This window comes from Maricaulis sp. (genome assembly GCF_017643475.1).
Taxonomy (GTDB): Bacteria; Pseudomonadota; Alphaproteobacteria; order Caulobacterales; family Maricaulaceae; genus Maricaulis.
This window is the reverse complement of sequence record NZ_JAEPNI010000001.1, coordinates 857,666-1,315,504: the sequence shown is the minus strand read 5'-3', so window position 1 is coordinate 1,315,504 and position 457,839 is coordinate 857,666. Positions and strand designations below refer to the sequence as shown.

Sequence of the window (457,839 nt, the reverse complement as noted above, 5' to 3'; positions counted from 1 at the left end):
CACATGCGCACCGAAACGCTGCTGGGCGGCCTGCGCAAGGAGCGTTTGCGTCTCAGCGAGGTATCAGAATCCCTGGATGACAAGGCGGCGCTGATAGCCGCTGCGATCTCCGATCAGTCCAAGATGGTCGCTGCTGCGGCGGAACTTGCCGCCACTCAGGCCAACGACACCGAACAGAAAATCCTGGCCAGCGTTGAAACGCTCAATGATGCCAGCGTGAAAATATCCGACCGCGGCCAGATGGTCTCCACCAAGATCGCCGAGCGCGTCGAAAATCTCGGCGAGATGTCCGACACGCTCAAGGAGCGCGCGGAAAATCTGGACGCGGCCTATGTCAAACACCGCAAGCGTCTGAACGATGCGGGCGAAGCCCTGCGCCAGGAGCAGGAAAAGATCGCCGCCGCGCTCGACTTCCACCGTGCCGAACTGGAGACGATGGTCACCACCGCTCGCGATGGTGCGGAAGCCCTCAACACCGCGACCACGGACGGTGCCTCGGCCTTCCGCGATGCGGTTGAGGACGCGCTGACACGCTCGCGGGATCTGGCCAGCAATATCCGCCAGGAATCCGAATACGCTGCCCGTGAACACGAAAGTGCACTGGCACGTCTGGTGGCCTCCGCCCAGGAAGCAAAGTCCATCTCCCAGGCAGCGATCGAAGCCATTGAGGACCAGGCCGATGCCGTGGCCTCCAAGGTCCAACAAGCAAACGAAGCCGCCTATGAGGCTGCAAACCGCTCGGACCAGGCTTTCGAAATGCGTCTGGCAGAGGCTGAAAAACTGACCTCGAAGGCCTCCCAGGCCGCCGACGATGCAGCCGAGTCCGTACGTCGCCGCCTTGAAGCGGTTCTGGCTTCTGCTCGCGCCGAGACCCAGACGGTCGAACGCCAGGTCGAAAGCATGACCGAACGCCTCGACGAGCTGCCGGAACTGGCTCGTCGCCGCGCCCAGGAGGCCGCCGATGCCCTTCGCCGGGGGCTGGAAGGCCTCAATGCAGCAGCTATGACCGCTGCCGAAGAGGCACAGGAAATCGATGCCGCCTTCCAGGCACGCATCCGCCAGAACTACGAATTGCTGAGTGATTTCATGTTGCGCATGGGTTCTGTTGCGGGCGGCCGCCGCGCGCCCGAACTGGGCCTCAATGAAGTGCCCTCACCACTGCCGCGCCGTCCGCGCAATGAAACGGTCGAGGACTCGCCCCCCAGTGCCGATAATGACGAGGCCCCCTCAAAAGACGAGATGCATCGCCCGCTGACCGGTATGAAGGGCGCGGCAGATAAGAGTGTCGGCTTCCCGGAACGCGAGAACAACGCTGCGCGCAAGGATCCGGGCTGGCGCTGGAAGGACCTTCTCTCCTCCATGCCGGAGGAGGATGACGGAAATTCGGGCGGGCGCTAGCCGCGCGCCCGGACGGCCGTTCCGGTCCATTCTGCTAGATCACCGGCAAGATCGGTTGAAGCCGCGTTGAACGCATCCACGATGGCGCTGACGCGGTTATCGCTGGCGCGCCGAGTAACCGTGAACACACGCGAGCCGACCATTTCACGTCCACGTTCCTCGACCAGGCGCGCCATGATGCGAACACGGATCAGTGGGGCGCTATTCTCGCCCTGATCATAAACCGCCTCGAAGGAACGCAGGTCCATCCTCAGCTCGTACTCGCTGCGCACGGCATCCGTCGGATAGACCGGGTCCACGCCATTTCCCGTCGCGTGGAATGTATCCACGACCAGGCCCTGCAATGCGTTTGGCGCCGGAGATATCCAGGCCGCGCCGGACAGATAGGCAAGATGACCTTCGACTCGTTCGATGGCGATCTCATCACCGGACAGTCCAGCCGGAGCGCTCGGGCGTTCGATTTCAACAATGATACCCGGCGGATTATCGCTGGCGCGCGGCGTCGGCGAAGACAGACGATAAACCGCGACTGGCTCGGTCTCAGGCAAAAGCGATACACAGGCCGAGGCGGACAGCGCCGTCAGGCCGGCCAGGAGAAGTTTGATTGAACGCGATGCACTCATTGCGGAATCTCCACGGTCTCACGCGGTGAGCCGGCGATGAAACCGCCGGGATTGTTTTCAAGATCAGCTGAAATGCGTTCCAGCGCCTCCGTCAGGCGCTGCAGATTGGCCGCCGAACGGGTGATGTTATTGAGGCCATTATCAGCAAAGTCTTCCAGCGCCGGGGTCACGGATTGCACCAGTGTATTGGTGTCCACCGCCGCCTGGTTTACGGCCATCGCCGCCAGCGTCGTCTCGTTGACCGCAGCGGTGAGGTCATTGGCCACGAAGGTCGTCGTGGTCTCCGAGAATTCCTGCAGTGATTGCGCGGCCACCGAGATGTCCTGTGCCGCCGTATTGATCTGGGCGAGGGTTTCCCGGGCGTCCTCGATCAGCGCCCCCTCTTCGGACAGGCGATCGGTGATCTCCCGCAGATTAGTCAGCGTCTCTGCGACCTCATCCACATTCTCCTCGCTTAGCAGGTCGGACAGCCGGATAAGCGCGATCTGTGCTGCATCAAGAACGTCCTCGGATCCTTCCACCAGCCCCTCGAGCTGGGCGCGCCGGGCAAAGATGCGTGGCGGCGGTCGGCCAATCTGGCTTTCCAGGCGTGGCGCTTCGGGGGAGCCCCCGGAGATCAGTATATAGGACAGGCCGGTCAGGCCCTGGGGTTCGAGCTGGGCGAAACTGTCAACACGAACCGGGGTCTGCGAAAGAACCTCGATCCGCGCGATCACCCGGCTCTGCTCGTCCAGTCCCAACTCCTTCACCTCACCGACCTGAATGCCGTTGAAACGCACCTCGGCAGACTCGCGAAGCCCTCGCACCGGCCCGTCAAAGACGATGTCGTACTGGGAAAACTCCTCCGAGGTGACCTTGGCCATCCACAGGGTGAACAGGATGCCTGCGGTGATCAATGTCACGGCAAACAGGCCGACGAGTATGTGATGTGCTTTGGTTTCCATCTCTTACCCCCCTTGTCCCGCAAGTGCGGCTCGGCCGCGCGGTCCATGGAAATATTCCTGAATCCAGGGATGCGGATTGCGCATCAAGGCTTCAATTGGCGCAACGGCTTCGACTTTCTTGTCTGCCAGCACCGCGACACGGTCGCAGATGGCGTGAAGACTGTCGAGATCGTGCGTAATCATCAACACGGTCAGGCCAAGGGCCTGTGAAAGTTCCAGAATAAGGCTGTCAAACGCCGCCGCGCCGATCGGGTCGAGGCCGGCTGTCGGCTCGTCCAGGAACAGGATGTCCGGATCCAGCGCCAAGGCGCGAGCCAGGGCCGCTCTCTTGCGCATACCGCCGGAAAGCTCTGACGGGTAACGATCCGCTGCTTCCGGAGACAGGCCTGCCAGGCCGATCTTCATGCCGGCGATTTCTTCCATCAGGGCCGGTGGCATGGAGACATGCTCGCGCAGCGGCGCCATGACGTTTTCACGCACGGTCAGCGAGGTGAACAGAGCGCCGTTCTGAAACAGGACGCCCCAGCGTGAATTGACCTTGCGGCGCTCAGCGACCGACAGGCCGCCATAGCGATGCCCCTCGAAAAAGACATCCCCGCCATCGGGCTGTTTGAGCCCCAGGATCGTGTTCAGCAGTACGGTCTTGCCCGTGCCGGAACCGCCGACCAGTCCCAGGATTTCCCCGCGACGGATATCCAGATCCAGATTTTCGTGGATGACGTGCGGTCCAAAGGCGGTTCGCAGGTCCCGCACGGAAATGAGAGCGTCCTGCGTCATATTCCCAGCTCCAGGTAGAGCATGGCAAACAGGGCCTCCAGCACGATCACCGCGAAGATCGACTGAACCACGGACGCAGTTACGCGGCGCCCCAGCGATTCCACATCACCTCCGACCTGCATGCCCTGGCGACAGCCAATGATCGCGACGACAAGGCCGAAGACGGGTGCTTTGGACATGCCCACCAGGAAGTGGCTCCAGTCGAGCTGTTCGTGAAAACGGGTAATGAAGAGTGAGGGCGAGATATCCTGGGCACTCCAGGCGACCAGCATGCCGCCAAAAACACCGGAGATCATGGCACCGAACGTCAACAGTGGAGCCATCAGCGTACAGGCGATTACACGCGGCAGAACCAGGACCTCAAACGGGTCAAGGCCGAGAACACGCATGGCGTCGACCTCCTGCTGCATTTTCATCGCACCGATCTGGGCGGTGAAGGCGGAATCAGACCTGCCCGCCAACATGATGGCCGTGATCAAGACACCGAATTCGCGCAGGACGGCAATACCGACAAGCTCGACCGTGAAGACCGAGAAACCCAGACTTTGCAGCAGGTTGGCACCCATGTACGCAACCACGGCACCGATGAAGAAAGACAAGGTAGCGATGATAGGCATCGCGTTCACGCCGACTTCTTCCATGGCCCAGATCGTCGGGGTCAATCGCAGGCGCGAGGGCACGAACAGGCTGGTTACACCGGTGATCATCGTCCGGCCGAGGAAACCCAGCGTATCAAGGATTTCCCTCGCCATGGCTTCCAGACCAGCACCAATTCGCGCAAGAGCCTTGCCAAACCCGAACGTGGGTGGCGCCTCTTCGGAACAAACCGTCGTACGGGCACGCACTTCCTCGATCAGTCGTCGCGCGGTCGGGTGATCCCCGATGAAATGGAAATCGCCATCGGGCTCTCCACATCGGCGGGTGACCCGTCCGATGATGAAGGCTCCCGCTGTATCCACGCGCCCCAGATGGGTCAGGTCGATGACAATATCGCCGGGCGCAGTTGTCTCTTCAACACGGCGCAGATCTGCGTCCGTGCTGCCGATTGTTTCGACCGTCCAGTCACCATGCAGCTCAACAACCGTCTTAGCGCCGTCCTGACGTATGACGGACCCGGCAGCATCAACCTGAGATAACGCTTTTCCCCTCATGGGATCGCAGCCTAGTCGATTTCTTTGCCCGACGGGAGTGCTGAAACGCGGTGAAGTGCAATTGCTGCAACCAGACCAATTGCGGCTGGTACCAGCATAATGACGAAGCCCCCGGCACCGGCCCAAGCAAAGGCGTACCCGGACGCCACTGACGCGAGCGCCATGACCACCCCACCAGAAAGCGCCGAGTTGATCGCCTGGACTGTAGCCGTATGACGCTGCGGGATAGCCTCAACAGCGAAACGCAGGAAACCGATATAGGTCGCTGCATAGGTCAGCGCGTGCAATAGCTGCAGCATGAAAAGGAAGGGCAACGGCGGACCCAGCGCGGTCAGCCCCCAGCGCAGAAGCGAACCCAGCGCGCCGACACCCAGAAGCTGCGCGGGCGACATGCGCCCAAGCACACCCTTGCCGGACCACCAAAGAAAAGCGATCTCGATCATCACTCCGGTCGCCCAGAGCGCTCCGATGATGAGCTTGCTATGCCCCTGCGCCTCCCAGGCAAGCGTCGAGAAATAGTAGTAAAATCCGTGCCCGCCCTGAATGCAGGCCGATGCCAGCAGCGCCCAGCCCAGCGGGCCGCGCACAAGGCGACCAAACTGCACCCAGTCAATCTTCTGCCCGGCTTCAGCATCAGCCGGCTCGCCGTCCGGCAAGGTGAAGGCGGACACGACGACAAAGGCGGCACCGGTGACGACAAACACGATCACGCTCTCGCTGCCCGTCAGGTCCAGCAAGGCGCCAGCGGTGAAATTGGCGATGACAAACACCGCGGAACCAAAGGCTCTCACAGGTCCGAACGGGATCTTGCCCGCTCGCGATTCCCGCATTGCAAACGCATCTGCCAGCGGGATCTGGCCAAAGAAACAGGCCGAGGCAAAAAACGCCAGTACCAGCAGGGGCCAGGGCGAGCTGGTTGGCAGGTGCATGGCAAAGGCCACCAGCGCCGTCAGCGCCATGGCCCGGATCGGATGGCGTTGCAGGCGCGCCTTGTCAGACCAGCGCGCGGCTATTGGTGAAATCAGGAAACGCCCGGCATAGCCCGCGGCCCCGATCCAGCCGATCCACTCCGCCGAAATCCCGCGCCCCTCCAGCCAGACCGGGAAATAGGGCAGGAACGCCCCGAGGGTCAGGTAGAAAGCTCCAAAATAGGCGGAAAATCTGAGTGTGTTGGCGTTCATGTGTTTTGCGTCCCGAAGCGCACGCCATAACCTTTCCCGACAGCGCTGCATAGGTGTCAAACGCTTGGCGAACAGCGTTCACTTCTATAGGTTCCCCGCAAAATCGGACACAGCCTCATCAGATGACTTTCGAAACGACTGCACATTCCTCCTCCAAGATGGCAGCAGACAGCGATCCAGTTCGACCGCTGCGGGTACTGGTCAGCGGTTATCGCTCCCACCCGCATGTCGGCGGACAGGGCGTTTACATTCGCGAGCTGACACGCGCGCTGGCAGGACTTGGACACAAGGTCACGGTCATTTCCGGCCCGCCATACCCCGAACTGGATGACGGCGTTGAGCTGATCGAACTGCCCTCACTCGACCTGTTCGAAGAAGACAACGCCTTCCTTGCCTTGCGCCCCCAGCATCTCACCAATCGTGCGGATCTGTCGGAATGGCTGGCGCATAATTCCGGGGCATTCGGTGAGCTGTATTCATTTGGCTTGCGACTGGAGAAATACCTGCGCGACCACGCCGGCGAGTACGACGTGCTGCACGACAACCAGACCCTCGCCTCACCATTTGTGCGCATTGATGAGCTTTTGCCCGTCATCACCACGATCCACCATCCGATCTCGATCGATCTGGACTATGCCGTTGCCGCTGGCGAAAGCTGGTGGAAACGCGCCCTGACACGCCGTTGGTACAGTTTCGTGAAAATGCAGGCGCGCACCTCGCGGCAGTTGCCGCGCATGCTCGCGGTCTCTGCCGCGGCACGGGACAGTCATGCCGAGCACTACGCGACACCCACGGAACGTGTGCGGGTTGCGTTCAACGGCATCGAGCACTCCATTTTCCATCCCGACAGCGCAGTGGAACGCGAGCCGGGCCTGATCGTGACCACGGCCAGCGCCGATGCACCGATCAAGGGGTTGGATGTCCTGCTGGAGGCAGTTGCCCGCGTCGCGGCAGCGCGCCCGAACGTCAAACTGCGGATCGTCGGCACCCTGCGCAAGGGACCGGCCAGGCGTGCTCTGGAGAAACACGGGCTGACCTCCCGCGTTATCGATGGTGGCGGTCTCAGCCGCGAGGATGTGGCAGATCTTTATCGCCGTGCGCATGTCGTCGCCTGCCCCGCTCGGTTCGAGGGGTTCGGTTTCCCGGCCGCCGAGGCCATGGCCTGCGGGGCAGCAGTTGTCTCCAGTGATGGCGGTGCCCTGCCGGAAGTGGTCGGTGATTGCGGCCTTGTCTCTCCTGTCGGGAATGCCGGCGCGATGGCGGCCAATCTGGCGCGCCTTCTGGATGATCCGAACATGGCCAGCGAAATAGGTCAGCGTGCCACCGCCCGGGCGCAGGACGTGTTTCAGTGGAAACACCACGCCCTCGCCGCCTCGCGTCTTTATACCGAAGCCCTTGCTGAACGGGGAGCCCGCTCATGATGGTCACGGTTCGTCTCGAGGACATGGACCTCGAGCCCGGAATGCGCGTTCTCGATCTCGGCTGTGGCCGTGGCCGACACCTGCACGCACTCTACTGGAACGACATTCCGCTGGACGTGGTCGGACTGGACCTGTCGCACGGCGAGGTCAAGGCAGCCTGGGAAGGCTTTTTCGAGTTGCCTCCTCCCGAGCCGGCTTCCGACCAGCGCTCCGCCTCGGTCACAGCCGGCGACGCCGGCCGTCTGCCTTTCCCGGACGCTTGTTTCGACCGCATCATCTGTTCCGAGGTCCTGGAACACGTGCCGGATCCGGACCTGGTTCTTTCGGAAATCTCACGCATCCTGAAACCCGGCGGCCTGTTCATCGCCTCGGTGCCGCGTTACTGGCCGGAAAAGATCTGCTGGAGCCTCTCGGAAGGTTATCAGAACACGCCGGGCGGGCATGTGCGCATCTTCCGCTCCTCCCAGCTCAGGCAGTCCGTCGAGCAGCAGGGTTTCAAACGCTTTGCGCGCCACTGGGCCCATAGCCTGCACAGCCCCTACTGGTGGCTGCAATGTGCGCTCTGGGACAAGCGCGAGGACAGCGGCCTCGTCAATACCTACCGCAAATTCCTGGAGTGGGATCTGTTGCAACGCCCCTGGCTGACGCGCTTCCTCGACTGGCTGCTGAACCCGGTCATGGGCAAGTCCGTCGTCATGTATTTCCGCAAGGCCAGCTGATGAACACGCCCCGTATCATCGTCGAAAGCGCAGCCTATATCCGCACGCTGCAGCGTCCAGACGGATCCATCCCGTGGATTGACCGTGGCATCTGGGACGCCTGGAACCATGGCGAGAGTGTCATGGGACTGGCCATCGCGGGACATGCCTCCGATACGCTGCGGGGTCTGGATTGCCTGGTCGAGCGACAGGACGCCGATGGCGGATTTACCGGTGACCTGGGTGCTTCGGTACCACTGGATGACGACAATCGCCGCCTCGTTCCGGGAACCCCGGAACAGGCCCGCGACACCAATTTCACCGGCTATGTGGCGGTTACCGTGCTGCGCAGCCTGCTGGCATTGCAAGCCGCGGACAAGGCCGAGCGTTATTGGCCAATGGTCGACAGCGCAATTGAGTTTGTCCTGCGGCACCAGACCGAACGCGGCGATATCGTCTGGCGTGGCCTCGATCCGTACGAGGCCCTGGAAGACGTCGACAGCCTGCGCGCCGGTAATGCCAGCCTCTATAAGTCCATTGAATGCGCCCTGCTTCTGGCCCGCATGGTCGGCGCCGAGCGCCCACACTGGGAAAGTGCCCGGCGCGCGATTGGCGCCACGCTGCGCGAGAATGATGCGCGTTTTGATCGTTTCGGCACGGACCGTCGTCGATATGCGATGGACTGGTACTACCCGGTCCTGACCGGTGTATTGCCGACCGGGGCAGGTCGGGCCCGCCTCTATGCGCGCTGGAACGAGTTTGTCGAGGCGGGGCTGGGATGTCGCTGCGTGACGGATGAGCCGTGGGTCACTGCAGCTGAGACAGCGGAACTCGCCCTTGCCTGCCTCGCAGCGGGCAAGCGCGAGGAAGCCCGTGATTTGCTGGAGAACCTGGAGCCCTTGCGAGCCAACGACGGTGGATACTGGATGGGGTGGCAGTTCGCCGAGGACGTCATCTGGCCTTATGAGCGCCCGTCCTGGACGGCCGGGGCAATGATCATGGCACTCGACGCAGTTGAAGCCCTGACACCGGGGTCGAACCTGCTGATCCGAACGGTGTTACCAGAACTTCGGGAGACAGCCCCTAAGCCAGACGGCGAAGGACTTCCAGCGTTCCTGTTCGACTGACGACCTCGAACAGGCCGCTATCGCGCGCCAGCTTCCAGATCTCATAGGGCGGCCGCCCGCCATCTTCCGGATTGGGGAAGACGTCGTGTATGGCCAGGATACCGCCGGTGACGATGCGCCCGGCCCAGCCGCGATAATCGGTCAACGCGGCCTCCATGGAATGCCCGCCATCGATGAACACCATGCCCAAAGGCGTGGTCCAGTTCGCAGCGACGGTCCCGGAACGCCCGATGAGCGGGATCACGCAATCTTCCAGCCTGGCGCGGTGGAGCGTTCGGCGCAGTTCGCGCAGCGTCTCCACGGCGCCCAGCTCGGCATCGAAAAGAGCGGGATCGTGATACTCCTCACCCGGCTGGTGCTCTTCCGAACCGCGGTGATGATCCAGCGTATAGAGTACAGTTCCAGCCTCACGGACCGCCGGTCCGAGATAGAGCGCGGACTTGCCGCAATAGGTTCCGATTTCCAGCACCGGGCCCCGGCGTCCAGCCTCACGTGCCAGTTCGGCAAGGCGGTCGCCTTCCTCGGGAGCGAGGAAACCTTTTACGTCGTCAGGTGAAAGCATCAGGAAGAGGCGCCGGTCATCAGCGTGCGGCGCAGCTGGGCAATGTCATCGGCCCGGTCACGCAGGGCTTCCGCGTCGCGGGCGAAGCGAGCACGGCGGGTTTCCAGCTGGGCAAGCTGGCTTTGCTCCAGCCCGCCTGCGATATCGGCCATGGCAGAATTGAACGTATCCAGGGCTTGCCGCGAATATCCGACGGCCCGTTCGAGATGTTCAATGTCTTCCGCCAGAGATGCTCGCGTCACGGCGGAGGGTTCACGGATCAGAACCTGGGCCGCGAAGTTCACGTCCCGGATCAGCGCATCGGCTTCGTCAAGGTCAGACGCCAGTCTGGCCATGGATGCGTCTGCGACCAGCGAACCGGTATTCGTGCTGATCATGTACGGGATCTCGACCAGATACGCGACCGGCACGCCGCGCTCGATCGGGGTATCGGAATTCTCGCTTTGACCCGTCAGGCGGTTCATCCAGCCGCCGGCCGACGTCATGGACTGAACTCGGTGAACCCACCCCTGTTCGACATAGGTGTCTTCAAGACGCGTCACGGATGTTCTGAGGGCAGACTGATGGACATTCTGGGCATCGCGCATGGACGGCAACACCGATCCTGCAACAGAAATCGGTGCGCTTGCACACGCGCTGATCGTCAAACACGCGGCAATGGCAGCGGTTACGATCCCGGACTTCTTCATCGTCGAATGTCCCACAAAAAATACTACGGCCCCAATACCGTGACAGTATCGAGTGTTGAGCGAATAGGCTATGGTTTATTCCGTTTAGAACTGCCTAACGAAATAACTTGCTATTGCGGCATATTTCATGATGGACGCTGGTTACACCCGACGCCTGCTTTACCCCCCGATACAACCGTATCGCAGCTATCGCCTGAATGTCGGCGACGGGCATGAATTGCATGTCGAGGAATGCGGACGGCCTGACGGTCTACCGATCGTCACCCTGCATGGCGGCCCGGGCGGAGGCATCTCTCCTGCCCTGAGGCGCTTTTTCGATCCTCAGCGCTATCGCATCATCCTGTTCGACCAGCGCGGCTGTGGACGCTCCACGCCGCATGGTTCACTGGAAAACAACACCACACAGGCCCTGGTCGAAGACATGGAAAAAATCCGGGTCCAGGCCGGTATCGACAAGTGGATCGTGTTTGGCGGGTCCTGGGGTGCAACGCTGGCCATGGCCTATGCGCGCGACCATGCGGATCGCTGCCTCGGGCTGATCCTGCGCGGGATTTTCACCTGCACGCAGGCCGAGCTGGACTGGTTCTACAAACACGGCGCCAATGTCATGTTTCCGGACGCCTGGGAACGCCTGGTCGGCTCACTGACCAGCGAAGAGCGAGAGGATGTCGTCGCGGCCTATTATGCCCGCATGCTGGAAAATGACGTGGTGCGCCGACGCCCGGATGCTCTCGCCTGGGCACGCTGGGAAAGCGCCCTGATCTCGCTGGCAGGTGATCCCAGCGCGCCGCTGGCAGACCCGATGCGGGCCGACGGCTTGGCACGGATGGAAACGCATTATTTCGCGCACAAGGGCTTTTTCGAACGCGACGGCGAGCTGCTCGAGGATGTGGGCAAGTTCAACCGGGTGCCCGGTGTCATCGTCCAAGGTCGGTATGACGTTGTGACGCCGCCCAAAACGGCCTGGAGCCTTGCCCGGGTCTGGCCGCGAGCAAGGCTCCAGTTAATTGGCGATGCCGGCCATGCGGCCGGCGAGCCCGGCGTGGTCGACGCACTGGTGCGCGCGACCGACGCCTTTGCAGATCAGATGGGCTAGCCCAGTCCGAGGGCCTCGTTAAGTTGGCCACCGTTGAAATTTGCGTCCACGCCCAGCACAAACACAGCTCCCACTGCAACTGGTACGACCCACCGCATCATGAAGTGGAAGAAGCCGAACAGTCGTGGTGATGCATGACTCAATTCCTCGCGGAGGAGTTTTTTCGGGATCACCCAGCCGACGAATACTGCGATCAGGAATCCACCCAGCGGCAGCAGTGTCTCGCCTGAGAGCAAATTGACCCAACCATCAAACTCCGGCGAATGGACAGCCCCTGCGCCAATCATGAATGCAAATCCACCTAACAGCCAAGCCGACGTTGGCCGACCGAAATCAGAATGCTCATCAAAAAACGCGACTGTGGCTTCCAACAATGAAATCGACGAAGTCAAAGCTGCAATCACAGCGAGAAAGAAAAAGGCGCCGCCGATAAACTGCCCTGCGGGCATTTGTGCAAACAAGCCCGGGAGAGCATCAAAGATCGGATTTCCGTCCAGTGGTGCGCCTGCGGAGAACAACACCGGAAAGATCATGAATCCTGCGATCAATGCCACGACCGTGTCAGCACTTGTGATGAAAAAGGCGTTCTCGCCAATGTTCGTATCCTTCGTAAGATACGAACCGTAGGTAATCATAATTGCCGACGCCACTCCTACGGAAAAGAATGCTTGGCCGAGCGCTGCAATTACGACTGATGCGTCGACCGCACTCCAGTTGGGTGTGAAAAGGTACCTTGCCGCTTCCCACGTCGAACCATCACCAAGCCCTCGGACAACTCCGAACAGGGTCAAACCGATAAGCATCACGAAGAACAGCGGCATCAGAATAGTTACAACTCGCTCAATGCCGCCTTTCAGGCCCCGGGCAACAATCATCACAGTCAGCAGCATGAAGACGAAGTGCCACGCCAACCCGCGCGAGATGCCGGCCTCTCCGCTCGCGCCGTTAAGGAAGGTTTCAATCCCGCCGTCGACAGCGAATAGCCCCATGAATCCGCCGGTCGCGTACGCCATGATGCGACCCGCAATAACCGAGTAGATGGTGAGCACGAGAAATCCACCAATCATGCAAACCCAGCCGACTATCGACCAACGGGCAGACTTCTTTGCATCCATGGCAATCTGGCGGGTAGACGAAACCGCCGACTTCTGGGCATGTCGTCCAATCGCGAATTCGGACATCAAAACTGGAAATGCGATTAGGAAGACGCACGCCAAATATACAAGAACAAATGCACTTCCGCCGTTCTGTCCCGTTTCAAACGGGAAACGCCAGAGATTGCCGAGACCGACTGCGGAACCGACCGCAGCCATGATAAATGCAAAACGCGACGACCAGTGCGCATGGGCACCCGGTGCTGGTGTTGCCGCCATGATACTCTCCCCTCCGGGCAGCCCCTCACCGGCCACCTCGTATTGCTACAAATCGCCGCGCACACTTCCCCATGCGGAAGGCCCGGTCAAGCTTGACAGCGCAGAGGATGTTGCTCAGCCGAACAGTCCGACACCGCGTGGCGGCTCGGCATTGCGGTGGATATGCGCGCCCAGGATCAATCCGAAGGCCACCAGGATGGAGAGCACCACGGTGCCACCATAGGAAATCAGCGGTAAAGGCACGCCCACCACCGGCATCAGGCGCGAGACCATGCCGATATTGATGAAGACATAAAGCGCATAGGTCGTGATCAGGCCCATCGTCAAAAGACGCAGGAATGGGCTCTTGCAGCTCACGGCGACGCCGACACCCTGCGCCATGATCAGCGCATTGATCGCCAGTACGGAAATCCCGCCTACAAAGCCGAACTCCTCGCCCAGGGCGGTGAAGATATAGTCGGTCTGCATCTCTGGAAGGAAACCCAGCTTGGACTGCGTACCCTCGAGATATCCCTTGCCGGTCATTCCGCCCGATCCGAGCGTGATCACCGCCTGGTTCGGGTGATAATTGATGCCCAGGGGATCAAAATCCGGATTGGTGAAGGCCCTCACCCGGTCCATCTGGTATTCGGCCAGGATGTTTTCCAACCCGACAACGGCAATGCCGACAACACCCATCAGGCCCAGCACGCCCACGATCAGGATGAACCACCAGCTCAACCCGGCCATGAAGATCACGGCAAGGCCGGTGGCGATCAACAGCAGGGTTGTCCCCAGATCGGGCTGACCGATGATCAGGGCCGCCGGAGCACCGATAATCATCATCGGCGGTATCAATCCGGACAGCGAGGTCACCTTCTCGGTCGGCAGATCATGATAGAAACGCGCCAGGGCCAGCACCAGGGCCACCTTCATCACCTCGGAGGGCTGCAGGCGTAGCGGCCCCAGATCGATCCAGCGCTGGGCGCCGTTGATACTGACCCCGGCAAACTCGACCAGGACAAGCAATAACAAGGCGCCGAAATAGATGGGATAGGCGACGCCTATCCAGAAGCGCGGCGGGAACATGGCCACGATCAGCATGCCCGTAAAGCCGACACCCAGACGCAGGGCATGGCGCACCGCCCACGGATTCCATTCGGCGCCAGCCAGCGAGTACAGCATCGCCACGCCAGCTACGCCCAGAAGGCCCAGCAGCAAGACGAGAGACCAGTTGATCTCCATCATCTTGCCCGGAAGGTCGCGGGGAACGGTCTCGCGGAAAACAGCCATCAGATGCCACCTCGTGTGGTCGACGGGGCGAGCGAGGCAAAGACACCCGGTCGGCTCGACGGATCACGCGCCACTGTCCGACGCAGGATATCGCGCGCAGGCCGCGTCGCCGCACTGGAGCCGCCGCCATGTTCAACCACGACGACACATGCATACTTGGGATTATCGGCGGGCGCGTAACACATGAAAAGGCCATGGTCGCGCAGGCGCCAGGGCAGATCTTCCTGCTCCCTCACGCCCTGTTCGCGCTCTTCGGCGGTGATGGAATAGACCTGCGCCGTACCAGTCTTGCCGGCCATCTCTACGCCTTCAATACCCAATCCGCCCAGCGAGAATGACGTCCCGCCCTGTTCGTGCACGACGGCCCGCAGGCCCTCACGAACCCGGGCCATGGTGTCGTCACTGAGCCCCATATGCTGGGCAGGCGGTGTCATGGCGTTGCGGAAAAGGGTCGGCTGGACCGCACGGCCGGACGCGACGCGGGCCGTCATCACGGCGAGCTGCAAGGGAGACGCCAGGGTGAAACCCTGCCCGATGCCCGTGTTATAGGTGCGGCCGGTTGTCCAGGGCTGGTTGCGATTGGCCATCAGCCAGGCCGGGCTCGGGTTCAGCCCGCGCGCCACGCCCGCAATGCCGATATCAAACTCCTCGCCGATACCAAAGCGGGCCGCCATCTCATTGATGCGATCGATGCCCAGCCGCTCGGCAATCTCGTAGAAATAGATATCGCAGGACGTCTTTAACGCCTCATGCAGGTCCACACGACCATGCCCTTCCCGCCGCCAGCAATGGAAATCGCGATTGCCCAGGCGCGTCGAACCGGTACAGCGCACGCTCTCGGACGGTTCGATTATGCCCGCTTCCAGCGCTGCCGCGGCAACGACGGCCTTGAAGGTCGAACCGGGTGGATAAGTCCCCTGGATGGACTTGTGATAGAGCGGCCGGTGATCATTATCGCGATAACGCGCATAATCTGCCGAGGAGATACCGCGGACAAACAGGTTCGGGTCGAAAGACGGATTGGATACCAGCGCGATCAACTCACCGGTATTCACGTCGATCACAACAGCGGATGCACTCTCATCGCCCAGTCGTTCGGATGCGAAACGCTGGATGTCCGCATCCAGGGTCAGCACAACATCCATGCCCTGACTGGGATCAACGGACTGGTCCGGGATCTCGCGGATAATGCGGCCTGCCGCATCCACCTCGGTCTTCAGGGCACCGGCGGCACCACGAAGGTCGTGTTCACGCGCAATTTCGACACCATTCTTGCCAACGCGAAAACCCGGCTGGCGGAGCAGGCGCTCGGCATCGGGATGGTCATTGGCGATATCATCCTCGTTCGGCGTCTGCACATAACCCACAACATGGGCAAAGGCCTCGCCGTAAGGATAATTGCGCACTTCCTCGACATCCGGCGTGATGCCCGGAATGTCCGGCGCATAGAGATTGACCGTCGAGAAGGTCTGCCAGTCCAGATCGTTGGCGACGGTGATCGGCTGGAAACTGCGATTCTGGCGCGCCCGGCGGTGGATCAGATCGCGGCGCCCCTGCGAGATCGTCATATGGCGGCCGAGCAGATCCAGCGACGTATCGATGTCGCTGGTGCCTTCCGGCGTCAGCAGGATGCGATAGCTGTCGCGATTGTCCGCGATGGGCACCCCGAAACGATCGAGAATGCGCCCGCGCGATGGCGGTGTAAGCTGGAAATTGAACTGATTGTCTTCCGACAACAGGCGATACCGCTCGCTGTCCAGCACCTGGAGCGCATAGAGGCGTGCGCCGAGAATAGTGAAGCCCAGCGCCCCTGCGCCGGAGAGCAAGAGAGCCCGGCGGGTGAATTTGAGTTCCTGTTCCTGGCGATCTGCGCGCATCTTTCCTCGCGATCACCCCCCGATGAAACCTGACCGGCTGCCGCGCCGGCGACGCACAGCCAGAAAGGCCAGCATCGGAAACATCAGGATTGAGGCAATGGTCTCAATGATCAAGGGCTGAAGATGCGGCATCTCACCCAGCGCAAAGAAACCGGCAGAAAAGGCAATGGCCTGGGCCAGCAAAAGCGTTCCCCCGAACCGCAGGACGATCGGCGGCAGATCTCTCGGCATGCCGTCCTCGCCGCGAAAACGGAACACCGAGATCGATACCAGGTAGGACAACGCCCAGATGCCCATCGGCGCTCCGGTCAACAGGTCCTGGGTGATGCCGATCGCGAAAACGGCAATCGGCGGCATGAAATAGGGACGCAGGCCCGACCACAGGAAAATCACCATCAAAGGCCAGGTGGGCATGATGGTGATGCCTTCGATGAGGCGCGTCGGAGCGGCCTGGAACAAGAGCGCCGCCACAACCGACAGCACACAACCCAGCGCGGACCAGTAAGGTGCAGAGCGTTCCTTGGGTTTTCTCATTGCCCGCCCTCCTCGGTTGCGGGCTGCGCAGTGTCGCCTGCTTCGACCGATGCAGTTTCTGCGGGTGCCGGCAGGTCCGTTTCAACCTCTGCCGAAGCAGTCTCAGCTTCCTCTCGCTGCGGGATAACCGCAGGCACATAGGGCCAGACCCAGACAAAATCGATCGGCGCCTGGTCTGAATAGAGCTCGACCCGCCAGCCGCCATCCCGCGTCGGCACGGCCACACCGACTGGCAAGCCCCGTGGCAGGACGCCGTCATCACCGGAAGAAACAATACGATCACCGGCCTCGATATCGGGATTACGTCCGAGATATTGCAGGCGCGGGTACTCGGAATTGTCGCCGGTCAGGATGGCGCGGGAATTGGACCGGTCCACCATCACCGGGATGTTCGAGTTCAGGTCGGTCAGCAGAAGTACGCGTGCCGAACGCTCGCCGGTCTCGTAGACACGTCCGACCAGGCCGTAGAGATTGATGACGGGATACCCGTCGGCAATGCCGGCGTTTCTGCCACGACCGATCAGACGGGCATGCACAAAGGGGCCACGCGGATCCGCTACAGTCCAGGCACCGATCCGGTCCTGGGTCGCCTGCGTCTGTACGTTCAGGGCGCTTTCATAGACCTCGATACGGTCGCGCTGTCGATAGGCCAGGTCTTCCCAGTAACGCGCCTCGATCAGTTGCTGGCGCAGCTCGGCATTTTCGGCCGCCAGGTCACCCTGCATCCGGAAATAGGGTCCAATACCCTTCACCGCCCGGATGGGCTGCGCGGCCAGCTCAAGCAGTGGTGCTGCGATGTCGGTGAAAGAGGCACGAAAACCCGCAAAAGCCACTGATCTGGACGCCGGACGGTCGAACATGATCAGCGCGCTCGATACTACGATCAACATGATGAAGATCGTGCGCGAAAAGCGGACCCCATGTTCCGCATCGTGTCGTGCCGTGCGCCGTGACGCCAACGACCTACTCCTTCTCCCCCGCCCCGCTGTGTATTACACAGCTTCAGAGAGAATGGGACGCCAAACTTTCAAATCTTCTACCGCGCGACCGCAACCCAGCACCACGCAGGACAGGGCTTCATCGGCCAGGCTGACCGGCAGCCCCGTACGCTCACGCAGCTCGGTATCCAGGTTCCGCAACAGCGCGCCACCGCCGGTCAGGACAATACCCTTGTCGACGATGTCGGCAGCGAGTTCCGGCGGCGTGGCTTCCAGCGCCTGTTTAACCGCTTCCACGATCTGTTCGACCGGCTCGGAGAGACTGTCGGCAATCATGGCCTCGGTGACGGCGATTTCGCGCGGCACGCCATTCATCAGGTCACGACCCTTGATATCCAGCGACAGGCCCTCGCCTTTCACCGGCGGCATGGCCGAACCGATTTCCTTCTTGATACGCTCGGCAGACGTCTCACCGATCAACAGGTTCGCGGAACGGCGAATATAGTTGATGATCGCCTCGTCCATCTTGTCACCGCCGACGCGTACAGAACGGGAATAGACAATGCCGGACAGGGACATGACGGCGACCTCGGTGGTGCCACCGCCGATATCAACAATCATGGAACCGGTCGGCTCATCGATCGGCAGACCGGCACCGACGGCAGCCGCCATCGGCTCGTCGATCAGATAAACCTTGCGCGCACCGGCACCCAGCGCGGACTCATGGATCGCGCGGCGCTCTACGGCGGTCGCACCGGACGGCACACAGATCACGACCTGCGGGCTCACCATGGCGCGGCGATTGTGCACTTTCTGGATGAAATGCTTGATCATTTCCTCGGCGACATCGAAGTCGGCGATCACACCGTCACGCATCGGGCGGATGGCTTCGACATTGCCCGGCGTCTTGCCGAGCATCAGCTTGGCTTCAGCGCCCACGGCCTGGACGTGTTTTCGTCCCTTGTCGACCTTGTAGGCGACGACGGACGGTTCGTTCAGGACGACACCGCGTCCCTTGACGTAGACAAGCGTGTTCGCGGTGCCGAGGTCGATGGCAATATCCGCGGAAAGCAAACCAAAGAGGCTGTTGAGCATGGGCGCTGATTTCGGAAAGTGTGGCGACAAAGTCGCGTTGCAACTATTTTTCTTGTGCGATGATGCGAAAGATATTGCAAGGGGCGCGAAGGTCTAATTCCACAATTCTTCCGTCTTTTCAGGAAACAGCTGCAGCTGGTCGCGCGAGGCATCCAGACGGAGACGGGCTCAGGCGTCGGTTTTTTCCGGACGATTGCGGCGCAGCCAGCGGCGCGCCACCAGCATCAGGCCAATCCATGCGACCATGGCCGAGACCAGCAGGGCAATGACCATCGGGTCCTGACCATTGAAGAAATCCAGGATGATCTGCCAGCCCAGGCTGACAATGACGATCTTGCAGGCTGCACCAATCGCCAGGCCCAGGATAAACGCCCAGTAAGGCGTTCGCGTCACGCCAAAACCCATATTGACAACAATGAAGGGGCCGGACGGAACAAAGCGCACGATGATCGAGGCCAGCATGCCATTGCGGCCGATAAAGTCGGAGATGCGGTTGGCCCACTCCCCGCCATATCGTTGGACCAGGCTCGATCCGAACCTCAGCCCGAGCCAGTAATGCACGCTCGCGGCTGCCAGCGTGCCCAGCCAGGCATAGAGGAAGCCCTCGATGGCTCCGAAGGCGACGACAGCCGCGCCCATCAGGACAAATTGTGGAAAACCGACAAAGGACAAAGCGATGAAGATCGCGATCGTCAGCGGCAGGGCAAACCATTGCTCGGAAAGCCATGCAAACCAGCTCGCAACCGGGCTCTGGTCCGCATCAAACAGCATCTTGCCGGCTACAAACATCACGCCCAGGGCTGCAAACAGCGCCAGCGACACGAGCACAGCCCGCAACGCCTTGGCGTCCATACGCATGATGAAATTGATGATGCCGCTCATGAAGGCGCTGGCCCTTACTGGTTCACCCGCAACTACCTAAGCAGAGATCGAGCCAGCCGCAATCTTGATCAGCCGTTTGCGTTGTCTTCCAGCTCGCCGGACGCGATCAGCGAGAGCTTGGCGCGTTGCATGGCCAGAACCCCGAGCTGTTCGTCCAGGATCTTGAGCAGATCGCGGGCTTCCTGCTGATCGACCTCGCCCGGAGACCGGGCGGTTTCCGACAGGGATTCCATCAGGGCGGCGATATTGCGGGCATTGCGGCGGCTGGCTTCACCGGCCAGGGCCAGCCAGTCGGCGTCCTCGGCCTTTTCCAGCGGCACAAACAGGCCACCGGCCAGGGCTGCCAGGTGCTGGGCCGCGGCGGTGGCGCCGTCCTCGGTCAGCGTGCAGACGCGGGCATAGGAAATCTCGTTGGTCGAATCCGGGTCCGCCAGCGCATAGACACGTGTGCGGGAAAGGTCCAGCAATTCCATGACCTTGGGGATACCGCCCACTTCCTCGAACAGGCGCGCGACAACCTCTTTGGGTTCGCCGTAAGGTCTTTGTTTTACCGGATTAAATGCCATTGCCAGCCCCTGCAATCCACTCTGGAATAATTCGTCTATTACAACTGATTGTGCATCTTGGCTATTTCGAGGCACCGTAGAGCCGCGAACGCAGATCCCGACCCGCTTCCTCGATCTTCAAGGCCTCGTCCGCATCACGATCCGCGACCATAGCCTCACCCGCCTCATAGGTCTCGACCCATTTGCGCGCAAACCGGTCGCTTTCAATGTCGGCCATTGCGTCGTCGAAGACCTTGCGCAGTTCCGGGCCCGCAATCCGGGCCTCGATCTCCCGGGCGCCAAATTCGGCCGTGTCGGAAATCGCCTTGTACATGCCGGCAATGCCGCGCGACTGGATGAGGTCGGCCAGGTATTTGATCTCGTGCACACAGTCGATATAGGCCATGCGCTCGGACACGCCGGCCGCCACCAGGCGGTCGAAACTCGCCTTGGCCAGGGCGACCATGCCGCCCACCAGAACCACCTGCTCCCCGAACAGATCCGAGACAGTCTCTTCGCGGAAGGTCGTCGGGAAAATGCCAACATTGCCCGACCCGATACCGGCGAGATAAGCCAGCGCGATCTCACGGGCCCGGCCGGACGCGTCCCGGTGCACCGCCCAGAAACCGATCAGCCCCTTGCCCTTTTCAAACTCCTGTCGCACCGCGCCGCCTGGCCCCTTGGCCGCCGCCAGGATGACATCGCAATCTGCTGGCGGCGTGATCAGCTCGTAGTGGATCGAAAAGCCGTGACAGACGATCAGCGCCTGGCCCGGTTTGCGATTGGGTGCAATTTCATTGTCCCAGATCTGGCGATGCGCTTCGTCCGCAGCGAGCAAGGCCACTGCATCCGCCCAAGCTGCGGCCTCCGCCAGGGTGACCACCTCAAACCCGTCCGCCTCGGCCTTCGCCCGCGACGGCGAACCCTGGCGCAGAGCGATGCGGATATTCTTTGCGCCGCTATCGCGCAGACACAGCGCATGGGACCGACCGTGATTGCCATACCCCACCAGGGCAAGCTTCAGATCGAAAATGGGTGTGAGATCGATATCGTCGTTATAGAGCGCGTCAGTCATTTCCGGATGGGCTTTCGGGAGAGGAATCGGGGCACTGATAGGACCCGTCTCTCGTGCCCATGTCCAGCAGGCCTAGCCCAGCAAGGCAGCGAGTTGTGTTCGCGCGCCATCCTTATGCAACGCTGTCACCCGATCCCAGCCAGCCTGTTGATTACGGAACCATGTCATCTGGCGCTTGGCGTAACGACGGCTCTCTCGCTTGGAGATTTCGATCGCCTCGGCCAGATCAAGCGTGCCATCCAGATGGGCGATCAGTTGCGGCACGCCAAGTGCCTTCATCGCTGGCAGGTCCGGGTCCAGACCACGCGAGCGAAACGCCCTCACCTCTTCCAAAGCCCCCGCATCCAGCATGAGATCGAAACGAAGATCGATGCGGTCATAAAGCGCCTGGCGGTCCGGCTCGATGACAATCCCGCGCCAGGCCCGCTCGCCCAGCAAGGGCGTGGTTTCGCTGTGAAAGCTGGAGAGTGGCCGTCCGGTTTCCCAGCCGACTTCCACCAGCCGCAAGAGCCGCTGTTTGTCGGCGGGTTTGATCCTGGCCGCGGAGAACGGGTCCTGGCGCTCCGCTTCCGCACGAACAGCGTCCAGCCCCTCGTCTTCAAGCAAGGCTGTGGCTCGCGCCCGGGTCTCAGCAGAAATCTCCGGGACCGGTGCCAGCCCGATCGTCAGGGCATTGAAGTAGAGCCCCGTGCCGCCAACCAGTATCGGCGTTTTACCGCGCGCACTGATCTCGTCAACGAGCGCCAGCGCCGCCTGGCTCCACTCGCCGACAGACCAGCGCTGGGCCGGATCAATGGTTGCGAACAGGTGGTGAGGCGCAGCCGCGCGTTCTTCATCATCCGGACAGGCGGTGATGATCGGCAGACCGGCATAGATCTGCATCGAGTCGGCATTGATGATCTCACCATCCAGGTGGCGGGCCGCTTCGATTGCCAGCGCTGTTTTCCCGGCCGCTGTCGGCCCGGCAATCAGCAGGATCGGTGTCACGAGCGGATGGATTGCAGCACGTACTGGCCGCCACGATTGAGCTGGAAACGCACCGGGCCGTCCGCCTCGTCCGTGATCGCACGGATATCGGCAATGCTCTCCACACGTGTGAACTCCACCTCTTCGATGACATCACCCGGACGCACCTTGCCGGCCGCGTCCGAGGTCGCATCGACTTCGGTCACCAGCACACCCTCGGCATCGGGATGCACACGATAGCGGCGACGGTTTTGCGGGGTGAGCGGGCCAAGCGTCATGCCAAAGACCTCGTTCTCGGCACCCGTGCGCGGAATGATGACGTCGACATTTGAGGTTTCCTCGAGCTCATCGCCCTCCTCGACCAATTCACCAATGGTGATAGTCCGGGTCATGCGACGATCGCGACGCACGATTTCCAGTTCGACCGTGGCACCGATCTCGGTTTCCGCGACCTGGCGGGTGAAGAATCGGTCATCGCGCACACGGCGACCGTCAAAGGTCAGCACCAGATCGCCCTGGCGCAGCCCGCCTTCTTCTGCCGGGCTGCCATCCTCGATATTGCCCAGGATCACGCCATAGGGTGTGTCCAGATCATAACTCTCGGCCAGGTCGGGGGTGACGGGCTGAACCCGCACACCCAGCCAGCCGCGGCGGGTCTCGCCGAACTCCACCAGCTGGTCGACGACACGTGTCGCGATATTGGACGGGATGGACAGCGAAATGCCGACACTGGCACCGGTTGGCGACAGGATCATCGTGTTCACGCCCACCACATCACCGCTCATATTGAACAGCGGACCGCCGGAATTGCCTGTATTGATCGCCACATCCGTCTGGATGTAGTCGTCATAACGGCCACCGGCATCACGACCCCGCGCCGAGACGACACCGGCCGTCAGCGTACCGCCCAGGCCGAACGGGTTACCGATCGCGATCACCCAGTCACCCACCCGGGCGCCATCACTGTCACCAAAGGCGACGAACGGCATCGCCTCGTCGGTTTCCATGCGCAGCACCGCCAGGTCCGTGACCGGATCGGTGCCGATAACCTGTGCCGGGAAAACCCGTCCGTCCGGCAGGGAAACCTCGACCTCGTCTGCGCCATCAATCACGTGGTTATTGGTGACGACGATGCCTTCGGGATCGATGATGAAACCGGAGCCCAGCGAGTTGGCGATGCGCGGGCCGTCACCAAAAATATCGTTGAAACGCTCGAGCGGAGACCCTTCCGGGAAATCCGGCAGGCGATCATCACTGTCCAGACGCTGCGCGGCGGCGATATTGACCACGGCCGGAGACAGGCGCTCGGCAAGGTCGGCGAACCCGTCCGGTGCAGGGTGAGCGGTGACGGCACCGGGCGTGGTCAGCATCAATACGACGGTCAGGACTGGGGCCAGAAAACGAAACATACAGTTCTGCTCACATCTCAGGTGATTACACGTTAACCCCTGAATACCCCCAAGCACGGCAGGCCCGCAACCGGCCTAACGGCATCGTCATGAATTCGTGTGGATTTCGAAACGAAAACAGCCCCGCCGATGGCGGGGCTGTGATCTGTTTTCAGAGCCGCTGGACTATTGTCCGGTCTGGCTGCCGAAGTATTCGAAGAACTCGCTGTCTGGCGGAATGACGATAGGTGTTCCGTTCTGGATGGCCAGTTCATACGCTTGCATGGAGCGGTAGAATTCAAAGAATTCCACGTCGCGACCATAGGCCGTTGCGTAGATCGCGTTCCGCTGGGCATCACCCTCACCACGGATACGTTCGCTTTCCGCGCGCGCCTCGGCCTGGATGATCGTCGCCTGGCGATCCGCGTCAGCACGGATCTCCGTCGCGTCCTGCTCACCTTCAGCGCGAATGCGGGCGGCTTCCTGTTCACGCTCCGAGCGCATGCGCTGGAAGACACGTTCAGCAATCTGCTGTGGAAGGTCAGCGCGCAGGATGCGGACATCGATGACTTCGATGCCGAGATCCTGTGTAGCGACCTGGGCCTCAACCTGTGTCTGGACCCGTTCCATCAGCGTCGCACGCTGACCGGAAATCACGTCCTGGGACGGGATGGAAGCGATAACGCCTCGCAGGCTGTCATCCATGATCGAACGCAGGCGCAGCTGGGCACCGCGCTCATCACGAACCGTCTGGTAGAAGCGCAGCGGGTCAACGATGCGGTAACGCAAGAAGGCATCCACAACAAGGCGCACCTGGTCGGAAGCCTGGATTTCCTCCGGCTGCATGTCGAACTCGACATTGCGACGATCAAACTTCAGCACGTCCATGATGAACGGCACTTTGAAGTGGAGCCCCGCTTCATCGCCGTTTTCATTGACGCTCTCGACTGGTTCACCAAGGCGCAGGATCAGGGCCTGCTCCCGCTCATTGACCGTGTAGATACTCTGGAGGCCGATGAATACGGTGACACCCAGAATTACAAGTCCAAGAGTTCTAAACATTAATTGCCTCCCGAACGACGGTTATTGCCAAGCTCGTTGAGCGGCAGGTACGGCAATGCGCCGGCCTCACCGTCCAGAACGAGCAGGTCGGAACGACCCAGGACGAGTTCCATCGTCTCCAGATACATGCGGCGACGGGTCACTTCCGGTGCCAGTGCATACTGGTCATAGATCGACACAAAACGATCGGCATCACCCTGCGCCTGGGCAATCACGGAGTCGCGATAGGCCTGGGCAGACTGGGTCAGCTGGGCGGCAACACCACGCGCTGCCGGAATGACCCGGTTCGCATGGGCGGTCGCTTCCAGACGCGCACGCTCGGCATCCTGCTCCGCGACATCGACGTCACGGAAGGCTGCGATAACACTTTCCGGCGGCTGGGCGGTCTGCAGGTTGATCTGCAGGACCTGGATACCCGCCTCGTACTCGTTCAGGGTCGCCTGAACCAGTTCGCGCGTTCGCTGGGACACCTCACCACGACCTTCCGTGATGATGAATTCCAATTCCGAGGTGCCGATGACTTCACGCATCGCGCTTTCGGAAACCGCTCGAACAGTGCTCTCCGGGTTACGGACATTGAACAGGAAGTCGCGGACCCCGTCCGGATAGGACAGATCCACACGCCACTGAACGGCAAAGTCAATATCGACGATGTTTTCGTCGCGCGTCAGCATCTGACCTTCCTGGCCGGTGCCGATGGTCAGCGACTGGGTGGTCGTCACTTCCGGCAGCATCACGGTCTCGAGCGGAGACGGCAGCTTGAAGTGCAGACCCGGCTGGGTGGTCCGGCTGTATTCACCGAAACGCAGAACCACACCGTTCTCGTTCGGTCCAACCTGGTACCAGCCGCTGGACGCGAACCAGACACCGATCAGCACCAGCAGGATCAGGCTGAAGCTGAAAAAGCCCCCGCCCTTCTTGCCATCGCCGCCGGCACCACCGCCCTTGCCGCCAAACATGCGGCCGAGGCTGTTTTGCATCTGGCGGACGACCTCGTCGAGATCCGGCGGTTGGTCACCGCCACCGCCGCCACCCCCGTTGGGGCGCTGGCCCCAAGGGTTCTGTCCGTTGTTATTGCCGCCGCCGGATCCCCAAGGACCCTGGCCGCCGCCTTGATTGTCATTCCATGGCATGGAGTGGTTCAATCCTTCTGTCGTGTATCAGGATGTAAATGAACGCATGCGCGCTCAGGTTCAAGTCTGATACTGCGGGACGCGCGGAGGGAGAATCCCCCCACGTTGGAAACTTGTTCAGGCGCGTTCAAGCGCGCGGAAGACAAAGGCGTGATCATCCGCCTCGCTGGCAGGATAAACCTCCCGGCCGAGCTCGGACCAGTCTTTTTCTGCAAACTCAGGAAATGCCGCATCACCAGCGGGCGCGGCATCGACTTCTGTCAGGTAGAGACGGTCTGCCACGGTCATGGCGGCGGCATAGATCTGGGCGCCTCCGATCACGAAGACTTCATCGACCCGGTCAGTATTGGCCTGAATGAACGCCGCATCGAATGCATCGCCCATATCCCCCACGACCTGAGCGCCCTCGGCCGTGTATCCCGCCTGTCGAGTCACCACGATATTGAGCCGCCCGGGCAAGGGCTTGCGCGGCAGGCTTTCCCAGGTCTTGCGCCCCATGATGACCGGTTTGCCCTTGGTGATGGCCTTGAACAATTTGAGGTCCGAGCTCAACCGCCAGGGCAAATCACCATCCGAACCGATGATATTATTGCGCCCGCGCGCCGCGATCAGGCTGATCCTGGGAATGATGGTGTTCATGTCTACTCGTCCCGGCTGGAAGCATATCCAAGAGCGGCGGCCGAGATGGCCTGTCCGATGGCGATCTCCGTTTGCAGACCGTCATAACGCTGTTGTCCGATCAGCGCGATGAGATTGGAGCGCGCCTCATCGACCGCCCTGAATTCGGCGAGGGTTTCTGGCCTGGCGACATCGAGATCGAGCTCGCCCGCCCATTCCAGCACGTCATCGCACTCGTCAAAAAAGGCGAGCTCGACCATGGCCTTCTCGAGCAGGCGTGCGGGATCATCATCGACCGGCTTGTGACCTCGGCAGGGCAAAAGGGCCTTGAGCGTGGCGCGCCGGAAGACCAGCTGGAAATTTCCGTGTCCACCGGTTTCCAGCCTCGCGGAGATACCGGACTTCCTTACCACCAGAGCTGCGCTTGTCATGCTCCCCTCCACAATGGTCTAGGCGCTCTCAGGCTCGAGCCAATCGAGCCATTTGGCCTGCACAGCAGCGTCCAGGTCGATGCCCTCATCCCGTGCCAACAGCAATAACATGCCCAGCGTATCCGCCATCTCCAGTGCCAGCTGCTCCCTCGCAGCGTTATCGGCCGGTCGGCGCGTCCTGCCACTTGCAGTCAGATAGGCCTGGGTCAGCTCGCCCATCTCCTCCTGCAGCTTGAGAAGGTGCCAGTCACCGCTACGGTCGATGTCGTATTTGCGCGCATAGATGTCCGAAACGCGGCGTATCCGCTCAGCAAGATCTCCCAGCGCGCCAGACATGAGAACAGCTAGACCGCGACCGGGGCGGAAATGCGTGGATACGGGTCATAGCCCTCCAGCGCGATGTCTTCATACTCGAAGGAGAACAGGTCCTTGGCATCCGGATTGAGTTTCAGCTGTGGCAGGGCGCGCGGCGTGCGCGAAAGCTGTTCGCTCACCTGGTCCATGTGATTGGAATAGATGTGCGCGTCACCGAAAGTGTGGATGTACTCACCCGGCTCCAGCCCGCAAACCTGCGCCACCATGGCCGTCAGCAACGCGTAGGACGCGATATTGAACGGCACGCCGAGGAACATGTCCGCCGAGCGCTGATAGAGCTGGCAGGAGAGTTTCCCGTTGGCGATATTGAACTGGTAGAGCGTGTGACAGGGCGGCAGCGCCATGTTCGGCACATCGACCGGATTCCAGCCGGACACGATCAGCCGGCGCGAGGACGGGTTTTCCCGAATCTGCTTGATGATGTTGGAGAGCTGGTCGATCTCGGTGCCGTCCGGGCCTTCCCAGCGGCGCCATTGTTTGCCGTAGACAGGACCCAGATCGCCGTTTTCATCGGCCCACTCATCCCAGATGCTGACGCCGCGCTCCTGCAGCCATTTCACATTGGTTTCCCCACGCAGGAACCAGAGGAGTTCAATGGCGATGGATTTGAAATGGACCTTCTTGGTGGTCAGCAGTGGAAAGCCTTCCGACAGGTCACAGCGCAACTGGCGACCGAAAACGGCACGCGTGCCCACGCCAGTACGGTCATTTTGCTCGGCACCGTTTTCCAGGATGTCGCGCAGCAGATCCAGATAGGCATACTCGGCCTTGGAACCAACTGATTGGGTCGCCTTGCCCGCTCCATCCAGTGTCACTGCTTCAGCCATCACATACCTCGCTGTTCTAACCGGGAAGACTAGACCGCGATTCGATCCGGCGGAATGGTGCCCGACAGGCATCTCCACAGGAAATACATAGCGGGCATGCCCAGATTTTGCTTGCCTGGCCGGTGTGATCCTGTAGCTTTCGCGCACAGAACATTACCAGAACATTCCAAATTTCATCAACAGGGAGAAGATGATGATCGGATACGTGACCCTCGGCACCAATGACATGGCCACGGCCGCTGCATTTTATGACAAGCTGTGTGCAGAGTTTGGTGTCGGCCGCATGATGGAAGACGAGAACTTCATCGCCTGGGCCAATCCGGGCCAGGGAGCCGGTATCGGCCTGACCAAGCCCTTTGATGGCAATGCCGCCTCGGTGGGCAATGGTGTGATGGTCGCCTTCCAGGCCAAGGATTCCGAACAGGTCGACAAGGTTTACAAACTGGCGGTCGAGGAACTGGGCGCCAAATGCGAAGGCCCCGCCGGTCCGCGCGGCGATGGAAGCTTCTATGCGGGCTATTTCCGAGACCCTGATGGTCACAAGCTGAACGTTTTCTGCATGGGCTAAGCCCTGCCTCACCTTGACCACCCCGATCTTGCGGGCTCTTTTGCCCGTGAGACTCGGGGGATCAGGTGGACAAAACAGACACTTCCAAGGGCGGCCGCTCGACAGACACCAACTCGTCGCAAACCGGTGATGCGACTTGCGCCAATTGTGGCGCGACTCTGGTCGGTCCGTTCTGCCAGGACTGCGGTCAGTCCGCCGAGGACATTCGGCGCCCGGCCTGGACCCTTTTGACCGATCTGATCGGCAGTATTTTTGTCTGGGAAGGCAAATTCTTTTCCACTCTGCGACGCCTCTACTCCCAGCCTGGCCGGGTAGCGCGCGACTATGTCGACGGCCGACGCCAGAGCCATACCGCCCCCATCCGCATCTACCTGATCATCAGCCTGCTGTTTTTCCTGCTCATGTCCGCCGCCGGCGTGCGGGTCATCGGGGTCAGTATTTCTCCCTCCGCAGAGACCGTACGCGCGCAATCGGCCGAGACCATTGCTGCGCGAACCGCCGCAATCGATGCGGCTATGGCGAGGCGTAGCGAGTCCCGTTCCCCCGACGACACGCCGTCCAACTTCTTTAAAACATCCACCTGTGGTGTCATGCCGGGTCCTGATGAAATCCGCCCGAGCGGTGACCTTGTCTATTCACGCGATACCGAGCTCCAGATCGAACTCTTCCAGTTTGGCGCCGCGCCGGAGGGGCGCGCTTTGCCCGATACAGCGGATTGCCGGACCGAGTTCGAAATCGGTGGCGACCCGATGAGCCTGGGCCCTCCCTCGCGTTTTGCCGTGCAGTTTCCCGCCCGCTTCGAACAGGGCGTCACTGCCGCCGCAGCGCAGTCCCTGATCCTGATGGTTGTCGCCTTCGCCATCCTCAATCTGGTGGTTCACCCGCGACGCCGCATGATCGAACACGTGGTCTTTTCACTCTACTGGCACGCCACCTATCTGCCGCTCATCGCCCTGCTGGTGCTCGGTGCACGTGTGAACCAGGGCTGGACTCCCGGCATAATCGCACTGGCCATACTCGGCTTTGCGAGCGTCCTCAGCCACCAGGTCCTGAACGATCGGGGGTTTTACCGGTCCAGCTGGATCGGCGCGGTCCTGCGCAGCGTGTTTCTACAACTCTGCTACAATCTGTGCATCGGCTTGCTGGCGATTGCGCTCATCGTCACCGGCTATTGAGACGACCTGCCAGCCTCCCTTCAAATCGCCACTATCCGTCGCTATATTAATCAGCGCCGGTTCGCCGGCTATGGCGATAAACGCGCTCGTAATAACCGGACTGGACCCGGGGGCAGTACCCGGCGGCTCCACCAATCATCCCTGCGCAAGTTGGGAATCTGACCTGAACTGCCATTGGCAAGCGAAGGTCTCTGTGGGGGCCGAAACAGGATCGACAGACGGGTAAAGGGGATTGCTTTCGCTCGGGTGAGGCCCGTTACAGGCTCGATTTTATAGTTGCTAATGACAACTACGCTGAAGAGGTAGCTCTCGCTGCATAAGCAGCGCGGGACATCTCGCTAAAACTCCTATTCCCTTTAGCCGGAATAGGCGGGGCTCGGAGGCGCCTGGCAACAGAAGCCTCCACTTTGCCCTGCACTTCCTGACACTTCCTTATAATTTATCATTCATCAACCCATTCGTTTCATCATGGAACCAGTTGATTCGGGGAAGTGTGAACATGCCTGATGGGTCGAATATTGACTGGCTGGATGTTTCCACGCTCTCAATCTCCACGCGGGCGCCGCAGGCCCCCCATGAATGGCTCAGCACGATTGAGAAAGTCTCCGAGCGGAACCACACTGGCAGACCGGTCCGATACCTTTTTGACCTTTCAGCAACCGGAATGACTGTTTCGGAGAATGACGCTACCGATCTGGCTGGATTCTTTCTGGACCTCATTCCGTCGAAAACCGCCATCGCCCTCGTGAGTGACAACGTCGAGCATCCGGGACCTGGCGAGCTGGCTTTCCGCAATGTGCTGCGAAAAGGCGGGTTCGAGGTCTGCGTTTTCAGTGAACTCGCCACGGCTCAGGTCTGGCTGTCGTTGTTTGTCTCGAGTTGTGACCGCAAGGGGCTGACCTGTGGGCCTGATTGCGAATTTGCGCTTGAGCGCACCTGTCCAGCCAATGATCTGAGCTGAACATCGCGCAACAAGGATCACGCGCATAACGCCTGTGACCTCGCTCGAAATGGGAAAATCACCCGCCTGAAGCGATCAGCGCGACAGATCTTCCCGTATTAAAAGATAGATTGCAGTTGAGAGGTCAGATTTCGTTGACGAGCCACAAGTCTCCGCTACGCTGCTCCCGTGAGATCCGGGGGTAAGCCAATGGCGAAAGATCTTATGCGTTATGACGTCATGGCGCAGGAAGCATTGCGTGGTGTTGTAAAACAAGCACTGCACAAAGCGGCAGGTCCGGGGGGACTGCCGGGACAACATCATTTCTACATCACTTTCCGCACGCGTGGCCGCGGCGTGGATATTGATGAGTCTCTGATGGAAAAATATCCGGAAGAGATGACGATCGTGCTGGAACACCAGTTCTGGGATCTGGATATTTCCGACGCGGGTTTCGAGGTCACTCTCAAATTCTCCGGCGTTCCGAAATATCTCAAGGTTCCCTTCTCGGCTGTCTCCCGTTTCCACGATCCGAGCGTCGGTTTCCACCTGCAGTTCGAACACGAGGTGGAAGACGAAAATGTCGCCGTCGCGTTGCCCGAAACCGTAGCCTCCGACAATGAGGACGAGGTCAAGGCGACCGGTTCAGACGATGATGGCGCCCAGGTGGTCAGCCTCGACAGTTTCCGCAAAAAATAATGCGTATGCAAAAGCCGGTGCCCGCCGACCTGGCCGCCGGCAAAGAGATTGTGCCGCTGGCGGATGATGAAATCCTGCAGCGGTTGAACTCCATTGGAGAGCACGAACACGCAGCCGGCCTGCTGGGGTTTCACCCGCGCGATTTCAGTGTGGATGAGCAATGGCTTGAGGCAAATTTCAACCCCGACCCGCGCTGCGCCAATCTGCGCGGCGGGGTCCAGGGCGGCATGATCTGCGCCATGCTCGACGAGGTGATGTCACTGTCCGTCGTCGTGGCCGAACGCTTTACGATTGGCGTTCCCACACTGGAATTGAAGACAAGCTTCATGGCGCCCCTGCCACTGGGGAGCTGCAAGGCCCGCGGGCAGGCGCTGCGGATCGGCCGCAATGTGGCGTTCATGGAGGGCATTGTCTGGACAGCTGAAGGCGAGATCGCAGCGCGCGCCAGCGCCACCTGCCAGGTCCGTCGCTCCTCCCGTATTCGCAAGACCTGATGGCGAACCCGGCCGATACCGACTCCAGGAAATGGCTGTCCATAACCTTGATCGTGCTCGCCCAGATCCTGGCATTGTCGGTGTGGTTTTCCGGGACGGCTGCCCTGCCCGCCATCCTCGAGGTTTACACCCTAGGCGCTGGCAAACAGGCGGCCCTGACGAGTTCTGTCCAGGCAGGTTTTGTATTGGCGGCGCTGTTCAGCGCAGTGTTCAGCCTGCCGGACCGGTTCAACCCTCGTCACCTGTTTGCGGGCGGCGCTCTGATCGCTGCAGCATCCAATCTCCTGGCCCTGCAGCTTGCCCCCGACAGCTGGTGGCTGGTGTTCAGTCGTTTCACCGCAGGAGCCGCGCTTGCGCTGGTCTATCCGGTCGGGATGAAACTGGCAGCGAGCTGGGCAAAAGGCGATGCCGGACTGTTGGTCGGCCTCCTCGTCGGTGCGTTGACGCTGGGATCTGCCTCGCCTTTCCTGCTGTCCATTTCCGGCGCCAGTTCAGACTGGCAGACCCCCATTCGGCTGGCCGCTATCGGTGCCGGCCTGGCAGCTGTAACCATCCTGTTTGCGCGCGGTGGCCCCGGTCTTCGACCTGCCGCTAGATTTGATCCCGGCGCGATCCTGCTCGCTGTTCGGAACCCGGCACTGCGCTTGGCCAATCTGGGCTATCTCGGACACATGTGGGAGCTCTATGCGATGTGGGCCTGGATCGGCGCCTTCTCCCACGCCTATTGGAATGCCCGTGGCGCATCAGCAAACCTCGCCGACCTCACCGCCTTTGCCGTCATCGGCAGCGGCGCGCTGGCCTGCGTTGTCGCGGGAGGCCTGGCAGACCAGTTCGGACGCACCCGGGTGACCTCGGTAGCGATGGCGATTTCGGGCAGTTGCGCCCTGCTGGCCGGGCTGGCCTTCAACGCGCCGCCCTGGGTCCTGATGCCCATCCTGATCATCTGGGGTCTGAGCATTATCGCCGACAGCGCCCAGTTCTCGACCGCAATCACCGAGCTCGCTCCACCGGACCGGGCCGGCACCTTGCTGACGGTACAAACTGCGCTGGGCTTCACTCTGACTATCCTCATGGTCCAGATCCTGCCCAGCTGGATCGCATTCGCCGGCTGGAGCTGGGCCTTTGCCCCGCTGGCCATTGGCCCTTTTCTGGGCGTGTGGGCAATGCTGAGCCTGCGCCGTCTACCTGAAGCGAAGAAGATGGCGAGCGGGAAACGCTGACGCTTCCCGCCCTCCGGATCAATCCAGATCGAAGACTTCACGGAAGAACATGGTCTCCGCCTCTCGCTGGAAATCGCGATTGGATTTCTTGCGGAATCCATGGCCCTCATCATTGGCCAGCAGATACCATGGGTCGCCGCCAACCTCGCGCACTCGAGCCAGGATCTGCTCGGCCTCACTGGCCGGGACACGCGGATCGTTCAGACCCTGGATGATGAACAGAGGTGCCGTGATGCGATCTGCCTGGCGTGCCGGCGAAATTTCCTCGAAAAAGGCCGAGATATCCGGGTCACGTTCATCGCCATACTCTGCGCGGCGCAGGTCACGGCGATATCCCGCCGTGTTTTCCAGGAAGGTGCGGAAGTCCGAAATACCGACAATATCGACACCGCCGGCGAGACGATCCGAATAATGGACCATTGAAGCCAGAACCATATAACCACCATAGGATCCGCCATAGACAACAACCCGGTCCGCATCGAGATCAGGCTGCTGCGCCAGCCAGTCCAGAAGCGCCCCGATATCGCGGACGGAATCCTCGCGCTGGAAGACATTGTCCATCATCACATACTCGCGACCATAACCGCTGGAGCCACGCACATTCGGCGCGATGACCGCCGCGCCGAGCTCATTGAGCCAGTATTGGAAAGTCGAGGAAAACCCGGGTCGGTACTGGCCTTCCGGCCCGCCGTGGATCGAGATGATCACCGGATGCGGCCCCTCACTGTCCGGGCGATAGACAAAGGCGGGCACTTCGAGACCGTCAAAGCTCTCGAAACTGATCAGCTCCGGCTCGACAAAGGTCTCGGTGTTCAAACCGCCTACCTCGCTCTGGGTCCAGCGGGTCAGCTCGCGGTCCTGGTGATTGTAAATCCAGGCATCGCTTGGCGAGGTCGCCGCATTGAGAGTGAAACCGATACGCTCCCCGGCGTCATCCCACTGCATGCCTCCAATCAGGCCGACCGGCAATTGCGGCCCGGCGATCTCTCGCCCCGAACGCACATCCATCAGGCGGAGTTCGGAAACACCGCCGGCATTAAGCACATACGCCAGCGTTCGTCCGTCCGGAGACAGGTCCATGCCCTGCACATCCCAGCCGTGATCCGGCGAGACATCCGTCATCTCACCGGTCTCGACATTCATGCGCACGACACGCCGGAATTCCGCTCCGGCATCGGTGACCACCAGCATGGTCTCGCCGCCGGGCTCGAACTCATGCGCAGCATAGGCCACATCCATGTCCGGATTGAGCTGACGCACATCACCGTTGTCCGTGTTGATGACAAAAAGATCGCTGTGAGTGATTGAATAATAGCGGATCATGGCCAGTTGCGTGCCGTCGGCCGACCAGTCACCGGGGAAGACAGCGCCCTCGCCCTCGACCAGAACACGGCGGTCATCCGGGTTGTCCGAACTGGCGATCATGATGTCCCAGTCGGGATCGCCTTCAGTGGACCGGTACCAGGCGACATGCTCCCCATCTTCCGACCAGCTGGCTGAACCATTGCGGGTCTCGTCCTCGCTGACCTGGCGCACCCGTCCGCTCTGAGTATCGAAGACGAAGATCTGGAAATACTCGTCACCGCCACGATCGCGCGCAAAAATGAACTCGCCGCTGTCCCCCGGCCGCAGATTCGCGCCGCCGACCGGCTCGTCGTAATAGGTCAGCTGTGAACGCGCGCCCATTGGCATGTCCACGCGGTGGATCTGGCTGGTTTCACCAAAACGGGTGGAAATTAGGATGCCGCCATCCGGCAGAAACGCCTGGAAACCGGCGCCGCGCACATTTTGATAGGTCAGCAGGCGCTCACGCACCTCTTCCGGAATCTCCGGAATATTTTCCATTTCCAGATTGCCGCGCACGACGCGCTCGACCTGCCCATGCGCCAGTCCACCGAATGCCATCAGGCAGCTGGCCGCAAGAAGCTTGAGTGAATTCATGGCTCTCCCCTTGATATCCGGGAAGAACGCTAGGGCGCTGGAAACTCGACGTCCAGCGTATCACGTGAATGTGTGGAACTTGGCCGGGGTGTAATGTGAGGGCCCCCGCCCAGCCTCAGTAGCGACGCGCAGACGCCAGGTCAGGGCTGTCGGTGTCGACAATCCAGATCGGGTCGCCGCAAGCAAATCCCGGGGCGAAACGATCAGCCATCTCGCGCGCAAGCGCGTTTCCGCCGGACAGCCGGGTCACGTTCACATAGCCCACATGACAGGATTCCGCTTCGGAACCGGGGCGCAGCGCCGCAACGATCAGTATGCTGTTATTGCGCGCCTGACCTTCAGCATCGAAAGAGGTGGAATTGTAGCGGTGGATGGTCGCGAACGCATCGCCCGCCCCGTCCAGGCGCCATTCGATCACCGTGTGGAAGCCGCCAAAATTCCCGACATAGCCGCCATAGGGCATCTGCTCAGGCGCGTCATCGCGCCGACTGAACGCGCTGGCTGAGCCATGCTCACCGGTGTGGAAGAAGACATTCCAATCTCCAAGCCCCTCGCAGCGCTGTATGACTGAATAGCCGCCGCCCTCTTCAGTCTCACTGAGCGTGCGGCAATTCTCCTCGGTCAGATTGGAATAAACACTATCCTGAGCATTCGCCTGACAGGCGAAAAGCGCCACACTAATCGGAATGGCTGCGAGAAATTTCATGACGTCCCCCTGATCTCGGAGACAGTCTAGATCATTGAAGTGGGCTGCCTAGTCAGCATCAGGCTATTTCGGCAACTTTCTCGCGCGCCATCGGACGCGCAGTCACGGAGATACGCGGGCGTTCCCCCATCACCTTGGTCACCAGCAGACGTTCGACCTGGCTGTCATCGTGGAAAACCACACCGGTCAGAGCATCCAGAACCGCCTTGGCGACATTGTCGACATCATGGACGGGGCTGTTTTCGCAACGCTCAATCCGGATGACGACTTCATAAGGCCCCCATTTCGGGCGCACACGCTTGAATTCAAGGCGGAAGAAATCCCCGATCAACGCCTTGAAACGACGTGTCTGCGTGGTCAGTGCGTCCACGCGTAGATTGAGCTCATCACCGGTCATAGCGGCCTGAACCTTCCCTCGCCCGATCCAGTTTTGCGCTTGCCCCCCACGGCTATGCGCACATGCGTCTTGATCCGTCATGCCTGAGTGATACACGTCCGAATCGAAGTTCACCATCATCGAACAGCGTTAGCCGCGCTGCAAGGAGCCTCCCCTCATGAGCGAGATGCGCACAGAAACCGACAGCTTTGGTCCCCTGGAAGTCCCGGCCGATAAACTCTTCGGCGCCCAGACGGCCCGCTCCCTGATCAATTTCCCGATCGGCACGGAAACCATGCCGGAGCCCCTGATCCGCGCGCTGGGTATCGTCAAGCGCTCCGCCGCCCTGGCCAACAAGCGCCTGGACAATCTGGAACCGGAACTGGCCGACGCCATCGCCCAGGCAGCGCTGGAAGTCGCCGAAGGCAAGCTGAACGATCATTTCCCGCTCTCGGTCTGGCAGACCGGCTCCGGCACCCAGTCGAACATGAACACGAATGAGGTCGTCTCCAACCGCGCCATCCAGATCCTGGGCGGCACGGTCGGGTCGAAAGACCCGGTTCACCCGAACGACCACGTCAACCGGTCACAGAGCTCCAACGACACTTTCCCAACCGCCATGCACATCGCCGCGGCAGAGGAAATCTCCCACGCCCTGATCCCGGCCCTGCAAGAGCTGCACAATGCGCTCAATGACAAGCAGAACGCCTTCAAGGACATCATCAAGATCGGTCGCACCCACCTTCAGGACGCCACTCCGCTGACGCTGGGTCAGGAATTCTCCGGCTATACCGCTATGGTCGCCAATGGCATTCGCCGCGTCGAGGCCACCCTGCCGGCTTTACTGGAACTGGCCATGGGCGGCACCGCCGTCGGCACCGGCCTCAATACCAAGCCGGGTTATGCCGAAGCCTTTGCCGAGGAAGTTGCCAGCCTGACCAAGCTGGGCTTTGTCACAGCGCCGAACAAGTTCGAGGCGCTGGCCACCAAGGATGCCCTGGTCGAGGCTCATGGCGCACTCAACTCCGTGGCTGTCTCCCTGTTCAAGATCGCCAATGACATCCGCCTTCTGGGCTCCGGACCGCGCTCCGGCCTGGGCGAGATTGCCCTGCCGGAGAACGAGCCGGGTTCCTCCATCATGCCGGGCAAGGTCAATCCGACCCAGTGTGAAGCCATGACCATGGTCTGCACCCAGGTGATGGGCAATAACACCACCGTCTCCATGGCCGGCAGCCAGGGCCATTTCGAGCTCAACGTCTTCAAGCCGGTGATCATTTTCAACGTGCTGCAGTCCGTGCGCATCCTCGCCGATGCGGCCAGGACCTTCACCGAGAAGTGCGTGGTCGGCATCAAGGCGCGCGAAGACAATATCAAGGCACTGATGGAACGCTCTTTGATGCTGGTGACGGCACTCAACTCCACCATCGGTTATGACAATGCCACCATCGTCGCCAAGACGGCGCACAAGAACGGCACCACGCTGCGCGAGGAAGCCGTCAAGCTGGGCTTTGTCACCGAGGAACAGTTCGACGCGATTGTCCGTCCGGAACAGATGATCGGCCCGAAGGCATAGGCTTGCTCCTGGACCGCGACAGTTTCCAACGTGAGGGCGCCCTTCTGCTGGAGGGTGCCCTTTCCGTCATGGGCGTTGAAACCTATCGGAAGCTTCTTGGAGCGACTGATCAGGGGGCTGGACAACGATTGGCCCAACCGAAGCCGGCCCTGCTAAACGCCATCATGGCCTCCGGTGGGCTTTGCTCCATCGCCAGCAAACTCGAAGGTCAACCACTTAGGCCCGTACGCCTTTTGCTGTTCGACAAGTCAGAAAGTGTGAACTGGGCAGTCGATTGGCACCAAGACCGGGTGTTGCCCCTGGCCCAAGAATACTCCCAACCTGGCTTCGAACGGTGGACCAACAAATCTGGCGTTCCTCATGTCGAACCGCCGGTTTCGTTGAGCGAGCAAATGGTCACACTGCGCGTTCATCTGGATGACAGCGGCCCGACCAACGCTCCACTAAAGACTCTTCCCGGATCGCACAAAATGGGGCGTCTTTCAGTTGAGGCGGTGGCGCGAGAAGTGCGGCGGATCCGTCCCGTCGTTCATCCAGCACACACCGGCGACGTCCTCGCCCTCAAAACGCTGATTGTGCACGCTTCGGAGCGCGCGCAAGAACCAAAGCGACGGCGAGTTTTGCATATCGACTTCGCCCCGCCTAATGCGCTTCCGGCAGGGCTTGATTGGTCTTTCGGTCTGCAGAATAACTAGAGTCATGGCCTCCAAACCCGTCAACCTCCGACAGTTCCGCAAGCGCAAGCAGCGCGAGGACAAGGCCAGACAGGCCGAGGCCAACCGGGTGGAACACGGCACGCCGAAGGCCCTGCGCGAACCGGTTCAGCTGGAACGCGAGCGCCTGCTCCGAGAAGTCGAGGCGAAAAAGCTCGAAGGGAACACCTCGCCAGACGGGGAAGCGCCTAGTACGGAGAATTAAGCGCCGGGTTACGCCCGTGACGCCGCTTGTACTCGCCCAGCAGGCGCTCCGCCTCGGCAACTTCGGAGAAGGTCTCGAAAAACATCATCGCCGACGGATAGGCCGGCTGATATCCGGCCGGGGGATCGAGTTCACGCTCAAAGGACCGCTTGAGCGAGCGCGCCGGCGAGATTTTCAACACGGACGCCAGATTGCCCTCATCCTCAAGCAACACGAAGACCCCGGGCGTGTCAGGGACACGTCCGGCGTGGAGTTTGGATAAGGGTATCGGCTTGTGCCAACGACGCATAACTCTACGACCAGTCTTCGATGGAACAGATTTGCCGCATTTAGCTCAAATCCGCACCCCAGTAGTCAGACTTCGGTAAGCAAGCCCTTAACCGATGCTCATCGCCAGTGTGCGACTGATCAATGCCTGGGGCTGTCCGCTTTCTTCGCGCCAGTGATTGAACGCGTCCTGGACGGCCTTCCCGGCCTTCTTTGACGTAGGCGCCTTGTCGATCACGCCCTCGCGAACGAGCGCCGCAACAACATCACCGGACACAATGAATGCATCCCAGCCGGAGAAACGCAGGAAGTACTGGCCGGTCATGCCGCCCAGCCGCGACCCCTTCTTGCCGAGAAACTCCTGCAAGCCGATCTGATCCTCGACCGGCCAATCGGCCAGGAAGGCACCAAACGAGCCGTGTTCGGCCACAACATCCTGGATCATCTGGGCATTTTGGATCGTCGCCATGATTTTCTGGCCGTTGCGAACGATGCGTTTGTCACTGACAAGGCGCTCGACATCCTCGTCGGAATAGAAGCTGACACGGGCCGGGTCGAAACCATGGAATGCCTCCTCGAACCCATCCCACTTGGCCTCGATCACCTTCCACACGAAGCCGGACTGGAAGACACGCTTGGTCATTTCGGCAAGCCAGCGACTGTCAGGCAGCGCGCGGATCTCGTCCCGGCTGCGCGGCGTGTAATACTCCTTCAGGCGCTCATCCAGATCGGGGTGATATCCCAGCGCCAGGTCACGAATTTCCTCGAATGATCGCATATTTGTCTCCTCTGCCTCCTATTTAGTGGCGGCCAAGGCGTGACGAAAGCTTGACGAAGGAAAAGAGCTTGGCTTTGTAGAGACATGCCCTTGATCAAGCGCTCTATTTCACTGTCCGGCCATCGCACCAGTCTGTCGCTGGAAAGCGAGTTCTGGGATGTGCTGGACGCCGCAGCCGCCGAACGCGGGCAATCCATGGCCAGCTTGATCGGAGAGATCGACGAGGCCCGCGGCGTGGAGCCACTGGCTTCATCCGTCCGCGTCTGGGTTCTGCGCGCCCTCCGCGACTAACCAGGTTCAGCTTGTATTCCACAGCCTTGCGAATGGGCAATGACCTGAAATCACCTCGCTTTGTCGTGCGCCCCAGTTGGCTGGAACGACACAAGGGCAACTGGCCAGCAAACACATCATCAGCTCCCCACTGGCCCGGCCTGCAAGCCGAGCCTTTTCTTTGCTCCACCTTGTCTATCCGTGCGACGCAGGACAAAGCTTTGCTGTGTCTGATTCCCCGCCTTCCACACCGCTCACCGGGCTGGTGCAATCCTTTCGAGATGGACGCGGACCCGCGCTCTGGCTGATGGGCCTGGTGGTCGGGCTGGTCGCTGGATATGCCACGCTCGGCCTGCGCCTGGGCATTGGGCTTGTTGAACAATTCGCCTTTGGTGCCACCGAGGAACACCTCGCCAGTACCGCGGCCAATTTCCCGGTCTGGCGACGCTGGGCCATCCCGGTGATCACCGGCATCGTCATTTCACTCATGCTTCTGCTCGGCGACCGGCTGGGCCTGTTGAAGAATTTCCGTTCGCGCGGTGTGCCGGACGTGATCGAGGCCCGTGCCGTCGGCAAAGGCCAGATCGAGCTGAAATCCGGGCTGTATTCGGCACTCATGGCGTGCATTTCGCTGGGTGGCGGCGGCAGCGCGGGCCGCGAGGGGCCGGCCGTGCATCTTGGCGGCACGCTGGCATCGCTGGTTTCAAGGCTTGTCGGCCTCAATGCTCGCGGCAGCCGCATTCTCCTGGCCTGTGGCGCAGCAGCAGCCGTGTCCGCCAGTTTCAACGCGCCCGTAGCCGGTGCGCTGTTCGCGTTCGAGGTCGTACTCGGCCATTATGCCCTGCGCTCGATTGCGCCCGTTGCTGTGTCCAGCGTGGTGGGGGCATTGGTTGTTCGACATCATCTGGGCCAGGATCAGGTCTTCGGCTTCCTGGCCATGCATCAGGCTCATACCTGGGATTTCCCGGCCGCAGCGGTACTTGGCCTGGCTGCAGCCGGTCTTGCGGTGGTGTTCAATCGCGGTGTGCTGCACGGCAGTGCCTTCGTCGAGAACCGCGCGCGCGGCCTCAATATCCCACTCTGGACACTGCCCGTTCCCGGCGGCCTGTTGGTCGGCCTCATCGCGGTTTTTGCGCCGGAAGTGCTGGGCGTCGGTTATGAACCCACCTCCAATGCACTGGCGACACGGTACGTGTTCGGCGAGCTGATCTTGTTGCTGGTGCTCAAAACCCTCGCCACCCAAATCACCCTCGCCTTTCGCTTCGCTGGCGGCGTATTCTCGCCTTCCATCTATCTGGGCGCCATGCTGGGCTCTGCCTTCGGTCTTATCATGGCCCAGTTCATGGGCGCTGAAACTGCCGGTGCAGGCTTCTTTGCCGTGATCGGTATGGGCGCTGTGGCCGGCGCGGTTCTCGGCGCACCGCTATCGACGACGCTGATCGTGTTCGAACTCACCTCGAGTTACGAGGCCTCGGTCGCGGTTCTCGTCGCGGTTTCGCTCGCCACCGTGCTCACCCAGTCGGCTCAGGGAGGATCACTGTTCCAGAAACAGGTCCTGCGCCGGGGTTATGACATTTCCGGTGGTTCGAGCAGGCTTGTCCTGCAAATGGTTCGCGTGCGCGAATTCATGATGCCACTGGTCGAGTGGAGTTCCGACCAGGTCAAGGACGAGACCTGCTTCTATGAGGACGACACGCTGGGCCGGGCGATGGGTGTTCTCGACGCGGAACAGCTGGAGGGCGCTGCGGTGCGGGAGCGCAAAGGCGATCAGAATATCATCGGCTGGATCACCAAGGCCGATGCCCAGGCCGCCTATGCGAAAGCCCTTGCCGAGATCAGCGAGGAAGAACACCGCTAGCGCGGATCATAAACTGCAGCTTGCCCGAATTGAATAATTCTTCTGTAAGGATGTTGGTTTATGACGGTTCTCCATGGAGACGGGTGGCTTGGATTCCAACGCCTTAAATGGCGCCGTGTTTGGCGAGGGTGCGCTTGCGCCTGACGCCTTGCGTGCGGCCAATATCAACCCGGTGACCGGCCTCGCTACGGACTACCTCAATCACTTCAACGAAGTTGTCATGTTGATGGAAATGCTTCCGGACATGCGTGACTGCGCCGAAGACGTGCTTGAGTGGAAACCGGCCAGCTATGTCGAACATTTCGAGATGTCCGCCTTCAAGGACCGTGACCTGGCTGTCGTCGCCTATGAGGCTGCACCGCGTGATGTCCGTGTACATCTGGAGACGTTGATCCTGCAGATCGATGGCGAGGTCCAGCGTGCCCAGGACTTCCTACGTGCTGCTCAGAGCCCCGAGATCTGCAACGAAGTGGCCCGCATGGCCACCGATGAGATCAAGCCACTGATCGCCGCGGCCTCCGCGGCCATCAATGGCCAGGCCGAAGCCGAAGCTGACTATGAAGACGAGTCTGTCCAGGCCGATATCGACGCCCTGTTCGGCTAGAATTTCCGCTTCCTGAGCAATAATATTATATAATAAGTGGCAATCACGCAGCCTGCACGTGATGATGCATCATGGTTAAAACATGATGGTGCGGCTGACATTATGGCGACTTCTTCGATCTCTCCCTCGCGTACGGCATCCATGAGCGCGGATGTCGACAAGATCATCGTACAGCTTCGCCTGGCCCAGGATTACGGCAGCGGCAGCCCTCATGTTCTCATGCTGATCAATGATCTCGTCTGCACGTACGAGGACAAGTTCGAGAAGTTCGAGGCTGGCCTTTCCGAGCAAGGCGCACGCCAGCTGGGCATGATCAGGACGCTGCACGAACACTTTCTCGCGGATCTGGTGGAGTATGCGGAAATGATCCGGTGCGAGAACGGCGAATTTCCCAATGGTTTCTTCTCCTTTGTGGATAAGGGCCCGTATGTCCAGCCTTCCCTCGCGGCTTGACCGCGACGGTTCGGTGCAGGCCGATTTCAGTTAACCACATTTTTATAAGGGATTATCATGATTGCTCCAAACAACCTGATGGAGTTTCCTCATGCCCCTCATGAACTGGGACAGCTCGCTTGATGTCGGCGTCGACAAGATGAATGACGAGCACCAGCAGATCCTGTCACTGATGAACCACATCTATGACGCCCGCGAGGCGGTCCGGAGCGGACCGGATGTCATCGCTCTCGTGGACCGGCTGGGCCAGGTCACCATCGATCATTTCCGTGACGAGGAAGCCTATATGGAGCTGATCGGCTATGCCGGCATCGCCTCGCACAAGCTGATCCACAAGGACCTGCTGGACAAGTTCACCGGCTATGCCAGCGACATCAAGGGGAGCGGCGGGCAGGTGCCGTAGAAGTTCCTGACCTTTCTCAAACTCTGGCTGACCGCACATATTCGCGGGATCGACATGAAATACAGCCCGAAGGCAGATCTTTTGAAGGCCGGGTAACTCCCCCCTCTCCCGCTTTCCAACGGCCCGCCGCCTCCCCTTTGCGGCGGGCCGTTTCATGTCCGAGTTGCAAACGTTTCTTGGATCGAACAATCCAATACAGATCAGCTATTCGTCTGTTGCGAACGCGTCCGCACGAAGTGTCGTTAGAAATTCCATGTCCGGGATAACGCGTTCAGCGACCTCATCTCCGAACATCTCGATATGCCAAAACAACGGCCACTGCTCATCGCTGGTCAGTTGACCGCCCAACAATCGGGATGTCGAGAAACTCCCTCTGGTCTCCTGGATCAGAATTTCCCGCACCCCATCGCCATCCAGATCCCCCAGATAAACATGGGCAGCCTCAGCCTGTGCGCCGATCCAGTGCTCATCAACGCTACTTCCAGCCCGCCCCAGCTGACGTGATGGCAGCAGGAGCACATAACGCGTCCGGCCCGCGATCCGGACAGCACCGACCTCGCCCCAGGAATCATCTGAAACCTGAAGCCGTAAAGGCAGAATGGCGATTTCAGGAACATCGATGGGTGAACTGGAATTTGTGAGGCCCGCCAGACTGCTTTCGGTCGGAACAGTCGTCGATGCACAGCCAGCCAGCATCAGCATTGAAATTGCGAACAAAAAACGAACAAACACACATCCCTCCCTTGGGAAATGGCCGCAATCGGTCCAGAGTAGTTCGACTATCGACTCGTTTTATCGACTGCCAAGACCCTAGATTGTGATGTCCGAACTTTCCATCTCCGACATGGCGCGCCCGGCGCCGCCCTCGCCTTATCTTGAAGGGCTCAATGCCGAACAGCGTGAAGCGGTCGAAGCCGTTGAGGGTCCGGTCCTTGTGCTGGCCGGTGCCGGCACGGGCAAGACACGGGTGCTGACCACCCGCCTGGCACATATCCTGGCCACCGGTCGCGCCCAGCCCTGGCAGATCCTGTCGGTGACCTTCACCAACAAGGCCGCTCGGGAGATGAAAGAGCGTGTCGGCAAGATCATCGGTGAGGCGGTCGAAGGCGTGCCGTGGCTGGGCACCTTCCACTCGATCTCCGCCCAGATCCTGCGTCGCCATGCCGAACTGGTCGGGCTGAAATCCAATTTCACCATCCTGGATACGGATGACCAGCTACGCCTCTTGAAACAGATCATCCAGGCCGAAAACATCGACGAGAAACGCTGGACACCCCGCCATCTCGCCTCGCTGATCGATGGCTGGAAAAACCGCGGCCTCAAGCCGGAACAACTGGGAGAAGAGGACAAGTGGACCTTTGCCGAAGGCCGTGGCCAGGGCCTCTACACCATCTACCAGGAACGCCTGAAAACGCTCAATTGCTGCGACTTCGGTGACCTGCTGCTGCACACCCTGCACATCTTCAAGGACCACACCGATGTGCTAGCCGAGTATCACAAGAAGTTCCGCTACATCCTGGTCGACGAGTACCAGGACACCAACGTCTCCCAGTATCTTTGGCTGCGCCTTCTGGCCCAGGGCACGGGCAATATCTGTTGTGTGGGCGATGACGACCAGTCGATCTATGGCTGGCGCGGCGCCGAGGTCGACAACATCCTGCGCTTCGAGAAGGACTTCCCGGGTGCCCATGTCGTCCGCCTGGAACGCAATTACCGCTCGACCGAGCATATCCTGGCTGCGGCCTCCGGCCTGATCGCGGCCAATCGTTCGCGTCTCGGAAAAACGTTGTGGACCGAGGATGATGGCGGCGAGAAAGTCCAGGTACGCGGCATCTGGGATGGCGAGGCGGAAGCGCGTTTCGTTGCCGAGGAAATCGAGAACTGGAGCTCCAAGGGCCGCTATTATTCCGACGCCGCGGTACTGGTTCGCGCCTCCTGGCAGATGCGCGCCTTCGAGGACCGTTTCATCATGCTGGGCCTGCCTTACAAGGTGATCGGCGGCCCGCGCTTCTTCGAGCGCGCGGAAGTGCGCGATGCCCATGCCTATCTGCGCCTCGTCCGGTCGCCGGAAGACGATCTCGCCTTCGAGCGCATCGTCAACACGCCCAAGCGTGGCATTGGCGATACAACTGTGCAGAAGATCGCTGTTGCAGCACGCGCGATGCAGGTTCCCATGACCGAGGCCACCCGGCGTCTCTTGGGTACAGACGAGATCCGCGGCAAGGCCAAGACTGCGCTGAGTGTCTTCCTGCGCGACCTGGAACGCTGGCGTGAACAGTCCGAGCAATCTCGCCTGGATGAACTGGCAGAGATCGTGCTGGACGAAAGCGGCTATACCGCCATGTGGCGCGAGGACAAGACGCCCCAGGCGGCGGGCCGTCTGGAGAACCTCAAGGAACTCATCCGCTCCATGGGCGAATGGGAAACCCTGGAAGCCTATCTGGAACATGTCTCGCTGGTCACTGATGCAGATCGCACGACCGAGGAGGACGAGGTCTCCCTGATGACGCTGCACGCGGCCAAGGGCCTTGAATTCCCGCTCGTCTTCCTGCCCGGCTGGGAAGAAACCGTCTTCCCCTCCCAGCGCTCGCTGGATGAAGGCGGTACGCGCTCGCTGGAGGAAGAACGCCGCCTCGCCTATGTCGGCATCACCCGCGCTCGCGAACAGGCCGTCATCTCCTTTACCGCCAACCGCATGATCTATGGCCGCTGGCAAGCCGTCATCCCGTCGCGCTTCATCGATGAATTGCCCGTCGATCACGTCGAGGCCAGGTCCGAGACCGGCTATTATGATGGTGGCCCCGGACGCGAGAGCTTCACCGCCAATGCCGATCCGATGGCGTCGAGCTATTCCTCACCCGGCTGGAAACGCTATCAGGCCAATACCCAGTCCGGCCGCCGCTCCGATCCGCCCACGATCAACGCCAAGGCCAAGATCATTTCCAGCGGCGGATCCGACAAGAACGGCAAGTGGAAAGCCGGCGACCGCGTCTTCCACGACAAGTTCGGCTATGGAACCGTGAAGAAAGCCGATGGCGAGAAATACTCCGTCCAGTTCGACAAGGCCGGCCTGAAAAAGGTCGTGGAGAGCTTTTTGAGGGATCTGCCGTAACCGGCTCGATACAGAAATTTCATGGCCCTGCTTGCAAACATCATCTGGTTCATTCTTGGCGGATTTGTTGTCGGCCTGCTCTACCTGTTGGGCGCAATCATCCTGTTTCCGCTCTTGCCGTTCCTATTGCCGATGATCGGTTACAGCTTCTGGCCGTTCGGGCGGCGCCCCGTCTCCAAACAGGCCGTGAATGCCTACAAGCAGGCCAATGGGCAGGAGCCCGCCCCGGATGATTTCGAAACGGCGGGCGGTATTGTCAAATTCCTCGCCAACGTCGTTTGGCTTTTGACCTTTGGCTGGATGCTGGCCCTGACCCACCTGTTTTCAGGTCTGATGAACCTAATCGCCTGTCTGCCGATCATCACCATCCCGATCTGTCTGCCCAATGCCATGGCGCATTTCAAACTGGCGCCGGTCGCCCTGACTCCGTTCGGTGTGAAGATTGTACCGACAGCACTGGCTGAAGAAATCGAGCTGGAACACGCCAAGGCCAAGCTCTAGCACGCTTGATCTTCTTGCCGGAGCGGTCCAAACACCACGCCAGAAAAGGACTTTTCATGACGCAATTCTGGCGCCTCACCGCGCATTCCGATTTCTCCCGGCTCGCCGACATCGTTCAACGCCTGGACGAGGCAGGCCCTGAGGGGATGACCTCCTGGTCACTCTTCGACGAAGGCGAGGTGGCGCGGCTGGATCTCATTTTCGACGTCGAGCCCGACGAAGCCGCGGTCCGCCGCTCTGCAGGCTTGCTGGACGATATGATCATCGCCTGTGGCCCAATGCCGGAAGAAGACTGGGTCAAGCTTTCACTGGCGGGATTGAAGCCGGTCGATGCAGGCCGTTTCGTCGTCTTCGGCGAACATGATCGCGAGCAAGTCTCAGCGGAAAAAATCGGCCTGGAGATCGAAGCTGGCCCGGCCTTCGGAACGGGTCATCACGGTACAACGCGCGGCTGCCTCATGGCTTTCGACGAGATGCTCAGCCAAGGCGAAGGCCCCAAAACCGTGCTCGATCTGGGTTGCGGCACGGCAGTCCTGGCCATTGCCGCCGCGAAAACCCTGCCTGATGCCAGCATCTTGGCCTCCGATGTCGACCCGGAGTCTGTCGAGGAAAGCCAAGCCAATTGCGAGAAAAACGGCACACCCGGCATCGAGGTAATTCTTGCCGAAGGTCTGGATCACGAGCGGCTTGCAGGCCGCGAATTTGAGCTGATCTTTGCCAACATTCTGGCACGGCCACTGGTTGATCTGGCCCCCGACATTGCCAAGGCGCTGGCGCCGGGCGGCAAGGTCATCCTGTCCGGCTTGCTGACGGAACAGGAAGAATGGGTTCGTGGGGCTTTCGAGGCTGCAGGCCTGAATGTCTTCCGTCGCGATCCGATCGAAGACTGGGAAACGCTGGTGGCGGCACACCGCTAGAGCGAACCGATTTTGCATTTTCGCTCAATTGCGCAAAACTCCGGCCAGAACAATGTCGGAGCATCCGATGAGCGGTCGAAATGGAAATGATCTCCAACTCGGTGATTGCCTGAGCCGGGAGGAATTGCGCGCTTTGTCGGAAACGACGAACTGGCAAGGCGGCCTGATGCTGGCCGGCAATCTGCTGACCCTGGCGCTGGCTTTCGTGCCCGCCATTCGCTGGCCGAACCCGCTCACGATCCTGATGTCCGTCGCCCTGATCGCCGGACGCCAGCTGGCGTTCGCGATCTTGCTGCACGATTGCGCGCACAATGCTCTCTTTCGAAGCGAGGTCTTGAACACGTTGGTTGGTCGCTGGATAGGTGGCGCTGCGGTGGATGTCCCGCTTAAGCTCTACCGGGACTATCACCTGAACCACCACAAACATGCCGGGACGGAGCTCGATCCTGATCAGGGCCTGGTGAAAGACTATCCGGTTACCAAGGAAAGCCTGCGCCGCAAGTTCGTTCGCGACCTCACCGGGCAAACCGGCTTCAAGGAACTTGCTTTGCTCTGGCAAAACCCGACCCTTGCAGGCAAGGCTCCCTTTATCGCCTTCCAGATCGTATTGCTTAGCGTGTTGACGCTGGCGGGGGCACCCTGGGCGATCGCCCTGTGGTGGCTGGCACGCATCTTCGTCTACCCCGTCATAATGCGCGTGCGCAATATCGGCGAACATGGTGTCGCGGCGGATCGTTATGACACCGAATCGCGGCGCAATACGCACACGACACGACCACGCTGGTGGGAGCGCCCGTTCGTTGCGCCCAACCATGTTAATTTTCATCTGGAACATCACATGTTCGCAGCCGTTCCACCGTACAATCTGCCACGCCTGCACCGCCTACTCTCCGAACGTGGGTATTATGCGGGTTATGACTGCGTCACAGAGGGTTATGGAAACATGCTCCACAAGGCCGTTCGAGCGGACGGGCAGACCGGCTGCCCCCCCCGGGCGATGGTCTCCGGGGGCGCCTGCTCTACGCTATTGTGGACGCGAAACATCCAAACCGCCCAGCAATCCCGCCATGCCGATGGCGAATTCACCGTGATTGGGCCCGTCATAATTTGACGTCACCGCCACCACCACCTGCGGCTCGATAAAGACCAGCAGGAAGGCGCGGCCGCCTGATGATCCACCGGAGTGCGCGGCATAGTGGGCGTTGTTGGCCTCGCTGAAGCCGGCAGCGGTGCCAAAAGCGCCCTGCTCCTCGCTGATTGATGCGGCCAGCAGCTCCAGTTCCAGCACCTCACCTGTCGCCAGCGCCTGCCCCATATTTGCCAGATCATGCGCCGATGCCAGCAAGCCGCCACCACCGAACTTGCATTCGGCGGACATGTCCTCCAGCGGGTTTGCACGACGCAGATTGCCAAACATGTTGGCGGCTTTCTCGGCGCCCTCACGATCCGTCTGGGCGAGGTAAGTCTCGCCGAGAACCGAGGACATCGCCGCGTCAAAACTTTCGGTTTCAGTGATCTGGACCAGAAGATGGCTCAGCAGCACATAGCCGAACGTCGTGTACTGGACATCCGAACCCGGCGCATGGATCAGCGGATCATCAATGAAATGTCCCAGCGCATCGGCCGGCCGCTCACAGCGACGCTCTGCAAATCTGCGCCAGTCGCCGCGCCCCTGATAATGGCGCACCCCGGCCCGGTGATTGAGAAGATGGCGCAGCGTCACCGCCCCATAATGTTCGGGCAGATCCGGATCGATCTCGCGGACGAGGGTATCCAGATCCAACCCCTGTTCAGCCTGCAGGCGGGCATAGGCCATCGAAGTCAGGAGTTTGGCGATTGAGTAGAAGTTATAGTCGGTCTCCAGACCGTCCAGCTCCGTGCGGGCGATACCGCCCTCGGCCTCGAACACGGCTTCACCCTCGACCATCACGGTGAGGTTCAGCGCCGGGAATTCCTGGGCAAAGGCGTCAAATCGGCTCTGCGCCTCTTCCTGGGGCGTTTGCAGCGACAGGGCTCCGGCAAGCGCGGCTAGCGTATTCACAATCAACATTTATCATCCTCGTCTTGTTCAGCACCCCCCGGCGCTGATTTCGGAATTGCACCTGCCCCTTGCCCGCGGGAGCAAAAAGGGGCGAATTGCTCCTATGTCGGATGAATGGCTCAAACGATTTTCAGCCCTGCGCCCCGGACTTGAACTGGGTGTGCTGATGCTGGCTGTGCTGGCACTGCTGGTGCTGGGCACACCGACTGCGCCGCCCCCGGCCAATCATGCAACGGCTGTTCACTTCATCGATGAAGCCCTCGACCTGGATCAGATGGAAAGCGCCAGCTGGCCCGAGGAAACTACATCCATCTATCGCTTGCCGGCACCGGAAACCTTGGGCTGGGTGCTTTGGAGAGATGTGGAGCTGGAAGGGCTGAACGGCCCTCTCGCCGTGCGGAGCGCAGGGCCATTTTCCGGGCGTATCTACTGGAATGGTGTCCTGATCGGAGAGAAGGGCAGCCCCGCCGCCACCTCCAGAGCTGAAAGCCCCGGCAGGATCGACGCGGTTTTCTCCATCCCGCCCGATTTGATCCGGGAAAGCGGCAATCAACTGCTTGTGGAATTCTCCAGCCACCGCGCTGGCTATGAGCCGATGGTCATTTTGCAGGCACTGGCGATCACGCCCTATCGTGCTGATGACCGCCGTCCCCTGCGCGCCTATTTTCCGCTCGTCCTGACCGGTGGCGCCCTGCTGGCTCTTGCCGTCGGCATTGCCTGGCTTGGACGTTCGCATTCAGATCCGCGAGCCTGGTATCTGGCATCCGCCTTGGCGGCCCTCTTCCTGGCGGGTGGCGCCGAGGTTTCGCGCGCTTTCATCAACTATACCTATGACTGGCACCAGCCTCGCCAGGCTGCGCAATTCGGCTTTCTCCTGATCTTCGGACTGGCCCAGCTGCGTTTTGCCATCACCCGCTGGCCATCAAACAATCATGCCGGGCTGGCTCTGCAGGCCGGCTCGATGATCGCCATCACGCTCTACGCGCTCTGGGCGCCGGGGTATGATGCTAAGTCCAGCTTTGCCGTGGCCGTCGCCCTGTTCGCCACCGCAACATGGCTGGGCCTGTTTGCCAGTGGGCACACACGCTGGCTCTCCGCTGTTCTCGCCGTCATCGCCTGGTACGCGTTGCGCCTGCCCGGCGATTTCCTGGACCGGGCGGTCTATGCGCTGATGCTGGCGATGTGGGGATATCTGAGCTTGCGACTACCGGACCTTGTCGTCCCGAAAACCGGTCCGGCGCCCACCCAGTTCAAGATTTTGACCACGGGTCGCATGACCGTCGTCGATCGCGCTGACATCGTCTATCTCAGGGCGGCGGGAAACTACACCGAGGTTCACCTGGCCAATGGCGGCCAGCATCTCGACAATCGCAGCCTGGCGACGCTGACAGACGCGCTCGCGGGAGGCCTCCATCGCCTGCATCGCTCATACAGCGTCAATCTGGAACATGTGTCGGAGGTGAAAAGCGAGACGGGCAGCAAATACACCGCCCGACTGTCCACCGGCGCAGAGGTCCCGGTCAGCCGCAAGGAAGTGAAGGCGTTCAGGGAGTTGCTGGCACGAACCTCCGCCGCCTAGAGCGGAATATTATCGTGTTTCTTCCAGGGGTTTTCCGCCTTCTTGTTCTTCAGCGTGCGCAGGGCCGTGATCAGGCGTTTGCGGGTGTTGTGCGGCATGATCACATCATCGATATAGCCGCGACCCGCCGCTACGAACGGATTGGCGAAACGGTCTTCATACTCGGCGACGTGCTCCGCCATCTTGTCCGCGTCACCCAGATCCTTGCGGTGGATGATCTCGGCAGCGCCCTTGGCTCCCATGACCGCGATTTCGGCCGTCGGCCAGGCATAGTTCACGTCACCACGAAGGTGCTTGGAGCTCATCACGTCATACGCACCGCCATAGGCCTTGCGGGTGATGACCGTCAGTTTCGGCACCGTAGCTTCAGCATAGGCAAACAGCAGTTTGGCACCGTGTTTGATCAGCCCACCATATTCCTGCTTGGTGCCCGGCAGGAAGCCCGGAACGTCCACAAAAGTAACAAGCGGGATATTGAAGGCATCGCAGAAGCGGACAAAACGGCCGGCCTTGCGACTTGCGTCAATGTCCAGAACGCCAGCGAGCGACATCGGCTGGTTGGCAACAAAACCGACCGGCTGGCCGTCAAGACGGCCAAAACCGACGACAATATTGGTTCCGTAATCGGGTGCGATCTCGAAGAAGTCGCCTTCGTCAGAGACCTTCTCGATCAGCTCCTTGATGTCATAGGGCTTGTTCGGATTGGACGGGACCAGGCTATCGAGGCTCGGCTCCTGGCGGTCAGCACGGTCATAGACCGGGCGCACCGGCGGCTTTTCGCGGTTGGACAGCGGCAGAAAGTCGATCAGGCGACGCAGCTGGACAAGGGCTTCCAGGTCATTTTCGAACGCCCCATCGGCAACGCCGGATTTCTTGGCGTGTACGGATGCTCCGCCCAGATCCTCGTGCGTGACCTCTTCATTGGTGACCGTTTTCACAACGTCCGGTCCGGTGACATACATGTAGGACGTGTCCTTCACCATGAAGATGAAGTCCGTGATGGCCGGTGAGTAGACATCACCGCCCGCGCACGGTCCCATGATCATGGAGATCTGCGGAACGACACCGGACGCCAATGTGTTTTGCAGGAATATATCCGCATACCCGCCCAGCGACGCGACGCCTTCCTGGATACGCGCGCCACCGGCATCGAAAATGCCGATGATCGGGGCGCCATTTTGAAGCGCGGCCTTCTGGATCTTGACGATTTTCTGTGCGTGGGTCTCCGACAGGGAGCCACCGAACACCGTGAAATCCTTGGAGAAAACATAGACGAGACGACCGTTGATCGTGCCGTGACCAGTGACCACGCCATCGCCCGGGATCTTCTTGTCGGCCATGCCGAAATCAACACAGCGGTGCTCGACGAACATGTCCCATTCTTCGAAACTGTCATCGTCGAGCAGGAGCTCGATACGCTCGCGTGCAGTCAGCTTGCCCTTGGCGTGCTGGCTCTCGATCCGCGCTTCACCGCCACCGAGCCGCGCGCCATTGCGCTTTGCTTCCAGCTGTTCGAGCACATCTTTCATGGCAGGACGCCCCCTGTTTTCTCTCTCTTGCGAGGGGGATAGCAGAGGTCGCCCTGACAGCGCAATCACATCGCGCGCCTCTTGCTTTCCAGCCTATTGCGGCGGGGTCGTCTCGATCTCGATGTCGCTGGCAAACTGGTAGAACGCCTGCAGCGCTGGAAGCAGGTAACCGGTCTGGATGGAACAGCGGATAATGACCAGTTGTTCCGCGCCAGAGATGGACACCATCATCGCCTCGAAACCCTGGTTCTCATGCGCACCGGCCCAGAGGTTTCGCATGGCCGGTCGGCCGTGCAGATTGATAACCTCGGTCAGATACCCTTGGCGCCAGTCCACTCCAGACGCCTGCAACTGAGCCCCAACCGTCGCTGGATTGGCTGCATAAAACGCCTCCAGCCATTCCTGGGATGATGCCGCCAGGGCAAGGGTTTCCAGATTGCAGTTGGCACCGGCAAAGGCCCCGCCTTCCGGATACCAGGTCGGAAGACCGACAGCTTCGGAAGTTTCGGCGTTATAGACCCAGCCCGCGATTTCGCGACCGTCATAAACGCTATCCAAATGATCCTGGGCCAGGGCACCGGAGGTCACCCCCAGCAGGGCGGCAATACTCAACACAACGCGTTTCACTCTTCTTCCCCCGGTTACAAAGGCGGTGGTGCCAACAATGTCAGCCCCTCCGCGAAATCATAGAATTCCTGAATGCGGTCAAGATAACCACCATCGAACACCGTACATGTCAGCGTCACCAGCCTGCCGTTCGTGCCCACGGAGACAATCGCGAAATTGAAGGCCTGCCCCCCCACTTCCGCGGTCAGGACATTGCGCATCGCCGGACGACCATTGAGGTCAATAACCTCGGTTAGATGACCTGAACGGACAACAGTTCCGCCCGCCCGCATCTGCTCGGCAAAGATCTGCGGTGTGACAGCATTGAAATACTCAAGATAGTCAACGCGCCGACCCTGCACTTCGGATGCACCGACATTGCAATTGGCACCATCAACATCGCTGCCTCCGCTGGCCGGAACCCAGGTCGGCAAGCCTGATCCTTGCGATCCGGCCTGGGAATAAACCCAACCCGGCACGTTACGGCCGTCATACAGCCCTTCGGCATATTCCTGGGCTGCGGCCGTGGATGCGATCGCCAAGGCGGCGAGTCCAAAAATCAGTTTTTGCATTCAAGTCCCCCTGAGGCCTGTTTCCGCGCTCCCCTGTCACGCGAAAAAGCGGCGTTAAACTGGCCTCTTGCTTGCATTACACAGTGCGAGGAGAAGTCCATGTCCCATTACGCCACGTCCTGCGAAATTCTCAAAGTCCAGAATTTGTCGCCGCGCCTGCGCCAGCACTGGCACGGCTTTGTCGACGCTGCGCCTGAACTTGCTTCTCCCTATTTCGACCTCGAGTTCACGGAGGCGATGTCGGCGGTCCGCACGGACACGCGGGTTGCTGTGTTTTATCGGGATGGTGTACCGGCGGGTTTCCTGCCCTTCCAGAAATCCATAAGCGGTGTCTTCCGCCCTATTGGCGGTCCGATGGGCGATCATCACGGCCTGATCTCCGATGATCCGGAACTTCGTTTCGCCAACCTGCTGAGGCGCAAAACATTCGGAACGCTGATCTATGATGGTGGCCTGGCGACGCAGTCGGATCTCCGCGAAAATGGGCACCCGGCCGAAGCGTCCTGGGTTGTCGACCTTTCCGAGGGGCAGCACGTCTATTGGGAAGGCAGACAGAAAGCCGAAGCCAAGGCCATGCGCAATCTGCGCGCCCGCGAACGCAAGCTGGACGCGTTGGGAGGCGAGGTCGTCTATCAAATCGATGATCCGCGATCCGAGGCGCTGGACCAGCTGTTGAGCTACAAGCGTGCACAATATGCTGCGACGGGCGCGACCGACGTCTTCCACGGCGATTGGGCGCGCCAGCTGGTCTACAACCTGTTCGCCCATCGCACGGACCGTCTGGCCGGCTGCCTCTCGACCATGGAACTGGATGGCAAGCTCGTCGCCGCGCATTTCGGCATTCGCTCGCGCGGTGTGTTGCATTATTGGTTCCCGGCCTATGACCCGGCCATGTCCAGTGTGGCGCCGGGTTTGCTCCTGTTCCGAGAGATGACTCGCCAGTTGACCGATCTCGGCCCGACGCAAATGCATCTCGGCCCCGGCAATTACGACTTCAAGAAGCGGTTCTCAAACAGCAGTTTTGATATTCTTCGCGGCGAGATTTCCAGCATGTCAGTCTCCAGCGCCGCTCTGGCCCTGGGCCGCGGCGTCGACCGGCTGGCCAGCGCCCTGCCCCTGGGACCAGTCTCGAACTGGCCGGCCAAGGCCTGGCGCCGGCTGGATACGCTGACCGCCGTGCGCGGTATCTAGAGCGCGTCCAGCAGACGCTCGACCGCCAAAATCTCGATCTTGAGATTGTCTAGGCGTTCCTTCGCCTCGGCATCCTCGCCCCAATGGCTGGCCTGGTAGTGCTCGTCCAGCGTGGACAGGGCAAAGGCCTGCTCACCGCTGATGCGCTTTTCCAGCAGCGCAAAACCCAGCACTGCTGATCCGGTCAGGGCCGTCGCCTGGGCCAGGGCTGTCAGTCGCCAGCGGTCCAGCTCGCCGGCGCGATTATGAATCAGGGTCAGGGCGACCGGGTCCTGGTCGATCGGCAAAACACCGGTCGCGGGCACCAGGTGTGCGCCGAGCGCCTCCTCGGCCCAGCTGAGCAAGGGATCCCAGGCCGCCGCCTGTGCGGCGACGAGATCATCCGGCTCCGGCGCACGGAAACACAAAAGGTCGGTGGAGGCGTATTTGGTGATTTCGGCAACCGTGGCCGGAATGTCCAGGCGATCCAGAGTGACATAGCTCAGCCGGGTCATCGGCATGCTCATCGGATCGATACGCTCGCCCTGCGCGGCCCATTCCTCGGCCAGCGCCTTGGCCAACGCCTGCGTCGGCAGGATCGCAGCGTTGCGGCCCGGCGTTTTCACACCACGGCCATCAAGACGCACCTCAAAGGCATCATCCACCGCCTCGACCGTCACGCTCTCGTAAAAGCGCTTGGGCAGGTTGTCCTGCTGGCTGGGGATGCGGACGCCGGGCTTGGTTTCGTAGTTCTCTGTCATGCCGCGCTCTCTTCCACACGAAGGGCGAACTGGTCCAGTGCCGTGTTCAGCGTGTCGAATGTGTGATGAACCTCATGCGCCCCGCCATCGCGGACCTCGTCCACCGTGTGAAATCCCCAGCTGACGCCCAGAGTGTGCACGTCGGCATTCCGCCCCATCTGCATGTCGAACATTGTATCACCGATCATCACGGCCTGGTGCGGATCCGTGCCGGTCTCGCCCATGGCATCCAGAATCATGCGCGGATGCGGCTTGCCCGGACCGCCATCAACCGTCTGGAATGTCTGGAAGTATTTGTGCAGATCATGATGTCCGAAGACGATATCCAGACCACGACGGGCCTTGCCTGTCGCCACGCCCAGCAACCAGCCTGCATCGGCCAGCCGCTCGATCGTCTCCAGCGCACCGTCATAAAGCGGCTCCTCGAAACCGGGTTCCTGACGCTGTTCCACAAAGGCCTCCTTGTAGAAGGTCGCCAGCTGCGGGATGCGCTCGGCCGGATAATCCACCGGCGCCAGCTTCAGCACCGCCTCGGTCAGTTCCAGGCCGACAATGGTTCGCGTGCGATCATAATCAATCCCGCCAAGCCCTGCGCGCTCGAAGGCGCTGTTCATGGCCCGCTGGATAATCTTGCGACTGTCGATAATGGTGCCGTCAATATCCCAGATGGCGAGCTTGAGCTGAGACGTCATGCGAATTACCTCTTGGTTTCGCCCGCTGACTAGGCGCGCTCGCGCCGCAAGACAAGCCCTGAAGGACTGCCATGCTCGACCAGCTCACCGATGACCAGCGCGACCGCCTGGACGCCGCCGCCTTCCGCCGCCTGCTGACCCATCTCGACGCCAACAAGGATGTCCAGAATATCGACCTGATGATCCTCGCCGATTTCTGCCGCAACTGCCTGGGCGACTGGTGGACCGAGGCCGCGCAGGCCGAGGGACTGGAGCTCGGCAGGGAAGACGGACGCGAACGTGTCTATGGCATGCCCTACACCCAGTGGAAATCAGAGCACCAACGCCCGGCCACCGACGAACAGATGGCGGCATTCAAGGCCCGCATGGCGGCGAAGGGGAAGGGCTAAGCCAGCTGTTCCTCGATCATCTCTTCGTCGGCATCGCGCAGGTCAAAACCAAGCATGCCGAAAATCCGGTTCATGTGTCTGGGCAGCGGGGCCTCGATGACGAGCGGTTTGCCGTTGGCCCGCGGGAGCTCAAGGCGACGGGCATGCAGGCAGAGTTTCTGGTCGAGATCTTCCGGAGCCGGACGGTGACACGGGTATTTCTTGTCGCCGAGCACTGAGGTGCCCATCGCCTGGAGGTGCACACGCAGCTGGTGGGTCCGGCCGGTTACCGGGCGCAGGGCAACCCAGCTGGCCTTCTGGCCGGCATCGGCCACGACCGTGTAACGGCTAAGCGCGTGATGCGCGCCTTCATCACCATGACGGGCAGCGGTCATCACCTCCCTGTCCGGATCACCACCCGCACCGGCAGTTTTCTTCATGAAGCCTTTCACCTCGCCCAGGCGCGGTTTGGGAACGCCAATGGCAATCGCCCAGTAGGTTTTTTTCGTCTTGTGGGACTGGAAAGCCTTGGCCAGGCGCGCCGTGGCGGCCGGGGACTTGCCCACGACCAGAACGCCGGAGGTGTCTTTGTCCAGGCGGTGGACCAGACGCGGTCGCTGCAGGCCCTCGCCGAACGCATCCAGCAGGCCGTCGAGATGACGTGTCGTCTTGGAACCGCCCTGCACGGCGAGGCCAGAGGGCTTGTTGAAGGCGATGACGTCGTCATCCTCGTAGATCACCAGGGATTTGACGTATTCGATATCGCGATCGCTGAGCGTGTTCTTGGCCCGCATTTCCTTGGCGTCGGGAAGTGGCGGCACGCGCACTTCCATGCCTGCGCTGACCCGACTGTCCGGCTTTACCCGGCCGCCATCAACACGGATCTCGCCCTTGCGGCAGAGTTTCTGGACCTGGCCCTGGGTGATGTGCGGAAAACGACGCTTGAACCAGCGGTCCAGACGGCTGTCCTCCTCACCCTTCTCGACGGTAATTTTCTGTACCCGGCTCATGCCCAGACTTTCCTCATAATCATCAAACCGACCATCACTGCGCCAACTGACAGAATGACCGAACCGGCTGCATAGGCGAAAGCGTTCATCCAGGCACGCGTTTCCAGCATGCGCACCATCTCCAGCGAGAAAGCCGAGAAAGTGGTAAAGCCGCCAAGAAAGCCGACGGCAGCCAGGAAACGGATGGACGTGTCGTCAGCGCGCTCGCTCGCCGCCAGCCATCCAACCAGCAAACCCATCAGCAATCCGCCAGCAATATTGACCGAAAGCGTGCCCCAGGGCTGGCCGCCGCCCATTGTACGCAGGGCAAGCTGCCCTACGTAATGCCGTGAAATGGCGCCCAAGGCGCCACCGGCACCGATCAGCAGGATATTCATCATCCCGGCTGGTTAGGCCTCCGGGCGCGGATTGGCAAGCTGACACGTATCGGCGGTGGTCCTCACATCGGCATTACGAAACATTGCGAAACATGACCAATCCGTAATTTCATGTACTTTCGTTTAATCCATGCATATATGCAATTGTGCGTTCGCGAAACGTCTCTTCAGTTTCTGTCGTAACCCATTATTTACCCTGAGGCATCGCGGGAGGGACCGCGAGCATAGAAAACCGAAAGGACAGTCAAATGGACCGCGTTACGCAAACCTTGGCTACGGTGATCAATGTCCTGTTCGTCGCAGGCGTCTTCGGCGCCATGACGGTCGCGCTGGGCAGCACCTTCGCCTAAGCCTGAAGCGCTGCTACCCCTGTCAGCCCAGGGGTTTGGGGCCGGATCGCCTCCCGGCCCCGAAGCAGAGCTTCACAAGCTAAACAAAAAGCGGAAGAGCTTCACGGCTCTTCCGCTTTTGTTTTGCCTGACTGCACGCTATGAGTGCGGAATGCCAAACTGGATCAACCCGTTTCCACCGCGCAGGGCGTATTCGTTTCACGGCTACTCCAAGCCCATGAAATTGAACTACCCTGAGGAGGGTGAAGCGAGTGCCATGGGAACGTTCGGGTCTCGCTTCTTCAGCATCTGGATCATTGGCGCCGCGACTTCCGTCGTGTTTAGCCCGGTCATTCAACTGCTCGCTGGGCAGGCATTGCCTGCGGCCATTCGCGATACCGAATTCATGACTCAACTCCAAGGACGCCTTTCATTGATAGGCTGGGGCATCATTCTGCTCCTGGGTCAGAGTTGGCTCCCCTTCTGGGCCGTCCGGCGAGCGAGAGATGCCGGCCTGTCTCTGTTTCAGAGCGCGCCCCATTTCGCGTACTTCGGGGTCAACTGTACCTTCCTCCTCGGCAGCTTAATCCTTGCAACTCCGCCCATCGGAAGCGATGCGGTCCAGTTGATCAACGTCACCATTCTTGTACCCGCGCTCTGGCATCTGGCCTGGCTATCGGGACGCCCCTCTTCCGCTGGCCACGAACCCGGTTAAACTGCAGCGAAATCCCGAACCGGAGCCGTACGCATGTTTCTCGCCGCCCTCGCCCTGAGCCTTTCCCTGCAGGACCAGGCCCAGCCTGACGCCCAGGAAACCGCGATCGAGGACGCGCTCGTCGGCGCCGAGGAAGACCTACCGCCACCTCCACCGACCGATGCCGCCAGCCTGATCGCACAGATTGATGGCGCCTGGGCCGCGTATGGTAATCTGGCTGGAGAACTGGGCGCGCGCCGGGCCCGCGAACGCTTTCTGGCCGAACAGCTGCTTCCAGTCATCGCGCGCAACGATCTGGATGAAGGTGCGCACGGGGCAATCCTGCGCGAAACCGCCGACACGATCCGGGAGGTGGAAGGCGCCAACACGGCCTGGGCAGTGGCACAACTCGACCCGGAGTTTTTCCCCATCCTCTATGCGGAGCAGACCCGGATGGGACAGCAGATCCTTAACTGGGCCGAGCGGGACGAGACCGCGGAAGGCACCATTGTCGCGGCGCTAGAAGGCGTGGCCATGATGGGCCTGATCGACGGCCCGGAATACGCACGGCGCGCGGATAACTGGCGGGTCATGACCGGCCAGCCGCAATTGTTCGGCACGGCCGAAACCTGTCTCAATGGTCGGGTCAATCCGGGCAGTATCGAAGAGCAGGTCACGCTCGACGAACGCCGGGAGGCTCTGGGTCTACCCCTGATGGTCGAGGCCTGGACCGAGGACCGCCTGGCCCGGACGTGTGACGAGGAAAACGGTGAAGCCGAAGACGGCTGACACCGGCCAACCTTACCGTTTTGTCGGAATGCTCAACGAATTGTGCCCGGTCGTGCGTTGAGCGTGCGCACCCACGGTGATTTCATTCCCAAATCGCTGGGAGGACATGATGAAGTCACTGATCACGACCCTGGGTGCGCTGTTCCTGGCCGCCCCCACCCTTGCTGAAGAGCGCACCTACATCATCGACCCGGGGCATACCCATATCGTCTTCGAGGTCGAGCGTTTCGGCTATGCCGCGACGGTCGGCGTGTTTCCGGACAGTTCCGGCGAGATCGTTCTGGATATGGACCATCCGGAAAACAGCCGCGTCACCGCGAGTGTCAACACACCGACCGTTTGGACCGGTCTCGCCTCACGCGATCAGGCGGTCAACGGGCCCGGCTTTCTCAATACGGCTCAGCACCCGGAAATCCGTTTCACCTCGACTGCAATCGAGTTGATTGATGAGGACAGCGCTCGCGTGACAGGCGATTTCACCCTGCTAGGCGTGACACAGCCGGTCACGTTCGAGGTTGATCTCAACCGGATCGGCCCAGACCCGTCCGTGGGAGGCCGGGAAGGTGCCGGTTTCTCGATGCGTGCCAGCCTCAATCGCTCAGACTTCGGCAACACGACAGCCGCAGCACTGATCGGCGACACGGTCACCATCCGCATCGAAGCGCTTGGGCATCTGGCCGAGTAATTACTTGCGCTTGCCCTTGACGCCACAGGCCGACAGGAAGGCATCCACATCGGTCGTGCGCTGGCGCACACGAATGCCCGCACGCTGACGGTTGCGGTCAAGCGCGCGGTTGAGGCTGTCACCGGAATTCAGGCGCAGGAAGTCATCCATCGGGTACATTGGCATCTCCATCTGTCACCGGGCCTCTTGCGCCTTTTCGCAACAAAGCGGGAGAGCCAGTTTGGCAAGTCCGCAATGCGCTTTCGCAAGGCGCTGTGGCGCACAGATTGAAACCGTCACGGAGCAGGCCTAGTGTCCGCTCATGACCCAGATGATTTCCCAGACTTTCGACGTGAAGGGCGGCCCGCAATTTGGTCGCGACAACGTCCCGAAACTCCGCTCAGAATTGCAAGCCCTCGGCCTTGATGGCTTCCTCGTCCCGCATGAGGACGAGTATGACAACGAGTATCTGCCAGACTGCAATGAGCGCCTGTTGTGGATCAGCGGATTCTCCGGCTCCGCCGGTGCTGCGATCGTCATGAAGGACCGTGCAGCAGTCTTTGTGGACGGCCGTTACACCCTGCAGATTCGTCAGCAGGCGGACGGGGATATCTTCGACTATCGCGACCTGGTCGAGGAAGGCCTTTCCGGCTGGATCGAGAGCCAGGCCAAATCCGGTGAAAAGATCGGTTATGACGCCCGCCTGCACAGCCCGGCTTCGCTGAAGCGGCTCAAGGTGTCCGCGCACCGCGCCGGCGTCGAACTGGTCAGCGTCGAGACCAATCCGATCGACACCGCATGGACGGATCGTCCTGCGGCGCCCATGGCGCAGATCAATCCGCAGCCGATGGAGTTTGCGGGTGAGGAACACAGCTCAAAGCGCCACCGGATCGGCATCGCCATCGAGCGCGGCGCTGCCGATGCAGCCGTGATCACGGCACCGCCCTCGATCGCCTGGCTGTTCAATATCCGTGGCGGTGATGTCTCCCGAGCGCCCCTGCCCCTGGCGGCTGCGATCATCAACAAGGACGGCACTGCGACCCTGTTCGTGGAACCGAAAAAGCTGACGGACGAGACCCGCAGCCATCTTGGAAATGAAATCGCCATCCGCCCGGAAAGCGAGTTCGCAGCCGGCCTGCAGGAGATGCAGGGCAAGACCGTACGGGTGGATGCCTCCACCGCGTCGGCCTGGGTATACGACCAGCTAAATGCCGGCGGCGCGACGGTGCAGGAACTGGAAGACCCGGTCATGCGTCCCAAGGCGACCAAGAACGCGGCCGAGGTGGAAGGGTCCCGCCACGCCCATATTCGTGACGGAGCGGCCATCACAAAATTCCTGCACTGGCTGGACACCGAAGCCCAGTCCGGTGAAGTCGACGAGATCCAGGCAGCCCGCAAGCTGGAAGAGATCCGCATGGAACTGCCCGAGCTGCGGGACTTGTCCTTCGACACCATTTCCGGCGCCCAGGGCAATGCCGCCTTCGCCCACTATCGTGTGTCCAAGGAAAGCAATCTGATGCTTGTTCCGGGCTCGCTCTACCTGGTCGACAGTGGCGGCCAGTATCCGGATGGCACGACGGACATCACACGCACGGTTCCGATCGGCCAGCCGACCGCCGAAATGCGGACTCAGTTTACACGCGTACTAAAAGGTCATATCGCCCTGTCCCGGGTCCGTTTCCCGGTTGGCACGACGGGCACCCAGCTCGACACCCTGGCCCGCCTGCCCCTGTGGGAAGCTGGTTTCGACTATGATCATGGCACCGGACACGGTGTCGGCGCCTTCCTCAGCGTCCATGAGGGCCCGCAACGCATCTCCAAGGCGCCTAGCGCCGTCGCGCTGGAGCCGGGCATGATCGTGTCCAACGAGCCGGGCTATTACAAGGAAGACGGCTACGGCATCCGGGTCGAGAACCTCCAGGTCGTCTCGCCAGCCAAGGCCATTCCGGGTGGCGAACGGGACATGCTGGGTTTTGAAACCCTGACCATGGCTCCGATCCACAAGGACCTGATCGACCTGCACCTGCTCTCCCCGGCCGAGCTGGCCTGGATGGACGAATACCACGCAGAGGTGCGCAACCGTATCCTGCCGCTGGTCGAGGGCGAAGTCGCTGACTGGCTGCTCAAGGCGACCGAACCACTGGCCGGTGCCACGCCCTGATGCGTACACCGTTGATCATCCTTCTGACAGCCGCCCTGCTGGGCGGCTGTTTCTACGCAGATGAAGCGCTGATCACCCGCCGAGGCGCAGATTTCCCCGTCGCGGAGGGGATTTACACCCATACCCCCTATCACCCGGATGGCCGGCCCTTCGATCGTCCCACCTGGACCGGGGAGATTGAACGGCGTGGCTGGGTCTATGCCTCCGACACCGCCGAGTTCCCGCACTCGAATGTCCGCCTGCGCGAACTGGTACCCGGAATTTATGCGGCCCAGAAACGGTCGGACGAGCACTATCTGTTCGGACTTGTCTGGGTTTATCCCGACGGTCTCGTCACTTATCACAACCCGTCCTGCTCGGACCTGTCCGACACCGCGCGCGAGACCTATGAACTCGTCGAGGAGATGGAGGATGGCGCCTGTCGGATTGAACGCTGGGACGTGCTCAGCGCAGTCTTACAGACCTATCTGGCGGAACATGACGGCACGCCGCGTCTCGACGGCGTCTACCGGCCCGTCGAATAGAGCCCTATTTTTGACGCGCGAACTTCCTAGAGTGGATTCAAATCACAGGGGAAGTCACGATGAAACAATACAGTTTTCTGACGCTACTCATTTTCGTTTCGATTGGACTAAGCGGCTGTTTCTATTCTGCCACTGACCTGATCTCCGAAGAGAACCGGGTTGAGACGCTCGCTGCGGGGGAATATCGCGCACTCACGCTGGATGAGGACGGGTCCTATTCCGAGCCGGAGGAGGTCTGGCAGGGAGAGATCACCTATCGCGATGGCCGACTTCATTCAGAGACTGAAGACATGCCGCTAGCCAATGCGGTCTTCATGCAGATTGACCAACATATTTTTGCCGGACACGCCAATACCTCCGACGATGACGAGTACGTGTACGTGCTTATGTTCGCCTATTCCGACGGCAGCTATTACGCTCACCTGCCCATGTGCAACCGTCTCTCCGCGGAAGCACGCGTTGAGCTGGGCTTTGCCGAGGAAGGTGACCGTCAGTGCGCGCTGAATGATACAGCGCACCTACGCGCAGTGTTCACGACCTATGTCGAGGAAATGGGTGGGCAAATCAGCGACGGCGTACGGCTCTTTCCCGTGGACTAGGACTTAAACCTCTCTGATCAGCTCGAACCAGGCATCCTCGGTAATGGTCTCGACACCGAGATCAGCTGCTTTCTTCGCCTTCGAGCCCGCACCGGGTCCCGCAATCAACAGATCGGTCTTCTTGGAGACCGAACCGGAAACCTTGGCGCCAAGCGATTGCGCCTTGGCCTTGGCCTCATCCCGCGTCATGCGTTCCAGCGTGCCGGTAAAGACAACAGTCTTGCCAGCGACCGGACTGTCGGCGGAGACCTGTTCGGCATCCTCGATGGTCAGCTGCGCTGTGAGACGCTCCAAGGCTTCAACATTGAGCGGTTCGGAGAAGTACTGCTCGAGCGCCTCCAGCGCAGTGTCACCTATACCATCAACCGCCAGGAGCTCAGCGCGCACCGTCTCGTCAGACAGGTTTCGGACCGCGGCGAAGAAACTCGACCAGCTGCCATAGGTCCGGGCCAGCAATTGCGCTGTCCCCTCACCGACGTGACGGATACCCAGCGCATTAAGCAGGCGGGCAAGCGAAATCCGGCGGCGCTCATCAATCGCATTGAACAGATTGGCCACGCTGGTTTCACCCCACCCCTCACGCTCCTGCAACGGGGGCTGGATTTCACCAGAAATATTTCGCTCACGAAGTGTAAAAATGGCAGACGGCTCCCGCACCAACCCCTCTGCGTGGAATGTCTCGACCTGTTTGCTGCCAAATCCTTCAATATCGAACGCCTTGCGTGAGACGAAGTGCTCGAGGCTTCGGCTGAGCTGGGCGTCGCAGACCATGCCTCCGGTGCAACGCCGCACCGCGTCCAGCTTGCCCGTTTTCTCATCATGCTCTCGCAATGCGTGAGAACCGCACACAGGACATTCGGTTGGAAAAACAAAAGCCTCACCACGGCCAGCGCGGTCAGCGTCAGCGACACGTACGATTTGCGGAATAACATCACCCGCCCGCTGGACCACGACGGTATCACCCACTCGAACATCCTTGCGGAGGATCTCGTCTTCATTGTGCAAGGTGACATTGGAGACCACCACACCGCCGACTGTCACCGGCTTGAGCCGCGCAACCGGTGTCAGAGAACCGGTGCGACCGACTTGGATATCAATGCCTTCGAGTACAGTCGTGGCCTGTTCAGCGGCAAACTTGTGGGCAATGGCCCAGCGCGGCGCGCGAGATGCGAACCCCAGCCGTTCCTGCCAGTCCAGGCGATCTACCTTGTAGACAACACCGTCGATATCATAACCAAGCGAGGCCCGTTGTGCCTCGATACCGTGATAGACCTCGAGTATTTCAGCCACGCTCCCGCATTTCTTCATATGCGAATTGGTTTGAAAACCCCAGGCGTCGAAACGATGTACCGCATCGAACTGGGATCCAGACAATGGCTGGGAAAGCTCTCCCCAGGCATAGGCAAAGAAACGCAGCGGGCGCTGTGCAGTGACACTCGGGTCAATCTGGCGCAATGACCCGGCTGCAGCGTTACGTGGATTCTTGTATTCCGGTCTTCCCAGCTCAACCTGACGCGCATTGAGGGCGGCAAAGTCCTCGTGGGACATATAGACTTCCCCCCGCACTTCCAGAACCTCCGGCCAGTCATTCCCCGGCAGAGCGTGCGGAATATCCTTCAAGGTCATGAGGTTGCGGGTGACATCCTCGCCGGTCGCGCCGTCGCCGCGGGTAGCGCCGGAAACAAGCTGCCCCTTCTCGTATCGCAGATTGGCGGAGAGCCCGTCGATTTTCGGCTCGGCAGTGATTTCGATCTTCTCATGCTCGTCCAGACCGAGAAAGCGGCGGATCCGGGCCACGAAGTCCTCGACGTCTTCATCATTGAAAGCGTTACCCAGCGACAGCATGGGCACGGCATGGGTGATCTCGCCAAACTTTCCGGACGGCGCTGCTCCAACACGCTGGGTGGGTGAGAACAGATCCACGAATTGCGGGAAGCGCGCCTCGATCGCAATCAGCCGCTGGCGCAGACCGTCATAGACAGCGTCGGAAATTTTGGGCGCGTCGTCCTGGTAATAGGCCTTGTCGTGTTTGCCGATCTCACGCGCCAGGCGGGTATGCTCATCTCGCGCCTCGGTTTCGTTAAGATGATCGACGTCTTTCAGCGCGCTCACGGCATCCCCCTCGGAATCACTCACACGCGGACACGTTACGCCTCTACCGCCATCAATGCATCGGCCTGTGCACGCGCAGCGTCGGTTATGTCAGCGCCGGAGAGCATGCGGGCGACTTCCTCGCGGCGCTCCTCGCCCTGGAGCAGACGGAGCGTGGTCCGTACGCCGCCCTCGCCATCATCGGATTTCTCGATCTTCCAGTGATGATCTGCCACAGCAGCAACTTGCGGAGAATGCGTGACGACCAGCGTTTGACCGTGCCTGGACAATCGTTTGAGGCGCCGGCCTACCGCATCAGCAACGGCACCGCCCACGCCCTGATCAACCTCGTCAAAGACCATGGTGAGGCCCTGTTCCCGACCGGCCAATACGACTTTCAGGGCCAGCCCAAAACGCGACAGCTCGCCCCCGGAGGCAATCTTGTCGAGCGGCCCGAACGGCGCGCCCGGATTTGTGGAAACCTCGAACACGACCTTGTCCCAGCCGCGCGCACCTGCACGTTCCGGGTCGTCGATCACGCTGACGCGAACTCGCGCCTTATCCATCTTCAAGGGAGCGAGTTCCTCCGCGACCTGTTTTTCAAGCCTTTGCCCGGCCTCTAACCGGCTCTTGGTGAGGTCCCGGGCCGCTGCATCGTAAACCGTCTGTGCCGACTTCACGGCCTTTTCAGCTTCGGCGATCAACTCACCGGCATCATCGATCGCCTGCAGCTGGTCCGCGAAACGATTACGCAGGGCGTTGAGCTCGTTCACAGGCACGGAATGTTTTCGGGCTGCACCACGCAGAGCGAACAACCGCTCTTCGACCGCCTCCAGCCGCCCTGGTTCAACATCGAACGCATGACCAGCATCAGCCAGTGCTTCGCTGGCTTCCTCGAACTCGATCAGCGCGCGATCGATGGCAGATGAGGCCCGTTCCAGCGCTTTGCCGGCATCGCCGCCTTCACCGATCTGTTCTCGGACGCGATCCAACCCCCGCAACGCATTGTTGAGGCGGTTCTCCAATCCGCCGCCATCGCCGCGCAATGCGTCCTGTGCTGATTGCAGGTCGCCCAGGGCTCGCTCGGCCCCCATCAGGAACTGGCGTTCTTCAGCCAGCGCCTCTTCCTCGCCTTCATGAGGGTCCAGTGTGTCCAGCTCGCCCAGCGCGTGACGCAAATAGTCCTGCTCGCTCTCCGTCGCATTGTTGGAGCGGATCAACTCCTCCAGCCGAGCCTTGGCATCAGAAACATGTTTCCAGGCACTGTGACACTCAGTCAGAAGGCCGGAATGGTCTGCATAGGTGTCGAGATAGGCGACATGGGTCTTCTGATCCATCAGGCCACGGCCGTCATGCTGTCCATGAATCTCGACCAGGACTTCTCCCAGCTGGCGTAACAGACCGACGCTCGCGGCCTGGTCATTGACATGAACGCGCGAACGCCCGTCCTCGCTCAGACGGCGACGCAGAACAACGGGTTCCCCAGGCTCCAGGTCGATGCCAGCGTCCTCGAGCACCGTTTTCGCGGCATGGCAGTCAGGCAGGTCAAACTCGGCGGTGGCGCGGGCTTCCGGCGCCCCTGAGCGAACCTGCCCGCGATCGGCACGTTCTCCAAGTGCAAGGCCGAGCGCCCCGAGAAGAATGGATTTTCCTGCACCAGTCTCGCCGGTAAGCGCGCACAATCCACTCTCGAAAACCGCATCAAGCGTGTCGATCAGGACCACATTGCGGATTGAGAGTGATTGCAGCATTCGGCGTGGTGAAACCTCGCCGCTTAACCGAACAGCCGGCGCCAAGCGCGCTGGAAATAGCTCGGATCGCCTTGCTCGATACCCTCGTCGAGAGCGATACCCTCGCGAGAGAGAAGTGCGTAGCTCGCATCATACCATTCACTGCCCGGGAAGTTATAACCCAGGACGGAGGCGACCTGACGGGCTTCCTCGTCGATTCCCAGGGCTACATAGGCCTCGACCAGACGGTGAAGCGCTTCCGGCGTGTGTGAAGTGGTTTCATACTCAGCAACTACATTACGGAAGCGGTTGATCGCCGCCAGATGGAAATTGCGGCGCAGATACCAACGGCCAACATCCATCTCCTTGCCGGCCAAGTGGTCACGCGTCATATCAATCTTGAGGCGCGCGTCCGTAGCGTAACGGCTCTCCGGGAAACGACGGACAACTTGCTGCAGTGCTTCCATGGCCTGCTGGGTCGTCTGCTGGTCACGGCCCACATCCATGATCTGTTCGAAATAGGATATCGCGATCAGATAATAGGCGTAGGCGGTGTTGCGATTACCCGGGTGCAGCGAGATAAAACGCTGAGCATCCGAGATCGCTTCCTCGTAATTGCGGGACTGATAGTTTGCAAAAGCCGCCATCAACATCGAGCGGCGAGCCCATTCCGAATACGGGTGCTGGCGTTCGACCTCGTCGAATTGCGCAGCCGCCAGGCGGAACTGGCGACGATCCATTGTCTCGAAGGCTTCCGCGTAAATCGTCTCAACCGGTCGCTCTACATAGGCGACAGAGTTGTCCACGCGGCTGGCGCAGGCGGCCAGGATGGCGGAACCGAGAACGGGAACGATCAGGCGCGGCGAAACAGGCATCTACACGACTCTTGTAGTTAATCAGCCGATATCGGCCAGTCTTGAACAGCTTTGTAGCGGATCATTCGCCGGGGCAAAAGGCCCGTGTCAGTAAGTCGGTCAAATTTCAGGATTTGGCGAGCGCCACTTCCTTGGCCACACCACCGCGCATCGGCACCATTTTCCATGCCGAAGTGTCGCTCAGTAGAGCCCGGAGAGCCTCGTTATTGATGGCATGCCCCGGTCGGCTGGCTGAATAGCGACCGAGAATCGGTGCGCCCGCAAGGTATAGATCCCCCAGAGCGTCCAGCGCCTTGTGACGGACAAACTCGTCGGCGAAACGCAAACCTTCCGGATTTACGACGCCCTCCTCGTCGAGAACAACGGCATTGTCCATGGAACCACCACGGGCGAGGCCGGCTGCGAGCAGCGCTTCGTAATCCTTCTTGAAACCGAAGGTACGTGCTCCCGCGATATCCTCGGCGAAAATATCCGGCGTAACGTCGAAAACACAGCTTTGACGGCCCACCGCCTGGTGTTCGAAGCTGATATCAACCTCGATCATGGGACGCAGGGCCGGCAGGAAGCTGGCGCGGCGGCCTTCGGTCTCCACGACGACCGGCTTGAGAACCTGTATCGCGCGGCGCGGCATGGCATGCGCCGTGAGGCCCACCTTGTGAATAAGCTCAACAAAGGGAGCAGATGACCCGTCCATAACCGGCAGTTCGGGGCCATCGATCTCAACAATGAGATCATCAACACCGATACCGGCCAGGGCCGCCATCAGATGTTCGACAGTCGCAACAGTCGCGCCTGCGGCATTGGAAATTGTCGTACCAAGACGAACCGCGGAGACAGCGTCAGCGCGCGCTTCAATTCGATTGTCGTGAGACTTGATGTCGGAGCGGATAAAGACGATGCCGGTACCAGCGGAAGCAGGTTGCATCACCAGGCGAACATGATCGCCGCTGTGGAGCCCTACGCCTGCACACACAACAGGTGCGGCCAATGTTTGCCGGTTAATCACAACTACTCGCCGTCGTCTTATGGTTGCCCAAATGCGGCAAAAAAGCCGCCCCTTCGCTTACAAACAACGACAGGGGCGGTTAGACTACAACTAAAGCTTTGTTGCGGTTTGTTACGCGATTGTTTCAATCAATTCGCCTGGCGACGCAGGAAGGCCGGAATCTCAAGATCGCCCTCGTCCAGGCTGTCACCAAACAGGTCCCCGGATGGCGCGCGCGGTGCTTGGACACTGGGCGCCTTGGAGGCGACCGGAGCCGTTTTTGGTGCGCTCTCAGCCGGCTTGCGACGACGTCCAAACAGCGAGAAACCGCGCTTGGGCTCTTCCGCAGGCGCTTGCGGAGTTGGAGCGGTTGCAGCAGGTGCCGGCTCTTCGCTGGCACGACGCTGCTCGTAACGTGCATTCAGTGTTTCCGCCTCACGCTGGAGACGCTCACGATCCATGACGACCTGCGGTGCCTCGACCGGAGCCTGGGCAACCTGTTCAGCCGGAGCAATAAACGGATCAGCAGACGGCATCTCGCGCTGCTGAGCCACAGCATCGACCATTTCCTCGGCACCCGCAGCCAATTTCATCGGCTCTGCCTGGACTTCCGGCTCAACCGGTGTCTCGTGACGTGGCTGTGGCGCTTCGGAGCGTTGCTGCTCGGCCATGACCCGACCCGGACGATCAGAATTCATGCGCTTCCACGGGAGGATGGCGTCATTGGCGTTATTGCCGGCGGCAGCGGGCTGAGCCGCGACTGCCGGCTGCCGTTCAGCCGGACGTGTACGGGCACGTGGGTCCGGAGCCACCATGGCTTCAGCCTCGATACCGGTCGCGACCACCGATACACGCATGGAACCTTCCATGTTTTCGTCGAAGGTAGAGCCGACGATGATATTCGCATCCGGATCAACTTCCGCGCGGATTTCATTGGCAGCCTCGTCCACCTCGTAGAGGGTCATATCGTACCCGCCGGTGATGTTGATGAGCACGCCGGTGGCGCCCTTCATGGAGACATCGTCCAGCAGCGGGTTGGAAATGGCGGCCTGCGCAGCTTCAACGGCGCGTTTCTCGCCTTCGGCCTCGCCCGTGCCCATCATCGCCTTGCCCATCTCGTTCATGACGGCGCGAACGTCGGCGAAGTCAAGATTTATCAGGCCCGGCATGACCATCAGGTCGGTAATTCCACGGACGCCGGAATGGAGAACCTGGTCGGCCATGGAGAAAGCTTCGGCGAAGGTCGTCTTTTCCGTCGCAATGCGGAAGAGGTTCTGGTTCGGGATCACGATCAGCGTGTCGACATGATCCTGGAGCTGGTCGATACCGCTCTCCGCCATTTTCATGCGGCGCGTGCCTTCGAAGTGGAACGGTTTGGTCACCACACCGACGGTCAGGATGCCCATCTCGCGCGCTGCTGCGGCCACGACGGGCGCTGCGCCCGTCCCCGTGCCGCCGCCCATGCCGGCGGTGATGAATACCATGTGGGCACCGGCAAGGTGCTCACGGATCTCGTCAATGGATTCCTCAGCAGACTGGGCACCAACTTCCGGTCGCGCGCCCGCGCCCAGGCCTTCGGTGATCGCCGCGCCGATCTGGACGCGCTTTTCAGTCTGTGAACGGGTCAGTGCCTGGGCGTCGGTATTCGCAACGACGAAGTCGACACCTTCCAGGCTGGATTCAATCATGTTGTTGACCGCGTTCCCCCCCGCGCCGCCGACACCAAAGACGACGATGCGCGGCCGCAATTCGGTCGTTTCCGGAATGGAGAGATTGAGCGTCATGATCGACCCCGTGTACGGATATTAAGGTTAACAGCGATTCACGGGGTATTGTCCGCTTGGGAGCCTTAAGCGAGTGTTAAGCGTGATAAGAAATGCATAGAATTTGGCAGGATTTATTGACGAGTGGTTTTCCGCGCCGGCACCACCCTAAGCCGTAGCGCGCCAAGCCTCGCCCGCTTGATCATCCGCACTTGGATTATCAGTCCAGACACGGGTCTGCACACTGTGTCCCGCAAGTAACATCTGGCTTGCGAAAGCCGTGATCACCTGCCGGCCCCGTTCGGAGGCAGGCGGGTAAATCGTGACTTCGAGCTTCAACTCGGTGACAGATGTAAAGAAGTTCGCGATTTCGACGGCATCACCAGGATGAATACCCAGCTGAGCGGTCCGGAAATCAAGCTGCACCCGACGCAGGTCGCTCGCTTCAAGCGCGTCGACAATCTCCTCGACCACGCCTGTCGCCGAGAACCAGTCCTCATAGCCGTCGATGACGGCCTGAACATGGCCGGACTGCTTGCAGATGGAAACGTGATGATGCGCCATGGGACCTTCAACTCCAGCGAAGACCGTACATACACGCATGAGATGATGCCTGTCAGCACCACACCCATTCATTGTTTATGCAAGTAATTGGGCCCTAAAAGCTTTCCGCAAACCAGCGCCACATCGCAGCGGCGCCCTTGGCCTCGCCGGCCGGACGGGCTTGGCGCTCGCGCACTGGCGTGTCCATCATTTGTGGCGGTCCGGAAATGGCTTCGGCGGCACCGCGTGTCTCGCGCCGCACAATCCCTGCGACGGAACTGAACGCCGGACCGGCCACAGCATCGCCAAGGCCGGTTATGCCGCTCGGGCCCGCAACTCGAACCTGTTTGCCGAAGATACGGGCTGCGACCTCGGTCGCGCCGGGCAATTGCGCTGCACCACCGGTCAGCACCATGGTCCGGCCACTCGCCGCCAGGACACCCGCAACATCGAGACGATCGCGGATCAACTCGAAAGTCTCCTCGAGACGCGGACGAATAATGGAGTTGAGGAGAGAGCGTGGTGCTGTGCCGTACCCGACTCCCTCCTCCCCCACCACCGGAGGTACTTCGATCATTTGCTGATCATCCTCCGGACTATCCAATGCGCACCCGTAAAGAACCTTGAGACGCTCGGCCGCGGCGATCGGCGTCGACAGTCCGCGCGCGATATCCGACGTCACATGCGTACCGCCCAGCGGCACGCTGTCGATGTGTAGCAAGGCCCCGTCCGCAAATACGGCCGCTGTGGACGCACCGGCGCCCATGTCAATCAAGGTTGCGCCCAGCTTTACCTCGTCATCGCCCAGCGCGGACAGCCCGGATGCGTACGGGGTTGCGACGACACCCTTGAGATTGAGATGACAACGCTCGACACAATTCATCAGATTGCGTAGCGGCCCGACCGCCGCCGTGATGACATGCACTTCAACGCCCAGAGTACGGCCATACATGCCACGCGGGTCGCGGATACCGCGATGATCATCCACTGACCAGGACAAGGGAATGGCGTGAAGGATGACACGGTCATCCACCTGGAATTCCGACAGAGCGCCATTGAGAAGCTTGCGAAGGTCCTTAGCGGTCACTTCGCGATTATGCAGGTCAATCTCTGCAGCAATACGGGTTGAGTTCGGCTGTCCAGCAGACAGGCTGACACTGACTGCGGTCACAGCCGTGCCGGCCATACGCTCGGCCTGTTCAACCGCTGCGCGGATCGCTTCGGAAGCACCGTCCATGTCGACAATTGCGCCCCCGCGGACGCCACGACTGGACTGATGGCCAACGCCGACCATGCGCGGACGCGGACCGGCAATGGTCTCGTCAGTCCGTGCGATGAAACACGCAACCTTGGACGAGCCAACATCCAGCGCAGCATAGACGCCATTGCCCTTGGCCGGCTGTTGGGCGGCCGGGGACTGGCGCTGGAACATGCCAAAGAAACTCATGCGTCGCGCTCCCGCATACCTGCAGCCGCAGCGCGGTCCGGCAAGGCTCTTACAATCAGGTCACCCTGCCCGCGCAGGTCGAAACTCTCGGCCGCCAGGCGCAATACGCCCCGCTCGGAATGCAGGCGCGCAAGAATCGCCAGCGAGGCGTTTACATCGCCTTCCGGCAGCTTGATGTCGGCGCCGTTTTCAAGACGCAGATTCCAGCGACGCTCGCCCACACGCACGGCACCGACGACCTCGGCCCGAATGGTCGGGTGACGATCCAGCGCTTCGACAATCTCGACGACGCTGTCATTGGCACCTTCGGCGACAACCAGAGGCAGATCGGGCGGCAACATCACATCGGCCTGCCCCATCACGACGCCATAGCGGTCGATCACGTTGAGCTGTCCTTCGACCTGCCACAGGGCGAAGGCCTCGCGGGTTTCAACAACGACGGCCACGGAATTGGGCCACAAACGCGCCACAGACGCCGTACGCACAATCGGCATGGCTTCGACACGTTCACGGATCTCGTCCGGATCGACCGCAAAAATCGGGTAACCGCCCTCAAGGCCTGTCGCCTCGACAATATTGTGGGCGATCACGCCCTGGGCACCGGAGACATCAATGGTCTCAACGGCAAATCCGGCCTTGGCGAGCTGAACCTGGGAATGGGTGACAACAGACTGGCGCACGTCATCAAGCTGGCCGAACAGGGCCAGACCAGCTACGGTCACTGCCGCAACGCCCGCGAGCGCAATCCCGCCCAGACGAGCAGCATTGGCAACACGATAACGCGCACTTCGGACCTGGGCTTCCACCCAATTACGCAAACGCCGCGGTGCTGGGACCGCGGCGGACTTGGCTCTGGTTCTACGACGGACCGTCTTTTTCGGTCCACCGCGCCTCACCTTCGACACGACGCATTCTCCGCCATCCAATCCACGAGATCTGGAAACGCGATCCCGCAGTACTGCGCCTGTTCTGGCGCTAAAGACGTAGGAGTCATGCCCGGCTGGGTGTTAATTTCGAGTAACCATAGCGGGTGTTCTGCTGATTCGTCGTAACGGAAGTCACACCGTGTCAGCCCGCGACATTCCAAGGTTTTATGGGCCTTTAGCGCCATTTCCATGGCCAGCTTCTCGACCTCTGCCGGAATTTTTGCCGGTAAAATATGATCAGATCCGCCAGCCGCGTACTTCGCTTCGTAATCATAGAAAGTCGTGTTCGGGATGATCTCGGTGACGGCGAGCGCCCGGTCCTCCATCACCGCAACGGTCAGCTCCCGGCCCGGCACATAGCGCTCAACCAGCACCTCATCACCCAGATCATCCGTCTCCGCAGCCAGCCCGGCCGGAGGACGATTGGCGCCTTCCAGAACGATATGAACACCGACCGACGAGCCCTGTGCATTGGGTTTGGCCACGTATGGCGGTTTCATCGCATGTGTCTTGGCCGCCTCGAAGCGATTGACCAGCATGCCTTCCGGACAGGGTATTCCCGCCGCGCGCAGCACGTCCTTGGCCATCTGCTTGTTCATCGCCAGGGCCGAGGCCAGCACACCGGAATGCGTATAAGGCTTGCCGAAATGCTCCAGCACGCCCTGCACCATTCCATCCTCGCCCCACTCGCCATGCAGCGCGTTGAAGACGATATCCGGATAAGCCTCGACCAGCTGGTTATAGAGGTCCCGCCCGGCATCGATCTCGACAACGTCATGGCCCTTCTCGCGCAGACCATCAGCCACCGCCTTGCCGGACACCAGCGAGACTTCACGCTCGGGGGACAAACCGCCCAGAAGGACTGCGATACGTTTGCTCATGACTTACTCCTGGGGCTCCCCAACCCGTTTCACTTCCCAGCGCAGATCCACGCCGTGTTTTTCCTTCACACGGGCGCGCACATCCTCGCCGACCTGTTCCAGGTCTGCCGCGGTCGCCGTGCCGTCATTGATAAGGAAGTTACAGTGCTGTTCGGAAAAGAACGCCCCGCCGACGCGATAGCCACGCCCGCCGACACTGTCGATCAATTGCCAGGAGCGGCGCTGATTGGGCGTGCCCGGCGCGTCCGGATTGGCAAAAGTCGAACCGGAGGTCTTCTCACGGATCGGCTGGGTGCCCTCGCGCCGTTCGGTGATGCCATTCATGCGCGCTTCGATAGCGGTGGGCTCGTCCGATGTGCCCTGGAACACCGCCGAGGTGAAGATCCAGTCTTCCGGCGCCTCACAATGGCGATAGGAATAGTTCAGCTCTTCCGGGCTCGCCTCGATGATGCGGCCCAGGCGGTCGATCGCACGCACAGAGACGACGACGTCCTTGGTTTCCTGGTCATAACAACCGGCATTCATGCGCAGCGCGCCACCAATCGTGCCCGGCACTCCAACCAGGTATTCCATGCCCGAAAGGCCAGCCTTCGCTGCCGCCTTGGCGACCATCTTGTCCAGCGCACCGGCGCCCGCCTTCAGTCGATTGCCTTCGAGCACTTCCGTGCGCGCAAACGGCCCCGCCAGGCGAATGACAACACCGCGGATACCGCCATCACGCACCAACGTGTTCGATCCCGCGCCGAGCACGTGCACCGGGATATCGTCCGGGGTTTCAGCGAGGAAACGCGACAGATCTGCCTCGTCCGCCGGCAGATACATCACGTCCGCCGGACCACCGACCCGCAGCCAGGTGACGTCCTTGAGCGGCGCATGCTCGATGTATTTGCCGCGAACGGTTGGAAGGCGCTCGATGAGGCTCAACCCAGCGCCTCCAGCTCTCCTTGCAGCGCGTAGGCCCACTGGGTGATGTCACCGGCGCCGAGGAAAATGACGATATCGCCCTCACCTGCTCGCGCCGCGACTTCACGGGCAACGTCATTGCGGGTGATGGCCAGGGCTTCGCGATGGCCATGCGCGGCGAGACTTTCGACCAGGCCGTCGCGGTCGAAACCTTCCAGCGGCTCTTCACCAGCGGCAAAGACATTGGCGACCATGACCGTGTCGGCGTCATTGAAACAGGTCGAGAAATCATCGAACAGATCGGCAAGACGCGAATAGCGGTGCGGCTGCATGATGGCGATCACCTTGCCCGTCGACGCCTGGCGCGCGGCCTTGAGTACTGCCGAGATCTCCACCGGGTGGTGGCCATAATCATCGATGATCGTGGCGCCCTTCCAGGCACCGGCCTTGGTGAAACGACGTTTCACACCGCCAAAATCCGCCAGCCCCGAGCGCGCCTTCTCGACCGTCAGGCCAAGCTCGCGCGCCGTCGCCAGGGCGGCTGCAGTATTGAGCACATTGTGCTCGCCGACCATGGGCAGGAAGACATCCGTCCAGATGTCCTCGTCCTGACCGCGCAGGCGGAAACGGACGTCAAACGTCGTGCCCGCCGGTTCCGCGCGCATATTCTCGATGCGCACATCAGCCTGCGGGTTGAAGCCATAGGTGATGACCCGGCGATCCTCGACGCGGGAGGCCAGCGACTGGACTTCCGGGTGATCAGTGCATAGGACGGCAAAGCCGTAAAACGGCAGGTTCTCGACGAACTGGTAAAAGGCATCACGCAGGACATCAAAGTCTCCGTAATGCTCCATGTGCTCGGGATCGATATTGGTGACGATGGCCACGGTGGAGCGCAGTTTCAGGAAAGAGCCATCGCTCTCATCCGCCTCAACGGCCATCCACTCACCCAGCCCCACCTTGGCGTTGGATTGATAGGCGGAAATGATGCCGCCATTGATCACGGTGGGATCAACACCCGCGGCGTCCATGAGCACGGCAACCAGCGAGGTGGTGGTGGTCTTGCCATGCGTACCGCCAACAGCGACCGAGTATTTCAGGCGCATCAGCTCGGCCAGCATCTCGGCCCGGCGCACAACCGGGATCTTGGCCGAGCGCGCCGCGACCAGTTCCGGATTGTCCGGCTTGATGGCCGAAGACACGACGATGGCGCCGGCGCCTTCAACATTTTCACCGGCATGCCCGATGGCAATCTTGGCGCCCTTCTCACGCAGGCGTTCGACGTTCGGATTGGCCTTGATGTCGGATCCCTGGACCTTGTAGCCCAGATTAAGCATCACCTCGGCAATACCGGACATGCCGATACCGCCAATACCGACAAAATGGACCGGCCCGACCGGGAAGGGCAAAGCGGCAAATTTCATACAACTGCTCCTGTCACCAGGCCGTCCACGGCCTTGGCCAGCGCCTCAGCCGCATCCGGGCGCCCCAACGCCCGCGCTGCAGCTGCGCGTTCTTTCAGATCCTGCGGGTTCGACAGGCGGGATTCCAGCAATTCGCTCAGCCGTTCTGCAGTGAAATCGGCTTCGGGCAGAACATCCGCCGCCACCGCCTTGTAAAGACCTTCGGTATTGGCGCTCTGGTGATCGTCAGCAGCGATACCGAGCGGACAGAAAATCGCGGGACGCCCCACGCCGGCGACTTCCGACACCGTTGAGGCCCCGGCCCGTCCGATCACGAAATGGGAATTGGCCAACAGCTCCCCCACATTCTTGAAGAAGGGCTCGCAGTGGGCGTTTACGCCGGCCTTGCTGTAAGTCTCTCGCGCCATGTCGAGATTTTCTTCGCGTGTCTGTTGGACGACATCAAGGCGAGATTTGAGCTTTTCCGGGAGCATTGCGATCGCCGCCGGAACCGTCTCGGACAGGATGCGCGCGCCCAGACTTCCGCCCAGAACCAGCAGGTTGATCCGGCTGTCATCCGAGATTTCGGGATAACCGGCGGCTCGCGCGTCCACGATCGGCGCTCGCAGGGGATTGCCCGTCAGGATATGGCGCTTGCGGGCCCGCTCGGGCAGGCGGTCGAGGCGTTCGAAACCGGACGCTATGAAACCCGCCTTGGACGCAAACGTCCGATTGACCCGGCCCAGCACCGCATTCTGCTCGTGAATGCAAAACGGAATGCCTGCCGTCCTCGCCGAGGCGATGGCCGGGAAAGCGGGATATCCGCCAAACCCCGCCACAACATCCGGTTTCCACGCCTTTACGATGGCCTGGGTCTCAGCCAGACCACGGGTCAGCTCGACCCCGGCCTTGAGAAGTTTCAGCGGGTTCTTGGTGAAGGGACTGGCCGCGTGGATTTCGTCGACGGCCACGGCCGGAAATTCTTCGGTATGTTTCATGCCGCGCGCATCGGTCACGAGGCGGATCTGCCAGCCACGCTTGATCAGCGCTTCGGCGGCCGCGCGCGCAGGGAACATGTGTCCGCCGGTTCCTCCGGCGGCAATCAGGCAACGTCTGGGTGTCATGCGGTGTATCGACTGGAATAAGCGCCGGGACGGCGACGGGTGAAGGCCAGCATCAGGCCGGCTCCGAAAGCGAGCGCGAGCATGGAAGATCCCCCGTAGGAAACGAAAGGCAAAGTCATGCCCTTTGGCGGGATCAGGTTCAAGTTCACAGCGATGTTGACCAGCGCCTGCAATCCGAATTGCAAGGCCAGGCCAGCAACAGCCAGCTGCGCGAAATGATCGGTCAAACGCATGGCCTGGCTCCAGGCGCGCGCGACCAGAATGGAAAACAGGCCGATGATCGACAATGAGGCGAGCAGGCCGAATTCCTCGGCGGCAACCGAGAAAATGAAATCCGTGTGCGCATCGGGCAGAAAGTGCTTCACCTCCCCCTCACCCGGACCTACACCGGCAATACCGCCACGCGAAATCGCATCCATGGCCCGGTCGATCTGATAGGTGTCGCCACTCTCCGGATCGAGAAAACGTTCAACGCGGCTGGCGACATGGGGAAACATCATATAGGCCGCACCAGAACCGGCCACGGCCAGGCCACCCAGGCCGGCAACCCAGATCCAGGACAGGCCCGAGGCGAAAAAAACGCCACCAAAACACAGCGTCAGAAGCACGGACTGGCCGAAGTCCGGCTGAATCATCAAAAGCCCGATCGATACGAGAAAGATCGCAAAGGCGATTATACGCCCGGGCACGGGCGCTCCGCGCTTTTCCTCTGCAAACAGCCAGGCGGCCGTGACGATCAGGGCGGGTTTGAGAAATTCGGATGGCTGCAGCCCGAAACTGCCGATACGAATCCAACGGGTCGCGCCCTTCACCTCGTGCCCGATAAAGGGCATGGCGATCATCAGGGCCAGAGAGCCCAGCAAGGCAACAGCCGCAAGGCGGCGTGCACCGGCGGCTGAGAGCGAGGAAATCGCCAGCACACCAATAAGCGACAGCGTCGCGAAAACGCCCTGTCGATAGAGAAAATAGAAGGGATCCTCGATACCGAGGCGATCGGCTGCGGCCGGGCTTGCGGCCATGGACAACATCAGGCCTGTCGCTATCAACGCCAGGACAACAAACAACAGGGTCCGGTCAATGCCGCGCCACCAGCTTATGGCCGCGCGGGGAGCAAGCGCATTCAACCCGCGCCTCCAGCAGCCATGGAAGCGGCACCGTTTTCATGCACCAGGCGGGAAAACGCGTCGCCCCGATCCTCGAAACTCTTGAATTGATCAAAGGAGGCCGCGGCCGGAGACAACAGGACCACCGCTCCAGGCACACCTTGCGTGTCCTCACGTGCCGCAATGATGGCCTTGGCCAGATCACCGCATTTCTGCCAGCTGACCTTGCCATCGAGTTCGTCAGCAAACAGATCCTGCGCCTCGCCGATCAGATAGGCCTTGCGGATACGATGCAGCGCTGGCTCCAGCGCTTCCAGCCCGTCCTCCTTGGCGCGCCCTCCGGCGATCCAGAAGATATCGTTGTAACAATTGATCGCCTGCAGCGCGGCTTCGGCATTGGTCGCCTTGCTGTCATTGACGAACCGCACACCGCCTTCATTGGCGACGATTTCCTGCCGGTGCGGCAGGCCACCAAAACTGGCGATCGCATCAGCCGCGGCACGGCCACCAATTCCCAGCATGCGAACAGCCGCCAGGGCCGCAGCGACATTCTGGGCATTGTGGCGCCCCGGCAGGGCCTGGGCCCCGGACAGGTCAACAAGCGGATGGGAGGCGCTGTCGAGCGCGTCATAAACCCGGTCGCCCAGCGCATAGACACCCCGCGCGAACACCCGCCCGGCCGAGATCGGGACAATCTGGTCCTCACGGCGACGCTGGCGCAGGGTGGAATAAAAACCATTGGTCTCGTCATCATCGATACCGATGATCGCCACACCCTGGGTGTTCTGCATCTCGAACAGGCGTTTCTTGGCGGCGAAATAGCCATCAAATCCGCCATGTCGGTCCAGATGATCCGGCGAGATGTTGAGCAGTACGGCCACATCGCATTCCAGCGACTGGGTCAGGTCGATCTGATAGCTCGACAATTCCAGCACATAATACGATCCGGGTCGCGGCGGATCCTGAGCCAGTATGGCGTCGCCGATATTACCGGCCACGATCGCATTGCGACCGGTTTCACGAAGGATATGGCCGATCAGCGCAGAGGTCGTGGACTTGCCGTTGGTGCCGGTCACACCGATAATTTTCGGACGGCGGCGCTCCGGCAGCTCGGCGATCGTCTGGGCGAAGAGCTCGATATCCCCGATCACCGGCGCACCCACTGACTTGGCCAGCTCGACCATGCGGTGCGGTTTGGGGTGCGTCAGCGGAATACCGGGCGAAAGCACCAGGGCCGCAATATCGCCCCAGTCCCTGCGGTTAAGATCATCAAGGTGGATACCCGCAGCCTCGGCGTTGGCACGCGCCGTCTCGGAGTCGTCCCAGGACGACACTTCAGCGCCTCCGGCTTCCAGGGCTTTTCCGGCCGCAATACCTGTGCGCCCCAATCCGAACACAGCCACGCGGCGGCCCTTGTATGTATGGATCGGGATCATCTGGTTGCAGTTTACCTCAATTTGAGCGTCGCGAGTCCGATTAATGCTAGAATGACGGCAATAATCCAGAAACGGATGACAATTGTCGGCTCGGCCCAGCCCTTCTTTTCGAAGTGGTGATGGATCGGAGCCATTCGGAAAACACGCTTACCGGTCAGCTTGAAACTGGCCACCTGAACCATAACCGAAACCATTTCAAGCACAAAGAGACCACCGACGATGGCCAGGACAATCTCGTGCTTGACAGCGATGGCGATGGCCCCGAGCGCGCCGCCCAACGACAGCGACCCGGTATCGCCCATGAAGATCATCGCCGGCGGAGCATTCCACCACAGGAAGCCCAGTCCGGCCCCGAGAAGCGCACCGCAGAAGACCAGCAATTCACTGGTGCCCGGCGTGTGATGGACCTGCAGGTATTCCGCGAAATCGACCCGGCCGACCAGGTAGGCGATCACGCCAAATGTCGCGGCGGCGATCATCACCGGGACAATGGCCAGTCCGTCCAGCCCGTCCGTCATGTTCACGGCATTGCCCGAGCCGACAATGACGATACAGCCGAAGACGTAGAACAACGGCCCGATATTGATCAGGAAATCCTTGAAGAACGGGAAGGCGATGGACGTCTCGAGCCCTGCATCCATGCCGTTGGCCCGTGCAACGCTGGTGGCCCAGACGACGGCAATGGCTGCGATGGTGAACTCAAACAGGAGTTTGAACTTGCCACCAAAACCCGCTGTGCTCTGCTTGGTGACTTTCATATAGTCATCAACAAAGCCGATCAGGCCGAAACCGGCCGTCACGAATATCACGATCCAGACGTACTGATTTGTCAGATCCGCCCACAAGAGCGTGCCGATCATCACCCCGAGCAGGATCAGGAAACCGCCCATGGTTGGCGTTCCAGCCTTCTCGATCACATGGCGCTGAATGCCTTCCTCGCGGATGGGCTGGCCCTTGCCCTGCTTGCGACGCAGCCAGCCGATCATCGGCTTGCCGAAAACGAAAGCGATCAGCATCGCCGTCATCAATGCACCACCCGTTCTGAACGTGATGTAGCGGAACAGGTTCGCCAGTTGCAGGTCCTCTGCAAGCGGCGCGAACAACAGATAGAGCATTGGCGGTCAGGCCTCCGTCAGGTCGAATGCAGTGCCATCGGCCAGAACTGCGGCAATCTTGTGGAGCCCGGAACCGTTGGAGCCTTTCATCAGCAAGACATCCCCCGATCGAAGCTCAGATTTCAGCGGCTCAAGCACTTCACTGGCACTCTTCGCATAGCCCGCGCGCAACGGTGCGGGCAAGGCGTCATGCAGGTGTTTCATCAGGCTGCCGCAGGAAAAAACCAGATCAGTGTTAGCGCTCAGCAAAGGCTCCGCCAGCTCTGCGTGCAATGCCGGTCCGGACGCACCCAGCTCCAGCATATCACCGAGCACGGCAATACGGCGCCCCTCTCCTTCCGGTCGAGCTGCCGCCAGGGAACTCATTGCGGCGCGCATGGAGACCGGATTGGCATTATAGGCATCGTCCAGCAGCGTAGCCTCACCACCACCCGGCAGCGAGATCTTCACGGCACGGCCGCGGCCGGCTGCGGCATCGACCTCAGCCAGGGCGTCCGCCACATCGCGCGCATCGAGCCCAGTCGCAGCCGCCGCTGCAAAGACAGCGGCCGTATTCCAGGCCCAGTGCTCACCGGATGCGGCCAATCGGAACGGCACACGATTACCCATCACATTGATACGTCCGCGACTGCCATCAAGGCCGGTTTCGAATTCCTCGATCCGGACTGCTGCGTGTGATGCGCGACCAAATTCCAGCAGGAAAGCGGCAGAGGAATTGCGCGCATGCTGGGCGATGCGTTCTCCCAGAGGATCGTCAGCCGGGATAATGGCTACGCCATCCGGCTCCATACCTTCGAAAATCTCGGACTTGGCATCTGCAATGGCTTCAATCGAACCCAGGTTTTCCAGATGCGCCTCGCCGATACGCGTGATCAGAGTGACATGGGGCTGGACCAGAGACGACAAATCCCGGATTTCGCCCGCGTGGTTCATGCCCATTTCAAAGACAGCGCGTTCGGTATCCGCGGGCATTCGCGCCAGGGTCAGCGGCACGCCCCAGTGATTATTGTAGGACTTCACACTCCAGTGCGCCGGGCCGGCAGCACGGAAAACGGCCGCAAGGGCTTCCTTGACGCTGGTCTTGCCAACACTGCCTGTGACAGCGACACGAATGGCCGACGAGCGATCACGCGCGGCCGCGCCCAGTGCGCGTAGCGCATCCAGGCTGTCGGACACTTTCAGGTGCGAACCAGGCAAACCGGCCGAGCGCTCAACCAGTGCGGCGGTCGCGCCGCGGGCCATGGCATCCGGCACGAATTCATGCCCGTCACGGATGTCCGTGAGCGCCACAAACAAATCGCCCGGACAGATCGAACGTGTATCAATCGAGACGCCGTTACAGGTCCAGTCGATATCACGGGTCAGCTCGCCACCGGTCGCGGCCAGGGCCTGTTTCGCAGTCCAGAGCGGATCAGACATGCTCGGCCTCCCTCGCCTCAAGCGCCTCGCGGGACACGTCGCGATCATCAAATGGGTGCACGACGCCCGCAACAGTCTGGCCGGTTTCATGGCCCTTGCCGGCGACGAGCAGGCAATCGCCCTCGCGCAGCAGACCGACGCCGTGATTGATCGCCTCTCGACGATCCGCGATCTCCAGCGCGTCCGGACAGCCGCTCAGCACAGCAGCGCGGATTGCCGCGGGATTTTCAGATCGTGGATTGTCATCGGTAACGATCGCGACATCCGAGAGTTTCCGGGCGATCGCCCCCATCTTGGCGCGTTTGTCCGGATCGCGATCGCCGCCACAGCCAAACACAACCATCACACGTCCCTTGGTGTGAGGACGTGCAGCCCGCAGCAATTTGTCCAAACCATCCGGCGTATGCGCGTAATCGACGAGCACCGGGGCGCCTTCGCGCGTTTCGCCAACCTTGTCGAGCCGCCCGGGAACACCGCCAAGCTTGCCCAGCGTGCCCAGAACAACGGCCTTGTCGACACCTCCAGCAAGGGCAATTGCAGCGGCTCCGAGCGCATTGAGGATCTGGAACTCTCCGACGAGCGGTATCTCGAGGCGGATCTCCTCGCCTTTCCAGCGAAACACGACATCCTGGCTGGCCGCGCGCGGGGTGATCTCGCAGATCTGCAGGTCCTGGCCACGCCATCCGATGGTTGAGATGTCCAGCCCGCGCTCACGCGCCAACTCCGCCATGCGCTCGCCCCACTCGCTGTCAGTATTGATGATGGCGGGGCCACCGGCATCGAGAAAGTTCAGGAAGAGACGTGCCTTGGAGGCGAAGTAATCCTCGAAGTCAGGGTGATAATCCAGATGATCCTGGGTGAGGTTGGTAAAGGCTGCCAGGGTCACTCGCACGGCTTCCATGCGGCGCTGTTTCAACCCGTGGCTGGACGCCTCCATGGCCAGATGGGTCACCCCGTCCCGGGCCAGGGCGTCGAGCGATTTATGCAGGGCGGCGGCGTCCGGCGTCGTGTAACCGGTGACCTCGGAACTGGTCCCGCGGGCCACGCCCAGCGTTCCCAGGCTTGCCCCGTCCAGCCCGGCGGCTGTCCAGATCTGGCGAACAAACTCGACGGTCGAACTTTTGCCATTGGTCCCGGTGATGGCGACGATATTGGCCGGCTGCTGAGGATAAAAACGCGCGGCCATGTCAGCGAACAAGGCGGGCGCATCTTCAGCGATGATGACCGGGATCGAGACATCATCGATTTCACCGTCGCAGATAATCGCGACGGCGCCCGCCGCTTCAGCTCTGGCCGCGAACTGGCGACCGTGAACAGAAAAGCCCGGCAGGGCGGCAAACACCCAGCCGCCCTCGATCTTGCGGCTGTCCAGCGTCAGACCCTTCACTTCGATCTGGTCATAGCCGGGTCTCAGCGCGGACGCTGGCAGCAAGTCGGCGAGTTTCACGGAATGTCCTCCGGCATCAGCGCGGCTCGAACCAGCGCTGCGCGACTGTCATGGTCCTCGTTGGATCGCTCCACACCGAGGATTGGCGCAATACGGGAGATGATCTCCCCCGTCGCCGGAGCCGCTGTCCATCCCCCTGTGGCGTAGCCATAGGTCGATTCATTGCCCTGCGGCTCGTCCAACAACACCAGCACCGCATATTGCGGGTCGTCATAGGGGAACACGGCCGAGAAGGAGGAAATAAGGCGGCTGCTGTCATACCCCCCGCGATGGGGTTTTTCCGCCGTACCGGTCTTGCCGGCGACGCGATAACCCTGCGCCTCGGCACTGCCGCCCGTACCGTCCGTGACATTCTCACGCATCAGCGCCAGAACATCGCGCGCACTATCCGAACTCATCACACGCTCGCCAACAAGGGTTTCGTTCGCCGCGACCGGCTGCAGGGTCGGCGGCACATAGACACCGTCATTGGCAATCGCCGCGAAGGCCGCGATCGTTGCAATCGGGCTGACCGCGATGCCGTGGCCATAGGAAATGGTCGCCGTTTCGGTTTGCGCCCATTGACGCGGCAACAATGGATCAGCGCTTTCGATCAGCTCGATCGGGGCACGCTCTAGCAGACGAAGATCACCCAAGAAACCGCGCTGCGCATCCGACCCGGCTTCCAGCGCAATCAGCGAGGAACCGATATTGGAGGAATGCGTGAACACTTCCGACAGGGTCAGCCAGCGATCCTCGGCGTGGTAGTCATTGATGGTGTGGCCACCCAGCTGCAGCGGATTGGAGGCATCGTAACCACTCTCCAGTGTCGCTGTTTCCGTTTCCAACGCCAGCGCCACGGTGAAAGCCTTAAAGGTGGACCCCATCTCGTAAACCGACTGGGCGGACCGGTTGAGGCGCTCGCCTGGTTCGCTCTCCATTGGACGGTTCGGATCGAAGTCAGGCAGGGACACCATACCGACAATCTCGCCCGTACGCACATTCATGACGATGCCTGACGCTGCGAGAGCATCGAATTCGATCATGCTGGCGCGAAGGACTTCATCGAGATGAAATTGCACAGCCATGTCGATGGACAGCGCCACCGGACGGCCGTCGCCGGAAGACAGAGCCGAATTGAAGGCGCGCTCTGCGCCGGCCAGCCCCGCCATGTCCCGGTCGGTGTAACCCACAACATGCGATGCCAGACGGCCACGCGGGTAAACACGACGCGGTTCAGACCTGAACCCAACGCCGGGTAGCCCGAGGGCAAAGACAGCCTGGCGTTGGCGGGGTGTAAGATTGCGCTGGATCCAGACAAAACGACGTCGTGAGGACAGGTCGCGGATCACGCGCTCCATATCCAGTCCCGGGAGAACGCCGGACAGCGCCTCGGCCGTTTCCGCTGCATCCCAGACCTGGGTCGGGTCTGCGTACAACGAGTGTGTTTCAAGTGTCGTCGCCAGGACCTGGCCTGTGCGGTCAAAGATCTCTCCACGCCCAACCGACGCGATATCCGCATTCACGCCCGCCAGTGGATCAGATGGATGCGCGACAGCCATTTCGATGGAACGCAACGCGAGAAGGCCAAACCCGACCGCAACCGCCAGGCCAAGCATTCTCAGGCGGGACCGCGCCTGCTCCAGGGCCTGGACCTCATCACTTTCGACACGAAGCAGGCGTGACATGTCCGCCGGCGCCGCTTCCGCCAGGGGAGGCAGCGCTGGATTGACTGTCTCCGTCGAGACAGATCGGCGAAACGGCCACAGCTTCATCGATCGGGACCTCCCGCCGGAGCAGCCTCAGCGAGCGCCAGCTCTCCCGTGTCGCTGGAAAGCAGCATGTCTTCGCGCAGCCCCTCCTCTTCCTCGACATCAGTGAGGATGGGCAGGTCATTTACCGCGATCTCACGACTCGGATCGAGCGGTTCGAGACCAAGATAGCGACGCGCCAGCGCGCGCAAACGCTCAGGCTCTTCCAGATGAGCAATCTCGACATTGAGCACATTGACCTGGCGGCGCTCCTCGGCGAGCTGGGCCTGAATCATCTCCAGACGCTCCTGAGAAGACTTCGCCTCTGTCTTGGCAATATAGAGGGCAACGGCAAGGGTCACGGCCACGAGAAGGGCAACTCCGTTCAGCACGCGGATCATAGCGCAGCCTCCAGCTTGGAAAGCGGCACAACTCCGGGCATCACGAACTCCTCTTCCTGCCAACTCGGCGCTTGCGTGCGAACGGCGATACGCAGTTTTGCGGAACGGGAACGCGGATTTTCGGACAATTCCTGTTCCGTCGCCGTAACGGCCTTGCGGGTCTCCAGCGAGAATGTTGCCTCCGGCCCTTCAACAGCGACTGGATTGTGACGGGAGCCACCGCCACCGGCGAGACCAGATCGAGCCCGCATGAATGTCTTAACCATGCGGTCCTCCAATGAATGGAACGTAACCACCACCAACCTCCCCATTGGCGCCAGAACGCGCTCTGCAGCACTTAAAGCCCGCGCGAGCTCGCCGAGCTCGTCATTCACAAAAATGCGCAGGGCCTGAAACACACGTGTTGCAGGGTGAATCTTCATGTGTTTTCCGCCAATTGCGCGGGAAACGATCTCGGCAAGCTGATCCGTTGTCGTAATCGGGCTCTCGCCACGCGCGCGAACCACAAACTGCGCAACCCGGCGGGATTTGCGCTCTTCGCCGTAGACATAAAATATATCCGCCAACTCGCGCTCGCTCAGACGATTGATCGCGTCGCTGGCCGAGGCCCCCTCACCTGACATGCGCATGTCCAGCGGGCCCGGCTTGCTGAACGAGAAACCACGTTCTGCCTGGTCGATCTGCATCGAGGACACGCCGATGTCCAGAACGACACCATTGATATGCTCGCGCCTGCTCTCTGCGACAGCTGCCTCAAGCTCGGAAAACGGACCAGCATGGAAGCTGAAACGCTCACCGAATTCGCTGCGAAACTGATCCACGACCACACGGACGGTTGGGTCGCGGTCCACCGCAATCAGGGAACACCCGGCGGCACCGAGAATGGCGCGCGAATAGCCGCCGGCGCCAAAAGTGCCATCGAGATGCGCCTCTCCCGCCTGTGGACGCAGCCCCTCCAACACTTCGCTCAACATCACGGGATAATGGCTCATGTCGAACCCCCCGGACGCGGACCAAGCTTCAGCGCGCGCTTGTTGTCGCGGGCAAAGGACTGCGCGTTGGCCTTGTGGGCCTCATACATGTCCGGAGACCAGATCTCGAAACGAGAGCCGAGCCCGACAAAGGTCGCCTTCCCCTCCAGACCCGCATGGTCGATGAAATCCTTCGGCAGGGTCACGCGACCATTGGCATCAAAAGACAATGGACGCGCCGCACCGAAGATCGCTCGCTCGAAGGCGATGCGCGCATCATCATAAGGATCCATCTCCTCGATCAGCGCCTGGTAGCGCTCGAGCAGGGCCTGGCCACCACCTTCCAGATAAGTTCCATCAAAGGACGGCCAGACAATGATGCCGTCGAACGCACCGCCTCCAACCACCGCACGGAAATCCGCCGGCACGGAAACCCGCCCCTTCGCATCTACGCCATTGATGGTGGTGGACAGGAACACGTCCGCCTACTCCCCAGCTAACCGCACGAACCTTCTCATGGTTAACGATGGGATAACATGGGATGAGATGGGAAACAATGTTGAAAGAATGGTTTTTCATGGATTAACACCCCGATTAACCAATGGAATTCGAACAAAGGCGGAACATTAAGTTAATATCCACAACGAGCCACCCGGCTTCGCCGGCCAGCCACATTTGAGACGGAACAAAAGGAGAGAATGCGTGCATAAATATTGAGCAGCGCTCGACCTGAACGTTTACAATTAACTATTTGCGAAACTAAAGGTCAGGCGGCCTGTAAGCCGGGTTCTGTTCCCCTTGCGGGGCGACGATCATTCATCTGCGCTGCGCCTTGCGACACAGCTGGTGCGACCTACCCGGATGACACGTGGAAACCCGTGTGCAGCTCGAGGCTGCTTTCATCCCTATTCGGTCTTGCTCCAGGTGGGGCTTGCCGTGCCCCCTTCCTTGCGGTCGGGGCGGTGCGCTCTTACCGCACCCTTTCACCCTTACCTACCGTCGCTGACGCTCTGGCAGGCGGTCTGCTCTCTGCTGCGCTTTCCCTGGGGTTTCCCCCGCCGGGCGCTACCCGGCACCTTGTTTCCATGGAGCCCGGACTTTCCTCGATCACGCCGTTTCCAGCCCTGTGACCGCGACCGCCCAGCCGCCTGACGGCGCGCTTAAACAGCATGCTCACGTTCAAGGCAAGCATCTCGGCCCGATAAAACCCTACTTTTGGTACAATTTTGAAACTTCCGGAGCACACCTGGTCCGTTTTTGAAACCCCAAGGTTGCGTGACTGCAACAGAATCTCGATTTTGTATCCAATATTCACCGCCTGTCGGAATTATTACAGTTTGCACATTGACGCTCACGGATCCGTGAGCCAGCGTGACTTTGGGCGCTTGGGGAAGCGCTCGAAAGGGGAAGGGTAGACCTCTTACAATATAGTGCGGATTCAACGGTAAAATTTGCCAGAACTGTACTCGTGCGTCTGCTCGCACCGGCCGAAACTATGCTTCGGGCGAACACCCCTGCTGTGTCTAATCGCAATGGACGGCGCTGCCGTCCTGGAGGGATGTAATGAAAACTCTCAAGCAAATCATGCTTGGCACGACCGCTTCTGTCGGTCTGGTGCTCGGCGCAGCAGTCTCTACGACCGCTGTTCTGGCACCTGTTGCCTCAGCCCAGTCGTATACGACCGGTGCTGTACAGGGTACCGTCGTTGATACGGCTGGTAACCCGGTCGCCGGCGCGACAGTTCGCGTCGTCGATACCGCACGTGGCTCGGTTCGTTCTGCAACGACCGGCGCGGACGGTAGCTTCTTTGTCGGCCGCCTTGCTGTCGGCAATCACTCGATCACCATCAGCCGTGACGGTTACCAATCGATCTCTGACGACGCTGTGCGCGTTTCCGTCGGTAGCACGTCTGACTACACCTTCGCGCTAGCTGCTGGCTCTTCCACCGCCGATGTCATCACGGTTACGGGTACGGCTGTTCAGACCAATACCTTCCAGGTCGCCGAGACCGGCCTGACCATCGACGTTGACGAAATCTTCGAGCAGATCCCGGTTGGCCGTGACATCGACTCTCTGGCTCAGCTGGCTCCGGGTACCGTTGCTGGTGACACCGCGTTCGGCGGCACCTCCATCGGTGGTTCCTCTGTTGGTGAGAACGCCTTCTACATCAACGGCATGAACGTTACGAACTTCCGTAACTTCCTTGGCGCGTCCACGATCCCGTTCCAGTTCTACGAACAGGTCGAAGTCAAGACCGGTGGTTACCAGGCTGAATTCGGCCGTTCAACGGGTGGTGTTGTCAACGCAGTAACCCGTTCCGGTACGAACGAGTTCCACTGGGGCTTCAACATCTTCTATTCCCCGGATGAACTTCGCGAAGATTCTCCGAACACCTTCTCGCAGACGAATGACCTGGACCAGCGTACCAGCCAGGAAATGAACATCTACGCGTCCGGTCCGATCGTTGAAGACCGCGTCTTCTTCTACGCGATGTATTCTCCGCGTAACTTCGAATACGTGAACTCCAACATCAATTTCGAGCAGACCTCCGGTCAGCGCTTCGAAACGGTCGATGAAGATCCGTTCTGGGGCATCAAGCTGGACGCCAACCTGTTCGAAGGCCACACGCTCGGCCTGACGGCGTTCTCGGATGACCGTCGTGTTGTCACCAATACCTATGATATTGGCTATGACAGCTACGAAGACCGCAACGTCATCAGCGAAACCTACAACGGTGAAGGCTACTCCCTCGAGGGCGGCGACATCTTCATCGCAAACTACACCGGCGAGCTGACGGATTGGGCAACGCTCTCTGTCACCTATGGTCAGCAGACCTTCGGTCAGACGTCCAAGTCCTCTGCCGACGATCTGCCGGCAACCTACCGTTACGAAACGGGCACGGGCTTCATCCGCCAGGGTGACTGGGTCAACTTCTCCATCTCTGAAGGTGAAGATTCCCGCGAACTGTTCCGCGCCGACCTCGACCTGTTTGCCAATTTCATGGGTGAGCACCAGATCCGTATCGGTGTTGACCGTGAGGAACTGACGGCTGACGCATCTGTCATCAACTCCGGTGGTGCTTACTACCTGTACGGTGACGGCGCCTATTGTGACATCTACCGTGCGAACGGTGGCGTTGCCCTGACCGGCGATCCGTGTGTCCGTTGGCGTGATTACTCGGTTGGTGGTTCGTTCACGACCATCCAGACCGCGTTCTACATCCAGGACTCCTGGCAGATCACCGATCAGCTGACCTTGAACCTGGGTCTGCGTAACGAAACGTTCGACAACCGCAACTCGGACGACGAAACGTTCACGGAAATCAGCAACCAGCTGGCTCCGCGCATCCAGGCTGCCTATGACGTCTGGGGTGACGGAAACCTGGAACTGTTCGGTTCCTGGGGCCGCTACTACCTGCCGGTTGCCACGAACACCAACATTCGTATGGCTGGCGGCGAAACCTATATCCACCGCTGGTATGACTACTCCGCAGTTGATGCGAACTTCGTTCCGACCTTTGTCGGTGGCGTAACGGGCAACTTCTACGAGCAGGTCTTCGGTGACGGTTCTGTTCCGGATACGCGTTCCACGACGGACGCCAATCTCGACCCGATGTATGTCGACGAGATCATCCTGGGCGGTCGCTGGACCATGAACGACCTCTGGGACTTCGGCCTGTCCTTCACGCACCGTGATCTGGGCTCCACCCTCGAGGACGTTGCTATCGACGCCGCTGTCATCGCCTACTGTGATGCCAATGGTATCGACGTGGGTGGCACGCCGTGTTCCGACGTTTGGTCTGGTTTCCACCAGTATGTCCTGACCAACCCGGGCGAAGACATGAATGTCTATCTTCCGGAACTGGATCAGCAAGTTGAGCTGTCTGCGGCTGACCTTGGCTATCCGGCTGCAGAGCGTACCTATACCGCGCTCGAGCTGACCTTTGACCGTCAGTTCGACAATGGTTGGGACCTGCACGGTTCCTGGACGATCTCCAGCTCCGAAGGTAACTACGAGGGCTCTGTAAAGTCTGACAACGGTCAGGACGATGCAGGCATCACCCAGGACTTCGACCAGCCGGGCCTGACGGACGGTGCCAACGGCGACCTGCCGAACCACCGTACGCACAAGTTCAAGCTGTGGGGTTCCTACCAGGTCAACGAAATGTTCACGGTTGGCGGTCGCTTCAACGCGACGTCTCCGCGTTCCTTCGGTTGTATCGGTTACCACCCGACTGACGCGTTTGCGTACGAATACGGTGCCTCTTCCTGGTACTGTGGTGGTGAGCTGACGCCGCGTGGCTCTCAGCTGGAAAGTGACTGGACGTATAACTTCGACCTGTCCTTCATCTACCGTCCGACCAACCTGCCGTATCCGGGTGAGCCGACCCTGCGCATGGATATCTTCAACGTTCTCAATGCTGATGGCGTAACGGATATCTATGAGTTTGGTGACAGCTCCGCTACGGCTCCGGGCGTTGCACCGTACGTCAACGAGGCTAACCCGCGCTACGGCTTGGCGTCTGGCTACCAGGCTCCGCGTTCCGTACGCTTCGGTCTCAGCTGGGATTTCTAGAGTTCCAGTTAGCCCCTAGGAGTGAAGTCACGAGCACCCAACGGGCGAATTACCTCCCTCCGAGGTAGCGAAGGGGCGGTGGTTCAAACCACCGCCCTTTTTGTTTCAAAAGGGTAGCCGGAATTGCCCTCCGGCCGTGAAAATCAGATTGCCGCTCATCGCGGGTAAACATGCAGACATTGGCTGTCGCGTCTTACCCCGCCCCGATGAGCGGCAATTTGTTTTTGCATCTACACTCGACATCAAGGTTTCTCGCATTATATGACCGCACAAGATCTGGGATGGCGGCACCCCGGTGGGATCCTGCGTTGGTCACTGCGTAGCTCGAAGTGTTTCGTGCACGTTTGTGTACGAGGATATCGCACCCCGAAAGAGTTTGAAGAATCCGGAATTTCTAGAGTTCCGGCTAGTCTCTGGGAGTGAAGTCACGAGCACTCATGAGACGTTCCACCCGATCTGGGTGGCGGGGGGACGGTGAAGGCATTCATCGTCCCCTTGTTATTTTCGGCCGTATATTGCCGCAGCCGCTGCGACAAGCGCCGACGTTTCGCCGTCAACCCGCCCGTCCACTTGTAATGGCCGATGCCTGCGCTGGAAGGCGCGGACGACATCCTCTTGGTCGGCTTCCGGATCATAACCGGCGCGTTCGAGATCCGACAGCAGCGTATCGCTTGCCGCCTCCCCGCGCAGTTGCACCGCAAGCCCTCTGCCTTCGAGCACAGTCCATGGAAAATGCTCACCAGGATCTTGCTTGCGATCAACGGCAATGTCGGAATGGCCGATCACCTGTCGAGGCTTCAGCCCGTGCCGTCTCATCAGCTCGTCCACAAGCAAGCACACCGCCGCGACCTGCTGCGCCGGATATTCCGGCAGACCGAAATCATGCCCCCCGTTGACGATCTCCACGCCAATCGAGGCAGAATTGATATCTCGCTCGCCTTGCCAATAACTGACGCCGGCGTGCCAGGCCCGTTTGTCGTCCGCGACAAGCTGGAAAATGCGCCCATCTTCCTCGACCATGTAGTGCGCTGACACCTGGGCGTTCGGATCACACATCCGCTCCAGCGCAACCCGGCCGGTTTCCATGCCGGTATAATGGAGGATGATCAGCGAGATCGGCAGTTTGCGATCGTTGAAATTCGGCGACGGGGCAGCGATGACGTCCAGGCTCACAGCGTCTTCTCCCGGGCCAGACCTGCGGTAGGCAGTTTCTTGTTCTGGCGGAAGGCGATGATGCCCACACCCGTCAGCGTCAAACCACCGCCCACCAGCAATTGCCAGCCGACCGGATCATGCGTGATCACCAGACCGGAAATGACCCCGACCAGCGGTGCCATCAGGGTCAACGGCGCGATCAGCGTCGCATCATATTTTTGCAGCAAATTATAGAACACGCCGTGCCCGAATATGTTGACCAGCACGACGGTAAAGAGGAGCGCCGCGAGAAACGGCCATCCACCAGAAAGCGCAGACGAGATCTGGTCCTGTTCGGTCACGAGTGAAAGCACCAGGAGGGGCGGCCAGGAAATCAAGCCGATCCAGGCCTGCATGCGAATGGAATCGAGTGGCATGCGTTTCACAAGGATCATGCCGAGCGCCCCGACAAAGGCAGCTGCAACTCCGATCATCAATCCGAGCTCCAGTGTGGCGCCCTGCGGATCGACGACGACCAACATGATTCCGCCAAACGCTATGACTATGCCGACGAGACGGAATTTTCCGATCTGTTCCTTCAGCATGAATACCGAAAGTATGGTCGCAAACGGCACGCCGAGCTGGAGGGCGATGGCCATCCCGGAGGGTGTGGCCGTCTGAAGCCCGAGAAAAATCAGGACGTACTGCAGCGCGCCCATACACAGGGCGACGCCGATCATGGTCTTCATATCCGTCGGACCCGGGCGCAACCACGGCGCCAGGAACGCATAAAGAAGAGCGAACCGCAGGAAGGCAAAAAAGATCGGCGGACTGCCTTCAAAGCCCGGGACCCAGCCCGGGGCGCCCGTCACCGAAAACTTTGCCACCACAAAATTGAGGCCCCACACGACGCAAACCGCGACCAGGGCGAGAAAATCGCGCAATTTCATACGTCTTCTTCGCGCGCGTCGGCGTGCGAGACAAGCGTTTACTGAGCGGGGCGCCGCTCCGGCTCGAAATGCGCGTCCAGGAATGCCAGGAAGGCGCGCCAGTCACCGGGACGTACGCCATGCAGACCGCGGCGCATGAATTGGGCAATATCCGCTTCCGGATCAAAATCGCCCATAGACGCCTGGCTCAAACCGTCCGAACCGTAAAGCGCATAAACCGGATTGGCGGCCTGGGCCGCACGGAAACTTCCCGTTGGGTCGGACCAGGCATCCCGCCAGGCCCCTCCGATCATGAGTGGACGCGGAGCCATCAAGGCGATCAGCTGATGCTGGTCGACCGGAAGCTGGTCCTCGCGGCCGGCATACCCCGCATAGTTCGGGGCAAACCAGTGCGGATAGCCATCGGTGATCTGGGCGATGCTCTCGCCGTTATGGCTGCGCGACAAGGTCGTGCCACCGGTACCAGCCTGGTGGGCAATAACCAGGTCGACACGCTCGTCGAAAGCCGCGACCAGAAGTGCCGACTTGCCATTTCGCGAATGGCCCCAGACAGCCGTGCGCGCCTCATCGAACTCCGGGGCATCATCCAGCACATCGATGACACGGGAATAGACCCAGGCCCAGGCTGCAATCGCACCACCATCGCCCTCTGGGATCAGACGCTCCAGGGACGCTGGTGCACGCGAGGAACTGTCCGGCACGATATCACCGGCAAAGACAAAGGCGACGGCGTAACCGGCATCCAGAATGTCGGCCACCGGTGGCTCGGCGATATGCTCGCCGAAGATCCACAACATGGGCACAGTCATCCAGGCCGACCCATCACAATTGGGCGCACCGGGCATTTGCCGCATCTCTTCATGGCCGCCAAGAGCCGCACGCGTGCCACAGAACATCTGCATGATGATGGTGGGGACCGGCCCCTCAATCCCTTTCGGGCGCACAGTCGCGACATAGGTCTCGAAACCCGCCATCGACAAATGCCAGTCCTCCAGAACGCCCCGTCCCTGATAGGCATCGACGTCAATCACTCGGCGATCAAGGACCTGGGTGACAGCGTGGTCAGGATAGGTACCAAAAACCTCACTTTGGAACAGGCGCGCCAGCTCCGGGCGTTGCGCCTCCCAGACCTCGCGGCTTGCGGCCATGGTGGAAATGTCGGGCTGGACCGGCTCTCCGGCCTCGCGGGACGACACTTTGGGAAGCGCCATGCTGACACAGCCGACCAGCAACAGCGGCAGCAGGATGGCGAGGACTAGAAGAACACGGCGCATTCGTTACTCCACGATTGTCGCCACGCTATCAGCGTGCTCGTGTTCGACCATTCACATTGATGTGTATCAGGAATTGGACGGGTCGGTGCCGTCAACCGTCCAGCCCTTGGGGCCGCGGGTTGCGACCAGGATCTCGACGCCATCCTCGCCAAATTCGCGTTTGGCGGACGGGCGCTTCACCTTGCGCCACAGCCAGTAAACGCCAGCGGCCATGAGGGCCGCGCCGAGGACAAACAGGAAGGCGGCGGTCAGCATCATGGCGAGTACAAACACAAGCACCGCCGCAGCGATCGCGACAACCGCCGCCAGAATATCGCGCAGGAAACCGCCTGCGCCGTTACCGAAAAACTGTCCGGAAGAGTTCTGTGTGTTCGTCATTGCTTTGCGTTACGTCCTTTCCTCTGCCCGACATGTTGGCATCAAACACGCCGACGTCAATTGGACAGACCGACAATTAACCCTCTTTCCTTGAGAATTTGGTCATAAGCGAGGTTAATGACAGCCATTTTTTCGCCTGCAAGGCGTTGTGCCTCCGGCGGCGCACCTCGGGCGATCATTCGGTCCGGATGGTTCTGGGAGGCGATTCTTCGATAGGCGCGCTTCAAATCGGCGTCGGCAATATCCGCTTCGATGCCGAGGATCACATAGGGATCGTCATCCGGCGCCCCGAGATGTCCCATGCGAATGCGACGAAACTCGCGCGCATTGAAGCCGAAAATTCCGGCGACATCTTCCAGGAAACGCTCTTCGCTGGACGTCACTGCGCCATCCGCCTTGGCGATATGGAACAGCCCGTCAATCACATCTTCGAGCATCGCCGGATTGGAGCGGAAACGACGTGCGAGGCGGCGCGCATACCCTTCAAACCCCAGCGTGGTCTGCATGGCCAGTTCGAAAGCGCGGTCCAGGGGCTCGCGGCCCTCCGGGGGCGGACGAAAGACTTCGTAGAACGCGCGGATCTCGCTACGGGAGACGACACCATCAGCCTTGGCCATCTTGGCGCCTAGCCCGATCAAGGCCATGGCAAAGTCGGCATCACCGACCGTGCGGTCGTTGGGATCATCACAGCCGTCGCACGCCAGGAAACAATCCTTGCCCTTAAGTCGCGCTGCGAGCTTACGCCAAAATCCCATGTCTCTCCCGTCCTCGAGGTTATTTAGGAATCTCTCCCTTCAAAAGCCAGAGGGCAAGTGCGACGGATTTCCGCAGGATGCAGCACAAGCCGCTTGCACCCCTGATCCGCCTCGATAGGCTCGCCTCCGAGAACAGGGAGAGCGCGTGTGACAGCAGGGTCTGGCAGCTGGGAATTCTGGATCGACCGGGGTGGCACTTTCACCGATGTGCTGGGCCGGTCTCCCGCAGGCGAATTGACGGCACTCAAACTACTGTCTGAAAGCCCGGACTATGTTGACGCTGCCAGCGAAGGCGTCCGCCGCCTCGCCGCCGGAGCAGATGTCTCCGCTGTGAAGATGGGCACGACTGTTGCCACCAACGCCCTCCTCGAACGCAAGGGTGAACGTACACTATTCCTTGTCACAGCTGGCTTCGAAGACTTGCTGGTCATTGGCGACCAGACACGCCCGGACATCTTTGCGCTGGACCTGCGTCGCCCGGATCCGCTCTATGATCGTGTTGCGGGTGTCAGCGAACGTCTCGATGCGAACGGCAAGATGCTTCGCGCCCTGCCCGCTGATGCTGTTGAAGCCGAACTCCGCCAGGCCTTCGAAGATGGCATGCGCTCGGTGGCCATCTGTTTCATGCATGCCTGGGCCAATGCCGAACATGAAGACCAGGCGGCGCAACTGGCTGAAAGCATCGGCTTCACCACAATTGTACGCTCCAGCGTGGCCAGCCCACTGGTCAAGATTGTTCCGCGTGCCTCGACGACGGTGCTGGACGCGTATCTGACCCCGGTCCTTCTTGACTATGTCGGCCGGGTCGCAAAGGGCCTTGACGGTACACCACTCTATTTCATGCAGTCGTCCGGCGGGCTGACTGCCGCAGACAGTTTCCATGCCCGTGATGCCGTGCTGTCCGGTCCCGCTGGCGGCGTGGTCGGCATGGCCAAGACGGCACTGGCATCGGGCTATCCAAAGGTGATCGGCTTTGACATGGGCGGCACGTCAACGGACGTCTCCCGCTTTGATGGAGACCGTTTTGAACGGGTGCAGGACACTGTTGTGGCCGACCAGCGCTTGCGCGCCCCGATGATGGCGGTACACACAGTCGCGGCGGGCGGCGGCTCAATCCTCCATTTCGACGGTGAACGTGCCCGGGTCGGCCCGGAAAGCGCCGGCGCCATGCCCGGCCCGGCCGCCTATGGTCGAGGCGGCCCCGCCGCCGTGACCGATGCCAATGTCGTGCTGGGACGGATCCAGCCGGACTGGTTCCCGCATGTCTTCGGACCCGACAGCGATGCGCCGCTTGATATCGAGGCGAGCCGGGCCCGCCTGCACGAGCTTGCAGACCAGATGGGGCTGGGGAGTGCGGAAGCAGCCGCTGAAGGCTTCCTGGCCGTCGCTGTCGAGAGCATGGCCCAGGCCATCAAGCAGATCTCCATTGGCGAGGGTGTGAACCCGTCCGCCTATGCCCTCTCCGCCTTTGGTGGTGCCGGCGGCCAGCACGCCTGCCGCGTCGCTGAGGCGCTGGGCATCAAGACCGTTCTGCTGCATCCACACGCCAGTCTGCTCAGCGCTCTGGGCATCGGCCTCGCGGATCTGGTCGAGACCCGCCAGGCGGCTATAGGTCAGCCCCTGTCAGAGGCGCTCGAACCGGTGGCCGAAGCGGTGGAACGCCTTGTCAGCGACGCCAGCGCCGCGCTTACCGTGTCCCATATCCGCCAGGAAGAGATGCGCCGCAGCGTCCTCCTGCACATCCATATCGCCGGATCCGACAGCGCCCTTCCCGTCGAACTCGCCGACCTTGCCTGCATGAAGTCCGAATTCGACGAGGCGCACAGCCGGCTCTTTGGTTTCCGCCCGGAGGGTGAGCTGATCGTCCAGTCCATCACGGTGGAGGTCTCCGCCACCCCGGCCAGCGCGCACGTCGCACAACACGTCTTTGACGAGAGCGCACCTGAAGCGGCACAGGCGCAGGTCCCGATGTTCATCGACGGCGAAACCCGAAACATCCCCGTTCACGCACTTGAGCAACTGCGCGAAGGTCCCACTATCGCGGGTCCTGGCCTGTTGCTGGACGCGAATTCCACCATTGTTCTGGAACCGGGTTGGCAGGCCCGCCGTGACGGAACCAGCATGTTGATCCTGGAACAGACCGAGCTCGTCGACAACATGACCGGCTCCACCGAGCTCGATCCGGTTCGCCTGGAACTCTTCAACAAACGATTCATGAGCGTGGCCGAACAGATGGGCGTCGCACTGGAACGCACCGCCCACTCCGTCAACATCAAGGAAAGACTGGATTTCTCCTGCGCCGTATTTGACGCCGGCGGAGGGCTGGTCGCCAACGCACCGCACATGCCGGTGCATCTGGGATCGATGTCGGCGTCAGTCCAGGCAGCCGCAGCCGCCCATCCCGATCTCGGGCCGGGCGATGCTGTCGCGGTGAACGCGCCCTATGACGGCGGAACGCACCTGCCCGACATCACCATCGTCACGCCGGTCCACGATGACGAGACGGGCGAGCGCCTCTTTTTCGTAGCCTCACGCGGTCACCACGCCGATATCGGCGGCATCGCGCCCGGCTCCATGCCCCCCTTCTCGACAAACATCGAGGAAGAAGGCGTGCAGTTCCGCAATGTACGCATCGTACACCGCGGCAAATTCCTCGAACCGGTCGTGCGCGATGTGCTGGAAAGCGGCACCTGGCCTGCTCGCAACCCGGATCAGAATATCGCCGATCTCAAGGCTCAGCTGGCGGCCTGTGCCCGGGGCGCGGAGGAACTTCACCGCCTGATCGCCGACAACGGCCTTGATGTCGTCTCGGCCTATATGAAGCACGTCCAGGACAATGCCGAACGCTCGGTTCGCCGGGTTATCGGCGCACTGAAGAACGGTTCGGCCTGCGTTCGTCTGGATGATGGGGCAGAGATCCGGGTCGGCATCACGGTTGATCCGGACGCTCGCAGCGCCGTTGTCGATTTCACCGGCACCTCGCCGCAGCGCAAGAGCAATTTCAACGCGCCTGCCTCGGTGGCCCGGGCGGCTGTTTTGTATGTGTTCCGCTGTCTGGTGGGCGACAGCATTCCGCTCAACGAAGGCTGCCTGATCCCGATCGAGCTGGTCATTCCGGAAGGTTGCCTGCTCAACCCCAGACCGCCGGCCGCCGTTGTCGCCGGCAATGTCGAGACCAGCCAGCTGGTCGTTGATGCCCTGTTTGCGGCTACGGGCCGTCTCGCCGCGGGCCAGGGCACGATGAATAATCTGACCTTTGGCAATGATCGGCACCAGTATTACGAAACGATCTGTGGCGGTTCCGGCGCCGGTATTGGTCATGACGGGCAGCCCTTCCCGGGCGAAAGCGCCATCCACACCCACATGACCAATTCACGCATGACCGATCCGGAAGTGCTGGAACAGCGCTTCCCGGTTCGGGTGGAATACCACCGCCTTCGCGAAGGCTCCGGCGGGCCCGGAGATGTTGCGGGCGGTGACGGTAGTCGGCGTTGTGTGACGTTCCTGGAACCCATGACCGTTTCGCTGCTGTCCTCACGACGCAAGGAACGTCCGTTCGGGCTCAATGGAGCTGCCGATGCGCTGCCCGGGCATCAACGGCGTATCCGCGCCGATGGCTCGACCGAGACGCTTGGCGGCCTGTTCAGTGCCGAGATCGAGGCAGGGGACAAGATCGAGATCGAGACGCCCGGAGGCGGCGGGCTCAATTGTCTAGATCATTAAAACGACGAAAGGATTCATCCGATCGCCATTCGCCTGCGTAGATCTTTCCGTCACATCGATGAGACGCCCCCGGACGAGAGCGGCAGAGGCCTCTGCCTGCTCTCAATCAAAGACCCGATCTCAGGAGGAAAGACATGCGTCTTGTCACTTGCGCAGCGATTGCTGCATCCCTGTTTGCTGCTCCGGCCCTGGCTGGAGACGACACCAAGCGTAACCACACAAACACCGCGTCCATGCGTGCCGATATCGTTGATACGGCCGTGAATGCCGGTCAGTTTGATACCTTGGTCGCTGCCGTCCAGGCCGCGGGCCTTGTCGACACGCTCAAGAGCGACGGCCCCTTCACTGTGTTTGCCCCGCTGGATTCGGCCTTTGCCGGCCTGCCGCATGGTGAAGTTCAGCGCCTGCTGCTCCCGGAAAACCGTCACGAGCTGGTTGACATTCTGACTTATCACGTCGTCCCCGGAGCGATCACTTCGGACCAGTTGTCCGGTCAGATCCTGGCCGTCGAGACAGTTGAAGGCTCTACAGTCCTGATCGACGCTACAGACGGCGTACGGGTCGGCAATGCCCAGGTCGTGCAAGCTGATATCCGTACCAGCAATGGCGTAATCCATGTCGTGGACCGCGTGATCATCCCGACCGCGAACTAACGCGCAGCGGGCGCTGGCCGACAGGTCAGCGCCCGCGCTCGCTAAACCCGTTTCCGGAAACAGCCCGGCTAGTCGCCGATCCAGAACCAGACGGGCGTAATCACCGTATTTTCGCCCTGGGTTAACCGTGCCGTACCGAGATGTTCGATGTGCGAGGCACCCTCAAACCAGGCGTCTGCCCCCGCCTCGTCCAGGATCAGTACAAACTCATAGTCCGGCAGGTCTTCGCCGGTGGCACGGAAAACAAACCGCTCCTCATCAACGGCCAGATGCTCGACCGTGTAACCGTGATAGAGGATCACCTGTCCGTCATACTGCTCACATTGTGGCAGAGGCGCCTGAAACATGATGCTGTCGTAGAAACGACCGTCGACTTCAACCGGTTCCGGGAACAAGAAATAGCCGGACTCCATGCCAAAGACATGAAATCAGTCTTCCAGCTCCGTTGGGTAGGAGAAATCGATCTCCTCTGCGCTGTCCTGCGCGAATAATGCCGGAGCCGCCGCGGCCAGCAGCACGCAACCTGCGACCAGGCGGGTGACCAATTGAATTCCCAATCTCTCCCCCTGTGTCAGGATCAAACCGCTTCAGCGACCCAGATCTTCATGGTCAGCTGATTGTCCTTGTCCATCGGATGCAGCTCGATCTGTTGCGCCTGGCTGAGGCCCGCTCGCTCGATGATCTCGTTCATCTCTTCGTCGGAGAAGCCAAGACGGCGATGATGCTGTTCCTCGCGCAGGGCTTCATGCTGGTGCGGGGCAAAGTCCACGATCAGCAGACGACCGCCCTTACGCAGCACGCGGCCGCATTCCGCCACGGCCAACGCCGGATCATCGAGATAATGCAGCACCTGGTGCACGGTCACCAGATCCGCCGCGCCCTCCTCGAAGGGAAGCGCACCGACATCGGCGTGGCGTACCGAGCAATTGCTGAGCCCCGCATTTTCCAGATTGGAACGTGCGACATTGAGCATGGAGTGGTTGATATCGATCCCGATACCGCGCCGAACGCGGTCGGCGAACAATTCCAGCACACGCCCGGTCCCGACACCGACATCAATCATCAGATTGAACGGTCCCTCGCCCGCGAACTGGCGCATCTCGCGCTCGACCTCGTCATCGGAGAGGTGGAGTTTGCGGATGCGGTCCCAGTCCTCGGCAACACTTTCAAAATAGGCCTGTGCGGCTTCGGCGCGCGCTTCCTTGGTGCGTTCGAGGCGGGAGATATCCCGTGCGATGATGGGGTCGTCCGGCGGCACCATGTCATTGACCAGCTCGGCCAGACGTCGTCCGCCACCACTGTCCGTCAGTCGATAGAAAACGTAAGCGCCTTCAGGCAGACGTTCGGCAAGACCGGCGTCCGTCAGCAGTTTGAGATGGCGGCTCACCCGTGGCTGGCTCTGGCCCAGGATATTGACCAGTTCGGAAACGGTCAGCTCCCCCCGCGCGAGCATGACCACCACCCGCAAGCGGGTGGGCTCGGCCAGGGCCTTGAGCTGGGAGACGAGACCGTCCATGAAAAACCTGTCCTCAGGTGTGCAATAAGTCTTGCTTTTATCCGCATCGTTGCGAAGTTCAAACACCAGTATGTATTCGGGATTCTGGAGCTTTCCAAAGTGCGCAAGGATGTGCTCGTCATTGGCGCCGGCCTCGCCGGCATTGCCGCAGCCTGGGAGCTGCACAAGCGGGGCATGAATGTCAGCGTTCTGGATGCCCGCGAAGGCCCGGCCCTGGAGACCAGTTTTGCCAATGCCGGCGCGCTGACACCGTCCGAGCCCGAACCGTGGAATGTACCCGGTGTTCACTGGGACCTGATCAAGTCGCTGTTTGATCCGCATGCCGCGATGAAACTACGACTAACCCCTCTGCCCGGCCTAATCAGCTGGGGGCTGCGTTTCCTGCGCAACTCCACTCACAAGCGCCATCTGGCAGCGTCAAAAGCCAATTTTGCGCTGTCACGTTATTCGCTGGGCCTGACCCAGGCGACCCGCGACGAGCTTGGTATCCAGTTCGAAAACATCAAGGCTGGCACACTCAAGATCTGCCAGAGCGAAGAACGCATAAAGGCCACCGCTGCCGCTGCGGAACTACTTCGCGAGGAAGGGCTGGAATACAAGGTCCTCTCCCGCGAGGAAACCATCGCGCTGGAACCGCAGCTTGAGCCGATCAGGGACCGTATCGCTGGTGCCGTTCTCTACCCGATGGATGAGTCCGGTGACGCCCATGAGTTTACCTGCGCGCTCGCCCGCAAGGCCGAGGAGGCCGGGGTCGCCTTTGAATGGAATACCCGCGTGACGGGCCTGATGGACCGCGCCGGCGAGATCATCGGTGTCTATACCGAAGACGAAGAGATCGAGGTCGATGCCGTTGTGCTCGCCTCGGGGCATGCCAGCTGGAAGCTGATGACCCCGCTGGGCCTTCACCTGCCCGTGCGGCCGGTGAAGGGATACTCCCTGACCATGGATATGAGTGGCCTCAATGAACGTCCCGGCCTGCCGGTCGTGGATGATGCGATGCATGCGATCGTGACGCCGCTGGGCGATCGACTTCGCGTGGCCGGCACAGCCGAGATCGCGGGTGAGGACATGGAATTGCGCGAGGAGCGCATCGACAACCTCAAACTTCTCCTGTCCGGGCTCTACCCGGAAATCGCCCCGCGTGTTCTGGAAGGGGAAGTCAAACCCTGGGCCGGCCTGCGCCCGATGAGTGCCGACGGCAAACCCTTTATCGGTGAGACGCGCGCCAAGGGCCTCTGGCTTTCGACCGGCCACGGCCATCTGGGTTGGACGCAAGCGATGGGATCAGGCGCCCTGCTCGCCGACATGATCGCGGACAAGGAACCGGCGATTGATCCGACGCCCTACGCGGCGGATCGGATTTAAAAGCGCGCTACTCCGAACTCAATTTCAAACTGGCCTGATGTCCAGGACGAAGTGTGAGTTGGCGAGGAACGTCACGGTGACTGTGTCGCCGTCCTTCACCTCGAACAAGCGATTGTTTCGAATATCGAAATACTTATTACAGACTTTGAGTTCTCTACTCCAAAGCACTCGCCGGTGGATATACTCGGCAACTCCCGTCATCGATTCCACACATCCGTCGCGGATGTCGGTAAAGCTCTGGATTAGGCGAAACCCCGCCAGGGCCTGCCAGAGTATGTAAATCGGTAGGACCAATACCGCGAAGAAGCCTTCACCTATTGAAATTCCGCCACGAAAATTGATCCGCGCCCAATCATCAAATCCGTCCCGCCCCAACCATAGCCAAAGTAGGATAGCCGGTACAACCGTGAGGACACGCGCTAGGTGCCGGCGTCGCCAGGCCGCCAAGGCCCAGCGTTGCTCGTCGGTCAATTCCAGCGGCAGGCCGCTCATGCCCTTACCGCGCGAATTTCTGGAACTTGATACGCTTGGGCATGTCCGCATCCGGGCCCAGGCGGCGTTTCTTGTCCTCGATATAATCCTCGAAATTGCCTTCGAACCATTCCACATGACTATCGCCCTCGAAGGCGAGGATGTGGGTGGCCAGACGGTCGAGGAAGAAACGGTCGTGCGAGATGACCACGGCACAGCCGGGATAATTCTCCAGCGCCTGTTCCAGCGCCGCCAGCGTTTCCACATCGAGGTCGTTGGTCGGCTCATCGAGCAGCAGCAGATTGCCGCCGGTCTGCAGCATCTTGGCGAGGTGGACACGGTTGCGTTCACCACCGGACAACAGACCGACCTTCTTCTGCTGGTCGCCGCCCTTGAAGTTGAACGTACCGACATAGGCGCGGGAGGGAACCTCCTTGCCACCCAGTTCAATCATGTCATTGCCGCCGGAGATCTCCTCCCAGACGGTCTTCTTGTCATCCAGCGCATCGCGGGACTGGTCGACATAACCCAGCTTGACGGTTTCGCCGACGCGGATCGTGCCCTCGTCCGGGGTTTCCTGGCCCGTGATCATCTTGAACAGGGTGGACTTACCCGCACCGTTCGGACCGATCACACCGACAATGCCACCCGGCGGGAGCTTGAACTCCAGGCCTTCGATCAAGAGCTTGTCTTCGAAACCCTTCTTGAGGTCGTCGACCTCGACCACGACACCACCCAGGCGCGGGCCCGGCGGGATGGTGATCTGGGCCGTCGAGATTTCCTGGCGCTCAGCCTGGTCGCGCAGTTCCTCATAGGATTTGATACGCGCCTTGGACTTGGCCTGACGGGCTTTCGGCGAGGAGCGGATCCATTCCAGCTCGCGCTTGAGCGCCTTGTCCCGCGCACCGGCTTCACGGCCCTCCTGAGCTAGGCGTTTGGCCTTCTGCTCCAGCCAGGCCGAGTAATTGCCCTCCCACGGAATTCCCTTGCCGCGGTCGAGTTCCAGCGTCCAGGTGGTGATGGTGTCCAGGAAGTAGCGGTCGTGGGTCACAACCAGAACGGCGCCCTTGAACTCTTCCAGATAGTGCTGAAGCCACTGCACGCTTTCCGCGTCGAGGTGGTTGGTCGGCTCGTCAAGCAGCAGCATGTGCGGTTCAGACAGCAGCAGACGGCACAGCGCGACACGACGACGTTCACCACCGGACAGGTCTTTCACACCCCAGTCAGACGGCGGGCAGCGTAGCGCGTCCATCGCCATCTCGATCTTCGAGTCGATGTCCCACGCATCGGCCGCATCGATCTTTTCCTGAAGCTCGGTCATCTCGGCCATCAGCTCGTCGGTATAGTCCTCGGCGAGCTTGATGGAGACAGCATTGAAGTCGTCGACAAGCTTCTTCAGCTCGGAGCCTTCAATAACGTTTTCCCAGACGGTCTTGCTTTCATCCAGCTGCGGTTCCTGCGGCAGGTAACCGACCTTCACGCCCTTCTCGGCCCAGGCCTCACCGTTGAACTCGGTATCCATGCCGGCCATGATTTTCAGCAGGGTGGACTTACCCGCACCGTTCACACCGACAACACCGATCTTGGCGTCAGGCAGGAAGTGCAGGGAAATGCCGTCGAATACTGGCTTGGCAGCACCAGGATAGGTCTTGGACAGCTTGTCCATGTGATAGACGTATTGATAGGCGGACATGGGCGCGTCGTCTCTTCTTGTCAGGGGAAACTCAAGGTCGCTCCGTGTAACCGAGTGCGCGCTTTTGGGCAATGGCGGGGATACTTGCGCATAGCCACAGTCCAGTGCTGGCCCCGTGGATCCAATTTGGGTACAACTTCGCCGAAGAATTCTTGGGGAGTGTCTGAAATGAAGTTTCGCCTGTTGGGTCTTGGCCTTGTGGCCACGACAGCGCTTGCGGCCTGCCAGCCGCAGGAAACTGCCGCGCCGGAACTGGCTCTGTCGATTGAACGTGCCTTCGCCAGCCCATCACTGACCGGCCCGAGCCCGCGCTCACTGCGCTTTTCTCCTGACGGTTCGCGGGTGACGTTCCTGCGCGCCAAGGAAGAGGACCGCAATGTGCTGGACCTTTGGGCGATGGATGTGGATGGCGGCGAGCCCTACATGCTGGTCGACAGCCGTGTCCTCGTCGAGGAGGAACGCGAGCTGACCGAAGCCGAGCGCCAGCTGCGCGAACGCGCGCGCATCTCCTCTACCGGTATCGTACGCTATCAGTGGGACAGCCAGGGCGAAGCCATTCTGGTCCCGCTGGACGGCGATGTCTTCCACGTGGATATCGAAAGCGGCGAAGCGCGTCGTGTAATGGAAACGCCGGAGTACGAGACCGATGCCCGCATCTCTCCGCAGGGCAATTTTGTCTCCTTCATCCGCGACCAGAACCTCTACATCACCAATCTGGAAACCGGTGAAGAACGCGCAATAACCCGTGAAGGTGGCGGTTTGATTTCCTGGGGCATGGCGGAATTCGTCTCCCAGGAAGAGCTGAGCCGCTATACCGGGTATTGGTGGTCGCCTGACGAGCGCTACATGGCCGTTGCCCGCGTTGACGAAAGTCCGGTCGACAATATCGAACGCATGGAAATCGGCACTGACGGTTCCGCACGTGTCGTCGATCAACGTTATCCGCGCGCCGGCACCGCAAATGCCAATGTCGACCTCTACGTCTTCGACCTGGAGACGGGGAATTTTTCCCAGGTCGAACTCGCAGATACGAATGACTACTACCTGGCTCGTGTAAACTGGGCGTCGGACAGCTCCACGGCATATGTCCAGGTGCTCGACCGCATGCAGCGCAATCTGGACATTCGCGCCGTTGATCCGGCGACGGGGACGTCAGACACATGGCTGATGGAGAGCACCGATATCTGGATCAACCTGACCCGTGATTTCCGTGCGCTCGATGATGGAAGTGTGCTGTGGACCTCGGAAGATACGCCCGGTGGGTACCGCCACATTCAGCACCGCGCCGCCGACGGCAGCCTGATCACCCAGATCACTTCCGGTGAGTGGGTTGTCGGCGGAATCAGCGCCGTCGATCAGGAAAACGGCTTGGTCTATTTCTCTGGCTGGATGGACAGCCCGCTGGATCGCCACCTCTTTGTGGTTCCGCTTGACGGCTCAGCCGAGCCGACCGCGATTACCGAAGGCGAAGGCCGTTGGGGCGGTTCCTTCAACAGCAGTGCGACGGCTTTTATCGGCAGCTATTCCAACCCGACCACGCCACCGCAGACAGGCCTGTATTCCATCGACGGCGAACGCATTCGCTGGATCGAGGAAAACGCCCTGGTCGAGGGACACCCCTATTACGAGTTCGCCGACGCGCATATAGAGCCTGAATACGGCACGCTGACCGCGGCGGATGGCTCGACGCTGCACTACCAGATGTATCTGCCAACAGATTTCGATCCGAACCGCGAATACCCGGTCATCCAGTATCTATATGGTGGGCCCCACGCCCAGGTCGTAACGCGCGGCTGGCAGGGCACGCGTGCCCAGCTGTTCGCCCAGCGTGGTTACATCTATTTCTCGATCGACAATCGCGGTTCGTGGAATCGCGGTCGTGAATTCGAGGGACATATCCAGCGCCGCATGGGCTCCGTCGAGGTCGAGGATCAGCTGGTGGGCCTCGAACACCTCAAGAGCCTGCCCTATGTGGACGCCGACAATATAGGCATCTGGGGCTGGTCCTATGGCGGCTACATGACGCTGATGACCACGCTGCAGGCCCCTGGCGAGTACGCAGCCGGTGTCTCCGGCGCCCCGGTCACCGACTGGACGCTCTATGACACGGCCTATACCGAGCGCTACATGGATCACCCGGACGCGAATTTCGAAGGCTATCAGCAGTCTTCTGTCTTCGCCCATCTGGACGGGTATGAAACGCCGCTCTTCCTGATCCACGGCATGGCCGATGACAATGTCATCTTCGCCAACTCCGTCCGCCTCTACGCGGAACTTCAGGAACGTCGCGCCGATTTCGAGATGATGACCTATCCGGGTCAGCGTCACGGTGTCCGCGGCGAGGACCGGTCGGTTCACATGTGGTCAGACATCATGGAGTTCTTCGACCGTCACCTGAAGGGCGAGGAATAGACTAGTTCAGACGGTCCGCGCTCGGGCTACGGCCCAGCGTGCGTCGATACGCCTTGGAGAAGGTCGGGTAATCGCAATACCCGGCCTTTTCTGCGATCTGGGCCAGGCTCAGCTTTCCGGCACGGATGCACGCGCGGGCGCAGGCCAGGCGTGCGCGATCACGACAGGACTGAGGACTTTCGGCAAAAGCCGCAGCAAACAGACGGCTGAACTGGGCACGGGCATAGCCATACCGCGCGCCCAGCTCTGTGATAGAAACGACCTGCTCGCTATTGCGGATAAGATCCGCTCGTGCGGCCAGCAAACGCGCGGCGTGCTTGTCACGAGTCGCTTGCCGCGCCAGACCCAGGCGCTCGCTAATGCCAAGCACCTCTTCAAGATAGTCATGCACTTCCAGCCGCAGATGGTGGAAAGCCGATTGAAGCCGGGCGGCTTCCTGCCCGCCACACACGCCCAAATCACCGTTCAGTTTCACTAACGCAGACTCAAGCCGACACGCGAGCGCTGGTGCCGGCTGCATCATGCCGGTGAGGTCTGTCTCCGCGTCGACGCCAACCGGCAGATCATCCGCGTCGAGAAAAACCGAGAAGCCGCGCGCACGATGCCCGCGCCGGATGCCACCCGCCATTCGCGTCTGCGGACCGTCAAGGGCCGGTCCGTGTCGTAGAATTCCTCACCGTCAAAGACACATTTCAGGCTGAGCAAGGGCGGGGTTGTCTCGACATGTACAGGGCCGGAATCGAACACGACAACGCCCGGCGCCCACAGATCCGGTCGCGCGGCTTCGACGGGCCGAAACCCTCTCATTCGATAGGGCGCTGAAGCGCTGTCGGACATCTCGATTTCAATGCGCTCGCTCTCGGCGCCTTTCCTTCGACACAACCTAGTATACCGCACCTTCGAAGACATGAATGCTGTCCTACCAAGCCTTCATCTAGCGCTGGATCGTTCGCCGGAAGTTTGATGCGCTGGTCGAGCTCAAGGCCCAGCCCCAGGTGTCGGGATAGTTGCCCACCATCAGCCCATGCCCGTGTTCGAACCCGAACCAGCGCACCAAGTCCGGTGACCCACAGGAGAGCGGCTAAAAAACCCTGACAGGCCGACCGGGACACTCGACAACTGCCATCGAGTTCGTTGACGCTATCAGCGCCATGAAGGCCCGGTACATGTCAGTTTGTGACTGTTTGCAGGCGATAACGGCCCTGTCACCACAGACAAAAAGGCCGGCCCCGTTGGGGACCGGCCTCTGGTCGTCTGACCCAAGGGGGGAGGGTCAGAAAGTCTTGCGCGCGGTCAGGACGACGAACCCGCCAAGATCCTGTTCACGGAACTCGACCGCTTCCAGCGTGCCCACATCGCGGGCATCGGAGAAGAAGCGACGTTCACGCTCCCGAACCTGCGGTGTGAGATCCTGCCAGGACAGGCGCACCGTCGCGTCGAAGAACGCTGTGGTCTCAACCCACAGATCCAGGCGCGGCTCGCGGCTGAAGATGTAGACCTCGTCAAAGCGATACATATCCTCGTCGCCGAGCACGTGGCCGCTGAAACCCCAGGACATGTTGTGCTGGGTCAGGTTCTGGCGGAAATTCGCCATGAACCGCCAGTCCTCATTCCCCTGGAAACGACGGCTTTCGCCGGTGGTCGGGTCAGTGACTTCCGTATCGCGCAGGAAGACAGACAGGTTCAGGCGGCTGTCGCCCAGACCATAATCATCCAGCGGGATCGCCGTTTCGGCCAGCATGTAGGTGCGCCGCCCGTCGCCGATATTGCCCGGCGCATCGAAGGTGGTCGTCAGCGGCGGCGTGACGCTGCCGTCGGTCACCACCGTCACCGGCTGCGCATCACGCACATCCTCGACCTCTTCATGGGTCAGGCTGACCCGGAAGAAACCCTCGCCATTCCAGCGCCTTTCCCACTGGGCCGTGGCGCGCCAGGTCTTTTCCGGTTCCAGCTCCGGATTGCCGATCAGGACGACATCGTCCGTCGGATTGATGGAGCTTGCAAAAGCGCCAAAGGAAAGCTGGCCAACATCACGTTCCAGACCGAACACCCACTGGGTGTCCTCGTCAGCATTCCAGGTCAGCGTGATCGACGGTTTGGGATAGTCAAAGCTGCGCTCACGGGAGGCATCGCCGGACTGTGAAATCGTGGAACGTTCCAGACGGAAACCGGACTCCACGGTCACACTGTCCATCGGACGCCAGACGTGGGAGGCAAAGATCTCCGCACGCTCTTCCTCCACACGCGTGTTGGAAACCGGCAGCTGGGTCGGCTGGGTGGAGCCGGCAGCGACGGAGATCAACAGGCTGTTTTCCAGATAGTTGAACGCGCCTTCCGCACCGAACTCAAAGGAGTGACGATCGTTCATATCCCAGGTCACAGTGCCGCGAACCGCGCGCTCACCACTTTCGACATCATTGTCGAAGAAAGTCGTGTTTCGGCTGCCGGTTTCGGTGGCGCGCAGGAATTCATCCGCGGAGGTGGATTCGCTCTGCTGGTTCAGCAGGACAAGCTGACCGGACAGATTTTCGCCCAGCGGACGCTCATACGTCAGCGTGCCTTCCCAGCTCGTATTCTCGCACTCCGTCGTGAAGATTTCCGTACGCAGCGGCGCGCCGGCCGCATCGAACACGCGGGAGGTATCCAGGCCGTTGTATTCACTCTGGTTAGCTGAGAGGGAGAGGTTCAGGCGGGAACCATTGTCAAAGGTCGTGTTGACGGAACCGGATACACGCGGCGCAAAACGATCCTGAGAGGTGCGCTCGTCACGGCTCTCGATCAGGTTTCCGGCTGCGTCATACAGCCATTCATCACGCAGGACCGGTGCTCCGTTGGTGTCCAGGCCGCCTGCCAGGGTGATGCGCGTGTCACCGCGTTCCCACGTGGTCGAAATCGATCCGTTGGGCGTGATGCGTCCGCCACCGGCCCAGTAGATCGCGCCCAGCGAGGCCGTCGTGGAGCGGCTGGATTCCTCTTCACGCAGGACGACATTCACAACGCGCGTCTGGCCGCGCATGTCGATACCGGCAACCGCTTCGCGGACCAGCTCGACACGTTCAATATTGCCAACCGGGATACGACCGAGGATATCGTGAATGCTCTCCGATTTGGTGCTCTGGCGTTCGCCGTCGATGAGGACGTTTGCGAACGTATCCGCCAGGCCGCGTACATGCTGACCATTATCGATGGAGAAACCCGGAACCTGATTGACCATGTCCAGCGCCGTGATCGGATTGAACGCGTCGAAATAGGTCGTCGCATAGACCAGGACGGCACCATCCTGGGTGCTGGTTTGAGCCAGGGCCGTGCCCGAAAGCAGGAGTGCCGCGAGGCCAACGGCCGCCGTCTTCTTGAACAGTTTCACTATTGATATCCCGAATTTGATCACACCGCCCCGAACGGCGTGTTGTCAGATGCGGGTTGTGACAGTCGTGGCATTACCGGTGCCTGTACCGGCATCTTACCTTTCGGTTAGAAGTATACATGTACGTAAGAATTAGTTTTCAGATACTCACGCTGGATTCGCCAGTCTGGACAGGCTTTTTCGACTGTTTCCCAGAAGGCCCGGGAATGGTTGGCATGGACCAGGTGAGCCGCCTCGTGAGAACACACATAGTTGATCACGTCGTGAGGAAAGCCCATCAGCCTCCAATTGAGTCGAATGGTGGCATCGGACGCGCAGGAACCCCAGCGTGACTTCTGCTCGCGAACAATCACTTTGCGTACCTCGCGCCGGAAAAAACGGGCATGCTGCTCGGTCAGGGGCTGCATCAGTTTCAGACCCTCGCGTTTGTAGAAACGCACCAGCCCGTTGCGCACGGTCGTTTTCAGGAGTTCGCCTGAAAGCTCCGGATCCACACGCACCACGATTTCACCCCCGGTCTCCACGACACGTGTACGAACGCCTTCGCGCTGCACACGCAGTTCCCGCTCCCCGCCCAGCCAGGGCAAGCGCTCGCCATCAACAAATTCAAGCTCGGGCGCCGAAGGACGCTCGGCCCATTTGGCCAGCTTTTTCAGGATCCAGTCCGACTTGCGATGGAGCGCTGCCTCAACCTCGCGCCGGGGCACGTGACGCGGCGCCGTCACCGCCAGCCCCGTCTCGGAAACCACAAAACCGATTGTCCGGCGTGATGACCGTTTGAGCTGGTAATCGACCTGCTGGCCGTCGAGCTGGATGGTTTCTGGTGACATAAGGCCGTCAGGAGGCACACTTGTGAATCAAGAGCGCCGATGGTGACCTGCCGCCCTCTTCAAGACAAGCCGGACAACCGTATGCCCGAACCGCTGAAAAACCTCTATTCACCCGCGCTTATCGAAAAGATGGGTAACCATCTCAAGCGCGTCTCCCCCGGCTTTGACAAAGCGATGTTTGTCGACAAGGCCAGTACGGGACTGGATGTTCTCGAGCTGAAAGAGCGAGCGGCGCAGATCAGGATTGCCCTCGATGCCTGTCTGCCTTCCGATCTGGAGAGGGCAATCGAGATCATGCTGGCCAGCCTTCATCCCGAAGACAATGTCGAACTCTCCGATGTGGGCATGGACGACAAGGGTATTCGCGGCTGGGCCGTCATGCCGATGAGTGACCTGGTGGGATTGCGCTGTAACGAGGCGTTCGATGCGGCACTGAACGCCCAGAAAGAGATGACCAAGCGCTTTTCTTCCGAGTTCGGTATCCGCCATCTCATCCTGGCGGACCAGGACAGGGCCATGGCCGCGATCACGAAATGGGCGGATGATGACAATTACCATGTCCGCCGACTGGCCTCGGAAGGCACCCGCCCTCGCCTGCCCTGGGCCATGAAATTGCCGGCCTTCATCGCGGATCCAAGCCCCAGCCTGCCGATCCTGGAAAAACTGAAAAATGACCCGACCGAATATGTCCGTCGTTCGGTCGCCAATCATCTCAACGACATCGCCAAGGACAATGCGGACACGACAGCAGGCATTTGTGCACAATGGATGGAGAACGCCACACCGCACCGCAAAAAGCTTATCCGCCACGCACTACGCACCCTGATCAAACAGGGCCATCCGGTCGCACTGGAAACGCTCGGTTTTGGCGAAGCCGAGATCGAGCTCTCCTCGCTCAACATCCGGACACCCGTCGTTCAGTTCGGCGAGGCGCTGGAGTTCGAAGGTGTGATCCGGTCAACCGCAGACCGCAAACAGCAGCTTGCAATCGATTTCATCGTCCACTGGCGCAAGGCCAATGGCGACACGGCACCCAAGGTCTTCAAGCTGAAAACCCTCACCCTGGGTCCAGGCGAACACGTCTCTATCCAAAAACGCCACCCGATCCGCCCGATCACCACGCGAAAATACTATCCCGGTCCCCAGGCAGTGGAATTGCAGGTCAATGGCAAACCCTGCGGCCGCCACGATTTTGAACTGGTGATGGAAAACTAGACCGTCAGCAGATCGCGGCAGATCGCTTCCAGACCGGCCTGGTCCTCGGTGTCGAAAGCGCCAAACTCTGTGGAGTCGACATCAAGCACCGCCGCCAGCTCGCCCTTGCTGTCAAAGACGGGCACCACGACTTCCGAATTGGACCGGCTGTCACAGGCGATGTGTCCCGGATAGGCGTGCACATCTTCCACCAGCTGGGTTTTTCCCGTCGCCGCGGCGGCGCCGCAGACGCCCTTGCCGAAAGGAATGCGCAAACAACCCATCGTGCCCTGATAGGGCCCGACAACCAGCTCGGTCTTCTTGGCCGGATCAACGACGTAGAAGCCCGTCCAGAAGTAGCGGTCCCCGAACGTCTCGCGCAGGAGGCAGGAGGCGGTCGCATAACGCGCCGTGTGGGATGTTTCCCCCGTCACCACCGCAACGATCTGCTTGCGGACATCTTCATAGAGTTCAGCTTTGCTTGTCATGGCGCTTTCCCTTGTGCTGGTTGCAAGGTGGCGATGATGACGCGGGTTTCAAGGCGCAGGTGCAGCTGGGTGCCCTGCGCAAGCCGTCGGTTCGCTATTCGATGCCCTCAAGTGTCTTGTCGATCACTTTCTGGATAATCGGGTCGGTGCGGTCCGGACGGCCAGCCGTGGGTGGCTGATCGTCATCGCCGGAGGAATTCGGGGTATCCGGCTTCTTCTCGTCCGCCTCGCGCGCTTCCTTGTCCGCTTCGCTCTTCGCCTTGGTCTGGATCATGCGGATACGCGCATCGACCAGATTATAGACGTCCGGCGGGATGCTCCTGGACAGATTGATCCCGAGCTCGCGCGCGGAGGTCGGTGATATGGCCTGGCTGTGCGACATCTCGCCCGAGGTCAGATGGTCAGCGAGCGCCCGCGATCGCGCTGCATCGGTTCGCGGGCCGTCTGCCGGCATCTTGCCGAGCGGAAGCTTGTGAACAGGGTTGATGATCTCCCGCGCCACTTCCTGCGCATACTTGTCGTATTTGGACGCTTCATGCGCCAGCAGAACCAGAAGGTCCTGGGTCTGTTCTACCCCCTTCTGAGCGATCAGATCTTCATACGCCTCGCTCGGGAAGGATCCGTAAATCGTATCGATCGGCCCCAGGGACGCGGTCTCATCCATGAAGATCCGATCCGCCGCCAGGGCGATGAATGTACCTCCTGACATCGCCACATAGGGCACATAGACCGTGACCTTGGGATGTTTGTAGGGATTGTGCCTGCCGACTTTCTTGAGGTGCTTCTTCAGCGCCAGGGCGACCATGTGCGCCGGCCGGGCATAGCCGCCCAGCGTATGCAGGATGATCATGATGTTCGTTCGGGCATTCGCGCCGCGAATGGCAGCGATGGCGTTGAAAGCCTCGTCGAAGGTGATTTCCTGCTCGGCGCTGTCGCGCCCCTCGAATTCATCGCCCAGATCATGGATCAGATCGATGACAATCGTATTCTTGCGGTTGCGCTTCTCGAGCCTGGCCCTTGCGTCCTTGTACCCCTGCCTGGCTTCCTCGTAGGAACGATCAAGCCAGGTTCGAAGTTTCTCGAGGGAACGCGCGTCGCGCTGCCGTCTGTCATGAGTCAGATATTGCCAATATCCCCAGCACAGCAGCGAAATCACCGCGAACGAACCCGCAGCGATTACCAGCTCTTGCTCGGAAACCGACTCAAACACACTTCCCCCCCTTACCGCGATGCGGAAGGTTTACTCGTGCCCGATGTTAACCATTTATGCACCTGACGGACAAGGCAATTGGGGCGTGGAAAAGTATTAAATTTCGCGTCACTCGCGAGTCGTTGCCAAGATGTAACAGCTTGCGGCGACAGCTTTTGGGTGCATAGCTTGGCCGGTCCGGTTTAAGGGGGAAATCCGATGAAGTTCACGCACGCCCTGGCGCTTTCCGGCGCCGCCGTCTGCCTCACGGCTTGCCAGTTCGAGACCACATCGGACCCGAGCGCTCCGATCTGGGCACGTGAACAATCCATCGAGGCGATCGGCCGGGCGAGCATTGAAGTCCTGCCAAATCGCGCAGAGTTCGGCGTCTCCTACCGGGCCCAGGCTGCCACCGCTGCGGAAGCGAACGCACTTGCGATTACTCGTGCCAATTTGGCGGTGGAAGCCATGCGTGAGATCGGTGAAGACGCGGTGCGCATTACCACGTCCATCGATGTAGAGCCGTTCTATGAGCAGGTTCGGATCCAGGTGTCCGAGTTCGAAGAGGCCGTGGAGGAGAACATCCATCCAAATGCGCTCATCGGTTACGTCGCGATAGCCAGTGTCGATGTGGAAAGCTCGGACCTTGAAGGGGTCGCGACCTTGCGCGGCGCAGCACTCGCATTGGGGCCATCGGAAGCAGGCAGCGTCCGCTTCTTCCTGGACGCCGGAGTAGAGCTGCAGCGAACCGTCTTTGCTGCCGCTGTTGCTGACGCACAGGCCCGCGCAGAGATCGTTGCACAAACCAGCGGGGATCAACTCGGCAGCCTCCTGGTCCTGCGTGAAGGAACGCAATCCTGCCTGGGACAGGTTTACGGCGCTCCGGGACAGGATGCTTTGAGAAGCGATGCGTCGGACCGCATCGTTGTTACCGGCAGTAGAATTCGTCGCACGGCATATGAGGCAGTCAGCGAACTCGACCTGACCGACAGCAGCTTGGCGACGGGTTCAATCAGCGTAGACGATATTGTCGAAGCCGCAGAAGCGTTCACAGTCGCATCGGACTTTGATCCGCACCGCATGACGGCGCGCGTCTGCGCCATCTACGCCGTCGAATAGTGCCCTAGTCGAGCGCCGTCTCGAAACCGCCGACACCCTCAGCCGGGCTGTCGAGCAGGCCGTTAAGCACGCCCGCCAGGCGAACGCTGGCGAGCTTGAGCTGTTGGCGGGAGATGCGCAGGCCGCGCTCGTAGTAGGCATCACCCGGCTCAATCGTGTTCTCGGCATTGGCCCAGTAGTAGGCAAAATCGCGGGAACGCACGATATTGTGGCTCTCCTGCGCCCAGGCGATCGGATCGACCGTGGTGTAGATTTCCGAACCGGTCAGTGGGATTTCCGCGGCCAGCTCGTCAGCAAAGTAATTCACCCGTTCCGACGCCGGCGCCCAGGGCCAGGTTTCGCCCATATAGTCCAGGATGATCTCGCTGTCCCAGACCCGGTGGAGATTGGTGTGACGCTCACCACGCCAGATCACCGGGATATCATTGCCGCCACGATCGCCATTGATGGAGACATGCAGGGGCTGGTGGATATCGCCGATCCAGTGGGCAAGGAATTTCAGCGCCTCAAGGCGCTCCTCATCCGAATTGTCCTCATCGACCAGCTCGCGGGCATGTAGTTCGATGGCAGAGGTGATGCAGCCATTGAAGGCACAGTCTTCCGCATCAACGATCGGGTCGTCGCGTTCCTGCCCCGTATAGTGGAAGGGCGCCGTGCGCAGATGTGTGGAGCTGCGGACCTGGTCTGCCCAGCTGCAGACATCACGGAAGTGATCAAACTGCGGGTCCAGCGCGATCAGACGATCGACCTCGGCGCGCGCTTGCGGCTTCAGGAAGCGATAGGCCATGTCACAGACCAGACGATGCCCATCACGGCCGTAAGCCATGGCCGGAGCGGTCGGGGCCAGGGTCGCGACGACACCGGCAGAAAGCAAAACGCGAAAAAAGGACATGGCAGATCTCGTCTGAAAGGGGCTCGCAATGCCCCTCTCCCTAGGCCGTCACGCCGCGCGCCTCCACCAACCGGGATTTGTGTCAGCCCACTGAATTCGCGCTGAAATTGAAAATCGCATGAATTCTCCGTGAAATGACGCCAATCCAGCCACTGTACCGTCTGGACGGTCTTGACTGTACCGTCTGGACGGTTTATGTGCATTGCAACAACAATGAGTAAGCTGATGCCACCGATCGAAAACAAGCCGAATACACGTGAAGCCATTCTCGACGCCGCCGAAACGGTGGTGGGCCGTGATGGCTCATCCAGACTGACCATCGACGCTGTTGTGGTGGAAAGCGGCTATTCCAAGGGCGGTGTGCTCTATCACTTCCCGAACAAGACCGCCCTGCTGGCGGCAATGGTCGATCGCATGGTGGAGGGCATCACCGTCAAGATTGATGGCGCCCGCAGCGAGGCCGAGGACAAGTCCGCTCCGATCCTGCCGGCGATCATCTCGGCGATGGTTCACCACCGCAAACCGGACACCAATGTCAGCTCTGCCCTCCTGGCCGCCTCGGCAGAACAACCAGAACTCCTCGACAGCGCCCGTGACTATATCGAGAAGATTGTCGCTGACGCCGTCTCGCCCGCCCCCGACCCGATCCTGGGCCTCATCGCCTTCCTGGCGATGGACGGCCTGCACTTTTCCGACCTGCTCGGACTTCACTATGTCGACGACGCCCAGCGTGAAGCCGTCCAGTCCCGACTTATCCAGATGATGACGGAGATGTATGCGTGACCTCCCCCCGCACGACGCTGATATCCCTGCTCGCGCCGCTTGCCCTGCTGGCGGCCTGCTCCCAACCTGTGGAAACCGAAGAGGCTCCGGCACGCCGGGTTCTCGTGCAGACGGTTGAGACCACCAGCCCGCAAAGCCGGTTCGAATTCGTCGGACGCGTCGAAGCGCGCATCTCGGTCGATATCGCCTTCCAGGTCGGCGGCCAGCTGGCTGAACTGCCCCTCGCCGAAGGCCAGCAAATCGCAGCGGGCGACCTCATCGCCCAGCTGGACCTGGAGGATTTCCGCCGCGCCGAGCGCGAGGCGCGAGTCCAGCTGCAACAAGCTCGCACGGACCTGGAACGTCAGCAGACACTGCACGAGCGCGGCATCGCTTCACAGGCAGCACTCGACAGTGCCCAGACCCAATATGATCTGCGCTCGGTGGCGCTGGAAACCGCGAGCCGCAATCTCGAATACGCTACGCTGACCGCGCCGTTTGACGGGCTTGTCAGCCGTCGCCTGGTCGATACCTTCACCGTCGTTTCTCCCGGGCAGCCGGTGGCGCGCATCCAGGATGTTTCGGAACTACGTCTCAACATCCCCGTCTCCGAAGACATGGTCGCCACGCTGAATGCGGACGACGTGATCTCTGTCCGCGCGGCTTTCCCCTTCCTGCCGGACCAGACCTTCCCGCTGGAGTTTCGCGAAATGGTGGCCGAGCCAGACAATGCGTCCCAGACGTATCACGCCATCCTGGCGCTGCCGGCCAATCTGCCTGCCAATATCCTGCCGGGTATGACCGCAACCGTGTGGGCCGAGTTTGACCGTGACAATGGCGGCGAAGCCGAGATTCTCGTGCCCATCCGCGCCATCGGCTACGCCCCGGACGGCTCGCCATTCGTTTGGGTATTTGCCGAGGATCACGTCGAACGTCGTGCTGTTGAAACCAACGGCGTGCACGGTGACAGCGTGACCATCCTGGCGGGTCTGTCCGAAGGCGAGCAGATCGTCACGGCGGGCGTCAATGCGCTGGTGGAAGGCATGACCGTCCGTCCGATCGATGACCAGGCCCGTTTCGGCCGCACGCAATAAGAGCGACATCATGAGCGAGAACACGTCCGCCATGTCCCTGGCCCGCCTCTCCATCGAGAAACCGGTCCTGACCTGGATCGTCATTCTCTTCTGTGTGCTGGGTGGCATGCACGGCTTTTTCAATGTCGGCCGCCTGGAGGATCCGGCCTTCACGATCAAACAGGCCATCGTCTTCACGCCCTATCCCGGCGCCAATGCGCAGGAGGTCGAACAGGAAGTCACCGAACGCCTGGAAATCGCCATCCAGCAATTGGCCGAAGTCTCCGAGATCCACTCGGAGAGCTCGCCCGGCATGTCGGAAATCCAGATTACAATCGACGATACGATCGACAGTGCCGACCTGCCGGACGTGTGGACCAAGCTGCGGGCCCGTATCCGCGACACCGTACCCATGCTGCCACCAGGCGCTGCCAACCCGCGTGTCTATGATGATTTCGGCGACACTTACGGCATTTTCTACGCTGTTACGGCTGAGGGTTTTTCCGACGACATGATCCGGGAAATCGCGCGCACACTACGACGCGAAATGCTGGTGGTGGACGGAGTTGCCAAGGTCTCGGTCGACGGCGAGCCGGATGAACGCATCTATATCGACATCCCCCAGGACAATCTGGCCCAGCTCGGCCTGTCCTATGAGAGCTTGCTGCAGGCTATCGGTCGCGAGAACACCGTAGTCGTCTCCGGGTCAACGCCGCTGGGCGGTCGGTATATCCGGCTGGACATCCCGCAGACCCTGTCCGGTGTGGATGCGATCAACAATATCCTGATCACGCCCGGCAATACATCGGAGACGATCCGCCTGTCCGACATCGCGACGATCACCCGTTCCAGCCAGGACCGTCCTGACAATATCATCTACCACAACAATACCCGCGCCTTTACACTGGGTATCGCCGGCCAGACCACCGCCAATATCGTGGATGTCGGCAATGCGGTGGAAGCGCGCCTCGCCGAGCTGGAAGCCGATCTGCCGCTGGGTATCGAGCTGCACCCGATCTATCAGCAGCACCTCGTTGTCGACAACGCGATCAATGACTTCCTGGTCAATCTGTTGATGTCGGTCGCTATCGTGGTCGGCGTGCTGTGTATCTTCATGGGCTGGCGCGCGGGCCTGACCGTAGGCACGGTGCTTTTCCTGACGGTCGCCGGCACGCTTTTCTTCATGAACATGATGTCGCTGGAGATGGAACGCATCTCCCTGGGCGCGCTGATCATTGCCATGGGCATGCTGGTCGATAACGCCATCGTGGTGACCGAGGGCATGCTGACGGGGGTGTTACGGGGCAAACCTCGCCTCGCAGCGGCCGAAGATGCCGTGAAGTCGACGCAATGGCCGCTGCTGGGCGCCACCGTCATCGGCATCATGGCCTTCGCCGGCATTGGCCTCTCCCCGGATTCCACCGGCGAGTTTCTCTTCTCGCTCTTCGCCGTCATCGCCATTTCCCTGCTGCTCAGCTGGGTACTCGCCGTCACCGTTGTGCCCATGGTCGGCTTCCATCTGTTTGAAAGCCAGCGCCAGCAGGCGCTTGCCAAGGCAGCAGAAGACCAGGACGAGGCCTCGGTCTATGCCGGGGGCATGTACACCTTCTATCGCGGCCTGCTCAGCCAGGCGCTGCAGCGACGCTGGGTGGTCCTGGGCAGTCTGCTGATCGTCACCCTCGCCTGTTATGTCGGGTTTGGCTCGGTGCGAAATTCCTTCTTCCCGGAAACCAATACGCCGATGTTCTTCGTCAATATCGAGCACCCCGAAGGCGCCGACATCCTGACCGTCGACCAGACCATCCGCGAAGTCGGCAGCTTCATTGCCGAACAGCCGGAAACCGAACAGTTTGACAGTTTTGTCGGTGCTGGCGCCACGCGTTTCATGCTGACCTACAACGCGGAACAACCCAGCGCGTCCTATGGCCAGATCATCGTGCAAACGGCCGACCTGGACAGCATCCCGCCACTGGCCGAGCGTATCCTTACGCACGTGCGGGACACCTATCCCGACGTCTCCATCAGGGCCGACCGGATTGTCTTTGGACCGCCCGGCGGCGCCAAGCTGGAAGCCCGTTTCTCCGGTCCGGACGCCAATGTTTTGCGCGCCCTTTCCGAGGAAGCTATGGCGCGCCTGCATGCCGAGGGTGATGTTCTCGATATCCGCACCAACTGGCGCAATCGCGCGACGACCTTCCGGCCCCAGGTGATCGAGGAACGCGCCCGCACAGCCGGCATCACCCGCGAAAACATCGCCAACGCCCTGGTCTTCGCGACCGATGGCGCCCAGGTCGGCGTCTTCCGTGAAGGTGAGGACCTGATCCCGATCATCGCCCGTGCACCGCTCAATGAGCGTGCCGATGTGGATGATCTCTTCGACCGTCTGGTCTGGAGCTCCTCGCAACAGACCTATGTGCCGATGAACCAGGTCGTCTCGCGTTTCGATCTCGTGGCCGAGGACGCCCTCATCCAGCGCCGTGACCGGGTCCGCACCATTTCTGTCCGCGCCAACCCGCACCCGCATGAGACGGCCATGGAGGGTTTCGCCCGCTTCCGCCCGATCATCGAGGCGATGGACATCCCGCCTGGCTATTCACTGGAATGGGGCGGCGAATACGAGAGTTCCGCGCAAGCGAACGAATCCCTGGGCGGCACCCTGCCGTTCACCCTGGTGGTGATGCTGACCATTTCCTTCATGCTCTTCGCCAAGGTGCGTCAGCCGCTGATTATCTGGTCCATCGTGCCCATGTCTGTGAACGGCGTGGTCATCGGCCTGCTGCTGACCAATGTCGCTTTCAGCTTCACGGCCCTGCTGGGCCTGCTGTCGCTGTCCGGCATGCTGATCAAGAATGCCATTGTGCTCGTGGATGAAATCGATGCCCGTATCCGCGAGGGCGCGGTGCCGGTCGACGCTGTGCGCGACGGCTCAGTCAGCCGCTTGCGCCCGGTCCTGCTGGCCGCTTCAACCACCATCCTGGGCATGACACCGCTGTTGTTCGACGCCTTCTTCCAGGCCATGGCGGTGACCATTATCGGCGGCCTCGCCTTCGCGACGATCCTGACCATGATCGCCGTCCCGACGATCTATGCGCTGTTTTTCGGGGTCCGGGCGGAGCGACCGGTGGAAGCGGTGGAGGCTGAATAGTTTCAGCCTCCGCTCGAACGAATGTTTCCCCGGGACTACCGGGCCGTCCTGCGAGCGTCGAGAATCTCGTCGAGGCTTGATTGCTGCTCATTGCCGAAAAAGATTGTTTCGTCGGTCGCACAATTCCAGTCGACCGCAAATTCCTCGGCAATCTGCTGCGCTCGCTGCAGCGGTGTGTCCAGCAATTCGCCGTCCAGATCGGCGACCAGGCACGCCACCTCAGGCTGGTCCGGGTCAAACGCGATAACTTGAAAGGAGGAGACCTCCACCCCCCGATTACAATCGAACATCCCGGTCCTGTGAACCGTGGCTCGCACCTCGCCGCCCGAGTAGTACCAGTGGCGCGGAGGTTTCATGTAGAATTGGAACACTTCACAGGAATCGCCCGCGCCTGTCGGTGACACAGTACCTCTGACCCGATCGCTCGTTCGCCCGGATGGTGATGTGTAAAGATACCAGTTCACATGCTCATTCGAGATTTCGCGAAGACGCCATCGGTCTTCGGCGGCATAGCTCCAGACATCAATCCAGTCACCCGCGTATCGACCAACATCGCGCCCCTCTTCCCAACCGACACGGGATGGCTCTGATTCAACCCAGCCCTGCTCGATACCGCCCGCCCACAGAGCGATGATTGACGCAAACACACTTACAAACATGATTTCCCCCCGGATCCGTCAGGTCGTCGACCGGCTTCCCCTGCCAGTTCAACGACCGAACGCCAGCGTTAGAACAGAACTCAAACCGACTGACAACGATGTCTTCACCACGAATGCCCATGGTCGATAGCCCTCTGTCCAAGCGAGGCAACACGCTTCGTGGTCAAATCGGCCTGTGAACGCCCGAGGACTCAGTGCTTGACCCGCACCCTTCCACGGGCGAACTTCACCGCCATGGGGTCCCTCTCTTCTGCTCACAATATCAGCGATTTGCGAGAGCTGGCGCGCAAGCGACTGCCGCGCATGGTGTTCGACTATATTGATGGCGGAGCGGATGACGAGGTCACGCTGCGGGACAATCCCGGGCGCTATGCCGACTACAAGCTGAATTTCAAGACGCTGGTCGATGTCTCCGAGATCGACATGCGCACCTCGGTGATGGGCGCTGACAGCGCGGCCCCCATCGTGGTGACACCGACGGCCGCCCAGCGCCTCTTCCATCCCAAGGGCGGTGAGAGCGCGGTTGCGCGCGCCGCCCGGAAAGCCGGGCTGATCTACTGCCTCTCCACCCTCGGCTCGACCACGATCGAACGCGTGGCCGAGCTGACCGACGGGCCGAAATGGTTCCAGGTCTATGTCTGGAAGGACCGGGCCATCGTGGAAAAGGCCCTCGAGCGTGCCCGGGCCGCGGGTTTTACCGGCGTTATCCTGACGGTCGATGTCCCGGTGGCTGGCAATCGCGAACGCGATCATGTCAACGCTTTCACCATCCCGCCAAAGATCAATGCCAGGACGGTCAGCCAGGTGCTCGCCCGGCCGGGCTATCTGACGGACATGCTGACCTCGCCCGAGATCGCCGCTGCCAACTGGGCCGACATGGACACCGGCGGCATGGGGATTATCGAATTCCTGAACTCCCAGTTCGACCGCACGGTCACCTGGGAGGACGCCCGATGGATGAAAGAGGTCTGGGGCGGACCGTTCGCCATCAAGGGCATATGCCGCGCCGATGATGCACGCCGTTGTCTGGACGCTGGCGCCGATGCGGTCTGGATCTCCAATCACGGTGGACGCCAGCTGGACACCTCGCCCGCAACCATCGACACGCTGCCGGAGATCGTCGCGGCTGTTCGCGGCCGTGCGGACATCATTCTGGATGGCGGCGTGCGGCGCGGGACGGATATGATCAAGGCAATCGCCCTGGGCGCCACAGCGGTGGCGGTCGGGCGGCCCTATCTCTACGGGCTCGGCGCGGCCGGTGAAGCCGGCGTCACCCGTGCGCTGGACTTCCTGATGACCAGCCTGGAACGCGACATGGCCTTGACCGGCGTCGCCAAACTCTCAGATCTCACAACAGACTTTGTCCGCCGCCCGTAAAGGAGCGCTCCGATGTTTGCAGCCGAAAGCCTTGTGCGCACCCTGATCAACCAGGGCGTCGATACCTGTTTCACCAATCCGGGCACCTCGGAAATGCACATGGTGGCAGCGCTGGATCGTGTGGACGGCATGAAGTCTGTCCTGTGTCTGTTTGAAGGCGTGGCGACGGGTGCCGCAGACGGTTATGCGCGCATGTCGGGAAGACCCGCGGCGACTCTGCTGCATCTCGGACCGGGCGCAGCCAACGGCCTGGCCAATCTGCACAATGCCCGCCGTGCACACGCGCCAGTGGTGAATATCGTCGGGGATCATGCCCAGTATCACCTGGAACATGATGCGCCGCTGACCAGTGATATCGACGGGGTTGTCGCCCCCATGTCGCGCTGGGTCGGGCAGGTCACCTCTCCTGGCGAACTGTCCACCCTGGCCGTGGAGGCCGTGCGCCAGTCCTATGGCCCCGAGCCCGGAGTAGCCAGCCTCGTCCTGCCGGCGGATTGCGCCTGGTCGGATGCAGAACCGGACGTCATCGAGAGCCAGGAGATGCCCGGGCTTCAGCCCGTGGACGCGATCCTCATCGATGCGGCCGAGGAGGCGCTCAAGAATGCCGAGAACCCGCACATCCTGCTCGGCTCCAACGCCTGTCTGGATGACGGGTTGGAGGCCGCCGGACGCCTGGCCGAAGCCACCGGCGCCAAACTCTTCATGGATACATTCATAGCCCGCATCGCGCGCGGCCACGGCCGGATTGCGCCAAAACGCCTGAGTTATCTCGGTGCCGAGGCGATGGAGGAACTCAAAGACGCCGACCTGTTGATCGTCGCCGGCACCAAGGCCCCTGTCGCCTTTTTCGCTTATCCAGGCGAGCGCAGCGAGTTTGCGCCGGAAGGCGTTCCGGTCGTTCCGCTCGGTGGCCCTGAGGGTGACACCGTCGCAGCGCTCTCAGCACTCGCGGATCGTTTCGGCGCGCCAGCCCGCCCGGTTGTTCCGAAGAAGGCGCAGGCCCCCAAACTCTTCCCGGAAGCCGAACTCAACCCGGGATTTGTCGGTATCTCGCTGATGCGCCACATGCCCGAGGACAGCGTGATCTGTGATGATGCCACCACCTCGGGCATGGGTGTCTTTCCCTGGCTGACCTCCGGCCCACGCCATGACTGGCTATGCCTCACGGGCGGATCACTGGGCTCCGGCATGCCCCAGGCCGTGGGCGCAGCTCTCGCCTGCCCGGATCAGCAGATCTTCGCCCTCTGCGGAGATGGTGCCGCCGCCTACACATTGCAGGCCCTGTGGACCCAGGCCCGCGAAAACCTCAACGTCATCAATGTCGTCTTCGCCAACCACTCCTACCTGGTGCTGAATTTCGAGTTGGCACGTGTCGGCGCCGGCGAACCGGGACCCGCGGCCCAGCAAATGCTGTCGCTGGACAATCCGAAAATGGACTGGGTGAAGATCTCCGAAGGCTTTGGCGTTCCCGCTCAAACCGCCCGGACGGCCGGCGAGTTTGATGAAGCCCTGGTGCGCGCCCTCAAGGCCGGCGGCCCTCAGACCATCGTGGCGGAAATCTAGCCGGCCGCGGCGGCCGTCCGCCTGACAGTCTCGTCCTCGACCATGCGGCGGAAAACCTGACACAGGCCGTCAATACCAACCGGCTTTGCGAGATAGTCAGAGAAACCGGCTGCCCGCAGCTGCTGTTCGTGCTCGTCGGACGCCAGCGCGGTTACGGCCACGATGCGGGTATGGGCGCAGGACGGGACTTCGTGGATGCATTTCATGGCGGTGACCCCGTCCATCTCTGGCATCTGGATGTCCATCAGGATCATGTCGAACGCATTGAGCGAAGCCATGTTGATGGCCTCCCGGCCGCCTGAAGCGACCTCGATGACCATGTCGTCGGCCTCAACCGCATTCTGGACCATGGCGCGCAACACCAGCTGATTGGTCGCCACATCATCGACCAGCAAGAGGCGGAACCCCTCCCGGATAACAACCGGAGTTTCCTCGCTCGGCGTGCCGGCGAGCTCGGTCACTGCGGCGGGGCGGTTCTGCAGGGAGACCTTGAAACTCGTCCCCTGGCCGATGGCGCTGCGCAGATGGATTTTTCCACCCATCGCATTGACCAGCTTGTCGCAAATCGCCAGGCCCAGCCCGGTACCGCCGTACTGGCGCTTGATGGATGTGTCGACCTGGCTGAACGCCTCGAAAATCCGCGCCTGTTTGTCTGAGGGAATACCAACACCGGTATCCTCGACATCAAGCCAGGTTTCGATATGACCATCCGCCATCTCGCGCTGGTCGACAGCGAATGTAATGGACCCGCGATGGGTGAATTTCAGCGCGTTGGACAACAGGTTATTGAGTACCTGACGCAGGCGCACGACATCGCCCCTTAGAACGGGGTATTCAATCCGCTCGACATCCAGCACGAATTTCAGCCCCTTCTCCTCCGCCTGGGTCCGCCACGGCTCGCAGGTAGCCTTGAGCAAATCGGACAGGTTGAAGCTGCGCTCCTCGAACCGCAGCCCACCTGCTTCGATCTCCGACAGGTCGAGCACGTCATTGAGCAATTCCAGCAGGTTCTCGCCTGACGCATTGACCAGTTCGAGGCGTTTGCGGGCCTCGCTGTCCGGCGCGCCTTCATGCAGCATGACACGCGTCATGCCCAGAACGCCATTGAGTGGCGTGCGGATCTCGTGACCCATATTGGCGAGGAATTCCGACTTGGCACGGTTCGCCGCCTCGGCCCGGTCCAGCGCCTCCTGAAGCGCTTCGTTCTTCTCTTCCAACGCCCGGGCACTTTCTGTAGAGGATTGGCGGATCAGGGAGCCGAAAAACACGATCCAGACGCTGGCCATGATCGCGGCGATCACCAGTGCCGGCAGCATGAAACTGGCATCATATTGCAGCTCTGTACCGCGGAATTCCGCACCCCATTTCAGGACAAGCCCGTAGAATATCCCGACCGGCAGGATCGCGCCAACGGCGGCACGCCAGCCCCAGGCGATATAAGCGCCCAGCACAATGCCCGGTACGTAGGCGGCAGCCGGCGGGAAACCGCCTCGGTTTCCCCACGCTGTCGCGACAAAAACCAGCATCGTGATCAGGAGGATAAAACCAATGGTCAGATTGGGCCGACGCAGACGAATTCCGGACAAACCAATGATGACTGACAACACACCGGAAGCCAGTCCAAGCTCGGCCATGCCAGGGCGCCCTTGCCCTGTCACCGTTAGAATAATGGAGTTGATGAAGGCCGTGCAGGCAAGCACAAGCGCAAAGGCTGCAGCGATACGGATTCGCCGCGCCAGTTCCGGCGCCTGGCTTGTCTCAACACCTGCAAATCTGTCAACGCCAGTCCAGAACACGTCATCCTCCCGATTGCGCCAAGCAACCTAAATGAACATGCTTAATTTTTAATTCCTGCGGTACGGCCTAGCGCAGCACAGTCACGACCTTGTCGATCTTGGTGACATCAAGAACCTGTTGGACGGAGCCTTGTGCCCCGCGCAGCGCGACTACCTTGTTTTGTTTCTTGGCGCGTTCATGAGCCAGAAGGAGCATGCCCACTCCTGCTGAATCGAGGGCCGCGGTGCCCGCCAGGTCGATCGTGATTCCCTTGCCGTCGAAATTGTCGATGGCCTTGAGAACGCCCTTGAACAGCTCGTGATCATCAAAGCGGAATGTCCCCGTCAGCGCGATCACCAAGGCGTCCGTGGACGGCGTGATAGAAAATTGCATGCTTTACCCTCTCCCGGGTCCGGAACGAATCCCTCAAGGCATGTTTTCAAGCCTGACAGGGCGGAGCAAGGCGCAAATCCTGCCAGAACTACTGCGTCAGGGTCAGCCGGTAACCGTCCTCACTGTTCTCAACCCGCCAGCCGGCGGTTTCCAGTGGGCCAGAAAGCACCTCTGCCGGGTTTTCCAATGACTCCAGCCGAACTCTGTCCATCCACGCGCGAATGGATGCCGGAACGCCCGCTTCATCCATCAGCTCGAAATATTCTCGGGTAGAATAGGATTGCCCCTCATTGGCCAGCCCGCGCCGGATCAGCTCGGCCCAGAAACCAAACAACCCACGGGACATGTCCTCAACATCCACAGCATGCCCAACAACCAGGTTCATCAGCGCTCCGCAGCCGTAATAGGTGTCGTAACGACCACGCGAGAGCGCCTCGACCAAGGGGCCGTTTTCCAGGTCCGAAGCGCACTGATTGAAGGCCAGCGTCATCCGCCCCTCCAGATAGGCCTGGTCAATCAGCCCTTGCTCCAACAACGAAAGCCAGCTCAACAGGTCCGCGCTGCCTTCATGCATCCAGGATCCCAGCACTTCTGAATTGGTGACCACTCCGCCATTCCACAAATGCACCGCTTCATGCACCATCAAACGCGAGACAAACTGGTCAACGCGCCGCATCATGTCCGGATCATCGCTGAACAGTTGGTCTCCGCCGATCTCCACGGCGATCTGGTTGTCCAGCACCCCGGTGCGAAACGCGATGCCACTGCCCACATCCGCACGCTCGACCAGCATCAGGACAGGCGGAGTCTCGAGACGATGCTCGAACGAGCCAGCCAGCGTCTCCAGGGACCCTTCCAGTGCATGTACGATAACTGACGGCATGCGCTCGGGCAGCGTATCGGAGACCACAATGCGCGTGCCGGATCCAACCTCTACAGGCATCGCCCCGTACATGGCATAGGCGCCGAGCAGTTCGTTGAATGCATGTTGATCATCGGGATAGCTTGGCTGACCGTGGACAAGTACCGGTTCGTCGAGATGAGAGATGAAGGCAAACCGGTGGTAGGGTGGCACCGGATCCCCCTCCCCGACTTCCCCGCCACACACCGGTCGAAGCTGTAACTGGCCCGTGTAGATGCCGATGCTGTCACCACCGAGATTGAGGAATGACTGATTGTCATACACCGTGGGATGATCAAGCGAGCTAAAGCGGACTGTCACAGTCTCAACCGGCATTTCCGCGATCAGATAGTCGACATCCTCTACCCGCTCCAGAGTGACACCGGACGTGGCGACCTGCCAGCGCGCCTAACGGTAATCATCCCCTGTACGCATGAAGGCAAACCGGTCAAAATCTCGGTCAAATCGATAGCTGACCTGCCAGTCGTTCAGCGCCAGACGCTCGACTTTAACCGAAATATCGCTCTCGCACTGCGCCCAAACTGCCCCGCTGCTCGCCGCAGCCAGGATTACACCACTCACAAATTTCATGAAGTCCTCCGTCCTGCGAGCGAGCATCGCGAGTCCGGCGGGCAGGTCAACGCGCAGGGGTTCACATTGGTGCGAAGACCACGCTGGAAGTGACGAACGGATGATCCGATCCTGCCCGCCGCAAACACTCTAGCTGAAGGGAACAAGTAGCTTTGAGCACCGCGACGGGCAGGCCGGTTTGCAGAAGATCGTGGAGGCGAACTTCGTGCATCCTTACAGGTTCAGGCGAAGACGATACCGCTGGAACCCGAATTCATTCGATGCATGCGTTGTTACATTATAACATAATGAGAGGCAAGCGCCTCAATACACAAATCCGGATGTCAATGACAACAGGGACGCTGGCTACTTTGCCCCGAACGGGAAAAGCACCGGTGTCTTCTCGCAATAGGCCTGGTAGGCCGGATCTTCGCCCCATTTCTCGCTGGCGCGTTTTTCCAGCAGGGGCACGCCGCTGACTCGATTGAGCAAGAGATAGACAAACAGCGGGGAGATCAGGGCAACCCATTGCCAACCGCTGAGGACCGGAACGGCTATCACAGCCATGCCGAGCCAGAGGACGATCTCACCCACATAGTTGGGATGGCGCGACCAGGACCACAGGCCACCGGTGATGAATTTACCGGCATTTTCCGGGTCCTTGCGGAATGCGCTCTTCTGTGTGTCGGCAATGACTTCGATGCCGAAACCAAGCCCCCAGAGGGCAAGCCCCACAAAGAAAAACGGATCCGGGTCTACACGCGTCTCGCTGGAAATGATCATCAAGGCGCAGGCCGCGGTCAACGTCACCCACAGCCCCTGCAGGGTCCAGGTGACGAGAAAACGCAGGGGATTGGTCTTGATCTGGTCGAAACGCCGATCATGCCCGTCCTTGCTGATACGCATAAAGAGGAAACTGCCGAGCCGGATGGCCCAGACCGCCACCAGCCCCGCGGCAACGGCCGCACGCAGGTCCAAGGGCTGGGCCAGCACAGCGGCGACCCCGATCACGCTGAGATAGGTGATCGCCCCCGTCAGATCGTAGTAGCGCTCTGTGTGCGCCACTGCCGAGGGGATGAAGACCAGCCAGTTCACGCCAAACGCAACCAGAGCGCAGGCCAGGATCACCGAGTGCCCGAAGACACGCTCATCCCCTTGCCCGGCAAGAAAGGCGACGCCCAGACCGATCGCTGACACGACCAGAACCACGAATGCTGCACGAATAGACTTCATCATAACCTGCCTTGTACTAGGTCTGCGCCACCGCAGATCCAGGGCCCAGATTGCATGCGTGCCGGGACATGAAGCTCCAAAACGAGCGCACCTCGATGTCCCGGGCGCAGACGACCATGCAATGCCAAAGTTTTGGGTTCAAGTCAGCGAGCAATACGAGCAGGCGGCAAGCATCCGCGGTCCAGACATCTAGCCGCGCTTTGCTGTCGATCCTGTTCGCGTACGGGCAGGCTCCGGGCCTGTCCCCGCCACATCAGTGCCGCGCCAGCTCCAGCGCGCGGGCGAGCGCCTGGCCTGCCTCCACCGCTACGTCCGGCTGAACAGGATTGCCCTCGATGCGGCCGCTGGCCAGCGAGTAATAGTCAGCGATCGGGAGGAACAACAGACATCCTCCATCCAGATCAAAGGGTTTCTGGGAGAGCATTTCTCCCGCTGTTGGCTCGCCGACCACCTGAGCTCGTCCAGACGCCTGAAGCGCCTCGACCGCCATTTCAGCGGCACTGGCCGTCGTTTCGCTGGTCAGCACAAAAACCTCGCCGTGATAAACCGTCTCTGCCGGTTCAAACCGGACCCGGATGACAGCCTGGTCGACGATGTCGTTCCAGAACGCTCGGATAGACCATCCTGACCAGGCCTCCAGCGCTGCCAGTTCTTGGCGACCGGGAAGGCGGTCATGCTGATCCGTCCAGCGTCTCGAGATGAAGTAACCCGCGTCCAGAGGCGTATCGATCACTCCGGCGACCGTCGGGCGCATCGCGAAAGCCCCGCCCTCATTACGCCTCAGATCAATAATCAGTGCGTCGGCATCACGTGCCGCAACTTCATCTATTGCAGCCTCGATGGCCGTAATCGTGTCCTGGCCCATCATCGTGTGGATACTCAACACGGCAACATCCTCGTCCCACCGCAGCTGCACCGCGTTGGGTCCGGCATTCATGCTGTCAAAAAAGGCGCTCATCGCCTCTGACGTATTGTCGCTGGCGACCAGATTCACATGGGAGAAGGGCCCATCGCTCCAGATCTCTTGAAACCCTGCCAGGAAGGCTTCCTGGTCGGGCGCCTCATCCGCAACGGCATAGAGCGCGGCAAGCGTGGTGTCATATCGCTCCCCCTCCAGCTCATCGCGATTGAAATGATGCGCCTGCAGAACCGCCTCCATCTGCGCAACGACGGGACGGAAACCGGCCTCGTTCTGGGCCGCTACACCCGCGGGCACAGCAAGCACGCTGGCTGCAGTAGCCAGTGCCAGTGCAGTTGCTGCGCGGCCCTGTCTAATGATCTTCATTCATAACTTCTGGAAGGTGGGAAGTGTTGTTCGACACCCCTGTGCCAGCGCCGTCTCGCTCACACGGTCGACCTGAATCGCGATTTAGAACTTTTGGCGCGCGGGCCTTGCGAAGCGTTCCTCCATAACGCACCCGGAGCTTGCCGGGAGCAGCGGATTGGTCGACCCTGAGCGCTGATCGATCAACTCGTCGGGGCCCGGTCTTGGAAGACGTTTTCCGTACCCTTCAAATCGTGATCATTCTGCAGTCGGCCCGTTCGTCAGCTATCTGGTGCTGAGCGGTCGATTGCGCACCGTGGCCAATCGGTTCCTGTGCCTGGTCATTCTGAGCGCGCACATGGGCATCAACCTTGTTCATGCCGGATGGACGTCCCTGAACCTGTCGAGCCTCGCGATCGCACTGGGATTTTGTTACGGCCCGCTGATCTATCTCTACACACGCAGCCTGTCCCTGGCGGACAGCCGGGCCAGCGCGCCTGACCTGCTCCACGCGCTTGCGCCAGTCATGGCCTTCCTCATCTCCTCAACGGTGGCTGTCAGTATCTTTGTCTTTGCCTTCGGCATCCTGTCGAGCATCGCGATCTACAGCTTCATGACCTGGCGACTGATCACCCGCCTTCATCGCACGCTCGAACAGACGCGCACGGATTTTGAGGACCTCAAACTGACCTGGCTGAGGCGTCTGCTGGCCATTCAGTGCATCATCCTCCTCGTCAACACTGTCAGTTCCGGCCTGGGCGCGGCCGGCAATCACCAGGCCAGCCAGACAGCCGAACTGTTCGTCTTTCTGGGACTGGCCGCGATGGTGAACCTGTTCATCCTGCACGGCCTGCAGTATCGGCGCTTGTTTGAGGGCATCAGCGCCGAAGAAATCGAGCTATCCGCTGCCCACTCGCCGGATGCCGATATTTCCATGCGAGAGATGATGTCGCGGATTGATGAACACATGCAATCCAGCCAGGCCTATCTGCGCCCGGGGCTGACGGTCAAACAGCTCGGCCGACAGCTGCTGGTCAATCCGGTGCTTGTCTCCCAGGCCATCAATGCCTGCACCAACAGCAATTTCTCGGACTATGTAAACCGGCTGCGGATCCAGAACGCGATGGGCATGCTGGCTTCAGCGGAGCACGATGGGGAGAGCGTTTTCGACATCATGCTGGCCTCCGGTTTCAACACCAAATCCAACTTCAACAGGGCTTTCAAACAACACGCTGGCGTCACACCCCTCGCCGATCGCAAACAGGCCGGCGACGTCACGCAAGACGCCGCAGATCTGGACTGACCCCGCCCCCGGGGCTGGCAGCGGCACAGAGCCCCAACCGCCTTGGCGCCCGAGACACGTAAGCAGGGTGATACGCGGCTCAGAAGAGCTCGACTTCTCCGGATTGTTTCATGGGAGCAGCGCTGACCAGTGCCGATTCCAGGTCCGCCAGCACCAGCGGCTTGTTGATGAAACCATTCATGCCGGCGTCATAATAGCGCTGAGTGTCCTGACCGATCACATTTGCTGTGATGGCAAAGATTGGCACGGGCGCCTGCTGTGTCCGGTCCTCGTACTCCCGGATGCGGCTGGTCAGCTCGAAACCATCCATTCCGGGCATCTGGATATCTGTCAGCACAAGATCGCAGGGCTCGTTTTCATAGGCATCCGCCAGTGCAAATGCGTCAGCAAAGAGCATGACAGACGCCTGATAACGCTCGAGCATAGCCTTGATGACCATTCGATTGGTGGTCACATCATCGACGACCATGATGCGCAGCCCCTCCGGAACAATCGCCCGGCAGGCAGCCTCCGCCTCGTTCCGGTCGACAGGCTTGTCGACCACCGGCTCGGCGTGCGACGCAGGGATGGACAGATGGAAGGTCGAGCCAACTCCGGGCTCCGAGGTCGCCAGCAGGTCGCCACCGAGCAGATTGGCGAGGCGGCGCGAGATGCTGAGCCCGAGACCGGTTCCGCCATATTCCCGGGCGGTCGAGCTTTCCGCCTGCTTGTACGGCTCGAAAACACGCAGCAGGGTCTTCTCGTCCATACCGAGACCGGTGTCGGTGACACTGAACTGGAGGATCTGACCGTTGGCGCCGACGTTCAGACGACAAGTCAGACGGATACCCCCATCCCGGGTGAACTTGATGGCATTGGACATCAGATTGTTCAGGACCTGGTAGATGCGTGCGGGATCGCCCCGGAAGGTCACATCAGCACCCTCGTGACACTCGACCGACAGTTCGAGCCCTTTCTTCTCCGCCAGCGGCGTGAACAGGCGCTCAACGCTCTCCAGAAGTTCCAGCGGGTCAAAGTCGATACTCTCCACTTCCAGCATGCCGGCTTCGATCTTGGACATGTCCAACACGTCATTGATCACCGAGATCATGGACTCGCCGGCCGCTTTCAATCCGCTCGCCAGTTCCTGCTGTTTGGGATTGAGTTCGGACCGAATGAGCAGTTCGGACAGCCCGATCACGCCCGTCATCGGCGTGCGCAATTCATGGCTCATACTGGCCAGGAAGGATGCGGTATTTCCCTCTGCCACGCGCGCCGCGCGATAGGTCTTTCGCAGCGAGACGAGAAGCCGGGCCAGCAGGACAAATCCCGCCACGAGGACAAGGCCACCGGCCAGCGCCAGCCCCAGATGCCAGGCAACGACCTGCCCGCCCATGAAACCCATGACGGAGGCAGAGACGATCAGGCCGGCCCCGCCCAACACACAAACCATGCCAGCGAGCTCCACGAGCCGCGCTCGGTCCTGTCCGGAATGTTCAGCTTTGCTCACAACGCCTCTCCCTTCGAGCCGGGCTCGCGCGATCCAACAGAGATCCGTGGCGCCAGGGTTGGGCATTCGTATTGATAAATGGTTGTTGTCGATGAAAACGGCGTCGTTGATCGATCCCTCTACGCCCGCGCCGCGGTGGGCGGCCTCGACTGGGCGCGGGTCAATCGAAGTGGCCCTGTCTCCCCCGCCAGGTAACGGGAGGAAGACAGGTCAAACACGTTCCGGCAGGCGGTCAGAAACGCTTACAGGCGGGCATTTCTGCGCCGGATCAGGTTTTGAACCTGACCGAGTGAGGCCGTCATATAATAGGCCGCTCGCAGATGGCCTGCGGCATGAAACTTCGCCAGCGCATCACCGCTGAGGGCCGAGAGTTTTTCGTGGTCAATCGAAAACAGGCCGTCAAACCGGACAGTGGACTTGTCCTTGAACGACACCTGGAGCTGGATCGGATCGAGGAGATCATTCTCGTGACAGGCCGCAACAAAGGCATCTGTTGCGTTCAAATCCTTGATGATCGTCGAAATGACCGCAGTCTTACGCTTCATGTAATCGGCCTGGTTTCCGTCCGCCAGAAACAGGGCCTCGCCCCCCTCCTCGGTCACTCGCGGATCATCCATGTCGATGCGAATTGCGAGCTGTCCGTTCGCGGCGTCACCGGTTTCGACCACGGAAAAGGGCCCGACCTGGGCCTGCAGCGGTTGATAGGGCGCATCCCATTTCGTGCCATCAAGGAAGAGGTTTTCACCCTCGAAAAAGCCGAGGACCGCCGTCATCAGAAACGCACCGGTTTCCTCGTCCCGGCTCAGGAAAACCGGGTAGTTCGCAACCAGGGGCGCCAGCTCTGCAACGGACACCGGCACCATGTGAACATTGCTGCCACAATCATCACCGAACCGGTCGGTCACCCGGACAGCGGAGTGGGTTTCATTGCTCAGGAATTCATAACGGGCCATGTGTGTCTCTCTCGATACGCTACATGTCGCGATTGTGATCAAATTATGCGCGGGCGAAAGCCCTTGCCGCAGTTGATAAGGTCATAGCGCCTCACCGCCCCGCTCCGGAAAAGCAGCCCCCCGCAACGAACTGACCAGCGCCAGGCGACACCGCCGCAGTTCCGCTTGCGTGAACTCGCTGACAGATGTGGTGGGCCTGGATGAAGGTATACACACCAGACAAATCAATGTGTCGGCAAAGTCATCGTCTGTCGAATTGACCGATGTTGTTCAATTGGGTTCGCGGAAAGTGTCTTCGACCAAGAGTAGTACATCAGGTTCGGAGTTATGCTTTCTGCAAGCTGGCTCATGCAGTCGCGCGTATACCGAAACGCTTGTTTAACCAATTTTTTCAGATGGTTGATCGCGGGCCGCGAACCACGACCGCCGGGACGTGTAGGAGAAGGCCTGCCCTTGCGATCAGGTTATAGACTTGCCCGGCAACATCACTGGTCGCGAATCTCAAAAGTAGAAGCAACCTATTCAGCCGCACGAAGCTGTGCGCCCCACTCCAGAGGGGGTTAGCGAGCTGTATTTCACAGTGTGAGACCATGAGGGGCGAGCAGCCACCATAACGAGCGGGAAGACGCGAAACGCAAGCCGATCGAAAACAGGCAGGCGACACTTCGCGTGACGCCGGGAAGCAAACCTGGCTGAAAAGGCTGTCGCCAGCTTAATGATCAGCACAACGCTCTGACAGGCCCCAAATCGCATATTGCAAACAAATATGATGCCTTTCGCAATTAATATTTCGCATTTTGAAATTCCCGACAAATAGTAACAATATTTTCTGTTTTCAATATTGAAAACGAACTTTTTCCGACGACTCAATGCTTGGACACATCAACAGTCGGTGCCGCCCATGTTCAGACTCAGCTCCTACACCATCCTTTCAACCCGTCTCCCGAGCGGCGGTTATGTTCTGATGAACGGGCTTTCGGGCTCCATGGATTTCATTTCCGAGCGTATCGGTGCGCCACTGGCCAACGCGCTCCACCCCCGCAACGAAGCGGCTATTGAGGAAGTGATTGGAACCTTGCCGCTTCCACTCAAGAAAGAATGGTATGACCGCGGGCATCTGGTCGAAATGTCCCGTGCCGAAGAGCAGGAAAACGTGGTGAACTTAGCCGGCGCACTCCACGACGCCCTGCATTCCAAGCCTGCCTTCATGATCGTTCCCAATCTCGACTGCAATTACCGTTGCACTTATTGCTTCGAGCGCCCGATGCAAAACGCGCTCAAGAGCACGAGTGGTGAAATTTCCCACCACAAGGGGAATGTGGTGATGAGCCGGGAGCAGGCGGATGCAGCTCTGGCGGCGATTGCAGAAATCAAGAAGACCCGCGGACAACCCCCTGGCGGGCAGATAGTGCTCTATGGCGGAGAGCCGTTGGATCGTGCCAATTTGGATGTTGTCACGCACATCGTCCGTAGCGGTCAGGCCGCAGGGCATCACTTTGCCTGCATTACAAATGGACACGACCTGGAAGCGTTCCTCGAGCTCATCGGGTCTGGTGGCATAGAGCAGGTCCAGATTTCGATCGATGGCCCCAAGGATATCCATGACAAGCGCAGGGTTTACATCGGCAAGGAGAGCTCGTTTGACAAGATTGTCGCGAATATCGACCTCGCACTCGAGCAGACCGATGCCCAGATCCAGATCCGCGTGCACGTCGACCCTTCAAACATTCACCACTTCGATACCATCATCTCGGACTTCGCATTGAGGGGCTGGATCGATCATCCGCAGGTGATCATTTACGCCAACACCGTCTACGACAAGGACGTTGAAGGCACTGTCCATGCCGAGATTGACCACGGTGATATTGTTACTGCCCTGAACGACCGATGTCGGGAGTTTGACAATGTCTTCACGAGCGCGCCGGCTATCCATGCTGAACGCGCCATGGGGCCGGTATTCAATGAAAACGCCCGGTTCGGCCTCAAAAGCACATTTTGTTCGGCCAATACCGGGAATTTCATCATGGCCGCGGACGGGCACGTCTATGCGTGCTGGGAGTCAGTCGGCAAGGCCTGCAGCCGCATAGGCGCCTATGGGCCGGACAAGAGTCTCAGCCTGGACGAAAAGGCAACCGAGCGCTGGTTCTCAAGAAGCATTGAAACCCTGCCAACCTGCCAGAGATGCCGCTATGCACTGGTTTGCGGAGGTGGTTGCGCACAGTACGCGGAGTACAACACAGGCGACATTTACAACGCCTATTGCGATGATTTCGAACGCACTTTCAGGGCTGCTCTCTCTGAACACTCTGAGCGCCAGATCACTCATGCACTCGCATCTGCACCGTCAGAAAAATAGTTCACTGCCAAGGAGGAAAATCATGACTGAAAAATCAAGGCGAGATTTCATGGTGGGCGCATCCGTCGCCGCGGGGGCCGCGGCGCTCGGGAGCAGTGCGGAAGCTCAAATACGGCAACCCCAGCGCCAAATCGATCCAAGCGCGCTGCGGGCCATCCAGAACAACAGCGCGGACAGCCTGGCCATCAATCCCCAGGCCAGAGCAATGATGCCGGGCGGCACCCCTGTAGACCGCGCCGAAATCCTGACCCGGCTCGGCCTCAACCCCAACACGCCACCGGATGCGTGGCTCGCCATAGTGGGCTGCGGTGTAAACGCCTCCGCACTGAGTTCCCAGCAGATCGGCGTGCTCGACCGCGCTGGCGTTACAAACTCGATGCGGGACATTCAACGTCCGCTAAACAATAATCGCGGCAGAAGGTACTGACCCATGCCCGATGATGGACGCCCGGTCTCGACGCTTCTGTCCCTGTCCCGAGACCGGGCGTCGCGTTGGCTGGAATGCCGACTCGATATGCTTGTGCCACGCGACTGCAGGCATTCTCCTTGCGAATACCACCAGACCTGCCTCGCAGATCTGGCCGTTTTCTGCATAGCGAATAATGCTTCCGAGGGAGTGTCGGGACTTGTCCGGGCCATTCGGAACGCATTGTCTTCCGCCTACAGCTCAACCGGGCTGCACCTCTTCCCGGAGACCGGACACCCGCTCTGCCTCCCTGCACACCTCATAATGCGGCGCGCGATCGGCTTCGAGACAAGCAGACGGATCTTGCCTGACACAGTCGTCGAGGCATGGATGAACCGCCCGGAAGCGATCTACACAGCGCGGTCGCCAATGCGTTTCGCCGAACTCAAATGGGCTATGGAAGGACATGGACTCCACTCTTCCCTTCCCTCCTGGAAACACTTCCGTCACCTTGCGTACACGGAAGCCTTGTTTACACACGCCAATCGTCCAGCCCTGTATGATGCAACACACTGGATTTATTACCTTACGGATTTTGGCAACAGGGATTTGTCCTGGGCCGGCGGCACCCAGATCGCGTGGAGCGACGGGCTGTTGGAGCGAGCCCTGGGCCAGCTCGAACTTGTACTTGCGGTGGAAGACTGGGATCTCGTAAGCGAAATAGTCCTCGCTCTTCTCATGGCCCGGCCCCAGCAAGTTGACCCCTTTATAGAGCGTGCACTCGATCATCTCGCGAGTGCTCAGCTTGAAGATGGCTCATGGGGGCCCAACGACTCCAGTGAGCCAAACGCCCCCCTGTCCGGCGAGGCAAAGGGCTGCGAGATCACCTCGGAACTTGGTGCCTATCATCGTGTCATGATGGCCGTATGGGCGCTCGATTACTGGAAGTCTGTCCAGTACGGGACCTTGTGTGAACAGAGTCCGGTGCCCTGACACCACCGAAACAGCCCCAAACTTGCCAGTTCACACCACGGCACGGCGCCCTGAGCGTCAACACCGACGATCAATTTCGTACGGTCCGCGCTCGAAACGGAGCTTGAAAAGAATGGTGGGCCCGGAGGGACTCGAACCCCCAACCAAGCGGTTATGAGCCGCCGGCTCTAACCAATTGAGCTACAGGCCCGCTCGCTTGGTAAGCGTGTCATGGTTATCGTCCTTTATTCAGCCCGCCAAGCCATTGTGTGTGTTGCCGGATCGGCAAGTGCAGTCAGCGGCGGCCGCGCAGCAGGGCTGCGAGGTCAATGACGGGGTGGTACTGCGCGTTTTCGTAGCGACCGAAACCGAACAGCTTGCGAAGGAGACGACGCCAGGTGATTTCCAGCTTGCCCGGTCCTTCCTCGCGAACCACGCGGACCGGCTGGCCGTCGCGGGCGAGCTCGCGTCCCAGGGCGCGGACCATGTCCGTGGCGAGATCGTCAGAACCGCGCAGCCGGTTGCGCCAGGGGCATGGCGTTTCGCCATGAACAGAGAGCACCATTTCGCGGCCATCAAAGACACTGCCAATGGCCTGCGGATAGAGACGGCATTCCATCGGACGCTGTTCATAGACGGTGCATTGACCTTCCCAGCGCGGGCAGGACGCCTTGTTGCGGGCGCGCACCAGCAGGAAGGGGCCTTCCGGCTTGCACTCCATCTGATCGGCGACATCGCCGAAAACACGATCGAACTCGGCCGGGCTGAGGCGCATCCAGTCGAGCTCGCGGCAACAGGTCTGGTCGACCGGGCAGGCCAGACATGGATTATCGGACATTATCCCCTCCCCTGGACAGGCGGAACGGTCAGACATTTGTCCGCCCCGGGCAAGTCCAAAACAGACATGCGGCAGGAAAATGGCCGTCCGGTTCAGCTTGGCGGCAGGATTGGGCAGCTAGGAGGATGGACAGATCGGGTGATCGATACCGACAAGACAATGCCGGGTTGATCGCTTAGGATGACTTCACTTCATGCGTGCAACCCGGAGAGTGACCATGTTCCGACCGCTTATCGCCGCCAGCCTGATTGTTTCTGCCAGCGCTTCTGCCTTGGCCCAGGAGACACCTGCCACCCAGCCGACCCTGTCGCTGTCCGCGACAGCGGAAGTCCAGATCGAACCGGAATTCGCGACTGTCCGTTCAGGCGTCGTGGTGACGGCGCCGACGGCGCAGGCCGCCGTGCGCGAGAATGCGCAGATGATGAATGCGGTCTTCACGGCCCTGCGCCGTGAAGGCGTTGACCGCCGTGACATGCAGACGGCCAGCCTGACATTGCAACCTCATTATGAGTGGGATGATCGTCGCACCGAACGTCGACTGACGGGTTATACCGCCCAGAATATCGTCTCGGCGCGGGTGCGTGATCTGGACAATGTCGGTGATGTGGTCGATGCGATGGTCGGCGCCGGCGCCAACAATATCCAGAGCGTGAGCTTTGGCGCCGAGGACACCGCTGACGACCTCGACCAGGCACGCCGCATGGCGGTTCAGCGCCTGATGGAAAAGGCCGAGCTTTATGCCAGCGCAGCAGGTCTGGAATTGTGCGGGATTGTCCGCATGAGCGAGAACCAGGCCATGCCGCAGCCGATGTATGCCAACACCATGATGCGTATGGAAGCGAGCGCGATGGCAGACACGCCTGTTGCCGCCGGCGAGTTAACGCTCAGCGCTTCAGTGCATGCGGATTTCTGTATCTCGAACGGTTAGGCTCACGCCGCCCTGGACGGGGTCACAACCTGGTTGTGTTCGTCCAGCAGGACGACAGTCGGGTCCCAGACTTCCGCCTCGGCGGCGTCCATCTCGGCATAGGCCACAACAATGATGCGATCGCCCGGCTGTGCCAGTCGGGCAGCAGCGCCATTGATGCCAAACGTACGGCTGCCACGCGGAGCCTCAATGGCATAGGTCGTGAAACGCTCGCCATTATTGATGTTGAGAACGTCGACCTGCTCGTTATTGAGGATGCCGGCAGCGTCCAGCAGGTCCTTGTCGATGGAGATCGAACCTTCGTAGTGCAGGTCTGCCTGGGTCACGACAGCCCGGTGCAATTTCGTCTTCATCATGGTGAGGCGCATCACGCGAACTCCAATACTCTTGCTGCGCCGCACATAACGTGCCCGGCGGTCAATTTCAACATTGTGACACTGATGTTCCGAACAAGCCTGCAACACAAGTGCGGCAAAATTCGTGATGAACCCAACTATACTTGGTTCGTCATCCGCCATTCATGCTAAACATGCATAAACGGTATACGTTGAACTGGTGGGGAGGCTGATATGAAATCTCGGCTAAACTTGGGAATATCGATGCTGGCGGTGGCACTTCTGTCCACGTCCACGCCAGCCAATATCGCCCAGGCCCAGGAACGTACGAGCACCGCGCGCGAACGTGCTGTCTCGCCCCAGGCAGGACAGCTCCAGGCCAGCCGCATTCGCCCGGCAACGCTCTCCGTGGCCACGGCATTCCAACCCCGACCGCCACGTCCGGACCGGCCGCGCGTGATGCCGATCGACTGGGGTCAGGTCCGCGAAGACCTGCAACGCCAGAACGCACAATTCTCCGACAATTTCACGACTGCGGCTCGCCTGCCGCAGACCTTCCCGCGCCCGTCCAATAACGAGGCTGCCCAGGTCGCCCGGACGCGTCTGCCGGTCCTGCTGCCACCCAACGCGACACTGCGGCTCGCCAACACTCCGCGCGTCTTCCTGTTTCCCCAGGAGGACTTCTATACAGCATCGATTAACGCGCCCGGCATTCTGATTGAAGTGTTCGGAACGCGCCTCGCACATACCGAAGCGCCCGACCCGGTCACCCTGCGACGACTGCGCGCACAGGATCCGGACGGCTACCGGATCTCCCGCACCGAATATGGCGTCGAGGTCAATTTCAACCGCTATGGCGCGGCCTATTCCATAACGATCGAATGCGAGTTTCCGCTCTCGGATGACCGCTGTTCGGAGCTGGAATATGGTCGCGATCTCGTTGAAAATATCGGCATTGTCGCCGGCTCACCAGAGGAAGGAGAATAGTCATGTCTCGTTCCACTGAACTTACCCTGGCTGCCCTGGTCGCTACGGCGGGCATTGCCGCCATGATCTGGTGGCCGCCGCTCGATGAAGGCGCAGAACCTGCCGATTCGCCGCCCGCTGAGGAACCGGCCCCTGAGCCGGAAGACCCGGTCGAGGACCCGGAACCCGAACCGGAGCCGGAGCCGAGCGTGCCGCTTGATGATGCCGGCGAGGAATTCGCCTACATGCCGCCGGGAGATCTGACGCCAGATTCCGGCACCGGCCAGACGACCCAGGTAAATTACGCGCCGGGCATGCGCTTCCCGATGGAAGCGGCCCAGGCCTATGCCAACAGCCAGGTTTACGGCTATGGCGGTTACCTCGGCCCGGCTGGCGGTCAGTGTAATGACAACAACTACGCCTATGCTTGGCGGGATAATTTCTGCGAAACGCGGGGCTATTCCACGCCGATGTGCCCCAGCGGCACCGGCCACCAGGGTCAGGACATCCGTCCTGCTACCTGCCAGGATGCCGTGCATTGGGCGGTCGCTGCCGATGACGGCACGATCACCTCGATCGGCTCCTATTCGGTCCGCCTGACCACGGATGATGGTGTGCGCTACACCTATCTCCACCTCGAAGCCAGCAGCCTGCAGGTCTCCCCCGGTGACCGTGTCACGCGCGGCGAACGCCTGGGTTTTGTATCCAACGAGTTCAATGGCACGCCGACGACGATCCACCTGCATTTCGAAATCAAGATGGCGGTAGATACGGGCTCGGGAATCCAGAACACCAATGTGCCGCCCTATCTGGCCCTGGTCGACAGCTATGAGCGCTTGCTGAACGGCACCGACTAGTCCGGGTAAGCTTGATTTAAACAAGTTGTGCTTTGCTACCATGCGACAGGGGCAAGGCGGATGACCAGAAAGACACTTGTGACAGCGTTGGTATTTGCCGCGGGGATAGCGATCTCGGCGGCATCTGCCTATCTCGCCCGCCACCAGGAAAACATCGAGATCGAGCGACATCTCGAGGAGAGTGCGCGCCACTTCCAGTACGCCATGGAAGACCGGGTCAATCGTGACCTGGCGGAACTGGAACGCCTGGCCCGGCGCTGGGAGGCTGATGGCGGGACAACCGAGGCGCGATGGCGCGATGACGCCGCGCGCTACATCGTCGACCAGAACGAGATCCGGGCCATCGAATGGGCCAATCCCGATTTTCAGGTCGCCTGGATCGAACCCCTCGCCGGCAATGAAGCCGCGCTGGGCCTGGATCTGATGTTCGAGGAAAACCGCGCGACGGCACTTCGCAACGCCGTTACCACGCGCGAAACCTATACAACCCACTCAATCGAATTCGTTCAGGGCGGTGTCGGCTTCCTGGCTTTTGTCCCGCTGCACATCAACGGCCGTTTCGACGGTCTGATGGTCGCCGTGTTTGACATTGAACGCCTGGTCACGACGTTCAAGGACACGGCCCTGGGCGATCTGGTTGCGGTTACATTGCTGGAAGGCGGGTCAGTCATCATCGACGATGATGAAGCCGCGAGCCGCGACGCAGTGGTGAATACCACCATCGCCCTTCCGGGCTCGGTCTGGATGGCGCGTTTTCACCCGAACAAGGCATTACTTGACCAGGAGCGTTCGGCGATCCCGCTCATAATCTTGTTGATCGGAACCATCTTCTCCGCGCTTGCAGGTGCAGCAGTCCACAGCCTGTTGCTCGCGCATCATCAGAAAACGCAGATGCTGCGCGCGCAGGAAGACGCCAATCATCGAATTAGAGCCAAGGAAGAGCGCTTCGAGCTGGCTGTTCGCGGATCTGCAGACGGCATCTGGGACTGGGACATCGCCACCAACAAGGTCTATTTCTCGCCCCGCTTCCGCGAGCTGCTGGGCTATGACAACCAAAAACATTTCCCGGATAAATTCAGCTCATTCGAGAAGGCGTTGCATCCCGATGATCACGGCCCGACGCTGACGGCGGTGAAGACCCATCTGGAAGACGGTACGCCGTACGATGTTCGTTACAGGCTGCAGCGCGCCGATGGCAGTTTCAACTGGTTCAGAGCCCGGGGACTCGCTGTTAAGAAGGATGGTCGGCCTACGCGCATGGCCGGCTCGATCAGCGACATATCCGATCTGATGCAGAGCCTGGACAAGGCGGAACAGGCCAATCGTGCCAAGTCGGAATTCCTGGCCAATATGAGCCACGAGATCCGCACGCCGATGAATGGCGTTCTGGGCATGGCACGCATTCTCGCCAAGGCGGATCTTGAGGACCGGCACGCCGAGAAAATCGATACCATCGTGCGGTCCGGTGACACGCTGATGCAATTGCTCGACGACATTCTCGATCTCTCCAAGATCGAGGCCGGAGAATTTCCGTTGGAGGAAACTTCCTTCGAGATGTCCGAGATCACCAAACAGGTTGAAGCCCTGTTCGGCCCGGTCGCGGTCCGGAATGGACTGAAACTCGACATCTCCAGCCGGGATCCGCGCGGGCTGGCCCGCCGTGGCGATCCGCTGCGCATCTCGCAGATCATCAACAATCTGGTCTCCAACGCGCTCAAATTCACCAGGCAAGGCGGTGTAACCGTACGCCTGGGAGAGGCCCCGGGCACCAATAATCCGGATCTGGTTCTCATTGAGGTCAGCGATACCGGCATCGGCATGAGCCAGGAACAGGCCTCGCGTATCTTCGACAAGTTTGTCCAGGCGGACACGTCAACCACGCGTCGTTTTGGAGGCACGGGACTGGGACTTGCGATCTGTGATGGCCTGGTTAGGAGTATGGGCGGCGAAATCAGTGTCGAGAGCGAGCCGGAGGTCGGGACGACCTTCTGCGTCCTCATCCCGCTTCCGGAGAGCGACGAGATCGAGCTGGAGGATGAGAGCGAGAGTGATGCCGTCGTCCAGACCTCACCGCTGGCCCAGGACGGACCGCCGGTACGCATCCTCGCCGCCGAGGACAATCTAACCAACCGCCTCGTTCTGCAGGCCTATCTCAACCAGCTCAATGTCGAACTGACCCTGGTGGAAAACGGCCGCGAAGCCGTCGACACCTATCAGGCCGGCAAGTTCGACATCCTGTTGATGGATATCCAGATGCCGATTCTGTGCGGCAGTGACGCGTTGCTGGAGATTCGCCTCATCGAGGAGGAGAACCACCTTCCCCGTACCCCGGCCATCGCGCTGACAGCGAATGCCATGCCGGAACAGATCCGGTACTACAAGGAGATCGGTTTCGACAGCCATATCGAAAAACCGATGCAGCCGAACAAGCTGGGTTCGGAAATCGCCCGCTTTACCGAACACGCACGCCGGGTCGCCCGTCGCAAATCGGCCTGATCAGGCTTCCAGCACGGGCCCGCGGGCCATCGACGACGCAAAGAACATGCGCATCAGCCCTGGAGCATCATCCGTGATCGTCCGGGCGGGTTCACCCGCTCGCTTCCCTCGGATCGAGCACGCCCCCCCAAAACCGTTGCTCGCAGGACGGACCATGCCCGCGGTCCGTCCTCTTCTTTTTCGAAGGCCCATTACCCAAGATGCAAGAGCACTTCGCGACGATGCGGCTGGTCACGGTGCTCAAACAGATAGAGCCCCTGCCAGGTCCCCAATCCCATGCGCCCCTCCACGACCGGGATGCCGATCGAAGTCTGGTTCAGGACCGCCTTGATATGGGCAGGCATGTCGTCCGGCCCTTCCATGGTGTGGCGCAGCCAGTGCATGGACGGGTCATTTCCCGGCGGGACCAGACGGCGGAAAAACTCGTTGAGATCGCGCTGCACGTCCGGATCGGCATTTTCCTGGATGGTCAGGGAACAGGAGGTATGGCGCACAAATACGGTCAACAGACCGTCCTCGCAGCCCGTCTCGCGCACGAACTCATGAGCCTGGTCGGTAAACTCATAAAGCCCCTGCCCGTGCGTCTCGATGCCAAGACGGATCACGCTCATGATTTCGTCAGCACCTTATACCAGTCCGCATTGGTCAGGCGAACCAGCAATGGAAATCCGACCAGGACAAAGGCGTAGATCGCCGGGAACAGCCAGACCGGCACGCGATCAAGCGCTTCCGGCGGCAATGGACAGATTATCCGGCGCACGAAAATCAACGGAATGACCAGCGCGTAGTAGACCGCGATGGGCCACCAGCCGAGCGACCGCGCGATCGGGAAACACAACCATCGGATAATTCGGAACATTCCAGCCCTCCCCGCGCCATGGGGCGACATGCCGACGCCGAGGTCAAGCGGTCCGTCTCAGCCGTGATCGAAGGCCAGCAGAAGCGTCGAGGTCAGGACCACGACCAATCGAAGCCAAGCCGACGTGCTTTCACGCCGATACTTGGAAGCGCCACAAACACACCGACAACATAGATGACCGTGCCGAATTGCTGCTCCAAGTCGCCCCCTGTGTCCGCGAAAGACCGTGTGAATCCGGAAAACGAGACCAGACCCAATATGAGACAAATACCGATAAGGGCCGCCCCGGCGGTCACATAGAGCGCTGACCACAACACCAGTTTGCCGACACGAAGGTGAAGCGGCAGCAGCGCTGCGCCAACGGCAAACGGCGTTATCCATGTCAGCAAGGCAGCGTCGACCGGGCGCCCGGCCATCAGGTTTGCCGATATCGGAACCGACATCATCGCCGTGAACAACAATCCGGCCGCACACCCGCGCATCAATGGTCGAACCCTGACGATCTGTTCTTCTGTATCAGCCTGCATGCCACCCTCTCGACCTTTGGATGCAAGTTTGCCTACAGCGCCTGAAAAGTGCAATTGATTTCATAGGTAAACCGCTAGGGCACCGCCTTAGCGCTCCAGCTCCACATCCCAGTAGAGATAATCCATCCAGCTCTCATGCAGGAATTTCGGCGGGAATTTGCGACCCTGCGCTTGCAGCTCGTGCGTGTTGGGACGTTGCGGCGGTCGGGCCAGCGGCATGCCGGCCTCGCGCGGGGTGCGCCCGCCCTTTTTCAGATTGCATGGACCACAGGCCGCAACGATGTTTTCCCAGCTGGTCTTGCCGCCCTGGCGACGCGGGATGACATGATCAAAGGTCAGATGCTCGACACCCTGCTTGCCGCAATAGCCGCAACGGAAACCGTCCCGCAGCCAGATATTGTATCGGGTAAAGGCCGGGGCCCGGTCCTGTTTGACATAGTCCCGCAGGGCCACCACCGACGGCACATGCATCTCGAAACTCGGAGAGTGCACGACCTCGTCATAGTGCGAGACCACGGCCACACGCTCCAGGAAGACGTTCTTGATCGCCTCCTGCCAGGGCCAGGTCGAGAGCGGGTAATAGCTGAGCGGTTGATAGTCCGCGTTCAGAACGAGACAGGGCATTCCCTGCGGCGCTGCGTTAAGCACCTGCATGGTGAGCTCCCTCGGCAGGACCACAAACGCGGCCTTGTAGGGGGCGCATATATTGGACCCGGGTCCTGAAGGCGCACCTCCTGTTGGGGCTGTTGGTCAATCCCGAAAGGAATCATACCACACCCAAGCTCTCAACAGGACTACAGGTGTTCGCGTCACAGTCACATGACTGTCCCGGGAATCTTTGATGTCACCGATTCGGTGTGGCCTAGATGTAACGACCGGCGAAGACGGATTTGAGGAAATCCAGTCCCAGATCCAGCCCGTCCGGCCCGATCGAGTGCGGCACGCCCTGGGAGATGTGGAACTCCGCCCCGTGACCCGCCTCACAGATCGCCTGCGCCGCATCCAGCATGAAGGGCAGCGGCAGGACGTCGTCGCGATCCCCATGCACCAGCATGACCGGTGGTTTGGATTTCATTTCCGCCTTCAGCTTCTCCCCGCCCGGCAGGGCACCGGAGAAACCGAGAATACCGCCGATCTGCTGTTCGCGGCGCAGACCGGTATGCAGCGAGAGCATGCAGCCCTGGGAGAAGCCGCACATGACCAGGTCCTGCGGCTGGAGACGGTAGCGCGCCAACTCCTGGTCGATGAAGGCATCCACGGTCGGGGCAGCCTCCTCGGCGCCGCGCTGGATACGCTCCGGGTCGAGCTGGGAGATGGGAAACCACTGATAGCCATTCGGCGCACCCGGCACCGGATCCGGTGCATTGGGCGAGACCCATTGCACATGCGGCAGGTGCGGCGCCCAGTGCTGGGCGAGACCGATCAGATCATCGCCATTGGAACCATAGCCATGCAACAGGATGACAAGCTTGCGCGGCGGCTGGCCATCACGTGGCGCCAGGCGCGGTCCATCAATCGCTGTCGGCATGGGAAACTCCTTCAGGCTGAGCCGGGAGAGGACCTTTCGGCGTGAGAGAAGTCAACGCCCCCGGCGCAGCAGCCGTACACCGACTTGACCCCACCCGCCGAAGCGGCGTTTTGAGGAAGCATGACTTTCCGCACGCGCTTCGCGCCCTCTCCGTCCGGACATCTGCACCTTGGCCATGCCTTCTCGGCCTGGTCCGCATGGCGGGCAGCGCAGGACGCGGACGGCGCGTTCATCCTGCGGATCGAGGATATCGACACGACGCGTTGCAAGCGTGAATTCGAGCAGTCCATCTTTGACGACCTGATCTGGCTGGGACTGGACTGGCCGCTGCCTGTGCGTCGCCAGAGCGACCATTTCGCCGACTATGCCGGTGTGTTGGAAACGCTGCGAGCAAAAGACCTCGTCTATCGCTGCTTCAAGACCCGCAAGGAAATCCTGGAAGAAATCGCCCGCGCCCCGCACGGCGTTGGCGATGTCTATCGCGGCCCGGGCGAGCCTGTCAGCGAGGACGAGGAAGCCGAGCGTGTTGAACGCGGCGAGGCCTTTGCCTGGCGATTATCCCTGGATCGCTGCCGCGACCACCTGGGAGGCGGGTTCGATCGGATGATGTTCCATGATCTCGACCACGGCGATCAGGCCGCTGATCCATTGCCGCTGGGTGATGTCATCCTGGCGCGCAAGGATGTCGGGACCAGCTATCACATCGCCGTCGTGCATGATGATGCACTGCAGGACGTGACCCATGTAATCCGCGGCGAAGACCTCAAGGACGTCACCCCGCTGCACGTGCTGTTGCAGACCGTGCTGGATCTGCCGACCCCCAGCTACCAGCACCATCGGCTGCTTCTGGATGAAAGCGGCAAACGCTTTGCCAAGCGCGACCGGGCAGCGACGCTGAACGCCATGCGAAGCGACGGACTGTCAGCTCAACACGTGCTCGATGGTTTCCGCACCTAGCGCCCGGCCATTCTTTGAGGCTCTTCAGTGCGCTCCATGACCCTTTGCAATCGCCCCTCCCGCCAGGCGTATTCACGGACCAGGACGGTTCTGCGTGAGGGATCGGACAGGTTGACCTGGCGCACTCGGAAACGCGGCTCCCGGTAATACTGCATCGCCTCGATCTCGTTGCCTGCCATCATTTGCACGACTTCCCACCCCTCCGCATTCGAAACCAGGAGTGGATACCCGCAGACATAAAGGCCGCAGAAATAGGCATCGGGCACATTGCCCTCGCGAGATGTGCAACTCAGATTGCGGGTATCGATCGCAAAGTCAGGTCTACCGTCAGAATTGATGTCATTGATGACATGAGGTGCGTCGGCAAGGACCTGCCGGTCACAACTCAGGTCTCCGCCACCGATATACCGGACATGTTGCTGCAATGCTGCCAGAGCGCCGCTCGGCAGACGCTCTTCGGGGAGGCTGGGAACGGTCGAATCCGTACAGCCCGCAACAAGCGCAGCCGTCAGAATTCCGGACAATCCGTATCGTATTCTCATTCTGGCGCCCTTGCAGCGCCCCCCAACCTGGCCAGTCTAGCGAATTCGAGCGCCCTGTCATGTGACAAGAAAGTGAGGCTTTAATCGTCAATTTGCCGCATGGATTGAATGCTAGGCAAATACACCGCATCTGCTAAAGAGTTGGCCCATGTTCTTGCGAGACCTTTGGTATTTCGGGGCGCTTTCGAGCGAGCTCAAACCGGGCCAGCATCTCCACCGCGAGCTGCTCGGCCAGCCCATCCTGTTCGGCCGCGATCACCAGGGGCGCGCCTATGCGCTCAAGGATATCTGCCCGCACCGTGGTATCCTGTTGTCGGAGGGCGAGGTTCAGAACCATGATGGCGAGACCCAGGTCGAATGCCCCTATCATGGCTGGCGTTTCCGCACCGATGGCTCCTGTGCCGCGATCCCGTCCCTGACGGGTGACCAGGCGGACGCCATGGACCTGACCAAGATCAGGACGCGCTCGTTCCCGGTACATGAGGACCAGGGCCTGATCTGGATCTATTACGCCGAGGATGGCGATGCCGAACCGGTCATCGATCCACCAAAGCTGGATCTTCCGGAGGATGCCGAGCCGCGCATGGTCGTGCGGGATGTTTTCAACTGCCATGTCGACCATGCCGTCATTGGCCTGATGGACCCGGCGCACATCCCCTATATCCACCGCCAGTGGTGGTGGCGCACGGCCAAGTCGGTGAAGGAAAAGGAAAAACAGTTCGGCCCGGTCGAGCGCGGCTTTTCCATGCTGCCGCACACCCCCTCGTCCAATTCCTTCCTCTACAAATATCTGGGCAACGACCGGTCAACAGAGATCCGCTTCCAGCTGCCTGGCCTGCGAACCGAATACGTCAAGGCGGATGGAAAGCACTTCACGGGTTTCACGGCAGTGACGCCGACCAATGAGAACTCCACCGCGATCACCATCGTGGTCTACTGGAACCATCCGCTTCTGAACGTGGTGCCCAAGGCACTCCTGCGCAAAGGCATAGAAACATTTGTTGGCCAGGATCGCGATGCGGTAAATGCCCAGCAGGTTGGCCTGGCCTATGATCCCAAGCTGATGCTGATCCACGACAGCGACGTACAGGCGAAATGGTATTTCGCCCTCAAGCGAGCCTGGAGCAAACACCGCGAAACCGGCGAGGCATTCAAGAACCCGGTCAAACCCGCGACGCTGCGCTGGCGGAGCTAGCCCCCTGCCCCTTCAGGGCCAGGAGGATTACTCCACAGCCTGTGGCGCAAAGTTCGACACATTGCCGACTGCTCGCCACTCACCCTCGATCCGGCGATAGAGCTCAACCCAGCTGGACTGGAAGGCGAAGGCCTGTTCCTCGCCGGATTGGGTCGTTGTACCGCGCGCCTCGACCTGCACGATGACCCAGCCCATGGTGCAATCGTCGGAGACCGCGACCACCGGGTTGACCATGTCATGATAGACCTGGAAATCGGTCGAACCGAGATAGGCTTCACGACGCGCGCGGCGACCTTCCGATCGTGTCGCAAACAGGCTTCCCGCTGTCGAGACCATGAAGACTTCGCGCTCGCCGGACAGCCAGGCCTCGACATCATCATTGATGTGGTGCTCGAGCACGGCCGCATGCGCCGCGCGCAAATCGGCTTCGGATTGCCCTCGGCAGTCCACGGCATCCTGTGCCAGGGCCAATTCGAAAAACATGGCATCTCCCCCGGGATTTTCCCACTTCATGCGCAAACGTCGCATGGACGCACCGCACGCTGCTGTCTATATCCCCCGCATGGTCGAATTTCTCAACATCCTTCTCTACGTCGCCATGGCTGCGGTCGTCGGCGTACTCATCTTCGGCATCGTCAATCTGTACAAGAGTGACGAGAAATCCCGTTCGCGCTCGAACAAGTTGATGCGCCTGCGTGTGGTGCTGCAGTTTGCCGCCATCCTGATCATTGTGGCGCTGTACTTTGCCAAGGAACAATTCGGCGGCTGATTTTATTCCATCAGCGAGCGCACGGCATCGACCATGGCAGGTTGCAGGCGGTTGATACGTCCATCATTGAACGCCACGACCGCACCACTGCCCGTTTCCGGCTCAATGACGATCTGGACGAACCACATCGTGTTGGACCCGGCATGCAGGCGCTGTCCGCCCTGCACGCCCCAGCCCAGGGCATAGTCACCGCCATAGGGGGGTGTCGCGATGCGTTGCCAGCTCTGGACTGACAGGAAATCGCTGTCCTCACCGCGCATGCCGGCCATGACCAGGTCGAGATAGTCGGCCAGGTCAGCCAAGCTCATATGCGCCGTGCCCGCGGGTCCCAGAACCGGCGGGTTGTCCGCTGCAGGTCCCGGCTCCACAGCATTCAGCCCGCCGAACATGCCCCCCCGATGACCGCGCGGCTGATCCACCGCCTCAGGTGACCCTGGCGCGCCAAATCCCGCACTCTCCAGCCCCAGCGGCTCGAACACCTCGCGGTGCATGAGACTTTCCCAGCTCTCACCGGTCACGGCCTCCAGCATGGCGCCAACAACGACATAACCAGCGTTGGAATAGAGGAAATCCGTTTCAGCGGCGCCCTGCGGCGTTTCGGTGAGCACACGCCGCGCATAGTCCAGGCGCTGTTCAGTGATCGGCTCGTCAGAGGCACCGCGAACACCAAAACGGATCATGTCGACATTGTTCACATTGGCCCGCAGACCGGAACGATGGCTTAACAGGTGCAGAAACGTGACCTCGCCGTAACTGGCGTCGATAGCCTCGATATGTGCCCCCAGATGCTGAGTGACCGTGTCGTCCCAGCTGATCACGCCACGTTCGACCAGGCGCGCCACCAGGATGGCAGTCATCGCCTTGGTGTTGGACCCCATATGCCAGAAATCATCCTCGCTGACCCGGACGTCACCCCGGAAGGCGCGCAGACCTGCAACGCCGATCGCGTGTTCACCATCATCAAGGCGCAGGACCCCGACAGCCGGTGCTCCGCTGGCCTCCAGCGTCTGGGCTGCCAGCTCTGCGAGCTCGCCGGACTGGCTCCAGGCGCTGCCCGTGCCGACCATGAACATCAGCCCCGCCAGGATATGACGCATGTTTTTCTCCCATCGCTTGTCTCCCCTCTCGCGCCGGATAACGGATCAGGCTAGAGAGGCGACATGGTACGCCTGACAAAAATCTATACCCGCACCGGTGATGCCGGACGGACAAGGCTCGGCGACATGTCCGAGACAGACAAACACGATCCGCGCGTGGATGCCTACGGGGATGTGGACGAGACGAATTCCGCTATCGGCCTCGCCCGAAGCGCCCTCGCTGACGGTAATGAACTCGACCGGATCCTTTCCGCTGTCCAGAACGACCTGTTCGACCTTGGTGCGGACCTGTGTGTCCCCGAGAGCGACGAGCCGCGCGAGTGGGAACCATTGCGCATCAAACCCGAGCAGATTGATGCGTTGGAGCAGCATATCGACAGGCTCAATGAGCGCCTTGAAACCCTGAATTCCTTCATCCTGCCCGCGGGCAGCGAGGCCTCGGCCCGCCTGCACGTCGCGCGCACGGTTTGTCGGCGTGCGGAACGCAAGGTCGCGAGGCTGATCGCGGACGGCACCAATATTAACGCCCATGTGATGCGCTATCTCAACCGGCTTTCAGACCTGCTCTTCGTCATCGCACGCACGGCCAATGACGGTGGCAAGGCAGATGTTTTGTGGGTTCCGGGCGGCCAGCGCTAGACGCTTTTTCCGCCGAGGAAAAACTCCCTTGCCTGATCCGGACTCGATCCGCAGGCAAAAGCCATTATCTTTTGGCCAAATTTTCTATTCTGGAGTGATTTGATGACCCGCTTCCTGCTCACCTCGGCAGCAGTCCTGACTGCCCTCACCGCACCGGCGCTTGCGGCGCCAGTTGAATATGAATTCGACAAGAGCCACACTGTTGTCCGCGGTTCCTGGCTGCACCAGGGTATGTCGACCATGTCGCTGGAGCTGACCAATTATGACGGCACGCTGGTGCTGGATCTGGAGGAGCCGGCAAACTCCGCCGTGGAGGTCACCTTCACCCTCGCCGACGGCATGTGGGCGGGCGCCAACCAGGACCGCTTTATCGGCCATCTAAGCAGCGGTGATTTCTTTGAAGTCGAGACCAATCCGACCGTGCATTTCATTGCCACCGGCTTTGACAGCGCGGATAACCGGACCGGGACGATGACCGGCGACCTGACCATGAATGGCCAGACACATCCGGTCACGCTCGATGTCGTTTTCAATGGCTCAGGCGAAACCCGCGACGGCCGCGCCAAACACGGCTTTACCGCGACAGGCACCCTGGTGCGCTCGACCTGGGACATGGGTTTTGCCGTCCCCTATATTTCCGACGAAATCGAGATTTTCATCTCAACCGAGGTCGAAGCCAGCGAATAGGCTGTCACAAACACGACCTGCATCTCAGCAAGGCGCGTCGATTTGGCGCGCCTTGTTTTTTGCCACGTCAACCCTTGGAAATTGCAAGGAAGTTTAGTCGCCTGAAAGGACGCGAACCGACCGGGTTGCAGTTTACGTCAACGTAAAAGATAGCAAGCATTGACTTCCCCCACTGGCAAAGGCAATTTCGCCCCCTATTCTTGTAGGCGCGCAACCTCTCGCGCGCGGCCAGCCGGAGCCCCAGCATGAAAATTCTCGTCCCCGTCAAACGGGTCGTCGATTACAACGTGAAGGTCCGCGTCAAGCCCGATCAGACGGGTGTCGACCTCGCGAACGTAAAGATGTCCATGAACCCTTTCTGCGAGATCGCTGTCGAAGAAGCGATCCGCCTGAAGGAAAAGGGCGTCGCCACCGAAATCATCGCCGTGTCCATTGGACCGGTCCAGGCCCAGGAAACCATCCGCACCGCGCTCGCCATGGGCGCTGATCGCGGCATTCTGGTGCAGACCGACGACACGGTAGAACCGCTGGCCGTGGCCAAGATCCTCAAGGCCATCACTGACGAGGAAAACCCGGATATTGTCCTGCTCGGCAAACAGGCCATCGATGACGACAGCAACCAGACCGGCCAGATGCTCGCCGCACTGCTGGACTGGCCGCAGGGCACGTTCGCCTCTGAAGTTGCCATCACTGACGGCAAGGCCAATGTCACCCGCGAAGTTGATGGCGGCCTGCAGACCGTTGCGCTTCAGCTGCCAGCCGTGATCACCACGGACCTGCGCCTGAACGAACCGCGTTACGCGTCCCTGCCGAACATCATGAAAGCCAAGCGCAAGCCGATCGACACCAAGGCTCCGGCCGATTACGGCGTCGACACCGCCCCGCGCCTGGAAGTCCTCAAGGTCACCGAGCCGCCGAAACGCGAAGCCGGTATCAAGGTTGAAAGCGTGGCCGAGCTGGTCGCGAAACTCAAAGACGAAGCGGGGGTTATCTAATGGCTGTTCTTGTTATTGCCGAACACGATAACGCGGCCCTGAACGATGCAACGCGCGCCGTTGTCACCGCGGCCAAGGGCCTGGGTGGCGATGTGCACGTTCTTGTTGCCGGTTCCGGTGCACAGGCCGTTGCCGACGCTGCAGCCAAGCTGGACGGTGTTGCCAAGGTCCTGCACGCCGAAGCTGATGGCTTTGCCAAGCCGACCGCGGAAGCGCTGGAAGCCCTCGTTACGCCACTCATGGACGAATACGATGCCGTCCTCGCGGCCGCGACCACGACTGGCAAGAACTTCATGCCGCGCGTCGCTGCCAAGCTGGATGTGATGCAGATTTCCGACATCACCGCCGTTGAAGGTCCGGACACATTCGTGCGCCCGGTCTATGCCGGCAATGCGATGATGACCGTGAAGTCCACCGACGCCAAGAAAGTCATCACGGTTCGCCCGACGACCTTTGAAAAGGCCGGTGATGGTGGCTCTGCGGAGATGGATGATATCGGCGCCGCGTCCGGCCCGTTCAAATCCGAATTCGTCTCGGAAGAGTTGTCCAAGTCTGATCGCCCGGAACTGACCTCCGCCAAGATCGTCATCTCCGGCGGTCGCGGCATGCAGTCCGGCGACAATTTCCACCTGCTCGACACCATCGCCGACAAGCTCGGCGCTGCGGTCGGTGCCTCGCGCGCCGCGGTTGATGCTGGCTTCGTCCCGAACGATTACCAGGTCGGCCAGACCGGCAAGGTCGTCGCGCCGGAACTCTACATCGCCGTTGGTATTTCCGGTGCCATCCAGCACCTGGCCGGCATGAAGGACTCCAAGGTCATCGTGGCCATCAACAAGGACGAGGAAGCCCCGATTTTCCAGGTCGCCGATTACGGCCTGGTCGCGGACCTCTTTACCGCCCTGCCGGAACTGGAAGAAGCGCTCTAGGCGCTGGCCAACCCGAACAAGAAAGCCCGGCCCAATGGCCGGGCTTTTTTGTCAGCGGGTCAGGACGTGTCCGATAACACGGCGCCAGGTCCTGAACTCCGCCGGGTTCGAGGACACGACCTGTAACTGCGCCAAGTCCTCCGCGTCCAACCAGCGCTGCCCGCGCATCACGCCGACAGGCCGACGCAATACCGCGAAATCCTCCAGCGGGTTGCCCTGCACTATCAGCAGGTCTGACGCATACCCGGCCTCCACACGCCCAATCCGGTCGGCCATGTCCAGCGCTCCCGCCGAGTTCAGCGTGGCAGCCTGCAGGGCTTCAAGTGGGCTCAATCCGGCATCAACCAGCAGTTCGATTTCCTCGGAAACAGAGACGCCGTGCGGGGTCACCATCACGCCAGCATCAGTGCCAACGACCAGCTCGACACCCGCCTCGTGCATGTAACCGGTCATCTCGACATAGAAGGCCTGCATGCGGGTACGATCATCGTGCGGATAGCTGGCCCAGTAATCATACCTGCCCTGCTCGAACCCCTGCATCACGGGGCTGAAACTGTGCATGTCCGGACGCGTCACATGCGCACCGTCCGTTTCGACAATCCGCGCCAGATTGTGATGCACGATCAAGGTCGGAGTGACGCGGGAATTTGCGGCCGCCATCTGCTGTGCCAGCGCCCTCGCCATGGCCGGGTCGGTGTTGTCACTCAAGCCGAACCAGACGATGGATTCGGCATGCTCGATTGTCGTGAAGCCACCCGCCAGGGTGTCGGCCATTTCCAGCGGATCTGCCTCTGTTCCCTCGACCGGGTGTCCCGACACGGTCATGCCTAGCTGCGCCGCCTCGTCCAGGATCGCGGCTAGGCTCTCACGGGACAGATTCGAATAGACCTTGAGGTGCCGGAAGCCCGCGCGGTACTGGCGACGAACCGCGGCGCGTGCCCGATCCGCCCCGGCCACGAGGGTCTGCAGGTCGTTGGTGTTACGCCCGTCCCGTTCATTCAGGATCGTACCCGTTGTGATCAGGCGCGGCCCGAGCAACCGCCCCTGTTCGATCTGTTGCGCCATCGGAAGATGAAAGGGCATGCCACCGAGATTGCGAATGGTCGTAACCCCGTATGCCAGGTTCGCCGCCAGGTCCGCCTCATCGAAAACATGCACATGCATGTCGATCAGGCCCGGCAGAACGACAGCGCCTGATACATCGATGCGAGCCGCGCCTGCCGCCACGGCCTCCGGACGTTCGTGGCCCACGTGCCGGATAATACCGTCTTCCACGTAGATGAATCGGTCAACAGCGATCTCGCCGGTGTCGACATCCAACACAGCCGCATTTTCGATCAGATAAGCACCAGGCGTTTCTCGCGCCGGCTTCAGGGCTGCTGGAAAGCCGCAGGCAACAAGCAGAAGAACACTCGTCAGGACAACAAACACGATACGGGGGGAAAACATCTGGCACTCCACTCTGATGGAGGTCCGATATCCAATAGAGGGGCCGTCCTGTCGTCCGGGATCCGGAATCCGGACGTCCGGAATTCGTCACATCTTGCCGGACAGGCTGTCCGAGAAGGCTGACGGGGTCATGCCTGTCTCGCGCTTGAAGACATCATTGAAGACGGATTTGGAGCTGAAACCGGCCGTATAGGCGAGATCGAGAATCCTGCGCCTCTCACCTGAGCGCGCATCCTCGCGCATCATGGCCTGCACATCCTCGATACGCAGATTGTTGATGAAATCATTGAAGTTCCGCCCTGTGGCGGCTCGGATTGCCTGTGAAACCTGGCGCTCCGGCAGGTCTGCGGCCTCGGCAAGTTCTGCACGGGTCAATCGGGGTTCGGTATGCAGGTGCTGGGCCCGAACCACGCGCTCGATGCGCCCGAAAACATCGTCCGGCACCGGCCCGCTAGAAGGTGACACGTCCGCCAGCGGCGCCAGCCCTCCCGGCTGCAATCCGTCAAACACGTCCGCCCGGCGCACGGCAAAGACGATGGTCACAACGGTCAGCAGGAAGGAGATGCCAAGCTGCACCAGATACGCAGAGGAGGACGCCAGCCAGGGCCAGTCCGCGTGCAGCCAGCGCGCATCCATGCGCGCAACGTCAAAGATCGCGTCGAGGACGAAGACGGCGATCACCACATAAATCCTGCGCAATTGAATGGTTTCAGCGTCCGACCGACGGTTCTGGTTGGTCCGGTGATAACGATGCAACAGCCAGATGGCCGCCAGGGAATAAACGACCAGGCTGAACCGCGCTGCATGCTCGACCAGCCAGACCTGTGGCGTCAACGCAAGCCCCAACACGAAAGGCAGGAAATGCGGCCAGTCTGATTTTCGCAGGGATGCACCCGAGAATACCAGCCCGCGCACGAGCAGGTAGAACAGCGCGGGGTAGGCGAGCCGGAAAGCTGGCGTGACCAGCCAGATCTCGCGCGTGCCGAGCGATTCTTCCGCGAGATTGAACAACATCCACAGGGTGGCCATGCTCATCATTGCGGTCGCCGCGTGCAGGCGCGGTCGACCGATAGTCAGAACCACACCGATAAGCGCAATTGCAGCAATGGCGATCTGGAAGAGATTGGCCGGAGCAAGAAACATCCCCGATGACTAGCGCACCCCGGCCAACTGCTAAAGCCCCGAGAGTTATTCCTCGGCGGTGGACAAAGCAGCGCGAATGTCGCGCAGGTCAATCAGCTTGAAATTCTGACCGCCGCTGTCTTCCTCATCATCCTGGACGACAAATACGCCTTCCGGGAACTCCGGGCCGAGCGGGAGGGGAAAGACGTCCAATCCATCTGTGTGGGAAGTGCCATCGAGCGCGCCATCCACGACTGCAAAGCGCAGGGCCGGCTCGCCGGTGTCGAGGTCATAGGTCACATAGCGGCTGTCACCCTGGCTGGAGACAATTAGCCAGCCACCGGCATCGCCGCGCGGAATAATCGCGACGCCCTCGGCATCCGCGACAAGGAAACGTCCGTCCACATCAGCGAAATGGGTCAGTTCGGTACCCGCATCCGGTTCCGCGCCAATGCTCCAGAGCGCAACGTTCTCTTCGGCGATATAGAGCATGCCTGTGCGATCATCGGCGACGCAGCCTTCTGTCGTCGAGCCCGTGGCGAAACGACGGACCTCGGTGCCTGAGATCACACCCTCGCCGTCATAGCGCAGCAGAAGCTGGACGACCGTGCCCGGGTCCTTGTCCGTCAGGAAGGCGTAAAGCGCACCCGTGGGACTGGCGTAGAGACAGGCCCCGTACGGGTCGACGACATCTGAAACCGGGATAGTCGGCCAGGCTTCGATCGCGCGCGTCTCCGGGTCGATGAGGAAAACCGCCAGGCCAATATGGGTCCGGTCCGATGCCACGGCGATATCCCGGCGCGGTCCGGGCAAGGCGAAATCATAACGCAGGTCGACATTGTTCACGCGCCCCGCCGCGATGTGCTGGGCGATCGTGCCATCGAGATTATAGGCGTACAGTCCGGCCTGTTTGTCGGTGCCCAGAATAAGGCTGTTCTGTGCTTCCGGCGCCAGCCAGATGGTCGGATCATCGGCGGCATCACCGCTGGAGGCCACGGCGACGGTTTCGCGAACCGCCGTAATTTCCACCGCGGGTTCGCCGCCACAAGCGGCCAGAAAACCCAGTCCCAAAATCGGTAACAGACGCATGACATTCCTCCTGTCTGGGTCCGCGATAGCATTGGATACGGAGGATTTGAACGCCTGATATGGCGACAGTTTTATGACGAGTTGATGCAACTTTGCCGCGTCACGAAATTGATACAACCCCGTCACCTAAACGAGACGCAAATGCCATCAGCGTGTCACGCGAGGGGATCAATAGAGCCCCAACTTCGCCCACCTCGGGTGCGGTCATTGTTTTCCGATTTTGGGGGTCCCAATGAGAAAATCGCTCTCCATGCTTGGCACGGCATCCGTGCTGGCGCTCGCCACTGCCGCTTCCGCTCTCGCGGGCGGCGTATCCGGTCGTGTGACCGACGCATCTGAAACGATTGGTCTGAACGGCGCCACCATTCGCGTGGTCGAAACCGGCCAGACCGTTACGGCTGGTCGTGATGGCGAATTCCGCATCGCTGGCCTGCCGGCCGGCCAGTACACGCTGCGCATCTCCTATGTCGGCGCCGACACGCGCGACATCACCGTATCCATCCCGACGGACAGCGCTGTGGCGACCCAGAACATCGCACTGGGTGACGATGTCTCGGTTCGCGAAAACATCCTGGTCATCGGCCAGCGTGGTGCGATCAACTCTGCCCTGTCCCGTCAGCGTTCCAACGACGGTGTGATCACAGTTCTCTCTTCCGACGCCATTGGCCAGTTCCCTGACGAGAATGTTGCCGAGGCCGCGCGCCGTGCGGTTGGCGTCAACGTCCTCAACGACCAGGGTGAAGGCCGCTTCGTCTCGATCCGTGGTGCATCTCCGAACCTTGTATCGGTTTCCGTCAACGGCGTACGCCTGACCTCTCCGGAAGCGGAAGACCGCCAGGTCGGCCTGGACGTCATCGATGCCGATGCGCTGTCCAGCGTCGTCATCCACAAATCCCTGCTGCCGAACATGGACGCAGACGGCATTGGCGGCATGGTCGAGATCGAGACCGATAGCGGCCTGAACGTTGACGGCATGCGTCTGCGCGGCCGTGTCGCGGGCCTGTTCTCCTCGCTGGAAGACGAGTTCGGCATGCGTGCATCTGCAAACTATGCCGACAACTTCATGGATGGCCGCCTCGGCGTTGCGGCTTCCCTGTCCTACCAGGAACGCGTTTTCGGCTCCGAGAACATGGAAGTCGATGGCGAGTGGGACGAGGAAGACGGCATCTACTTCCCGAACGAGCTGGAGCTTCGCAATTACGAAGTCACGCGTGAGCGGACGACCGCGAACCTGAACTTCGATTTCCGCGCTACGGAAAACCTCAACCTTCACCTGCGCACGACCGCGTCGGAGTTTTCCGACCAGGAATATCGCTCGCGCATGGAAGTGAAGTACGAGGACGGCGACTTCCGCGATGATCTGTCATCCGGCACGCTGGCCGTGTTCGAAGCCACCGATTTCGGTATCGACCGCGACATCAAGGACCGACTGGAGACCCAGTCCATCTATGCGACTGATTTCGGCGGCGAATACTTCATGGGCGATACGACGATCGATTTCGGTCTGTCCTACGTCTACTCCGAAGAGGAAGAGCCGAACCGCATCGACACCGAGTTCGACAACGGCTTCGAGAACAGCGAGATTTTCGGCGTTGATGGCGCCAACCCGCTGCGCCCGGCACTGCGTTTCGGTATCAATACCGATGAGCAGGCCTTCTACGATCCGTCCAATTATGGCCTCGACAAGATCGAGCTGACCAACGGCATTTCCATCGACCGCGAATGGGCCGGTCAGATCAATGTTCGCCGTGACAACAACTGGTTTGGCGTTCCGGGCTACGTGCACGCGGGTCTGCGCTTCCGCAATCGCGACAAGAAATATGATGGCGACCTGGAAGTCTGGGAAGACGATAATGACGTCTTCGACCTGACCCTGGCTGATTTCCCGCGCACCGTTGATTACGGCCTGGCCGATATCGGCGTGACGGGCAATCCGTTCACCATCCGTGACTTCTTCTTCGCCAACCAGAACCAGCTGGTCCTCGATGCGGGCGACAGCACGATCGAAAGCCAGGTTGCTGACTACAACATGGAAGAAGACGTGTTCGCCGGATACGTCATGGGTTCCTGGGATATCGAGAACCTGCGCATCACCGGTGGTGTCCGCGTCGAGCAGACCGATGTCTCCACCTTCGGCTATCAGCTGGACGAAGACTCTGGCAATATCGAGCCGGTCACCGCGTCTGATGACTACACCGACGTGCTGCCGAGCGTTCTGGCGCGCTACGAAGCGTCTGAAAACGTGATCCTGCGTGCGGGTTATTACACCTCGATCCAGCGTCCGAACCCGAATGAGTACGCACCGCGTATCTTCATCAATGACGACAATGAAGCTGAGCTGGGCAACCCGTCCCTGGAACGCCTGGAAGCCCAGAACTTCGACGCCGCCATCGAATGGTATCCGAACAATGACAGCGTCGTATCACTCGGTTACTTCTACAAGGATCTGGAAAACGTCATCGGTGAGTTCTCCACGGACGATCCGGCTGAATACCCGGCTTTCGTGAACAACCTGGTTCCGGGCGTTTCCGAAATCGAAACCTACATCAACCTGCCGCAGGGCGAGATCAGCGGTTTCGAATTCAACCTGCACACCAGCCTGGACGAGTTCCTGCCAGTTGACGGTTTACTGGTCGGCTTCAACTACACCTGGACTGACAGTGAAGCGACGCTGACCGATGGCCGCGTGGTGACCCTGCCGGGTCAGGCTGAAACCGTCTGGAACGCCATCTTCGGCTATGACAACGGCCCGTGGGATCTGCGCGCTGTCGTCACCGAGCGCTCTGACTATCTCGACGAGATCCGCGGTGATGTCACCGAAGATCGCTTCGTCCTTGATCACCGTCAGCTGGACCTCTCCGGTCGTTACAGCTTCACCGATCACGTTCAGGCCTTCGTCGAAATCAAGAACATCACCGACGAGCCCTATGTTGCTGTAACGCGGCCGGACGGCATCGACCGCCTCGAGCAGTTTGAAGAGTACGGCTGGTCAACTGTGATGGGCTTCCGCTTCACCTACTAAGGCGAACAACCCGGTCAGGACGATCTGACAAAGAACCCCGGAAGCAACCGCTTCCGGGGTTTTCTTTTGGCTTCTGCATCGTCTCAGAAGCATCTTCAAACCGTCACACATCCGTCGTGTACGGACATTAGACACAGAGCCGACCCGATCCTCCCCGAACGGGCTTCAGGCTCGAACATCCCTCGGCTTGAGATTCCAACTTCAGCCGCTCCCGCCGGGAGCGGCTTTTCTTTTGTGTCTCAGCGTGCGCCGTGGAAACGGATCGCGGCCTCGATGAGGCGGATGGCGTCCGCATGATCCCACTCGGCCGGTGCTGGCAAGCGACCGATCTCGCGACCATTGGCATCATAGAGAATGGACATGGGCAGGCCGACGGCACCGGTCTGGGCCATGGAGCCGAACGTGCTGTCATGAATCAGCGGGAGATTTTCCAACTCCATGTTTCGCAGGAAATTCTCGGCATCCTCCATGCGGCGATCCATGGAAATGGTGACGACCTCAAAATCCTCACCGCCCAGGGCTGTCTGCAGATTGCTCAGCGCGGGCATTTCCTCGACACAGGGCGCACACCAGGTGGCCCAGAAATTCACCAGGATTACCTTGCCGCGATAGTCCGACAAACGGACCTCGCCCCCGTCCGCACCGGTATAGACGACCGTTGGCTGCGGCCGCGGTTCCGGCTCGCTGCGGAAGGCACTCATGTGACCGTTGGCATAACTGTCCAGGCTTCCGTTGCCGCCACTGTCCATCGCCGAGAATACGACGTATAGGATGGCGACCACACCGATCAGCGGCATGATGATCAGGCCGGCTTTCAGCGGTGAAATATTCATCTCGAACTCCTTGAGCAAGTCCAATGGCAGACGACAACTCCCCGACCAGCAAGACCGGCACGAGCGCAATGTGGGGCGGCCGTTTCAGCGGCGGCCAGAGCGACATCATGGAAGCCATCAATGCCTCCATCGATATCGACCAGCGCATGGCTGAACAGGACATTCAGGGTTCCCTCGCCCATGCTGCAATGTTGGGCGCAACCGGGATAATTTCAAGCGAGGATGCAGCGGCAATCCAGCGCGGGCTGGAACAGGTTCGTGAAGAGATCCGCGCGGGCGGCTTTGCCTGGTCCAAGGCGCTGGAAGACGTACACATGAATGTCGAGGCGCGTCTAAAGGAAATCATCGGCGAACCCGCCGGTCGCCTGCACACGGCGCGCTCGCGCAATGACCAGGTAGCGACGGATTTCCGGCTCTGGCTGCGCGATGCCTGCGACCGCATCGATGCCGGCCTCGCCGCCTATCAGCATGCCCTGGTCCAGCAGGCGGAAAAACATGTCGAACAGGTCATGCCCGGCTTCACCCATCTGCAAACGGCCCAGCCCGTCTCCCTGGCTCACCATCTGCTGAGTTATGTCGAACTGGCCGAACGCGATCGAGGCCGTTTCCGCGACGCCCGCAAACGCCTGAATGAGAGCCCGCTGGGCTGCGCCGCCCTGGCTGGCACGGCCTTTCCCATTGACCGCGATATGACTGCAGAAAAACTGGGTTTTGACCGGCCGATGGCCAATTCGCTGGATGGTGTAGCCGCCCGGGATTTTGCCCTGGAAGTGCTATCCGCCGCCTCGATCTGCGCTGTGAACCTGTCGCGCTTCGCTGAGGAGATCGTGTTGTGGTGCACCAAGCGCTTCCAGTTCGCGACCCTGTCGGATGCCTGGTCGACCGGCTCCTCCATCATGCCGCAAAAGCGCAATCCCGACGCCGCCGAACTCGTGCGTGCCAAGCCGGGCCGCATTATTGGTTCCCTGACCGGCCTGCTCACCGTCGTGAAAGGCCTGCCACTGGCCTATTCAAAAGACCTGCAGGAAGACAAGGCGCCGACCTTCCAGGCCGTGGACGATCTGGAACTCGCCCTGGCCGCGATGGCCGGCATGGCCGCAGATCTCAGCTTCAATGCCGACGCGCTGGAGGAAGCGGCCGGTGAGGCCTATTCCGACGCGACCGACCTCGCCGACTGGGTCGTGCGCGAACTGGGTCGCCCCTTCCGCGACGCCCATCACATCTCCGGCTCCATTGTCCGTCTGGCAGAAGAAAAGGACGTGCCCCTCGCCGAGCTTTCGCTGGAAGAGATGCAAAGCGTCGACAAAGCTATCGACGAAAGCGTGTTTTCAGTGTTGAGTGCGCGGGCATCCATGAACAGCCGTACGAGTTTCGGTGGCACTTCGCCGACGCGTGTACGCGAACAGGTCCAGGCCTGGACCCAACGCCTTGCCGGAGAAGAAGTCCGATGAAACGCGCCGCCACTTTCACCCTCGTTATCCTCAGCACCCTCGCTGTCGCCGCCTGCGGCCTGCGCGGTGATCTGGAACGCCCGGAGCCTCTGTGGGGCAATCCGGCGGATTACGAACAGGAACAGCGCTCCGAAGAGGATGATGAGGGCTAGGTCATCCTCCCCACCGGGGAGGTGGCTCCGCCGGAGCCCTGGCGAAGGCGGAGACGGAGGGGCCGGAGGGCGTGAGCCCGTAGGCAAGCTCGCTACGCTAGCCCCCTTCGCCTCCACTGCGTTCCGGCACTTCCCCGTGGGGGAAGATCAAGGCATTTCCTTACTCACCAAAACGTAATGCGTTTGACGCTGTCGCTGGCAGGCCAGCGTGCTAAGTTTTGCTGCATGCGTCGTCGTACGAAACTTATCGCAGCCATTGCATTGTGCTGGGAACGGGCCGCACCCGTCCTCTGGCCGACCTTTGCTGCGCTGTCGGTTTTCGCCCTCATGGCCCTGCTGGGCGTGTGGGAGACTTATGGCGACCCCTGGCGTGCCCTCTCCGCGCTCGCCCTGATCGCCGGTGCGGTCTGGCTGACACGACCCGGTATTCGCGGCTTTGCCTGGCCGGATGAAGAAGACATTACCCGCCGCATCGAGGAAGACAGCGGCATCTCCGCCCGTCCGCACGAAGCACTGATCGATCAGCCTTCTGACGATGACCCGGTCGCCCTGTCTGTCTGGAAAGCTCACCAGGAGCGCATGGCCCGGCGGCTGCAATCCGCCTTTGCCCGCCGCCCCAAGGCGGCCTGGGGCATGCTGGATCCGTGGGCGCTGCGCGGCATGCTCGCCGTCAGCCTGTTGAGCGCCTGGTTCATCGCCGGCCCGACTGCCCGCGATCGCCTGGGCGAGGCTTTCGAGCCTGCGCTGATGGATGTCGATGCCGGCGAGATCACGCTGGACGCCTGGATCGACCCGCCTGCCTATACAGGCCGCGCACCGATTTTCCTGGACGCTGACGAGACCAGTGCCGACGTGCCCCAGGGCGCAACCTTCATCGCCCGCATCGCCGGTAGCCGCCGCAGCCCGCGTGTCACCCAGCAGACGTCGGAAGGTCGCGAGCGCGCCGAGGTCAACGAGCTGGGCGATGGTGTCTGGGAAGCGCGCGTCGTGATGCAGGAGAACGGCTCCGTTCGACTGATTTCCGGCTCCACCCGACGCAGCTGGACGCTGGATGTTCTGGCCGACACGCCGCCACAAGTCCGTATACTCGACATCCCCGAGGCCACCGCGGACGGCGAGCTGGATCTGCAATTCTCCGTCGTCGACGATTACGGTGCCACTGCCTACGCACTTGAACTGCGCCCCGAGGGCGAGCGCGATGCAGAGTGGGACCGGCTCGAAATCACACCCTCTGGCATTGCAACCATCGAGGCGGAAGGCGCGACACGGACCCTGCTTGAGACCGCTCAACACGCGCTGGCCGGGTCGCGTGTCGATATTCGTGTTTTGGCCGAGGACGCCGCCGGCAATGTCGGTCGTTCACCCGAGCTGGCCACCACCCTGCCCGAACGCGTTTTCCTGGATGCGCTGGCCCGCGCTGTTGCCGAACAGCGTCGCGAGGTTCTGCTGACCACGACTGCCTATGCACCTCTGGAAGATCGTCCGGTGATGTATCGCGAAGAGATTCCGCCGGGGCCGGCCTATCTGGCCGAGGAACCGGAACGGCGCATCGAGCGAGCGCCGGAAAGTCTGCAACGGGTTGCCCTGGCGCTGGACGCGATTTCCGATGCGCCGCGCTATTTCTTCGACGATCCGATTGTCTATCTCGGCCTGCGCGAGGTGTTGCACCGCCTGCGCCGCGCCCGTGACCGCGCAGACCTGGGCACGATCGAAGATGATCTCTGGCAAATCGCCCTGCGCGCCGAGCTGGGCTCGCTGGCCGATGCCGAGGCTGCCCTGCGTGCTGCTGAACGCGCCCTGGCTGAAGCCCTTGCCCGCGGCGCGGACGAAACCGAGCTGGCAGCCCTGTTCGAGGCCTTTGAACAGGCGATGGAAAACTACATGGCCGCCCTCGCCCGCGAAGCCGTCCAGGCTCAGAATGAAAATGAAGGCGGCGGCGGTGAAAGCCTCAACAATGAAGCCCTCCAGGCCCTGCTCGACGCCCTGCGCGATGCAGCCGAGCTGGGCAATACTGCCGATGCCCGCCAGGCGCTCGCTGCGCTGAGCGAACTCCTGCGCAACATGGAAATGCAGATGGGCCAGGGCGGTGGTGAAGGCAATCAGCCAGACCCGGTCACCGAAGCCATCCAGGAAGCCCTTGAAGAGCTGGGCGACATGATCGGCGAACAGCGTGACCTGCAGGACCAGACCTTTGGCATGCAGCAGGAACAGCAACAAGGTGGCCAGCCGCAAAGCGGTCAGTCCGGTCAGGGCGGCGAGCAGAGCGGTGATATCCCCTCCGGTCTTGCCGAGAACCAGGATGGCGGCGCGGCACGGTCCATGGAACTCGCCGACATGCAGTCCGAACTGGCCGAACAGCTGCAACGCTCGCTCCAGGCCCTGCCGGAAGGCGCTGACCAGTCCGCCGGTGATGCCGCCAGCGCCATGCAACAAGCCGAGGAGGCCCTGCGCCAGGGCGATGCCCAGGCTGCTCTCGATGCCCAGGAAGACGCGCTTGCCGAGCTGCGCGCCGGCGCCGAACAGCTCGCCTCCGACCTGCTGGAACGTTTGGCAGAACAACAGGGCCAGGATGGCCAGGGCGAAGACGGCCAGGAAGAGGACCCGCTGGGTCGTCCGGCTGAAGGATCATTTGCCGACGGCCAGGGCGTAGAAATCCCCGACGAACTCAGCCGCGCCCGCGCCCGCGAAATCCTCGAGGAACTCCGTCGCCGCGCCGCCGAAGCCGGCCGCGAACAGGACGAGCTGGACTATATCGAACGCCTGCTGGACCGGTTCTAGGTTTCGAAGCCCGGAGGGGAACAGCCCCATCCGGCTCGCTACGTCGCCGCTTCCCTCCTTTAAATTTTGATGCGCCTCACGGCGCGCACCCACTCCACCATTGCTCCGCAATGGTCCCCCTCGCCCATCAAGGGCGAGGATGGCTATGTCGCGGATGGAGATTCATCCTTTCCCTTGATGGGAAAGGTGGCCGCGAAGCGGGCGGATAGGGTGCGGCCCAAAGGGCCAACTGAAAAACTCGAACACACCCTACAGGTTTGCTCAAAAAACGGCGTCAGCGGTCATGGCAAACTGGGCGGAAAATGGGATGGGAGTTGAAAGTTGTGGAAGTGTCCAACTACCCCAGTAATCAAGCCTCCGCTACACAAAGAACTCTTCATACACTTGCCGCAACGCTTGATTAGCAACTTGTAAACTCATGAACTGTTCCACGACCTTTTTCGCGGTGATCCCGGTCTCACTTTCCAGCTCTGGATCGGCTCCGTGTTTCAACAATACTTTTGCGCACAGGTATTCTGTATCAATAGTTTCCACCGCCAGCACCAACGGAGACTGTTCGTCGATATTGAAGTAATTGACCAATCCTCCCGCTTTCAGGAGAACCTCAAGAATATCAGCGCGTTTGGCCCGCACCGCATACATCACTGAAGTATTGCCGAATTGGTCGACGAGATTGACGTCATTGCCTGCGTCAATCAGGAACTGAATCATCTCGACGGTGAGGTGCTTGGCGGATGAAACGAGCATCCCGGTGAGGTGATTCCAGTTAACCCCCTTTGAAACATAATCCAAATCCCCTCCTGCCTTTACAGCGGCGCGTAATTTTTCAATGTCTCCATCAAAAATTGCCTCCTGAACGGCGAGGGTGGCGTCGCTCATTTTAGTCATCCAGATACCGCCTTACAGGTCGCATAGGGTCCTCCAATCATCCATTCCGGGCAGCTTATTGCGATGCATCAGGTTTTTCACTGTTTTGATGCGCCTCACGGCGCGCACCCACTCCACCATTGCTGCGCAATGGTCCCCCTCGCCCATCAAGAGCGAGGATAGGCTATGTCGCGGATAGAGATTCATCCTTTCCCTGAATGGGAAAGGTGGCCGCGAAGCGGGCGGATAGGGTACGGCCCAAAGGGCCAACTAAAAACCCAGCTCAGTGATGCTCTTGCTCAGCCGCTTCATGCGCCGCGACCTCGTCCACCTCACCATGCCCGGTCTCTTCCAGATGCGTGGTGATGGCGTCCACCAGGACAACCTCGACCTCGACCGTGCCCGGAGGCGGGTCGGAGACGATGGTGCGGAAGGCTTCGTGATCGCCGGCATCGAGATCGTGAACGTCCATATTGACGGTCCACTCCAGCAGGGACTGACCCTGGTCATCGCGCAGCACGGCGCGGACTTCCGGGACCGTACGGGAACGGCGGTCGTAATTGTGCAGATCGCCCTCGACGATCAACAGCGGCACGCCGTGTTCGATCTGGTGGCTGACATTGAGCTCACCGACCGAGATACCATAGGGGTTCACCGTCGAGCCCATCGCTGCATAGGCAGACGAGGCCCGCGGGAAGGCGGTGACAACATCGACGCGGAAAATCCAGGCGCAGGTCAGCACCAGGGCCATGGCAACGGCCAAACCGCCCCAGGCACCACCGGCCACGGCAGCGGACATGGTCTGCCTCTTTTTCGCCTGACGCTCCCGATAAGCCTCGTGGGGCTTTTTCGGTTCTTCAACGACTTCCGGGGTTTCTTCCTCGAGTTGCGCTGGCTGGAGATCGGGAAGCTGCTCGGGGTCCTCGACCTTGGCAGACCAGACATAACCGCACGAGGCGCAACGCACACGACGACCGTTCGCGCCGATCGCCTGTGGATCAGCGCGATAGCTCGTGGAACAAGAAGGACAGCTGAGTACTATGCTCATCTGAGTCGTTACTACTTCCGGCCGACCCGACAGCGATGGAGACTTCCATAGAGCCGAGTCATCTACATACACCAAGCAGCGCCGCTGAGCCTGTCATCCGCTTCGACAATGTCGGCATGCGGTATGGACGCGGGCCAGAGGTTCTGCGCGACTTGTCATTTGATTTACCACGCGGATCTTTCCAATTCCTCACCGGACCGTCCGGTGCGGGCAAAACTTCGCTGCTCAAGCTGATTTATCTCGCTGCCAAGCCCTCGCGCGGCACGATTTCCTATTTCGGACGCGATGCGGCCGGGCTGACACGGGACGAACTGCCACAGATCCGCCGGCGTGTCGGTGTGGTGTTCCAGGAATTCCGCCTGCTCAATCATCTCACCGTTTTCGACAATGTCGCCCTGCCCCTCAGGGTCACCGGACGCAAGCGCACGGACTATGCCGAGGATGTCGCGGAGTTGCTGGCCTGGGTCGGGCTGGGTGACAAGATGAGTGCTCAACCAGCGACCTTGTCCGGCGGGGAGCAACAACGTGTTGCCATCGCCCGTGCGGTCGTTGCCCAGCCGGAAATCCTCATCGCCGACGAACCGACCGGCAATGTCGACAGCGAGATGGCGATGCGCCTGCTGCGCCTGTTTGTCGAGCTCAACAAGCTGGGAACGACGGTGGTGTTTGCCACCCACGACCTGCAGCTGGTCCGCCTGCTGGATGCGCCCGTAATGACGCTGTCAAACGGGCATCTGCACATCCGCCCGCCACGCAGCCAGCGTTATGCCCACGCACCGGACGGCAAGCTGGACATGTCCGAGCTGGATGACGCACCGGAAACGGTGGAAGAGAATTCCGAAGAGATGCAGGACGAAGCGGCTGCGCAGGATATCGAACGCCCGGAGGGTGATCATGACCACAAATGATATTCCCCCGCCGCCCAAGGGCGGAGCCGGCGCCCTGTTGCCGCCCGATGCAGGACGTGATCGTCCGCTGTTCGTGGTTGCCGCGATCCTGGTTTTCCTGGCCTGTATCGCCGCCCTGGGCGCCCGCGGCGCCTGGCAGCAGGCCGAGACCTGGACATCGGACCTCGAAACCAGCCTGACCATCCAGATCCGCCCGGTGGACGAGCGCGATATCGAGGCCGATGCCCAGCAGGCGGCGGAGATCATCAGCGCCATCGGGGGTGTGGACCGGGCCGTCGCCCGTGACCGCGCCTATGCCGAGGCGCTCGTCGCGCCCTGGCTGGGTGAAGGCAATATCCCGGATGATCTGCCCCTTCCTCTGCTGGTTGATGTGCGCCTGGAAAGCGGCGCCGAACTGGCCGTCAGCGACCTCCAGACCGCTCTGGACAATGCCGGGCTGGCCGCCAGTGTGGATGATCATGCGCAATGGGCCCAGGCGGTCCGCCGAGCGGCCGGATTTGCCCGCACGCTTGCCCTTGCACTGCTGACCCTGTTGACCGGAGCGGCGGCTGCCGTTGTCGCCTTCGCGGCGCGCGCCAGCCTGGCAGCACGTGTCGATGTTATCGACGCCCTGCACCTGTCAGGCGCGGAGGACCGTTTCATCGCTGCCCTCTTCCAGCGCCGCTTCTTCATGCTGGGGCTCAAATCCGGTACGGCCGGAGCGCTGATCGCCGTCCTGGTTTCCCTTTTGGTCAGTTCCGGGGGCAATAGTGTCGATATGGCGTTTTTCCTGCCGAGCTGGACGATGGCGCCATTCGAACTGGTGATGCTGGGCATTGCGCCCCTGCTGGCCGGAGCAACTTCGGCCCTGTCGGCGCGGCTGGCCGTGGCCACGGATCTGCGCGGGCGATGGTAGTCCTACGCCACGGAAACATAGGCGAAAACGGCTTGCGAACAGCCTGTTCAGCGTCCAGTGTTGATGGTGTCGTTTATGGGGATGATGCGTGCGAGTGACGATCCGCATTCTGCAGGCTGTGGCTTTTATCGCCGTCGTCGGTGCATTGATCGGCTTTGCCAGTTTTGCCGGCCGCGTCAGCAGTCTGGACCAGCCCCAGGGTGACCTTTCTGCCGATGCCATCGTCGTTCTGACCGGTGACAGTGGACGCCTGCGCGCGGGCGGTGAACTCCTGCGCTCCGGCAGCGCACCGCGCCTGTTGATCAGCGGCGTTCACAGTTCGGTCTCCAACGCCGACATTCTCGATCAGGCCAGCCTGGACCAGGCGACGCTGGATTGCTGTGTGACCCTGGACCGCCAGGCTCATGACACGGTCGGTAATGCGCGCGAGACGGCGCGCTGGGCCCGGTCCAACAGCTATAATCGCTTGATCATTGTGACCTCAGACTATCATCTCCCGCGGAGCCTTCTGGAAATGAAGCGCGCCATGCCGAATGTCGAGCTGATCGCCTATCCGGTTCATACATCACCGCCCTGGGAAACTCCGGCGACGGCACGATTATGGACCCAGGAATACGCCAAGTTCGCGACAGTATGGTTGGGCTCGGCGCTGCTGGATGACGGTGAAAACGCCTGATGACCACAATTCGCTCCTTCCTCTTCTACATCTATATGTACGGGCTGATGATCATCGTCGGCCTCGGCGGCATCCCGCTCATCCTCGGTCCGCGCAGCTGGAGCCGAGGCCTGCTCAAATTCTATCTGAAACTGCTCTGGCCCGGCCTTGCCGTGATCTGCGGTGTGAAGATCGAAGTGCGCGGTCGCGAAAACCTGCCGTCTGGCGGTGCGCTGATCGCGTCCAAACACCAGAGCATGTGGGAGACGCTGGCCTTCTGGGGCATCCTTCCGGACCCGGCCATCATCCTCAAGAAATCCCTCGTCTACATGCCGATCTTCGGCTGGTACGCGGTCAAGCTGGGCAATATCAGCATTGACCGGAAGGGCGGTTCGAAAACCCTGCGCAAAATGCTTAAGGACGCCGCCCAGCGCGGTCAGGACGGTCGCCAGGTGCTGATCTTCCCGGAAGGTACGCGGGTGGAACCGGGCGATAATCCGGAGCTCAAGCCGGGTATTGCAGGGCTCTACCAATCCATGGCTGTGCCGTGTGTGCCGGTGGCCTTGAACTCCGGCGTATATTTGAAAAACTATTGCGGCCTGAAAAAACCGGGCACGATCATTGTCGAGATTCTCGAGCCGATTGAGCCGGGTCTGGACAAGGCCACCTTCATGCGGACCTTGCATGAGCGTATCAGTACCGCGTCGGATCGCCTGCTCGAAAGCTGATCCGCCGCCAACAGGAGTAAGGCGTTGCGCGCGCATATGAAGTTTATCCTGCCGCTGGTCGGCATCATTGCGCTCCTGGTGCTCTATTCCATCTACTGGTTCTACGCGGCTGGCCGGGTGAATGAAGCCGTTCTCGACTGGGTCGAGGAAAACGAGAGCCAGGGCTATCAGATCGCCTATTCCGAACTGCGTGTGCGCGGCTATCCCTATCGTTTCCAGATCGAGATCGATGGAGCCGAAATAACCGCCCCGCGCAGTGATGGCGGCTGGAACGCCACGCTGGAACGCCTGCAGGCCAATGCCCTGCCCTATGACTTTTCGCACTGGATCGTCAGCTTTGGCGGCCCGATGCACATCCGCTCCGATCGTGAGCTGATGGTGAACGCTCAGGAAGCGCGCGTCAGCCTGCGCACAAATGATGCGGGCCAGACCGAGCGCGTTGGCGCGGAAATTCTGGCGCTATCCGTGGAATCCCTGGCTGGCGATCCACTGGACATCGAATTCATCGAGAGCTTCGTTCTGGGCGGATCGGTTGAGGCAGACAATTCCCTGCGGGTGCGCATCCAGGCCAATGGCGTGCGCGCCAGCGAACAGGACGGGTCGCAGGACCTGATCCGCGCTTTCGGTCAGACCGGCGAGCAATTCCGCCTGGACTTTGCGGTCACCGAATGGACAGCCCTCGCCCGCGATGGCGATATCGGCAGCTGGGCCCGCGCAGGCGGTCAGCTGCAGATCCATGATGCCCTGCTGAACTGGGGCCCGGCGCAACTCAATGGCGGTGAAGGCGAGCTGGGGCTGGATGACGAATTCAAGCCGGATGGACGCCTGTCCATCTCGATCGCTGATCCGGATTCCCTGGCGGTGGCACTGGTCGGTGCCGGCCTGATCCCGCAGGAGAATGAGGAAGCGCTTCGCCTGGCGGCGATGATGGCCCCGCGCGGGCCGGAAGGCGTATCGCTCGGCTTCCGGCTGCGCGATGGCGGCGTGTATCTGGGTCCGGTACGTATCGGACGCCTCGCTGAATAATCAGCCTTTCATGAAGCTTTGCAGAGCCTCGACCACGGCGCGGTTTTCCGCTTCGGAGCCGACGGTTATGCGCAAGGCATTCGGCAGGCCATAGGGCACAACCGGACGGACGATGAGCCCCTTGGCGGTCAGATATGCGTCAGCTGCCGCTGCGGTCTTCTCGCCTTCTGACGGGAAGTGAACCAGCACGAAATTACAGACGCTCGGTGTCACTTCCAGGCCCAGACCACCAATCTGCTGACGCAGGAAGGCAACCCATTCCTCATTGTGGTCCGCGGAACGCTTCATGAAATCCCGATCCTGGATCGCCGCCGTACCAGCTTCGATCGCCGGCAGGTTGACGTTGAACGGCCCACGCACACGGTTCAGCACATCGATGATGGACTGGTGAGCATAAGCCCAGCCCAGACGCACCGCTGCCAGACCGTGGATCTTGGAGAAGGTGCGGGTGACGATGACATCATCACGCTCGCGCGCCAGCTCCAGGCCGGCGGTGTAATCCGCTTCACGAACGAATTCCGCATAGGCCGCATCGATCACCAGCAGTGTGGTCGGCGGCAGGGCATCACGCAGGCGGCGAACCTCGGCATCGGAGATATAGGTGCCGGTCGGATTGTTCGGATTGGCCAGGAAAACGATCTTGGCATCGTCACCCGCCGCTTCGATCACCGCATCGACATCCGTGCGGTGTCCCTTCTCCGGCGCCGAGATGATGTCGCAGCCGCTCTGCATGGCTACAAGGCGATAGACCAGGAAGCCGTACTGGGACTGGACCACCTTGTCGCCCGGGTTGAGATAGGCGCGGCCAAGCAGTTGCAACAGCTCATCCGAACCACAGCCACAGACAATATTGTCCGCTTCCAGGCCTTCTTCACGCGCGATTGTCTCACGCAGCATGGTGGCGCCACCGTCAGGATAGATGTGCAGGTCGCCGGAGGAATTGCGGAAAGCTTCCGCCGCCTTGCCTGAACAACCCAGGGCGTTTTCGTTGGAAGAGAGCTTTACCGGGTTTTCGATACCGGGCGCATCCGCAGCACCGGGCTTGTAGGGGCGGATGTCGAGAATGCCGTCACAGGGCTGGATCGTCATAGGAAGCGCCTTTCTCGGAACGCAGGTCAGTATTGATCTGCTGGGGAGATAGCGCGGGGCGGGTACGTTCATCAAGGGCTCGCGCTCCATTGCGCGCAGCACGGCCCAGCGGTCGCAGAGCATTGGTGCGTTTCACGGCTTCCACCAGGATCAATCCACCCAGGCCCGGCCAGAATTTCTCGCCCGCCTTTTCCCAGGCACTGGCAATGCCCTTGCCCGACGCCCAGCGCCAGGGCGGGGCATACAGCGCGCGTGACCAGGCCACCGGTTCGAACAGGGCATCATCGAGCAGATGCGTCAGCTGACCGCGTGAAAAGGGCCGACCATGCCCAAAGGGCGTGGCATCGGACAATGCCCAGACACCGGCTCGCGCGGCCGTCGCGATGACCACCCGCCCCTCCGGCGCCATCACCCGCCAGGTCTCCCGCAACAGGCCGGGCAGGTGTTCGGCCTCTTCCAGCATGTGGATCATCAAGACGCGATCAAACATCGCCTCGGGAAACGGCATGCGCGTCTCGTCGCCCATGACGATATTGGACGGGCTAGCCGGGGCAATGGCCCCCTGGGCGCTGGGCATCAGTTCGATACAGCGCCGGGCCGAGGCCTGCATATCGCGCAGATAGGGCGTGGCATATCCCACGCCCAGCACATCCAGGTCCTTCAGATTGGGCCAGATCGCTCCCAGACGTCGCTCGATCATACGTTGTGCCAGGGCGCCGCGGGTCGTACGGTAAAAACGATCAAGTTCGATGGCATCACGACGCACTAGGTCTGCTCCGCAGTTTGTTCTAGACAGGTCCAATCCACTCCGCAGCGGTTTTGAAGTCAATCATGAGCGCATTAGAAATCCGGCAATTTGCATGTCTTTCCGATAATTACGGCTATCTGATCCACGACCCGGACAGTGGCGAGACGGCTACAATCGACACCCCGGACCCGGAGGTCATCCTGCGCGAGGCCAAGGCGGCCGGCTGGACGATTACCCAGGTCTGGAACACGCATCACCACCGGGATCACGCCGGCGGCAATGAAGCCATCAAGGCCGCCACCGGCGCCCGCATTGTCGGCCCATCCTATGACGTCGACCGCATTCCCGGCATTGATCACGAAGTTGCCGACGGGGACATCGTGGAGCTGGGCCGTTTTCGCGCCAAGGTGATCTTCACGCCCGGACATACCCGCGGGCATATCTGTTTCCTCTTTCCCACTGAGAAAGCCGCCTTTGTGGGCGACACGATGTTCGCCCTGGGGTGTGGGCGCCTGTTCGAGGGAACACCGGCTGAGATGTGGCACAGCCTCAACCGGCTGGCAGAGCTGCCAGACGAGACCAAGATCTATTGCGCGCACGAATACACGGCCGCCAATGCCGCCTTTGCCCTGACTGTCGACCCGGACAATACCGACCTGCAGGCCTATGCAGCGATGGTCGAGGCCGAGCGCGCGCGCGGTGAACCGACGGTGCCAACAACAATCGGGGCCGAAAAGGCGGCCAACCCCTTCCTGCGCGCCGGCGACCCGGCCATCCGTCTGCGCCTGAACATGGTCCGCGAGGATGATGAAGACGTCTTCGCCGAGATTCGCCGCCGCAAGGACAGTTTCTGACCATGACCCAGACCGCACAACAGATCATCGACGCACTGGACATGCAGCGCCATCCGGAAGGCGGCTGGTATGTCGAGACATTTCGCGATGTGAACGGTCCGGACGGGCGCGCGCGCTCAACAGCGATCTACTATCTTCTGGAAGCGGGGGACCGCTCGCACTGGCACCGGGTGGATGCGCTGGAAGTCTGGCACTGGCATGCCGGCGCCCCGCTGCGATTGAGTATCAGCACAGACGGTAAAACCAGCCGAGATATCGATCTGGGTCCAGACGTCGTTTCGGGGCAACGCCCCCAGGGCATTGTTCCGACACAGGCGTGGCAGGCTGCGCAAAGCCTTGGCGACTGGACACTTGTCGGTTGCACGGTTGCACCGGGGTTTGAATTTTCCGGGTTCGAGATGGCGCCATCAGAATGGGCGCCGGATGACCGGCGGGTCGACGTCCAGACCTAGCTGGTCTCGTCCATCAACGCGTTGGCGATGAGTTCGGAAGACGGACGGCCGGCATAACCGAACTCCGGAGCAATCGACACGACGAACTCGTCATCATCCCAGCGTGCCCCGGGCTCGCCGCCAATGACAATGCGCAATCTGGCAAGCTCCGGCATGCGACGACGGTCAGAGCGCAGCTGGCGCACAGCTTTCTCGATGACATTGAATGTATCGTACTGGACACCCAGTCCCGCGCGCGGCGCCGGTTCGTATTCCAGGTCGAAGCTGGTGCTGAGCAGTTCTGCCAGCGTACCGGCCAGGTCCTCGGCACGGTCCCGCACCTCGTTCGGCGAACGCGGCTGGGGCGCCAGGCCACCAGCCGGGCTGGCATAGTCCGCAATCACGCCATCGGGCGCATCAAGGGGGAAGTAGGTGGTGCCGCCCAGAGCAGTCAGGCGCACGACTTCACGTCCGGTATCGGTGACAAAGGACGTACCACCACCCGGCGCACGATTGGCGAACAGGACCAGGACTTCGGCGTCCGGGTCATCACGTTCGCGCAGCAGGGCCACGGTATTGGTGCGGTCGAAAAGGAAAAAATCGCCACTGTCGGCACGTTGGTACCAGGACGACGCCAGTTGCGATCGTTCATTTCGCAAAAGGCGGTCGCGCAGCGGGTTAGCCTGGTAACCCGCTGCAGCGCCTGCGCACATGGCAGCCGTTAGTATGGCAATTAGTATTCGCGTCATCCCGTACATCATTCTGCCCCCCATCACGGCAATTTTGGGGCAGAATGTGCAAATTGGGTTTACGCCATGTATTGACCGCCATTGATGGTCATCACGGAACCGGTCATGAAACCGGCATCCTCACTCGCCAGATAGACGACAGCCTTGGCAATCTCGTCGGCCTCGCCCAGTCGATTGACCGGAATGCCGGCGATGATGGAGTTGAGGACTTTCTCCGGAACTGCAGCCACCATGTCGGTATTAATATAGCCCGGGGCGATACAGTTGATAGTGATGCCCTTGCGCGCGGTTTCCTGGGCCAGGGCCTTGGTGAAACCGATCACACCCGCCTTTGCAGCGGAATAGTTTACCTGGCCCATCTGGCCTTTCTGGCCATTGATGGAGGAGATATTGATGACCCGGCCAAAGCCGCGCTCACGCATGCCGTCAATCAGCGGACGTGTCGTGTTGAACAGCGATGTCAGGTCCACACGGATCACGTCATTCCACTGTTCCGGGGTCATCTTGTGGAACATGCCGTCGCGGGTGATGCCGGCATTATTGACCAGGACATCTATCGGCGCTCCGGCCAGTTCCTCGGCCATTGCGATGCCTTCCACGCTGGCATCGTAGTCACCGACGTCGAACTTGACGACGGCAACGCCGGTCTCTTCGGAAAAGGCCTTCGCCTTCTCGTCATTACCGGCGTAATTCGCGATCACAGTGTATCCGGCATTTTTAAGCTGAACCGAGATCGCTGCGCCGATACCGCGCGTGCCACCTGTTACCAATGCAGTGCGTGTCATTTTGCCCCCGCCATGCTGCTTTTGCGAACAAATTGATTCTTCGCGCTTGCAGCACACCACCTCAAGCGCGTAAACCCCTAGATATATAGATCAGTGTCCTTGTCGAGCGAAAATCCTATGAAGATTTCGCCTGAAGGATGAGATGGGGAGTTCGCAGTGGCACAATCCAAAGGCACAGCTTCGGTTATCGTTATCAAGAAGTACGCAAACCGGCGCCTCTATGACACGTCCACGAGCCAGTATGTCACGCTCGATCACCTCCGTGATCTGGTGAAAAACGGGACCGATTTCCAGGTTGTGGATGCCAAGTCCGGTGAAGACCTGACGCGCGGTGTCCTGGCCCAGATCATTTTCGAGGAAGAGGCGCGCGGCGCCAATCTCCTCCCTGTCGACTTTCTGCGTCAGCTGATCAGCTTTTATGGCGACAGCCTGCAGAGTGTTGTTCCCGGCTATCTGCAGATGTCGATGAATAACTTCTCCCAGCAACAGGAAGAGTTCCGTTCCCGGATGAGCGAAGCCATGACCTCACCGCAAGCCAGCATGTCCATGCTGGAGGAACAAACCCGTCGCAACATGGAAATGTTCGGACAGGCCATGCGCATGTTCACGCCCTTTGCCGCCGGCACCACGCCGGAAGCCGAGGCCCCGGCCCAGCCAGCGGCCACTGCTGCCAAGGAAAGCGACGATGTCGCTGCCATGCGTGCCGAGCTGGATGCGATGCGTGCCAAACTGGACAAGCTGGTCAAGGACTAGCCGCCTGACCGGTTGCGGTACGGCTTGTGGTTAACAAAATCGTACCCGAATGAAACACATGGCCCGGTGATCGATCCGATCCCGGGCCATTTTTGCGCTTGCGGTTGTGTTTTGCGACCAGAATCATGGTTAATGAGTGCTTAACACTTGGCACGCGCCTTGCGACACCATTGGCATGACTATGATCCGCAGCCTCGTCACCGTCCCGACCCCGACCTCCCGGCGTGTACCGCCGGTGGGTAAGGCAAGCGGATCCAATGACCGTCCGTCGCAGCCACAAAATGCGCTCGTGCCCGTCCCGACCCAGCGAGAATCCGAGCCCCGTGCCAAGACCTCGCTGCGCGCGCGCAATGCTGCGGCGGAGGTTGTTGTCCAGGTCATCGCCGGCAATCCACGTCGCGGTATCCGCGCCGAAGCCAGCGAACAGGCGCGCTATCGCCGCGCCTATGCCAACGCCGCTGCCACCCCTGCCCCGCGTCCGCGCTGGGAGAAGTGCGCATGAGCACCCTGCTCAATGAAAAATTCGGCTTCTGGTGCGACGTCGCCCTGGGCACGGTCCTGGTGTTTGTGACGTTCTAAGTTTTTTTGGTCGCCCGCCAACTCGCTTAGCACGCGGCTCCGATGGAGCGGCGCCTGTGGCGCTTGCGATGTGGTACTGGGTTCGCTTCGCTCACGCCCCTCACCCTCGCTGCGCTCGACCTCTCCCCGTGGGGGGGAGAGATAACGCGTCACCATCTTTCTCCCGCGGGGAGAAGTGCCCTTCGTAGCCTTGGCGAAGAACGGCGATGAGGGGCTCACAAAACAACTCACACCCCACCAACAAAAAACGCCGCCCCGAATGGAGCGGCGTTTCTGGTTTAGCGTGTACTGTCAGGATCAGGCTTCGCCACCGACCGCCAGGTCGCGGCGGGCCGCAACGATGGTGACGACGAAACCAGCCACCGTGTCCATCAACGTCATCAAGGTGATGAGGAAGAAGGCTGCGGTGCCGAACTGGCCCATCAGCAGAAAGAGCGCCATGGCGATCACGAAGATCAGCATGGACAAACCGTGATTGACGATCGTCGCCGTGCCGGATCCGGCAGATTTGATGAGCTCGACAAAGAGCATCAGCATGCCGAGAATAATCAGGATATCGCCGACAGACAGCTCGAGCGAGCCATTGACCATCGGTACAGCGAATACACCGGCCGACATGTCGACGCCCATGAAGGCTGCGACCGCATAGGCGGCCACCGGAATAATCATCATTGGAAATACATTGAACATGGAGCCACCCCTGTTTGACCGGCCACCGCCACCTTGTGCGCGATTTGCCGCCATCATACCTAACAATACGCCGTTGTCCCCTCCGGCCATATCGTGTCCTTTCCTTTGCGCGACAAACGCGCCTTTCAAGACTTCAAACTAGACTTCATCCGCACCACGCGAATTCCGTGCTCTCGAATTTAACCACATCATCCCCATCATGTCTGTCAAAGAGGCGAAAAGACGGCCAAAATTCGTATATTTTGAAGCTCCGATGGTGCGGTGGCGGTGCGTAACCGGGCGGAATTCACACTTGAAACCCTCTCGATTCATCAGAGCAGGCAGGAATCGGTGCTGGTGATCGAAGAAGGGCAGCAGCAGATAGACATCACGCTTGAATGCCTTGAGACCACAGCCGGTATCATTGCAATCATCATTCAGCATGCGCTTGCGAATTCCGTTGCCGAAGCGCGAGGCGAATTTCTTCCAGGCTGAATCCTGGCGATTGGCGCTGCGATCGCCGCCCACAAGAGCCAGGTCTTCCGGTGCGTCCTCGCGCATCAACGCGTCGATCACGGTCGGCAGGTTCTCCGGCGGGTTCTGGCCGTCGCCGTCCAGCGTTGCCACGACCGTGCCGCGGGCAAACATCACACCGGTGCGAACGGAACGGGACTGACCGGCATTGTGCCGGTGCGCGAGCACGCGCAAGGCTGGCAATTCAGCCTTGGCGTCAATCAGTTCCTGGCGGGTGGTGTCCTTGGAACAATCATCGACAAAGATCATCTCGTAATTGCGCCCTTCAAGGGCGGCAGCGATCTCGCGGGCCAGCGGAACAACGTTTCCGGCTTCGTTATAAGCCGGGACAACAACGGAAATATCTGGATTTTGGCTCATCTGTGTGTCTGCTTGAGCTTGCGTCATGTGCGTTCCCCGTTACATACCGGGTTTACGACACGACGCGAGGTATTTTTACGCCTCGTGGCATTTGGAGTTCTACATGGCCGAGCTCGCTCGCGGCACCCGCGCCTATGTGATCATTGGGTTGATTGCACTGATATCCGCTTTTGCCGGGATTTTCACCCTGCCGCCGCTGGACCGGGATGAAAGCCGTTTCGCCCAGGCGACCGCGCAGATGCTCGAGACCGGCGATTTCGTCGAGATCAACTTCCTCGACACCGAGCGCAACAAGAAACCGATCGGTATTCACTGGCTCCAGGTGGTCACGGTCTCGGCCCTGTCCGACGCGGAAGCGCGCGAGATCTGGGCCTATCGGATTCCATCGGCTCTGGGTGCCCTGCTGGCCGCCCTCGCCTGTTTCTGGGGTGGCAGCCGGCTGATCGGACGCGAGGCCGCCTTTGCGGGCTCCGCCATGTTCGCAGCAACAGTGCTCCTGGGCATTGAGGGCGGGATCGCCAAGACCGACGCCATGCTGGCCGGGTGCACAACCCTGGCCATGGCCGCCTTGATGCATGTGCGCAGCGGCGAGACCGCCGGCTGGCGCACTGCGTTGATCTTCTGGTTCGCCATCGGGCTGGGCACCCTGATCAAGGGACCCGTCACGCCTATGGTCGCCGGACTGGCCGTCATCGCGCTGTTTGCCTGGGAAAGAAAACTCGCCTGGCTGAAACCGCTCGCTGTCTGGTGGGGACCGATCCTGGCCATCGCCATGGTCCTGCCCTGGCTGATCAGTATCCAGATCGCCACCGACGGCAATTTCCTGCGCGAGGCGCTTGGGGATGATCTGGGACCGAAACTCGTCTCCAGCCATGAACGTCATGGCGGGCCGATCGGATATCACCTGCTTCTGGCGCCCCTGCTCTTCTTCCCGGCGGTGCTGTTCCTGGTCCCGGGCGTCGCGCGGATTGTTGGCGCTGTGCGGGGCGAGGATGATCGTGCCGCCTCCATCGCGCGTTTCCTGATTTGCTGGGCGGTGCCGACCTGGCTGGTTTTTGAACTCCTGCCGACCAAGCTGCCGCATTATGTCCTCCCGGCCTATCCGGCAGTGGCGCTCATGGCGGGCTGGGCCTTTGTCGAGATCGGCAAGTCTGCCAATTGGCAGCGCTGGGTCAGCTGGGGCCTTTTTGCCTTTGCCGGACTGGTCTTTGCCATCGTCATTCCGACCGCCTTCCTGATCTATGGCAACAATGCCAGCTGGGACGCGGTACGCCTGTCCCTCGCCGGTTTCCAGGGCGGGTTCGACCTGGCGACGGATCCTACAGTCGGGGCGATAGTGGTCCTGACCAGCGGGATTTTCGCGGCCCTCGTAGGCGCGACGCTGCTCAGCGAACGTTTGCGGTCGGGCGTGCTGGTTCTGGCCCTGGTGGTCGTCTCCGGCCTCGCCTGGCAAATCGCCGCCCGCGGTGTGGCCCTGCCCAATGCCTATGCGGTCCGGCTTGCGGACCAAGTGCGGGCGGCGCGGGAATATTCCGAGACGATTACCGGCATTCCGGCCAGCGAGATCGTCACCGCGTCGAGCTATACCGAACCCAGCCTGGTGTTCTCCCTTGGCTCGGACACGGTGCTCGGCATGCCTGAGGATGTGATGCGTCTCGCTGCAGAGCGGCAGGAGGCCACCCTGGTGGTTCTGGACATCTCTCGTGGCCCGTGGTTGCGCCGCATCTTCACGACGGAGGGCTTCACACAGGATCAGGTGCCTGAAGCCCTTTGGAACGCATATAACCAAAGCGTTCCAGGCGCCGGAATTCTTCCACCGAGTGAACCGGATGCGGCTGGTGCTGAAGTCGCGGCTTTGGGGTATTGGGTCCGCTGGGTCATCGACACGGATGTCTGCCACGTCGGAACAGCCAGCGGCACGAATTATTCCCGCGGCGACGAGACCGTCCTGCTTCTGGCGTGGACGCGTTGCGGTAATGGTCGCCAACTTCTCGATACGCTTGATATGCCTAGGTACCAATCCTGGAATTGAGCTTGCCCGCAAGAGGACACGATATGACCAAATCCGTCGAAATCGTTGAAGTTGGTCCGCGTGACGGGCTGCAGAATGATCCTGTGCTCATGCCGACGGACGTCAAGATCGAGTTCGTCCAGCGCCTGATTGATGCCGGTGTGAAACGCATGGAAGCCGCCAGCTTCGTGCACCCCAAACTCGTTCCGGCCATGGCCGACAGCGCCGAGGTGATGCAACAGGTGCCGCGGGTTGATGGTGTCAAATATATCGGCCTTGCCCTGAACGAGAAAGGAATGCGCCGGGCCCTCGACAGTCGGTGTGACGAGGTCAACTACGTCATGGTCGCCTCGCCCGGTTTCGGGCTGAAGAACCAGAACGCCACGCCGCAACAGACCGCGGACCTGTTCGACCAGATCGCGGTGCTGGCGCATGATGACGGCGTCCCGGTCTCGGTGACCGTCTCGGTGGCCTTTGGCGACCCGTTTGATGGCGAGGTTGATCCGAAAATCCTCGGCGAACTCGCAGGCCGGGCCCGCGCTGCGGGTGCAGTCGAGTTTGCGCTGGGTGACACGATCGGTGTTGCTGATCCCTGGGCCGTGCGCCGGGCGCTGGATATCGTCAAGGCGCAGTCCGGTGACATGCGTATCCGCATGCACTTCCACAACACCCGCAACACGGCGATGGCCAATATCTATGCCGCGATCGAAGCGGGCGTGGATGTCATCGATGCCTCGGTCGGCGGGATTGGTGGCTGTCCGTTCGCGCCCGCCGCGACCGGCAATGTGGCCACGGAAGACGTCGTCTACATGCTCGACCGTGCCGGCATTGAGACGGGGCTGGATCTGGACAAGCTGATTGAGACGGCAAAATGGCTGGAGACGGACGGGCTGAAACACCCGGTCGAAAGCGCCCTGTCCCGCGCGGGCGGTTTTCCGAAAACCTGAGCTGAGGGCCTATTCGGCAGCCTGGTTGGTGTGCTCGCCCTCGGTGGACTTTGCGGACCTGCCGAACAGGCCACCGAGCTTGCTGCGAACATCCATCCACAGCACCCGCGCCCAGATTGCCAGGAAGATCGGCCCGCTGAGCAACAATGTCGCTGCGCGCTGCAGCGGCCCGGGGTAGAATTTCCAGAAATATTTCACAAAGCCAGACGCCTTGTGGGTTTCGACCTTCCACGGGCTGCTCTCGCTCGTGCCGCCATAATGCAGAATATCCGCGCGAGGCTCGAACCAGACTTCGCCACCATGCTCCCGAAGCGTTCGACAGAGGTCGATATCCTCGACGTGCAGAAAATAGCGCTCGTCAAAACCGCCGATCTTTTCGAAAACATCACGGCGCATCATCATTGCAGCACCGGAGACCGCCGGGACCAGAATCATCTCCTCAGGCAGCGGGTCCTTTTCCCAGTGAATGGAGTGCGGTCCGACTGAAATCCGGTCCAGCCCCATGAAACTGCTGGCCGCGCTGACCGGTGTCAGCTCACCACGACGCGCACCACGCTGTTCCGTGCCATCATTGTTGAGAATACGGCCACCGATGATCCAGTCGCCACCATTCATGCGACGCGCGCTCTCCTTGAGGCGCTCGGCTGTTGAAGGCACCAGAACTGCATCCGGATTGAGGAAGAGGAGAAGATCACCGCTCGCCGCTTCCGCTCCGATATTGCAGCCTTTACCAAAACCCAGATTTTCTCCGGTTTCCAGCAGGGTGAATTTCCGGTTTTCCGCAGCAAGGTCCCGCAGCTCGGCCACCACCTCGTCCGGATTGTCATGATTGACCAGAACAAACTCGTCGACATTCGGCGCCGCCAGCACGGACTTCACCGATTCCATAAGCCGTTTGCCTGTTCTCCAGGACACGGTGACAACGCTGAGTCGTTGTTCACTTACCATCACACTGACTTCCCTGAGCGCAGCAGCAGAACCGCCGTAGTCGCCAGTGCGACTGCCCCCTGATGCCATTCCTGCCACGCACCATAAGAGAAAAGCAGCAGGCTTGCATAGACTAAAACCACCCAGATGATTGCCATAGCCTGAAATTTGGTGAGCGATTTCGCGGCGTTCAGTCGCTCACCAAGACCAATCAGCGCGATTGCGAGGAGCCCTGCACCCACCAATCCGGTCTCCAGCCAGACATGCAGCGCGGCATTGTGAGGATGCAATGGCAGGGCACTGACTTCATAACCGGGGATCTCAATATCAGCCTGGAAATTCCTTGACGCATCAAGGCCGTGTCCAAACCAGGGCGATTGCCAGACCGTTTCTGAAGCAAAGGTCCAGATCTCGATGCGCCAGACCCACGAGAGGGGCAAAACCTCGCGCGCACCTTCAGGAATTAGCCCGATCAGGTTAGGCAAGACCAGAGGCATCGCCAGAACCGCGCCGGCCAACCCTCCCAGCGTTATGGCAACGGTCTGGCGCGGGAAGAACCACGCGAACGCCATTCCGAGCGTGCCAGCCAGGAGCGCAACCGCGTTGACCTGCATCTCGAAACTCGCTGCTGCCATCAAAACCAGCGCTGCCAGGATACCACCAAGCAATGGCCCACCCTTTTGCCAGCTCAGCAAGACAGCGGGACCGCCGACGAGCAGCAAGGGGGCCACGCCATGCCCCAGGGAGCGGTTGACGACAAACTGTATGTCGTGTGCTGCCCCGCTCAGGCCCTCGGCGCCTGTCTTGAAGGCCTTCGTCGCGCTGCCATCGGTCATCGCCTCGAAGAAGAAGAACAGCGAGGCACCGAATGCGAAAAAGATCAGCGCCGCCTCAATACGGGCACGCCAGATGCCGGACTGCTGCCCGACCCGGTAAGCGAACAGCGCGTATAGCGGTACGCCGAACAGGAGTTTCGGAATTTGCTGGGGGTCATCATGCGACGACCAAAGGAAGCTCAACGACGCCCAGACCAGAAACAGCCCTGCCGGAACCATCACCCAGTTCCGGTTGACGCTACGCCAGGACGCAGGCCGCAATGGCGTGATGGCCATGGCCGCCAGGGCCATGATCGGTGCGATCAACAGCCCCCCTGCCATGACGGCCGGGTAGGCCAGGATGAACATGGCACATCCAACAATACCGACCCGGGCTTCGTCCTGTGTCATACGGTTCGCCGTTCAGTTAAACCAGACTAGCGCTTGAGATCCGGCGGGGTGGCCTTGTCGCCCAGTTGGGCAATGGCGTCCGCAAGGGACATGACTTCCTGCGTTCGGCCTTCCTCGCCCAGGAAGCGCAGCGCGACTGCGCCCTCCTCGGCTTCCTTGCGACCAACCACCGCGATGACCGGCACCTTGCCGACCGAGTGTTCGCGGACCTTGTAATTGATCTTCTCGTTGCGCAGATCCGTTTCCACGCGCAGTCCGGCGTCGGACATGGCCTGGCGGACTTCCTCGGCATACCCGTCAGCGTCCGAGGTAATCGTCGCAACCACGATCTGGCGCGGCGCCAGCCAGAACGGCAGCTTGCCGGCATAATGCTCAATCAAAATGCCCGTGAAGCGTTCCAACGATCCAAAGAGTGCCCGGTGGAGCATTACCGGGCGATGATCTGCACCATCCTCCCCCGTAAACGTCACGTCAAATCGTTCCGGAAGATTGAAGTCCACCTGGATCGTTCCGCACTGCCAGTCACGGCCGATCGCATCACGCAGGACAAATTCCAGTTTCGGGCCATAAAACGCGCCCTCACCCGGATTGTAACCATAGGGTAGTCCCGTCGCTTCGAGCGCATGTTTGAGTGCCGCTTCCGATTTGTCCCAGACCTCGTCATCACCGATGCGCGCTTCCGGGCGATCAGAGAATTTGATGCGAACATCATCAAAGCCGAAATCTTTGTAGATATCCAGGATCAGATCGACGACTTTCAGACACTCGTCCTGCAGCTGTTCAGGTGTACAGAATATATGTGCGTCGTCCTGCGTGAAGTGTCGCACGCGCATCATCCCGTGCAAGGCTCCCGACGGTTCGTAACGATGCACCTTGCCAAATTCCGCCATACGTAGTGGCAGCTCTCGGTAGGAACGCTGACCAAAGTTATACACCTGAACTCCACCAGGGCAGTTCATGGGTTTAAGAGCATATTTCCGATCATCCGGCATAACCGTCGAGTACATGTTCTCACCGAATTTCTCGGCGTGACCAGAGGTCTCCCACAGGGAGTAGTCCAGCAAATCTGGCGTGTTGATTTCAACATAGCCGGCGTTTTCCTGTCGCCTGCGCATGTAGGAGATCAAAGATTGGAACAGCGACCAGCCATTCGGGTGCCAGAAAATAGAACCCGGCCCCTCTTCCTGGAAATGGAATAAACCCATCTGTTTTCCAAGGCGGCGATGATCACGCTTTTCCGCCTCTTCAAGGCGGTGTAGGTGAGCCTTGAGTTGTTTGTCATCCAGCCAGGCCGTGCCATAGATCCGTTGCAGCTGGGCATTGCGATGGTCACCACGCCAATAGGCGCCCGCCACTTTCATCAGTTTGAACGCCTTGCCGATCTTGCCCGTGGACGGCAGGTGGGGACCGCGGCACAGGTCGAACCACTCGCCCTGACGATAGATGGTAATCGGCTCACCGGCCGGCAGGTCCTCGATCAGCTCGGCCTTGAAGGATTCGCCCATCTCCTTGAACTTCGCAATTGCCTCATCACGATCCCAGACCTCGCGCTCGAAGGGTAAGTTCGCGTCGACGATTTCACGCATCCGCTTTTCGATCGCTTCAAAGTCTTCCGTCGAAAACGGCTCCTCGCGCGCGAAATCGTAATAAAATCCATTCTCGATGGCCGGCCCGATGGTGACCTGCGTTCCGGGATACAAGTCTTGAACCGCCTGCGCCAGGATATGCGCCGTATCGTGACGTACCAATTCGAGGGCCTCGACCTCGTCCTTCTTGGTGATCAGCGCGACGTCGCTGTCCCCCTCGAAAGGACGTTTCAGGTCCCAATCTTGCCCATTGACCTTGGCAAACAGCGCTGCCTTGGCCAGGGATTTGGAAATCCCCAGGGCCAGATCCAGCGGTGAGGCGCCATCTTCTAGCTCGCGTACAGAGCCGTCGGGAAGCGTGATCTTGATCATTTCTCTTTGTCCTCATGCTCGGCGTGGCCAGCCGAATACAGCGTCTCGGGTCTCGTATCTGGCAGGTCCGTCCGGAAGGCCCAGACTTTCCACCAGGGTGAAGCGGTTCGGTCCACGGGGGCCGGGTCAAAGCCGAACGTGCCGCCAGGGCGACACCGGCCGAGCCGACCAAAAGTCAGCCAGAACCCGCGCCATGCCCCCTGCTCCCGGATCGACTGCATCGAATAGGCCGAACAGGTCGGCTCATGTCGACAACGAATGCCGATCGCGTAGAACACGGGCGAGAGCGTCAGCTGATAGACGCGCAAGGCGGCGATCATGAGCCAGCTCAGCGGCCCTTTGGCAGACTTCATTCGTTCGTGCGAACACATGTCATGCAAGCCTTTTAACGCTGATGTGCGCCCTGTCCACTCTAGACCTGTTTCGGGCGCGATTTGCCACTGTTTTTCCTGTGATGATTTTGTCTTTTCGGACCGTTCGCTCCCCCTGCCGGCACGGCCGGGACGAACAGCCCTATCCAGTCAACCGGGTGGTTGTTTCAGTGGCTGTTGTGAAGGCTTCAACGGCGGCTTCAAAAGCCAGCATCACGGACTGGTGCCGGGCCGGGTATTCACGTGCGCCGTCCAGCGCAGCCAGTTCGGTAAAACGCCCCTCGGGCACCGGGCCATCCGATTTCAGCATCGCCAGCAAGCCGTCACGCGCCGCTGTGACGTCGTCTAGGCTGGCACCACGCAGATGGGCCGAGAGCACCGCCGCGGACGCCTGCCCCAGCGCGCAGGCCTTCACCCGCAGCGCATGGTCGGCAACAACACCGCCATCAATCACAAGATCGAGTTCCAGCTCGGATCCGCACAGGCGCGACACCCGGCGCACGCGGGCGTGCGGCGCATCAAGGCGTCCGATGTGCTCGATGTTTGCGGCCAGCCGCAGAACATCGCTGGAATAGAGATCGTCGATCATGGGGTCTATGTAGTCGAGGATATCGCCTGTGGCTATCAGTTCAGCGCGATATATTCCCGCTGGCCATGGCTGAGCACACGCGGAAAATCGGTCGGACCATCCGGAAGGTCCAGGTCGCGTGCATGAATGCTTGCATCCAGCACGGCATAATCCGCCAGCGCTGCAGATGCCCGCGACAGGGTCACAGCGCTGTCCTCGTCAAAGGACATCACGCGATAGATAGCATTGAACCGGCCCTTGTCATCGGCACCGGTGAGCAGGACATCAAAGACAGTCATCAAATTATCCCTCAGACCGTCTAATGAACCTAGACTGGTTCGTTAAAAGGACCAACGTTTTTTGAGGCTTGCGACGAAATGCCCGGACAGCATCAATCGGCGATCTCTTGCTCGTCCAGATAGACCGGCTCGGTGCGACCGAGGACTTCGGCGATATCGCCGATATCGGCCGGGTCGAGATCGTCCGGTGTCCAGACTTCCTCGACCTCGACCGACCAATAGCCTTCCGCCTGCGCGGAACCAGCGGCCAGCATGCCCGCCTGCTGCTCATCCCCGGCGATGACGCCAAAGGTGATGAAACAGGCACCCACAGCGTCCTCAGCCTGGACCATGACGTTGAAACCCCAAAGCGACATGCCCTACTCCTGTTTCCGCCAGGTCGAGCCTTCCGGGCCGTCATCGACCTGGACGTTGAGCGCGTTGAGCTCGTCGCGGACCGCGTCGGCCCGTGCCCAGTCCTTGTCGGCGCGCGCCTGGTTGCGGGCAGCGATGAGGCCATCGATCTGCTCGCGTTCGGCCGGGTCGATATCGGTCAGGCCGAACCAGGCATCCGGATCCCCCTGGCCAAGGCCCAGAAGGGCGCCGGCGGCCAGCAGTTCCCCCTTGGCGCGGGCCCGCTCCTCCTCGGTCTCGGCCTTGTTGGCACGGGACGCGATCTGGAACAGGACGGACAGGGCCTTGGGCGTGTTGAGATCATCAAACAGCTGATCCAGGAATTCCTGGGGCGCGGTGACGTCGGCCGCTTCCACATCTGCCAGGCGACGCAGGACGCCATAGATCCGGTCGAGCGAGCGGCGCGTCTTGGCCAGGAGGTCACTCGTCCAGGTCAGCGGCGCCCGGTAGTGCGCGGTCAGCAGCGCATAGCGCAGCACCTCGCCCGGATGCTCCTTCACCAGGTCGTGCACGAGCTGAACATTGCCCAGCGATTTCGACATCTTGTCGGTGCCCATGGTCAGGAAACCATTGTGGATCCAGTAGTTCGCCATGGCCTTGCCGCCATGGGCGCAGACGGATTGCGCGATCTCGTTTTCATGGTGCGGGAAGACCAGGTCGACACCGCCACCGTGGATATCGAAGGTTTCGCCCAGGTGCTCCGCCGTCATTGCAGAACACTCCAGGTGCCAGCCCGGACGACCACGACCCCAGGGGCTCTCCCAGCCCGGCTCGTCATCAGCCGCAGGTTTCCACAGCACGAAGTCCGCCGGATCCTTCTTGTAGGGTGCGACCTCGACCCGCGCGCCGGCGATCATGTCGTCCAGTGAACGGCGGGAGAGCTTGCCGTAGCCATCAAAGGAATTCACCGAAAACAGGACATGTCCCTCCGCCTCATAGGCGAAGCCGTCCTCGATCAGCTTGGCGGCCATCGCCACCATTTGCGGGATATGCTGGGTGGCGTGTGGCTCGATATCCGGCATCGCGACGCCGACAGAGCCCATATCCTGGCGATAGATCTCGGCATAACGTGTCGTGATCGCCTCGATCGGCTCACCCGTTTCCCTGGAGGACGCGATGATCTTGTCGTCCACATCGGTGATGTTGCGGGCATAGATCACCTTGTCCGCGCCATAGATATGGCGCAGGGCGCTGGCGAGGACATCAAACACGACGGCCGGGCGCGCATTGCCAATATGCGCGTAGTTATAAACGGTTGGACCACAGACATAGAGGGTCACACGCTCGGGGTCGATCGGTTCAAAGGGCCTCTTGCGGCGGCTCAGCGTGTCGTACAGGGTCAGCGCGGTCATGGAAAAATCCGTCGTGGACTGAAAAAATAAATAGTTGTCATGCGGCAATTCGATTGGATTTGCCACCAAGACGCCCTACATAGCCTGAAGCGTGAGAGCGCGAAACCGGAGGATTTCAGGCCCGGACTGCAAAAAGTCTTGAGCCAGTCCCCGATCCGGAAACCGGAACTACGACAGCGACGTACAAGTCCTGCCGACCCGTCAACGAAAGGATCCATTTCAATGGACGCCATGACACCTGAAGATGCCCGCATCCCTGCGGAAGAAAAAACCCGACCGACCCGCGAAGAAGCGGAAGCAGCCGTACGGACCCTTCTCTCCTGGGCCGGTGATGACCCGGACCGTGAGGGTCTGGTGGAAACCCCGAAACGCGTCGTCAAGGCGTATGAGGAATGGTTCTCTGGCTACAAGGACGACCCGGCGGCTGTCCTTGGCAAGACGTTTGAAGATGTGCAGGGCTATGATGACATCGTCATGCTGACGAATATCGACGTGGAATCCCATTGCGAACACCATATCGCGCCGATCCTGGGCGTGGCACATGTCGCCTATCTGCCAACCAAGGCCGTGGTCGGGATCTCCAAGATCGCCCGCGTCGTCGAGATCTTTGCCAAGCGCCTGCAGACCCAGGAAACCATGACCGCGCAGATCGCAGACGCCCTGACCGAGGCCATGGAGCCGCTCGGCGTGGCCGTCTATGTCGACGCCAAGCACCAGTGCATGACCACGCGCGGTGTTCACCACTCCAACGTCTCCACGATCACGACGACGTTCACCGGTGAGTTCAAGACCGACGCCGACCTGCGCAACCGCTTCTTGCGCCTGGTTGAAAAAGCCTAGAGGTTTCGACCTCCCACAAGAAACAAGGGCGACTCCATCGAGCCGCCCTTTTTTTGTGCCGGATCAGCGTCGTGACTATTCCAGGCCCAATGCCGTGCGCGCCTCAACAACCGCCGTGGCCAGTGCGTCTTCACCGCCCTCGATATCCGGCTGCACGCCAACACCTTCCCAGTTCGTGCCGGTGCGGGGGTCAATCGGCTGTTTGGTCGGCAGCCAGGCGCGGACCTGGCAGACCAGGTCGAAAGTCTCCGGCGGGTTGGCACCGCCGCCTGTCGCCGCCCCCACGACCACAGCGCGGCCGTCCGTCTGCAGGCCATAGGACAGCGCTTCCGCAGCGGAGAAACTGTCCCCGTCCACCAGGATATAGACCGGCTTGTCCGCCCCGTACCGAACCGGCAGGTGCAGGGGCTCGAATTCGCCAAACCATTCCTCTGAGTGGTCAACGCCATGGCGATCGACGAATTGCAGGCGCGGATAGTCGTCACGGCCCAGTACATACCGACGCACGGCATCCACCGAAGCGCCCTCTCCGCCCGGATTGCCCCGCACATCAATAATCAGCGCGCTGGAGTGCGAGAGAAACTGGAAGGCCGACTGATAGGTCTCACCCGCGATGTCGGTATGGTGGAAACCGGTCAGGCGCAGATAGCCGATATTGCCCTCCATCACCTCGACCCGCTGGACACCGAAATTCGTGGCCGGGGCATTGGCGACCCAGGTCGCTTCCCAGTCTTCCTCGGGCGCATCCGGATCAAAGAAGTCGAACATGAAGTGGAGATCGCCTGTCACGTCGCGCAGGTGAAATGTCAGCTCGCGGCCAAATTCCTCGGCATCCAGGTTTTCGATCACCCATTCATCCGTGATCGCCGCGGCGGCGCGCGCACCGACTTCCGGGATCACATATTGCTCGGCGACGACTTCTCTCAGCTCGGCAGCCAGTTCCAGCGGGGTTTCGCACACCGGATTGGCGGCGAGCGCGATCAACATACTCAACATCACTTGTCTTCCTCAGTTTTCAGGGCACGCCGGATACGGTCGGCGAAAGGGTCGGCCTCCAGGCTCTCAATGGCCTCGGCCAGAAGGTCGGACAGCGGATAGGCCAGGCCCTCATCCAGGCTCGCTGCAGCCTCGCGCGTCGCAGCCCACTGGCCTTCCAGCGTTTCGCGAAGGCTCTCGCCATGGGCACTCAGCGCGATGCGGCGCTGGCGGCGATCCTCGGATTTCGCATCCACGACCAGATCCGCCTTTTTCATTTCGCGCAGGGTCTGGCTGACCGCCGGCTGGGTCAGGCCGGACCTGTTCGCCAGCTCGCCCACCGTCATCGCCCCCTCGCGCAACAAGAGGCGCATGACCGGCGTATAACGCGGCCGATAGTCCAGCCCGGCCTGTTCATAGAATTTGACGACATCGCCATCGAGCAATTCCAGCAAGCGGCGAACCTGGGTTCCAAAGGTTTGTTTGACGCGGGTCATAAGCACTCCATAAGCCCTTATATAAATGCTTATGGAATGGCCGCGCTGATGTCAACTCCCGAACTTCAAGTGGGACAGACACACCTACGCCGGCTCAGGCCAGGCCCCGGAACATGCTCGGGGGAATGCGTTGTCTCCCCAATACTTCCGTCATCCCACGGTGGCTGCGCAGCAGACATCCGGGGGACCTCGACTATCCTTTTGACAGGTTAGCTGAGGTCACCCGGACAAGCCGGGTGATGACGGTGGATTGAAGTATTCTGCGTCTATCCCACCCCACCCCGTCATCCTGACGAAGGTCAGGACCCAGTTCGTAAGGCTCGTTCATGCTCCAGAAAGCATCATCACCTGAAACACCGGCACCCTTCGAACTGGGCCCCGATCTTCATCGGGGTGACGGTGATGAGGGTCGCTTGTTGTCTTTCACTTCCACCGGTGCATGTCGGGCTTCGGAACACGTTCGGGGAAACGCGTTGTACTGGCCAAAACCTCAGGGCCCGAAAAGTGTGTCTGTCCCCAATTACTCGTGTCTCAACTTTCGCGGCTCTCCCGCGACAAAAGACATCGATTCAAATTGAACATCACTGATCCCGGCTTCGACAACCTGCTTAGCCAACCTCTCACTGACGCAGAGTGACCCAGTTATTGAATCACGAAACAAACCGACTTCGACGTCTAGCTGTTCATTTGGAACCAATGTTTCCATGCTCTGGACAACCACCTTTGGAATAGTTGGAAACGACTCCCCAATGGCGTCGAGCTTTCTGGGCCTGTCGGGAATCTCCAAAAGCTTTACCGACGAACGCTCAAGGTCGACCGCTTCCCTGCAAGGAAGAACCAGGGCGAGATCATAGCGCTGGCCCAACCGCCTTTCCATCGCCCTATAGTCAACCACAGGCACGTGCCAGACGGTGTCTGACCCGCAATCCAGAGCATTCACAAGTTTCTCCGAAAACACATGAACCCCCGCTTCCCAGATCAAGTTTGGGCGAAAGGAATCATCGAGGTTGAGCTCTACCTCGCTCAGGCCACCAAATAGTGCTTCTCCACCCCATTTAGTCAGATCCCGCAGCGCTCGGTAGGGTGCAAGTACGTCGTCGAAGCTTCCAAGATTGGGTAGAAACACATGCCTGTCGTGAGCGACAAAATCATAGAACGATGTCGCCGGACGCATGATCCAAAACGTATCCTGCATTCACTAGACCTTCAGTTTTTTCACATGCGGGAAACACTTCCCGGCAACGATGAATAGTGCGGCGAGAGTGCGAGCCTGAACCACTAGCCCGTGACTGAAAAACCGGGCCAGGCACATTCTCACGGCTCAGCCCATCCCCAGACGTTTGCCCAACAGCGAGACGCGTACGAAAACACCTCTGTCTCCGACACCCCTAACCAACCCGCTCCACCTCCGGCACCCCAGCACCATCACGCGTCAAACGCCATGCGCTTTCCACAGCTGCGGAATAATTGCGCTTGAGCACGGTGGAGACGCTGACATATTCCGCATCCATCACCGTGGGGGTCAGGGTCATGCGGATATAGCCGTGATCGGTCATGTTGCAGTGGCTGACCGCCGGGTTCGCCTCTCGCATCATCTCGCCATAGTCCACACCCGGCGCTGCAAAGCTGGAGAAGGGCGACGGGCTTGTGACGGAGGCAGTGACAAACTCGGTGCCCACGCGATTGCCGTCATTGTCGGCCAGGTCATTGGTCCAGAAAGAATGCACATCGCCGGTGACCGTGATGACGTCGGCATCCACCGCGCGCAGGGCGGCGAACAGGCGCTCGCGTTCGGCGGGGAAACCGTCCCACATGTCCAGATTGAACGGGATCTCGAAACGGGTGGAATTGATGAAACGCCGCGCGAATTCATTGTCACGTGTCGCCACCCAGCGCAGCCAGCCCGGCATTTCAGTGGTGAAATCGGGGAAATTGACCCGGCTCATGATCACCTGATTGCCCAGGATACGCCACGGCTTGCCCGCCTGGACCGAGGCCGCACAGGCGGCCTGGACGTCGGCGATCTGCTGCGCGCCCATCAGCTCGCGATCATCGGCGCCGATCTCGTCACGTTTCCAGTTTGCGACGATGGCCAAGTTTTCCTCGGTCATCTCCGAATTGGGATCGATCGGGAAATCCTCGTAATCCATCACTTCGGAACGCGCGGTCAGGCGGGTTTCCAGCATGCACAACGTCGCCAGATCGCCGATCTCGAACACGCCGCGGCGATCAATCAGGTTTGCCGGCTCGCGTGACGGGGTCCAGTCATACCAGGCCCGCACGGCGGCATCGCGCCGCTCATACCAGTCGCCCTCGCTGGAATCATGGTTTTCCGCCCCGGTGGCATAGCTGTCATTGGCAGTCTCGTGATCATCCCAGACCATGATCCAGGGCGCGGCGCCATGCAGAGCCTGCAGGTCCGGGTCCGACTTGTACTGGGCGTGGCGCGCCACATAGTCGGCATACTCCACGATTTCGTGCACCGGATCGGACACGCGATTGAGCTCGACAGACTTGGCGGACGCATAGCCATCGGCCGGGTATTCATAGATGTAATCGCCCAGGTGAAGAACGAGGTCGAGTTCGCCGTTTTCAGCGGCCTCGCGATAGACGTTGAAATGTCCGGCCGGGAAGTTGGAACACGAAAAGACGCCAATCCGGTACTGCTCGACACCGCCCGCCGGAAGCGTGCGCGTCACGCCGACAGGCGAATAATCGTCGTTCAATCGGAAGCGGTAGAAATAGGTCATCCCCGGCAGCAGGCCCTCCGCCAAGATTTTCAGCGTGCCCAGCGGCTGGGGCACGACATACATGATCGTCTCACCCTGCTCGAAGATGATGTCCTGAAACTCCGCATCACGGGCCAGTTCCACGCCGCGATAGCCACCGCCATCATCGCTCAGCGCTGTCCACAGCATGACGCTGGTCTGGTCAGGGTCGCCGGAGGCCACACCGTGGCGGAAATGTCCCTCGGTCGGCGGCTCGAAACGATCAATGCGCTCGGAACAGGCCCCAACCGCGAGGCCGGCACCGGCTGCGCCCAGAAGTGCGCCACGGCGCGTCAGCTTGATCTTTTCCATCATTTCCCCCTGCACAAATCACGCATCTATTAGACCGCAAATATTGCGCCCAAGCGACAGCAAGGCTAGTCGCTTTCCAATGAGCGATGCAGAAAACACAATCCGCGAGATCGAAGCCGAGGCCGAACACCAGGGTCAGCGGCTGGATCGATGGCTGGCCAACAGCTGGGAAGAGCTCTCCCGGTCGCGCATCAAGGCGCTGATCGAGGAGGAACGGCTGAGCGTTGACGGACAAATGCTGAAAGACCCTTCGGCCAAGGTCCAGGCCGGCTCGACCTATGCGCTGACCATTCCGGCCCCGCGCCCGGACAAGCCGATCCCGGAAAAGATGGATCTGAACATCCTGCACGAGGATGCGGATCTGATCGTGATCATGAAACCCTCCGGCCTGACGGTGCACCCGGCAGCGGGCCACTGGACCGGCACGCTGGTGCATGGCCTGCTCTATCATTGTGCAGGCTCACTGTCGGGCATCGGGGGCGTGGAACGTCCGGGTATCGTCCACCGGCTGGACATGGACACGTCCGGCGTGATGGTGGTCGCCAAGTCGGATGCGGCGCACAAGGGCCTCACCGACCAGTTTGCAAAACACTCGGTCGAGCGCGCCTATATCGCCTTTACCAAGGGCATGCCAAAGGCCAAGGCCGGACGCATCGAGACCCAGCTGGTGCGCTCGTCCAAGGATCGCAAGAAATTCGAGGTGCCGCACGATCCCCACAGCGAGGCGGGCAAACACGCGATCACCAATTACCAGACGCTGGCGCGTTTCGGTCAGGCCCCCAATGCCGCCATCGGCACGGGCCTGGCGGCCAAGGTGGAATGCCGCCTGGAGACGGGACGCACGCACCAGATCCGCGTGCACATGGCCCATATCGGCTGTCCGCTGCTGGGTGATCCGGTTTATGGAAGCCGCCGCGGCGGTATTATCGGTTCCAGCGACAATGGCCGCGAGCTCAAGGAATTCCGCCGCCAGGCCCTGCACGCGGCCATACTGGGTTTTGAACATCCGGTGACGGGCGAGCAGATGCGCTTCGAGGCCGAAATGCCCAAGGACATGCAGCGGCTGGAAAAATTCCTGGAACGACTGTGATCGGCTAGCCTCTCCCCTTGCATCTGATCGCCCGATGTGGAGATTGGATCCAATAATCGGTGACACACCGTATGGGGAGAGTGCGCAATGACAGTGACCATGACACGCGGTGTCGGCGGATCCACGGCCGAGGCGGAGCTGGCCCGGCTGGACAATATGCTCGGCCATTGTCAGCCCATCCCGGTCGAGGAACACAAGGACCGCATCTCTGCTCTCCAGGCACGCATGTCAGTCGCGGGCCTGGATGCCGTCTATATCGATGCTGGCAGCAATCTGACCTATTACACCGGCACCAAATGGTATCAGACCGAGCGCCTGATGGGCGCGGTCATCCCTGCGAGTGGCGATATCATCTATGTCGGACCGGCCTTTGAGGACGGGACGATCCGCGATTTCATGACGGTCGAAGCCCGGCTGGAGGGCTGGCAGGAGCATGAGGATCCCTATGCCCTCACCGCCAGCCTGCTGGCGGGATGTGTCAAGGTCGGGCTGGATCCCTCGATGCCACTGTTCCGGGTCACCGGTCTCAAGGCGACCTGTGATGCAGAGCTGGTTGATGCTGGCGACGTCATTCTTTTCGGGCGCTCCCGCAAGTCGGAGAACGAGCTGGCACTGATGCAGGCGACCAAGACCGCCACGCTGGAAGTGCACAAGGCCGCTGCGCGCATCCTGCGCGAGGGCATCACGACCCGGGAAGTCACCGAATTCATCCATGCCGCCCACAAGAAGATCGGCGCCCCGGACGGTTCGACCTTCTGCATCGTCCTGTTCGGACCGGACAGCGCCTTCCCGCATGGTGTCTCCACACCCAAGCCGCTGGAGCGCGGTGACATGGTGCTGATCGATACCGGCTGTGCCATCCATGGCTATCAGTCCGACATCACCCGCTCCTATGTGTTTGGAGAACCAACGGCGCAGCAGCGCCGGGTCTGGGAGGCGGAAAAGGCCTGCCAGCTCGCGGCTTTTGATGCCGCCCAGCTGGGCCAGCCCTGTTCAGCAGCCGATGATGCAGCCCGAGCAGAGGGCGAGCGCCGCGGCTTCGGTCCGGGCTATCAGCTGCCGGGAACGCCGCATCGCACCGGCCATGGCATTGGCCTGGACATTCATGAAGGGCCCTATCTGGTGGGCAATGACAGGACACCGCTGGATATCGGCATGTGTTTTTCCAACGAGCCGATGATCTGCGTGCCGGGTGAGTTCGGCATTCGTCTGGAAGACCATTTCTACATGGCCGCAGACGGTCCGCGCTGGTTTACCCAACCCAGCAAGTCGATCGATGACCCGTTCGGCTAGGCCGGAACAGGTTTGAAGTCTTCGGTGTAATTGCGCTCGAAAACCGAACGAACAATCGGATTTTGCTCACACGCCCGCACCGCAGCCAGCAGGCGCGGACAATGGGTCTCGAACCAGTCCCGGCGCGGCGACCAATAGCTCATCATGGCGACATAGATGTCCAGCAGGCTCATCGTGTCTCCGAGCAGGAACGTCCCTTTGCTATCAGCAAAGGCTGCCTCCATAACGATCCACAACTGTTTGCGACGCTCATTGGCCTGTTCCAGCAAAACGTCATGGGTTGCCGGATCGGGATGGAAACGTTCCGGCCCGTCCGAGATGGTGAAGGTTGAATAGAGGCCCGCGCTGAGAAAGCCGAGCCAGCGCAGATACTCCACCCGGGCCACGTCATTGGGCCGCGGCGCCAGCGTGTACTGGCCATCAAGATCGCCCAGATAGATCAGGATCGACGCGCTCTCGGTCATGATCCGGCCATCGGGCAGTTTGAGCGTAGGAATCTGGACGAGCGGATTGATCTCACGGATGCACGCCTTGTCCGCCTCGCTGCCAAGCGGATCCGCCTCGACACGCTCATAGGCCTGTCCGAGCAGTTCCAGGGCAAGCTCGATACAGACAGAACCGAACCCTTCGGCGCGCAGGAGTGTGTAGCTCATCTTGTTTCCCTTTCAGCGGGCAGACCTTCTAGCCCGCCCCTGCTGACAGCCTTGTGTCAGGACTTGCCGCGCTTGATCGCCGCCTGGACCTTCAGCGCCTGCATGGTCATGCGCACATCATGCACACGCACCATAGCGGCTCCGGCCTGGGCCGCACGCATGGCAGCGGCCAAGGAGCCGCCCAGGCGTTCCATCTCGTGAGCCCCGTCATCGATTGCCGCTATGAAACGCTTGCGCGAAGCCCCGAACAAGACGGGGTAGCCCAGCCGGATCACCTGATCGAGATCTCGCATGAGCGCGAGGTTGTGGTCCAGGGTCTTGCCGAAGCCGATTCCCGGGTCGAGCCAGATGCTGTCGGCGGTGACACCGGCCGCCATGGCCAGGTCCGCACGCTCGGTCAGGAAATCACAGACCTCACCGACGACGTCTTCATATTGCGGCTTGTCCTGCATGGTTTTCGGGCTGCCGGACATGTGCATCAGGATGACCGGCACCCCGAGCTCTGCAGCCGTCTCCAGCGCGCCAGGCTCCTGCAGGGCGCGGACGTCGTTCCAGATATCGGCGCCCGCCTCGACGGCGGCCCGGGCCACTGCGGGCTTGAAAGAATCAATGGAAATGCGGGCAGCCGAGCGCTCGCGTAGCGCCTTGATGACCGGAACAACGCGGCGCAATTCCTCGTCTTCCGGCACCGGGTCAGCCCCCGGCCGGGTCGACTCGCCACCGACATCGATCACATCCGCGCCATTGCGCAGCATCTCCAGGCCGCGCTCGACCGCCGCCGCCCGGTCCACAAAATCACCGCCATCGGAAAAACTGTCCGGCGTGACGTTCAAAACGCCCATGACAAAGGGAAGGTCGGTTTTTCGGCGGGCTTTAAAATGGGGCATGACGAAGCTTTGATACGACGTGAGGGGTCCGCAGATATACGATTGCCCGCGTGCTTGTGAAAGAGGGCTGAGCTTATGCCGGACGGCGAAAGCTGGACATTCCAGAACGAACACCGCCTGCGCGGCTATGTGGCGCATGAATTCGGGCCGGGCGAGATCCTGCGCTGCTGGTCCCACGCCGTCGCCAATGATGCCCCGCACTATGTCCTGCCCAATGCCGAGATCAATATCGTCGCGCGTTATTCCGGGCGCTATTCCCGGGTCGAAATCTTCGGCATGGCAACCGAGGCACGCTGGTTCCAGCCAGTCGCCGGAGAAACCCTGTTGGCCGTCACCCTGTCGCCGGAGCGCGCCATGGCGCTGGGCCTGCACCCACGCGACTGGACGGACCGGCTTGATGATGCACCTGACGCACTGCAAGACCGCCTCGCCCCGTTGGCTGACCGCCTGATCGGCCAGAGCGAGGCTTTCGCCCGCCATCACTGGCTTGACGCCATCAACCGGCTTTCCCGCGAGCGGGAGAACACTTTTGCCGCCTTCAGCCAGTCCCACATCCGCGCTTCCCAGGGTCAGGTTTCCCTGGCAGGACTGGCGAGACGCATGCAGGTCAGCGAGCGCCAGCTACAGCGCCGCTTTCACGACATGCTGGGCCTGACGCCCAAGCGCTATGCGCAGCAGATCCGGCTGGCCGAGACCATTGCCTTGGCCGATGCCAACACCAGCCCGGCCTGGGCGGACCTGGCAGCCGCGAACGGTTATTGCGACCAGTCCCACCTGATCCGTGATTGCAAGAAGCTCACGGGGGTCTCTCCCGCGCGGCTTCACACACTTCGCACGGCGTCGGAAAAGTCCAATACGTCTGCAACCGCCTAGGCAAGAGTGATCGTCCCTTCAGTGAGTTTTAAAAGGACGAGCACATGTCAAAACTGGCTACCGGCCTGATCAGCGCCCTGCTCCTTGGCGCAACGGCAATCGCGCAGGACACCCTGCAATATGACGGCGAGACCTGGCAGGTCGCCGCCGCGGATAACGGCGCGGTTCGTGTCGAACAGGCACTGGGTCGCGAGGCGCTTTATATTTCCCGCGCACAGGCCTGGCGCCGCGATGTGGATCTGCAGGATTTTGTCCTGGAGTATGAGTATGCCTCGACGGATGAGAGCGGTTTCATTGGCGTGAACTGGCGCGCCGCTGACGAGAACGCGCTGGAACAATTCTATGTACGCCCCCACCAGAGCGGACAGCCCGACGCCGCGCAGTATCTGCCGGTGCTCAACGGCATCGCCGGTTGGCAGATCTATGCCGGTCCGAACGAAGCGCAGGCCACGGACCTGCCGGCGCGGGAATGGATCCGCGTGCGCATCGTGGCCATCGGCGATGCCGCGGATATCTTTGTGGGCGACATGGAGACCCCGCTCCTGCACATCGCGGATCTGGGCAGTGAGACCAGTGGCGGCGCCATCGGTTTCTACATGAGCGACCGCTTCTGGGTTGAAGGTACCGGCAGCTGGTTCAGCAATATCTCCATCCGCCCGGTCACGCCGCAGGACCGTTTGATCGGCGAGAGCCGCGAGACCGATCCGCTGCCGGACACGCTGATCGGGAACTGGGCGGTTTCCGAGGCGTTTGACGAGGCCTTGCTCGATGCCGGCTATTCACTGCCCGAACTCGATGACGAACGCACCCGCCTCGCGGTCGAACCCAATGGCATTGCCAATCTCTCTCGCCTTGCCGGGCCGAGCCAGGGCGCCAATACCGTACTGGCGGAAGTCACGCTCAGTGCCGAGGAGGCGATGACGCGGGAGCTGAGTTTTGGTTATAGCGACCGCGTGCGGCTCTATCTCAATGGCGAGCAGATCTTTGCCGGCAATGCCGGCTGGCGGGTGCGTGATCATCGCCATCTGGGCACGATCGTGCGGGTTGACCGGGTGCCATTGCGTCTCCAGGGGGGCGCGAATGTCCTAACCGCGGCGGTCTCGGAATCCTTTGGTGGCTGGGGCGTCAGCGCCTCGCTCGACAGTTTTGACGGGCTCAGTATCGACACAGACTGAAACAAAAAACCCCCGGTCGATGACCGGGGGTTTTCTTCGACGTCAGGCGCCTTGTGGTTCGGGGCCGCCATCGGGCTCCTCACCAGCATTTTCCTCGGTCGTGGGCACAGCGCTCGCCGGTGCGGTCGGCGGCGTTGTGGAATCACTGTCGGGACGTGATGGCGGCTTGCCGTCCAGCAGGTCCGTGATCTCGTCACCCGTCAGGGTCTCGTATTCGAGCAGGCCCTGGGCCAAGGTTTCCCAGTCATCCTTCTTCTCATCGAGAACCTTCAGCGCCTTGGCATAGGCATCCTCTATGAACCGACGAACCTCGCTCTCGATCAGCTCCTTGGTCGCAGCGGAAACCGAACCCCCAAAGGTCTGGCCGTTGTAACCCTCATGCGTCTCCGCATAGTCGACATTGCCGACCTTGTCGGACATGCCCCAGCGCAGAACCATGGCACGGGCCAGCTGGCTGGCCTGCTGGATATCACCGGACGGACCGTTGGAAACGTGATCCTCACCGTATTTGATGACCTCGGCAGCCTTGCCGGCCATGGTCATGGCGAGTTTCTGCTCACACTCGTCACGGTGCCAGTTCAGGCGATCCATTTCCGGCAGGCTCATCACCATGCCCAGCGCACGACCGCGCGGAATGATCGTTGCCTTGTAGACCGGGTCACACAGCGGCATGTTCAAGCCGACAATGGCGTGGCCGGCCTCGTGATAGGCGGTCTGTTCCTTCTGGTCCTCGGTCAGGACCATGGAACGGCGTTCCGGGCCCATCATGACCTTGTCCTTGGCGTCCTCGAATTCGAGCATCGACACAATACGCTTGTTGCGACGAGCCGCCAGCAGAGCGGCCTCGTTCACCAGGTTCGCCAGGTCGGCACCGGAGAAGCCCGGCGTGCCGCGTGCAATGACCTTGGCATCCACGTCGGAGGCCAGCGGCACATCTCGCATGTGAACCTTGAGGATCTTCTCGCGGCCGGTGATATCGGGATTGCCGACATTGATCTCGCGGTCAAAACGGCCCGGACGGCGCAGCGCGGAGTCCAGCACGTCCGGACGGTTGGTTGCGGCCAGGATGATGATGCCTTCATTGGACTCAAACCCGTCCATCTCCACCAGAAGCTGGTTCAGCGTCTGTTCGCGTTCGTCATTGCCACCGCCATGGCCGGCACCACGGGAACGGCCCACGGCATCGATCTCGTCGATGAAGATAATACAGGGTGCGTTTTTCTTGGCCTGTTCAAACATGTCGCGAACACGCGAGGCGCCGACACCGACAAACATCTCGACAAAGTCCGAACCGGAAATCGAGAAGAAGGGAACATTCGCCTCACCGGCAACGGCACGGGCCAGCAGGGTCTTGCCGGTACCCGGAGGGCCGACCAGCAATGCGCCCTTCGGGATCTTGCCACCCAGGCGCTGGAACTTGCTCGGGTCCTTGAGGAACTCGACAACTTCCTGCAGCTCTTCCTTGGCCTCGTCCACACCGGCGACATCGTCAAACGTCTTGCGACCCTGATGTTCGGTCAAAAGGCGCGCCTTGGACTTGCCAAAGCCCATGGCGCCACCGCGTCCACCGCCCTGCATTTGCCGCATGAAGAAGATCCATACACCGATCAGGAGCAGGAAGGGGAACCATTGGACCAGCAGGGTGAAGAAGAAATTGCCCTCGGCCTGTTCCGCCGCGATTTCGACCCTGACACCGCTTTCCGTCATCCGGTCGACAGTCGTATCGTCATTCGGATGCAGGCGTACCCGGACCGTCTCGCCGTTGGATCGGCTGGCGATCACCTCATCGCCTTGCACCATGGCATCAGTGATCTGCCCGTTTGAAATCAGCGAATGGAATTCGGAATAGGCGACCTCGTTCGTCGGTTCTGTCACGGTCGCAGAGCGGTCCAACAGGTTGAACAGCGCCAGCAACAGCACAAACACAACGGCCCAGATCAGGAAATTTCTCATTTGCATACGGCACATCCGTTCAGACAAATCGGTCGGTCAGACCAGATATGGGCATTCACACCGCCCATTGCGAGTCAGCCACGCAGCTAGCGTCAGGCTTGCGAGATCAAACTTGTGCGAGGTGACAAGAATGACGGATCACAGGCCGAAAGGCGACTCTCTAGACGGTCCGACACCAGGAAACGACAGTCTACACTATCAGCTCCTAATAAACCCGGAATAGAGATGACACGGCCGTTGCGACGGAAACAAGGCAGAGACGCACGCGCAAATCCGGGAATTTCAGCCAGCGCGTCCCTCTCCACGAGCCCGGAATAATCAAGGCCAAGTGGCTCTGGACATTCGTCCGAAGGATGAAGCAGGCGACCATCCCAGACAGTCTCGTTCTGACTTGTGACGACCGCTGTTGATCTGGCGGGGTGGTCGACACGGCCCAACACCGCGCCGGGGTCGCGAACCATCCAGGCGGATTGTCCAGTGACCTGCAACATGATCCCGCCAGCGGTGGTGTTCGTGGAGCGGGCCAGGGCTTCTTCCAGCCGGAAGACCGCATTGCTCCCCACCTCGCGGGTCGAACCCGATACGGCCTGAACGAGCAAGCCCAGCAGTCCACGGCGATAGAGCGGAGCAAGCTTTGCCAGACGCCCTGCATCCAGCCTCACCCCGCCCCATGACATCACTTCGGCAATTTGCGGCATCAACTCCGCGCAGGCCTTGCGTACGGTGTGACGCGCCTGCCCGAGCTCGAACGCCAGATCAGCCAGACGCTGCCCCGGCCCATCGCCGGCCCTGTGAAGCGCCTGGCGCAGGCGAATGCGAGTGAAACGGGTATTGTCGTTCGACGGATCCTCGATCCAGGCTTCCCCCCGCCGGGTGAGCCATTCGCGCAAGTCGCGGCGACGCAACGAAAGAAGCGGTCGACCCAGCCTGATTTCCCGCCCAAGGGGCCAGCTCGGTGACACATCATCCACGCCCATGCCCGCCAGTCCCTGCCAGCGTGCACCCGCTTGCAGACGCATCAATACGGTCTCGGCCTGGTCGTCCCGCGTGTGCGCCAACAACAGCCGGGTGATGCCGGCCAGATTGCAGGCCTCGGACAGGGCGTCATGGCGCCAGGTACGTGCTGTTTCCTGGATGGCGCTGTGAAGCGTATCCTTGCGACAGGTCAGCATACGGGCCTCAAGACCCTGCTTTCTCGCAAGGGAGCGCGCATGCTGCGCCTCGCTGGCGCTTTCCGGTCGCAAGCCGTGATCAACGGTCAGCGCAAGCAACTCAACCCCGCGCGAGCGCGCCCAGTCGGCAGCCAGCAACATCAATGCGTGACTGTCACCACCCCCGGAATACCCCAAAGCAACGCGCCCTGCGTTACCGCAGAGCGCGTCAAGCTGATCATGAACATGTTGTTCGAGCGCTGCCGTCACCGGCAGTTGGCGCGAACCGACTCGCGTGCGGCACGGTCACGGGCCTCGGCCGGAGCATTGGGGAATTGGCGTCCGAACTGGGACAGGGTTCCACACGCCTCGTCGACGCGGCCAAGTCCGCGCAGGGATGCCGCAAGCTGGACCAGCGCATCCGGGGCCCGCTGACCGCTCGGCTGGTTGCGCAAGGAAGCGATATAGGCATCTGCGGCTTCACCGAAATTGTCCTGGACGTAGAAGGTCTGGCCGAGCCAGTACCAGGCCTCGCCGACATTCGGATGATCGGCGTTCTCGGTGACGAAAGTCTCGAACGCCACCTGGGCGCCACCAAAATCATTGTCGACAAGACGCGAGCGACCGGTTGCGAACAATTCTTCCGGACTGATGGTAGGCGTAGCGTCGGCAACATTGCCGCCCAGAACGCCCGTTGCCTCCGAACGCGCTTCAGCGAACGGATCATCCGGGTCACTGTGCGAGAGATTCGGATTTTCCAGCTGGGTGATCGTTTCACCGCTTTCTTCGCCGCCAACTTCCAGACCATCAGTCATCCAATTGGCCGTGGCATCATCAATCGCAGGGGCGCGCGACGCTTCGATTTCCGCCTGCAGCGTTTCCACTGTTTCGCGAAGCTGGCGATTCTCGAACCGCATCTGCTCGTTGGCGCCGGTCAGTTGCTGGATCTGATAGTCCAGCGCATCGAGGCGCTGAAGCAGGGTTTCCACCACGGGGTCACCGGCAAGGAACTGGTTTTCCAGCTCGCCGATACGCACTTCGGTCGCGTCGATACGCTCCGCAAGTTCGCGGCGGGACTGGGCTTGGGCCGGCGTGGCCGCGGCCAGCGCGGTAACGACGACAGACATGCAAAGAATTCGGATCATCATGCGCACCTAGTGCACGAGCACGGCAAAAATGCGGCGCTCAAGGGTCTTGTGAAAAAGAAACGTCCGCGAACCATGCGGGATCGCGGACGTTGCTGATACTCAAATCAACGCAGCTTAGTTGGTGTAGCCGCTGGTGATTTCGGTGATCGCATTACGGTTGGTCGCCCAGCACTGCTCGTTGGACTGACGGCAGATCGGACGCTCCTTGCCGAAGGAGGTCGTCGTGATGCGCGACGGATCAACACCCTGGCTGATCAGGTAGTCGCGGGCCGCATTGGCGCGACGGGCGCCCAGGGCCAGGTTATATTCACGCGTGCCGCGCTCGTCACAATTGCCGGCGATCGTGATGCGTGCATCGCTGTAGGTCATCAGCCAGGCTGCCTGATCGCGAAGCACGGCGCGTGCCTCAGACGACAGGTCATGACGGTCATAGCCGAAGAAGACGCGGTCGCCCGCAGTCTGTACGAAATGATCAACGGAACCGGCAGTCGGTCCAGTCGGCTGGGCCGGTTCAGCCGGACGTGTCGGCTGCGGTTCCGGAATCGGATCCGCTACCGGCTCCGGCGTAGACGCACACGCGGTCGCAAACGCGGCCAGGGCTGCAATCGCAAACAGTTTGATCTTCATGATGTAAACACCCTCATCCAGCCAGATTTTTCTGGCGTACTCCCGATCACGCCCCAAAAACAAGACGCAGAAAATTGTCGGCCCCCCCACTGGCGCCGCGCATTAGAAAGAACCCTACTCAGAAAAGGGCTAGTCGATCAAGGGCGACCATGCCGGATCCGAGGCCATTCCGCCTGTGGCCAGCCGCCTCAGATTGAACCCGGCCAGATCAATACTCCAGATTTCATATCGCGTGCCGTTTGTGCGCGGTTCACCGCGAGTGAAGAGCAGTACGCGGCCATTGGGCGACCAGGCCGGTGTGTCGACATAATACCCTTCGAACAGGATGCGTTCGATGCCGGAACCGTCAGCGCGCACGACGCCAAGCAGGAAACGGCCATTGGACTGTTTGGTAAAGGCGATCAGATCGCCTCGCGGAGACCAGACCGGTGTCGTGTAGCGGCCTTCGCCAAAAGTAATACGCTGCACATCCGTACCATCCGCATTCATGGTATAGAGCTGGGAACCACCACCACGCGAGGAAGAGAACACGATCCGTTCACCATCCGGTGAAAAAGACGGCTCCACGTCGTCAGCCGGATGCTGGGTCAGGCGGGTCAGTTCACGCGTGCGAAGATCGAACATGTGGATGTCGTGACCATTGCGGGTCTCCACGGAAACCGCCAGTTGGCTGCCGTCCGGGGAGAAACGCGCGGACAAGCTCTGACCGTCCGGATCGATCTGGGTCGCAGCACCGCGCCCGCCGGACGCGAACAGGGCTTCCTGGCGACCGGTCTCAAGATCGTAGAGATAGGTCGTCGCCTGCCCCTCGAGGAAGGACACATAGGTGATTTCCTGCGCACTCGGAGAAAAGTTCGGCAACAGCGCCATGTAGGAACGATCCGTCAGGAATGACGGATTGGCACCGTCCTGATCCATCCAGGCCAGCTGGTGCAGCGGCTCACCATCCACTCCACGTCCTTCGGCGACATAGACGATGCGGGTGTCGAAATATCCCTCTTCACCGGTCAGGCGCTGATAGACAGCGTCGGCCACCTTGTGCGCCACCCGGCGCCAGTTTTCCGGCGCGGTGACGTATTGAACGCCCAGCATCTGGGTTTCCAGACGCGTGTCCCACAGCCGGAAGGCAACCAGCAAACGCCCGTCATCCTGTTCAGTGATACGCCCGACCAGCAGGGCCGAGGCATTGATCACGCGCCAGTCGGAAAAGCGCGGGCGCAAGTCGATATTCTCGATGTCCTCGATATAGGCGCTCTGATCGATCGGCGCGAACAGGCCGGAACTGGCCAGGTCATTGGTGATCACACGCGTGATGTCCGCGCCGCGTTCGGCAAATTCCTCGTCAACAGCGATGAAATCAGGAAGCGCCAACGGCAGCGGGTCGAGATTGCCTTCGGTGATGTCCACACGCAGCGGCTCCTGCGCATGCGCTGCGATTGGAGCAGCGAGCGCCGCGACGAGGGTCAGGATTGAGGCAAGCAGGCGGATCATAATCTCGCTCCGGTTCAGAAATCAGTTGCCGTATAAAGACGGCGCGAAATTGGCCGTAATTTGACGCCACTCGGAATATTGTTCCGGGGGCAGTGGATAAGGTGCACACACCGAGGCTGCGCGCAACGCACGCTCACCGGCAACACGCAGGTAGGGGTTGGGGGAATTGAGCACGCGGCCCTGGTCGACCAGGCGCGGCGGCCCCATCAGTTCACCATTGCGATTGAGAGACAACTCAACCTCGACGGCCAGCTCATCCGGATGCGGTGCATCCAGCGAATTGCGCCAGCAACGTGCCAGATGGTTTTGCAGGATTACTTGCAGGGTCGCGGTATTACTCTCGCCATTGCCAACGGCGCGGCGGCGCTCGCCCGCATCGCTGGCACGCTCGTCGCGCGCTTCATCCACCGTCGCGGCCAGGTCGTCCAGCGAATCAAAGAAGCTGGGCTCCGCCGGTTCGGGTTCCGGCTCCGGGTCCGGACGGCGCGGTTCTTCGCGCACCGGCTCAGGTTCTGGCTCGGGCTCCGGTTCGGGTTCAGCGGCTTCCTCAACCGGATCCGGCGAGATCACGGCAGGTTCAGGCTCCGGTTCCGGGGCCTGTTCCGGTTCGGGTGCCGGATCAACGATCGCGTCTTCCACCGTCGGCTCTTCCTCGACAGGATCCTCGATGATCTCTTCTTCCGGCTCTGGTTCAGGCTCGGGTGCCGCGGCGGTCACATTTGTCGTGTCGGACAGGCTGACCAGCTCGATCGGCACATAGGGTGTCGTCTCGAGCAGATGGGCTGCCCGAGGCAGATAGATCACGCCCGCAGCAATAAAGCCGGCATGAACTACAAGCGAAACGACAAGACCGCGCAACGGATTAGCCCTCCACGGGATCCGTGATCACCTGAACACGCGTAAAGCCCGCAGCCTGAATATCTCCCAGAACCTGGGCGATATGCTGGCCATTGGCGGACGCGTCCCAGCGATAAGCGACCGGGTGATCCGTGCCGGATGCGGCGATGGCGCGAAGACGCGCGCTAAGCTCACCCAGCTCGACCTCGGTTTCCTGCAGGAAGATCGTACCCTCTGCCGTCAGTGTCACCGTGATCGGCTCCTCGATGGCGGGAAGTTGCTGGGCTTCCGTCTCGGGCATGTCGATCTCGATACCGACCGTCAGCAGGGGTGCGGTGACCATGAAAACGATGAGAAGCACCAGCATGACGTCGACAAAGGGCGTCACATTGATCTCGGCCTTGGGCTTCCAGCGGGCTCTGCCGCGTCCACCACCGCCGCTGTCGAGCGAAACGGCCATGACTATTTGCCTTCCCGGTCAGCGAGAGCGGAAAGCTCGTCGACAAACCCGTCAAGGCGCGCGCCATACTTGCCGATATTGGCTGACAGCGCGTTGAAGAAAATAACCGCCGGGATTGCCGCCAGCAGGCCCAGCGCCGTGGCGAACAGCGCCTCGGCGATGCCTGGCGCAACGACGGCGAGATTTGTGTTCTGTTCCGCGGCGATGGCGCGGAAGGCATTCATGATGCCCCAGACCGTACCGAACAGGCCGACAAACGGCGCTGCTGACGCGATCGTCGCCAGAATACCCAAGCCGGTTTCCGCATTGTTCAGCTGACGGCTCGCCTCGGCACCCGCAGCCTTGGCAACACGACCGCCTGGTGCTGTGCCCTTCCATTCGCGCAGTCCGGCTGCAAACGTATGGCTGAATGGATCGCGCGGGTTCTTGGCAAACTGGTCTGCCAGTGCGTCCAGCGGACGGCCGGACCAGAATTCACGCTCAAAGACTTTGGATTTGCCATGCAGCCCGCGCATCTGCAGCGACTTGTCGACCGCGATGGCCCACGACCAGATCGACATGAAGGCGAGAATGCCCATCACGCCCTTGACCACCCAGTCTGCGCGCATGAACAGGTCATAGAAGGAAAAGCCCTCTACCGCCTGGGCGACATCAACCACACTAGTTTCCATGAGTGTATTCCTTGGCTGCGTTCCGTCACAACGCGTCGGATACGCGACGCAACTCTTCAAACTCTCCCCGGCGTGCCGCGCGCCTTCCCCAATGCATTGCGACCTGGCTGGACAGCCAATGACGCAGGAATGCGGCAAATTTCTGATGTGATAGCACAAGACCCGCGCTGAATTGCAGACCCTTATCGCATGAGGCGAGAAGAAATCTCTGCAACCCGTTACAGGGGCATAAAACTTCGGTCATTCCCGGGCGGTGCCTGATTGACCGCTCGTTCGGCAATGTCCCAGTGCTCGACGATTTTTCCGTCCTCGACACGGAACAGGTCACAAGCGCGATATTCATGGCCTCGAAAGTCAATGACCGAGAAAACGGCCGCAAAGTCATGATAGGCGACGACATCGGAGATGCAGACGTACCTCAAGGCATCGACGCGGCTCATTTCTTCATCCAGGAATTGAACGAAACCCTGATAGTCGGCCAGCATGTACGGGTTGTGCGTGATGAAACAATCGCGGTCGAGCCAGTCAGCGCAAGCAGCGACATTGCCGCCCGACAACACCTGGGACACGAAGCCGATCACGGCGGCACGTGTCTCTTTTGTATCCGCGGCAGCATCCAGAGCCCGTGTTCCGGCGACTCTGGTAAAGTCCGGATTGTCCCGCTCTACCTGCCTGTTGGTCACCTGGTGGACAATCCGACCAGTCGCCCCGGGCTCCATGCTCAAAAGGCTCATTGTGACCCATTGCACGCCCGGCGCCGGGAACTGGACCATATGCATGAACAGATAGGGGTCGTCCGGAAACGATCGAACAACTTCGAATTGGAAATTGGGCGGCGCAGACGGCCGTTCTTCGCCATACCTAGCATGACGCATTTCGTTCAATTCGCCAGTCAAGCCAGCTTGCTTGTTCATACGGCCTCCCCCAAAGCCAATATGAAAAGCGTAGCGGGTTTTGGTTAGCTGTCTACCGGAATAACCATATTCTGCCATTTCGCGGCCATGGATCTGGGAGGACGCTTGACCGCGCCATCCAGAGAGATGCACACCGCCTGGACATCTGCTGACGCAATCAGCGTCTCGCCGCGCATCAAACGCTGTTCGATCATCAGTCGCGCGCCTTTCTGGGGCCGGAACAGGGTTTCCACCACCAGGGCATCGTCCACCCTAGCAGCGACTGCGAACTCGATCGACATCCGGCGCACGGCAAAGGCCAGCGGGTCGTCCGCCTGTGCCAGTTCAGAATGATGGATGCCCAGACAACGCAGACTGTCCGTGCGGCCTCGCTCGAAAAAGTGCAGATAACGGGCGTGATAAACGACGCCAGAGAAATCGGTGTCTTCGTAATAAACGCGAACCGGCAGACGATGGACCTTGTCGTCGCACAGAACGCCAGCTGTCGGCTCCAGGCTCATTTGCCACCTCCGAAAAGATCCGTGTCCGCTGATCGCGGAATCTCGATGCCCATATGCTCCCAGGCCCGCGGAGCCGCCATGCGGCCACGCGGCGTACGCTGGATAAACCCCTGCTGGATCAGGAAGGGCTCGACCACATCCTCGAGCGCATCACGCGCCTCGGCCAGGGCCGCAGCCAGTGTTTCGACCCCGACAGGGCCACCCCGGAACGTATGCAGAAGCGCATGCAGATAGCGCCGATCAAGACTGTCCAGGCCGATCTTGTCGACCTCCAGCCGGCGTAATGCCCGGTCGGCCACCTCGGCCGAGATCTGTTCGGCGCCCTCGGCCTCGGCGAAATCGCGCACCCGGCGCAACAAGCGCCCGGCGACACGCGGGGTCCCGCGCGCCCGTCGGGCAACCTCCAGCGCGCCTTCCGGCGAGGCATTGATGCCGAATTTCGCGGCATTGCGCGCCACGATCGAGGCCAGCTCCGCGGCGTCGTAGAATTCCAGCCGGACCGGCACGCCGAAACGGTCACGCAGAGGTGTCGCCAGCAAACCGGCCCGTGTGGTCGCGCCCACGAGTGTAAAGGGCGGGAGGTCGATACGGACGGTGCGCGCTGAAGGCCCCTCCCCGATCACCAGATCCAGGCAGAAGTCCTCCATCGCCGGATAAAGGACTTCCTCCACAGCCGGAGAAAGGCGGTGGATCTCGTCGATGAAAAGCACATCGCGCGGCTCGAGATTGGTCAGGATGGCAGCGAGGTCGCCGGCCTTGGCGATAACCGGACCTGAAGTCGCCCGAAAACCGACACCCAATTCACGAGCGACGATCTGCGCCAGCGTCGTCTTGCCCAGCCCGGGCGGCCCGGAAAGCAGGACATGGTCCAGCGCCTCTTCACGGCGGCGCGCCGCCTCGACGAAGACCTTCAGGTTCTCGATCGATGCTTTCTGGCCAACAAAATCGCCAAAGGAAAGCGGACGCATCGCCTTGTCGCGATGATCGCCCGCCTGCATCTCAGCCTCGATTATCCGGTCGTCTTGTTCAGTCATGGTCCCCGGGATTGATCACAATCCGGTCTCCCGGATCAACCAGCGAATTCCCCTTGCCGAGATATTCGGCCATCTGTTCACCGGAAATATGGGCTGGCACATGTACGGCAACATGCCGCGCGCCGGCGAACCGGCCGCTCAGCTCGGCCTGTCCGGTTTCCGATTGCACGAACCAGATCGGGTACAGCACAACATCAATGTCCTCGTCATCAAGGACCGTGAAATCGGCTTCGTCGGGATTGGTATCCCCCAGATGCAGGACCGATGTCCCGCCCAGCTCGATGATGAAGGCATGATTGTCCATGCCCTCCATGTGGAACATCGGGACGGCACGCACGGAAAGGCCGTCCGGCAGCTCCGTCGCGCTGGCGCTCAGCTGGCTGCTGACCTGGTCCGGAGCCATCAGCACCAGCGCGTCATTCGCGGCGAGAGCCAGACCGGCTTCCCCGGCGTTGAAATGATCGCCGTGTTCATGCGTGAACAACAGGGCATCAACGCCGTCAAACTCGCCGGAAGCAGTGATCATGGCCTCGCGGTCATCGCTGGTGGGAACATGAAAACGCCCTTCGTAGACGTCCGTGAACAGGGCATCGACAAGTACCTTGTTCTCGCCCTGGCTCACCAGGACTCCCATATTGGCAACAAGGCGAATTTGGACAGTATCGGGGGTCGTGTCCGTCGTCGCGGACACGGTAGATGCCAACGCAAGCGCGCCGGCAAAAGCGGAAATCATGGAGCCAACTCCTTCAAAGACTGGCGAATGACTTCCCCGAGCTCCAAGCCTTCACCTCCATTACGCTGTACTGTCGCCACGGCTTGCCGGGCAACGGTCTCTGCATAACCCAGATTAAGCAGGGCCGATACGGCCTCCTCCCTCACAGCTCCGTCATCGGAGGAAGCCTTGCCGGAAGTGCTTGTCGCGCTCGGCGTAGCAGCGTGAGCAGACAGGCCGATCCCCAGATTGCGCCCGACCGGCGGCGCCTTGTCCTTGAGTTCCGTGGCAATTCGCGTGGCCAGTTTCGGCCCGACACCCTTGGCCCGTCCGAACGTGGCCTTGTCACCCAGCGCCACCGCACTCGCGATCTCCGATACCGGCACAGCATCCAGAATGGCAAAGGCAGCCTTGGCGCCCACTCCCTGCACAGACTGAAGGTGCACGAACCAGGCCCGCTCCGTCTCATCCAGGAAACCAAACAGCTTGAAGGCATCTTCGCGGACATGCGTCTCGATGTGCATCTTCACCTGGGCGCCAACTTCCAGTCTCGCCAGGGTCTGTACACCTGCCGCCACAAGATAACCCACACCGTTGACGTCAATCACGGTCTCGTCCGCCCCGACCGCGTCAACGACACCCTTGAGCATTCCGATCATGCGACTTCCCCTCTCACATGGGTATTCCTGTTGTGGGCATGGCAGATGGCAATCGCCAGCGCATCTGCAGCATCGGCCGTGGCCTTTACGCCTGGCAGCAGGACACCGACCATGGCCGAGACCTGGGTCTTGTCGGCGCCACCTGTTCCAACCACAGCCTTTTTGACCAGGCGTGCGGCGTATTCGAACACGGGTCGGTCCGTGGAGGCCGGCGCGAGAAGCGCAGCGGCGCGCGCATGACCGAGCTTCAGTGCAGAGGAGGCATTCTTGGCCATGAAAGCTTCCTCGATGGCGCATTCATGTGGCTGGTATTCCTCGACCAGCTGCAGCACACCGCGGAAAATGACGGTCAGGCGATCGGACAGCGGCTGGTCAGTCGGCGGCTTGATCGTGCCATGCGCGACATGGCTCATGCGGTTTCCGGAGACGTCGATTACGCCCCAGCCCATACATCTCAGACCCGGATCGATCCCAAGCAAGCGTGTTCTTGATGTCATCAGCGCCTCCGGTTGTGACTAAACACTGCTCCGCACAAGAGAACAAGCCGTGAACATCAGAGAATCTCTGCAAAGTGGCGATTTAAAACGGCATTTTCTCGCAAGGGTAACAGCGCAATGAAAATCAGTCGCAAATATCATGACAATTATTCGCAAAAACACCGGTTAAGCGATTGATCTGTATTGATATTTTTTCTTGAACTTTTGTTTGCCCTGCTCGCGCGCCGCGCGTAGTCTTCTGACCAGAGCATATGCGTGACCGCGTCGGGCGGTCTTATGGCTACTGGGGAGACTATAAAATGGCTAAAAAGGGCAAAATGAGCCGTCGCTCATTCCTGACCCGCGTTGCAGGCGGCACGGTTGTTACCGGCACTGTTGCTGCAGTTGCGGGCGCGACGATGCTTCAGCGTTCCGTCGATGCAGATCCGGTTGATGCTGCAGCTCGCACCGGCATCACGGACAGCGATCCGAATGACTACGCAAACCACGGCTCCAGCTACACCGGTGTCACCGACAGCGATGGTGGTGCTTGCGCCGACACGTCCGGCTATGGCCGCGGCAATACCGGCTACACCGACAGTGATGGCGGCGCCTGCAGCGATCCGGGTGGTCGCGGTCGCGGCCCGGCATAGTCGGGTTCAATTCCAAGGGGCGGCCTGCACAACCGCCCCTTTTTCGTATCTTGCGGGGGACAACGGGCCCGCTGTGGCCCGCTAGCTAAATTGGGAGCAAGACATGGCTAAAAAAGGCAAGCTCAGCCGCCGTTCCTTCATGACCAGCGTGGCTGGTGGTGTCGCGGCGACCGGTGCGGTTGGCCTGGTTACCGGTGGTAGCCTGGCGCAGAACTATACCGGCCGCACGGACAGTGACGGTGGTACTTATGCCGACCGTTCCGGATATGGCCGCACGGGAATGACGGACAGTGATACAGGTGGCGGCAGCGATCGCGCCGGTTATGGTCGCGGCCGTTCAGGCCTGACCGACAGCGATCCCAGCGATCCGGCGGGCAATGGTCGTGGACGTTCCGGCCTAACTGACAGTGACCCAAGCGATCCGGCAGGCAATGGCCGCGGTCGCACCGGCCTCACCGACAGTGACCCCAGTGACCCGGTCGGCAATGGCCGTGGACGCTCCGGGGTCACGGACAGCGATCCGAGTGACCCCGCCGGCAATGGCCGCGGTTCGTCAACGGACAGCGACAGCGGTTCCTGTTCCGATCCGGGCGGCCGTGGGCGCGGTCACGTACAGCCAGGCACGACAGACAGTGATACGGGCGGCTGTGCCGACCCGGCTGGTCGCGGACGTTCGCGCCGCTACTAGACCTTTGGGTTGATGACGGACTTCCGGCCCGCCGGGAGTCCGTTCTCATTTGTGGAGACAGGTAATGGCTAAACGTGGAAAGATCTCTCGCCGCTCCTTTCTGGTGCGCGTAGCGGGCGGGTCCCTAACTCTGGGTGCTGGCAGCGTCGTCAGCGCCTGCGCGACAACAGGCTACACGGACGCAGACCCGTTCGATCCGATTGGCGGAGGCCGGGGACCTGGATCACGTGGCGTGACAGACGGCGATGCCGGCGCCTATGCAGACCCGGTCGGTCGCGGCCGAGGCGGTTATCGTTCCGGCATCACTGATGCCGATTCAGGCGCCTATGCCGACCCGGCTGGCAATGGCCGCGGTGGTTCCGGTGTTACCGACAGCGACAGCGGGTCCTACGCAGACCCGGCAGGCAATGGTCGTGGTGGCCGTCGTTCCGGCGTTACCGACAGCGACAGTGGCTCCTATGCGGACCCGGCAGGCAATGGACGGGGCGGCTCGGGCATCACGGACAGCGATAGCGGTTCCTATGCAGATCCCGCGGGTAATGGCCGCGGCGGCCATCGCACCGGCATCACTGACAGTGACAGCGGAACCTATGCCGACCGTGCCGGAAATGGCCGCGGGCGCGGCTGTACCGACAGCGATACTGGCAGCTATGCAGACCCGGTGGGACGCGGTCGCTGCTGACCCCGTATCAACTGTAAAAACAAGGCTTCGCGACGATCTGTCGCGAAGCTTTTTTTCGTGCGCAAAATCGATTTCCACGCTTAGATGCCGGTATTGAAAATGGGGGAGTGAATCCATGAAACCCTGGGCCAAGGACGTTTTCGGCTATCTGTTCGATCCGGTCTCTGCGGAGGAGTTCTTTGCGCAATACCATGAGCGCAAGGCGCTGGTGAGCAAACACAAGGACGGAAACCGGTACCGCGATCTGTTGTCAATCGAGCGGATTGATGAACTGGTCTCCAGCATCAATTTCCAACCTGGCTCACTGGACATGACCCGCGCAGATCCGCCGGTGAACCGCGAAGACTATACGTTCAACTCCGGCGCCATTGACCGCGGCGGCGTCGCCCGCCAGTTTCAGCAGGGCGCAACGCTGATCCTGCCACAACTGCATGAGGTTGACGCCACCCTGGCAGATTTCTGTCGGGCCATGGAATCGCACCTGTCCTGCCATGTGCAAACGAACATCTATCTCACCCCGCCGGACGCGCAGGGCTTCAAGACACATTATGACGACCATGATGTGTTTGTCCTGCAGGTCTCCGGCTCCAAATCCTGGCGCCTCTATAACACGCCGGTCGACAAACCCTTCCGGGGTGAGGGTTTCCGCAGCGGCGAACACGAGATTGGCGATCCGGTCGAGGAATTTGTTCTGGAAGCCGGCGATTGCGCCTACGTACCGCGCGGGCTGATGCATGATGCGCTGACACATGGTGACGAGGCCTCCCTGCACATCACGGTGGGCCTAATTGTAAAGACCTGGGCCGATCTGATGCTGGAAGTGATTTCCGAAGTCGCCCTGCGCCACCCGGAATTCCGCCAGTCCCTGCCTGTTGGTTTCGCGCGTCCGGATTTCGACATGGAAAGCGTGCGTCCGCACTTTAAAAGCCTGGTCTCGACCTTTGCCAAGGAAGCGGATCTGGACGAAGCCTTCCATATCTATGTGGACAATTTCATCCAGTCACGCCTACCGGCCACGGAAGGCACGATTGCCAATTTCCAGACACCAACAGACCCGTCCAAACGCTACCGCCTGAAGGCCAATACGCCCTGGCGCATGGCCGAGGATGGCGAGGAGATCGTGATTATCACCTCGGGTGGAGAGATCCGTTTCCCGGCCAAGGCCGAGCCGGGCCTGCACACCCTGCTGGATGGTGGTGAAATCAGCCTGGAGACGTTCGCCGACCTGGACTCCAAAGACCAACAGGCGACCATTGGCCGCCTGTTCGCATTCGGTCTGGCTGAACCGGTCTGATACGAACCGGCCGTGGGGCGCTCGTCAGGCGAGCGCCTTGCGGACGGCATCGGCAACAGCCGGCGCTGTGATATTGAAATGCTCGTAGAGCTCGCCGGCCGGCGCGCTGGCACCGAATCCGGACATGCCCACAAACTGTCCCTTGCGTCCGATGATGCTGTCCCAGCCATAGCGCAGAGCCGCCTCTACACCGATCACCGGCAGATCTGTTCCCAGCACCTCGTCCTGGTAGGCCGCATCCTGATCGTGGAAGATATCCAGGCACGGCGCGGATACGACCCGAACGGCAATTCCCTCCTCGGCCAGCTTGGCCTGGGCTTCAACAGCCAGTGAAACCTCCGAACCGGTCGCCACGATAACCGCCTTGGCGTTGTCCGCATCGCGCAGGACATAGGCCCCGCGGCTGGACAGGTTCTCAAAACCGTCATCCTCACGCAGGAAGGGCAGTTTCTGACGCGACAGTGCCAGAACGCTCGGACCATTGTCGCGCTTGAGTGAGAGCTCCCAGGCTTCCGCGGTCTCCAGCGCATCGGCCGGACGGAAGACGTGCATGTTTGGAATAGCGCGCAGGGACGCCAGCGTCTCGACCGGCTGGTGGGTCGGCCCATCTTCGCCCAGACCGATGGAGTCATGGGTCAGAACATAGACTACCGGCTGTTCCATCAACGAGGACAGGCGCATGGAGCCACGGCAATAATCGGCAAAGACCAGGAAGGTCGCGACGTAAGGCGTGACACCGCCATGCAGTGCCATACCGTTCGCACACGCTGCCATGCCATGCTCGCGCACACCGAAATGGATGTACGGGCCGGCATAATCATCAGCAGAAACAGCACCGCCATGGGTGGTCTTGGTCAGGTTGGACCCGGTCAGATCCGCAGACCCACCAATCAGGCCTGGCCAGCTGCGGATGATCGCTTCCAGCGTCTTGCCCGAAGCCGCCCGGGACGCCAGATCGGGACGTTCTTCTGCCACCTGCTTGCGCCAGGCGGAAAGCGCTTCAAGACCCGCTTCGCCCGGCTCACCGGAAAGCTGGGCAACCAGCTCGTCGGCCTTGTCGGTGGACGCCAGGCGATCACGCCAGGCTTCATGAGCTTCCGGGGATCCGACAGCACGCCAGTTCTCATAGACCTCGTCCGGGACAACAAACGGCGCGTGATCCCAGCCCAGCGCCTTGCGTGCGCCTGCGATTTCTTCCTCGCCCAGCGGCGCACCGTGGCTGCCAGCTGTGCCGGCCTTGGTCGGCGCACCGAAACCGATCGTGGTCTGACAGGAGATCAGTACCGGCTTGTCGCTCTGGCGCGCTTCGGAGAGCGCCTGGTCGATCGCGTCCATGTCATGGCCATCAACGCGCGCCGTCGCCCAGCCCGCGGCCTCGAAACGCTTGAGAACATCGGTGGACTCCGAAACGCTGGTCGCGCCATCGATGGAGATTTCGTTATCGTCCCAGAGCACACAGAGACGGTTCAGCTTGAGATGACCGGCAATCGAGATGGCTTCATGGCTGATGCCTTCCTGGAGGTCACCATCGGAAGCGATAACCCAGGTACGGTGATCAACGAGGTCATCGCCATATTCCGCGTTCAGCATGCGCTCGGCCAGCGCCATGCCGACCGCCATGGAAATGCCCTGCCCCAGCGGGCCTGTGGTCGCTTCCACACCCGGTGTGTGACCATATTCCGGGTGTCCGGCGGTCAGCGATCCCATCTGACGGAATTTACGAAGCTCATCCATCGTGATGTCTTCAAAGCCGGTCAGGTGCAGCAGGGAGTAGATCAGCATGGAGCCGTGGCCGGCAGACAGGATGAACCGATCCCGGTCAGCCCAGCCCGGCGCGGCCGGGTCAAACTTCATGTGGCGCGCCCAAAGCACGGTGGCCACATCTGCCATACCCATCGGCATGCCCGGATGTCCGGAATTAGCCGCCTGCACTGCATCCATCGACAGGGCGCGGATTGCATTGGCCATGTCAGTGTATTGCGAACCGATATTCGTGCTCATGATCGCCTCTTTAAGATCCGCTGTCCGTGTAGCGGGATTCGGAGTGGGATGAAGCCTTACCGGCCCCCAAAACCGGTCCGGTCCAGCAACGCTTTTGTGGACGCGTCGTACTCTTTCGTATCGCCTTTGAGAATACCCGTTGTCAGGACTTTCCCGAGCTCGACGCCCCACTGGTCGTACGGATTAATTCCGTAGACAACACCTTCAACGAATACCTTATGCTCGTGCAGGGCAATCAGCGCGCCCAACGTCGCCGGATTGAGATCGTCCAGCAGCAGCATAGCGGAGGGGCGCCCGCCCGGCATGGATTTGTGGCTCGCCAGCTCGCCTTCGTCTGCCGTGTCCAGCTGGCGACCATCCAGGAGCGCTGCGCCCTGGGCCGCCATGTTCGCTGCCAGTGCGCGTTCGCGGGCATCCTCGCTGGCGAAGTGACGTTTCACGCCGATGAAGTCGACGGGAACGATATCCTTGCCCTGGTGCAGCCACTGGAAGAAGGAGTGCTGGATCTCGGTACCGGCTCCCCCCCAGACCAGGGCGCCACCCGCAGTTGGTGCGGGCTCTCCGTCCACGGTCACGGACTTGCCCAGCGATTCCATTTCCAGCTGCTGGAGATAATCCGCCAGCTTCCCAAGACGAGCGGAATAGGCCGCAACACAGCGGCTGGGATAACCCAGCGCGACCCGGTTCCACGCATCGACCAGGCCTTTCAACACCGGCAGGTTCTGGGCAAGGGGAGCTGTGGCGAAATGCGTATCCATCTGTCGGGCACCCTCGCGGAAAGCTGCGAAGACTTCCGGCCCCAGACCAATTTCCAGACTCAGCCCGACCGCGCTCCAGACAGAATAGCGACCGCCCACCCAATCCGGGAAGTCAAACACGCGCTCCGCCGGAATGCCAAAGGCCGCCGCCTTGTCCGGCGCCGCGGATGCTGCAGCGAAATGTCCCCCGAGCCGGTCTTCAGCGACATACGCGGACAACCAGGCGCGAGCCGCCTCTGCCCCCATCAGGGTTTCCTGGGTCGAGAAAGACTTGGACGCGACGATGAAAAGAATGCTCTCCGGATCCGCACCCTCGACCGCGAGGCGAAGATCACTGGGATCAAGGCTCGCGACAAATCGCATTTCCGGTCCGCCATCAGCGAACTCGGCCAGGGCATCCGCAATCAGCCGGGGACCCAGATCAGAGCCGCCGATACCGATATTGACGACGCGGGAAATCGCCTTGCCGGACGGCTGATACTCTCCTGCCCTTACCGCACGAGCAAATTCACGTGTCTGGGCCTGGGTACGCTCAACCAGTTCGGCGGCATCAGAACCGTCGATTTTCGCGCCTTCACGATAGGCCATGTGCAGCGCCGGCCGGCCTTCGGTCGCATTGACGATGCCGCCGGACAGCAGAGCATCGCGATGGCTGGAAAGGTTCACGCCTTCGGCGAAGTCCAGCAATGCCGTCAGCGCGGCCGGATCGAGACACTGCTTCGTCAGATCCAGTTCGACACCTGCTGCGTTGAACACCCAGTCGGAGAGCGCGTCGCCCCGCCCGTCCACGATGGAACGAAGGGAGCCGCCAGCCAGACGGTCTGCATGGGTTTTCAGGGCGTCGAGAGACATGGGGGACTACCTCGTCAATTCGGTAAAACTCAGGCGTATCGCTCAGGCGACAACGACATGTTTACGCTAACACAGATCTGAGTCGAGTAATTTGTCGGCTTCGATCAGGGCACCGATAATGTGATAGGGCGTGCTCGCAGGCATGTCGTCGCCAACCGGATTTCCGGCGCCGTCAAAATGCTCGATCCACCCGCCGGGCAAGGATACAGCGAAGTGCTTGTCCAGCATGGCCCGCCCCGCCATTTCCAGGGCCACGTCAGCTCCCTCAAATCCCCGTGTCTTCGCCACACAGGCCGCGCGGAACCACTCATTCTGCATCCAGGTGCGGGTTCCGTGCTCGGACACAACACCCGTCTCGTCCATTGAGCTGATCAAAAGCCCGCTCGACGGATTTATCCCCATCCTCATGGCATTTCGGAACAAATGCTCGGCAGCAGGGCTGATATCCTCGCCACTCAGCAGGGCGTACTTGTTCAGCAGCCACACCCATTCAAACATATGCCCGGGCTCGGCAACCGGCCCGGTTTCGGCGGACAGGCGTTTCAGATCACTCTCGAAAAACTCGAAGAGAACGCCGTGATCTTTCGAATAAAATCTCTGATGAAAGAGAGCGTGGATTTCAGTGGCTCGCGCCAGTCCACCCTTGCCTCCCGCCTGCCGGAAAATCATCAGCGCTTCGAACAAGTGCATGTGTGGATTCTGCCGCCTGGGTACATTCCCCGCCCCGACCGCTTCGATATATCCGCCTGTGGGATGGCACATGCGCGTGTCCAGAAACTCCAACAAATCGTCGCAGTCCTGCAGATATCTGGGATCACCGGTGACTTCGGCCAGGAAGCTTGCAGCCAGAAGAATGAAGGCGTGATCATAGAGGTCACGCAGGTCCGAGATAATCTCGCCACGGGCATTCAGACGATGGGCATAGCCCCCATCGGGATGGCGCGCATGTTTTTGCAGATAGTCCCAGCCAGACTGAGCGGCCTCCAGTCCATCACACCAGCCGCGAAGGTGAGCCCGGGCGAACGTGTAAATCTGACGTGCCTGAACCCTAACTCGTCGGTCAGCATCGCGTCGAGGTTCGCCCCTAGCGTCAAAGACTTCGAAAAAGCCGCCGGTCTCGGGATCGAGCGATTTCTCGCGCCAAAGCGGGAAGAATGAATGAACACCCCAGTCAGCCAGTGCCTTTACAGTGTCCATCCCACTCCCCGATCTCAGCTGGACAATCAAGCGTTAGCCATGTCCTCGTCGGAAATGTCGAAATTTGCGTAAACATTCTGGACGTCATCGCAGTCTTCGAGCGCTTCCATCATCTTCATCAAGGTATCAACCTTGTCACCTGGAACCTCGATCAGGTTCTGCGGCTTCCAGATGATTTTGGCAGAAGACGGGTCCTCGAACTGTTCGGAAAGCGCGGAGACAACTTCCATCAGATCTTCACGCGCCGTGAAGATGACGTGCTGGCCCTCGTTTTCCTCATCACCCTGTTCGGATGCAACATCTTCGGCGCCGGCCTCGATGGCCGCTTCCATCATCGTGTCCTCGTCAGCCTTGGACAGCGGGTAGCGGATCTCGCCGACATTATCGAACATGAAAGCCACGGAGCCTGTTTCGCCCATGTTTCCGCCATTCTTGGCGAAGGCGGTGCGGACTTCGGCGGCTGCACGATTCTTGTTGTCCGTGGAGACTTCCACGATCACCCCGATACCGGCCGGCCCGAAACCCTCGTAACGGATGTCTTCATACGTATCCGCATCACCGCCGGACGCCTTGTCGATGGCTCGCTGGATATTGTCCTTGGGCATGGACTGGCCCTTGGCGTTGGCAACAGCCAGGCGCAGACGCGGATTGGCATCAGGATCAGGGCCACCCAGTTTCGCAGCGATCGCGATCTCCTTGGAGAGGCGCGAGAACAGCTTGGAACGCACCGCGTCCTGACGACCTTTGCGGTGCTGGATATTCGCCCATTTGGAATGTCCGGCCATTGTACAATCCCTTTGTGTAACAGTCTTTGTCCGCTTAATACCGGCTCCGCCAATTTATGGCTACCGGGTGATCACATTGATTGCCGCGTCAGAGCAGGTCGAGTCGCCCCTCGGTCCGCAGGGTCTCCACGAGTTTCTTGTCGTCCTGGTCATTGGCCATGTCAGCCACGAGGACCGCGTCCTCGGTTGCGACCACCATGATGCGATCACAGCCGATGACACCCACACGCGCACCCGTCGAATAAACAAGGCTGCGCCGGGTATCGATCAGATGCGTATCGCCAATCATCACATTGGCGCTCTCATCCTTCTCGCTGACATCCCAAAGTGAAGACCAGGAACCGACATCGGACCAGTCGAAATCGGCCGGCACGACCGCGGCGCGATCAGTTTTCTCCATCACGGCATAGTCGATGGAATCTGACGGACAGGCGGCAAAGGCATCAGCGTCGAGACGCGATACAATTTCCTCCCGGCTCGCATCGCCAAGCGCCCGTCGGCAGGCGGACAGGATCTCCGGCTGCAGCTTCTCCAGCTCGGCGCGCATCGTGCTCGCCTTGAACAGAAAAATCCCTGCATTCCAGTAATAGCGACCGTCCGAGAGGAATTTCCTGGCCGTGGCCAGGTCCGGCTTTTCAGTAAACGCCTCGACCTTGTAACCCTCGCCCTGCGCCCTGCCGCGGCAGATATAGCCAAATCCCGTCGCAGGACCCGTCGGGCGAATACCGAAAGTGACGATATTGCCTGCTGCGGCCAGGTTGGCTGCGCGCGAAACCGTCACGCGGAAAGCTTCCTCATCCTTGATGTGGTGATCGGCTGGCATGAGCAAGACCAGAGCGTCATCGCCATGGTTCTGCGCCACCATCTCCGCCGAGACGGCTGCGACAGCCGCTGTATTGCGCGCCATCGGCTCTACCACGTAGGAGATATCGTCCCGATCCTTGCCAAGCAGGTCGCGAGCACCGTCGAGCTGGTCACCACCGAGGACGATCACCGGTGGGTGAAATGCCACTTCATCGCCTTGCTGTGCTCGCCGCACCGTCGCCTCGATCATGGAGATATCAGAGACCAGTGCATGCACCTGTTTCGGGCGCGCAGCGCGGGAGAGCGGCCACAATCGCGTACCGGCGCCTCCGGACATGATGACGGGGACGATCTCGCTCATTGAATCTGCCTTTTCGATCGTTTGTTTTCTGGCCTTCCGGGAACGACAATTACCGCGGCACGGCAATGGCTTGGCGCAAACTAATCACGACTCTCCGACGAGGGGAACCGCTTGCGAGTGGACAGACCGGGCCCGTTCCGGTTCACTGCTGGACGAGCGGGTTGGGGGAAATCATGCGCACTCTTGTCTTCATCTTTGCAATCGTCAGCATTCTCGTGGCGATCCTATTGCTCTGGCCAGCCCGGTTTGACCCCGCCTATTGGGACGAAAGCGAACCACCAGCGCTCGAAGGCGTGCTGGAGCCGAGGGGCCGCCTCGCCGGCATCGAGGAGATCGGGCGTGGCATAATCAGCAGTTCCGAGGATATCGCACTCGCCGACGACGGCTCAGTCTGGGCCTCACAGCATGATGGCAGTGTCGTGCGTTTAGCCCGTGACCGTGACGGCAGCTGGCAGGTCGCTGAACGAGTCCAGGTCTCCACCCTGCCCGCTCTTGGCCTGCAATGGGATGCGCAAGGCCGCCTGATCGTGGCCGCGTCCGATGGCATGTACGCCGTAACCCCCGGATCCGACCAGGTGGAAACCCTGACCCTGACAGCCGGGGATCGTCCGCTTGGTTTCGCTGACGATCTGGATATCGCTGCGGACGGCATGATCTATTTCACCGAGGCCAGCTGGAAATGGGCCAATGATCCGCACCTGCGCACCTATGCCTATGACATGGCTGAAAACCGGCCTTATGGAGCGCTGGTCTCGCTGGACCCGCAGACCGGGGAAACCGAGATCCTCGCCGACGAAATGTACTTCGCCAATGGTGTCGCGATGTCAGCGGACGGTCGCTCGGTCTTTGTGCTGGAAACCTATCGCTATCGCCTTTCGCGCTACTGGCTTGAAGGGCCGCAAGCGGGTCAGCTGGAGCTGGTGGCGGACAATCTGCCAGGCATTCCGGACGGGGTCATGGGCGATGGCCAGGGCCGACTCTTCATCGCCATGGATACCCAGCGTGTCCCGTTGCTGCGCTTCTTGCACCGCAATCCATTCCTGACCCGTCTGATCACCAAGTTTCCCGATGATGTCTGGATCCGCGCCGGCGCCCCGCGCGCCTTCGTCCTGGTGCTCGACGAGGACGGCAATTACCTCGACAGTTTCCACGATCCGGACGGCCGCTTCGGCCTGCTGGCCAATGCGGTCCCGGATGATGAGGGCAATCTCTGGCTCGGCTCGCTGACGGCCGACGTCATCGGCCGCATGGAGCTTCCAGCGGAATTGCGCGACTAGCGCTGATTGTGCTGGCGCTGGATCTCGCCCTTGATCCATTCATAGGTGATTTCCATGCCCTCGCGCAGGCTCTGCGACGGTGCCCAGCCCAGTTTCTCGGCAATCAGGCGATTGTCGGAATTGCGCCCCCGAACGCCCAGCGGCCCCGGGATATTGCGGATATCCACGGGCTTGTCAGCAATGTCGATGACCATGCGTGCAAGATCATTGATCGAGATCATCTCCTCGGAGCCGATATTGACCGGGCCTTCAAAGTCAGAGCGCAGCAGACGGATCGAACCTTCCAGACACTCATCGATATAGAGGAATGAACGCGTCTGCAGGCCGTCGCCCCAAACCTCGATCTCGCCACCATCCGCGGCCAGTGCCACCTTTCGGCACATGGCGGCCGGAGCCTTTTCCTTGCCCCCATCCCAGGTCCCCAGCGGGCCGAAGATATTGTGGTAACGCGCCACCCGGCATTCCATGCCGTGATTGCGGTTGTACGCCAGGTAAAGCCGCTCGGAGAAAAGCTTCTCCCAGCCATACTCGCTGTCCGGATTGGCGGGATAGGCGCTGTCCTCGGCACAGTTCGGATTGTCCGGGTCGAGCTGGTTATGCTCCGGATACATGCAGGCGGACGACGAGTAAAAGACCCGCTTGATATTGCGCTTGTGGCAGGCGTCCAGAACGTTGAGATTGATCGTCGCCGAATTGTGCATGACGTTGGCGTCGTTTTCACCGGTGAAGATATAGCCGGCGCCACCCATGTCGGCCGCCAGCTGATAGACCTCGTCAAAACGACGGTCGATCACCTCACGCACCACACGTTGGTCCCGCAAATCCCCAATCATGAAGTCATCGGCCACAGTGTCCGCATGCTCGTGGAATTTCACGTCCACACCGCGAACCCAGAAGCCCTCGTCCTTCAGTCGCTTGACGAGATGGCCGCCGATAAATCCGCCGGCTCCACAAACAAGAGCGGTCTTTTGCGTCATGTGTTTTTCCCCCAGGCACAGTCCGGCGGAAATAGTCCACAGCGCGTCAGACAGGTCAACAACTTGTGGCGAAAAACGAGCCTAAACACATATTTCTACATGTGTTTCAATCGGGAACGTGTGTTGCGAGCAGTCCGCCAACCCGAATGGGCGAAACGGCGGTCGCCAGACCATCCGGCCCTGTATCGACCATCACGCCGCAAAGCGTCGCCTCTCCGGTTGCCGGCTCGAAACGCGAAGAGCGCATGCGTGTAGTAAAACGACGGACCGGTTCTTCCTTGTCCATGCCGATGACGCTGTCATAGTCACCGCACATGCCAGCATCAGTCTGGTAGCCTGTGCCGCCCGGCAGGATGCGCGTGTCGGCCGTGGGAATATGTGTGTGCGTGCCAACGACCAGGCTCGCCCTGCCATCGCAGAAAACCCCCATGGCATTTTTCTCGCTGGTGGCCTCGGCGTGCATGTCGACCAGGACAGCATCGGCCACAACGCCCATCGGCGCTGCAGCCAGTTCGCGCTCAATCGCTGCAAACGGGTCGTCCAGCGTCTCCATGAAAAGATTGCCCATGACATTGACCACGAGCACGCTCTCGCCCTTGGCCGTCTGGAACAGGTTGGCGCCACGTCCCGGTGTCGAGCCTACCGGATAGTTGGCCGGTCGCAACAAACGCGGCTCGCGCTCAATATAGGTCAGCGCTTCGCGCTGGTCCCAGGCGTGGTTGCCCAGGGTCAAAACGTCAGCGCCATAATCGAAAAGCTGGTTGCAGATGCGTTCGGTAACACCGAATCCAGCTGCCGCATTCTCGGCATTGATGACGACAAAATCCAGCGCAAGCTCGTCCTTGAGACGCGGAAGGTGTTCCTCCACAGCCCGTCGCCCTGCCTTGCCGACAATATCTCCGAAAAACGCAATCCGCATCGTGATGCTCCAGAAACCTGATCAAAGGATATGCACCCTGATCGGGTAAAGGCCAAGTCAATCAGGGCACTCTCATACACCCCTCGCCGCCTGAACTTGCAAAAAGCCTCACGGCGACACTAAGTTGGCCGCTTCTTCCGTTTACATGGTCTGATCCAGCATGTTCAGTGACAGCGCGCCTATCTCCCTGAAACTTCCACCAAGGACGCTCGCGCTCGTGGCAGGGTTTCTGTTGACGGTGCCAGCAATCCTGATTGCGATCACCATGCTCCAGCCAATGGTCGATCCCAAATGGATGTATCTGGATGTGATCGCGGCCGCCCGCGAGGCGGAGGAGTGCTGCCACGTCACCTTTGGAGCCATGTCGCAGCTGGGCATACTGCTGTGGGCCTGCGTCGCGGCCATTGGACTGTTTACCGCACTCATTCTTTGGGTGCGTGGTGAACGCGGAGGCTATTTCGCGCTGGCCCTTTTTGCAGGCCTGCTCAATGGCTGGCTGGCCCTGGACGATGCCCTGCTGCTGCACGAAAGCATCCTGCCAGGCCTGGGCATTCACCAGTATGTGGTGCTGGGGTCCTATGTGGTGCTGGGCGTGGGCTATGTGCTGTCAGGCGTGCGCATTCTTTTGCGCAGTGACTGGTGGCTGCTGGCCATCGCACTGATGGCCGTTGCTGGAAGCCTGGGCCTCGACCTTGTCGTGTACGACCGCTCTACCACGGCCGTCGTGCTGGAGGACGGGCTGAAGTTCTACGGCCTCTTCGTCTGGGCTGGCTATCATGTCAGCCTGTTGACACTGATTCAGTTGCGCGCGCCTCAGGCCGGCTCATAGTCCAGGATCGGCCCCAGCGCCCGCTCACTCTCCGCCAGCGTCCAGCCCTTGCGACGGGCATAGTCCTCGACCTGGTCGCGCTGTATACGCCCAACTGCGAAATAGTGACTGTCCGGATGCGCCAGATAGAGCCCCGACACCGACGAGGCCGGGGTCATCGCAAAACTGTTGGTGAGCCCGATACCGATGCGCGTCTGCGCTTCGAGCAGGCTGAACAAGGTGCGTTTTTCGGAATGGTCTGGCTGTGAAGGATAACCCGGTGCCGGCCGGATGCCGTCATAGGCTTCGGCAATCAGCTCCGCATTGGAAAAGCGCTCGCCTTGCGCATACCCCCAGTGCTTTGTGCGCACCTGTTCATGCAGCCACTCTGCCGCGGCTTCCGCCAGCCGATCGGAAATCGCCTTGAACATGATCGAGGAGTAGTCGTCCTGCTGGGCATCAAGCGAGGCCACGAATTCGGGATTGTCACCTGCGGTGACGGCAAACCCGCCGATGAAATCCTCTACGCCCTTGGGCCCTACAAAATCGAACTGGCAGAGGCTGGGCTTGTCGCCCTCCTTGCTCATCTGCTGGCGCAGGCCATGGAAACGCGCCCGTTCGCTCGCACGGCTCTCGTCGGCGTAAAGCACGACATCATCGCCCTCGCGATTGGCCGGCCAGAAGCCGATGACGCCCCTGGGGGCGAGGAGGCCCTCGTCGATGATGCGTTGAAGCATGCGCTGGCCGTCGGCGAGAAGATTGCGGGCTGCCTCACCGCGCCTTGGATCTTCCAGGATCGCCGGATAGGTGCCCTTGAGCTCCCAGGTGAAGAAAAATGGCGTCCAGTCGATATAGTCGACCAGCGTGCTGACCGGGATGTCGAAATCCTGCACGCCCGGCTGTTTCGGAGCTGGCGCCTGATAGCTGGCCCAGTCACAGGACCAGGCTTTTTCGCGCGCCTGGGCCAGGCTCAGGCGGGACTTGGCCGTCCGTGCCGCCAGACGGCGCTCACGGATCCTGGCGAGATCCGCCTTAACATCCGCCGCATAGCTATCGCGACGGTCCGACAACAGGGTTGAAACCACGCCAACCGCTCGGCTGGCATCGAGTACGTGCACGACCGGTGCGACATCAATTTTCGGGTCGATCTTCACCGCTGTGTGCGCTGGGCTGGTCGTGGCGCCACCGATGAGCAGCGGGATGTCGATCTTCTGACGCTCCATCTCGGAGGCGACAAACACCATCTCGTCGAGCGATGGGGTGATCAGGCCTGACAGGCCGATAATATCGGCTTCCTCGTCGAGCGCGGTTTCCAGGATTTTCTCGCAAGGCACCATCACGCCCATGTCGACGACCTCATAACCGTTACACTGGAGAACGACGCCAACGATATTCTTGCCGATATCGTGCACATCCCCCTTCACCGTCGCCATGATGACCTTGCCGGCAGATTTGGAGGCCTGGCCACTTTCGGCCTTTTCCTTCTCCATGAAGGGGATGAGGTGTGCGACTGCCTGTTTCATCACTCGCGCCGACTTCACCACCTGTGGCAGGAACATCTTGCCCTCGCCGAACAGGTCGCCAACGACATTCATCCCGTCCATCAACGGGCCCTCGATGACATGCAGCGGACGTTCAAACGAGAGGCGTGCCTCTTCGGTATCCTCGACGATGAACTCATTGATGCCGTGCACCAGCGCGTGTTTCAGACGCAGGCCAACATCCTGCTCGCGCCAGGACAGATCGCGCGTCATCTCGGCGCCCTTGCCCTGCCCGCGATACTTCTCGGCTGTCTCCAACAGTCGGTCCGTCGCATCGTCGCGGCGATTGAGGATCACATCCTCGACCAGCTCGCGCAGCTCCGGATCGATGTCGTCATAAATGTCCAGCTGGCCGGCATTGACGATGCCCATATCCATGCCCGCACGCACGGCGTGGAACAGGAAGACCGAGTGCATGGCACGGCGCACCGGCTCATTGCCGCGGAAAGAGAAGGAGATGTTGGAGAGGCCGCCGGAGACATGACAGCCGGGCAGTTCCGCGCGGATACGGCGCGTCGCGTCGATGAAGGCGACAGCGTAGTCGTTGTGTTCTTCAATACCGGTGGCAACCGCGAAGATGTTCGGGTCGAAAATGATGTCTTCCGGCGGGAAACCGACCGTATCGACAAGCAGGCGATAGGCCCGCTGGCAGATCTCGAACTTGCGGTCCGCCGTCTCGGCCTGACCGGTTTCGTCAAACGCCATGACGACCACGGCGGCGCCATAGGACAGACAGGCGCGTGCCTGTTCGAGGAAGGGCGCCTCGCCTTCCTTCAGGCTGATCGAATTGACCACGGCCTTGCCCTGGACGTTTTGCAATCCGGCCTCGATGACCTCCCATTTGGAACTGTCGACCATGACCGGGACCCGCGCGACATCCGGCTCACCAGCGATCATGCGCAGGAATGTGGTCATGGCCTCGACACTGTCGAGCAGGCCCTCATCCATGTTCACATCGATGATCTGGGCGCCATTCTCGACTTGTTGGCGCGCAACGGATACCGCTTCGGAATAGTCGCCTTCGGTGATCAGCCGTCGAAAACGAGCCGAGCCGGTCACATTGGTGCGTTCGCCAATATTGACGAAGGTGGAGACGAGTAAGGTCATCGTCGTTTCACTCAGGCCGATAGTTCGAACGGTTCGAGACCGGACAACCGCATGCTCGCAGACGCCGCCCGGACCTGGCGTGGCGCGGCGTCTCGCGCCTGGCGCGCAATCTCGGCGATGTGCGCAGGCGTGGTGCCGCAACACCCACCGACAATATTGACCAGCCCCGATTGCGCCCAGTCGGACAAGTGGCTGGCCGTCTCGTGAGGTTGTTCGTCATACTCGCCCATATCATTGGGCAGGCCCGCATTGGGATAGGCCAGCACGCGAGTGTCCGCGACGCGAGAAATCTCAGCGATATACTGACGCATGTCGGCCGCGCCAAGGGCACAGTTCAATCCGATCGCCCAAGGCTTGGCGTGGCGCACGGAATACCAGAAGGCCTCGGCAGTCTGTCCGGATAGTGTGCGGCCGGAGCGGTCGGTGATCGTGCCGGAGATCATGATTGGAACGTCCTGCCCCGTCTCATCACGCAGATCCAGCACGGCCTTGATCGCGGCTTTCGCGTTCAGCGTGTCAAAGATCGTCTCGACGAGGAAGAAATCAACAAATGGCTGCATCGCTCGAGCCTGTTCCAGGTAAGCATCGCGGACTTTGCCAAAATTGGTGTCCCGATAGCCTGGATCGTTGACGTCCGGCGAAATCGACAGTGTTTTGTTCGTCGGGCCAATCGCGCCGGCCACACCCTTGGCAATCCCCGTGGCCTCGGCTGCAGCGTCAGCCGCCTCGCGGGCCAATCGCGCGCCGTCCCTGGCAATCTCTGCGGCCAGATCTTCCATCTGGTAGTCTGCCTGCGCGATGCGCGTCGCCGAGAAAGTATTGGTTTCGACAATGTCCGCACCTGACGCGAAATAGGCAGAGTGAATGTCCCGGACCGACTCCGGGGCGGTCAGATTGAGAATGTCATTATTGCCCTGGATCGGCACGGACCAATCGGCAAAACGCTCGCCTCGATAACCCGCCTCATCCAGTTTGAGATCCTGGATCTGGGTGCCCATGGCACCATCCAGGATCAGCACACGCCGCCGCCCGATCTCTGCAAGTTCTTCAGCAATATTCATGGCAGGTCTCCCGGAGCCAAGGCCGGTTGGGGGCGCACGCCCAGCAGGCGACAGGTCGACAGCGCCAGCTCCGCCCGGTTGAGCGTGTAAAAATGGAATCCGTCCACACCACCCTCCTCGAGCTTGTTGACGAGATTGGCGGCAACATGGGCAGTGACCAACTGACGGGTCGAGGCATCATCCTCAAGCCCTTCATAGAGTTCGTGCAGCCATTGCGGCAGCGTCGTGCCGCACAGGCCGGCGATACGCTTCAGGCCGACAAAATTCGGCTGCAGCATGATCCCGGGGATAATCGGAATGGTGATACCCGCCCGTACAGCCTCGTCGCGATACCGGAAGAAAACATCCGGATAGAAGAAGAACTGGGTGATCGCCCGGGTCGCGCCGGCATCAATCTTTGCTTTCAACAGATCGAAATCACGCTCCAGGCTCGGGCTCTCCGGATGCTTTTCCGGATAGCAACCGACTGAAATCTCGAAGTCCGCAATGTTACGAATGCCCGCCGCCAGTTCGGCTGCATTGGCATACCCGTCCGGGTGCGGCACGTAGCGTTCGCCTATGCCTTCAGGCGGGTCGCCACGCAGAGCCACGATATGGCGTACGCCGCTGTTCCAATAGTCCTCGATCACCTCGTCAACTTCACCGCGCGAGGCACCGACACAGGTCAGATGCGCCGCCGGGGCGATGCTTGTTTCCTGAGCGATCCGGCGGACTGTGCGGTGTGTACGGTCACGCGTCGAACCACCGGCACCATATGTCACGGACACAAATTCGGGAGCCAGGGCCTCAAGCCGCGAGATCGAATCCCACAGCGTCTGCTCCATGGCCTCGCTCTTTGGCGGGAAAAACTCAAATGAAATTATCTTGTTAGCCACGGGGAGGCCTCGGCTTCATTGATTATTACAACATAAAGATATCTTTATATAGCATCTTTGGCGATCCGTTAATACGGTCGCTGCATGAAATTAAAAACTTGCATCTTGGGTAGATGTCTGATCTATCCCGCGCCACATAAAGCAATCTTTATATGAGGATCTTGTAGTGAGCCGTACGTCCTACATCTTCACCTCCGAAAGCGTTTCCGAAGGCCATCCCGACAAGGTCTGCGATCGCGTTTCGGACGCCATCGTCGACCTCTTCCTGTCCAAGGACCCGGAAGCACGCGTCGCCTGTGAGACCCTGACGACAACCAACCAGATCGTTCTGGCCGGCGAAGTGCGCTGTGCCGGCGCAATCTCGGATGACGAGATCGAGGCCGCCGCCCGCAATGCGGTGCGCGATATCGGCTACGAACAGGCCGGCTTCCACTGGGAAAAATCCGCGCTGCAGAACTTCCTGCACGAACAATCCACCGACATCGCTGCGGGTGTTGATGCAGGCACCGGCACGTTCACCGAGGAAGGTGCTGGCGACCAGGGCATCATGTTTGGCTATGCCACGGACGAGACGCCGGAATTGATGCCGGCGCCGATCCAGTTCTCTCACGAGATCCTCAAGCGCATGGCCGCGGTCCGCAAATCCGGCGATCGCCCGGAGTTCGAGCCGGACGCCAAGTCCCAGGTCACCCTGCGTTATGAAAACGGTGTACCTGTCGGGGCGACCTCGGTGGTCGTATCCACCCAGCACAAGGACGGCTACTCTCCTGCCAATATCCGCGAACTGGTTCGTCCGATCGTCGCGGACGTCCTGCCCGAGGGCTGGTTCCCGCCGGAAGAGGAATTCTACGTGAACCCGACCGGCAATTTTGTGATCGGCGGACCCGACGGTGATGCCGGCCTGACCGGTCGCAAGATCATTGTCGACACCTATGGCGGTGCTGCACCGCACGGTGGCGGTGCCTTCTCCGGCAAGGATCCGACCAAGGTTGACCGCTCTGCGGCCTATGCGTGCCGCTGGCTGGCCAAGAATGTCGTTGCTGCCGGGCTCTCCAAGAAATGTACCATCCAGGTCTCCTATGCGATTGGCGTGGCCAAGCCGCTCTCGCTCTATGTCGACCTGCACGGCACAGGCAATATCGCGGAAGCAACGCTGGAAGACGCGCTGATGCAGATCGCCGACCTCTCCCCGCGAGGCATCCGCACACGCCTGCAACTCAATCGCCCGATCTATGCTCGCACGGCCGCCTACGGTCATTTCGGCCGGACGCCGGATAACGATGGCGGCTTCTCCTGGGAGAAGACAGATCTGGTCGATGAGCTGAAATCGCTCATCTAAACCAAACAAGAAATCCAGGGGCCGGTTATCCGGCCCCTCGCACATACACAGACCGCAAGAAGGATCGAAAGATCATGACGGAATCCGCCAACAAACCGTACGTCGTCAAAGACCTGTCGCTCGCCAAATGGGGCCGCACAGAGCTCGACATGGCCGAGATCGAAATGCCGGGCCTGATGGCTCTGCGTGAAGAATACAAGGACGCCCAGCCGCTCAAGGGCGCACGCATCGCCGGCTCCCTGCACATGACCATCCAGACCGCCGTGCTAATCGAAACGCTGACGGCGCTGGGCGCGGAAGTCCGCTGGGCGTCGTGCAACATCTTCTCCACCCAGGACCAGGCCGCTGCCGCGATCGCTGAAACCGGCGTTCCGGTCTTCGCGACCAAGGGCGAGACGCTGGAAGAGTACTGGGACTACGCCGACGCGATCTTCCATTGGGCAGACGGCGAGACCGCCAACATGATCCTGGACGATGGTGGCGACGCGACCCTCTACCTTATCCTCGGCGAAAAGGCCGAGAATGACCCGTCCATTCTCGACTACCCGAAATCGGAAGAGGAAACCGCTCTGTACGCGCAGATCAAGAAGCGTATTGCCGCAACGCCGGGCTGGTTCGCCAAGGCCAAGGCGTCCATCAAGGGCGTGTCCGAGGAAACCACCACCGGCGTCATGCGTCTTTATCAGATGCAGAAGCGCGGCGAACTGCCCTTCCCGGCCATCAACGTCAATGACAGCGTCACCAAGTCCAAGTTCGACAATCGCTATGGCTGTCGCGAAAGCCTGGTCGACGCCATCCGCCGCGGCACCGATGTGATGATGTCCGGCAAAAAAGCCCTCGTGCTGGGTTATGGCGATGTGGGCAAGGGTTCCGCGGAGTCCCTGGCAGGCGCCGGTGCGCGTGTGTATGTCACCGAAATCGACCCCATCTGTGCCCTTCAGGCCTGTATGGACGGTTTCGAGGTTGTCCGCATCGAGGACGTGATTGGCGAGATGGACATCTTCGTTACCGCAACCGGTAACAAGGATATCATCACCGTGGACCACATGCGCGGCATGAAGGACATGGCGATCGTCTGCAACATCGGCCACTTCGACAACGAAATTCAGGTCGAAAGCCTGAAGAACTACCAGTGGACGAATGTGAAGCCGCAGGTCGACCTGGTGAACTTCCCGGAAGGACACCGCATCATCCTGCTCTCCGAAGGTCGTCTGGTGAACCTCGGCAATGCGACGGGCCACCCGAGCTTCGTGATGTCCTCGTCCTTCACCAACCAGACTCTGGCGCAGATCGAGCTGTGGACGGATGGCGATAAGTACGCAAACGAAGTATACATCCTGCCGAAACATCTCGACGAGAAAGTCGCTGCCCTGCACCTGGACAAGCTGGGCGCCAAGCTGACCGTTCTCTCGGAGGAACAGGCTGACTATATCGGCGTGCCGCAACAGGGTCCGTACAAGGCCGAGCATTACCGCTACTAGGGCTGGCCCAACAAACAAAAACGCCCTGTCATTGACTGGGCGTTTTTTTTATCCAGCTTCCCTTGGTTCGCAGCCGCATCTACGGGCCACGGCCTTGGGCTCCCTGATCCAGCATCGCGCGACGTCGAGGTCCGCAAAGCCGGAAACCTTGGCGCCTTCGCCATGAGCAACAGTCGTCACGATCATTGATACAACGTCCTGCGCCTCGGGACGCGCAACAAAAGCCAACTTGCAGCCGGGTCGGAGGTCATTGATGAGCCCCTTCACTTCATCGATAATCTGCGCAGGCGACGCCAGGATCTCGGAACCGACGATATTTATAATGGCCCCGCGGGCAGCTTTCTCATTCGCCTTGCGTGCCAGATCAAGCCTCGAAGCGTGGATCTCAGCAAGGTCCACGGTCTCGAAATGCGTCAGTTCTGCCGATCCATGTTCGGCCTCGAACTCAACCCGATACGTCAAATCATCCTCACAAGGCTCTGATCGCCGTTGGTTTTGTTATACCACTACACTCGCATCGATGTGAACTCTGGGCACGCGCATTTTGTGAACTAGGCGAACAAAATGCAATCCATACGCCTGTCGTGAGTCTCCCGGGGCACTGCCTCAAACAACTGTTCCTTGAAACAGACCCCGATGGTCAGCGCCGTTCGCCCCTGCTCGTCGAATGCGGCAATCGTCCGATCATAGAAACCGCCACCATATCCCAATCGCCCACCGTGGCTGTCAAACGCCAAGCCGGGGACCAGGAGCACATCCGGAACAATGACCGGCGCATCCCCCAGTGGCTCAGCGACGCCAAAACGCCCCTGCCGCACTGGCTCGCCAACACGCCACCGCCGGAACTCCAGCGGCTGATCTCGCGAGGTCACAACCGGCAAAGCCGTTTGGAGGCCTGCTTGCCAGGCCATGTCCACCAGCGGCAGGACATCAAACTCACTGCGGATGGGATGATAGCCGCCCAACACACGGCAGTCGTTACGGCGAAGGATCGCGCCCAGCGCTTCAGTCATTTCCGCCAGATCGCGCTGTGCATTCCCGGCCGCCATGTCGCGCAACTGGCCCGCGCGCTGGCGCAGGACCTGTTTGCTTTCGCACAGCCTGTCGGAAGAAGGGGTCATGTGGCGGCTCCGCCTGCGCCGGCAAGGCGTGTGTATCCCCACAGACCCGACAAGTCAGGTGGGCACCGCGTATAAGGGACCACGGTCCCGAACAGAGGCAGTTCCCGAGTGGTGATGTACGGTCGGTAGGATGAACGTCTCATCGCACGCTGCAGATAACCGCCGCCACCTATGTGGCGACAAATGCGCTCAAGCTCAAGCCTGTACCTGCTCAAGAGACGTTTTCTCCTCAGCCGAACTGGCCGGAGTGTCAGGCTTGCCGTCGAGCTTGTCCGCCAGCATTTCCATGCGATCGGCCAGTGCCGTGATGGTCCGGGCCAACTGCTCGCGTTGCTGCTCATTGTGCGTGTTTTCGCCGACCGAACGAGAGCGCAGCTGATCGACATGCGCCTCGAGCGTTTCCGACTGGCGCTCGGCTTCCTTGAGCTCGTCGACCACCACCAGGGACGCCATCAGCAATAGGCGAAGATCGCCTATCTGACCAACCTGTTCGGTGATCCCCTGAACCTTTTCATCAAGATAGGATGCAAGCGATTTGAGATAAGCTTCCTGGCCTTCCTCGCAGCCGATGGTGAATTCTCGCCCATTCAGAAACACAGTGACCTTGGACATCTATTCCTCCGTCACCAAGGTGCGCAGGTCGTCGATGGCCATGTCAAGCGCTGCGGCCGCTTCCTGCGCCGCCATCTGAAGGTCCGCCTCGCGGGACTTGGCATGATCGAGCGCCTCGGCCAGTCGCGCCCGGTCCAGATCCGCATCAGCGCTGTCACCGATCGCGTTCTCGGCTCGCTCGACACGATCTACAAGCTTGGCGGCCAAACCTTCGACACGCGTCATCGCACCGTCAAAGCGTGAAAGCGCCAGTACAAGCGTATCGTTATCGGGGCTGCGGGCATCGTCCATGCGCATAAAATCAACTGCGTCGCACAAAAGTTCAAGTGGAGCGGCAGGATCAGGAGCTTTCCTGCTGAATCTCAACCGCGTTTGAAAACCAGCTTAGCCAGATCTTCGGCAAAAATTGGGCAGGATTGTCACGTCTTGCAGCCAAGGCTCATGGTTGACGCCCTGCGCGCACTCGGCCAAACAGTCCAAGCATCCAGAAAGCGAGTGCACCGTGAAGCTTCCGAGCCTGCCCGACTGGGCCTTCTTTCCGCTGTCTGCATTGGTCATTGCAGCAATGGTCTACTCCGCGCTGCAATTCGGCAGCGACAGCCAGCGCTCTACCGAGGAGATCCTGGCCGAGGGCATTGTCGTCGAGGGCGACCTGTTGCAAGGCATTGTTACCGGCCCGGGACTAGCCGCCACTTTCCTGGATGACGGAAACCGGACCATCGCGCGCATCATCGCTGACCGCGGGCCGCTGGACGGTCCGCAATCTGCCGGTGCTTTCATTACCTTGGCGCCGAACGAGCTGGAAGCACTTCAAGGTTACAATCTGACGATCCGATACCGCGTCCGCCGCTCTCCGACCGATGGTGCCGCGGGGCTGCGAACGGCATTTTTTGTGCCCGGGATGAGTCAGAATGACTGGCAGTACACCGAGGTGGACGGTGCGTTTCAGGATGTCGATTTCCAGCTGACTCCGCCTGCCTGTGCGTGGGATTTCGGCTGGGCCGGCATGTGGCCGGACTGGGATGATGGCGGCAATTCGATCGATGTCGTGCGTATCGAAGTGATCGTGGGCGCCCCGGCCGATTGCAGCTAGAGCGGTCGGGTATCCGAAGCCCGGGTCAACAGTGCCAGCGGATTCCAGGTCATAGCAGAAAGCACGTCTCGAACGGATACAGTACGTTGCGCCTGCAGGGCCTTGCGTTCGCGCCTGATACGTGGCCAGTCGCGCAACCCGTCTCGGATCGCCCGACCGAATAATCGGAACTGGCCAAATCGGGCGGCTGACAACCACAGCGCCAAGGTCGCAAGGACATGGCCGGGTGCCAGCAGTATCAGCCCCCATCCCGGCGTGTTGCGCAGGAACACCCACAACCTGTTTCTGACGCCATAATACGTCGCAAATTCTGAACGTCTCCCGGAGGACCCATATCCGAGATGATCGACCTTGGCATCGGCCAGCTGGACTGTGTGCCATCCCAGCAAACGGGCCCGGTAGCCCAGATCCACATCTTCGTTGTAACAGAAGAAATGCTCGTCAAATCCGCCCAGCGCATCCCAGGTTTGCCTGCGAACAGCCAGAGCGGCCCCGCAGCCCGCAAACACACGCCCTGTAGGTGGTGGGGCGGTCAGACGTTTTCCATACTCGGCGCGATATGCAAGACCCGCCGCGTGATAGACATCGCCACAACCGTCGAAGACGCCGTCCTGATCCGCAACATATTGTGTGGATCCGAACAAGTTCACGTCCGGCATGCGGCGCGTCGCCTTTTCGATCTGCTCGAGCCAATCCGGATGGGGATAGGCGTCGGGATTGAGCAGCACGACCCACTCGCAAATTACTTCGCGTGCGAGCTTGTTGTTGCCGCCCGCGAATCCGAGGTTTTCATCAGACGCGATAAACTGGACCCAATCCGGCAGCGTGGTCTCGTCCAACCTCTCCCCGTGCGGCGAACCGTTTTCCAGAAGCAGGACCTGAGCAGGTCGAACCGTCTGCCGAGCCAATGCGTCAAGACAGCGATCGATCGTCCCCTGACTACGATAAGCAACGATCAGGACAGAAAACTCCGTCGCCGCCTGCGTCATGGCGCTGAGGCCCAAGCAACGAACGCACCGTTCAGATATTCATCCTCTTGCTTGCCATATGGAAATGCCTGTCCGCACGGTTGGGTCATGTCACCGCCAGCCGCGCGCAGGACTGCATGCCCAGCTGCGACATCCCACTCCTTGGTGGGGCCGAAGCGCGGGTAGACATCCGCCTTTCCCTCCGCAAGCAGACAGAATTTCAGCGACGACCCAGCGTTCACCGTTTTCATCACTGCCAGCTCCTTCAGGAAGTCCAATGTCTGGTCGTCCTGGTGGGAACGGCTCATGACTGCCGTTAACCCGTCCGCCGCGCGATCGCGTCCACCCAGCCGTTCTCCGGCTGCCGGGTCGATGACTTCACCAGCGTCCAGGGAGAAAGCCTGTGCGGTGTCACCTCCGATAAAAAGACGCTTGATGGCCGGCGCATACACGGCCCCCGCACGCGGCACACCATTCTCGACAAGCGCGATATTGATAGTGAACTCACCGTTGCGCTTGATGAATTCCCGCGTCCCGTCCACCGGGTCGACCAGCAGGAAGCGCGCCCCGACATCGTCCGCCTCCTGCCGAGAATAACTCTCCTCGGCGATGACCGGGACACCAGGCAAAAGAGATTTCAATCCCGCCAGGATGACCTCTTCGGCCGCTTCATCCGCCGCCGATACCGGAGAATTATCACCTTTATAGCGAACCTCGAAATCCGAGGCGTAAATCTCCATAACCGGAATGGCCGCTTCACTGCACAACTGACCAAAGGCCAGAGCCAACACGTCCGCGCTGGCGTTTTCCAGACTTGCCACGCTCATCACCTACTTCGCATGCTCCCGTGCCAGCAGATATTCGATAACCTCATCTGCGGCCTCTTCGGCCGTCAACTCTGAAGTATCGACCCGGAGTTCCGCCTTGACTGGGGCTTCATAGGGACTGTCCAGGCCGGTGAAATTCTTGATCTCTCCCGCCCTCGCCTTCTCGTAGAGGCCCTTGGGGTCCCGTTCCATACAGACTTCAATCGGCGTATCGACGAAAACTTCAATGAACTCCTCATCATCGACGAGTTCACGCACCATCTGTCGCTCGGAGCGGAAGGGGGAGATAAAGGAGCAGGTTACAATGAGGCCCGCATCCACGAACAGTTTCGCCACCTCACCAATGCGTCGGATGTTCTCGACTCGATCAACATCTGTGAAACCCAGGTCTCGGTTCAACCCATGCCGGACATTGTCGCCGTCCAGCGAGTAGGTATGCAATCCGGCCTCGGTGAGTTTGCGCTCGACAATATTTGCCACCGTCGACTTGCCGGCGCCGGAAAGGCCGGTGAACCAGAGGATGGCAGGCGATTGGCCCTTGATCCGAGCGCGTGTCGCCTTGTCCACATCCATCGCATGGCGGTGAATATTGGACGCCCTGCGCAAACCAAACCGGATCATGCCTGCACCGACGGTCTGGTTGGTGAAACGGTCAATGAGGATGAACGCCCCCATGTCGCGGATCTGGTGGTAGGGGTCAAAAACAACGGGGCGCGCGCAGGCGATGTTACACAACCCGATTTCGTTCACCTCCAGCTTGGTGCACGGCTGTTTGTCGAAGGTGTTGATATCAACCTTGTGTTTCAGAGCTGAAACGGATGCGGGTGTCGTGGTTGTCCCGATTTTGAGCAAATAGCTGCGCCCTGGCAGCAGATGGTCTTCGCTCATCCATAGAACTTCGGCTGCGAACTGGTCGGAAACCTCCGGTCGATCTCCCGAAGCAGCCAGAACATCACCGCGAGATATATCGAGTTCCCGATCAAGAACGAGAGTTACGCTTTGCCCCGCCTCGGCCGCATCAAGATATCCATCTGCGGTCACAATTTGTTCTACGCAGGCAACCGTTCCGGAGGCCGCTATCACGACCTCATCCCCCGTCTGAACCGTGCCGGACACGATCAGACCAGAATAACCTCGAAAGTTCAGATCCGGCCGGTTGACCCATTGCACAGGCATGCGAAACGGTTCCGCGGCCACGCTGCTCGAAACGTCTAGTTCTTCGAGATACTCCAGCAAGGTCGGCCCGGTATACCAACTCATCTCATCCGTTTTGCGTGTCAGATTATCGCCATAACGCGCCGACATCGGGATCGGGATAATGCTGTCGAAACCGAGGCCCTCGGCTACTTTGAGATAAGCCGCGATGATCTCGTGAAAGCGACCGCTGGAATGTCCGGCCAGGTCCATCTTGTTGACCGCCAGAACAACGTGGCGGATGCCCATCATGCGCGCAATATAAGTGTGACGCAGCGTCTGGGTCAGGACGCCCTTTCGCGCATCAACAAGAATGACCGCAACATCAGCCGTCGATGCTCCGGTTGCCATGTTGCGAGTGTACTGCTCGTGCCCCGGTGTATCCGCAACAACAAACTTGCGCTTGCTGGTGGAAAAGAAACGATACGCGACATCGATCGTGATGCCCTGTTCCCGCTCAGCTTCCAACCCGTCAAGCAGGAGTGCGAAATCTATCTCCTCGCCGGTAGTGCCGTGCTTGCGGCTGTCGCGCTCCAGCGTGTTGACCTGGTCCTCGAACAACAGCTTGGAATCATAGAGCAGTCGGCCAATCAGGGTGGACTTGCCATCATCGACCGAGCCGCAGGTCAAAAAGCGCAACACGCCACGCGTGCCTGCAGCCGAAGTATTGTCGACCGCCCGGGAGGTTCTTTCCTGGTGCGTCATCAGAAATACCCCTCACGCTTCTTCTTCTCCATCGATCCGGCCTCGTCATGATCGATCAGGCGACCAGAGCGTTCGGATGTGCGGGCGGTGAGCATTTCCAGCACGATTTCATCAAGGGACTGTGCGGAGGACTCGACCCCGGCCGTAAGCGGGTAACAGCCCAGGGTTCTGAAACGCACCATGCGCTGGCGCGGTGTCTCGCCTGGCTGCAGCGGCAGGCGGTCATCATCGACCATGATCAGCTGGCCGTCACGTTCCACGACCGGGCGCTCCTTGGCGAAATAGAGCGGCACGATCGGGATGTCCTCTTCCTGGATGTATTGCCAGATATCCAGCTCGGTCCAGTTGGAGAGCGGGAAGACCCGGATCGACTCGCCCTTGGTGATACGCGTGTTGTAATTGCGCCAGAGCTCGGGGCGCTGGTTTTTCGGGTCCCAGCCCTGCTTGGCATCACGGAAGGAGAAGACACGTTCCTTCGCACGCGATTTCTCTTCATCGCGGCGTGCGCCGCCAAAGGCAGCATCATAACCATGACGCTCCATCGCATTGCGAAGCGCCTCGGTCTTCATGACCTGTGTGTGCAACTGGGAGCCATGGTCAAACGGATTAATCCCTTTCGCCCGCCCTTCCTCGTTGATTTCAACTCGCAATTCCAGGTCAAAGGCCTCAGCCAGCGCGTCGCGAAATTCGATCATCTCCGTGAATTTGAAGGTCGAATCCACATGCTGTAGCGGAAATGGCAGGCTGGAGGGATAGAACGCCTTGAGCGCAAGGTGCAACATCACTGCGCTGTCTTTGCCTATGGAATAGAGCATGACGGGCCGGTCAAACTCCGCCAAGACCTCACGCATGATGTGAATGCTCTCGGCTTCAAGCGCCTGGAGGTGGGGACTGAGAGCCCGGGCACGAGGCTGGGGCTTCTGGAACCGCTTTGCATAGCGGGCAATGGAAGTCTGAATGTCGCCGGTCACGGAATGATCACTCTTCGATCTCGTGTAACAAGGGCCCTAATCTCACTACACTTATATAGCAAATTTGACCCGTAACCGACCGGGCTGTGTGGACTTAGTCGCTCCGCGCGGCTTTGGCAAGAACGGCTAAGGCACTGGCGAGCAGCTGGTGGTAACTGCAGCGCTATTTTTTGTTCAGTGCCTCGCGGAAACGTGGCTCGACCTCGTCACGGGGGCCCACTTCGACCAGTGAGCCTCGATCCAGCCATATGAGAGTGTCGCAGAAGGTGTTGATGATCGGCGCCGAGTGCGACGCAAGAATCAAGATTCCGGCATCGCCGATCAGGTTTTCCATTCGGGAACGCGCCTTGGCCTGAAAGCGAGCATCCCCGGTCCCCATGATCTCGTCCACCAGGAGCACGGAAGGTTCAAGTGCGGTGGCTATACCGAATCCGACCCGCGCGCGCATTCCTGTCGAATAGGTACGCATCGGCAAATGCGCGAAGTCCCCGATTTCAGCAAAATCGATAATATCCTCGACGACGCGCTCCCGATCACGCCGCCCCATTCCCATCAAGGTCGCCACATCACGGATATTGTCCATGGCCGTAGCGTGAACGGACATGCCGACAGTTGTTGAGAATAGAGTAGATACCCGTCCCTGCACGGATACACGTCCGCCGTCAGGCTGGTAGATACCGGCCAGCAGGCGAAGCAGGGTCGACTTGCCCGACCCGTTTATTCCAACCACGCCGACACGCTGTCCCGCGCGGATGGTGAGAGAAACCTCGTTGAGTGCCTCGATACACGTGCGGCCATTTCGCTTCACGAGCTTCCCACCCACCCGCGTTTGGGCTCCCAACTGGGGGGAATTGGTCCGGAACCAGATCGAGGCTCCCTCGAGTTGTACTGACGGTGAGGTCACAGCCATCGCCTCACATTCCGGCAGTTACCGGCAAAAAGCGCGAAACCGATCAACATCGCTGCAGCCACTGTTCCAAAGGCGACATTCACGTTCAGGATACTGGGCATCTCGCCCAGGATTGGCGCCCTGATCAGATCGAGCAAGTGGGCGAACGGATTAAAGAGTGTGATTTGGTAACGCAGGCTTCCCGTGACATCTCCTGCGAACCAGAAAACAGGCGTCGCGAACAGCAGCAGGCGCATCAAGCTCTGGATCATGAAACTCAAATCCCCGACCAAGACGCCGACGACCATAAGGCCTGCGGTTACAAAAACGGCTGCAATCAACAACACCGCGAGCGCCGGCAGGATCCATATCAGGCTGGTGGTCACGGTGATTCCGTCGATCAACATGGCGCCGACAACGGCCATCGACTGGATCAGCAAGTGGGTAAAAGTCGCGGTCACATGGCGCAGGGCGCAAGCAAAGATCGGCAACGGCAAATTGAGCAGTGGTCCCTTCAGGCGCGTCATCGCGCCTGTTCCACCCGCAATAATACCTGACATAAAATTGAACGTTACGACGCCGGCCGCAACGTAGGTGAGATAATCCGACCGACCTTCTGACAGGGCCGGCCCCAGGAAGACATAGACCACGCCGATCCAGACCAGCGCATTGATCAATGACCATGCCACCCCGATTCCCGCCCGGGAATACTGCAGAACCACATCGCGGACCCCCAGCCGCAACCAGATCGCAGGGCGGGAGAGTGATTGCTGGATATCGCGCATGGCCAGCCAGAATGTGGAAGTACCACTCATGATTGCCCTACCCTAACGCTCCGGCCTGCCTGTACAAAAACAGTTACGCGCCCGCGAAGTTTTCCTCAATCAACCGAACAATGGCCTCGGCGCTCTTGCCATCACCATATTCCTCGATTGACGACCGCGGCGAAGTCCAGTCCGCCATGGTCCACAGACGATTCCAGCCACACTCTACAGTTTCGACCCACTCGGTTTCATCGCGCAGGGTAATACAAGGTGTTTCATGGAAGTAGGCTTCTTTCTGCAGACCTCCGGAATCGGTCAAGACGAGGCTGGCAGAATGCAGCAAGCGGTTCAGATCGATATACCCGATCGGCTCGATCATTTTTACGTTTTCCGGCGCCCACTCCATCGTTGAGAGCTTGTTGCGCGTGCGCGGGTGCACGGGGAACACAACAAGGCGCTCGGCGGCAACTTTCTCGATCTGCGCAAGCATTTCGAGGAAACGCTCATGATTGTCCGTGTTTTCGGCACGGTGCAGCGTGCAAACGGCAAAGTCCGACGTATCCTGCAGACCGAGCTCAGCCATAATCCCCGAAACTTTCAGCGCCCGCTCTTTCGCGAACAGCGTAGCGTCATACATCACGTCCCCGATGTGATGCACACCCTTGGTAATCCCCTCGTTGGCGAGGTTACGAACGCTTGTCGTGGTTGAGCAAAGCAACAGCTCGGAAAGGTGGTCGGTCAGAATGCGGTTCAGCTCCTCCGGCATGGTCCGGTTGAACGATCGCAATCCGGACTCCACGTGGACGACGGGAATATGCAACTTGGCGGCTGCGAGCGCACCCGCGATGGTGGAATTCGTGTCGCCGTACACCATAACGATGTCCGGCTTGTCCTCCATCATGGCTGCTTCCAGCTGTTCCAGCATGCGTCCGGTCATCTGACCGTGACCACCGCCTGACACGCCTAGGAAACGGTTGGGTTTGCGAATCTGAAGGTCCTCGAAAAACACGTCGGACATATTGGCATCGAAATGCTGCCCCGTATGGACGAGAATCTCGGTGAGCTTGTCCGAGGCATCCAGCGCGCGACTGACCGGGCCCGCCTTGACGAATTGCGGACGGGCACCAACGACGGTGAAAACGGTTTTCATAAATCTCTCCGGGCCGGAACGGGCGGTTGAGCTGGTGTGAACAGACCTAGTTGCTCTCGATCAGATTGAACCAGGGCTTGGTGTGGATATCCCAGTTGCTCTCCTCCATGAAGCGCTCACACGCCTCCTGGGCAGCGCGAATATCCTCGTCTGTCAAGCTGTTGACGATGTCTGCGATCTGGCGAGGCGACGGATCAACCGGCAACACCCAGCCAATGTCATTACGGGTGATCGCCTTGTAGATTTCCAGCACCGGGCTACCCAGGATCGGAACGCCGGCATTGGGGTACTCCCAGAGCTTGTTGGGCGCACAGGCCCAGTGATTCAGGCCGTCATTGGGATAGGGAATGGCACCGATGGTCGCGCCCTGGGTCCACAAATGCAGCATTTCGCGCGGGGCCGGCGGCACGACCCGGATTTTATCGAAGTCCTCCAGAGAGAGATTGAAGGTCTCGGAAAGGTGCTGTTTGCGCAGGTTTGCGTCGAGAGACTTCTCGAGACGTTCCGCATAGTCCGGCCAGCTCTGCATGACATCAACGGTGGATGCAAGATAGGCCTTGAGCGCAGCTACCTTGGAGACGGACTCCTGGGCCTCGCCGGAGTTCTCATCTCCCTCTCCCTCGCCGCCGCCAGCTTCAGTGCCGGGCATGTTCACGGTGACATTCACAGCGGTCGGATCCGAACCGCGGCGATCTTCGCCTGCGCCATCTCCCTCACCGTCTTGCTCTTCACCTGCACCTGCACCTGAGCCGCCATCTTCGATGATTGCTGCAAGCTTGGCCTGGTAGTGCTCAAGGTCACCGATCGGCGAGAAACTATCGACAATCTTCGAGATCTGGTCGCGGCGCTCGCCCAGATTCAATGCGCGCTGTTCCTTGAAGATTTCCTCGCGCTGTTCGGCGAGCCACAGATTGCCGATACGCTCGGCTTCCTCATTGATGAACCCTTCGAGCTTGCCCCATCCCATACAAACGATGGCCCAATCATCGTTGAGGTGTTCAGCTGCACGCACAAGATTTTCGATACCGCGCTCGGGCGAGAAACCACCCTGATACAGCAGGATCTTGCGGTCATGCGGCAGACCGGCTGCATCGTGCAGGCGGCCATCATATTCCGGACGATCTGCCTTGAGAGTCGAATTCGGGAGCACCGTGATCCGCGGCAAGTCCTCGTAGTGCTCGGAATAGATCTCGCGCATGGCTTCGCTGACGACCACCATGTCATCGACATGCGGCAGCAGGGTTGAGTGAAGCTTCTTGTAATAGTCCGAGATATGCGCCGACGCCTGGTTGAGGCCGTCATACATCTCATGGGCGTCATAGATCAGCTTGACGCCAAATTCCTTCTTCAGGCGCACCGCAGCGGGCAACGCCATCACCTCATGGCAATAGATCAGCTCCGGCTTGAGCTCGCGCCCCTTCTCGACCATCGCCTCGACACGAGCACGCTGGGTGGTGGAGAAGATTGTCTTGTTGATGAAGCGCTCCAGCGTGCCGCCGATGACATAGTGGAACAATTTCCCGGTGCCAAAGGCGGACAGGAATTCGTCACGCGCCTGATTGGACACCTTCTCCATCTCTGCATAGTTCGCCGTGAAGTTCGCGAAACGACGTAGCGGATCGACCAGTGCGCGGACTGCGCGGCGGAGAAGTTTCAGCCCCCAATACGCGGCGCGAAAGACAAACCAGGCAACCACCAGGGCAATCACCGCCATCAAGCCACCCACGAGCAGATCGAAGACTCGGGCGGCGGTCCAGCCGGATTGAAGACCATCGCGTTGCTCGACGATCCAGTTCACCACGAAATCTTGCGAGCCGAGCACCAGCCCGAAGAGCCAGGCGGCGCCTTGGCCAATACTCTCGCCAAACAGCAGGCCAATCATCGCCAGTACGAGCACCACAGCGCCCACAATGAACGCACCGAAGAGAGCCATTCTGAGCAGAGCCATCTGGTAAGCGCGCGCCTGCCAGGACACGCGGTGCACCATCACACGCTCTTCGATGATTGCCGCAACACTTGTGTGATCACGCTCGCGTACGCCTACCACATGAACTTCGTGTCCCTGATCAGCCAGGCTGATCGCCTCTTTCATCACGCGACCGTCTCGCGCTCCAGAATTCGGAACAAATGCAACGACTTTCATTATGACCCCCCGGACCGTATGCCGATGAACGGGTGGTTTTAGACCTTCGGAGTTGATAAGCAACCTTACAAATGGGCGAGTTGACGAAAATTGACACTACCGATGCGGTCGACCGAATGCGGCTTGATGTAAATAGCTAATTTTATTATATTTCTTTGACCTTCCCCCTTCTTCAGTCGAGTTGGTACGCTGTCGATCATGCCGGAGCTCCCCCCCCTTCCACGCGTTTTGGTGCTCATCGCGAATGAAGCAGTCGATGATCCTCGCGTCGCACGCCAGGTGGCCGCCCTCGATTCTGCCGGGCATGACGTCGACGTCATTGGCGTATCCGACAACGCGACGCCACCGTTTACCATGCTCGGTGCGCGTTCACTGCGTCATGTGAGCGGCCTGAAGGCGACCTATCAGGAAATCAGCGCAATCGCCCTGACGGCCGTGGCTCTGTGCTTGCTCGGCCTGATTGCGATCGCAATTCGGTTTCCTGACCTGTTCGACCGGACATGGCTTGTCGGGGGCGTGGTATTCGTTGGCGTGATTTGTCTCGCTACCGTGAGGCATCTGGCAATGCGGCGTGCGCAAGGCAAACGTACAGCTGATCCCGCGCCGGGGGCCTGGCGTTTGAAAATTGCCGAACAGCTGAATCGGTTCGCGGCCTGGCGCCTAACGCAGCGTTTTGTATCCGAAGCCGGCAGCGCCGATTACGATGTTGTACACGCGCATGAACCCGACACACTCTTCGCCGGAAAGCGCATCGCCACACGCCAGCAGGCCAGACTGATATACGATGCTCACGAATACTATGCCGGTCAGCAAGGCGCATCGGAGCAAACAGTCCGGCAATACATGCACACGCTGGATTCCTGCGCCGAAGACATCGATCTCCTCGTCACTGTCAGCAACAGTATGGGCGAGGCAACGCGCCAGCTTCACCCCGCTCTTCCTGAATACGCGCTCGTCACCAATTCCGGCGCTCGGTTTCCGACCGCTTCGTATGACAATCGGCTGCATGATGCCTGTAATGCCCGACCGGGCGATCGGATCTGCCTGTTCCAGGGAGGATTGTCGCGAGGTCGGGGGTTGGAGAAGTTGGTCGAAGCTGCCCAGCAGCTCGCCGGGCACTGGCGCGTCGCCGTTATCGGTAGCGGCGCGATAGCGGCTGACCTGCAAGCAGCGGACGTGTCCGGGCGCGTGTACTTCCTGGGCCGCAAGCCGCCGGACGAGTTATGGCGTTGGACACAGGGGGCGGATCTTGGATTTGTTGGTTATGAGGCGAGTTGCGAAAACCACCGGGTCAGCCTGCCGAACAAGATCTGGGAATACGCCGTGTGCGAAGTACCGTCGCTGGTAGGCGATCTGCCGGAAGCGCGTGACTATGTCCTGAAACACGAATGCGGCTTCGTACTGCCCCCCGAATACACGAGCGCCGACCTGATTGAACAGATCGGCGCCTTGAATACGACCCGGCTCGCATCAGCAGTCGAAGGCGCCCGAAGGATTGCCGCAGCGGAGCGGGCGGGCGCCTATCAGAACATGCTGCTGTCGGCTTATGCCTCCGCGGCTGCTGCCCCTGCGAAACGGTCACGATAAGCCTCGAACGAGTCGATCATCTGCTCCTCGATTTCCCGCTTCATCCGCATACGTGCCGGACGCAATGGAAGGTCAATCTTCACCCGCGGTTTCTCACTTACCAGGCGTTCGAAATTGGAAAGCATCGCGATCTCGATTTCATAATGCCTACGCGCAAATTCCGCCAATGTATCAGTGGAGTAGATCGGGGTTAACTGGCTGGCTATGACCTCACCCGCATCGGCTTCCTCATCGATGAAGTGAAGCGTGTTGCCGACCGGCTGACCATCCAGAATGGCCCATTTGAAGGAATCCAGCCCGCGAACAGACGGGATCAGGCCCGCATGGCCATTGATGATCTTGTTGCGATAGCGTCCCACAAATCCGGCCGGCAAAAGATTGGAGCCGGCAATGATCCAGAAATCGATGCTCTCGTCGTGAATATCATCAGCGCTCTCAATCACGGTATAGGGCGCGTCCACACTTGCCGCGATCTCACGCGCGTGTCCCCCGTTGGACTGCACCGGACGATGAGCGAGCGCCACATCTCGTCCCGGGCGAGAAATGAACGGCAGGGCGTAGAACACATATTCGTAGGAACCGGCGATCTGCAGCCCGGAGACAACCTGTTCCGTTTTCAGGTGTTGCGTATCATAGGTGAGAATTCCAAGGCGCATGCGATCAACTCCGCTTTAAGTCTGGCGTAGATTTCGGCGAGCCAATAGCAAACTGGCCATCGTCTCGCAACACAGCGATCTTCTAGGCGCCCGGATTTACATCGCGCCTGATCGCCCCCTGTGCTTCCAGGTAGTCGATCAGCTCGGCGGAGCGGGCGCAAACATAGTCCAGCACCGTCAGATCGTGTTTGTCACGAGCGTTGATGTCTGCCCCGTGCTTCAACAGAAGGTTCAGTAGCTCGAACTTCCCGGACGCGAAGGCAGCCGTCTTGGCGTACATAAAAGGTGTTGTCCCGGTCTTGTTGGTCAGGTTGACGTCTGCGCCGGCCGCAATCAACAACCGGGACAGCTCGAGATTGCCCGCTCTGCAGGCGGCGATCAGCGCCGTCCAGCCGTATTCATTGCGAAGATTTGGATCCGCACCAGTCGCTAGAATCTCCTGTACGGTACCCGTATCGCCGGCTGATGCGGATGCAATCAGTCGATCTGCAACCTTACCGTTATTCATAACCGTCTTCCTTGTGTCACTTTACGAACATTTAAAGCGGAGCTATACGCCACGAACCAAAACGAATGATCGCACTCAATTCAAAATGGACAAGGCGTTATGCAGGCAAATGTAAAGGTCGCAGTAATCGGTTGTGGGCACTGGGGAAAGAACCACGTCCGGAATTTTGCGCAGCTCGGGGCGCTGGGTGCCGTCGTTGATCCGCACGCGCCGACCGCCCAAAAGTTCGCAGACGAATACAATGTACCTGCCCTAAGCTTTGACGAGGCTATCGCATCGGACGCGGTGGACGGTGTTGTTATCGCAGCGCCTGCCGAGCTGCATTGCGACCTCGCCGTCAAGGCGTTCGAAGCCGGCAAACACGTCTTCGTCGAAAAGCCCATCGCCATGACGATGGAAGAAGGCGAGACCATGAAAGCGGCCAGCGAGAAAGCCGGCAAGGCGCTCATGGTTGGCCACCTCCTGCAATTCCATCCGGCCTTTGTCGCCCTGCGTGAGGCTGTCCAGCGCGGTGATCTCGGCGAGCTGCGCTACGCCTACTCCCACCGGTGTTCGCTTGGGAAGTTCCGCGTCGAGGAAAATGCTCTGTGGAGCTTCGCCCCGCACGACATCTCCATGCTGCTCGCCCTGTTCGGCGATGCGCCGACATCAGTTTCCGGCAGCGGTGGTTCCTACATCACCCCGGGCATCGAGGACGAGTGCCGCCTGGACATGGAATTCTCCGGTGGTCGCCGTGCGCACGTGCTGGCCAGCTGGCTGCACCCGTTCAAGGAACACCGCCTGATCGTTGTTGGCGAGAAGGCCATGGCGGTCTTCGAGGACTCGGCGGCAGGTGCCGAAAAACTCCGTCTCTACGCCCACAGCATTGACACTTCCGGCGCCGTTCCGGTTCCAAGCAAAGCTGACTGGACGCCTATGCCTTATGGCGATGACGAACCGCTGCGCACCGAGTGCCAGCACTTCCTCAACGCCTGCTCTGGACAGAAACCGCTGACCGATGCGGATGAAGCCCTGCGCGTGCTTGACGTCATGATCAAGGGATCGTCCTGAGCGACGGACTCACGAACTTTCGCAGTTGAATACAAGAACTGTCACAGAAATTGAGTTGATAGGCCGCTGAGCTTGGCACATTCAACTCCGAACGATCAAATATTGGAAAGTGATATGCAGTTTATCGATCTTCAGGCCCAGCGCGCACGTATTTCCGACAAAATCAACGCAGCGGTGGCAAAAGTCATCGAAGAAGGCCGGTACATCATGGGGCCGGAAGTCAAGGAATTTGAGCGCCAGCTCGCCGAATTCAGCCAGGCAGAACACGCCCTGGGCTGTGCCAACGGTACCGAAGCTATCGCGCTGCCGTTGCTGGCATGGGAAGTTGGTCCGGGAGACGCAGTCTTCTGCCCGTCCTTCACCTTCGCCGCGACAGGCGAGGTTGTTCCGTGGGTCGGCGCCAGCCCGGTTTTCGTCGACATTGACCCGTCCACCTACAACATGGATCCGGCCCATCTCGACGCCGCCATCGAAATGGTCAAGGCCGAAGGCAAGCTGACGCCCAAAGTCATCATTGCTGTCGACCTGTTCGGACAGCCGGCCGACTATCCGGCCATCTCCGCGATCGCCAAGAAACACGGCCTGAAACTGATTGCTGACAGCGCCCAGGGTTTCGGCTGTACGCTGAACGGAAACCACCCGGTGCACTGGGCCGACGCAGCGACGACCAGCTTCTTCCCGGCCAAGCCGCTGGGTTGTTATGGTGACGGCGGTGCGGTGCTGACCAATGATGCTGCCACCGCCGAGCGCATGGATTCCCTGCGCGTTCACGGCAAGGCGACGAAGTCGGACATCGAGGGTCGCACGTTCGAGCACGACACCAAGTACTTGAATATGCGGGTAGGAATGAACTCCCGCCTCGATACGATCCAGGCCGCCATCCTGATCGAGAAGCTGGCAATCTTTGCAGACGAGATTGAGGCTCGCAATCGGGTGGCAACACGCTACAATGAAGGCTTGGACGGCTACGTGGAAAGCGTACCTGCCGTCATTGATGGGGGCGTGTCCGTGTGGGCTCAATACACAATCGAGCACAAGAACCGTGCTGGTCTTCAGGCGCACCTGAAAGCCAATGGTGTTCCGTCTGCCGTCTATTACCCGATCCCGATCCACAAACAGGATGTGTACTCCCGCTATCCGCTGGGCCCGAACGGTCTGCCGGTCTCGGAAGCCAAGGCCGAGAGTGTCGTCTCGCTGCCGATGCACCCGTATCTGGATGAAGAAACCCAGGACCAGATCATCAACGCGGTCCGCTCGTTTAACGCTTAAAGGACGACGTCATGAACGCTCCTACAGTCGCAGAATTTGATACCCTTGATACGCTGGCACTCGACTTCGAACGCCGTGCGACAAACAAGACCCTGACCGTTGGTGTCATCGGTCTGGGTTATGTTGGCCTGCCTCTTGCCCAGGCTTTCTGCCGCCAGGACATTCGGGTCATCGGTTTCGATGTGTCCGAGTTCAAAATCAAGGAACTGTCCGAGGGGCGTTCATACATCAAGCATATCAAGGACGAAGCGGTCAAAGTCATGATTGACACCGACCGCTTCGAAGCCACAACGGACTTCGATCGCCTGGACGAGCCGGACGCGCTGCTGATCTGCGTTCCGACGCCGCTCGACAAACACCGCGACCCGGATCTTGACTATGTGATCAAGTCCACCGAGGCGATTTCCAAGAAGCTGCGCCGCGGCCAGATCGTCGTCCTCGAATCGACGACCTATCCGGGCACGTCCGAAGAGGTGATGAAGCCGATCCTTGAAGGTGCCAGCGGCCTGGTCGCCGGCCTCGACTTCGCAATTGCCTACTCGCCGGAACGCGAGGACCCGGGCAATCCGCAGTTCGAAACCTCCACCATCCCGAAGGTTGTCGGTGCGAACACGTCAGCGGAAACGCGAATGGCCGTTACCATCTACCAGCAGATCGTACCGCAGGTTGTGCCGGTTCGTGACCTGCGCACGGCGGAAGCGGTCAAGCTGACCGAGAACATCTATCGTGCAGTCAATATCGGCCTCGTGAACGAGCTCAAGACCGTTTACGGCGCCATGGGTATCGACGTCTGGGAAGTCATCCAGGCAGCGTCCACCAAGCCGTTCGGTTTCCACGCCTTCTATCCGGGCCCGGGCCTGGGCGGTCACTGTATTCCGATCGACCCGTTCTACCTGTCCTGGAAAGCCCGTGAGTTCGGCCTCAGCACGCGCTTCATCGAGCTGGCCGGCGAAGTCAACAATGCCATGCCGGGTTCGGTCGTGAACACGGTCGCGGAGGAGCTTTCCACCCGCCTCGAGAAGTCGCTCAAGGGCGCCCGGGTCCTGCTGTGCGGCCTCGCCTACAAGAAGAATGTAGACGACATGCGCGAAAGCCCCTCGCTGCTCCTGCTGGAACAGCTCGAGGCCCGCGGCGCAGTGGTTGATTACTACGACCCGTACATTCCGGTCGTCCCGTATGACCACGACCACCCGGAGTATGAAGGTCGCAAGTCCGTCGACTGGACCCCGGAATCCCTGTCCCAGTTCGATGTGGCCCTGATTGCCACCGACCATGACAAGGTCGATTACGGCCTGCTCCTGAACTCTGTTCCATTCGTTGTAGATACCCGCAATGCGACGGCGATGCTTCAGAACGAGCACGAAGACCGCATCGTCAAAGCCTGATTGGCATGACCAGAAATACCGAGCCGGGAACCGGGACTTCGCTGAAAGTCCTGGTTCTCGCTCGCCACTTCCCGCCAGCGATTTCCGGCGGAGCGCGGCGTCCCTACATGTGGGTCAAAGGGTTCCAGTCCGTCGGCGCCGACGTCTTTGTCGTCGCGCCGGAACTGCCTGACGATGTCGTCGGAATCGCCGTCGAACACCCCAATCCGGACCCGACCACCGCCCTGCCCCGCTCCAAAGGCCTGCGCGACATTGCGCGAGAATGGCTGCTTTGGCCCGACCCGGATGTACGCTGGGTCCAGCGCGCGTGGCGCCTTGCCATCGAAACCTATCCATTTCAACCAGACCTGATCTTCACCACCAGCCCCCCGGAATCCATCCATGTTTCCGGCGCTCCACTCAAGGCTCACTGGCCATCGGCAAAATGGGCGATCGATGCGCGTGATCACTGGCTGATCCGTGCTTTCCGCCCGGAGCGGCGCAAGCCCGTTCGCCGGATGCTGGAGAGCCGGATTGCACCGCGCATCCTGCGCGAGGTCGATGCGGTATTCGCCGTCAATGAAGCGATATCCGAAGAATATCGTAGCTTCCAACCGAACGCACTACACGCGGTCGTGCCGCACTTCCTGCATGCCGTAAAACAGGTCCACGCCTTCCCGGACGATACAATCGACATCGTTCACACCGGCAGTTTCATCCTGTCTGATCCCGATGTGCGCATCGATCCGCTGCTGGACATATTCGCAGACATTGCACGCGAGAGCCCACAGCTGGTCCTGCATCTGGTCGGCCGGCTTCGGGATGATGAGACAGCCCGGGTAGAGGGGTTCGGACTAGGCGACCAGGTCAGGATCCACGGCACTGTACCGCTCGAACAATCGCTGGCCATGCAGCGCGGCGCTGATGCACTGGCCGTGATTGCCGCTCCAAACTCAGCGGTGCCGCCAGGCAAAATGGCCGAGTATCGCGGCTCCGGCCGGCCGGTCATTCCCTTTGGCAGCGGTGCGTGGCTGGGCAAGATCGATGACGACACCCGAACAGCAGGTGAGCGGCTACGCGCGCTGACCCGCGGCGAGACACTCGCCGTCCACGATCAGATCGCTCCAGCCACGCCAGAAGAGATTGCAGGGCGGGCCCTGCAAACGCTCTTCCCGGACGCGGGCCTATTCGACCGTGACTGATTTGGCGAGGTTGCGAGGCTGATCCACGTCAGTGCCCTTGAGAACCGCGGTGTAATAGGCCAGCTGCTGGATCGGAACAGCCGCGACAATCGGCTGGATCACCGGGTGGCATTCCGGAATCTCGATTATTGCACTGGCATCATCCACGGCCAGCTTGGCCCCCTTGCGGTCGGTAATCAGGATCACTTCGGCACCACGAGCAGCGACTTCCTGGACATTGGAAATCGTCTTTTCGAACAGCTCGTCATACGGTGCGATCACGACAACCGGTGTGCCCTCTTCGATGAGCGCGATCGGACCGTGCTTCAATTCGCCTGCGGCATATCCCTCAGCGTGGATATAGCTGATTTCCTTGAGCTTCAGAGCCCCTTCCATCGCCAGCGGATAGAATTGGCCACGCCCCAGATACAACACATCAGACGCCTTGGAGAGCGAGCGGGCAATCTCCTCGACATCACTCACTTTCTCCAGTGCCTCATTAAGCATTCGCGGCGCTTCAAGCAGGCCATCGATCAAATCGCCGATCTCGTTATCAGAAAGCTCGTCACGTGCTTGCGCAGCACCCGCAGCAACACAGGCCAGGGCCGTCAGCTGTGCCGTGAACGCCTTGGTGGATGCCACACCGATTTCCGTACCTGCATAGGTAAACAGGGTCGTGTCCGCATCACGGTCAATCGAGGATTCCGGCACATTGACGACGGCAACCGTCGGCACGTTTGATGCCTTGCAATAGCGCAGCGCGGCCAGGGTATCCGCGGTCTCACCGGACTGGGAGACAAAGAAGGCACGGTCAGAGTCCAGCAAGACCGGCGAGCGGTAGCGGAATTCCGATGCGATATCGACCTCAACCGGCAAGCGCGCATAACGCTCGAACCAATATTTCGATGTTGCCGCGGCGTAAAATGCGGTTCCACACGCAGACCCAAGCAGCCGACTCGTCGACTTCCAGCCATCCAGATTTGCGGAATGGAAACGACGCTCCACCGGGTCGATGTAATTGGAAAGCGTACGACCAACAGCGTCGGGCTGTTCGTAGATTTCCTTCTCCATGAAGTGGCGGTACTCGCCCTTGTCGGCAAATCCAGGTGTGGCGTTGGAGATCTGTTCCGGACGCTCCACACGCTTGCCATCCATGGTGTATATCTCGACCTCGGTTGGCGTGACCATGCACCAGTCATCTTCCTCGAGATAGATCACCCGGCGGGTCCATTCAGCCAATGCAATTGCATCTGATCCCAGGAAGCTTTCCGTCTCCGCGCGGCCAATGACCAGCGGGCTGCCACGGCGGGCGCCATACAACTGGTCCGGATTATCCTTGCTGATTGCGGCGACAGCGTAAGCGCCACGCAGGCGATTCACTGCCTCGCGAAAGGCCTCTTTCATTGCGAGCCCCTTGCCCAGGTAGTAGGCAATCACATGAGCAATGACTTCAGAATCTGTTTCGCTCTCGAAGTTGTGCCCCTTCTGGGCGAGTTCTTCGCGCAGTTCACGAAAATTCTCGATAATTCCATTATGGACGATAGCGACGCCGCCGAAGGCATGCGGGTGGGCATTTGAGGTTGAGGGCTTTCCATGGGTCGCCCAGCGGGTGTGCGCGATACCCAGGGGCCCGTCACAGGGCTCATCGCGGACAACGGACTCCAGGTTGCGAATTTTTCCCTGCGCACGCCTGCGCTGCAGCTCGCCTTCTTGTAGCACCGCAATACCGGCAGAGTCATACCCCCTATATTCCAAGCGCTTAAGACCGTCGATCAAACGTTCCGATGTCTCAGTCGTGCCTGCAATTCCGATAATCCCACACATGCTCAACCTATCTGTTTTTGGGCTTTGGCTCAGAGATGTTGTAGACGTTTTCCTGTAGAGGATGTAAAGAAGAAACTGATGGCTGAGTGCTATTTTTTGCAATGGGGGAACGTCGGATTGGTCTTGTTCGGGAACGAACTTGAGAGCTGACCCGACGACAAATGGTTCAGAATGAAAACTTACTTCGGAACTGACGGAATCCGGGGGCGGGCAAATACTTTCCCGATGACACCGGAAGTTGCGCTTCTACTGGGCAAGGCAGCAGGTTCATATTTTCGACGTGGAAACCACAGGCATGTGGTCGTAGTTGGCAAGGACACTCGCCTGTCCGGCTACATGCTCGAATACTCACTGATCGCCGGTTTCACATCCGCCGGTATGGATGTTCGAACGGTGGGGCCAGCGCCCACACCTGCGATCGGTATGCTCACACGCGCCATGCGCGCTGATCTGGGCGTGATGATCACAGCATCCCATAACGCTTACACTGACAACGGCATCAAGCTTTTTGGACCAGATGGGTTCAAGCTTGCTGATGCCGTGGAGTTGGAAATCGAGAAGCGCATGGAGAATGTCGGTTCGATCCTCGCCGTGCCGCCGGTCGAGATTGGACAGGTCGCTGTCTACAATGATGCACGCGGTCGCTATGTCGAAGCCGCCAAAGCGGCCTTTCCGCGCGAGCTCAGCCTCGACGGCCTGAAGATCGTGCTCGATTGCGCCAACGGCGCGGGGTATCGGGTCGCCCCGCAAGCCCTTCAGGAACTGGGCGCTGAAGTCGACGCGATCGGTGTTTCCCCAAATGGACAGAATATCAATCTGAACTGTGGCTCCACTTCACCGGAAGCGATGATCAACCGCGTTCTGGAGACTGGGGCCCATATTGGTATTGCACTCGACGGTGATGCCGACCGCATCATCGTGTGCGACGAACGCGGTCGTGTAATCGATGGCGATCAGCTTATTTGCCGCATTGCTAAAGACCACCGCGACGCTGGCACCCTGAAAGGCGGCGGCGCCGTCGCGACGATCATGTCGAACTTTGCCATGGACCGCTTCTTTAAGGACCAGGGCATGTCGCTCGCCCGCACTAACGTTGGTGACCGTTATGTTGTCGATAGGATGCGGCGTAGCGGCTATTCGGTTGGCGGCGAGCAGTCTGGCCATCTGGTTCTGACCGATTACTCGACCACCGGCGACGGCTTGATCGCCGCCCTGCAGATTCTGGCGGCGTGCGTGCGTAATGACCACCCGGTCTCCGAGCTGTGCTCGATGTTCGAACCGGCCCCGCAATTCAAGCAAAACGTCCCCTATACCGGCACCATGCCGCTGAATGACGTCGCTGTTCAGGCGGTGGTCGAAGGCGTACAGAAACGTCTTGAAGGCAAGGGACGCCTGGTCGTGCGACCGTCCGGCACTGAACCGGTCGTCCGCGTCATGACCGAGGGCGAGAATGAGTCACTGATCATCAATGCTGCGACCGAAGTTGTCGAAGCGCTCAAACATTACGCCCACGCGCCTGAACCGGCGGAGTAATCCGTCGGCCTGGTGCCGCTGGCATCCAGCTTTGGCAATCAGAGCTTCTGGTCGAACTCGCCGACTTCCTCATATCCGGACAGGGTCAGGGCGATCTCATCAAAGATCGCCTTGACGTCGTCCGCAGAATTCGGGCTCTCGACCACGACGACCAGGTTTGGTGTGTTCGAGGACGCCCGGACCAACCCCCAGGCACCATCATCAAGTGAAAAGCGCACTCCATTGACGGTGTTGACCGCCGCTATTTTGCGGCCGGCCACCGTGGCACACTGTTCGGCCTTGGCCTGGTACTCAGCCACGATACGATCGATGACGCCGTATTTGACTTCATCGGCACAGGCTGGGGACATGGTCGGTGACTGGAAGCTGACGGGAAGCGCGCGGCGCAAATCTGCCATCGTCTTGTCCGGATTGCGCTCCAGCATCTGCAGGACAGCGCGCGCGGCGACAAGACCATCATCATAACCCCGGCCGATCGGGTCCTGCAGGAAGAAATGGCCAGACTTCTCAAATCCTGCCAGCGCGCCCAGCTCCTTGGAGCGGCGTTTGATGTAGGAATGTCCCGTCTTGAAGTAGTCCGTCTTGCAACCGTGCTCTTCAAGCACAGGATCAATCGCAAAGAGGCCGGTCGATTTCACGTCCACGACAAAAGTCGATCCGGGATAAAGCGGCGCGAGATCGCGCGCGAGCATCAAACCGATCTTGTCGGCGAAGATCTCCTCGCCCTCATTGTCGATTACGCCGCAACGGTCACCGTCACCATCAAAACCCAGCCCTACATCGGCACCGTGCTCGAGAACAGCATCGCGCATGGCGTGCAGCATCTGCATGTCTTCCGGGTTCGGATTATAGCGCGGGAAGGTGTGGTCCAGATCACAATCCATCTCGATGACCTCGACACCCATCGCACGCAGTGCCTGGGGTACGAAGGCGCCGGCTGTGCCATTGCCACAGGCGGCGACAACTTTCAGCGGTCGCTTGATATCCACGCCCTCGGCAACATCCGCGATGAAACGCTCGGCAACACCTTGCTCGCGGACATAACCGCCGCCCTCACGATGCTGTCCTTTACCGCCCAGGACGATTTCCTTGAGGCGGCTCATCTCGTCCGGACCGAAGGTCAGCGGGCGCGCCGCGCCCATTTTTACACCGGTCCAGCCATTGGAGTTGTGGCTCGCGGTGACCATGGCCACGCAGGGAATATCCAGATCAAACTGAGCAAAATAGGCCGTCGGTGACAGGGCCAGGCCGATATCATGCACCTCGATCCCCGAAGCCATCAGTCCAACTTCCAGCGCCTGTTTCACGGAGAGGGAATAGCTGCGGAAATCATGACCGACGACGATCTTCGGCTCGACGCCCAGCTCGTGGATCAGCGTACCAAGGCCAAGACCCAGAGCCTGCACGCCATAAAGGTTCAGCTCGGAGGGTTTGTCGGAACCGGGATGGCCAAACCACCAGCGGGCATCATACTCGCGAAAACCGGTGGGCTTGATCAGCGCCTCGTTCTCGAACTCCCAGGAATTGGGTGCAAGTTCAGCAAACGGTTTCTGGCTCATAATCCCCTCCGGTGCCTTTCCGGCACGTTCTGTAGTGAAGCTGTCTTACCTGTGATGTAGTGCGGTCTAGTCGGCCGGCCGGCCGATGCTGGAATATTTAAAGCCCGCTGCGCTCATCTCTTCCGGCAGATAGATATTGCGAAGGTCGACCAGGATGGGTGCCTTCATCAGCTCTTTCAGACGGTCCAGGTCCAGGGCGCGGAACTCGTTCCACTCGGTGATGATGACCAGGGCATCCGCATCCTCAACACAGAAGTAAGGGCCGGAGGTGAACTCAACATCGCTGAAGTGATGCTCCGCCTCGACCGTGCCGGCCGGATCAAAAGCCTTGATACGCGCACCGGCTTCCTGAAGCGCCGGAATGATTTCCAGGCTGGGCGCCTCGCGCATGTCATCCGTGTTTGGCTTGAAGGTCAGGCCCAGCACAGCAATGGTCTTGCCGGAAACGTCTCCGTCACAAGCCTTGATGACCTTGTCGGCCATCGCACGTTTGCGCTTGTCATTGACGTCAACGACCGTCTCGACGAGTCGGACCGGGCTTTCAAACTCCTGTGCCGTGCGCACCAGAGCGAGCGTGTCCTTCGGAAAACAGGAACCGCCATAACCCGGGCCGGCATTGAGGAATTTGCCGCCGATACGATTGTCGAGCCCAACGCCGCGGGCGACTTCCTGGACGTTTGCGCCGACGCTCTCACACAGATCTGCCATCTCGTTGATGAAAGTGATCTTGAGTGCGAGGAAGGCGTTGGCCGCGTATTTGATCAGCTCAGACGTGCGGCGCGAGGTGAAGACGATCGGCGTCTCGTTGAGGAAGAGCGGGCGATAGAGTTCGTGCATGACATTGCGCGCGCGCTCTTCATCCGTACCCACCACCACGCGATCCGGGCGCTTGAAGTCATCGATCGCCGCGCCTTCGCGCAGGAATTCCGGGTTGGAGACCACCGCAAAGTCAGCATCCGGACGGGTTTCACGGATGATGCGCTCGACCTCGTCACCCGTTCCAACCGGAACCGTCGACTTGGTGACAACGACCGTATAGCCCTCCATCACCTCTGCAATTTCCTTGGCGGCGGCGTAGACAAAGGACAGGTCAGCAAAACCGTCACCGCGACGCGAGGGCGTACCCACGGCGATGAAGACAGCGTCTGCTTCTCGCACCGCATCCGTCAGGTCCTGGGTGAAGTGGAGACGGCCTTCACGCACATTGCGCTGGACCAGCAGGTCCAGGCCTGGCTCGTAAATCGGGATACCACCGGATTGCAGGGTTTCGACCTTGGACGCGTCCTTGTCGACGCAGGTCACATCATGTCCGAAATCAGCAAAACAAGCACCGGATACAAGACCTACATAACCGGTTCCGATCATTGCGACGCGCATTGGTATCGCTCCTCTTCACTCTCCCGCCCGGTATCGCCGTTCGATGGGGTCCGTGCAAGGATTGATTTCCCAAATGACAGCTTGAAGCTCAGTTTGCCTGTGCAGCCTTGAGGACGGCGGCCTTGATATTGTCAACCACCGGTCGGATCTGTCCTGCCGGTCCCTCCGCCATGACCCGGATCAAGGGCTCGGTACCGGACGGTCGCACAAGCACCCGCCCCTCTCCGGCGAGCTCGTCTTCAGCCAGCCGGATCGCCGCCTCGACCGTGCTGTCCGCCATAACATCGGCAGCTTTCTCGACGCGGACATTCTCGAGCAATTGCGGGACAGGGTCGAAAGCCTGGAGCACCTCGCTGGCCGGGCGATCACTCTCGATCAGAACCCGCAAGACCTGCAGCGCAGCGATCAGGCCATCGCCGGTCGGACAAAAGCGCGGCGTGAGGATATGTCCAGACGGTTCCCCGCCCAATGCTGCGGCACTTTCCTTCATGCGCTCGGCGACATAACGATCCCCGACCCGCGTCCGGTGGAGGCGCAGCCCTTCCCGCTCGAGGAAGCGCTCAAGACCGATGTTCGACATCACCGTGCCGATGATCTCCGGGTGATCCAGCTCGCCTTCCTGTTTCCAGTGCCGCGCCAAGAGCGCAAGGATCTGGTCGCCATCGACAGTCTCACCCTTCTCGTCACACAGAAGGACACGATCACCATCCCCGTCCAGCGCGATACCGATATGGGCCCGGTGTTCCAGAACGGCGGCTCGCATCTGGTCCGGCGCTGTGGAGCCGCACTCCTGGTTGACGTTGAACCCATTGGGCGAAACGCCGACCGAGATCACGTCCGCGCCGAGTTCATAGAGCACTTTCGGAGCAACCTGATAGGCCGCGCCGTTCGCGCAATCGACGACGATACGCATGCCCGACAACCCGCGTGTGCGCGGGAATGTCGCCTTGGCCAGTTCCACATAACGCGCCTGCGCATCCTCGATCCGCTTCACCCGCCCCAGCGCCTGTGGCTCCGCCATGGGATCGGTCAGGGCCGATTCCATGCGCCGTTCGATCCGCATCTCGGCCTCGTCATCCAGCTTCAACCCGTCCGGGCCAAACAGCTTGATGCCGTTGTCATGATAGGGATTGTGCGACGCCGTGATCATCACGCCCATATCCGCACGCAGGGACAGCGTCATCTGCGAGACACCGGGCGTTGGCAGGGGGCCGAATAGAACCACATCCATCCCGACCGACGTAAAACCCGCCACCAGCGCCGGTTCGATCATGTATCCGGACAGGCGGGTATCCTTGCCGATCACGACGAGATGCCGGCCTTCCCGCTTGGTGAAGCATCGACCTGCCGCAAGCCCCAATCTCAGCGCGGTCTCGGCTGTCATCGGGAAGCTGTTGGTCAGCCCCCGCACGCCATCAGTACCGAAATATCTCTTGGTCATCGCGGATTCCTCACTGATTCGGACAGGATAGCGGGTGTCGCATCGTCGCCAAAGCAGGTTACGGGCTGGACTGTCCCGCAGGGCTCGGATACGCCTAGTGTCAGTAATCCATGAGCAAATTGATGACTACGATTCGTAAAGCAGTCCTTCCCGTCGCTGGTCTTGGCACACGGGTTCTTCCGGCAACGAAGTCCATCCCCAAGGAGATGCTGCCAGTCTTCGACCGACCGGCCATCCAGTATGTGGTGGACGAGGCGCTGGAAGCAGGCATCGAGCACATTGTCTTTGTGACCGGTCGCAACAAGGCGGCGATCGAGGATTATTTCGACAGCGCCTACGAGCTCGAAGCGACGCTTGAGGCCAAGGGCAAATCCGACATTCTTGAAGAAGTCGTTCGATCATGCCCAAAGCCCGGTTCGATGAGTTTTGTCCGCCAGCAAGCGCCGCTCGGCCTGGGCCATGCCATCTGGTGTGCGCGCGACATCATCGGATCCGACCCGTTTGCCATTCTCCTGCCGGATGTCCTCATCCACGGCAAGCCGGGCTGCCTGGCCCAGATGACCGAGGTGTTTGACCGTACGGGCGGCAATGTCATCGCGGTTGATCCGGTACCGGAAAACGAGGTCAACAAATACGGCGTCATTGATCCGATCGAACGCGATGGCGCGATGATCCGCATGCGCGGCATGGTCGAGAAGCCGCCGGTGGAAAGCGCTCCATCCAATCTGGCCATCACCGGTCGCTATATCCTGACCGGGGAGATTTTCGACTTCCTCGCCGACCAGGCCGCCGGTGCCGGCGGCGAGATCCAGCTCACCGATGCCATGGCGCGCCTGATGCAGAAACAGGATTTCCACGCGCTCGAGTTTAGTGGAACGCCATATGATTGCGGCAGCAAGCTAGGCTATCTGCGGGCCACGCTCGGCTTTGCCATATCAAACGAGGAACTGGGGTCACAGGCCCGAAAGTTGATCGAGGAAAGCCTAGGCTGAACACCCTAGCTCTGCTGGTTCCACTCACGGAACCAGGTCGCGAATTGCGTCAGCCCGTGTTCCAGCGAAATTCCCGGGCGATAGTCATAATCCCGCACCAGCTTGTCGACATTGGCGTAGGTGCGGGTGACATCGCCCGGCTGCATAGGCAGCATTTCTTTCTCGGCCTCGATCCCGAAGGCGCGCTCGAGCGTCGAGATCATGTCCATCAGCTTTTCCGGTGATGATCCGCCGATATTGTAGACCTCGTGCCGCCCTCGCGCGGGCGCATCCACGACCATGCGCTGAAGCGGTTCAACGATATCGTCGATATAGGTAAAATCGCGCTCCATCTCACCGTGATTGAAGACCTTTATCGGGTCTCCACGCATCATGCGTTCAGCAAACAGCCAATAGGCCATGTCCGGGCGCCCCCACGGACCATAGACCGTGAAAAAGCGAAGGCCCGTCGCCGGAATGCCATAGAGATTGGTATAGGACGCGGACATCAACTCGTCCGCCCGCTTCGTCGCGGCATAGAGGGATTCCGGCGCTTCGCTGGCGCTCTCCTCGCTGAAAGGCACTTCGGCCTGTTCCCCATAGACCGAGCTGGATGAGGCATAGACCAGATGCCGAAGACCGTCTCCCAGGCCGCGCGCCAGTTCGAGAATGGTCAGATGACCAAGCAGGTTCGAGCGCGCATAGGCGAACGGCGCCTCAATCGAGTAGCGCACGCCCGCCTGGGCGGCGAGATGACAGATCGCCTCCGGCTTCCACGGCAGGGTGACTGCATGGACCGCTTCGGTGTCGGCGAGGTCGAGCTTGTGGAACTGGAAGTTCTCGTGCGGTAGGAGCTGATCCAGACGTGCCTGCTTGAGCCGCGGGTCGTAATAGGTGTTGAGATTATCAATCCCCATCACTTCATGACCGGCCGCCAGCAGGGCCTGAGACGTGTGAAACCCAATAAATCCGGCCGCACCGGTAACCAGGATTTTCAAGCCAACCCCCTCCAGTTGAAACAGAAGCCGCGTTTAGTCCGCGGTCAGCTTTTGCAAGTATGCGCCATACTCCGAGCCCTTGTACCGATCAACAGCAGCTGGAATATCTGCCGAGGTAATCCAGCCGTTGCGCAAGCCGATTTCCTCCAGACAGGCAATCTTCATGCCCTGGCGACTTTGCAGAGAGCGCACGAATTCGGCCGCCTCCAGAAGGGAATCAGCCGTACCGGTATCCAGCCAGGCCACACCGCGGCCCAGCTCTTCAACGGCCAGCTGGCCCTTGTCCATATAGGCCTTGTTGACGTCGGTTATCTCGAGCTCACCTCGCGCGGACGGACGGATGGACTTGGCAATATCCACGATCTGCTCGTCATAGATATAGAGCCCGGTTACGGCGAGATTGGATTTCGGCTCCGCCGGTTTTTCCTCGATGCTCAGCGGCTGCCCGGCCTCGTCGAGCTCGATCACACCGTAACGCGCCGGATCTGACACCCGATATGCGAACACCCGGCCGCCCTCGCGATGCTTGCTGACGGCGTCGGCGAGCTGATCGCTCAACCCGTGGCCGTAATAGAGATTGTCCCCAAGGATCAGGGTCGCGGCTTCACCGTCAAGGAACTCCTCGCCAAGGAGGAAAGCCTGCGCCAGTCCGTCAGGGCTGGCCTGAGTCGTAAATTCCAGTCGAACACCGAAATGACTGCCATCCCCGAGCAATTGCTGGAAACGGTTGAGTTCCTCCGGTGTCGTAATGATCAGGATCTCTCGGATGCCCGCGATCATCAGCACCGAAAGCGGGTAATAGATCATGGGCTTGTCGTAGATCGGCAGGAGCTGTTTTGACGTGCTCAACGTCATCGGAGCCAGTCGTGTGCCCCGACCACCAGCAAGGATAATTCCCTTCATCGATCAGCCTGTCCCTGATTGCCAGACGGAGGCGACCCTCCAGTCTCAATGTGTTCGTCCAGCCTCTTACCTCAAATCGGGCGGGCATGCTCAGTGAAATCGGTTCAATCTGCTGCGATTGGAAACAAAACTTGCTGAGCTTTCACTTCTCATTTCCTCAACGATAGTTATCTGCTACCGCACGGATGCGGTACGGGAAACAAAAAGAGACGCATGTACATGTTCGAAGTCGAGCCCCTCTCACTGCCCGATGCGTGCCTGATCCGGCACCCTGTCTTCGCGGACGAGCGCGGGCGGTTTTCGGTCACGGCCCATCGTGACGGGCTTGCGAGTCTGGGGCTGGAGCATGAGTGGATCCAGGAGAATGAGAGCTTCTCCAGCCATGTGCACACGCTGCGCGGTCTTCACGCCCAACACGCCCCCTTCGCCCAGGCAAAGCTGGTTCGATGTGTTGCTGGCCGCATCCTTGATATCATCGTCGATGCCCGTCATGGTTCGCCGACCTTTGGCCAGTCTGCATCAGTCGAGCTGAGTCAGGACGCCCCTGTGCAACTGCTCGTACCCGCGGGTTTCCTGCATGGTTTCATCACGCTCGAACCCGATTGTGTTGTGAATTACAAGGTCGACGCGCCCTATTCACCGGAACATGATTTCTCCGTCGCCTGGAATGATGCTGATCTGGCGCTCGGCTGGCCGGCTAAAGCTGTTCAGCCGGTCTTGTCGGACAAGGATCGTGCGGCTGGTAGCTGGCAGGAATTTCTGCGGCACAATACCTTCACCTACACACCGCCGGAGGCTGTGAAATGAGAATACTGGTCACCGGCGGCTGCGGGTTTATCGGTTCGGAGATCGTACGGCACGCGATCGGGAATGGGCATCACGTGCTCAACATCGACGCCCTCACCTATTCAGCCAATCCCGACAATCTCACCGGCATCGCGGGATCGGATTTCTACAGCTTCGCCCAGATCAATATCTGCGATGCGGTTGCCGTACGGCAGGCCGTGGACGACTTCCGTCCGGATGCAGTCATCCACGCGGCAGCGGAATCCCATGTCGATCGCTCCATCGATGGTCCTCTGGAATTCGTCACCACAAATGTTTCCGGAACGGCTGTCATGCTGGCCGAACTCGAAGCCTACTGGCGTACGCTGGACGAAGAATGCCGGAGAAACTTCCGCTTCCTGCACATTTCCACGGACGAGGTCTTCGGTGCGCTCGGCCCGGAAGGCGTGTTCACGGAAGAAACTCCCTACGCGCCCAATTCGCCCTATTCCGCGAGCAAGGCGTCCTCGGACATGCTGGTCCGCGCCTGGTTCAAGACCTATGGCTTCCCGGTCCTAATCTCAAATTGTTCGAATAATTACGGTGCCTTCCAGTTTCCGGAAAAACTCATCCCGGTAGTCATTCTCAACGCTATTCGCGGACATGACATTCCGGTTTATGGTAAGGGTGAGAATGTTCGCGACTGGCTGCATGTCAGCGATCATGTCAGTGCGATGTTTGCCATGCTGGAGAGAGGACGTGTCGGCGAGACCTACGCCGTTGGTGGTGGCGCGGAAGTGTCCAACATCGAACTGGTGCAGATGATCTGTACCTTGCTCGACGAGCTGCGCCCTTCCCCGTCGCCCTATGCCGAGCAGATCCGTTTTGTCACCGACCGCCCCGGCCATGATTTTCGCTATGCGATTGACGCCGGCAAGATCGAGCGCGAACTGGGCTGGACGCCTGAACATGATTTCGCGTCCGGACTCCGCACGACAGTAAGCTGGTATCTGAATAACCTCGACTGGTGCCAGAAAGCCGTCAGCCGTGTTGGCCAAGCGGACAAGCTGGCCCGTCTGGGAGTGCGCGCTTGACCTCACTGCTCGTCTTCGGCGCCAACGGCCAGCTTGCCAGATCCATAGCCCAGGCCGCCGAAGAGGTATCCATTGAATGCGAGCGTGTGGGACGGGACCGGCTGGACCTGCTTGCAGAGACAACTCTGGACGAACGCCTCGATGCCGTGCTGGCCGGAAAATCATCATGTAGAATGGTCATTAATGCGGCGGCCTATACCCAGGTCGATCGAGCCGAGAGCGAGCAGGCACAGGCCTATCAGCTGAATACGACCGCGGCCGGTGCTATCAGTTCCGCCTGCGAACGAGCCGGACTTCCCATTGTGCATATCTCGACCGATTTTGTGTTTTCCGGCCCTCGGAACACGCCCTGGTCAGAGACAGACACCACGGCTCCTCTGGGCGTTTATGGCACAACAAAACTGGCCGGCGAGACGGCCGTGGCCCGCGCCAATCCACGTCATCTGATCATTCGCACGGCCTGGCTCCTCTCGGAGTTTCCGGGGAATTTTCTCACCACCATGCTGCGTCTTGGCACACAGCGTACATCGCTATCAGTGGTCAATGACCAGGTGGGCAGCCCAACCAGCACACACGAGCTGGCGCGCACGCTCGTCTCGCTCGCCCAGATGAGCGAAGACGACTGTCCGCCCTGGGGGGTCTATCATTTTGCTGGCCCGGACACGATGAGTTGGGCGGAACTCGCACGACGCATTTTCCAACGCGCCGGCCTGGATACACCTGTCCAGGATATCGTCGCAGCGGATTATGGCGCACCGGCACCGCGACCGGCCTTTTCCGCGCTCGACAGCGGGAAACTACAAAGGGCGACGGGATTGTCCCATCGCCCTGTGGATGTCGTTCTGGATGAGATCCTGCAGCGGCGGGACTAGCCCGCCGCCAGCCCGGGCATCAAGCCCACTCGTCCAAGCTGGAAAACACATCGATTGTCCCGCCCGGTGCGGCCGGAACCGCATTGGAAAGATCGCTCCACTCGTCATCCTCGCTGGTCGGCGCAGACTGTTTGGCGAGCGTGTCCTGGACCTGAACGCCCTTGTCAGCCACACCAATGGTGAGGGTTTCCTGCACCTGTGCCGACTTGTCGAGCGTATCTGCCACGGGCTGATTGTTCAGAAGCTGTCCCATGTCGACAACGCCCAGATTATTGTGCTCGCCCAACTGTGCCGCGATATCCGCGCCCGTACCGAAATCTGCCGGACTGTCGCCAGCACTCCAGCCGAAATCGTGCAGATGGATCACCGGACCGCTAGCCTGGCCATCGAGCATGTCGTAGAGCTCAACCGGGTCGATGGTCTGGGCAGGGGGATTTGCCTGCAGGTCGACGACCTCGGCGACCGGCTCTTTCGTGCCGTGGCTGTGGCCGTGATGGTCGTGCGTATCGCACGCCCCCGCCGCGCAGCAGATACAACCGGGATCCTGAACCGAAATGCTCAGTTCGCCGTCATCAAGCGGGCGCTGGCCCTGCGGGTAGGTCACGTTATCCGGAATCTCGGTGTCATAGACGATGTTCTCGACATCGATCAGCTCGACCACACCGTTCGGAGTGCCGGCACGCAGATCAGTGATGACCGTATTGCCGGATCCGTTGGTGCTGATGGAATAGTCACCCGCGCTGCCCGACAGATAGATGGTGTCCGTACCGGCACCGCCGTTGAACACATCCGTACCGCCTGACGCGTAGTAGGAATCCGTTCCGCCGTTACCGGTGATGGAATTGTTCGCGGCATTGCCGATGAAGACATCATTGCCGCCACCACCGATCGCGTTCTCGATCACAGTGCCACGGGAGATCGACAGGTTCATGCGACCGCCGAGCACGTCAGAGAATTCCTCGTCACGCAGATCCAGCTCCTGGGCGCCATTGAAACCGGAGAAGTCCAGCGTGTCCGTGCCGCCCGTGTCGAAGATGTTGTAGGCAACGGCACTGCCCCAGGCCGTCGCATCATAGATGGAGCCGGCATTGGTGTTGTAGCCATAGGTCGTATTGCCATCGCGAACCGTGGTTGGCGTGCCGTACATGGCCTGCGCGGCAAGCACATCCGCCACCATCGGGGTCATCAGGAAGGCGAAGGTCGCATCCAGGTAGGTGTTCTCGTTCTGCGAGAAATACGACATGATCGTGTGGGACCAGGAGTCGTTGAGGTAGATCGCGTCAACGGCATAATCGGCCGAACCGTCATAAGGGCCGGCATGGCCCAGGCCCAGCGCGTGCCCGACCTCATGGATATAGGTCTGGAAGGAATAGCCATCCAGATTGGTGCCATACGTGTCGAGCCAGTCAGTGCCGACATTGACCGTCGCTCCGGTGAAGAAACCTCCGGAAATGCCACTCGGTCCGGCAAAGGCGCCGTCCTCTTCATCGTCAAAGACGATCTGGCCACCGCTGCTGACCTCGCTGAAGATGATGCCGGTCACTTCCGTCCAGGCGTTCAGCGCAGCGCGGGCCAGTGTCTGGCCGGCGGCCGTCAGTCCGGTTATGTCGACCGTCAACGTGTCGCCAGAGGTCACATTCCACTGCGCGCCATCCCAACCATTCTGGTCGAGATACGAAGCAATCTCGTCATTGCTCCACTCACGAAGTGGATCCGTGTGCTCGATCGTCAGGGTATACTCACCTGTCGTGCCAGGCTGGGTGTCACTCGTGTAAGCGCCCACGGAGACGTAGTAGACGCCGCTGGTCTGTGCCGTGAAACCAAGTCGGGAATCCACGACCACGCCAAGTGAGATATCGTCGTTTTCAGCGATCAGTGTTCCGGACTGATCGAAGAGGCGAAGATAGGGATCGTCCAGCTCATCCGCGCCAGTACCAGTCAGGTTGAACTCGTAGCGCTGGCCAGCGACCAGTTCGACACGGATCCAGTCCTGCTCACCCTGGACGTCCAAATTGCCGACAAAGCTTCCGCCGGAAACCATGGAGATCGTGGTGGTGTCATTGTCCGGAATGTCGCCACTGTCGGCAGCATCTCCAACTGTGACCGATATGTTCTGGTCCACACTCTGAACGCCGTCATTAATGGTCAGTGTGAACTCGTAGACGTTGTCAGTATTGCCATCGCCCGGGGCTTCAAAGTCCGGTGTGTTCCTGAAGCTGACCTCACCGGTCTCGCTGTCGACCTGGAAAAGCGCAGCGTCCGTGCCAGAAAGGCTGAATGTGATTGTGTCTCCCTCTTCGGCATTGGTCCAGCGCGTCGCATAGGCTGACGTCTGGTTTTCCGACACAGAGGATGTGGTTCCTGAGACGAACACCGGGGCAGAATTGCTCGACCCGGTGACCGTTACACTGACGTTTTGATCAGTCGTAAGCGATCCATCGCTCGCGGTAAGCACGACCTCGTAGACATTATCACCATTGGCATCCGCAGGCGCCGCGACTGACGGCGCGTTGATGAAGGTCACCTCGCCCGTATTCGCATTGATGTTGAAGAGGGCGGCATCGGTTCCCGACAGGGAGTACGTGATGGTGTCACTTTCCGGATCTGTCGCGGCAGCCGTGAATGCGCTCGTCTGGTTCTGCGGCGCGTTGAATGAGCTCGAGGACGTGATCGTCGGCGCCTCGTTCACATTGGTAACAGTGATCGAGACATTTTCGCTGTCACTCAGATCCCCGTCCGTGACAGAGACCGTGAGCTGATAGACACCATCGCCGTTCGCGTCTGTCGGCGCTTCGAAATTCGGAGCATTGACGAAGGTAACAACACCGGTGTTCGGATCGACACTGAACAATGCAGCATCAGCGCCGGAAATCGAATAGACGAGCGGTCCCGAATTGTCCGCGTCTGTCGCCGTGATTGTATAGGCCGACGTCTGGTTCTCTGCTGCATTGGCCGAAGTCGCAGACGTGATCACCGGCGGAACGTCAGAGACATCGTCGACCGTAATCGTCACGGCCTGAACATCGGAATTCACTCCGTCGCTGGCGACGAGGTTGATCTCGTAATCATTGTCGCCATTCGCATCCGCGGGCGCCTCGAAATCGGGTGCGGCGATGAAGGTGACAACACCGGTCGCACTGTCGATGTTGAACAGCGCCGCATCGGCACCCGTCAGCGAATAGCTGATGGTGTCTCCGTCCGCGTCCGTGGCCGTGCCGGTAAAGGCAGCGGTCTGGTTCTCGTCCACATTGAACGCTGCGGCTGAGGTGATGTTCGGATTGTTATCGTTCTGGTTGGTCACCGTGATGGTGATGTTCTGAACCGCCTGCTGCCCGCCATCGCTGGCCGTGACCGTGATCTCGTAGTCATTATCGCCGTTGGCATCGGCCGGCGCCTCAAAATCGGGTGCCGCGATGAAGGTCACGACGCCGGTATTCGCGTCAATGCTGAACAGCGCGGCATCGGCACCACTGAGCGTATAGGTCAGCGCCTGGCCGTCAGGGTCAGTTGCGTCCACGTCGATCGCCGTGGTCTGGTTCTCCGCGACGCTTGCCGTGGCAGAGCTGGTGATCGTCGGCGCCTCATTGACGTTGTCCACGGTGATGGTGACCGCCTGGACGTCGGAATTCACCCCGTCGCTGGCAACAAGGTTCACTTCATAGACATTGTCGCCATTGGCATCGGCAGGTGCCTCGCGGTCCGGGGCATTGATGAAGGTAACTTCACCGGTCACGCTATCAATATTGAACAGCGCCGCATCCGCGCCCGTCAGCGAATAGCTGATCGTGTCACCATCGCCATCCGTCGCAATGCCGGTAAAGGCGACAGTCTGGTTCTCATTCACATTGAAGGCCGCGGCCGAGGTGATGTTCGGACTATTGTCGTTCTGGTTGGTCACCGTGATGGTGATGTTCTGGCTCGACTGCACAGAGCCATCGCTGGCCGTGACGGTGATTTCGTAATCATTATCCCCATTGGCGTCCGCAGGCGCCTCGAAGTCCGGCGCCGAGATGAAAGTCACCTCACCCGTGTTCGCATCAATGCTGAACAAGGCCGCATCTGCACCGCTGATCGTATAAGTGATCGTTCCCGTACCTTCCGGATCGGTCGCATCAACGTCAATCGCCGCAGTCTGGTTCTCCGCTACGCTGGCTGTGGCAGAGGAAGAGAATTCCGGCGCTTCGTCAACATCATTCACAGTTACCTGGACGGTCTGGGTGTCGGAGCCGCCGCGTCCATCGGTCACACGAATGGTGACTTCATAGACGTTGTCCGAGTTGCCGTCTGTCGGGTTTTCGAAATCCGGAGCACCGTTGAATGTCAGAGCGCCTGTGGAGCTATTGATCGAGAAGAGTGCACCGTCTGCGCCACCGCTGATGGAATAGGAAAGCGTGTCGCCGTCCGCATCGGTCGCCGCGGCGGTGTATCCCGTCGCCGTCGTGTTCTCATCCTGGCTGGCCGTGGTGCCACTGGTAAAGCTCGGTGCATTGTTCGGGGCCGGCGGAGTCGTCCCTCCACCACCACCGCCGCCGCCACCGCCACCGCCACCGGCAGCAGCGCCTGCGAGACCGAGGCCACCAAGGACGCCAAGGATGGCACCGCCACCGCCCCCGCCTGCCGCGGCAGCACCTGCCGCTGCCGGAGCAGCGCTCGTTACGGCTTCGGCGTTGAGATAGAGCACGCCTTCAATAACCTGCGCGTCCGTCGCAGCAACCGTCACGACCTGACCATCATTCATGACCAGGCGGATACTCCCATCATCATTGATGGTGTAGCTGTTGACGTTTGCATAGTCGCCTATGGCGCGGTAACCGTCCGGCGCACTGGCTTGGGCAGCCGCCTGCCCACCCAACATGGCGACACCTCCTGTCGCCAGAATTGTTGCAGCCATGGCCGACCGGCGGCCGTTTCGCTTTGCCGGATCTACGTTGGACATCTCTTACCCCTTTGAGCACTCTGAACGCGTGTTTGCCCGCTCATAAAAGCACACGCACTTAACCCAAGACGCTACCCCTCGTCGCTGACCAGCGTCCAGAAGAAAATTGCTTTTCACTACCGTGATCTAAACGAGCCAACCATTTTGTGAATATTTTCATACGACAGGCCGCGTACAACCTGGGATAAATCCACTACATGCGACTGAAATGCTACACTTCTCTCGCCCTGAAAGGGAATTCCGAAACGCTCGCTCGCGCTATTCGGGAACTGCGTTTCATCGGATAGAAAACAGGGTGCGACAGGGAATGATGAGCGCGGCTCAGAGCGGAAGACGATCTGCCAGCAGCAGGAGTTCCAGCCGCTCGCGGGCCAGCTCGAACTGCAGGCGCACAACATCCAGCGCTGCCGTCTCATAAGCAAGGCGGGCCTCGACCAGGTCCGGCAGCGTGCCAAGGCCGAATTCGAACTCCCCCTCGATGGCGTCGAAGTATTCGCGCTGACTGCGCGCCACGTCCATACGCCGAGCAAGCTGGGCCTCCAGGGACAGGACACGGCGATAGGAGACTTCCGCCCGCTCGCCCAGATCACGCTGCAGCTGTCGCAACTCATTTTCGCTTTGCCGCAGCCGCGCCTGCGCCCGTTCACGCCGGGCACCGATGGCATTACCGGTATATAGCGGGACAGACACATCGATTCCGACACGATCACGCGCTTCCCAGTCTTCGCGTTGATCGTCATATGTGTAGGACGAGATCCCAACGACATCGACCACCGGCAATCGCTCACGCCTCTCACGCTCGCGCTGGGCATCCAGGCTGCGCAGGGCACGCTGGGCTGAAGCAATCTCCGGATTGCGCGAGAACACCGCTTCCCAGAGCTGATCGACGGTTTCAAGCCCTGAAAGGCCACCTTCCAGCTCGCCGACCACCTGGCCAACCGGACAGGTCGCAACCAGCAATCCTGTCCAGGCGCGAAGTCGGGATTCTGCCTGTTGCTGCTGGGATTGCAGCTCCAGCACATCAGCCTCCGCCTCCGCGCGCTGGGCCGAAACCTGGGCGCGCTCGGCGCGAGTCGCGCCACCATTTTCAAGCAATTCGATGACCGCAGTTTCCTGGCGCGCAAAATAGTCACGTCGCTCGGCGATGACGTCGATCATCTCGCCTGCTTCCAGCCCGATCAGATAGGCGTGGGCAATGGTGAAGGCCGTCTGGGCTTCCTGCGACGCCAGGGAATACGCCAGGCTCTCACTATTGAATTCCGCTGCGTCGATGGCCAGGCGGGAATCACCAAAGTCCCAGACACGTTGCGATACGCGAAGGCCGACCTGGTTCTCGATCTGTGAAGATGTAAGGCCAGTATCGCCGACACCGGTGCGCCCGAATGATGTCACCTGGGGCAGACGCAAGGAACGCGCTTCATCCACGTCGGCTTCCGCCTGGTCGAGTCTGCTCTGGGCGACCGCGACCTCGGGCGACTGGCCGATACCGATCTGCATCAGGTCGCGCAGCAGCGTACACTGCTGTGCCTCTGCCGAAACAGGTCCCAGCGTCGCGAGAACCATGGCCGGCAGGACTACACCCCAACGCTTGAACGGCATCCTCATCCCCTGCGCGCACCCCGGAAGAGCGACTCGCTGATCGGCTCCAACAGATAGTCCAAGGTGGTACGGCGAGTTCCCGAGAAGATAAAGACCTGGGCCGGCATCCCCGGCGTCAGGGAGAGTCCATCAAGCCGATCGATCTGATCGGACGGCACGACAATACGCACCTCGTAATAGGGATCGCCGGTCACCTGGTCGGTTTTCAGGTCAGCGCTGACACTCGTGACCTCACCATCCAGACGCGGCGTCATCCAGCTCTTGTAGGCCGTGAAATGCGTGCGCACAGCCTGCCCCTGGAACACGGCCGCCCGGTCCCCCGGGCCGATGCGGGCAGAAACGGTGACTTCCTCGACTTCCGGAACAATCTCCAAAATCGCCTCGCCGGGACGCACCACACCGCCGCGGGTGGAGAAGGCGAGGTTGAGAACCTCACCGGCCTGCGGGGCGGAGATCACGATACGGTTCAGAACATCCTGGGCTGCAGACAGGCGCTCCTCGGCCGCTTCCAGCGTGGTGCGTGCCTCCAGCTGTTCCGTTGAAATAATGCGCAGGAAATTCGCTTCGGTCTGGGCGATCTGGCTTTCCAGGTCCTCAACAGTGGTTTCCGCTTGCTGGGCGTCGCGGCGCAGGCCGCCAATCTGGGTCTCCAGGTTGGCGACATCACGCTCCATCGCCCGCAGCTCGTCGACCCGCGCCATCTGCCGATCCACGCGCTGCTGCAGCAAATCAGCCTGGTCCTCGGCAGCGGCGAGCGCGCGTTCCGTTGTCGTGATTTGCTGGCGATAGAGGCGGATCGAGTCACTGGCGCCATCACGGCGGGCCTGCAACACCCCAAGATCGGCCTCAAAGGACTGGCGCTGCTGGTCGAACAGGTCCTGCTGGCGCTCGATAACAGCGGCGCGCTCTGCACTGCCAAGCTCAAGCATATCTATGGCGGAGAAGTCCGGAGAAGCCTCTTCCTCGCGCAGCGCCTCGAGGCGCGCCAGCGAGGCAAGCGAGCTGGCGATTTCCTGGAGTATCTCGTCGCGAACGGCTTGTGAGGCGGTCGCCTGCAAGCTCAGCAGCGGCTGACCCGCTTCGACCTGGTCGCCATCACGGACGAGCAATTCCTCGATAATCCCGCCTTCCAGGTGCTGGACGACCTGGCGGCTGTTCTCCACCACGACCATACCATTGGCTGGGACCCCCTCGGAAAGCGGCACGAAACCCGCCCAGACGAGAAACCCGCCAAGCCCCACAGCACAGGCGATTGCGGAAAAGCGGACCGTCGGATCTTTCATCAGCTGAACCATGATCAGGCCACTCCCTGCCCGCCAGCTTGGCCACCACCCGGCCCGGCATTGCCTGGGCCGACCGCGAGTTTGAGATACTGGTCAGCCGGCGCTGCCAGTACGGCACCATTGCGCAGGAGGAGCACGGTGGTGCTCTGCTCAATCACCCGGCGATCATGCGTGGAGATGATGACTACAGCACCCGCTTCCGCGATGGCCTTGACCGACTTGATCAGATTGCTTGCAGAAGCACTGTCCAGATTAGCCGTCGGCTCGTCCAGCACCAGCAGAACCGGCGCCCCGAACAAGGCTCGTGCCAAGCCCACCAGCTGTTTCTGGCCTGCCGACAGATTGACCCCGCCCGGACCAACCGGAGTGTCATAGCCATCGGGCAGCCCCAGGATCATCTCGTGCGCTCCAGCGGCCTTGGCCGCGTTGAGCACAGCCTCGTCATCGCATGGTCCCAGTCGGGAGATGTTTTCGGCTATCGTGGCAGGCAACAATTGAACATCCTGCGGGATATAGCCAATGTACCGACCGCGATCCTCGCTCGGCCAATCCTGCAGCTTGCGACCGCCCAGGCTGATCGAGCCCTCATAAGTCGGCCAGGCGCCCGCCACCGTTTGCAGAAAGCTTGTTTTACCGGTTCCGATACCACCGGTCAGGGCGATAATATCGGCCGAACCTGCGGTGAAATTGAAGGCCTGCAACAGGGGCGTTTCGCCACCGGGAACACCTATAGCCGTGCGATCAAGCACCAGCTCGGCAACCGGACGCGGCAGCGGCGTGTATTCGGCGCGTTCTTCCTGGGCCTCTGCGATCTCGCTCATCTCTAGCCAGCCGGTCCAGGTCTGGACGCTGTTTCGCCACCCGCCGACAATCTGGTCGATCGGCCCCAGCACGCGCGCCAGGATGATCGAGGAGGCCACGATCGAACCGGGCGAAATCTGCTGGCTGAGCGCGAGTGCTGCACCGCCCCCCAAAACAAGGATCTGCAATGTCTGGCGCAGTGCACGCGAAATGGCGGTGAACTTGCCGTCTTCGCGAGAGGCTCCCAGGGCCAGTCCCTGCCCCAGATCGCGCACTTGCTGCCAGCGCTGATAGGCACGGCCGAGCAGCCCCATGGAAACCAGTGCAGAGCGCTGGCGTTCAAGGTCGGCAGCAAACTGGCCAGCCTTGCCCAACGTCGCCTGGGACGCCTGGCTGCCCTGTCGGCTCGACATCTCCGCCAGAAACGCCACACCGAATACCAGCGCCGCACCGATCAGGCCGAGCATGCCGATAAAGGGATGGATCAGAAACAGGACGATCAGGAAGAGCGGCGCAAAGGGCAGGTCCAGGAATGGCAGGAGCGAGCCTTGCTGGACATAGGTCTGGGCCTTGGAGAGGCGCGACAAATTCAGCGCCAGATCGGGGCGCCCCTCGAGCTGGTTCTCGAAACGCTGGAAGATTTTAGGCGAAAAATACGCGTCGATTTCCTTGGCAGCCAGCGCTGAGACACGACGGCGTCCCATTTCCGCTGCGCCATAGATCGCCAGCAGAAACACGGCCAGCGCGCTCAACCACATCAGCGTGTCAACCGAACCGGAGTTCAGGACCCGGTCATAGATCTGAAGCATGTAGAGCGGGGAAACGAGCAGCAGGATATTCGCCGCGAAACCGAACCCGGCCAGCAGGCGCAGGTGAGGCTTGAGGCGATTCCGCAACTCCAGCGACACTCCCTTGATCATCGATCACTCCACACGACACGAATTTACGTCAGGGACGGTATTCTACCCAGCCACCCTGCTAAATGCACGTTTTCACGCGTTTTACGACCTCTAATTACTTCAGGCCGATGCGCAACAAATCGTGCAAATGCAATAATCCTGCCGGGCGATTTTCCTCATCCACCAGGAAAAGCTGTGTGATCTTGGGCGTGCCGACGGTCATTTCACGCAGTGCATCAGCGGCCAGCATGGTCGGGCTTCCTACTTTGGGATCGCGCGTCATCACTTCTTCAGCGACCCGGTCAACCAGGTCATTGCCCATGTGACGGCGCAAGTCACCGTCGGTGATGATGCCCATCAGCCGACCATCGGCATCAAGGATACCCGCACAACCAAAGGACTTGGCCGTCATTTCCAGCAGCACCTCGCTCATGCTGGCCTGACCCGCCACCAGCGGCATCGACTCCCCGGCATGCATAACATCGGCTGCACTCGCGAGCGCGGCGCCCAGAGCTCCGCCCGGATGGAAAGTGCGAAAATCCGTGGCCGTGAAACCGCGGGCCTCGAGCAAAGCCACCGCAAACGCGTCACCCATGGCCATCATCAACGTCGTGGACGTCGTCGGCGCGCGCGTTTCAGCACAGGCCTCAATGGCGTTGGGTACAAACAGTTCGTAGTTACTGGCGCGCCCCAAAGTACTGTCTGCGTGTGCAGTCATACCGATCAGCGGAACTTCAAACCGGCGGCAATAGGCAATGAGGTCGCCCAGCTCGCGGGTCTCCCCTGACTTGGACAAAGCCAACACAGCGTCGTCGCCGGTGATCATGCCCAGATCGCCATGGCTGGCTTCGGTCGGATGCACGTAATAGGCAGGCGTGCCGGTCGAGGCGAGTGTCGCAGCGATCTTGCGCGCTACATGCCCGGACTTGCCCACACCGGTGCAGATCAACCGCCCCTTGAGGCCTGCGGCCAGCCTGACTGCAGCCGCAAACGGCTCGCCGATCATATTCTCAAGTTGAGAGAGTCCATCCCGTTCGATGGCGATCACGCGGCGCGCGACCTCCAGAGCGTCGAAGTCCTGCATCTGAGTACCTTTTATCGATGTTCCCAAGCTCAATAGCAGAACCGCGCACGTCCGGGGAAGAGACGTGCGCGGCTGGTTCGGCAATCGGACTGCAGTCAAGGGGGACGAAGTAGCCGCAGCACTCGCGCAGGTGGGGTAGCGCGCCTGAATGCCGTCAGTTTTTGGGACCACGCTGCTTCAAAGGACGGATTGGCTCAAAAATGTTCGAAGCCCTGAAAGGGTACCACAATCCCACCTCCATGGGTAGCAGAAAATTTTGTTACGCAACCATACAACTCCCGTCTTGCCGTTTGCCTGTGAGAGGAGTATCGCTCGCGCAAATCGACGGAGAGTCTCATGCCCAAACTCGTCCTGGTCCGGCACGGCCAAAGTGAATGGAATCTGCAAAACCGCTTCACCGGCTGGGTGGACGTGAACCTGACGGAAGAAGGTGTCGCCCAGGCACAAAAGTCCGGCGATCTGCTCAAGGCAGCGGGTTTTGAACCGGACCTGGCATTCACCTCTGTTCTCAAGCGCGCCATCAAGACGCTGAACTTCGCCCTGGACGGTCTGGACCGTCTTTGGGTTCCGGTGGAGAAGTCCTGGCGCCTGAACGAACGCCACTATGGGGGGCTGGCCGGGCTCAACAAGGATGAGACACGCGACAAGCATGGTGAGGAACAGGTCCATATCTGGCGCCGCTCCTTTGACACACCGCCGCCGCCTCTCCCGGAAAACCATGAGCTTCACCCCCTCAACGACACGCGTTATGCGGATGTTGATCCGGACCTGCTGCCCGCAACGGAATCCCTCAAGACCACACTTGAACGGGTCGAGCCTTACTGGAACGAGGCCATCCTGCCGGCGCTGACATCGGGCAAGGACGTCATCGTTGCAGCGCATGGCAACAGCCTGCGTGCACTGGTGAAACTGCTCTTCACAGTTTCTGACGACGACATCATGGGCGTTGAGATCCCGACCGGTAATCCGCTGCTGATTGACCTGGACGAAAGCGGCACCAAACCGGTCTCCGCCGCCTATCTCGACCAGGACCGTGCGCAGTCCCTGCCTGCCTTGCCGGCGTGACAACGCGCCTGAACGACCTGCGCTGGATGTCTCTGGCGATGGCCGTCGCCAGGTCCCAGCTGGGCCGGACGGCACCCAATCCGGCGGTCGGTTGCGTGCTCGTGCGCGATGACAAGCTGGTCGCCTCCGCCGCCACAGATGATGGCGGACGCCCCCACGCGGAGCGGCGCGCTCTGGACCTGGCCGGAGACAATAGCAAAGGCACAACGGCCTATGTCACCCTGGAACCCTGCGCGCATCACGGCCAGACGCCCCCGTGCGCGCAAGCCCTGATCGATGCGAAGGTCGACCGGGTGGTGATCGCCTGCCTCGACGAGGATCCGCGGGTCGCCGGCAAGGGTATAGCCATGCTGCGAACAGCTGGCATCGCAGTGGAAACTGGCCTGTGCACGGCCGAGGCCCACCCGCTCTATGAGGGATTTTTCTGTCGTTTGGACACCGGCAAGCCGGCGCTCTATGCGGACGCCTTTGACGGCGGATTTGATGCGACCCTTCCCGCGCTTACAATCACCGAACTCGACGCCTGCCTGGACAAGCTGGGTCAGACGGGAGCCAGCCGCGTTCGAGTCGCGTCGGACCATCCGCTCGCCCTATCGGGCCAACTCAATCTTCTGTAACGAATTGGAACACCTGTCGTTAACGTATCTACGCTAGCCTCCGTCGACTTACGTTTCTCGTCAGGAATCTTCGTGCTTAATGGCCGACCGCAAGATTGAACATACGCGCCTCGACCAGATGACTGTGGACGCCATGTGCGAACGCCATGAGCGCCTGTGGTCCGGTCGCGCCGGCGGTGCCCGTGCGAGTTTTGCCTACACGATTGTTGAAGGCCTCGACCTGTCCGGACGCGATCTTTCCGATGCCGATTTTTCCGGTGCCGTCTTGCGCAAAGCGAACCTGTCCGGCTGCACGCTGAACAGTGCGAATTTCTTTGCGGCCGACCTGCGCCAGGCGAGCCTCGAGGGCGCATCCCTGCGCCGGGCCGATCTGCGAGGCGCGATCATGCGAGGCGCGAACCTGACGGGCGCCGACCTGACCGAGGCCGATATGCGTGAGGGCGCAATCGCCGAGATCGACAAGGAAAAAGGCCTCGCCATCCTGAAGCACAAGACTCAGGAAAATGATGCGGGCAAGGCGAACTTCACGGGCGCCAATCTCTCGCGGTCTAAAATGGCCGGCATCGCGGCCCAGACTGCTGATTTCACAGATGCCATGCTGCTGGGTGCGCGGATGATCCGCGCCAATCTGCGCGGCTCGTCATTCCAGGGCGCCAACCTGGAAGGCGCGGACCTGTCCGGCGCGGACCTGACAGATACGGATTTCAAGGACAGTGTCATGATCGGTGTGAAAACCGTCATGGCCAAGACGTCCGGCATGAATACCGAAGGTGCACTGACAAGCGAACCGGTGGGCATTGATCCGAGCGATATGGATCAGCCGATCGCCCAGCAGATTGCTGATCACGTCAAATGGTGCGAAACCGATGGCCGGGAAGGCAAGCCTTCTCTCTTTGACGGTACAGACCTGCGCGGCCTGAATTCGCTGGCCGGAAAGACACTGACCGCTTTCCACGCGCGCGGCGCGACGCTCTACGGCCTGGACCTGGAAGGTGCCCAGCTTCAGGGCGCGCGACTGGAACGCGCCGACCTGCGCATGGTTTGCCTGCGCGGCGCAGATCTGCGCGGTGCCGATCTGACGGGTGCCAATCTGAACAATGCGGACCTGCGGGATTGTCGTTTCGGACCGCTTCTGCTCGAGAATAACCGGGTTCTTCCCGCCTCTCTCGCCGGCACAAAGGCGCGCTATGTCGACCTTCGCGGTGCCGATTTGCGCCAGGCCAAGGCAACCGGTGCAGACTTCTCCTATTCCCACCTGGACGGTGCCAATGTGACGGATGCGCGTTTCAGCGGCTCCTGTTTTACGGGCACCACCGTCAGCGAAACCTTCCTGCAGGACGTGGCGGAAGTAGACGGTGCGGTTGATCTGGATGCCGCCTAACGAAAACGGCAGACCTCTCGGCCTGCCGCGTGTTCGTGTCTAAAGGGGTCTTCTCTCACGCGACTGGGGGTCAGGCCGCTTCGGTTTTCCCACCTTTGATCAGCTTGGCCTTGGGTGCCGAACCGGTATCGATCGCGATACTGCGCGGCTTGGCCGATTCCGGGATCTCGCGAACGAGCTGGACAGAGAGCATGCCGTTGCGCAGTTCCGCTCCGGACACGATAACGTGATCGGCCAGATGGAAGCGGCGCTCGAAAGCGCGCTCGGCAATCCCGCGATGCAGGAAGCGGCGCGTATCGGCTTCGTCTTTTTCGGCAATTCGACCGGTCACGGTCAGGACATTGCCCTGGACCTCCACCGTCAGATCATCGTCGGAGAAACCGGCAACGGCGAGTTCGATGAGATACTCATCCTCGGCGACGTGCTGGATGTTGTAGGGCGGATAGCCTTGTGACTCGACCTTGGTGGCAGAGTCCATCAGATCGGCAAGGCGATCAAATCCAACGATGGAACGATAGAGCGGGCTGAAATCTACTGTACGCATTTTCCTCATCCTCAATTGAGCGATAAGACCATCCGACGAACCATTCGCCGGATTTCAGTCGACCTGCCCATCGACCCTCGGGCGGATTGTGGCGCAGGTCTCGGGCCCCGTTTCGGCGACCCGTGACAAACACATGGGTAGCCCAAAATCCGGTCGCAACCCCCGCCCCCGAAAAAACTTGTTTGCCTTGCCGCCAGCCTCCGACTACCTATTCCGCATCTGATCTACAGGAGTGTCTTGATGTCCCGTTTCCACCTTGTTGTGCCAAGCTTGCTGGCCCTGTCTCTCGCAGCTTGCGGATCCCCATCCGAAGAGGCGGAAACCGCCACAATCCAGGACACGGCCCAGACCACGGAAAACGGTGTCGAGATCGTCGCGGACGCCCTGCCGACCGACCTTGCCAGCGCTGTCGCAGCCGAATGGCGCGGCGAGCGTTCCGAGCGGGACATCTGGCGCAATCCCGCGGCAACGCTGGAAGCCCTGGGCGTTGACCCGAGCGGCACGGTGATGGAAATCTGGCCGGGCGGCGGCTGGTATGCCGATATTTTGATGCCGTGGATCAATGGCAATGGCGGCACCTATGTCGCCGCGCATTTCCCGGTTGAGGGGTCCAGCGAGAACCGCGTTCGCTCCCGCGAGCGTTTCATCGAACGCTATTCCAACGCGGACCGTTATGGCGAGTATGTGCTGGCCGATTTCGACAACAATACCGGCGCCATCGTCGAGCCGGGCAGCGTTGACACGATCCTGACTTTCCGCAACGTCCACAACTTCATGATGGGCAATTACGCCGAGAAGGCGTTCGACGACTTCTATGCCGCGCTACGTGAAGGCGGCACGCTGGGTGTCGTTGATCACCGCCTGCCCTCCACGCGTGAACAGGACCCGCAGGCCAGCTCCGGTTATGTTCAGCAGGACTATGTCATCGCCCTCGCCGTGGAAGCCGGTTTCGAACTGGTCTCCGCCTCCGAGGTCAATGCCAACCCGGCGGACACGGCAGATCACCCGTTCGGCGTCTGGACTCTGGCCCCGACGCGCCGTTCAGCTCCTCGCGGCCAGGAAGCCGCGGCCGACTTTGACCGTGCCGGTTATGATGCGATTGGTGAAAGTGATCGCATGACACTGCTCTTCCGCAAGCCGGTCAGCGAATAACCTGGCTAGCGGGTGGCGACATGTTTCAGGAAGCCCAGCGCGACCTCGTGCAGTTCAGGGCTTCCTGCCGCCACCACCTGGCCACCACCGGCCGCTGATCCGCCCGACCAATTGGTGATGACACCCCCTGCTCCGCGAATGACCGGGATCAGGGCCTGGACGTCATAGGGCTGCAAACCGGACTCGATCACCAGATCCAACCCACCACCGGCCAGCATCGCATAACCATAGGCGTCAAATCCGAAACGATGCAGCTTGCAGCGGCGACGGATCATGTCGAACACAGCCTTCTCGTCACTGTTGAAGAGATAGGGGTCGGTCGTCGCCAGCATGGCGTGTTTCAGCTTGGCGACTGGGCTGGTGGCAAGCGCCCGGGACTGGCCGGCTCGCTGCAGCTCTGTTCCGTCTGCCGTGCCAATAAAGCGTTCATCGATATAAGGTTGGTCGATCACACCGAGCTGCGGCTCGCCATCAACCGACAACCCAATCAGAACTGTCCAGGTCGGGAAACCGGCGATGAAGGCGCGTGTGCCATCGATCGGGTCAATGACCCATTCACGACCATTGCCGCTGGCCTGGGAACCGTATTCCTCGCCGAGAATCGCGTCGTCGGGCGCCATCTGTGACAACACCTCGCGGATCGCCCGTTCGGACGCCTTGTCCGCCGCCGTGACGGGATCAAAGCCCTCGTCGAGCTTGTTCTCGATTTGCAGGGACGTCCGGAAATAGGGTTCGATGGCCTTGCGTGCCGCATCAGCAGCAGCCGCAATCGTGGCACGGTCTTGATCAGTAATCATGAAGAAGCGCCTAGCATGGGCTTACGCCGCACGCCAGACGCATCTTGTCCCCCGAAACTTCATGACGTGACCCTCAGGCCGCGTCGTTTGCAGCTTCGTCCGGCTCAAGCGACTTGGCGAGCTCGAGCAGGCGTTTGCGCGGACGTTCGCCGAGCCGGTAATAGGCACGGATAAGGTCTACGGTTTCCTTCTGCGAGAGCACATCGGCCGCCAGGCTATCGCCTTCATTGGCCGCCTGATCGCGTTGCGACAGGCCCTCATAGAAGTATTGCACCGGAACATCGAGCGCTTCGGCAAGCTCAAAGAGACGGCTCGCGCTGACGCGGTTGGCGCCGCACTCATACTTCTGGATTTGCTGGAACCGGATCCCTACGGATTCGGCAAGTTGCTGCTGCGTAAGTCCCAGCAAACGGCGCCGACGGCGCAGTCTTTTACCTACATGCAGATCAATATCATTCGTCATAACTACTCGCGGCCTCGTCTTCGCGTATCAAATTGCGCCGCAATGGGACGCACACCTCACAGGGGAGCAAAGCGCGTGCCGGGCGAAGACACTGCCTAGTGTTCGCCTGAAATGGGCATGATTATGACGTTGGGAGACAAGCCGTGAGTGGTTCGCGTATCACGCTGATTAATTGACAGAATTCGCCGCGCAGGCGATCCAGCCCCGCGGTGGGTTGAACCCTGTTTTCGTCCAGATAGAGGCTACGATTCACCTCGATCTGGATCGCATGCACGCCCGATTCGGGACGCCCATAGGAGGCCGTGGTGTGTCCACCGGCATAGGGAGTGTTCCTAACCGTTACAAATCCCTGTTCCCGGAATCGGGCTTCGATGAGATCGCTGACCCGCGGATCACAGGACTGGCCGAAACGGTCGCCCAGCACGATATCCGCACCACGCGCGCTCTGATGGGGCATGGAGTGGACGTCGAGCAGGACCGCAGCCCCGAACCTAGTCCGTGTTTCGTCAACCAGGGCGGTCAGGGCATCATGATAGGGCCAGTAACAACGCTTAAGCCGTCGTTCGGCCTCTGCAAATTTCAAACGCCGGCCATAAAGCGGCCGGCCATCTGCACTGATACGTGGAATGACGCCGAGGCCGGAAGCTGTGCGGCGACTGTCCCGGATCAGCTCCGCCCGCACGCGATCACTGTACATTCCCGGATCCAGCTCCCCCGCCGCCCGGTTCACATCCACAAAGACACGTGGGAAATTCGCGGCGACCGTCGGGATGCCCAGTTCCGGAATGCCCTCGATCAGCTGATCAACATAGGCATCCTCTGAGCGTCGCAACACGCCAAGTTCGTGGTGGGTCAGATTTTCAAATTCCCCCCGATAGTTGCGCCCGGAATGCGGGGAACTGGCCACTATGGGATAAGCCTGCCCGCCCGCCGGCCGCACCACGCTTACAGGACCCGGGTCGATATCAGCATTTGCCGTCGGCGCCATTGCGAGCGATGATGAGGGAGTCGCGTTCATGCGCGGAGAGTGATCGGCTGCAGTGTTTCGGTCAAGAGATGCAGCCCGTTCAGCAGGTTTTTACTTTAGGCATGTATGGTGCCACCAATCCGTGATTTGACAAGGGTGGGACAAAACCATGGCCAAGATCCTTCTAGCCGAAGATGATGACTCCATGCGGGACTTCCTCGCCAAGGCACTCAAGCGTGCCGGGCATGAGGTGAAAGTCTGTTCGGATGGGGAAGAAGGACTGGATGCGATCGGTAAAAATCCGGCGCAATATGATCTTCTGCTTACAGATATCGTCATGCCTGGCGTTGATGGCATCGAACTGGCGCGTCGCGCGACCGAGGTCGATCCAGCCCTCAAGATCATGTTTATCACAGGTTTTGCCGCCGTGGCCCTCAATCCCGGTTCCGGTGCGCCAACCAATGCCAAAGTCCTCTCCAAGCCCTTCCACCTGCGCGAGCTTGTTGATGAAGTGGCCCGTGTCATGGCTGCCTGATCAGCTCAGGGATAACCAACAAAAAGCCCCGCGGTGATACCGCGGGGCTTTTTGTTGCGCCCGATTCCCCAATCTACGCGCAAAGAAAAAGGGGCGAGCAAAGCTCGCCCCTTTCCAATTTGGTTTCAACCAGTCTTAGAACTGCTTGATGACGTTCGCGAAGAACGTACGGCCGTTCATGGAGTAACCCAGACCGAACGGCGTACCCGTACCACCATCGCCAGCGATGGCGGGGTCACGGACGACGACTTCGTCGAAGACGTTCTGAACACCCATGCGCAGGACCCAGGAACCTGTCGTCCAAGTACCGGTCAGGTCATGCAGCTCAACAGCCGGCAGATCGATGTACTCGGTACAACCGCTCGTGTCCGCGTTCGGATCGCGAGCAAGAAGCGTCGGTACACAAACGTTACCACCACCGAACGGATCGTTTCCGTTGAAGGTTGCTTCGCTGTAGCGGAAGCGGTGGAGGATACGGAAGTCACGCCAGCCGAGCTGGGTCGTGAAGTTGATCTGGTGCTCCGGGAAGCCGAACTCGCCGAGGTTCACGTCGAAGGATCCGTCACCGGAGATATCTTCGTCGTTCTCGAACGAGGTCGTGCCACGGTACGTCATGGACATGTTGATCGGATCACCGCCCGGCGCGAAGAACTCGCCGATTTCCGGAAGATCCGTCAGATCCATGCTGAACGTCATGTTCAGGTCGATACCGCGAGAGGTGATCGCACCCAAGTTGAACGAGGCTTCGTTCACACCCGTCAGGAGGCCCGTGACCGGATCACGAGACTGGAACTGACACAGGTCACCGTTGATCTGGCCAACGCCAACCGCCTGAGCGTTCGGGTCGTTGAAACAAGTGCTGAGGATCAGGCCCGTGGTCAGCTGACCAATGGAGTCTTCCACCAGGTACTCGAAGTAGTTGACAGATGCATTGAAGTTGAAGCTGTCGAACCACGGCTGCTGGAAGGTGATCTTCGCGAACATGGCCTCGGAGGTCTCCGGACCAACATCGGTGGAACCACCGTTGGAGGTCAGAACCGAGAAGTTCTGGAAGGAAGCACCGACTTCACCGATACCGAAGAGGCCGAGGGCAGCAGCGCCATCAACATCATTCGGGCCGGACGGCAGGGATACGCCGATTGCGTCACACAGATCGATGATAGACTGCTGACGCTCGTCCCGAGACTGATCATAGATAATCAGGCCTGTGTTCGGGTCCGTCTGCAGGGTTTGGGTGGACGGCAGACACGGGTCAGCACGGCTCAGGGACGCAAATGCGATACCCGTACCGAACTGCTCACCGGTATCCGGAGCGCGATAGGACGTACCGAAACCAGCTGCAAAGCTCAGCCAATCAACCGGAGCCCACTCACCCTTGACCTGGTAAGTCCAAGCGTTACCGAAGAACTCCTCGTCCGTGTAACGAGCAGCAATGTCGAGCTGCAGGTTCTCGGCGAAAGCGTGACCTTCGAGCAGCGGGAAGCTGGCCTCGAAGAAGCCTTCCCACAGACGACGCTGACCGGTGGAACCAACATCCGTGTTCAGGCTGTTGAACGCATTCGGTTCAGCCGTCAGGGATGCGTTCTGGGTCTCGATGACGTCAGTGCGGTGCTCGAAACCGATAACCGCAGCAGCCGTACCGCCGGTCGGGATGTCGAAGAGATCACCCGTGGCGATGGCAGAATAGGTCAGCTGGTCAACCAGGGTGTTCTGCATAGCAGTACCCAGGATGAAGTCGTTGCTGGCCTGGTCATTGAAGCGGCCCGTCAGGATAAATGCCGGATCGAAGAAGTTCACTTCCGGACAAATCGTCGGCGGCGTGGTGAAGCTGCCATTCGGACGTGTCGGCTGTGCAATGGTCTCGTCGAGAGCACAGACAAACAGACCGTTATTGTCGAACGAACCATTCAGGATACGCGCCGTGTTGTTCGCACGCAGGTCACCGTAGTTGCGCTGCGTACCGCGCGAACGGTGCATCATGAAGCTGGTGTCGTAGGTCCAGTTGGACAGCGGACCCAGATCATCCATGAACGGCAGATCGCCGCGAACACCGAATACACCACGAGCAACCGTCAGGTTCTGATCGATTTCCTGGCGGATGAAGTGAACCAGAAGCGTGTCGCCGAGGCCCGGGTTGCCGGGGGTGTCAGCGGTGACTTCCAGAACGCCCTGGTTATAACCAACCGTCTCGATGTTGCGCTCAGAGTAGTTGAACTCGAAGTACAGGTTCGGGTTGGAGTAACCGTCCAGATCGTATTCACCCGTAGCGTACAGGCTGAAACGGGTCTGGTCCGGAACCAGCGTAGCGAACTGATCCTGCGGGTGGGAACGCGCATACGGATCGTTGGTTGCACCGAAGAAACCAGCGGAGTCGTACGGCGGCAGGTTGTAGTTAGCCCAGCCCGGGATACCGATGTTCGTGGTACCATCAAGGGTCGGGAACGTACCTCCGGTCGGTCCGAAGATCGCGAAACCAGCCAGGAAGTTGGAACAACCACGGAAGATTTCGCCCGTGTTCGTGTCGATCTCCAATTCCGGGTCACAGTAAATGCCCAGCTCGTCAGCGCCGTTGATGGAACGACGGTCGAAGCGGGTTACAGAGTCCTGGATGTTGTATTCAAAACCAACATTGACGAAACCACGGTCAGCATCGACACCGAAGGCACCAGAGACAACGCTCTGACGGCCATGGCCGATTTCCGGCGTGGAGTGCGTGACGTTCAGCTCGAAGCCGTCAACATCATCACGCAGGATGTAGTTGATAACACCGGCGATGGCGTCAGAACCGTATACGGAAGACGCACCGTCAAGCAGAACCTCAACGCGGCTGATCATGGAACCCGGGATCAGGGAGATGTCCGGGTTAGCCGGAGCACCACCAACACCGATCGGGCCATAACGACGGCCATTGATCATGACCAGGTTACGAGAACGACCCGTGATGTAAGAACCCAGACCACGCAGGGACGGCGTCACAGAACCAAAGGTCGTGAAAGCCTGTTCCGGCTGGATAACCGTGGAAACGGCCAGGTCGGTCTGCTGACCCTGAACAACCGTCAGCTGGTTGAGAACGTCATCAGCATCGATCAGGCCGAGGTCGCGGGAAACTTCACCCGAGAGAACCTGAACCGGAGAGATGGTGGTGAATTCGGAGCGCGCGATGCGCGAGCCTGTTACGACGATGCGATCTTCTACTTCGCTATCTTCGTCTTCTTCTTCCTCGGCGTCAGGTGTTTGCTGAACGTCTTGTGCGAAGACAGGCTGGGCGCCCATCGTCAACGCAGCGACACCTGCAAGGATAGTCGAACGCAGAAGGCGCTCTTTATCTGCAAAAATTGTCACGATCTTACCCCTTATGACTTTTAGAAGCCTGAGCGTCCGTTTTGCCCCCGGAACACTCAGCTTGTGACAGAGTCTCCCCTGCACATTGGCAGAAGATAGCCGAAAGCCTTCCCCTGCAAGCCCTTAGTCAGCAAAATCGGGTCGTTCGTTGCATTGCGCGCTCCGGGTGTTGCAATAATGTCAACAAACATTACAGCCGCGGCCGCCAGCGTGCCGAGCCTACTGCAAACAATCCGACAAGCTGCAGATCAACACCTTGCCTCGCCCGAAAAGGAAGGCTAAACACCCGGCTCCCAAACGGATGGGCGATTAGCTCAGCGGGAGAGCACTTCGTTGACATCGAAGGGGTCACTGGTTCAATCCCAGTATCGCCCACCATCCACTTCCTCCAGGTCACCGGCTAAAGCAGCAACAGGACTTCTGTCTGCGCCCAAAAGTGCCTATGTCTCTCGCGCCAATGGAGAGATGACATGGACGCACGCCTCAAAGCCGCCCTGGAAACCGTGATCGAACGCCAGTCCGGTCGGAATATCCTCGATGCCAAGCGTGTCGACAGCGCAGCCATTGCCGGTGACACGGCGACCGTCATCCTGACCCCGCCGGTAGCCGGCGATCCCGATCTGGATCGCCTGCGTGAAGAGATCGAACCTGCGGTAACCGGGATTGAGGGCGTTGATCGCGTTCGCACCGTCATGACGGCCCACAAGTCCGAGGCCAAACCCGCTCCGAAACAGCGCCAACCGAAACAGGCGGCACCGGCCAGCAAACCGGCGCGTCATGTCATCGCCGTTGCGTCCGGCAAGGGCGGGGTGGGCAAGTCCACCGTCGCAGCCAATCTCGCTGCCGCGCTGGCCAAGTCCGGCATGAAGGTCGGCCTCCTGGATGCCGATATCTACGGCCCGTCAGCACCGCGCCTGTTCGGACTGAATGACGTTCCGGGCCTGCGCAAGACCGACGCAGGCGTCCAGCCGATTACTGCGCATGGTGTCGCCATCATCTCCATGGGTTTTGTCGTCAAACCGGGCGCCCCGGTTGTCTGGCGCGGCCCCATGGTCCAGGGCGCCATTCGCCAGTTCATGACCGATACCGACTGGGGTGGGCTGGACGTGTTGATCCTCGACATGCCGCCGGGCACTGGCGACGCGCAGCTGGCCATCGCCCAGGACCTGCCAGTGGATGGTGCTGTCATTGTCTCCACGCCCCAGGACCTGGCGCTGGATGATGCCCGAAAGGCAATCGGCCTGTTTGAGCAGACCCACGTTCCAGTCCTTGGGGTGGTGGAGAACATGTCCATCTTCATCTGTCCGCATTGTGGTGAGGGCAGCCACATCTTCGGCTCAGGCGGTGCCAAGGCGGAAGCGGAGAAGATCGGTGCGCAATTCCTCGGCGAAATTCCGCTGCATCCGGACCTGCGGACGCGCTCCGACGCCGGCCAGCCGATCGCTCTGGATGACGGCCCGATCGCCACGGCATTTCTGAAGACGGCACAGGCCGCTCTTGCCGCTGCTGACGAGGCCTCCAAACCCCTGCCGGAAATCGTTTTCGATTAATCGATAAGGCGGGCAGCGCTGGGTTTCAGACCGCCATCCACGGCAATACCGAATACATCTGCGAGCAGTTCTGCGGTCAGGGCCTCATGGGCACTGCCCTGCGCCCGTACCCGCCCCTCATCCATCACCACGACATGGTCGGCATAACGTACGGCCAGATCCAGCGCATGGATCGCCATGACGACGATCGCCCCCTGGCGAGCAGAGGCGCGGACAATCTCCATCACCCGCAATTGATGCCGCGGGTCCAGTGCTGCAATGGGTTCATCGAGCAGGATCAGATCCGCCCCGGTCGCAAGCACACGAGCCAGATGGACACGGGCACGCTCACCCGATGACAGAGAATCAACCCGACGGCCGGTCAGATGCGTGATATCCGCCGCTTCCATCGCGCTTGTGATCGCAGCCTCATCCTCGGTGCTCATCCGGCGTAGCGGTTGCAGGAAGGGGGCACGCCCCAGCGCCACAAGACGCTCGACTTCCAGCGACCAGGCCACTGACGTGTCAGCGGCCAGATAGGCGATGCGCCGCGCGCGGCCCCGGTCTGCCAGCGCAGTGATCGCTTGACCATCCAGCAGTGCCTGTCCCTGCGACGGAGCCAGCAACCCGCCTGCACAGCGAAGCAGGGTCGACTTGCCCGCGCCATTGGGACCGACCAGCGCCACGACCTGGCCGGCACCGGCCGAAAGACTGGCCTCGTGCAGAACCGGCGCACCGTCGTATTGGGCGCATAGACCAGAAAGTTCGAGCTGGCTCATGGCGCTCTTCCCTGTGTTGATCGGACCAGCCAGACAAAGAAGGGCGCTCCAAGCAGGGCCGTCAGAACTCCCAGATAAAGCGGGATACCCGGCCCGGACAGGAGGCGCGTGCCGACATCCGCAAGGCTGAGAAGGGCTGCCCCTCCCAGCGCTGACGGCAGCAGTAGGGCCGCTGGACGCGAGGCCACGAAGGGACGCAGGAGATGGGGCACGACAAGTCCGATAAAGCCGATCGCACCGGCAACAGCGACACCGCCTCCGACAGCCAGCGCACTGCCCAAAACAATCGCCAGCCTCAGCCAGGGCAGGTTGACGCCGAGGCTGCGGGCCGTCTCTTCGCCCAAACTCAGTGGATCGAGATCATTGCGCACCAGGACAAGCAGGGTCGTGCCGGCCAGGATCAGCGGCGCGGCAAAACGCACCTCATTCCAGTTGGCATCAGCCAGTGACCCCATCAGCCAGTAGGCGATCTCGGCCAGCGCCCAGGGATTGGGGCTGAGATTCATCAACAATGCCGTCATGGAAGAGGCGACTGCACTGACAGCGACGCCGGATAGTATGAGTGTCGTGGAACTGGCCCTGCGGCCCGCCAGCAAAAGCAGGAACCCGACACCGACCAACCCGCCCAGGGCCGCCGCCATGGGTATCATCAGCAGGGAAATACCGGCCAGGCCGAAATAGAGCGCGATGACCGCGCCCAGGCCTGATGAAGCAGAGACACCGACAATGCCCGGATCGGCCAGCGGATTGCGGAAGAAGCCTTGCAGCGCAGCGCCGCTGGCGCCCAGCCCCGCCCCAACCAGGGCACCCAGAATGGCGCGTGGAAAACGAAGCTCGGCCAGGATTCTAGTGCCCAGGCTTTCCTCACCTCGAAGCAGATCGCCAAAGGCACCTAACAACAATCCATCCCGGCTGACGAGAAGATTGGCCAATACGGCCAGAATGACGAGACCGACAAGAGCAATCAGATGACGCGATTTCATTGCAGCACCGTCATTTCGTCCAGCGCATCGGCGATCGCCTCTGCCGCATGGATCAGACGCGGGCCGGCACAGGGCCAGTCGCCACTGGGAATTTCGATACGCGTGCCGGCCTCGAGCAGGTCATCATAGGCGGCATGATAGCGCGCCCGGTTGAGACGACCGTGATAACCGTCCGCAAAAAAGCTGGTGACCACCAGATCCGCCGCCAGCCCCAGCACCAGTTCCGGGTCGGATCGGGTCCAGCTCCGCCCGCCGCGTTCGGTCATCAGATTGATCCCGCCTGCAGCAGTAATGGCTGCATCAACATATGTGCCGACACCGGCTGAACCTCCGGATGATGAGAGGTAGAAAACGCGCGTCTCATCCCGCCGTTGCACGGACCGCGCTTCCAGCTCGGCCAGACGGGTGTCCAGCGTGGCGATCTGCTCATCCGCTTGTGCGACAAGGTCCGCGGCCTCGCCTAGCAGGGAGATATTTGCGCGCACCGTGGCGAAATCCTCGCCCCATTGAAGCTGGACGACATCGATACCGGCCGCGGCGAGCAAGGGCGCGAGCCCGGCCCCCTCCCCCGGTCCGAATACGACCAACGCCGGATCGAGATGATAGAGACGTTCTGCATCCGCCCAGGCCTGAGGATAGCCGCGCGCCCAGTCCGGTGCGGCAGAAACCGGCTGGTCGACCTGCCAGGACAGCGCCTGGATCTCGCCCGGACCGAACAGGGCGAGCACATAGGCGTCCGCACACAGGGAAGCGGAAACGACGCCGTGCGCAGACGGCGTCGCTCCGTGATCCTGGGCCGGGCTAGCCGTGATTGAAACGAACGCCAATGAAAGCGCCGCGACCACGTGTGTGATAGCCGAAGACATCCTGGTATTCCTCATCCAGCAGGTTCTCCCCGCGCACATACAGGCTGAAATTCTCACCTATCCGTCGGCTGATCTGGCCGGAGACAAGTGTGTAGGCGTCCAGCGTGACCGGCGTGAATGTGCCGAAATCCGTATCCCCCTGCTCGCCAGTGTAATCGAGGCTTGCCGACGCAGACCAGTCACTCGCGGCCGGCGCCCAGCTGAAGGTCACAGAGGCCAGCTCCTCCGGCCTGCGGATTTCCGCTCCGGCCGGGTCCTCGCTGCTGAGAAAACTCGCCGAGGCGAAGACCGAGACTGCGTCACTGACCTGGTACTCGCCCTCCAGCTCAAGGCCTTCGCGGGTCGAGGTGCCGTCGGCATTGAGCGCCGTAGCCGGGAAAACGCCAAAATCAGTGTAGATCTCGTTTTCCAGTTCCGAGCTGAACCAGACGGCAGACCAGCGGGCCTGGCCATCGAGCAGCTGCTGTTCCCAGCCAATCTCCCAGCCCTGCGAGGTTTCCGGCTGCAGGGACGGATTGCCGACAAAGAAGGCCGGGAAGAAACCGAACAATTCAAACACGCCGGGATTCTTGACCGCCTCACCGATGCTGGCCCGGATGCGCGCATCGAGGTGCTGGAGTTCGAATGCTGTTCCCACACGCCAGGTCGTGGCGTCCTCGAAACGGTCATTCTGCTCGTGGCGCGCGGACAGGCTGAGATCGAAAGCAGCCACGGACAGACCGTAATCAAAGGCAAACGCCGTTGTCTCCAGTTCGCGCGACTGATTGGCGCCATTGCCCGGGCCCGCGAAATTCTCGGTCTCGTCGACCTGGTGCTCGAGCAGTCCGGTCAGGCGATTGCTGAAAGAGCCGGCGGACCAGAGCGCAGTCGCCTGATAGCTCAGCTCGCGACGACTGCCTTCAGAGACGCCCGTTCGGGCACCGGCCAGCAGGCTTTCCGCCTCGTCGGAAGTGAATTGATAGGTCAGGCGGTGGTCCAGCTTGTAGCCGTCCAGCTCCTGTTCGCCAGCAAGGCCAAGACGCCCGAACAATTGCTCGCCGTGGCGCTCATTCTCGGTGTTTTCCAGACGCCCGTCATAATCGGTGTCAGCATCGGAATCTGTCTCATAGCTGATCCAGCGCACAGAGGCGTCGAGCGTCCAGTCGGCTGCCAGATCATACTCGCCGCCAAAATAGCCATTGGTATTGATATAGCCTTCGGTCTCACCGTCGAGGCCGGAGACATCAATACCGTCCGTGCGGTAGTGGCCGAGCCCGGCGCGCAGGCGCAGACCATCACCGCCATAACGCACACCCGCATTGGCACGGGCCGTGCCGAAACTGCCAAGCTCGGTGCTCAGATTCCACGAACGTCCATCATCGGGCCGCCGGGTCGTCAGCGCGATCACGCCACCAATGGCATCAGCCCCCCACAGGGCTGACTGTTCACCGCGCGCCACTTCGATGCTGCCCAGGTCGTCAAACAGGAAGTTGGCGAAATCAGCCTCGCCGGTGAAGGGGCTGGCCGCTTCAACGCCGTCGATCAGGACAAGAACATGGTTCGCTTCCGAACCCCGCGCACGGATCTGGGTCAACTGTCCGACGGGGCCGGACCGCGACACGGCCAGGCTGGGCACAGCGCGCAGGATATCGGCCACGAAGAGCGGACCGCGCGCTTCCAGATCGGCCGAATCCAGCTGGGTCACCGAAGTGGTGCTGTCCTGGGCCAGAACCGGCACACGCGCTGCCGTGACCAAGATGACATCATCCTGAGCGAAAGCCGGAGCGGACAGGGAAAACAGGGCTGTTGAAGCCAACAGCGAGGAAAACAATCGCATACTACGTCTCCATAGCGATCAGGCCGGCACAATGGCCGGCGGTTGCAAGGAGTCGTCAAAACGGAGTTACCGCGTCTACCTCGTGAACTCCCGCACGAGCGGACAGACGACGGTGACGGCAGGTCTTCCGGCTCACGGGTCAGGGCGATGAACGCGCCTTCCCGGACCTGAGGGTCCAGTGGCATGATGCGCCATCACTCGCCGATTACGGCTGCGGGTACAGCGCCGGACTTGCTGCTTCCGGATCAGATCCGAACCTCGCGCACCGGCTTCCCTGTTAGTCCCTCGCGGGAACCATCACGGCGGCGGAAGCTAGTCGGAACCGGGCTGGGGTTCAACCGGGTTGTCACGCCCCAGAGCCGCGAGCTGGTCCTCCAGCGAGCGGATACGCTGGTGCAGAGCGCGTTCGCGCTGTTTTTCCGGCGAGGACAGGAGGGTCTCCAGTTGCCGGAGATCATTCTGGGTCCGCTGCCAACGCCGCCACAAAAGAAGGACTTTTGGACCATCCACCAGGTAGCGACGCCACATCCGCTTGGGCTCAAGCAACAGTCGATGAAGCCATTCCAGGCGCGCCGACTGCATCCATTTGGGCGCACGCTCCGCCTTGCCGCCCAGGAAATCCAGCGAGGCACCAACACACAGACCCAGACCAGTGCAATCACCCCGGTCGAGACAGGCTTCCGCGACCAGTTCCTGTTGCGGGGAACCGACGCAAAGGAAGATGAAACGGGCCGGGTTCTCGGCGACAAATTTGGCACATTCAGCGATCGCTTCCGGCTTATTGCGGAGCCCCATCGGGGGCTCGTGCCAGCGCAGGTTTGTCAGCCCGTAACGCTCGCGTACGGCCTCGATTACATCGCTGGAACAGCCAACAACATTGATCGCGTCATCCGGGTCAATTTCATTTTCGAACAGGTGCTGGGTCAGGTCCGAACCCGGCGTGACCTCGATTTTCTCTCCCGAGGCACGGCCAAGCAGCTCCAGCACGCGACTATCGCAGACCGTCAGCCAGGCCTGGGCATAAAGCCGAGCAAGCACCGTATCGGTCTCGAGGCGCACCAGGTGATCGACATTGGGGGTCACGACATAGGCAAACGGCTGCTGCGCCGGGCGTTCAGCCACACGACGCACGGCGATATCCATACCGATCTTGTCAAAGGCTGAATTGAGGAACCAGATGTGCCGCGCACCTTTGCGGCGTTCCATTCCGGTACCATCAGCAAGCATATCCACCATTCTGGCGCGTCCCGTTTCGTGTCAATTCACCGTCCTGGACGCGTTAACTGCAAAACTCCTGCCGCTTTTTTCGGGTCGGCCTGCATCCAAACCGCCCCCTGGCGGCATCTTACGGGCACAAGGGGGAAAGGAGCGGTCAGATGGTGGTGAAATCTATTGTGGTAGCAAGCGTCCTGGCGACGCTTTCCGCGGTGCCGGTTGCGGTTCCCGCATTGACGGGCACGTCCGTGAACCTCGCACTCGGCCCATTTGAAGCGACTTTCAACCGACATCTCGAGATCGATTTCGGTGTGCGTGGCGAATGTATCACACGCGATTGCAGCTTCATGGAACTGGCGTTCGGTGACGGGTTCAGGCTCGTCTTGTAGCGCGGTTCAGGACTGGCGACGGGCGCGTCGCTCTTGGAAACGCGACGGTTTGAACGCCTCGACACCGATGGATTCGAGGGCCCAGGGCTCACCGCAGATCTGCGAGGCGAGCTGTTCGGCCAGAAGGGGCGCATGCGCGAAGCCGCGGCTTCCAAGACCGGACAGGACGAACTCGTTTTCACCGACCTCCCCGACAACAGGCAGGCGATCCGGCGTCGACGCGCGGCATCCGGACCAGGACGAACTCGCCCGCGACGAAACCGTCGCCGCCAGTTCCGGCCTCACCGCTTCGAGCGAAGCGTGAAACCCGGTCAGGTCGGCCTCGTCGTCGCCGGAGTCCCAGCCCTTCACATGTGTTGCCCCCAGCACGACCTGGTCCGCCGATACCGGCACCAAGTATCCGCCCCAACTCAGGGGTTGATGGTGCGCGTTGCTTGAAAACACACCGACCCGGCCAGCACTGGGCGTAATATCGCCATCCAGGGTGAAGCCGGGGCCTGTCGCATGGATGGTGATTTCGCCGGGCTCCGACTGCCCGGCCCCAGCGACCTCGATCTTGTCCAAGAGGGAATGGACCAGGCTTCGCGGCTGAAACCAGCCCGAGCTTGCCATCTCCAGCGCACCGTCAGCCCAGCGATACCCCTCTCCCATGAGTTCTGCGAGTTCGGGGAAGCGTTTCGCGTCCTTATCACTCCCGGGCAGACGCGTAACACCGGTGGCATTGAACCCGTCCAGCGGCCCATAAAGCCGGCGCGCGAAATCGAAGGCAGCCAAGGTGGCACGCACATGTGGCCGGTCCGCCTTTTCCAGACGCGGGGTTAGCAGACCCGCCGGCGCCGAAGAGGCCCCCACACCAAGTCCACCCGGATCAATCACGCGAACAGCACAGCCCCGCATCGAAAATGCCCGCGCCAGCGATGCACCGGCAATGCCGGCGCCACGAATGCAGATCGCCGGGCGCACCGGCTCGGCGGCCCTCGCCTCGCCTGCATAACTCGCCTGCAGACGTTCGCGCTTTCGTCCGAAACCGGGTTGTTTGGACACTTCAAAGCCCGCCGCAGCAAGGCCTCTGCGCACTGCACCGGCGACGGTGAACGTGCCGACCATCGCGCCAGGACGGGACAGGCGGCCGAGCTGATCGAAAACCGGCTGTGACCACATGGCCCCGTTTTTTGCCGGCGCGAAACCGTCGAGGAACCAGCAATCCATCTGCGCCCGCATCTGCGCCAAGGCCGTTTCAGCCTCGTCATGAAACACCGTGATAGTGAAACGATCCTCCGGGAAGACCAGGCGATGCGGGCCTTTCAAGCGGGAGGGCCATTGTTTTAGAAGACGCCCTGTGAGGTCCGCCAGTTGTGGCCAGTCCGCAAAGGCGCGTTCAGCCTGTTCAAGGCTCAGCGGATGTTTTTCGACACTGAGGAAATGCAACCAGCCATCGCGATTGCCATGCTCGCGCCAGAGCTGCCAGAGGGCCAGCGCATTGAGCCCGGTTCCGAACCCCAGCTCGCCTACAACAAAGACCGGTCGGTCTGCCCATGCGTCCGGTAAATTGCAGGCCTTGAGGAAAACCTCGCGGGTTTCTTCCAGACCATCCTCGACCGAGAAATAGACATCGCCATATTCGCTCGCGCGCGGGCCACCGGGCTGGGACCAGTCCAGCCTTGCCGGTTCACACAGGAGCTGCCCCGCCGACATGGATCAGAGCGACTGGGTGAATTTGGCAAAGGCCATCAGGCCTTCCGGCCAGGGCCCATGACCGCTTTCCTCGGTGAAATGTCCGGCCTCGCCGGCATTACCGAACTGGACATCCCAGTCACGCGCCCAGTGCTCGGCCTTTTCAACCTTGCAGGTCTCGTCATTGGAGCTGGCCAGCATCAGGCCGCGAAAACCCAGTGGCTTGCGCGGGACCGGCGCAAAACCGTGGCCGGGGAAGCGCTCTTCCAGCGAGTCACGCTCCCAGTCCGATGCGCCAACCAGGAAGGCACCGGCGACCTTGGAATGATCCAGGTCCGGCGCGGCGTGCACGACCGTCAGCACGCCTACGGAATGCGCTACCAGAATTGCCGGTTTCTCTGCCTCTGCGACCGCTTCGATCACCTTGGCCGTCCAGACCTCCCGGTTTGGATTGTCCCAGTCATCCTGTTCAACCCGGCGCGCGGTGGACATGTTCTGTTGCCAGCGCGACTGCCAGTGGAAGGGCGAGGAATCCCCGAGCCCGGGAATGATGAGGATATCGGCGTCTTTGATTTTCATGGCGTCTATCTACTCCCTCATGCCGCAAAAACAAGAACGCGGCGCCCATGAGGCACCGCGTTCGATCAAAGCTACGATGTCGGTGTGAACTAGCCGACCTCGTTGGGGATCTCGTCGAGTGCCGTTTCCAGTTCGGCAAAGCTGGGCTGCATCTTGGTCGGAACACCGCCCCGGCCGATCTCGACAGAGATCTGGGCGGCATTACCGTGCAGATGCGCGACCAGGACATCCTGGATGATTTTGTAGAACTGGTGTTCCTCATCATACACCGCCTGGAGGTAGGCCGCGAACGGGCCGACAAATCCATAGGCCAGGAAAACGCCGAGGAAGGTACCCACCAGGGCACCACCGATATAGCCACCCAGAACAGCGGGCGGGCTTTCGATCGCGCCCATCGTCTTGATCACGCCGAGAACCGCCGCAACGATACCCAGGGCCGGCAGGCCATCGGCCAGCGTCTGCATGGCGTGGGCCGGATCAGCAGCCTCGTGATGATGCTTCTCCAGCTGTTTCTCCATCGCGTCCTCGACCTGGTGCGGATCTTCCAGGTTCATCGTCATCATGCGCAGCGTGTCGCAGATGAAATCGACGGCGAAATGATCCTTCAGGATGCGCGGATAGCGCGAGAAAATGGCGCTCTCGGACGGGTTCTCGATATGGCTTTCAAGCGCGATCACCCCCTTTGTCTTCATTGTCTTTGTTAGCAGGAACAACAATGACAAAAGGTCTGTATAGTCTTGTGCCTTCCACTTGGCGCCAGCGAAGATCTTGGCGAAATCGCCCAGCGTCTTGGTCACCGTCTTCGGCTTGTTACCGATCAGGAAAGCACCAACCGCGGCACCGCCAATCATCATCATCTCGAAGGGCAGCGCCTTGATGATCACGTCGAAATGGCCGCCCGCGAGTGCAAACCCGCCGAACACCATGACGAACACGACCACAATGCCGATAATCTGGAACATTTACCCGTCCACCTTGTACAGCTCCGGACCTGTTTTTTACGGCCCGATTGAAGCGCACTATGAACGGGTAAGCTTAATGTCCGGTTGAATAAGGGTTAGCGAAGGGTTTACTCGGCCTGAAAATACACCATTCGCACCGAAGGTTGCCACGGCTGGGCGTCCCGGTCCGCGCCTTCGACGCGAACGTCCATATCGAGCGTCCACCATTCCAGCACAAAACGGTTATCGCCACGTTCCGTGATCCGCAGCCGGCTTTTCTGGGCCCGGCCACCCGGACCTCCACGATTAAAGGTGGAGGTATCCAGATTGGACACATCAAAGGCGTTCGTGCCCTCATAGATGTCCACAAACCCCCAGAGATTGTCGACAATACTGGCGCGGTAGACGTTGGAGAAACGGTCCCAGTACCACCAGACATCATAGCGCCAGCGGTCATAGCCCTCCGCCCCGGTGGAGCCGGGTGAAATCGGGAAGCCGGAATTTCTCTCCAGCATAACCGCTCCGTCCAGTCGCGGTTCAAAAATGGAAGAGGCCTCGGCCCACTCGGCCCATCGCCAGCCTTCCGCTGCGTCGGCATCGGCCGCGGGGTAATAAAGCTGGATGGTCCATTGGCCCTCCAGCGCTGCATACACTGAGAGCTCTTCAGGAGCGCCCGGCTCAAAACCGGGTGTATAGTCGAACTGGGCCCGGGCGGGCGTCAGGGCGAGGCCGAAAAATGCAAGACATGCAATTACGTATTTCACGTGCGATCCCCATCTCGTTATGAGTGTGGGTATAACTTCGCCTGGCTAGCGGCCCAACGGGCCTTCATCCCGCCAGCTCGGGCATTCGTCACAAAGAGAGCGTCCAGCCACGTGCCACCCCAGTTTGATCCTTCCAACCCGTCCTCTGATCCTGAACGCAGAGCTGCTTTCCGGCTGTTATTCCTGTGCCTGATGGCGACCGGGATCGGCAACAACATGCTGTTTGCCATCCTGCCCCCCCTGGCGAGGGGGCTGGGCGTCGAGGAGTACTGGGTGGGCGCGATCTACACGCTTTCAGCGACGCTGTTCATGATGATGACGCCGATCTGGGGAGCGCTGTCGGACCGTCATGGCCGCAAGCCCTACATCGTTTTCGGTCTCAGCGCCTTTGCCTGTTCCACCCTGATATTCGCGGCCGCGGCGCTGGCCGGGGAAAACGGCTGGATCCCGCCGCTCGGGGCGATTTTCGCGATGGCGCTCGCGCGCACCCTGTTTGGCAGCCTCGGCTCGGCCACCAATCCGGCCTCCCAGGCTTATGTCGCAGACCGCACCTCGCCGGAAGAGCGTACGGAAGCCTTGGCTGGACTGACCGCGGCGTTCGGGTTGGGTGCGGTCATTGGACCAACACTCGCAGCCACCTTTGTGGAATGGGTCGGCGTGGCGACCTTCATGGTCATGATATCGGTGATTGTCGGTGCGGGCGCCGCAGGTATCTGGCTGCGACTTCCGGAACGCACACCGCCCCGGGTCCAGAGCCGGCCGATCAACCCGCTCAGCCAGTTTGCCTTCGGCGCCGACCCGCGCATCCTGCCCTTCGTGATCTATGGCGCGATCATCTGGATCACCCAGTCTTTGAGCCTGTCTACCCTCGCCTTTTTCCTGATGGACCGGCTGGTTCTGGATGAAGCACAGGGCTTACAACTCTCCTCGATCGCCCTGGCGGTGGGAGCCGGTGCGCTGATCGTTGCACAGCTGGTGGTCATTCCGGCGCTCAAGGCCAGCCCGCGCACATTGATGACGCAGGGCGCGATCATCACCATTGCCGGCAGTCTCTTCATGCTGGTCGCGCCCAATTATGGCGGCATGGTCTTTGGTTATCTGATGACGAGTTTTGCCTTTGGCCTCGCACGCTCCGGCTTCGTCGGTGGCGCTTCAGTCTCGGTGACGCCCGAAGAACAGGGACAAGCGGCGGGCCTTACCACGGCCACGGCCGGCCTGGGCTTTATCGTCGGGCCGGTGGGCGGCCTCTACCTGTTTACCGAGCTAGGCATGTTCGCGCCTTATATCGTCGCGGCAGCGCTCAGCGTGGTTGCCGCAGCGGTGGCGTGGTTCCACCCCGGAGTGGCCCGAGCGACCGAAGCCGTTCGCATCAAACCCGAGCCAAAGGCGCCACTATAGGTGCAACGGATATAAAACGCCCCGGGCATTTTCGTTTTCTAAAGGCACTTGCTGTATCGAGCACTCATTCGGAGGGATGATGACAGCTCGTGGCCTGACAATTCGGTATGTCCTGGCACTCAGCCTGATCGCGCTGATGGCGGCGAGCGTGCTTGGCATTTCGCTTATCGCTGGACGAGCTGCATCCGAGGATGCCAGCCTGGTCAACATGTCGGGACGACAGCGAATGTTGAGCCAGCGCATCGTCATGCTGACGCTGGAAATGCAGAACGAGGTCGATTTCGCCACACCGGCACAGCGGCTTGAAAACAGCATTCGATTGTTCGCGCGATCGCATGATGATCTGGTACTCGCAGCCAGTATGAGCGACCGCATTCTCGACATCTATCTGGAACCCGGAACGAATCTGGATGCACTGTCCTTGCAATTCGTTGAGCTGGCTGACCGCATCAAAGCTGGCGACGCAACACCAACAAACATGCGTGAACTGGCCGAACGCGCTGAAATCATACTGCCCGTGCTTGACGCGGCCACCAATGCTTTCACGCTCGAAGCAGAGCGCCGCGTCCACTTCATGGATCGGCTGGAACTGACAGCGTTCACCATCACCTTGTTTGTTCTCCTTCTGGAAGGCTGGTTCGTCTTCAGACCCGCGGTCCTGTCCATCTCGAAATCCATGCGGGAACTTGAAACAGCACGTCACGATGCCGAGCGGGCAAGCGCTGCCAAGACCAGCTTCCTGGCCCAGATGAGCCATGAAATCCGGACACCACTCAATGGCGTCATCGGGATGGCCACAGGCCTGGGCACCACAAAACTGGACCAGGAACAGCGCACGATGGTGACCACACTGCAGTCGTCCGGCGAATTGTTGCTGACGGTGGTCAACGACATTCTCGATATTTCCAAGGTCGAAGCGGGACAAGTTGAACTAGAGCAGGCGGATATTTCGCTGGAGCAAATCCTGAACTGGATCGACTCGACCTATCGTCCGGCGAGTGCTGCCAAGGGATTGCGATGGGAAACGCGGCTCGCAGATGATGCCAAGGGCTGGTATCGGGGCGACGCCACACGGATCCGTCAAATCCTCTCCAACCTGGTGTCCAATGCCATCAAGTTCACACCGGATGGTGAGGTCCACGCGGAAATCCGGCGCCTGCCTGACCCGGCAACAACAGACGCACATATCGAGATATGCGTCAGGGATACCGGCGTCGGCATCCCTGAAGACCGTATCGGAGCCATCTTCAACCCGTTCGAACAGGCTGATGTCTCCACGACACGCAAATTCGGGGGAACCGGGCTCGGCCTGGCGATCAGCATGCGTCTAGCCGAGCTCATGAGCGGGCACATCCGTGTGGAATCAACCCCGGGACAAGGTAGCCGCTTCACGGTCACGCTGGCGCTTGAACCCGGTGAGCCCCCGAAGCCACAAATTGACCTGGACACCCAGCCCTCCGACGCACTGGCTTCGCGATTACGGGCCCTGGTCGTTGACGACATTGCAACCAACAGACTGGTGCTTCAAACCCTGCTCGCCCCTCTGGAAGTCGACGTGACATGCGCGGGCAGCGGACAGGAAGCCCTCGACATTCTCGACCGAGAACATTTTGACATTGTGCTGATGGACATCCAGATGCCCGAAATGAACGGCGTCGAGGCTACCCAGCAATTGCGCCTTCGCGAACAGCGGGACGGAAGTCAGCCGACGCCCGTCATTGCTGTCACTGCGAACGTTCTGCCGGAGCAGGTCGCCGCCTATCAAGCCGCTGGACTGGATGAAAATCTGGCTAAGCCGGTTCGGCGCGAAGACCTGGTGGAGCTGCTGACCCTGATCCGCGTCGAGCACAAGCACCGCGAAAGCGCCTGATCATTCCCCGTCCGACCCCACGACGACTTCATACATCTGGGTGCCCAGATACCCGTCGGGATCATGGCCATTGGCACGCTGGAAAGCCCGCAATGCCCGGCGTGTGTTGGGCCCGGCGATTCCGTCCGGCGTGCCGGAATTGTGACCGAGCTCATTGAGAGCGGCCTGGACCTCACGGGTCTGGCTGCGGGTCAGTGGAACGTCATTCTCGGGCCAGCCGCCCACAAAAGGCTCCCCACCCGCGATACGGTCTGCCAGATGGGCGACGCCCAGCGCATAAGCAGTGGAGTTGTTGTAGCGCTTGATGACGCGGAAATTCCGGAAAGTCAGAAAGCCCGGACCTCCGCGACCCGCTGGCAATTCCAGACGCGCGGACTGCATCAGGTGATCCGCTGCCCATTCTCCGTCACCCGCCGGAGAAAGACCGCGCATCGCCCATTCACTGACCGGACGGCTCTGACTCGGCTCCCAGCTCATCAGGTCGAAATCATCGCCGAGTTGAACTTCCACAACGATCGGCGCACCGCGCTGCCAGCCTTCACTGGAGAGCAGGTTCGCCGCCGATGCGAGGGCGTCGCCATTATTCGTCCAGATATTGCGCTGGCCATCCCCATCCCAGTCATAGGCGCGCTCGAGATAGGTGGTGGGGATGAATTGCATCTGCCCCATGGCCCCAGCCCAGGATCCGGTGAGCTGCTCGCGCGTGGCATAACCTTCATCGATCATCTCGGCGACGGCGATCAGCTGGGCCTCGGCCCAGTTGCGGCGGCGGCCTTCCCAGGCCAGCGTGGCCAGAGACCGGATGGTATCGTTATTGCCGGGAATGGCGCCATAGGAACTCTCAAGCCCCCAGATTGCTACCAGTATCTCCGCCGGAACACCGAAGCGTTCCGAGATCGCGTCCAGCTCGGCGCGGGTATCGGCATGTGCCTCTCGACCATTGCTGATCCGCAGATCCGAAGCGGCAATGCCCAGATAGGACCAGATCGGACGCACGAATTCCGGCTGGCTGCGGTCACGGTCGATAATGCGGTTGTCGGGCGTCAGCCCGTCCAGCATCGATGCAGCCGTGGCCGGCTCTGCGCCGGCCGCCAGCAGCCGGTCATGGAACCCGGCACGCCAGGTGTCAAAACTTTCGTCCTGGGCCTGAGCCGTGGACGCGGAAATAATCGCTACTGTTGCAGCAGCCAGAAACTTGAACGCTTTCATCCCTTCCCCAGGAGCAAGGCCGGATCCAGTCCGGCGATTTCGATAATAAGCTTGCGACGCAGCGCGTCCACGAAATCCTCATGCTCATTACTGGGCGAAATAAAGGCACCGGGGCCGGCAATCACATTATTTTCAAAATAGGAGGCCACATCGATGCTCACCGTGGGGCGGAACGGGCTCTGGCGTTCCGTCTGGATGGGCAGGCCGTTGATGGTAATATTGCGAACTTCCGCATCGGCCCGTGCCTGGACCAGGCTTGGACCGGAATTCTGCGGCCCGTCGCCGGACAGGTCGATGACATGGCGCACACCTTCATAGGCATTGGTGTCGACCAGCTCGACCGAGCTGTTGATCGCCGCGCCGATTGCCGTGCGCCGTCCGGAGATGAAGGGCGAAGTCGCCAGTAGTGCGGCAAAGGCGAGCGCGTCTTCCTCGGTCTCGATCACCGTCCAGGGTGCGACAACACGCTGAAAATCCGCATCCGCCCACTCCAGATACACCACGGCGATCCGGCCATAGCCACCGCTCTGGATCGCGGAAATGACTTCCGGATCAGCCAGGGCTGCAACATGGCCATTGCGCTGGCGCCGCGCCTCATACTCGTCAATCGAGGAGGATACATCGACAGCCAGAACCAGTTCCAGATCGACCATCTCCCGGCCGTCCTCGGTGAACTCGACCGGACGCGGTTCATAACCCGGGTCCTGAGAAAACAGCAGGAGGGTTGCGGCCAGGAAGCTGGTGATGATCACGGCGCGCGACCCAGTTCGACAGGAGCCGGCGCGGCGCCGGCGATTTCCAGTACCAGCTTGCGCAGGATCGCCTCGGCGAACTCATCTTCCGTACGGGCCGGCAGGACAAAGGCGCCCGGACCGGTGATCACGTTGTCTTCGAAATAGGCATCGAGATTGACCTCGACCGGGCGCACCCAGCGACCGTCACGCTCGGAGATAACCGGCAGTCCGTTGACCACGACATGCCCTTCTTCCGCAAGCGCGTGGGCCGCCTCCAGCGACATACCCTGGTTCTGGGGACCGTCACCGGAAATGTCGATAATGCGCCGCGGTGCGTCGTAATCATTGTCCCGAATACGGGCGACACCATCTGCAATTGCCGCACCGATCGCGGTGTAATGCCCCCGCTCCAATGGCGCGGCGGCCACTTGCGAGGCAAAGGCCAGGGCATCGGCTTCACTGGAAATCACCATCCAATCCGCTGCTGCGCGCTGGAAACCACTGTCCGCCCACTCGACATAGGTCACGGCGATGCGGCCATAGGGCCCGCCCTGGATCATGTTGATCACGTCTTCCGAAGCGAGCGCAGCAACATAGCCCTCGCGCTGACGGCGTGCCTCTTCCTCGTCGACGGAGTAGGAAATATCCACGGCGAGCACGAGTTCAACATCGACCTCGATACGCGCCTCCTGAGCCGCAAACGCCCCCCCGGACCCTGCAAGCAAAACGGCCGCTGTCGCGACCGCGAAATTTTTAACCGAACACATCATGTGGCGAAAATTAGGCACATGCCCGCTCCGGGGCAACTGACCATGTTGTTAGCTAACATTTCCGCCAAGATTCCAACAAAAGTGTAACCCCCAAGAGAGGTAGCGGTTGGGTTTGCCCTGCTAGTAAAATCGGGCGGTCTTACCCCGCTTTGAGATTTGGGTGATCAACGCCCGGTCCAGATTGTGCCCGTCCTTTGCCCGGACGGGCACATTTCGTTTCTGCAACGCCAGCGTGGTAAATGAGCCACTCCGCCAGATTCCTTGACGCTTGAGACTCGCTTCCGCGTTAACCCTTCGCTAACCTGACCTCAAATTGCCCTCGAAGAAGGGTGCGTGTCTTGTGTGTAAGGGGTACCCGATGGTGGGTTTGGTAACAGGCATTGGCCTGGTTGGCTGGGGCGGCATCGCCTCGATCGGCGGTCTTGTGGCTGGCGCTCTGGCGCTGCAGCAACGCATGCGTGATGGCCGCGCAAAGGATGGCCAGCAGGACCGCGTCGTGCGCAATGATGCCGGCATACCTCCCGGTGGCCCCGCGGCGGACATCTCGCCCTACGAGGCCTACAAGCTGGGGGTCGAACGCAAGGTCGCGGAGTTTTCCACTGCCCGCCAGAGCACCGTGATCAAGATTGTTCACCACGATCCGGACGAATACGTTGACCACGACACGGCCGTCGAGGTCATCGACACGCTGCGCAAGGCGGGACCTGACGCCAAGATTGATGTGGTTCTGCATACGCCGGGCGGCATCAGCTCCGCGACCCAGCAGATCCTGCACGCCCTGCTAAACCACAAGGGCCCGAAAACAGCCTATGTTCCCTATCGCGCCAAGTCGGCCGGAACCATGATTGCTCTGGCCTGTGACGAGATCGTGATGGGGCCGAGCGCCGTGCTGGGACCGATTGATCCGCAATACAGCTGGCTGCCGGCGCACTATCTCGCTGAACTGCCGAGCGACAAGTCGGCCGATCGCATCTCAGACGAGATGCTGGTTCTGTCCAAGATGGCCAAACAGGCGATGAAGGAAGCGCGGCGTTTTGCCTGCGAGTACGTCAATGACGCCCACAAGCAGGACGGTTCCTGCTCGCTGACCGACGATCTGATCGGAGGTGGCCGCAATCACGACTATCCGATCCTGCCGGACGAGGCGAAGGGCTTCGGCCTCAAGGTGCGCACCAACATGCCGGACGCCTGTTACGGCATCTGCCAGCCGCCACCCAAGGACGAACCCTTCCTGATTGTGTCGATGTTCAACGCCGAAGACGGCGAGAAAATCGACCCGGCCAAGGCCCCGCAGCTGCCGCGCGACCGCAACGGCTTCCGACTTGGACGCGACGTGTTTCGCTAGGCGGTTTACGACGCTCATTCGATGGCGCGGATGAAATCTAAGCCGGCGCCGGCTGCGGCCAGCGCATACCGGTCAACGTCTCGCTTTCGCGCCACAATCGGGCGGCTGCGTTTTCGTCCAGTGCCTGATCTGCCACCAGGGCATCGCTGACACGGCCGCGGGCCTCGCTCATGCTCTGCGGGCCGTAATAGGCACCGCGTTTGGCTTCTTCTCCAGCCGCGGCCAGAACGGTCGGTATGGCACCCTGGGCGGCGTCCTGGGCCAGCAGTGGGTTGAGGATCTTGTAGAGCGGGCGCCAGAAACTGCGCGGCCCGGTCGATTGCAGATTGGTATTGGAATAGCCGGGGTGACAGGCATAGGCGGTCACCTTGCTGCCCGAAGCCGCCAGGGTACGATCCAGCTCGAAGGCGTACACCAGATTGGCCAGCTTGCTCTGGGTATAGGCCTTGGTCGGCGTGTATCCGTCGCGATGCATGAGGTCATCGAAATTCAGCTGACCGTATTTGTGGGCGATGGAGCTGACGACAACAATCCGCCCGGAACGCGCCTCCAGCATATCGACCATCAGGGCATTGAGCAGGAAATGGCCAAGATGATTGGTGCCGAACTGCAGCTCGAACCCCTCGGCAGTCTCCGATTGCGGCGTCTGCATGATCCCCGCATTGTTGATAATGCTGTCCAGCTCGGGAAACCGAGTCCGCATGTCCTCTGCACAGGCACGGACCGAGTCGAGACTGGCCAGATCCAGCTCAGCGGTTTCAACAAAGCCCGTGCCCAGAGGACGGACGATCTCGGCGGCTTGCTTTGCCTTGTCCGGATTGCGCGCTGCAATGATGATATCGGCGTTTTTCTCAGCCAGCATCTTGGCGGTCTCGAGCCCCAGACCCGAATTGCCACCCGTGATGAAATGGATTTTCCCGGTCAGGTCTGGAAGCCGCTCGGGTCGCCAGTCACGAACTCCAAGATCGGAAATATGTTTAGCCATGGAAGGCTCCTCAAATCGGGGCGGTTTGCGTTTGCCGCAAATCGCGTTGAATCTGTGCCGGACTCCGCAAAAGCGTTTCGGAGGGACGCAGCTGAAGCAGCGCCCGAAGAGACAAGGTTTACAAAATAGATCTATTTTGTAAACCTTGAACCATGTTTGATAACGAACAACTCATCCCAGCCTTCCAGACATTCCTGCGCTACGGCTTCAAGAAAACCTCCATGGAGGATCTCGCCCGGGCCATGGGCGTGTCACGCCAGGCGCTATACAAGAAGTATGGCTCGAAGGAAGCGATTCTCGAACGCGTGACCAAGTCACTGGTGGAGGCATCCACGCACGCCGCCCTCGCGGCCCTGACAGCCGATGGCATGACGCTGGGCGAGCGGCTTTATCAGGCGCTTGACCAGTGGGTAGGACAGCATGTCGAGCCGATGCGATCATCGCCGCATTCCGGCGAGGTCCTTGCGATGACAGACCACTCTGCTGACAGCCCGATCAAGACGCTGGAAGCCAGTCTGCGCAAGGCCTTCGAGCTGCGCCTCGAAGCTGAAAAGCCGGAGCTGGCTGCCGCCGATGTGACCTACGCACTCTTTGCGGCGTCCTACGGTCTTCTCTACAAGGCGCAGGACCATGCCGAGTATGAAAGCGGGATGCGGCGTGTGTTGACCGCGTTCGGCCTGGATCAAGCGCATCTGGCCCATTGACACCACACCGGCAGGCCTGTATCCACCGCGCTCCTTATTAACTTGAAGTGAAATCCAAGGCCGAACGATGAAAGTCCGCAGCTCGATCAAGTCGCTGAAAAACCGTCACCGCGATTGCCAGGTCGTGAAGCGCCGCGGCCGTGTCTATGTAATCAACAAGACCGATCCGCGCTTCAAGGCTCGCGCAGGCTAGTCCAGCGATTATCGAATTCCGCCTCGCGGCGGTTGACGAACACAAACCCGTGCACTTCAAGTGCGCGGGATTGTTGTTTCTGGAGCAGGCGATGACCGTCAAAGCCGTATTGTGGGACCTGGGCAATGTGCTGATCGACTGGCAACCCGCCCAGCTTTACCGGCAGCATTTCGACGATGAGGCCGAGCTCCGGCACTTCCTCGACAATGTCTGCAATATGGAGTGGCACGTGCACCATGATCGCGGCGTGCCCATGGCCGAGAATCGCATCGGCCTGATCGAGCAATATCCCCACTACGAAGAACAGATCCGCCTCTGGGAAACCGGCCTTGCTGACATGGTCACCGGCACCCTGCCCGGCACGCCGGAAGCCATCGAAGCGCTTCATGCCCGTGACGTCCCGCAATATGCGCTGACCAATATGCCGGCGGAATGGATCGACTGGGTGGTGGAGAGCTTCCCCTCCATGTCCCGCATGCGAGACGTTGTCGTCTCTGCCCACGAAGGCGTGGTGAAACCGGACCCGAGGATCTACACCGTCACGGCAGAGCGCCTGCCGCATGAACCCGGCGAAGTTCTGTTCTTTGATGATCGGATGAAAAACGTCGAGGCGGCACGCGCGCACGGCTTCCTGGCCGAACAGTTCATCGATGGCGACAAGCTGCACAACGACCTCCGCACCCACGGCCTGCTCTGACCCGTGCAAATTGACGTGGACGTCAAGGTAAGTTTCCGGTTCACTTTCTCTGATTTTGCCCCATTATCCCCTTCATACAGGCTGACCGGCGGACCCAACCCCTGCAGCCCGGCACAAACAGTGCTGTCGATAAGGAGGAGACGATGGATCTCAACTTCACCCCGGAAGAAGAGGCTTTCCGCGCGGAAGTCCGGCAATTCCTGAAGGATAACCTGCCGGAAGAGCTGACCACCAAGGTGCGTAACGGGCTCGAGTTCACCAAGGAAGATATCGAGCAGTGGCACGCCATCCTGCAGAGCCGCAACTGGCTGGCAGCGACCTGGCCGGTTGAACACGGTGGCCCGGGATGGAATGCCACTCAGCGGCACATCTTTGATGAGGAACGCTCGCTCGCCAATGCCCCCACAGTCGTGCCCTTTGGTGTCGGCATGCTGGGCCCTGTCCTGCTGAAATTCGGTACGGAAGAGCAAAAGGCCACGATCCTGCCGCGTATTCTGGATGGCACGGACTGGTGGTGCCAGGGCTATTCCGAGCCGGGTGCCGGTTCGGACCTCGCCAGCCTGAAGACCCGCGCCATCCGTGACGGTGATGACTACATCATCAATGGCCAGAAAACCTGGACCACGTTGGGCCAACACGCGGACAAGATCTTCTGCCTGGTGCGCACCTCGACCGAGGGCAAGCCGCAGGAAGGCATTTCCTTTATCCTCGTCGACATCGATACGCCCGGCATTGAAATGCGCCCGATCCGCCTGCTCGAGGGTGGTTACGAGGTCAATGAGGTCTTCTTCACCGACGTACGCGTGCCCGCCTCAAACATGGTGGGTGAGGAAAACCAGGGCTGGACGATCGCCAAATACCTGCTCACCCATGAGCGCACGGGCATCGCCGGCGTCGGCTATTCCACCCAGGCGCTGATCGAGCTGAGAGCCCTGGCCAAAAAGCTCAAGCGTCGCGGCAAACCGCTGGCCGAGGATCCCATCTTCATGTCCCGCGTTGCCGAGATCGAAATCGATCTGGAAGCCATGCGCATCACCAATCTGCGTATGCTGTCCGATGGTGGTGCCATGGGCACGGTGTCATCAATGTTGAAGATTAAGGGCACGGTGATCCGACAGGCCATCAATGACCTGGCTCGACGCGCGCTGGGCCCGGCTGCCTGCCCCTTCCCGTCCGAGGAAGTACTGGGCAATCTGGCCGTCGCCCCGCCGGAAGCGGCGAACAATGCGGCAAGCTATTTCAACAACCGCAAGCTTTCCATCTTCGGTGGGTCCAACGAGATCCAGCGCAATATCATCACCAAAGAACTGTTCATGGGTTAGGGCAATGGATTTCAATCACACCGAAGACCGGCGCATGATCTCCGATAGCCTGCGCCGCTATCTCGCTGAACAATACGACAACGAATTCCGCAACAAGATTGCTTATGAGGCGCCCTATCACGATGCGTCCAAATGGGCCGAGCTGGCGGAACTGGGCATTCTCGGCGCACTCGTTTCCGAAGCCGATGGCGGGTTCGGCGGCGACGGCTTCGACATCGCCGTTGTGTTCGAGGAACTGGGCCGCGGCCTGTGCGCGGAGCCCATGCTGGCCAATCTGATGGCCCTGCGCCTCTATGCAGCCTTTGGACAGTCGGAGCGGGTTGATGCCATCATTGGCGGCAGTGAACGCGCTGCGCTGGCCGTCTGGGAAACCGATGCCTTCTCGACGCTGGACGACATCGCGATGACGGGCGGTGACAAGCTGTCCGGCCGCAAGACGGTGGTCTATGGCGGTAACAGCGCCGATCACCTGCTTGTGGTCGCGAGGACCGCCGCAGGCAAGTTCGGTCTCTATGAGGTCGCAGCAGCGGACGCGGAGATCCTCTCCTACGCTATGATCGATGGCGGCGGCGCGGCCGAGATCGTGCTCGACAATACGTCGGCAAAGCTGATCTCCGACGACGCTGCGGACGCAATCAACGCGGCACTCGACGCAGGTCGCCTGGCCCTGTGCGCCGAGGCCGTCGGCATCATGGATGTGCTGCGCGACACGGTGAAGGACTACCTGATGCAGCGCCAGCAATTCGGACGCCCGATTGCCATGTTCCAGGCTCTGCAACACCGGTTGGTCGATTTCTCGATCGAGATCGAACAGGCCCGCTCCATCGTCATCCTGGCCAGCGCCCGGCTCGACGCCGAAGACCGCGCGCTGCACATCGCCCGCGCCAAGAACCTCATCGGACGCGCCGGCAAACTGGTCGCGGAAGAGGCCATCCAGATGCATGGCGGTATCGGCATGACCTGGGAATACGCTGCCTCACACTACGCCAAGCGTCTGACGATGCTGGACGCCCAGCTGGGCGACGCAGAAGACCAGTTGCGTGCGGTTATGGAGCTGGAAAGCGCCTAGGCAGCCGCGGGCCGGCGGAGGCTACTCCGCCGCCGTCTCGCTCTCAGTCACGATGGGACCGTGTGCCGGGACCAGGCCTTCATGATGACGCGCGCCCTTTTCTTCCAGCACGGGCTGGAGGCGATTGTACAGGCGCTGATAGTTGTAGAAGGGCACGGACGGCCAGAGATGATGCATCAGGTGCCAGTTCTGCCAGAGGAATAGATAGTTCCAGCTGGTGAAGCCGATATTGCGGGTCGCTGAATAGCGGCCCGTTTCGCTGAACGGGTGATGTGGCAACCACTGGAACATGATGATCAGCATGTTCATGGCGATGAAGACCATGCCATAGACCAACCCGACAAAAACCCAGCCAAAGCCGCCAACTGCCAGCCACCAGACTGCGATACACATCAGCCAGTTGGCGATGTGGTGCTGGGTCTTCTCAGAACGCGTCATGATCTGGTCTGCATTGACATAACCGCGCGCCAGCGAACGGTCCCGGAAGACCAGCTTCAGGATCAGGATCGGTATTGGCTGAAGCAGGGTAGAGATCAGATTGCGCAGCAACAGGCGTGGGAAACTGAGCTTTACATAAAGGTCGGGATCGCGCTCGGTATTCACAAAGGAATGGTGATGTTTATGCGTGCGCTCCAGCAGGGGCCAGGTTGAAAACAGCATCAGCGAGCCGTACCAGCCGATCAGAGTATGCACCCAGGCAAACCGCCGGTCGCGGACGATATTCCCGTGCACACATTCATGCACCAGCGTGTAGTGAGCATAACTTGTGAATCCGAGCGGCAGGATCAGCCAACCCAGCACGACGGCGCCGGACAGGACCAACCAGATCATGCTCCAGTGCACTGTGACCAGCACAGCCAGGAACCCGAGCGTTGGCCAGGCGACCTCAGGCGTCAACGCCCTAGCCTCGTGTTTTTCATTGATGATGCGACCTGTCATGGCATTATATAAACACCGTTCATTTAATGGCGCAACACCACCCGTGGCATTGGCTGTGTTCGTAAAACCGGGTCTGGCGTGTCGCTTTCAATGTCGGGCGGTTCAAATCGCCAAACGCGCCGCCCCCTTAAATCTCTTCAATCTTCTGGGAGGATGACTGGACGTCAGGGCTTGCTCGGCTATCCTCACTCGCATGATTCCGCTTTTAGCCAGCCTGGCCCTGCTCTGGCAGGATGTCGACACGGTTCAGATCGAGCCCAGTGTGCCCTTCCAGACGGCGGATGAACGCCTCGGAGAACGCCTGGACGCGCTGGCATCAGCGGATGAACGCGCCGCCGCGCCACTCATCGACGAAATCCATGCGCTGTGGGCGCATTCCGGTTCCGACACCATCCAGCTGTTGATGGACCGTGGTTTTGCGGCTGAGGTCGCCGGAAATGATGACATCGCCGCGCGCATGTATGACCACGTCAATCGCCTGGCTCCGGACTATGCCGAAGGCTGGCTCGCCTCCGGCCGTGTGGCGATCGCCTTCGAGGACTGGGCCTTTGCGCTGGAAACGGTCAACACCGCGCTGACCATCGAGCCACGCCGGTATGACGCCTATTTCTCCATCGGCCAGGTCCTTGAACAGGCCGAGGAATGGGATGCCGCGCTGGAAGCTTATGAGGAAACTCTCGCCATCTTCCCGGCCTTCACCCCGGCTGTAGAAGCCCGCGACCGCCTGGCGGCGGCGCTGTCCGGACGGGCACTCTAGACCGTGCTGGGTGCAGTCCTGGCAGGCGGATTTTTGCTGGCCCTGATCGCCGGCTTAATCATCGCCAATTCCATCCAGACCAGAATTGAGGCCGACCATCCGCCCGCCGGCGAATTTGTCGAGGTCGACGGCACACGTCTGCATATGCGCCAGACCGGACCGAGCGACAGGGAGCCGATCCTGGTCCTGCATGGCGCTGCGTCGAACATGGAGGAACCCTTCCTCGCCCTCGCGGACACGCTGAAGGACGAGCATGTCCTGTGGCTGGACCGTCCGGGGCTGGGCTGGAGTGATCGTCCCGATGCTGAATGGTCTCCGCGCGCGGAAGCTGCCCTGATCACCCGCCTGCTGGACACACTGGAAATCGACCGGGCGCTGGTCATCGGCCATTCCTGGGGTGGAGCAATCTCGATGCGCCTCGCGCTGGACCATCCCGAACGGATCAGCGGCCTGGTGCTCATCGCCCCGGCTCTGGGTGCGTGGATCGGTGACGCGGCCTGGTTCAACAAGGCGAGTTTCTGGCCCGTCATCGGACCGCTTTTCACCCGCCTGCTCGTTCCCCTAACCGGCAAGCCGCAATTGCGCTCGGGCGCCGTGAACGCCTTCCATCCCGAACCGGTTCCGGAGGGCTATGCCGAGACAACGAGTCTTGCCCTCCTCCTGCGCAAGCCGAACTGGCTCGCCAATGCCCGCGACATGGCGGATGTGAACCGGCATCTGGAACAGCAGGAGCCGCACTATCACAAGGTCGAACACCGCACGATTTTCCTCGCGGGCAAAGGCGATACGGTCCTGTGGAGCCATCGCCATTCCGGCCTGACGGCCAGCCGGATGAAGAATGCCGAGCTGCGCTGGATCAAGGGCGCAGGCCATAATCTGCACCATCATCAACAAGATGCCGTGGCCGCCGCCATTGCCGATGTGCGGGCGGGCTGACAGGCCTGCTGATTCTTGTGCCGCGACGGCTTGAGAACGGCCGCGCCAGCGCCTAGTTTCGCGAACCCATTCCTAACGAGGTTCCGACATGGCTTTCACCGATTCCGCACCCGAAACCGGCTCCATCGACCAGTCCGACAGCATTGGCGGCGCAGCTCGCGAGCAGATCAAGGCTTTCGTGGCGCGTATCGAACGTCTGGAAGAAGACAAGGCCAATGTCATGGCCGACATGAAGGAAGTCTATGCGGAAGCCAAATCCATGGGGTTCGACACCAAGATCCTGCGCAAGGTGATCACCCTGCGCAAGGTTGATGCCCGCGAGCGCCAGGAAACCGAAGCCCTGCTGGAACTCTATCTCGGCGCTGTGGAGAGCTAGACGCTCTGACGCGAAAGTGAGTTCAGCCGCGGCTCCTTGACCTCTAGTTTTCCCACCGGGGCTAACGGGATAGGAGATAATCATGCGACAGCTACTGGCTGCACTCACACTCATGGTCGCGACCACTTCGGTGGCCTTCGCGCAGGATGACGCCGATATCGAAGGCGTGCGCGCCGCGGTCATGGCCTATTTCAATGCCGGCAATACTGGCAGTTCCGACCTGGCTCGCGAGGCTTTCCATACGGAAACCGGCAAGATGTTCATCTATCGCAATGATGACGAAGGCGAGCGGGTCGACACGATGAATCTGGGCGATTTCGCTGCCCGCTTCGGTCGAGCCATGCCAGAGCGGACGGTCACTTTCCACGACATCAATGTCGCCGAGGGCTCAGTCGCCTACGCGCACATCACCATCGACTGGGCAGATGGTCGTTTCGTCGACGACATGTTCCTGCTTTACAAGATCGATGGCCAGTGGAAGATCATCGCCAAGGCTTTTGCTTGGCACTAGAGGCGGTATGCCCCGCGAGATCGACGACAAGAAGACCCGCAAGGCGCTCCGGCGCCTGGCCCGCGCCAAGCGCGCGGCCGCGGAGTCCGATGCCGACGATACGCAATTATCCGAATGGGAAGACGAGTTTCTCGGATCGCTGGAAGAGCGCCTCGAGAAATTCGGCTCCGCCTTCAATGATCCGGACAAGGGCAATCTCGACGATGCGCTGTCCGGCCGCCAGTCGGTAAAACTCCGCGAAATCGAGAAGAAGGCCAAGGGCAAGGGCCGCAAACCCATGTCCCGCGGCAATGGTTTCAAGCGCAAGACGCCGACGCATTCCTCACGCGATCGCGATATCAATGAGGATGCGCCTGTAGAGGACCTGCCTGCTTCGGACGCCCACGTCAAAAATTCTCCACCACCCGCGACCGGCTTCAAGCCCGTCATAATCGAAGGCGGGAAGTTGAAGGACTGACGCAGAAACACGTGTAGGCGCAGACAATACTACTCTTAGCGGCCATCAGGTATGCGACATGACTCAGGTTTCAATTTCTATTAAACTTGTCACCGTTTTGTGAGCGCGAGGGATCGGCACAGCTGGTAAGGCGAAGTGCCCATCGGAGACCCGCAGATGCTGAAACAAATTGCGATGCTGCAAAGCCTCGAAACCGGAATTATCGACCGGCTCGACGAGGCTCTGGATCACGGTCTGGGCACGCAGGGCGGGCGCGACGCGCTGCAGTCAGCCATGCGTGAACTCAACACGACGGCCGAGCTGAAGAGCGAGCTGATCTATTCGCCCCTGCTGGAAGATCCGGCGACACGCGACTATATCCGCCATCTCGATTTCAAGCTCTATGGCCTGATCGAGCGCATCGAGGTGTTGCGCTCTTATCTCGAGCTCAGCATGCAGGCGGACACGCCTGATGCCGACATGATAGAGCTGACGGTTCACCGCCTACGCCGCCGCCTTCTGGTCCTGTTCAAGAAGGAATCAGCCCTGCGCCCGGTTTATTCGAGTTGGGTGGACCGTCACGCACCGACAGCTGGCGACACGGCGCGCCTCGATCACGCGCCCACCGCCATCCACTAGCGCGCCAAAGAGCCGTTCGTCAGCATGTTCGGACGGAAGCGGAAGACGATATCGCGGTCCGATGCCTGGTCCTCACGGATCGGTCCGGGGTGTGGAACGGATCGCAGAATATCCCGGATCACATTGATCCGCGCTTCGTGTTTGTTGTCAGCCCGGACAATGCCCCAGCGCCCGTGTTCGTGGTCACTGCACTGAAGCATGTGGTCACGCGCAACGGTATAGGCGTCGTATTTCTGCAGCGCGACGGCATCGATCGGGCTGGTCTTCCAGGTCTTCAGCGGATCACTCTGGCGTGCTTCCAGCCTCGCTGCCTGCTCCTCGCGCGAAATGTCGAGATAGTATTTCAGAAGCGTCGTTCCGGCCTCGACCTGCATGCGCTCGAAAGGCACGACCTGATCGAGGAAACTGTCACGCTCCTCGCGTGTGCAGAACCCCATCACCGGCTCCACGCCTGCCCGGTTGTACCAGGAGCGGTTGAAAATCACGCACTCTCCGGCGCTGGGCAAATGCGGGACGTAACGCTGGAAATACCAGCTGCCACGATCCCGTGCGTTCGGCTTACCCAGGGCAATCACCCGGGTTTCGCGCGGGCTGAGATGTTCGGTGATGCGCTTGATCAAGCCGCCCTTGCCGGCCGCATCACGCCCCTCCAGCAGGATCAGCAAGCGGTGATTACCAGCGATGAGATGGCGCTGCATGGCCACCAGCTCGATCTGCAGGTCATGCAGATGAGCGCGGTATTCATCCTTGTTCATGCCGCCACTATCATGGGTATATGCACGTTTGGGCGAGGGGGCAGACATGACACCTGGACAGCGCACATTCTGGGAGAGTTTCAAGGCAGCGACGGGCGAAACCGCCGACCGGCCGCAGGACATCTCCGCCTTTGGCGACAGCCCTGAAATGGCGGACGAGCTGTTGGGCCTGATACTTATCGGCCAGAAACGCGCCACCTGTTCCCTCGCCCGCTGGTATCTCGGCCCGGATGCCGACAGCGAGCTGCCGCGCGTGGGCAATCTGACGATCGTGCTCGATGGCAGAGATGAGCCGCGCTGTGTGCTGCGGATCACATCGGTCGAGATCAAGCCGGTCCGTGACACCGATGCCCAATTCGCCTGGGACGAGGGTGAAGGTGATCGAACGCTGGAAGACTGGATGCAGGGCCATTGCGCCTTCTGGCAGCGCGAGGCCGAGCGCGAGGGTTTCACCTTCTCCACCGACATGGACGCGGTCTATGAGCGGTTCGAGCTGGCCTGGGTCCCCGAGCGCTGACACAGCAAACGACAAAGGCCGGCGATCCCCCGATCACCGGCCTTCACATCCCCCGATGTGCGTCGTGGATCAACCCGTGGCGCGAACGCCATCCACGTCCAGGTCGTATTCGCGAACCTTTCGATAAAGCGTCGAGCGTCCGACACCCAACCGGCGTGCAACCTCGCTCATGCGACCAGCATAATTCTCGATAGCGAACTCGATAAGATCGCGCTCGATGTCTTCCAAGGATCGCAGATGACCGCCATCATCCATGATCTCGACCGGTACCGACGCCCCGGCAACGACATCCGCCAGCACATCAGCCGTGCTGACCGGACCATCTGCCTCGATCGACGGGGTCAGTCCGGAAATCTGCGGGAAGTCCTCCGGCTTGAGATAATCGCTGTCCGCGAGCACGACCGCCCGGAACACCGAATTCTCCAGCTGGCGCACATTGCCCGGCCAGTCATAGCTGGACAGAAGCGCGTGCGTTTCCGGCGCCGCATCCAGGATCGACTTGTCCTCCTGGGCATTGAAACGTCCGATGAAATGCCGAACCAGGGCCGGTACATCTTCCTTGCGTTCCTGCAGCGAGGGCACCTCGATCGGGAACACATTCAGACGATAGAAGAGATCTTCACGGAACTGGCCCGCGGCGACCTGTTCGGCCAGGTCCCGGTTGGTTGCAGAGATGATCCGCACATTGACCTTTACAGGGCGTTTGGAACCGACCGGGTCGACCTCGCCTTCCTGCAGGGCCCGCAACAGCTTGACCTGCATGTCCAGCGGCAGTTCGCCGATCTCGTCCAGGAATAACGTGCCACCATCGGCTTCCTGGAATTTGCCTGCGTGTTTGCCCACAGCCCCTGTGAACGCGCCCTTTTCGTGACCGAAAAGCGTCGACTCCACCAGATTCTCCGGGATCGCACCGCAGTTCACCGCAACAAAGGGCTCTCCGGCCCGTTTGCTTGCCGCCATGATCGATTGCGCAACCAGCTCCTTGCCCACACCACTCTCACCGGTGATGAGGATCGGAATGTCCGACTGTGCTGCACGCTCGCCCAGGCGCACAACCTGTTGCATGGCCGGTGCACCGGCAATCATGTCGGAGAAACCGAGACGACCCTCGACCTTCTTGGTCAGGCGTTTCACCTCACCGGACAGGTTCTGGACCTTCAGTGCATTACGGATGGATACCGTGATCCGTTCGGGGCTGGCCGGCTTGACGAAGAAGTCTGCCGCGCCGCCGCGCATGGCCGCAACAACTGTCTCGATACCGCCGGAAGCAGTCAGGACAATAACAGGGAGATCCGGTTGTTTGTGCTGAACAGCCTCGAGCGTCTCCATGCCGTCCATTCCCGGCATGATCAGATCGAGCAGCATCACATCAACTCCCCCGGATGCGATGCGGTCCAGGGCATCCTCGCCGCTTTCAGCGGTCTCGGCCCTGAAACCCTGCTTTTCGATCACCGCCTGCAACAGGCGGCGTTGTGTCGGATCGTCATCGACGATCAGAACAGATTTCACCATCACCCACGCCTTTTCGGTCGCTTATATTCTCGCCGGGCCTTTGGCCTCACCGCCATCGCTGACGGGGCGTCTATGCGAACCGTTATGGGACACTTGTCTAAATTTCACGTGAAAGCGTCGGCAACGAAGGGTTAAGCATAAGACTCAGGGCGTTGTTGTGATATGCTCACCTCAGCTAGCCACAGGCCGGAGCCCGCTGAACATGTCGACACACGAACCGGCCTGGAGATTTCCGGAAAAAGACGGGTTCTCGCGCATTGCGCCGGAACACCGCCTGGCGATCATCCACAGCCTGCCGGGCATGATCGTCTGGCCGATCCTGCTGTTTGTACTCTTCATTGCTTTCTCGATGGTTGTCGCCTCGACCTGGCAGATGTTCTCGCTGTCACCGGACGCACAATTGCTGAACACGGTGATCTTCACGGCATCTGCTGCGGCTTACGCAACGCTCGCCCTGATCATGTGGGTCCGCTTTTCAGGTTATGGCGCCGCGCGCTCGGCCTTCTCGATCATGCCGGTCAAGTTCTCCGAGATTGCCCTCGCCATTCTGGTTCTGCTGTTCGTCATCACGATCGGGGGTCGCCTATCGGTGATGTTCCACGAATTTGCCATGGTCGATGCCAGCCTGACCCTGTCCGGTGGCGCGGCACCGGAAGACCTGACCAATGTGGATGACGTCACCCAGTCCGGCGCGGCCCTGTGGGCCGTTGTCCTCCTGTCGGTCATTGCCGCCCCCATCGTGGAGGAGATCCTCTTTCGCGGCTGGATGCTGCCCATGCTGATGGCGCGCGGCGTGCCGACCATCTTCGCCATCCTGATCTCGTCCGTCGCCTTCGGCCTGATCCACACACCCCAGGGCCTGCTCGTCATGACGACGACCTTCTTCCTCGGCGTTGGCCTGGGCATCGCCCGCGTCGTCACCGGACGCGTTGCCGCCCCCGTACTCGGACATATGGCCAATAATGCATGGGCCGTATTCGTCGTCCCCCAATTGCTCGGTTTGCAGCCGGGTTGAGATTGACGCCCTGCCCGGGCGGGTCTAGCGCTAGGGCATGACAAAAACAAAAGTCTCCCCGATGAAGCGTCCGCCTGCTCCGCTGAAGGAGTTTGCCGGCGCCAAACCGCCGGCTCCGGCATGGTTCGAAAAAGCCCTTGAAACTTCCGTCGACACCGGCATATCCGTAGTCGAGGAAGCCAACATTCACTGGAAAGCCTGGGGCGAGCGTGGTCAGCCCGGCCTGGTGCTGGTGCATGGCGGTGTCGCCCACAAGGACTGGTGGGACAGTATCGCGCCCTTCCTGGCGCCGACCCGACGTGTGGTGGCGCTGGACCTGTCCGGCATGGGCGACAGTGATCACCGCGACACCTACCGCATGGATCTTTATGCCAAGGAAGTCATGACCGTCGCCCGTGACGGCGGTGCCTTTGACGCAGGTGCACCCTATGTGGTCGGTCACTCCTTTGGCGGGTTTGTCAGCCTGGCCACGGCCATGGAATATGGCGAGAAATTGCGCGGCGTCGCCATTCTCGACAGCCCGATCCGCCCGCTGGAGGAACAGCGCCGCTCCAGCCCGCCCAGCCGCGGCGGCAATACCTATGCGACTTTCGAGGCAGCGCTGGAACGCTTCCGCCTTCTGCCGGAACAGCCATGCGAGAACGCTTTCCTGCTCGACCACATCGCCCGTCAGTCCCTGAAACAGGCGACACGGCCAGATGGCACGACCGGCTGGACGTGGAAATTTGATCCCCATCTCTGGGAAAAGCTGGAATATGACCGCAAGCCGCCGGCCGAGCTGGCGGCATCGCTGAAAACCCGTGTCGCGCTTTTCCGCGGCGGCGACAGCATCCTGGTCAATGACGAGATCTGGGCCTTCATGCGCGAGACGTTCGGGCCTGAGACCTCGATGATCTCGATCCCGGACGCGCAGCATCACCTGATCCTGGACCAGCCGATCGCCGTGGCATCAGCGCTGGAAGTCCTGACAGGCCCGGGCTGGGGGTAGTTTATCTTCGCCTCCGGAGAAGTGGGCTCGCCGTAGCCGTGGCGAAGGCGAGCCAGCCCCATCTGGCTCCTCGCTCAATAGACGAAGAGATTGACGCCAACCGCAACCGCGAAGAGCACGGCGAGCGCAACAGCTGTCGCAAACAACATGCGCCGCCAGCGTAAATGTGGGCTGGCATGACGCCCTTTAACCACTGCCCGGGCCAGATAACCGGCCACCGCGACAACCAGCGTGAAAAACCCGATCGATATGAACGAATAATCTCGCCCGAGCCCCATCAGATGGAGCAGGCCAAACACACCAAGCAGGGCGGCAAAGATGCGAAACAGAGCCAGCCTGCTCCTGGTCGTCACGGCGCGCTCGCCTTGATCGCCAGCGCATGCACCGGGCCGGCCAGCTCCTCGGCCAGGGCCTCGTTGATCATGCGGTGAATGGCGACACGGTTCTGACCCTTGAAACGGTCAGCGACAATTTTCACTGTGAAATGACTTTGACCACCCGGGCGGGCACCGGCATGTCCGGCGTGCAGATGGCTGTCATCGATCACATCCAGCTCGGCCGGCGTGAAGGCGGCTTGCAGCTTGGTTTCGATCAGGACGCGGACATCAGACATTTTTGATCTCTTTTCTCGTCGCTTTCATTGCCGCTTTACCAGCGAGCCCCCATACTTAGAAACATGGCTGAAGCATTCAACTATAAACCGCGTTTCAAGGACATCCGGATCAAGCCGCCCAAGGACGAGCCGGCGCCGGAGGAACGTGTGTGCGAATGGCCCGGCTGTAACAAACATGGCGACAGCCGTGCGCCCAAGTCCAATGACCAGCTCAACGACTTCTACTGGTTCTGTCAGAGCCATGCAGCTGAATACAACAAGTCGTGGAATTTCTTCGAGGGCATGAGCGAAAGCGCCGCCCAGTCCTTCCGCGAGAGCGCGGCCTATGGCCATCGCCCGACCTGGAGCTGGCGCAATACGCACTCGGCCTCGGCCAAGGCCTCCAAGGCGTCGAAGAATTTCCAGGATGGTTTCTCCGACCCCTATGGCATGTTCGGCGATCGCAAGGAGCCCGAACGCGAGGCGGATACCGGTCCCCGCATGGGCCGTCTGCAGACCAAGGCGCTGGAGACCATGTCGCTTGATCCGGATGTGAAACCCTCGGCGGTTCGCAAGCGTTATGCGGAACTGGTGCGCCAGTTCCACCCGGATTCCAATGGCGGCGACCGCTCCTCCGAGGAACAGCTGGGACGCGTCATCGCGGCCTACCAGATCCTCAAGAATTGCGGCATGGCCTAGCCTCCAACTGCCGAGCGTTTTGGCACTGGCCTTCCCCCGCATCGGCAGCGTGCTATAGATCTAGTCATCTTATTCGTTGGCCCAGCCACCTCCCCAAGAAGACCGGTTCCATGAGCGATAGTTTCCCCCTCCAGGCGCCTGACGCCATTGCAGACACCAAAGCGCTGTTCGGTTTCGATGCCGGCTTCGAGGTGCCGATGTTCTCGCAGCGTGACGATCACACGCCGATCATTGACGAGAACTATGTCTTCGACCCGGCGACCACGCGCTCCATCCTGGCGGGGTTTGCCTATAATCGCCGCGTCATGATCCAGGGCTATCACGGCACCGGTAAATCCACCCATGTCGAACAGGTCGCCGCCCGCCTCAACTGGCCGATGGTGCGCGTAAACCTGGACAGCCATGTCAGCCGTATCGACATGGTCGGCAAGGACGCCATCGTCCTCAAGGACGGCAAACAGATCACCGAATTCCAGGAAGGCATCCTGCCCTGGGCTCTGCAACGCCCGGTCGCCCTCCTGTTTGATGAATATGATGCCGGTCGTCCGGACGTGATGTTCGTGATCCAGCGCGTGCTGGAAGCCTCCGGCTCTCTGACCCTGCTGGACCAGACCAAGGTCATCCGCCCGCACCCGCATTTCCGCCTGTTCGCCACCACGAACACGATCGGTCTGGGTGATACCACCGGCCTCTATCACGGCACGCAACAGATCAACCAGGGCCAGATGGACCGCTGGTCCATCGTCTCGACGCTGAACTACCTGCCGTTCGAGACCGAGAACAAGATCGTCCTGGCCAAGATGAAAAAGATTGCAGCGGCCGATGGCGGCGAGGACATGGTCGCCAACATGGTCAAGGTCGCGGATCTTTCCCGCGAAGCTTTCATCAATGGCGATATCTCCACCGTGATGAGCCCGCGTACGGTGCTGACCTGGGCGGAGAACTACGAGATCTTCAACGACCTCGGCCACGCCTTCCGCCTCACCTTCCTGAACAAGTGTGACGAGCTGGAACGCCCGGTCATCGCGGAAATGTACCAGCGCGTCTTCGCAGAAGACCTGCCCGAAGCCCCGATCAAGGCCGAGGTGGCTTAATCCCGCCGCGCCATTACCGTTCGTGCCGCGCGGGTCATCTTGATGATCAAGAGGAGGAAGCCCGCCAGCACGGTCAACAGGGCAGCGCCTGAGGCGGTGATGATCAACGGGTGGTGGCTGTTCTCGCGTGCCTCGTAATCCATGATGTGCAACATCCAGAAGAAGTCATAGAAGCGCCAGACATCATTGCGGCGAGCGTCGACACGGCCGGAATGGGCAGCCACATAGAGCCGCGTGCCCTCGCCGTCATCGATGGACACCCGCCAGGCCGGATGGGCGCGGCGATACTCCCAGGTGGGCTCTTGGAAATACTCCACCGCCGCGATTATCTCGTCCCCGGCATAATCGGCTCGGGCAACGGCAATGGCCATCTCCTCGCTGAGCGGTGAGAGCTGCTCGCCGGTCACGGCATCGACAAGGGCGACATGCCCCTCGGCCGGATGGAAGCGATAGACCGGCCGGTCCAGCCAGCGCCCCAGCACGACACTCTCCATGCCCGAGGTGTCCAGCTCGGCGATCCGGGCGGCTTCGCCTATCTCCAGCACCTCGCCCACTGGCAGCGGCGCAGGTTCGCCTGCCTCCTCGATATTGTGCTCACCCCGCACAATCTCCAGCGACAGCGCGCTCATCACCAGACCGCCGGCGATCCAGAGAACGATCTGGATACCCACGATCAGGGCAACCCATTTGTGAATGCGAACGGCCCAGCGCTGGATAATCATCTAGTGGTGGTGACTCTCTGCTTCCTCGGGTGCGGCAGCGATGACTTCCAGGCCGTTTTCGCCATTGATGGCGGTAATGACCAAGGCTGCGCCCGGCTCGAATAGCGTGATGTCGACATCATCGGCAATACGAAACTCCATTACCATGGCCGGCATGGAAAGCTCACGCATGGCTTCGTGACGCAAGAGCGTGGTGCGGTTGGCGATATCGACCGTGCGAACATCCGCCGCGACCATCGACTGGCCCTGGGCGTGGTGAGCATGACCGTGGCCGGGCTCATGGTCGCTGGTGAGCGTGGTGCTCGCCAGGGCAAGCGCAAGGGCTGAAACAATCATCGAAACTATCCTTCTGAAATACCGTCACGTGTGAGCTCGGATGCGGAGGCCAGTCGCGCCTCGCCTTCCGGATTGGAATACCAGCCCGGATCCGCATCGCCTGTCAGTCCCGGGCGCACTTTGAGAATGGTGAACATGCCGCCCATGGTGATGTAATCGCGCGGCCCACGCGCACCGATCATGGGCAGGGCGTTTTCCGGAATGGGCATATGACCCATCTCCAGATGCGCGCCCATCTCGCCCATACCGTCATGACCCATCGTCATATAGCTGGGCAAAAGGCCACCGACAGCGCGGTCAATGCGGCGCGCATCAACGCCGGTCATATTGGGCAGGTCGTGGCCCATCTGGTTCATCACGTGGTGGGTCATGTGACAGTGCATGGCCCAATCGCCCGGATTGTCAGCGACAAACTCCACTGTCCGCGTCGAGCCGGTTGCGACCAGTACCGTCGTGTCTGGATGGCGCGCAGTCTCAGGGATGACCCCGCCATCGGTCTCGGTGATGGTGAAGGCATAACCGTGCAGGTGGATTGGGTGGTGATCCATGGCCGAGAGATTGCCAAAGCGCAGTCGCACGCGCTCACCCTGTGCCGCCACAAGCGGCGATGTGCCGGGATAACATTTCGCGTTCATGGTCAGGATGTTGAAGTCCGCCATCGCATTGGGATCAGGCCGCGAAGCGCCGGCCGGCAATGACCATTCCGACAGCATGATGGCGTAGTCCCGGTCCGGCAACGGGCCTTCCGGGCGGCGAGGATGCACAACCATCATGCCCATCAGCCCCATCGCCATCTGGGTCATTTCGTCATGATGGGAGTGGTACATGAAGGTGCCGTGCTGGCGAAAGGTCCATTCATAGATGAAGGTCTCGCCGGGATGGATAGCTCGCTGGTTGAGTCCGCCTACTCCATCCATGCCCGAGGGCAGGATAACGCCGTGCCAGTGCACCGTGGTGGAGGCCGGCAGGCGATTGGTGACATAGATGCGGACCCGGTCGCCCTCGACCGCCTCGATCGTGGGGCCGTGGGTTCGGCCGTTATAGCCCCAGGTCGTCGCGCGCAGACCCGGAGCAAACTCGTGCTCCACCTCTTCGGCGATCAGGTGGAAGACTTTCACCCCGTCAACAATCCGCCACGGCAAGGTGGCACCGTCCGGCGTCACCACGGGGCGATACTCCTGACCAGGTCGACCCGGGGCATAGTCACCAGCCGGATCGACGGTCACGGAATGGGCAGCTCGCGGAGCGGGCTGGGCGCTGGCGCGACCGCCACTCAGTCCCGCTGCAGCCAGGCCGGCACTGCCAACCAGAAGGGCATCTCGTCTGGAAATGGGCATCAGTGTCCTCCTGCCTCGCTCTGGGATGCCATCGATATCGCCGCGTCGCCGGCCGCGGCAGGCGAGCCACCCGCTGCCAGCTGGTCCAGGCTGATCCGGGCCAGGTCTGCCGCTTCGCGTGCATCAACCCAACTCAACCCGGCCCGCGTACGGGTCTGGAAAGCGGCCAGGAGATCGAACACGCCAACCTGCATCGCATTGTAGTGCAGCAGGGTCTGATCCAGCATCGCCTCACTGGCCGGCAACAAGTCCTGTTCGACACGACTGGCCTGTTCCGAGGCGAGATTGTGCACATTGCTGGCCGTCGACCAGGCAAGCTCGATGCGCGTGACCAGGGCGGCATGGCGTTCCAGCGCCTGTTCTGCGCGCAGGCGCGCTGCGGCGCGCCGGTGCTGGCCCTGGTCGAAGACCGGAAGGGAAAGCTCGGCCATCCAGCCGCGCGCCCATTCCCGATCCTCCCGCTCTGCGGCCAGGCCGATCTCGGCGTGGTCCAGCAGGCTGGCCCAGTTTTCCAGACCGGCAGCGCGCGCCGCCGCTTCGACCTCGGCACGCGATCTGGCGAGCAAGAGACTGGCTTCCAGAATGTTCTCGGTGGAGACGGCGGCGGGCATCGCCTGAGCTGGCAGCTGGTCCGGCAAATCCTCCAGCGCGACCGGCATCCCGAGGACTTGCTCAAGCTCTGCCCGGGCTTGTTCCGCTGCCAGCCGGGCTGCGCCCTCCTCGAGCTGGATATTCACAAGCATATTCTGTTCGCGCACCAGTGCGATCGGCGCCCGGTTCCCAGCCGTATCCAGCTCCTCGGCGACAACCAGAGCGGCTTCAGCGGACTGGAGAATGCGTGCATAGAGATCCTGGCGCTGTTTCGCAGCCACAACGGAGACCCAGGCCCGCTGGACGTCGGCACTGAAATCGATCAGGCGCAAGACTGCATCGCTGCGCTCGGCCTCATAGACCGCGCGCGCCTGTCGCGCACGCCAGGGTGTCGCGATCACGCCCATCACCGAGGCGCGCAGATCCACATCATAAACACGACCATGATCGCCACCGGGCAGGCTGACAATTTCCAGCACCGGATTGAGCGGACGGGACTGTGAGTTCAGCTCTGCTGCCGCAATGCCGGTCTCCAGCAGATCGCCCGCGATATCGCGATTATGCGCCATGGCCAGCGCAACCGCGGCCTGCGGCGTCTCCAGCGATCCGCTCGCAGAAAGATCAAGCACGGACCGCTCGGAAGCCTGCGCTATCACGGCTGGCGCAACCGAAGCGGGCTCCACGGTGGCGCAACCGGCCAGCGCTGATGCAACCAGAACCAAGGCCGACAAGGAATTTCTGTTCATCATGCCCTTGCCCTATCATACCCCCCAGGGGTATACAACAGACATGAGTATTACAACCGCCCCACCCGCTGAAGACCGCAAGAAATCCCTCGCCCGCCTCAATCGGATCGAAGGCCAGGTACGCGGCGTTGCCCGCATGCTGGAGGAAGACCGTTATTGCATTGACATTCTGACCCAGCTCTCGGCGGCCAAATCGGCTCTGGGTGCCGTTGAGCGGGAAATTCTCAAGGACCATTCCCGGCACTGCGTGGCGCACGCCATCGACAGCGGAAATGCGGCCGATCAGCACGAGAAGATGAACGAGCTGATCGAGCTGCTTGCCAAACACTATCGCCTCTAGGCGTGACACCGGGCCCCGCGCGCCTAGTTTATCGCCATGCGCGTTTTTTACTCCGACACCTTCAACCTGCCCCTGCCGGACCGGCACCGCTTTCCCAACACCAAGTATGCGATGCTGCGGGAAAGGCTGATCCGCGATGCGATTGTGTCCGAGGACATGCTCGAACTGTCGCCGCTGGTCGAGCGGGTAGATGTGCTGCGCGCGCATGACGTGGCCTATGTCGACGCCTTCGAGCGCGGGGCGCTGGACGAGAAGGCCATTCGCCGCATCGGCTTTCCCTGGTCAGAACAATTGGTCACCCGCACGCAGGCCACCGCTGGCGGTGCCGTGGCAGCCGCCCGTGCAGCCCTGGACGACGGTATCGCCGGGCAGCTGGCTGGCGGGACACATCATGCGCACCGCGATTTCGGGTCGGGCTATTGCATCTATAACGACTTTGCCATCGCCGCCCTGAACCTGGTCGAGACGGGCGCGGCCGCACGTGTCGCGATCATCGATCTCGACGTGCACCAGGGTGATGGCAATGCCGCCATCCTGGCCGGACACGAGCGCACATTCGTCTTCTCGATGCATGGAGAGAAGAACTTCCCCTTCCGCAAGCATGACAGTGATCTGGACGTGCCGCTGGCGGACGGAATGGAAGATGCGGACTTCCTGGCGACGCTTGCGGAACACTTGCCAGCGGTGTTCGCCTTTGCGCCGGACATTGTGCTCTATCAGACCGGGGTCGATGGCCTGGCAGAGGACAAGCTCGGCCGCCTTGCCCTCACACATGACGGGCTGAAACAGCGTGATCGCATGGTCCTGTCCGCCTGCCAGGCGCGCGGGATACCCGTGTCCATGGGTATTGGCGGTGGGTATGCAGACCCGATCGAAGCCTCGGTCGAGGCCTATACCAACACCTACCGCGTCGCGGCAGAACTTTACGGGTTCTAGGACGCGCTCGCCGTGACGACAGCGTCAGCGAGGGCCCGGCCGCTGAGAAACGCTGCCTCCACCCGCGCCGCCAGACACCAATCCCCGGCGAGACCAAGCTTGAGCGCACCATCCCACAAACAGGCCTGCCCCAGCGGACGCTCGACCTTGGCATAACGCCAGCGATGCACGTCCGCATGCGCCGGCTCCGGCAAGATCACTCCGGCGGCGGCCTGGAACTGCTTCAGCAGGAGCGGCCGGATCGCCTCGGGCGTTTCCTCCAGATATCGGCGTGACCAGTCGGCACTGGCCTGGACAACCCAGCGCTCGGCGTCACCTTCGCGCTGCGGTCGCGCCGTTTCCCGCGCCGCCCAGGCGATATCACCCGCCCGCTGGATCACTGACAGCGAGATTGGCAGAGCCTCATCAAACACAAACATGCCGGTCCAGCACGGTGCGATGTCCACGCTCTCAAGTCCGGGAAACGCTGCTGCGTGCCCGGCAAGGAGGTCCAGGGCCTGGACCACGGGCACAGCCAGCAAGACAGTGTCAAACGTCTGCTCCTCGCTCGTCTCCAGTGACAGAACCCAGCCCGGGCCCTCCCGGCGCATCTGGGCGACCCGCTGCCCGGTGCGCACATCGAGGCCTTCCAGCATCGGCTTGACCAGCCCGCTCATGCCCGGCGTGCCGGTCCACCAGCTCTCATCCCCGCTCGCGGGGTCGACCCAATGCGCCGCGCGTCCGAGCCCGGCCGCATGATCCAGATAGGCCTTGAAGCCGGCATCGCGCGCCGTGACGAACTGGGCGCCGTGGTCAAAACCGCCATAGACGCTGCGGCGCGTCGCCAGGCGACCGCCCGTGCCGCGGCTTTTCTCGAATACCACCGGGCTCAAGCCGGCTTTGCGAAGTTGGGACGCACAGCTCAAGCCGGCCATGCCTGCACCAATGATTGCAAGCGTCATCTCTGCCTCATTGTTTCTGCAGATAAACCTAGCGCGGGTGCTAGCGGAAGAAACCCAGGATCATGCGGGGCGCTTCATTGGCAATGCCCAGCGCCTGTACGCCCAACTGCTGGCGCACCATCAGGGCGTTCAGCTTGGCACTCCCCTCGCCCAGATCAGCATCGACCAGATGGCCAATGCTTGCCTCGGTCACATCAGACTGTTTCTGCAGCAGCACTTTCTGGACTTCCAGCGTACGCAGGGATGTGCCCAGGCGAGAGACCGCCGCATTCACATCCGTCATCGAACTGTCGAACGTGTTGATCATGGCCTGATCCGGCTGGGTCAGGATGTGCGCGGTATCGGGATAGGGCAACGTGCCGGTCAGCGCGACATCCACAATGCCACCACCATCGGTCATGTCTTCGGCAGCGATTGTCATCGTGTCGCCCGGCTGGGGCCCGGTGACGACGCTTAAATCGGTCGCGCCGGCTTCCAGCAGATTGATACCGTTGAAGGCTGCCGCCTCGACCAGGCGGTTCATCTCATTGCCCAGCGACACATATTCGCCCATCAGATTGCGCCAGCTGGCCTCGTCAAGACTGGTATCGGTGGCAGCGACCAGCTTGCTCTTCATTTCAATCATGATGTCGGAAATACCGTTGGCCGCAGCGAGAGCGACTTCAACAACGCCGGTGGCAGCATCAATCGAGCGCATGGCCGTCACACGCCCGCCATTGGACGCACGCATGCCCTGGGCCAGGGCCCAGATCGTGCCATTATCCTTGGCACTGCCGACTTTCAGCCCCGTTGCAATACGCGTCTGGACCTCGAGCGTGTCTCGGGTCAGACGATCGATATGCTGCAACGCTGCATTCGTTTCGGCCATGGAATGAACCGAAAAGCCCATCCAGCCTACTCTCGCCACCTACGGTATCTGCCGGTTTTCCGGTCAGATGTCTGGCCCCGCTTATACGGGTGCCAGCCTTCAGTGTGCCGAAACGGGGTTAGCAGAAGGTTGATGCAATTGACGGTTCCTGCCCCCTCGCAATTGCCCGCGAAACCGCTAGTTTGCCTGTATGAGCAAGCCGCCCGCTGATCCCGACGCCTTCAAACGTGCCCTCTCCATTACCACTCGCGCCATCGCGGGGGAGAAGGATATCGATGTGCGCTTTGGCGGCGATGTCGCCGGGCTGAGCGGGGGCCGTATCGTTCTGCCGAATCCGGGCACCGAGCCCTCGCCGCGGGCCGCGGCCGCGGTCCGCGGACGTGCCGATGCGCTGGCCCTGCGCCTGGCGCACCACAACGAGAGCGAACACGTCAAATCCCTGCCACCGGGTGCAACGGCGCGCGCGATCTTCCACGCGGCAGAGCAGGCCCGTGTCGAGGCCATCGGCGCACGTGAACTGGCAGGGGTCGCCGAAAACCTGGACGCCTCTCTGGTACAGCGTTGCAAGCAAAAAGGCTGGCAGCGGGTCGAGGATCGCCAGGGCGCGCCGATGGAAGAAGCCATCGCCATGCTGATCCGCGAGCGCATCTCCGGTCGCCCCGCCCCGATCGAGGCCCTCGGCCTGATGACCACCTGGCGGGATCAGCTGGAAAACCTGGCCGGCCTGTCGCTCGACGCCCTTGCCGGCAATGCGAACGATCAGGCGGCCTTTGCCGAAGCCTTGCGCACCGTGATCCAGGATCTCGACCTGGCGGACGAGCTGGGCGGTGATCCGGAAGAGAGCGAAAACCCCGACGACGAGGATGAAGGCGTCGATCGCGAGCAGCGCACAGGCGAGGACGAACAGCCTGATGGCGATGATGGCGGCGATCCGGATACGCCTGATGCCTCTGGCACGGCGGCCGACGAGGACGAGATCACGGCCGACACCGATGATCTCGACACCCGTGTCGAAGCCATGGATGACGACGGCGCGGCCCAGACCATGATGCGCCCGAACTGGCGCCCGTCGGATGACATGAATGCCAAGGCCTACAAGGTCTTCACGCGGGAATTTGACGAGGTCGTCCATGCGACCGACATGTGCGAGACGGAAGAGCTGGAACGCCTGCGCCGTTATCTCGACAATACGCTGAAAGGGCTCGACCAGGTCGTTGGCCGCCTCGCCAACCGGCTGCAACGCCGGTTGATGGCCCAGCAGGAGCGTGCCTGGAAGTTTGATCTCGAGGAAGGCGTTCTCGATGGCTCACGCCTGGCGCGCGTCATCGCCGACCCGACCCTGCCGCTCTCCTACAAGCAGGAAAGCGACACCGAGTTCCGCGACACTATCGTAACCCTGCTGATCGACAATTCCGGCTCCATGCGAGGACGACCAATCACGGTGGCCGCGGCCTGTGCCGATATCCTCGCTCGGACGCTGGAGCGTTGCGGTGTGAAGACCGAGATCCTCGGCTTTACAACCAAGGCCTGGAAGGGCGGACAGTCCAAGGAGAGATGGCTCAAGGACGGCAAGCCGCCACATCCGGGTCGTCTCAATGATCTGCGCCATATCATCTACAAGGCCGCCGACACACCCTGGCGACGGGCCCGCGTCAATCTCGGCCTGATGATGCGCGAAGGCCTGCTCAAGGAAAACATCGATGGCGAGGCCCTGATGTGGGCCTGGAAACGCCTGGCCACCCGCCCGGAACAACGCCGCATCATGATGGTGATCTCGGACGGTGCGCCGGTCGACGACGGCACCCAGTCCGCCAATTCCGCCGGCTATCTGGAAAAACACCTGCGCGAGACGATCGCCATGATCGAGAAACGCTCCGAAGTGGAATTGCTGGCCATCGGCATCGGCCACGACGTGACCCGCTGGTATCGCCGCGCCGTCACGATCAATGATGTCGACCAGCTCGGCGGCGCCATCACCGACCAGCTGGCCGCCCTGTTCGACGAGGATGGCGGACCGACCGCCAGCTTGTCCGGTGGGCCGGGCCCAGCGATGAAACGGATCGATTTCGCCTCGATCGCCGGGCGCGTTTAGGCGAGAACCGCCTGCCACAGCAAAATCCCGCCGATCGGAAAGAAAAACATCCAGGAGAGGTGTTTCCCGCGCGACAGCAGCAGCGCCGCCAGTCCGCAAAAAACGAACGTCCCGCCGAACACGGCCAGCGTCAGCTGACGGAACTCTGCAACAGCCAGCTGGTCCAGCACCAGGATGGCCGCCAGGGCGAACCACATCAGTGTCAGCAAGTGCCAGCCCGCCTTCAGCGTCACCCGGCTCATGGCACGGCTGCCCAGAATGGCCGGCAGGTCGTCCCGCGCCACGATCGGCGCGATCAGACGTCTGCCCCCGATCAGGGAATGGAACAGGCCAACAAGCATAAGCAGGACTGCAGCGATCAAACTGAGCATGGAAACCTCCAACCGGGATCGCTCGGGATCCTAGAGAAGATTTCCATAAAGGTGCGGATGGGCGTTATGCCTGCGGTGTGTCGTCGCGGCGCGCGCGAAAGACACTCTAACACCCCGGACAATGGTGGAAGCTGTCGGGATGTTCCCAGGCCACCTCACCATCCACGACCGTCATCCAGGGTGTCACCGACAGGATGTCAGCGTGTTCGATGGTCATGATATCGCCTGAGAAAATGGTGAAGTCGGCGCGCTTGCCCTCCTCGATCGAGCCGAGCTCGTCCTCGCGGAAGGAGGCATAGGCCGGCCAGAGCGTGAAGAGTTTGAGCGCGTCATCCCGTGACAGCGCCTCGTCCGGACGCCAGTTCTCGCCCTGGAAGCCGGAGAGATCGGCCCGGGCCACGGCGGCATAGAATTCGATGCGCGGATCGCCCTGTTCGACCGGTGCGTCGGAGCCGCCGGTCAGGTGGGCCCCATGATCCAGCAGGGTCTGCCAGGCATAGGCACCGTCGAGGCGATCCTCGCCCAGGCGGGCCGGTGCGAAGTGCAGATCACCAATGGCGTGGGAGGGCTGCATGGATGCGATCACGCCCAGCTCGGCGAAACGCGCGAAATCATCCGGGTGCACGATCTGGGTATGCTCATCACGCCAGCGATGTTCCGACAGGGCGCGTTCATCGGCCGGGACCTGGGCCTGGGCTTCCTCGACCCAGTCCAGCAGCAGGCGATTGCCGCGGTCACCGATGGCGTGGACATTCATCTGGATGCCATTGCGCAATGCCTCGATGAAAACACCCACCGTCTCGTCCGGCTCGGCAATGTTGAGACCGGAGGTTTCCGGGCGATCGCTATAGGGCGACAACAGCGCTGCCCCCCGCGAGCCCAGCGCGCCATCCATATAGAGTTTCACCGCGCGGGTGATCACCATGCCATCATCGGCGATGCGCGGAACTTCACGCGCCAGGCGGGCGAAACCGCCCGGATTGATGGAGACATAGACGCGAGTGGACAAGCGATCAGCCTCGGCCAGACCCTCGATCATCTCGACATCGGCATAGGGCACCGACATGTCATGCGCCCCGGCCCAGCCCAGGCTGGCCAGGCGCTGAGAGCCCTCGGCGTAGATATCCGCGCGCTCCGCACCGGTGGGCGCAGAGACCAGCTGGCTGACCGGATACATCGCTGTATCGATCAACATGCCCGTCGGTTCTCCGGCCTCGTCAAACAGGATTTCGCCGCCTTCCGGCGCCACACTGTCCCGTGAGATCCCGCCGGCGTCCAGTGCTGCGGAATTGGCGACCAGGGCATGACCGTCAGCACGCACAAGGATCACCGGATGGTCCGGGGACACCGCGTCCAGATCCCGGCGATTGGGGAAACGACCTTCCGGCCAGTGCGTCTCGATCCAGCCACGACCAAAGACCACATCGCCCGCGCCGGCATCAGCAACCGTCTCGGACACGCGCTGGACGAGTTCCTCGATGGAGGTCACAGCATCCAGGTTCAGCGTGCGCTCCCGCGAGCCGACGCCGAGAACATGCACATGGCTGTCGGTGAAGCCGGGATACATCGCACCACCATTGAGGTCGATGATGCGGGTATTCTCGCCGAAATACTGCTGGGCCTGGGCCTCGTCGCCGACATAGACGATACGGCCATCACGGGTGACCACCGCCTCGACCATGCGCTGGTCGTCATTGGCGGTGTAGATCTGGCCGCCCCAGAAAATCATGTCTCCCGGCTCGCTGGCAGAAGATGTCTGCGCCGCCGTTGTTTCGCTGGATTGCAGATTGGTGTTTTCTGGCTCTGCTGGTGTTTCCGTCGGGGCCTGCCCGCAGGCGGCCAGTGAAATCGCAGCGGCAGATGCCAGCCAGAAAGACAGACGCATGGTGTTCCCTCCCCTTAGTCGGGGGCAGGCTAGCCCTCACGCGCACAAACAACAACGCCCGCTGCTTGCAGCGGGCGTTGATAATTCCGTTACCGGAAAAGCTGTTAAGCCTGGTTGGCCTTCTTCAGCTCGCGCTTGATCTTCAGAGCGCGATCGGAAAGCTGCTCGTCGCGAGCTTTCAGAAGGAAGGCGTCCAGTCCGCCGACATGGTCGACGCTGCGCAGAGCTTTAGCAGCAATACGCAGTTTGAAACCGCGACCCAGCTTGTCAGACGTCAGCGTGACATCGCACAGGTTCGGCAGAAAACGGCGGCGGGTTCTGTTGTTGGCGTGAGAAACATTGTTTCCCGTCATAACACCCGTACCGGTCAAATCGCAGCGACGCGCCATGGTGGCACCTTTCAAACAAATAAATTCTTTGCGCAGAGGCCTTGCGGCCACAGCGGGAGCGGGCGAAATAACGGAGTGGACCGGCTGCGTCAAGCTTGTGGCGTTCATCTTGCAGTCGGAATTGAAGTATTATTGCAGTTGAACACATGTGTAAAAGGGTCGGCGGGGCCGAACTTAGGGAGAGTAAAGCGTGAAAAAAGCACTGATTCTGGCGACCGGACTGGCTCTGGCAACAAATGCGATGCCAGCCTCCGCTGACGATGCGGCCAATGTCACGAGCGCGAATTCACAAGGCGTGACAGTGCAATACGCTGGCTCGGTGATGATTTTCCAGGTCGCCAATATCGTCATTTCCAGCACGTTCCAGGAAGAAACCTACCAGGCTTCCGCGCGGTTTACCGCTGCGGGACTGGCCGCGCTGTTCACCGATGCGGATATCGAGGCCGGTGTCAGCGGGTATCGTGAAGGCCCGCGTCTGCAGCCCTGGCGCTACAGCCACCTGAACCATGCCAGTTCCAAGAATCGAATCGTCGGCATCGACTTTCCCGAGGGTGTCGCGACCCCGGACATCAACCCGCCCTTTGGCAATATGGGAGAACCGCCTGCCAGTGCAGAGCAACGCGCCGGCGCAGCCGACCCGCTCTCCACCCTGCTCAGCGTCGGTCTGGGATCTGTTGCCGACGAGAATGGTCGTTGCGATGGCACCCTGGCGGTGTTCGACGGGCGGGCGCGGTATAATCTGCGCTTCGAATATGCCGGCGAGCATTACGTCCGCACCCGTGCCTGGCAAGGCGATGCCCAGGTTTGCCAGGCCTATTACGAGCCGATCTCCGGTTATGAGGAAGACGAATTCCCGTCCGATGACGTGATCGCCGAACCGATCACGATGTGGTTCGCGCCGGTCGAGGGCACCAATATCCATGTTCCTGTGCGCATCCGCACGAATGCAGGATTTGGCGGCGCGACCATCACTGCCCGCTCGATCCAGGCGCATTAGACGACTGGAGCTGATCCTCGCAAATACCGGTCATTGGCCCTAAACAGGCAATGATCAAAAAGGGATGGCGAGATGGCCATGAGATCTGGTGCGGCGGAGAATATCACTGCCGCGCTTGGCCCCACCAATACTGGCAAGACGCACCTCGCAGTCGAACGCATGCTGGCCTATGGCTCCGGCATGATCGGTCTGCCCCTGCGCCTGCTTGCCCGAGAGATCTATGACCGTGTCGTCAGTGTCAAAGGCGAAGGCCTGACAGCACTGATCACCGGCGAGGAAAAGATCGTTCCGCGCACGGCGCGCTATTTCATCTGCACGGTCGAATCCATGCCAATGACCCGCCAGGTGGACTTTGTCGCCATCGACGAGGTACAGCTGGGCGCCGACCGTGAGCGCGGCCATGTCTTCACCGACCGCATGCTCTACGCCCGCGGCACGCAGGAAACCATGCTGCTCGGCTCGGACACGATGAGCGGCATGATCCGCTCGCTGGTGCCGGACGCGGAACATGTCGAGCGAGAGCGTTTCTCCCAGCTCACCTATACCGGCCCGTCCAAGCTGACACGACTGCCACGCCGGTCCGCCATCGTCGCCTTCTCCTCGGAGTCCGTTTACGCCATTGCCGAGCTGATGCGCCGCCGCCGCGGTGGTGCGGCTGTGGTCATGGGCGGATTGTCGCCCCGCACCCGCAACGCCCAGGTCGAGCTCTACCAGTCCGGCGAGGTTGATTTCATGGTCGCCACCGATGCCATTGGCATGGGGCTGAACATGGAGATCGAGCATGTTGCCTTTGCCGAAAGCCGCAAATTCGACGGCGTCAAACACCGCCGGCTGACCTCCGCCGAGCTGGGGCAGATTGCCGGCCGCGCCGGGCGTTTCCGCACGGACGGCACTTTTGGCGAGACAGCGGAATGCCTGGAGTTCGACCCTGATCTTGTCAGCGCCGTTGAAAACCACGGCTTCGCCCCGGTCGAGCGCCTGCAATGGCGCAATCCGGACCTGGATACGTCCAGCATAGAACGCCTGCGCTATACGCTGAACAAACCAGCCTATAATCCCGCGCTGGAACGTGTTCGTGAAGCCAGCGACGAGCGCGCCCTCAACATCCTAGCCGAAGACAGCGACATATCTGATCGCGCCCGCTCGCCCGGACTGGTGGCACGTTTGTGGGATGTCTGCCGCCTGCCGGATTTCCGCAAGGCAACGATTGATGCCCATGCGCGGCTGGTAAAATCCATCTACATGCACCTCAGTGACGGCAATGGCCGCCTGCCAAACAGCTGGATGCAGGCGCAGTTTGACCGGTTGGACAAGAGCGCTGGCGATGTCGACGTGCTCGCCTCGCGCCTGACTTTCGTGCGCACATGGGCCTATGCCGCGCACCGTTCGGACTGGACGGAAAAGCCGGAATACTGGCGTGAACGCGCCCGCCAGGTGGAGGATCGCCTGTCCGATGCCTTGCACGAACGGTTGATGCAGCGCTTTGTGGATCGGCGAACCCAGGCCCTGGTCAAGGGTTTACGGGATGACAAACACCTGCTTGCCGGGGTATCAGCCAGCGGTGAAGTAACGGTTGAGGGACACTATGTGGGTCGGCTAAAGGGACTAACCTTCGAGCCCGACGCGCAGGGAAAAGACCTCAGCGCACGTGCCTTGCGCTCCGCAGTCCTGCGGGCCTTGCGACCGGAAATGGACAGACGATTGAGTGAACTGACGAATACCATCGCCGTAAACCTCTCCATCGAGGAAGACGGCCACCTGAAAACCGGTGACGATGTCATCGGCAAGCTGATCACGGGTTCCGACCTCTTGCAGCCGGCCATCAAGAGCCTGGGCGGCGAGCTGGGTTCGGCCGAAAACCAGGCTGCTGCCAAGGCTGCCCTGCGTGATGCGGTCGACATGAAGATCCGCGAGACACTCAAACCCCTGTTCGATCTGCGCGGCGCCTCTGACCGCAGCGATATTCCCGGCGCGGCCCGCGGTGTGGCCTGGCGTCTCTACGAGGCGGGCGGCGCGATCGTACGTTCGGAGATCTCCGACGATATCGTTGCACTGGATCAGGAGGCCCGCCGCTCCCTGCGCCAGCTGGGCGTGCGTATCGGCCAGCACATGATCTACATGCCGATGCTGGTCAAACCCGCGCCCTCTCGCCTGTTTGCGCTGCTGCGCGGTGTTTTCAATGGCGAGGTCGATCTCAGCTGGCTGCCGGCACCGGGCCTGACATCCGTTGCCAATGACCGCGCCCACTCCCGGGCTGACTACGCGGCTGTCGGTTTTTACCCGTGCGGTTCGCGCGCCGTGCGTTTCGACATGCTCGAACGCCTGGCAGACGAGATTCGTGAAGCCCGCAAGACGCTGGAAAAGGGCCGTTTCCCGCTGACCGCCAATATCATGGCGTTGATGGGGTGTTCGGTTGAGGACGCCCGCGGCGTGCTCTCTGCCCTAGGCTATAAGCGCTATCAGAAGGGCCCTGACCCCGAGAAGGCCGAAGGCGAGATCTGGGGGTCCAAGCCCGGACGCCGTCCAGCGGGTGCTCCGCCCAAGAAGCAGGCGAGGCCGGCCCCGGCAGCGGCACCGATGGACCCGGACAATCCCTTTGCTGCCCTGGCCGCGCTGAAACCGGTCGAGGAACCGAAAAAGCCAGCCAGGAAGAAAAAGCGCCGCAAGCCGAAGAAGACCGAAACGGCAACGACGCAAGAACCGGCTCAACAGGTTGAGGACGCCACCGTTCAGGCTGCGCCAGCTGCAGAGGTCGCGACCGAGACAGCCGCGGAAACACAGGCTCAGCCAGCCACTGACACCACGGCACAGCCGAACGAAGCTGTTGTCGCGGATACGCCCAGCGCCCAGGAATGAGCGAACCGGAAGCGCACGCCCAGCGCATTGACCTCTGGCTGTGGCATGCCCGCTTCTACAAGACGCGCACCCTGGCCACCCGCGAAGTGGGCAATGGTCGCATACGGTTGGCACGGACGGGTCAGATCCGGCGGATCTCCAAGGCTTCGGCAACACTGACGGTCGAGGATGAATTGACCTTCCCGAGGAATGGGAAGATTGTTCGCATCAGAGTTCTGGCCCTGTCCACGCGGCGTGGACCGGCCAGCGAGGCGCAGACCCTCTACGAGTTACTCGACGAGGACTGAACCGTGCGGCAAGTGAGGGCGGTATGAGCTTTCTGAAAAAAATCTTCGGCGCCAAGGCGACGACCAGCAATCCTGAAATCAACCCCCATGTGGCGGCAACAGCCCTGCTGGTCGAGGCGGCCCTGGCCGATGGCATTTATGCCGATTGCGAACAGGAACAGATCCTGGACACGCTCGGCGCCGCCTTCAAGTTGCAGGGTGATGAGGCCAAGGCCATTTTGGACAAGGCCGAGGAACTGGCCGAAACGGCGGTCGACCATCACCGTTTCACCAAGGTCGTGAAGACCTGCCTGAGCGAACAGGAACGTGTGGCCCTGATCGAGGAATTGTGGATGGTCGCGCTGGCCGACGGCGAGAAATCTCCCTTCGAGGACGCGTTTGTGCGCCGTATCGCACCGCTGCTGGGAATCGATGATCGCGAGCGGGTTTTTGCGCGCTCACGTGCAGAAGCCAAAGCACGCGCCCGTTGACAAAGCGTCCGCGACGTCCCATGTCGCGCCCGCATTGTTATTCCCACTGAAGTCCGCCGACCATGACCTATATCGTCACTGACGCCTGCGTCCGCTGCAAATACACCGACTGTGTCGAGGTTTGCCCCGTCGATTGTTTCTACGAGGGCGAGAATTTCCTCGTCATTCATCCGGATGAATGTATCGATTGTGGCGTGTGCGAACCGGAATGTCCGGTCGAGGCGATCAAGCCGGACACGGAAGATGACAAGGACGGCAAGTGGCTCGCGGTGAACTCCAAGTTCGCGGAGATCTGGCCAAACATCACGCTGCGCAAGGATCCGCCGGCTGATGCAGATGCGATGGCTGAGGAGAACGGCAAGTTCGAGAAATACTTCTCGGAAAAGCCGGGCGAAGGAAACTAGCCTGTTTCCTTCGGGAAATCGATCCAGTTTGAAATTTTCCGGTTAATGTGTTATACATGACACATTGATGGGCTGTGCGGGTGGCACGGCCCCCTTTTCTACGTGGTGACCTGTGCACTGAAATTGCCGTTCTGGAGCCCCGGCCAAGCCAGCTCTTGATGAACGCTTAGTGTCGTCTTGTCGTCGCCCCGAAAAGGCCCGGAGAGAGAGCATCAATGACGAAGAAAACCGCCAACGACAACAAATCATTCAAACAAGGTGATTTCATCGTGTACCCGGCTCATGGCGTCGGCCAGGTCACAGGCGTGGAGAAAGATACCGTCGCAGGTTTCGACATCGAGGTTTATGTCGTCACCTTCGAACAAGACAAAATGACGCTGCGCGTTCCGACCGCCAAGGCGGACGCTTCGGGCATGCGCCCGCTGTCCAGCGACAAGATCGTCAAGGACGCCATGAAGACGCTGAAGGGCAAGGCCCGCGTCAAGCGTACCATGTGGAGCCGCCGCGCTCAGGAGTATGAAGCCAAGATCAATTCCGGTGACCTGATCATGATTGCAGAAGTCGTGCGCGACCTGCATCGTGCTGAGGACCAGCCGGAGCAATCCTACTCCGAACGCCAGCTCTATGAGAGTGCCCTGGACCGCATGGTTCGCGAGCTCGCTGCGGTCGAGAATATCGAGCACGACGCAGCCCGCGAAAAACTGTCCGAGTCGCTGCTGAAAAAAGCCGCCTGAGGCTTCACATATGTGTTTCGAGAACGCCCGGCCCTGCCGGGCGTTTTTCGTTTCTGCTCCTGCTGCTGAAATCGAAGTCCTGAAGTGATCCAGCCTAACGCCGGCAACGTATGTCTTGGTGAAAGGATTGTGTCATGGCCGTTTCGTCTTCTCCCCGCACCTCCGCCTCCAGCTCACCCGAGTTGAGCCAGCAGCGTTTCATCAAGACCGCGATGAAACATGATCTGTTGTCCCGGGAGGAGGAACTCGACCTCGCCCGACGCTGGATCGAGAATCGCGATGAACGTGCCATGCATCGGCTGACCCAGGCACACATGCGCCTGGTCATCGCCCTGGCGGCTAAGTATCGGCGTTATGGCCTGCCCTATGCCGACCTGATCCAGGAAGGCAATATCGGGCTGATGAAAGCGGTAGAACGCTTCGACCCGGATCGCGATGTACGCTTTTCGACCTATGTCAGCTGGTGGATCCGCTCCTGCATCCAGGATTATGTCCTGCGCAACTGGTCAATCGTCCGGACCGGTACGACCTCGGCCCAGAAATCACTCTTCTTCAACCTGCGGCGCCTCAAGGCGCAGATTGGTGCGCTGGACAGCAATACCCTCACACCGGAGCACAAGACCTGGATCGCTGACCAGCTTGGCGTGCGCCAGCAGGATGTGGATGCGATGGCCAATCGCCTGGCTGCCAATGATCGCTCCCTCAATGCGCCCGTCGGCGAGGACGATGTGGGCCAGTGGCAAGACCTGTTGCCCGATGAGCGCGCCACACCGGACGAGGAAGTCATGCAGAGCCGTGACAGCGAACGCCGAACCGGTTGGCTGCGCGATGCCATTGGCACACTGAATGATCGCGAACGATTCATCATTGAAGAACGCCGCCTGAGCGAGGAAGGTTCCACGCTGGAAGCCCTGGGCAAGACACTGGGCATCTCCAAGGAGCGTGTTCGCCAGATCGAAAATGTGGCCCTGAACAAACTCAAGAATGCACTGACCAGTGCGGTCGGCGATCCGGAAGCGGCGGGCCTTATTCCTTCGACCTAGTCCTCGAGAACTTCCATCCGGTCAGGATTGGGAGGAATGATCATTGGGCCATTTTCGTCTCGAATGACGCCGCGTACACGGATACGCCTTTGCTCCAAGGCGGCGAGGTCGCCCCAGCGTGCCGTAAACGCTGCGGCCAGCTCCGCATCAATGCGAATGGTAAAGTCGGTCCGGTAGTTGCTGCCAAAATTGAGATAGACCCGGCCATTGCCCAGCACGGCCGCGTCTGTCACCCGCCCTGCAACGATCTGAATCGTTCCGACATCCTGCATCAGCATGTCCGGATCAACATCACGCACCCGGAATTCTGGCTCCCCCCAGATCCCCGCACCGCTGGTTCGGCCCACCTCTTCAGCCAGGCGCCAGGCCGGCAGGTGATCAATGGCGTCAGGATAGGGGTAAAGCCAGGCCAGGCCCTCCGCCAACAAAAGCGTGTGCAGGTCCGTACGCTCTCCGCCCGCCTCCAGCCAGATTGTGCCCAGCCTTCGCTGGTAACGATCCGTGGTCTCATTGAGAAATTCGACATCCACCTGAGGCGAGGACAGCAAATCGGTCAGAAAGGCCTGGGTGCGTTCCGGCACCGGGCTCACCAGCGAGGCCAGCCGGATCTCGACTGCCTCTTCCCCGATTGCGAGGCGAAGACTCAACGGACCAGAAATCTCGACAATCCGGCCCGGGGTGAGCTGCGCATCACGCGCCCCCGCCTGACCACACGCGGCAACAACAAGACAGAACACAAACAGGGCAGGCTTGATAATCGGTGTCATGGCTCTCTCCATCGCCACCAATATACCACCAAAACGTGTATTTAACCGTGACGCCCGTCACAAAAAATGAATTCAGTTAACTTTTCCTTTTAACCTTTCGGCGAATCCTTACGGCGAATCTTTTCGCGACTCACCAATCAGGACGCGCCCCATGAACGCCTTCGCTTACGACGACAACCCGGAAACTTCCGCAGACAACACCGACATGCACGCGATTGCCGAGGCGGTTGGTGAAACGGCAGCGCGTGCCTCCCAGGGCGCAGAGGCTGCACAGGTCGCGTTCGACGCGATGAACCAGGTCGAGGAGAGCTCCCAGGTTCTCGAGCGCCGTGTAGAGGCCCTGACGGACGCCTCCCAGCGCATCAACGCCATTCTGTCCACCATCGAGGCGATCGCCAGCCAGACCAATCTCCTGGCCCTGAACGCCACGATCGAGGCCGCGCGCGCCGGTGAAGCCGGTCGCGGTTTCGCAGTCGTTGCCGGTGAGGTTAAGGCCCTGGCCGGTCAGACCGCCAAGGCGACCGAGGACATCGCCAGCCGCATCTCGGCCCTGGACAATGAAGTCAAGGAGATCCTCGACGGCGTACGCGGTTCCGGCGTTTCCGTGGCGCGCGGCAAGGAAGCCGTTGACCAGATGACCGCTGCGACCCAGGAAGTCGCCCACCAGCTCGACAGCCTGCGCGAACGCGTTCGCTGATCAACTGGCACATTCCGGTTTCAAACGGCTCGCCTCGGCGGGCCGTTTTTTGTTTGTCGTGAGCATTGGCAGGGTTTGCCCGACCGGTCGGCCGTTAAAAAGAAAAACGGCGCGCCAGATCCTGGCGCGCCGCCTTGTTTGATGGGCTGAGTGCCGGGCCGAACCTATTCCGGCTTGCGGAAGCGCAGGGTCATGCGATCGGATTCACCGATCGCCATCGTGTCCGGATTATTCGTGGTCGTCGGCGGCAGGCGCCAGACATAACTGTCAGCCGGATCATTGGGGTTGGCATTAATCTCGCTGCTGGCTTCCAGCACGAAACCGGCCCGCTCGAACGCGGCCACAACATCACTTTGCTTGAGATAGCCATTATCGCCGGTCGCGAAGCTCGCCTCCGCGCCTTCCGGTGCGCGGTGCTGAACCACCCCGACAACACCGTCGGGGGCCAGCGCGTCGAAAACCTCTGCGAGGGCGGTGTCGATCATTGGCTCCTCGAAACGGAAAAGGTGATGCAAGGCGCGGAAGAACAGCACGGCATCGACCTGGCCGTTTTCCGCATCCGGGATATCATCGAACGCATATCCCAGCGTCACCTGCCGGGGCTCGACCCCCTCAACGCTCATATAGCGGCCCATCTGGGTGATATCGGCGCCAAAGCGCTCATAATTGTCCGCGCTCCACTCCGGGAACATGCGGCTCCACAAACTGTCGGGATACGTCACCCCGATCAGGCGCCCCTCCTCCGCCAGCAGCGGGGTCAGGATCTGGGAATACCAGCCACCATTGCCCGGCAGGGCTTCGATCACGGTCATGGACGGCTCGACACCGAAGAAGCTCAGCGTCTCCACGGGGTGACGCCATTCATCACGCGCGCGGCGCTCGTCCCGGCGCTCGTGGTCGATCACCGCCGCCAGTGCAGCTGCCGCGTCCATCTCCTCAGTCATTGCCCCGCTGGCCTCGCCAGCCTCGGTCGTCTCGCCCGAAGGCATCATGTCATCGGCCGGAACCGACGCGGTTTCATCGCCACCGCCACAGCCGGCCAGCAAAAGCGCCATGGCGCTGACATATCCAATCGCTTTCATCTTTCCCCTCCCTGGGTGTGCGTCCTGCTCTTGTCCGGATATCGCGTTTGACGCGTGAAATCACTGAAGGCGGAAACACAACTTCGTGTGCCAGGGACTACGGCGTGCGCATTCCGACGCGGGAATGTCGTTTGGGGTCTTGCCCCGCCAGGCCATCTCGCCCAAAACGACGATACGGCCCCGTAGCTCAGCAGGATAGAGCAACAGATTCCTAATCTGTAGGTCACAGGTTCGAATCCTGTCGGGGTCGCCAGCTCTAACCGCGCAAACCGATCACGCCGCCCTGGCCACCGAATACGCCGCTCTGGCCCTGGTGATGAGAGCGCCTGGCCGAGAAGAGTCGCGCTTCCTCGGCATAGGTACACAGCTCCGATCGCCAGATCTGGTTGTTGGGTACACCCTGCTCAAGCAGTTGGTGATGGCAGGCAGCCGCAACGTCCAGCTGGGCCCCACCGTCCGCATCACGTGGAGAGAGAATACCAAGATCGCCGGGAAAGGCCTCGAACTCGGTCACGACTTCGGGGCCAACGCGGTAATTGGCGGGTGAGATCGATGGGCCAATGGCAGCCCGCAAGGCCTGCGGGCGAGTGCCGTAGAGGTCAGCCATCCGGCTCAGGGTCGCCTCGACAATATTCTGGACCGTGCCACGCCAGCCGGAATGAATGGCTGCGACAGCACCGTTCTGCTCGTCAAACAGCAGGATGGGCGTACAATCCGCGGTCTGGCAGACCAGGCCGATGCCGGGTCGGTTGGTCACCAGCGCATCGGCCTCCCCGACCGGTTGCTCCCCCAGCGGAGCCGCCTCGATCACGGCTACAGCGCGGCCATGCACCTGGGTGGCAAAGGCGAGATAGTCCAGGCCGAGCGCCCGGCGGACACGTTCACGGTTTTCCGCCACATGTTCCGGACTGTCCCCGCGGGACCGGGTGATGTTGAGGCTGGCATAGAGGCCTTCGCTGAGCCCGCCCGGGCGGGTGGTGAAACCGTGCGCGATGGCATCGGCGTCCAGCAAGTCACAGCGGACAAGGGATAATTCGCTCATGTCTGCACACTTCCAGTGCCCGTGATCAGCGTCAAGCCGGTTGGATAAAACCCACGCGCTCAACACCCAGGCCATAGCCCTCACCAATTGCACGGACATCGCCCAGCAGCGCATTCAACGGCGCCCAGTCGTCCTCGTCGGCGATCGCATCCCAGACGCGCTCCACCTCGTCGATGACCATGCTGACCGGTTTGTCCTGCTTGAAGATCGCGTGTTTGAGCCGGGCCGGCAGGACGGGTTCGCGTTCGAACAACATGTCCCGGAAGACCTTGTAGAGATCGCCCTTGTAACCACGGGCATGAGCGCGGGCAAAACTCGCCTCGCCGCAGAAATGGTCGAACATCACCTGTTCCCACGGCAAAAGACTGTCCTGCATGAAAGCCAGGAAGGCGCGCACCAGTTTTTCGTCCTCATCGCGCCCGGCGCTTTTCACGCCGAAACGGGCCATGAAAGCGTCCAGCAGCGCAACACGATAGACGGCGGGGAAAGTATTGAGATCGGCCAGCAGCTGTTTCTGGTCCCCCGCCACGGCAAGAGCGCCGGCAAACTGTTGCAGCGCCCAGAACACCGCTTCTGGCTGACGACCATAGGCATAAAGCCCGGTCTGGTCGAAATAGGCCGCTGTGAACCCCGGCTCGTAATAGGGCAGGAAACGCCAGGGACCGTAGTCGAAACTCTCACCGGTGACGTTGAGATTGTCGGTATTGAGCACGCCGTGCACAAACCCCGCCGCCATCCAGCTGGCGACGAGTTTCGCATTGGCCTCGATCACCGCCTTCAGCAGGGCCGAGGACGGATCCTCGCCCGCCTCTATATCGGGATAATAAAGCTCCAGGCAATGCTCGATCAGCTGGCCGATCCGAGCCGGGGAGTTCTCGAAAGCGTGGCGCTGGAACGTTCCGAACCGCATGTGCGAATGCCCCAGCCGGGTCAGCACGGCCGAGCGTGTCGGCGACGGCTCGTCATTGCGCTCAAGCGCCTCCCCCGTCTCGAAGACGGCAAAGGGTTTGGATGTATAGACCCCCAGGGCTTCAAGCATGTTGGCCGCCAGGATTTCCCGCACCGCCCCTTTCAGGGTCAGGCGGCCATCGCCGCTGCGTGACCAGGGTGTCTGGCCGGACCCCTTGGTGGCAAGGTCCAGCAAGCGGTTTTCACGATCGCGTAACTGGGCAAAGAGAAAACCCCGCCCGTCACCCAGTTCGGGATTATAGCTGCGGAATTGATGGCCGTGATAGCGCATGGCCAGCGGTTCGGGCTGGTTGTCCGCCAGCGGCTCGAAACGCTGGAAATGTTTCATCCGCTCCTCGGCGCTTAACCCCTCCAGCCCCAGCTCGGCCGCCCAGTCGGCGTTCCAGTAGCGCTCGGTGGCTTGCGGAAAGGCGGCGGGCGCGACCGGGTCGGAAAAGTCCGGGCCCAAGGTCACAAATTGCGGATCGGCTTTGTATTCGACAGTTTCGCTCATGGTCCTGAGCTAGGTGTTTCGGCGGCCGGAGGCAATGCCTATCCGCGCAATCCGTCACCCAGCGCAGCAGAGACGCGATTCACCAGATCCTTGGCACCGGGCAGGACGGCGGTCATGTTGAAATACCCATGCGGCATGGCCTTGCCGAGCACGTATTCAACCGGAATACCGGCCGCCGCCAACCGATCCCGATAGGCCGTGCCCTCATCATAGAGCGGGTCCAGTTCCGCGGCGGCGATAAAAGTCGGCGGAAGGCCGGTCAGGTCGTTTTCCAGCAGCGGCGAGACGCGCGTATCATGGGCCGCCTTTTCGTCCGGCAGGTAGGCGCGAACAATCTGCTCCAGCGTGTAGACAGACAGGATGTGTCCCTCCAACGCCTTGAGTTTCGGCTTGCGCCGCTCGATCAGCTGCATCAACGGATAGATCAGCAGCTGGAAGCGGATCTGGTCGCGACGCTGCTGGCCCAACATGGCCGCCAGACCACCGCCCGCACTGTCACCGGCAACAGCGATGCGTGTCGGGTCCGCGCCGGTGCGCTCAAGACCTTCAGCGCTCACCAGCCAGTCGAACGCCGCCAGCGCATCCTCGACCCCGGCGGGGAACATGTGTTCGGGTGCGAGCCGGTAATCAATCGCGACAACTCGCACGCCACTCTTGGCAGCCATGCGGGCACAAAGGCGGTCATGCGTCTCCAGATCGCCGATCACATACCCGCCACCATGCGTGAAGAAACAGAGCGGGGCGGGCGTCTCAGAGCCTTGCGGGATATAGAGGCGCGCCGGGATCGCGCCAGCCGGACCGGTTATGGTGAAGTCCTGAACGGACTGCAGTGGCGGTGCTGCCGCATCCAGGAAGGGCGCGGCCTGGCGCAGGGATTTGCGCATGCGCGGCGCGGCCTTGGCTGGTTCAAGCGGATCTTCGATACCGAATCTGGTGAGGGCCTCGGGCCAGTTTTTCGTTTCCATGCGCCAGCCGTATCACGCCCGCCACAACTGGCAAGCGGTCAAACGGTCTCAGGCGAAACTAGTGAACCGTAATGGTCTCTTCGCGACCAAGCCGACCGGCCAGGGCATCTTCCATCACCGAACGCAGGGCGCGCCAGGCATCGGCGCTTTCCGGACTGCCCTTCTCGTCCAGCTCCATGACGGCATCATCGGCATAGCCTATGGCCTGGGCACCATGCAGGTCGACGAGGGTCCAGGCGATCTGATGCATGTCCTGGGCGGTGATGGCTACGTGCGGGGTCATGTCCGGCTCCGAGTGAAAACGATTTGGTCTTTCAGGAGCAAGGCCGGGGCCAGACGCATGACAAACATAAACAGTTGTTTTATATCAGAAATTAACCCAGGCGACAGAAACCTCGCCTCGGAGAATTCTGCCACCGGATAGATTTGCCGAGTCGTTTCGGCCTAGTCGCTCTCGAGCAGCGGCAGCACCGCGTTCCAGATCGCGTCGCCAATGCGCTCGTAACGGATGTCGACCGTGTTGAACATGATGGCCAGGGTCACATCATCGGCGGGACGGTATTCCACCTTGCCGATAGAGCCCGGATCGTAACCGCCATGATACCAGCGCTCCAGCCCGTCCCCGGTTTCCTGCCATTGCAGGCCAATGCCATAGGACCAGTCATTATCCGCCGCTCCATGGTGATTGAGCGAGGCACGCAGAATATCGAGATATTAGTCTGACAGGGCCTCGCCCGAGAACCAGGCGTCACCCCAGCGTGCGAGGTCGCTGGCGGTAAAGACCCAGCCTCCACCTCCCCACTCAAATGCCGGATCATAGGTCAGCCGCTCATACTCTCCGGCTTTGGTGGGCACACCCGGGAATGTTTGCTGGAAACGCTGATGCATGTACGCCGCGGTCAGGCGCGGCATTTCCCGGCGCTGGCGCTCGGTTTCGGTAAGGCCCAGCGGTTGGATGAAACGCTCGTCCACAAAGGCTTCCAGTGTCTGGCCGCTGATATGTTCCACCACGAAAGCGATGATCGTGTAATTGGCGTCGGAATAGTGGAAAGCCTCGCCCGGCTCGAACAGCGGCTCCAGCCCGCCCAGTGGGCGCAGCAGGTCCTGGTGCGTCAGTCCCTGATCGGCGAAATCGCGGTTTTCAACCGCGGACAGGCGCAGCGCCTCGCGGATCGGCTCGGTCTCGAAATAGTCGATCGGAATGCCGGAGGAATGATTGAGCAATTGTCCCAGCGTCACCTCGACGGCGTTGGGCAGCGGATCAAACCAGTCCTGGCCACCCAGATACTGCGCCGCGCGCTCATCCAGCGCCACACGCCCGTCCTCGACCAGCGCCATCAGTGCGGCAGCCACAAAGGTCTTGCCCATCGAACCACCCAGCAGGCGGTGATCGGTACGCATCTCGATGTCGGCCTCGCGGTCCGCATCACCCGCAACAACCGTGATTGTGCGATCGTCCGACAGGCGCAGCGCCACGCTGGCACCGACATAGGTGGTTGGATGTTCCGATGCGCCATACTCGGCCAGCACGGCCGAGATCGCCTGTTCAATCGCGCCGAGATCCTGGGCCTCGGCATTCATCGCCAGACCGCTCGCCGACAGGCCCAGACTGCTTGCCGACAGGCAAAGTCCAAAAATCAGATGTTTCCAACAGCCCCCTGCTTTGATCACAGGATGGGCGAAACGCCTGGCGGGTCCGAGTTAAATCGCAGACAGAATGTTGCGATCAGGACTTTTTCCGGCCGGGCGCATAACCACCGGTCTGAAGGTACTCGATCTCTTCCGGCGTGCTTTTCCGCCCCAGCGCCTCGTTGCGATAGGGGAAACGGCCGAACCGCTCGATCACCTCACGGTGTTTGATGGCGTGGGTCAGCGTGCCTTCGCCTTCAAGGCGGTCCCGGGCAAGGTCGACACACAGGTTCTGGAAGTCGATATGCTCGCCATGCATGAAGGGCATATAGACAAAATCACGTCGGCTCTCATCGATGGCCCAGTCAAATCCGCGGTCCATCATGTCCAGCACCACAAAACGGGCCATGGTGTCGTAGGAGAAGGCCCGACCAGAGCCGCGCCAGATATTGCGCGGAAACTGGTCGAACAGCAGAACCAGCGCAAACGCACTGTCCGGACCGCCAAGCCAGGGGTGATTGCCCGCCCTCATCTGCTTGGCATGTTCATCCACCGTGCGCGCAAACCGTCGGCGTACGGTGGCGTCAAAGGCCGGGGACGTGGCGTACCACTTCTTGGGCCCAGCTTCGTTGAACCAGAAATGGATAATCTCGTCGGGGGTCGGTTTCAGCACGCTCATACGCGCAGTTTACCGCCCACAATCTGCTCGTACAGCTCTTGTGTAAGTCGCACATATTTCCCGATCGTCGGATGATCGAAATAGAGCGGATCGGTGATCTTTTTCGGATCGAACCCGTCCTTGACCAGATCCACCTTGCGCAGCTTGAACGTGCCCGTCGTATCACCCTGCTCCTGCAGGCGCAGGAAAAGCGGGCGGGCGAATGTCGGCAGAGCGTCGTGGATATGTTCGCGCAGGGCATCCAGATCGATCTGGCCGGCCTTGGCGACCAGCGCGGCCATGCCGGCCCGGCCGGAATGTCCCTCGACCTCGACGCCATAAACATTGGCCTGTTCGATCCCATCGAAACTCAGCGCTTCGGCGACCTCGCCGGTTGCCACATTTTCCGACTTCCAGCGGAAGGTGTCGCCCACACGGTCGACGAAGTAATAATATCCCAGTGCGTCACGCGTCATCAGATCGCCGGTGCGGAACCAGGCATCGCCCTCTTCGTACACATTGCGGAGGATCTTCTTCTCGGTGTCTTCCTTGGATCCATATCCATCAAAACGGAAACGCGCATCGCTCGGATCGATCCTGCCGATGGCCTCGCCCACCTCGTCCGGACCACATCGTACGCAGTGACCGTTCGCGCCACGCACCGGCACCTCCTCGTCCATGTCGAACTTGACCAGATCGATATTGAAACGGTGTTTGAGATAGTTCGGAACCCGCCCGATCGCGCCGGGCTGGTTCATCGCATTGACGAGGCCGACATTGCCCTCGGTGGAACCGTAGAATTCGATAATGTCCGGCAGGTCGAAGCGCGCCTGGAATTGCTCCCAGACATCGCGGCGCATGCCATTACCGATCGCACAGCGCAGGGAATGGCCCTGCTCGTCGGCGACCGGATCGGAGTTGACCAGGAAGCGGCAGAGTTCGCCGACATACATGAACAGCGTTGCCTTGTGACGCTGGACATCCGGCCAGAAATTCGAGGCCGAGAATTTCGAACGCACGATCACCGAACCGCCAAAGGACAGCGCACAGCCCACGCCGCACAATCCGCCCGTGGCGTGATAGAGCGGCAGGACCATCATCATCCGGTCGCTCGGCTTGGCCTTGGACGCGATGGCAAAAATGTTGAGGTAATAGAGCGCACGGATGTGCGTCATCAGCGCTGCCTTGGGCAGGCCGGTTGTGCCCGAGGTGAACATTTTCAGGACCGGGTCTGACGCTTTCACATCCTTTCGTTTCTCAGCGGGAATACGCGCACCGGACTGTTCCGCAACGGCGGCATTGAAATCACCGGACCAGTCGTAGGCGCCGTCGACGACCCAGGGCGTGGCCTCGATCTCCGCGACCTCGCAGGCCGAGCGATAGGCGCCCACCAGCTCGTCGGCAATGATGGCATGGCGGGTTTCGCCGATATTCAGGCAATGAGCCAGCGACTGCCCGGACAGCTGGTTGTTAAGCAAGGAGGTAACGACGCCGACCTTGGACAGACCGAACCAGATGGCGATGTATTCCCAGCGATTGGGCATGAAAAGCGCAACCGTCTCGCCCTTCTTCAGCCCCTGCGCGAGCGCCCAGTTGGCCACGCGGTTCGCATAGGCGTCGAACTCGGCATAGCTGATCTCGCCCTCATCGGTGATCGCCATCGGTCGATCGGCGAACTTGTCGACCGTCTTTTCGATGTGATCCGGCACGCGGACACCGGAGCCGGGCCCGACCTTCTTGATCTGTTTGAGGACGCGCAGCATCCCGGAAACGTATTCAACTTCACGACCGATCGCGGTGAACAGGCCCATTATCAACTCCCCGATAGACGGATTCATCCGTTCTGCTTGGGAAAAACGATACGTGGGTCATGGTTTGCGTCAAGCAAACGCGCCCGCACACACGGCAAGTGTGATGCGCATTTCAAAAGATTTCCGAAGGAAATTGCGTCAAGCCCGCCGACCGTAGCGATACTCGCGAAATTCTGCCGCTAGCGCCAAGCAGATCGCGAGCAGGGCCAAGTCCTTGATTAGAAAGATACCTGACCCGCTAAGGAAGGGGAATCCGCCCAGATCCGAAGACCAGCTTCCCGGAAAACTGATGAGGAAGGACAGCGTAATAAGAAATGTTGCCGACGCCATCATCAGACCGATCGAATAGAGCCCGCGATTGAAGCTGGCCGCGAGCAGGAAAAGCACGGTCAGGATCTCGATCACGCCGATAATGTAGGAGACAATCTGGATCTCCATGAAATTCAGCATCCAGGAAAACAGGATGCTCGTCTGGATCAATGGCTCGATGCCCCGCGCCTCGACGGCGGTGAATTTCATCGCCCCGATCCAGAACAGCACGATTGTCAGGCCGCCCATCATCACCGGTCGGCTCCAGCGGCGAAGGTCACTGTGACGGCTTGAGAACATGCGAGAGCGATCAAAACTGCCCGCCCACATCGCGAGCCCCAGAATACCGAGATATTTCAGGATGCCCTGCCCCGAACCGATGGCCGGGAAACCGCCGGCCGCCTCGATCCAGACCGGATTGGTCAGGAACACGGTCAGCGCCAGGGCGCTGTAGATCCCCAGCATGATGAAACCAATGCGACGAAAACTGCCACTGGGCAGAGGCGCGCCAATCAAGCACGCCATGATCACCTGGTAGACACCAATCGCCTTGGCGGCGGACGCGGCCTGCGGCAGGAGCCCCGACAGGAATACGTGTCCCGAGATCCAGTTCATCATGACCAGATCGCCCTGGGCGGTGAAACTCATCGCCCCCATCCACAGGAAGATAACAGCCAGGCTCGCCCGCGCGAACAGCACCGCATTGGTGATCGAAAGCAAGATCATCTCCCCGACAGACTCGCAACGCGCACGACGCTAGCACTGCTCGCCCCGGCTGTGGAGTAGGTGCGCGCCATGAGGCGCGGTTTTAAGTGGGCCCTGTCGGGCCGCACCCTATCCCCCTCCTACGCCAAGGCTACGGAGGGACCTTTCCCATCAAGGGAAAGGATGAAAACAACAGCGCCCGATGGCCTTATCCTCCCCACCGGGGAGGTGTCCCGAAGGGACGGAGGGGCCGGAGGGCGAAGCCCGGAGGTTTAGTGCTCACTGGCGTTCGCACCCCCTTCGACCTCACCTTCGCCCTTGGCTACGGCGAGCCCACTTCCCCGCTTGCGGGGAAGATATCCCTACCCCTCAAACCTCAGGCATACTCTTCCGTGATCCATGTCGTGGGAGGCGAGAGCTCAGTCTTTTCGGGCGTGGATGTGCGGTGAGCGTCTGTCGACCTATCAGGTCATTTCGGACAAGGCAGACAGCAGACCCGTGTGCGGGAGGCCCTTAACCCCTGCTCTAGACTACATTCCGGTTTAACCGGCCTTCCGCATGCCTCTCACTCCAGATCGCGAGATCGTGGGGGTTTTGGTGTTCCCCCTCCGCCCCTTCGGGACACCTCCCCCTGGAGGGGGAGGAAAAGCGCGTTCCACCCGACGCCAATGGCGTCGCAAGCGCGACCGCGCGCCGGCCGGTCAGGCCGCCCCATCGGAGCCACGAGCGCAGCGAGTTGGCGTGAGATCAAAAAGTGGTGCCCCTGGTCAGACTCGAACTGACACTCCTTGCGGAAACGGATTTTGAATCCGTCGCGTCTACCAATTCCGCCACAGGGGCTCGCTTCACGAGCGGAGGCGCAAGCTGCCGATTGGGCCCTGAAAAGTCAACGACTCTATGCGCTCGACGCACCGTTTGGACGCAGCTAGTGTCAGCCCGGATCTCGAGGATGGACGATTGACCGAAACATCGGAAAAACTTGGCCTTATCAGCGCGCTTGAGGACATTGCCACCGCCGCTCCCGATAAGGGCATGACATTGGGTGATTTCTTTGATGCGCTGGGCGAGCGGGCGTTCGGGGTGATCCTGTTCGCGATGGCTTTGCCGATCTCGATTCCCTTTCTCTATGGCGTGCCGCAGGTCATGGCCCTGCCGATGATGGCGTTGTCGGCGCAGATGGCGCTGGGACGGGAAGAGCCGTGGCTGCCATCCAAGTTCAAGACCCGCCGCCTGGACAAGGCCGGGCTGGAGCGTATGGCGCAAGGCGGGCGCAAATGGTTTGGCTGGCTGGAAGCTCTGGCCCGGCCGCGTCTGACCTGGCTGTCCGGTCCCACAGCAGAGCGCCTGGTCGGCGTCGTCTTCATCCTGTTCTGCGCATCGATCCTGGTGCCGCTGCCGGCCACCAATACGACGCCGGGCATCGCCCTGGCGATTGCAGCTCTGGGGCTGCTGACCCGCGACGGGCTGCTGGTTCTGGGCGGGCTCCTGCTCGGCCTTGCATGGATTGCGCTCCTGATGACGCTTTTTTTATTTTTCGGGGACGCCGCTATCGACGTACTCAAGGACTTCATCCGCGGCCTGCTCGGTCGGGCCGAGGCCTGACGTGCGCGCTCTTGTCGCGGTGCGAGTAGAGTAAAGGTCCGCAAATATGTCCTTCATGACGCCTGTTCTGTCCCAATTCCCGCTGACGCGCTGGCCTCTGATCATGGCCGGTTTCTCCCTGGCCATGCTGCTTGGCGCGTGGGGGTTTGAGTATATCGGCAAGTATCTGCCGTGTGCCCTGTGTTACGACCAGCGCTATATCCACATGGCGGTGATTGCACTGGGCCTTGCCAGTGGCATCGGCCTGATCATGCGCCCGGGCCTGGCGCGGTTTGCGCCCTATGTGATTTACGCCGTCGCAGCCGTCCTGCTTTATTCCGCCGGATTTGCCGGCTGGCATGCAGGTATCGAATACGACTGGTGGGCCGGTCCCGCCTCCTGTACCACCGGCGCGATCGGAACGGTCGATGTCAGCTCCATCATGGACGCCTTGAATGGCCGGTCCATCGTGCCGATGTGTGACGAGGCCAGCTGGACGCTGTTCGGCATCTCGATGGCCGGTTACAATGCCATCATCTCCCTGGCGATGGCTGGCGTATCGATCTTTGTCGGCTATCGCGGTCTGAAACAGGCCTGATCATGAACGACACACGCGCCATCCCCCTGCCCGGCAAGCGCCGCAATCCGGACCGTATCCAGGAAATGATCCGCGTGGATCATGCCGGCGAGTATGGCGCAGTCGCAATCTATCGCGGCCAGCGCGCGATTTTCGATAAGCTGCCGCACAAGGCGCGCATCGCCAACCAGCTTGAAGAGATGGAAGCGGACGAACAGGCCCATCTCGATGCGTTTGATGATCTGATCTTCAAACACAAGGCCCGGCCAACAGCGCTGGCGCCGATCTGGAATGTCGCCGGCCAGGCCCTGGGCGCAGCCACGGCCCTGATGGGCGAGCGCGCGGCACATGCCTGTACCGAAGCCGTCGAGAGCGTCATCGAACAGCATTACGCCAGCCAGATCACCGAACTGCGCGCGATGGGCGAGGACGAGCTGGCAGACCTGTTCACGAAATTCCGCGAGGAAGAGATCGCGCACCATGATCTCGCCGTCGAGGAAGGGGCGCGTGACGCTGCGGGGTATCCCCTGCTGTCCGCCTTCATCAAGACCGGCTGCCGCACCGTCATCAAGATCGCCGAAAAGATCTGAGCCGACTTTCCCGTCAAGGGCTTGAGCCCGGCCCCGCTTCGGCCTATCCGGTCGAACAAGGGAGAGGTGCATGGACCAGAAAGACAAATTGCTCGACGGGATTCCGGTCTTCGTGGAAGTCGTGAGGCGCGGCGGGTTTTCCGCGGCCGCCGAAACGCTGGGCCGCTCCGCCTCGCATGTGTCCAAGGAAGTCACCCGCCTGGAAGAACGCCTGGGCATGCGCCTGCTGCAGCGTACGACACGCTCCATCACGCTGACCGAGGAAGGCCGCGCCTATTTCGAGACGGCGGAACAGATTGTCGACATGGCGACCCAGGCCGAAGCCGCCGCTGCCGGAGCACACGACCAGCCGCACGGTACGCTGAAAATTGCCGCACCGATGAGCTATGCGCTCCACTTCCTCAATCCTATCCTGCCAAAATTCATCGACCAGGCGCCGGAGGTTCAGCTGGACATCGACCTCAATGACCGGCGCTCCGACGTCATCGGTGAGGGTTTCGACCTCGCCCTGCGCATTGGCGAAATGCCGGACAGTTCGCTCATTGCGCGCAAGCTGGGCGCGTTTCGCGGTGTCGTGGTCGGCACGCCGGCCTTCTGGGACAGACATGGCCGCCCGACGCACCCGCGCGACCTGACGGATATTCCCTGTACGGGCTATTCCAATGTGCGCTTCCCCAATCGCTGGCCCTTTCCGGATGGCAAGGACGGGGTGGTCGATGTCACCGTACCGCTGCTGGTCAAGAGCAATAGCGGTGCCCTGTCGATGGATTTTGTGCGGGCCGGAAAGGCTGCAGCGCGCCTGCCCGATTTCTTCTGCTGCGAGGACATCCATTCCGGCGAGCTGGAAGTGGTGCTGGAGGAATACGAGCGCGACCCCATCCCGCTCTGGGCCGTCTACCCGCACAGGGCGCATATCACGCCCAAGGTTCGGGCATTCGTGGAGTTTCTGGAACGCGAGCTGAAGGCCTAGCCGTCAAGAGCCGCGCAGGGCTCGTCCGGCGTCAGGTGACAGTCGGCTTCGAGATAGGTTTTCAGACGGCCGGCAATGAAATGCGTCCACACGCCATGCACCACGCCCGCCAGTTCCGCATCGATCTCACCATGCATGGACAGGTCGACTGTGAAACTTGTCGTCTCGGCATCGGCCTCTTCCAGCGTCCAGCCGATCACCAAGTCATAAGACCGCCCCGACAGCCCCAGCGGACCATGCATGCGCAGCTCGGACGGCGCATCGACATAGATGATGTCCGCATGCAGGGCGCCACTATCCTCGCCATCACGGAAACGCTCATAGAACCGCCCGCCAAACTCCGGCTCGATGATCAGCTCCACCCGGTCAGCCTTGAAGGTGTGATCCCACCAGGGCGATACATCCCCGGTCGCAGCCTCCCAGACCTCATCACGCGGTGCCTCGATGGTGATGGTCTGGGTCGTGCGAAAACCCTGGACCTCGAACGGCTGAACGACCGGAGTATCCTGGACCAGCAGGGCAGTGAGCATGGTTACGGGTCCTTCCAGTCTTCATGGGCATGGCGAATGCGCAGGATTTCGATGCGGGCGCCTGCTATGCGGTACAGGATTATGTGCGCGCGAAATCGCAACAGCCTGACACCACAACCAATGGCCGGATGCTCCGGCCTTGAGCGCGGATAATCGATCAGTTTCTGGAAACTGTCCACGAGTTCGACCTGGTAACGTTCGGCCCGCGCTGCTCCAAACTTCAACGCGCCATCAAGGTAGAGCGCTTCCAGATCATCAAGCGCTGCTTCGGCGATTTCGACCTTCACCGCTCCCGGCGTGCGCACAGCTCCGCCTGGATTTCCTCGATGCTCATCGACCGAAACCCGCTCTGCTCGGCCTCCTGGACCATCACCCGCAGCGCTTCGGTTTTCTCGCGTTTCTCGACATCGCGGCGGATCAGGTCGCGCACATAGTCGGATGCATTGGCGTAAAGCCCGGCATCGGCCTGGGCCTCAACCCAGTCCTTGAGCGCTTGCGGAAGAGAGATATTCATCGTCGCCATGGCGGAGCTCCTTGGCGAGAAGCGTGTAGTTTTTGGCAAGGATTGTCAATTTGTCGGGAATTCGGACCAAAAAAACCGGACCCAATCGGGCCCGGCTTTCTTCTGTTCCAGACCCCGGAACGGATCCGGGATGATCGCTGGCGCGGTGCGTCTGGCGATCAGTTATCCAGGAAGCTCCGCAGCTTACGCGAACGGCTCGGGTGTTTGAGCTTGCGCAGGGCCTTGGCTTCGATCTGGCGGATACGTTCGCGGGTGACCGAGAATTGCTGGCCGACTTCTTCCAGCGTGTGGTCGGTATTCATGCCGATGCCGAAACGCATGCGCAGGACACGTTCCTCACGCGGGGTCAGGGACGCCAGTACGCGGGTCGTGGTTTCCCGCAGGTTGGACTGGATAGCCGCATCGATCGGCAGGACAGCGTTCTTGTCCTCGATGAAATCACCGAGATGGCTGTCTTCCTCGTCACCGATCGGCGTTTCCAGCGAGATCGGCTCCTTGGCGATCTTCATCACCTTGCGCACCTTCTCGAGCGGCATGGCGAGCTTTTCAGCAAGTTCTTCCGGCGTCGGCTCGCGACCGATCTCGTGCAGCATCTGACGGCTGGTGCGGACGATCTTGTTGATGGTCTCGATCATGTGCACCGGAATACGGATGGTGCGCGCCTGGTCCGCGATGGAGCGGGTAATGGCCTGGCGGATCCACCAGGTGGCATAGGTCGAGAACTTGTAACCGCGGCGATATTCGAATTTGTCGACGGCCTTCATCAGGCCGATATTGCCCTCCTGGATGAGATCCAGGAATTGCAGGCCGCGATTGGTGTATTTCTTGGCGATGGAAATCACGAGACGCAGGTTTGCCTCGACCATTTCCTTCTTGGCCACGCGGGCCTCGCGCTCGCCCTTCTGGACCGTGCGAACGATACGGCGCAGATCCTCGATCGGAACGCCGGCGCGCTGGGTCAGTTCGGCGATGTCGTCACGGATGACATTGGCGTCGGCCAGTTCACGCTCGATAAAGCGATCCCAGGCTTTCGACGTGCCAGCCATGGATTGCGGCCAGTCCGGGCTCAGCTCGTTACCGAAATAGCTGTCCATGAACTGGGCACGCGGCACGCCATGGGCGTCGGCCATACGCAGCAGCTTGCCTTCCAGCGACATGCGTTCCTTGTTGATCGCATAAAGCTGTTCGACCAGGGCCTCGATACGCGCATTGTTGAGGTGCATCGTATTGAGGTTGGTGACGATGGAGTTCTGGGTCTCCTCGTACTTCTCGCGGCTCTGCTTGGTCAGGTCCTTGCCTTCGATGCGCGCGGCAACGAGCTTGTCCTGCAGCTTGCGGAACTTGGCAAAGTCAGAGGCGATGTGATCGAGCGTTTCCATGACGCCGTCACGCAGCTCGGCTTCCATTGCGGAAAGCGAGAGGGCTGCGCCGTCATCATCATCATCGTCGTCATCAGAGCTTTCGCCCTCTTCACCCTCGTCGCCTTCTTCACCGTCTTCGGATTTCGGCTTTTCTTCCTCATCCTCGGAGGCGGGCTTGGCACCCGGCGCTGCACCCGGGACCGGTGTCTCGCCTTCAGCCGTCTCGCCCTCTTCGCCGTCCTCGCCCTCTTCGGCAGCGTTCTGGCCGCCATAGGTGGCATCCAGGTCGATGATGTCGCGCAGAAGGACCTGGCCTTCCTGCAGCTCATCACGCCAGACCATGATGGCCTCGAAGGTCAGCGGGCTTTCGCAGAGGCCGCGGATCATCGCATTGCGGCCGGCCTCGATGCGTTTGGCGATGGCGATCTCGCCCTCGCGGGACAGAAGCTCGACCGAGCCCATCTCGCGCAGATACATGCGCACCGGATCATCGGTACGATCTGCGGACGAGCCGGTATTCTGGCCGGTAACGACAGCCTTGGTACCGCTGGTCGTGGCAACAGCCTTGCTGTCACTGCCCTCGGCATTGTTGTCGCCATTGTCTTCTTCGGCGTCTTCATCCTTGTCGATGACATTGATGCCCATTTCGGACAGCTGAGCGAGAACATCCTCGATCTGCTCGGAAGAGAACTCTTCCGAAGGCAGAACATTGTTCAGCTCTTCATGCGTGACATAGCCGCGCTTCTTGGCAGCTTTGATGAAGTTCTTGACTGTCTGGTCCGTCAGATCGAGGAGCGGACCATCCTGTGATTCCGATGCGTCGTTGGCTTCGGCCGGTTTTGTCATCTAAATCGTCCCTGGTCGCATGGGGATCCATGCGCGATTTGATTGCTATTCGGTTTCATCCTTGGCGTTCTCACGGCGATAGGCTTCGCTGATGCTTCGAACGCTTTCGGAATCATTCTCGGTAATTTTTCTCTCTGCAAGTGCGCGAAGTTCGTTTCGCTGCTCCTGGCTGCCACTTTGTCTCATATAGACAGAACACAGCCGCCTCCAAGCCCCGACCTTCACCGAGACTGAAGCGTCTGCTCCACCAATACTCGCCCGCATGGGCCCCCGATTGCCTTCCAAGCGTTTTAAATCTTGCGCAAATCCGCGCGACAGAAGCTCTGCCTGAAGCTCGCTGGAAGACACAGCCGGTCCGAGAGAGCACGCGTCTAGGACAGCGTCACGTAAATTGTCAAGCGCGCCGAAGGAAATTAACGCAATTTCTTCGATCAATTCATCGACCAGATCGGGGTATTCGATCAGTGCCAGCAGCAGTGATCGACCGTTCGGATTGGGAATGGCCTGGCGCATCGACGCCTTGTCCATCTGGCTGCCCATGCGTTTTTTCAGCGACAGGGATGCACCCTGATTGATCTTGCGACGCCCGCCCTGCCACTCACCGCGCCCGCCCTTGCGCGCCGGCGTGCCGAACATGGCTTCCATGCGGCGGTCGAACTCGTTGCGGTATTCCTCTTTCACGTCACCATTGGCGATCTGGTTGACCAGCGCCCGGATACGCTTGCGGAAACTGGCGCGGCGATCGGGATCGGTCAGCGGCTCGTGATCCACCTCCCGCTCCCACAAAAGGTCGACCAGCGAGCGGGTGTCCTCCAGCAGTTCGGACAGCGCGCGCGCACCTTCATCGCGCAGGACATCGTCCGGGTCCTTGCCATCGGGCATGAAGGCAAAACGCAGCGTCCGACCCGGTTCCAGGTGCGGCAGGGCGCGATCGGCGGCTTTCAGCGCTGCAGCGCGACCGGCGCTATCGCCATCCAGACACATGACCGGCTCGCCGCCGGCCCGCCAGAGCAGGTTCAGCTGCTCCTCGGTGATCGCCGTACCCATTGGCGCCACCCCCTGGCTCATCCCGGCCCGGTCCAGCGCGATCACATCGAGATAACCCTCCGCCACGATCAGCCCCTTCACGCCCGCCTTGGGATCAGATGCCGCGCGGCGGGCATTGGGGAAGTTGTAGAGCATGGAGCCCTTGTGGAAGATCGAGGTCTCCGGCGAGTTGAGATATTTCGCTCGCGCCTCTTTCGAAAGGGCCCGACCACCAAAACCGACGAGCCGCCCGCGCGGATCATGGATCGGGAACATGATGCGGTCGCGGAACCGGTCATAGGGCGAGCCATTGTCTGGCTCGATCAGCAGGCCGCATTCGATCAGATCGCCAATCGGCGCGCCTGCCGTGACCAGCTCATCCTTCAGCGCCGTGCGCCCGTCCGGCGCATAGCCAATGCCGAATTTCACACAATCCTGGCCGGTCAGCCCGCGCCCCTTCAGATACTCCACCGCATGGGCGGCGGCCGGGCTTTTCAGGGCGCGCAGATAGAAGGCGTGTGCCGTCTCCATCCACTCGACCAGGGATTTGCGATGCTGGGTGCGTTCGGCGGCCTGCGGATCCGGCGCCGGCAGGCTCAGCCCCGCCTCGCCCGCCAGCCGCTCGGCGGCTTCCATGAAGGACAGGCCTTCCATCTCTTCCAGCCAGGAAAACGCATCACCATGCTTGCCCGAGGCAAAGCAGTGATAAAAACGTTTCTCGTCATTGACGTAGAAAGAGGGCGTGCGCTCCTTCTTGAACGGAGACAGGCCGACAAACTCGCGACCCTGGCGCTTGAGCTGAACCGACCGCCCGACTATATCGGACAGGCGGATCCGCGCCTTGATCTCGTCAATGAAGTCTTCACCTAAACGCATGGAGCCAGCGCTTCGTCCCGGTCACTTTCCAGCCCGACAGTGTGCGCCGGATTCTTTTTCGGGTCACGCCGGAAGATCACGTTCGGGTGCGGGTGGCGTTGGGACCACGCTAGGCATAAGCGGATTGCTTGCACTTGCCATCACTCACCCCGCACAGCCAGACCCGCCAGATGCCGATCCAGATTGCTGCGCGCATGCAGGAAATCGACGATCACCACATCCGTCTCGTAGTCGATGAAGACGATGAAATGCTGCCCACTCCGCACAAAACGAAGATCCTCAACAAGCGTCCGGCAAGACACTTAGACCGCTTCGCCTGAGGCGATCGACCGGCAGGCATCCAGAAGGTCGGCTTCATAGGCCGCGGTCTGGCGTGGCCCGAATGTTTCGAGGGTCCAGCGGGAAATGCCGGCAAGCGAATGAACGGCCAGTTTGGTCAGTCGCCAGCGTCGTTGTGTCACGGTTTCGAACGGGCTTCGGCAAAAGCGCGTTTCATGGCCGCCTCGCCACTGCCCTCAGCGAAGTTTTCCTGACGGGCCTCTTCAACGCCCAGCACCAGACGATCACGCAGCGCACTGCGCTCCGCCTCGTCTTCCTGCAGCAGACGCAGCCCGGCCCGGAGGGCTTCGGACGCATTCTGGAAACGACCGCTCTCGACAAGCTGGTCCACCAGGGCGGACTGGGCGTCGGTCAGCACAACGTTTCGGGTGGCCATTTTCACCTCCGGAGCTCTATTGGCAATATATGCCAATGGCAGGAAGCATTCAAATTCGGTGTTGCTTTGGGGGCGGTGAATGAGGCGAACGCCAGTGAGCAAGAACCTCCGCGCTGCGCGCTCCGGCCACTCCGTCCTTCTCCGCCAAGGCAACGAAGGACACCTCCCCAAGGGGGAGGATAAGCAGCATAAATCTCATGCAGGCAGTTCGCCTTAGAGGGTTTTTCAGGTCAAGGGTGGAACCGCGAAGCGGCGCTGCGCGCCCTTGACCTGAAAAACCCTCTAAGGCCCCGTCTCGGCATGAGGTTTAAGGGCAAATATGGCCGGGTGAGGACATCCTCTCCCCGCCAGCCGTTTTCGCGAAAACGGGGCTCAGCGCCGGGCCTGCGTCCGGGATGACACCTAGATCGAGCCTGGCCGAGAAACGGCCCAACCAGAACGCCGCTTACGCAGCGCCGGTTAGCAGGTCCTTCACGCGACCACCAGCCTTGCCGAAGTCCATGCGGCCGGCATAGCGGTTTTTCAGTTCGCCCATCACGCGGCCCATGTCCTTCAGGCCCGTGGCCGCTAGTTCGGTCACCACTTCGGCGGCCGCATCGGCGATTTCGCCTTCATCCATCGGCTTGGGCAGGAATTCGCGGACGATGTCCGCTTCCTCGCGCTCGGCCTCGGCCAGATCGAGACGCCCGGCTTTTTCATAGGTGTCGGCACTGTCCTCACGCTGTTTTACCAGCTTGGTGAGGATGGTCATGATTTCCTGCTCTTCGCAGCCGTCGCAGCGGTCTTCAGCGCGCGCGGCGATATCGCGATCCTTGATCGCGGCGGAGACGAGGCGCAGCGTCGATGTCCGGCGCTTGTCACCTGCCTTGAGGGAATTTTTCAGATCAGTCGAAATACGGTCTCTAAGAGCCATGCTTCTACTCGCTTGTCCTTCAGCAATTGCCGCTTTTGCAATGATTGATGTGGTTTGGATTATCGTTGATGCAATAGGCCGGCGGCGGTTGCTTCTATCCTGTGTGGTCGGGCCTTGAATATTTTGATCGCGCGGTATGTCCGGCGCCTCCCCTGACCAAGGTGCGGGTCATTATGACCTTCTCGTGAAAATATCAAGGCGGAAATTAATCTGTCCAGCGGGATTGACCGCCCCCATGTCTCTGACTAGTTACGCGCCCGTTTACCTGCCGGTCGACCTTGCACCGATTCCCGGTCATAACACCTGCAGCCCACACGGCTCTTTACAGGAGAACGCCATGACCACTTCCGCTGATCGCCCCACCGGGGCACTGGCACTGGCCGATGGCTCTGTCTTCTATGGCGTGGGTACGGGCGCATCCGGGATCGCGGTGGGCGAGCTCTGTTTCAACACGGCGATGACCGGCCACCAGGAAATTCTCGCGGACCCGTCCTATGCCGGCCAGGTCGTGTGCTTTACCTTCCCGCATGTCGGCAATGTCGGCGCCAATCCGGAAGACGAGGAAGCCACCAGCGACGCAGCCCGCAAGGCCGCCGTAGGCATGGTCAGCCGCATGGCGATCACCCCACCGGCCAATTACCGCGCCGAGCAAGGCTTTGACGAATGGATGCGCGCCCGCGGCATCATCTCCCTGTCCGGTGTCGACACCCGCGCCCTGACCCGCCGCATCCGCGAAAGCGGCATGCCGATGTGCGCCATCGCCCACGACACGTCCGGCAATATCGATATCGACGCCCTCAAGGCCGCTGCAGCCGGCGCTGACACGATGGAAGGCCGCGAACTGGCCGCCGATGTCGCCCGCTCCGGTGCCGAGGAATGGACCGAAGGCGACTGGTCCTGGGACAGCGGTTTCTGCGAAGGTCCCGAAGACGGCCCGCGCGTGGTCGTCCTGGACTATGGCGTGAAGGCCAACATCCTGCGCCTGCTGGTCGGCGCCGGTGCCCGTGTCGCGGTTCTGCCGGGCAATGCTTCCGCCGAGGATGTTCTGAACATGTCTCCGGACGGCATCGTTGTCTCCAATGGTCCGGGCGATCCGTCCGCGACCGGCGAATACGCCCTGCCGACCCTGAAGAAGCTGATCGACGCCAATATCCCGATGCTGGGCATTTGCCTGGGTCACCAGATGCTGGCCCTGGCCGTCGGCGCCAAGACCATCAAGATGCCGCAGGGCCATCACGGGGCGAACCACCCGGTCAAGAACCACGATACCGGCCAGGTCGAGATCGTCTCCATGAATCATGGTTTCGCGGTCGACGGCTCCACCCTGCCCGCCGGTGCCACCGAGACCCATGTCTCCCTGTTTGACGGTACGAATTGCGGTTTCCGCCTCGCTGACAAGCCGGTCCAGGCCGTCCAGCATCACCCGGAAGCCAGCCCGGGCCCGCAGGACAGTTTCGGTGTCTTCGAACGCTTCGTTGGAAGCCTGAACTCACAGGCGCCTGCGTAAAGTCATGATCGCCGCCCGGCACACCCAACTACTGCGGGCCATCCGGTTAGCGGTACTGGGCTGTGCGGGTCTGACATTGAGCGCGTGCTCCACGTCAGCGGAAGAGCTGGCGCGCCTGGAACGCCTTACAGAGCATCAAGAACGCATGGCCATAGCCGATGCGGAAGAAGATGAACGGCTGGGTTACCGCGATATCGTGGTAGCCAGCCCATCCCAATTGTACGGATACTCGGGACAAGAGCTCGGCGAGTTCCTGGAACTGCGACACGACGGTACGTCGCTGCAACCCGTTTTCTCGTTTTACCACCAAGGCCAAACCGTCGAAATCGCCTTGGTTTTTCGTGGACGAGGCACTTACCTTCCCGACTATGTACCATTGCAGACGCCATTCAGACGTCACCATGACTTTCTTCGCATCTACAGGCCAACTTACGCCTTCGTGCTGATAGACGGGACACTTGCCTGGATCGCGAACGAGGAGATCAGCGAGAGCATCGATGCGCTCGCCCAAGCCACGTGGGCGTCGGCCGCCCCTGAGAACACCGCCCCGTTCGATCACCTTATGGCAATCCTGGAACGGGAGCGCATTGAAGGCCCGGTTCGACTGGCGAGGCTCGTGTATCCTTCACATGAGCAAGCGTCCGAACGCCGAACCCGATCGCATATTGTGACACATCGCTCTGCGCCTGAAGGAACATCTGTCTATTCCAACCTGCCGACAAACTTTCTGCCCTCACTTCGGAATGACCGCCACTGGTCGGAGGCAGCGCTATCCTCATGGACCTCCTACAGCTTCATTGAAGAAACACTCACCGTCGGTGGGCCTCTCCCGAGCTGGCCCGCCTATTATGAAACCAGCCCAGTTCGAAATGAACTTGTTCATCGCTTCGACCTTGGCGCAGACTATGAAATTGTCGGGCTGAAGCTATCAGGTGGTGACCGTTGCAGCCCATATGGTGGCGGTTGTCGGTATGAACGCGAACGTCACTTGTGGATCGGTGTTCGAGCCGGCGTGGTAGAGTGGTTCGATTTGGATCTGTTCGGCACTGGCACTTCAGGCCAACGCACTTGGCAAGCGACTGAAGATGTATGCCGAATTGTTGAACGTCACTCCGATGTCGAACCCAGATTTTGCTGACACAGACGCCGAATGAGATACCTGCTGATTTCCACCGTTTAAGTGGTTTCACCCCCGTCAAAATTCGCCTAGGGTCCGGCCATGAGCTGGGTACCTCCAAGTACGCTTGAAGAGCGTTTTAAACGCGCATTGTTTCCGCAAGGCTGGGAACTCGCGCGCATCGTCCGTCGTGAACTGAAAAAGGGTGAGCCGGAATTGCGGCTCGCGCCCTTCCTCGCCCCTGTCGACAAGCTTGCCCTGGACATCGGGGCCAATCGGGGCATCTGGACGCATGTTCTCGTGCGCCACGGGGTGAGAACGCTGGCCCTGGAGCCCAATCCGAAAATGTTCGAGATCCTCAATGGCGCCATCCCTGATGGCGCCGAGGCCCGAATGATCGCCGCTTCGGACCGGTCCGGCACAGCCGAGCTGGAAGTCCCCGGTCAGGGTGCGCGTTACTCCAACCAGCACGCCTCGCTCAACCCGGCGCGCAATACCGGTCGCAATGTCGGCAAGGTCGAGGTGGAAACCGCGCGTCTGGACGATATGGACCTGCCACCCGTGGGTTTCATCAAGATCGATGTCGAAGGCCATGAGAAGGCAGTGCTTGATGGCGCGCAGGAGCTGATCCGGCGCGATCGCCCACGCATGATCATCGAGCTGGAAGAACGCCACACCCAGATCCCGATCCGGGACGCTGTCGCCAGTGTGGAAGCCATGGGCTATGACGCCTTTGTCCTCAAATCAGGTGCGCTCTGCCGCATCGAGGAATTCGATCCCGCCCGCGATCACAACGGCGTGGAGGACACGCCGGCCTATATCAATAATTTCATCTTCCTGCCGCGCTGACGGCACGGATCGAGAAATCCGGCGACACGCCTTGGCAGATCAACAAATCGCGCCATCATGCGTGCATGATTGATCGGCGAGCTTTTCTGATGACGACGTCTGCTGCGGCGCTGGCTGGATGCGGCCGGTCAACAGATGCGGACGCGGACACGATGCGTGTCGGCATATCCAACCTTCCCGACAGCCTGGACCCGGCGCGTGGACAATTCGCCTCGGCGGCGCTGGTCTACAAGCAGGTGCATGCCGGGCTGACCGAATATGGTCCGGACGGTCAGCTGGCGCCGGGCCTGGCGGAACGCTGGGAAGTCACTCCCGATGGGCTGGCCTGGACCTTTATCCTGCGCGAGGGTCTCGCCTGGTCGGATGGTCGCCCACTGACCGCCCATGACGTCGCCTGGTCAGCGCGTCGCCTGGTTGATCCGGCACACAGTTTTGCCGCACTTGGCGATTTCCAGAATGTCGTGAATGCCCGTGCCATCCTGGCCGGTGATGCGCCGGTGGAAAGCCTGGGCGTCGAGGTCGTCAGCGACCAGGCCGTACGTTTCAACCTGGAAAGCCCGCTGGGCCTGTTTCCGCTGTTGATGCGGGAATTCTATCCCTTCCCGCGCCATATCATCGAGCGTGTCGGCGATGACTGGATCACGCCGGCGAACTGGGTCTCTGCCGGGGCCTTCACCCTCGCCTCCATCTCGCAGGTTCAGATCGGGCTGCGCCGCAATCCGCATTTTTATGATGCGACTAATGTGAGCATCCAGACGATCCGCGTCGAAGCGGTTCGCGATGATGCGACTCGTGCCCGCATGTTCCGGGCCGGCGAGCTTGACCTCGCCGACAACCCGCCGGCCAACCAGCTGGACTTCCTGCATGAACAGCTGGGCGATGGCTTCGAGAGCTTTGACGCGCCGATCCTGCGCTATCTCAAGGTCAATCATGCCCGTGAGCCGCTCAACGACATGATGGTCCGGGCCGAGCTGGACTATGCGATCGACCGGGCTTTCCTGGTGCGAGAGCTGTTTTCCGGCACGGCGACACCGACACGCAGCGTCCTGCCCCAGATGTTCCAGGACCAGAACGATCCGGTACGCCTGCGCCCAGAAGGTGCTGCGCCGGTGATCAACCGCCCCCTGCAGATCCGCACGACCACCGGGCTGGGCGAGCGCATCGCTGTCTCCCTTGCCGATGACTGGCGCCAGATCGGCGTGGATTCAGAGATTTTCGCGACCTATCCGACCGATCTTTACCAGGCTGTCGATGCAGGCGATTTCGACATTGCCATCGCCAGCTTCAATCGCGGCTTGAAGTCCGACCCGTTTTTCATGCTCGACCCGTTCGCACCGGATGGATTTGCCGCCAATTTCAACTGGCATGACGAGACCTTCGCCGAGCTGATGAACCGCGCCCGCCGTGAAAGCGACCCCATCGAGCGTGAAGAGATCTATCGCGAGGCCAACGCCCATATCCAGCTGGAACACGCCATCATCCCCCTGGTGCATGACCGCGCCCACTGGCTGGTAGGCGAGCGGGTGACCGGCACACGGGCAGATGTACAGCCACAGGTCTGGCGCTATCTGGGACTGGCAGATGGCTGAGCCGGAAACAGCCTTGCGAGAGCGCTGGGCGCTTCAGATGACCCAGCTCGGCTGGCGGGCTGGTGACAGCCAGATCGATGGCATCATCACCGCCTACAGCGAACCGCACCGCCGCTATCACGGCCTTTCCCACCTGGCCCATATCTTCGACGAGCTTGATCGCTGGCACACAGAGCTCCAAACACCGGAACGCTGCTGGATGGCGGCCTGGTATCACGACATCATCTATGATCCCAAAGGCGCCGAGAATGAAGCCCTGAGCGCCGAACGCGCCGCCCGCGAACTGCCGCGCCTGGGCGCGCCGACTGCGCTTGTCGACGATGTTCGCAGGCTGATCCTTGCCACCGCCGACCACCAGTCGGGCGGACGAGACCGCGATGACGCGCTCTTTCTCGATATCGACTTTTCCATCCTGGGCGCACCGGACGAGGTCTACGACACCTATGCCGAGCAGATCCGCAAGGAATACAGCTGGGCGCCCGATGATTTTTACCGGGAAGGTCGAGCCAAATTCCTCGACACGGCGCAGGCCCGCCAGCGCACTTTTGTCACCGATGAATTCGAAACGCGGCTAGGCGCCCGGGCTCGCGCCAACATGCGCAGGGAGATCAGCACTTTAGAAGGAAAACTCTGAGCGCATACGGACACAGTTATAAGCAATAACACCCGAGTGAGCAGATAGGCTCTCGCCTTCTCATCGAATCCGGGCTAGGACCCCCTCTCAGCACCAAAACCAAGCGCGAACTGACCCATCCGGGATATCCGGTCGGGCCCGGACGCGCGCACGCACGCGAGCAGGACAGCCATGCCCAGACGTACAGACCTGAACTCCATACTGATCATCGGCGCCGGACCAATCGTTATCGGTCAGGCCTGTGAGTTCGACTATTCAGGCGTCCAGGCCGTCAAGGCACTCAAGGCCGAGGGCTATCGCGTCATCCTGGTGAACTCCAATCCAGCCACCATCATGACCGATCCGGAACTGGCGGACGCGACCTATATCGAGCCGATCACGCCGGAAATGGTCGCCAAGGTGATCGAAAAGGAACGCCCGGACGCAATCCTGCCGACGATGGGCGGCCAGACGGCGCTGAACTGTGCCCTGGAACTGGAAAACCGCGGTGTGCTGGATCTCTTTGGTGTGGAGATGATCGGCGCCAAGGCGGACGTCATCGACAAGGCAGAGAACCGCGAGCGTTTCCGCGAGGCCATGGACAAGATCGGCCTTGAAAGCCCGCGCTCGCGCGTTGTGCACACCATGGCGGAAGCTGAAGCCGTGATGAGCGAGATTGGCCTGCCGGCCATCATCCGCCCCTCCTTCACTCTGGGGGGCACCGGCGGCGGCATTGCCTATAATGTCGAGGAATACCGGACGATCTGCCAGTCCGGCCTCGACGCCTCCCCGGTCACGGAAATCCTGGTCGAGGAATCCATCGTTGGCTGGAAAGAGTTCGAGATGGAAGTTGTCCGCGACCGCGCCGACAACTGCATCATCATCTGTTCGATCGAGAACGTCGATCCGATGGGCGTGCATACCGGTGACAGCATCACCGTCGCCCCGGCCCTGACGCTGACGGACAAGGAATACCAGATCATGCGCTCGGCCTCGATCGCCGTCCTGCGCGAGATCGGTGTCGAGACCGGCGGATCCAACGTCCAGTTCGCGGTCAATCCGAAGGATGGCCGCCTGGTCGTCATCGAGATGAACCCGCGCGTCTCGCGCTCCTCGGCGCTGGCCTCCAAGGCCACCGGCTTCCCGATCGCCAAGGTCGCGGCCAAGCTGGCCGTTGGCTACACGCTGGACGAGATTGCCAACGACATCACCGATGGCGCGACACCAGCCTCCTTCGAGCCGACCATTGATTATGTCGTCACCAAGATCCCGCGTTTCGCGTTCGAGAAGTATCCGGGCGCTGACGCCCACCTGACGACCTCCATGAAGTCCGTCGGTGAAGCGATGGCCATGGGCCGCTCCTTCCAGGAAAGCATGCAGAAGGCCCTGCGCTCGATGGAGACGGGCCTCGATGGTTTCGACGAGATCGAGATCGCCGGCACCGAAGACGCGGACTCAGAGGATGCCCGCAAGGAAGCCGTGCGCGCGGCCCTCGCCATCCCGACGCCGGACCGTCTGCGTGTCATCGCCCAGGCATTCCGGGAAGGTCTGAGCGTGGATGAGGTCGAGCGCGCATCGCTCTACGAGCCGTGGTTCCTGCGCCAGATCGAAGCCATCGTTCACGCCGAGGAAGACGTGTCGACGATGGGACTGCCGACCACGAACGAGAAATTCCTCGCGCTAAAATCCATGGGCTTCTCCGATGCGCGCCTGGCCAAGCTGTCCGGCAAGCCGGAAGCAGAGGTCCGCGCCGACCGCCGCGCCCTGGGCGTGCGTCCGGTCTACAAGCGAGTCGACACCTGCGCCGCCGAATTCCACGCCGCGACGCCCTACATGTATTCCTGTTACGAGACGCCGAGCTTTGGCGGCAAGGCAGATTGCGAGAGCGAGCCGACCGGCCGCAAGAAGGCGATTATCCTGGGCGGCGGTCCCAACCGTATCGGCCAGGGCATCGAGTTCGACTATTGCTGCTGTCACGCTGCCTTTGCCTTTGCCGAGATGGGCATTGAATCCATCATGGTGAACTGTAATCCGGAAACCGTCTCCACCGACTATGACACCGCCGATCGCCTGTATTTCGAACCGCTGACCATCGAGGACACACTCGAACTGATCGCGACCGAACAGGAAAAGGGCGAACTGCTGGGCGTTGTTGTCCAGTATGGCGGCCAGACGCCGCTGAAACTGGCGGGCGAGCTGGAAGCGGCAGGTGTGCCGATCCTGGGAACGCTGCCGGATGCTATCGACCTGGCAGAGGATCGCGACCGGTTCAAACAGCTGCTGGATGATCTCAACCTGACCCAGCCGCCGAACGCCATTGTGCGCTCGGAAGACGAGGCCCGCGCGGCGGCCGAGAAACTCGGATTCCCGCTGGTTCTGCGCCCGTCCTATGTCCTGGGCGGCCGCGCCATGGAAATCGTCCGCGAAACCGACAGTTTCGAACGCTATCTGCGCGAGGCCGTGAACGTCTCCGGTAATTCTCCGCTGCTGCTGGATCGTTACCTGACCGACGCTGACGAGGTTGATGTCGACGCCATCTGTGACGGCGAGGATGTGTGGGTTGCCGGTGTCATGCAGCACATCGAGGAAGCCGGCGTACACTCCGGTGACAGTGCCTGTTCCCTGCCGCCCTATTCGCTCTCTGCCGAGATGATTGCCGAGCTGAAACGCCAAGCGGCTGCAATGGCCAAGGCCATCGGCGTGCGTGGCCTGATGAACGTCCAGTTCGCCATCAAGGGCGAGACCATCTACGTGCTCGAGGTCAATCCGCGTGCATCCCGTACGGTTCCCTTCGTGGCCAAGGCCATTGGCGAACCGGTTGCCAAGATCGCTGCCAAGGTCATGGCCGGTGCGAAACTGTCCGAGTTCAACCTGGAAGACCCGGCGCCGAAACATGTCTCCGTCAAGGAAGCCGTCATGCCCTTCGCCCGTTTCCCGGGCGTCGACCCGGTGCTGGGACCGGAAATGCGTTCCACCGGCGAAGTCATGGGTATCGACACCCTGTTCGAAGCCTCCTTCGCGAAGGCCGAGCTGGGAGCCGGCATCCAGCTGCCGACCTCGGGCAGTGTCTTCATCTCCCTGCGTGATGGCGACAAGGCGTCGATGATCGATCCGTGCCGCGTCCTGGTCATGAAGGGTTTCAAGATCCTGGCGACCGGTGGCACCGCCACGACGCTGGAGGAGAACGGCGTTCCGGTCACGCGTGTGAACAAGGTCTTCGAAGGCCGCCCACACATTGTCGACCTGATGAAAAACGGTGAAGTCCAGCTGATCTTCAACACGACGGAGGGCCGCCAGTCGCACCTGGACAGCTATTCCATCCGCCGTACGGCGCTGGACCAGAAGATCCCGTGTTACACCACGGCATCGGCTGCCCGCGCAGCGATCGCGTCAATTCGCCGGATCGATGAAGGGGCTCTTGAACCGCAGGCACTGCAAACCTACTCTTGATAGCAAGGACGCTCGGCGCTAGCGTCTTCGGCTCTCCTGAAGATAAGTGGTCTCATGAACAAGATCCCTATGACTGCTGCGGGGCATCAAGCCCTCGACGCAGAGATGAAACATTTGAAAACGGTTGAACGTCCGGCCGTAATTGCAGCCATCGCGGAAGCGCGTGAACACGGCGATCTCTCCGAGAACGCCGAATATCACGCTGCCAAGGAACGCCAGGGCTATATCGAAGGTCGCCTGGCCGAGCTGGAAGACAAGCTGGCCCGCGCCGAGGTCATCGACGTGGCCAAGCTGGGTGGTGACACCGTCAAGTTCGGCGCCACGGTTACCGTCTTTGACGAAGATACCGAGGAAGAAAGCCGCTACCAGGTGGTTGGTGATGACGAGGCGGATGTGAAGGAAGGCAAGATCTCGATCTCCTCCCCGATCGCCCGCGCCATGATCAACAAGGAAGTCGGCGATGTCGTCGAGGTCAACGCCCCCGGCGGACTGAAATCCTATGAAATTGTCACGGTAGAGTGGCTCTAGACCGCTTGATCTGATTATTCACGAAAAGGCGCCGATGGGCGCCTTTTTTTTGATCGGCCGTGGACCGCAAACAACCAAACACGTTACAATCGGCACGCGGCCAGACAGAGGGGAGCACACATGCTCACCAGCATCTTACTGAGCCTCGCATTTTCGCAGCACTTGACTGCGGCCCTTCCCGTGCCACCAGAAGTACCGGTCTCCATTTCGAACTGCGCGAGCATTTCCCAATGCGAGGACCTCATCAACCAGACCAATAGCCGAGACGTCTCTCCCAGTCAGATGGAGCGTCTCGTGAACATCTATCAGGAGAACGCTGATCTTGGACGCGCCAGCATCTTGCAAGGTCTCGCAAACCTGAGAGCGCGGTCCCGATACGATTTGCGACTTTCTCTAGCGTTGCGCCTGGAAGGTTATTCGCACGAAGAAGTCTCGGAACTATTGAGACGAGCACGGCAAGATCGCGAAAACGCGTCAGTTCTCTTGTTGGGCCGGATTGGGACAGAACAGAGCATTCTCGGACTTCTGGACATCTTTGACGGGAGTTTCAGCGACACGCTGCTGGATGATGCCCTGTCGTTCTCGACCAACGCCGCATTACCGATTGTCCTCGCCAGGGTCGAGGCTCTGCTGACGGAAGGCCGTCATGATGACGGATATGAACTAGCGCAGTCCATGCACATCGTGGGCGGTCAATATGACGAGCTAACGGACCCTTTGTCCCCATCTTCCCTGTCCATGTTGATCCATCAGAGCACCGACAGAAGCCTGTCCATTGAAGCCCGCACAGCCGCGGCGTTTCTGTTGGAGAGCGTAAGCAGCGAGCTGCTTTCCGAGTATTCGGCCGAATTGATGGATCTCGCCGAAGATGAACACGAACTGCTCGCCTATTCGGCACAAAATCAGCTGATGCGGATCAACAGCAGCGCGGTTGTTCCCCTCCTGCTCGATCGCTGTGGGGCTCACGCAATCGGTGAAGGCTGGCGGGCGGATCATGGCTATTGCCCGCTGTACTATCTGGGAAATCAGCCACATCAAAGCGACATCATTGGTGAACGACTTGTCACTGCGCTTGCTTCCACCGATCCCGATTTTCGAAACTGGGTGATCGAGGTACTCGGGGATTTACAGTACCAAGGCGCCACGACACACCTGCGAGCTTTCCTACATTCCGGGAACTGGAGCGACGTTCTCTCCGCAGCCGGCGCGCTGCGGTCGCTCGACGACCGGACCTCAATCCCGATCATCGCGGAGGTCGCAGAAGCGCACTGGTATCACTATGTCCGCTCCTCGCTCGGGGAGCTGACAGAGAACTGGGAGACAAAGGAAGACTTCCACTGGCGACTTCCGCGACGCAGTGAGCGCGGATCCTGCGAAAGCGGGCAATGGTCCTGGCAGGGCATGCCTATCTCACCCTCCGAATTTCATGCGACTCGGTTGGTTTCGGATGATTTCGGTCATCATCAGACGTTCACGATGGGCGAATTGGATTTCGTTGGTACCAACCGCGGCGAATGGGGCGGCGAGCTGCTGCTGAAGACCGATACCGTCAATTCCCAGGTGCTCATTGACGACAACTTTCAATCTGTCTGGCGCACATCCGAGCTGGCGATCATTTCAACCGGCCTCTCCCACGGCCTTTTGGGCATCGGGGACATCTATCAACTGACCATCGAAGACGGCGACCTGGTCGTTAAACACCTCACTCAAGCTCCGGAACCGCTTTATGGCGGCTTTTCTCAGCTGACAGATGTATTGTTCGCAGGGTTCAGCGAGGTCGAGAACTCCCGCTTCGTTGTCGTTTTCGACGTCGAACAGGGCATGCTCGGCTTTGCAGACTGCGAAACGAGGCATTGACCGCCACAAAAACAACGGCCGGAGCGATGCTCCGGCCGTTTTTCATGCCCCGGTGTTGGGAGGAGGTGCCTGGTGAGCAACTCCGCGGGGCACAATCACTTGGGCTCGTCTACCGGGGCTTTTTCCGGTTCGTCGCGCGGCTCGTTTTCCGGCTCTTCCGAGCCTTCCGGCGCGTGGGCGCGTTCGACACGGACCTCGCGCAGGACACGTCGTGCGACGTCGGACCCGCCAAAAATTCGCAGCTCCATGCGTTCACCGTCCTCGCTCTCCCATTCCAGGGAACGTCCGTCTTCCGGAGCACCGGTCACGATCACCTCGATCTCGCGACCGTCCTCGCTGACCCATTCACGGGCTTCGCCATCAGAATCCGTGCGAACGATGACTTCAAACTCTCCGCCATCATCGCTGGTCCAACTGCGGGTGACGGTGCCATCACCCTCGCCGCTTGAGAAGACAATGACGTTCTCATCCGAGTTCATGAGATCGATAACGTGACCATCCGTGCTCTCGAGCACCATGACATTGCTTTCGAGCTCAACCCCTTCGAGGTCCTCGATACGGCGGACAAAGACATTCACATCGCTGTCTTCACCATCAACTTCGTGCAGGACGATATTTTCGTGGACACGCACGGCAACACGGGCACCGTTCTCTCCGACCAAACGTTCAACAATCGCCGGGGCGACGTTACCTGCGACACGAGATGATTGCAGGACAAAGACATTGCCATCCTCACCCGACTCCAGCTGCTGCAGGATTTCCTGACGGCGGGCTTCACGCTCCTCGGGGGAGCCGTCCCCTTCGACGATCACTTCCCAGAGGGCTTCGCCATCTTCACCTTCGGTGCGACGAACCTGGATGTTCTCGTGAACTTCATGCAGTTCATGATCACCCCGGGAAACAAAATGGATACCGCGCTCGTTCTCGACACGGTCCGTGGCCATCGCCTGGGCACAGGCAACGGGCAGCCAGCTCAAGAGCAATACGCTGGTCAGGGCCCGTTTGGACGAACGCTTGCCTTCATTCGCCGAAAGAATTGATTTGATCCGCATTTCGCGGTGCCTCCTGTCTTTTGATCCGAAGGCAGAAGCGGTTGCAAAACCACCCCGCATCATCGTGATCAATGCCGCCGCATAGGGCTTACGCGCCCCTCCTCCCAACAATTCGAGAACCTCGGCGTCGCAGGCGATCTCGCGCGCCGCATCGAGGTGTTTTTCAATCTGGCGCAGGGGCCAGTGGAACCAGAAGACCGTGGTCAGGGCGACGCCGATCAGACGGTCGCGCTCATCCCCGCGACGCAGGTGCACCAGCTCGTGCACAAGGGCGTAACGCGCCACTTCCGGGTCGTCGAAAATCTGTCCCGGCGCAACCACAACACCCTTCCAGCCGGTAAGGACCGGGGTCAGGGTTTCATTGCTTATCAAGAGGCGTGCCGCCGGGACGGGTGTGTCCAGCACCTGTCCTGTGAGGGTTTCAAGCTCCAGCTCGCCCGCATACTCCCCATCCCGCATCAGCCGGGACCGGCGCACATGGCGAAATCCGGCGAACACCACAGAAGCAATCAGCCCGAGCAGATACAGGGCCACCAACATCAGGCTGGTTTCCGGCAATTCAAGCTGAACCGGGGTAGACGACGCCACGGGAGTGGCAAGCGAGGCTACCGGGGGATTGAGCATCACATTCCCGGGCGCCGCCTGAGGGATAAAATAGATAACCGGGGCCAGCACCAGCGGTACGATCGCGGCGATCCGCGCCGTCCGCCACAGCTCGACACCGCTGAGCGGGTCACGCCTTTCCAGGAAACGGCCCAGGACAAGCAGGATCAGGCCGCCGAGCAGTGACAGGCCTGCACCCAGAACAATCGCGTTGAGAAGCCCCATCATTCCGAACGCTCCTCATCGAGAAGTTTCATCAGGTCATTGGCTTCATCATCGGAAAGCAGATCGGAATTGGTGAAGGCCGTCGAGGGCAGCGGGCCGCGCAGCTCCAACACATCCTCGGTAAACTCGCGGATCATGCGACCGATCAGATCGACCTTGCGCACCTTGGCCTCGAACACGGCGAGACCATGGGAGTCTGCCTTGGTCACCAAGCCCTTCTGCACCATGCGCGTCAGCACGGTTCGTGTCGTCGAGGGCGACCATCCCGTAGGACCGGCAACAACCTTGTGGGTCTCGCGCGCGCTCTGCGGGCCAACCGCCCAGAGATGCTTGAGAACCGTCAGTTCAGCGGGTGATGGGGAGATGTCGTTCATGCGGAGTCCTGCCTCGTTGTCGACAGTACTCTACATTTGTAGCGCACGCGCGCAAATGAAAAGCGGTTAATCTTGGCCCAACCGAAAACGCCCCCGGCGGAGCCGGAGGCGTTGATGCGCTACAAGTCGCTGTAAAGCTTAGAGTTCGACCTGGGAGGTCCGAACAATCGACATCGAGGTATTGTCGACGATATCGATGGAATTGAAGCTGTTATCGCTGTCCATCGGATCCCAGTCATGATCATAGTCCGGGTCACCGGCACCGACCAGGTCACCGCGGCTGATGCGCTGGCCTTCACGAACCTCAACGCTTTCCAGCCCGTGATAAACCGTGGACCAGCCGGTACCGTGATCAAGCACGACATACTGGCCAACACTGTCCGGACCCGGAGCGTCCGTACCGACATGGCTGACGCGGGCATCGGCCGGAGCCATGATGCGGCCGTCATCCGTGTCCTGGAAGAAAAGCTCGCTGGACTGACCGGTCTGCTCGTCGGTGACGATGATGGTGGCATCGTCATCATCGTCACGCACCTGCATGCGAACCGGACCGACATCGTCATGGAACAGCATGTTGGCTTCATCATCGCCCGCCAGAACCTGGAAGAACGGCTCATCGGCATCGTCGAGATACAGCGTCACCTCGGCGTCATCACCTCCACGGTCATGGGCGCGCAGACGGTTGCGGCGACCTTCCTCGTCGGTGAACTCGATGTCCACGCGCTCGCCATTGCTCTCATTGATGCTGATGCGGACCGGGTTGCCGTTCTCGTCTTCAACATTGAGGTTAAGCGTGGAGGACGCACCGGATGCAAAGGCACCGATCGCCATCCAGTTGGCCGGATTACCGATGATGCTGGACTCGTCCAGATTTTCCAGGGCCTCAAGCGATTCCAGCGCGGACAGGGCTGCCAGCGGTGAAGCGTTCAGCGTCCGGCGGATCGGTGTCTCACCATCGCGCTCAGCGACCACAGCGGCCGACAGGGAGGTCGCCGTCGCGGCAACAACCGTCGGCGCATCGGCGCTGAGATAATTCGTCGCCATGGCCTGGGCGGCATAGGTCGGCGCCATCATCAGGGCCAGGGCACCGCCTGCAGCGGCCAGAAAGCCCTTGGACGACATGTTGGTGGACTGGGACAAGATCGCTTTGATCCGCATTTCTCTGTTCCTTTTATTTTCTGGACCGAAAGCCGACAGGCAGGGCGCCGGGCGGAGCCCTGCTTTTGCCGCGTCGATCATGGCCCGAGCGTAAGCGCGTCTCTGCGCTCGCCCCCCAATCTCGTGAAGTGCCTCGGCATCACAGGCGAGTTCCCTCGCATGGGAGAGCCGAGACTCGATTGCTTTCAGCGCCGGGTTGAACCAGAGCGCCACGGTGAGAAGCTCACCGACAAACCGGTCACGCTCATCGCCCCTGCGAACGTGAACCAGCTCGTGAACGACAGCGATCTCCGCCGCTTGTCGTTGGTTTTCATCTGCCAGGCTGCGCGGCAGGACGATGGTCGGCTGCCAGCCGGTGACAAAGGGAGTAACTGCCGCGTCGACTACGACCAGGCGGCTGACACTGTTTTCCAGCTCCATGCGGCCGGTCCACTGCTCGTACAGGGACTGCAGCTCGCGCTGTGGCCGGTCGCTCGTCGCGATCAACCCGGCCAGCGCCATCCGGCGCAGCGCAAAGCGCGCCAGCGCAATCAGCAGCCCGGCCAGATAGGCTGACATCAACACGTTGAGCGGCGTCAGCCAGCTCGGAATTTCGAATGCGGAAGACGCAGCAACGGGTTGGTCGCTGGAAACAAGAAGACCGGTATCCAGATCACCGCCGGCTGCCGGAAGCGCACGGGCCGCTACGTCCGGCTCGGCCGCAGGTATTTCAAGCGCGGTGTCGACAGCGAATGGCTCGACCTGTTCAACCGGTGTGACGGCGGCCGGGCGCAGGAAATCAGGAGTCGTGAAACTGGCTGTCAGTTGCGGGAAGATCGAGAAAACCAGCGCCATGGCAATCGGTGCCAGAGCCGCAAGGCGCGCCATGCGCCAGATCGTGATACGACTGGTCGCCTCGATCTCGCGATTCTTCTCCAGGCGGTCAACGACCCGCACGGACAAGCTGGCGATCAGGGCTGACAGGCCCAGCGCAATGAACAGGGAAACGAGAAGACTAGTCATCTTCGTCCTCCTCGAGCAGGCGACTCAGCTCGTCCAGCTCGCCCTCGTCTAGCAGCTTGCTGTCAGAGAAGGCAGACACCGGAAGGGAACCGTCCAGCTCCAGAACTTTCTGGGAGAAACTCTTCACCATCTTGCCGATCAGGCTGACCTTGGCCTCGCCGGCCGCGTAGAGGGCCAGCCCATGGCTGTCGCGCTTTTCAACCAGGCCCTTCTGGACCATGCGGGCGAGGAGCGTGCGGGTCGTCGAATAGGACCAGTCTGTGACAGTCGCGACCTGGTCGTGCACTTCGCGTGCGCTCTGTTCGCCGCTCGCCCACAATTGCTTGAGGACTACGAGTTCTGCCTGGGAAGGAGCCTGGTCGGCCATGAGACGATCACCACATTTATGTTACGTTTGTCACACGATGCTACAAACATAGCACCCCGTCAAGCACCATTCCGGAGATCTCGACGTGGATGGAGTTCTGGGCCCAAAGCCGGCCGGCGCCTAGGGGGAAGCTTGCTACAAGTGTCCCACCCTATTCCCATCCCGGGAAAATCTGAGGCTTTTACTTGCCAGAGCAGGCGGTCCGGTCCAGCAATAGGGCAAGGGGGATTGGCGCTCATGACCGGCATTGCGCAACAACAGGCAGTCTGCTGGGTCGTCTCTGACGGCCGTCGCGGCATTGAAAACCAGGCGCTCGGCCTGGCCGAAGCACTGGCGCGGCAACTGCCCGACACCCGCCTGGCCATCCATCTCGTGCACGTGACAAAACAGGGATTTGTCGCCCTGCCATCCAGCCCACCGCCCGATATCTGGATCGGTTGCGGCCGCGCGGCTGTTCCGCTCGCGGGCAAACATCGCCGGGTCTTTCCCGATTGCTATTTCGTCTATGTCCAGGACCCGCGCACCAAATATCGCAGTTTCGACCTGATCATCGCGCCGGATCATGATCGGGTAAACAAGCCCAACGCCATCGCAATGATCGGATCACCGAACCGTCTGTCCCAGGCGCAGTTTTCCAATGCCATGACCCAGTTCTCCGACGAACTGGCAAGCTTGCCAGGCGCGCGCGCTGCTGTGCTGATCGGTGGTCACTCCAAACGCTTCAAGCTGGATGACCGGGTGGCCGATTATCTCGTTCACCGCCTGCACACCCTGCTCGACCAGGGTATCAAGCTGATGATCACCGCCTCCCGGCGTACACCCGAAACGGTGCATGCCCGGCTGAAGACCGAATTTGGCGAGCGCGATGATGTCTGGCTGTTCGATGGCGTTGGGGAGAACCCCTACTTCGCTTTCCTCGCCGCAGCAGACTGGATCTTTGTCACCGAGGAATCGACCAACATGCTGGTCGAGGCCGCCACGACCGGCAAACCTGTCTATGCCCTGCCAATGGCGGGCGAGGCCGGAAAGTTCGGTTATCTGCACGCCAGGCTGGAAGGCTGGGGCGCGGTTCGCCCCTATCTTGGCCAGCTGGCCCGGTGGACCTATGCTCGTTTCGCCGAGACGGACCGCATCGCCGCGTTTCTGCTTGAACGCTGGCAGGCGCGCTCTAGCTCCGTCGAGCAAAGGATGCCGACATGATCACTTCTCTCACCACTCTTCTCGCCAGCCTGGGACTGACCATGAGCCAAGCCGATACGCCCGCCACCGTTGTTCAGCACGAACGTGTCATTCTCGCTGCCCAGCCCGCGCTGGAGGATCTGGACGCCTGGGCCGCGGCCGGCGTGCAGGCGATCGTCAATTCACGCACTCCGGAAGAAACCGCTGGCCTGGGCTTCAACATGCGTGAGGCAGTGGAAAGCCGCGGCATACGGTATGTGGAACTGCCGATAGGCGGGCGTTACGGCGCGGATCCGGATCATACCGTGGCGCTTGGAGAATTGCTGGCGGAGCTGGATGGCGAGATCGTCATGCATTGCCGATCCGGTACACGTTCCGCCCATCTCTACTCCGCTCACCTGATGAGCCAGGACCCGTCCATCGACAATCCGTTCGACACGATTGGCTGGCCCGGTGGCCGCGATAACGGCATGGTTCGCGCCCTCACGCCGGATAACGACCAGTAACGCTGCAATCAGTCGCGAGCATTGCGGCAAAGATTGATTATATAGGGTCCAGTCGAATCGGCGTCTGTCCGGGCGCCCAACCCCGTTCGTTTGAGGAAATATCATGTCTGAGACGCGCCACTCGCGCCTGGTCATCATCGGATCCGGCGCTGCAGGTTATACGGCAGCCATCTATGCTGCGCGCGCCATGCTCGAACCCGTCCTGATCTCCGGCCTACAGCCGGGTGGTCAGCTGACCATCACCACCGATGTCGAGAACTATCCCGGCTTTGCCGACGTCATCCAGGGCCCCTGGCTGATGGAACAGATGCGTGACCAGGCCGAAAAGGTCGGCACCGAGATGGTCAATGACCTCGTGGTCAAGGCGGACCTGTCCCAGCGGCCCTTCACCCTGACCTTGGACAGCGGCGCGGTCTTCACGGCCGACTCGGTCGTCATCGCCACCGGTGCCCAGGCCAAATGGCTGGGCCTGGAGAGCGAGCAGACCTTTGCCACCGGCGGCGTCTCTGCCTGCGCGACCTGTGACGGCTTTTTCTATCGCGAAAAGGAAGTCTTCGTGGTCGGTGGCGGCAATACCGCTGTCGAGGAAGCGCTCTACCTGGCCAATATCGCCTCGAAGGTCACGCTGGTGCATCGCCGCGACAGCCTGCGCGCCGAGAAAGTCATGCAGGATCGCCTGCTGAAGAACCCCAAGGTCGAAGTGATCTGGGACAGTGTCGTCGAGGAAATCACCGGCGATACCGACCCCTTCCCGGCGGTTACGGGTGTGCGTCTGAAGAATATCAAGACGGGCGAAGTCTCCGAACACAACACGCACGGTGTCTTCATTGCCATCGGCCACGCGCCGGCGACCGAGCTGTTTGTGGGCCAGCTGGAAACCAAGGATGGCGGCTATCTCGTCACCGAGCCCGGCACACCCAAGACTTCCATTCCCGGTGTCTATGCCGCCGGCGACGTCACCGACGACACCTATCGCCAGGCCGTCACGGCTGCGGGCATGGGCTGCCAGGCCGCGCTTGATGCGGAACGTTACCTCGCCTCGCTCGAGGACTAGGTTTTCCGGGCTGGCAGCCGCGCGTTTGGCAGCCGGCCCGCAAACACCCTATATGTGAGTCCATGCTCACCCAGCCGTCCAATACCAAAGAAAAACTCATGCGCGCCGCGATGGATATTGTGGCAGCCGACGGTTTTGGTGCGGCGACCACGGCGGCCATTGCCGACCGCTCTGGCATGGCGGAAGGTACGCTTTACCGTCATTTCAAGAGCAAGGACGAGCTGATGATCGCGGCCTATCGCCAGCTCAAGGCGGACGTGTTCGAACGCGTTTCCGCCGAGACCGGTGACAGTGCCAGTATCAGGGACCGCGCCCGCGCCATGTGGCTGGGCATGTGGAATACCTATTGCCACGACCTGCCCGCCTTCACCTTCGGCCAGCGTTTCGGTGAAAGTGCCCTGTCCAGCCAGGAAGGCGGCACCGTCCATGAACGCATCATGGATCACCTGTGCGCCATCATCAAAGACGGCCAGGTCTCCGGAGAAATCCGCGATCTTCCGCGTGATGTTCTTGTCGCCTTCTTTTTCCCGCCCATGATGGCGATGCTCAAACAGCTCAACCAGGGCAAGACCTGGTCGCAAGCCGAAATCGACGCAGCGATCGGTGCCGCCTGGCAAGCCTGGGCGGTGCCGGGGCAAACCTAGCCACGCGCAGTCCCAGCTCCTCGCCTCCCTCTCGCGACGCTCACAACCTAGTGATAGGTAGGCATCTTGTGCGTTATACTGGGGCTCACCATCTGCCCCTCGAACCACAATCGCAGGGAGCCCATCCATGACCCGGGAATACGACATCATCATCATCGGCGGCGGCAATGCAGGTTTCGGCGCCTCGGCACCGCTGGCAGAAGCCGGCAAGCGTATCGCCTTTATCGAAGAGCTGGACTTTGGCGGCACCTGCCCCAATCGCGGCTGTACACCCAAAAAGGTCCTGGTCGCGGCAGCTACTTCGCTCGACACCATCGCCAAGGCTTCAGCTCACGGCATTTCGGTTGGCGATGTGAAGCTGGACTGGAAAGCACTGATCGAGCGCAAGAATGACATGATCAGCTTCATTCCGGGCGCCATGGGGGATCTCGCGGCCAAGCGCGGCGTTGTCTATCGCGGCCACGCCAGATTCACCGGCCGCAATTCGGTCCGTGTCGGCGACACCGAGCTGACGGCTGAACACATCATCATCGCGACCGGATCGAAAACCCGTCCCCTGCCGATCCCGGGTGCGGAACTCCTGATGACCTCCGATGACGTTCTGTCAGACACACACCAGCCGGAAAGCGTTGTCTTCATCGGCGGTGGTGTGATTGCGCTGGAGTTCAGCCATGTCTATGCCCGCGCCGGCACCCAAGTCACCATCCTGGAACTCGCTCCGCAGCTTCTGCCGCGGCTGGACGCGGACGCCGTCGCCATGTTGCAGGCCGAGACCGAGCGCCTGGGTGTGGAGGTTCACACCGGTGTGGGTGTCAATGAGGTCCGCCGTGCAGATGACGGTCTGGAAGTCGTATTTGAAAAGGATGGCGAAACCATCGTGCTGGCTGCGGAACGGGTCATCAATGGTGCCGGCCGCATGGCCAATGTCGATACGCTGGATCTGGACAAGGCCGGCATCACGCATGACGGCATCCGCATCGAAATCCACCCGCACCTGCAATCCACCAGCAATCCGGCGATCTGGGTGGCAGGTGATGCGCTGGTCCACACGGCCCAGCTTTCCCCCTTCGCGACCCATGAGGGTCAGATCGTGGCGCGCAACATCCTGACCGGCAGCACCGAGGCTCCGGACTATTTCGCGGTCCCGAATTCCGTCTACACCGTACCGAGTTTCGCCAGTGTCGGCCTCACCGAGACCCAGGCGCAGGAAAGCATCGGCAATCTGCGCGTTGCCGTGAATGACATGACCGGCTGGCTCTCCGGCAAGTCCTATGCGGAAAGCCTGGCCTGGTCGAAAATCCTCATCGATGAGGACAGCGACCAGATTGTCGGTGCCCACCTACTCGGTCACCACGCGGACGACATCATCCACATCCTGTCCTTTGCCATGAAACACAGGGTGAGTGTCAGCGAGATCAAGTCAACAATCTTCGCCTATCCGAGCTTCTCCTCGGATATCAAGAACCTGCTCTAGGAAGAACAGCGCGGGGCCGTCAGGCCTCGCGTGCCTGTTTGTAGATCGGCTTGGCCCAGCGACGATGGACCCAGAACCATTGTTCCGGGGCCTTGCGCACCTCTGCCTCGACCCACTGATTGATGCGCGCGACAGTCTCGACAATGGCCTCGGCCTTGTCGGGATTGTCGGACAGTTCGATCGGGTCATGGACCTCGACCTGGAAGTTCGCGCCGCCTGTGCGGCGAACCGAGATCGGTGTCAGCGGTGCATTGTAGCGCATGGCCAGACGTGTCGGCCCCGGTGCCGTCATCGAGGGATACCCGAAAAACGGTGCTTCCACGCCGTCATTCATCTTCTGATCGTTCATCAGCGCGACGGACTCACCCCGCTTCAGCGCATTCATCAGCGCCTTGGCACCATCGCCGCCCTTGGCGGTCAGCGTCTTGACGCCGTAATCCTTGCGCGTCGCGGCTATGCGCTCATCGATCAGCGGATTATTGGCGGCGCGATAAGTGATGTGGCAGGGCAGTCCGGTCTGGCTGATCGCCGCGGCCGCGATCTCCCAGTTGGAGTGGTGCATGGAGATGATGACCAGCGGGCGGCCTTCATCCCGTGCCTTTTCCAGCTTCTCGCGGCCGATGAACTCGACACGCTCGTCAAACTCTGGTCCGGCGAACACGCCCAGATGCGGCATTTCTCCGCCCAGACGCCCAAAATTATCCCACATACCGCGCAGCAGGCGGTCGATTTCCATCGGCTCGGCATCGGGGAAACAGCGCTGCATGTTCACACGTGCCACCTTGTGAACAGAGGTCATCGGTCCGATACGCTGCAACAGCGCGCCCGCCGCATCCGACGCCCTGTCGATGCCCTTGACCTTGTACCAGGCCAGATAGGCGTCCCAGGCCATCGCCTGCAGGCGCCAGCTGATACGCGTCATCACGGATGGCTGAGGGATAACTTCGCTCATGAACAGGATTTAGCGGGCCGACGGCCTGGCGTCCACAATGTCGAGCAATAACGCATCCAGCGCGGCCGGATTGGCGAAACGCGCCTCCACCGGCCAGGCCCGTATGTCCTTGCGCGCATCAGGTGGCAGGCGCACCCAGTCCTTCTCGGTGGTGATCAGCTGCGCCTCATGGCTGGCGGCGTGTTCGCGCAGATAGGCCAGGTCCCGCTGCGAATAGGGGTGATGGTCCGGGAAATCGAGCCCGTCCGTCAGCTCTGCCCCGGCTGCTTCCAGGGCATCGAAGAATTTCTGCGGGCGACCGATACCGGCAAAGGCCAGCAATCGCCCCTTTGGCGGCGCTTCGCGGGGCTCCAGCCAGGCTTGCAGAACCGGGATTTCCAGATCGCTCAACTGCAGGCGTTCATAATTGGGCACAGCGTCCTGATCCGGGGTCATCACGATGACCGCATCCGCGCGCGCCAGCCCCACCGGAACGGGCTCCCGCAACGGGCCTGCCGGAAAAACAAGATTGCCCCCCCAGCCGGCCACACTGTCGATGACGACGATGGAAAGTGTCTTTTTCAGGCTGGGATTCTGATGACCATCATCCATGACGATGACATCAATTCCGGCTTCCACTGCGGCGTGTGCGCCTTCCACCCGGTCGCGAGAGATCCAGACGCGCGCATCACGGGCCAGAAGGCGCGGCTCGTCACCAACCTGGGCTGCCGTGTGGTCGTCAAGCACCTCAAGCGGACCGGCCTCGGAACCACCATAGCCCCGGCTCAGCGCGCACGGATTGCAGTCGAGCTCCTCCAGGCGGCGCAGAATACTCTGGGTCACCGGCGTCTTGCCCGTTCCGCCAAGGGTGATGTTGCCGACGCAGATAACCGGAGCGCCCGGATCGACGGGTTCCGTCCGGCGGATCCGGCGTGCAACCGCCCAGGCGTAGATCCGTCCCAGCGGCGACAACAGCGCCCGTGTCAGGGCACCGGACCCGCGTCCGCCATCGGTTCTCCAGAATGCCGGCTCCCTCACGCCTCGGCCTCCTCGTCAAGCAGACCCAGCAGGGCCGATACCGTCTGGGCAAGCGCACCACCAGACAGCTGGCGCACTGCTGTCATGCCCTGCTCTGCGGTTGGGCTATGATGCTCCCAGATGCTCTCGACCGCTTCTGAAAGCGTCAATGCATCATCCACAAAGGTCACCGCGTTTTCAGTACGGTAGGCGTCGAAAACGTCCTGGAAACTGGCCACATGCTCTCCGGAGACCACGGCCGACCCGAGCTGGCTGGCCTCGATCGGGTTATGACCACCAATTCCGCGGATCAGGCTGCCGCCAATAAACGAGGCCGGCGCGCTGGAATACCACAGCGCCATCTCTCCCAGCGTATCTGCCAGCCAGACATCACAGGATGTGTCCGGGGTTTCATCCCGGGAGCGCCGCGCCCATTTGTGATCATGACGCGTCATCAGCTTCTCGATCTCCTCGGCCCGTTCCGGATGGCGCGGGGCCAGGATCAGCAGGCTGTTGGGATGTCGCGCCTTGAGCAAGGCATTGGCGGCCAGGGCGATACCATCCTCACCGGAATGGGTAGATGCGGCGAGCCAGATCGGACGGCCCGCAAGCGCAACACGCACCCGCGAAAGCTCATGCGGATCGGGCGGCATGGGTTTGGCTTCCAGCTTGATATTGCCGACAAGGTCGAGTGGTTCTCTCCCCAGTAGGTCAGAGAGCCCGGCACGCGTGCGCTCATCCGCCGGCCCGATCCAGGAGAAACAGCCCAACAGATAACGCGCACTCTCGCGACGGCGACGCCAGCTCCTGAGCGATTTCTCATTCATCCGCGCATTGACCAGCGCCAACGGGATGTCGCGCTGGCGGATGGCGGAGATCAGGTTCGGCCAGAGCTCGGATTCAGCGAATACCACCAGGTCCGGCGACCAGTGGTCAAGAAAACCCGCGACAGCCGATGGCGTATCGAGCGGGACAAACTGATGGACAGCGGTCGATGGCAAGCGGTCTGCCATCATGTTGGCCGAGGTGACCGTGCCAGTGGTAACAACAAAACGCAGATCCGGACGCTGACCGCACAGCTCGTCCACCAGGCTGGCCAGGACCAAGCTCTCGCCCACGCTCGCCCCGTGCAGCCAGATCAGAGGGCCTTCCGGTCGTCGCTCGACCGGCTTCCCCAGCCGTTCATGCAGGCGCGAAGCATCTTCCTTGCCCGCCCTGACCCGTCGCTTGAGCACCAATTCGGAGAACGGTGTCAGGGCCCGCATCAACAGCCGATACCAGCGGAGCGAGGCGGGAAGGCTCATGCAGGGATCTCGTCCGGCCGGTTGGTCGAACGCCTTTGCTCGTCCGGTCGCACGATCTCGCCGCCGGCCGCCTCGTCCGCTTCCAGCGACAGGCGGTTCATCTGCTCTTCCATCTCCGCACGGGCTGCTTCCAAGTCTTCCTGGGTCGCATCCCTGGCCACATAGATCGGGTCACCCCAGACAATCACACCCTTGGTGAAAAAACTTGGCAGGTAATGTTTGTCCCAGGACTTGTGGATGATGGTCTTGCGACGGCTGGACCAGGTGAAGGGCACAATCGGCGCGCCGGTGTCCCGGGCCAGCCGCACCGGGCCATAGCTTGCTCGCATGCGCGGGCCGCGCGGCCCGTCCGGCGTGACCGCACCGCTTCCACCGTTTTCAATATGGCGCAGAACCTCGCGGTAGGCCTTGCTGCCCCCCTTGTCGGATCCCGGCTTGTTCGGATTGTGCGAGGAGCCGCGTGCCAGCTTGACGCCGTAATACTTCACCAGGCGTGCCCCAAATTCCGCGTCGCGGGACCGCGAGGCGACCGCCATCATGCGCGAATAATTCCGATGCCAGCCTTCCAGCGCCATCAGGATGCGACCATGCCAGATCACACCAATAATCGGGATATTCTCGGCATGCACCTTGTCGATGAACTCGGCATTGCGCACTTCCCAGCGGATAGAGCGGCGAACGGTTTCAATATAGAGGAAGACAAGAAAGGCGATGACTTCTTGCATCCAGGCCTGAGCCAGCAAACGTTTCAACATGATGTACCTTGCTCGCTCCCAATCGCGCGAAGGTCAAGAGTAGCGCGCGGTTGCATGCGCGTCTTCATCAGCCTAAATCCGGCAGAGGGAGAATGGAACCATCATGAGCTACGACCTGAGCAACCCGGAAGACCGCAAACGCGCCTGGAGTGATTATCTCTGGAAGGATCACGGCATCCTGCGCCAGCGCTTTCACAATATGCACGAGGTCGGTGGCGGCATGTGGCGCGGCAACCAGCCCTCGCCCGAACGCCTGGAATGGCTCAAGGAACAGGGTTTCAAGACCATTCTCAATATCCGCGGAACTCAGCCGGGCGTAAGCTATTATGATCTGGAGAAGGAAGCCTGCGAAAAGCTCGGCCTGGAAATGATCGACATGCCGTTCGGCTCTCGCGAGGCGCCCTATCTTGATCGCATGCAACGCGCGAAGAAGATTTTCGAATCGATTGCGTATCCCGCCTTCCTTCACTGCAAGTCAGGCGCGGACCGGGCCGGGTTGATGTCGGTTCTCTTCCGGCTGATTCATCTTAAAATGCCCTATGATGAGGCGATCACTCATCTCTCCCTTAAGTATCTGCACGTTAAGGCCGGGAAGACCGGGGTGCTCGACCACTTCTTCGAGACATACCGGCTGTACAACGAATCGAATCCGATCGAATTCTGGGACTGGGTCGAGAATGTCTACGACCGAGATGCAGTGCAGTCCGAATTCATGGCGAGCTGGTGGGGTAACCTACTGACAGAGCGTATTCTTCGTCGCGAATGACGCCCCGCTGATTCTTTATAACCTACTGAATCATCAGATATGACGCCACCTTTCCACAGGCATCCGTCACATTAACACCTGTTAACCACGTTGGCGTCTTCCCCTGACCCGACGTGCGGGACTGGGAGACGGGCAATGCATGATCTGGCTATCAAGGGTGAAAGAACAAGCGGACGGCTGGAGCGGCTGAACTTTGTTCTCTCACGAGAGAGCTGTCAGGGATTTCTGCAAGCCTTTGTCAGACACACGGCCGAGCTGTTCGACGCGGACAGGATCTATGTCGGACGCACCGATGTCGCCCACCGCTACATCCGCACCCTCCACGTGATGACGAACAAGAAGCCGGCCGGGAACTTCTGCTACCCCATCGTTGGCACCCCCTGCGAGGAAGTTCTGCGTGTTGGTGCGGCGATCCATGATGACCAGGTCACAGCCCTGTTTCCCAAAGACATCATCCTGGAACAGATGGGTATCCGCGGCTATGTCGCGATGCCGCTCTTCCAGGGCGCACAATCGATCGGCATCATCGTCGCCCAATTCAAGCGCGCGATCGATCATGCGGCCGAATTGCTGGCAGTCTTCAATCATTACAAGCGTCGCTTGACCGGCGACATCCTGACCATCGAGTCCGGCGAACGCGCCGCGCTCGCCATGAAGGGAACGTCGGACGGGATTATCGACTGGTGCCTGGAAACGGATCAGGTCTATCTCTCGGCGCGGGCACGTGAACTCCTGGGCTATCAGTCCCGCGAATTCACCGCCGGCTCCGACGCGTTCAAGACTCTCCTCCATCGCGACGACCGCAACCGTTTCCAGGCTGCCCAGCAACGCCATTTCGACACAGGCGGCCCGTTCGACATGACGGCGCGCATGAAAGTTGTCGGCGGCACCTATCGCTGGTTCCGCCTGCGTGGCGAAGCCGTGCGAACGCCCGATGGCGATCCAAGCCGTTTTGTCGGCGCGATGACCGATATCCATGACCTCGTGGAAGCCCGCCAGCAAGCGACCGAAGCCAGCCGCGCCAAATCGAAATTCCTGGCCACGATGAGCCACGAGATCCGCACACCCATGAACGGTGTGCTGGGCATGTCCAGCCTGCTCGCCAGCACAGAACTGTCCGAATCCCAGGGCGAGATGGTCGACCTCATTCACCGCTCCGGTGAGACCCTGCTGGATATACTCAACGATATTCTGGACCTGGCCAATATCGAGAATGGCCGGTTCGAGGTCGAGGACGCGACCTATAATCCGTCTGAACTGGTGCAAAGCGTCACCGGTCCTTATCGCATGAAGGCCAGTGAGAAAGGCCTCAACATGCATGTCGAGATCGACCCCTGCGCGGACCGTGAGGCCATTGGCGATCCAGCGCGCATACGACAGATCCTGTCCAATCTCCTCTCCAATGCCGTCAAATTCACCGAACGCGGCGAGATCCGGGTGAAATGCCTGACCTCCCAGATGGAAACCGGCGAGCACAAGATCATGCTGGAAGTTGCCGACACCGGCATCGGAATGGATGGCGATCTGGTCAATCGCATCTTCATGCCCTTCAGCCAGGCGGAATCCGAGCTGGCGCGCAAGAATGGCGGCACCGGACTGGGCCTGGCCATTGCCAAGAAACTGGCTGAGCTGATGGGCGGGGATATCTCGGTGGAAAGTGCGCCGGGCGCCGGTTCGGTGTTCTCGGTGGAACTGCCCGAGGGTCGCAACACGGATATCCTGACGACCGCAGCCGAGTAACTACTCGTCCTGCTGCCCGAACTGCATCTGGCTCAGGCGGGCATAGACCCCGCCCTTGTCGACCAGGGCGTCGTGCTGACCCTGTTCACAGACCTCGCCATCCTGCATCACATAGATCCAGTCCGCATTGCGAACGGTCGAGAGACGGTGCGCGATGACAATCGTGGTGCGCCCCTCGGATAGACGATCCAGCGCGTTCTGAACGCGTTTCTCGGACTGTGTGTCCAGTGCGCTGGTAGCCTCATCCAGCAAGAGGATGGGCGCGTCCTTGAGAATGGCCCGGGCAATCGAGATGCGCTGTCGCTGGCCACCGGACAGATTGCCACCACGCGGACCAACCGGGCTGGCATAACCCTCCGGCAGCTCCATGATGAAGTCATGGGCGTCAGCAGCCCTGGCCGCGGCCTCGATCTCCTCATCACTCGCATCCAGACGGCCAAACGCAATATTGGCCCGTACGCTGTCATCGAACAGGGTCACATCCTGGCTGACCAGGGCCATGGCACGGCGCAGGCTGGCAAGCGATACCGCGCGAATGTCCTGACCATCAATCTGCAACAGCCCGGTCGAGACGTCATAGAGCCGCGGGATGAGATTGATGATGGTGGATTTGCCTGAACCCGATGCGCCAACCAAGGCAATGGTCTGGCCAGGTTTGGCCTTGAGCGACACCTCCCGCAATGCAGTCGTGCCATCGGGATAGTTGAAGCTGACGGCCTCCAGCGACACACCGCCCTGGCTGACCCTTAGTGCCGGAGCTTGCAGCGCCGGCTTGATGGTGTCAGGCTCGTCGAGCACGGCGAAAATCCGTTCGAGAACCGCGAAGCCTTCCTGCACGACCGCGTTCAACGTGCCGATGGCGCGGATCGCCGGAGACATCACACCCAGTGCCGTCAGGATGCCCATCAGATTGCCGATGGACGTCGCACCATCAATCAGGCGCCAACCGGCAAAACCGACCAGCCCTGCCAGGGCCAGACCGCCAACGACTTCCAGGATGGGATCAACACGGGCGCGGTTCTCGGTAATGCGGAAGAGGAATTTGAGGCGTTCCAGGAACGACATGCGAGCCCTATCGGTCTCGTAGTCTTCCAGGCCATAGGTCTTGACCATGCGCGCGCCGGAAAAACTCTCTTCAAGCTGGCTGGTAACAGCGCCCATCTGCGACTGGGCATCAGCAGACGTCTTGCGCAGTTTCTGGCCTATGTGAACGACCGGGTAGAAGGCGATCGGATAGACCACCAGGATCATCGCCGTCAGCATCCAGTCCAGATAGATCATCCAGGCAATCGCCGCGAAAACAGTCAGGACATCACGCGCAAGATTGTTTGCCAGGCGCACAAGGGTCTCACGGAGCAACGTGATGTCATTGGTAAAACGTGAGACCAGCGCGCCAACCGGCTCGGACGTCAGTCTCGCAAAATCGGCATGCATGAAACGCGCGAACATCGCATTCTGCATGTCCTGCATCACGGTTAGCGCAATGCGGTTGGTCAGGACGGTTTGGCCATACAGGCTGAGCGCCCGGATCGTGGTCAGCACGACAATGACCAGAGGCGCCGAGGGAAAGAAGGACGGGTCACGCTGTTCAAGCAGATCAAACGTCCAGGCAATCAAACCGGCGTAACTCGCAGCGGCCAGCGCAGTGACCACGGCAAGAACCAGCGCTCCGACAAGAAGCGCTGGCCTGGTTGTCACCCAGTCCTGCCAGAGACGTTTCCCCAGCTGCCAGGTGGAAGTGCGAGCCGTGTCACTCAAGGTGTCAGACTATTTGCCGGTCTGCGGTTCGAGCAGCTTGTGCGCGTGGATGATGAAATAGCGCATGTGGGCATTGTCGACCGTACGCTGGGCTGCACCTTTCCAGGCGGCTCGTGCTTCTTCATACGTGCCGAAAGCACCGACAAAATCGACTTCTTCCAGATCCTTGAACTCGCAATTGTCCGGGGTCACACACGCCAGCTCGCCACCGATGACGAGGTGAAGCAGCTGTTGGTTCAATTCATTGTCTTTTTTCATCTCAGCCCTCTTGGGATTGAAGCTTAGAGCCCGCCGACGGACATTGCGTCGACCAGCACACTGGGAGAATTGATGGAACCGCGGAATTCCAGGTCACTCGCCGGAACAAGCCGCGCAAAGATTTCGGTCAGATTACCGGCCACGGTGATCTCGCTCACCGGATAGGTCATGACGCCGTTCTCGATGCGATAACCGGAGACACCGACAGACCAGTCGCCGGTATTGGAATTGAGTGAGGGACCGAACATCTCCATCACGACAATACCGTCGGAAATACCACCGATCAGCGCGTCCCGGCTCTTGGCACCGGCTTCCAGATGCAGGTTGGTTGGTCCGGCGCCCGGTGGACCACCCATGCTGCGCCGCGCGTGTCCGGTCGGCGCCAGCTCGAGCTGGCGCGCAGCAGCGGAATTGAGGAACCAGGTTGTCAGACGACCATCATCGATGATGCGACTGGCGCGGTTGACCGTGCCCTCGCCATCAAAGGGGGCAGAGCCATGACCCCAGTCGCGGTGCGGCTCGTCATGAATGGTGATACCGTCAGCGAAGACCTGTTCACCCATTTTCTCGCGCAGGAAGGAAACGCCGCGCGCCACTGCCGGCCCGGAAATGGCACCACACAGGGCGCTGAGGAAGGTCGAGGCAACACGCCGATCAAACACGACCGGCAGGCTGCCACTGTCGATCTTGCGCGGACCGACACGCCGGGCCGTGCGTTCGCCGGCCTCGGAGCCGATCTCGCGGGTCGCGCGCAGATCTGCCGGGCGCCGGGCGCTGGTCGCGGAATAGTCGCGCTCCATGGCCCCGTCTTTTTCAGCGATGACACTGGCGCCGTAGGAAAAGACGCTCTTGCGCCAACCCTGGTTGAAACCTGTTGAGGTGGCATAGGCTGCCGCCCCCTGACCAAAGCTGGCAAAGGCACTGTCGGTCATGGAAACGCCGTCAACGGCTCGCGCAGCGGTCTCGACCTCTATGGCGCGGGCCTCCAGATCCTGCGGCGACCAGACGGTATTGTCGAACAGCTGGATTTCCGGCGGGTTGTCACACAGGCGCTCCGCTTCCGCGAGGGCCGAGAAGGGATCCTCCGGCGCCACACGAGCCATGGAGACAGCACGCTCGAGGGACTGGCTCCGGCCATCCGATGACAGGTCGGAGAAGGCAACACCGGCCTGCTGCTTGCCAATAAAGACGCGCACGCCGGCATCCAGGCTTTCCGATCCCTCGATATCCTCGAGATTGCCGTCGCGCACGGACAGTTCGGTATTGCGGGATTCGCTGACCGAGGCCTCGGCAGCATCGGCACCGGCCTTCATCGCCCGCTCGATCAGATCGGCAGCGATATCCTGGAGGCGTTGTTTGTCAGGTGAAGTCATCGATTTTGTCATGCCTCGGCTATAGCCCTCTGCCCGTGCCTACTGCAATGCCGGAATGAAGGGCGTCAGCACCAGGAGGACGGCCATGCCCAGCAGGCTCAGCCAGGTGATCAAGGTGCCATAAAAACGCCCGAAGGAGCGTCCGGGACGGCTGAGCAGTCCGTGGGCGTGGGCCAGTCGTCCAAAGGTCAGGGCTACACCAAAACCGTGCAAGACCAGCGCCGAAGCTCCGGTCAGTGCCAGAAGCGTCAGCGCGAGCAGGCCCGGCACAGCATTTTCAAGACAGTTCGCCTGAGCCCGGACTGCCTGTTCAAGATCGGCATCAGTTCCGATACCCAGGCTGATAGAGGTGCGACGGCGATGCCGTACAACATTCGCAGCCAGGAAAATCATCAGGAGAAGGTTCAGGCCGGCATAAAGGCCGACTGCCTGGATCTCGGTCATTGGGATACTTCCTCTTCCTCAACAGGATTTTTCAGGGCTTCACGAATGGCATCGGCCAACGCAGCAGGTTCCTGCGCACCGGAGACCGCGAACTGGCCGTTAAAAATATAGGTGGGGACGCCGGAGACACCGAGCTTGCGGTAGAACATTTCCTCGTCCCAGACCGCCTTCTCGTCACGATCGGAGGACAGGAGATCCTCGATGATCGGGCGTTCCAGGCCCGTCGCCTCGGCACAGGCAGCCAGCACGGCGGGATCGCCTATATCCTCGGTGCGCCTGAAGAAGGCCTCGAACAATTCCTCGGCCATGGCCTCGGCCTTGCCCTGGCCGGAAGCCCAGCGCATCAGGCGATGGGCGTTGAGCGTGTTCGGACGGGTCTTGATATCGTCAAAGCGGAACTCGATCCCGGCATCCGGCGCGGCAGCTTCCAGATACTCGCGCATCTGCTTCCAGCGCTCGGCATGCTCACCGGAGAATTTCGCCTTCATGTAATCGCGATAGGGGCGCCCCTCGCGGGCGATGGTCGGATCCAGCTGATAGGGACGCCAGGTCGTTTCAACCTTGATGTCGGGCACCTGTTTCAGGGCCGCATCCCAGTTTCTCTTGCCCAGCCAGCACCAGGGGCAGACAAAATCAGCGACAATGTCGACGGAGACGGTTTTGCTCATGCCCGTCAGTTAGGATGTTTCGGAGAAAAATGCGAGGACTGTTACAGGTTTGCCGGACGGCCCCGGGTGGGGCGATCATCCCCTCCTGTGGACTACACGCCAATGGAGACTACGAAGGGGGATGATGCCCACCGGCCACCCGGACCGGATGCGATCAGACGGTTATGTCGAGAAGTGTGTCCGTCATCTCGCTGGTAACTCGAACCATGGCTGTGGCAGCACCGTGTGCGGCCTCGGCCTTCTTTACGGCGATGCTCGCCTGAATAACGTCTTCGCCCTGGGCCGCTTTCTCGACCACATTCCTCGCCGCAGCGCTGAACTGGGCCTCGGCGGCTGACATGCCGGAAACGGCGGTATTGAAGGCGATGCTCATGACAATAAGTAAGCCACCGCTCCCGCTGCAATGCGAGCGGGAAGTGCGCAAAGGGTTAAGGGATACTTAGCAAGTTCATTTGACCCTTGGGCACGATTCAAGTCTCTTCATGCTCCCGGAGCTATCCACCCTAATCGCGAGGAACCTATGTCGGGCGATACACTGAAAGTCGAATTCGAGTTGAGCGAGAGCGACCTGGCCTTTTTCAAGGAGCGTCTGGACAAGGCTCGCGACAATCGTGCGGATGATGAGCAGATGGTCATCGAGGGCATTGCCGCGATGAAGAAGGAAGCCATCGCTGCCAACCCGCCGAAATTTGTCACCGAGCGCCTGGAAAAGCTCGATCCGCTTGTCGCCATGGTGCGCGACGAGGACTGGAAACTCTCCGGTGAGGACCGCAAGCGTGTGCTCGACGCCCTCGCATATTTTGCAGATCCGGACGACCTGATACCCGATGGCATCCCCGGCATCGGCTATATCGACGACGCGATCATGATCGACCTGGTCAGCGCAGGTCTGGCGCCTGAACTGGATGCCTATGCCGACTTTGTCGCGCACCGCGAGGATCTCGCTGAAGGTGGCGATGAAGAGGACAAGCCGACGCTGGAAGAAGCGCGCAAGGTCATGCAGTCACGCATGCACCGCCGCCGCAAGCGTTCCCGCTCCCTGTCCGGCGGTTTTGGTGGCGGCCCCGGTTTCGCGATCCGCTACTTCTAAGATCTAGACCGCTCTGAGCTGGGGTTGGCGGGTTTTCAGATACTCGCCGACCCCGCGCGCAGCCTGTCGAATACGCTGTTCATTCTCGACCAGCGCCAGGCGCACATACCCTTCCCCATGCTCTCCGAACCCGATGCCCGGCGCCACGGCGACCCCGGCATGCTCCATCAGCGCCTTGGAAAAGGCCAGTGAGCCCATATCCTCGAACCCCTTGGGCAATGGCGCCCAGGCAAACATAGAGGCTTCCGGCGACGGAATATCCCAGCCCACGCGGGCAAAACTCTCCACCAGAACATCGCGGCGGTGTTTGTAGATGGCGCGGGTCTCTTCGACACAATCCTGGGGACCGTCGAGCGCGGCACAGGCAGCCACCTGCACCGGCGTATAGGCACCATAGTCGAGATAGGACTTCACGCGCGCAAGCGCAGCGACCAGCCGTTCCGAACCCGCTGCAAAACCGACCCGGAAACCGGCCATGGAATAGGTCTTGGACATCGAGGTGAACTCGATCGTGCGCTCCCGGGCACCCTCGACCTGCAACATGGACGGGCTCGGCTCGTCACCGAAATAGATCTCTGAATAAGCCAGATCCGACAGGATGAGCAGGTCGTGTTTCTGCGCGAACTCCACCACGTCCTCGTAGAATTCCAGGCTCGCCGTCTGCGCTGTCGGATTGGATGGGTAACAGATCACCACGGCGATCGGTTTGGGTACGGTGTGGTTCACAGCGTGCTCCAGCCCGCGCAGGTATTCCTCCGGGCTCGGCGCCTCGACGTGGCGAATCGTGCCGCCTGCGATCAAAAAGCCGAATGTATGGATGGGATAGGAGGGGCTGGGCGCAAGGATCACGTCACCCGGGGCGGTGATGGCCTGCGCCAGATTGGCGAAGCCTTCCTTGCTGCCCAGCGTGACGATCGTTTCCGTGTCCGGATCGAGTTTCACGCCGAAGCGTCGTTCATAATAGCGCGCATGCGCCTTGCGCAGGCCAGGAATACCGCGCGAGGCGGAGTAGCGATTGGTGCGCGGCGCCTCGGCCGTCTCTTTCAGCTTGTCGAGTATATGCTGCGGCGTCGGCAAATCGGGATTTCCCATGCCGAAATCGATGATATCCGCACCATTTGACCGCAAACTCGCCTTAAGACGATTTACTTCTTCGAAAACATAAGGCGGAAGGCGCTTCGTTCGGTGAAATTCCATCGATAAATCTCTGCAAACAGGAATATTTTCCATCAAACGCCTCCTTATCCACGAAGGCAAGAGCCTAGTGGCAGGATCGGGCCGTAAATAGGCATGTTGATGCAGAGATTGTGGCCATACAAAAATGCCTCCGGGAGTGCGGATCCCGGAGGCATTATGTGGCCGGCCTGGTGCGAAGGGGACAACCGGCCAGGTCGGGATTATTCGCAACCCTCGAAATGAGCCGTAAGAAGAGCCGCCCACTCGGCTTCGCCACCATCGCTGATATCGAGCAAACGCAGGCGGAAGTCTGTATATCCAGGATGATTGGGTACCGGCATGACCGCGTCGACCACATGGCCATCTTCCGCATCGAGCCAGAGACGCCCCTCTTCGCCTGTTGACAGTTCAATCTCAAATGCCGACCCGGTCAGGCGGTATTCCAGACTGGTCACACCCAGGTGCTGGGCCTGACCCTCGAATTCAGCACTGACGTCTCCCATCCAGTAGAACGGGTCCGGCGCCGACGGGTCGGCCCAAAGCAGGGCCATTCCGAATTCGAAACCCGCTTGCGGATTATCCAGGTGCGGCGTTGCGACGGTAAAACTGGCAAGGTCGAAATCGAACAACATCCAGTTCGGATATTGGATCTGCGCCTCATTGCGGATCTCCATGTCCGGCAATTGCACCAGCATATCCACCTGCCCCGTTTCCTCGTTCCGCTCGAGAAAGGCAAAATCGAAGTGCTGGGCATTCGGCTGCAGCTGCCCACCGGTGATTACCGGAGCGGTGAGTGTGTCCAGATCCAGCGTCGCGGTGACGAGAGCCGCACGGCGACACAGCCCGTTTTCCTTGTACACCGCAACCTCGGTCGCACTACGACGGAAAATGGTGATGCGCTCATCCAGCGTGCCATCAGTGTTGGAGCGCTCGTAGTAATAGATCCGGCCAATGCGGTCATCACTGGCGTCGTAGGTCCAGGGATTCTCAGCCTGGGCGCAGGCGGTCAGACAGGCGGCACCGGTTGCGGCGCCCAGCAGGATGTTCTTGAGGGACATGTCAGTCTCCGTTGATGGTATTGAAGGCGGCGTCGAGCACGGCGTCGGAGCCGGTGGCGTAGTCCGCAAAGGTGTAGGGGATAGCGATATCAGGCGCGCGGAAGCGACGGTCATCGCCCGGAAATGAGGTCTGGTAGTATTCGCTGGCGTGAATGATCGGCAGCATGGAATTCGGCGTCACGAAGATATTCGTCTCGCCATAGTGATTAGGCCGATCCGCTGTCCCCTGGCCGATGAAGATCGCTTGCGTTCGCTACTCCAGCGACGAGACCAGCATAACGGCAGCAGAATGGGTGGAACGACTGGTCAGCACCATCAACCGGCCGTCGCGATTCAGGATCTCGCTTTCAGCCAGGGCATCGATAAAGCCGTCATTGCGCGAACCATCGCCACCAAGACAGCGACGAAGGTCAATAATCAGGGCGGGAGCATTACGGGCCTCGGCCTGGGCGACAGCCGCCTCGGCGAGCCCTGCAAAACTCTGCCCCTCCCAGTCGCGGATCTCGGTGAACTGGGGATAGGTCGCGTCTTCCAGCTCCGCGATGCGGTAAGCGCCGTCGAAAGCCTCCTGCCAGTACGGCTGGTCAGCGCTGGCCGTGCACCAGCCCTGCTGCCCCATCGGGCCGTCATCCATGGAGAACACCCAGTTGTAGATCGCATCTGCTGGCAGGGCCTCGAGCGAAACCGTGCGGCCGTCGGCCACCTCCAGCTGTACGGTCTCATCGGCCAGTCCCAGCGCCTGTAACACTTCGATCTGCATCAGCCATTCAGCGACAAACTCGCGGGCGAAATTGGTCGCGTCGGCGGGCAAAAGTTCCATCACCCGCGCGATCGCTTCCTCGGCAGCAACATCGCCAAACGCGGTCACGCGTGCACCGAGCATCGCGTTCTGTGTTTCACCGGCCCCAGCGACATAAAGCCCGTCATCGAACAATTCGAAACGCACCGGCAACGAGGAGAACCCTGGTCCCGGCGGCAAGCCATCGAACGGCAACCGGTACATCGGCATCCAGGTATGGCCATCCCCGACCAGCGCGACGACACGGGCAAAACCGGTAACGCGCTCCGCCCGGCTCATTTCCGGCAATTCAGCCCGATAGGCAGCGACCGCGGCTTCGAAATCTTCGCGCGACGTATGAAAATAGGGATTGTCGTGTTCCGCGTGCAGCACTTCCAGGAAGGCGGTCATGTCCGCCTGCCAGGGCGTGTCGTCAGTCTGCGCTGCAGCCGCACCGGCAGTGCTCATTGCGAGCGCCAGCACGCTGGTGGTCAAAAATCGGGACATCGAAACTCCTTCCAGTACCCGGGCCACCGCAAAAATGGATCCCAGTCCAATTTGCGATCTGACCCTTTGATGTACTCAGGTCCAAGTTTGGATGCAGATTTCTGCAGTTACTTTTCGATTCCACGAAAAAGTGTTTGGAAACGCGACTTTAGATCCGAAGACAAATCAGAGACCTGACCACGATTGACCCAGTCATGCGCGGTCACGGTCAGAAGGCCCACCCACATATCGGCCAGGAAATCCACATCCAGCCCGGGATCGATCTCGCCCTCGCGCTGGCCGTGGCGGATGATGTCGGCGAAAAACAATTGCAGCTCATCATCCAGTTCTGCCTCGGTCGCGGCCAGCGGGCCATGCCCCATCGCCAGCGAGGCAACATGGATGATGATGTCCTTGTTGGCGTGCGCACCGCGCCCCATCGCCTCCAGCACAAAAACCAGCCGTGCCCAGGCGCTGTTACCGGTCTGCTGACCGGCCTCGCGCAGGACCTGTCGGGTAAAACGCTCGAACCACTCGCCGAGAAAAGCCAACTTCGCCGGGAAGTGATTGAAGACACTTGCCCGGGCGACGCCCGCCGCCTTGGCGATATCGGTCATGGTGACTTCGTCATAGCCGCGCTCGCGGATCAGCTCGATCGCCGCCGTATAAATACGGTCGCGATTTGCCTTTGCCCTCTGGGACAGGGGACGAGGGGGCGCAAGTTCATCCATGCGCAGATGATCTGGCAGTTTTGGACTGAAGTCCAGATGACTAGCGCAGGCCGGACACGTCCAGTTCGAGCAGGGTCGATGGGTCCGCATAGAACTGGTTGCGCAGTTTCACACGCCAGTCCAGGTGCGGGCCGGTTGAACGCCCTGTCGCACCGATCGCGCCGATCTGCTGGCCCTGCTCCACGAACTGCCCCTCTTCAACAACAACATCGGAGAGGTGCAGGAAGGCTGAGACCAATCCCTGGCCGTGATCGATGAAGATCAGACCACCTTCGTAATACATGTCCGGCTCGGCCAGGGTCACAAGGCCACTGGCCGGTGCAACAACCGGGGTTCCGGTCTCATTGGCCCAGTCGAGCCCCCAGTGAACACCACGCTCGGACCCATCATTATAGATGCGGGCAGAGCCATAAACGCCGGTGGTGATGCCGTCGGCGGGTTGCACGAATCCATCGAGAAAACCCTGACCGTCCCAGGTCGAGTTGAAGGCATCCTGTTTCTGTGCGTATTCACGCTGACGGCGCGGCAGGGTGGACGGGTCCGGCGTCACCGTGGACTGCGGCACACCGTTTACGCGCTGAAGATCGTATTCGCGCTGGGCAATCGTGCGCGGCTCATCGATCAACACAGGATCCTGTGCCTGCGGCCCCGTGAGTTCGACACGGAAGTTCAGCGTCTCGGGAGCCTGGCGCGGCAGGGCGATCACGGCCCAACCATCTGCATCGGCGTCAGCGCTCACATCCCCCAGCGTAACACGGCTCATCGGGCCATAATTGCACAGGAGAAAACCGCCCTCGCGGAATTCGCCGATACAGGCAGACGATAAATCCGAAACGCCAGCGAAACTGTCACCACTCTCCGCGATCAGATCGCCGATCGGATCCGCGTCCTGGGCCAACAGGGCCAGGGAGAGCGCCAGCGCGATCACTGCCCCGGTCCCGCATGCAGTTCGCGCCAGCGGGCAGTGGCAATAATGGAATCCTTGTAGGCTTCCTGCTCGTCCACATTCCAGTAGCGCAATTCACCCAGCGGGATGGTGTCACCGCTCACGGCGCATTTCACGTACGCACCCGGCTTGAGGATGATGAAATCGCTGTCGCCATACTCAAGCACGGCTTCGCCCTGGAACTCGGCATCAAAGGAATTATCGGTCATATCGACTCTCTAACACGGCCCCCGGTGAACCGGGAGTGAGCTTATCAGAATAATGTGCCCTGGCCTTCCGGTGTCGGCTTTGCCTTTTTGGGCTTGGGTTTCGGCTTTTTGATGGCAGGCGCGGCAGGCGGCGGCGTGTCACTGGCCGCGCCATCCACAACCGCATGGCGGCGCGCATCGGCGAATTCCAGATCGATCGTCTCCCCGGATTTCAGGTCCGCTCCCTGGCGCACCAGCTTCCCATCGGCATTGTAGACCAGCGCAAAGCCGCGCGAGAGCACTGACTGGTGGCTGAGCGAATTAAGGCGTGCACCCCAGCTGTCCAGCCGCTGGCGCTGATCGCGCAATTGCCGCTGCATGGCCGGTTCGAGCCGGCGGGCCCGGTCATTGATGCGTTCCCGGCGCTGGCTGATATCGCGTGACAAGGCGCCGGGCTTCAGCCCCGCGCTGATGACCAGAAGGCGCGAACGCTTTTCCGCCGTGGCATTGAGCAGCGCGCCGTCGAGCTGGTCGGCGACCATGTCGAACCGCTGACGCTTGAGCTCCAGCAGCGCGTTTGGTTTGGGCAGTGCGCGAGCAGCTGAACGTAGATCAGTACGCCGTCGCTCGATCAGGCGAGAGAGCGCACCAACCAGGCGACCACTGAGCGTATCCAACCGAGCCTTGAGCTCGGCCCGCACCGGCACCGCCATCTCGGCAGCCCCCGTTGGTGTCGGCGCGCGCTTGTCGGAGGCATAGTCAATGAGGGTGGTATCGGTCTCGTGGCCCACGGCCGAGATCAGCGGGATATCGCTGTCGGCGGCAGCACGTACAACAGCTTCTTCGTTGAACCCCCACAGGTCCTCGATGGAACCACCACCCCGGGCAACAATGAGAACATCAGGGCGCGGCACAGGTCCGCCCGGCTCGATGGCGTTGAAGCCTCGAATGGCCTCGGACACCTGTTTCGCAGCCCCCTCGCCCTGCACCAGCACCGGCCAGAGCAGGACATGACGCGGAAAACGGTCTTCCAGTCGATGCAGGATATCGCGGATCACTGCCCCGGTCGGAGACGTCACCACGCCGATCGTGCGCGGCAGGAAGGGGATGGCCTTCTTGCGATCCGGCGAGAAAAGGCCTTCAGCCGCCAGCTGCTTCTTGCGCTCTTCCAGCAGCGCCATCAGCGCGCCGGCGCCGGCAGGCTCCATCGATTCCACGATCAGCTGGTATTGCGAACGGCCCGGATAGGTCGACATGCGACCCTCGATGATCACTTCCAGGCCCTCTTCGGGGCGGAAACGGAAGCGCGCCGCCGTGCCCTTCCAGGCGATGGTATTGATGACCGCGCGCTCATCCTTGATGTCGAAATAGACATGCCCGGACTTGGCCACGACGACCCGGCCCAGCTCGCCGCGCACACGCACATGGCCAAAGGCATCCTCGACGGTGCGCTTCAGCGATCCCGCCAGTTCGGATACGGAGAATTCGTGGATATTGCGGCTCGGTTCAGACATTGGAATCTTGGTATTCTGGAACGCCCGGATCTGCAACGGCAAGTGAGACTCAACAAGGACCCGGCTTTGAGTTAGTGACGGACCCGAGAGTGACAGGCCAAAAAGCACGCGAGGCATCCCATGAAGATTCTTGTTGTCGGTTCCGGTGGGCGTGAACACGCCCTGGTCTGGAAAATCGCCAAGAGCGCCACAGTCACACAGATCCACGCGGCGCCGGGCAGTGCTGCCATTTCAGAGATGGCGACCTGTCATAACATCCCCGTCTCCGACCTGGCAGCTCTTACAGAGCTGGCGAAGACCGAGGCCGTCGATCTGGTCGTCATCGGACCGGAGAACCCGTTGTGTGACGGCCTTGCCGATATGCTGCGCGACGCCGGCATTGCCGTTTTCGGACCGTCCAAGGCGGCCTCCATGCTGGAAACCTCCAAGGCCTTCGCCAAGGATTTCTATGCCCGCCACAACGTACCGACCGCGCGCTACGGCATTTTCTCCGACGCTGCGGAGGCCAAGGCCTTTCTGGATCAGTTCACTCCGCCCTATGTGCTCAAGGCTGACGGTCTGGCGGCCGGCAAGGGCGTGGTCATCCCGACCGACCGCGAGGAGGCCGAGGCCGAGATCGATGAATTCCTCTCCGGCAAGTTCGGCGACGCCTCCAAGACGCTGGTGATCGAGGAATTCATGCAGGGCGAGGAAGTCTCCATCTTCGCGCTCAGCGACGGCAAGACGGTGATGTTCTGCGGCGCGGCCCAGGACCACAAGCGTGTCGGCGAAGGCGATACCGGCCTCAACACGGGCGGCATGGGCGCCTACAGCCCGGCCCCGATCGCCACGGACGAGCTGATCGAAACCGCCATGCGCACCATTATCAAACCGGTCGCCCGGGGCCTGGCCAGCGAAGACGCACCTTTCCAGGGCGTTCTCTTTGCCGGCCTGATGGTCACGGATGAAGGCCCCAAGACGGTGGAGTTCAATATCCGTTTCGGTGATCCGGAATGCCAGGTCCTGATGAGCCGGATCGACAGCGATCTTGTGCCTTATCTCGACGCCTGCGCCCGAGGCACGCTGGCAGACATGCCACCACTTGCATGGTCTGACCGCCCGGCCATCACCGTAGTCATGGCCGCCAATGGGTATCCGGGCTCCTACAAAAAAGGCACGGTCATCAAGGGCGTGGATGAAGCCAATGCGATGCAGGGCGTTACCGTCTTCGAGGCCGGCACTGCACGCAATGCTGACGGCGAACGCACAGCGGCAGGCGGGCGCGTGCTCAATGTCACGACAACCGGTGACAACCTCCACTATGCCGTCGACCGTGCCTATGCCGCTGTCGATGTGCTGGACTGGCCGCAGGGTTTCTGCCGCCGCGACATCGCCTGGCGCGCCCTCAAACGCCACTAATCACAGCGCTATTTGACAGCGGCGTTTTCTCCTCCATCTTGTTGGGCAACAAGGGGAGCAAGTCATGATCCGAGCTATTCTGGCGGCGGGTGCCGCCGCGTTCAGCCTGTCCTTTGCCCACGCCCAGAACGAGGCACCGCTGACGGTCATCCATGCCGGCCAGCTTCTGGCCGTGCCCGGCGAAACACCGCTGAGTGAACAATCCATCTTTGTTCGCGACGGCATGATCGAAAGTGTCCAGGCCGGCTACGCAAGCCCGGACGGTGCCGAGATCATCGACCTGTCCGACCAGTTTGTCCTGCCTGGCCTGATCGACAGTCATGTCCACCTGCAGGGCGAGCTGAGCCCGAATGGCCGCATCAACACCGTGACCTTCTCCAGCGCCGACAATGCCCTGGACGCGGCGCGCCATGCCCGCACCACGCTGATGGCCGGCTTCACCTCTGCCCAGGAAGTGGGTGGACAACTGGAGGCTTCCATCGCCCTGCGTGATGCGATCCGCGATGGCGATGTCATCGGTCCGCGCCTGCGTGTCTCCGGCCCGGCGGTGACACCGACCGGCGGCCATGGCGATATCAACGGCTATTCCACCGAAGTAATGGATCTCCTGTCCAGCCGCGCCGCCTGTAACGGCCCGGCCGATTGTCGCCGAGCCGTGCGCGAACTCGTCCGCTCCGGCGTTGACGTCATCAAGATCACCGCAACCGGTGGTGTCCTGTCCAACACGGCGGCCGGTGTAGAACAGCAATTCTTCGACGACGAGCTGGTCGCGATTGTCGAGGCGGCCCGCATGATGGGACGCCGTGTCACCGCGCATGCCCACGGTGTCAGCGGCATCAATTCCTTCCTGGAAGCCGGTGGCGCGTCGATCGAGCACGGCACCTATCTCGACCGCGATTCCATGCGACTTTTCCGTCGCAACGGCGCCTATCTGGTTCCCACCATCCTGGCCGGCGTGACCGTTTCCGAGATCGCTGAAACCGCCGACTGGATGACCCCGCCGATCCGTGAGAAATCACTCAGGGTTGGACCGCAAATGCTGGCCATGGCGCAACGTGCGCACGAAGGTGGTGTGATGATCGCGTTTGGCACTGACAGCGGCGTATCCCGCCACGGCCTCAATGCCCGCGAATTCCAGTTACTGGTCGAGGCCGGCATGACCGAGATGGAAGCCATCGTCTCAGCGACCGTAAATGCAGCCGACCATATCGAAATGGCGGAGCAGATCGGCACGATCGAGGCCGGCAAGTTTGCCGATATCATCGCCGTTGACGGAAACCCGCTTGAGGACATCAGCGAACTGATGGACGTTGATTTTGTCATGCAAGGTGGAACGGTACACAGGAACCAATGAGCAATCTGAACGACAGCTTCTCCGGCACCAAGGCGGTCGCCGATGCGCTGGCTTTTGACGAAGGCCAGCTGACCGAATGGATGCAGGCGCATGTGGACGGGTTTTCCGGTCCGCTCACCGTGAGCCAGTTCAAGGGAGGGCAATCCAATCCCACCTACAAGCTAGACACACCGGGCAAGTCCTACGTCCTGCGCCGCAAGCCGCCGGGCAAGCTGTTGCCGTCAGCCCACGCGGTTGATCGTGAACACCAGGTGATGAAAGCGCTGGGCGAACAGGGCTTTCCCGCGCCCCACATGTTCGGCCTGTGCATGGACCGAGATGTCATCGGCACCGAATTCTACGTGATGGATTTCGTCGAGGGCCGCATCTTCTGGGACGGGCTGTTGCCCGACGTTCCCAAGGACGAACGCGCTGCGATCTATGACGCGTCCAACGCCACGCTCGCACAGCTGCACTCGATTGACTACGCCGCAGCGGGCCTGGGCGAGTACGGCAAGCCGGGCAATTATTTCGAGCGCCAGATTGGTCGCTGGTCCAAACAGTATCGCGCCGCGGAAACCGAAACCGTGGCCGAGATGGACAAGCTGATCGACTGGCTGCCTCAGGCCGCACCGGAACAGGAACGCACCTCGGTCGTCCATGGCGACTATCGCCTGGACAACATGATCTTCCATCCCACCGAGCCGCGCGTGATTGCGGTGCTGGACTGGGAACTCTCGACGCTGGGCGATCCGCTGGCCGATTTCACCTATCAGCTGATGGGCTGGGTGATGCCGCCGGAGGTGCGTGGCGGTTTCCTGGGCATCGACCTGGATGCACACGGCATCCCGTCCATGCAGACCTATGTCGAGGCCTACTGCAAGCGGACCCAGCGCGACGGTATTCCCGAGCTGGACTTCTACTTCGCCTACAACATTTTCCGGCTCGCCTCGATCGTCCAGGGCGTCTATGCCCGCGCGCTTCAGGGCAATGCCTCCAACGCCAAGGCGATGGAAATGGGCAAGGCCGTCACGCCGCTCGCGCAGGCCGCGCTCGGCTTTGCGAAGAATGCGGGGGCCTAGGGCCGGGCGCGGCGCCTATTAAGAAGCAGAACGAATAAGAGCTGGAGGACGAAGCCAAGGGTCGTCAGAACCGGCACATGGAACCATGCAATCGCGATGTTCACCTCAAAGAGGAATTCGTCGACCAGCACCATGAGCAAGTAGATAGCCATGAGCACTAGCGTCCCCCGCAACCACGCGACTGCTAGGCGTCGAGTCAGCTGCACCGTGGCTTTTTCCGGAACCGCATCAGTCAGGACGGTTGTCCTCCGCCCAGCTCGCGATGCCGACAGCAACGCAACCGACAACCAGGAGCACGACTGCGGGCCAGAGTGTCACTTCCATAATGTCATGACCTTTCCTCTTCTGCCTGCCCCAGACGCCTTGCAATATAAACATTGAGCACAAGGAAGGCGAGACCAACCGCGAGGCTGGCTGGGTTCACGCTACCGCCCGTTGCATACATCGACAGCCCGACCAGAGCCAGGCCAGCCGCGCGAGATGATTGCTCCCAACTTCGCCAGACTGCGAGGTTTGCTCGAAACCTGTAACTCAACAGCGCTTTCAGGCGCCGCTTCGCGCGGATGATGGCTTTTCGAAAACGCCGCATGAACAACCTATAATTGTTCTTTCTTTGTTCCGCAAGCCTTGCCTCGACCGGGCAACGCGATCTACGCCTCCAGCATGCCCATCCTGATCCTCCTCATCTCGGTCTTTGCTACCGCCTTTATCTCCGGCGTGTTTGGCATGGCGGGCGGGTTGATCCTGATGGGGGTGCTGGCGCTGATACTGCCCGTCTCCGCCGCCATGGTGGTGCACGGGGTGATCCAGTTCGTGTCCAATGGCTGGCGAGCCGTACTGCTGGTCAAATGGGTGATGTGGCGACCACTGGCGATCTATCTCGCAGGCTCGCTCTCGGCGGGGGCCGTCCTGCGCTTCCTCACCCTGGAACTGGACAAGGCCTGGCTGTTCATCATTCTCGGCCTGACGCCGGGACTGATCTGGGTACCGCGCAAATACGTCCACCTTGATGCCGAACGTCCGGCCCATGCGGTGCTGTGCGGCTTCGTGGTGACCGGGCTCAACGTCATTTCCGGTGTTTCCGGGCCCTTGCTGGATGTCTTCTTCACCGAAACGAAAGCGGACCGGCGTGCGATCGTTGCCACCAAGGCCGCCACCCAGGTCATCGCCCATACCGTCAAGATCGGCTACTACATCCTGCCCGCCATCGCGGCCGGCGCCCTGCCCCAGACACACTGGCTGCTGATCGCCATCCCGCTGTCCATGCTGGGCACCACGCTGGGCGCACGGGTGCTGGACCTGATGAGCGATGTGCAGTTCAGAAACTGGACGAAATGGATCGTGACAGGTGTCGGCGCGATCTATGTGATACGCGGAGTGCTCACCTTGTGAGGGAGTTAGTGCGTGCACCTCGATCCGATCACTCTGGAGAACCACATTGTCCGCCTCGAACCCCTCGAGGAGCGCCACCGCGAACAACTGCGAGGCCCGGCGAATGATCCGCAGACCTGGCAGCTGACAACCATTCGCGGAGATGGTGCCTTCTTTGACGCCTGGTTCGACCTCATGCTGGCCGGCCAGGACAAGGGCGATCAGATTTCCCATGCAGTCTGGTCCAAAGCGGATGAACGCTATGTGGGACATTCATCCTTCCTGGTGATCAGCCCGAAACATGAACGCCTGGAGATTGGCTGGACCTGGTATGAGGCGGCGATGCGCGGGACCCGGATCAATCCGGCCTGCAAACATCTTCTGCTCGGCCGCGCCTTCGCGTGTGGTGCCCAGCGGGTCGAGCTGAAGACCCACGGCCTCAACAAACACTCCCAGAATGCGATGAAAAAGATGGGCGCGACCTATGAAGGCACGCTTCGCAGCCATACCAGGACCTGGCGGGGCGACTTCCGCGACACCGTCTGGTTCTCTGTCCTCAAGGATGAATGGCCCGCTGTCAGCGCAGGACTGGAAGCGCGCCTTTAGGCGGAACGGGCCTTCCGGCGCGCAATGGCGGCCGCATAGATCTCTTCGGTGCGGCGGGTAACAGCAGCGGGCGAGAAATGTTCATCGAATACGGCGCGGGCGTCAGCGCGCCAGTGAGCAGCCTTCTCATCGCTCGTAAACAGCTCGCGGATTTCCATTGCCAGCGCCTCAGCATCCGTAGCGGCATAGAGCGCGCCGCCGCGTCGATCCGGAAACAGTTCGGGAATTCCGCCCGTGGATGCCCCGATCACCGGCGTGCCGTCTGACATGGCCTCCACACCGGTACGCGGGAAGGGTTCGGCCCAGATCGACGGGATCACCATGGCGCGCGCCTCACGCATCAGGGCCCTCGCATCCTGGCTGGGAATGCGGCCCAGGAAACGCACACCGGACAGGTCGGCTGCTTGCTGTTGAAGCGTCTCACGGGTTGGACCATCGCCGGCAATGACGAGCTCGCCGTCGACCCCGGCCCTGCGCCAGGCCTCAATCAGCACGTCCACACCCTTTTCCGCCGACAGCCGCCCCACATAGACCAGCTTGCGTGTCACGGCCGTGCTGGCAGACCCGGCTGATGCGACGACATTCGGCTTGGCATAGACCTTGTCCGGATCAAACCCGCCCTCGAGATATTTCGAGCGCACATATTCGGACACTGCGATGAAGGCATCTGTTTCCCGCGACCAGGTCCCGATCATACGGTGCGTCGCGATCATGCCAGTGAGTGCCAAGGTTGCCGGCAGGCTGTCGCGATAGCAGCGATGTTTCAGCCCCGCCCAGGGCAAGGCCTTGCCCAGGCAGTCATGACAATCCTTCCCGTCCCGGAAAAACTGGGCCTTGGTACAGATCAGCCGGTAATTGCGCAGCGCCTGGATGGTTGCGACGCCATAACGCTTGCCCAGTCGCAGGACGGCGGGCGAGACCATCGGCAGATAGTTCTGGACATGCAGGATATCGAAACCACCGCCGGCCAGCCGGGCCGAGAGGTCGCGCCGTGCCGTACGGGACCAGATCGCGCGCAGGCCCGCCCGCGCGGCGCCCATCTGCTCGATCTCGTGATTGTCGTATTCTACCAGCTCGACCTCATGGCCCGCATCACGCAACAACCGGGCTTCATTGCGGGTCGAGATATCCTCGCCGCCCAATTGCTGGTAGCGGCTATGAACCATAAGGATTTTCAACGCACTGCCCCTCCGGCACATCCGGATTTTTACTGACATGCATTGAGAGGGAAGAAAAGGTTCAGCCTAGAGGCCGCACTGTCCGATCGGCTGACCCCGGCGGAAGTCCGCCAGGTGAGCGCCGTCGGCGGTAGACATGGAGAAATCCGCGTCCTCACCGACCATCAGCATGGCGCTATCTGTGCTGTAACTGGCCTGGACCAGGATGACATCGCGCTCGACCAGCGGGGACAGGACAGCGCCGGACGTCGTCATCTCTGCGATCTCGACGTCGCTCTCAATCTCCAGCGCGCGACCCATGGCGGCGAAACGGCCATTCTCGATCAGGACATCCTGGTGGCTCCAGCGGCCGGATCCGTCTGCGATCGTCACATCACGCAGAACCAGACGGTCTTCCAGACACTGGTCGAGCGCCAGGGTTGAGTTCGAATGGCCCAGAAGTGCCGTCACCAGCGCAATTACAGTCAGCATCGGAATCAGGTCCAGCCCGTCAAAACCGTGCTCTAGATCTTCCGTGCACGACGTTATTTCAAATCAAGGTTTTATGACGTGTTCGGGATTACCCGAATTGACCAATTATTTGGCCGGCAGGGTCTCTACGAAATTCAGTGTGAGCTGCGCCCATTCGCCGAGTTCCCCATCACTGAGATCAGCCGGCCCGTCGACCGTGATCCAGCCCTTCATGGCCCGGCCGGTAAACTCCATCAATCGCGCACCCGGGCGCTGGAGGGAGGCCCCGTACTGGTCCGGCCCGACGCGCACATGCATCTCCTCGTTGGAGGTGCCGAAACTCATATTGCCGTTCACCATGAAGGCGACGCCGCCGAACATTTTCTTGGGAACCGGATCAACACCGCGTTCGCGCAAGGCGGCTTCCATACGGTCTGCGAGATCGGGATCATGAGGCATCGGACCTGGCCTTTCGTCGGGCACGGAAAAAGGAGCGCAGCAAGTCCGCGCTTTCCTCGGCAAGCACTCCGGACCGGATCTCGGTGCGCCAGTGACACGTCGGCTGTTCAAAAAACCTGGGACCGTGCTCCACTGCCCCACCCTTTTCATCCGACGCACCAAAGACCAGCCGTCCGATCCGGGCATGGCTGATGGCGCCGGCGCACATGGCGCAGGGTTCAAGTGTCACGAACATTTCCAGCCCGGTCAGCCGGTAGTTTCCCAACACCTTCGCCGCGGCTCTCAGGGCCAGGATTTCGGCATGGGCCGTTGGGTCCTGGTCGCTGATCGGTTGATTGTGGGCCTCGGCAATGATCTGATCGGTTTCAGGATCAACGATCACCGCGCCAATCGGCGCCTCGCCCATATCCGCAGCCTGCTGCGCAAGTTCTAGCGCTCGCTGCATAAACCGTGTATCCCGCGCGTCCGTCATACTGGCGGCCTAGAACTCATCTGCGAAAGGGTCAAGCTTGACCGCACCTGCCGACAATTCCGAACGCATCGCCAAATTCCTCGCCCGCGCCGGGATTGCCTCGCGCCGCGAAGTTGAACGCATGATCGAGGCGGGGCGTGTTCGTGTGAACGGCAAGGTGCTCGACACGCCGGCCTTCAAGGTCACCGGCAAGGAAACCATCGAGGTCGATGGCAACCTGGTCGAGGAGAAAGCGCCTACCCGCCTGTGGCGCTATCACAAGCCAACGGGACTGGTGACAACCCATCGCGATCCGGAAGGTCGGGAGACCGTTTTCGAGAAACTACCCAAGGATCTGGGCCGTGTAATTTCGGTCGGCCGTCTCGATCTGACCTCGGAAGGCCTGTTGCTGCTGACCAATGACGGCGAGCTGGCGCGCGCGCTGGAACTGCCCTCCACCGCCTGGATGCGTCGCTACAAGGCCCGTGCCTATGGCCGCGTGGACAATGCCGCAGTCGAAAAACTGCGCAAGGGCGTCACGGTCGAGGGCATCAAATACGGCCCGATGGAAGTCGAGGTCGAACGCGAGACGGGTCACAATATCTGGCTCAATATCGGCATCCGTGAAGGCAAGAACCGGGAGGTCCGCAAGGCGCTCGATTCCGTAGGTCTGCGCGTGAACCGCCTGATCCGAACCGCTTATGGACCCTTCCAACTGGGTCAGCTCGACAAGAACGAAATCAAGGTCGTGCCGCACCGCGTGCTCAAGGACCAGTGTGGCCACATGGTCGAGCTGGGCGACATCTCGGGAGAGGCTGTCGCCAAGAAAAAGCCGCCCCTGCGCAAACCGACCCGCAACAAGCGACCCTCCGCGCCACGCCCACCCTCTCGGACACACCAGTCACGGCCGAACAAGAACAAGGGGCCGCGTTCATGAGAATAGTGGGCGGTCGCTTCAAGGGACGCGCCCTCGCGGCCCCCAAGGGACGCAATACCCGGCCCACCTCGGACCGGGCCCGTGAAGCCATGTTCAATGTGTTGGCGCATGCGGACTGGGCAACTGAGCTGGAAGATGCCCGCGTCATTGACCTGTTTGCAGGTTCCGGCGCTCTTGGGCTTGAGGCCATGTCACGCGGGGCCGGCTTCTGCCTGTTCGTGGAAACAGAGGCAGCCGCACGCGGCGCGATCCGCGATAATATCGATGCGCTGCAATTATTCGGTCATACGCGCCTGCACCGCCGCGATGCGACAGCCCTGGGTGAAAAACCGGCCAATCTGGGCGCCCCGTTCGATCTGGTGTTCCTGGACCCGCCCTATGGCCAGGGGCTTGGGGAGCAATGTCTGAAACGTCTGGTCGCGGGCGCCTGGCTGTCCGACCACGCCATTGCCGTGCTGGAAGTCGGGGCGGACGAGCAGCCCGATGTCAGCGGCTGGAAGGTCGAGGCCCAGAAGGACTACGGCGCGGCCAAGGTGCTGTTTCTGAGCCGCGCCTGATCAATCAACGCCGCAGGCTCAGAGCTCGCAGCGACCCGGCGTCAGCCTCTGTTCGCCCGTCAGCGGGAACGCCTCGACGTCGGTCGAGAAGGCTTCGCCATCCAGGACCCCGCGACCGGTCAGCAAATTGACGTCACATTCATGGACCGTGTCTGAGTCATAGCGCTCGCGCCATCGCGAGGTCACACCGGCTACTAGGAACTGGCCCTCGCGCAGGACAAGCGTCAGGCGGCTCTCTGACAGATCGTCCGGCGTGACATCGACAAACACCGAACCCCGGTCCGAGACAGAGATCGCCGGCGCACTTCCGAAGAAGACGTCGTTGATTTGGTACTCCCCCGACGAGGATGTCTCGACCTTCAAATTTGTTATCATCTCTAGGTCGGACGTGTCAGCAATGATGCGATCCTCCAGGCCGTCGCCATCAACGTCGCCAGATGTCTCGATCGGGTCCAACTCGAACGCGCGGCACTCCGGCGGCACGTCCTCCATGCCCCCCGGTAGCGGAATGGCGGAAACAGGGACCGCAACTTCTACGCCCTTGCGCACACCGCGCCCGGTCAGGAAATTGACATCGCACTCGCCGAAATTGGCAATATTGATCGTATCGCGCCACGTATAGGTAAGACCCGCCCGGCGGAATTCGCCGTCGCGATAGGCAATCGTCAGACGCTGGCTCCAGCGCGAACGGCCAACGGATTCATTCATCGTATGCAGCACGAGCGAGCCATTGCCGGCGAGGGTGAGAGCCGGTGCCTGCCCGCCCCAGTCATACCGTCCCCAGAGCACACCGGGATAGTCAAACCGGCCGGCCGTCGAGGCCTCGATCGTCAGGTCCAGCCCACCGCCTTCGGGAGGTTGAGAAATATAGGCCCGGTCCTCCACACCATCCGCGTCGAAATCATCGAAGACCTCGACATGAATTATGCGCCCCTCGGCATCAAGTTGCGGCGCTTCGGCCGGCTGCACGTGCAGGGCCAGCGACAAGAACAGACTGAACATGAAATCCCCCTGAAAACAGAATTTCACGCTCGGCTATCCGAGGTGATTACGCAATGAATTTTGCAGGCTCACAGCGCTGCATTAATCAGCGTCGACGGTACAGGCGCGGTCATTCGAGACGTTAATGGGCGGCGTGGCGATCGCGGACACCGTCTCCAGTCTGGACGACCGCCTCGGTCTTGTAAAACTTCGCCCGGGCCAGCCCCAGCGCTCCGCATCGGGCTTCGGCGCGCCAGGCTGAGCCGCTTTTGTCATAAAGGATTATGGCGCCGCGAAAGTCCTGTTCCTGCGACGGTCGACGCACGAGCGGCTGAATTAGCAGCGCCTTAACCACGCGTTTCACTAAAACTTTACTCAATTCCAAGACTGCGGCATCACCCTCATCAGATCGAGCGAAAGTGCAATCATGTCTGCGGGTTTCAAAGTCAGAAGTTTGGCACAGGTGCGGGACTCCGCATCCACAGCCCGCATTCTCAACTTGTTGAGAGTGAAGGAACGTTACCGCGAAACCGACGAGTACACCCAACAGCCTTTGTTCCTGAACCACCGCCTGAACCAGGCGATCTTCATCAAGCACACGATCCGCGCCAATGAGCGGGATCTAGTGGAGTCCGAGCAGCAAACCGCGACGAAGGTGGTGTTTGCGCTCGATCATGATGATCTGGGACTTGGTGGCTTCAGTTTTTTCATCGAGCAGCGCAATCTTCAGTCCGCTCTGGATGAGGCCCTGGGCACGGAAGTGGACCCGGTCGAGTTCGAGCGAGATCTGGCTGTACTTAAGGAGTTCGCCCGCCTGCCCTCGCTTGATCCGTATCTCCTGCGCGAGCGGGTGCAGCACTCGGGGTCAGCCGTCTCCAGCTGTTACTTCGATATCTCCGAAGCTGACCTGGCGAAGGTGGAGGGATATGTCGAGGGTCAGATCGGTTCCCTCGTCGAGCTTGCCTACGGAATTTCCGGACCGGAGGCCAAGGCCATCTCGATCAAGTTGGCGCAGCTGATCATGCGCAACGAACAATCCTCATCCCTGGAACCGCTGCGCCAGACGCTGCGGCTTGATCCGGAAGAATATGAGCAAGGCCTCTTCGGCTGGAAGGGATTGTTGTACTACAAGTGGAACATCTCGGACCTGCAGCCGAAAATCCGGCGCACGGCAAACCGCATGATCTCTACGCGCTTTATTCGCGCTCATCCGGAAGATGAAAAACAGCTGGACCTGACACGCAGGTCCATCCTTCGAACCGTTGCCGAGAAATTCAAGTCCGTCGAAAATTCGATGAAGGCCTACGACCAGGCGTTCGATGCGCTGGTGAACAAGAATGACCCTGGCGCATTTCGCAGTTTCCTCCTGCGCGCGCCGAGCCTGTTCATCTCGATCGGTGAAGATCTGGCGGCCATCAACCATATCTGCAGCTTCTGGGACTTCCGGCTGCCCGAGAAACTGCCGAACCGGCTCGAAGTTGATGATGCCTATGACATCTATCATGAATTCGCTGCAGTGCTCGGCGGGCAATACCAAAACATCGCGGCCTAGCGCCGTCCGAACAATCGTTCGATATCAGCCAGCTTCAGTTCGACATAGGTCGGACGGCCGTGATTGCACTGGCCGGAATGCGGGGTCGCTTCCATTTCCCGTAGCAGCGCGTTCATTTCCTCACCGGTTAGACGGCGGCCGGATCGAACTGAGCCATGACAGGCCATGGTGCCGACGACGTCCTCAAGCTTTTCTTTTAGAGACAAGGCCTGATCATAGGCGGCCAGGTCGTCCGCAAGATCACGGATCAGGCCCTGGACATCCAGCTTCTTGAGCAAGGCTGGCGTTTCGCGCACGGCGATTGCACCCGCACCAAATGCCTCGACCACCAGACCCAGCTCGGCGAGTTCTTCCGTGCGGTCCAGCAAGCGACGCGCCTCGTTCTCGTCGAGATCGACAATCTCGGGCACAAGCAGGCGCTGACGCTGAACACCGGTCTCGGCAATCATCTTCTTCATGCGCTCATAGACAAGGCGTTCATGGGCGGCGTGCTGGTCGACAATGACAATGCCATCACCGGTCTGGGCGACGACATAGGTTTCGTGCAATTGCGCCCGGGCGACCCCCAGTGGCCAGCTCGGCTCAGACTGGGTTTCAGGAACCGGCTGCGGCGGTAGCTCGCCCTGAGCCGAACCCGTTTCGAAACCGGGCGTTTCCATCCGCACCGAAAGGCCCGGATCAAAGACCTCCGCCTGCGTGGGCTCTGAAGGTATCGGCGGGCGCCCCCAGCCGGCCACATGCGAAGCGGCAGACTGATAGGCGGGACGAGGACCGCTATTGAAGCCTTCCGGGCGCGCCGCGCCCAACGCAAATCCGGACACGGTCGTCGAGGCGCGGTGGCCGGCCGCGGCCAGCGCATGACGCAGGGAGCCGACAATCAGACCGCGCACCAGCGCCGCGTCGCGAAAACGCACTTCGGCCTTGGCCGGATGCACATTCACGTCCACCTGGTCGGTCGGCAATTCCACATTCAGCGCCACAACCGGGTATCGATCACGGGCCAGGAAATCCTGGTAAGCTCCGCGCACGGCACCGCCCAACAGCTTGTCACGTACCGGTCGACCATTGACGAAGAGATATTGATGCAGGGAATTGCCGCGCGAATAAGTCGGCAGGCTGGCAAAACCGGTCACGCGAACCCCTTCGCGCTCCTGGTCAACTTCCAGCGCATTGTCGCCAAAGTCCGCGCCGAGCACAGCCGCCATACGGGCCTTGCGGCTGGCAACGCTCTCATCGTCCTCGGCGGCAACGGAGAAGCGCTTGCGGCCATCCAGGGTCAGGAAAAAACCGACATCGGGACGCGACATGGCGAGGCGCTTGATGACATCGGAAATACCCTGGTTTTCCGAACGCTCGCTCTTGAGAAATTTCAGGCGTGCCGGCGTGGCATAAAACAGATCGCGAACCTCGACCCGGGTGCCAGACCGGCCAAGCGGTGCGGTTGGCGCCGCGCCTGAACTCACACCGCCCTCGACCGTGATGGTCCAGGCATCGCCCTCGCCACGGGCCTGGGTCACGATGGAGAGGCGTGCAATGGAGCCTATCGACGGGATCGCCTCGCCGCGAAACCCCATTGTACCGATGTTCAGGAGGTCATCCGCGCCATCGTCTCCGACAGGGAGTTTGGACGTCGCGTGGCGCTCGATGCAAAGTTCGAGCTCTTCGGGGGACATGCCCTTACCATCATCCTCGATGACGAGCCGGGACAGGCCACCGCCCTCAGCGTTGATGTCGATGCGGCGCGCACCAGCGTCCAGCGCATTCTCGACCAGTTCCTTGATGACAGAAGCCGGCCGTTCAACCACCTCACCGGCAGCGATCCGGTTGATGGTTTCCGGCGACAGCCGGCGGATGACGGGTTTGGTCACGCTCAAAGACATAGGGCCAACCTTTCGGCTGGCCCTGAGTCGGTCAAGAGCTGAAACAGCTGGCGCCTAGAGGCCCGGCAGTTTCGGCAGCAGGTCGCGGTCGCGTTCGATTTCGATCTCGCCCCCACCAGTCACGCTGTTGACGCTTTCAAGGCGCTCGGCTTCGTCGGCGGCGTCGAGCGGGGTCGCATCAACCGGCGGGCGATACTCGCCATCGCGCCAGAACAGGATCTGGTCAGCGAAACCACGGTTCTTGCGCACAACGCTGGCCGTCTCACCGTCGATAATGGAACGGATGAACGGATCAGCCGCTCCACCACCCGCCTGAGCAACAAGCAGTGCCTCGGCGTCGGAGCCTTCAAATGCTGCACTTGAACCCAGCAGGGCTGCACGTGCGCGCTGGTCCGGGTAGATTTCTTCCGGACGCGGCTCACCTGGGCGCGGCGGGCGCAGATTGTATTCCGGCGGCACGGTCAGCGGCGCAATCGTCACGGTGCGGAATTCATCCGGCGCATTGCGCTCGGAAGACACAGCACGGCCTACACTGCTGCAGCCGGAAACGGCCAGGGACACCCCGAGGGCGGCAAAAATGGCGGAACGCAAACGCATTTTGGTTAAGCTCCAAATTCGATTGGGCACATGTTTAGCGGCATCTTGCCCCAAGCTCCAGCCCGGAGTCCATCAAGACTTGTCGGGGTCACCCTGCCGCTCATTCAGGATGATGTCGAGTATGATCAGACCGACACCCACATTGATCCCCACATCAGCAACGTTGAAGACCCAGGGGAACCAGACATCAGAGAAATTGAGGAAGTCGACAACAGCACCAAACAGGATGCGATCGACAACATTGCCAATTGCTCCGCCGATGATCATGCCAAAGGCTATCACGACCAGCTTGCGATCCACCTTGAGCGGCCCGTACCCCAGCAGGCCTGCGATCAGGACGCCGGAAATCACCAGCGAGAACGTGATCAGGACGAGACGACCGATGATATTGTCCGCGCCCAGCAGGCCAAAGCTCACACCCTTGTTCCAGACCATGGTCAGGTCAAAGATCGGGGAGATTTCCAGATGCCCGCACGTATTCAGCCCGCCTTCGCGGCCCAGCTGAAAGTCCAGACAGCCTGCCGGCGAAAAATTGAGCCCGTTGAGCACGAGCCACTTGCTCAGCTGATCCAGCAAGATAATGCCGCCCGCCAGCGAAAGGCCCAGCCGAGCATGACCCGGTTGAGACAATCGTTTCAGCACTTCACTGGCTGGATTAGCCATTCAGCTTGTCCCAATAAGCCAGCGCATCCGCGTCACGCGGGGTGACGTCGGGATAACGCGGGTCGGAACCGACATCCGGGGAGTATTTCCACGAGCGCGCGCATTTGCTGCCATCCGCCTTGCCCGGGTCGACAGAGATGTCATTGACATCCTCGATGCGGAAGGCGCTGTCCGGTCCGGCTTCATCGACCAGGCTCGCCTGGCTGGTGATGGAGATCTCGGCGAGGAATTCATCCAGATCCCCACCGGCTTCCGCGCTCAGGGCCTCGCGATAGGCTGGATCGGTCACATAGACTTTCGGCGCTGCTTCCAGGCTGGAACCGATCCGCTTTTCACGGCGTTCAACTTCCAGGGCACCGGTCACAACGCGGCGCAGACGACGAATTGTCTGCCAGCGTTCGGCACGCCCACCGTCACGCCAGTCTTCCGGTGTTTCCGGGAAGGTGCGGTAGTGCACGCTGTCCGTCTCGGATGGGAAGCGTGAAAGCCACGCTTCTTCCATGGTGAAGGGCATGATCGGAGCCAGCCATGCCGTCAGACGCATAAAGACTTCATGCATCACCGTGCGACAGGCGCGGCGGCGGTCACTGTCCGGACGGTCGCAGTAGAGGCTGTCCTTGCGCACATCGAGATAGAAGGCGGACAGGTCGACAACGCAGAAATTGAACAGTGCCGAATAGACCTTCTTGAAGTCATAGGCCTCGTAGCCGGACTTCACGACCTCATCCAGCTCGGTCAGGCGGTGCAGAACCCAGCGTTCCAGCGACGGCATGCGGTCATATGGCAGGGCCTCGGTGTTATCGAAACCGTCCAGCGCGCCCAGCAGATAGCGCATCGTGTTGCGCAGCTTGCGATAGGCGTCGACGCTGGTCTGCAGGATCTCCTCGGAGATACGCAGATCCATCGTGAACTCCTGGGCTGCCACCCAGAGACGCATGATCTCGATGCCGTATTTCTTGGCAATCTCGTTGGGGGCCAGCGTATTGCCCAGCGACTTGGACATCTTGCGGCCATCGCCGGCCATGACAAATCCGTGGGTCAGGACACCATTATAGGGCGCACGTCCACGCGTACCGCAGCTCTCCAGCAGGGAGGACTGGAACCAGCCGCGATGCTGGTCAGACCCTTCCAGGTAGAGATCCGCCGGCCATTTCTGGCTCTTGCGGTCCTCCAGCGAGAACGCGTGTGTGGAACCACTGTCAAACCAGACATCCAGGATGTCGGTGACCTTCTCCCATTCATCAGCCTTGTAATCGCTGCCCAGGAAATCCTCGGAGGGACGCTCGAACCAGGCGTCGGCGCCCTCTTCCTCGACGGCGCGGACAATGCGTTCATGGACCTTGTGGTCGTTAAGAACGTGGCCCGTGCCCTTTTCGACAAACATGGTCAGCGGCACGCCCCAGGCACGCTGGCGCGAGACCAGCCAGTCCGGGCGCCCCTCGACCATGGAACGGATGCGGTTTTCTGCCTGCGGCGGCGTCCATTCGGTCTCGCCGATGGCCTTGAGCGCCGCTTCACGCAGCGTGCCGCCCGTCTTCATCGGGCGATCGATGGCGATGAACCACTGCTGCGTATTGCGGAAGATGACTGGAGCCTTGGACCGCCAGGAGTGCGGATAGGAGTGTTCCAGACGACCGCGCGCCAGCAGTTTGCCCTGCTCGATCAGCTGATCCATCACCGCCTTGTTGGCCGGACCGTCCTGGCCCTGTTTCTTGCCGTCCAGGCGGATGATGTGCAGGCCGGCAAACAGCGGGATGTGATCGTAATACGACCCGTCCTCGCCCACCATGTGCGGAACCGGCTGTTGCTTGTCATGCCATTCCGGATTTTCCATCCAGGCAACATAGTCTTCCGCGCCATGGCTGGGGGCCGTGTGGACAAAGCCCGTACCGGCTTCGTCAGTGACGTGGTCACCCGCCAGCAGCGGCACCGGATAGTTCCAGAACCGATCTGCCTCGAACAGCGGGTGCGAACAGACCAGGCCGGACGGATCGACATTGCAGATCCGGTCAGCGCGCTCGATGAAAGCGGCTTCCTTGGTTTCTTCCCACAGATTGTCGGCGACGATCAGCGTGTCACCCGGCATCGACCAGGGCGCAAAATCCGTCGCCTTCATCGCGGTGATCTTGTAGAGGCCGTAACGCACGTCCGGCGAATAGCAGATCGCCTTGTTGCCCGGGATCGTCCACGGGGTGGTCGTCCAGATGACGACATGGGCACCGACACATTCCTTGGGAACCGCCGAGCCATCCTTGCGAACACCTCGGACCGGGAATTTCACGAAGATCGTGGAAGACGTCTTGTCCTGGTACTCGACCTCGGCCTCGGCCAGGGCGGTCTGTTCGACCGGCGACCACATCACCGGTGCAGAGCCGGAAAAGACGAGACCCTGTTCAACGAATTTCAGGAATTCGCGCACGATCGCGGCTTCCGCAGAGAAAGCCATCGTGGTGTAGGGATCATTCCACTCGCCGGCGACGCCGAGGCGTTTGAACTCGTCACGCTGAACGCCAACCCATTCCTCGGCATACTCACGACAGGCTGCGCGGAACTCCTTTTTCGGAACGTCATCCTTGCGCTTGCCCTTGGCGCGGAAATTCTGTTCGACCTTCCATTCGATCGGCAGGCCGTGACAGTCCCAGCCCGGACGGTAAGGCGCATCAAAGCCCAGCATCTGGTGCGAGCGAACGACGATGTCCTTGAGGATCTTGTTCTGACCCGTACCGATATGGATGTGACCATTGGCATAGGGTGGGCCGTCATGCAGGACCCAGCGCTCGCGGCCTTCGCTCTGCGCGCGCAGGTTTTCGTAGACGTTCAGTTCTTCCCAGCGCGCCAGCCATTCAGGCTCCTTCTTGGGCAGACCGGCCCGCATGGGGAAATCGGTCTCAGGAAGGAAAAGCGTCGGGCGGTAATCGCGGGTGGTCTCGGTGCCGTTATCGGCCGTGGTATCCGTCATCGGATTCAGTCCCTGGAATATGGATCAATTACAAACGTGTTCGCACTACCCGGAACTGCGAGCATCAAGCCCGGCAGCCCGGGCCGATAATTCGGCGCGCCGCTATGGCCGCAGCCATATTCTCGAACGTCGTATGCAATTCAGATTGGACCATGCACCGCGTGTAACAGAGGCCGTCAGGACGGTCCAGCCGCAGCGCTCAGCAAGTCGCGCGCTGTTGCCGCATCCGTTGCGATCTGTGCCTTCAGCGCATCCAGCCCGTCAAACTTCATCTCGGGCCGGATAAAGGCTTCGAAGGCGACGCTGAGTGTCTTGCCATACAGATCGCCGTCAAAGTCGAAGAGATGTATTTCGAAGCGCTCGGTCAGCCCGTCCACTGTGGGGCGATAGCCGAAATTGGCGACAGCCGGGCGTTCCGCCGCTTCGCCATCAATGCCCACGCGCACAGCATAGACACCGTGTTCGGGACGAACATAATCAGACATGTCGACATTGGCGGTGGGGAAACCGATCGTGCGGCCACGCTTGTCGCCGTGGGCGACTTCCCCCTCAACGACCCAGCTCTGGCCCATCAACACCCTCACGGCATCCATGGCGCCGTCAGCGATGGCCTTGCGAATACGGGTCGAGGAGATCTTGTCGACACCATTGTCCAGCAGCTCGGCAAAATCGGTGCGAATGCCGCGAGCATCGCCGAGAGCGGTCAGATCCTTGGTCGTTCCGGCGCGGCGGTGGCCAAAGTGGAAATCAGCGCCAGTCACTACACCGCAAACGCCCAGCCCCTGGTTAAGCACGTCCTCGACAAAGACTTGCGGCGACATCTGGGCCATCGCCGCATTGAATTCGAGCTGGAAGACGTGGGACACGCCCAGCGCGGCAAGCCGCGCATTGCGGCCGCCAGCACTCATGATGCGGAAAGGCGGCGCGTCAGGCGCAAAGAAGCGTCGCGGGTGCGGCTGAAACAAAGCGACGCCCAGCGGGGCATCCATGGCTTCGGCCAGCTCTCGCGCCCGCTCGATCACCACCTGGTGTCCTGCATGCACGCCATCGAAATTGCCCAGGGCAATGACACAGCCCCGTCCCTCAGCCTCGATGGCGTCATATCCGTCCCAGACGCGCAAGTGTTACACGTCCTTTTTCTTGCGGCGCTTGCGGACCATGACCTCGGCTTCCGCGCGCATCAGCTCCTTGCCGTCGGCCATGCACACACAATCCATAACCGCCTTGCGGGATTTCAGGTCAACCGATTTGACGGTCACGCGGGTGGTCACTTCGTCACCGATCCGGGTCGGCAGGGCAAAGCGCATGTTCAGCCCGAGGAAGATCGCCCCCGGTCCCGGGAGCTGGTTTCCAAGCACACCGGAAATGAATGATGCGATCAGTGCACCATGTGCAATTCGACCGCGAAAAGGCGTTTTGCGCGCAAATTCTTCGTCCATGTGCACGGGATTGTAATCACCGGACACTTTGGCAAACAGTTCCAAATCTTCTTCAGAAACCACTCTAACCGCCTCAGCAGAAAGGCCAATTTCCATATCTTCAAGTTCAATACCGGTCTGTTCGGACATGCGACTCTCCGTATTTTTTCCCGCTTTAACCGATTTTTATCCGCGCTTGTCTAGGGTTCACCTGAAGACAGCACAAAAAGCTGTCCTTGTGAAAGAACACGCCGAGTGGATGGAGACTACGTATGGCTGTCGAAATGACTATGCCGATCCTGGTAGTAGACGACTACAAAACCATGATCCGCATCATTCGCAACCTGCTCAAGCAGATTGGATTCGAGAACGTCGATGACGCTGCGGACGGGCAAGAAGCTTTCGAGAAAATGCAGAAGAACAAGTACGGTCTGGTGATCTCAGACTGGAACATGGAGCCGATGACCGGCTACGAGCTTCTGCAGAAAGTGCGCGCCGATGAAGGGCTCAAATCGACCCCGTTCATCATGGTTACAGCAGAGTCCAAAACGGAAAACGTGGTTGCCGCCAAAAAGGCCGGCGTCAACAACTACATCGTTAAGCCGTTCAATGCTGGAACGCTCAAATCGAAAATGTCAGCGGTACTGGGCGATTTCTAAGCCCGCCATGTTCGCTGAACGATGAATTGAGTTTGCAAAGGAAGGAGGGCCCCATGCCCGCCGCCAATGTTGCCGCGCAGGTTCGGACTTCGCTCGCCACTCTCAAGGCCAGCGATCTACAAGACGCGCAGATCATGGAAGTGCTGAAACTGGCACACCAGCTGACCGATACGATGAAGCTGTTCTTCAGCTCCCTCGATCAGTCGATCTGCCAAGAGTTCAACTATATCGCGGATTACATCTCCCGGACGCGCGACGAAATCGCCGCCCTGCGTCCCAACGATATCAAGCGAGAACGCATCCCGACCGCGGGTGCCGAGCTGGAAGCCGTCGTCACGGACACTGAAAAGGCCACCGAGGTCATCATGTCCGCTGCAGAATCCGTTCTGTGTGACGAGGAGACCGACTACGACAACTACCGGGCCAATGTTGAAGCCAAGATGATGGAAATCATCGAAAGCTGCAGCTTCCAGGACCTGGCCGGACAGCGCGTATCCAAAGTGGTCGGTAGTCTCCGCCACGTTGAAGACCGCGTCGCCCGCTTCGCCGAAGTCATGGGCGTCCGTGACGCCGATGGCGGACCGCAGGAAGAAACGGCTGAGGAAAAACGCAATCGCGAACAACTCCTCAATGGTCCGGCAATCGGTGGACCGGAAACCAGCCAGGACGACATTGATGCGATGTTTGCCGATGCTGGTGGCGATGCCGCCCTCGACCAGGGTTCGATCGACTCCCTGTTCGACTAAGACCAGACCAGTTGCGGCGCGATCCAGCGTGCCTCAACACCATATTCCGCAAGGATTGCGACGACGGTTTCAGGGCTGAAACCGTCGTCTCGCATTTCAGCCTGCAGAATACCGCCCGCAATCAGCATGGCATCTACCCCTGCCCGCGCCGCGCCTTCGATGTCGGTTTCCGGACCATCGCCGATGGCCAGCACCCGCTCCGGATCGACGGCCCCACCATTTCGCGCTAGCGCTTCGAACGCCAACCGGTAGATCGGTTGGTGAGGCTTGCCTGCGACGATGCTGGAACCACCCATCTCGCGATAATAACGCGCGATCGCGCCAGCACAGAAAATCATCTGATCCCCCGCCTGAACGATAATGTCCGGATTGGCGCAGACCAGGTCCAGCTTGCGCGCCAGGGCGACCTCCAATACCTGCTGATAATGCTCCGGGCGACCATTCCAGTAATCGTCCGGCCCAGTACAGGTGATGAAGTCGGCCTCTTCGATCCCGACAAACTCCAGGCCCAGCCCCTCATAAAGGGCCTCATCCCAGTCCGGCCCGATCTTGAAGGCCTTGCCTTGGGATCGCTTCACCAGCTCTTCGTGGATCGCATCGCCGGAGGTCACCGCACAGTCCCAGGCGTCCTCGGAAAAGCCCATTTCCGCCAGCGCTTCGAGCAGGCTGGGATGACGGCGGGGTGAATTGGACACCAGACAGACCCGCCCGCCCTGTTTGCGATATTCCTGAAGGGCTTCAACTGCGGGCGGGAGCAGGCTACGGCCACCACGGATCACGCCCCACACATCACAGAACAGGGCGTCGTATCGATTGGCAATTTCACTGAGCTTGGTCATGTCCGCCTTCAAGCAGGCACCCGGGTGAGCGTCAATCGTTAAACGGCGACACTCACCTCAGACTCCGCTTCCGGCTCGATCACATCATCCTTCACCGGCCGCGGGGAGCCAAAGAGATGACCCTGGCCATAGGCCACATCGAACTCGAGCACTTCAACGACCGTGCCCTCTTCCTCGACGCGGTCGGCGATCAGATCGATGCCACTACGCGCAAACAGGCCCGCAATGTCCTCGTGGGCGATATCACCGGCATCCACGCCCGCGATGCGCTCGAAATTATCGATCGCGGTCAGCAGACGCTCGCCACCAATCTTCGCGAACCGCACCCCCGCACGCTGCATCTCGTCGAGATCGAGATCGACATTCATCACCTGGTCCACCGAGAAGCGGAAGCCGAAATCGGCCATGCGCGCCATATTGCGGGCGGCGACGGCGTCACGCTCGACAAAGGCTTTCTGGGACACCTCGAAAATGATCGAGCCAGCCAGGTGTTTGTGCTGGCGGATAAAGTCCAGGAAGGTCGGGAAGAAGGTCTCGTCCGACAGGGAATTCAGGGAGATATTGCAGAAGATCGCGATCTTGCGGTCCTGCGAGGTCAGCCGGCGCACAATCTGGACACAGCGGAACAGCAGGAGATTGTCGACTTCAGTCATCAGGCCGGCCCGCTCGGCGGCCTCGATGAAACTGCCCGGGGTGATGACCCGGCCCGTCGCATCACGCAAGCGGGTGAAACTCTCATAAAAGGCGATCCGGCGCTGTGGCAGGGTCACAATGGGTTGCAGATACAGGTCGACACGATTGTCTTCCAGCGCATCCCTCACTGTCTCGATATCCGCAGAGGAACCGGTTTCGCCACCAGCAGCCAGGATTTCTTCCGGTACTTCGCCAACCCGGCGGACCAGGTCTTCCAGCACCCGCACCTCGTGAACGAGGGCATTGTCGCGCTCAACCGATTCGGCGCGCAGCTCGTCAGTAATCTCGTCGAGGCGCGACTGGGCAGCCTGGAATTCTTCCACCAGGGCCAGGTTTGCGGCCTTCAATTCATGGATCTCGTCTTCCATGGCCTTTCGCTCTGCAGCGCGTGCCGCGGCGCTATGTGCCATGCCTGCAACGATAAATACGATCGCACCCATCATCCAGGCGGAGGCCGTATTCATTAGCCCAAGATACTCAAACCCCAAGGCCGCCACGACTGCGATCATGACGTAGGTGAGTACGATAAGAATGTCTGCTGCCTTGGACATCCGGTCCTCATTCTGCAACGAATCGGCACTTCTCGCCGAAGGTTAAGCTGTGTCGCAGCGGGTTTTCGTTTGGTTAACGAAGGTAAACCCGAAGCCTGTCCTGGGGAGATATCAGCAAAAGAAAATGCGGCCCAGACAGGCCGGGCCGCATAAATCTCATTTGTTATGCACGACTTAGGACGTGATGTGCGGACGGATCAGGATTTCGACCCGACGGTTCTCCTGGCGGCCATAGGCCGTGTCATTGGAAGCGATCGGGGAACGCTCGCCCATGCCACCCACGTAAAACCGGTCACGCATGACGTCCTGGGCGATGAGATAACCGGCCACCGCCGAAGCGCGCTGCTCGGAGAGGCGCTGATTGTATTCCGCCGGACCGGTGCTGTCGGCGTGTCCAACCACATCGACATAAGTCGCCGGATAACGGTTGAGAACGACAGAGACGTCATTGAGGATCGCGTAGAATTGCGGCTGGATACTCGAGGAATTGGTGTCGAAGGTGACATCACCCGGCATGATCAGACGCAGATTATTGCCTTCACGGCGGACACCGACGCCCGTATCGCTGAGCGCCATGCGCATGGCTTCTTCCTGGCGATCCATATAGTTGCCGATAGCACCGCCGGCGAGCGCACCGATACCAGCACCGATCAGGGCATTGGTACGACCCTCATCGGAGTCGGATGTGTTGGTCAGATAACCCAGGACAGCACCCGTGGCGGCTCCCAGCAGAACGCCGCGACCGGTGTAGTTCGGACGCGTTTCACCCGTGACCGGGTCCGTGGTCGTGCAGGCGGTCATGGCCAGGGCCGCGACGCCAACTACTGCAATACGAAAATTCATAACTCTTACCTCTCAAAGAGTGCCTGTTGGCGCCCATACTACGCACAAATGCGACAAGCATTCCATGTCTGGGCATATCGTCAACTGAATGAACGCAAGCTGATCAGATTTCCCGGCGCTGTCACTGGGAAAAAGAGTCACGCCCTGCCCTTGACGGTTCTGTCCCCACTGCTTAAGTCCGCCCTGTTAGCAGTCGACTGGGGTGAGTGCTAACGCCGAAATCCCCAGTCACTGCAGGAAATTCAATCAGTCCTCTTGTTGGAGAAAAACCAAGATGACCTTTCGTCCTTTGCATGACCGCGTGCTCGTAAAGCGCGTCGAAGAAGAGTCCAAGACCGCTGGCGGCATCATCATTCCGGATACCGCTAAAGAAAAGCCGCAAGAAGGCGAAGTCGTTGCTGTTGGTGGCGGTGCCATCAAGGAAGACGGCTCTGTTCGCGCGCTCGACGTCAAGGCTGGCGACCGCATCCTGTTCGGCAAGTGGTCCGGCACGGAAGTTTCCATCGGCGGCGACGAGCTGCTGATCATGAAAGAGTCCGACATCCTGGGCATCATGGAAGCCTAAGCGGCTTTTCCAGAACTCCCAGCTCCTCAGATAAGGAATAAGCCCAATGGCTGCTAAAGACGTATATTTCTCCTCCGATGCCCGCGACCGCATGCTCAAGGGCGTCGACATCCTTGCCAACGCTGTAAAAGTCACGCTCGGCCCGAAAGGCCGTAACGTCGTGATCGAAAAGTCTTTCGGCGCTCCGCGCACCACGAAGGACGGCGTATCTGTCGCCAAGGAAATCGAACTGGCTGACAAGTTCGAGAACATGGGCGCCCAGATGATCCGCGAAGTTGCGTCCAAGACGAACGACGTCGCTGGTGACGGCACCACGACCGCTACGGTTCTGGCTCAGTCCATCGTCCGCGAAGGCATGAAGTCCGTTGCGGCCGGCATGAACCCGATGGATCTGAAGCGCGGCATCGACAAGGCGACCGCGATCATCGTCGAGGACATCAAGGCCCAGGCGACCCCGATCAAGGGTTCCGACGAAGTTGCGCAGGTCGGCACGATCTCCGCTAACGGCGACGCCCAGATCGGTAAAGACATCGCGCACGCGATGGAGAAAGTCGGCAATGAAGGCGTCATCACCGTCGAGGAAGCCAAGTCTCTCGAGACCGAGCTGGACGTTGTTGAAGGCATGCAGTTCGACCGAGGCTACCTGTCTCCGTACTTCATCACGGATGCAGACAAGATGCAGGCCGACATGGAAGAGCCGTTCATCCTGCTGCACGAAAAGAAGCTGACTTCCCTGCAGCCGATGCTGCCGATCCTCGAATCTGTTGTTCAGTCCGGCCGTCCGCTGCTGATCATCGCCGAGGACGTTGAAGGCGAAGCCCTGGCGACGCTGGTTGTCAACAAGCTGCGTGGTGGTCTGAAGATCGCTGCTGTCAAGGCTCCGGGCTTCGGCGATCGCCGCAAGGCCATGCTGGAAGACATCGCCATCCTGACCGGTGGCCAGGTCATCTCCGAAGATCTCGGCATCAAGCTGGAAACGGTTTCCCTGGAGATGCTGGGTACGGCCAAGCGCGTCAACATCACCAAGGACGACACCACGATCGTTGACGGTGCTGGCGAGCGTGCTGACATCGAAGCGCGTGTTGGCCAGATCCGTCGCCAGATCGAAGAAACTTCTTCGGACTACGACCGTGAAAAGCTGCAGGAACGCCTGGCCAAGCTGGCTGGTGGCGTTGCTGTCATCAAGGTCGGTGGTGCAACCGAGATCGAAGTGAAAGAGAAGAAAGACCGCGTTGATGACGCCCTGAACGCAACCCGCGCTGCGGTTGAAGAAGGCATCGTCACCGGTGGCGGCACGGCTCTGCTGCGCGCGTCTCGCAAGCTGGACGGTATCGAAGGCGATAACGCAGACCAGACCCAGGGTGTTCGCATCATCGGACGCGCCCTGCAGGCTCCGATCCGTCAGATTGTCGAAAACGCTGGCGTTGAAGGCTCCATCGTTGTCGGCAAGATCCTCGAAAATGGTGGCGCGACTTTCGGCTTTAACGCTCAGACCGAAGAGTATGGTGACATGCTGGAGTTTGGTGTCATCGACCCGGCCAAGGTTGTACGCACCGCTCTGCAGGACGCCGCCTCTGTTGCTTCCCTGCTGATCACGACGGAAGCTGCCGTCGCTGACGCACCGAAGGAAGAAGGCGCTGCCCCAGCCATGCCTGACATGGGTGGCATGGGCGGAATGGGCGGCATGATGTAATCATGCCGGTCAACTGACCGATCAAGCGAAGGCCCGCTCAACCGAGCGGGCCTTTTCTTTTTGCCCTGTAAGTGGCGTCATGATAGCCCGGCAAATTCTTGTTGTTACGAGGTCTGCTTCTTCCCGGGAGCAGATGGTGGAGCCGATCGCGTGACCAAACTGACGACTGTCCAAGCGCTGCGCGCTGTCGCTGCCCTGCTGGTGGCGATCTATCACCTTTTCCTGAACGAACAGGCCGGCATCACCAATAACGGCAGCGAGGAGATTTCCGCGCTACTTGAAACAACCCGCAACGGGTTTGCCGGCGTCGACATGTTCTTCGTGATTTCGGGCTTCATCATGGTTTATGTCACGCAGAACACTGCACACGGGAAGTACGCCAGCCTCGATTTCCTGATCGCTCGGCTGACACGCATCTACCCCCTCTGGTGGTTCTTCTGCGCCTGTTTTCTGGTCATCATCGTCGCAGGAACCGGGCAACTAACGCCCGCATCCTACAACATAGAAGCGGAACAGACCGCGGGCTTCCTGGTCCGGTCATTCCTGCTCTGGCCTCAGGAAAAACTGCCCTATATCGTCGTCGGCTGGACGCTGATCCATGAGTTGTACTTCTACGCGATCTTTGCCGGCTTCATGCTCGCGCCGCGTGCCTGGCTGCCTGTCCTGGCTGGTGTCTGGTGCGTGGTGCTATGCATCGGCGCGACCGCGGGGCTGAGCACCGACCGGGTCGCCACCGGAATCCTGAGCCTCGCATTTCATCCACTGACGCTCGAATTTATCTTCGGAGTGGCCATTGGCTTGCTGGTGACCAAGGGCATCCGCACACTCGCCCTGCCGGCGTTCGTCATCGGCACGACGGTGTTCGTCGGCGGCCTGCTTTTCTTCACCCACGACATGGTCGAGATCTCGCTGAACTGGTCGCGTGTTGTCCTTTTCGGCATACCGAGTGCGTTCATCCTCTACGGCCTCGTCAGCCTGGAACTGGAGAAGGGCTGGAGCGCTCCCTCACAACTCGTCTATCTCGGTGATGCGTCCTACGCCCTCTATCTCGGCCACGTCGTTATCTATCTGGTGGCAACCAAGGCGTTCGAGGTTCTCGCGGCCATCTTCACCCAGCTGGGCATGCCCGCATGGTTGGTTGCCGCATTCTCACTCGGGCATTCCGGCCCAGTGGATAATCTGCTGTTCGGGGTATTTGGATTCAGCGGGGCATTGATCTGCGCCGGCCTCACCTTCTCCTGTCTTGAAAAGGGGTCTCTTTCCTGGCTGTCAGGGAAACGACGTGCCCTCATGCAACGCGTCCGGATGGACGACTAGGTCAGGGCCCCAAACACGCCCTTCCGGTTTCGTCGCGCACGTGTAAACTTCCCGACAGATTCAATCGGGGAGTAGATCATGGGACGAATAGCCAAGGCATCCTGCACCACCGCCATCATCCTGGCGCTGGGTGCCTGCACGCCGGCCGAACAAGGCGGGGGCACCAACTCCGCGACCGAGACAACATCAATGGAGACGGTTCCGCACGACGCCGCCACCTTCCATGAAACCACGTCTTTCGGCATGGCCTCCGGCGGAGGTCACGCTTTCTCGGCGACGGATGGCCGCATCCTCATCAGCTCGGACGAGACCGGGGTGTTCAACGCCTATGCCGTCGACCCTGCAACAGGCGATCGTGAGCAGCTCACCGAATCCACCACCAACGCGACCTACGCTGTCAGCTGGTTCCCGGAGGACAATCGTCTGCTGGTGACAGCCGATGGTGGCGGTGACGAGCTCAGCCATATCTATCTGCGCGAGGAAGATGGTCGCCTTGTCGACCTGACGCCCGGCGACAATGTCCGCGCCATGTTCCTCGGCTGGTCGCCGGACGGGAATGACATGTGGGTCGCCACTAACGAGCGCGACGCGGCGTCCTTCGACATCTACGAGATCGACACGGTGGCATTTGAAGCTGGCGTGGTCTTCCAGAATGATGACAGCCTGCAGATCGGTTCGGTCAGCCCGGATGGCCGCTGGCTGTCCCTCGTGCGCAATCGCACCTCGGCTGACAGCGATATCCTGTTACTGGACCTGTCCGCACCGGGCTCCACGCCGCAGCTGATTACCGAGCATGAAGGCAATATCGCCTATGGCGACTATACCTTCACGCCGGAAAGTGATGCGCTCGTCTACGCGACTAATGAACATGGCGAGTTCAACCAGGCCTGGACCTATGACCTGGCCAACGGCGATACCGCGCCCCTGATCGAGGCGGACTGGGATGTGTCCTTTGTCAGCTATTCCCCGTCCGGGCGTTATCGTGTGCATGGCATCAATGCGGATGCCTCCACGCAGGTGAGCATTCTCGACCGCGAGACCGGCGAAGCCCTGCCCTTGCCGGATCTTCCGGCCGGCGAGCTGCGCAGCGTCCGCTTCTCCCGCGATGAGGGCCAGATCGCTTTCCTGATCAATTCCTCTACCTCGCCGTCAAACCTTCACATGGTCGATCTGGCCGAGCAGGCGCAAAGCCAGCTGACCAACGCCCTCAACCCGGCGATCCGCCAGGACGAGATGGTCGAAGCCAGCGTGGTGCGTTTCGAGAGTTTTGACGGGCTGGAAATCCCCGGGATCATGTACCGCCCGCACAATGCCAGCGCCGACAATCCGGTTCCCGCCCTCGTGTGGGTCCATGGTGGGCCGGGCGGACAGAGCCGTGTCGGCTATTCCGCGACCATCCAGCATCTGGTCAATCACGGTTATGCGGTCTACGCCGCGAACAACCGTGGCTCCTCGGGATACGGAAAGACCTTCTTCCACATGGATGACCGCCGTCATGGCGAGGAAGACCTGCGTGACATCGTGGCTGCCGGCAATTATCTGCGCTCGCTGGACTGGGTTGCTGACGACCAGGTCGGTGTGATCGGTGGTTCCTATGGCGGCTATATCACCGCAGCGGCCCTGGCCTTCCACCCGGAAGAATTCGAGGTCGGTATCAATATCTTCGGTGTCACCAACTGGGTGCGTACACTGGAAAGCATCCCGCCATGGTGGGAGAGTTTCCGCGAAGCGCTGTATGACGAAATGGGTGACCCTGCTGTGGATGGTGACCGCCACCGCGCCATTTCCCCGCTCTTCCACACCGAGAATATCGTCCGCCCGATGCTGGTCATTCAGGGCGCGAATGACCCGCGCGTCCTGCAGGTCGAGAGCGACGAGATCGTCGAAGCTGTTCGAGCCAATGGCGTCCCGGTTGAGTACGTGCTCTTCCCGGATGAAGGCCACGGCTTCCGCCGACGCGCCAATCGCATCACGGCGTCCGAAGCCTATCTGACCTTCCTGGAGGAATATCTGAGACAGTCCGGCAGCGCTGAGTAAATCAAGAAGGCCCGCTCAACCGAGCGGGCCTTTTTTCTGTCTCGCCTCAGCGTTTCCAGCGAAAGCTGATGAAGAAGCTGCCGAGCGCCCCGGCCAGGAACACCAGGGCGGGGATCATGAACCAGCGCATCGGCGTTGGCTGGCTGACAATGCGATCATCCACCAGCTCGAAATATCGCCGCCCGCCGGGCACATCCTCGATATAGCTGCGACCGTGGAAGTCGCCAACGATGCGATAGTCCTCGTCCAGCCGCGCAACCATGGTGCTCTGGAGCGCCCGCCTCGTTTCATCCTCCAGGGCGACGCTGTCATTGACGATGGCGAAACTGTCCAGGCTTTCCGCGAGTTCCAGCACGCCCTGGGATCGATAATGATACTCGGCGTATTCGGTGTCACGCGATGTCATGACGATTGCCGCAGATGCTGCGGACAGCATCAGGCCCGCCAGTCCCGCGAACATCCAGCCACGCGACAGATTGAGCGCCCGGCTCTCCCGGCTCAGAACCGCATCGCGAACCTGGGCCAGTTCCCGTAGGCGTTCGATCTCGGCCGCCGTGATGTTTTCCGTCAGCTCGGACGTGTCGATATCGAACACCTACACGAGCCGCGAATAGACGTCCTCGGATGGATAGGAACGCCCCGTCTCAAGCTTGGATAGATAGGATTGTTCGATGTCCGCGTGGCGGGCGGCCTCTGGCTGGGTCCAGCCCTTTGCCTCGCGGCATTGTCGAAGATAGTCACCAAATTTCATGATCAGACCAATTCACACTGTTTGTCCGGTGTCCACACCCGGTGAACACAGCGCAGTCTTTGGAATTCCTGCCAGGACTAGTAGCTGAATATTCGGGAATTATCAGGAAACCCCAGCGCTAATCAGTCGAATTTCGATCGTTTTCAATGTCGGCGGGTTGTTAGTCGAGCGAGAAGCGGGCCTTCGCCGCCATGATGCGCTGATAGGATTGCACGATCTCATCTTCCAGCACGTCACCCGCTTCGATCGCCTGCATGACCCAGCTTACAAACTGCTGCGGCAGGTCCATGTTCGGCGCGGCGGAGTTGGACATCATGATAACGTCATTGCCGGCCTGGATGGACTGGATCACGGCAGAACGCTGATCATAGTGCGAGCGGATCGCTCCCATATCCAGATCATCCGTCATGATTACGCCCTTATAGCCAAGGCGTTCCCGCAGAATGCCAGTCAGGACCGGGCGGGAGAAGGTCACCGGCACACCGGTCGGGTCCAGCTCCTGGTGAGTGAGATGTCCGCCCATCACGAATTTGGCATGGCCGCTATCGATCAGCCGCGCAAACGGATCGAGCTCGCTTTCGCTCCAGGTCGCAGTGATATCAACAAAGCCGTCATGGCTGTCACCGCGAGAGCGGCCATGTCCCGGGAAATGCTTGATCACGCAAGCCACATCCTCTGAGTTGAAGGCATCGATAAACCGGCTGGCATAAGCGCTGATCGCCTCGCCATCTGTTCCGTAGGCGCGGCCGTGGCGACCAATGACCGCGTTTCCATCCTCATGCACATCCGCCACGGGGGCGAGATTCATGTTGAAACCGGCCGCCTTCAACTCGCGGGCACCAATGGCGTAGAGCCCCTCAGCGCCTTCCAGCCCGTATTCCTCAACCACCTGGGACGCCCGCGGGATCGAGGTGTAACCCAGATCACGGGAGAGACGCTGGACCAGCCCGCCTTCCTGGTCGATCGCCATCCAGGCCGCCGGGTCGGCTTCACGAAACAGGGCTGCCGAGCCTTCGGCACCTTCGCGCGATCGCACATTGTGACGTAGAAACAGCACTCCGCCCACGCGGCGGTTGGACAGGTGCTCGGCCACCTGCTGGGCACCGGTCGTGTCCGGGCCAGAGCCGATGAAGCCCAGTAGCAACATCTGGCTGATCATCTCTTCCAGGCCGGGTTCGGACCGGGCCAAAGCGGGGGAAACAGATCCGGCGAACGAACAGGCCGCAGCGCCTGCCAGCCATTGTCTTCTGTTGATCGCCATCTACTTCTCTCCAGGACACACAAGTTCAAGCAACAGAATACGTGAGGGCGAACAACGCACAAGCGCGTCATTCTTTCTGAAATGTCATCTTTTGTGAGGCGCTAACGCAGCCGTTTTGCTATAGTGACCGACTTGGCTGTTCTTCTTCTGCGATTAGACACAGCCATTCCCCAGGCCGGTGACGAACTACCCTTCCGTCACCGGCCGCCTTCACACGCGCGCATCCTCAGCAGCGTGGTTCGGCAACCGATTTGCCAACTTTCAAAAAATTTAGAGCCCGGAACGGCGCGCGTTAGGTTGCGTCCGTGAATATGTCCCCATCAAGAGACGAGGGACGGACCATGAAAAAGTTTCTTCTCGCCAGCGCAGCAGCGCTGCTGGCCGGAACATCAGCCATCGCCCTAGACGGCGCGGCTAACCCTGTAGTTGAAGTACGCGGCTCCGATGGCAGCCAGACCCTGCACATTTCCGACGGTGCCACGAATACCCGTATCCGTATCGGCGGCCAGACGGTCGAGATCCACGATGGCGTGGTCATAGTCGATGGCGAGCGGATCGAGCTGGGCGATGCGGAATATGTTGTCATCGACGGCGATGATGTCCGTGTTGTCGAAGGCTCCGGCCGCGGCTTCCATATGGAGTTCGCAAACCACCATGCCATGGCCACCCACATGGCTGGCCTGGCTGAGAATCTCAACCACACGATCGTCGCCAGCTTTGATGGTGATTTCGAGTTCGACTTCGATCACGCTGAATTCGCGGAGATGGCCGAAGAACTCGCCGAAATGGAGATTCACCTCGGCGAGCTGGAAACCATGAATTTCGAAGCGGTTCATGCCGATGCCCTGCGCTCGATGGAAGAGGCGTTAGCCAATCTCGATGAAGGCCATGTCACCGTTGATGGCCGCGACTGGGACGAACTTTCCGACGAGGAAAAGGAAGAAGTTCGCGAGGAACTCCGCGAAGCCCGCGAGGAGATGCGCCTTGAATTCCGCGAGATGCGTGAAGAGATGCGCGAGGCCAGCCGCGAGATGCGTCACGCAGAGCGTGAGCGCGAACGGGCCCTGCGTCATACGCGTCGGGAAGTCGAACGTGCCCGTCGTCGCGCTGATCGCGAGCACCGTCGTGAAAGCGAAGAGGAGCGTCGCGAGCGCCACGAGGAAATGCGTGAACGCGCCGAAGAGCGTCGGGCGCACATCGAGGAACGTCGGGCTCACGCTGAGGAACGTCGCGCCCATGCCGAAGAACGCCGCGAGCAAGCCCGCCGCATGCGGGTTCACGCCGAACGCGCCCGCAACGTCATTCGCGAACGTTTTGGTGATGATGCCAGCGTCCGTATCGAGGAAGACGGTGACGGCAATCGCCGGGTCTGGGTCGATGGCGAGGAACAGACGGGTGACGATCTGACCAACTGGCTCAACCAGCTCGAAGCTGATCGCCTGGATGGTGGCAACTAGTCACAAGCAAATTCCGGAAAATCTGGAAAAAAGAGGGGCTGGCAAACGCCAGCCCCTTAATTGACGGTTGGTCGATAAAGGGCGTCTCCTCCCCGAAACGCCAAGGACTGGACGGTCAGGCCCTGTCCTGTTCGCGACCGTGGCTGAGCATTACGTATACGTCAACCCCAACGCCCTGAAATTTAATCTTAGCCTGTTGATAAAAGCACTTGTATTCCGCCTACTTGTAGCGGGATACAACCTCATGAACGCCGGCGATCCAGCCCTCACGGTCCACCGTGATCTGGGCCGGCTGTTCTTCGCGCCACTGCTTGTTGTCCTCGATGTCCGCAGCTAGGCGCGCACCCAGTTTGAGATCCTTGATCGTGACCTTGCCGTCCTCGCGCTCGTTCGAGCCGACGATGACCGCAGCAAAGGCACCACGACGGTCCGCATACTTCATCTGCTTGCCCATATTGCCGCCGCCAACAAAGGCTTCCGCACGCAGGCCAGCCGCGCGCAGCTCCTGCGCCATGGCCAGGTATTGCGCCGACTGCCCCTTTTCTGCGGCAACGACCACGACCAGCGGACGCTCGTCTCCGATGCCGCCACGCCCGAGCGCGCGCAGCGCTGCAGCAAAACGGCTGACCCCAAAGGAGAAACCGGTGGCCGGAACCGCCTGCCCCGTAAAACGCGCGACGAGGTCGTCATATCGACCACCACCGCCAACCGAGCCGAACTGGATCGGATTGCCATCGTCATAATGCGCCGTTGCCAGCAACTCAGCCTCGTAGACCGGCCCGGTGTAGTAACCCAGCCCGCGCACGACAGACGGATCAAAAACCGCCCGGTCATTGCCAACACCAATGGCGCTGAGCACCGCATCGATCTCGGTCAGTGCTGCAACGCCGGCACGCCCGGCTTCCGATCCGCTGACCAGACCTTCCAGTCGCGCGATGACTTCGCCGCGGCTGCCACCGCCCGCATCCAGGAAGTTGAGAACCGTGTCGATGCCGGCCGTATCCAGGCCTGCGCCCTCGGTAAAATCACCCGACTCATCCTTGCGACCCCCGCCCAGCAACAGCGCGACACCTTCGCGGCCGAGACGGTCCAGCTTGTCGGCTGCGCGCAGCACCCGCATGCGACGGTCAGGATCCGCCGCACCGATCGTTTCCAGCACACCATCCAGGATGCGGCGATCATTGACGCGGACCAGGAAATCGCCGGTGTTGAGGCCAACGGCACTCATCACTTCGGCCGCCAGCGCGATCATTTCCGCATCAGCAGCCGGACTGGCGGAACCGACCGTGTCGGCATCGCACTGGACAAACTGGCGGAAACGCCCCGGACCCGGCTTTTCATTGCGCCAGACATCGCCCGCCTGATAACGGCGATAAGGCTTGTTGAGATCCTGATAGTGTTCGGCGACAAATCGAGCCAGCGGCGCGGTGTGATCATAACGCAGCGACATCCACTGGCCGTCATCATCCTCCAGCGCAAACACGCCCTCATTGGGACGTTCCTCATCCGGCAGAAATTTGCCCAGCGCTTCGGCATACTCGAAAGCTGGCGTCTGCAGAGGCTCGAAACCCCAGTCATCATAGACTTGGCTCGCCTTCGAGATCAGATGATGTTCAGCCCTCAGCACGTCACCGGTGCGGTCTTCAAAACCGCGGGGTTTGCGGGCTTTGGGGCGATAGCTTTTCTTGGCACTCATCTGATGCTCTCCAGAATGTCACATCTCCGGATGATTATCCGGCTTGTCGGAGGGGTCCGCCTCTTTCAATATCCAAGGCGGTGGTGAAGACCAGTGTTTTCACCAGTAAGCACGGGAAAATGCCTTTCGTTCACCGGATTGCAAGCCCGTTCAGTCAAGATGCCCTCGATTAGGGTGTCCCAGCGTGTGGAGTTGTCAGTGCGTCGCCTGGTTTTGAGTATTGCGTCTGTCATCGGTCTCAGCGCCTCGGCCCTTGCGGGTCCGGGAACGGATTTCTCCGAGTTTGCTGCAGATTTGCGTGAACAGGCGGACGAACGCGCCGTTCTCGCAGCCTCGACGCCCGCAGCACCTGCCCAGCCGCTGGACATTGAAGACCCGTTCTATTTCGAGCTGGAACAATTCTCCGTCGACGCCATGCGCCTGTCGCGCGCAATCGCGCAGGCGGACGGCCCGCAGGACCTGCAGTGCATTTTCCGGGGCATGTCCGAAGATGCGGCGGATCGGCTGGAGGCGCTGAACGAGGCGGATAGTTCCGGCGACCAGGCACGGATCTATCGCAATCTTTCCGCCCTGCTGCGTGATGCCGAGGAAATCGCTCCGGCCGTCGATGATGCCGGCGTGGAACTCAGCGGAATGTCCTGCTCGAACGGCTAGCCCGTCGCCGCGCGGATCGCATCCAGGACAACCGTTTCCGTCAGAACATTCGGCAGCACGACAGCCTCTCCACCACCTGCCGGGTAGAAGAGATAAAGCGGCACGCCCGCCTGGCCGTGGGAATAGATCAGCTGGGTGATGTCGTCATCGCGATTGGTCCAGTCCGCCTTCATCTGCACGACATTCGCCGCGTTGAAGGCCGCCTGCACATCACCGTCACTGAGCACACGCATCTTGTTGACCTGGCAGGTCACACACCACGCCGCCGTAACATCGACAAAGACCGCGCGCCCGGCCATTTGCGCCTCTACAACGGTATCAGCGCTCCAGACCTGCTCGTGCTCAGCCACGGTCGAGGTGCTGGTCGCAGCAGGCAGCCGTGCGATGACGAGGACGCTCGCCAGCATGGCAGCAAATCCCAGCGCGCCGATCAGCTTCCACACACCGGCAGACTGTTTCACAGCCCAGATGCCAAAGGACAGGGCCAGGACTGCGATACCGAACCAGAGCACGCCCATGGATCCGGCCTGGATCGACAGGACCCAGACAAGCCACACCATGGAGGCGAACATCGGGAAGGCCAGGAATTGCTTGAACGTCACCATCCAGGCACCCGGCTTGGGAAGGTAACGCAGCAATTGTGGAGCAAAGGCCAGGACGACGAACGGCAAAGCCAGGCCCACACCCATCATGGCGGCAACAGCCAGAACGACGATGGCAGGCTGCGTCAGGGCCAGCCCCAGCGCACCGGCCGCCATGGGACCGACACAGGGCGCAGCAACCACAACCGCGAGCACGCCGGTGAAGAAAGCGCCCTTGGCACCGTCATCATCAGCGAGGCCTGCGCCCAGCCCCTGAACGGAGCCACCGATCTCGAAGACGCCGAACAGATTGAGACCAATGGTGAAGAAGAGCAGTCCGAGAGCGGCCACCACGATCGGCAATTGCAGCTGGAAACCCCAGGCCACTGGCAGGCCGAACTCCCGCAGCCCAACCAGCAAACCGGCGAGAACAACGAAACTCAGCACCACGCCGGCCAGAAAAAGCAGGCCATAGCTGCGCACGCGAGCAGCGTCGGCATGCGCCACCTCAACAAATTTGAGCACCTTGATCGACAGAACCGGGAAAACACACGGCATCAGGTTGAGGATCAGCCCGCCCAGAAAAGCAAACACCAGGATGGTCAGCATGTTGGCGTCCATCGCCTGTTCCGGCACAGGCAGGACAGGAGTTTCGGGAACAATCCCGACTTCGCCAGCACCAAACTGGAATTCAACGACCTCGCGTTCCCAGAAGTCACCGCCAAGGTTGCGCTCGACAGCCAGCAGGCCGGATTGCGGCAGGCTGAGCTCCGGCCCCATCTTGAAACTGGCCTCGTAGGTGAGGTTCAGACGTCCCTGGTCGTCGGTCTGGACCCGCGGCTCCAGGGCGTGCGCGATCAGGGCGCCATCGAAGGGGAAGAAGGTTAACTCACGCCACTCACCGTCGAGAAACGCACCTTCCAGCATCAATACGATCTGATCGTCAAAGCGCTGCATGACACCGGACAGTGCATCGGTAACAGCGGGCTCCGCCTCGATAGCGGCCTGGATCAGCCAGAAGGCGTCCTCTGTATTCCACGGTTCCGGCCCCACATCGATGGTCAGGGAGAGCTCGCGGGTTTCAGGGACACAGACTTCTTCACAGACCTGCCAGTCGGCGACGACATTGAGGGTCAAGCTTTCACCGGAGAAATTCTCGGCTACTCGAACCGGCAGGGCCAGCACAACTTCGTCGTGATAGCCGTAATCCATGATGGCGCCGTCGCCCAGCGGCAGCTCTTCCGGGGCGGGCCAGTAGATCTCACCGATCTCGACACCTTCCGGCACATCCCAGTCCAACTCGATGGGCAGACCGAAATCGCCGGGATTGCGCCAATAGGTATGCCAACCGTCCGGAATGATCTGGTGGAGACCAATATTGAAACTGTCTCCGGGAGCCGTCGCCGCACGTTCAGCAATCAGGCTGGCGTCGATAATCTCTTCCGCCTGCATCCAGTCAGGCTCCAACGACGACGCCCGGGCGCCAGTCGAGAACAGAGCCGCAATCGAAAGAAGAAGCAGGAAAAATCGCATTTACTCGCCCAGAAACCTTGTGGTGTCGGCGGTTCATATAGAGGGAAAAACCCCGCTGTCGAACCAGCCTCGCGGAAAGGTGATGCAGAACGCAAAACGGCCGCGCAAATAGCGCGGCCGCTTCTCGTTCAGGTCAAACGCGAACTTACGCGTTTTGCGGCTGAGCCTGCATGTCCGTGGCAACACGGCGCATGATGCGGTCCCAGCGCTGCAGAGAGATCAGATGAGCCGTGATGACACCAAGGTCACCATTCTTGTGAAGCTCGACAATCTGGTCGTCGCTGAGAGCGTTGAACTTCTCCTGGGATACGCCGAAATAGTCAGCAACCGTGACCGGATTTTCCGGATCTTGCGGGTTGGCAACCTTGATCTCTTTTTTCTCGAACAGGTCGAGAGCAGTGAGACGCTCAACAACAGCCTCGGTGATCTTTGCGTCGCGCTCGAAAGCGGACACATAGTCGATAGCCTGCTGCGTGTATTCGGTCGGCTCGCCCTTCTCGTCGAAGAACGGACGCTCTGCATTCTCGGTGACGACGAAGTCGGCGCCAACATCAATGCAGATCGTGGACGGCTGATCGCCCGGGTTGGACGCGCTGACGAACGGATAACGGCGGACATAGGCCGGAACGTAGTGGTCCGTGTCGAACTGACCATCATTCACGAACAGGTTGGAACCTGCGCGAAGGCCCATGACAACGACCGGCATCTTCTTGTCACCAAGGAAGACGATCGGATAGCTGCCGCTTGCAACGGCGAACTCGGCCGCGATGGCTGGCACAAAATGCCATTCCTTGAGGAAGCTGAACGGGCTGGAAACCGCGTTCACGCCGTAGGTCGCGTGTTTTTGACGATTAAGCGGCTCTACTTCCTTGTAGAGCGGAACTTGTCCGGTGAGGCGCGGCTCGTTGGTCGCTGCGTCAGCCATGGTAGATACCCCTATTAAACGTTTGGGGGTTGATAGCCCATCGACGCGCCAGCATCAATGCAGGCATGCACAACAGGCGCAAAAACCACTGAAAATGAAAACGCCAGGCGACTCAGTCACCTGGCGCTCTCTTCTGAGTTGAAAAACTGTGATCAGAACCGGCGACCGAAACCGAGGCCGATAATGACCGGGTCGATGTCCACATCCGCCGTGATGGCGCCATCGATCGTCACGTCCGTGTTGATATCGATGTATTTCGCATCAACGTTGAAGAACCAGTCATTGCCCATGTCGAAATCGATGCCTGCCTGAACGGCGAGAGCGAGGCTGGCGTCATAGTCGATCGTGCTCAACGCGCTGCCACTTGGCAGGTTCTTGTCGAAGAAATGCGTGTAATTGATGCCTGCGCCGGCATAAGGACGAACGGTACCTTCTGGATTGAAGTGATACTGCACCGTCAACGTGGGCGGCAGCAGCGTTACCTCACCCAGGTCGATATCGTCGGCAGCTGTGCCCACCGCTGAGACATCGTGTGGGGTCACACCCAGAATGAGTTCAACAGCCCACTGATCCTGGAAGAAATAGGTGATGTCGAGTTCAGGCACGATGGAGTTGTCGATATCCACATCGCCGCCGATCGGATCGATGCTCGCGCCTTCATTCGGCATGACGTCGATTGCACGCAGGCGGATCAGCCAGTCGCCACTCTCGGCAAAAGCCGGAGCAGCAGCGGTCATGGCAAGAGCGGTCGCGGCGAGGAGAAGCTTTTTCATGGCTAGGCCCCCTGTTTGTCCCCAGCAAAGATAGGGACTTTGTGGACCTGCCAGTCCGCGCGAGATACTGCGCGTTTCGCCGCGCGTCAGCCTGCCGCGCAGCAGGCTGACGCACAAGGCGTAATACGTTGGATTTACGTTAGAAATCCATCACCAGAGCCGCACGGAAATTGCGACCCGGCAGCGGGAGTGCATCTTTCAGGAAGGACGTGTGCAAACGCGCTTCCTCGTCAGCCAGGTTACGGCCTTCCAGGATGATCCGCATGCCACGATCTTCGAACGGGGTCACAGAGTAGCGAGCGTTGAGCAAGGTGTAGCCCTCGGTCGGAAGCTCGAATTCCGCGACATTGTCCTGTTCCCCGGCCCAGACGACCTCACCATGCAGCTGGTGCACACCCATCTCGGCAGACACACCTGCAGTGAAGGAAAGCGGCGGGATGCGCGGCATGTCACCACCCGCATCGATGGATGCGTTGACATACTCGCCCGTCAGTTCACCGCTCAGATTCCAGCCGGCAAACTCACCCAGGGGACCTTCCAGACGACCCTCGAAGCCGCTGAGGCTGGCGTCTTCCTGGCGGTATTCAACAACCAGGAATTCTTCCTCTTCCTCACCGGTCGGGAAAGCACCGATGAAACCGTCATACTCGGCGTGGAAAGCCGCGCCTTCAAACGCCCAGCTGCCAAACTCGGTACGGGCCGTGAATTCGATCGAGACAGCGCTTTCCACGTCCAGATCCGGGTCACCGTTCTCGACCGTGGAGGTGGCGATGTGCTCACCATCGGCGAACAGCTCCACATCCGTCGGAGCACGCTCGTTGGAGGACAGTGTTACGGCCAGGAAGGTGTTTTCCTGCGGGCGCCAGAAGGCGGAACCGGAGATCGAGAATGTATCGAAGCTGCGAGACGTCCCGGCGGTCTCGATATCGCGGTTCTCCAGGCGAAGTCCGCCCTCAAGACCCCAGGCGCCTGTATCCCAGCGCTCGACCAGGAAGAGACCGAAGTCTTCAGTCAGGGATGGCGGGACAAAGGCTTCCTCGCCCTGCGCAACGAAGTCGCGGGAGAAGGCCTGAATGCCAGCGGCGGAGTCAAGATTGCCACCGCCAAGTTCGATAGTGGAAAAACGCGTTTCGAAACGGCCTTCCCAGCCCTCATTGCTGAACAGCGTGCCGATTTCGTCACCTTCCAGCTCGACATGTTTGTACTCGGCCGTGCCAAAGGAAAAACGAACGCGATTGATGAACTCGGAAACATTGCGGAACTCGCCGCGCAGGTCGTAACGAGTCTGGATGAGATCGATGGCTACACCGCCCTCTTCCTCGTGATGTTCTTCTTCCTCGTCGTGATGATCCTCGTCCTCATCCTCGTCATGCTCTTCCTCGTGGTGACCATGGCCACCCGGAATGCCGTAGAGCGCGTCGGTAGATTTGTAGGACACACCGATGAAGCCGTTCTCGCCGACCCAGGACACACCCACGGAACCGGTTGAGAATTCGAGGCCAGAGTTCTCGACGGTGCCGAAGACTTCTTCCTCTTCCTCGTGATCCTCGTCCTCGTGATCACCCTCGTGCTCTTCTTCCTCGAGGGCACGCGCAAGCGCACTCTCGGAGAAGCCCGGGATGTCATAATCCTCGGCGTCACGGGTCATCATTTCCAGGTTGAAGACCAAGGAACCGGCGTTGAAACGGATCTGACCTGCAGCCGTCTCGCCGTTATCAACCGTGGTGTGGCCAAGATAGAAACGCCCCTCGAGACGGTCTTCAACACGCTCCTCCGGGATGCGACCGTCGATGACGTTCACGACACCACCGATAGCACCGCCGCCGTACGCGATTGCCGCCGGGCCGCGCAGGATTTCGACACGCTCGGCTTCCAGCGCCTCGGAGGCCACGGCGTGGTCCGGACTGGAGGTCGAGGCATCAATCAGGCCAACACCATTATTGAGGACACGCACACGGTCAGCACCCAGACCGCGAATAACCGGACGGCTTGCTGCCGGGCCGAAAAAGGTCGTGGAGACACCCGGCTCATGAGCAATGGTGTCAGCCAGGGAACCTGACAGGTTCTCTTCGATGTGAGTGCGGTCAATCACTTCAACGGAGCCAGTGATCTCGTCAGCACCGGTTTGCAGAACGGTGGACGTGACGGTGATGACTTCAGTTTCCTGAGCCAGCGCCGGAGCCGCCAGCAACAGGCTGGTGGTCGTGAGGAGGAGCGTACGCATAGCAATTCCGATACGTTATTTAGTAACACTGGCGACGTTATAATGTCACACCAACGGCATTGACAAGCACACACACTGGGAATCCTGCACGAACCTCATTACATGTTGCAAATATGAGTCGTTCCCAATCTTCCCAGGCCCTCGAAGCGGCCGAACGCCTGTGCCAGGAGCGCGGCGAACGCCTGACCCCTATCCGCAAGCGCGTGCTCGAGCTCGTGCTGGGCTGGGATGGGCCAGTCAAGGCGTATGATCTGCTCGAGGCGCTGAACCCGGAGGCTGGCACCGCCAAGCCACCAACCGTCTATCGCGCGCTCGATTTCCTGATGGGGCTGGGCCTTGTTCACAAGGTTGAAGCGCTGAACGCCTTTGTCGGCTGCACGCATTCCCACGACGAGGGCGGCGCGGAACTCTTTATCTGTTCCGACTGCGGCACGGTCGAGGAACGCCACGGCTCGGCCACCCCGACCAATGCACCGGAAGGCTTCAAGATCGACCGGTCGGTCATCGAGCATTTCGGGCATTGCAGAAACTGTACGCACTGACAAGCGGAGCGCACGACATGGTCGAGCTCTGGCGCGGCAATGCAAACGCCTGGGAATGTGACGAGCTGGGGCATATGAATGTCCAGTTCTATCTTGCCAAGGCCAGCGAGGCGGTCGGCAATCTCGCCGCCATGGCCGGTCTGGGCAATGTCTTCCGCTCAGACAACTACGCCACCCTGCTGGCGCGCTCCCTGCACATCAAATTCCTCGCCGAGGCCCATCCCGGTGCGCCGCTGATGATCGAGGGCGGGATCACCGGCCATACCGACACGCTGATGCATGCCGAACTGATAATGCGCCATGGCGGATCCGGCCGCGTCGCAGCGACATTCCAGCTGGTGCTGGAACATGTCTCGCCGTCCGAAGGTCGGGCGTTCAGCTGGCCGGATCGTTTTGCCGCGGCCGCCGACACGCTCAAGATCGAAAAAGACCCAACGGCCGCTCCGCGCGGTATCGAGGAATATGACAGCGCCGGCAATGCCTCGCTCGCGCGAGCGGACCAGATGGGTCTGGAACAGATCGGCATGGGCCGTTTCACCGGCCAGGATATCGGCCCCTTCGGACGTATCCGCGCGGATGTATTCCTGGGTCGGGTCTCCAACAGTGTGGTCAATTTCATCGGTGCCTTTCCCGAGGAAGTCGCGTTCCACAAGGGCGAGCTGGACAACCGCATTGGCAGCGCCCTGCTGGAAACCCGCATCCTGCCCCGTCGCTGGCCGCGTGAGGGTGATGGCTATGTGATCCGGTCCGGCCTGAAATCCGTCAGTCCGAAAGTGCGCAATCTCGTGCACTGGGTGCTCGACCCGGCCACGGGCAAGCCCTGGTGGACCATGGAAGGCGTTGCTGCCCCAATGGATCTCGACGCCCGCAAGCTGGTTGAACCCAATGCGCATTTCCGAGCCATGCTCGAAGCGGCTGTGGTCAAGGGCATCCGGGCCTGACACTTGCCTCGACGGTCGAGCTTCGACACTCTCGAACAAAACAAGTTCCGGGGCCCACACGCCTGGACCACACTCTGGGGAAGGTCGAGACCCATGAATATCCGCATCCTGCTGGCGTCCGGCATGCTGGCGCTGTCTGCCTGTGGCGCGCCCACGGCCGACGAGACCCGTCCGCTGCGCCAGAACGTCGTGTTTGACGCCAATGAGATCGCTCGCGACCTGTCACAGGCGATCCAGTACCGCACGATTTCTTCTGCCTTCGATCCCCGCGCCAGCTGGGAAGAGTTCGAGGGTTTCCGCGCCTTTCTCGCCGAGCGCTTTCCCTTGATGCATGCACGGCTCAGCCCTCAGGACCTTGGCGACGGGCAATTGCTCTTCACCTGGACTGGCAGCGATGAAAACGCCCAGCCGGTCGTGCTTCTGGCACACCAGGACGTGGTTCCCATCGAGCCAGGCACCGAGGACCAGTGGAGCTATCCGCCCTTCGACGGCACCATCGCGGATGGATTTGTCTGGGGCCGTGGCACCCTGGACATGAAAGGGCATTTGATGGCCTTGCTTCATGCTGTCGAACGCCATCTGGAAAACGGCACACAGCCACAACGCACCTTCTATATCTCGCTCGGCCCCGATGAGGAGGTGGGCGGACTGGGTGCGCGCCGTGCCGCGCAATACCTGGCCGATCAGGGCCAACACGCCTGGTTCGCGCTGGATGAAGGCGGGCTGACTGTGCTCGACAGCCCTATGACCAACGCGCCGGCAGCGATGATCGGTGTGGCCGAAAAGGGTTATATGACCGTGACCGTCACGGCCCGCGCCCGCGGCGGCCATTCCTCCACGCCCCCGCGCGCCACCGCCATCAGCCTGCTCGCCCGGGCCATCACCGCGATCGAGGAGAACCCGTTCGAACACTCGCTGAATGAGGGACCGACACGCGCCATGCTGGAAGCCATGGCGCCGGAGATGGAAGGCATGGCTGGATTTGCGGCGGCCAATAACGGCATTTTCGGCCCGATGATCCGCGGCCAGCTGATGGAACAGGACGCCGCTCGCGCCCTGATCGGCACGACGATCGCGCCAACCATTGTCGAGGGCGGGGTCAAGGACAATGTCCTTCCCCAGGAAGCCACCGGCACCATCAATCTGCGCCTGCATCCGCGTGACACGGTTGAAAGCGCACTGGAACATCTGCGCCGCTCCGTGGCGCATCTGGACGGCGTGACCATCGAGACCAACCAGTGGGCCAGCAACGCCCCGCCCGTCGCTGATGTTGATGGCGCCGCGTGGGACCTTATCGCCGGCGCCGCCGCGGGTCAGGCAGAACCGGGCACACCCATGGTGCCCTTCATGGTCACCGGCGCAACCGATGTCCGCGCCTTTGCCGACACCGCAGATAATCTCTACCGCTACTCGCCAGCCCGGGCTGTCATGGCCGATGTCGCACGCATCCACGGCGACGACGAACGCATCGCGGTCGAGGACCTCGCCCGCATGTCCGGCTTTTTCTACACGGTAATCGCTGAGGCGGGTGTGGTGGAGGAGTGACCCATCCGCCACACCTGAGGACTTTCAATAACACCGCGCTTGCTGATTTCGCCCAACAGGCGTAATCAGGCTCCCCCGAATTACAGGAGACGGCACCCGTGAAGAACATCAAATAGCAATCGAGGGCGGCCCCGACGGCCCGCCATCGCACCAGGCGCCCCTGCTTAACAGCCGGTCCTCTGGTGATGTCTCCCGTCGACCCCAGCCCTGTTGTTATTTGAACGTATTCACGAGGCGAGCCCTGCGGCTCGATGACCGATGTCGACTTCTGCATTTGATGCCCATACCGAACAAACCGAGGACCTGATCGACGCGCGCGATCTGCATGATGATGTCCGTGAAGGCCTGTACGCCGATCCGGATGATGAGCCGCGGACGAAAAGCCTCTCCAATACCGCTGTCATGGCCTATCTGGCCAAGCAATGGCGCCGTCGCCCCGTGCTGCTGGCCGGCATGATCTTCTTCATGGTTCTGGCCACGATCATGGAGCTGGTGATCCCGGTCGCCGCAGGACGCCTGATCGACACGCTGTCGGCCGGCCCGGGCGTGGGCAATCCCTGGGACGCCTTCTCCCTCTATCTGGGCGTTGCCGTGGTTTTCTACGCCGTGCGTCAGCTGGCCTCGCGCTGCGAGGTGCCCTTCTCATCTGCCAACATGGCCGACATGACGACGGAGGCCTTTGCCAAGGTTCAGCGCTTCTCGCTGGACTGGCATGCCAATACCTTCGCCGGTTCAGTCGTGCGCAAGATCACGCGCGGCATGTGGGCCTATGACACGATTACCGTGCACATCTTCATGGGTATCGCGCCCTCGATCGGCGTGATGCTGGGCATTGCCGGGATGATGGCTATCCGCTGGCCGCTGGTGGGCGGGATCGCCTTTGTCATCATGTGCGGCTTCATCGCCTCCTCCCTGCTGTTGAGCCGCTATTACATCCGCCCGCAGAACATCCGCTCGAACGCGCTGGACAGCGAGATCGGTGGTGCGCTGGCGGATACGATCGGCGGCATCGCCACGGTGAAGAGCTTTGGTGCGGAAACGCGCGAGGATGGCCGTTTCCACGGCCTGGCCTGGCGCTGGCGTGCCGCGACCAAGAAAACCTGGAACCGTTTCGTCAACTCCTGGCTGGTCAACATCGTCACCGACCTGACCATGCAGGCGGCCCTGGTCGGCCTGCTGGTCTGGCAATGGTCGATTGGCAGTGCGAGCGCCGGTGATGTCGTGGCGGCCCTGACGGCCTACATGATCGTCTCGGGTTACATGCGCCGCTTTGGTGAACAGGTGCAGCAGGTCCAGCGCGGTCTCGACGAGATCCAGGATCTGGCGATTTTCGATGCCCAGGAAACCGAGGTCAGCGATCGTGACGACGCGACGGAGTTCCAGCCCGACCAGGGAGAGGTCCGGTTCGACAAGGTCGACTTTACCTATGCCGGCCAGGAACGCCCGCTCTACACAGGTTTCGAGCTGGCCATCCGCCCGGGCGAGAAAGTCGCCCTGGTCGGACCGACCGGTTCGGGCAAGTCGACTTTCGTGAAACTGGTCCAGCGGCTCTACGACGTCAGTGATGGCGCCGTGCTGATCGATGGCCAGGATGTGCGTGCGGTCAAGCAAGACAGCCTGCGACGTCACATCGCCCTGGTGCCCCAGGATCCGGCGCTCTTCCACCGCACCATCGCGGAGAATATCGCCTACGCCAATCCACAGGCCTCGCCAGAGGATGTGGTGGCAGCGGCCAAGGCGGCCCACGCCCACGACTTCATCATTCGCCTGCCCCAGGGGTATCGCACCCTTGTCGGAGAGCGCGGGGTGAAACTCTCCGGGGGTGAACGCCAGCGTGTCGCCATTGCCCGTGCCATCCTTGCGGATGCGCCCATCCTGATCCTGGATGAGGCCACGTCGAGCCTGGACAATGAGACCGAGCGCGAGATCCAGTCGGCGATGAATACGGTGATGAAAGGGCGGACAACGATCATCATTGCCCACCGTCTGTCGACCATCCGCGATGCCGACCGTATCCTGGTGTTCGAGCAGGGCCGGATCGTTGAACAGGGTCGGCACGATGAGCTTGTGGGTCGTAGTGAGGGCGTCTATGCGCGCCTGGCTGAACTCGCGTCCACCTAGTTCACAGTGACGTAACTGGATATGAAGGCCGGGACGTGTATTTATCTCGACGTCTAACGTGTTGGGAGAAAAACATGCCCCGGCTTTTGGCTGCTCTTGGATTTTTTCTGCTTCTGATCGTTCCGGCGCACGCGCTAGACGATGAGCACCCGCGACCGTTCGACGAGAATTACGACGCGATGGCTATCGTTGATGAAGCCCTGCTGGAAGGCCTGGCCGAACAGAAGCGTGTCCTGCTGGTTCTGGGCGCCAACTGGTGCCATGACAGCCGTGGCTTGGCCCATCACTTCCAGGACGAGGAACTCGCCGCCACGCTGGAAGAACACTACGTGCTGCGCTTCATCGATGTCGGCTGGCGTGACCAGAACCACGCCGTGATGATGCGTTTCGGTGTCGCCGCGATCTATGCCACGCCGACCGTTTTCATCGTGGACCCCGCCGATGAGCGCCTGCTCAATCGCGATAGCCGCAATGACTGGGGATCCGCAGCCTCCCGCACAACCGAGGAAGCCCGGGAATATTTCGCAGACTTCGCTGTCGGCGAAGGCGATATGGATCTGGTTGAGAGCTCGCTGGTCTATCAGTCCCTGCTGATCGAGATCGAGGTGTTCGAAGCCGAACAGGGTGAACGCCTGGCCGAGGCCTATGTCGATATCGGCCGCTGGCGCGCCATGGAAGATGACGAGCGCCCGGCGGACTTCATGGAGCTGGCCGGCGAGGTGGACACCTGGCGCAGCCGCATGCGTCGCCAGTCCCGGCGCCTTTATCGCGAAGCCTATCGTGCGGTAGAGGACGCCCTGACCGACATGGCTGGCGAGGCCGAGGTAACAGCAGCAACCGTCGCCCTGCTCGACCAGTCCGATCCGGATATCAGCCTGCGATTTCAGGCCTTCCAGAGCGAGCGCTGGTAACACGTATCTCTTACGCATTGATTTTGGACGCCGCGGGCGCGACAAGCGAAGATAACCGCTGAGCGCCCGAGGAGGAAATTGTCATGGCCGGAATTCCCTATTTCGAGATCCACTCCTTTGCCGCTCCCGGTGAGGCGTTTACCGGCAATCCGGCGGGCGTCTGCCTGCTCGACAGCTTTCCCGATGACAACATCATGCGCGGCATTGCGGCGTCCAACGCACTGTCGGAGACCGCCTTTGTTGTTGCGCGAGAACAAGACCTTTGGGATCTGCGCTGGTTTACCCCAACGGTCGAGGTTGATCTTTGCGGCCATGCCACCTTCGCTGCGGGCGCTGTCCTGCTGGAAGCCGGCAAGGTCGTTGGCGACACTGCCCGGTTTGAAACGCGCTCGGGCCGCCTCGAAGTCCGCGCAGACGGGCATCAACTGGCCATGGACCTGCCCTCGATCGGCTTCATTCCCGGCCGCCACGCGCCTGCCCTTGAAGCCGCGCTCGGCCTTCAGGCATCGCCGGAGGAAGTTCTGGACGTCAATCGCATCCACGGCGCGGGTTACCAGATGTGGGTCG

At 60.7% G+C, this 457,839-nt stretch carries 444 protein-coding genes, 4 tRNA genes, 2 other RNA genes and 1 riboswitch (2 of these 451 only partly in view); of the genes, 180 read left to right on the top strand and 270 right to left on the bottom strand.

Features of this window, described 5'->3' with window-relative positions; translation table 11 throughout:
- Positions 1–1,398 carry the 3' portion of a hypothetical protein gene (locus JJ889_RS06315; RefSeq protein ID WP_291892678.1) on the top strand. The gene continues 582 nt to the left of window position 1, outside the view, so 1,398 of the gene's 1,980 nt are visible here — the last part of the coding sequence; its start codon lies beyond the left edge, outside the window; the stop codon is at positions 1,396–1,398.
- Here JJ889_RS06315 and JJ889_RS06310 read toward each other — a convergent pair.
- Genes JJ889_RS06310 through JJ889_RS06290 form a run of 5 tightly spaced genes read right to left on the bottom strand, consistent with a single transcriptional unit; the run spans position 1,395 to position 6,074 of the window.
- Positions 1,395–2,021 (bottom strand): ABC-type transport auxiliary lipoprotein family protein, encoded by a 627-nt coding sequence (locus tag JJ889_RS06310; protein ID WP_291892676.1) that lies wholly within the window; start codon positions 2,019–2,021, stop codon positions 1,395–1,397. The genes JJ889_RS06315 and JJ889_RS06310 overlap by 4 nt on opposite strands.
- Positions 2,018–2,965 carry an MlaD family protein gene (locus JJ889_RS06305; protein WP_291892674.1) on the bottom strand — a complete coding sequence of 316 codons (948 nt, stop codon included), beginning with the start codon at positions 2,963–2,965 and terminating at the stop codon, positions 2,018–2,020. Before JJ889_RS06305 ends, JJ889_RS06310 begins: the two co-directional genes overlap by 4 nt.
- Positions 2,966–2,968: 3 nt before the next feature.
- On the bottom strand, positions 2,969–3,742 hold the full coding sequence (locus JJ889_RS06300) for an ATP-binding cassette domain-containing protein (RefSeq protein ID WP_291892673.1): 774 nt from the start codon (positions 3,740–3,742) through the stop codon (positions 2,969–2,971).
- Positions 3,739–4,893 (bottom strand): ABC transporter permease, encoded by a 1,155-nt coding sequence (locus tag JJ889_RS06295; RefSeq protein ID WP_291892672.1) that lies wholly within the window; start codon positions 4,891–4,893, stop codon positions 3,739–3,741. Before JJ889_RS06295 ends, JJ889_RS06300 begins: the two co-directional genes overlap by 4 nt.
- 11 nt (positions 4,894–4,904) lie before the next feature.
- Complete coding sequence (locus tag JJ889_RS06290; protein WP_291892670.1) at positions 4,905–6,074, bottom strand: MFS transporter; 1,170 nt, start codon at positions 6,072–6,074, stop codon at positions 4,905–4,907.
- Positions 6,075–6,196: 122 nt separating this feature from the next.
- Between JJ889_RS06290 and JJ889_RS06285 the strand changes: the two genes are divergently transcribed.
- The 3 genes from JJ889_RS06285 to JJ889_RS06275 are packed head-to-tail and all read left to right on the top strand — an operon-like array spanning position 6,197 to position 9,320.
- Positions 6,197–7,495, top strand: a complete 1,299-nt coding sequence (locus tag JJ889_RS06285; RefSeq protein ID WP_291892669.1) for a glycosyltransferase family 4 protein — start codon at positions 6,197–6,199, stop codon at positions 7,493–7,495.
- A complete protein-coding gene (locus tag JJ889_RS06280; protein WP_291892668.1) occupies positions 7,492–8,214 on the top strand; it encodes a methyltransferase domain-containing protein in 723 nt (240 codons plus the stop codon). Before JJ889_RS06285 ends, JJ889_RS06280 begins: the two co-directional genes overlap by 4 nt.
- Positions 8,214–9,320 (top strand): hypothetical protein, encoded by a 1,107-nt coding sequence (locus tag JJ889_RS06275; protein ID WP_291892666.1) that lies wholly within the window; start codon positions 8,214–8,216, stop codon positions 9,318–9,320. The genes JJ889_RS06280 and JJ889_RS06275 overlap by 1 nt, the downstream gene beginning before the upstream one ends.
- Here JJ889_RS06275 and JJ889_RS06270 read toward each other — a convergent pair.
- Positions 9,277–9,882, bottom strand: a complete 606-nt coding sequence (locus JJ889_RS06270; RefSeq protein ID WP_291892664.1) for a class I SAM-dependent methyltransferase — start codon at positions 9,880–9,882, stop codon at positions 9,277–9,279. The two genes, JJ889_RS06275 and JJ889_RS06270, sit on opposite strands and share 44 nt — an antisense overlap.
- Complete coding sequence (locus tag JJ889_RS06265; protein WP_291892662.1) at positions 9,882–10,571, bottom strand: hypothetical protein; 690 nt, start codon at positions 10,569–10,571, stop codon at positions 9,882–9,884. The genes JJ889_RS06270 and JJ889_RS06265 overlap by 1 nt, the downstream gene beginning before the upstream one ends.
- Positions 10,572–10,701: 130 nt before the next feature.
- Between JJ889_RS06265 and pip the strand changes: the two genes are divergently transcribed.
- Positions 10,702–11,667: a prolyl aminopeptidase gene (gene pip, locus JJ889_RS06260; protein WP_366940059.1), complete on the top strand. Its 966-nt coding sequence runs from the start codon at positions 10,702–10,704 to the stop codon at positions 11,665–11,667.
- Here the strand turns inward: pip and JJ889_RS06255 are convergent.
- From JJ889_RS06255 to JJ889_RS06175, 17 genes are all read right to left on the bottom strand, one after another.
- Positions 11,664–13,040, bottom strand: coding sequence for a sodium-dependent transporter (locus JJ889_RS06255; RefSeq protein ID WP_291892658.1), 1,377 nt, complete (start codon positions 13,038–13,040; stop codon positions 11,664–11,666). The two genes, pip and JJ889_RS06255, sit on opposite strands and share 4 nt — an antisense overlap.
- Before the next feature lie 114 nt (positions 13,041–13,154).
- Positions 13,155–14,312 (bottom strand): rod shape-determining protein RodA, encoded by a 1,158-nt coding sequence (rodA, locus tag JJ889_RS06250; RefSeq protein WP_291892656.1) that lies wholly within the window; start codon positions 14,310–14,312, stop codon positions 13,155–13,157.
- On the bottom strand, positions 14,312–16,189 hold the full coding sequence (gene mrdA / locus JJ889_RS06245) for a penicillin-binding protein 2 (protein WP_291892654.1): 1,878 nt from the start codon (positions 16,187–16,189) through the stop codon (positions 14,312–14,314). Before mrdA ends, rodA begins: the two co-directional genes overlap by 1 nt.
- A gap of 12 nt (positions 16,190–16,201) precedes the next feature.
- A complete protein-coding gene (mreD, locus tag JJ889_RS06240; protein ID WP_291892652.1) occupies positions 16,202–16,723 on the bottom strand; it encodes a rod shape-determining protein MreD in 522 nt (173 codons plus the stop codon).
- Positions 16,720–17,613: a rod shape-determining protein MreC gene (gene mreC / locus JJ889_RS06235; RefSeq protein WP_291892650.1), complete on the bottom strand. Its 894-nt coding sequence runs from the start codon at positions 17,611–17,613 to the stop codon at positions 16,720–16,722. Before mreC ends, mreD begins: the two co-directional genes overlap by 4 nt.
- 102 nt (positions 17,614–17,715) lie before the next feature.
- Positions 17,716–18,756, bottom strand: coding sequence for a rod shape-determining protein (locus JJ889_RS06230; protein ID WP_291892648.1), 1,041 nt, complete (start codon positions 18,754–18,756; stop codon positions 17,716–17,718).
- A gap of 168 nt (positions 18,757–18,924) precedes the next feature.
- Complete coding sequence (locus JJ889_RS06225; protein ID WP_291892646.1) at positions 18,925–19,638, bottom strand: VTT domain-containing protein; 714 nt, start codon at positions 19,636–19,638, stop codon at positions 18,925–18,927.
- Positions 19,639–19,706: 68 nt separating this feature from the next.
- Positions 19,707–20,204, bottom strand: a complete 498-nt coding sequence (locus JJ889_RS06220; protein WP_291892645.1) for a hypothetical protein — start codon at positions 20,202–20,204, stop codon at positions 19,707–19,709.
- Positions 20,205–20,265: 61 nt separating this feature from the next.
- Positions 20,266–21,258: a ketol-acid reductoisomerase gene (gene ilvC / locus JJ889_RS06215; protein ID WP_291892643.1), complete on the bottom strand. Its 993-nt coding sequence runs from the start codon at positions 21,256–21,258 to the stop codon at positions 20,266–20,268.
- Positions 21,259–21,330: 72 nt separating this feature from the next.
- Positions 21,331–22,245: a tRNA (adenosine(37)-N6)-dimethylallyltransferase MiaA gene (miaA, locus tag JJ889_RS06210; RefSeq protein WP_291892641.1), complete on the bottom strand. Its 915-nt coding sequence runs from the start codon at positions 22,243–22,245 to the stop codon at positions 21,331–21,333.
- Positions 22,242–23,633 (bottom strand): Do family serine endopeptidase, encoded by a 1,392-nt coding sequence (locus JJ889_RS06205; protein ID WP_291892639.1) that lies wholly within the window; start codon positions 23,631–23,633, stop codon positions 22,242–22,244. Before JJ889_RS06205 ends, miaA begins: the two co-directional genes overlap by 4 nt.
- Before the next feature lie 165 nt (positions 23,634–23,798).
- Positions 23,799–24,674: a protease modulator HflC gene (locus tag JJ889_RS06200; protein WP_291892637.1), complete on the bottom strand. Its 876-nt coding sequence runs from the start codon at positions 24,672–24,674 to the stop codon at positions 23,799–23,801.
- Entirely contained in the window at positions 24,674–25,807 is a 1,134-nt protein-coding gene (gene hflK / locus JJ889_RS06195; RefSeq protein WP_291892635.1) for an FtsH protease activity modulator HflK, read from the bottom strand. The genes JJ889_RS06200 and hflK overlap by 1 nt, the downstream gene beginning before the upstream one ends.
- A gap of 117 nt (positions 25,808–25,924) precedes the next feature.
- Positions 25,925–26,446, bottom strand: a complete 522-nt coding sequence (locus JJ889_RS06190) for a dihydrofolate reductase (protein WP_291892633.1) — start codon at positions 26,444–26,446, stop codon at positions 25,925–25,927.
- A gap of 2 nt (positions 26,447–26,448) precedes the next feature.
- The gene (locus tag JJ889_RS06185; RefSeq protein ID WP_291892630.1) at positions 26,449–26,856 is read right to left on the bottom strand and encodes a hypothetical protein; all 408 of its coding nucleotides are present in this window, start codon (positions 26,854–26,856) and stop codon (positions 26,449–26,451) included.
- An 18-nt stretch (positions 26,857–26,874) separates the two neighbouring features.
- Complete coding sequence (locus tag JJ889_RS06180; protein WP_291892629.1) at positions 26,875–27,192, bottom strand: phosphoribosyl-ATP pyrophosphohydrolase; 318 nt, start codon at positions 27,190–27,192, stop codon at positions 26,875–26,877.
- An 8-nt stretch (positions 27,193–27,200) separates the two neighbouring features.
- A complete protein-coding gene (locus tag JJ889_RS06175; protein ID WP_291892628.1) occupies positions 27,201–28,058 on the bottom strand; it encodes a thymidylate synthase in 858 nt (285 codons plus the stop codon).
- Positions 28,059–28,251: 193 nt separating this feature from the next.
- On the opposite strand from JJ889_RS06175, the gene JJ889_RS06170 reads away from it, so the two are divergent.
- The 7 genes from JJ889_RS06170 to JJ889_RS06140 all read left to right on the top strand — a co-directional run bounded on the left by JJ889_RS06170 (position 28,252) and on the right by JJ889_RS06140 (position 33,154).
- On the top strand, positions 28,252–28,626 hold the full coding sequence (locus JJ889_RS06170; RefSeq protein ID WP_291892626.1) for a VOC family protein: 375 nt from the start codon (positions 28,252–28,254) through the stop codon (positions 28,624–28,626).
- Between the two features lie 65 nt (positions 28,627–28,691).
- Positions 28,692–29,801 carry a DUF3667 domain-containing protein gene (locus tag JJ889_RS06165; protein ID WP_291892624.1) on the top strand — a complete coding sequence of 370 codons (1,110 nt, stop codon included), beginning with the start codon at positions 28,692–28,694 and terminating at the stop codon, positions 29,799–29,801.
- Positions 29,802–29,816: 15 nt separating this feature from the next.
- Positions 29,817–30,208: a transfer-messenger RNA gene (ssrA, locus tag JJ889_RS06160) on the top strand.
- 92 nt (positions 30,209–30,300) lie between these two features.
- Positions 30,301–30,762 (top strand): hypothetical protein, encoded by a 462-nt coding sequence (locus JJ889_RS06155; protein WP_291892621.1) that lies wholly within the window; start codon positions 30,301–30,303, stop codon positions 30,760–30,762.
- Positions 30,763–30,951: 189 nt separating this feature from the next.
- Positions 30,952–31,440 (top strand): ClpXP protease specificity-enhancing factor SspB, encoded by a 489-nt coding sequence (locus JJ889_RS06150; protein WP_291892619.1) that lies wholly within the window; start codon positions 30,952–30,954, stop codon positions 31,438–31,440.
- Positions 31,440–31,934 carry a PaaI family thioesterase gene (locus JJ889_RS06145; RefSeq protein ID WP_291892617.1) on the top strand — a complete coding sequence of 165 codons (495 nt, stop codon included), beginning with the start codon at positions 31,440–31,442 and terminating at the stop codon, positions 31,932–31,934. Before JJ889_RS06150 ends, JJ889_RS06145 begins: the two co-directional genes overlap by 1 nt.
- Entirely contained in the window at positions 31,934–33,154 is a 1,221-nt protein-coding gene (locus JJ889_RS06140) for an MFS transporter (protein WP_291892614.1), read from the top strand. Before JJ889_RS06145 ends, JJ889_RS06140 begins: the two co-directional genes overlap by 1 nt.
- An 18-nt stretch (positions 33,155–33,172) precedes the next feature.
- Here the strand turns inward: JJ889_RS06140 and JJ889_RS06135 are convergent, their stop codons facing one another.
- From JJ889_RS06135 to JJ889_RS06125, 3 genes are all read right to left on the bottom strand, one after another.
- A complete protein-coding gene (locus tag JJ889_RS06135) occupies positions 33,173–35,095 on the bottom strand; it encodes an alpha/beta fold hydrolase (protein WP_291892613.1) in 1,923 nt (640 codons plus the stop codon).
- A 115-nt stretch (positions 35,096–35,210) separates the two neighbouring features.
- Positions 35,211–35,801 (bottom strand): hypothetical protein, encoded by a 591-nt coding sequence (locus JJ889_RS06130; protein WP_291892612.1) that lies wholly within the window; start codon positions 35,799–35,801, stop codon positions 35,211–35,213.
- A 58-nt stretch (positions 35,802–35,859) separates the two neighbouring features.
- Complete coding sequence (locus JJ889_RS06125) at positions 35,860–36,198, bottom strand: RusA family crossover junction endodeoxyribonuclease (RefSeq protein WP_291892611.1); 339 nt, start codon at positions 36,196–36,198, stop codon at positions 35,860–35,862.
- 157 nt (positions 36,199–36,355) lie between these two features.
- Between JJ889_RS06125 and fumC the strand changes: the two genes are divergently transcribed.
- From fumC to JJ889_RS06110, 3 genes are all read left to right on the top strand, one after another.
- Positions 36,356–37,750, top strand: a complete 1,395-nt coding sequence (gene fumC, locus JJ889_RS06120; protein WP_291892610.1) for a class II fumarate hydratase — start codon at positions 36,356–36,358, stop codon at positions 37,748–37,750.
- Positions 37,751–37,818: 68 nt separating this feature from the next.
- The gene (locus JJ889_RS06115) at positions 37,819–38,445 is read left to right on the top strand and encodes a phytanoyl-CoA dioxygenase family protein (protein WP_291892608.1); all 627 of its coding nucleotides are present in this window, start codon (positions 37,819–37,821) and stop codon (positions 38,443–38,445) included.
- A 4-nt stretch (positions 38,446–38,449) separates the two neighbouring features.
- On the top strand, positions 38,450–38,668 hold the full coding sequence (locus JJ889_RS06110) for a DUF4169 family protein (RefSeq protein WP_291892607.1): 219 nt from the start codon (positions 38,450–38,452) through the stop codon (positions 38,666–38,668).
- On the opposite strand, the gene JJ889_RS06105 is transcribed toward JJ889_RS06110, so the two are convergent.
- Positions 38,652–38,882: a hypothetical protein gene (locus tag JJ889_RS06105; RefSeq protein WP_291892605.1), complete on the bottom strand. Its 231-nt coding sequence runs from the start codon at positions 38,880–38,882 to the stop codon at positions 38,652–38,654. The two genes, JJ889_RS06110 and JJ889_RS06105, sit on opposite strands and share 17 nt — an antisense overlap.
- A gap of 162 nt (positions 38,883–39,044) precedes the next feature.
- On the bottom strand, positions 39,045–39,713 hold the full coding sequence (locus tag JJ889_RS06100; protein WP_291892603.1) for a DNA-3-methyladenine glycosylase I: 669 nt from the start codon (positions 39,711–39,713) through the stop codon (positions 39,045–39,047).
- A gap of 84 nt (positions 39,714–39,797) precedes the next feature.
- Between JJ889_RS06100 and JJ889_RS06095 the strand changes: the two genes are divergently transcribed.
- The 5 genes from JJ889_RS06095 to JJ889_RS06075 all read left to right on the top strand — a co-directional run bounded on the left by JJ889_RS06095 (position 39,798) and on the right by JJ889_RS06075 (position 43,301).
- On the top strand, positions 39,798–40,004 hold the full coding sequence (locus JJ889_RS06095) for a ribbon-helix-helix domain-containing protein (protein WP_291892601.1): 207 nt from the start codon (positions 39,798–39,800) through the stop codon (positions 40,002–40,004).
- 205 nt (positions 40,005–40,209) lie between these two features.
- Positions 40,210–41,841, top strand: coding sequence for a chloride channel protein (locus tag JJ889_RS06090; RefSeq protein ID WP_291892599.1), 1,632 nt, complete (start codon positions 40,210–40,212; stop codon positions 41,839–41,841).
- 88 nt (positions 41,842–41,929) lie between these two features.
- A complete protein-coding gene (locus tag JJ889_RS06085) occupies positions 41,930–42,445 on the top strand; it encodes a hypothetical protein (protein WP_291892597.1) in 516 nt (171 codons plus the stop codon).
- Between the two features lie 102 nt (positions 42,446–42,547).
- The gene (locus tag JJ889_RS06080) at positions 42,548–42,898 is read left to right on the top strand and encodes a hypothetical protein (protein WP_291892595.1); all 351 of its coding nucleotides are present in this window, start codon (positions 42,548–42,550) and stop codon (positions 42,896–42,898) included.
- A 91-nt stretch (positions 42,899–42,989) separates the two neighbouring features.
- Positions 42,990–43,301, top strand: a complete 312-nt coding sequence (locus tag JJ889_RS06075) for a hemerythrin domain-containing protein (protein WP_291892593.1) — start codon at positions 42,990–42,992, stop codon at positions 43,299–43,301.
- Positions 43,302–43,505: 204 nt separating this feature from the next.
- Here the strand turns inward: JJ889_RS06075 and JJ889_RS06070 are convergent, their stop codons facing one another.
- Entirely contained in the window at positions 43,506–44,033 is a 528-nt protein-coding gene (locus tag JJ889_RS06070) for a hypothetical protein (RefSeq protein ID WP_291892591.1), read from the bottom strand.
- An 88-nt stretch (positions 44,034–44,121) separates the two neighbouring features.
- Between JJ889_RS06070 and JJ889_RS06065 the strand changes: the two genes are divergently transcribed.
- The 4 genes from JJ889_RS06065 (at position 44,122) to JJ889_RS06050 (ending at position 48,942) form a co-directional block, all read left to right on the top strand.
- Positions 44,122–46,413, top strand: a complete 2,292-nt coding sequence (locus JJ889_RS06065) for an ATP-dependent helicase (RefSeq protein WP_291892589.1) — start codon at positions 44,122–44,124, stop codon at positions 46,411–46,413.
- Positions 46,414–46,434: 21 nt separating this feature from the next.
- A complete protein-coding gene (locus JJ889_RS06060; RefSeq protein ID WP_291892587.1) occupies positions 46,435–46,914 on the top strand; it encodes a YccF domain-containing protein in 480 nt (159 codons plus the stop codon).
- A 56-nt stretch (positions 46,915–46,970) separates the two neighbouring features.
- Entirely contained in the window at positions 46,971–47,831 is an 861-nt protein-coding gene (locus tag JJ889_RS06055) for a 50S ribosomal protein L11 methyltransferase (protein WP_291892585.1), read from the top strand.
- Between the two features lie 67 nt (positions 47,832–47,898).
- Positions 47,899–48,942 carry a fatty acid desaturase family protein gene (locus JJ889_RS06050; protein ID WP_291892584.1) on the top strand — a complete coding sequence of 348 codons (1,044 nt, stop codon included), beginning with the start codon at positions 47,899–47,901 and terminating at the stop codon, positions 48,940–48,942.
- Here JJ889_RS06050 and JJ889_RS06045 read toward each other — a convergent pair.
- Positions 48,856–49,881 carry a serine hydrolase gene (locus JJ889_RS06045; protein WP_291892582.1) on the bottom strand — a complete coding sequence of 342 codons (1,026 nt, stop codon included), beginning with the start codon at positions 49,879–49,881 and terminating at the stop codon, positions 48,856–48,858. The genes JJ889_RS06050 and JJ889_RS06045 overlap by 87 nt on opposite strands.
- A 94-nt stretch (positions 49,882–49,975) precedes the next feature.
- Here JJ889_RS06045 and JJ889_RS06040 point away from each other — a divergent pair, with 94 nt between their 5' ends.
- Positions 49,976–51,451 (top strand): LytTR family DNA-binding domain-containing protein, encoded by a 1,476-nt coding sequence (locus tag JJ889_RS06040; protein WP_291892581.1) that lies wholly within the window; start codon positions 49,976–49,978, stop codon positions 51,449–51,451.
- Here the strand turns inward: JJ889_RS06040 and JJ889_RS06035 are convergent.
- The 3 genes from JJ889_RS06035 to JJ889_RS06025 all read right to left on the bottom strand — a co-directional run bounded on the left by JJ889_RS06035 (position 51,448) and on the right by JJ889_RS06025 (position 54,158).
- Positions 51,448–52,980, bottom strand: a complete 1,533-nt coding sequence (locus tag JJ889_RS06035; protein ID WP_291892578.1) for an acyl-CoA carboxylase subunit beta — start codon at positions 52,978–52,980, stop codon at positions 51,448–51,450. The genes JJ889_RS06040 and JJ889_RS06035 overlap by 4 nt on opposite strands.
- Positions 52,981–53,073: 93 nt before the next feature.
- Positions 53,074–53,607: a hypothetical protein gene (locus tag JJ889_RS06030; RefSeq protein ID WP_291892576.1), complete on the bottom strand. Its 534-nt coding sequence runs from the start codon at positions 53,605–53,607 to the stop codon at positions 53,074–53,076.
- Positions 53,608–53,621: 14 nt separating this feature from the next.
- On the bottom strand, positions 53,622–54,158 hold the full coding sequence (locus JJ889_RS06025; protein WP_291892574.1) for a hypothetical protein: 537 nt from the start codon (positions 54,156–54,158) through the stop codon (positions 53,622–53,624).
- A 99-nt stretch (positions 54,159–54,257) separates the two neighbouring features.
- On the opposite strand from JJ889_RS06025, the gene JJ889_RS06020 reads away from it, so the two are divergent.
- A complete protein-coding gene (locus tag JJ889_RS06020; protein WP_291892572.1) occupies positions 54,258–55,349 on the top strand; it encodes a GNAT family N-acetyltransferase in 1,092 nt (363 codons plus the stop codon).
- Here the strand turns inward: JJ889_RS06020 and JJ889_RS06015 are convergent.
- Together JJ889_RS06015 and JJ889_RS06010 are read right to left on the bottom strand one after the other, a co-directional pair.
- Positions 55,346–56,089 carry an ATP12 family chaperone protein gene (locus JJ889_RS06015; protein WP_291892570.1) on the bottom strand — a complete coding sequence of 248 codons (744 nt, stop codon included), beginning with the start codon at positions 56,087–56,089 and terminating at the stop codon, positions 55,346–55,348. The two genes, JJ889_RS06020 and JJ889_RS06015, sit on opposite strands and share 4 nt — an antisense overlap.
- Positions 56,086–56,781, bottom strand: a complete 696-nt coding sequence (locus tag JJ889_RS06010) for an HAD-IA family hydrolase (protein ID WP_291892568.1) — start codon at positions 56,779–56,781, stop codon at positions 56,086–56,088. Before JJ889_RS06010 ends, JJ889_RS06015 begins: the two co-directional genes overlap by 4 nt.
- A 71-nt stretch (positions 56,782–56,852) precedes the next feature.
- Between JJ889_RS06010 and JJ889_RS06005 the strand changes: the two genes are divergently transcribed.
- Entirely contained in the window at positions 56,853–57,170 is a 318-nt protein-coding gene (locus JJ889_RS06005; protein WP_291892566.1) for a DUF1244 domain-containing protein, read from the top strand.
- On the opposite strand, the gene JJ889_RS06000 is transcribed toward JJ889_RS06005, so the two are convergent.
- Entirely contained in the window at positions 57,167–58,159 is a 993-nt protein-coding gene (locus JJ889_RS06000) for an RluA family pseudouridine synthase (protein ID WP_291892564.1), read from the bottom strand. The two genes, JJ889_RS06005 and JJ889_RS06000, sit on opposite strands and share 4 nt — an antisense overlap.
- Entirely contained in the window at positions 58,156–58,539 is a 384-nt protein-coding gene (gene crcB / locus JJ889_RS05995; protein ID WP_291892563.1) for a fluoride efflux transporter CrcB, read from the bottom strand. Before crcB ends, JJ889_RS06000 begins: the two co-directional genes overlap by 4 nt.
- A 498-nt stretch (positions 58,540–59,037) precedes the next feature.
- On the opposite strand from crcB, the gene JJ889_RS05990 reads away from it, so the two are divergent.
- From JJ889_RS05990 to JJ889_RS05980, 3 genes are all read left to right on the top strand, one after another.
- On the top strand, positions 59,038–59,580 hold the full coding sequence (locus tag JJ889_RS05990; protein WP_291892562.1) for a hypothetical protein: 543 nt from the start codon (positions 59,038–59,040) through the stop codon (positions 59,578–59,580).
- Between the two features lie 33 nt (positions 59,581–59,613).
- Complete coding sequence (locus JJ889_RS05985; RefSeq protein WP_291892561.1) at positions 59,614–60,348, top strand: hypothetical protein; 735 nt, start codon at positions 59,614–59,616, stop codon at positions 60,346–60,348.
- A gap of 109 nt (positions 60,349–60,457) precedes the next feature.
- Positions 60,458–61,033: a YceI family protein gene (locus JJ889_RS05980; RefSeq protein WP_291892559.1), complete on the top strand. Its 576-nt coding sequence runs from the start codon at positions 60,458–60,460 to the stop codon at positions 61,031–61,033.
- Here JJ889_RS05980 and JJ889_RS05975 read toward each other — a convergent pair whose 3' ends face one another.
- Positions 61,034–61,192, bottom strand: coding sequence for a hypothetical protein (locus JJ889_RS05975; RefSeq protein WP_291892557.1), 159 nt, complete (start codon positions 61,190–61,192; stop codon positions 61,034–61,036).
- A gap of 142 nt (positions 61,193–61,334) precedes the next feature.
- Between JJ889_RS05975 and JJ889_RS05970 the strand changes: the two genes are divergently transcribed.
- From JJ889_RS05970 to JJ889_RS05960, 3 genes are read left to right on the top strand one after another with little or no spacing between them, the layout of a single operon-like run.
- Positions 61,335–63,173 (top strand): aminopeptidase P family protein, encoded by a 1,839-nt coding sequence (locus JJ889_RS05970; RefSeq protein ID WP_291892556.1) that lies wholly within the window; start codon positions 61,335–61,337, stop codon positions 63,171–63,173.
- A complete protein-coding gene (locus tag JJ889_RS05965) occupies positions 63,173–63,697 on the top strand; it encodes a hypothetical protein (RefSeq protein ID WP_291892555.1) in 525 nt (174 codons plus the stop codon). The genes JJ889_RS05970 and JJ889_RS05965 overlap by 1 nt, the downstream gene beginning before the upstream one ends.
- 59 nt (positions 63,698–63,756) lie before the next feature.
- The gene (locus JJ889_RS05960) at positions 63,757–64,296 is read left to right on the top strand and encodes a hypothetical protein (protein WP_291892553.1); all 540 of its coding nucleotides are present in this window, start codon (positions 63,757–63,759) and stop codon (positions 64,294–64,296) included.
- A 3-nt stretch (positions 64,297–64,299) separates the two neighbouring features.
- On the opposite strand, the gene ligA is transcribed toward JJ889_RS05960, so the two are convergent.
- From ligA to rnpB, 22 genes are all read right to left on the bottom strand, one after another.
- Complete coding sequence (gene ligA, locus JJ889_RS05955; protein WP_291892551.1) at positions 64,300–66,408, bottom strand: NAD-dependent DNA ligase LigA; 2,109 nt, start codon at positions 66,406–66,408, stop codon at positions 64,300–64,302.
- 35 nt (positions 66,409–66,443) lie between these two features.
- Positions 66,444–68,138, bottom strand: coding sequence for a DNA repair protein RecN (gene recN / locus JJ889_RS05950; RefSeq protein ID WP_291892550.1), 1,695 nt, complete (start codon positions 68,136–68,138; stop codon positions 66,444–66,446).
- Between the two features lie 23 nt (positions 68,139–68,161).
- Positions 68,162–68,992 (bottom strand): outer membrane protein assembly factor BamD, encoded by an 831-nt coding sequence (locus JJ889_RS05945; RefSeq protein WP_291892548.1) that lies wholly within the window; start codon positions 68,990–68,992, stop codon positions 68,162–68,164.
- A gap of 106 nt (positions 68,993–69,098) precedes the next feature.
- Positions 69,099–69,998: a UDP-3-O-acyl-N-acetylglucosamine deacetylase gene (gene lpxC / locus JJ889_RS05940; RefSeq protein WP_291892546.1), complete on the bottom strand. Its 900-nt coding sequence runs from the start codon at positions 69,996–69,998 to the stop codon at positions 69,099–69,101.
- A 128-nt stretch (positions 69,999–70,126) separates the two neighbouring features.
- Positions 70,127–71,761, bottom strand: coding sequence for a cell division protein FtsZ (ftsZ, locus tag JJ889_RS05935; RefSeq protein ID WP_291892544.1), 1,635 nt, complete (start codon positions 71,759–71,761; stop codon positions 70,127–70,129).
- A gap of 147 nt (positions 71,762–71,908) precedes the next feature.
- Positions 71,909–72,343: a hypothetical protein gene (locus tag JJ889_RS05930; protein WP_291892542.1), complete on the bottom strand. Its 435-nt coding sequence runs from the start codon at positions 72,341–72,343 to the stop codon at positions 71,909–71,911.
- 55 nt (positions 72,344–72,398) lie between these two features.
- Positions 72,399–73,730, bottom strand: coding sequence for a cell division protein FtsA (gene ftsA / locus JJ889_RS05925; protein ID WP_291892541.1), 1,332 nt, complete (start codon positions 73,728–73,730; stop codon positions 72,399–72,401).
- Entirely contained in the window at positions 73,727–74,548 is an 822-nt protein-coding gene (locus JJ889_RS05920) for a cell division protein FtsQ/DivIB (protein ID WP_291892539.1), read from the bottom strand. The genes ftsA and JJ889_RS05920 overlap by 4 nt, the downstream gene beginning before the upstream one ends.
- Positions 74,549–74,622: 74 nt before the next feature.
- A complete protein-coding gene (locus tag JJ889_RS05915) occupies positions 74,623–75,537 on the bottom strand; it encodes a D-alanine--D-alanine ligase (protein WP_291892537.1) in 915 nt (304 codons plus the stop codon).
- 3 nt (positions 75,538–75,540) lie between these two features.
- Positions 75,541–76,461 carry a UDP-N-acetylmuramate dehydrogenase gene (gene murB, locus JJ889_RS05910; RefSeq protein ID WP_291892535.1) on the bottom strand — a complete coding sequence of 307 codons (921 nt, stop codon included), beginning with the start codon at positions 76,459–76,461 and terminating at the stop codon, positions 75,541–75,543.
- Positions 76,458–77,864 carry a UDP-N-acetylmuramate--L-alanine ligase gene (gene murC / locus JJ889_RS05905; RefSeq protein ID WP_291892533.1) on the bottom strand — a complete coding sequence of 469 codons (1,407 nt, stop codon included), beginning with the start codon at positions 77,862–77,864 and terminating at the stop codon, positions 76,458–76,460. The genes murB and murC overlap by 4 nt, the downstream gene beginning before the upstream one ends.
- The gene (murG, locus tag JJ889_RS05900) at positions 77,861–78,967 is read right to left on the bottom strand and encodes an undecaprenyldiphospho-muramoylpentapeptide beta-N-acetylglucosaminyltransferase (protein WP_291892531.1); all 1,107 of its coding nucleotides are present in this window, start codon (positions 78,965–78,967) and stop codon (positions 77,861–77,863) included. Before murG ends, murC begins: the two co-directional genes overlap by 4 nt.
- Positions 78,964–80,091 carry a putative lipid II flippase FtsW gene (gene ftsW / locus JJ889_RS05895; RefSeq protein ID WP_291892529.1) on the bottom strand — a complete coding sequence of 376 codons (1,128 nt, stop codon included), beginning with the start codon at positions 80,089–80,091 and terminating at the stop codon, positions 78,964–78,966. Before ftsW ends, murG begins: the two co-directional genes overlap by 4 nt.
- A complete protein-coding gene (gene murD, locus JJ889_RS05890) occupies positions 80,088–81,506 on the bottom strand; it encodes a UDP-N-acetylmuramoyl-L-alanine--D-glutamate ligase (RefSeq protein ID WP_291892527.1) in 1,419 nt (472 codons plus the stop codon). Before murD ends, ftsW begins: the two co-directional genes overlap by 4 nt.
- Positions 81,507–81,517: 11 nt before the next feature.
- Positions 81,518–82,621, bottom strand: coding sequence for a phospho-N-acetylmuramoyl-pentapeptide-transferase (gene mraY, locus JJ889_RS05885; RefSeq protein ID WP_291892525.1), 1,104 nt, complete (start codon positions 82,619–82,621; stop codon positions 81,518–81,520).
- Between the two features lie 6 nt (positions 82,622–82,627).
- The gene (gene murF, locus JJ889_RS05880) at positions 82,628–84,040 is read right to left on the bottom strand and encodes a UDP-N-acetylmuramoyl-tripeptide--D-alanyl-D-alanine ligase (RefSeq protein ID WP_291892523.1); all 1,413 of its coding nucleotides are present in this window, start codon (positions 84,038–84,040) and stop codon (positions 82,628–82,630) included.
- Positions 84,033–85,487: a UDP-N-acetylmuramoyl-L-alanyl-D-glutamate--2,6-diaminopimelate ligase gene (locus JJ889_RS05875; protein ID WP_291892521.1), complete on the bottom strand. Its 1,455-nt coding sequence runs from the start codon at positions 85,485–85,487 to the stop codon at positions 84,033–84,035. The genes murF and JJ889_RS05875 overlap by 8 nt, the downstream gene beginning before the upstream one ends.
- Complete coding sequence (locus JJ889_RS05870; RefSeq protein WP_291892519.1) at positions 85,484–87,241, bottom strand: penicillin-binding protein 2; 1,758 nt, start codon at positions 87,239–87,241, stop codon at positions 85,484–85,486. Before JJ889_RS05870 ends, JJ889_RS05875 begins: the two co-directional genes overlap by 4 nt.
- Positions 87,238–87,618 (bottom strand): hypothetical protein, encoded by a 381-nt coding sequence (locus JJ889_RS05865; RefSeq protein WP_291892517.1) that lies wholly within the window; start codon positions 87,616–87,618, stop codon positions 87,238–87,240. The genes JJ889_RS05870 and JJ889_RS05865 overlap by 4 nt, the downstream gene beginning before the upstream one ends.
- On the bottom strand, positions 87,615–88,610 hold the full coding sequence (gene rsmH / locus JJ889_RS05860) for a 16S rRNA (cytosine(1402)-N(4))-methyltransferase RsmH (RefSeq protein WP_291892515.1): 996 nt from the start codon (positions 88,608–88,610) through the stop codon (positions 87,615–87,617). The genes JJ889_RS05865 and rsmH overlap by 4 nt, the downstream gene beginning before the upstream one ends.
- On the bottom strand, positions 88,607–89,068 hold the full coding sequence (locus JJ889_RS05855) for a division/cell wall cluster transcriptional repressor MraZ (protein WP_291892513.1): 462 nt from the start codon (positions 89,066–89,068) through the stop codon (positions 88,607–88,609). Before JJ889_RS05855 ends, rsmH begins: the two co-directional genes overlap by 4 nt.
- 283 nt (positions 89,069–89,351) lie before the next feature.
- Positions 89,352–89,741, bottom strand: an RNA gene (gene rnpB, locus JJ889_RS05850) — RNase P RNA component class A.
- A 411-nt stretch (positions 89,742–90,152) separates the two neighbouring features.
- Between rnpB and JJ889_RS05845 the strand changes: the two genes are divergently transcribed.
- Positions 90,153–93,164, top strand: coding sequence for a TonB-dependent receptor (locus JJ889_RS05845; RefSeq protein WP_291892511.1), 3,012 nt, complete (start codon positions 90,153–90,155; stop codon positions 93,162–93,164).
- A 498-nt stretch (positions 93,165–93,662) separates the two neighbouring features.
- Here the strand turns inward: JJ889_RS05845 and JJ889_RS05840 are convergent, their stop codons facing one another.
- The 5 genes from JJ889_RS05840 to JJ889_RS05820 form a co-directional block, all read right to left on the bottom strand.
- Positions 93,663–94,337, bottom strand: a complete 675-nt coding sequence (locus JJ889_RS05840) for an N-acetylmuramoyl-L-alanine amidase (protein WP_291892509.1) — start codon at positions 94,335–94,337, stop codon at positions 93,663–93,665.
- A complete protein-coding gene (locus JJ889_RS05835) occupies positions 94,334–95,248 on the bottom strand; it encodes an EamA family transporter (RefSeq protein WP_291892507.1) in 915 nt (304 codons plus the stop codon). Before JJ889_RS05835 ends, JJ889_RS05840 begins: the two co-directional genes overlap by 4 nt.
- A 38-nt stretch (positions 95,249–95,286) precedes the next feature.
- Positions 95,287–96,522 carry a hypothetical protein gene (locus JJ889_RS05830; protein WP_291892506.1) on the bottom strand — a complete coding sequence of 412 codons (1,236 nt, stop codon included), beginning with the start codon at positions 96,520–96,522 and terminating at the stop codon, positions 95,287–95,289.
- Between the two features lie 66 nt (positions 96,523–96,588).
- Positions 96,589–96,900: a hypothetical protein gene (locus JJ889_RS05825; RefSeq protein ID WP_291892505.1), complete on the bottom strand. Its 312-nt coding sequence runs from the start codon at positions 96,898–96,900 to the stop codon at positions 96,589–96,591.
- Positions 96,901–96,956: 56 nt separating this feature from the next.
- Entirely contained in the window at positions 96,957–97,655 is a 699-nt protein-coding gene (locus tag JJ889_RS05820) for a molecular chaperone DjiA (RefSeq protein WP_291892504.1), read from the bottom strand.
- A gap of 147 nt (positions 97,656–97,802) precedes the next feature.
- Between JJ889_RS05820 and JJ889_RS05815 the strand changes: the two genes are divergently transcribed.
- Complete coding sequence (locus JJ889_RS05815) at positions 97,803–101,378, top strand: hydantoinase B/oxoprolinase family protein (protein ID WP_291892502.1); 3,576 nt, start codon at positions 97,803–97,805, stop codon at positions 101,376–101,378.
- Between the two features lie 233 nt (positions 101,379–101,611).
- Complete coding sequence (locus JJ889_RS05810) at positions 101,612–102,031, top strand: fasciclin domain-containing protein (protein ID WP_366940058.1); 420 nt, start codon at positions 101,612–101,614, stop codon at positions 102,029–102,031.
- Between the two features lie 68 nt (positions 102,032–102,099).
- Here JJ889_RS05810 and JJ889_RS05805 read toward each other — a convergent pair whose 3' ends face one another.
- The 3 genes from JJ889_RS05805 to JJ889_RS05795 are packed head-to-tail and all read right to left on the bottom strand — an operon-like array spanning position 102,100 to position 103,547.
- Positions 102,100–102,444, bottom strand: a complete 345-nt coding sequence (locus JJ889_RS05805) for a hypothetical protein (RefSeq protein ID WP_291892498.1) — start codon at positions 102,442–102,444, stop codon at positions 102,100–102,102.
- Positions 102,445–102,459: 15 nt separating this feature from the next.
- Positions 102,460–102,588: a hypothetical protein gene (locus JJ889_RS05800; protein WP_291892496.1), complete on the bottom strand. Its 129-nt coding sequence runs from the start codon at positions 102,586–102,588 to the stop codon at positions 102,460–102,462.
- A gap of 20 nt (positions 102,589–102,608) precedes the next feature.
- Positions 102,609–103,547, bottom strand: a complete 939-nt coding sequence (locus tag JJ889_RS05795; protein WP_291892494.1) for a metalloregulator ArsR/SmtB family transcription factor — start codon at positions 103,545–103,547, stop codon at positions 102,609–102,611.
- A gap of 99 nt (positions 103,548–103,646) precedes the next feature.
- On the opposite strand from JJ889_RS05795, the gene JJ889_RS05790 reads away from it, so the two are divergent.
- Positions 103,647–104,912, top strand: a complete 1,266-nt coding sequence (locus JJ889_RS05790; protein WP_291892492.1) for a D-amino acid dehydrogenase — start codon at positions 103,647–103,649, stop codon at positions 104,910–104,912.
- 24 nt (positions 104,913–104,936) lie between these two features.
- On the opposite strand, the gene JJ889_RS05785 is transcribed toward JJ889_RS05790, so the two are convergent.
- Positions 104,937–105,404 (bottom strand): hypothetical protein, encoded by a 468-nt coding sequence (locus JJ889_RS05785; RefSeq protein WP_291892490.1) that lies wholly within the window; start codon positions 105,402–105,404, stop codon positions 104,937–104,939.
- A 4-nt stretch (positions 105,405–105,408) separates the two neighbouring features.
- Positions 105,409–107,076, bottom strand: coding sequence for an energy-dependent translational throttle protein EttA (gene ettA, locus JJ889_RS05780; RefSeq protein ID WP_291892488.1), 1,668 nt, complete (start codon positions 107,074–107,076; stop codon positions 105,409–105,411).
- A gap of 168 nt (positions 107,077–107,244) precedes the next feature.
- Here ettA and JJ889_RS05775 point away from each other — a divergent pair, with 168 nt between their 5' ends.
- Positions 107,245–109,488, top strand: coding sequence for a S9 family peptidase (locus JJ889_RS05775; RefSeq protein ID WP_291892487.1), 2,244 nt, complete (start codon positions 107,245–107,247; stop codon positions 109,486–109,488).
- Position 109,489: 1 nt separating this feature from the next.
- Here the strand turns inward: JJ889_RS05775 and JJ889_RS05770 are convergent, their stop codons facing one another.
- The 3 genes from JJ889_RS05770 to JJ889_RS05760 form a co-directional block, all read right to left on the bottom strand.
- A complete protein-coding gene (locus JJ889_RS05770; protein ID WP_291892486.1) occupies positions 109,490–110,116 on the bottom strand; it encodes a helix-turn-helix transcriptional regulator in 627 nt (208 codons plus the stop codon).
- Between the two features lie 645 nt (positions 110,117–110,761).
- A complete protein-coding gene (locus JJ889_RS05765; RefSeq protein WP_291892484.1) occupies positions 110,762–112,852 on the bottom strand; it encodes a TonB-dependent siderophore receptor in 2,091 nt (696 codons plus the stop codon).
- Between the two features lie 107 nt (positions 112,853–112,959).
- Positions 112,960–113,682 carry a SprT family zinc-dependent metalloprotease gene (locus tag JJ889_RS05760; RefSeq protein WP_291892481.1) on the bottom strand — a complete coding sequence of 241 codons (723 nt, stop codon included), beginning with the start codon at positions 113,680–113,682 and terminating at the stop codon, positions 112,960–112,962.
- 81 nt (positions 113,683–113,763) lie between these two features.
- Between JJ889_RS05760 and JJ889_RS05755 the strand changes: the two genes are divergently transcribed.
- Positions 113,764–114,897, top strand: a complete 1,134-nt coding sequence (locus tag JJ889_RS05755) for a DNA alkylation repair protein (RefSeq protein ID WP_291892479.1) — start codon at positions 113,764–113,766, stop codon at positions 114,895–114,897.
- On the opposite strand, the gene JJ889_RS05750 is transcribed toward JJ889_RS05755, so the two are convergent.
- Both JJ889_RS05750 and JJ889_RS05745 read right to left on the bottom strand, forming a co-directional pair.
- On the bottom strand, positions 114,894–115,364 hold the full coding sequence (locus JJ889_RS05750; RefSeq protein WP_291892477.1) for a GAF domain-containing protein: 471 nt from the start codon (positions 115,362–115,364) through the stop codon (positions 114,894–114,896). The genes JJ889_RS05755 and JJ889_RS05750 overlap by 4 nt on opposite strands.
- A 94-nt stretch (positions 115,365–115,458) precedes the next feature.
- Complete coding sequence (locus JJ889_RS05745; protein ID WP_291892475.1) at positions 115,459–116,574, bottom strand: hypothetical protein; 1,116 nt, start codon at positions 116,572–116,574, stop codon at positions 115,459–115,461.
- Positions 116,575–116,772: 198 nt separating this feature from the next.
- On the opposite strand from JJ889_RS05745, the gene JJ889_RS05740 reads away from it, so the two are divergent.
- Positions 116,773–117,672: an SIMPL domain-containing protein gene (locus tag JJ889_RS05740; protein ID WP_291892473.1), complete on the top strand. Its 900-nt coding sequence runs from the start codon at positions 116,773–116,775 to the stop codon at positions 117,670–117,672.
- 4 nt (positions 117,673–117,676) lie between these two features.
- Here JJ889_RS05740 and JJ889_RS05735 read toward each other — a convergent pair whose 3' ends face one another.
- Positions 117,677–118,564 (bottom strand): S1/P1 nuclease, encoded by an 888-nt coding sequence (locus JJ889_RS05735; protein WP_291892471.1) that lies wholly within the window; start codon positions 118,562–118,564, stop codon positions 117,677–117,679.
- Between the two features lie 225 nt (positions 118,565–118,789).
- On the opposite strand from JJ889_RS05735, the gene JJ889_RS05730 reads away from it, so the two are divergent.
- From JJ889_RS05730 to JJ889_RS05720, 3 genes are read left to right on the top strand one after another with little or no spacing between them, the layout of a single operon-like run.
- Entirely contained in the window at positions 118,790–119,347 is a 558-nt protein-coding gene (locus JJ889_RS05730; protein WP_291892469.1) for a TetR/AcrR family transcriptional regulator, read from the top strand.
- Entirely contained in the window at positions 119,344–120,420 is a 1,077-nt protein-coding gene (locus JJ889_RS05725; RefSeq protein ID WP_291892467.1) for an efflux RND transporter periplasmic adaptor subunit, read from the top strand. The genes JJ889_RS05730 and JJ889_RS05725 overlap by 4 nt, the downstream gene beginning before the upstream one ends.
- A 10-nt stretch (positions 120,421–120,430) precedes the next feature.
- Positions 120,431–123,544, top strand: coding sequence for an efflux RND transporter permease subunit (locus JJ889_RS05720; RefSeq protein WP_291892465.1), 3,114 nt, complete (start codon positions 120,431–120,433; stop codon positions 123,542–123,544).
- 35 nt (positions 123,545–123,579) lie between these two features.
- Here JJ889_RS05720 and JJ889_RS05715 read toward each other — a convergent pair whose 3' ends face one another.
- Positions 123,580–124,203 carry a hypothetical protein gene (locus tag JJ889_RS05715; RefSeq protein ID WP_291892464.1) on the bottom strand — a complete coding sequence of 208 codons (624 nt, stop codon included), beginning with the start codon at positions 124,201–124,203 and terminating at the stop codon, positions 123,580–123,582.
- A gap of 198 nt (positions 124,204–124,401) precedes the next feature.
- Here JJ889_RS05715 and JJ889_RS05710 point away from each other — a divergent pair, with 198 nt between their 5' ends.
- Both JJ889_RS05710 and JJ889_RS05705 read left to right on the top strand, forming a co-directional pair.
- Complete coding sequence (locus JJ889_RS05710; RefSeq protein ID WP_291892463.1) at positions 124,402–125,580, top strand: alpha-hydroxy acid oxidase; 1,179 nt, start codon at positions 124,402–124,404, stop codon at positions 125,578–125,580.
- A gap of 12 nt (positions 125,581–125,592) precedes the next feature.
- Entirely contained in the window at positions 125,593–127,143 is a 1,551-nt protein-coding gene (locus tag JJ889_RS05705; RefSeq protein WP_291892462.1) for an acetolactate synthase large subunit, read from the top strand.
- Here the strand turns inward: JJ889_RS05705 and JJ889_RS05700 are convergent.
- From JJ889_RS05700 to JJ889_RS05675, 6 genes are all read right to left on the bottom strand, one after another.
- Positions 127,140–128,939, bottom strand: a complete 1,800-nt coding sequence (locus tag JJ889_RS05700; RefSeq protein WP_291892461.1) for an ATP-binding protein — start codon at positions 128,937–128,939, stop codon at positions 127,140–127,142. The genes JJ889_RS05705 and JJ889_RS05700 overlap by 4 nt on opposite strands.
- 67 nt (positions 128,940–129,006) lie before the next feature.
- A complete protein-coding gene (locus JJ889_RS05695) occupies positions 129,007–129,312 on the bottom strand; it encodes an STAS domain-containing protein (RefSeq protein WP_291892459.1) in 306 nt (101 codons plus the stop codon).
- A gap of 88 nt (positions 129,313–129,400) precedes the next feature.
- Positions 129,401–130,549 (bottom strand): hypothetical protein, encoded by a 1,149-nt coding sequence (locus JJ889_RS05690; RefSeq protein ID WP_291892457.1) that lies wholly within the window; start codon positions 130,547–130,549, stop codon positions 129,401–129,403.
- Positions 130,550–130,621: 72 nt separating this feature from the next.
- Positions 130,622–130,804 (bottom strand): hypothetical protein, encoded by a 183-nt coding sequence (locus tag JJ889_RS05685; protein ID WP_291892456.1) that lies wholly within the window; start codon positions 130,802–130,804, stop codon positions 130,622–130,624.
- A 345-nt stretch (positions 130,805–131,149) separates the two neighbouring features.
- Positions 131,150–132,016: a DUF1295 domain-containing protein gene (locus JJ889_RS05680; protein ID WP_291892454.1), complete on the bottom strand. Its 867-nt coding sequence runs from the start codon at positions 132,014–132,016 to the stop codon at positions 131,150–131,152.
- Positions 132,017–132,269: 253 nt separating this feature from the next.
- Positions 132,270–133,301, bottom strand: a complete 1,032-nt coding sequence (locus JJ889_RS05675; RefSeq protein ID WP_291892453.1) for a S41 family peptidase — start codon at positions 133,299–133,301, stop codon at positions 132,270–132,272.
- Between the two features lie 295 nt (positions 133,302–133,596).
- Here JJ889_RS05675 and JJ889_RS05670 point away from each other — a divergent pair, with 295 nt between their 5' ends.
- On the top strand, positions 133,597–134,583 hold the full coding sequence (locus tag JJ889_RS05670; RefSeq protein WP_291892451.1) for a helix-turn-helix domain-containing protein: 987 nt from the start codon (positions 133,597–133,599) through the stop codon (positions 134,581–134,583).
- Between the two features lie 79 nt (positions 134,584–134,662).
- Here JJ889_RS05670 and JJ889_RS05665 read toward each other — a convergent pair whose 3' ends face one another.
- Together JJ889_RS05665 and JJ889_RS05660 are read right to left on the bottom strand one after the other, a co-directional pair.
- On the bottom strand, positions 134,663–136,072 hold the full coding sequence (locus tag JJ889_RS05665; RefSeq protein ID WP_291892449.1) for an ATP-binding protein: 1,410 nt from the start codon (positions 136,070–136,072) through the stop codon (positions 134,663–134,665).
- Between the two features lie 242 nt (positions 136,073–136,314).
- A complete protein-coding gene (locus tag JJ889_RS05660; protein ID WP_291892448.1) occupies positions 136,315–137,025 on the bottom strand; it encodes a SapC family protein in 711 nt (236 codons plus the stop codon).
- 901 nt (positions 137,026–137,926) lie between these two features.
- Between JJ889_RS05660 and JJ889_RS05655 the strand changes: the two genes are divergently transcribed.
- The 3 genes from JJ889_RS05655 to JJ889_RS05645 all read left to right on the top strand — a co-directional run bounded on the left by JJ889_RS05655 (position 137,927) and on the right by JJ889_RS05645 (position 140,780).
- Positions 137,927–139,381 (top strand): radical SAM protein, encoded by a 1,455-nt coding sequence (locus tag JJ889_RS05655; RefSeq protein WP_291892446.1) that lies wholly within the window; start codon positions 137,927–137,929, stop codon positions 139,379–139,381.
- Between the two features lie 22 nt (positions 139,382–139,403).
- A complete protein-coding gene (locus JJ889_RS05650) occupies positions 139,404–139,808 on the top strand; it encodes a twin-arginine translocation signal domain-containing protein (protein WP_291892444.1) in 405 nt (134 codons plus the stop codon).
- Between the two features lie 342 nt (positions 139,809–140,150).
- On the top strand, positions 140,151–140,780 hold the full coding sequence (locus JJ889_RS05645) for a hypothetical protein (RefSeq protein ID WP_291892443.1): 630 nt from the start codon (positions 140,151–140,153) through the stop codon (positions 140,778–140,780).
- A gap of 113 nt (positions 140,781–140,893) precedes the next feature.
- Here JJ889_RS05645 and JJ889_RS05640 read toward each other — a convergent pair.
- Both JJ889_RS05640 and JJ889_RS05635 read right to left on the bottom strand, forming a co-directional pair.
- Positions 140,894–140,970: transfer RNA gene (locus JJ889_RS05640), tRNA-Ile, on the bottom strand.
- An 84-nt stretch (positions 140,971–141,054) separates the two neighbouring features.
- Positions 141,055–141,597, bottom strand: a complete 543-nt coding sequence (locus JJ889_RS05635) for a hypothetical protein (protein WP_291892442.1) — start codon at positions 141,595–141,597, stop codon at positions 141,055–141,057.
- A 217-nt stretch (positions 141,598–141,814) separates the two neighbouring features.
- Here JJ889_RS05635 and JJ889_RS05630 point away from each other — a divergent pair, with 217 nt between their 5' ends.
- Positions 141,815–142,525: an SIMPL domain-containing protein gene (locus JJ889_RS05630; RefSeq protein WP_291892440.1), complete on the top strand. Its 711-nt coding sequence runs from the start codon at positions 141,815–141,817 to the stop codon at positions 142,523–142,525.
- Between the two features lie 2 nt (positions 142,526–142,527).
- On the opposite strand, the gene panD is transcribed toward JJ889_RS05630, so the two are convergent.
- On the bottom strand, positions 142,528–142,893 hold the full coding sequence (gene panD / locus JJ889_RS05625) for an aspartate 1-decarboxylase (RefSeq protein WP_291892437.1): 366 nt from the start codon (positions 142,891–142,893) through the stop codon (positions 142,528–142,530).
- A 201-nt stretch (positions 142,894–143,094) separates the two neighbouring features.
- Here panD and JJ889_RS05620 point away from each other — a divergent pair, with 201 nt between their 5' ends.
- The 3 genes from JJ889_RS05620 to JJ889_RS05610 are packed head-to-tail and all read left to right on the top strand — an operon-like array spanning position 143,095 to position 147,179.
- Positions 143,095–143,847: a hypothetical protein gene (locus JJ889_RS05620; RefSeq protein WP_291892435.1), complete on the top strand. Its 753-nt coding sequence runs from the start codon at positions 143,095–143,097 to the stop codon at positions 143,845–143,847.
- Between the two features lie 2 nt (positions 143,848–143,849).
- Positions 143,850–144,683 (top strand): M23 family metallopeptidase, encoded by an 834-nt coding sequence (locus JJ889_RS05615; RefSeq protein WP_291892433.1) that lies wholly within the window; start codon positions 143,850–143,852, stop codon positions 144,681–144,683.
- Between the two features lie 60 nt (positions 144,684–144,743).
- On the top strand, positions 144,744–147,179 hold the full coding sequence (locus tag JJ889_RS05610; protein ID WP_291892431.1) for an ATP-binding protein: 2,436 nt from the start codon (positions 144,744–144,746) through the stop codon (positions 147,177–147,179).
- A gap of 191 nt (positions 147,180–147,370) precedes the next feature.
- On the opposite strand, the gene JJ889_RS05605 is transcribed toward JJ889_RS05610, so the two are convergent.
- The 5 genes from JJ889_RS05605 to JJ889_RS05585 all read right to left on the bottom strand — a co-directional run bounded on the left by JJ889_RS05605 (position 147,371) and on the right by JJ889_RS05585 (position 150,093).
- On the bottom strand, positions 147,371–147,790 hold the full coding sequence (locus JJ889_RS05605; RefSeq protein ID WP_291892429.1) for a secondary thiamine-phosphate synthase enzyme YjbQ: 420 nt from the start codon (positions 147,788–147,790) through the stop codon (positions 147,371–147,373).
- A complete protein-coding gene (locus JJ889_RS05600) occupies positions 147,787–148,038 on the bottom strand; it encodes a hypothetical protein (protein ID WP_291892426.1) in 252 nt (83 codons plus the stop codon). Before JJ889_RS05600 ends, JJ889_RS05605 begins: the two co-directional genes overlap by 4 nt.
- Positions 148,039–148,130: 92 nt before the next feature.
- On the bottom strand, positions 148,131–148,565 hold the full coding sequence (locus tag JJ889_RS05595; RefSeq protein WP_291892424.1) for a hypothetical protein: 435 nt from the start codon (positions 148,563–148,565) through the stop codon (positions 148,131–148,133).
- Between the two features lie 87 nt (positions 148,566–148,652).
- Entirely contained in the window at positions 148,653–149,219 is a 567-nt protein-coding gene (locus tag JJ889_RS05590) for an HNH endonuclease (protein ID WP_291892423.1), read from the bottom strand.
- A gap of 208 nt (positions 149,220–149,427) precedes the next feature.
- Positions 149,428–150,093, bottom strand: coding sequence for a dienelactone hydrolase family protein (locus tag JJ889_RS05585; RefSeq protein WP_291892422.1), 666 nt, complete (start codon positions 150,091–150,093; stop codon positions 149,428–149,430).
- A 120-nt stretch (positions 150,094–150,213) separates the two neighbouring features.
- Here JJ889_RS05585 and gluQRS point away from each other — a divergent pair, with 120 nt between their 5' ends.
- A complete protein-coding gene (gene gluQRS / locus JJ889_RS05580) occupies positions 150,214–151,050 on the top strand; it encodes a tRNA glutamyl-Q(34) synthetase GluQRS (protein WP_291892420.1) in 837 nt (278 codons plus the stop codon).
- Here the strand turns inward: gluQRS and JJ889_RS05575 are convergent.
- A complete protein-coding gene (locus JJ889_RS05575; protein WP_291892418.1) occupies positions 151,047–151,592 on the bottom strand; it encodes a hypothetical protein in 546 nt (181 codons plus the stop codon). The genes gluQRS and JJ889_RS05575 overlap by 4 nt on opposite strands.
- A gap of 148 nt (positions 151,593–151,740) precedes the next feature.
- On the opposite strand from JJ889_RS05575, the gene JJ889_RS05570 reads away from it, so the two are divergent.
- Positions 151,741–152,787: an aromatic ring-hydroxylating dioxygenase subunit alpha gene (locus JJ889_RS05570; protein WP_291892416.1), complete on the top strand. Its 1,047-nt coding sequence runs from the start codon at positions 151,741–151,743 to the stop codon at positions 152,785–152,787.
- Between the two features lie 27 nt (positions 152,788–152,814).
- On the opposite strand, the gene JJ889_RS05565 is transcribed toward JJ889_RS05570, so the two are convergent.
- Positions 152,815–153,270 (bottom strand): hypothetical protein, encoded by a 456-nt coding sequence (locus tag JJ889_RS05565; protein ID WP_291892414.1) that lies wholly within the window; start codon positions 153,268–153,270, stop codon positions 152,815–152,817.
- A 28-nt stretch (positions 153,271–153,298) separates the two neighbouring features.
- On the opposite strand from JJ889_RS05565, the gene JJ889_RS05560 reads away from it, so the two are divergent.
- Positions 153,299–153,556 (top strand): twin transmembrane helix small protein, encoded by a 258-nt coding sequence (locus tag JJ889_RS05560; protein ID WP_291892412.1) that lies wholly within the window; start codon positions 153,299–153,301, stop codon positions 153,554–153,556.
- Positions 153,557–153,558: 2 nt separating this feature from the next.
- Here JJ889_RS05560 and JJ889_RS05555 read toward each other — a convergent pair whose 3' ends face one another.
- Complete coding sequence (locus JJ889_RS05555) at positions 153,559–154,653, bottom strand: serine hydrolase (RefSeq protein ID WP_291892411.1); 1,095 nt, start codon at positions 154,651–154,653, stop codon at positions 153,559–153,561.
- Positions 154,654–154,716: 63 nt separating this feature from the next.
- Between JJ889_RS05555 and JJ889_RS05550 the strand changes: the two genes are divergently transcribed.
- The 4 genes from JJ889_RS05550 to JJ889_RS05535 all read left to right on the top strand — a co-directional run bounded on the left by JJ889_RS05550 (position 154,717) and on the right by JJ889_RS05535 (position 157,900).
- Positions 154,717–155,292, top strand: coding sequence for a cob(I)yrinic acid a,c-diamide adenosyltransferase (locus JJ889_RS05550; RefSeq protein WP_291892409.1), 576 nt, complete (start codon positions 154,717–154,719; stop codon positions 155,290–155,292).
- Between the two features lie 102 nt (positions 155,293–155,394).
- Positions 155,395–155,979, top strand: coding sequence for a YceI family protein (locus JJ889_RS05545; RefSeq protein ID WP_291892407.1), 585 nt, complete (start codon positions 155,395–155,397; stop codon positions 155,977–155,979).
- Positions 155,980–156,224: 245 nt separating this feature from the next.
- Positions 156,225–156,974 carry an electron transfer flavoprotein subunit beta/FixA family protein gene (locus JJ889_RS05540; RefSeq protein ID WP_291892405.1) on the top strand — a complete coding sequence of 250 codons (750 nt, stop codon included), beginning with the start codon at positions 156,225–156,227 and terminating at the stop codon, positions 156,972–156,974.
- Positions 156,974–157,900, top strand: coding sequence for an FAD-binding protein (locus tag JJ889_RS05535; RefSeq protein WP_291892403.1), 927 nt, complete (start codon positions 156,974–156,976; stop codon positions 157,898–157,900). The genes JJ889_RS05540 and JJ889_RS05535 overlap by 1 nt, the downstream gene beginning before the upstream one ends.
- A 51-nt stretch (positions 157,901–157,951) precedes the next feature.
- Here the strand turns inward: JJ889_RS05535 and JJ889_RS05530 are convergent, their stop codons facing one another.
- The 3 genes from JJ889_RS05530 to JJ889_RS05520 all read right to left on the bottom strand — a co-directional run bounded on the left by JJ889_RS05530 (position 157,952) and on the right by JJ889_RS05520 (position 161,560).
- Positions 157,952–159,349 (bottom strand): amidohydrolase family protein, encoded by a 1,398-nt coding sequence (locus JJ889_RS05530; protein WP_291892401.1) that lies wholly within the window; start codon positions 159,347–159,349, stop codon positions 157,952–157,954.
- A gap of 87 nt (positions 159,350–159,436) precedes the next feature.
- Entirely contained in the window at positions 159,437–160,492 is a 1,056-nt protein-coding gene (locus JJ889_RS05525; protein ID WP_291892399.1) for an AraC family transcriptional regulator, read from the bottom strand.
- A gap of 45 nt (positions 160,493–160,537) precedes the next feature.
- Positions 160,538–161,560 (bottom strand): phytase, encoded by a 1,023-nt coding sequence (locus JJ889_RS05520; RefSeq protein ID WP_291892397.1) that lies wholly within the window; start codon positions 161,558–161,560, stop codon positions 160,538–160,540.
- A gap of 232 nt (positions 161,561–161,792) precedes the next feature.
- Here JJ889_RS05520 and JJ889_RS05515 point away from each other — a divergent pair, with 232 nt between their 5' ends.
- Entirely contained in the window at positions 161,793–164,582 is a 2,790-nt protein-coding gene (locus JJ889_RS05515) for a TonB-dependent receptor (protein WP_291892395.1), read from the top strand.
- A gap of 239 nt (positions 164,583–164,821) precedes the next feature.
- Here the strand turns inward: JJ889_RS05515 and JJ889_RS05510 are convergent, their stop codons facing one another.
- Complete coding sequence (locus tag JJ889_RS05510) at positions 164,822–165,415, bottom strand: TlpA disulfide reductase family protein (RefSeq protein WP_291892393.1); 594 nt, start codon at positions 165,413–165,415, stop codon at positions 164,822–164,824.
- Between the two features lie 23 nt (positions 165,416–165,438).
- Between JJ889_RS05510 and argH the strand changes: the two genes are divergently transcribed.
- The 3 genes from argH (at position 165,439) to JJ889_RS05495 (ending at position 169,796) form a co-directional block, all read left to right on the top strand.
- Entirely contained in the window at positions 165,439–166,866 is a 1,428-nt protein-coding gene (gene argH, locus JJ889_RS05505) for an argininosuccinate lyase (RefSeq protein ID WP_291892391.1), read from the top strand.
- Complete coding sequence (locus JJ889_RS05500; protein ID WP_291892389.1) at positions 166,863–167,018, top strand: lipoprotein; 156 nt, start codon at positions 166,863–166,865, stop codon at positions 167,016–167,018. Before argH ends, JJ889_RS05500 begins: the two co-directional genes overlap by 4 nt.
- A 225-nt stretch (positions 167,019–167,243) precedes the next feature.
- Positions 167,244–169,796, top strand: coding sequence for a DUF4175 family protein (locus JJ889_RS05495; protein WP_291892387.1), 2,553 nt, complete (start codon positions 167,244–167,246; stop codon positions 169,794–169,796).
- 360 nt (positions 169,797–170,156) lie between these two features.
- On the opposite strand, the gene JJ889_RS05490 is transcribed toward JJ889_RS05495, so the two are convergent.
- Positions 170,157–170,675: an ankyrin repeat domain-containing protein gene (locus JJ889_RS05490; RefSeq protein WP_291892385.1), complete on the bottom strand. Its 519-nt coding sequence runs from the start codon at positions 170,673–170,675 to the stop codon at positions 170,157–170,159.
- Positions 170,676–170,946: 271 nt separating this feature from the next.
- Positions 170,947–171,711, bottom strand: coding sequence for an MJ0042-type zinc finger domain-containing protein (locus tag JJ889_RS05485; RefSeq protein WP_291892383.1), 765 nt, complete (start codon positions 171,709–171,711; stop codon positions 170,947–170,949).
- Positions 171,712–171,746: 35 nt separating this feature from the next.
- On the opposite strand from JJ889_RS05485, the gene ftsE reads away from it, so the two are divergent.
- The 5 genes from ftsE (at position 171,747) to JJ889_RS05460 (ending at position 175,923) form a co-directional block, all read left to right on the top strand.
- Complete coding sequence (gene ftsE, locus JJ889_RS05480; protein ID WP_291892381.1) at positions 171,747–172,619, top strand: cell division ATP-binding protein FtsE; 873 nt, start codon at positions 171,747–171,749, stop codon at positions 172,617–172,619.
- Complete coding sequence (locus JJ889_RS05475) at positions 172,606–173,514, top strand: hypothetical protein (protein WP_291892379.1); 909 nt, start codon at positions 172,606–172,608, stop codon at positions 173,512–173,514. Before ftsE ends, JJ889_RS05475 begins: the two co-directional genes overlap by 14 nt.
- An 88-nt stretch (positions 173,515–173,602) precedes the next feature.
- Positions 173,603–174,190 (top strand): YdcF family protein, encoded by a 588-nt coding sequence (locus JJ889_RS05470; RefSeq protein ID WP_291892377.1) that lies wholly within the window; start codon positions 173,603–173,605, stop codon positions 174,188–174,190.
- A complete protein-coding gene (locus JJ889_RS05465) occupies positions 174,190–174,897 on the top strand; it encodes a 1-acyl-sn-glycerol-3-phosphate acyltransferase (protein WP_291892375.1) in 708 nt (235 codons plus the stop codon). The genes JJ889_RS05470 and JJ889_RS05465 overlap by 1 nt, the downstream gene beginning before the upstream one ends.
- 24 nt (positions 174,898–174,921) lie before the next feature.
- Positions 174,922–175,923, top strand: coding sequence for a DUF2125 domain-containing protein (locus JJ889_RS05460; RefSeq protein ID WP_291892372.1), 1,002 nt, complete (start codon positions 174,922–174,924; stop codon positions 175,921–175,923).
- On the opposite strand, the gene hisC is transcribed toward JJ889_RS05460, so the two are convergent.
- Both hisC and JJ889_RS05450 read right to left on the bottom strand, forming a co-directional pair.
- Entirely contained in the window at positions 175,924–177,012 is a 1,089-nt protein-coding gene (gene hisC / locus JJ889_RS05455) for a histidinol-phosphate transaminase (protein WP_291892370.1), read from the bottom strand.
- Entirely contained in the window at positions 176,993–177,778 is a 786-nt protein-coding gene (locus JJ889_RS05450) for a methyltransferase domain-containing protein (protein ID WP_291892368.1), read from the bottom strand. The genes hisC and JJ889_RS05450 overlap by 20 nt, the downstream gene beginning before the upstream one ends.
- Before the next feature lie 65 nt (positions 177,779–177,843).
- On the opposite strand from JJ889_RS05450, the gene gloB reads away from it, so the two are divergent.
- A complete protein-coding gene (gloB, locus tag JJ889_RS05445) occupies positions 177,844–178,614 on the top strand; it encodes a hydroxyacylglutathione hydrolase (RefSeq protein ID WP_291892366.1) in 771 nt (256 codons plus the stop codon).
- 2 nt (positions 178,615–178,616) lie between these two features.
- A complete protein-coding gene (locus JJ889_RS05440; RefSeq protein WP_291892364.1) occupies positions 178,617–179,066 on the top strand; it encodes a cupin domain-containing protein in 450 nt (149 codons plus the stop codon).
- On the opposite strand, the gene JJ889_RS05435 is transcribed toward JJ889_RS05440, so the two are convergent.
- Complete coding sequence (locus tag JJ889_RS05435) at positions 179,063–179,806, bottom strand: DUF4908 domain-containing protein (protein ID WP_291892362.1); 744 nt, start codon at positions 179,804–179,806, stop codon at positions 179,063–179,065. The two genes, JJ889_RS05440 and JJ889_RS05435, sit on opposite strands and share 4 nt — an antisense overlap.
- A 47-nt stretch (positions 179,807–179,853) precedes the next feature.
- Positions 179,854–180,579 carry an acetoacetyl-CoA reductase gene (gene phbB / locus JJ889_RS05430; RefSeq protein ID WP_291892361.1) on the bottom strand — a complete coding sequence of 242 codons (726 nt, stop codon included), beginning with the start codon at positions 180,577–180,579 and terminating at the stop codon, positions 179,854–179,856.
- Positions 180,580–180,735: 156 nt separating this feature from the next.
- Here phbB and phaR point away from each other — a divergent pair, with 156 nt between their 5' ends.
- Positions 180,736–181,332: a polyhydroxyalkanoate synthesis repressor PhaR gene (gene phaR / locus JJ889_RS05425; protein WP_291892358.1), complete on the top strand. Its 597-nt coding sequence runs from the start codon at positions 180,736–180,738 to the stop codon at positions 181,330–181,332.
- A gap of 175 nt (positions 181,333–181,507) precedes the next feature.
- Complete coding sequence (locus JJ889_RS05420; RefSeq protein ID WP_291892357.1) at positions 181,508–181,834, top strand: hypothetical protein; 327 nt, start codon at positions 181,508–181,510, stop codon at positions 181,832–181,834.
- A 374-nt stretch (positions 181,835–182,208) separates the two neighbouring features.
- Here JJ889_RS05420 and JJ889_RS05415 read toward each other — a convergent pair whose 3' ends face one another.
- Positions 182,209–182,601, bottom strand: coding sequence for a hypothetical protein (locus JJ889_RS05415; RefSeq protein WP_291892355.1), 393 nt, complete (start codon positions 182,599–182,601; stop codon positions 182,209–182,211).
- A 138-nt stretch (positions 182,602–182,739) separates the two neighbouring features.
- Entirely contained in the window at positions 182,740–183,474 is a 735-nt protein-coding gene (locus tag JJ889_RS05410; RefSeq protein ID WP_291892353.1) for a glycosyltransferase family 2 protein, read from the bottom strand.
- Positions 183,475–183,577: 103 nt separating this feature from the next.
- On the opposite strand from JJ889_RS05410, the gene JJ889_RS05405 reads away from it, so the two are divergent.
- Both JJ889_RS05405 and JJ889_RS05400 read left to right on the top strand, forming a co-directional pair.
- Complete coding sequence (locus tag JJ889_RS05405; RefSeq protein ID WP_291892351.1) at positions 183,578–185,506, top strand: glycosyltransferase family 39 protein; 1,929 nt, start codon at positions 183,578–183,580, stop codon at positions 185,504–185,506.
- A 23-nt stretch (positions 185,507–185,529) separates the two neighbouring features.
- Positions 185,530–186,432: a hydroxymethylglutaryl-CoA lyase gene (locus tag JJ889_RS05400; RefSeq protein WP_291892349.1), complete on the top strand. Its 903-nt coding sequence runs from the start codon at positions 185,530–185,532 to the stop codon at positions 186,430–186,432.
- A 9-nt stretch (positions 186,433–186,441) separates the two neighbouring features.
- Here JJ889_RS05400 and JJ889_RS05395 read toward each other — a convergent pair whose 3' ends face one another.
- The 8 genes from JJ889_RS05395 to cysS form a co-directional block, all read right to left on the bottom strand.
- On the bottom strand, positions 186,442–187,380 hold the full coding sequence (locus JJ889_RS05395; protein WP_291892346.1) for a glycosyltransferase family 2 protein: 939 nt from the start codon (positions 187,378–187,380) through the stop codon (positions 186,442–186,444).
- Positions 187,380–188,543 (bottom strand): O-antigen ligase, encoded by a 1,164-nt coding sequence (locus tag JJ889_RS05390; protein WP_291892345.1) that lies wholly within the window; start codon positions 188,541–188,543, stop codon positions 187,380–187,382. Before JJ889_RS05390 ends, JJ889_RS05395 begins: the two co-directional genes overlap by 1 nt.
- Before the next feature lie 68 nt (positions 188,544–188,611).
- Complete coding sequence (gene thrS, locus JJ889_RS05385; RefSeq protein WP_291892344.1) at positions 188,612–190,543, bottom strand: threonine--tRNA ligase; 1,932 nt, start codon at positions 190,541–190,543, stop codon at positions 188,612–188,614.
- Entirely contained in the window at positions 190,540–190,896 is a 357-nt protein-coding gene (gene yidD / locus JJ889_RS05380) for a membrane protein insertion efficiency factor YidD (RefSeq protein ID WP_291892342.1), read from the bottom strand. The genes thrS and yidD overlap by 4 nt, the downstream gene beginning before the upstream one ends.
- Before the next feature lie 160 nt (positions 190,897–191,056).
- On the bottom strand, positions 191,057–191,503 hold the full coding sequence (locus JJ889_RS05375; RefSeq protein WP_291892340.1) for an iron-sulfur cluster assembly scaffold protein: 447 nt from the start codon (positions 191,501–191,503) through the stop codon (positions 191,057–191,059).
- A 35-nt stretch (positions 191,504–191,538) separates the two neighbouring features.
- On the bottom strand, positions 191,539–191,781 hold the full coding sequence (locus JJ889_RS05370) for a hypothetical protein (RefSeq protein WP_291892337.1): 243 nt from the start codon (positions 191,779–191,781) through the stop codon (positions 191,539–191,541).
- A 92-nt stretch (positions 191,782–191,873) separates the two neighbouring features.
- Complete coding sequence (locus tag JJ889_RS05365; protein WP_291892335.1) at positions 191,874–192,137, bottom strand: hypothetical protein; 264 nt, start codon at positions 192,135–192,137, stop codon at positions 191,874–191,876.
- A gap of 3 nt (positions 192,138–192,140) precedes the next feature.
- A complete protein-coding gene (cysS, locus tag JJ889_RS05360; protein WP_291892332.1) occupies positions 192,141–193,526 on the bottom strand; it encodes a cysteine--tRNA ligase in 1,386 nt (461 codons plus the stop codon).
- Positions 193,527–193,748: 222 nt separating this feature from the next.
- On the opposite strand from cysS, the gene folE reads away from it, so the two are divergent.
- Entirely contained in the window at positions 193,749–194,366 is a 618-nt protein-coding gene (gene folE, locus JJ889_RS05355; protein WP_291892329.1) for a GTP cyclohydrolase I FolE, read from the top strand.
- 75 nt (positions 194,367–194,441) lie between these two features.
- On the opposite strand, the gene JJ889_RS05350 is transcribed toward folE, so the two are convergent.
- The 4 genes from JJ889_RS05350 to JJ889_RS05335 all read right to left on the bottom strand — a co-directional run bounded on the left by JJ889_RS05350 (position 194,442) and on the right by JJ889_RS05335 (position 198,918).
- A complete protein-coding gene (locus tag JJ889_RS05350; protein WP_291892327.1) occupies positions 194,442–195,362 on the bottom strand; it encodes a S41 family peptidase in 921 nt (306 codons plus the stop codon).
- Positions 195,362–195,838: a MarR family transcriptional regulator gene (locus JJ889_RS05345; RefSeq protein ID WP_291892324.1), complete on the bottom strand. Its 477-nt coding sequence runs from the start codon at positions 195,836–195,838 to the stop codon at positions 195,362–195,364. The genes JJ889_RS05350 and JJ889_RS05345 overlap by 1 nt, the downstream gene beginning before the upstream one ends.
- A 520-nt stretch (positions 195,839–196,358) precedes the next feature.
- Positions 196,359–197,033: a hypothetical protein gene (locus JJ889_RS05340; protein WP_291892321.1), complete on the bottom strand. Its 675-nt coding sequence runs from the start codon at positions 197,031–197,033 to the stop codon at positions 196,359–196,361.
- A 193-nt stretch (positions 197,034–197,226) separates the two neighbouring features.
- Positions 197,227–198,918 (bottom strand): alkaline phosphatase D family protein, encoded by a 1,692-nt coding sequence (locus JJ889_RS05335; RefSeq protein ID WP_291892320.1) that lies wholly within the window; start codon positions 198,916–198,918, stop codon positions 197,227–197,229.
- Positions 198,919–198,997: 79 nt separating this feature from the next.
- On the opposite strand from JJ889_RS05335, the gene JJ889_RS05330 reads away from it, so the two are divergent.
- Entirely contained in the window at positions 198,998–200,008 is a 1,011-nt protein-coding gene (locus tag JJ889_RS05330; protein ID WP_291892317.1) for an RluA family pseudouridine synthase, read from the top strand.
- 99 nt (positions 200,009–200,107) lie between these two features.
- On the top strand, positions 200,108–201,301 hold the full coding sequence (locus JJ889_RS05325) for a Xaa-Pro peptidase family protein (RefSeq protein WP_366940057.1): 1,194 nt from the start codon (positions 200,108–200,110) through the stop codon (positions 201,299–201,301).
- Here JJ889_RS05325 and JJ889_RS05320 read toward each other — a convergent pair.
- On the bottom strand, positions 201,298–201,954 hold the full coding sequence (locus JJ889_RS05320; RefSeq protein WP_291892311.1) for a glutathione S-transferase family protein: 657 nt from the start codon (positions 201,952–201,954) through the stop codon (positions 201,298–201,300). The genes JJ889_RS05325 and JJ889_RS05320 overlap by 4 nt on opposite strands.
- A 56-nt stretch (positions 201,955–202,010) precedes the next feature.
- On the bottom strand, positions 202,011–202,841 hold the full coding sequence (gene folP / locus JJ889_RS05315; protein WP_291892307.1) for a dihydropteroate synthase: 831 nt from the start codon (positions 202,839–202,841) through the stop codon (positions 202,011–202,013).
- Positions 202,842–202,916: 75 nt separating this feature from the next.
- Here folP and JJ889_RS05310 point away from each other — a divergent pair, with 75 nt between their 5' ends.
- Together JJ889_RS05310 and JJ889_RS05305 are read left to right on the top strand one after the other, a co-directional pair.
- Entirely contained in the window at positions 202,917–203,714 is a 798-nt protein-coding gene (locus JJ889_RS05310; protein ID WP_291892305.1) for an AraC family transcriptional regulator, read from the top strand.
- 44 nt (positions 203,715–203,758) lie between these two features.
- Positions 203,759–204,889 (top strand): hypothetical protein, encoded by a 1,131-nt coding sequence (locus tag JJ889_RS05305; protein ID WP_291892302.1) that lies wholly within the window; start codon positions 203,759–203,761, stop codon positions 204,887–204,889.
- A gap of 42 nt (positions 204,890–204,931) precedes the next feature.
- Here the strand turns inward: JJ889_RS05305 and ftsH are convergent, their stop codons facing one another.
- The 14 genes from ftsH to ruvC form a co-directional block, all read right to left on the bottom strand.
- A complete protein-coding gene (gene ftsH, locus JJ889_RS05300) occupies positions 204,932–206,848 on the bottom strand; it encodes an ATP-dependent zinc metalloprotease FtsH (protein ID WP_291892298.1) in 1,917 nt (638 codons plus the stop codon).
- 86 nt (positions 206,849–206,934) lie between these two features.
- The gene (gene tilS / locus JJ889_RS05295; RefSeq protein ID WP_291892295.1) at positions 206,935–208,263 is read right to left on the bottom strand and encodes a tRNA lysidine(34) synthetase TilS; all 1,329 of its coding nucleotides are present in this window, start codon (positions 208,261–208,263) and stop codon (positions 206,935–206,937) included.
- On the bottom strand, positions 208,260–209,138 hold the full coding sequence (locus JJ889_RS05290) for a tetratricopeptide repeat protein (protein ID WP_291892292.1): 879 nt from the start codon (positions 209,136–209,138) through the stop codon (positions 208,260–208,262). Before JJ889_RS05290 ends, tilS begins: the two co-directional genes overlap by 4 nt.
- 117 nt (positions 209,139–209,255) lie before the next feature.
- A complete protein-coding gene (gene pal / locus JJ889_RS05285) occupies positions 209,256–209,768 on the bottom strand; it encodes a peptidoglycan-associated lipoprotein Pal (RefSeq protein WP_291892289.1) in 513 nt (170 codons plus the stop codon).
- A gap of 129 nt (positions 209,769–209,897) precedes the next feature.
- Complete coding sequence (gene tolB, locus JJ889_RS05280; protein WP_291892286.1) at positions 209,898–211,259, bottom strand: Tol-Pal system beta propeller repeat protein TolB; 1,362 nt, start codon at positions 211,257–211,259, stop codon at positions 209,898–209,900.
- A 21-nt stretch (positions 211,260–211,280) separates the two neighbouring features.
- The gene (locus JJ889_RS05275; RefSeq protein WP_291892282.1) at positions 211,281–212,117 is read right to left on the bottom strand and encodes a cell envelope integrity protein TolA; all 837 of its coding nucleotides are present in this window, start codon (positions 212,115–212,117) and stop codon (positions 211,281–211,283) included.
- Positions 212,118–212,121: 4 nt separating this feature from the next.
- Positions 212,122–212,556 carry a biopolymer transporter ExbD gene (locus tag JJ889_RS05270; protein ID WP_291892279.1) on the bottom strand — a complete coding sequence of 145 codons (435 nt, stop codon included), beginning with the start codon at positions 212,554–212,556 and terminating at the stop codon, positions 212,122–212,124.
- A gap of 2 nt (positions 212,557–212,558) precedes the next feature.
- A complete protein-coding gene (gene tolQ, locus JJ889_RS05265; protein ID WP_291892276.1) occupies positions 212,559–213,227 on the bottom strand; it encodes a protein TolQ in 669 nt (222 codons plus the stop codon).
- Between the two features lie 218 nt (positions 213,228–213,445).
- Positions 213,446–214,219, bottom strand: a complete 774-nt coding sequence (locus JJ889_RS05260) for a nuclear transport factor 2 family protein (RefSeq protein WP_291892273.1) — start codon at positions 214,217–214,219, stop codon at positions 213,446–213,448.
- A complete protein-coding gene (gene ybgC, locus JJ889_RS05255; protein ID WP_291892271.1) occupies positions 214,186–214,641 on the bottom strand; it encodes a tol-pal system-associated acyl-CoA thioesterase in 456 nt (151 codons plus the stop codon). Before ybgC ends, JJ889_RS05260 begins: the two co-directional genes overlap by 34 nt.
- Positions 214,638–215,675, bottom strand: coding sequence for a Holliday junction branch migration DNA helicase RuvB (ruvB, locus tag JJ889_RS05250; protein WP_291892269.1), 1,038 nt, complete (start codon positions 215,673–215,675; stop codon positions 214,638–214,640). Before ruvB ends, ybgC begins: the two co-directional genes overlap by 4 nt.
- Complete coding sequence (locus JJ889_RS05245) at positions 215,668–216,408, bottom strand: MBL fold metallo-hydrolase (protein ID WP_291892266.1); 741 nt, start codon at positions 216,406–216,408, stop codon at positions 215,668–215,670. The genes ruvB and JJ889_RS05245 overlap by 8 nt, the downstream gene beginning before the upstream one ends.
- The gene (gene ruvA, locus JJ889_RS05240) at positions 216,405–217,046 is read right to left on the bottom strand and encodes a Holliday junction branch migration protein RuvA (protein WP_291892263.1); all 642 of its coding nucleotides are present in this window, start codon (positions 217,044–217,046) and stop codon (positions 216,405–216,407) included. Before ruvA ends, JJ889_RS05245 begins: the two co-directional genes overlap by 4 nt.
- Positions 217,043–217,543, bottom strand: a complete 501-nt coding sequence (ruvC, locus tag JJ889_RS05235; RefSeq protein WP_291892259.1) for a crossover junction endodeoxyribonuclease RuvC — start codon at positions 217,541–217,543, stop codon at positions 217,043–217,045. The genes ruvA and ruvC overlap by 4 nt, the downstream gene beginning before the upstream one ends.
- 317 nt (positions 217,544–217,860) lie before the next feature.
- On the opposite strand from ruvC, the gene JJ889_RS05230 reads away from it, so the two are divergent.
- From JJ889_RS05230 to JJ889_RS05215, 4 genes are all read left to right on the top strand, one after another.
- The gene (locus JJ889_RS05230) at positions 217,861–218,175 is read left to right on the top strand and encodes a hypothetical protein (protein ID WP_291892256.1); all 315 of its coding nucleotides are present in this window, start codon (positions 217,861–217,863) and stop codon (positions 218,173–218,175) included.
- A gap of 103 nt (positions 218,176–218,278) precedes the next feature.
- On the top strand, positions 218,279–218,863 hold the full coding sequence (locus tag JJ889_RS05225; RefSeq protein WP_291892253.1) for a hypothetical protein: 585 nt from the start codon (positions 218,279–218,281) through the stop codon (positions 218,861–218,863).
- 64 nt (positions 218,864–218,927) lie between these two features.
- Positions 218,928–219,545, top strand: a complete 618-nt coding sequence (locus JJ889_RS05220) for a hypothetical protein (RefSeq protein WP_291892250.1) — start codon at positions 218,928–218,930, stop codon at positions 219,543–219,545.
- A 115-nt stretch (positions 219,546–219,660) separates the two neighbouring features.
- Complete coding sequence (locus JJ889_RS05215; RefSeq protein WP_291892247.1) at positions 219,661–220,839, top strand: cupin domain-containing protein; 1,179 nt, start codon at positions 219,661–219,663, stop codon at positions 220,837–220,839.
- Positions 220,840–220,863: 24 nt separating this feature from the next.
- Here the strand turns inward: JJ889_RS05215 and tkt are convergent, their stop codons facing one another.
- The 5 genes from tkt to JJ889_RS05190 all read right to left on the bottom strand — a co-directional run bounded on the left by tkt (position 220,864) and on the right by JJ889_RS05190 (position 227,597).
- Complete coding sequence (gene tkt / locus JJ889_RS05210) at positions 220,864–222,840, bottom strand: transketolase (RefSeq protein ID WP_291892244.1); 1,977 nt, start codon at positions 222,838–222,840, stop codon at positions 220,864–220,866.
- 56 nt (positions 222,841–222,896) lie between these two features.
- A complete protein-coding gene (pgi, locus tag JJ889_RS05205) occupies positions 222,897–224,450 on the bottom strand; it encodes a glucose-6-phosphate isomerase (protein WP_291892241.1) in 1,554 nt (517 codons plus the stop codon).
- A 66-nt stretch (positions 224,451–224,516) separates the two neighbouring features.
- On the bottom strand, positions 224,517–225,647 hold the full coding sequence (locus JJ889_RS05200; RefSeq protein WP_291892238.1) for an AGE family epimerase/isomerase: 1,131 nt from the start codon (positions 225,645–225,647) through the stop codon (positions 224,517–224,519).
- 26 nt (positions 225,648–225,673) lie between these two features.
- A complete protein-coding gene (locus JJ889_RS05195) occupies positions 225,674–226,432 on the bottom strand; it encodes a YebC/PmpR family DNA-binding transcriptional regulator (protein WP_291892236.1) in 759 nt (252 codons plus the stop codon).
- An 88-nt stretch (positions 226,433–226,520) separates the two neighbouring features.
- Positions 226,521–227,597, bottom strand: a complete 1,077-nt coding sequence (locus JJ889_RS05190) for a mannose-1-phosphate guanylyltransferase/mannose-6-phosphate isomerase (protein ID WP_291892232.1) — start codon at positions 227,595–227,597, stop codon at positions 226,521–226,523.
- A gap of 173 nt (positions 227,598–227,770) precedes the next feature.
- Between JJ889_RS05190 and JJ889_RS05185 the strand changes: the two genes are divergently transcribed.
- Positions 227,771–228,874 carry an SMP-30/gluconolactonase/LRE family protein gene (locus tag JJ889_RS05185; RefSeq protein ID WP_291892229.1) on the top strand — a complete coding sequence of 368 codons (1,104 nt, stop codon included), beginning with the start codon at positions 227,771–227,773 and terminating at the stop codon, positions 228,872–228,874.
- Here JJ889_RS05185 and JJ889_RS05180 read toward each other — a convergent pair.
- Both JJ889_RS05180 and JJ889_RS05175 read right to left on the bottom strand, forming a co-directional pair.
- The gene (locus JJ889_RS05180) at positions 228,871–229,851 is read right to left on the bottom strand and encodes an NAD-dependent epimerase/dehydratase family protein (protein ID WP_291892226.1); all 981 of its coding nucleotides are present in this window, start codon (positions 229,849–229,851) and stop codon (positions 228,871–228,873) included. The genes JJ889_RS05185 and JJ889_RS05180 overlap by 4 nt on opposite strands.
- 106 nt (positions 229,852–229,957) lie before the next feature.
- Positions 229,958–230,770, bottom strand: coding sequence for a TIGR00282 family metallophosphoesterase (locus JJ889_RS05175; protein WP_291892222.1), 813 nt, complete (start codon positions 230,768–230,770; stop codon positions 229,958–229,960).
- A 232-nt stretch (positions 230,771–231,002) separates the two neighbouring features.
- Here JJ889_RS05175 and JJ889_RS05170 point away from each other — a divergent pair, with 232 nt between their 5' ends.
- Positions 231,003–231,599 carry a hypothetical protein gene (locus JJ889_RS05170; protein WP_291892220.1) on the top strand — a complete coding sequence of 199 codons (597 nt, stop codon included), beginning with the start codon at positions 231,003–231,005 and terminating at the stop codon, positions 231,597–231,599.
- Here JJ889_RS05170 and metH read toward each other — a convergent pair.
- The 3 genes from metH to metF are packed head-to-tail and all read right to left on the bottom strand — an operon-like array spanning position 231,584 to position 236,162.
- Positions 231,584–234,226 (bottom strand): methionine synthase, encoded by a 2,643-nt coding sequence (gene metH, locus JJ889_RS05165; protein WP_291892218.1) that lies wholly within the window; start codon positions 234,224–234,226, stop codon positions 231,584–231,586. The genes JJ889_RS05170 and metH overlap by 16 nt on opposite strands.
- A gap of 11 nt (positions 234,227–234,237) precedes the next feature.
- Complete coding sequence (locus tag JJ889_RS05160; RefSeq protein ID WP_291892216.1) at positions 234,238–235,287, bottom strand: homocysteine S-methyltransferase family protein; 1,050 nt, start codon at positions 235,285–235,287, stop codon at positions 234,238–234,240.
- Entirely contained in the window at positions 235,284–236,162 is an 879-nt protein-coding gene (gene metF / locus JJ889_RS05155; protein ID WP_291892214.1) for a methylenetetrahydrofolate reductase [NAD(P)H], read from the bottom strand. The genes JJ889_RS05160 and metF overlap by 4 nt, the downstream gene beginning before the upstream one ends.
- Positions 236,163–236,328: 166 nt before the next feature.
- On the opposite strand from metF, the gene metK reads away from it, so the two are divergent.
- Positions 236,329–237,501: a methionine adenosyltransferase gene (gene metK / locus JJ889_RS05150; RefSeq protein WP_291892211.1), complete on the top strand. Its 1,173-nt coding sequence runs from the start codon at positions 236,329–236,331 to the stop codon at positions 237,499–237,501.
- Between the two features lie 74 nt (positions 237,502–237,575).
- Complete coding sequence (gene ahcY / locus JJ889_RS05145) at positions 237,576–238,982, top strand: adenosylhomocysteinase (RefSeq protein ID WP_291892208.1); 1,407 nt, start codon at positions 237,576–237,578, stop codon at positions 238,980–238,982.
- Between the two features lie 48 nt (positions 238,983–239,030).
- Here ahcY and JJ889_RS05140 read toward each other — a convergent pair whose 3' ends face one another.
- The 4 genes from JJ889_RS05140 to JJ889_RS05125 all read right to left on the bottom strand — a co-directional run bounded on the left by JJ889_RS05140 (position 239,031) and on the right by JJ889_RS05125 (position 241,006).
- Positions 239,031–239,444 (bottom strand): hypothetical protein, encoded by a 414-nt coding sequence (locus tag JJ889_RS05140; RefSeq protein ID WP_291892204.1) that lies wholly within the window; start codon positions 239,442–239,444, stop codon positions 239,031–239,033.
- A gap of 89 nt (positions 239,445–239,533) precedes the next feature.
- Positions 239,534–240,103, bottom strand: a complete 570-nt coding sequence (locus JJ889_RS05135; protein ID WP_291892201.1) for a 5-formyltetrahydrofolate cyclo-ligase — start codon at positions 240,101–240,103, stop codon at positions 239,534–239,536.
- A 195-nt stretch (positions 240,104–240,298) separates the two neighbouring features.
- Entirely contained in the window at positions 240,299–240,715 is a 417-nt protein-coding gene (locus JJ889_RS05130; protein ID WP_291892197.1) for a cell division protein ZapA, read from the bottom strand.
- Complete coding sequence (locus JJ889_RS05125; RefSeq protein WP_291892194.1) at positions 240,716–241,006, bottom strand: DUF4164 family protein; 291 nt, start codon at positions 241,004–241,006, stop codon at positions 240,716–240,718. It abuts the gene before it with no gap.
- A gap of 211 nt (positions 241,007–241,217) precedes the next feature.
- Here JJ889_RS05125 and JJ889_RS05120 point away from each other — a divergent pair, with 211 nt between their 5' ends.
- Entirely contained in the window at positions 241,218–241,808 is a 591-nt protein-coding gene (locus tag JJ889_RS05120; RefSeq protein WP_291892190.1) for a hypothetical protein, read from the top strand.
- On the opposite strand, the gene JJ889_RS05115 is transcribed toward JJ889_RS05120, so the two are convergent.
- The 8 genes from JJ889_RS05115 to JJ889_RS05080 form a co-directional block, all read right to left on the bottom strand.
- Positions 241,805–242,797 carry a glycosyltransferase family 2 protein gene (locus tag JJ889_RS05115; protein WP_291892187.1) on the bottom strand — a complete coding sequence of 331 codons (993 nt, stop codon included), beginning with the start codon at positions 242,795–242,797 and terminating at the stop codon, positions 241,805–241,807. The genes JJ889_RS05120 and JJ889_RS05115 overlap by 4 nt on opposite strands.
- On the bottom strand, positions 242,794–243,603 hold the full coding sequence (gene cysQ, locus JJ889_RS05110; RefSeq protein WP_291892184.1) for a 3'(2'),5'-bisphosphate nucleotidase CysQ: 810 nt from the start codon (positions 243,601–243,603) through the stop codon (positions 242,794–242,796). The genes JJ889_RS05115 and cysQ overlap by 4 nt, the downstream gene beginning before the upstream one ends.
- 3 nt (positions 243,604–243,606) lie before the next feature.
- Entirely contained in the window at positions 243,607–245,502 is a 1,896-nt protein-coding gene (gene cysN / locus JJ889_RS05105) for a sulfate adenylyltransferase subunit CysN (RefSeq protein WP_291892181.1), read from the bottom strand.
- Positions 245,502–246,449: a sulfate adenylyltransferase subunit CysD gene (gene cysD, locus JJ889_RS05100; protein WP_366940056.1), complete on the bottom strand. Its 948-nt coding sequence runs from the start codon at positions 246,447–246,449 to the stop codon at positions 245,502–245,504. The genes cysN and cysD overlap by 1 nt, the downstream gene beginning before the upstream one ends.
- A gap of 187 nt (positions 246,450–246,636) precedes the next feature.
- The gene (locus tag JJ889_RS05095; RefSeq protein WP_291892176.1) at positions 246,637–247,281 is read right to left on the bottom strand and encodes an ATP-binding cassette domain-containing protein; all 645 of its coding nucleotides are present in this window, start codon (positions 247,279–247,281) and stop codon (positions 246,637–246,639) included.
- Positions 247,282–247,373: 92 nt separating this feature from the next.
- Positions 247,374–248,177 carry an ABC transporter permease gene (locus JJ889_RS05090; protein WP_291892173.1) on the bottom strand — a complete coding sequence of 268 codons (804 nt, stop codon included), beginning with the start codon at positions 248,175–248,177 and terminating at the stop codon, positions 247,374–247,376.
- Positions 248,178–248,220: 43 nt separating this feature from the next.
- Positions 248,221–249,276: a non-hydrolyzing UDP-N-acetylglucosamine 2-epimerase gene (gene wecB / locus JJ889_RS05085; protein ID WP_291892171.1), complete on the bottom strand. Its 1,056-nt coding sequence runs from the start codon at positions 249,274–249,276 to the stop codon at positions 248,221–248,223.
- Positions 249,277–249,322: 46 nt separating this feature from the next.
- Positions 249,323–251,419, bottom strand: coding sequence for a glycosyltransferase (locus tag JJ889_RS05080; RefSeq protein WP_291892168.1), 2,097 nt, complete (start codon positions 251,417–251,419; stop codon positions 249,323–249,325).
- A 198-nt stretch (positions 251,420–251,617) separates the two neighbouring features.
- On the opposite strand from JJ889_RS05080, the gene JJ889_RS05075 reads away from it, so the two are divergent.
- The gene (locus JJ889_RS05075; RefSeq protein WP_291892165.1) at positions 251,618–253,006 is read left to right on the top strand and encodes a glycosyltransferase family 4 protein; all 1,389 of its coding nucleotides are present in this window, start codon (positions 251,618–251,620) and stop codon (positions 253,004–253,006) included.
- Here JJ889_RS05075 and JJ889_RS05070 read toward each other — a convergent pair.
- Positions 252,964–253,662 carry a formyltransferase family protein gene (locus JJ889_RS05070; protein ID WP_291892162.1) on the bottom strand — a complete coding sequence of 233 codons (699 nt, stop codon included), beginning with the start codon at positions 253,660–253,662 and terminating at the stop codon, positions 252,964–252,966. The two genes, JJ889_RS05075 and JJ889_RS05070, sit on opposite strands and share 43 nt — an antisense overlap.
- Before the next feature lie 82 nt (positions 253,663–253,744).
- Positions 253,745–254,170 (bottom strand): ankyrin repeat domain-containing protein, encoded by a 426-nt coding sequence (locus tag JJ889_RS05065; RefSeq protein ID WP_291892160.1) that lies wholly within the window; start codon positions 254,168–254,170, stop codon positions 253,745–253,747.
- Between the two features lie 99 nt (positions 254,171–254,269).
- On the opposite strand from JJ889_RS05065, the gene JJ889_RS05060 reads away from it, so the two are divergent.
- The 4 genes from JJ889_RS05060 to JJ889_RS05045 all read left to right on the top strand — a co-directional run bounded on the left by JJ889_RS05060 (position 254,270) and on the right by JJ889_RS05045 (position 259,055).
- A complete protein-coding gene (locus JJ889_RS05060; RefSeq protein WP_291892156.1) occupies positions 254,270–255,220 on the top strand; it encodes a Gfo/Idh/MocA family oxidoreductase in 951 nt (316 codons plus the stop codon).
- A 114-nt stretch (positions 255,221–255,334) separates the two neighbouring features.
- A complete protein-coding gene (locus JJ889_RS05055) occupies positions 255,335–256,489 on the top strand; it encodes a DegT/DnrJ/EryC1/StrS aminotransferase family protein (protein WP_291892153.1) in 1,155 nt (384 codons plus the stop codon).
- 11 nt (positions 256,490–256,500) lie between these two features.
- Positions 256,501–257,874, top strand: a complete 1,374-nt coding sequence (locus JJ889_RS05050) for a nucleotide sugar dehydrogenase (RefSeq protein WP_291892150.1) — start codon at positions 256,501–256,503, stop codon at positions 257,872–257,874.
- Between the two features lie 5 nt (positions 257,875–257,879).
- Positions 257,880–259,055, top strand: coding sequence for a glycosyltransferase (locus JJ889_RS05045; RefSeq protein ID WP_291892147.1), 1,176 nt, complete (start codon positions 257,880–257,882; stop codon positions 259,053–259,055).
- Here JJ889_RS05045 and glmS read toward each other — a convergent pair.
- Positions 259,038–260,858 carry a glutamine--fructose-6-phosphate transaminase (isomerizing) gene (gene glmS / locus JJ889_RS05040; RefSeq protein ID WP_291892144.1) on the bottom strand — a complete coding sequence of 607 codons (1,821 nt, stop codon included), beginning with the start codon at positions 260,856–260,858 and terminating at the stop codon, positions 259,038–259,040. The two genes, JJ889_RS05045 and glmS, sit on opposite strands and share 18 nt — an antisense overlap.
- A 171-nt stretch (positions 260,859–261,029) precedes the next feature.
- On the opposite strand from glmS, the gene glmM (JJ889_RS05035) reads away from it, so the two are divergent.
- The gene (gene glmM, locus JJ889_RS05035) at positions 261,030–262,391 is read left to right on the top strand and encodes a phosphoglucosamine mutase (protein WP_291892140.1); all 1,362 of its coding nucleotides are present in this window, start codon (positions 261,030–261,032) and stop codon (positions 262,389–262,391) included.
- Positions 262,392–262,429: 38 nt separating this feature from the next.
- On the opposite strand, the gene JJ889_RS05030 is transcribed toward glmM (JJ889_RS05035), so the two are convergent.
- From JJ889_RS05030 to glmM (JJ889_RS05020), 3 genes are all read right to left on the bottom strand, one after another.
- Entirely contained in the window at positions 262,430–263,950 is a 1,521-nt protein-coding gene (locus JJ889_RS05030) for a phosphomannomutase/phosphoglucomutase (RefSeq protein ID WP_291892137.1), read from the bottom strand.
- Between the two features lie 66 nt (positions 263,951–264,016).
- A complete protein-coding gene (locus tag JJ889_RS05025) occupies positions 264,017–265,327 on the bottom strand; it encodes a UDP-glucose/GDP-mannose dehydrogenase family protein (RefSeq protein ID WP_291892134.1) in 1,311 nt (436 codons plus the stop codon).
- A gap of 88 nt (positions 265,328–265,415) precedes the next feature.
- Positions 265,416–266,768, bottom strand: a complete 1,353-nt coding sequence (gene glmM / locus JJ889_RS05020) for a phosphoglucosamine mutase (protein ID WP_291892131.1) — start codon at positions 266,766–266,768, stop codon at positions 265,416–265,418.
- 122 nt (positions 266,769–266,890) lie between these two features.
- Between glmM (JJ889_RS05020) and galU the strand changes: the two genes are divergently transcribed.
- Positions 266,891–267,760, top strand: a complete 870-nt coding sequence (gene galU / locus JJ889_RS05015; protein WP_291892128.1) for a UTP--glucose-1-phosphate uridylyltransferase GalU — start codon at positions 266,891–266,893, stop codon at positions 267,758–267,760.
- 5 nt (positions 267,761–267,765) lie between these two features.
- Here the strand turns inward: galU and JJ889_RS05010 are convergent, their stop codons facing one another.
- Positions 267,766–268,737 (bottom strand): NAD-dependent epimerase/dehydratase family protein, encoded by a 972-nt coding sequence (locus JJ889_RS05010; protein ID WP_291892125.1) that lies wholly within the window; start codon positions 268,735–268,737, stop codon positions 267,766–267,768.
- A 33-nt stretch (positions 268,738–268,770) separates the two neighbouring features.
- Complete coding sequence (gene rfbA / locus JJ889_RS05005) at positions 268,771–269,640, bottom strand: glucose-1-phosphate thymidylyltransferase RfbA (RefSeq protein WP_291892123.1); 870 nt, start codon at positions 269,638–269,640, stop codon at positions 268,771–268,773.
- A 213-nt stretch (positions 269,641–269,853) separates the two neighbouring features.
- Between rfbA and rfbC the strand changes: the two genes are divergently transcribed.
- The 3 genes from rfbC to rfbD are packed head-to-tail and all read left to right on the top strand — an operon-like array spanning position 269,854 to position 272,371.
- Positions 269,854–270,447, top strand: coding sequence for a dTDP-4-dehydrorhamnose 3,5-epimerase (gene rfbC, locus JJ889_RS05000; protein WP_291892120.1), 594 nt, complete (start codon positions 269,854–269,856; stop codon positions 270,445–270,447).
- Positions 270,444–271,499, top strand: coding sequence for a dTDP-glucose 4,6-dehydratase (gene rfbB / locus JJ889_RS04995; RefSeq protein ID WP_291892116.1), 1,056 nt, complete (start codon positions 270,444–270,446; stop codon positions 271,497–271,499). The genes rfbC and rfbB overlap by 4 nt, the downstream gene beginning before the upstream one ends.
- The gene (gene rfbD, locus JJ889_RS04990) at positions 271,496–272,371 is read left to right on the top strand and encodes a dTDP-4-dehydrorhamnose reductase (protein ID WP_291892113.1); all 876 of its coding nucleotides are present in this window, start codon (positions 271,496–271,498) and stop codon (positions 272,369–272,371) included. Before rfbB ends, rfbD begins: the two co-directional genes overlap by 4 nt.
- Before the next feature lie 19 nt (positions 272,372–272,390).
- Here rfbD and JJ889_RS04985 read toward each other — a convergent pair whose 3' ends face one another.
- From JJ889_RS04985 to JJ889_RS04965, 5 genes are all read right to left on the bottom strand, one after another.
- Positions 272,391–277,307, bottom strand: coding sequence for a cadherin domain-containing protein (locus JJ889_RS04985; RefSeq protein WP_291892110.1), 4,917 nt, complete (start codon positions 277,305–277,307; stop codon positions 272,391–272,393).
- Between the two features lie 321 nt (positions 277,308–277,628).
- The gene (locus tag JJ889_RS04980) at positions 277,629–278,906 is read right to left on the bottom strand and encodes a TolC family protein (RefSeq protein WP_291892107.1); all 1,278 of its coding nucleotides are present in this window, start codon (positions 278,904–278,906) and stop codon (positions 277,629–277,631) included.
- A gap of 2 nt (positions 278,907–278,908) precedes the next feature.
- Entirely contained in the window at positions 278,909–280,201 is a 1,293-nt protein-coding gene (locus JJ889_RS04975; RefSeq protein WP_291892104.1) for an HlyD family type I secretion periplasmic adaptor subunit, read from the bottom strand.
- Positions 280,202–280,203: 2 nt separating this feature from the next.
- Entirely contained in the window at positions 280,204–281,910 is a 1,707-nt protein-coding gene (locus JJ889_RS04970; protein ID WP_291892101.1) for an ATP-binding cassette domain-containing protein, read from the bottom strand.
- 94 nt (positions 281,911–282,004) lie between these two features.
- Entirely contained in the window at positions 282,005–282,973 is a 969-nt protein-coding gene (locus JJ889_RS04965; RefSeq protein WP_291892098.1) for a KpsF/GutQ family sugar-phosphate isomerase, read from the bottom strand.
- Between the two features lie 336 nt (positions 282,974–283,309).
- On the opposite strand from JJ889_RS04965, the gene gpmA reads away from it, so the two are divergent.
- From gpmA to JJ889_RS04950, 3 genes are all read left to right on the top strand, one after another.
- A complete protein-coding gene (gene gpmA, locus JJ889_RS04960) occupies positions 283,310–284,038 on the top strand; it encodes a 2,3-diphosphoglycerate-dependent phosphoglycerate mutase (protein WP_291892095.1) in 729 nt (242 codons plus the stop codon).
- A complete protein-coding gene (ribD, locus tag JJ889_RS04955) occupies positions 284,035–284,655 on the top strand; it encodes a bifunctional diaminohydroxyphosphoribosylaminopyrimidine deaminase/5-amino-6-(5-phosphoribosylamino)uracil reductase RibD (RefSeq protein ID WP_291892092.1) in 621 nt (206 codons plus the stop codon). The genes gpmA and ribD overlap by 4 nt, the downstream gene beginning before the upstream one ends.
- 79 nt (positions 284,656–284,734) lie before the next feature.
- Positions 284,735–286,036: a pentapeptide repeat-containing protein gene (locus JJ889_RS04950; protein WP_291892090.1), complete on the top strand. Its 1,302-nt coding sequence runs from the start codon at positions 284,735–284,737 to the stop codon at positions 286,034–286,036.
- Positions 286,037–286,106: 70 nt separating this feature from the next.
- Here the strand turns inward: JJ889_RS04950 and JJ889_RS04945 are convergent, their stop codons facing one another.
- On the bottom strand, positions 286,107–286,580 hold the full coding sequence (locus JJ889_RS04945) for an Hsp20 family protein (RefSeq protein WP_291892087.1): 474 nt from the start codon (positions 286,578–286,580) through the stop codon (positions 286,107–286,109).
- 240 nt (positions 286,581–286,820) lie between these two features.
- Here JJ889_RS04945 and JJ889_RS04940 point away from each other — a divergent pair, with 240 nt between their 5' ends.
- Positions 286,821–287,732: a methyltransferase gene (locus JJ889_RS04940; protein WP_291892084.1), complete on the top strand. Its 912-nt coding sequence runs from the start codon at positions 286,821–286,823 to the stop codon at positions 287,730–287,732.
- 5 nt (positions 287,733–287,737) lie between these two features.
- Here JJ889_RS04940 and hisN read toward each other — a convergent pair whose 3' ends face one another.
- From hisN to JJ889_RS04925, 3 genes are all read right to left on the bottom strand, one after another.
- Complete coding sequence (gene hisN, locus JJ889_RS04935) at positions 287,738–288,529, bottom strand: histidinol-phosphatase (protein WP_291892081.1); 792 nt, start codon at positions 288,527–288,529, stop codon at positions 287,738–287,740.
- 73 nt (positions 288,530–288,602) lie between these two features.
- Positions 288,603–288,992 (bottom strand): helix-turn-helix domain-containing protein, encoded by a 390-nt coding sequence (locus JJ889_RS04930; protein ID WP_291892078.1) that lies wholly within the window; start codon positions 288,990–288,992, stop codon positions 288,603–288,605.
- Between the two features lie 121 nt (positions 288,993–289,113).
- Positions 289,114–289,980, bottom strand: a complete 867-nt coding sequence (locus JJ889_RS04925; RefSeq protein WP_291893167.1) for an N-formylglutamate amidohydrolase — start codon at positions 289,978–289,980, stop codon at positions 289,114–289,116.
- A 148-nt stretch (positions 289,981–290,128) separates the two neighbouring features.
- Between JJ889_RS04925 and cpdR the strand changes: the two genes are divergently transcribed.
- Entirely contained in the window at positions 290,129–290,494 is a 366-nt protein-coding gene (cpdR, locus tag JJ889_RS04920) for a cell cycle two-component system response regulator CpdR (RefSeq protein ID WP_291892076.1), read from the top strand.
- 135 nt (positions 290,495–290,629) lie between these two features.
- Here the strand turns inward: cpdR and JJ889_RS04915 are convergent, their stop codons facing one another.
- Positions 290,630–293,836 carry a TonB-dependent receptor gene (locus tag JJ889_RS04915; protein ID WP_291892073.1) on the bottom strand — a complete coding sequence of 1,069 codons (3,207 nt, stop codon included), beginning with the start codon at positions 293,834–293,836 and terminating at the stop codon, positions 290,630–290,632.
- 303 nt (positions 293,837–294,139) lie between these two features.
- Here JJ889_RS04915 and JJ889_RS04910 point away from each other — a divergent pair.
- A tRNA-Val gene (locus JJ889_RS04910) sits at positions 294,140–294,214 on the top strand.
- A 92-nt stretch (positions 294,215–294,306) separates the two neighbouring features.
- The gene (locus JJ889_RS04905) at positions 294,307–295,386 is read left to right on the top strand and encodes an Mrp/NBP35 family ATP-binding protein (protein WP_291892071.1); all 1,080 of its coding nucleotides are present in this window, start codon (positions 294,307–294,309) and stop codon (positions 295,384–295,386) included.
- Here the strand turns inward: JJ889_RS04905 and JJ889_RS04900 are convergent.
- From JJ889_RS04900 to JJ889_RS04880, 5 genes are all read right to left on the bottom strand, one after another.
- Entirely contained in the window at positions 295,383–296,144 is a 762-nt protein-coding gene (locus JJ889_RS04900) for an ABC transporter ATP-binding protein (protein WP_291892068.1), read from the bottom strand. The two genes, JJ889_RS04905 and JJ889_RS04900, sit on opposite strands and share 4 nt — an antisense overlap.
- The gene (locus JJ889_RS04895; RefSeq protein ID WP_291892065.1) at positions 296,141–297,127 is read right to left on the bottom strand and encodes an iron ABC transporter permease; all 987 of its coding nucleotides are present in this window, start codon (positions 297,125–297,127) and stop codon (positions 296,141–296,143) included. Before JJ889_RS04895 ends, JJ889_RS04900 begins: the two co-directional genes overlap by 4 nt.
- On the bottom strand, positions 297,124–297,993 hold the full coding sequence (locus tag JJ889_RS04890) for an ABC transporter substrate-binding protein (protein WP_291892063.1): 870 nt from the start codon (positions 297,991–297,993) through the stop codon (positions 297,124–297,126). The genes JJ889_RS04895 and JJ889_RS04890 overlap by 4 nt, the downstream gene beginning before the upstream one ends.
- Complete coding sequence (locus tag JJ889_RS04885) at positions 297,929–299,809, bottom strand: TonB-dependent siderophore receptor (protein WP_291892060.1); 1,881 nt, start codon at positions 299,807–299,809, stop codon at positions 297,929–297,931. The genes JJ889_RS04890 and JJ889_RS04885 overlap by 65 nt, the downstream gene beginning before the upstream one ends.
- A 99-nt stretch (positions 299,810–299,908) precedes the next feature.
- Positions 299,909–300,123, bottom strand: a riboswitch (cobalamin riboswitch).
- A complete protein-coding gene (locus JJ889_RS04880; protein ID WP_291892057.1) occupies positions 300,122–301,045 on the bottom strand; it encodes a WecB/TagA/CpsF family glycosyltransferase in 924 nt (307 codons plus the stop codon). It overlaps the preceding riboswitch by 2 nt.
- Positions 301,046–301,185: 140 nt before the next feature.
- Between JJ889_RS04880 and JJ889_RS04875 the strand changes: the two genes are divergently transcribed.
- Positions 301,186–301,413 (top strand): hypothetical protein, encoded by a 228-nt coding sequence (locus tag JJ889_RS04875; protein WP_291892055.1) that lies wholly within the window; start codon positions 301,186–301,188, stop codon positions 301,411–301,413.
- Positions 301,414–301,419: 6 nt separating this feature from the next.
- Here the strand turns inward: JJ889_RS04875 and mnmD are convergent, their stop codons facing one another.
- From mnmD to JJ889_RS04855, 4 genes are all read right to left on the bottom strand, one after another.
- Positions 301,420–303,108 (bottom strand): tRNA (5-methylaminomethyl-2-thiouridine)(34)-methyltransferase MnmD, encoded by a 1,689-nt coding sequence (mnmD, locus tag JJ889_RS04870; protein WP_291892052.1) that lies wholly within the window; start codon positions 303,106–303,108, stop codon positions 301,420–301,422.
- A gap of 3 nt (positions 303,109–303,111) precedes the next feature.
- The gene (locus JJ889_RS04865; RefSeq protein WP_291892049.1) at positions 303,112–303,666 is read right to left on the bottom strand and encodes an alpha/beta hydrolase; all 555 of its coding nucleotides are present in this window, start codon (positions 303,664–303,666) and stop codon (positions 303,112–303,114) included.
- An 89-nt stretch (positions 303,667–303,755) separates the two neighbouring features.
- Positions 303,756–304,628: a flagellar motor stator protein MotA gene (motA, locus tag JJ889_RS04860; protein WP_291892046.1), complete on the bottom strand. Its 873-nt coding sequence runs from the start codon at positions 304,626–304,628 to the stop codon at positions 303,756–303,758.
- 107 nt (positions 304,629–304,735) lie between these two features.
- Positions 304,736–305,371, bottom strand: coding sequence for a hypothetical protein (locus JJ889_RS04855; RefSeq protein ID WP_291892043.1), 636 nt, complete (start codon positions 305,369–305,371; stop codon positions 304,736–304,738).
- 111 nt (positions 305,372–305,482) lie between these two features.
- Between JJ889_RS04855 and JJ889_RS04850 the strand changes: the two genes are divergently transcribed.
- The gene (locus JJ889_RS04850) at positions 305,483–306,769 is read left to right on the top strand and encodes an MFS transporter (RefSeq protein ID WP_291892039.1); all 1,287 of its coding nucleotides are present in this window, start codon (positions 305,483–305,485) and stop codon (positions 306,767–306,769) included.
- 79 nt (positions 306,770–306,848) lie between these two features.
- Entirely contained in the window at positions 306,849–308,639 is a 1,791-nt protein-coding gene (locus JJ889_RS04845; RefSeq protein ID WP_291892037.1) for an ATP-binding protein, read from the top strand.
- Here JJ889_RS04845 and JJ889_RS04840 read toward each other — a convergent pair whose 3' ends face one another.
- From JJ889_RS04840 to JJ889_RS04830, 3 genes are read right to left on the bottom strand one after another with little or no spacing between them, the layout of a single operon-like run.
- Positions 308,640–309,848 carry a lytic murein transglycosylase gene (locus JJ889_RS04840; RefSeq protein WP_291892034.1) on the bottom strand — a complete coding sequence of 403 codons (1,209 nt, stop codon included), beginning with the start codon at positions 309,846–309,848 and terminating at the stop codon, positions 308,640–308,642.
- Positions 309,845–310,600: a DUF1194 domain-containing protein gene (locus JJ889_RS04835; protein WP_291892031.1), complete on the bottom strand. Its 756-nt coding sequence runs from the start codon at positions 310,598–310,600 to the stop codon at positions 309,845–309,847. Before JJ889_RS04835 ends, JJ889_RS04840 begins: the two co-directional genes overlap by 4 nt.
- The gene (locus tag JJ889_RS04830) at positions 310,597–311,370 is read right to left on the bottom strand and encodes a DUF1194 domain-containing protein (protein WP_291892028.1); all 774 of its coding nucleotides are present in this window, start codon (positions 311,368–311,370) and stop codon (positions 310,597–310,599) included. Before JJ889_RS04830 ends, JJ889_RS04835 begins: the two co-directional genes overlap by 4 nt.
- A gap of 340 nt (positions 311,371–311,710) precedes the next feature.
- Here JJ889_RS04830 and JJ889_RS04825 point away from each other — a divergent pair, with 340 nt between their 5' ends.
- Entirely contained in the window at positions 311,711–312,697 is a 987-nt protein-coding gene (locus JJ889_RS04825; RefSeq protein WP_291892026.1) for a hypothetical protein, read from the top strand.
- A 37-nt stretch (positions 312,698–312,734) separates the two neighbouring features.
- On the opposite strand, the gene JJ889_RS04820 is transcribed toward JJ889_RS04825, so the two are convergent.
- A complete protein-coding gene (locus JJ889_RS04820) occupies positions 312,735–313,682 on the bottom strand; it encodes an oxidoreductase (RefSeq protein ID WP_291892023.1) in 948 nt (315 codons plus the stop codon).
- 152 nt (positions 313,683–313,834) lie between these two features.
- On the opposite strand from JJ889_RS04820, the gene JJ889_RS04815 reads away from it, so the two are divergent.
- The 5 genes from JJ889_RS04815 to JJ889_RS04795 all read left to right on the top strand — a co-directional run bounded on the left by JJ889_RS04815 (position 313,835) and on the right by JJ889_RS04795 (position 317,667).
- Positions 313,835–314,386 (top strand): TetR/AcrR family transcriptional regulator, encoded by a 552-nt coding sequence (locus JJ889_RS04815; RefSeq protein ID WP_291892021.1) that lies wholly within the window; start codon positions 313,835–313,837, stop codon positions 314,384–314,386.
- Between the two features lie 67 nt (positions 314,387–314,453).
- Positions 314,454–314,579: a type B 50S ribosomal protein L36 gene (gene ykgO, locus JJ889_RS04810; protein WP_011644457.1), complete on the top strand. Its 126-nt coding sequence runs from the start codon at positions 314,454–314,456 to the stop codon at positions 314,577–314,579.
- A gap of 91 nt (positions 314,580–314,670) precedes the next feature.
- Positions 314,671–315,276 (top strand): HAD family phosphatase, encoded by a 606-nt coding sequence (locus tag JJ889_RS04805; RefSeq protein WP_291892019.1) that lies wholly within the window; start codon positions 314,671–314,673, stop codon positions 315,274–315,276.
- A 143-nt stretch (positions 315,277–315,419) separates the two neighbouring features.
- Entirely contained in the window at positions 315,420–316,598 is a 1,179-nt protein-coding gene (locus JJ889_RS04800) for an acyl-CoA dehydrogenase family protein (protein ID WP_291892017.1), read from the top strand.
- Between the two features lie 4 nt (positions 316,599–316,602).
- Positions 316,603–317,667 (top strand): acyl-CoA dehydrogenase, encoded by a 1,065-nt coding sequence (locus JJ889_RS04795; protein ID WP_291892015.1) that lies wholly within the window; start codon positions 316,603–316,605, stop codon positions 317,665–317,667.
- Between the two features lie 21 nt (positions 317,668–317,688).
- On the opposite strand, the gene JJ889_RS04790 is transcribed toward JJ889_RS04795, so the two are convergent.
- Positions 317,689–318,606 carry a fatty acid desaturase gene (locus JJ889_RS04790; protein WP_291892013.1) on the bottom strand — a complete coding sequence of 306 codons (918 nt, stop codon included), beginning with the start codon at positions 318,604–318,606 and terminating at the stop codon, positions 317,689–317,691.
- A gap of 193 nt (positions 318,607–318,799) precedes the next feature.
- On the opposite strand from JJ889_RS04790, the gene JJ889_RS04785 reads away from it, so the two are divergent.
- The 6 genes from JJ889_RS04785 (at position 318,800) to JJ889_RS04760 (ending at position 322,261) form a co-directional block, all read left to right on the top strand.
- Positions 318,800–319,363 (top strand): hypothetical protein, encoded by a 564-nt coding sequence (locus JJ889_RS04785; RefSeq protein ID WP_291892010.1) that lies wholly within the window; start codon positions 318,800–318,802, stop codon positions 319,361–319,363.
- 3 nt (positions 319,364–319,366) lie between these two features.
- Positions 319,367–320,299 (top strand): alpha/beta fold hydrolase, encoded by a 933-nt coding sequence (locus tag JJ889_RS04780; protein WP_291892008.1) that lies wholly within the window; start codon positions 319,367–319,369, stop codon positions 320,297–320,299.
- Between the two features lie 88 nt (positions 320,300–320,387).
- Positions 320,388–320,675 carry a DUF2312 domain-containing protein gene (locus tag JJ889_RS04775; RefSeq protein WP_291892006.1) on the top strand — a complete coding sequence of 96 codons (288 nt, stop codon included), beginning with the start codon at positions 320,388–320,390 and terminating at the stop codon, positions 320,673–320,675.
- A gap of 82 nt (positions 320,676–320,757) precedes the next feature.
- Positions 320,758–321,186: a nuclear transport factor 2 family protein gene (locus JJ889_RS04770; RefSeq protein ID WP_291892003.1), complete on the top strand. Its 429-nt coding sequence runs from the start codon at positions 320,758–320,760 to the stop codon at positions 321,184–321,186.
- Positions 321,187–321,193: 7 nt separating this feature from the next.
- Positions 321,194–321,643 carry a hypothetical protein gene (locus JJ889_RS04765; protein ID WP_291892000.1) on the top strand — a complete coding sequence of 150 codons (450 nt, stop codon included), beginning with the start codon at positions 321,194–321,196 and terminating at the stop codon, positions 321,641–321,643.
- Positions 321,644–321,799: 156 nt separating this feature from the next.
- A complete protein-coding gene (locus JJ889_RS04760; protein WP_291891998.1) occupies positions 321,800–322,261 on the top strand; it encodes a hypothetical protein in 462 nt (153 codons plus the stop codon).
- Here JJ889_RS04760 and ppk2 read toward each other — a convergent pair.
- Entirely contained in the window at positions 322,258–323,064 is an 807-nt protein-coding gene (gene ppk2, locus JJ889_RS04755; protein WP_291891995.1) for a polyphosphate kinase 2, read from the bottom strand. The two genes, JJ889_RS04760 and ppk2, sit on opposite strands and share 4 nt — an antisense overlap.
- On the opposite strand from ppk2, the gene JJ889_RS04750 reads away from it, so the two are divergent.
- Complete coding sequence (locus JJ889_RS04750) at positions 323,063–323,533, top strand: ASCH domain-containing protein (protein ID WP_291891992.1); 471 nt, start codon at positions 323,063–323,065, stop codon at positions 323,531–323,533. The two genes, ppk2 and JJ889_RS04750, sit on opposite strands and share 2 nt — an antisense overlap.
- A 69-nt stretch (positions 323,534–323,602) precedes the next feature.
- On the opposite strand, the gene JJ889_RS04745 is transcribed toward JJ889_RS04750, so the two are convergent.
- Positions 323,603–325,045 carry a sigma-54 dependent transcriptional regulator gene (locus JJ889_RS04745; protein WP_291891989.1) on the bottom strand — a complete coding sequence of 481 codons (1,443 nt, stop codon included), beginning with the start codon at positions 325,043–325,045 and terminating at the stop codon, positions 323,603–323,605.
- 202 nt (positions 325,046–325,247) lie between these two features.
- On the opposite strand from JJ889_RS04745, the gene JJ889_RS04740 reads away from it, so the two are divergent.
- Positions 325,248–326,060, top strand: a complete 813-nt coding sequence (locus JJ889_RS04740) for a type II CAAX endopeptidase family protein (RefSeq protein ID WP_291891986.1) — start codon at positions 325,248–325,250, stop codon at positions 326,058–326,060.
- A 61-nt stretch (positions 326,061–326,121) separates the two neighbouring features.
- The gene (locus tag JJ889_RS04735) at positions 326,122–327,048 is read left to right on the top strand and encodes an alpha/beta hydrolase (RefSeq protein WP_291891984.1); all 927 of its coding nucleotides are present in this window, start codon (positions 326,122–326,124) and stop codon (positions 327,046–327,048) included.
- Positions 327,049–327,122: 74 nt separating this feature from the next.
- Here JJ889_RS04735 and JJ889_RS04730 read toward each other — a convergent pair whose 3' ends face one another.
- Together JJ889_RS04730 and JJ889_RS04725 are read right to left on the bottom strand one after the other, a co-directional pair.
- Positions 327,123–327,401 carry a hypothetical protein gene (locus tag JJ889_RS04730; RefSeq protein WP_291891982.1) on the bottom strand — a complete coding sequence of 93 codons (279 nt, stop codon included), beginning with the start codon at positions 327,399–327,401 and terminating at the stop codon, positions 327,123–327,125.
- On the bottom strand, positions 327,398–327,661 hold the full coding sequence (locus tag JJ889_RS04725; protein ID WP_291891980.1) for a BolA family transcriptional regulator: 264 nt from the start codon (positions 327,659–327,661) through the stop codon (positions 327,398–327,400). Before JJ889_RS04725 ends, JJ889_RS04730 begins: the two co-directional genes overlap by 4 nt.
- A 63-nt stretch (positions 327,662–327,724) precedes the next feature.
- On the opposite strand from JJ889_RS04725, the gene JJ889_RS04720 reads away from it, so the two are divergent.
- Both JJ889_RS04720 and cobS read left to right on the top strand, forming a co-directional pair.
- Positions 327,725–328,339 carry a J domain-containing protein gene (locus JJ889_RS04720; protein WP_291891977.1) on the top strand — a complete coding sequence of 205 codons (615 nt, stop codon included), beginning with the start codon at positions 327,725–327,727 and terminating at the stop codon, positions 328,337–328,339.
- A gap of 110 nt (positions 328,340–328,449) precedes the next feature.
- Positions 328,450–329,433, top strand: coding sequence for a cobaltochelatase subunit CobS (gene cobS / locus JJ889_RS04715; RefSeq protein WP_291891974.1), 984 nt, complete (start codon positions 328,450–328,452; stop codon positions 329,431–329,433).
- On the opposite strand, the gene JJ889_RS04710 is transcribed toward cobS, so the two are convergent.
- Genes JJ889_RS04710 through JJ889_RS04695 form a run of 4 tightly spaced genes read right to left on the bottom strand, consistent with a single transcriptional unit; the run spans position 329,430 to position 333,168 of the window.
- Entirely contained in the window at positions 329,430–330,155 is a 726-nt protein-coding gene (locus JJ889_RS04710) for a PepSY domain-containing protein (protein WP_291891971.1), read from the bottom strand. The genes cobS and JJ889_RS04710 overlap by 4 nt on opposite strands.
- On the bottom strand, positions 330,156–330,491 hold the full coding sequence (locus JJ889_RS04705) for a copper-binding protein (protein ID WP_291891969.1): 336 nt from the start codon (positions 330,489–330,491) through the stop codon (positions 330,156–330,158). It lies immediately after the preceding gene.
- A 5-nt stretch (positions 330,492–330,496) separates the two neighbouring features.
- Positions 330,497–331,828 carry a multicopper oxidase domain-containing protein gene (locus JJ889_RS04700; protein WP_291891967.1) on the bottom strand — a complete coding sequence of 444 codons (1,332 nt, stop codon included), beginning with the start codon at positions 331,826–331,828 and terminating at the stop codon, positions 330,497–330,499.
- Complete coding sequence (locus JJ889_RS04695; protein WP_291891964.1) at positions 331,828–333,168, bottom strand: TolC family protein; 1,341 nt, start codon at positions 333,166–333,168, stop codon at positions 331,828–331,830. Before JJ889_RS04695 ends, JJ889_RS04700 begins: the two co-directional genes overlap by 1 nt.
- Positions 333,169–333,208: 40 nt before the next feature.
- Here JJ889_RS04695 and JJ889_RS04690 point away from each other — a divergent pair, with 40 nt between their 5' ends.
- Both JJ889_RS04690 and JJ889_RS04685 read left to right on the top strand, forming a co-directional pair.
- Positions 333,209–333,505, top strand: coding sequence for a metal-sensitive transcriptional regulator (locus JJ889_RS04690; protein WP_291891962.1), 297 nt, complete (start codon positions 333,209–333,211; stop codon positions 333,503–333,505).
- 36 nt (positions 333,506–333,541) lie between these two features.
- Complete coding sequence (locus JJ889_RS04685) at positions 333,542–334,441, top strand: histone deacetylase (RefSeq protein ID WP_291891960.1); 900 nt, start codon at positions 333,542–333,544, stop codon at positions 334,439–334,441.
- Here JJ889_RS04685 and JJ889_RS04680 read toward each other — a convergent pair.
- Positions 334,438–335,382, bottom strand: a complete 945-nt coding sequence (locus JJ889_RS04680) for an FAD-dependent oxidoreductase (RefSeq protein WP_291891958.1) — start codon at positions 335,380–335,382, stop codon at positions 334,438–334,440. The two genes, JJ889_RS04685 and JJ889_RS04680, sit on opposite strands and share 4 nt — an antisense overlap.
- A gap of 40 nt (positions 335,383–335,422) precedes the next feature.
- On the bottom strand, positions 335,423–336,271 hold the full coding sequence (locus JJ889_RS04675) for a flagellin (protein ID WP_291891956.1): 849 nt from the start codon (positions 336,269–336,271) through the stop codon (positions 335,423–335,425).
- Positions 336,272–336,440: 169 nt separating this feature from the next.
- Here JJ889_RS04675 and cobT point away from each other — a divergent pair, with 169 nt between their 5' ends.
- A complete protein-coding gene (gene cobT, locus JJ889_RS04670) occupies positions 336,441–338,342 on the top strand; it encodes a cobaltochelatase subunit CobT (RefSeq protein WP_291891954.1) in 1,902 nt (633 codons plus the stop codon).
- Here cobT and JJ889_RS04665 read toward each other — a convergent pair.
- From JJ889_RS04665 to rpmB, 3 genes are all read right to left on the bottom strand, one after another.
- A complete protein-coding gene (locus tag JJ889_RS04665) occupies positions 338,339–338,713 on the bottom strand; it encodes a hypothetical protein (protein ID WP_291891951.1) in 375 nt (124 codons plus the stop codon). The two genes, cobT and JJ889_RS04665, sit on opposite strands and share 4 nt — an antisense overlap.
- Positions 338,714–338,819: 106 nt before the next feature.
- Positions 338,820–340,598 carry an amidohydrolase gene (locus tag JJ889_RS04660; RefSeq protein ID WP_291891949.1) on the bottom strand — a complete coding sequence of 593 codons (1,779 nt, stop codon included), beginning with the start codon at positions 340,596–340,598 and terminating at the stop codon, positions 338,820–338,822.
- A 104-nt stretch (positions 340,599–340,702) separates the two neighbouring features.
- Complete coding sequence (gene rpmB / locus JJ889_RS04655) at positions 340,703–340,987, bottom strand: 50S ribosomal protein L28 (RefSeq protein ID WP_291893164.1); 285 nt, start codon at positions 340,985–340,987, stop codon at positions 340,703–340,705.
- A gap of 190 nt (positions 340,988–341,177) precedes the next feature.
- Here rpmB and JJ889_RS04650 point away from each other — a divergent pair, with 190 nt between their 5' ends.
- The 7 genes from JJ889_RS04650 to JJ889_RS04620 all read left to right on the top strand — a co-directional run bounded on the left by JJ889_RS04650 (position 341,178) and on the right by JJ889_RS04620 (position 347,778).
- Positions 341,178–341,984 carry a DUF3108 domain-containing protein gene (locus JJ889_RS04650; protein WP_291891947.1) on the top strand — a complete coding sequence of 269 codons (807 nt, stop codon included), beginning with the start codon at positions 341,178–341,180 and terminating at the stop codon, positions 341,982–341,984.
- Between the two features lie 72 nt (positions 341,985–342,056).
- The gene (locus tag JJ889_RS04645; protein WP_291891945.1) at positions 342,057–344,840 is read left to right on the top strand and encodes a helicase-related protein; all 2,784 of its coding nucleotides are present in this window, start codon (positions 342,057–342,059) and stop codon (positions 344,838–344,840) included.
- Complete coding sequence (locus tag JJ889_RS04640) at positions 344,837–345,127, top strand: RNA-binding S4 domain-containing protein (protein ID WP_291891942.1); 291 nt, start codon at positions 344,837–344,839, stop codon at positions 345,125–345,127. The genes JJ889_RS04645 and JJ889_RS04640 overlap by 4 nt, the downstream gene beginning before the upstream one ends.
- A 23-nt stretch (positions 345,128–345,150) precedes the next feature.
- The gene (locus tag JJ889_RS04635; protein WP_291891939.1) at positions 345,151–345,597 is read left to right on the top strand and encodes a TerB family tellurite resistance protein; all 447 of its coding nucleotides are present in this window, start codon (positions 345,151–345,153) and stop codon (positions 345,595–345,597) included.
- Positions 345,598–345,659: 62 nt separating this feature from the next.
- Positions 345,660–346,001 carry a ferredoxin FdxA gene (gene fdxA / locus JJ889_RS04630; protein WP_291891936.1) on the top strand — a complete coding sequence of 114 codons (342 nt, stop codon included), beginning with the start codon at positions 345,660–345,662 and terminating at the stop codon, positions 345,999–346,001.
- A gap of 215 nt (positions 346,002–346,216) precedes the next feature.
- Positions 346,217–346,735, top strand: a complete 519-nt coding sequence (locus JJ889_RS04625) for a CarD family transcriptional regulator (protein ID WP_291891933.1) — start codon at positions 346,217–346,219, stop codon at positions 346,733–346,735.
- A gap of 134 nt (positions 346,736–346,869) precedes the next feature.
- On the top strand, positions 346,870–347,778 hold the full coding sequence (locus JJ889_RS04620; RefSeq protein ID WP_291891930.1) for an RNA polymerase factor sigma-32: 909 nt from the start codon (positions 346,870–346,872) through the stop codon (positions 347,776–347,778).
- Here the strand turns inward: JJ889_RS04620 and JJ889_RS04615 are convergent.
- Positions 347,775–348,545: a thermonuclease family protein gene (locus JJ889_RS04615; RefSeq protein ID WP_291891927.1), complete on the bottom strand. Its 771-nt coding sequence runs from the start codon at positions 348,543–348,545 to the stop codon at positions 347,775–347,777. The genes JJ889_RS04620 and JJ889_RS04615 overlap by 4 nt on opposite strands.
- Positions 348,546–348,696: 151 nt before the next feature.
- On the opposite strand from JJ889_RS04615, the gene JJ889_RS04610 reads away from it, so the two are divergent.
- Positions 348,697–349,242 (top strand): methyl-accepting chemotaxis protein, encoded by a 546-nt coding sequence (locus tag JJ889_RS04610; protein WP_291891924.1) that lies wholly within the window; start codon positions 348,697–348,699, stop codon positions 349,240–349,242.
- A 164-nt stretch (positions 349,243–349,406) separates the two neighbouring features.
- On the opposite strand, the gene JJ889_RS04605 is transcribed toward JJ889_RS04610, so the two are convergent.
- Positions 349,407–350,324 carry a hypothetical protein gene (locus tag JJ889_RS04605; RefSeq protein WP_291891921.1) on the bottom strand — a complete coding sequence of 306 codons (918 nt, stop codon included), beginning with the start codon at positions 350,322–350,324 and terminating at the stop codon, positions 349,407–349,409.
- Between the two features lie 176 nt (positions 350,325–350,500).
- On the opposite strand from JJ889_RS04605, the gene JJ889_RS04600 reads away from it, so the two are divergent.
- A tRNA-Arg gene (locus tag JJ889_RS04600) sits at positions 350,501–350,577 on the top strand.
- A 3-nt stretch (positions 350,578–350,580) separates the two neighbouring features.
- Here the strand turns inward: JJ889_RS04600 and pgeF are convergent.
- The 10 genes from pgeF to JJ889_RS04550 all read right to left on the bottom strand — a co-directional run bounded on the left by pgeF (position 350,581) and on the right by JJ889_RS04550 (position 359,745).
- Positions 350,581–351,366: a peptidoglycan editing factor PgeF gene (pgeF, locus tag JJ889_RS04595; RefSeq protein WP_291891918.1), complete on the bottom strand. Its 786-nt coding sequence runs from the start codon at positions 351,364–351,366 to the stop codon at positions 350,581–350,583.
- A gap of 31 nt (positions 351,367–351,397) precedes the next feature.
- Positions 351,398–352,828 (bottom strand): protein adenylyltransferase SelO family protein, encoded by a 1,431-nt coding sequence (locus tag JJ889_RS04590; protein ID WP_291891916.1) that lies wholly within the window; start codon positions 352,826–352,828, stop codon positions 351,398–351,400.
- Between the two features lie 38 nt (positions 352,829–352,866).
- Complete coding sequence (locus JJ889_RS04585) at positions 352,867–353,793, bottom strand: alpha/beta hydrolase (RefSeq protein ID WP_291891913.1); 927 nt, start codon at positions 353,791–353,793, stop codon at positions 352,867–352,869.
- A gap of 58 nt (positions 353,794–353,851) precedes the next feature.
- Positions 353,852–354,076 carry a hypothetical protein gene (locus JJ889_RS04580; protein WP_291891910.1) on the bottom strand — a complete coding sequence of 75 codons (225 nt, stop codon included), beginning with the start codon at positions 354,074–354,076 and terminating at the stop codon, positions 353,852–353,854.
- A gap of 161 nt (positions 354,077–354,237) precedes the next feature.
- Positions 354,238–354,360 (bottom strand): hypothetical protein, encoded by a 123-nt coding sequence (locus JJ889_RS04575; RefSeq protein WP_291891908.1) that lies wholly within the window; start codon positions 354,358–354,360, stop codon positions 354,238–354,240.
- 147 nt (positions 354,361–354,507) lie between these two features.
- Positions 354,508–355,464 (bottom strand): serine hydrolase, encoded by a 957-nt coding sequence (locus JJ889_RS04570; protein WP_291891905.1) that lies wholly within the window; start codon positions 355,462–355,464, stop codon positions 354,508–354,510.
- A gap of 55 nt (positions 355,465–355,519) precedes the next feature.
- Complete coding sequence (locus JJ889_RS04565; protein WP_291891903.1) at positions 355,520–356,101, bottom strand: DUF924 family protein; 582 nt, start codon at positions 356,099–356,101, stop codon at positions 355,520–355,522.
- On the bottom strand, positions 356,098–357,891 hold the full coding sequence (locus tag JJ889_RS04560) for a long-chain-acyl-CoA synthetase (RefSeq protein ID WP_291891899.1): 1,794 nt from the start codon (positions 357,889–357,891) through the stop codon (positions 356,098–356,100). Before JJ889_RS04560 ends, JJ889_RS04565 begins: the two co-directional genes overlap by 4 nt.
- A 138-nt stretch (positions 357,892–358,029) precedes the next feature.
- A complete protein-coding gene (locus tag JJ889_RS04555) occupies positions 358,030–358,920 on the bottom strand; it encodes a DUF417 family protein (protein WP_291891896.1) in 891 nt (296 codons plus the stop codon).
- A 740-nt stretch (positions 358,921–359,660) separates the two neighbouring features.
- A tRNA-Leu gene (locus JJ889_RS04550) sits at positions 359,661–359,745 on the bottom strand.
- 117 nt (positions 359,746–359,862) lie between these two features.
- Between JJ889_RS04550 and JJ889_RS04545 the strand changes: the two genes are divergently transcribed.
- From JJ889_RS04545 to JJ889_RS04530, 4 genes are all read left to right on the top strand, one after another.
- Positions 359,863–360,507 carry an exopolysaccharide biosynthesis protein gene (locus tag JJ889_RS04545; RefSeq protein ID WP_291891893.1) on the top strand — a complete coding sequence of 215 codons (645 nt, stop codon included), beginning with the start codon at positions 359,863–359,865 and terminating at the stop codon, positions 360,505–360,507.
- A 55-nt stretch (positions 360,508–360,562) separates the two neighbouring features.
- Entirely contained in the window at positions 360,563–361,084 is a 522-nt protein-coding gene (locus JJ889_RS04540) for a disulfide bond formation protein B (protein WP_291891890.1), read from the top strand.
- 2 nt (positions 361,085–361,086) lie between these two features.
- Positions 361,087–361,653 (top strand): demethoxyubiquinone hydroxylase family protein, encoded by a 567-nt coding sequence (locus JJ889_RS04535; RefSeq protein WP_291891887.1) that lies wholly within the window; start codon positions 361,087–361,089, stop codon positions 361,651–361,653.
- 70 nt (positions 361,654–361,723) lie between these two features.
- Positions 361,724–362,623 carry a LysR family transcriptional regulator gene (locus tag JJ889_RS04530; protein ID WP_291891885.1) on the top strand — a complete coding sequence of 300 codons (900 nt, stop codon included), beginning with the start codon at positions 361,724–361,726 and terminating at the stop codon, positions 362,621–362,623.
- On the opposite strand, the gene JJ889_RS04525 is transcribed toward JJ889_RS04530, so the two are convergent.
- From JJ889_RS04525 to JJ889_RS04485, 9 genes are all read right to left on the bottom strand, one after another.
- Positions 362,620–363,153, bottom strand: a complete 534-nt coding sequence (locus tag JJ889_RS04525) for an SRPBCC domain-containing protein (RefSeq protein WP_291891884.1) — start codon at positions 363,151–363,153, stop codon at positions 362,620–362,622. The genes JJ889_RS04530 and JJ889_RS04525 overlap by 4 nt on opposite strands.
- Before the next feature lie 2 nt (positions 363,154–363,155).
- The gene (locus JJ889_RS04520; protein ID WP_291891881.1) at positions 363,156–363,440 is read right to left on the bottom strand and encodes a type II toxin-antitoxin system RelE/ParE family toxin; all 285 of its coding nucleotides are present in this window, start codon (positions 363,438–363,440) and stop codon (positions 363,156–363,158) included.
- A complete protein-coding gene (locus JJ889_RS04515; RefSeq protein ID WP_291891878.1) occupies positions 363,437–363,676 on the bottom strand; it encodes a type II toxin-antitoxin system ParD family antitoxin in 240 nt (79 codons plus the stop codon). The genes JJ889_RS04520 and JJ889_RS04515 overlap by 4 nt, the downstream gene beginning before the upstream one ends.
- Before the next feature lie 158 nt (positions 363,677–363,834).
- Positions 363,835–365,883: an RNA polymerase sigma factor RpoD gene (rpoD, locus tag JJ889_RS04510; RefSeq protein WP_291891876.1), complete on the bottom strand. Its 2,049-nt coding sequence runs from the start codon at positions 365,881–365,883 to the stop codon at positions 363,835–363,837.
- 45 nt (positions 365,884–365,928) lie between these two features.
- Positions 365,929–367,785 carry a DNA primase gene (gene dnaG, locus JJ889_RS04505; RefSeq protein WP_291891873.1) on the bottom strand — a complete coding sequence of 619 codons (1,857 nt, stop codon included), beginning with the start codon at positions 367,783–367,785 and terminating at the stop codon, positions 365,929–365,931.
- Between the two features lie 140 nt (positions 367,786–367,925).
- Entirely contained in the window at positions 367,926–368,087 is a 162-nt protein-coding gene (locus JJ889_RS04500) for a hypothetical protein (RefSeq protein WP_291891872.1), read from the bottom strand.
- The gene (locus JJ889_RS04495; RefSeq protein ID WP_291891870.1) at positions 368,088–368,246 is read right to left on the bottom strand and encodes a hypothetical protein; all 159 of its coding nucleotides are present in this window, start codon (positions 368,244–368,246) and stop codon (positions 368,088–368,090) included.
- Positions 368,243–368,500: a type II toxin-antitoxin system ParD family antitoxin gene (locus JJ889_RS04490; protein WP_291891867.1), complete on the bottom strand. Its 258-nt coding sequence runs from the start codon at positions 368,498–368,500 to the stop codon at positions 368,243–368,245. The genes JJ889_RS04495 and JJ889_RS04490 overlap by 4 nt, the downstream gene beginning before the upstream one ends.
- 445 nt (positions 368,501–368,945) lie before the next feature.
- Positions 368,946–369,413 carry a GatB/YqeY domain-containing protein gene (locus JJ889_RS04485; protein WP_291891864.1) on the bottom strand — a complete coding sequence of 156 codons (468 nt, stop codon included), beginning with the start codon at positions 369,411–369,413 and terminating at the stop codon, positions 368,946–368,948.
- 337 nt (positions 369,414–369,750) lie between these two features.
- Between JJ889_RS04485 and carA the strand changes: the two genes are divergently transcribed.
- From carA to JJ889_RS04445, 8 genes are all read left to right on the top strand, one after another.
- A complete protein-coding gene (gene carA / locus JJ889_RS04480; protein WP_291891861.1) occupies positions 369,751–370,920 on the top strand; it encodes a glutamine-hydrolyzing carbamoyl-phosphate synthase small subunit in 1,170 nt (389 codons plus the stop codon).
- Positions 370,921–370,924: 4 nt separating this feature from the next.
- A complete protein-coding gene (locus JJ889_RS04475; protein WP_291891859.1) occupies positions 370,925–372,058 on the top strand; it encodes a hypothetical protein in 1,134 nt (377 codons plus the stop codon).
- An 81-nt stretch (positions 372,059–372,139) separates the two neighbouring features.
- Positions 372,140–372,886 carry an FkbM family methyltransferase gene (locus tag JJ889_RS04470; RefSeq protein ID WP_291891856.1) on the top strand — a complete coding sequence of 249 codons (747 nt, stop codon included), beginning with the start codon at positions 372,140–372,142 and terminating at the stop codon, positions 372,884–372,886.
- Positions 372,887–372,975: 89 nt separating this feature from the next.
- Complete coding sequence (locus JJ889_RS04465) at positions 372,976–374,475, top strand: peptide ABC transporter substrate-binding protein (protein ID WP_291891853.1); 1,500 nt, start codon at positions 372,976–372,978, stop codon at positions 374,473–374,475.
- Positions 374,468–375,109 carry a hypothetical protein gene (locus JJ889_RS04460; protein ID WP_291891850.1) on the top strand — a complete coding sequence of 214 codons (642 nt, stop codon included), beginning with the start codon at positions 374,468–374,470 and terminating at the stop codon, positions 375,107–375,109. The genes JJ889_RS04465 and JJ889_RS04460 overlap by 8 nt, the downstream gene beginning before the upstream one ends.
- Before the next feature lie 171 nt (positions 375,110–375,280).
- Positions 375,281–378,538 carry a carbamoyl-phosphate synthase large subunit gene (gene carB / locus JJ889_RS04455; RefSeq protein WP_291891846.1) on the top strand — a complete coding sequence of 1,086 codons (3,258 nt, stop codon included), beginning with the start codon at positions 375,281–375,283 and terminating at the stop codon, positions 378,536–378,538.
- Positions 378,539–378,592: 54 nt separating this feature from the next.
- Positions 378,593–379,066, top strand: coding sequence for a transcription elongation factor GreA (greA, locus tag JJ889_RS04450; protein WP_291891844.1), 474 nt, complete (start codon positions 378,593–378,595; stop codon positions 379,064–379,066).
- 120 nt (positions 379,067–379,186) lie between these two features.
- Complete coding sequence (locus JJ889_RS04445; protein ID WP_291891842.1) at positions 379,187–380,923, top strand: HEAT repeat domain-containing protein; 1,737 nt, start codon at positions 379,187–379,189, stop codon at positions 380,921–380,923.
- A gap of 95 nt (positions 380,924–381,018) precedes the next feature.
- On the opposite strand, the gene JJ889_RS04440 is transcribed toward JJ889_RS04445, so the two are convergent.
- The 4 genes from JJ889_RS04440 to JJ889_RS04425 all read right to left on the bottom strand — a co-directional run bounded on the left by JJ889_RS04440 (position 381,019) and on the right by JJ889_RS04425 (position 385,704).
- Positions 381,019–382,806, bottom strand: coding sequence for a M56 family metallopeptidase (locus JJ889_RS04440; RefSeq protein WP_291891839.1), 1,788 nt, complete (start codon positions 382,804–382,806; stop codon positions 381,019–381,021).
- Positions 382,803–383,177, bottom strand: a complete 375-nt coding sequence (locus tag JJ889_RS04435; protein ID WP_291891836.1) for a BlaI/MecI/CopY family transcriptional regulator — start codon at positions 383,175–383,177, stop codon at positions 382,803–382,805. Before JJ889_RS04435 ends, JJ889_RS04440 begins: the two co-directional genes overlap by 4 nt.
- Positions 383,178–383,315: 138 nt before the next feature.
- Entirely contained in the window at positions 383,316–385,337 is a 2,022-nt protein-coding gene (locus tag JJ889_RS04430; RefSeq protein WP_291891833.1) for a M56 family metallopeptidase, read from the bottom strand.
- On the bottom strand, positions 385,330–385,704 hold the full coding sequence (locus JJ889_RS04425; protein WP_291891830.1) for a BlaI/MecI/CopY family transcriptional regulator: 375 nt from the start codon (positions 385,702–385,704) through the stop codon (positions 385,330–385,332). Before JJ889_RS04425 ends, JJ889_RS04430 begins: the two co-directional genes overlap by 8 nt.
- 237 nt (positions 385,705–385,941) lie before the next feature.
- Here JJ889_RS04425 and JJ889_RS04420 point away from each other — a divergent pair, with 237 nt between their 5' ends.
- The 5 genes from JJ889_RS04420 to JJ889_RS04400 all read left to right on the top strand — a co-directional run bounded on the left by JJ889_RS04420 (position 385,942) and on the right by JJ889_RS04400 (position 390,561).
- On the top strand, positions 385,942–386,904 hold the full coding sequence (locus JJ889_RS04420; protein WP_291891827.1) for a mitochondrial fission ELM1 family protein: 963 nt from the start codon (positions 385,942–385,944) through the stop codon (positions 386,902–386,904).
- Complete coding sequence (locus tag JJ889_RS04415) at positions 386,901–387,389, top strand: sulfur transferase domain-containing protein (RefSeq protein WP_291891825.1); 489 nt, start codon at positions 386,901–386,903, stop codon at positions 387,387–387,389. The genes JJ889_RS04420 and JJ889_RS04415 overlap by 4 nt, the downstream gene beginning before the upstream one ends.
- 103 nt (positions 387,390–387,492) lie before the next feature.
- Entirely contained in the window at positions 387,493–388,443 is a 951-nt protein-coding gene (gene trxB / locus JJ889_RS04410) for a thioredoxin-disulfide reductase (protein WP_291891822.1), read from the top strand.
- A 98-nt stretch (positions 388,444–388,541) separates the two neighbouring features.
- Positions 388,542–389,087, top strand: coding sequence for a TetR/AcrR family transcriptional regulator (locus tag JJ889_RS04405; protein WP_291891819.1), 546 nt, complete (start codon positions 388,542–388,544; stop codon positions 389,085–389,087).
- 127 nt (positions 389,088–389,214) lie between these two features.
- Positions 389,215–390,561: an NAD(P)/FAD-dependent oxidoreductase gene (locus JJ889_RS04400; RefSeq protein WP_291891816.1), complete on the top strand. Its 1,347-nt coding sequence runs from the start codon at positions 389,215–389,217 to the stop codon at positions 390,559–390,561.
- Positions 390,562–390,580: 19 nt separating this feature from the next.
- Here JJ889_RS04400 and JJ889_RS04395 read toward each other — a convergent pair whose 3' ends face one another.
- From JJ889_RS04395 to JJ889_RS04380, 4 genes are read right to left on the bottom strand one after another with little or no spacing between them, the layout of a single operon-like run.
- The gene (locus tag JJ889_RS04395) at positions 390,581–391,513 is read right to left on the bottom strand and encodes a lysophospholipid acyltransferase family protein (protein ID WP_291891813.1); all 933 of its coding nucleotides are present in this window, start codon (positions 391,511–391,513) and stop codon (positions 390,581–390,583) included.
- A 9-nt stretch (positions 391,514–391,522) separates the two neighbouring features.
- Positions 391,523–392,530 carry a tetraacyldisaccharide 4'-kinase gene (lpxK, locus tag JJ889_RS04390; RefSeq protein ID WP_291891810.1) on the bottom strand — a complete coding sequence of 336 codons (1,008 nt, stop codon included), beginning with the start codon at positions 392,528–392,530 and terminating at the stop codon, positions 391,523–391,525.
- Positions 392,527–393,813 carry a 3-deoxy-D-manno-octulosonic acid transferase gene (locus tag JJ889_RS04385; protein WP_291891806.1) on the bottom strand — a complete coding sequence of 429 codons (1,287 nt, stop codon included), beginning with the start codon at positions 393,811–393,813 and terminating at the stop codon, positions 392,527–392,529. Before JJ889_RS04385 ends, lpxK begins: the two co-directional genes overlap by 4 nt.
- The gene (locus tag JJ889_RS04380; protein WP_291891803.1) at positions 393,810–394,568 is read right to left on the bottom strand and encodes a lysophospholipid acyltransferase family protein; all 759 of its coding nucleotides are present in this window, start codon (positions 394,566–394,568) and stop codon (positions 393,810–393,812) included. Before JJ889_RS04380 ends, JJ889_RS04385 begins: the two co-directional genes overlap by 4 nt.
- Positions 394,569–394,671: 103 nt before the next feature.
- On the opposite strand from JJ889_RS04380, the gene JJ889_RS04375 reads away from it, so the two are divergent.
- Both JJ889_RS04375 and JJ889_RS04370 read left to right on the top strand, forming a co-directional pair.
- The gene (locus JJ889_RS04375) at positions 394,672–395,334 is read left to right on the top strand and encodes a hypothetical protein (protein WP_291891800.1); all 663 of its coding nucleotides are present in this window, start codon (positions 394,672–394,674) and stop codon (positions 395,332–395,334) included.
- 135 nt (positions 395,335–395,469) lie between these two features.
- Positions 395,470–397,074, top strand: coding sequence for a hybrid sensor histidine kinase/response regulator (locus JJ889_RS04370; RefSeq protein WP_291891798.1), 1,605 nt, complete (start codon positions 395,470–395,472; stop codon positions 397,072–397,074).
- On the opposite strand, the gene JJ889_RS04365 is transcribed toward JJ889_RS04370, so the two are convergent.
- The 6 genes from JJ889_RS04365 to JJ889_RS04340 all read right to left on the bottom strand — a co-directional run bounded on the left by JJ889_RS04365 (position 397,075) and on the right by JJ889_RS04340 (position 401,948).
- Entirely contained in the window at positions 397,075–398,772 is a 1,698-nt protein-coding gene (locus JJ889_RS04365) for an ABC transporter ATP-binding protein (protein WP_291891796.1), read from the bottom strand.
- A gap of 69 nt (positions 398,773–398,841) precedes the next feature.
- Positions 398,842–399,090 (bottom strand): DUF4170 domain-containing protein, encoded by a 249-nt coding sequence (locus JJ889_RS04360; protein ID WP_291891794.1) that lies wholly within the window; start codon positions 399,088–399,090, stop codon positions 398,842–398,844.
- A 23-nt stretch (positions 399,091–399,113) separates the two neighbouring features.
- Entirely contained in the window at positions 399,114–400,463 is a 1,350-nt protein-coding gene (locus JJ889_RS04355; protein ID WP_291891792.1) for a TldD/PmbA family protein, read from the bottom strand.
- Positions 400,464–400,502: 39 nt separating this feature from the next.
- Entirely contained in the window at positions 400,503–400,907 is a 405-nt protein-coding gene (locus JJ889_RS04350; protein WP_291891790.1) for an MAPEG family protein, read from the bottom strand.
- Entirely contained in the window at positions 400,904–401,575 is a 672-nt protein-coding gene (locus JJ889_RS04345; RefSeq protein ID WP_291891788.1) for a DsbA family oxidoreductase, read from the bottom strand. Before JJ889_RS04345 ends, JJ889_RS04350 begins: the two co-directional genes overlap by 4 nt.
- Positions 401,576–401,729: 154 nt before the next feature.
- The gene (locus tag JJ889_RS04340; protein ID WP_291891785.1) at positions 401,730–401,948 is read right to left on the bottom strand and encodes a hypothetical protein; all 219 of its coding nucleotides are present in this window, start codon (positions 401,946–401,948) and stop codon (positions 401,730–401,732) included.
- Positions 401,949–402,095: 147 nt separating this feature from the next.
- Here JJ889_RS04340 and JJ889_RS04335 point away from each other — a divergent pair, with 147 nt between their 5' ends.
- Entirely contained in the window at positions 402,096–402,665 is a 570-nt protein-coding gene (locus JJ889_RS04335; protein WP_291891783.1) for a YkvA family protein, read from the top strand.
- 3 nt (positions 402,666–402,668) lie between these two features.
- Here JJ889_RS04335 and JJ889_RS04330 read toward each other — a convergent pair whose 3' ends face one another.
- The 8 genes from JJ889_RS04330 to xseA all read right to left on the bottom strand — a co-directional run bounded on the left by JJ889_RS04330 (position 402,669) and on the right by xseA (position 409,542).
- Positions 402,669–403,862: an LL-diaminopimelate aminotransferase gene (locus JJ889_RS04330; RefSeq protein WP_291891781.1), complete on the bottom strand. Its 1,194-nt coding sequence runs from the start codon at positions 403,860–403,862 to the stop codon at positions 402,669–402,671.
- Between the two features lie 200 nt (positions 403,863–404,062).
- A complete protein-coding gene (locus JJ889_RS04325; protein ID WP_291891779.1) occupies positions 404,063–404,899 on the bottom strand; it encodes a hypothetical protein in 837 nt (278 codons plus the stop codon).
- A 1-nt stretch (position 404,900) separates the two neighbouring features.
- The gene (locus tag JJ889_RS04320; RefSeq protein ID WP_291891778.1) at positions 404,901–405,080 is read right to left on the bottom strand and encodes a hypothetical protein; all 180 of its coding nucleotides are present in this window, start codon (positions 405,078–405,080) and stop codon (positions 404,901–404,903) included.
- Positions 405,081–405,152: 72 nt separating this feature from the next.
- Positions 405,153–406,184, bottom strand: coding sequence for a hypothetical protein (locus JJ889_RS04315; RefSeq protein WP_291891776.1), 1,032 nt, complete (start codon positions 406,182–406,184; stop codon positions 405,153–405,155).
- A gap of 107 nt (positions 406,185–406,291) precedes the next feature.
- Positions 406,292–406,894: a TetR/AcrR family transcriptional regulator gene (locus tag JJ889_RS04310; protein WP_291891774.1), complete on the bottom strand. Its 603-nt coding sequence runs from the start codon at positions 406,892–406,894 to the stop codon at positions 406,292–406,294.
- Positions 406,895–406,934: 40 nt separating this feature from the next.
- Positions 406,935–407,822, bottom strand: coding sequence for a M23 family metallopeptidase (locus JJ889_RS04305; protein ID WP_291891772.1), 888 nt, complete (start codon positions 407,820–407,822; stop codon positions 406,935–406,937).
- Positions 407,819–408,049: a DUF2093 domain-containing protein gene (locus JJ889_RS04300; RefSeq protein ID WP_291891770.1), complete on the bottom strand. Its 231-nt coding sequence runs from the start codon at positions 408,047–408,049 to the stop codon at positions 407,819–407,821. Before JJ889_RS04300 ends, JJ889_RS04305 begins: the two co-directional genes overlap by 4 nt.
- 44 nt (positions 408,050–408,093) lie before the next feature.
- Positions 408,094–409,542, bottom strand: coding sequence for an exodeoxyribonuclease VII large subunit (xseA, locus tag JJ889_RS04295; protein WP_291891768.1), 1,449 nt, complete (start codon positions 409,540–409,542; stop codon positions 408,094–408,096).
- Between the two features lie 120 nt (positions 409,543–409,662).
- On the opposite strand from xseA, the gene purD reads away from it, so the two are divergent.
- The 5 genes from purD (at position 409,663) to JJ889_RS04270 (ending at position 415,332) form a co-directional block, all read left to right on the top strand.
- On the top strand, positions 409,663–410,940 hold the full coding sequence (gene purD / locus JJ889_RS04290) for a phosphoribosylamine--glycine ligase (RefSeq protein ID WP_291891765.1): 1,278 nt from the start codon (positions 409,663–409,665) through the stop codon (positions 410,938–410,940).
- A 64-nt stretch (positions 410,941–411,004) separates the two neighbouring features.
- Positions 411,005–412,294 carry an amidohydrolase family protein gene (locus JJ889_RS04285; RefSeq protein ID WP_291891764.1) on the top strand — a complete coding sequence of 430 codons (1,290 nt, stop codon included), beginning with the start codon at positions 411,005–411,007 and terminating at the stop codon, positions 412,292–412,294.
- Positions 412,291–413,355 carry a phosphotransferase gene (locus JJ889_RS04280; protein WP_291891762.1) on the top strand — a complete coding sequence of 355 codons (1,065 nt, stop codon included), beginning with the start codon at positions 412,291–412,293 and terminating at the stop codon, positions 413,353–413,355. The genes JJ889_RS04285 and JJ889_RS04280 overlap by 4 nt, the downstream gene beginning before the upstream one ends.
- 663 nt (positions 413,356–414,018) lie before the next feature.
- A complete protein-coding gene (locus JJ889_RS04275) occupies positions 414,019–414,747 on the top strand; it encodes a sulfite exporter TauE/SafE family protein (RefSeq protein ID WP_291891760.1) in 729 nt (242 codons plus the stop codon).
- A gap of 12 nt (positions 414,748–414,759) precedes the next feature.
- Positions 414,760–415,332 (top strand): GNAT family protein, encoded by a 573-nt coding sequence (locus JJ889_RS04270; protein ID WP_291891758.1) that lies wholly within the window; start codon positions 414,760–414,762, stop codon positions 415,330–415,332.
- Here JJ889_RS04270 and JJ889_RS04265 read toward each other — a convergent pair.
- From JJ889_RS04265 to tadA, 4 genes are all read right to left on the bottom strand, one after another.
- A complete protein-coding gene (locus tag JJ889_RS04265; RefSeq protein WP_291891756.1) occupies positions 415,329–416,510 on the bottom strand; it encodes a glycosyltransferase family 4 protein in 1,182 nt (393 codons plus the stop codon). The two genes, JJ889_RS04270 and JJ889_RS04265, sit on opposite strands and share 4 nt — an antisense overlap.
- 66 nt (positions 416,511–416,576) lie before the next feature.
- Complete coding sequence (locus tag JJ889_RS04260; RefSeq protein ID WP_291891754.1) at positions 416,577–416,981, bottom strand: hypothetical protein; 405 nt, start codon at positions 416,979–416,981, stop codon at positions 416,577–416,579.
- Between the two features lie 105 nt (positions 416,982–417,086).
- Entirely contained in the window at positions 417,087–417,419 is a 333-nt protein-coding gene (locus JJ889_RS04255; RefSeq protein ID WP_291891752.1) for a TfoX/Sxy family protein, read from the bottom strand.
- On the bottom strand, positions 417,409–417,891 hold the full coding sequence (tadA, locus tag JJ889_RS04250; protein ID WP_291891750.1) for a tRNA adenosine(34) deaminase TadA: 483 nt from the start codon (positions 417,889–417,891) through the stop codon (positions 417,409–417,411). Before tadA ends, JJ889_RS04255 begins: the two co-directional genes overlap by 11 nt.
- Before the next feature lie 37 nt (positions 417,892–417,928).
- Between tadA and JJ889_RS04245 the strand changes: the two genes are divergently transcribed.
- Together JJ889_RS04245 and rsmD are read left to right on the top strand one after the other, a co-directional pair.
- Entirely contained in the window at positions 417,929–418,807 is an 879-nt protein-coding gene (locus JJ889_RS04245) for a pseudouridine synthase (RefSeq protein WP_291891749.1), read from the top strand.
- Complete coding sequence (gene rsmD / locus JJ889_RS04240) at positions 418,804–419,364, top strand: 16S rRNA (guanine(966)-N(2))-methyltransferase RsmD (RefSeq protein ID WP_291891748.1); 561 nt, start codon at positions 418,804–418,806, stop codon at positions 419,362–419,364. Before JJ889_RS04245 ends, rsmD begins: the two co-directional genes overlap by 4 nt.
- 18 nt (positions 419,365–419,382) lie before the next feature.
- Here the strand turns inward: rsmD and JJ889_RS04235 are convergent, their stop codons facing one another.
- Together JJ889_RS04235 and JJ889_RS04230 are read right to left on the bottom strand one after the other, a co-directional pair.
- Complete coding sequence (locus JJ889_RS04235) at positions 419,383–420,366, bottom strand: hypothetical protein (RefSeq protein ID WP_291891746.1); 984 nt, start codon at positions 420,364–420,366, stop codon at positions 419,383–419,385.
- 121 nt (positions 420,367–420,487) lie between these two features.
- On the bottom strand, positions 420,488–420,670 hold the full coding sequence (locus JJ889_RS04230) for a hypothetical protein (protein WP_291891744.1): 183 nt from the start codon (positions 420,668–420,670) through the stop codon (positions 420,488–420,490).
- 138 nt (positions 420,671–420,808) lie between these two features.
- On the opposite strand from JJ889_RS04230, the gene JJ889_RS04225 reads away from it, so the two are divergent.
- Positions 420,809–421,897, top strand: coding sequence for a hypothetical protein (locus JJ889_RS04225; protein WP_291891742.1), 1,089 nt, complete (start codon positions 420,809–420,811; stop codon positions 421,895–421,897).
- On the opposite strand, the gene mutL is transcribed toward JJ889_RS04225, so the two are convergent.
- The 6 genes from mutL to JJ889_RS04195 form a co-directional block, all read right to left on the bottom strand.
- A complete protein-coding gene (mutL, locus tag JJ889_RS04220) occupies positions 421,894–423,777 on the bottom strand; it encodes a DNA mismatch repair endonuclease MutL (protein ID WP_291891741.1) in 1,884 nt (627 codons plus the stop codon). The genes JJ889_RS04225 and mutL overlap by 4 nt on opposite strands.
- 54 nt (positions 423,778–423,831) lie before the next feature.
- Positions 423,832–424,374, bottom strand: coding sequence for a DUF3035 domain-containing protein (locus tag JJ889_RS04215; RefSeq protein WP_291891739.1), 543 nt, complete (start codon positions 424,372–424,374; stop codon positions 423,832–423,834).
- A 72-nt stretch (positions 424,375–424,446) separates the two neighbouring features.
- The gene (gene lspA / locus JJ889_RS04210) at positions 424,447–425,037 is read right to left on the bottom strand and encodes a signal peptidase II (protein WP_291891737.1); all 591 of its coding nucleotides are present in this window, start codon (positions 425,035–425,037) and stop codon (positions 424,447–424,449) included.
- Entirely contained in the window at positions 425,030–427,996 is a 2,967-nt protein-coding gene (gene ileS / locus JJ889_RS04205) for an isoleucine--tRNA ligase (protein ID WP_291891735.1), read from the bottom strand. Before ileS ends, lspA begins: the two co-directional genes overlap by 8 nt.
- A 176-nt stretch (positions 427,997–428,172) precedes the next feature.
- Positions 428,173–429,117, bottom strand: a complete 945-nt coding sequence (locus JJ889_RS04200; RefSeq protein ID WP_291891733.1) for a bifunctional riboflavin kinase/FAD synthetase — start codon at positions 429,115–429,117, stop codon at positions 428,173–428,175.
- Between the two features lie 3 nt (positions 429,118–429,120).
- Positions 429,121–429,564: a MaoC family dehydratase gene (locus tag JJ889_RS04195; RefSeq protein ID WP_291891732.1), complete on the bottom strand. Its 444-nt coding sequence runs from the start codon at positions 429,562–429,564 to the stop codon at positions 429,121–429,123.
- Between the two features lie 122 nt (positions 429,565–429,686).
- Here JJ889_RS04195 and JJ889_RS04190 point away from each other — a divergent pair, with 122 nt between their 5' ends.
- Both JJ889_RS04190 and JJ889_RS04185 read left to right on the top strand, forming a co-directional pair.
- The gene (locus tag JJ889_RS04190; protein WP_291891731.1) at positions 429,687–430,073 is read left to right on the top strand and encodes a response regulator; all 387 of its coding nucleotides are present in this window, start codon (positions 429,687–429,689) and stop codon (positions 430,071–430,073) included.
- Positions 430,074–430,126: 53 nt separating this feature from the next.
- A complete protein-coding gene (locus JJ889_RS04185) occupies positions 430,127–430,819 on the top strand; it encodes a protein phosphatase CheZ (RefSeq protein ID WP_291891730.1) in 693 nt (230 codons plus the stop codon).
- Here the strand turns inward: JJ889_RS04185 and JJ889_RS04180 are convergent.
- The 3 genes from JJ889_RS04180 to JJ889_RS04170 form a co-directional block, all read right to left on the bottom strand.
- A complete protein-coding gene (locus JJ889_RS04180; RefSeq protein WP_291891728.1) occupies positions 430,816–431,658 on the bottom strand; it encodes a TIGR01459 family HAD-type hydrolase in 843 nt (280 codons plus the stop codon). The two genes, JJ889_RS04185 and JJ889_RS04180, sit on opposite strands and share 4 nt — an antisense overlap.
- A gap of 38 nt (positions 431,659–431,696) precedes the next feature.
- On the bottom strand, positions 431,697–432,902 hold the full coding sequence (locus JJ889_RS04175) for an EAL domain-containing protein (RefSeq protein ID WP_291891726.1): 1,206 nt from the start codon (positions 432,900–432,902) through the stop codon (positions 431,697–431,699).
- A gap of 174 nt (positions 432,903–433,076) precedes the next feature.
- A complete protein-coding gene (locus JJ889_RS04170; protein ID WP_291891724.1) occupies positions 433,077–433,745 on the bottom strand; it encodes an OmpA family protein in 669 nt (222 codons plus the stop codon).
- Positions 433,746–434,019: 274 nt separating this feature from the next.
- Here JJ889_RS04170 and groES point away from each other — a divergent pair, with 274 nt between their 5' ends.
- The 4 genes from groES (at position 434,020) to JJ889_RS04150 (ending at position 439,357) form a co-directional block, all read left to right on the top strand.
- The gene (gene groES, locus JJ889_RS04165) at positions 434,020–434,310 is read left to right on the top strand and encodes a co-chaperone GroES (RefSeq protein WP_291891722.1); all 291 of its coding nucleotides are present in this window, start codon (positions 434,020–434,022) and stop codon (positions 434,308–434,310) included.
- 46 nt (positions 434,311–434,356) lie between these two features.
- Positions 434,357–436,003 carry a chaperonin GroEL gene (gene groL / locus JJ889_RS04160; RefSeq protein WP_291891720.1) on the top strand — a complete coding sequence of 549 codons (1,647 nt, stop codon included), beginning with the start codon at positions 434,357–434,359 and terminating at the stop codon, positions 436,001–436,003.
- A 150-nt stretch (positions 436,004–436,153) separates the two neighbouring features.
- Entirely contained in the window at positions 436,154–437,320 is a 1,167-nt protein-coding gene (locus tag JJ889_RS04155; RefSeq protein WP_291891718.1) for an acyltransferase, read from the top strand.
- Positions 437,321–437,398: 78 nt separating this feature from the next.
- Positions 437,399–439,357: a S9 family peptidase gene (locus tag JJ889_RS04150; protein ID WP_291891716.1), complete on the top strand. Its 1,959-nt coding sequence runs from the start codon at positions 437,399–437,401 to the stop codon at positions 439,355–439,357.
- Between the two features lie 46 nt (positions 439,358–439,403).
- Here JJ889_RS04150 and JJ889_RS04145 read toward each other — a convergent pair whose 3' ends face one another.
- The 3 genes from JJ889_RS04145 to JJ889_RS04135 all read right to left on the bottom strand — a co-directional run bounded on the left by JJ889_RS04145 (position 439,404) and on the right by JJ889_RS04135 (position 441,369).
- Positions 439,404–439,952 (bottom strand): hypothetical protein, encoded by a 549-nt coding sequence (locus JJ889_RS04145; RefSeq protein ID WP_291891713.1) that lies wholly within the window; start codon positions 439,950–439,952, stop codon positions 439,404–439,406.
- Positions 439,953–440,108: a helix-turn-helix transcriptional regulator gene (locus JJ889_RS04140; RefSeq protein WP_291891712.1), complete on the bottom strand. Its 156-nt coding sequence runs from the start codon at positions 440,106–440,108 to the stop codon at positions 439,953–439,955. It abuts the gene before it with no gap.
- A gap of 160 nt (positions 440,109–440,268) precedes the next feature.
- Positions 440,269–441,369, bottom strand: a complete 1,101-nt coding sequence (locus JJ889_RS04135; RefSeq protein ID WP_291891710.1) for a glycoside hydrolase family 3 N-terminal domain-containing protein — start codon at positions 441,367–441,369, stop codon at positions 440,269–440,271.
- Positions 441,370–441,710: 341 nt separating this feature from the next.
- On the opposite strand from JJ889_RS04135, the gene JJ889_RS04130 reads away from it, so the two are divergent.
- Positions 441,711–442,826 carry a hypothetical protein gene (locus tag JJ889_RS04130; protein WP_291891708.1) on the top strand — a complete coding sequence of 372 codons (1,116 nt, stop codon included), beginning with the start codon at positions 441,711–441,713 and terminating at the stop codon, positions 442,824–442,826.
- Positions 442,827–443,046: 220 nt separating this feature from the next.
- Here the strand turns inward: JJ889_RS04130 and hisS are convergent, their stop codons facing one another.
- Positions 443,047–444,522 (bottom strand): histidine--tRNA ligase, encoded by a 1,476-nt coding sequence (gene hisS / locus JJ889_RS04125; RefSeq protein WP_291891706.1) that lies wholly within the window; start codon positions 444,520–444,522, stop codon positions 443,047–443,049.
- Positions 444,523–444,720: 198 nt separating this feature from the next.
- On the opposite strand from hisS, the gene JJ889_RS04120 reads away from it, so the two are divergent.
- Positions 444,721–445,176, top strand: coding sequence for a hypothetical protein (locus JJ889_RS04120; protein ID WP_291891704.1), 456 nt, complete (start codon positions 444,721–444,723; stop codon positions 445,174–445,176).
- Here the strand turns inward: JJ889_RS04120 and JJ889_RS04115 are convergent.
- From JJ889_RS04115 to JJ889_RS04100, 4 genes are all read right to left on the bottom strand, one after another.
- On the bottom strand, positions 445,173–447,290 hold the full coding sequence (locus JJ889_RS04115) for a protein-disulfide reductase DsbD domain-containing protein (RefSeq protein WP_291891702.1): 2,118 nt from the start codon (positions 447,288–447,290) through the stop codon (positions 445,173–445,175). The genes JJ889_RS04120 and JJ889_RS04115 overlap by 4 nt on opposite strands.
- Positions 447,291–447,435: 145 nt before the next feature.
- A complete protein-coding gene (locus JJ889_RS04110; protein WP_291891701.1) occupies positions 447,436–448,215 on the bottom strand; it encodes a SapC family protein in 780 nt (259 codons plus the stop codon).
- Between the two features lie 152 nt (positions 448,216–448,367).
- Positions 448,368–448,988: an OmpW family outer membrane protein gene (locus JJ889_RS04105; protein WP_291891700.1), complete on the bottom strand. Its 621-nt coding sequence runs from the start codon at positions 448,986–448,988 to the stop codon at positions 448,368–448,370.
- 139 nt (positions 448,989–449,127) lie between these two features.
- Positions 449,128–451,212: a TonB-dependent receptor gene (locus JJ889_RS04100; RefSeq protein ID WP_291891699.1), complete on the bottom strand. Its 2,085-nt coding sequence runs from the start codon at positions 451,210–451,212 to the stop codon at positions 449,128–449,130.
- A 113-nt stretch (positions 451,213–451,325) separates the two neighbouring features.
- Between JJ889_RS04100 and JJ889_RS04095 the strand changes: the two genes are divergently transcribed.
- From JJ889_RS04095 to JJ889_RS04070, 6 genes are all read left to right on the top strand, one after another.
- Positions 451,326–451,754, top strand: a complete 429-nt coding sequence (locus JJ889_RS04095) for a transcriptional repressor (RefSeq protein ID WP_291891698.1) — start codon at positions 451,326–451,328, stop codon at positions 451,752–451,754.
- Positions 451,755–451,771: 17 nt separating this feature from the next.
- Positions 451,772–452,695, top strand: coding sequence for a thioesterase family protein (locus JJ889_RS04090; protein ID WP_291891697.1), 924 nt, complete (start codon positions 451,772–451,774; stop codon positions 452,693–452,695).
- A gap of 93 nt (positions 452,696–452,788) precedes the next feature.
- Positions 452,789–454,240, top strand: coding sequence for a M20/M25/M40 family metallo-hydrolase (locus tag JJ889_RS04085; RefSeq protein ID WP_291891696.1), 1,452 nt, complete (start codon positions 452,789–452,791; stop codon positions 454,238–454,240).
- Between the two features lie 258 nt (positions 454,241–454,498).
- Positions 454,499–456,361, top strand: a complete 1,863-nt coding sequence (locus JJ889_RS04080) for an ABC transporter ATP-binding protein (protein ID WP_291891695.1) — start codon at positions 454,499–454,501, stop codon at positions 456,359–456,361.
- A gap of 74 nt (positions 456,362–456,435) precedes the next feature.
- Entirely contained in the window at positions 456,436–457,272 is an 837-nt protein-coding gene (locus tag JJ889_RS04075) for a thioredoxin family protein (protein ID WP_291891694.1), read from the top strand.
- An 83-nt stretch (positions 457,273–457,355) separates the two neighbouring features.
- Positions 457,356–457,839, top strand: partial view of a PhzF family phenazine biosynthesis protein gene (locus JJ889_RS04070; protein WP_291891693.1) — the 5' portion only. It continues 335 nt past the right edge of the window; only the first 484 of its 819 coding nucleotides appear in the window; its start codon is at positions 457,356–457,358; its stop codon lies off the right edge, out of view.

Bases quoted from the DNA above. Each gene is read 5' to 3' on its own strand.
- JJ889_RS05400 (WP_291892349.1), top strand. From the start codon at position 185,530: ATGACCAAATCCGTCGAAATCGTTGAAGTTGGTCCGCGTGACGGGCTG.
- greA (WP_291891844.1), top strand. From the start codon at position 378,593: ATGAACAAGATCCCTATGACTGCTGCGGGGCATCAAGCCCTCGACGCA.
- JJ889_RS04680 (WP_291891958.1), bottom strand. From the start codon at position 335,382: ATGACGCTTGCAATCATTGGTGCAGGCATGGCCGGCTTGAGCTGTGCG.
- ruvB (WP_291892269.1), bottom strand. From the start codon at position 215,675: ATGACTGAACAAGACGACCGGATAATCGAGGCTGAGATGCAGGCGGGC.
- JJ889_RS04440 (WP_291891839.1), bottom strand. From the start codon at position 382,806: ATGATGGGGCTTCTCAACGCGATTGTTCTGGGTGCAGGCCTGTCACTG.
- JJ889_RS05760 (WP_291892481.1), bottom strand. From the start codon at position 113,682: ATGTCACCAGAAACCATCCAGCTCGACGGCCAGCAGGTCGATTACCAG.
- JJ889_RS05185 (WP_291892229.1), top strand. From the start codon at position 227,771: ATGCGCACTCTTGTCTTCATCTTTGCAATCGTCAGCATTCTCGTGGCG.
- groL (WP_291891720.1), top strand. From the start codon at position 434,357: ATGGCTGCTAAAGACGTATATTTCTCCTCCGATGCCCGCGACCGCATG.
- murC (WP_291892533.1), bottom strand. From the start codon at position 77,864: ATGAAATTTGCCGCTTTGCCCTTCCCGGTCGGGCCGGTCCATTTTGTC.
- JJ889_RS05520 (WP_291892397.1), bottom strand. From the start codon at position 161,560: ATGCGTCTGTTACCGATTTTGGGACTGGGTTTTCTGGCCGCTTGTGGC.
- JJ889_RS04180 (WP_291891728.1), bottom strand. From the start codon at position 431,658: ATGACCAAGCTCAGTGAAATTGCCAATCGATACGACGCCCTGTTCTGT.
- JJ889_RS05090 (WP_291892173.1), bottom strand. From the start codon at position 248,177: ATGAGTGGTACTTCCACATTCTGGCTGGCCATGCGCGATATCCAGCAA.
- JJ889_RS06000 (WP_291892564.1), bottom strand. From the start codon at position 58,159: ATGAGCCGGGTACAGAAAATTACCGTCGAGAAGGGTGAGGAGGACAGC.
- ftsZ (WP_291892544.1), bottom strand. From the start codon at position 71,761: ATGACGCTCAATCTCTCCATTCCGGAAACGACCGAATTGCGGCCGCGC.
- JJ889_RS05770 (WP_291892486.1), bottom strand. From the start codon at position 110,116: ATGGCGGGTGGCATCCGGCGCGGGCATCGTGCGCGCGGCTTCTCGGTT.
- JJ889_RS05215 (WP_291892247.1), top strand. From the start codon at position 219,661: ATGAAACCCTGGGCCAAGGACGTTTTCGGCTATCTGTTCGATCCGGTC.
- JJ889_RS04585 (WP_291891913.1), bottom strand. From the start codon at position 353,793: ATGGAAACGAAAAACTGGCCCGAGGCCCTCACCAGATTCGGTATCGAA.
- JJ889_RS04355 (WP_291891792.1), bottom strand. From the start codon at position 400,463: ATGACTTCACCTGACAAACAACGCCTCCAGGATATCGCTGCCGATCTG.
- JJ889_RS05270 (WP_291892279.1), bottom strand. From the start codon at position 212,556: ATGGCCGTTTCGCTCGACAGCGGCGGTGGTGGACGCGGCAGAGCCCGC.
- tadA (WP_291891750.1), bottom strand. From the start codon at position 417,891: ATGACGGACGCGCGGGATACACGGTTTATGCAGCGAGCGCTAGAACTT.
- JJ889_RS05805 (WP_291892498.1), bottom strand. From the start codon at position 102,444: ATGGAGTCCGGCTATTTCTTGTTCCCGGAACCGGTTGAAGTCGACGGT.
- JJ889_RS06230 (WP_291892648.1), bottom strand. From the start codon at position 18,756: ATGCTCAACAGCCTCTTTGGTTTGCTTTCCGCGGATATTGCCATCGAC.
- JJ889_RS05830 (WP_291892506.1), bottom strand. From the start codon at position 96,522: ATGCGCCGTGTTCTTCTAGTCCTCGCCATCCTGCTGCCGCTGTTGCTG.
- JJ889_RS06100 (WP_291892603.1), bottom strand. From the start codon at position 39,713: ATGCGATCATTCGAGGAAATTCGTGACCTGGCGCTGGGATATCACCCC.
- rsmH (WP_291892515.1), bottom strand. From the start codon at position 88,610: ATGAGCCATTATCCCGTGATGTTGAGCGAAGTGTTGGAGGGGCTGCGT.
- galU (WP_291892128.1), top strand. From the start codon at position 266,891: ATGACTACGATTCGTAAAGCAGTCCTTCCCGTCGCTGGTCTTGGCACA.
- cpdR (WP_291892076.1), top strand. From the start codon at position 290,129: ATGGCCAAGATCCTTCTAGCCGAAGATGATGACTCCATGCGGGACTTC.
- JJ889_RS05200 (WP_291892238.1), bottom strand. From the start codon at position 225,647: ATGGACACTGTAAAGGCACTGGCTGACTGGGGTGTTCATTCATTCTTC.
- JJ889_RS04215 (WP_291891739.1), bottom strand. From the start codon at position 424,374: ATGCGTTTGCGTTCCGCCATTTTTGCCGCCCTCGGGGTGTCCCTGGCC.
- wecB (WP_291892171.1), bottom strand. From the start codon at position 249,276: ATGAAAACCGTTTTCACCGTCGTTGGTGCCCGTCCGCAATTCGTCAAG.
- JJ889_RS04130 (WP_291891708.1), top strand. From the start codon at position 441,711: ATGAAAAAGTTTCTTCTCGCCAGCGCAGCAGCGCTGCTGGCCGGAACA.
- JJ889_RS05560 (WP_291892412.1), top strand. From the start codon at position 153,299: ATGCGCAAACGTCGCATGGACGCACCGCACGCTGCTGTCTATATCCCC.
- JJ889_RS06035 (WP_291892578.1), bottom strand. From the start codon at position 52,980: ATGAAAGATGTGCTCGAACAGCTGGAAGCAAAGCGCAATGGCGCGCGG.
- JJ889_RS04885 (WP_291892060.1), bottom strand. From the start codon at position 299,809: ATGCGATTGTTTTCCTCGCTGTTGGCTTCAACAGCCCTGTTTTCCCTG.
- JJ889_RS06275 (WP_291892666.1), top strand. From the start codon at position 8,214: ATGAACACGCCCCGTATCATCGTCGAAAGCGCAGCCTATATCCGCACG.
- JJ889_RS04425 (WP_291891830.1), bottom strand. From the start codon at position 385,704: ATGGCCGACCAGGCTCCTTCCCAGGCAGAACTCGTAGTCCTCAAGCAA.
- JJ889_RS04620 (WP_291891930.1), top strand. From the start codon at position 346,870: ATGGCCGTTTCGTCTTCTCCCCGCACCTCCGCCTCCAGCTCACCCGAG.
- JJ889_RS04770 (WP_291892003.1), top strand. From the start codon at position 320,758: ATGCGACAGCTACTGGCTGCACTCACACTCATGGTCGCGACCACTTCG.
- JJ889_RS04845 (WP_291892037.1), top strand. From the start codon at position 306,849: ATGACAGCTCGTGGCCTGACAATTCGGTATGTCCTGGCACTCAGCCTG.
- JJ889_RS05535 (WP_291892403.1), top strand. From the start codon at position 156,974: ATGGCTGTTCTTGTTATTGCCGAACACGATAACGCGGCCCTGAACGAT.
- JJ889_RS05075 (WP_291892165.1), top strand. From the start codon at position 251,618: ATGCCGGAGCTCCCCCCCCTTCCACGCGTTTTGGTGCTCATCGCGAAT.
- JJ889_RS05195 (WP_291892236.1), bottom strand. From the start codon at position 226,432: ATGGCCGGACATTCCAAATGGGCGAATATCCAGCACCGCAAAGGTCGT.
- JJ889_RS05945 (WP_291892548.1), bottom strand. From the start codon at position 68,992: ATGCCTGTTTCGCCGCGCCTGATCGTTCCCGTTCTCGGTTCCGCCATC.
- JJ889_RS04875 (WP_291892055.1), top strand. From the start codon at position 301,186: ATGGTGGTGAAATCTATTGTGGTAGCAAGCGTCCTGGCGACGCTTTCC.
- yidD (WP_291892342.1), bottom strand. From the start codon at position 190,896: ATGAAGTCTGCCAAAGGGCCGCTGAGCTGGCTCATGATCGCCGCCTTG.
- JJ889_RS05410 (WP_291892353.1), bottom strand. From the start codon at position 183,474: ATGAGCCAAAATCCAGATATTTCCGTTGTTGTCCCGGCTTATAACGAA.
- JJ889_RS04460 (WP_291891850.1), top strand. From the start codon at position 374,468: ATGGCTGAGCCGGAAACAGCCTTGCGAGAGCGCTGGGCGCTTCAGATG.
- JJ889_RS04280 (WP_291891762.1), top strand. From the start codon at position 412,291: ATGAGCAATCTGAACGACAGCTTCTCCGGCACCAAGGCGGTCGCCGAT.
- JJ889_RS04815 (WP_291892021.1), top strand. From the start codon at position 313,835: ATGTTTGATAACGAACAACTCATCCCAGCCTTCCAGACATTCCTGCGC.
- phbB (WP_291892361.1), bottom strand. From the start codon at position 180,579: ATGACACGCACTGCATTGGTAACAGGTGGCACGCGCGGTATCGGCGCA.
- mreD (WP_291892652.1), bottom strand. From the start codon at position 16,723: ATGAGAAAACCCAAGGAACGCTCTGCACCTTACTGGTCCGCGCTGGGT.
- JJ889_RS04970 (WP_291892101.1), bottom strand. From the start codon at position 281,910: ATGATCAAGGGAGTGTCGCTGGAGTTGCGGAATCGCCTCAAGCCTCAC.
- ileS (WP_291891735.1), bottom strand. From the start codon at position 427,996: ATGACGGATACCACGGCCGATAACGGCACCGAGACCACCCGCGATTAC.
- JJ889_RS06225 (WP_291892646.1), bottom strand. From the start codon at position 19,638: ATGAGCGGCATCATCAATTTCATCATGCGTATGGACGCCAAGGCGTTG.
- cysQ (WP_291892184.1), bottom strand. From the start codon at position 243,603: ATGAGCGTGGCAAGTCTGGAAAACGCCAGCGCGGACGTGTTGGCTCTG.
- JJ889_RS04895 (WP_291892065.1), bottom strand. From the start codon at position 297,127: ATGAAATCGCGTCATCTGATTGCTCTTGTCGGTCTCGTCATTCTGGCC.
- JJ889_RS05175 (WP_291892222.1), bottom strand. From the start codon at position 230,770: ATGCGGATTGCGTTTTTCGGAGATATTGTCGGCAAGGCAGGGCGACGG.
- JJ889_RS04345 (WP_291891788.1), bottom strand. From the start codon at position 401,575: ATGAGCAAAACCGTCTCCGTCGACATTGTCGCTGATTTTGTCTGCCCC.
- JJ889_RS06170 (WP_291892626.1), top strand. From the start codon at position 28,252: ATGATCGGATACGTGACCCTCGGCACCAATGACATGGCCACGGCCGCT.
- JJ889_RS06190 (WP_291892633.1), bottom strand. From the start codon at position 26,446: ATGAACACCATCATTCCCAGGATCAGCCTGATCGCGGCGCGCGGGCGC.
- carB (WP_291891846.1), top strand. From the start codon at position 375,281: ATGCCCAGACGTACAGACCTGAACTCCATACTGATCATCGGCGCCGGA.
- JJ889_RS04335 (WP_291891783.1), top strand. From the start codon at position 402,096: ATGTCGGGCGATACACTGAAAGTCGAATTCGAGTTGAGCGAGAGCGAC.
- cobS (WP_291891974.1), top strand. From the start codon at position 328,450: ATGAGCGATAGTTTCCCCCTCCAGGCGCCTGACGCCATTGCAGACACC.
- JJ889_RS05225 (WP_291892253.1), top strand. From the start codon at position 218,279: ATGGCTAAAAAAGGCAAGCTCAGCCGCCGTTCCTTCATGACCAGCGTG.
- fumC (WP_291892610.1), top strand. From the start codon at position 36,356: ATGAGCGAGATGCGCACAGAAACCGACAGCTTTGGTCCCCTGGAAGTC.
- cysN (WP_291892181.1), bottom strand. From the start codon at position 245,502: ATGACGCACCAGGAAAGAACCTCCCGGGCGGTCGACAATACTTCGGCT.
- JJ889_RS05325 (WP_366940057.1), top strand. From the start codon at position 200,108: ATGACACGCGGTGTCGGCGGATCCACGGCCGAGGCGGAGCTGGCCCGG.
- JJ889_RS06025 (WP_291892574.1), bottom strand. From the start codon at position 54,158: ATGCAAAAACTGATTTTTGGACTCGCCGCCTTGGCGATCGCATCCACG.
- JJ889_RS04350 (WP_291891790.1), bottom strand. From the start codon at position 400,907: ATGACCGAGATCCAGGCAGTCGGCCTTTATGCCGGCCTGAACCTTCTC.
- JJ889_RS06205 (WP_291892639.1), bottom strand. From the start codon at position 23,633: ATGTTTCGTTTTCTGGCCCCAGTCCTGACCGTCGTATTGATGCTGACC.
- JJ889_RS04175 (WP_291891726.1), bottom strand. From the start codon at position 432,902: ATGTCCAAGGCAGCAGACATTCTTATCGTACTCACCTACGTCATGATC.
- JJ889_RS05980 (WP_291892559.1), top strand. From the start codon at position 60,458: ATGAAGTCACTGATCACGACCCTGGGTGCGCTGTTCCTGGCCGCCCCC.
- JJ889_RS04640 (WP_291891942.1), top strand. From the start codon at position 344,837: ATGAGCGAACCGGAAGCGCACGCCCAGCGCATTGACCTCTGGCTGTGG.
- recN (WP_291892550.1), bottom strand. From the start codon at position 68,138: ATGCTGCAATCACTCTCAATCCGCAATGTGGTCCTGATCGACACGCTT.
- gpmA (WP_291892095.1), top strand. From the start codon at position 283,310: ATGCCCAAACTCGTCCTGGTCCGGCACGGCCAAAGTGAATGGAATCTG.
- carA (WP_291891861.1), top strand. From the start codon at position 369,751: ATGACCACTTCCGCTGATCGCCCCACCGGGGCACTGGCACTGGCCGAT.
- JJ889_RS06145 (WP_291892617.1), top strand. From the start codon at position 31,440: ATGCGTATGCAAAAGCCGGTGCCCGCCGACCTGGCCGCCGGCAAAGAG.
- JJ889_RS05610 (WP_291892431.1), top strand. From the start codon at position 144,744: ATGACCAGAAAGACACTTGTGACAGCGTTGGTATTTGCCGCGGGGATA.
- JJ889_RS05180 (WP_291892226.1), bottom strand. From the start codon at position 229,851: ATGACGCAAAAGACCGCTCTTGTTTGTGGAGCCGGCGGATTTATCGGC.
- lspA (WP_291891737.1), bottom strand. From the start codon at position 425,037: ATGGCTAATCCAGCCAGTGAAGTGCTGAAACGATTGTCTCAACCGGGT.
- rpoD (WP_291891876.1), bottom strand. From the start codon at position 365,883: ATGACAAAACCGGCCGAAGCCAACGACGCATCGGAATCACAGGATGGT.
- JJ889_RS05975 (WP_291892557.1), bottom strand. From the start codon at position 61,192: ATGTACCCGATGGATGACTTCCTGCGCCTGAATTCCGGTGACAGCCTC.
- JJ889_RS05970 (WP_291892556.1), top strand. From the start codon at position 61,335: ATGACCCAGATGATTTCCCAGACTTTCGACGTGAAGGGCGGCCCGCAA.
- JJ889_RS04085 (WP_291891696.1), top strand. From the start codon at position 452,789: ATGAATATCCGCATCCTGCTGGCGTCCGGCATGCTGGCGCTGTCTGCC.
- glmS (WP_291892144.1), bottom strand. From the start codon at position 260,858: ATGTGTGGGATTATCGGAATTGCAGGCACGACTGAGACATCGGAACGT.
- JJ889_RS05055 (WP_291892153.1), top strand. From the start codon at position 255,335: ATGCAGTTTATCGATCTTCAGGCCCAGCGCGCACGTATTTCCGACAAA.
- JJ889_RS04800 (WP_291892017.1), top strand. From the start codon at position 315,420: ATGGATCTCAACTTCACCCCGGAAGAAGAGGCTTTCCGCGCGGAAGTC.
- JJ889_RS04445 (WP_291891842.1), top strand. From the start codon at position 379,187: ATGCTCACCAGCATCTTACTGAGCCTCGCATTTTCGCAGCACTTGACT.
- JJ889_RS04700 (WP_291891967.1), bottom strand. From the start codon at position 331,828: ATGCCCATTTCCAGACGAGATGCCCTTCTGGTTGGCAGTGCCGGCCTG.
- JJ889_RS06310 (WP_291892676.1), bottom strand. From the start codon at position 2,021: ATGAGTGCATCGCGTTCAATCAAACTTCTCCTGGCCGGCCTGACGGCG.
- hflK (WP_291892635.1), bottom strand. From the start codon at position 25,807: ATGCCATGGAATGACAATCAAGGCGGCGGCCAGGGTCCTTGGGGATCC.
- JJ889_RS04140 (WP_291891712.1), bottom strand. From the start codon at position 440,108: ATGAAATTTGGTGACTATCTTCGACAATGCCGCGAGGCAAAGGGCTGG.
- JJ889_RS05605 (WP_291892429.1), bottom strand. From the start codon at position 147,790: ATGAGCGTGATCCGTCTTGGCATCGAGACGCACGGGCAGGGGCTTTAT.
- JJ889_RS05990 (WP_291892562.1), top strand. From the start codon at position 59,038: ATGCCAAACTGGATCAACCCGTTTCCACCGCGCAGGGCGTATTCGTTT.
- JJ889_RS04190 (WP_291891731.1), top strand. From the start codon at position 429,687: ATGGCTGTCGAAATGACTATGCCGATCCTGGTAGTAGACGACTACAAA.
- JJ889_RS04195 (WP_291891732.1), bottom strand. From the start codon at position 429,564: ATGTCCGAACAGACCGGTATTGAACTTGAAGATATGGAAATTGGCCTT.
- JJ889_RS06125 (WP_291892611.1), bottom strand. From the start codon at position 36,198: ATGACCGGTGATGAGCTCAATCTACGCGTGGACGCACTGACCACGCAG.
- JJ889_RS05230 (WP_291892256.1), top strand. From the start codon at position 217,861: ATGAGCCGTCGCTCATTCCTGACCCGCGTTGCAGGCGGCACGGTTGTT.
- rfbC (WP_291892120.1), top strand. From the start codon at position 269,854: ATGTACATGTTCGAAGTCGAGCCCCTCTCACTGCCCGATGCGTGCCTG.
- JJ889_RS05030 (WP_291892137.1), bottom strand. From the start codon at position 263,950: ATGAGCCAGAAACCGTTTGCTGAACTTGCACCCAATTCCTGGGAGTTC.
- ahcY (WP_291892208.1), top strand. From the start codon at position 237,576: ATGACGGAATCCGCCAACAAACCGTACGTCGTCAAAGACCTGTCGCTC.
- JJ889_RS04580 (WP_291891910.1), bottom strand. From the start codon at position 354,076: ATGACCCCGCACGTAGCCATCACCGCCCAGGACATGCATCAGATCGCC.
- JJ889_RS04170 (WP_291891724.1), bottom strand. From the start codon at position 433,745: ATGAATTTTCGTATTGCAGTAGTTGGCGTCGCGGCCCTGGCCATGACC.
- JJ889_RS05060 (WP_291892156.1), top strand. From the start codon at position 254,270: ATGCAGGCAAATGTAAAGGTCGCAGTAATCGGTTGTGGGCACTGGGGA.
- pgi (WP_291892241.1), bottom strand. From the start codon at position 224,450: ATGTCTCTCGACGCCCTGAAAACCCATGCAGACCGTCTGGCTGGCGGC.
- JJ889_RS04725 (WP_291891980.1), bottom strand. From the start codon at position 327,661: ATGTCTGATGTCCGCGTCCTGATCGAAACCAAGCTGCAAGCCGCCTTC.
- JJ889_RS04750 (WP_291891992.1), top strand. From the start codon at position 323,063: ATGACACCTGGACAGCGCACATTCTGGGAGAGTTTCAAGGCAGCGACG.
- JJ889_RS05550 (WP_291892409.1), top strand. From the start codon at position 154,717: ATGGTACGCCTGACAAAAATCTATACCCGCACCGGTGATGCCGGACGG.
- JJ889_RS04435 (WP_291891836.1), bottom strand. From the start codon at position 383,177: ATGAACGACATCTCCCCATCACCCGCTGAACTGACGGTTCTCAAGCAT.
- JJ889_RS04740 (WP_291891986.1), top strand. From the start codon at position 325,248: ATGTCGACACACGAACCGGCCTGGAGATTTCCGGAAAAAGACGGGTTC.
- JJ889_RS04150 (WP_291891716.1), top strand. From the start codon at position 437,399: ATGGGACGAATAGCCAAGGCATCCTGCACCACCGCCATCATCCTGGCG.
- tolB (WP_291892286.1), bottom strand. From the start codon at position 211,259: ATGATCCGCCTGCTTGCCTCAATCCTGACCCTCGTCGCGGCGCTCGCT.
- JJ889_RS05690 (WP_291892457.1), bottom strand. From the start codon at position 130,549: ATGCCGGTTGAGACTGTGACAGTCCGCTTTAGCTCGCTTGATCATCCC.
- JJ889_RS04565 (WP_291891903.1), bottom strand. From the start codon at position 356,101: ATGAGCGTGCTGAAACCGACCCCCGACGAGATTATCCATTTCTGGTTC.
- JJ889_RS04395 (WP_291891813.1), bottom strand. From the start codon at position 391,513: ATGAGCGAAGTTATCCCTCAGCCATCCGTGATGACGCGTATCAGCTGG.
- rsmD (WP_291891748.1), top strand. From the start codon at position 418,804: ATGAGAATAGTGGGCGGTCGCTTCAAGGGACGCGCCCTCGCGGCCCCC.
- JJ889_RS05870 (WP_291892519.1), bottom strand. From the start codon at position 87,241: ATGAAGCTGTGGCCGTTTCGCCGATCTGTCTCGACGGAGACAGTCAAT.
- trxB (WP_291891822.1), top strand. From the start codon at position 387,493: ATGTCTGAGACGCGCCACTCGCGCCTGGTCATCATCGGATCCGGCGCT.
- groES (WP_291891722.1), top strand. From the start codon at position 434,020: ATGACCTTTCGTCCTTTGCATGACCGCGTGCTCGTAAAGCGCGTCGAA.
- JJ889_RS04735 (WP_291891984.1), top strand. From the start codon at position 326,122: ATGAAGCGTCCGCCTGCTCCGCTGAAGGAGTTTGCCGGCGCCAAACCG.
- JJ889_RS05475 (WP_291892379.1), top strand. From the start codon at position 172,606: ATGACCACAAATGATATTCCCCCGCCGCCCAAGGGCGGAGCCGGCGCC.
- JJ889_RS05050 (WP_291892150.1), top strand. From the start codon at position 256,501: ATGAACGCTCCTACAGTCGCAGAATTTGATACCCTTGATACGCTGGCA.
- ftsH (WP_291892298.1), bottom strand. From the start codon at position 206,848: ATGCAAATGAGAAATTTCCTGATCTGGGCCGTTGTGTTTGTGCTGTTG.
- JJ889_RS05485 (WP_291892383.1), bottom strand. From the start codon at position 171,711: ATGAGCATAGTACTCAGCTGTCCTTCTTGTTCCACGAGCTATCGCGCT.
- JJ889_RS04375 (WP_291891800.1), top strand. From the start codon at position 394,672: ATGAGCTACGACCTGAGCAACCCGGAAGACCGCAAACGCGCCTGGAGT.
- JJ889_RS05065 (WP_291892160.1), bottom strand. From the start codon at position 254,170: ATGAATAACGGTAAGGTTGCAGATCGACTGATTGCATCCGCATCAGCC.
- JJ889_RS05675 (WP_291892453.1), bottom strand. From the start codon at position 133,301: ATGAAGATCATTAGACAGGGCCGCGCAGCAACTGCACTGGCACTGGCT.
- ilvC (WP_291892643.1), bottom strand. From the start codon at position 21,258: ATGACTGACGCGCTCTATAACGACGATATCGATCTCACACCCATTTTC.
- JJ889_RS06065 (WP_291892589.1), top strand. From the start codon at position 44,122: ATGTCCGAACTTTCCATCTCCGACATGGCGCGCCCGGCGCCGCCCTCG.
- gluQRS (WP_291892420.1), top strand. From the start codon at position 150,214: ATGACTTTCCGCACGCGCTTCGCGCCCTCTCCGTCCGGACATCTGCAC.
- JJ889_RS06270 (WP_291892664.1), bottom strand. From the start codon at position 9,882: ATGCTTTCACCTGACGACGTAAAAGGTTTCCTCGCTCCCGAGGAAGGC.
- ppk2 (WP_291891995.1), bottom strand. From the start codon at position 323,064: ATGTCTGCCCCCTCGCCCAAACGTGCATATACCCATGATAGTGGCGGC.
- mraY (WP_291892525.1), bottom strand. From the start codon at position 82,621: ATGCTCTATCTGTTGTTCGCGCCGCTTGCAGAGGACCTGCAACTGGCG.
- JJ889_RS04965 (WP_291892098.1), bottom strand. From the start codon at position 282,973: ATGCAGGACTTCGACGCTCTGGAGGTCGCGCGCCGCGTGATCGCCATC.
- JJ889_RS05370 (WP_291892337.1), bottom strand. From the start codon at position 191,781: ATGACTGTCTTTGATGTCCTGCTCACCGGTGCCGATGACAAGGGCCGG.
- JJ889_RS04675 (WP_291891956.1), bottom strand. From the start codon at position 336,271: ATGGGCTTTTCGGTTCATTCCATGGCCGAAACGAATGCAGCGTTGCAG.
- JJ889_RS05730 (WP_291892469.1), top strand. From the start codon at position 118,790: ATGCCACCGATCGAAAACAAGCCGAATACACGTGAAGCCATTCTCGAC.
- ruvA (WP_291892263.1), bottom strand. From the start codon at position 217,046: ATGATCGGAATGCTCAAGGGTGTCGTTGACGCGGTCGGGGCGGACGAG.
- JJ889_RS04465 (WP_291891853.1), top strand. From the start codon at position 372,976: ATGACGACGTCTGCTGCGGCGCTGGCTGGATGCGGCCGGTCAACAGAT.
- JJ889_RS05915 (WP_291892537.1), bottom strand. From the start codon at position 75,537: ATGAGCAAACGTATCGCAGTCCTTCTGGGCGGTTTGTCCCCCGAGCGT.
- JJ889_RS06305 (WP_291892674.1), bottom strand. From the start codon at position 2,965: ATGGAAACCAAAGCACATCACATACTCGTCGGCCTGTTTGCCGTGACA.
- mreC (WP_291892650.1), bottom strand. From the start codon at position 17,613: ATGTTGATCGTAGTATCGAGCGCGCTGATCATGTTCGACCGTCCGGCG.
- JJ889_RS05405 (WP_291892351.1), top strand. From the start codon at position 183,578: ATGGCCGAGCTCGCTCGCGGCACCCGCGCCTATGTGATCATTGGGTTG.
- rfbA (WP_291892123.1), bottom strand. From the start codon at position 269,640: ATGAAGGGAATTATCCTTGCTGGTGGTCGGGGCACACGACTGGCTCCG.
- JJ889_RS05495 (WP_291892387.1), top strand. From the start codon at position 167,244: ATGCGTCGTCGTACGAAACTTATCGCAGCCATTGCATTGTGCTGGGAA.
- JJ889_RS05565 (WP_291892414.1), bottom strand. From the start codon at position 153,270: ATGTTTTTCGAATTGGCCCTGGCACAGGATGCCGTGGACTGCCGAGGG.
- JJ889_RS05615 (WP_291892433.1), top strand. From the start codon at position 143,850: ATGTCTCGTTCCACTGAACTTACCCTGGCTGCCCTGGTCGCTACGGCG.
- JJ889_RS04275 (WP_291891760.1), top strand. From the start codon at position 414,019: ATGCCCATCCTGATCCTCCTCATCTCGGTCTTTGCTACCGCCTTTATC.
- JJ889_RS04720 (WP_291891977.1), top strand. From the start codon at position 327,725: ATGGCTGAAGCATTCAACTATAAACCGCGTTTCAAGGACATCCGGATC.
- JJ889_RS05705 (WP_291892462.1), top strand. From the start codon at position 125,593: ATGTTTGCAGCCGAAAGCCTTGTGCGCACCCTGATCAACCAGGGCGTC.
- ftsA (WP_291892541.1), bottom strand. From the start codon at position 73,730: ATGAGTTTCTTTGGCATGTTCCAGCGCCAGTCCCCGGCCGCCCAACAG.
- JJ889_RS05735 (WP_291892471.1), bottom strand. From the start codon at position 118,564: ATGTCCTTTTTTCGCGTTTTGCTTTCTGCCGGTGTCGTCGCGACCCTG.
- argH (WP_291892391.1), top strand. From the start codon at position 165,439: ATGGCAGACGACAACTCCCCGACCAGCAAGACCGGCACGAGCGCAATG.
- JJ889_RS04605 (WP_291891921.1), bottom strand. From the start codon at position 350,324: ATGAAAGCGATTGGATATGTCAGCGCCATGGCGCTTTTGCTGGCCGGC.
- JJ889_RS04785 (WP_291892010.1), top strand. From the start codon at position 318,800: ATGATTCCGCTTTTAGCCAGCCTGGCCCTGCTCTGGCAGGATGTCGAC.
- JJ889_RS06115 (WP_291892608.1), top strand. From the start codon at position 37,819: ATGGGCGTTGAAACCTATCGGAAGCTTCTTGGAGCGACTGATCAGGGG.
- JJ889_RS05490 (WP_291892385.1), bottom strand. From the start codon at position 170,675: ATGAGCGACGCCACCCTCGCCGTTCAGGAGGCAATTTTTGATGGAGAC.
- JJ889_RS05375 (WP_291892340.1), bottom strand. From the start codon at position 191,503: ATGATCGACGATCTCTATTCCAGCGATGTTCTGCGGCTGGCCGCAAAC.
- JJ889_RS05595 (WP_291892424.1), bottom strand. From the start codon at position 148,565: ATGCAGGCTGATACAGAAGAACAGATCGTCAGGGTTCGACCATTGATG.
- crcB (WP_291892563.1), bottom strand. From the start codon at position 58,539: ATGATGAATATCCTGCTGATCGGTGCCGGTGGCGCCTTGGGCGCCATT.
- JJ889_RS04760 (WP_291891998.1), top strand. From the start codon at position 321,800: ATGCTGAAACAAATTGCGATGCTGCAAAGCCTCGAAACCGGAATTATC.
- JJ889_RS04930 (WP_291892078.1), bottom strand. From the start codon at position 288,992: ATGACGAATGATATTGATCTGCATGTAGGTAAAAGACTGCGCCGTCGG.
- ruvC (WP_291892259.1), bottom strand. From the start codon at position 217,543: ATGACATCAAGAACACGCTTGCTTGGGATCGATCCGGGTCTGAGATGT.
- mutL (WP_291891741.1), bottom strand. From the start codon at position 423,777: ATGTCTTTGAGCGTGACCAAACCCGTCATCCGCCGGCTGTCGCCGGAA.
- JJ889_RS06265 (WP_291892662.1), bottom strand. From the start codon at position 10,571: ATGAAGAAGTCCGGGATCGTAACCGCTGCCATTGCCGCGTGTTTGACG.
- JJ889_RS04235 (WP_291891746.1), bottom strand. From the start codon at position 420,366: ATGTTCAGTCTGTTCTTGTCGCTGGCCCTGCACGTGCAGCCGGCCGAA.
- JJ889_RS04315 (WP_291891776.1), bottom strand. From the start codon at position 406,184: ATGTCCCGATTTTTGACCACCAGCGTGCTGGCGCTCGCAATGAGCACT.
- JJ889_RS05755 (WP_291892479.1), top strand. From the start codon at position 113,764: ATGCCCGAACCGCTGAAAAACCTCTATTCACCCGCGCTTATCGAAAAG.
- JJ889_RS04635 (WP_291891939.1), top strand. From the start codon at position 345,151: ATGAGCTTTCTGAAAAAAATCTTCGGCGCCAAGGCGACGACCAGCAAT.
- JJ889_RS04310 (WP_291891774.1), bottom strand. From the start codon at position 406,894: ATGGATGAACTTGCGCCCCCTCGTCCCCTGTCCCAGAGGGCAAAGGCA.
- JJ889_RS05715 (WP_291892464.1), bottom strand. From the start codon at position 124,203: ATGTTTGTAAGTGTGTTTGCGTCAATCATCGCTCTGTGGGCGGGCGGT.
- JJ889_RS04805 (WP_291892019.1), top strand. From the start codon at position 314,671: ATGACCGTCAAAGCCGTATTGTGGGACCTGGGCAATGTGCTGATCGAC.
- JJ889_RS05655 (WP_291892446.1), top strand. From the start codon at position 137,927: ATGTTCAGACTCAGCTCCTACACCATCCTTTCAACCCGTCTCCCGAGC.
- ftsE (WP_291892381.1), top strand. From the start codon at position 171,747: ATGGAGACTTCCATAGAGCCGAGTCATCTACATACACCAAGCAGCGCC.
- JJ889_RS05395 (WP_291892346.1), bottom strand. From the start codon at position 187,380: ATGGTAAGTGAACAACGACTCAGCGTTGTCACCGTGTCCTGGAGAACA.
- JJ889_RS05530 (WP_291892401.1), bottom strand. From the start codon at position 159,349: ATGTTTTCCCCCCGTATCGTGTTTGTTGTCCTGACGAGTGTTCTTCTG.
- JJ889_RS04400 (WP_291891816.1), top strand. From the start codon at position 389,215: ATGACCCGGGAATACGACATCATCATCATCGGCGGCGGCAATGCAGGT.
- JJ889_RS04255 (WP_291891752.1), bottom strand. From the start codon at position 417,419: ATGCCTCATGATCCCGATCTCGCAGACCGTATGGAAGCCGCCTTGCGC.
- JJ889_RS06140 (WP_291892614.1), top strand. From the start codon at position 31,934: ATGGCGAACCCGGCCGATACCGACTCCAGGAAATGGCTGTCCATAACC.
- JJ889_RS05245 (WP_291892266.1), bottom strand. From the start codon at position 216,408: ATGATTTCCGCTTTTGCCGGCGCGCTTGCGTTGGCATCTACCGTGTCC.
- JJ889_RS05435 (WP_291892362.1), bottom strand. From the start codon at position 179,806: ATGATGTACGGGATGACGCGAATACTAATTGCCATACTAACGGCTGCC.
- JJ889_RS05130 (WP_291892197.1), bottom strand. From the start codon at position 240,715: ATGTCCAAGGTCACTGTGTTTCTGAATGGGCGAGAATTCACCATCGGC.
- JJ889_RS05500 (WP_291892389.1), top strand. From the start codon at position 166,863: ATGAAACGCGCCGCCACTTTCACCCTCGTTATCCTCAGCACCCTCGCT.
- JJ889_RS05335 (WP_291892320.1), bottom strand. From the start codon at position 198,918: ATGGAAAAGATCAAGCTGACGCGCCGTGGCGCACTTCTGGGCGCAGCC.
- JJ889_RS06175 (WP_291892628.1), bottom strand. From the start codon at position 28,058: ATGGCTGAAGCAGTGACACTGGATGGAGCGGGCAAGGCGACCCAATCA.
- JJ889_RS04900 (WP_291892068.1), bottom strand. From the start codon at position 296,144: ATGAGCCAGCTCGAACTTTCTGGTCTATGCGCCCAATACGACGGTGCG.
- JJ889_RS04100 (WP_291891699.1), bottom strand. From the start codon at position 451,212: ATGCGTACGCTCCTCCTCACGACCACCAGCCTGTTGCTGGCGGCTCCG.
- JJ889_RS05750 (WP_291892477.1), bottom strand. From the start codon at position 115,364: ATGACAAGCAAAGCTGAACTCTATGAAGATGTCCGCAAGCAGATCGTT.
- JJ889_RS05635 (WP_291892442.1), bottom strand. From the start codon at position 141,597: ATGTCCGATAATCCATGTCTGGCCTGCCCGGTCGACCAGACCTGTTGC.
- JJ889_RS06055 (WP_291892585.1), top strand. From the start codon at position 46,971: ATGACGCAATTCTGGCGCCTCACCGCGCATTCCGATTTCTCCCGGCTC.
- JJ889_RS06015 (WP_291892570.1), bottom strand. From the start codon at position 56,089: ATGACAGAGAACTACGAAACCAAGCCCGGCGTCCGCATCCCCAGCCAG.
- JJ889_RS04105 (WP_291891700.1), bottom strand. From the start codon at position 448,988: ATGAAAAAGCTTCTCCTCGCCGCGACCGCTCTTGCCATGACCGCTGCT.
- JJ889_RS06095 (WP_291892601.1), top strand. From the start codon at position 39,798: ATGCCCTTGATCAAGCGCTCTATTTCACTGTCCGGCCATCGCACCAGT.
- JJ889_RS06080 (WP_291892595.1), top strand. From the start codon at position 42,548: ATGGCGACTTCTTCGATCTCTCCCTCGCGTACGGCATCCATGAGCGCG.
- JJ889_RS04975 (WP_291892104.1), bottom strand. From the start codon at position 280,201: ATGGTTCAGCTGATGAAAGATCCGACGGTCCGCTTTTCCGCAATCGCC.
- glmM (WP_291892131.1), bottom strand. From the start codon at position 266,768: ATGACCAAGAGATATTTCGGTACTGATGGCGTGCGGGGGCTGACCAAC.
- JJ889_RS04645 (WP_291891945.1), top strand. From the start codon at position 342,057: ATGGCCATGAGATCTGGTGCGGCGGAGAATATCACTGCCGCGCTTGGC.
- JJ889_RS05785 (WP_291892490.1), bottom strand. From the start codon at position 105,404: ATGAGCGGCCTGCCGCTGGAATTGACCGACGAGCAACGCTGGGCCTTG.
- JJ889_RS06135 (WP_291892613.1), bottom strand. From the start codon at position 35,095: ATGAATTCACTCAAGCTTCTTGCGGCCAGCTGCCTGATGGCATTCGGT.
- JJ889_RS04745 (WP_291891989.1), bottom strand. From the start codon at position 325,045: ATGGTGAAATCTGTTCTGATCGTCGATGACGATCCGACACAACGCCGC.
- murD (WP_291892527.1), bottom strand. From the start codon at position 81,506: ATGATCCCGATCCATACATACAAGGGCCGCCGCGTGGCTGTGTTCGGA.
- folE (WP_291892329.1), top strand. From the start codon at position 193,749: ATGGACGCCATGACACCTGAAGATGCCCGCATCCCTGCGGAAGAAAAA.
- JJ889_RS04665 (WP_291891951.1), bottom strand. From the start codon at position 338,713: ATGCTCAGTTTGATCGCTGCAGTCCTGCTTATGCTTGTTGGCCTGTTC.
- JJ889_RS04540 (WP_291891890.1), top strand. From the start codon at position 360,563: ATGACGCCTGTTCTGTCCCAATTCCCGCTGACGCGCTGGCCTCTGATC.
- JJ889_RS04075 (WP_291891694.1), top strand. From the start codon at position 456,436: ATGCCCCGGCTTTTGGCTGCTCTTGGATTTTTTCTGCTTCTGATCGTT.
- JJ889_RS04300 (WP_291891770.1), bottom strand. From the start codon at position 408,049: ATGACCGATAATTCCTTTGATGCCGAGTTCCAGGGCGAAGCCGTGCTT.
- JJ889_RS05440 (WP_291892364.1), top strand. From the start codon at position 178,617: ATGACCCAGACCGCACAACAGATCATCGACGCACTGGACATGCAGCGC.
- JJ889_RS05965 (WP_291892555.1), top strand. From the start codon at position 63,173: ATGCGTACACCGTTGATCATCCTTCTGACAGCCGCCCTGCTGGGCGGC.
- JJ889_RS05775 (WP_291892487.1), top strand. From the start codon at position 107,245: ATGAAGTTTCGCCTGTTGGGTCTTGGCCTTGTGGCCACGACAGCGCTT.
- JJ889_RS04470 (WP_291891856.1), top strand. From the start codon at position 372,140: ATGAGCTGGGTACCTCCAAGTACGCTTGAAGAGCGTTTTAAACGCGCA.
- JJ889_RS05600 (WP_291892426.1), bottom strand. From the start codon at position 148,038: ATGTTCCGAATTATCCGATGGTTGTGTTTCCCGATCGCGCGGTCGCTC.
- JJ889_RS05340 (WP_291892321.1), bottom strand. From the start codon at position 197,033: ATGCAGGATACGTTTTGGATCATGCGTCCGGCGACATCGTTCTATGAT.
- hisN (WP_291892081.1), bottom strand. From the start codon at position 288,529: ATGATTACTGATCAAGACCGTGCCACGATTGCGGCTGCTGCTGATGCG.
- JJ889_RS06255 (WP_291892658.1), bottom strand. From the start codon at position 13,040: ATGGCGGCAACACCAGCACCGGGTGCCCATGCGCACTGGTCGTCGCGT.
- ettA (WP_291892488.1), bottom strand. From the start codon at position 107,076: ATGTCCGCCTATCAATACGTCTATCACATGGACAAGCTGTCCAAGACC.
- JJ889_RS04490 (WP_291891867.1), bottom strand. From the start codon at position 368,500: ATGGCCACCCGAAACGTTGTGCTGACCGACGCCCAGTCCGCCCTGGTG.
- JJ889_RS05590 (WP_291892423.1), bottom strand. From the start codon at position 149,219: ATGCAGGTGCTTAACGCAGCGCCGCAGGGAATGCCCTGTCTCGTTCTG.
- JJ889_RS05650 (WP_291892444.1), top strand. From the start codon at position 139,404: ATGACTGAAAAATCAAGGCGAGATTTCATGGTGGGCGCATCCGTCGCC.
- JJ889_RS05810 (WP_366940058.1), top strand. From the start codon at position 101,612: ATGCGTGCCGATATCGTTGATACGGCCGTGAATGCCGGTCAGTTTGAT.
- JJ889_RS04625 (WP_291891933.1), top strand. From the start codon at position 346,217: ATGACGAAGAAAACCGCCAACGACAACAAATCATTCAAACAAGGTGAT.
- cysS (WP_291892332.1), bottom strand. From the start codon at position 193,526: ATGACCGCGCTGACCCTGTACGACACGCTGAGCCGCCGCAAGAGGCCC.
- JJ889_RS04185 (WP_291891730.1), top strand. From the start codon at position 430,127: ATGCCCGCCGCCAATGTTGCCGCGCAGGTTCGGACTTCGCTCGCCACT.
- JJ889_RS05025 (WP_291892134.1), bottom strand. From the start codon at position 265,327: ATGCGCGTCGCAATGATCGGAACCGGTTATGTAGGTCTTGTATCCGGT.
- JJ889_RS04940 (WP_291892084.1), top strand. From the start codon at position 286,821: ATGTCCCGTTTCCACCTTGTTGTGCCAAGCTTGCTGGCCCTGTCTCTC.
- JJ889_RS05115 (WP_291892187.1), bottom strand. From the start codon at position 242,797: ATGACGCAGGCGGCGACGGAGTTTTCTGTCCTGATCGTTGCTTATCGT.
- mrdA (WP_291892654.1), bottom strand. From the start codon at position 16,189: ATGCGCGCAGATCGCCAGGAACAGGAACTCAAATTCACCCGCCGGGCT.
- ybgC (WP_291892271.1), bottom strand. From the start codon at position 214,641: ATGAGCCTGGAGCCGACAGCTGGCGTTCTGTGCGACGACAAGGTCCAT.
- JJ889_RS04820 (WP_291892023.1), bottom strand. From the start codon at position 313,682: ATGGCTAAACATATTTCCGATCTTGGAGTTCGTGACTGGCGACCCGAG.
- folP (WP_291892307.1), bottom strand. From the start codon at position 202,841: ATGCCCCATTTTAAAGCCCGCCGAAAAACCGACCTTCCCTTTGTCATG.
- JJ889_RS05620 (WP_291892435.1), top strand. From the start codon at position 143,095: ATGAAATCTCGGCTAAACTTGGGAATATCGATGCTGGCGGTGGCACTT.
- JJ889_RS04560 (WP_291891899.1), bottom strand. From the start codon at position 357,891: ATGGGCCTGTTCACCGCGATCGGTCGTGAAGTTGAATACGTTTCCGGG.
- JJ889_RS05930 (WP_291892542.1), bottom strand. From the start codon at position 72,343: ATGCGTGTATGTACGGTCTTCGCTGGAGTTGAAGGTCCCATGGCGCAT.
- JJ889_RS06180 (WP_291892629.1), bottom strand. From the start codon at position 27,192: ATGTCTGGCGCGCTGGGAGATCTTGCTGAGCGGATACGCCGCGTTTCG.
- JJ889_RS05080 (WP_291892168.1), bottom strand. From the start codon at position 251,419: ATGAAAGTCGTTGCATTTGTTCCGAATTCTGGAGCGCGAGACGGTCGC.
- JJ889_RS04405 (WP_291891819.1), top strand. From the start codon at position 388,542: ATGCGCGCCGCGATGGATATTGTGGCAGCCGACGGTTTTGGTGCGGCG.
- JJ889_RS05845 (WP_291892511.1), top strand. From the start codon at position 90,153: ATGAAAACTCTCAAGCAAATCATGCTTGGCACGACCGCTTCTGTCGGT.
- JJ889_RS05390 (WP_291892345.1), bottom strand. From the start codon at position 188,543: ATGTTCATCCTGGCCTACCCGGCCGTCATGGCAGGGGGGCTGTTGATC.
- murG (WP_291892531.1), bottom strand. From the start codon at position 78,967: ATGACACCCAGACGTTGCCTGATTGCCGCCGGAGGAACCGGCGGACAC.
- JJ889_RS05260 (WP_291892273.1), bottom strand. From the start codon at position 214,219: ATGGCAGAATATGGTTATTCCGGTAGACAGCTAACCAAAACCCGCTAC.
- JJ889_RS04360 (WP_291891794.1), bottom strand. From the start codon at position 399,090: ATGAAAAAAGACAATGAATTGAACCAACAGCTGCTTCACCTCGTCATC.
- JJ889_RS04615 (WP_291891927.1), bottom strand. From the start codon at position 348,545: ATGACACCGATTATCAAGCCTGCCCTGTTTGTGTTCTGTCTTGTTGTT.
- JJ889_RS05125 (WP_291892194.1), bottom strand. From the start codon at position 241,006: ATGGACGATGCCCGCAGCCCCGATAACGATACGCTTGTACTGGCGCTT.
- JJ889_RS05695 (WP_291892459.1), bottom strand. From the start codon at position 129,312: ATGCAATTTTCTATCACGCCGTCCACGGACGCCTTGGTGATCGCGCTG.
- JJ889_RS04385 (WP_291891806.1), bottom strand. From the start codon at position 393,813: ATGAGCCTTCCCGCCTCGCTCCGCTGGTATCGGCTGTTGATGCGGGCC.
- JJ889_RS04825 (WP_291892026.1), top strand. From the start codon at position 311,711: ATGGTGGGTTTGGTAACAGGCATTGGCCTGGTTGGCTGGGGCGGCATC.
- JJ889_RS06130 (WP_291892612.1), bottom strand. From the start codon at position 35,801: ATGAAATTTCTCGCAGCCATTCCGATTAGTGTGGCGCTTTTCGCCTGT.
- JJ889_RS06295 (WP_291892672.1), bottom strand. From the start codon at position 4,893: ATGAGGGGAAAAGCGTTATCTCAGGTTGATGCTGCCGGGTCCGTCATA.
- JJ889_RS04080 (WP_291891695.1), top strand. From the start codon at position 454,499: ATGTCGACTTCTGCATTTGATGCCCATACCGAACAAACCGAGGACCTG.
- JJ889_RS06045 (WP_291892582.1), bottom strand. From the start codon at position 49,881: ATGTTGATTGTGAATACGCTAGCCGCGCTTGCCGGAGCCCTGTCGCTG.
- JJ889_RS04790 (WP_291892013.1), bottom strand. From the start codon at position 318,606: ATGACAGGTCGCATCATCAATGAAAAACACGAGGCTAGGGCGTTGACG.
- murF (WP_291892523.1), bottom strand. From the start codon at position 84,040: ATGTCTGATCCGCTCTGGACTGCGAAACAGGCCCTGGCCGCGACCGGT.
- JJ889_RS06290 (WP_291892670.1), bottom strand. From the start codon at position 6,074: ATGAACGCCAACACACTCAGATTTTCCGCCTATTTTGGAGCTTTCTAC.
- mnmD (WP_291892052.1), bottom strand. From the start codon at position 303,108: ATGTCGGCGGGGCAGCTCCTGTGTGAACCGGCAAGGCTGGACTGGTCC.
- JJ889_RS04415 (WP_291891825.1), top strand. From the start codon at position 386,901: ATGATCACTTCTCTCACCACTCTTCTCGCCAGCCTGGGACTGACCATG.
- JJ889_RS04485 (WP_291891864.1), bottom strand. From the start codon at position 369,413: ATGGCTCTTAGAGACCGTATTTCGACTGATCTGAAAAATTCCCTCAAG.
- panD (WP_291892437.1), bottom strand. From the start codon at position 142,893: ATGCGCCTCACCATGATGAAGACGAAATTGCACCGGGCTGTCGTGACC.
- JJ889_RS04420 (WP_291891827.1), top strand. From the start codon at position 385,942: ATGACCGGCATTGCGCAACAACAGGCAGTCTGCTGGGTCGTCTCTGAC.
- dnaG (WP_291891873.1), bottom strand. From the start codon at position 367,785: ATGCGTTTAGGTGAAGACTTCATTGACGAGATCAAGGCGCGGATCCGC.
- JJ889_RS04090 (WP_291891697.1), top strand. From the start codon at position 451,772: ATGGTCGAGCTCTGGCGCGGCAATGCAAACGCCTGGGAATGTGACGAG.
- JJ889_RS05685 (WP_291892456.1), bottom strand. From the start codon at position 130,804: ATGAAATTTGTGAGTGGTGTAATCCTGGCTGCGGCGAGCAGCGGGGCA.
- JJ889_RS04985 (WP_291892110.1), bottom strand. From the start codon at position 277,307: ATGTCCAACGTAGATCCGGCAAAGCGAAACGGCCGCCGGTCGGCCATG.
- JJ889_RS05305 (WP_291892302.1), top strand. From the start codon at position 203,759: ATGTCAAAACTGGCTACCGGCCTGATCAGCGCCCTGCTCCTTGGCGCA.
- JJ889_RS05365 (WP_291892335.1), bottom strand. From the start codon at position 192,137: ATGTCGCTTTGGGGTTTCAACGTCATGGTCCAGGCTGAGGACGCTGTG.
- xseA (WP_291891768.1), bottom strand. From the start codon at position 409,542: ATGTCTGAACCGAGCCGCAATATCCACGAATTCTCCGTATCCGAACTG.
- gloB (WP_291892366.1), top strand. From the start codon at position 177,844: ATGAGCGCATTAGAAATCCGGCAATTTGCATGTCTTTCCGATAATTAC.
- cobT (WP_291891954.1), top strand. From the start codon at position 336,441: ATGAGCAAGCCGCCCGCTGATCCCGACGCCTTCAAACGTGCCCTCTCC.
- JJ889_RS05835 (WP_291892507.1), bottom strand. From the start codon at position 95,248: ATGAAATTGCGCGATTTTCTCGCCCTGGTCGCGGTTTGCGTCGTGTGG.
- JJ889_RS06010 (WP_291892568.1), bottom strand. From the start codon at position 56,781: ATGACGTCTCAGCTCAAGCTCGCCATCTGGGATATTGACGGCACCATT.
- JJ889_RS04535 (WP_291891887.1), top strand. From the start codon at position 361,087: ATGAACGACACACGCGCCATCCCCCTGCCCGGCAAGCGCCGCAATCCG.
- JJ889_RS06300 (WP_291892673.1), bottom strand. From the start codon at position 3,742: ATGACGCAGGACGCTCTCATTTCCGTGCGGGACCTGCGAACCGCCTTT.
- JJ889_RS04865 (WP_291892049.1), bottom strand. From the start codon at position 303,666: ATGAAAATCAAAGACGCCGATATCCTCATCATTCCCGGGCTCGGGGAT.
- JJ889_RS05960 (WP_291892553.1), top strand. From the start codon at position 63,757: ATGAAACAATACAGTTTTCTGACGCTACTCATTTTCGTTTCGATTGGA.
- pgeF (WP_291891918.1), bottom strand. From the start codon at position 351,366: ATGAGCGAATTATCCCTTGTCCGCTGTGACTTGCTGGACGCCGATGCC.
- JJ889_RS05985 (WP_291892561.1), top strand. From the start codon at position 59,614: ATGTTTCTCGCCGCCCTCGCCCTGAGCCTTTCCCTGCAGGACCAGGCC.
- JJ889_RS04370 (WP_291891798.1), top strand. From the start codon at position 395,470: ATGCATGATCTGGCTATCAAGGGTGAAAGAACAAGCGGACGGCTGGAG.
- JJ889_RS05220 (WP_291892250.1), top strand. From the start codon at position 218,928: ATGGCTAAACGTGGAAAGATCTCTCGCCGCTCCTTTCTGGTGCGCGTA.
- JJ889_RS06280 (WP_291892668.1), top strand. From the start codon at position 7,492: ATGATGGTCACGGTTCGTCTCGAGGACATGGACCTCGAGCCCGGAATG.
- JJ889_RS04945 (WP_291892087.1), bottom strand. From the start codon at position 286,580: ATGCGTACAGTAGATTTCAGCCCGCTCTATCGTTCCATCGTTGGATTT.
- JJ889_RS05575 (WP_291892418.1), bottom strand. From the start codon at position 151,592: ATGAGAATACGATACGGATTGTCCGGAATTCTGACGGCTGCGCTTGTT.
- JJ889_RS06155 (WP_291892621.1), top strand. From the start codon at position 30,301: ATGCCTGATGGGTCGAATATTGACTGGCTGGATGTTTCCACGCTCTCA.
- JJ889_RS05720 (WP_291892465.1), top strand. From the start codon at position 120,431: ATGAGCGAGAACACGTCCGCCATGTCCCTGGCCCGCCTCTCCATCGAG.
- JJ889_RS04925 (WP_291893167.1), bottom strand. From the start codon at position 289,980: ATGGCGCCGACGGCAAATGCTGATATCGACCCGGGTCCTGTAAGCGTG.
- pip (WP_366940059.1), top strand. From the start codon at position 10,702: ATGGACGCTGGTTACACCCGACGCCTGCTTTACCCCCCGATACAACCG.
- metH (WP_291892218.1), bottom strand. From the start codon at position 234,226: ATGACCTTACTCGTCTCCACCTTCGTCAATATTGGCGAACGCACCAAT.
- JJ889_RS04660 (WP_291891949.1), bottom strand. From the start codon at position 340,598: ATGCGTCTGTCTTTCTGGCTGGCATCTGCCGCTGCGATTTCACTGGCC.
- JJ889_RS05540 (WP_291892405.1), top strand. From the start codon at position 156,225: ATGAAAATTCTCGTCCCCGTCAAACGGGTCGTCGATTACAACGTGAAG.
- JJ889_RS05680 (WP_291892454.1), bottom strand. From the start codon at position 132,016: ATGAAGTCTATTCGTGCAGCATTCGTGGTTCTGGTCGTGTCAGCGATC.
- hisS (WP_291891706.1), bottom strand. From the start codon at position 444,522: ATGAGTGCCAAGAAAAGCTATCGCCCCAAAGCCCGCAAACCCCGCGGT.
- JJ889_RS05330 (WP_291892317.1), top strand. From the start codon at position 198,998: ATGAGCGATGCAGAAAACACAATCCGCGAGATCGAAGCCGAGGCCGAA.
- JJ889_RS06285 (WP_291892669.1), top strand. From the start codon at position 6,197: ATGACTTTCGAAACGACTGCACATTCCTCCTCCAAGATGGCAGCAGAC.
- JJ889_RS04115 (WP_291891702.1), bottom strand. From the start codon at position 447,290: ATGCGATTTTTCCTGCTTCTTCTTTCGATTGCGGCTCTGTTCTCGACT.
- JJ889_RS05545 (WP_291892407.1), top strand. From the start codon at position 155,395: ATGACCCGCTTCCTGCTCACCTCGGCAGCAGTCCTGACTGCCCTCACC.
- JJ889_RS05070 (WP_291892162.1), bottom strand. From the start codon at position 253,662: ATGCGCCTTGGAATTCTCACCTATGATACGCAACACCTGAAAACGGAA.
- JJ889_RS06200 (WP_291892637.1), bottom strand. From the start codon at position 24,674: ATGTTTAGAACTCTTGGACTTGTAATTCTGGGTGTCACCGTATTCATC.
- JJ889_RS04765 (WP_291892000.1), top strand. From the start codon at position 321,194: ATGCCCCGCGAGATCGACGACAAGAAGACCCGCAAGGCGCTCCGGCGC.
- JJ889_RS04285 (WP_291891764.1), top strand. From the start codon at position 411,005: ATGATCCGAGCTATTCTGGCGGCGGGTGCCGCCGCGTTCAGCCTGTCC.
- JJ889_RS05570 (WP_291892416.1), top strand. From the start codon at position 151,741: ATGTTCTTGCGAGACCTTTGGTATTTCGGGGCGCTTTCGAGCGAGCTC.
- JJ889_RS04325 (WP_291891779.1), bottom strand. From the start codon at position 404,899: ATGTCCCTCAAGAACATCCTGCTGGGCGCCGCAACCGGTGCCGCCTGT.
- JJ889_RS05740 (WP_291892473.1), top strand. From the start codon at position 116,773: ATGAAGTTCACGCACGCCCTGGCGCTTTCCGGCGCCGCCGTCTGCCTC.
- JJ889_RS05320 (WP_291892311.1), bottom strand. From the start codon at position 201,954: ATGAGCTACACACTCCTGCGCGCCGAAGGGTTCGGTTCTGTCTGTATC.
- JJ889_RS04475 (WP_291891859.1), top strand. From the start codon at position 370,925: ATGATCGCCGCCCGGCACACCCAACTACTGCGGGCCATCCGGTTAGCG.
- JJ889_RS05630 (WP_291892440.1), top strand. From the start codon at position 141,815: ATGTTCCGACCGCTTATCGCCGCCAGCCTGATTGTTTCTGCCAGCGCT.
- JJ889_RS05825 (WP_291892505.1), bottom strand. From the start codon at position 96,900: ATGACGAACACACAGAACTCTTCCGGACAGTTTTTCGGTAACGGCGCA.
- JJ889_RS05555 (WP_291892411.1), bottom strand. From the start codon at position 154,653: ATGCGTCATATCCTGGCGGGGCTGATGTTCATGGTCGGCACGGGCAGC.
- JJ889_RS04795 (WP_291892015.1), top strand. From the start codon at position 316,603: ATGGATTTCAATCACACCGAAGACCGGCGCATGATCTCCGATAGCCTG.
- JJ889_RS04525 (WP_291891884.1), bottom strand. From the start codon at position 363,153: ATGCTCACTGCCCTGCTGGTCCAGGATACTCCGGTCGTTCAGCCGTTC.
- JJ889_RS04880 (WP_291892057.1), bottom strand. From the start codon at position 301,045: ATGGTGGATATGCTTGCTGATGGTACCGGAATGGAACGCCGCAAAGGT.
- rodA (WP_291892656.1), bottom strand. From the start codon at position 14,312: ATGGCTGTTTTCCGCGAGACCGTTCCCCGCGACCTTCCGGGCAAGATG.
- JJ889_RS06040 (WP_291892581.1), top strand. From the start codon at position 49,976: ATGTCGGATGAATGGCTCAAACGATTTTCAGCCCTGCGCCCCGGACTT.
- glmM (WP_291892140.1), top strand. From the start codon at position 261,030: ATGAAAACTTACTTCGGAACTGACGGAATCCGGGGGCGGGCAAATACT.
- JJ889_RS04950 (WP_291892090.1), top strand. From the start codon at position 284,735: ATGGCCGACCGCAAGATTGAACATACGCGCCTCGACCAGATGACTGTG.
- JJ889_RS04905 (WP_291892071.1), top strand. From the start codon at position 294,307: ATGGACGCACGCCTCAAAGCCGCCCTGGAAACCGTGATCGAACGCCAG.
- JJ889_RS05525 (WP_291892399.1), bottom strand. From the start codon at position 160,492: ATGTTTCTTGCTCCGGCCAATCTCTTCCAGATCGCCATTGCTGCAATT.
- rpmB (WP_291893164.1), bottom strand. From the start codon at position 340,987: ATGGCGCGTCGCTGCGATTTGACCGGTACGGGTGTTATGACGGGAAAC.
- JJ889_RS05160 (WP_291892216.1), bottom strand. From the start codon at position 235,287: ATGAATATTGCTGAAGAACTTGCAGAGATCGGGCGGCGGCGTGTGCTG.
- JJ889_RS05515 (WP_291892395.1), top strand. From the start codon at position 161,793: ATGAGAAAATCGCTCTCCATGCTTGGCACGGCATCCGTGCTGGCGCTC.
- JJ889_RS04430 (WP_291891833.1), bottom strand. From the start codon at position 385,337: ATGACTAGTCTTCTCGTTTCCCTGTTCATTGCGCTGGGCCTGTCAGCC.
- JJ889_RS04690 (WP_291891962.1), top strand. From the start codon at position 333,209: ATGAGTATTACAACCGCCCCACCCGCTGAAGACCGCAAGAAATCCCTC.
- JJ889_RS05795 (WP_291892494.1), bottom strand. From the start codon at position 103,547: ATGGACGGTCTCGTCTCCCAGCTCAAGGCCCTGGCCGAGCCCACCCGC.
- JJ889_RS04340 (WP_291891785.1), bottom strand. From the start codon at position 401,948: ATGAGCATCGCCTTCAATACCGCCGTTTCCGGCATGTCAGCCGCCGAG.
- JJ889_RS04095 (WP_291891698.1), top strand. From the start codon at position 451,326: ATGAGTCGTTCCCAATCTTCCCAGGCCCTCGAAGCGGCCGAACGCCTG.
- JJ889_RS04980 (WP_291892107.1), bottom strand. From the start codon at position 278,906: ATGCCGTTCAAGCGTTGGGGTGTAGTCCTGCCGGCCATGGTTCTCGCG.
- JJ889_RS04710 (WP_291891971.1), bottom strand. From the start codon at position 330,155: ATGATTATCCAGCGCTGGGCCGTTCGCATTCACAAATGGGTTGCCCTG.
- JJ889_RS06050 (WP_291892584.1), top strand. From the start codon at position 47,899: ATGAGCGGTCGAAATGGAAATGATCTCCAACTCGGTGATTGCCTGAGC.
- JJ889_RS06020 (WP_291892572.1), top strand. From the start codon at position 54,258: ATGTCCCATTACGCCACGTCCTGCGAAATTCTCAAAGTCCAGAATTTG.
- tkt (WP_291892244.1), bottom strand. From the start codon at position 222,840: ATGAGCACGAATATCGGTTCGCAATACACTGACATGGCCAATGCAATC.
- motA (WP_291892046.1), bottom strand. From the start codon at position 304,628: ATGTTCCAGATTATCGGCATTGTGGTCGTGTTCGTCATGGTGTTCGGC.
- hisC (WP_291892370.1), bottom strand. From the start codon at position 177,012: ATGACGATCCAGCCCTGTGACGGCATTCTCGACATCCGCCCCTACAAG.
- JJ889_RS04775 (WP_291892006.1), top strand. From the start codon at position 320,388: ATGGCTTTCACCGATTCCGCACCCGAAACCGGCTCCATCGACCAGTCC.
- JJ889_RS04530 (WP_291891885.1), top strand. From the start codon at position 361,724: ATGGACCAGAAAGACAAATTGCTCGACGGGATTCCGGTCTTCGTGGAA.
- JJ889_RS06220 (WP_291892645.1), bottom strand. From the start codon at position 20,204: ATGGCATTTAATCCGGTAAAACAAAGACCTTACGGCGAACCCAAAGAG.
- JJ889_RS05420 (WP_291892357.1), top strand. From the start codon at position 181,508: ATGACTATGATCCGCAGCCTCGTCACCGTCCCGACCCCGACCTCCCGG.
- JJ889_RS04890 (WP_291892063.1), bottom strand. From the start codon at position 297,993: ATGTCTTCGGCTATCACACACGTGGTCGCGGCGCTTTCATTGGCGTTC.
- JJ889_RS05865 (WP_291892517.1), bottom strand. From the start codon at position 87,618: ATGATCCGCGTGCTGAACGGAGTTGCCCTTCTCGTGGCCGTGACCCTT.
- JJ889_RS04705 (WP_291891969.1), bottom strand. From the start codon at position 330,491: ATGATTGTTTCAGCCCTTGCGCTTGCCCTGGCGAGCACCACGCTCACC.
- JJ889_RS05465 (WP_291892375.1), top strand. From the start codon at position 174,190: ATGACCACAATTCGCTCCTTCCTCTTCTACATCTATATGTACGGGCTG.
- JJ889_RS04840 (WP_291892034.1), bottom strand. From the start codon at position 309,848: ATGAAAGCGTTCAAGTTTCTGGCTGCTGCAACAGTAGCGATTATTTCC.
- JJ889_RS05310 (WP_291892305.1), top strand. From the start codon at position 202,917: ATGCCGGACGGCGAAAGCTGGACATTCCAGAACGAACACCGCCTGCGC.
- JJ889_RS05415 (WP_291892355.1), bottom strand. From the start codon at position 182,601: ATGTTCAATGTATTTCCAATGATGATTATTCCGGTGGCCGCCTATGCG.
- JJ889_RS05350 (WP_291892327.1), bottom strand. From the start codon at position 195,362: ATGTTGAGTATGTTGATCGCGCTCGCCGCCAATCCGGTGTGCGAAACC.
- JJ889_RS04685 (WP_291891960.1), top strand. From the start codon at position 333,542: ATGCGCGTTTTTTACTCCGACACCTTCAACCTGCCCCTGCCGGACCGG.
- JJ889_RS05820 (WP_291892504.1), bottom strand. From the start codon at position 97,655: ATGGGATTTTGGCGTAAGCTCGCAGCGCGACTTAAGGGCAAGGATTGT.
- JJ889_RS05290 (WP_291892292.1), bottom strand. From the start codon at position 209,138: ATGATCCGAATTCTTTGCATGTCTGTCGTCGTTACCGCGCTGGCCGCG.
- JJ889_RS04695 (WP_291891964.1), bottom strand. From the start codon at position 333,168: ATGATGAACAGAAATTCCTTGTCGGCCTTGGTTCTGGTTGCATCAGCG.
- tolQ (WP_291892276.1), bottom strand. From the start codon at position 213,227: ATGGAAACTAGTGTGGTTGATGTCGCCCAGGCGGTAGAGGGCTTTTCC.
- JJ889_RS06060 (WP_291892587.1), top strand. From the start codon at position 46,435: ATGGCCCTGCTTGCAAACATCATCTGGTTCATTCTTGGCGGATTTGTT.
- JJ889_RS06110 (WP_291892607.1), top strand. From the start codon at position 38,450: ATGGCCTCCAAACCCGTCAACCTCCGACAGTTCCGCAAGCGCAAGCAG.
- JJ889_RS04135 (WP_291891710.1), bottom strand. From the start codon at position 441,369: ATGGCGATCAACAGAAGACAATGGCTGGCAGGCGCTGCGGCCTGTTCG.
- JJ889_RS04515 (WP_291891878.1), bottom strand. From the start codon at position 363,676: ATGGCGACGATGAATATCTCTCTTCCGCAAGCGCTCAAGGACTGGGTT.
- purD (WP_291891765.1), top strand. From the start codon at position 409,663: ATGAAGATTCTTGTTGTCGGTTCCGGTGGGCGTGAACACGCCCTGGTC.
- JJ889_RS05660 (WP_291892448.1), bottom strand. From the start codon at position 137,025: ATGGCCCGTTATGAATTCCTGAGCAATGAAACCCACTCCGCTGTCCGG.
- rfbB (WP_291892116.1), top strand. From the start codon at position 270,444: ATGAGAATACTGGTCACCGGCGGCTGCGGGTTTATCGGTTCGGAGATC.
- JJ889_RS05510 (WP_291892393.1), bottom strand. From the start codon at position 165,415: ATGAATATTTCACCGCTGAAAGCCGGCCTGATCATCATGCCGCTGATC.
- JJ889_RS05045 (WP_291892147.1), top strand. From the start codon at position 257,880: ATGACCAGAAATACCGAGCCGGGAACCGGGACTTCGCTGAAAGTCCTG.
- JJ889_RS04610 (WP_291891924.1), top strand. From the start codon at position 348,697: ATGAACGCCTTCGCTTACGACGACAACCCGGAAACTTCCGCAGACAAC.
- JJ889_RS04590 (WP_291891916.1), bottom strand. From the start codon at position 352,828: ATGAGCGAAACTGTCGAATACAAAGCCGATCCGCAATTTGTGACCTTG.
- fdxA (WP_291891936.1), top strand. From the start codon at position 345,660: ATGACCTATATCGTCACTGACGCCTGCGTCCGCTGCAAATACACCGAC.
- JJ889_RS05190 (WP_291892232.1), bottom strand. From the start codon at position 227,597: ATGAGCGAGATCGTCCCCGTCATCATGTCCGGAGGCGCCGGTACGCGA.
- pal (WP_291892289.1), bottom strand. From the start codon at position 209,768: ATGAAGATCAAACTGTTTGCGATTGCAGCCCTGGCCGCGTTTGCGACC.
- JJ889_RS06150 (WP_291892619.1), top strand. From the start codon at position 30,952: ATGGCGAAAGATCTTATGCGTTATGACGTCATGGCGCAGGAAGCATTG.
- JJ889_RS04110 (WP_291891701.1), bottom strand. From the start codon at position 448,215: ATGGCTGACGCAGCGACCAACGAGCCGCGCCTCACCGGACAAGTTCCG.
- JJ889_RS06185 (WP_291892630.1), bottom strand. From the start codon at position 26,856: ATGACAAGCGCAGCTCTGGTGGTAAGGAAGTCCGGTATCTCCGCGAGG.
- ykgO (WP_011644457.1), top strand. From the start codon at position 314,454: ATGAAAGTCCGCAGCTCGATCAAGTCGCTGAAAAACCGTCACCGCGAT.
- JJ889_RS04260 (WP_291891754.1), bottom strand. From the start codon at position 416,981: ATGCTGACTGTAATTGCGCTGGTGACGGCACTTCTGGGCCATTCGAAC.
- JJ889_RS04380 (WP_291891803.1), bottom strand. From the start codon at position 394,568: ATGTTGAAACGTTTGCTGGCTCAGGCCTGGATGCAAGAAGTCATCGCC.
- JJ889_RS05135 (WP_291892201.1), bottom strand. From the start codon at position 240,103: ATGACCCCTTCTTCCGACAGGCTGTGCGAAAGCAAACAGGTCCTGCGC.
- JJ889_RS06005 (WP_291892566.1), top strand. From the start codon at position 56,853: ATGCTCGACCAGCTCACCGATGACCAGCGCGACCGCCTGGACGCCGCC.
- thrS (WP_291892344.1), bottom strand. From the start codon at position 190,543: ATGATCAAGATCACGCTTCCCGACGGCTCTGTACGCGAGCTAGAAGAT.
- JJ889_RS05585 (WP_291892422.1), bottom strand. From the start codon at position 150,093: ATGCCGACAGCGATTGATGGACCGCGCCTGGCGCCACGTGATGGCCAG.
- JJ889_RS05345 (WP_291892324.1), bottom strand. From the start codon at position 195,838: ATGACCCGCGTCAAACAAACCTTTGGAACCCAGGTTCGCCGCTTGCTG.
- JJ889_RS04330 (WP_291891781.1), bottom strand. From the start codon at position 403,862: ATGGAATTTCACCGAACGAAGCGCCTTCCGCCTTATGTTTTCGAAGAA.
- JJ889_RS06075 (WP_291892593.1), top strand. From the start codon at position 42,990: ATGCCCCTCATGAACTGGGACAGCTCGCTTGATGTCGGCGTCGACAAG.